We start from the raw sequence: 449,831 nt of genomic DNA on the forward strand, positions 1-449,831 counted from the left end.
CCCCCCCCCCCCCCCCCCCCCCCCCCCCCCCCCCCCCCCCCCCCCCCCCCCCCCCCCCCCCCCCCCCCCCCCCCCCCCCCCCCCCCCCCCCCCCCCCCCCCCCCCCCCCCCCCCCCCCCCCCCCCCCGCGCTCGGTGGTTCCGCGGCGGGTGCTCGGCCCCGGCGCTACGGGGCCGGCGTCGGCGACGGGGACGTCACGCCGGTGACGAAGTCGACGTACGTCGGGTCGTTCAGCATGACGATCGACAGCAGGACGAGCGTCACGATGAACGACGCCGCGCCGCCGGCGAGCGGGATCCAGAACGCCAGACGCCCCGCGCGCAGGCGCAGCACCGAGAGGCCGAGCACCACCGCGTAGAGCGCGAGCTGGACGATCGTGCCGATGAGGGAGAGCGTCGGGAGCCATTCCGGCGGGGTGAAGGTGCCGACGCCCATCATGTCGTAGCTCAGCTGCATCTGCCTCGGGATCTCCTGCAGCGAGGCCGCCGAGTTCCAGGCACCGAACGCCCCGAAGGCGAGGAGGCCGATCGTGAGGATGCGGTCCCAGCCGGGAGCGCGCTTGGCGGGTGCGGCCGGGGCATCCGCCGGCGCCGCCTGCTGGGGCGGCGGAGCGGGCTCGGCGCGCGCGGGCTCCGCGGGGGCGGCCGCATCGGCCTGCTCCGGCGGCTGCCAGCTCCACCCCGGCGGGGCGTACTCGCCGTACCGCGGACGAGGCCGCTCGTCGCTCGGCGGGGGAGTCGGGGGACCCGGCTCCGACGCGTCGGGACGTGCGGCCTCGTCGTTCGTCATCTCGGCCCTAGGCGCTGATCGACTGAGCGGCCGAGCCGAGCTGGCGGGTCGACTCGCCGACGCGCGCGGCCATGGCCGACTCGGCGACCTTGCCCCAGGCGCGCGGGTCGTACTGCTTCTTGTTGCCGACGCCGCCGTCGACCTTCAGCACGCCGTCGTAGTTCTGGAACATGTAGCCGGCGATCGAACGGGTGAACGCGTACTGCGTGTCGGTGTCGATGTTCATCTTCACGACGCCGTTCGCGACGGCCTCGGCGATCTCGGCGTCGGTCGAGCCGGAGCCGCCGTGGAAGACGAGGTCGAGCGGCTTCGGGCCGGTGCCGTACTTCGCGGCGAGGCCGTCCTGGATCTCCTTCAGGAGCGCCGGGCGGAGCTTCACGTTGCCGGGGGCGTAGACGCCGTGCACGTTGCCGAAGGTGAGGGCGGCCATGTACCGGCCCTGCTCGCCGAGGCCGAGCGCCTCGACGGTGGAGATCGCGTCCTCGAGGGTCGTGTAGAGCGCCTCGTTGGAGCCCTCGTGCTTCACGCCGTCCTCTTCGCCGCCGACGACGCCGATCTCGACCTCGAGGATCGCGTTGATCGCCTTCATGCGGGGCAGGATCTCCTTGGCGATCTCGAGGTTCTCGTCGAGCGGCACGGCCGAACCGTCCCACATGTGCGACTGGAAGATCGGGTTGCCGCCGGCCTTCACGGCCTCCTCGGAGGCCTCGAGCAGCGGGAACACGAAGTCGGCGAGCGCCGGCTTCGGGCAGTGGTCGGTGTGCAGCGCGACCGTGATCGGGTACGACTTCGCGACCTCGTGGGCGAAGCGCGCGAACGCGAGCGCGCCGGTGGCGCGGGCCTTCACGGTGTGGCCGGCGAAGTAGTCGGCGCCGCCGGTGGTGACCTGGATGATGCCGTCGGAGCCCGCCTCGGTGAGGCCCTGCAGCACCGCGTTCAGCGTCTGCGAGCTCGAGACGTTGAACGCCGGGAACGCGAAGCCCTTGGCCTTGGCGGTGTCGAGCATCTCGGCGTACTGCTCGGGAGTTGCGATGGGCATGGAAGCTCCTTCGTGACGACAGCGGGATCGGCTCGAGTCTACCGAGTTCGCGCGCCGCGCCCAGGGCTGCGCGGGCGTCCGCCAGGATGATGGCGTGATCGTTTCGTTCGATGTCGCTCCGCTGACGGACCCGCTTCTGGCCGCCGCCGTCGCCGCGGCGGCGGGCTGCCTCCCGCTCGTCGGCGGCGGTGACGGGGACGCGCTCGACGGGGCGGCGGTGGCCGCGATGCGCCGGACGCTCGCCGCCGCCCCGGTGGACGGCCTCGTCGTCGTCGGCGAGGGCGAGAAGGACGAGGCGCCGATGCTCCACCTCGGTGAGCGCTTCGGGCGCGGCGCCGCTCCGGTGGACATCGCCGTGGATCCCGTCGACGGCACCCGGCTCGCCGCTGCGGGCCGGCCCGGGGCGATGGCGGTGATCGCGGCGAGCCGGCGCGGCGCGTTCCTCGACATCGGGCCGGCCCACTACCTCGACAAGCTCGTCACCTGGGTGCCCGGGATCGGGATCGCGGATGCCCCGGCCGGCGAGCTGCACCGGGTCGTTCCCGCGCTCGTGGCGCGTGCGGCCGAGCTGCGCGGCGTCCCGGCGTCGGAGGTGCGCATCGCGGTGCAGGACCGTCCGCGGAACCGTGCGCACGCCGAGGCGGTGCGGGACGCCGGGGCCGGGCTCGTGAGCTTCGAGCACGGCGAGGTCGAACGGAGCCTGCGGGCGCTGCACGGGGGACCGGGTACCGCGGTGACGGCAGCGGCCGCTGCGGCCGCGGCGGCTGCCCCGGGCGAGACCGGCGGCGCGGCGGCGGGGATGGATGCCTCGGACGGGCCGCTCGACGCCGTCCTCGGCATCGGCGGAGCCCCGGAGGGGATCATCGTCGCCGGGGCCGCCCGCGCGCTCGGCGGTTCCATGCTGGCTCGGTTCGCGCCGCAGTCGGCCCGCGAGGCGGAGCGGGTGCGCGGAGCGCTCGGCGCTCCGGGCACGGCGCCGGAGCGGGTGGTCGCGCTCGACGAGCTCTGCGGCGCCCCGGCCGAGGTCGTGGTCGCAGCGGTCACGGCGTGCGAGATCGGGGTCCGGCTCGAGGGCGCCTCACGGATCGCCGGGGGAGTGCGGGTCGCCTGGTGGTCGGCCGCCACCGGCCGGGACGGACGCATCGACGTGCGCGTCGGCTCGGACCGCGACTTGCCCGCTGGTTAAGAACGGGCGAATTTGCACGCTCGTGCACGCCGAATCCCGGGCCCGTCTCGCCGGGGATCGTTAGGCTCGAAGCGGCGGGAACACCGCCGATCGGCGCGCCGTGAGACGACCCGCGGCGCAGATGCGTCCTGGAGGACCCCCTCATGAGCAACGAAGCCAGCCTCTTCCACCACCCCGACCGCAACCTGGCGCTGGAGCTCGTGCGGGCGACGGAGGCGGCGGCCATCCGGGCGGTGCCGTGGATCGGCAAGGGCGATAAGAACGCGGCCGACGGCGCCGCGGTCGACGCCATGCGGGCGTTCCTCGCGACGGTCGACTTCGACGGAGTCATCGTGATCGGCGAGGGCGAGAAGGACGAGGCGCCGATGCTCTTCAACGGCGAGCGCGTCGGCTCCGGCAACGGCCCCGCCTGCGACATCGCGGTCGACCCGATCGACGGCACCTCGCTGACCGCCGCGGGCCGTTCGCACGCGCTCTCGGTGCTCGCCGTCTCCGACCGGGGCACGATGCTCGACGCGTCGAGCGTCTTCTACATGGACAAGATCGTCACCGGCCCGGCGGGCCGCGGCGTGGTCGACATCCGCAAGCCGATCGGCGAGAACATCCGGGCCTACGCCGCGGCGATCGGCAAGGACGTCGCCGACATCCGCGTCGCCGTGCTCGACCGTCCGCGCCACGAGCAGCTCATCGCCGACATCCGTGCCGCGGGCGCCGGGACCCGGCTCATCCTCGACGGCGACGTCGCGGGCGGCATCAACGCGGCCCGCCACGACTCGCGCATCGACATGTGTGTCGGCATCGGCGGCAGCCCCGAGGGCATCACGACGGCCTGTGCGGTGAAGGCGCTCGGCGGCTTCATGCAGGGCCGGCTCGCGCCGAAGGACGAGGAGGAGCGCGCCCGCGGGGCGGCGGCCGGCCTCGACGTCGACGCGGTGCTCGAGCTCGAGGACATGGTGCGTGGCGACAACACCTTCTTCGTCGCGACGGGGGTCACCGACGGGGCGCTCGTCGCGGGTGTGAAGCGCGAGGGCGACTACATCACGACCGAGTCGGTGGTGCTGCGCTCGAAGTCGGGCACGCTGCGGCGCATCCAGGCCGAGCACCTCGCCTCGAAGTGGCTCGACGAGGACTGATCGTCCACCCCCTCGACGCGTCCCGCCTCGCGTGCCAGGCTGTGCCCTGGACCGATCGAGGAGGATGCCATGATCGAGATTCGGGACGCGTTCCCCGGCTTCGCGGTGCGGGACGTCGAGGCGGCGCTCGCCTTCTACCGTGACGTGCTGGGGCTGAATGTCGAGGAGTCGATGGGCGGCTTCCGCTTCGCGCTGCCGTCGGGGCAGGGCGTGTTCGTCTACGGGAAGCCGGACCATGCGCCCGCGCCGTTCACGATCCTGAACTTCGAGGTCGACGACCTCGACGCGGCCGTCGACGCGCTGAACGCGGCCGGGGTGGTGACGAAGATCTACTCGGGCGAGCAGGACTACGGCACCGACGAGCGGGGCATCGCGCACGGGCGCGACGTCGGGATGGGGCCGGACATCTGCTGGTTCCGGGACCCCTCCGACAACGTGCTCAGCGTGCTGCGCAGCTGAGCGGCCGAGCAGCGACTGAGCCGGCGGGCCGTCGGCTCAGTCGTCGTCGCCGAGGCGGGCGCGGATGCCCGCGTCGATGTCGGCGAAGACGTCGAGCTCGTCGGCGGGTGCGGCCGCGCGCTCCGCGTGCGGCTCGAGCAGCTCGGCCTCGGCGACGGCGTCTGCCGCCTCGACCGCGGCGTCGTCTCGCTCGGCGGGGATCGCCGTGGTGAACTCGTAGGCCGTGAGCTCGCGCGGGCTCTCCTCGATGCCCTCGAGCGTGGCGAGCACCTTCGTCTCGTCGAGCGCCTTGAGCTTGCGCGCCGTCGGCAGCACGCGCGACTCGAGGGAGCCGACGAAGGTGTTGTAGTCCTTGACGGTGCGCTCGATGGTGCGGCCGAGCTTCTCGATCTGCCCGGCCGTGGTGGCGAGCCGGCCGTAGAGCTCCCGGCTGAGATCGAAGAGGGTCTTCGCCTCCTTCGTGAGCACGTCCTGCTGCCAGCTGAACGCGACGGTCTTCAGCACCGACCAGAGGGTCACGGGCGACGCGAGCGCGACGCGCTTCGAGAACGCGAACTCGAGGAGCGAGGGGTCGGCCTCGAGGGCGCTGGAGATGAGCGACTCGCTCGGGATGAACGCGATCACCATCTCGGGGGAGGCGCCGAGCCCCTCCCAGTACGTCTTGCCGCCGAGGGCCGTGATGTGGTCGCGCACGGCCTTGACATGGTTCTTCATGAGGCTCTCGCGCCGGCCGGCGTCGGTGCCGGTCGCGGTCGCCGGGATCTGGCTCGCCTCGAGGTAGGCGTTGAACGGCACCTTCGCGTCGACGGCGATGTGCTTGCCACCGGGCAGGTGGATGACCATGTCGGGGCGGCCGGCCCCGGCATCCGTGGTGACCGAGTGCTGGGTGTCGAAGTCGACCCGTTCGATGAGGCCGGCGGCCTCGACGACGCTGCGGAGCTGCGTCTCGCCCCAGACGCCGCGGGTGCTGTTGGAGCGCAGCGCCGAGGCGAGCGACTCGGCGGTGGAGCGCAGCCGCTCCTCGTTCTCGGCGGCGATCTTCAGCTGCTGGCTGAGCTCGCCGTGCTGCTGGTGGCGCTGGGTCTCGAGCGCCGTGACCTTGCTCTGCATCTCGGTGAGGGTCTGCTTCACCGGGGCGAGGGCTTGGAGCACCTTGCTGTCTCCGGCCTCGCGCTGCTCGCGCTCGCGCCGCTCGAGCTCGTGGCGCTCGACGATCTCGCGGTACTGCGCCTTCGCGCTGAGGATCTGCTCGCGGAGCCCGTCGGCGGTCGCCTCGAACGCGGCGAGCTCGGCGCGGAGCTCGGCCTGGGCGCGCTGCTCGTCTGCGAGGAGGCGCGCCTGCTCGGCGGCGTGCTCGGCCTGCAGCGAGGCGAGCTGCGCCTCGTGCCGCGCGGCGACGAGCGCCGGGTCTTCGACGGGCGGGGCGTCGGGGGAGCCCGCTGCGCGTCGCGACGCCAGGACCCACATGGCGAGGGCTCCGAGGGCGGCGCCGACCACGAGGCCGATGATGAGCAGCAGGATCTCCATGCCGACAGTGTCGCAGCCGCCTCCGACATCGCGGCCGAGGCGCCCGGCGAGCCCGGCTTCCGGCGGGCCTGCGGCCGCTACTGCAGCGCCATCGGCCCGTGCGCCGCCTCGCGGGCCTTCGTCGCGCGCGCGCCGAGCGCGCCGACGCGGACGCCGGTGACGTGCGCGAGCCGCTCCAGGTCGTCGGCCTCGTGCCGCTTCGCCGCATGGGCGACGATCGCCGCGCACGCCTCGGCGTCGTCGAGCGCGTTGTGGTGCGAGAAGTCCTCGAAGCCCGCCGCCATCGCGGCGACCGGGAGCCGGTAGGAGTCGAGGTGGTACGTCTTCCGCGCCACCTGCAGGCTGCAGAGGTAGCGGTGGTCGGGCACCGGCAGCTCGAGCACGGCGCAGCTCTTCTCGATCACGCCCATGTCGAAGCCGGCGTTGTGCGCGACCAGCCAGTCGGCGCCCGCGAACTCGCGGAACTCGGCGAGCCGATCGCCCCAGCCGGACGCCTCGGCGACCATCTCCGGGGTGATGCCGTGGATGCGCACGTTCCACTCGGCGAACTCGTCGTGCGGGAACGGCGGGCGCAGCAGCCAGTACTCCCGCTCGACGACCCGGCCGTCGCGCACCTTCACCATGCCGATCGAACAGGCGGAGGCTCCAGAGGAGTTCGCGGTCTCGAAGTCGATGGCGGTGAAGTCCACTGGCATGCGGGCATCGTCGCACGGGCCCCCGACGGTTGACGGATGCCTCGCCGCGGGCGTGGAATGGGAGACATGAATCCGGGGGACGACGAGACGCAGCGGCACGCGCGGTCGTTCGGCGACGCGGCATCCGTCTATCAGGCCGCGAGGCCCGGCTACCCGGCCGAGGCGGTCGCCTGGCTGATAGGCGACGCCGCCCGGGTGCTCGACCTCGGCGCGGGCACGGGCAAGCTCACGCAGGCGCTCGTCGCCCTCGACCGCGAGGTGATCGCCGTCGACCCCGTCGAGGAGATGCTCGAGGAGCTCGAGGTCGCGGTGCCCGGCGTCCCGCGCATCCTGGGCACGGCGGAGGACATCCCGCTCGAGGACCGCTCGGTCGACGCCGTCGTCGCAGGGCAGGCCTGGCACTGGTTCATCCCCTCGCGCGCGGTGCCGGAGATCGCCCGGGTGCTGCGCCCCGGCGGCGTGCTCGGGCTCGTCTGGAACAGCCGCGACACGAGCGTCGGCTGGCTGAAGGAGGCGGGCGAGATCATGCACGAGCGGCACGACGCGAGCGCGAGCTTCGAGCAGTACGTGCGGATCGGCGCGCCCTTCGGCCCCATCGAGGAGCACACCGTCGACTGGACCGCGCGGATGAGTCGCGCGGGGTTCCTCGACCTCGTCCGCTCCCGCTCGTACTTCATCACCTCGAGCCCCGGCGCGCAGCGCGACACGATCGCCCGGCTCGAGCGCCTCTTCGCGAGGCATCCCGACCTCGCCGGTCGCGACGAGCTCGAGGTGCCGTACCGCACCCGCTGCTTCCGCGCCCGCCTCGGCGGCTGACGCCGGACAGGCTCCTCGCGCGGCCCGGGCGGATGCCGACCGGGCGGAACCGCGCGGCACCGGTACGATAGAGCCCCGTGGCTCTCACTATCGGCATCGTCGGCCTGCCCAACGTCGGCAAGTCCACCCTCTTCAACGCCCTCACCAAGAACCAGGTGCTCGCGGCGAACTACCCGTTCGCGACGATCGAGCCCAACGTGGGCGTGGTGAACCTGCCCGACCCGAGGCTCGAGACGCTCGCCGGCATCTTCGGCTCCGAGCGCATCCTGCCGGCCGCGGTGTCGTTCGTCGACATCGCCGGCATCGTGCGCGGCGCGAGCGAGGGCGAGGGCCTCGGCAACAAGTTCCTCGCGAACATCCGCGAGGCCGATGCGATCGCGCAGGTCGTCCGCGGCTTCACCGACGGCGACGTCGTGCACGTCGACGGCAAGGTCGACCCGAAGTCCGACATGGAGACGATCAACACCGAGCTGATCCTCGCCGACCTCGAGACGCTCGAGCGGGCCATCGTCCGCTACGAGAAGGAGGTCAAGGGCAAGAAGCTCGACCCCTCCGTGCTCGCCGCGGCCAAGGAGGCGCAGGAGGCGCTGCAGGCCGGCACTCCGCTCTCGGCGACGAAGATCGACCTCGAGCCGGTCAAGGAGCTCGGTCTGCTCACCGCGAAGCCCTTCATCTACGTGTTCAACGTCGACGAGGGCGTGCTGACGGATGCCGCGCGCAAGGCCGAGCTCGCCGCGCTCGTCGCCCCGGCGGAGGCGGTGTTCCTCGACGCGAAGATCGAGTCGGAGCTCATCGACCTCGACCCCGAGGACGCCGCGGAGCTCCTCGCCTCGACCGGCCAGGAGGAGTCGGGCCTCGACCAGCTCGCCCGCGTCGGCTTCGACACCCTCGGCCTGCAGACCTACCTCACCGCGGGGCCGAAGGAGTCGCGCGCCTGGACCATCCACAAGGGCTGGAAGGCCCCGCAGGCGGCGGGAGTCATCCACACCGACTTCGAGCGCGGCTTCATCAAGGCGGAGGTCATCTCCTTCGCCGACCTCGTCGACGCCGGCTCGGTCGCGGAGGCCCGCTCGCGCGGCAAGGCGCGCATGGAGGGCAAGGACTACGTCATGCAGGACGGCGACGTCGTGGAGTTCCGCTTCAACGTGTGATCGACTGAGCGGATGCAGCCGACGACGCGCCAGGTGCGGGAGCGCTGGACGCCCGAGCTCACGAGTGCGTTCGAGCGCGAGCTCGTTCTCGCCGCGCAGCGGCCCGGGGCATCGTTCCCGGAGTCGCCGTTCGGGACGACGGAGGCGGGGCTGGTCGACGTGCGCGGCGCGCGGCTGACGACCCCGATCCGCTACCTCCGCGCGGTGGGTGTCGACCTGTCGGATGTCGTCTTCGCCGACGGGGCTTCGGTCACCGAATCGGAGCTGGAGGGGTGCGTCCTCGACCGCATCGACATGCGCGGCGTCTTCGTCAGGCGCCGCTTCGTGGACTGCAGCTTCGTCGGGGCGAAGCTCGCGGGCGCTCGACTGGGCGGCGTGTTCGAGGACTGCGACTTCTCCAGTGCGACGCTGTCCCGCTCCGTTGCGTCCGGCGCGAGGTTCGAACGGTGCACGTTCACCGGCGCGAGTCTCCGAGCCGTGATGTGGACGACGCGCTGCGTCTTCGCGCACTGCGAGTTCGAGGGCGTCGCCTCGTTCACCGGTTCCGTCGCCGGCAGCGTGTTCATCGGCCCGACGGCGCCAGATCTCAGCGGATGCATCGTCGACCACGTCCGCTACGAAGACGGACTCCCGGGGTGAGCTGCGCACCGATGGGTGAACGCGTGTACGAGGAACGGCATCCCGAATCGCCCGTGATCGAGTGCGTGTGGCAGGCGCGTGCGACGAAGGATGAGCGCTACCTGGTCGCGGCGGTCGAGTATTGGGATCTGTGGTTCGCGCGCGAGCCGGATGGATCGCTGCTCGCCGGTCTGTCGGGCCCGACGCTCGGACACCGCTGGATCCGCTCGACGATCGGTGAGCACAGCTGGGGTGTGCAGTTGCAGGCGCACGTCGTCCTGCCCGGCGTGAGCAAGCAGCTGCTGCTCGGCGGGGAGCAGCAGCTCGTCGTCGAGGAGGGCCGGGTCGTCATCGCGCAGCACGCCCTGCCGTTCCCGGAGTTCGGGGATCTCGAGGCCTTCACAGATCGGCTGCTCGAGTTCGACGTGCTGCGCGGCGACGACGAGGTCCGGCGGATGCTCTCCGGCGACGACGCGGGCTACTCGGAGCGGCACCGGCAACGTCGTGTCCGGGCTGCGACGGGGCTCACGCGCAAGCAGATCGCGCAGCTGGCCCGGGCGCGGGACGCGTACGCGCTGTTGCTCCAGGGCGTACCGCCGGTCGAATGCGCTGCCCGTTGCGGCTTCGCGGATCAGGCCCATCTCACCCGCTCGCTGCGCGCGTTCCACGGCCGGACCCCGGCGCAGGTGCTGTCCGGACGAGGTTGGCGGAATCCTTCAATACCGTGACCCGGCTGGATGATGCACTGGGGACATCGCATCCACCACCAGGACAGGAGCACACGATGTCTGCACCCGCCGCCCCCGAGGGATATGCCACCGTCAACCCCTTCATCATCACGACGGACGCCGCCGAGCTGACCCGGTTCGTGATCGAGGTGTTCGGTGGCGAGGAGCGCGCCGAGGCCCGCACCATCGACGAGGACGGGCTGCTCCTGCAGGCCGAGGTCCGCGTCGGCACGACGACCGTCATGCTCGCCGAGCGCAAGCCGGACTGGCCGTTCACTCCGAGCCTGCTCCAGGTCTACGTCGACGACCTCGACGCGGTGCTCGAGCGCGCGCTCGCGCGCGGCGCGCGCCTCGTCACGAAGCCGACCGACTTCTTCGGCACGCAGTTCGCCCGCGTGCAGGATGCGAGTGCGAACCTGTGGTGGATCTGGCAGCACGGTGAAGCGGCCTGGGACGCGCAGGACGCTGAGGGCGAGTGGGGGGTCGAGAGCGCCGACGAGGGATGGGGCGAGGTCTCGCCCGAGCTCGCCTACATCCACGACACGTTGCTCGAGGCCATGGCCGCTCTGAGGGATCCGAAGGACTCCCGCGGCTGACCCGCGCGCCGGCCGGCGGCGCAGGTCACCGCAGCACCCGGTACCGCAGGTGCGTCTCGCTCGCGTACGCGGAGGTCTCGAGGCGTTCGAGCTCGATGCGCCGCCCGAGGCCCGCGAAGAGCGAGATGCCGTCGCCGAGCAGCACCGGCGCCACGTCGAGGTGGAGCTCGTCGACGAGCCCGAGCTGCAGGCACTGCCGCGAGATGCTGCCGCCGAGCAGGCTGACCCAGCGGTCGCCGGCGGATGCCGAGGCCGCCGCGACGGCCTCGGCGATGTCGTCGACGACGAAGGTGTAGGTGGTGCCGTCGCGCTCGATCGGTGCATGCGCGCGGTGGGTCATGAGGTAGACCGGCACCTTCAGCATGCCGCCGTAGGGCTGTTCGTCGTCCTCGATGGTCTGCGAGCGGTTCGCGCCCCCGACGATGGCTCCGATCCTGCCCATGACCCGCTGCACGACCAGGTCGTCCTCGGGGGCGGAGGGCCTGCCGAACATCCAGTCGACCCCGCCGTCCGGGTCGGCGAGGAATCCGTCGAGGGTGATGGTGGCGTGGACGATCACGGTGGACATGGCGCACTCCTGACGACGACGGCGAGAGGTGAGTCGAGCGACTCATAAGTACCACGGTACGTTCGCCGGTGATGGTGAGTCAAGAGACTCACCATTCTGCGATACTGAAGCCATGGCACGCGGCAGCTCCTCCTACCATCGCGAGATGGCCGCGGCGAAACGCGAGTCGGTGCTGGCCGCTGCCACCGAGCTGTTCCTGGAGGGCGGATACGACCGCACCTCATTGGCGCGCATCGCGGAGCAGGCGGGCGTCTCCAAGGCCACGCTGTTCAAGCAGTTCCCGACCAAGGCGGCGTTGTTCGAGGCGACCGTGCTCGCTGCCGGGGCAGCATCGGATCCGGCGTCGATCGTCGTGCCGGCGGAGGACTTCCGTGCCGGCCTCGTGACACTCGGACGGGCCTATGCGGAACTCGTGACGCGCCCCGAGATGACCGCGCTCATGCGGACCGTGATCGCCGAGTCGCCCCGGTTCCCGGAACTGCGGGAGCGCACCTTCGACTTCGGCACGCTGCCGGTGCTCGCGGCGCTCGGGTGCTACCTCCGCGATGCCCACGCGGCGGGGCTCGCCGACATCGACGATCCGGATGCGGCGTCCGCGCAATTCCTCGGGATGATCGCATCGTCGGTCTTCTGGCCCCGTCTCGTGCACGGCACCTGGTCGATCACCGACGAGGAGCAGGAGCGGGTGGTCGTGGAGGCAGCTCAGACGATCGTCGCCCGCTACGGCGCTCGCTGACGGGCGGGCGCGGCCAGCGCGACGACGTCGGCCCGCGACCAGGAGAGGTCCGTCGGCGGCATCTCGGTCACCGGCCACCTGGTGCGCTTGCGCGGCCGGTCGTACCAGACCCAGTGCTTCGGGACGACGTGGATCGCCCGGGCCAGGACCGGGGCCCGGCCCGGATCGCCGTACACGACGTGCACCACCGACGCCGTGTCGTTGCCGCCCCACACGCCCGCGCTGCGCATCCCCGTCCGCGCGAGCTCGTCGGCATACCGCACCGGCAGGTCGGCGTACCGCACCGGATCCGGCTCCCGAGGGAGGATCACGATCGGGGCGCGGAAGCAGTACTCGAGCCAGCTGTCGATCCGGGTCGTATCCCGAACTCGCCGCGCCCGTCGAGCCCGGCGGCTACGCCGGCGTCGTGGCCGCGAGCCGCGCGCGCTCCGCGTGTGCGCGCACACGGTTGCGATTGCCGCAATCGGCTGAGCTGCACCAACGCCGGTTGTGCTGGCGGGAGGTGTCGAGGAAGACCCAGCCGCAGTGCCGGTCCTCGCAACGGTGGAAGCCCGAGACGGCCGGGGAGGCGAAGAGGCGCGCGAGCTCGAGGGTGAGCAGATGCCTGGGGGTGGCGAGATCGAGCGTGCGCGGATGCCACGACCAGGCGCCGTCGTCGCCGCGCTCGAGGCGGCTCGCGGCCTGCGTCTCGGGGAGTTCGCGCCCGAGGGCGGCAGGAGACGACGTGTCGCCGACGAGCGCGGCGTAGCTGTCGTCGCGGAGGGTCAGGATGCGGGAGTGCTCCGCCGCGGCGCGCTCCGGCTCCGCCGCGGCGAGGCTCGCGAGCCGATCGGCGTCGGCGGACGCGAGCAGTTCGAGCTGTCGGAGCCAGGCCAGCGCGTGGCGGTAGCTCGTCAGGCGCTCGCTGCGCCGTTCGGGATCGAGTCGCCAGTCGACCGTGTTGAAGAAGTCGACGGCGGGGTCGCCGCCGAGCCGCGAGACGGCGAGCTCCGGCATCCGCATCGCGCGCTCCTCTCGTCGTCTGCTACGTTCCTGCTAATGATCATGATACTGATAGAGAGTTAGTGGATGCCGAAGCGCTCCGGCTTCGCCGCGCTCTGGGCCTCCCAGGCGACCTCCAACACCGCCGACGGCATCCTCGCCGCGGCCGCCCCGCTCCTCGTGGCCTCGATCACGCGCGACCCCGTGATCGTCGCCGGCATGACCGTGGTGCAGTTCCTGCCCTGGCTCGTGTTCACGCTGCCGGCCGGGGCGCTCACCGACCGGATGGACCGCCGGAAGCTCCTCGTCGCCGGCAACCTGCTCCGGGCGCTCGGCTTCGCCCTCCTCGCCGCCTCGCTCGCGGCCGGCTGGCAGAGCGTCTGGCTCCTCTACGCCGCCGTGTTCGTCGCCGGCACGGCCGAGACGATCGTCGACAACGCCGCGCTCACCGTGCCGCCGCGGCTCGTGCCGCGGGCGCAGCTCGAACGGGCCAACGGGCGCCTCTTCGCCACGCAGTCGGTGGTGAACACCTTCGTCGGTCCGCCGATCGGGTCCGTGCTCATGGCCGTCGCGGCGACCCTCGCCTTCTTCACGAGCGCCGGGCTCTTCGCGGTCGCTGCTGCCGCTGCCCTGCTCCTGCCGCAGCTCCGGCCGACCGTGCACGAGCCGGATCCGACGGGCGCCGGGGAAGCCCCGCCGCGGAGCTCCGTGCTCGCCGACATCGCCGCGGGCTGGGGCCACTTCTGGCGGCACCGGCTGCTGCGCCGGGTCGCGCTCATCTCGGCATCCTTCAACTTCTTCGGCACGGCCACGGGCGCCGTCCTCGTGCTGCTGGCGACCGGCCCCCTCGGGGTGCCCGAGGCCTGGTACGGCCTGTTCATCGCCGTGCCCGCGGCCGGCGCCATCCTCGGCTCGCTCGTGGCGGAGCGCGTCATCCCGTGGATCGGCGGCGGGCCGGTGATGTGGGCGGCGGCGCTCGTGCCCGCGGCGAGCTTCGCGGTGCTCGGGCTGAGCACGAATCTCGCGCTGGTGCTCGTCGGCATGTTCCTCGCCGCCGTCGCGACCGCCTGCAACCAGATCGTCGTCTCGACGCTCCGCCAGGCGGCCGTGCCCGACGCGCTGCTCGGCCGGGTGACCGCCGCCTACCGGCTCATCGTGCTCGGAGCGGTGCCGTTCGGCGGGCTCGCCGGCGGGGTGCTCGCGAGCGCATTCGGGCTGCAGCCGACGTTCGTGATCGCGGCGGTCGGGCTCGCGCTGGCCGCGGTGCTGCTGATGCCCGGTGTGACGACAGCGGCGCTGCGCCGCGCCGAGCTCGACTGAGACCGGCGCCTCCGGGGCTCAGCGGAGCGCGTGCTCCTCGCGCAGCCGCGGCTCGACCCGGAGCTCGGGGCGGAGACCGGCCTTATCGGCGTAGAACGCGCGGATCCGGTCCATGTCGGCGGAGAGATCGTCGCCGAGCTCGAACGTCGGACCGAGGCCCGTCGTCATCGTCGTCCGGTCGACGAAGCCGAGCGTCACCGGCATCCCGGTCTCCCGGGCGATGCGGGCGAAGCCGGACTTCCAGTACTCGTGCGGGCCCCGCGTGCCGTCGGGCGTGACCACGAGGCCGAACACCTTCCCCGCACGCACCTCGGCGACCACCTCTGCGACGACCCGACCCGGGTCCGCGCGATCGACGGGGATGCCGCCGAGCCGGCGCATGAGCGGTCCGCGCCAGCCGGCGAAGAGGCTCTTCTTGCCGAGCCAGCGCACGTCGATGCCGAGTCGCCAGGCGATCGCGAGCATGAGCACGAAATCCCAGTTCGAGGTGTGCGGGGCACCGATCAGCACCGTCGGTCGGCTGGGGGCGGGCGACCCGGTCAGCGTCCAGCGGCTGCAGGCCCAGAAGACGCGGGAGACGAGTCGTCGGAACATCTCTCAACCGTACGGTGCCGGGCATGCTCGCCCGCGTATGCGTCGAAGCGGCCGGGCCCCCGTGCGTCGAGCCCGGCGCGGCTCAGCGCGCCGCGAACAGCGCGGCGGCGAGCGGATGCCGGGGCCCGTCCACCCCCGCGAGCTCGGCGAGCAGGGCGGGGAGGTCGTCGGCGACCGTGGTCGTCTCCTCGAACTCGGGCTCACGGCCGTGCACGACCCGACCGTCCGAGGCGATCGCGAGGTACTCGTAGTCGTCGCGCACCGAGTGGAGGAACGGGAGGTGGCCCGCCCAGAACGCGGTGACGGCCGCGGCCTGCTCGGGACCGGCGGCGGCCTCGAGGCTCAGCCGTTCGAACTCGTTCCAGGCGAAGGCGGACTCGGAAGTGCCGAGGTAGTCCTCGACCGAGAGGAACCACACGTCGTCGTCGGCGTTCGAGAGCCGGCTGAACGACACCGACCAGGCGCCGAATGCGGCGGGGAACCCGAGCAGACGGCGCGGGACCGGGCGTTGATCGTCGAGCGGCGGGCCGTACACCCAGCCGGCCCGGCGGAGGGCGTCGATCGTCGTCGCGAAGTCCATCGCTCTCGACCCTACGGGGTGCCGCGACGCGCCCGCGCCACCTTTCTCGCGAAGTCGTGCAAGACTCTGGCCGGACGCGACACAAACAGGGCGTGAAGCGCGCGAGCACCGACGAGATCGCCCCGGACGAGGGGGAGCCGATGCCCGAGGACCTGGCGGGTCGCGATCCGGCGGGTCGCCCCGAGCCGAGTGCGAGCCCGGCGGACCCGCCCGAGCCGCTCGACGAGGGGACCTGGTTCGAGGCCGTCGTCCGCGAGCACGACGGCGCGATCGTGCGCTACTTCGCGCGTCGCGGGCCGAGGCAGGACGCCGAGGATCTCGCCGCCGAGGTGTTCACCACCGCGTGGCGCCGACGGGCGGACGTCCCGCGCGACGCCGTGCTGCCGTGGCTCTACCGCACCGCTGGCTTCACGCTCGCGAACCACCGGCGGAAGCTCGTCGACCTGCCGGTCGAGACCGTGCCCGAGCGCGGCACGAGCGCCGTCTCCGAGGACCCGGAGCTGAGCCTGCTCTTCGACGCCGAACTCCGCGGCGCGCTCGAGAGCGTCGGCGAGCGGGACCGGCGCATCCTGCTCCTGCACGCCTGGGAGGGCCTCGACGGCGACGCCCTCGCCGCGACCCTCGGCATCAGCCGATCCGGGGCGGATGCCGCGCTCTCGCGCGCCCGGAAGCGGCTGCGCGAGGCCTGGGGCGAGCGGCTCTCCTTCTGAGCCCGGGCCGATGCGCGCCCCGCGCCGGCTCGACGGGCCATCCTCCCGCTGCAAGCTCCGGCGCACCCACGACATATTCCTGATGACGGCGGCTCCGGCCCCGCGAGGAGAGGCGAGGAAATGAACGACGACGAGAAGAACGACGCACAGGACCCGATGGCGCGGCTGCGCGCCGCGGACCCGGCCGCCGGCATCGAGCCGCGCGCGGGCTTCGCCGAGGACACGATCGCCGCGGCGACCGGGGCCGGCTCCACCGCCGGGTCCGGCGCGGATGCTGGAGCTGCAGCGCCGGTGACCGAGCTCGGCGCCGAGCGCGCGAAGCGGCGGCCGCGCTGGCTGCCGATCGCGGCGGTCGCCGCGTCGATGCTCGTCCTCGGCGGTGGCGCCGGGTACGCCGTCGCCGCGCTCGGCGGGCAGGGGAGCGGCAGCACGCTCGCCGGCGCCCCGCCGATCTCGCTCTCGAACGGATCAGGCGGGGCGCAGGAGGGCGCACAGGGCCAGGTCGGCGCCGGTCAGCCGGGGGTGGCGCAGGACAAGGCCATGGCCGGCTCGGGCGCGTACGACTCGATGCCCTGGGGCTGGGGGCGCAACCACTTCACCTCCTCGGGGCTCTCGACCGACGCGGGCAGCGCCGCCGGCTACGCCTTCGATCCGGGCTCGGCGGCGAACGCCGAGACGATCGGCGCGCTCGCCGCGGCCCTCGGCGTCCAGGGCGAGCCGGTCCTGAAGGACGGGAGCTGGTCGGTCGGCTCGCAGGACGGCACCGCGCCGTCCCTCTGGGTGAACCTCGACGGGGCACTGAGCTTCTGGTACTCGAACCCGGCGGTCTCGCCGTGGAGCTGCATGAAGGAGGACGGCTCCGACTGCACGCCCACGGGCACCCCGCCGAGCGAGGAGACCGCGATCGCCGCGCTCCGCTCGGTGCTCACGGCCACCGGCCGCGACGCGGACGCCTTCGCCTACGACTCCGAGATCTGGGACGGCGCGATCACCCGCACGGCGCAGGCCTGGCCGATCGTCGACGGGCAGCGCATCGACCAGGCCTGGTCGATCGAGCTCGCCGAGGAGGGCACCGTGTCGATCTCCGGCGCGCTCGCCCCGATCGTCGGACTCGGCGAGTACCCGGTCGTGAGCGCCGACGAGGCGTTCGGGCGCCTCTCCGACCCGCGGTTCGGCGCGCAGCGCACGGGCGACGTGATCGCCCTCCGCGCCGACGACACGACGGGCGCGGAGACCTGGGTCCCGCCGACCGCCCCGCCCGCGACGCCGGGCGAAGGGGCCGCGGTGTCGTGGCCGGTCACGGAGGTGCACATCGTCGAGGCCCGGCTCGGGCTCGCCAGCCAGTGGCAGGCCGACGGCAGCGTGCTCATCGTGCCCGCGTACGAGTTCACCGACGCGGACGGCGGCACGTGGTCGGTCATCGCGGTCGCCGAGGACGCGCTCGACTTCGCGACCGAGTAGCACCGGCGGGGCCGCCCGCTCGCGTGACGCCGTCGGCGGGACGTGAGAGGGTGGCCCCATGCCGGAGTCGCCAGAGGTGCAGGCGCTCGTCGAGGAGCTCGGCGAGCGCACCGTCGGTCGCGTCGTCCGGGAGGTCGACGTGCTCGAGTTCCGGGTGGTGAAGACCCGGCGGAGACCGCCCGCCGAGCTCGTCGGCGCTCGGGTCGCGGGCGTCGCCCGGCACGGGAAGCACGTCGACGTCGGCTTCGACGACGGCCGGCATCTCGTCGTCTCGCTCGGTCGGCACGGTTGGGCGCGGTGGGCCGGGGCGGATGCCGCGGCCGACGCGCCTCCGGTCCTCCTCACGATCGGCTTCGACGACGGGCCTGCGCTCGAGTTCACCGACGCCGGCGGCTGGGTGTCGCTCGGGGTCTCGGTCGTCGACGACCCCGCGGAGGTCTCCGCGATCGCGAAGCTCGGGCCCGACCCGGCCGCGCCGAGCTACTCCCGAGCCGACTTCGACCGGGCGTTCGCCGGGCGCCGCAAGCAGACGAAGGCGGTGCTGCAGGAGCAGGAATCGATCGCGGGCATCGGCAACGCCTATTCCGACGAGATCCTCTTCCGGGCGAGGCGGTCGCCCGTCGCCCACGCCGCGAGCCTCGACCCGGCCGAGCTCGACGCGCTCTTCGCGGCGACCGTCGGTGAGATCACCGAGGCCATCGCGGCGCGTCGCGGCATCCCGATCGCCGAGCTCAAGGCGGCGAAGGTCGCCACGATGCGGGTGCACGGACGCACGGGCGAGCCGTGCCCCGGATGCGACGGCACGATCCGCGACTTCGCCTTCGCGAGCACCGTCGGCCAGTACTGCCCGAACTGCCAGACCGGCGGGGAGCTGCTGCCGGCGCCCGCGGGCGGCTGAGCGGACTTGCATCCGCTGCCGCCCCGGCCCAGCATGGCGGGGTGGAAGATCGCGCAGCACTGCTCCTCGCCTACGACGACGAACTCCGCACGGACGCGGAGGTGCGCGGCGCGGAGGAGGTCGAGCGGCTCGGGCCGCTCCTCGTCGCGCGGTTCGCCGGGGGCCGCGGATTCGTGAGCTATCGGGACCTCGGCGACGCCTCCGCGGAACGGATCCGCGACCTCGTCGCCGAGATCGCCCGTCGCTTCGCCGCCGACGAACGCATCGTCGAGGCCGAATGGAAGACGCGCGGGCACGACCGCGCGCCGGGCCTGCACGAGGCGCTCCTCGCCGCAGGGTTCGTGCCCGAGGAACCCGAGTCGATCATGGTGGGCGAGGCCGCCCGTCTCGTCGCCGACGTCGAGCTGCCGCCCGGCGTCGTGGTGCGGCCCGTCGTCGAGGAGCGGGAGGTGCGCGCGGCGAGCGCCGTGCAGGACGAGGTCTTCGGTGCGCCGGTCTCCGAGGTCCGGGCCGACGAGCTGCTCCGCAAGCTCGCGAGCGGCGACGGCACCGAGGAGTGGATCGCCGAGGTCGACGGGCGGATCGTCAGCGCGGGCCGGATCGAGCCCGTGCCCGGCACGCGCTTCGCGGGCATCTGGGGTGGCGCGACGCGCGCCGAGTGGCGCGGCCGCGGAATCTACCGGGCGCTGACCTCGGCCCGGGCCCGCTCGGCGCTCGTGCAAGGCAAGACGCTCATCAACAGCGACTCGACGGAGTTCTCGCGGCCCATCCTCGAGCGGTCGGGCCTCGTGAAGGTGTCGACGACGACGCCGTACGTCTGGCGACGCTGACCGCGCAGCCGAGTCAGGCGGCCGGGAAGGGCGGCCCGCTCAGGCGGCGTGGGAGAACGGCGCGACGAGCACTCGGCTGACCGCCTCGGGTGCGGCGGTGAAGCGGCCGGCGGCGCCGTCGGCGGTGGCGTACTCGACGCGGATGCCGCGGCCGATGCGCCGGATGCGGGTGATCTCGTAGTGGCGACCCCTCGTGTTCACGAGCGTGTCGCCCACCCGCAGTTCGCGGGTCTGCCGGAGCTCGATGTCGTTCATGATGAGAGTGTCTCAGCACCCACTGACATTCGGATCCCCCGGATCGGCCGGCGTCCACGGCTTCCGGATGTCGGCGGCTGATGGCAGCATCGAGGCATGCCGGAGCTTCCCGAGGTGCAGGCGCTGACGGCGTTCCTCGACGAACGCACGACCGGGCACGCCTTCGTCTCCCTGCGCGTCGCGGCGATCTCCGCCCTGAAAACCTTCGATCCGCCGCTGTCGGCGCTCGACGGGCGCACGATCCTGCAGGCGCGGCGGCACGGCAAGTTCGTCGACCTCGACACGGGGGAGCTGCACCTCGTGTTCCATCTCGCGCGGGCCGGCTGGCTGCGCTGGTACGACGCGCTGCCGGCGACCCCGGTGAAACCGGGCAAGTCGCCGCTCGCGCTCCGGGTGAAGCTCGACGACGGCTCGGGCTTCGACCTCACCGAGGCGGGCACGAAGAAGTCGCTCGCCGTGTACGTCGTGCGCGACCCGGCCGAGGTGCCGGGCATCGCGAGACTCGGTCCCGACCCGACGGCCGCCGAGTTCACGCTCGCCGACTTCGCCGCGGTGCTCGACGGCCGGCGCACGCAGATCAAGGGGCTGCTCCGCGACCAGTCGGTGTTCGCCGGCATCGGCAACGCCTACTCCGACGAGATCCTGCACGCCGCCCGCATGTCGCCCTACGCGCTCGCCGCGAAGCTCTCGCCCGAGCAGGTCAAACGGCTCTACACCTCGATGCGCGACACCCTCGCCGAGGCGGTCGCCGAGGCGTCCGGCAAGCCGCCCGCCGAGCTGAAGGACGCGAAGCGGCGCGCCCTCCGCGTGCACGGCCGCACCGGTGAGCGCTGCCCAGTCTGCGGCGACACGATCCGCCAGGTGATCTTCGCCGACTCGACCTTCCAGTACTGCCCCGGCTGCCAGACGGGCGGCAAACCGCTCGCCGACCGGGTGCTCTCCCGCCTCGTGAAGTAGGCGCGCGGCGATGGCAACCGCGACGCGGCTGCGGCATCCGCCCGGCACTGCGAGACTGGGACGGATGACGACCGCGACTGTGTCCTGGCCCCGCTCCGCGGGCCCGCTCGAACTCCGCCAGCCGACCCCCGAGCTCCTCGACCGCGTGCTCGAATGGCGCAACGATCCCGAGGTCACCCGCTGGCTGCTGAAGACCACCGTGGAGCCGGAGGCGTTCCGCACCTCCTGGCTCGACGGCGTCGCCGACCCGGCGGACCATTCCGGCATCGCGATGCTCGGCGACGAGGTCGTCGGCACGGCCTCGCTCTGGCTGAGCGACGGGATGGGGCAGAGCCACGTCCCGGACGGGCCGTGGCGTTCCGCCGAGGCCGGCATCGGCTACCTCGTCGCGCCGGGGTACGCGGGCCGCGGGTACGCCACCGAGCTCGGACGGGCGATGCTCGCGCTCGCCTTCGACGAGCTCGGCGTGCACCGGGTCACCGCCGGCTGCTACGCCGAGAACGTCGGTTCCTGGCGCGTCATGGAGAAGCTCGGGATGCGCCGCGAGCAGCACGGCCTCCGCGATTCGTGGCATGCCGAACTCGGCTGGGTCGACGGGTACAGCTACGCGATGCTCGCCGAGGAGTGGCGGGCGGCCGGCTGAGTCAGCCGAGCTCCCGTTCCACCCGGTCGAGGAGGGCGCGCAGCGGCGCGGGCGTCGTGCGGGCATCGAGCCGTTCGGCGAGGCGTTCGGCGAGCGCCCGCTTGCGACCGGCGCCGCTGCCCGCGAAGCGGTGCAACTGCGCGGCCCGCGGCCGATCGCGCCACTCCGGCTGGCGCTGGAAGGTCGCGAAGCGGCCGGTCTCGCCGAGCTCGCGTACGGCGTCCTCGACGACGTCGGTGCCGAGCGCGCGGATGAGTTCGTCCTCGAGATCGCGGACGCACACGAAGAAGCCGCGCCGTTCGAGTTCCGCACGGTCCGGCAGTGCCCCGTCCGGGGCGAGCGCGGCGGCGACGACCCGCTCCTCCGGCGCGTCGGCGAGGCCGACGAGGCGGGTCGTCGGGTGCGCCGAGCGGAGCTCGGTGACGACCCGACGGATGTTCGTGACGCCCCGCAGGGAGATGAGCGCGGCGCCGTCGGGCCCGCCCTCGAGGCGGAGGCCGCGCGCCGAGGCGAGTCGCTCGACGACGACGGCATCGCTGTCGCCCTCGACCAGGATCGCGACGCGGGAGGAGGGACCGCCGTCGAGATCGAATCCGCCCATGTCCGGAAGCCTGGCAGGCCGGTGCCCGCGACGCCAGCCCGATCGGCACCGCGGTCGGTGGGGCAGGATGGTCGCGTGACGGCATCCGGATCCCTCCCGAGCACTGCGGAGCTCGCCGCGCGCCTGCGCCTCGCCGGCTGCGTGTTCGCGGAGGACGAGGCGGCACTCCTCATCGAGGCGGTCCGCGGTGGCGGAGCCGACGGCGGCGGTGCCGGGGCGGCCCGCACCGAGCGGCTGGAGCGGCTCGTCGCCCGTCGCGAGGCGGGGGAGCCGCTCGAACAGCTCCTCGGCTGGGCGGAGTTCGACGGGATCCGGCTGCTGCTGGAGCCCGGGGCGTTCGTGCCGCGGGCCCGCACCCAGCTCGTCGCACGGCGGGCCGTGCGCCTCGCACGCGCCGTGGATCCCCGTCCGGCCCGCGTGCTCGACCTGTGCTGCGGCGTCGGGGCGATCGGCGCGGTCGTGCTCCGCGACGTCCCCGACGTGGAGCTCGTCGCCGTCGATCTCGACGAGGCCGCGGTCGCCGCCGCCCGACGGAACCTCGAGCCCATCGGCGCCACGGTGCGCCGCGGCGACCTGTTCGCGGCCGTGCCCGAGCGCTTCGCCGACGGCTTCGACGTCATCGCGGTGAACGCGCCGTACGTGCCGACGGGGGAGATCCAGCACATGCCGCCGGAGGCGCGCGAGCACGAGCATCGGCTGGCCCTCGACGGCGGCCGCGACGGCCTCGAGCTGCACCGGCGCATCGCAGCGGAGGCCCCGCGTCGGCTGCGGCCCGGCGGCGCGCTCGTCATCGAGTGCGCCGAGCGTCAGGCGGAGGCATCCGCCGCCGTGTTCGCCGCCGCCGGGCTCGCGGTCGTCGTCCTCCGCGACGAGGAGCTCGACGCGACCGCCGTCCTCGCCAGCACGGACTGAGCTGCGGCGCCTGCGGCGAGGACGCGCTCACCGGCCGCGCGCCCGGCGGAGCAGCTCGTCGACCTCGGCGTCGGCGGTCTGGGTGAACTCGACGTACCAGCTGCCGACGGCGTGGAACACGGCCGGGGCTGCCACGGCGACGATCTCGTCGAGGCCCTCGAGCTCGGCGAGCGCCTGCGGCGCGGCGACCGGCACGGCGAGCACGAGCCCGGCGGCGCCGAGCGCCCGGAGGACCCGCGCGGCGGCCGTCGCCGTCGCCCCGGTCGCGACGCCGTCGTCGACGAGGACGACCGTCGCGCCCTGGACGATCGGGGTGCCGGCGTCGCCGCCCCATCGTGCCGCGCGCCGTTCGACCTCCGCGGACTCGCGGGCCACGATCTCGGCGAGCTCGGCCTCGTCGACGCCCGCGTCCGAGCGGACCGCGTCGTTCCACACGACGACCGCGGTGGCGCCGGCTCCCGTGCCCGCCTGGCCGACCGCGCCCATCGCGAGCTCCGGCTGTCCGGGAACGCCGAGCTTGCGCACGACGACCGCCTCGAGCGGCGCGCCGAGAAAGGTCGCGACCTCCACGGCGACGGGGATGCCTCCGCGCGGGATGCCGACGACCACGACGGGTGCCGGCCAGGCGTCCAGCCGGTGCAGCAGTGCCTCGCCGAGCAGCCGCCCGGCGTGAGCCCGATCGCGGAACGGTTCCATGACGATCTCCGTCGTGCCATCCTCGCACGATCCCCTATGCTGTTCTCGTTCTCTTCCCCCTCGAACGGGGGAGCCCGTTCGAGGGGCGCCGGCGATGCGGCCGGCGCTCGCCTGGAGTGCACGTGGGACGACATAGCGACCCGGTACCCGAGCCGGGAATCCGATCGCGCCGTGACGCGAGACTCGCGGAACGCCGCGGCACGGGCGGCGGACGCCGCCGCCGCGCCCTCATCGCGGGCGGCGCCGCGCTCGCCCTCGTCGTCACGGGCGGCGCGCTGTGGGCGGGCGGGATCCTCGCGCCGGGCGCGGAACCCGCCGCCGCGAAGACCTGCCCGGAGCCGCGGGCGATCGTGATCGTGGCGGATCCGTCCATCGCCGGCGCCGTGCAGGAGACCGCGAAGCGCCTCGACCGCGACCCCGACGCCTGCCTCGCCCCCGAGGTGATCACCCAGGACTCGGCCGACACCGCCGCTGCGCTCGCCGCCGGCGAGTTCACCGGAGACGCGTGGATCCCGGACTCCAGCGTCTGGGTCGCCCGACTGAGCGCTCTCGCGCAGGCGCTCGGCCGGCAGGCGCCCGTGCTCGACTCCCAGGGCTCGGTCGCGGTGTCGCCGGTGGTGCTCGCCGCCCCCAGCGCGACGGCGGAGGCCTTCTCCGCCCCGCCGAGCTGGAGCGCCATCCGCGACCGCACCCTCACGGCCCTCCTCCCCGACCCGGAGGCGAGCGCCGCGAGCCTCGCCGCGCTCTCGGCCGTGCGCGCGGTGTCCGCACCCGAGGAGCCGCGGCAGTTCGCCGCCGCGATGCTCACGCTGGGCCGCGTCATCCCGGCGTCGGCCGATGCCGCGATCTCCTCCGCAGGAGCCGGCGACGTCGTGGTGATGAGCGAGTCGGAGGTCGCCCGGCACAACCGGGAACGGCCGGCGCAGCTCCTCGTCGCGAGCTACCCCGCGGACGGCACCGTGGTGCTCGACTACCCCTTCGTGCGGGTGCCGGCCGCCGGATCCGGCTCCGCGGACGCGATCCAGGCCGCGCACGCCGACACCGCCGAGGGCATCGCCGCGTTCGAGGCGGCGCTCAGAGCCGAGGCCGGGCCGCTGCTGCACGCCGGACTCCGCCGCCCGGACGGCTCCGGCACGATCACGACCTCCGGGGTGAGCCCGCAGCTCCCGTTCCCGGACACGGTGCTCGCGACCGCGCTCGAGGCCGAGTCGCTCGGCGCCGGGCAAGTGGATCTCCTCCGCGAGTGGGGCGTGATGACGCTCCGCTCGCGCATGCTGGCCGTCATCGACGTCTCGGGCTCGATGGCCGATCCGGCCGGCGAGGGGCTCCGCCGCATCGATCTGTTCCAGCGCGCAGCCGGTGGTGCGCTCGCGCAGTTCTCCGGCGAGGTCGAACTCGGCGTCTGGGTCTTCTCCACCGCGCGCGACGGTAACCGCGACTGGGAGGAGCTCGCGCCGATCGCCCCGCTCGCCGACACCGGGCATACGGCGAAGGTGATGGGCGTCGTCGACTCCCTGCCCGAGCGGCTCGGCGGCGCCACCGGGCTGTACGACACCACGCTCGCCGCCGTCGACCGGGTGCGCGAGGGATACGACCCGGAGAAGATGAACTCGGTGCTGCTCATCACCGACGGGCGGAACGAGGACGACAACGGCATCGAGCTCGACCGGCTCCTCTCCGAGCTCGCCGCCCGCCAGGACCCGGAGCGCCCCGTGCCGGTCATCATGGTCGGCTTCGGCCCCGACACCGACCTCGAGGCCATGCAGCGCATCGCGGCGGTGACCGGCGGCGCCGCGTACACGGCCACCCGGCCGGAGGACCTCGGCATCGTGCTCGTCGACGCCCTCTCGCAGCGCGCCTGCCGCCCCGACTGCGGCTGAGCGCTCGGGCCGCCGCCGCAGAGGCAGCGAGCCGGCGGCCGGAGACGGCGACGGCGGCCGGCGACGGAGGCGGCGGCCGGAGACGGCGACGGCCTCGGCACCCATCGGTGCCGAGGCCGTCGCAGCCGTGCGCGGGCTCAGTGCCCCATGGGTGCGCCCTCGCCCATGTCGGCCGGCTTGCGGACGAAGAAGGTGCCCACGATCGCGGCGACCGAGATGATCGCGCCGACGAGGAACGCGGCCCGGATGCCGGAGGCCTCCGCAGTCTCGAGCGCCGCCCCCGTCGCGGACACGGACGCGGACTGCGCGGTCATCACGGTGATGAAGAGCGCGGTGCCCGCCGCGCCGGCCACCTGCTGCACGGTGCCGACGATCGCGGAGCCGTGCGAGTAGAAGCGCGGCTCGATCGAGCCGAGCGCCGAGGTGAACAGCGGGGTGAACATGAACGCCAGCGCGGCGGAGAGCACCACGTGCGCGACGAGCATCATCCACCATGGCGTCTGCTCGCCCACCATGGTGAGCGACCAGAGCACGCCGCTCACGACGATGCTGCCCGGAACGAGGAGCGGCGTCGGGCCGACCCGGTCGTAGAGCCGGCCCACGGTCGGCCCGAGGAGGCCCATCACGAGCCCGCCGGGCAGGAGCAGCAGCCCCGTCGCGAGCGGCTCGAGGTGCAGCACGTTCTGCAGATAGATCGGCAGCAGGATGATCGTGCCGAACAGCGCCGCCATCATCACGACCATGAGGGCGATCGAGACGGCGAAGTTGCGCGAACGGAACGTGCGCAGATCGAGCAGGGCCCGGTCGCGGCGCTGCAGCGCCAGCTGGCGCCAGATGAACGCCGCGAGCGCGACGGCGCCGACCCCGAGTGCGATCCAGAGCGGCACGGTGTCGCCGGGCGTCTTGCCGGTGACGACGCCGCCCAGGATGCTCAGGCCGTACACGATGCCGCCGAAGCCGAAGGCGGACAGCACGACCGAGAAGAGGTCGATCGGGAGCACGCGGGTCTCGCTGACGTTCTCGACCTTGCGCATGCCGACGACGAGCATGACGAGCGCGATCGGCAGCACGAACCAGAACATGAACCGCCAGGAGAGGTAGTTCAGCACGAGCCCGGAGATGGTCGGTCCGATCGCCGGGGCGACGGACATCACGATGGAGACACGGCCCATGAAGCGCCCGCGGTCGCTCGGCGCCACGACCGTCATGAGGGTCGTCATGAGCAGCGGCATCATGATCGCCGTGCCGGTGGCCTGCACGATGCGGCCGCCGAGGAGCACCTCGAAGCCCGGGGCGGTCGCCGCGATGAGCGTGCCGGCCGAGAACAGCGACATGGCCGTGATGAACATCGGCCTGGTCGGGAAGCGCTGCAGCAGGAAGCCGGTGATCGGGATCACGACGGCCATGGTGAGCATGAACGCGGTCGTCAGCCACTGGGCGGCGGAGAGCGAGATGTGCAGATCGTCGACGAGGTGCGGGATGGCGACGCCCATGATCGTCTCGTTGAGGAAGACGACGAAGGTGGCGCCGAGCAGCAGCCAGATGACCTTGGTGTCGCGGGCGCCGTGGGCGGGCTGGCCGGCCCGGATCGCCGCGTCCTCCGCGGCGGCGGCGGGGGAGTCGGCGAGGGCCGCGTCGGCGGCGGCGGTCGATGCGGAGTCCGCGCGGCCGGCGGACGGCGCGGGATGAACGGAGTCGAGGTCGGAAACGGCGCGTTCGGTCAAGGAGGTTCCCATCAGGAGGGCGGCGCGGAAGAGCGCCTGAGAGTTGGTGCGTCGGTGCAGAGTGCAACCCGCCCTGGATCAGGCGCTATTCCCAGATCCGGAGATCGATAGGAACGAATACGAAACGCGGGGAATCGCGGCGGATTACGGAGCGGGCGCGGGCCCGTCGGTCGGGGTCGGCTCGGGGAGCCAGCCCTTCAGCAGCTGCTCTTCGGGAGCGAGCTCGTCTTCGATGCGGCGCTCGCGCTCGGCATCGGAGGGGGTGGGAGTTGCATCGCTCATGGTTCCAAGATAGCGCGGGCCACCGACATCCGCATGGGCTCAGCGTTCGCCGGCGTCGATCCCGCGCACCGCGCCGACCGCCCTCGCGGCCGCCGCGACCGTCGCGTCGATCTCCTCGCCGGTCGTGGCCGGGCCCAGCGTGAACCGCACCGCCGTCCCGGCGAGCTCGGCCGGGACGCCCATCGCGGTGAGGACGTGGGAGGGCTCCGTGCGACCGACCGCGCACGCCGAGCCGCTCGAGGAGATGACGCCGTCGCGCTCCAACTCGAGCAGCACGGCCTCGCCGCTCGCACCGGGGAAGAGGAAGGAGGCGGTCGAGGCGAGCCGCCGCGTCGGATGCCCCGTCAGTCGTGCGTCGGGGACCTCGGCGAGCACGCGGGCGACGAGCGCGCGCCCGAGCTCCTCCGCGCGTGCCGCGACCTCCTCGCGCTCGCGCTCGGCGAGATCGAGCGCCGTCGCGAAGGCGACCGCGCCCGCGACGTTCTCGGTGCCCGAGCGCCGGCCGCGTTCCTGCCCGCCGCCGTGGAGCACCGGCTCGAGCGGCACGCGACCGCGCACGACGAGGGCGCCGGTGCCCTTGGGGGCGCCGACCTTGTGCCCGGCGAGGCTCAGCGCGTCGACCCCCAGGGCGTCGAGGTCGAGCGGCAATCGGCCGGCGGCCTGCACGGCGTCGCTGTGCACGACGGCGCCGCTCGCGCGGGCGAGGGCGGCGAGCTCGGCGATCGGCTGCACCGTGCCGACCTCGTTGTTCGCGAGCTGGATCGAGACGAGCGTCGTGTCGGGTCGGAGGAGCGCGGCGAGCTCCCCGGGCTGCACGAGGCCCGAGGCATCCACCGGCACCACGTCGAGGGCGAAGCCGTGCACGCGCTCCAGGAACCGGGCGGACTCGAGCACGGCCTCGTGCTCGATCGCCGACACCACGAGGTGCCGGCCGCGCGGCGCCGCGAGCGCCGGGCCCTTCAGCGCGAGGTTGTCCGCCTCCGTGCCGCCGCTCGTGAAGACGACCTCGCCGGCGCGCGCGCCCGTCACCGCGGCGACCCGTTCGCGCGACCACTCGAGCGCCGCCGCGGCCTGCTCGCCGAGTCCGTGGCTGCTCGACGGGTTGCCGAACGCGCCCGTGAGGTACGGCCACATGGCCTCGAGCGCCTCGCGGCGCACGGGACCGGTCGCGGCGTGGTCGAGGAAGATCACGGGGCGGCGGCCCCCGCCGGGTGCACGTCGAGGTCGAGCCCGAGGTCGAGGGAGCGGACCGAGTGCGTGAGCGCGCCGACCGAGATCACGTCGACGCCCGTTGCGGCGATCGCCGCGACGGTGTCGAGGTTCACGCCGCCCGACGCCTCGACGATCGCCCGTCCGGCGATGCGCTCGACGCCCGCGGCGAGGTCGGCGAGGGAGAAGTTGTCGAGCATGATCGTGTCGGCGCCGCCCGCGAGCACCGCGTCGATCTGATCGAGCCGATCGACCTCCACCTCGAGGTGGACGGTGTGGCCGAGCCGATCGCGCGCCTGCCGGAGCGCGGTGGCGAGGTCGAGCCCGCCGGCGGTCAGCACGGCGAGGTGGTTGTCCTTCGCCATCACCGCGTCGGAGAGCGAGCGCCGGTGGTTGCGCCCGCCGCCGTCGCGCACGGCCCGCCGCTCGAGGCTGCGGAGTCCCGGGGTCGTCTTCCTGGTGTCGACGATGCGGGCGTGGCTGCCCGCGACGGCGGCGACGTACTCGGCGGTGAGCGTCGCGATGCCGCTCATCCGCTGCACGAGGTTCAGACCGACCCGCTCGGCGGTGAGCACCCCGCGCGCAGGGCCGTCGACGGTGGCGAGCACCTGCCCCGCCGCGAAGCGCTCGCCGTCGCGGACGCGGAACTCGACGGCGATCGCGGGCTCGACGAGCCGGAACGCGGTGCGGAACGCGTCGGAGCCGCTCAGCACGCCGGGCTCCCGGGCGACGAGGGCGGCCGCGGCGGTGGCCTCCGCCGGGATCAGCGTCTCCGAGGTCAGGTCCCCCCAGGGGGCGTCCTCGTCGAGCGCCGCCGCGACGAGGCGGTCGAGTTCACGGTCGGTGGTCATGCGGCCTCCTCGAACGGGGCGGACGTGGTGGGTGCGGGGGACGGGGCGGCGCCGGGCGCGGTGGCTGCGGCATCCGGGTCGTCGGTGCGGAAGTGCGCGCCGACGCTCGTCGGCCGCGCCAGGGCGGCGGCGACGGTCGTGCGGGCGAGTTCGAGCAGGTTGCGGTCCTCGGCGCTCCGGCGATCGCGCACCTCGGGGGCGCACCAGCCGGCGAGCACGGATGCCGCGGCCGCGAGCCCCGCGGCGGAGCGCTCGAGCCCCACGGCCTCCCACATGAGCGCGCGGAGCGCCTCCCGATCCACCACCGCGTCCCCCGCTCCACTTGCCCGATTCTCATGGAAGTCGGGCAACTCGGAAATGGATGGGGCGGACGAGCTGGACGGCGCGGATGGGGCGGACGGGGCCGCGAGGAGCGCGCGGGCGGCCCGCTCGGCGAAGACGGCCGCCTCGAGCAGCGAGTTCGAGGCGAGCCGGTTCGCGCCGTGCACGCCCGTGCGGGCGCACTCGCCCACGGCGAAGAGGTTCGGCAGGCCGGTGCGGGCGTCGAGGTCGACCACGATCCCGCCCATCGCGTAGTGGGCGGCCGGGGTGACCGGGATCGGCTCGCGCGACCAGTCGAATCCGGCCTCGCGCACCACGAGGTCGAGCCCGGGGAAGCGGCGGGCGAGGAACTCCCCGCCGAGCGCGGTCGCGTCGAGCAGCACGGGCGCGCCGTCCTGCTCCGCCATCGTGCGCCACACGGCGCGGGCGACGACATCGCGCGGCGCGAGCTCCGCGAGCGGGTGCAGCCCCGGCAGGAAGCGCCGGCCCGAGGCATCCACGAGCACCGCGCCCTCGCCGCGCACGGCCTCGGAGATGAGCGGCGTGCCGGGGGCGGCGAGCGCCGTCGGATGGAACTGCACGAACTCGAGGTCGGCGACCGGAGCCCCGGCACGAGCGGCCGCGGCCACCCCGTCGCCCGTCGCGACGGCCGGGTTCGTCGTGTGCCGGAAGAGCTGCCCCGCGCCGCCCGTCGCGAGCACCACCCGGTCGGCGCGGCGCTCGACGATGCGGCCGTCGGCATCGAGGAGGCGGGCGCCTGCGACGACCCCGCCCTCGACGAGGAGATCGAGCAGCATCGTGCGCTCGTGCACGGCGACCGCGCGCCGCCGGATCGTGGCGACGAGCGCCGCCTCGATCGCCGCACCGGTGGCGTCGCCGCCCGCGTGCACGATGCGCGCCCGCGAGTGCGCCGCCTCGAGGCCGCGCTCGAGTCCCGAGTCGTCGCGGTCGAAGCCGACGCCGAAGCGGATGAGGTCGCGCACCCGCGCCGGCCCCTCCTCGCAGAGCACCTCCACGGCGGCGGGATCCGCGAGGCCCGCGCCCGCCGCGATCGTGTCGGCGAAGTGCCGGGCGGCGGAGTCGTCGGGGAAGAGCGCCGCCGCGATGCCGCCCTGCGCGTAGCGGGTGCTGCCCTCGGCGAGCTCGGTCTTCGTGACGAGTTCGACGGCGCAGCCCGCCTCGGCTGCGCGCACCGCGGTCCAGAGCCCCGCGATGCCGCCGCCGACGACGAGCACGCTCGGCGGGCTCGCCGCGGGCACGCTCGGCCCCGGCACGATCAGCCCCGGCTCGCGGCGGGAGCGGCGGACGAGGCCGCCGGCGTCGTGCCGGGGGCGCCGATCGGCGGCCCGCTCACGGGCGCCCCGCTCGGCAGGGCGCGGAGCATCCGCTCCAGCGCGACCCGCGCGTCGTCGGCGACCGAATCGGGCACCTGGATGCGGTTCACGACGCGCCCCTCGACGAGCTCCTCGAGCACCCACGCCAGGTAGCCGGGGTGGATGCGGTACATCGTCGAGCAGGGGCAGACCACCGGGTCGAGGCAGAAGATCGTGTGCTCGGGGTGCTCCGCCGCGAGGCGCTGCACGAGGTTGATCTCGGTGCCGATTGCGAAGGTGCTGCCGGCCGGTGCGGCCTGGATGGCCTTCACGATGAAGTCGGTCGAGCCCGCCGCGTCGGCCGCGTCGACGACGGGCATCGGGCACTCGGGGTGCACGATGACCTGCACGCCCGGGTGCTCGCGGCGCGCCTGCGCGATCTGCTCGACGGTGAAGCGGCGGTGCACCGAGCAGAAGCCGTGCCAGAGGATGACCCGCGCCGCGTCGAGCGACGCGGCGTCGTTGCCGCCGAGCGGCTGACGCGGGTTCCACATCGGCATCGCCTCGAGCGGCACGCCCATCGCCTTCGCGGTGTTGCGGCCGAGGTGCTGGTCGGGGAAGAAGAGCACCCGGCGGCCGCGCTCGAACGCCTGCTCGAGCACCGTGCGGGCGTTCGAGGAGGTGCAGACGATGCCGCCGTGCCGCCCGACGAAGCCCTTGAGCGCCGCCGACGAGTTCATGTAGGTCACCGGCACGACGGGCAGCAGTCCGTCGCGGTCGGGGGTGTCGAGGTCGCCGTAGACGGTGGCGAGCTGCTCCCAGCAGGCCTCGACGCTCGCCTCGTCGGCCATGTCGGCCATCGAACAGCCGGCCGCGAGGTTCGGCAGGATCACGGCCTGCTCCGGGCGGGAGAGGAGATCGGCCGTCTCGGCCATGAAGTGCACGCCGCAGAAGACGATGGCCTCGGCATCCGGCCGGGTGAGCGCCGCGTTCGCGAGCTGGAAGGAGTCGCCGACGAAGTCCGCGTGCTGCACCACCTCGTCGCGCTGGTAGAAGTGGCCGAGGACGACGACGCGCTCGCCGAGGGTCTGCTTCGCGCGGCGGATGCGCTCGTGCAGCTCGTCGTCGCTCGCGAGGCGGTACGCCTCGGGTAGGGCGCCCTGGCGGGGCGAGCCGGTGGGGATGACGTCGCCCATCGAGGCGCCGGGGCCGTAGGAGGCGGGGCCGGCGTCGAAGGTCCAGGGGCCGTCGGCGAGCTCGGGGGCGCAGCTCTCGCCGCCACTCGTGCCGCTCGCGATGAGGCGGATGCTGCGGTCGACGGATGCCGCGCGGCGGGTGTCGAGGGAGGTGGGGCTCATGAGGCGGTCCTCTCGGCGTCTCGGAACGGTTCCCGGGCGCCCGGCACGGTGCCGGCGGGGGCGTAGCGGTAGAGCTTCGGCGGGCGGTGCGGGGTGCCGGCGCGGTGCTCGCCGGTCTCCTGCAGTCCGCCGGTGGCCAGCATGGTGCGACGGAAGTTCGCCGGGTCGAGGGGGCGGCGGAGCACGGCCTCGTAGACCTCGCGGAGCTCGGCGAGCGTGAAGGTGCGGCCGAGCAGGGAGTGCGCGATCTCGGAGTACTCGACCTTGGTGCGGAGGCGCCAGAGCGCGTAGGCGATGATCTCGGCGTGGTCGAAGGCGAGCTCGGGGAGCGTGTCGGCGGGCACCCAGCGCACGTTCGGACCGATCGTCGCGCGCGCCGCCTCGTCGTTCGGGAGCAGCGCCCAGTAGACGACGGAGACGACGCGTTCGCCGGGGGAGCGGTCGACGCCGCCGAAGGTGTAGAGCTGCTCGAGGTAGCTCGGGGCGAGCCCGGTGGTGGCGCGGAGGGTGCGGGCGGCGGCGGTCTCGAGCTCCTCGTTCGGCGGGAGCCAGCCGCCAGGCAGGGCCCAGTGGCCGAGCTGCGGCTCGCGGGTGCGTCGCACGAGCGGCGTCCAGAGGGCTGGGCGGCCGCCGGCGCGGTCGGCGCGGAGGGCGAAGATCACGGTGGAGACGGCGAGGCGCACGGTGGTCTGCGGTGTCGCGGGCATCCGGTCTCCCTTCGCTCGACCGCGGGGCCTCCCCAGCGATCGCCCACTTCGAGTCACAGCGACTCGAAGGTCGATGACCGCAGCTTACAGTCAGGATGACTCGAAGGCGAATCGCGGCCCGGGCTCGCCGAGCGGACCGTGCCCGTCGCACCCGGCCGATCCGCCGCGCCGGAGGGCGGGGGACGCCCCGCGCCGCGGGGTGCCGGTGCGGTAGGATCGGGGGCACAACCGCATACCGGGCCATCGACGCGTCGCGGGAGAGCCACCGGCAGCACGCCGGGGGCACCGAAGGAGCAAGCCTCCCCGCCAATCTCTCAGGTACATGACACCGCGATGACGAGGCCGCTCTGAAAAGTGCCCGTTCGGGCCGCCCACGGTGAAAGCGCACATCCCGCGCGAAACTCTCAGGCTCATGACAGAGGGGGAGTTCTCACGCGGCATCCGCCGCGCGTCTCGACGATCGAGGAGAACTCGTGTCCGAAACCGGAACCACCCCCGAAGAGCGCCGCAGCCCGCTCGACGCCGTGCACCGCGCCGCGGGCGCCTCGTTCACCGACTTCGCCGGCTGGCAGATGCCGGTGCGCTACTCGAGCGACCTCGCCGAGCACCGCGCGGTGCGCGAGCACGCGGGCCTCTTCGACCTCTCGCACATGGCCGAGATCTCGCTCATCGGCCCCGGCTCGGCCGCGGCCCTCGACCACGCCCTCGCGGGCAAGCTGTCCGCGATCGCCGTCGGGCAGGCGAAGTACTCGCTGCTCCTCGCCGAGGACGGCGGCATCATCGACGACCTCGTCGTGTACCGCACCGGCGACGACCGCTTCCTCGTCGTCGCGAACGCGTCCAACCGCGAGGTCGTCGCCGCCGAGCTCCTCGCCCGCGCCGACGGGTTCGAGACCTTCGTGTCCGACGAGAGCGACGACATCGCCCTCGTCGCCCTGCAGGGGCCGGACGCGCTCGCCGTGCTGCTCGAGACGCCCGGCTTCGGCATCGAGGGCCCCGGCAACGACCAGGAGGACTTCGACCGGGCGATCACCGAGCTGAAGTACTACCGCTCCTTCCCGGCGACGTTCGAGGGCGAGCCGGTGCTCGTCGCCCGCACCGGGTACACGGGAGAGGACGGCTTCGAGCTGTACCTCGCGCCGGAGCGCGCCCCGAAGCTCTGGGAGGCGCTCGCCGAGACCGGCGGCCCGCGCGTCGTGCCCTGCGGGCTCGCGAGCCGCGACACGCTCCGCCTCGAGGCGGGCATGCCGCTCTACGGGCACGAGCTCGGCCGCGGCATCCTGCCCGTCCAAGCCGGCCTCGGCCGCGTCGTCGCGCTCGCCAAGGAGGACGACTTCATCGGCCGCGCCGCGATCGAGCGCGGGCCCGCCGAGGGCGCCCCGGTGCTCGTCGGCCTGACCGCCGAGGGCCGCCGCGCACCGCGCGCGGGATACGAGATCTACGACGGCGACGGCCCTGACGCCCGTCGGGTCGGCGAGATCACGAGCGGCGCGCTCTCGCCGACGCTCGGCCACCCCGTCGCGATGGGCTTCGTCGCCCCCGAGCTCGCCGAGCCCGGCAGCGCCCTCTTCGTCGACGTGCGCGGCACCCGCATCCCCGCCGCCGTCGTCGCCCTCCCCTTCTACAAGCGCGCCGCCTGAGCGACGCACCAGCGCCGATCCATCCGTCGACCCCACCACCGAGGAGCATCACCATGACCGACGTCACCGCACTGCAGTACACCGAAGAGCACGAGTGGGTGAAGGTCGAGGGCGACACCGCCGTCATCGGCATCACCGACTACGCCGCCGAGAAGCTCGGCGACGTCGTCTACGTCGACCTCCCCGCCGCGGGCACCGCGGTGAGCGCCGGCACCGTCGTCGGCGAGATCGAGTCGACCAAGTCGGTCGGCGAACTCTTCGCGCCCATCGACGGCGAGGTCGTCGAGGCGAACCAGGCCGTCATCGACTCGCCCGAGCTCGTGAACAGCGACCCGTTCGGCGAGGGCTGGCTCATCAAGGTGAAGGCGCCCGAGCTGCCGACCCTCATGACCCACGCCGAGTACCGCGCCTTCGTCGGCGAGTAAGGACCGCAACGCCCGATGAGCACCACCTCGACGTTCGACCTCGACGCCTTCGGGCGCCGCCACATCGGCACCACCGCGGACGACCAGCGGCGCATGCTCGACGAGCTCGGCTACGACTCGCTCGACGCGCTGATGTCCGCCGCCGTGCCGGCCTCGATCCGCATGGGCGAGGTGCTGAACTCCGCGATCCCCGCGGCCGCGACCGAGCGGGAGGCGCTCGCCGAGCTCGCCGCGCTCGCCGCGCAGAACACGGTGCGCACCTCGATGATCGGGCTCGGCTACTCGGGCACGATCACCCCGGCCGTGATCCAGCGCAACGTGCTCGAGAACCCGAGCTGGTACACGGCCTACACGCCCTACCAGCCGGAGATCAGCCAGGGCCGGCTCGAGGCGCTCATCAACTTCCAGACGATGGTCGAGGACCTCACCGGCCTCGACATCGCGAACGCGTCGATGCTCGACGAGGGCACCGCCGTCGTCGAGGCGATGCTCCTCGCCCGGCGCGCCTCCAAGTCGCCCTCGCACCGCTTCGTCGTCGACGCCGACGCGCTGCCGCAGACGAAGGCGCTGCTCGCCTCGCGCGCGCCGGTGCTCGGCATCGAACTCGTCGAGCAGGAGCTGAACGAGGCGACCGACCCCGCCGTGCTCGGCGAGCACTTCGGCGTCTTCGTGCAGTACCCGGGCGCATCCGGCCGGGTCTGGGACCCGTCGACCGTGCTCGCCGCGACGAAGGCCCAGGGCGGCCTCGCGGTCGTCGCCGCCGACCTCCTCGCCCTCGCGCTCCTCACGAGCCCGGGCGAGCTCGGCGCCGACGTCGCCGTCGGCACCTCGCAGCGCTTCGGCGTGCCGATGGGCTTCGGCGGCCCGCACGCCGGCTACATGGCGGTGCGCAAGGGGCTCGAGCGGCAGATGCCGGGCCGCCTCGTCGGGGTGTCGGTGGATGCCTCGGGCGCCCCCGCCTACCGGCTCAGCCTGCAGGCCCGCGAGCAGCACATCCGCCGCGAGAAGGCGACGTCGAACATCTGCACCGCCCAGGTGCTCCTCGCCGTGATGGCGTCCATGTACGCCGTCTACCACGGCCCCGCCGGCATCCGGCACATCGCCGTCTCGACCGCGCAGAAGGCGGCCGCGCTCGCCGAGGTGCTCACGGGCTACGGCCTCACCCTCGTGAGCGAGCACTACTTCGACGCCGTCGAGGTGCACGTGCCCGGCCTCGCGAAGAACGTCGTCGCCCGGGCCCGCGAGCTCGGCGTGCACCTCTGGGAGGTGGACGAGGCGACCGTGCACGTCGCGGTCGACGAGACGACGACCGAGGCGGAGCTCGCCCTCGCGGCCCGGGCGTTCGGGCTGCCGGAGGAGACCGCGGTCCCGGTCGACGCGCGCGCGGTCCCGGCGGGCCTGCCCGCCGGGCTCTCCCGAACGAGCGGTTACCTCACCCACCCGGTCTTCAACACGCACCAGTCCGAGACGCAGATGATGCGCTACCTGAAGACGCTCGCCGACCGCGACTACGCGCTCGACCGCGGCATGATCCCGCTCGGCTCCTGCACGATGAAGCTGAACGCGGCGACGGAGATGCAGGCGGTCACGTGGCCGGCGTTCGCGAACCTGCACCCGTTCGCACCGGAGGCGGACGTCGTCGGCAGCCTCGGCCTTATCGAGCAGCTCGAGAGCTGGCTCGCCGAGGTCACCGGCTACGACACGGTCTCGCTGCAGCCGAACGCGGGCAGCCAGGGCGAGCTCGCGGGCCTCCTCGCGATCCGCGGCTACCACGACGCCAACGGTGAGCGGGAGCGCGACATCTGCCTGATCCCGTCGAGCGCGCACGGCACGAACGCGGCGTCCGCGGTGCTCGCGGGCATGCGGGTCGTCGTGGTGGCGACCGACGAGCTCGGTAACGTCGACCTCGGCGATCTGCGCGCGAAGATCGCCGAGCACGCGGCGTCGCTCGCGGCGCTCATGATCACCTACCCCTCGACGCACGGCGTGTACGAGCACGAGGTGAAGGAGATCACGCAGGCCGTCCACGACGCCGGCGGCCAGGTCTACGTCGACGGGGCGAACCTCAACGCCCTGCTCGGCTACGCCCGCTTCGGCGACTTCGGCGGCGACGTCTCGCACCTGAACCTGCACAAGACGTTCTGCATCCCGCACGGCGGCGGCGGCCCGGGCGTCGGCCCGGTGGCGGCGAAGGCGCACCTCGCGCCCTACCTGCCCGGCCACCCGCTGGCGCAGCGCGCCGACCACGCGGGCGGCTTCGTGCACGGCGGCGGCCCGGTCTCGGCGGCGCCGTACGGCAGCCCGTCGATCCTGCCGATCTCGTGGGCCTACGTGCGGATGATGGGCGCCGAGGGCCTGCAGGACGCCACGGCGGCCGCGGTGCTCGCGGCGAACTACGTCGCCTCGCGCCTCCGCGAGCACTTCCCGGTGCTGTACACGGGCGAGCACGGGCTCGTCGCGCACGAGTGCATCCTCGACCTGCGCCCGCTCACGGCGGAGACGGGGGTGACGGTCGACGACGTCGCGAAGCGGCTGGTCGACTACGGCTTCCACGCGCCGACGATGTCGTTCCCGGTCGCGGGCACGCTCATGGTGGAGCCGACGGAGTCGGAGGACCTGGCCGAGCTCGAGCGCTTCATCGAGGCGATGGCGAGCATCAAGGCCGAGGCGGACGCGGTCGGCCGGGGCGAGTGGCCCGCCGAGGACAACCCGCTGCGCAACGCGCCGCACACGGCCGAGTCGGTCATCGCGGGGGAGTGGGAGCACCCGTACACCCGCGAGCAGGCCGTCTACCCGGTGCGCTCGCTCGTGCGCAGCAAGTACTGGGCGCCGGTGCGCCGCATCGACCAGGCGTTCGGCGACCGCAACCTGGTCTGCGCGTGCCCGCCCGTGGAGGCCTTCGCCTGACCCGGAGGAGCTGAACTGCAGGGCGGATGACCCGGGCGCGACGTGTCCGGGTCATCCGCCCTGCCCCGTTCCAGGGCCGCGGAGGCGCGCGGCGAGCGCCGTGATCCGAGCTGCCGAGCGGTCCCGCGCGGGTCTAAACTGAGGATCATTCACACGCGGAGGTGTCGGATGCTCCCACTGGACGCCCTGCTCGGGGCGGGCTTCATCCTCCTCGTCGTCGGCCTCGCCGTCGCGACGAGCGATCGCTTCGGCCTCGACACGAGGGCCGGTCTCCTCGAACGCCGCGATCCGGCCGCGGCGTCGGCCATGCGCCGTGCGCAGGCCGTGCACGAGCTCCGGGGCGGCGGCTACGGCGACGAGTGCGTCGGCGCCGTCTGCACGCCGAGCCGTCGCAGCTGGATCGACGGCGCCCGCATCCGCGGCGCCGACACCGACCCCCGGGTCGAGGTCGCGGAGGAGCAGCTGCCGCCGATGCCCGCCACGGTCGTCGCCCTCGCGACGGCGACCCACGTGCCGAGCGTCAGGCGCCCGGTGCCGCGAACAGCCCCGGCCACCACGCGAGCGCCAGCGGATAGCCGATGAACGCCGCCATGTCGAGCACCCAGTGCGCGACGACGAGCGGCATCGTGCGGCCCCAGCGCACGTAGCACCAGCCGAAGACGATGCCCATGGCGACGTTGCCCGCGAAGGGACCGAAGCCCTGGTAGAGGTGGTAGGTGCCACGGAGCAGCGCGCTCGAGACGATCGTCGCCCAGGGCCCCACGCCGAGCTCCCGCAGCCGGGTGAACAGGTAGCCCACGACGATGATCTCCTCGGTGAGGGCCGCCTTCAGCGCCGCGAGCACGAGGATCGGCACCGTCCACCAGTGCGTGTCGATCGGGGCCGGGACGACCGCCACGGTGATCCCCATCGCGCGGCCCGCCGCGTAGAGCGCGAGACCGGGGATGCCGATCGCGGCGACGAGCGCGAGCCCGGATGCCACGTCGCGCCCCGGTCGCGTGAAATCGAAGCCGATGCGACGGAAGGGACTCCGCCCCGGCCGCCACAGCAGGTAGAGGGCGAGCGCCACGACGAACAGCCCGAAGAAGACGTCGAGGAACTGGTATGTGAAGTCGAGCCACTCGCGGCTCGACCGCGACTGGTTGATCGACGCCGATTGCTCGGCGAGCGGGGTCGGGTCGGTCACCCGCGCCACGATCGACACGATCGAGTAGACGGCGGATGCGCCGAGCGAGAGGCCGAGCACGATCACGAGCTCGACTCGCATACGACGGGCGGCTGACATGCGATCATCTTCGCACGGCGTCACCTGACGCAAGATTCCTGCGCTTTCGCGTCGGAATGCGGCGCGTCGTGAGTCGTCAGGTTTCGCGTCGGTAACGGTTTGCTCGTGGAGTTTGCGTCGTGTGGGAGGACTCCTTAGCCTCGACATACCAGCGCTCGGGCGCGGCCAGAAGCCCTGCCTGCATGCGCACATCTCACAGGAGGAACATTGAAGATCAAGAGAATCGGCGTTGCCGCCATTGCTCTTGCTGCGGCCGGGGCGCTCACGCTCACCGGTTGCACGAGCGGTTCGCCGTCGTCGAGCGGTGCTGCCGGCGACACGTCGGCCATCATCACGACGAATGGCTCCGAGCCCCAGAACCCGCTGATCCCGACGAACACCAACGAGACGGGCGGCGGCAAGATCCTCGACTCGATCTTCGCCGGTCTCGTCTACTACGACGCCAAGGGCGCCCCGCACAACGAGGTCGCGGAGTCGATCGAGACGGACGACGCGCAGACCTACACGATCAAGATCAAGCCGGACCAGAAGTTCTCGAACGGCGACCCGGTCAACGCCGAGTCGTTCGTGAAGGCGTGGAACTACGGTGCCGCGCTCGACAACGCGCAGCTCTCGAGCTACTTCTTCGAGTCGATCGAGGGCTTCTCGTACGACGAGAACGTCGCCGAGCTCCCCGGCCTGACGGTCGTCGACGACCTGACCTTCGAGGTCAAGCTCAAGCAGCCCGAGTCGGACTTCCCGCTCCGCCTCGGCTACTCGGCGTTCTTCCCGCTCCCCGAGGCGGCCTGGGCCGACCTCGAGGCCTTCGGTGAGAACCCGATCGGCAACGGCCCGTACATGCTCGACGGCGAAGGCGCCTGGAAGCACAACGAGCAGATCAGCCTGGTGACGAACCCCGACTACGACGGTCCGCGCAAGGCGCAGAACGGCGGGCTCGACATCATCTTCTACGCCTCGCAGGATGCGTCGTACGCCGACCTCCAGTCGGGCAACGTGGACGTCGTGGACCAGATCCCCGAGGCCGCCCTCGGCACCTACCTCGACGAGTTCCCGGACCGCTCGGTCAACCAGGCCGCGGCGATCTTCCAGTCCTTCACCATCCCGGAGCGCCTCGCGCACTTCTCGGGTGACGAGGGCAAGCTCCGTCGCGCCGCCATCTCGAAGGCGATCAACCGCGAGGAGATCACCGACGTGATCTTCGAGGGCACCCGCACCCCGGCGCACGACTTCACCTCGCCGGTGATCGACGGCTACTCGGAGGACATCCCCGGTTCCGACGTCCTCGACTTCGACGCCGACGAGGCCAAGAAGCTCTGGGCCGAGGCCGACGCCATCTCCCCGTGGAGCGGCAGCTTCCAGATCGCGTACAACGCCGACGGCGGCCACCAGGGCTGGGTCGACGCTGTGGCGAACCAGCTGAAGAACAACCTCGGCATCGACGCGTCGGGCGCTCCGTACCCGACCTTCGCCGAGGTCCGCACCGCGGTCACCGACCGCACCATCCAGACCGCGTTCCGCACCGGTTGGCAGGCCGACTACCCGGCCCTGTTCAACTTCCTCGGGCCGCTGTACGGCACCGGTGCCGGTTCGAACGACGGCGACTACTCGAGCCCCGAGGTCGACTCGCTGCTCAAGGAGGGCCTCGCCGAGACCGACATCGACGCGGCGAACAAGAAGTTCCAGCAGGTCCAGGAAGTCCTGTTCAAGGACCTCCCCGCCGTCCCGCTCTGGTACGCGACCGTCAACGGCGCGTGGAGCGAGAACGTGGACAACGTGGAGTTCGGCTGGAACTCGGTTCCGCTGTACTACCAGATCACCAAGGCTGCGGAGTAGTTCCCAGCCTGCGACGACTCAGGGTTAGACTCTGAGGCGCCCGTGGGGCGGCAGTCACCAGACCGCCGCCCCACACCCACGTATCCTGCGGTGTCGCGAACGGCGTAGCATCGTAGGGCGACTCCACAACGGTGAGGTTTCTTCCAATAATGTCCACAACCGCAGAAGCCGAGGCCTGATCCATGGCCGGCTACATCCTGCGCCGACTGCTGCAGGCGATCCCTGTCTTGCTCGGCACCACCTTCCTGATCTACTTCATGGTCTTCGCCATGCCGGGCGACCCCGTCGTCGCCCTCTTCGGTGACAAGACCCCCGCCCCCCAGGTCCTCGAGGCGGTGCGCGAGCGCTACAACCTCGACAAGCCGTTCATCGTCCAGTACCTGCTGTTCCTCGGCGGGATCTTCCGCGGCGACTTCGGCATCTCCTTCTCGGGCGAGCCCGTCTCCGACATCCTGGCCCGCACCTTCCCGGTGACCCTGCAGCTCGCGGCGATCTCCACGGTGTTCCTCGCCGTCGGCGGCATCCTCGTCGGCCTCATCTCGGGACTGCGCAAGGGCGGCATCTTCGACGCGAGCGCGCTCGTGGTGAGCCTCATCCTCATCTCGCTGCCGATCTTCGTCGTCGCCTTCACCGCGCAGTACATCTTCGGCGTGCAGCTCGGCTGGTTCAGAACGACCGTGGGAGCCGGAGCGCCGATCCAAGACCTGATATTGCCGGCAATGGTGCTGGCGACGGGCAGTTTCGCGCAGATCGTCCGACTGACGAGGGCGTCGGTCATCGAGACGGACGGCCAGGACTTCGTTCGCACCGCCGCGAGCAAGGGCCTGTCCCGGCGACGCATCGTCCCCGTGCACATCCTGCGCAACTCGCTCATCCCGGTCGTGACCTACATCGCCGTGGACTTCGGCGTGCTCATGGTGGGCGCCACCGTGACCGAGGGCATCTTCAACGTGCCCGGCGTCGGTCGCACCCTCTACCAGGCGATCATCCGCGGGGAGGGACCGACCGTCGTCTCCTTCGTGACCGTCATGGTGCTGATCTACCTCATCGTGAACCTCCTGGTGGATCTGCTGTACGCCGTTCTCGACCCGAGGATCCGCTATGTCAAGTAACACCCGATCCACTCAGCAGCATTACGTCGCCCCGGTCGAGGAAACCCCGCTCGTCGCCATCGACGCCGTGAAGGCCGAGGGCAAGCCCTCGAACCTCTGGACCGACGCCTGGCGCGACGTGCGCCGCCGCCCGATGTTCTGGATCTCGGCCGCGATCATCCTGCTCGTCGTCGTGGTCGCCCTGTTCCCGGGCCTGTTCACGCAGGTGCCGCCGAACAACGACTGCCAGCTCTCGAACAGCAACGCCGGCCCCGCGCCGGGCCACCCGCTCGGCTTCACGAAGCAGGGCTGCGACATCTACTCGCGCATCATCCACGGCACGTCGACCTCGCTGTCGGTCGGGCTCATCGTGACGGTGCTCGTGGCGGTGCTCGGCATCCTGTTCGGCGCCTTCGCCGGCTTCTACGGCGGCTGGGTCGACTCGGTGCTCTCGCGCCTCGGCGACATCTTCTTCTCGATCCCCTACATCCTGGCGGCCGTCGTCGTGATGTCGGTGCTCTCGAAGTACGCGAGCATCTGGACGATCGCACTCGCGATCGGCATCTTCGCGTGGCCAGCGACCGCGCGTGTGCTGAGAGCCGAGATCCTGAGGGTGAAGAACTCCGACTTCGTGATGGCGGCCACCGCCCTCGGCGTCTCCCGCTTCCGCATCCTCGTCCGGCACGTGCTGCCGAACTCGATCGCTCCCGTCATCGTCATCACGACCATCTCGCTCGCCTCGGCGATCGTCGCGGAGGCGACCCTGTCGTTCCTCGGCGTCGGCCTGCCGTCGAGCATCATGTCGTGGGGCAACGACATCAGCCAGGCGCAGCGCGACCTCCGTGTCGCGCCGCAGACGCTGATCCTCCCGTCGATCGCGCTGAGCGTGACCGTGCTGAGCTTCATCATGCTCGGCGAGGTCATCCGCGACGCGCTCGACCCGAAGGCGAGGGCCCGCCGATGACCGAGATCGACACCGAGAAGACGATCGGAACTCCCGTGCCCGAATCCCGCACCGACGCCGAGCGTCCGCTCCTCGAGATCAAGGACCTCGAGGTCGGCTTCAAGACGCAGACCGGCATGGTGAAGGCCGTCGACGGCGTGAACATCACCCTCTACCGCGGGCAGAGCCTCGCGATCGTGGGGGAGTCCGGCTCCGGCAAGTCGACGACCGCGCACGCGATCATCAACCTGCTCCCGGGCTCCGGCCAGATCACGGGCGGGCAGATCCTCCTCGACGGCCAGGACCTGAGCAAGGCCACGAAGCACGAGATGGAGTCCATCCGCGGTCGCAAGATCGGCTTCGTCCCGCAGGACCCGATGTCGAACCTGAACCCGGTCTGGTCGATCGGCTTCCAGGTCGAGGAGGCGATCCGCGCGAACGGCATCGCGAGCGACCGCAAGGCTGTGAAGGCGCGGGCGATCGAGGTGCTGAAGGAGGCCGGCCTCCAGGATGCCGACCGCCGCCTGAAGCAGTTCCCGCACCAGTTCTCCGGCGGCATGCGCCAGCGCGTGCTCATCGGCATGGGCCTCGCGGCGAACCCGCAGCTGCTCATCGCCGACGAGCCCACCTCGGCGCTCGACGTCACGGTGCAGCGGGTCATCCTCGACCACCTCGAGTCGCTCACCCGCGAGCTCGGCACCACGCTGCTGTTCATCACGCACGACCTCGGCCTCGCCGCCGAGCGCGCGGAGCAGCTCGTCGTGATGTACAAGGGCCGCGTGGTCGAGTCGGGCCCGTCGCTCGAGATCCTGCAGAACCCGCAGCACCCGTACACGCAGCGCCTCGTCGCCGCCGCGCCGAGCCTCGCCTCGCGTCGCATCCAGGCCACCGGCAGCATCAAGGCCGCCGAGGACTCGATGGGCGAGGACGCGGCGTCCGCCGCGGGGGAGGCGATCGACCTGATCGCCACCGCCGAGGCCCGGGCCGAGTCGCTCGAGGCCGCCGCGGCGCTGCCGCCGGCGATCGTCGTGGAAGACCTGACGAAGGTCTACAAGATCCGCGGCACCGGCGACTTCACCGCCGTCGACAGCGTCTCGTTCCAGATCGCGAAGGGCACCACGACGGCGCTCGTCGGCGAGTCGGGATCGGGCAAGTCGACCGTCGCGAAGATGCTGCTGAAGCTCGAGGACGCGACCGCCGGCCGCATCCTCGTCGGCGGCGCCGATCTCGCGAACGTGCGCGGCAAGGAGCTGTTCGCGCTCCGCAGCCGGATGCAGCCGGTCTTCCAGGACCCGTACGGTTCGCTGAACCCGCTGCGGAACATCGGCAACACGATCGGCGAGCCGCTCATGACGCACAAGGTGGGCACCGCCGCGTCCCGCCGTGAGCGCGTGTTCGAGCTGCTCGACCAGGTGTCGCTGCCCCGCACGCTCGTCGGGCGCTACCCGAACGAGCTGTCGGGCGGTCAGCGGCAGCGCATCGCGATCGCGCGCGCGCTCGCCCTGAAGCCGGAGATCGTCGTGCTCGACGAGGCCGTCTCGGCCCTCGACGTGCTGGTGCAGGCGCAGATCCTGCGTCTGCTCGCCGACCTCCAGGCCGAGCTCGGGCTGACCTACCTCTTCATCACGCACGACCTCGCGGTCGTGCGGGTCATCGCCGACAACGTCTGCGTCATGCAGAAGGGACGCATCGTCGAGGCGGCGACCACGGACGAGGTGTTCGAGAACCCGAAGGAGCAGTACACGAAGGACCTGCTCGCCGCGATCCCCGGGGCGAACATCCCGCTCGCGGTCTGATCCGACCGACCGGAGGCCCGGCCCGCAGCAGCGGACCGGGCCTCCGGCGTCTCCGCGACGAGCCTGGGAACCGCGTGCCGAGACGTTCGCCGGGGTGCGATACGATGTCAGGCGGCCGAGTCCGGCCGATCATCCACCGACAGGAGCTTTCCTTCATGGCGCTCGCCCACCGCACCGATCTGCGCAACGTCGCGATCGTCGCCCACGTCGACCACGGCAAGACGACGCTCGTCGACGCCATGCTCAAGCAGACGAACTCCTTCGCGGAGCACGCGCACGTCGACGACCGCGCCATGGACTCGAACGAGCTCGAGCGTGAGAAGGGCATCACGATCCTCGCCAAGAACACGGCGGTGGAGTACAAGGGCGTGCACGCGACCGACGGTCCGGTCACGATCAACGTGATCGACACCCCTGGCCACGCCGACTTCGGCGGCGAGGTCGAGCGCGGCCTGTCGATGGTCGACGGCGTCGTGCTGCTCGTCGACTCGTCCGAGGGGCCGCTGCCGCAGACCCGCTTCGTGCTCCGCAAGGCGCTCGAGGCCCGCCTGCCGGTCATCCTCCTCGTGAACAAGACCGACCGTCCCGACGCGCGCATCGCCGAGGTCGAGGAGGAGAGCCACGACCTGCTGCTCGGCCTCGCGAGCGACCTCTCCGACGACGTGCCCGATCTCGACGTCGACGCGCTGCTCGACGTGCCGGTCGTCTACGCCTCCGGCAAGGCCGGCCGCGCATCGCGGAACCGTCCCGCGAACGGTGAGCTGCCCGACAACGGCGACCTCGAGCCGCTGTTCGAGGCGATCCTCGAGCACGTCCCGGCCCCGAGCTACGACGACGAGGCCCCGCTGCAGGCCTGGGTCACGAACCTCGACTCCTCGCCGTTCCTCGGCCGCCTCGCCCTGCTGCGCGTCTTCAACGGCCGCATCAAGAAGGGCCAGACCGTCGCCTGGGTGCGCCACGACGGCAGCCACTCGAACGTGCGCATCACCGAGCTCCTGAAGACGAAGGCGCTCGAGCGCTTCCCCGCCGAGGACGCGGGCCCAGGCGACATCATCGCCGTCGCCGGCATCGAGGAGATCACCATCGGCGAGACCCTCGCCGACCCGGAGGACGTGCGGCCGCTCCCGGCGATCCACGTCGACGACCCCGCGATCTCGATGACGATCGGCACGAACACCTCGCCGATCGTCGGCAAGGTCAAGGGTCACAAGCTCACCGCCCGCATGGTGAAGGACCGGCTCGACCGCGAGCTCGTCGGCAACGTCTCGCTGAAGGTCGTCGACATCGGCCGCCCCGACGCCTGGGAGGTGCAGGGCCGCGGCGAGCTCGCCCTCGCCATCCTCGTCGAGCAGATGCGGCGCGAGGGCTTCGAGCTCACCGTCGGCAAGCCGCAGGTGGTCACGAAGCAGGTCGACGGCAAGGTGCACGAGCCCTTCGAGCACCTCACGATCGACGCGCCCGAGGAGTACCTCGGCGCGATCACGCAGCTCCTCGCCGCCCGCAAGGGCCGCATGGACAACATGTCGAACCACGGCACGGGCTGGGTCCGCATGGAATTCATCGTGCCGAGCCGCGGCCTCATCGGCTTCCGCACCGAGTTCCTCACGATCACCCGCGGCACGGGCATCGCGAACGCGATCTCGCACGGCTACGAGCCGTGGGCGGGCACGATCACGACGCGCAACAACGGCTCGATCGTCGCCGACCGCGCGGGCGTCGTGACCCCCTTCGCGATCATCGCGCTGCAGGAGCGGATGTCGTTCTTCGTGAACCCGACCGAAGAGGTCTACGAGGGCATGGTCATCGGCGAGAACTCGCGCGCCGACGACATGGACGTGAACATCACGAAGGAGAAGAAGCTCACGAACATGCGTTCGTCGACGGCCGACACCTTCGAGTCGATGACGCCGTCGCGCCAGCTGACCCTCGAGGAGTGCCTCGAGTTTGCGCGCGAGGACGAGTGCGTCGAGGTCACGCCGGAGAAGGTGCGCATCCGCAAGGTGGAGCTCGATGCGACCGCCCGCGCCCGTGCCACCTCGCGGCTGAAGAAGCAGGGCTGATCTGGGATTCCACTGAGGCGTGGCGGATGCCGCGGGCTTCGGCCCGCGGCATCCGTCGTTTCCGGGTGCTGCGGGCGGGTCGACGCGGCGCCGCCGATCGCGGCCGGGGGAGCGGGATGCCTGCCTGGGAGTCGGCGCAGGGATTCATGCATTCGGATGAAGCTCCCAGGGAGATCCGCGTACGGTAGCCGAGGTCCTTCGATAAAGATTCGATAACGAACGCACGAACCCGATACGAAACGCATGACGACTCCCCCTGCATCTCGCGGCCGCCGCGCGGCCGCACGCCTGGCCCGACGCCGCCGCACCAGCCCCCCGCCCGCAAAGCGCCTCCTCGCGACGCTCGGCATGACGTTCGCCGGCGGCATGATGCTCGCCACGAGCCTGCCGGCGCTCGCCGTGACGGCCACCTCGACCGAGCCGACGGCCTCCGTCTACGCCCCGGTCGCCGACGTGCTCGCGCCGAAGCCGCAGGAGCTCGAACTCGGCGGCGACGTCGTGGCCGCCGAGGTTGCGGTCGACGAGTTCACCGCGGTCGCGGCTCCGCCGCCGATCGCCTCCTCCGTCGCCGGGCTCGGCACGGTCGAGATCCAGCGCACCGACGCGATCGTGTGGCCGGTGACGAACCCCGGCCGGATCAGCGACGGCTTCGGCCCGCGTTCCGCCCCCTGCGACGGGTGCTCGACGTTCCACAAGGGCGTCGACTTCATCCCCGGCGAGGGGACCCCGGTGATGTCCATCGCCGACGGCGTCGTCATCACCGCCACCGAGAACGGCGGCGGCCTCGGCGTGAACGTCGAGGTGCAGCACAACATCGACGGCGAGCTGCTGACGAGCTCCTACTCGCACATGCAGTTCGGTTCGCTCCAGGTCTCCGTCGGCGACCGGGTGACCGCCGGGCAGCAGCTCGGCAACATCGGCTCGACCGGGCAGTCGACCGGCCCGCACCTGCACCTCGAGATGTACGGCTCCGACGGTGCGCGCTTCGACGGCATGGCCTGGCTGAGCGCACGCCTCGGCTGAGCGCACCTCCCCGCGGCCGCGCTCAGCGGCCGGTGAACTCCGGGTCGCGCTTCTCGAGGAAGGCCGCGACGCCCTCCCGCATGTCGTCCGTGCGGAACGCGTCGCGGAAGCCCTCGATCTCGAGGAGCGTCGCCGTGGCGGTCGGCGTGCCGGCAGCGCCCACGAGCACGCGCTTGGCGAGGGCGACGGCGGTGGCCGCGTTCGCGCCGATGCGCTCGACGGTCTCGCGCGCTCCGGCGAGGAGCGCCTCGCGGTCGGCGAAGCGGCGCAGCACGAGGCCCGCTTGCACGGCCTCGTCGACGCCGAGCTGGCGCCCGGTGTAGATGAGCTCCTTCGCGAGCGCCGGGCCGACGGCGCGGGGGAGCCGTACGGTGCCGCCGAAGCCCGGGATCAGCCCGAGATGCACCTCGGGCTGCCCGAAGCGCGACGCCTCGGTCGCGTAGATGAAGTCGCAGGCGAGGGCGAGCTCGAGCCCGCCGCCGAGGGCGTAGCCGTCGACGCAGGCGATCACCGGCAGGGGCAGCGCCTCGACCGCCGCGGCCACCCCGTGCCCGCGCTCGGCGGTCTGCGCGCCCTCGTCGGGCGTGAGCCCCGGCATCGCCGAGATGTCGGCGCCCGCGACGAACGCGCGCCCGCCCGCGCCCACGAGGAGCACGCCGGCGAGCCCCGCGGGGTCGGTGGCCAGCTCCTCGAGGATCGCCGCGAGCGCGTCGAGCACGGCGGGGGAGAGCGCGTTCAGCGCCTTCGGGCGGTCGATGGTGATGACGGCGACGGCGCCGTCGCGCTCCAGGCGCACCTCGGGTGCCGGCGTTCCGTCGTGCTGCTCGGCGCGGTCGTGGCTCGTCATGCCGCCTCCCTCTCGCCCCGGACGGGGCCTCGCGCCTCACGCTACGCCATGTCCGCCGCGGGCGGTCGGCGGTAGACTCGCGGCATGTCCGTCGTGCCTCCTCGTACTCGTCTCGGCCTGCTCGCCGCCATCGCCGTGCTCTCGGCGACCGCCCTCACCGGCTGCTTCGCGAACCCGGTCGAAGAGCTCGTGAACCAGGGCATCGAGGGTGCCGTCGAAGAGGCCGCGGGCGGCGACGTCTCGCTCGGCGGCGAGCTGCCCGCCGACTTCCCGTCCGAGGTGCCGCTCCTCGAGGGCGAGATCGTCTTCGCCGCCGGCGCTGCGGGGGAGGGCTGGCTCGTCACGATGACGTCCTCCGCGGCCGACCCGGTGGCCGACGCGGTCGCCGCGCTCGAGGCGGCGGGATTCGCCCCCGACACGACGCTCTCGGGCACGGACGCCGGTGCCGCGGTCTACGCGAACGCGAACTACCTCGTGCTCGTCGCCGGCGACGGCGAGAACGTCGCCTACACCGTCACGGCGAAGCCGCAGTGACCGAGCACGCGGCGCCGACGTCGGCCTGGAGCCGGGTGGGCTCGCTGCTCCTCGCGGGGCTGATCGGCGTCGTCTACGGCGCGGTCGCGACCGTCGGCCATCGCCAGAGCATCGAGCTCGGCGAGGTGTCGATCCCGTGGGGGCTCGTCGCGGGGCTCCTCGGCGTCGCGGCGCTGCTCCTCGGCATCCGCCTCGTGGCCGGCGGCCGCTGGGCCGCTGCGGCCGCCGGCGCCGGCATCATCGGTATCGTCGCGCTCCTCTCGCTGCCCGGCCCGGGCGGCTCGGTGCTCATCGCGAGCGGGCTCGTCGGCACGATCTGGTCGGTCGGTCCGGCGCTCATCGCCGTGCTCGTCGTCGCCTGGCCGTCGCTGCCGCAGCGCCGCACGCCGGTCGCGCCCGCTCCTGCGTCCTCCGGTGACGTCGCGGCGGGCTCCGGGTCCGTCGCCCCGCTCTAGACTGAAGCGACCGTCGTTTCGAAGGGACGAGCCGTGACCTATGTGATCGCGCTGCCATGCGTGGACGTGAAAGACCGCGCCTGCATCGACGAGTGCCCCGTGGACTGCATCTACGAGGGCGAGCGGTCGCTGTACATCCATCCCGACGAGTGCGTCGACTGCGGCGCCTGCGAGCCGGTGTGCCCGGTCGAGGCGATCTATTACGAAGACGACCTGCCCGACGAGTGGGCCGACTACTACAAGGCGAACGTCGAGTTCTTCGACGAGATCGGCTCGCCCGGCGGCGCCGCCAAGGTCGGCGTGCTCGCCTTCGACCACCCGATCGTCGCGGCGCTGCCGCCGCAGGCGCACTGAGCATGGCGCGGGGCGAGCTTCCCGACTACCCGTGGGACCTGATGGCCCCCTACCGAGAGACCGCGGCGGCGCATCCCGGCGGCATCGTCGACCTCTCGATCGGTTCGCCGGTCGACGAGACCCCCGCCGTCGTGCGCGAGGCGCTCGCGGCCGCGACCGACGCGCACTCCTACCCGACCACGGTCGGCACCGACGAGCTGCGCGCCGAGATCGTGCGCTGGTTCGCCCGCCGACGCGGCGTCACCGGACTCAGTGAGGCGAACGTCCTGCCGACGATCGGTTCGAAGGAGCTCGTCGCGCTGCTGCCGTTCCTCCTCGGGCTCGGCGAGGGCGACGTCGTCGTCCATCCGAAGGCGGCCTACCCGAGCTACGAGATGGGCGCGGTGCTCGTCGGGGCGACCGCGATGGCCGCCGACGACCCGGCCGAGTGGCCCGCCGAGACACGGCTCATCTGGCTGAACAGCCCCGGCAACCCCGACGGGCGGGTGCTCGGTCTCGAGGAGCTCCGGGCGGCGCGCGCCAGGGCGCACGAGCTCGGCGCGGTCATCGTGAGCGACGAGTGCTACGCCGAGCTCGGCTGGGACGGCGAGTGGGCCGACGCGCCCGTGCCGTCGCTGCTCGATCCGCGGGTGATCGGTGACGACCGCCGCAACACGCTCGCGATCTACTCGCTCTCGAAGCAGTCGAACATGGCCGGCTACCGGGCGGCGTTCGTCGCCGGCTGCCGCAGCGTCGTGTCGCGCATCACCACCGTGCGGAAGCACGCGGGGCTGATGGTGCCGTTCCCGCTGCAGCAGGCGATGGTCGCCGCGCTCCGCGACGACGCCCACGTCGCCGAGCAGAAGGAGCGCTACCGGGCCCGTCGCGATCAGCTGCGCCCGGCGCTCGAGGCCGCGGGCTTCCGCATCGACCGCAGCGAGGCCGGGCTGTACCTCTGGGCGACCGAGGGGCGTGACGCCTGGGAGAGCATCGACCGGCTCGCCGGGCTCGGCATCCTCGCCGGTCCCGGCCACTTCTACGGCGTGCACTACCCGGAGCACGTGCGGCTCTCGCTCACCGCGAGCGACGAGCGCATCGCCGCGGCGGTCGCTCGTCTGCGCGGCTGACGCGCTGATCCACAGCCGATTGTCGGCTTTCGCCAAGGATCCGCGGATGCTTTGGTGGGTGCGACAGTGTGCTCCGGGCACGTCTAGGCTGTACTCGGGCCGCGGCCGCCAACCGGCTGCCCCCATCGAAGGCAGGTGACCGCACCATGACGATCACAGGAGGCGCCGTGACCGACGTCGCGAACTCCGCGGCCGGGCAGAACCCCGCGACCGCGACCCTGAACTACCCGGGCGGCACTGCCGAATTCCCGATCACCCCTGCAGTGCAGGGCAGCTCCAGCATCGACCTGTCGACGCTCACCCGGCAGACCGGCCTCACCGGTCTCGACTACGGGTTCGTCAACACCGCGTCGACCCGCTCGCAGATCACCTACATCGACGGCGAGCAGGGCATCCTGCGCTACCGCGGGTACCCGATCGAGCAGCTCGCCGAGCACTCGACGTACCTCGAGGTCGCCTGGCTGCTGATCTACGGCGAGCTGCCGACGGCCGACCAGCTGGCCGACTTCGACGACAAGGTCCGTCGTCACACGCTGCTGCACGAAGACCTGAAGCGCTTCTTCTCGGCGCTGCCGCACACGGCGCACCCGATGTCGGTGCTCTCGAGCGCGGTCGCGGCGCTCTCCACGTACTACGAGGGCTCCTCCGACCCGCACGACCCCGACCACGTCGAGGTCACGACGCTGCGCCTGCTGGCGAAGCTGCCGGTCATCGCCGCGTACGCGCACAAGAAGAGCGTCGGCCAGGCGTTCCTCTACCCCGACAACTCGCTGAACTTCGTCGAGAACTTCCTGCGGCTGAACTTCGGCAACATGGCCGAGCCGTACGTGCTCGAGCCGACCCTCGTGCGCGCCCTCGACCGCCTGCTCATCCTCCACGAGGACCACGAGCAGAACGCCTCGACCTCGACGGTGCGACTCGTCGGCTCGACCGGTGCGAACCTCTACTCCTCGATCTCGGCCGGCATCCAGGCGCTCTCGGGCCCCCTGCACGGCGGCGCGAACGAGGCCGTGCTGCAGATGCTCGCCCGCATCCAGGAGTCGGGCGAGGGCGTCGCGAAGTTCGTCGAGCGCGTGAAGCGCAAGGAGGACGGCGTGAAGCTCATGGGCTTCGGCCACCGCGTCTACAAGAACTACGACCCGCGCGCCAAGATCGTGAAGGAGTCGGCCGACGCCGTGCTCGAGAGCCTCGGTGTGAACGACCCGCTCCTCGACATCGCGAAGGAGCTCGAGCAGTTCGCCCTGCAGGACGACTACTTCAAGGAGCGTCGTCTCTACCCGAACGTCGACTTCTACACGGGCGTCATCTACAAGGCGATGGGCTTCCCGACGCGCATGTTCACCGTGCTCTTCGCGATCGGCCGGCTGCCCGGCTGGATCGCGCACTGGCGCGAGATGAACCTCGACCCGCAGACGAAGATCGGTCGCCCGCAGCAGCTGTACACGGGGGCGCCGGAGCGGCGCTACCCGGGCGCCTGAGGCATCCGACGAGCGAACTCGAACGCCGGCCGCGACTGCGGCCGGCGTTCGGCGTTTCCGCGCGGGGCGGCGCGTCAGCCGGCGGGGTGGAGCGTCAGCCGAGACAGAGCGTCAGCCGGCGGGGCGGAGCGTCAGCCGGTCGACGGATGCCGCGTCGGTCGCATCGGGCGTGTACGCCCACGGCCGCTGCTCGCCGCGCTGCCAGAGCGGCGCCTGATCGTCGTAGTGGCGGTGGAAGGCGTGGCCCGAGGCGCCCGTGAGGTTCACCCAGGTGGAGTCGTCGAAGTCCGAGAGGTCGACGATCATGCGCATCGAGGGCACCCAGTCGACGCCGTAGCCGAGCGAGGCATCCCAGCCGATCGCGTTCACGATCGCCGAGCCGCCGCCGAGGCGGTAGGGGCCCCGGTTGAACAGCCACTCGATGGGCGCGATGCCGGACTCGCCGAAGCTCTGGTTCGTGAGGGTCAGGGTGTGCAGCTCGCCCCAGCTCCACCGCTCCGCGTCCGAGCCGAGGAGGCTGCGGGTCTCCGACCACGCGGAGTCGAGGGCCGCGGCGATCATCGCGTCGCGGCCGGCGACGCCGAGCTGCTCGTTCGTCCACCAGCTCGAGTCCGGTTCGCCGAGCAGGGTGCCGACGACGCCGAACCAGCGGTCGCCGCCCGCGGGGCGGGTGCCCTCCGGCAGTCCGCCGAACATGCCGTCGAGGAGGGTGCGCCAGAACACCGCGAAGTAGGCGGCCTGCCCGCTGTCGGCATCCGCGTGGCCGTCCCAGCCGGCGAGGTAGTCGGCGCCGGCCCTCGCGTCGCCGTCGAGCTCGAGCTCGGCGATGAGCGGCAGGAACGCCTCGGCGTTCGCGTCGCGGGTGTCGAGCTGGATGGCCGCGAGGTCGTCGGCGCTGAGCTTCGCCCCGCCGTCGAGGGCCTCGGCCAGTCGTCGCTCGATGCCGTCGGCGCGGTAGCCGAGGTCCCAGTCGGCGGTGAGGAACGGCCCGTCGGCGGTCACCGCGTTGTTCGCGGTGACGATGATGCCGCGCTCCGGGTTGTACAGGGACGGCAGCTGCTCGAAGGGGATCGAACCGGTCCACCGGTTGGCGCTCGTCCACCCCGGGAGCGGGACGGTGCCGTCGCCGACGCTGCGGATCGGGATGTCTCCCGGTGCCTGGTAGCCGATGTTCCCGTCGACGTCGGCGTAGACGAGGTTCTGGCTCGGCACGTCGAAGAGCGCGGCGGCCGTGCGGAAGCCGTCCCAGTCCTGCGCGCGGTTCAACGCGAAGATCGCCTGCGGGGTGGTGCCCGCGGTAAGCGCCGTCCACGCGAGGGAGAGCTGGATGTCGCCCGCGCCGGCATCGGAGGCATCCGCCGCGTCGGCGATGCGCGCGAAGCTGTCGCCGATGCCCGTGACGAGCGGCCCGCGGCCGGTGGCGCGCACGGTCACGGTCACCGGGTCGCCGCCCGCGACCTCGATCGTCTCCTCACGCAGCTGGAGCGGGCGGCGCACCCCGTCGAGCTCGTACTCGTCGCCCTCGACCCGTTCGAGGAAGAGATCGGCGACGTCGGGGCCGAGGTTCGTGAAGCCCCAGGCGATGCGGTCGTTATGGCCGATGACGACGCCGGGGAGGCCGGAGAAGGTGTAGCCGGCGACGTCGTAGAGGCAGCGCTCCGAGCGCTCGGCGCAACGGAGGCCCATCTGGTACCAGATCGAGGGCATCGCCGGGCCGAGATGCGGGTCGTTCGCGAGGAGCGGCAGGCCGGATTCGGTGTGCGCGCCGGAGACGACCCAGCTGTTCGAGCCGATCTCGCCGCCGGCCGGCCCGAACAGCTGGGGCAGCCCGTCGAGGGCGGTGCGGAGCTCGCGGAGCGAGGCGGATGCCTCGGCTGCGGCATCCGCGTCCTCGTCCGGACTGGCGCCGATCGGGGACGGTTCGCCGTTCGCGGCCGGGGCTGCGGCCGCGGGCCCGCCGAGGATCGTCGGCATCGACGAGAAGGAGAAGCCGGGGTGCAGGCGCGCGACCTCCTCGGGCGGGAGCTCGGTCGCGAGCAGGGCGCGGTCGATCTCGTCCTCCAGGTTGCTGCGGAGGTCCCAGGCCATGGCCTTCAGCCAGGCGATGGAGTCGACCGCGGTCCACGGCTCGGGGGAGTAGCCGGGGTTCTGGAGTCCCAGCACGGCGTACTCGAGGGAGAGGTCGGCGCCCCCGCGCTCGTCGAGGTAGGCGTTCACCCCGTCGGCGTAGGCGTCGTAGATCGCCCGGGTCGGCTCGTCGAGGAGCTCGTACTCCTGCTCGGCGACGCCGCGCCAGTTCAGTGTGCGGATGAAGGTGTCGGTCGGCACCTGCGAGGCGCCGAACAGCTCGGCGAGCCGCCCCGCGGTGACGTGGCGGCGGAAGTCCATCTCCCAGAAGCGGTCCTGCGCGTGCACGTAGCCCTGCGCGAGGAACAGGTCGTGGTCGCTCTCGGCGACGACCGTCGGGATGCCGGCGTCATCGCGTTCGACCGTGACGGCGGACTCGAGGCCCGGAACGTCGATGCTGCCGCTCGTCTGCGGGAAGGAGCGCTGCACCGTCCACCAGCCGAGTCCCCAGCCGGCGCCGGCGAGCACGAGCACCGTGACGAGGAGCCCGACGAGGAACTTGAGCAGGCCCGACCGACGGGTCCTCGGTGCATCCGTGCCCAAAGCCACTCCCTCGTGACGCGCATGACGGCGGCCGCCACTCGGCGGCCTGGGCACTCACTGTACCCGAGGCGCGGCGCGGGGAGGAGGCTCAGGCGTGCAGGGCCTCGTTCAGCACGATGCCGCTGCCGGTGCGCGAGAGCACCTCGACGCGGCCGTTCAGCGAGTTGCGGCGGAACAGCAGACCGGGGCGGCCCGACAGTTCCACGGCCTTCGCGGTGCGCTCCTCGCCGTCGCCCACGACGGTGACCTTGGTGCCCGCCGTGACGTAGAGCCCGGCCTCGACGACCGAGTCGTCGCCGATCGAGATGCCGATGCCGGAGTTCGCGCCGAGCAGGGCGCGCTCGCCGATCTCGACGCGCTGCGTGCCGCCGCCCGAGAGCGTGCCCATGATCGAGGCGCCGCCGCCGATGTCGCTGCCGTCGCCCACGACGACGCCCTGCGAGATGCGGCCCTCGACCATGGAGGAGCCGAGCGTGCCGGCGTTGAAGTTCACGAAGCCCTCGTGCATGACGGTCGTGCCGGGGGCGAGGTGGGCGCCGAGGCGTACGCGCGAGGCGTCCGCGATGCGCACGCGCTCGGGGGTCACGTAGTCGAGCAGGCGGGGGAACTTGTCGAGCCCGGTGGCGTGGATGCCGGCGCGCTGGAGCACGGGGCGGAGCCGGTCGAAGTCGGCCGGGTGCACGGGGCCCGCGTTCGTCCAGACGACGGCGGGCAGGTGCGCGAAGATGCCGTCGAGGTTCAGCGTGTTCGGCCGTGCGAGCAGGTGCGAGAGCAGGTGGAGCCGGAGGTAGGCGTCGGCGGTGCCTGCGGGGGCGGCGTCGAGGTCGATCTCGACGGTGACCGCCTCGATCGTGACCGCCCGGCGGGCGTCGGCGCCGGTGAGGGCCTCGATCTCCGCGGGCAGGATCCAGCGCTCCCGACCGGCGGGGAGGCCGCCGAGCGCGGGCGCGGGGAACCAGGCGTCGAGCACGGTGCCGTCGGCGGCGATCGTGGCGAGGCCGTCGCCCCAGGCGCGGCGGTCGGAGGCGGGGGCGGCGGCGTTCGCGGACATGCCTCCCAGCGTATCGAGCGCGGCAGGGGTGTGACGTCGCACGGCCGCCAGGAATGCCGAGCGCAGCGGTGCGGGTCGGCGGGCCGTGGTGGCGGATCGGCTCGTCGGGGAGCCCGAACTGGTCGCCCCATTCCGGTTCGATCGGAGAAGCGGAGACATTCCCCCTGTTCGGGGGACTTGTTCGCATACCTGGCGTTCTGCTTCGGTAGCGACTACATGCTCAGCATCGGGGGACCTACCGGGTGGATGTGAAGGTGTGGGGCCGCGGCGAACGCGGCTCGGATCATGTCGACTCGGAGGAACAACGCGTTGCGTGCTGGGGGGCGCCGTCGTGCACGGCGGATGAAGTGGTGGATCGCGGGTGCCACGGCGCTCGCCGTGGTCGTGTCGGGCACGGTCGTCGTCTCGCTGGGCCTGCAGCGCGGGACGGATGACCCGGCCGCCGTGGACTGCTCGGTCGCCGAGGCCGCCGATGCGGATGCGGCCGCCGTGCTCGCCGCGGAGTGCGACGTCGACGTCGAGATCACCGACGTGCGCACGCCGTGGGCTCGCACCTTCGCCACCGCGGACGGTCCCGAACGACTGGAGGTCTCGGCCATGCCGAACCAGGTCGAGCGCGACGGCGAGTGGGTCGAGCTCGACCGCACGCTCGTCGTCGCCGCGGACGGCGAGTCGATCGAGGTCGCGGCGCCCGCCTACGAGCTCGAGCTCAACGCCGGCGACGCGACCGTCGATGCGACGCGCCCGCTCGGCGTGATCGAGTACGAGGGCGAACGCCTCGAGGTGTGGTTCCCACTCGCCCTGCCCGAACCCGAGCTCGATGGGCCGCGGGCGACGTACGCGCTCGACGAGGGCGTCCGGCTCGAGGTGACGGTGAGCCCCGACGCGACGGGCTTCACCCCGATCGTGGTGCTCGACTCGCCCGCAGCCGCGGCCCGCTTCGAAGCGGCGCTCGTCGCGGCCCGCACCGCGAGCGGCGATGCCGGCGTGGGGATGGACGTCGCGTTCCGCACCGTCGTCTCTGACGGGCTCCGCGTCGTCACCACCGCGGAGGGCGGAGTCGAGGTGCTCGACGAGGGCGGCGAGGTGCGCTTCTCCGCGCCGCCGTCGCTCATGTGGGATGCCTCGGGCGACGCGTCGGCCGACGATTCGGGGGAACCCGCACCGAGCGCCTCGAGCGGCCCCGACCCCGAGACGGGCCTCGGCGACCCCGAGCTCGCGGAGGCCGAGCGCGGCCTGCACCCGATGCCCGGCGACCGCGTGGCGAACATGCCCGTCACAGTGGTCGACGGCTCCGTCGTGGTGAGCCCCGACCCTGTGCTGCTCGCCGACCCCGCCACGGTCTGGCCGGTCCGCCTCGACCCGAGCTTCAGCGGCAAGGGGCCGGCGGAGTGGATCCTCGTGCGCACCGGCGGCTTCACGAGCTCGATCTACAAGTGGACCGATCCGATGGACGGCGGCAACGGTCGTTGCACCGACTCCTCGTGCAACGCGGTGTTCACTGCGCGGTTGTCGTGGGAGTTCGGCGGGCTCGACACCATCCGCAACATGACGGGCGCCGACGTCATCAGCGCCCAGTTCCGGGTGAACGGCGTGCACTCGTACAACTGCACCGCGGCGACGACCGATCTGTACCTGACGAACTCCCTCTCGGCCAGCACCACGTGGGCGAACCTCGGGCAGGGCGCCGTGCTCGGCTCCGTCACCGGCTCGCAGCGCTCGAGCTGCAGCACGGCCGGCTGGAAGGAGTTCAACGCGACGAACGGCCTGAAGCAGCTCGCCGACAACAACTGGGCGACCGTCACGATGGGCCTGAAGTCCCGCGACGAGTCCAGCATGGCCGGCTGGAAGCGCTTCGCCCACAACGCCACCATCGCCGTGACGTACAACCGGGCGCCGAACAAGCCGAGCAACGTGCGGTTGACGAACCCGGCGAGGGCGTGCGTCGCCGGGGCAGGCCGGCCGCAGATCACCTCGACGGAGCCGTCGCTCGCAGCAACGGTGACCGATCCCGACGGCGGCAACGTGCAGGCGCACTTCCAGATCGTGCAGCAGGGGACGAACACCGAGGTGTGGAACAGCGGCACGCTGCTGGCCGACGCCTCAGGTTCGGAGTTCACGGCGAAGGTGCCGAAGAACACGCTCGTGCACGGCAAGTCGTACCAGTACCGGGTCACCGCCACGGACGGATCGAAGTGGTCCGGATGGTCGACGGCGGTCTGCGAGTTCACGGTCGACACGGTGAGCCCGGCGGCTCCCACGATCGTGCCGGTGCAGAGCGGGTACCCGGCCGTGTACCTGAGCGGGGTGGAGCGAGGCGGCGTGGGGGTGCAGGGAGCCTTCACGATCAGCGCCCCCGGAGCGGCGACCATCAAGTACGGAGACACCAATCCGCCGACGAAGACCAGCACGACGACTCCGATCACGCACGAGGTGACGCCGGGAGCACCGGGGCTGAGAATCGTCTACGCGCAGGCCTTCGATGTCGCCGGCAACCCCTCGCCCGTCACCTCGTACCGGTACGACGTCGCGTTCCCCGAGGAGGACGGCGTCTGGACCTTCGACGACGCCACGCAGGACGACACCGCGGCCGACACCTCCTCGGTGCTGAAGAAGAACCCGCTGCTCCTCGACGAGGCGCTGTGGACGACCGGGCCGCGCGAGCTCTTCGGCTCCCGCGACGGCGACGGCGCGCTCTCCTTCGACGGGGTGGACGACTCCGCCCAGACCGTGGGCCCCGTCGTCGACACCTCGAAGTCGTTCACAGTGTCGGCGTTCGTACGGCTGGATGCCGCGGCGCTCGACAAGGGCAAGTCCTACACGGCTCTCGGGCAGGACGGGGTCACCCAATCCGGCTTCTTCCTTCAGTACCACCCGAGTTGCGGTGCCGGCGGCACCGGCTGCTGGCGGTTCATGATGCCGAGCAGCGATTCGACCACACCGGCCACGGTGGCTGCGAAATCTCCCATGGTCGTGCGAGGCGATGAATGGGTGCTCCTCGTCGCGGAGTACAACAAGGCCGCCAAAAAGGTGGCGCTCTGGACCTGCCCTGTTGGCACGCCAGAGAACCCGACCACCGCGGTGCCGGTGAGGGCGGAAGCCTCGCGCACGGTCGCGCCGTGGAAGGCTTCGGGGCCCTTCACCGTCGGCAGAACCCTCTACAACGGGGTGAAGAAGGACTTCTGGCCCGGCGAGATCGACGACGTGCGAGCGTTCTCGGACGAGGTCGTCGCCGAGTCGAAGATCCGCCGTATCTGCCAGGGTGCCGAGGCGATCGACTTCGGCGGCGACAAGAACGCCGTCGACCCGACGGAGAAGGACTGATGCGCGCGGGCGCCGGCGCCCGGCAGGAGCGGAGTCTGCTGATGCGGAAGACGGGGATCATGAGCGAGCGCGGCGGGGCGTCGAGGTCGCGACAGGCGGTGCTTACCGTCGCGGCGGCGCTCGCGCTGGTCATCGGCTTCGATCCGTCGATGGTCATGCCGCTCGCGCCGTGGCTCGCGGCGGGCGCCGAACCCTCCGCGGCGGACGAGACGCGTGAGGAGAACCTGCGGTCGGCCTTCGAGCGGCTGCAGCAGACGGCACCGGTCGACGGGACCGCCATCGACGGGGCCTGGCCCGAGCCGCCGGAGCCGGAGTTCGCCGTCGGGCCGACCACGCTCCCGGACGCCGACGAGGAGACGGTGCAGCTCGCCGGGGCGAGTACCTTCTCGGCGACGGGCGCCGGAGTCGAGGTCGATCTCGGCGGCATGACGGCGGTCGTCGCGCCGGCCGAGGACGGCAGCTCGCCGGAGTCGGTCACGGTGCGCGTCGCCGATGCCGCGGACGCGGCGGCAGCCGGCGTGGATGGCCTGCTGCTGGAGGTCGAGGATGCCGCGGGCGGCGCAGCACCGACGGCGGATGCCGCGGTGTCGCTGCAGCTCTCCTACGCGGCGTTCAGCGGACTGGGCGGGGGCGATTGGGCGTCGCGCCTGCGGTTCGTGCACCTGCCCGCCTGCGCCCCCGATGCGGCCGCAACCCCGGAGTGCGCCCCGATCCCGGTGCCCACGGTGAACGATCCGGTGACCCAGACGATCTCGGCCGAGGTGCCGGTCGCGGGGCCCGCGGTGGTCGCGCCGCCGAGCGGTGAGCCTGCACCCGGCGAGCCGGGCGCGGAGACTCCCGAGGGCGAGACACCCGACACCGAGACACCGGCCACCGATGCGCCGACGGCGACCCCGCCCGCGACCGAGACGCCCGCCACCGACGCACCGCCCACCGAGCCCCCGGCGACGGACACGCCCGCTACCGAGACTCCGGCGAGCGATGCCCCGGCGAGTGACGCCCCCGACGGCGACGGCGAGCTCGCCGCCCGCGCGGCCGATCGTGGCGCGGCATCCGCCGTCCGGTCCACCACACTGACTGCGATGGGCGGGGCTGCGCGACTCGGAGTCTTCGCCGACGTCGCCGGGCCCCGCGGCGACTGGTCCGCGACGAGCCTGTCGCCGACGTCGACGTGGAGCACCTCCGGGGCGACGGGCGGATTCGCCTGGTCGTACCCGATGCGCGTGCCCGCGGTGCCGGCCGGGCCGAGCCCGCAGCTCGCGATCTCGTACTCCTCGGCCACCTCCGACGGGCGGATTCCCTCGGCGAACAACCAGTCAGGCTGGGTGGGCGAGGGCTTCGATGTGCCCGGCGGCTTCGTCGAGCGCAACTACCGCGCCTGCACGAAGGACGACGGCGGCGCGGCGAACAACGCGGGCCGTGGCGGCGGCGATCTGTGCTGGGGTCCCGAGAACGCGACCCTCGTGTTCAAGGGCGCCGCGGTCGAGCTCATCAAGGGCTCGGGCGACCGCTGGCTGCCGAAGCACGACGACGGCACCCGCGTCGAACTGCTGCACGGCGCCTGGAATGCGGGCGAGCGGAAGGAGTACTGGAAGGTCACCACGGTCGACGGCACCCAGTACTTCTTCGGGCGCGGCAAGCGTTCGGCCGACGACGTGGCGCTGAACTCCGCGTGGACGGTGCCGGTCTACGGCAACCATGCGGGTGAGGCCTGCCGGGAACCCGCCTTCGCCGAGTCTCGCTGCGATCAGGTCTGGCGCTGGAACCTCGACTACGTCGTCGACGCCTCCGGCAACTCGATGACCTACTTCTACTCCACCGAGACGAACCGCTACGTCTACGACTACACGGTGAACGGCACGGCGACCGTCCCGTACACCTCCGGCGGCACCCTCGCCCGGATCGAGTACGGCACGCGCGCCGGCCAGGAGCGCACGAGCCCGGCGCCGGCGAAGGTCGAGTTCACGACCGCGCCGCGCTGCGTGCTCGACATCTCGAACCCGGCGGGGCTCTGCGCGCCCGGCCAGGCGGGCCCGGACTCGAAGACCTGGCCCGACACCCCCATCGATCTCGAGTGCAAGGTCGGCGAGACCTGCACCACGGGTGCACCGGTGTTCTTCGACCGGCACCGGCTGGCGAAGATCTCGACGTGGGCGCACGACGGCTCCGGCTACCGCCCGGTGGACTCGTGGGCGCTCGGCCAGCGTTTCGTCGCGCAGGGCGACGGCATCGGCCCCAAGGATGCGACGGGCGCGATGCTCCGGCTCGAGTCGATCCGGCACACGGGACACGGCGGTACCGATGCCACCGCCGACGACGTGCAGCTGCCGCCGAACCGCTTCGTCTACACGGGCATGAAGAACCGCATCGACGCCGCGGACGACGGCCAGGAGGGGATGGAACGGCACCGGCTCACGAACGTGCGCACCGAGGCAGGTGCCTCGATCAGCGTCGACTACCGCACGAGCTGCGCGCCGGGCGATGTGCCCGGCACGAGCGAGTCGGCGCAGCGCACGAACGATCGCCTCTGCTTCCCGGTGCGCTGGCAGCCCTCCGGCGAGGCGAATCCGCGCATCGACTACTTCCACAAGTACGTCGTGAAGTCGATTGTCGAGACCGCGGCGCCGAGCACTGCCGCGGGCACGCTGCTGACCAAGTCGGTCCGGGTCGAGACCGCGTACACCTACTCGGGCGGAGCGGGATGGGCGAAGCCGACGGGTGCCGCCCTGATCCCCGAGGACCTGACGTACTCGGAGTTCCGCGGCTTCCCGACGGTGACGACGACCGTCGGTACCGGCGACGAGGCATCCGTCTCCCAGACGAGCTACTACCGGGGCCTCGGCGGCACGCTGACCGCCGGCCCGAGCGGTGCGGGGGTCACGACGAACGACCACGAGCGCTATCGCGGTGAGGTGTTCGCCTCGGTGTCGAAGGACGGCGATCACCTCGTGTCCGAGCAGGTGACGACGCACGGCGCGCCGGTTGTCGTCGCGACGGGAGCGGGCGGCAGGGAGGCGACCCGGGTGCCCTCGACCACGGTCGACGGCTTCGTCTACGATGCCGCCGGGGCGCTCGATCGGCACACGCGCGTGGCGTCGACGTTCGATGCGAACTCGCAGCTGCGCACGGTCGACGACCGCGGCGATCTGGCGCTCACCACCGACGACGTGTGCACGACGACGACGTACGCGCACGACACCGCTCCGGCGTTCGTGACGGCGCACCGGGTTGCACTGCCCGCCAAGAGTGAACGGGTGTCGGTCGCGTGCGGACAGACGGTGTCGCGGCCGGCGCACCTCGTCGGCAGTGAGCGCTTCGAGTACGACGGCGTAGGGCGCCTGTTGCGCGCCTTCGCGCTCGATCCGGACGACCCGCAGGGCGCGACGTTCGAGCTGAAGAGCGAGGTGCGCTCCTACGACGAGCGCGGTCGCGCGCTCGTCGTGGCGGATGCCGCGGGGCAGCTCACGACGACCGCGTACCAGCACTCGCCCGGCGGGCTGCTCGCCCGCACCTCGGTGACGACGCCCGACGTCGACGGGCCCGGCCCGCTCGGCGGCGCGACGACCGCGACCGCGCTGAACCCGCTGACGGGCACGGTCTCCTCCTCGACCGACGCGAACGGGCGCATTACGAGCGCCAGCTACGACGCGCTCGGTCGCCGCACCGCGGTGCGGTATCCGCAGCATCCCGCTCCAGGCCCGGCGTCGGTCGTGTACGAGTACACGGTCCCCGGGAACGGGCTGAACGCGGTGCTGACGCGCACCGTCGGCGCCGACGGGATGAGCCGGCACACAGCGGTGGTGTTCTACGACGGTCTGCTGCGACCCTTCCAGACGCAGACCGAGGGCGCGGACGCCGGCGAGAAGCGCACTGCGGGCGCCGCCGACCGTGGCCGCATGGCGACGCACACGATCTTCGACTCGGTCGGACGAGTGCACTCGCAGACCGGGCAGTGGTTCGCGACGGGGGCGCCGACGGTGACCGCGATCGAGCCTCCGGACGTGGCGCCGTCGAGCACGACGTTCGAGTACGACGGTGCGGGGCGCACGACCGACGAGATCTTCTGGGTCGGCACCTCCTCGAACCCGGCCTACGAGAAGTGGCGCACCAGCACGGTGTACGACGGCTCGCGCACCCTCGTCATCCCGCCGCTGGGTGCCGTGCCCACCGAGTCGCGGGTCGATGCCCGCGGCAAGACGGTGAGCCTCACCCAGTACGAGCGCGACCCCGAGACGAGCACCGCGACGACCGCGGCGCAGGTCCGGGCACTCACCCAGCAGACGACGACGTACGAGTACGACCCCGCGGGGCAGCTCGTGAAGATGACCGACGCCGAGGAGAACGTCTGGACCTACGCGTACGACTGGGCCGGCCAGCGCACTGCCGCGACGGACCCCGACAGTGGCACCACGTCGAGCACGTACGACGAGCTCGGCCGGGTCGTGACGGCGACGAACGGCGCCGGTGAGACGCTCGCGTACACCTACGACCCGCTCGGGCGGCGCACGAGCATGCGCGACGGCTCGGTCACCGGTGCGGTGCGGGCCGAGTGGCAGTACGACCAGGCCGTCGACGAGTCGGGCCGCGCTCTCATCGGGCCGGTGTCCTCGGCGACGCGGATCACGCCCGCGGGCCTGCGGTTCACAAACGAGACGCGCGTGTACGACGCGGCGTACCGGCCGCTCGAGGTCGCGACGGTGCTGCCCGCGGTGGCGCCGTACACGAGCCTGTCGACGACCGAGTTCACGACGAGCTACACGTACACCGCCGACGGGCAGCCCGCGCAGACGCGCCTGCCGGGCGTGAGCAAGCAGGGCGTCGCGAAGCCCGTGCTCGGTTCCGAAGTCGTGACGACGAACTACGACACCGCGTCCCGGCCGTCGTGGATGGGCGGCGGCTTCGGCTGGGGGGTGTACGTCGCGGAGTCCCGCTATCGCCCGGATGGCCGGTTGCAACAGGCCGATCTGGGGAACACCTTCGGGACGGCGGTGACGTACGAGTACGAGGATGGCACGAATCGCCTCGTCGGAGTCGCGCTCGATCGTGAGCGGGTGAACAACACGGAGCTCGATCTCGAGTACCGGTACGACCCAGCGGGCAATGTCACGGCGATCCTGGATCGCCCGAAGAACACCGCCCTGACGGGTGCGGCGAAGCAGGACAATCAGTGCTTCGGCTACGACGGGCTGCGCCGCCTGGATCTCGCGTGGACGGCGGCGGATGCGAATTGCGACCGTCGGGCTGATCAGGTCGCCCCGAATCTTGTGGGTGGGGCTGCGCCGTATTGGGTGGAGTACGAGTTCGATCCGGTGGGGAACCGCACGGGCAAGTCGGTGCATGCCACGGACGGTACGTCCGGGGTGGTGACGACGTCGTACACGCACGGCGGCGGTGGTGCTGGGGTGCATGCGGTGACGGGTGCGTCGGTGTCGGTGAACGGTGGTGCCGGGGTGTCGTCGTCGTACGGGTACGACGGGGCGGGCCGGATGGTGTCGCGCACTGAGGCCGGGGTGTCGTCCCAGCTGGGCTGGGACGCGGAGTCCGAGCTGGTGTCGTTGCAGTCGGGCGGGTCTGGTGCGTCTGGGGGGTCTGGGTCGTCGTTCGTGTATTCGGCGGATGGTGACCGGGTGGTGCGTTCGGATGCGTCGGGGGTGACGGTGTACCTGCCCGGTGGGCAGGAAGTATCGATCAGTGCCTCTGGTGCGGTGTCGGCGGCCCGGTATTACGGGTTCGGTGGGGCGACGGTCGCGGTGCGGGTGGGTCGGGGCTTGGCTGGGGTGTCGTCGTTGGTGTCGGATGCGCATGGCACGCCGGTCGCGTCGGTGCCGAACACGAAGCGGCCGGATATGACGAAGGTCGATCGGATGTACACGGATCCGTTCGGTGCCGCCCGCGGGACCTCGGGGGCTGCGACGGTGCCGGGGGATCGGCAGTTCCTCGGGTTGACGCGGGATGGGTCGGGGTTGACGTTGCTCGGCGCCCGCTACTACGACGAGACGCTGGGTCGGTTCTTGAGCGTGGATCCGTTGCTGGATCTCGCGGATCCGCAGCAGTGGAACGGGTACGCGTACGCGAACAACAACCCGACGAGCATGAGCGACCCGAGCGGGTTGCGTCCGATCGGGACTACCGACTACGAGAACGACGTTGGCGGGCGGATGGGATCGGGGTACGCCGCCAACGAGATCATCGCGGCAAGAGACAAGGTTCCGCCAACTGTGACGCCGCCGGTGGGATCGGCCGTGGGAGAAGGATGCGGCTGTACGAATGCCTCGACTGGCCAGATGTCGGATGAAGAGCTCGAGAGACTGATCACCACGGTTCGCGAGATCCAGGATCTCCAGTCCTGTGGTGTGTACTTCTCTCCCCAGGTGGGTTGCGGCCGAAATGGTGCAGCCGAGGACAAGTTCCTGCTCGATACGGTTCTCCTGACTTCGGCATCCGCTCTCGAAATGGTCGCAACCTATTGCATGGCGAAGGGGTGTCCCGCAGCCGGAGCAGGGGTTGCGGCCCTGCGCTCGGCGACGATTAGGGTGCCTTCCGTTCTCAGAGTTGGTGACCTAAAGCTCGCCGCTGTGCCGAAAGGTGCAATCGGAACGCCCGTCAAGTCAGGAAAGGGGCTCGAATACATGATCGCGAAGGGGACGCCAGAACTAGCCGACGAGGTTGCTAGCATCCGAATTATGAATCCGGTCACCAGCGGCAAGTACCAGTACCCAAATGGTTACGCCGTATACATGAACAGTTCGGGTCAGACGATCAATCCTCTAACCGGAAGAACGATTGGCCGGTCAGATCCGTTCGCGCACATCCCGCTGCCATGATGAAGCTAAAGGCGTTGGCGCAGTTCGCGCCCGAGACGGGCGACAGACATGATCTGCCTGAGATGGATGCGCTGACCGAATCGGATGCACTCCAGGAAGCACAATTGCTGGCCGTGGAACTAGACGCGCTGGCTGGTTCTGTCAGCATCTTGCTGGATCTTCGCGTCTCTCTCCACTTCGGCGCGGTGGACACTGCGATGATCGTCGCGCGTGGCGTCCGTGGCTTCCACTGGAACTGCCCAGGCCGGCAACCAGGTCTCACCGCATGGTCCATCGGCAGTTCAGAGGTGAGGAATGACCCAAATGGCTTCCGCATGAGCCTCTCGATGTGGCCATCGCCGGGAGCGCAACTCGAGTTCGTCGCAGCCAGTGCGGAGTTCCTGGTGGGAAAGGTCGAAGGACTTAGCGAAGCTCCACCGGACTTCGCAGAAGGCGACACCGCGCTAGTGCGTGCGGGGGTGCCGCACTGGGACTCAATGTTTGACCTGGTGGCATGGAGCTCTATCGGGCAGCTGCCTCCTGGCCGGCCTGCCTGAACGGCAACTATGAAGTGAGACTGGCTCGAGGGACATTCCTCGACCCTGGCGTGGCCGAACTCACGAGCTCGCCTAATGCTCGCTGGGGTCGGTGCGACGGAGGAGCAGTATCTTGAGTTGATTCTGTGGAACACGAACGGCTCAACGATTCAACGAGACAAGACGGAATAGCGGGTTGCGAAGAGCTGTTCGACTTCTGGTGTTGTTGACGGTTGGCTCCGTCCTGGCAGGGTGTGCAACCGTCCAGGAGGCGCCGGGCTTTGTTCCGCCGATCGTGTGGGAGAGTTCCAAGTTCGCACCGGGCCCGACTGTTCCTGACCCTCCTGCGCGGGTTGTTCTTCTCGAGGATGGAGTGGCTGAGCTCACGAACTTCCCGAAGGGTCGCACGGACGGCGATGAGAAGACCACGTGCTTCGATCCCCAGGGCGGTGAGGTGTACTCGGGCGAAGCGCGCTGGGAGGTGCGGAGCGGGTTTCTCGTGACATTGGCGTTCGAAGAATCGGAAGTGGTGATATCAAGCGGTGCTCAGTTCGGTGAGCAGGACTGGACCGAGATCGGGTATGTGCCGTGCGACGGATCGGTCATCTGGAAGATTGGCTTGGTGTGCGGCGATTCCGGGTACGGGCAGCGTGGCCCGAGCGACTCTCCTCAGGCGGGCGTCTTCCGTGAACGATGCACCGCTGAAGAGTTGGAGTGATGGGAGAACCAGGGACACCACCTCGAATGCTGCCGTCTCCGGTGCACCGCGGCCGAGGTGGAAACGAGCGTGGTGTGGAAGGTGTCGCCCCGGCCGATGTGGTGACGTGGGCGCCGGTGACTCGTTCGAGGGTGTGACGGTGTTCGGGATGCAAGAGGGGCGGTTGGAATGCGGCGGATACAGCTTGGCTCGGCGTCTGCGGTCGCGGGGCAGCTCGGCGATGATGAGGTCGCAGTCGCTCTCACAATCGATGAACTGTCGATGCTCGTAGGAGCGATCAGGGAAACACTCGAGGCAGTCGAGCCGTGGGAGTTTCATACTCGCCTGGGATGGGCACGGGAAGACCTACTTGCTCTGCACAGTCGGGTTCGTGGTCTTCTGCTTGAAGAGCGACATGCCCGCATGGGTAGCGGTGAATGACCCGATGGAACGCAAAACATCGATCGATCTCACTGAAGACGAAGTGCTTGTGCTCTTCGAATGGCTGCACCGCATCAACGAACGCCCTCAAATCGAGTTCGAGGATCAAGCGGAGCAGCGGGCAGCGTGGAATCTGGAGGCGATGCTGGAGTCCGCGAATCCGGCCCTCTTCGCGGGCGACTATAGGGAACGCTTGCAGGCCGCACGTGATCGCATCAGGGACGCCGATGGGTGACCCTGGCCCGCGCGGTTTGCGGCCGGCGGTGCTTTCAGCATTCCTCGGTGCCTATTGGGGTGGACGCGTGGAGTCGTCGGCGGAGGTTGCCGAGCGTCTCGCTTCGTGAGCGCCCAGAAGGAACGCGGTCGCTAGGAGCGATTCCGACAGGACAATGGACGTTGGGCGGGATGTTGGAGGGGAGCCGCTTTGGTGAGTCGTCGAGCTGGGCGCCGTAGCTGGCGAGCGCGACATCCGAATGTGCAGCTGCCGTGGCAGTCGGAAGGCTGGTTTGCTGACTCTCGCGAGGCAACCGAGAATCGCGAGATAGAAGCCGTCGTCGACGCATCCCAGCGGGGGGCGCTCGACCCACGTGGGACTCGTGAGCGACGCCCAGGGCTGGCGTATACGCCCGTGATGCACAACCCCTATGGCGGACTTGTCGTTGTGCTCATCTTGGTGCTCGGCGGGATGTTCTTGCTCGACAGCTTGAGCTCAGATCCGGGATCCGCGTGGGGACTCGCGATCATGCTGTGGGCGGTCGCCATCATTGGGCTGATCATGTCTGTCTGGCGGATTCCTGGCTGGCACCGTGCCCGTGCTGCGGTGCGTCGTCACATTGCCGAGCATGGCGGTGAGATGCCGGACGATCTGAAGTGATATCGGTAGCAGGTCTTCTGCTCGGGGAGCCACTGGCATCGCTGACAAGCCCGTCCGGGTGCCGGCCGGGGGAGTACTGCGAAATCGACGAACTACTGACGGGGAGGTAGCCGGTGGACGTATCAACGCTCTCGTTGGGCCGTTTTCATGAGGCTCTTGGGATTCTGATCGAGCGCTATCAGCGCTTTCATGGCACGGATGAGGTGCGCATCGATTTCGACTACTACTGGAACGTGCCGCGCGGTGAGCGCTATGACCCGACTCAGCAGCCGTCAGGCCTGACGATCGGGCAGCTTTTGGAGGACGCGGACTTCCTGCAGAGCGCGGTGGAGGATCCCCAGGTCACCGGGTATCCGCTCGTGTGGCTGGCGCACCTCATCGAGGCGGCGGGTGTCGCTGCAGATCGAGCGACCTGAGCGGGGCGACACGTCTAGAAGACGGCAAGACCGTCGCTGGCTAGTGCGTCTCGGGGTGGGACATAGTTGATCTCGGGTGGGATGGGGAGTGCTCTTGGCAAACGAACGGCAGACGCGTCGACGAGCGCGAGAGCAGCGCACCAAGGAGCGGCGGGCGGTCGTTCAGCTGCCGTGGGAGGACGAAGGGTGGTTCGCGGACTCTCGGAAGGGGGCTGAGGATCCGGTGATCGAGCGAGTCGTGGACGAGGTTCAGGGCTCAGGGATCGACCCGCGCGGGTATCGCGAGCGTCGATCCGCCGTGGCGTGGAGCCCGGTGATGCACAACCCGTATGCATCCTTGGTTCTCGTTGCAGGGTCCGTGTGGGCAGGGTTTCTCGTTCTCGGTTTCCACGGCACGGGCGATGCGTGGAGTTGGTTCTTTGCGGGTCTGGTGTGGTTCACGGCATTGGTTGTCGCAGTTGTGACCGTGTGGCGGATCCCGAAGTGGCACCGGGCCCGTGCTGCGGTGCGTCGTCACATAGCCGCGCATGGCGGTGAGATGCCGGACGACCTGAAGTGGTACCGCTGAGCGGCATTTCCAACGAGGGAACACGAGAGCCGAGCATTGTTCCCCAAAAGCCGAGGTGGAAGCCATGAAGGACCCGGCTCTTGAAGACCCTGCCCAACCGTCGGTGTGGGAGAACTACGCAGTAGCCCAGACAGTGGCAGCCTCAGGGAAGGGTGGCAGAGGAGCAGCTTTGGAGCAGGGTAGCAACAGCATGCAGCCGCGGCGGCGTCCGGCGCGGTCTCGATCGCTCGTGGTGATCTCCACGGTCATCGCGGTACCGTTCGGGATTCTGTATCTTGGCCGCGTGATTGCTGCCTTTGGCGAATCAGACGCTCGCGGATGGGAAACTGTTCGCGTTTCGGGCGTTGGCGTTCTAGCGCTCTTCGGCGTGTGGTGCCTGATGGTGCTCAGCATGGGAATCCCAAAACTGGTGGGGTATCTCCGCGTCCGATCTCGTCACCCCGAACAGGGCTATCTCGTGCGCAGGCCGCTGGCCTTCCCAGATTCGTTTCGCGCGGTGACAGGGAAGCGTTTGCTTGCCTCGATGGCCGATGAGTTCTTTGTCGTTGCGATAGCCGGCAGCCGTCTCGAGTTCTTTCGCCTCTGGGGACCCGCCGAACCCGTAGCGACTCTGGCGCTGTCCGATATCGAGGAAGTGAGCATTCAAGAGGTCGAGATCCATACCGGGTACGTACAAGCGGTTCAGCTCCGGATCGCCCACACTCATGGCGATGCAGGCTTCGAGATTTCATTTCTGCCCCATCGGCCGTTCCCGCTCGGTACTTCTCCGATGCGTCGAGATGAGCTTGTTGGAGTCTGCGCTGCCTTCAGGCAGCGAATTGCCGGTGCTCGGTAGACCGTTGGTTGAAATCTGCCGCCCCGGCCGACGTGGTTACGTGAGCCAATCGGCAGTGAAAGCAATCGGCGCTACCGCGGCCGCAACGTCGTCGAGCGGTGCTTCAGCAAGCTCAAGCAGTGGCGCGGGATCGCGATGCGCTCAGACAAGACCGCCCGCAACTACCACGCCGGCCTCTGCCTCGCTGCCACCCTGCACTGGATCGCTTCCTGCTTGAGAGACACATCGTGAGCTCATCTGCGAACGGATCGCTCCGCTTCATGCGAATGCCATAAGCTCGATCCCCACGGCTACGTGGTCACGAGAGTTGGCCTCTATGAAGGCGCCCGCAGATCTGCTCATCGACCAGCTCCAATCCGGCTTCCCGACTTACCTCCGATCAGACGTCGAAGTGGCAGCCCGGACGATGGTCCCCGACGTGCGCTACGGAATTCACTTCCGCGAGAACCCAAGCTTCGTAAGCGTGGGCAGCGAACAGTTACGGTTGCCGCTCCGACACGGGTTCAAGCCGCGAACCTTGCCATCAAGCCCCGAGGCAAACGCAACCATCGAAGCTGCCATTGCCGCCCGCCACTATGACGGCTTCGTCAGACAGCGATCGGTGCAGCCGCTGGTCCGCAGCCGCGAGATCTGGACCATCCCCTACATCCTCGAACTGGCATCGGACTATGTGATCGAGATCCTCACCGAACTCGAGGACCACTACAGCGAAATCGACCGCGCCAACCTCCGCCGATACGTTGCCGACAATCCCGCCCACCTCGCACTTGCCACGGCTCGGATCAACAGTTACTGGAACGAGTACTACCGCACGACCACCAAGAACCAGGCGATCAGCACGTATCCAGGTTTCCGACTCCTCACGGCCATCGCCGGCCTCTGAATGGATGCCCGCGACGCAGAATTGGCTTTGGCAACACGTCGTAGTGCGCCTCGGCGTGGGACATAGTTGATCTCGGGGTGGGATGGGGAGTGCTCTCTTGACAGAGGAACGGCTGACGCGTCGACGAGCGCGAGAGCGGCGCACCAAGGAGCGGCGGACAGCCGTTCAGCTGCCGTGGGAGGACGAAGGGTGGTTCGCGGACTCTCGGAAGGCGGCTGAGGATCCGGTGATCGAGCGAGTCGTGGACGAGGTTCAAGGCTCAGGGATCGACCCGCGCGGGTATCGCGAGCGTCGACCCTCCGTGGCGTGGAGCCCGGTGATGCACAACCCGTATGCATCCTTGATTCTCGTCGCGGCGTTCAGCTGGGTTGGGGTGTTCGTTGTCGACAGGGAGGTTGCAGGCGATGTGGGGAGTTGGGTCTGGGCGTGCTTCATGTGGCTTGGGTCCTTGCTGATTCTTGCCCTAACGGTGTGGCGGATCCCGAAGTGGCACCGGGCTCGTGCTGCGGTGCGTCGTCACATTGCCGCGCATGGCGGTGAGATGCCGGACGATCTGAAGTGGTACCGCTGAGCGGGGAGGGGGAACTCCAGTGCGATCGTTGGTTGAGGATGCGCTCGTCGCTGGACTTTTCGACTGGGTCGGTGAAGGCCAGATCATGTACGGCGTGATCAATGAGCTTCGTATCGATGATCCGGACACCCGCGACATCCTGGTTCTCGGGGCTGTCACAGTCCTTCTGGCTGAGGGGTATGCGATTCCAACGACCTATGGAGAACCTTGGTCGGTGGGTACGGGCGAGGCGATCGAGCGGATCGCAACAACTTGGCTGAGCACGAAGGACGGGGTGAGCGATATCGTGCATCTTGACCTGACCGTGAAGGGGCGTGAGAGAGGTGAGGCGATCGCGACCCGTGAAGGCTGGAAGGCGCCGCCGCGTCCGGCGCGGTGGCTCGAGTGATTGCGTGTGGTGAGCCGGGTGGCGCTCCGGCCCGGTTGGAGGGGGAATCTTGAACCTCGATAACTCCGACGATCCGATTTCCACTCGAGAAGCGTTTCTCGCGATGGCGGAGTTCATCTGGCGGTTTGAGCGCCGCGCTGGAGATGACCTCATCACCCTGCTTGCTGATGTTGGGCTCATGCCGGATGGTGGGCCGACCGATCCGGCCGCGTGGGATGACTGGGTGGAATGTGTCGCCTATGTGAAATCGGGGCGGATGCCGCGGTCGATCTGGGGAGACGACTCAGGATGATCCCGTGATAACACGAGCGTTCTGGTCCGAGTTCCGGGGCGCCCTGGGCCGGCTCGCGTCACCTCCTGCTATTCAGATGAGGTACCTGACGGCACTCGGCACTGCGGACATGCTCGATGAGCTTGCGCTCGAGTTTGATTGCTACTTCGTTCCCGTGGCTGGCGAACTGCGGCGGAGGGCTCCGCGCTGCGAGTCTCTGTGCCGGCGTCTTGACGGCATGCTGAGCTCCGACACGCTCGGGTGGTGGTTCGACGATCTCGGCAGCGATGACTGGAATGAAATCCGGTCCCTCGCGGTGGAGGCGGTCGCGGCCTTTGACGAGGCCTACGGTGGGGCTAGCATGGACCGCTTCGATGACGCGGGCTACTCGGGCATCCCTGGCCTGGAGAACCTCTACTTCGAAGACAGCTGGGTGCTGGAGATCGTTCGGCACGCCGACCGGATCGCTGAGCTCCGCGCCGCGGAGCCGAGCGGAGCGACCTGGGACAGGCCGATTCGTCACTTCCTGATCTTCGTGGACAGCGCAGGGGCGTTCGAGGTCGCGGCCGAATCGGTCGAATGGATGTTGGAAGAACCGGTGGCTCGATGAATCGCCAGATACGCCAAGTGGAAGCGCAATGATCGTCAGGTCGTTGAGCTGGTCGCCGTTCCTGGCGTACACGTTTTTGGGTTGCGTGATCGCGGGTATGAGCGTGCTCGCCGTGATCATCGTGGAAGCGATCCGGAACCCGGTCATGCTCTTCTGGGCGATCTTCGTCGGCGCCGGGTACTTCTGCGTCCTCGTGCCCGTGCTGATGCTGGTCGGATCGATCATGATCGCCTGCCGACGGCTCGCTTCGATCGATCGGATGCCGTCGATCTGGCTCGGCGTCATCGGAGGCCTCCTCGGAGGACCGGTCGTGGCCTTGGCTATCTGGTGGCCGGTCACGTTCGAGTTCCCGCCGATCTGGTTTCTGGCGCTCATCACGGTGATCGTCATGGTCGGGTACTGGCGGTATGTGTTCGCGTACGAACGAGCACACCGCCTCAGGCAGAGCTGACCCCGAAGGGCGATCCCGAATGACAAAGCAGTACCTGGCCGAATGGTTCGATGGTCGCGTGCGAACAATGCAGGTGACTGGAAGCTACTTCGCGACGAACCACATCGATGAGATCGCCGGGTTTCCCGAGCAGTCCGGCCTGAAGTCGCTAGCGGCTGAGCTGGTCGAACTGGGTTCGTTGGCTCACCGCCATGGCGGCGGGATCGTTCCGGTTCTGATCATTCCGTTGGGCGTATCCGATGCGCTCGACGCGAACCCGCCGGAGCTGACGCAGGTGTCGTTCGGGACGGAACCACCCTCGTTCTACCTCCTGGAGCCGCGTTACTTCTCGAGTTGGTCCGATCGTGAGGAGTACCGCTCGCCGTATCGAGTGCACCCTGGGGGACGAATTCTGATCGAGTACGTTTGCGGGCGATCGATGCAGATGCGGGAGCAAGGCTGGGAGTACGACCGGATGCTGTTCCTGAGGACCACCAGCGATGGGATCTCGCGCTTTGACTACCGCTCAGACAATCCTCCGACTGCTGGCGGAAGGTCGCCCATGTGAATCGGGTTCTCCGGCGGGGGAGAGCCACAGAATTCGACGAACTGCTCAGTCGGGCAGGGGGCGGTCGAAGGAGTGACGGAGAGCATCTCACGCGCGGGCTCGACGACCGCGTGCGGGAGATGCAGACGACAAAGACGAGGCAGACCGAAGTGAGACCCATGGATCCCCACGGAGAGGCCGTAGGTGGCGCGGTGTCGCCCACCCAGGCGGGCACGGCGGCGTCGAAAACCACAGAGGTACCGACTCCGCCAGACGGCTCAGCCACCGCACACTGGCTGGATTCGCTGCGGCCGGCCGTCTCAGGCGGACGTCGAGCAGCTCATCAGGTCGAGGTCGACGAGTTCTTCCTGCGCGGACGCCGACGGGCAAACGCAGCGGTGGCGGTGCCGCAGTTGGGGCTCGTGCTGCTCGGGATCTGCGTGCTCGTCTGGGAGCTCGCGGGCGGGACCAGTGCCATTCTCGGGATCCCCGCGGCCCTGATCGCGATAGCCACCGTGGGGATCTCGATGATGGCTGCGATCTGGACCGTCCCGATCTGGAACCCGGCGGAGCGCCGGCTCGCCAGACAATACGGCCTGCCCGTCTATCGCGTCGGCTCTGCGCCGTTCAGCCGCACCATGCTCGTCGTCGGCGAGACTGCGCTCGTGGTGCTCGCCGCTGACGGCGCTGTGCACGAGCGGTGGGAGCGGGCGGCAATCGACTCCGTCGGGATCCTGCGAACACGAGCGTCGGTGGTGCTGGTCGTCGCGACGGGCGGGCGCTTCTTCGAGATCTCGGTCTGCCTGCGAGCGTTCGGGCCGGTCGCTTCCGCATGGGCGTTCCATACCCGCTCGGCCCGGCGCGGGCTCGGGCGAGCGATCGAGGACGACCTCGCGCTCGCCGGGTATCCGACGACGGTCGGCGCGCACATCGCCGCGAGCCCGGACGTCCGCCCCCAATAGACTCGGGGGATGCCGGACGTACCCGCCCACCCCGCCCTCGATCTCACTGCGGACTCCGTGACGATCACGCGGGCGATCTGCGACGTCCCGAGCGTCTCGGGCGAGGAAGGGCCGCTCGCCGACCTCGTGGTGCGGGCGCTCGCCGGGGCATCCCACCTGGAGATCATCCGCGACGGCGACGCGGTCGTCGCCCGCACGAACCTCGGCTGCGCCCGCCGGGTCGTCATCGCCGGTCACCTCGACACCGTCCCGATCAACGGCAACGTGCCGAGCCGGTTCGAGACCGACCCCGACGGCACCGAGTTCCTCTGGGGGCGCGGCACCGTCGACATGAAGGCCGGCGTCGCAGTGCAGCTGAAGCTCGCCGCCGAGCTCGCCGAGCCCGTCGTCGACGTCACCTGGGTCTGGTACGACCACGAAGAGGTCTCCGCGGCGCTGAACGGCCTCGGCCGCATCGCGCGCTCGCGCCCGGACCTCCTCGCCGGGGACTTCGCGATCCTCGGCGAACCGTCAAACGGGCAGGTCGAGGGCGGCTGCAACGGCACTCTCCGCGCCGAGGTGCGCACGCACGGCGTCCGTGCCCACTCCGCCCGGAGCTGGGTCGGCGACAACGCCATCCACAAGCTCGCTCCCGCGCTCACGAAGCTTGCCGCCTACCGGGCGGAGACGGTCGAGGTCGACGGTCTCGCCTACCGCGAGGGGTTGAATGCGGTCGTCGTGAACGGCGGCGTGGCCGGCAACGTGATCCCCGACGAGGCGGTGCTCGCGGTGAACTACCGCTTCGCCCCCTCGAAGTCCGCCGCCGAGGCCGCGGCGTTCGTCACCGCCTTCTTCGAGGGCTACGAGGTCGCCATCGTGGATGCCGCGGACGGCGCGAGGCCCGGCCTGGACGACCCGCTCGCGCAGGAGTTCGTGCGCGCGGTCGGCGCGGAGGCGCGGCCGAAGTACGGCTGGACGGATGTCGCCAGGTTCAGCGCGATGGGGGTGCCCGCCGTGAACTTCGGCCCCGGCGACCCGCTGAAGGCGCACGCCGACGACGAGCGCGTCGCCGTGCACCAGATCACCGACTGCGAGCGCGCACTGCGCGCCTGGCTCAGCGGCACCGTCTGAGGCATCCGATGCCGGTGTCCGCCACTCCGTCGCCAGAGACGGTCAGAGTGTCGCGGTGGTCGCCGCGCGTGCGCTGGCGGCTCCTGCCGTGGTGGGGGCGCGTCGCCCTCATCTGGGTCGCCGCGCGCGCCGTCACGACCGTGTTCGTGCTGATCTTCGCCGACGGCCAGCTCGCGAACGCGTGGACCGGTGCGAAGCCCGACCTCTTCGCCTTCTCGAACCTCTGGGATGCCCGCTGGTACCAGATCATCGCGACGAGCGGCTACCCGAGCGAGCTGCCGCTCGACGACGGCGGGCACGTCGCCGAGAACGCCTGGGCGTTCCTGCCGGTGTTCCCGGCGCTGGTGCGGGGCGTGACCTTCCTCGGCGTCGGCTGGAACGTCGCCTCGGTGCTCGTCGCGTTCGCCGCGGGCCTCGGCGCCGCTCTCGTGCTGCACCGGCTGCTGTCCCGCTTCCTCGAGCCCGACCGCGCGATGTTCGCGATCGTGCTGTTCGCGGTCGCGCCCGTCTCGCCGATCATGCAGTTCGGCTACGCGGAGTCGCTCGGCGCCCTGCTGCTCGCCGTCGCCCTGCTCCTCCTCGTCGAGCGGCGATACGGATGGCTCGTGCCGGTGCTCGCGGTGTGGGCGTTCACCCGGCCGGGGGCGCTCGCCTTCGCGCTCACCCTCGGGTTGCACTTCATCGTGCGCTGGTGGCGGCGGCGCGACGACCCGTTCCCGCTGCGCGAGCAGCTCGTCGTCATCGGCGTCGGGCTCTTCGCCGCCGCGGTCGGCTTCGCCTGGCCGGGCGTCGTGTGGGCGGTGACGGGCGACCCGGCCGGCTACACGGAGACGGAGCTGGCCTGGCGCGCCGGCTACGTCGGGCATCAGGAGCTCGTGCCGTTCACCGCCTGGTTCCAGGGCGGGGCCTGGTGGGCGCACTTCGTCGGGCTCCCGGCGTGGATCGGCATCGTCGGCGTCGTCGCGCTGATCGGCGCCGTCGCCGTCGTGCTGCTGCTGCCCGCCGTGCGACGGCTCGGCACCGACATCCGCCTCTGGCTCGTCTCCTACGCGCTCTACCTGCTCGCCGTGTTCTTCCCCCAGTCGAGCACGTTCCGCATCGTGATGCCGATGTTCCCGCTCGTCGGTGCGCTCGCGGTGCCGCGCGCCCGGTGGTACCGCTGGAGCCTCGTCGTCGTGTTCCTCGCGCTGCAGTGGGTGTGGCTGCATTTCTGCTGGGCGGTGTCGGTCTACGACTGGAGTCCGCCCTGACGCGCGAGTGAATTCTTCACACAACTCGCCCGGGATTTCCGAAGGACTCCTGACATGGCAGATAATAGAAGCTCAGCCACGAAAGGGGTAACTCAATGGCGGCTATGAAGCCACGCACCGGAGACGGGCCGATGGAGGCTGTAAAAGAGGGGCGACTCATCATCGTGCGTGTGCCGCTCGAGGGCGGGGGACGTCTCGTGGTGTCGGTCAACGACGCCGAGGCGAAAGAGCTGTACGACGTGCTCGGGGGCGTAGTCAACGTCTGAGACGCGTCGAGCCGGGTGCCGATGACGCACCCGCGGCTCAGCGCCACGAGAGAGGCCCGAGCGCAGCAGCGCTCGGGCCTCTCGGCGTCTCGGGCTCAGGAGCGCTCTGGCTCAGGAGCCCTCGGGCTCAGGAGTTCTCTGGCTCAGGAGCCGAGGCGCACGATCTGGAGCAGGCCGTCGCCGACCGGCGAGATCGCCGTCGCGACGGCGGGGGATGCCTCGAGCTCGGAGATGAGCGAACGGAACGCGGTCGCCGTGTCGTCGCGCTTCGCCGGATCGGCCACGCGACCGCGCCAGAGGGCGTGCGCGACGACGACGCTGCCGCCGGGACGGGCGAGTCGGAGGCCGTGCTCGACGTACTCGATCACCGAGGCGGAGTCGGCGTCGACGAAGACGAGGTCGTAGGAGCTCTCGTTCATGCGGGGGAGCACCTCGCTGGCGCGGCCCGTGATGAGCCGGATGCGCGCCGCCTGCACGCCGGCGTCGGCGAAGTGCTGCCGGGCGTGCTGCTGGTACTCGGTCTCGGTGTCGATGGAGGTGAGCATCGCGGCGCGTGCGTGCCGGAGCATCCAGAGCCCGGACACCCCCACACCGGTGCCGAGCTCGATGATCGCCTCTGCACGGCTGGCGGCGGCGAGCAGGGCGAGCTGCGCCCCGACCGCGGGCGAAACCGGGTCGATGCCGAGCTCGAGGGACTGCTGCCGGGCGCGGACGATCGCGTCGCTCTCCACGACGGCGTCGTCGACGTACTTCCAGTTCAGGTCGTGTTCGGACACTTCCGGTCTCCCGCTCTCTCAACCCCCAAGGATAGGGGTGGCCGCCGGGTGTGCTCGTGCGCCTCGCCGCCGACTATCCTGTATGAGTGTTCGGTCTGACGTTCGAGAAACTCCTCATCATCGGGGTGATCGCCGTCTTCCTGCTCGGCCCGGAGCGCCTGCCGCACTACGCGGCCCAGCTGGGGCGGCTCGTCCGCTCGCTGCGCGACCTCGCGAGCGGTGCGAAAGACCGGATGCGCGAGGAGATGGGCCCCGACTTCGACGACGTCGATTGGAAGAAGCTCGACCCGCGCCAGTACGACCCGCGCCGCATCATCCGCGAAGCGCTGTCCGACGTCGATCCCTTCGCGGAGGAGGCGCCGAAGCCGGTCGTCGCCCGCGCCTCGGTGAACGAGAACTCCGCCTACCTGCAGCGCAAGCGCAAGCGCGAGGCCTTCGGCGCCGACGAACCGGCGCCGTTCGACTCCGAAGCGACCTGAGCCGGGGCGCAGGGTTGCCTGCCTGCGCCGCCTGCCCGCACTGAGCTGAGCTGAGTGGCGCTGCTCGGTGCCGCCTGCGCCGTGCTGCGGCCCCGCCGGCTCAGCGGCGGCGCAGCGCTGCCAGCCCGCGCGCGAGCAGGAGCAGCAGCGGCGCCTGCTCCCGGTACTCGTGCGCCCAGCGCGGCAGCTGCAGGAGCCCCGTCGTCGCCGACACCGTCACCGGCTCGACGAAGCGCAGCAGGCCCTCGGGGCCGTTGCGCCGTCCGACGCCGGACTGCTTCTGCCCGCCCATCGGGGCGTCGACCGAGGCGAAGGTGCCGCGGTAGCCCTCGTTGATGTTCACGCTGCCCGCCTCGAGCCGGTCGGCGATGCGCTGGCCGCGGGCGACCGAGCCCGTGAAGATCGCCGCGTTCAGGCCGTACTCGCTCGCGTTCGCCGCCTGCACCGCGTCCTCCTCGCTGTCGACGAGGTAGAGCGAGGCGATGGCGCCGAACGTCTCCTCGGCGTACACCCGCATGTCCGGGGTGACGCCCGTGATGACGGTCGGCTCGAAGAACCACGGGCCGATGTCGGGTCGAGGCTTCCCGCCGACGAGCACGGTCGCGCCCTTGGCGACGGCGTCGTCGAGGTGGGCGGTGACACGCTCGAGCTGCGCCGCGGAGGCCAGCGAGCCGAAGTCGGCCTCGAACCCGAGCGCCGAGCCGAGCTTCGCCGCGCCGAGCTCGGCGACGAGCGCCTTCTGGAACGGGCCGGCCACGGCGCGGTGCACGTAGATCCGCTCGATCGAGACGCAGAGCTGCCCCATCGCCGAGAAGCAGGCGTGGGCGGCGTTCGCGGCCGCCCGCTCGGGGTCGACGTCGTCGAGCACGATGAGCGGGTTCTTGCCGCCGAGCTCGAGCGAAGCGCCAACCAGGCGGCGGCCCGCCTTCTCCGCGATCTTGCGGCCGGTGGCGGTCGAGCCGGTGAAGCACACGTAGTCGACCTCGTCGGTGAGCGCCTCGCCGACCTCGCCCGCCGGTCCGGCGACGACGGCCCAGAGCGCCTCGGGCACGCCCGCCTCGACGAAGGCGCGGCGGAGGGCGAGGATCGACAGCGCGCCCTGGTCGTCGGCCTTCTGCACGACGGCGCAGCCGGCAGCGAGCGCCGGCACGACGTCCATCGCGGCGAGGCTGAGCGCGTAGTTCCACGGCGTGATGACGCCGACGACGCCCTTCGAGCGGTAGCGCACGCGGGTGGTCGCGACGGTCGGGATGCCGCTGCGCCGGCGCCGCCCGCGGAGCACCCGCTTGGCGGAGAGCGCGTTGTACCGGGTGACCGAGGCCGCCTCGAAGATCTCCTCGAAGCCCTGCCCGCGGGTCTTGCCGCTCTCGAGCTGGATGAGGTCGAGGAGCAGTTCGCGGCGCTCGAGCAGGAGGTCGTGCGCCCGGAGCAGCACCGCTCGACGGTGGGCGAAGCCGGCGCGGGCCCAGGCGAGCTGCGCGAGCCGGGCCCGCGACACGGCGTCGCGCACGTCGTCGGCACTCGACTGCGGCAGCTCGTGGAGCGTCTCACCGGTCGAGGGGGTGGGCACGGGGCGGGTAACGGAGCCCGAGGCGACCACATCGTCGTCGAGGCTCGCGTACAGGGCGTCGAAGGCCGTCTGCGCTGGCATGCGCACAGTCTAGGTCAACTGTCCCACTTCGGACCGGGATGCCCTATGCTGCCTCCATGCCCGCACCGGAGCGAACGCTGTCGCGCGGTGTCGTCACCCGCTACGCGATCGGCTCGATCGGCACCGGCGGCTTCGCGACGCTGCCCGGACTCGTCCTCGTCTACTACCTGACCGACACCCTCGGCGTCGCCGCGCTCGCCGCCGGCGCCGTGGTCACCGCCGCGAAGGTGTGGGACGTCCTCATCGATCCGTGGATCGGCGGCCGCAGCGACCGCGCCCTCGTGACGAGCGGCACGCGCCGGCGCGGCATGCTGATCGGCGCGATCGGCCTGCCCATCGGCTTCGCGCTCACCTTCGCCGTCGTCCCCGGCCTCGGACCGGTCGCCTCGGGGGTCTGGGTGTTCCTCGCCTTCCTCGCGACGGCGACGTTCTTCAGCATCTTCCAGGTGCCCTACATCGCGCTGCCGGCCGAGCTCACCTCCGGTTACGACGAGCGCACCAGGCTGCTGACCTGGCGCGTCGTGGTGCTGACGATCGCGATCCTCCTGTTCGGGGCCGGCGGTCCCGAGCTCCGCGGCGCGTTCGGCGACGAGCACCTCGGCTACCTCGTGATGGCGGTCGTCGCCGGACTCGTGATCGGTGCGGGCATGCTCGTGGCGACGACGATCGCGCCGCGCCGCCGAGGCATCCCGGGCATCGCCGACGCCCCCGCCGCGGCGCCCGCCGCCCCGTCGCCCGGCGCGCTCGCCGGCTATCGCGAGGGCGTCGCCGCGCTCCGTCGGAGCGCCCCGTTCCGCGCGCTCCTCGGCGCCTTCGTGCTGCAGGGCCTCGCGACCGGCCTGATGCTCGCCGGGGCGCAGTTCGTCGCCACCTGGGTGCTGCGCGACGAGCAGGCCGTGACCCTGCTGTTCGTCTCGCTCATCGCCCCCGCCGTGCTCGTCACCCCGCTCTGGCAGCTCGTCGCGAGACGCGTCGGCAAGGAGCGCGGCTTCGTCGCCGCGAGCGCGCTGTTCACGATCGCCGCGCTCAGCATGATCGCCCTCGTCTGGGCGCCCGGGCCCTGGGTGTACCTGCCCGTCGCCGTCGCGGGCGCCGCCTACGCGGGGATGCAGTCGCTGCCCATGGCGATGCTCCCCGACGTCATCTCCCACGACGCGAGTCGGAGCGGCCTCGACCGCGCCGGCAGTTTCGGCGGCGTGTGGACGGCGGGGGAGACTGCCGGAATGGCGCTCGGCGCCACGGTGCTCACCATCGTGCTCGCGCTCACCGGCTATCTCGAGTCGACCGCGGGCGTCACCGTCGAGCAGCCCGACTCGGCCGTCGCGGGGATCGCGATCGCCTTCAGCATCGTGCCCGCGGTGCTGGTCGCCCTGAGCCTCCTCGCGCTGCGCGGCTACCGCCTCCGCCGCGAGGACATCGACGCCGGCGCCGCCCACGCCGGCGAGGAGAGGACCACCGCATGAGCTTCCAGCACGGCCCGGATGAGGTGCTCGCGCGCCTCGCCGCGCTCCGCGAGGGCGACGCCCCGACCCACGGCGGCCGGGTGCTGTCGTACGTCTACGACTCCGGGCGCGAGGAGCTCGACGAGCTCGCCGCCGCGGCCGCCCGCCTCGTGCAGCCCGTGAACGGCCTCGACCCGACCACCTTCACCTCGGTCGCCGTCATGGAGCGCGAGCTCGTCGGCTTCGCCCGCCGCGCGTTCCACGGCGACACCGACGTCGTCGGCTCGGCCACGTCCGGCGGCACCGAGAGCTGCCTGCTCGCCGTGAAGACCGCGCGCGACGTCTGGCGCGCCGCCGGCGGCACCGGCCGTCCGCGGCTGGTCGCCCCGTCGACGGTGCACGCCGCGTTCCACAAGGCCGCCGAGCTCTTCGACCTCGAGCTCGACCTCGTGCCCGTCAGCGCGTACGACGGGCGGCCCGATCCGGCCGCGTTCGGCGAGCGGCTCGCGCCCGACGTCGCCCTCGCCGTCGTGAGCGCCCCCTCGTACCCCTTCGCCTCCCTCGACCCCGTCGCCGAGATCGCCGCGCTCGCCGACGCCGCGGGCGTCGCGCTGCACGTCGACGCCTGCATCGGCGGCTTCGCCCTCGCGTTCTGGCCCGAGCCGCTGCCCGCCTGGGACTTCCGCGTGCCCGGCGTCACGAGCCTCTCCGCCGATCTGCACAAGTACGGCTACGCGCCGAAGGGGGCGTCGGTGCTGCTCACCCGCGGGCGCGACCGGCAGCGGCACCAGTACTTCGCGACGACCGGATGGCCCGGCTACCCGGTCGTGAACCCCACCCTCGCCGGGTCGAAGCCGGCCGGACCCCTCGCGGCGGCCTGGGCGATCACGCAGACGCTCGGCGTCGACGGCTTCGCCGAGCTCACCGCGGAGGCCGCCCGCGCGACGGCCGCGGTCATCGACGCCGTCGCGGGCATCGAGGGCCTCCGCATCGTCGGCGAGCCCACCGGTCCGCTGCTCGCCGTCGAGTCCGACGTCGATGTCGAGCCCGAACTGCGGGTCGATCCGCACCGCTGGGCCGACGCCGCCCTCGCCGCCGGCTGGCAGCTGCAGCTGCAGCCCGGCTTCGCGCAGCCCGGGGGAGCGGCCCTGCCCCGCACCGCGCACCTGACGATCACCCCGGTCACCGAGCGGGTGCTCGGAGAGCTGCTGCCCGCGCTCGCGGGGGCGGCGGATGCGGTGCGCGGCCTGCCGCCGATCGACGGGGCCGCGGTGCTCGGCGAGCTGCTCGCGGCCCGGCCCGAGCTCGGCGCCGCGCTGCTCCCGGGCGGCGACGGCTCAGGTGACGCCGCCGGCGGCGCGTTCCGGCTCGGTTCCGACGAGGCCGCCGGACTGCTCGGCTCGCTCGGACTGCTCGGCGGCGAGGAGCCGCTCGCGACCCGGCTCGCCCCGGTGCTCGCGCTCGTCGAGGTGCTGCCGCGCGAGCTCACCGAGCGCCTGCTCGTGGAGCTGCTCGCCCGCGCGGTCGAGCCCGTCGAGGCATCCTGACCCCTGCCTCTCCACGTGCCCGACTCTCGTGAGCGTCGGGCACGTCGTGGATGCGGGGCGGCTCAGCGCACCGAGACGTCGAGCCGGCGTCCGGCGAGATCCCGCGGGCGGGCGGCGATCGCCCCCGCGAGCTGCTCGATCGCCCGGGCGGCCGGGTCGTCGGGCACGGCGTGCACGACCGGGTCCCCGGCATCCCCGCCTTCGCGCAGCGCGACCGAGAGCGGCACGCTCGCGAGCAGCGGCACCGGGGCATCCTGCCCCTCTGAGAGCCGCCGCGCGACCTCCGCGCCCCCGCCCGAGCCGAACAGCTCGAGCACGGTGCCGTCCGGGCCCGCGAGCCCGGCCATGTTCTCCACGACGCCGATGATGCGCTGACCCGTCTGCCGGGCGACCACGCCCGAGCGTTCGGCGACGTCGGCGGCGGCCGGCTGCGGCGTCGTCACCACGACGACCTCCGCGTTCGGCAGCAGCTGGCCGAGCGAGATCGCGATGTCGCCCGTGCCCGGCGGGAGGTCGACGAGCAGCACGTCGAGATCGCCGAAGTACACGTCGGTGAGGAACTGCGACAGCGTGCGGTGCAGCATCGGACCGCGCCACGCCACCGCGACCGAGGAGGCTCGCTGGCCGGGCTCCGTGGGCTCGATGAACATCCCGATCGAGATCGTCTTCACCCCGTGCGCGACCGGCGGCAGGATCATCTCGTCCACCCGCGTCGGCTTCGTGGCGCTGCCCTCGGCATCGACGAGGCCGAGCAGCGCGGGGATGGAGAAGCCGTGCACATCGGCGTCGACGAGTCCCACCGCGAGGCCGCGCGCCGCGAGCGCGACCGCGAGGTTCGCGGTGATCGTCGACTTGCCGACGCCGCCCTTGCCGCTCGTGATCGCGATGACGCGGGTCAGGGTGCCCGGGCCGAAGGGGTTCCCGCGGGGCCGGCCGGCGCGGAGGCGCTCGGTGAGGGCGCTGCGCTGCTCGGGGGTCATCACCGTGAGCTCGACGTCGGCCTTGCCGGCGCCGGCGACCGACTCCGCGGCGGCGCGGACGTCGCGCTCGATGCGGTCGGATGCCGGGCAGCCGACGATCGTGAGACGAACGACGACGCGCACCCGCCCAGCCTCGTCGGCGGTCACCGACTCGATCATGTCGAGCTCGGGCAGCGGCCGGCGGATCTCCGGGTCGGTCACGCCGCCGAGGGCGGCCGCGACCCGGCGCTCGAGTTCGGCGGACGCGGACGCGGGCGCCGACCCCGGTGCCTCCGCGTCAGGATGCGGCATGCTCCGCCTCCTCCTCGTCGCGGCGGTCGAGCTCGTCGAGGATCTGCCGCAGCTCCTGACGGATGAACTCCTTCGAGGCGAGCTCCTTCACCGCGAGCCGCAGGGCCACGACCTCGCGGGCGAGGTACTCGGTGTCGGCGAGGTTCCGCTCGGCGCGCTGGCGGTCCTGCTGGATCTGCACGCGGTCGCGGTCGTCCTGGCGGTTCTGGGCGAGGAGGATGAGCGGGGCCGCGTAGCTCGCCTGCAGCGACAGGATGAGCGTCAGCACCGTGAAGCCGAACGCCTGCGAGTCGAAGCGCCACGACTCGGGGGCGTAGCTGTTCCACATCAGCCAGGCGACGCAGAACACCGTGAGGCCGAGGAGGAACCAGGGCGTGCCCATCGCGCGCGCCACCCACTCGGTGAAGCGGCCGAAGCGGTCGCGGTCGCCCGACAGTCGGAAGGGCGACGATCGCAGCATGCCCTTCGGGGTCTCGAATCGCCGGTCGTCGTCAGCGCGTGCCATCGCCTGCCCTCCTTCCGTGCGGGATGGGGATGCTCCCCGTGGTCAGCTGCGCACGGGCGGTCGCCCGGCGAGTGAGTTCGTCGCCGTCGTCGGGATGACTTCGCCAGTCGTCCGGAAGCAGGTAGTCGAGCACGTCATCGATGGTCACCACCCCGACGAGTCGGTGCTTCTCGTCGACGACCGGGACCGACACGAGGTCGTAGCTCGCGAGGATGCGGCTGACCTCGGCGGCCGAGGTGTCGGCCCGCACGGGCTCGAGGCCCTGGTCGATGAGCGATCCGAGGCGCTCGTGCGGCGGGTAGCGGAGCATCCGCTGGAAGTGCACCACCCCGAGGAAGCGCCCGGTCGGCGCCTCGTACGGCGGGAGGGTGACGCAGACGGCGGCGCCGAGCGCGGGCGGCAAGTCGTGCCGGCGGATGAGCGCGAGCCCCTCGGCGACCGTCGCGTCGGCGGAGACGATGATCGGCTCCGTCGTCATGAGTCCGCCCGCGGTGTCGGGCCCGTAGGAGAGGAGGAGGCGCACGTCCTCGGCCTCCTCGGGCTCCATCAGCTCGAGCAGGTGCTCGCCGCGCTCCTCCGGGAGCTGGGCGATGAGGTCGGCGGCGTCGTCGGGCTGCATGCGGTCGAGGACGTCGGCAGCGCGGTCGTCGCCGAGACCGGCGAGGATCGTGACCTGCTCGGACTCCGGCATCTCCTCGAGCACGTCGGCGAGACGCTCGTCGGGGAGCTCCTCGGCGACCTCCTGGCGGCGCTGCGGGGGCAGATCGAGCAGGGTGTTCGCGAGGTCGGCCGGCTTCAGCTCGGAGTAGGTCGCGATGAGCTGCTCGGCGGACTGCGCCTCGCCGGGCGCGTTCGCCTCGCTCACCTCGCGCCAGGTGACGTAGGCGGACTGCCCCTTCGCGAAGGGGGAGGCGCTCGCCTTCGGGCGGCGCACGAAGAGCTGGTCGACCTCCCACTCGCCGGGCTCGCGCTCCTCGATCGCGACGTCCTCGATGGTCGCCTGGCCGCTGCCGTCGTTGAACGAGACCTTGCGGCCGAGCATCTCGGCGATGACGCGAACCTCGCCGCCGCGCTGCTCGAAGCGGCGCAGATTGATGAGGCCGGTCGTGATGACCTGGCCGCCGCCGATGGACGTCACCCGCCCGATCGAGAGGAACACCCGGCGTTTGCCCGGGACCTCGACGATGAGCCCGACCACCCGGGGCGGGTCCGATTTGCGGTACACGACGAGGACATCGCGCACGCGGCCGACCCGGTCGCCTGCGGGGTCGAACACGGCGCACCCGGCAAGTCGGGCGACGAAGACTCTCGTGGCGCTCACGGATACCAACCTAGTCCCCGGGCCTGAGCGCGGCGGCGAGGCGTGTTCGCTCCGGGCGCGTGCGTTCCGGGTACGGTTCTCCGACTCATCCGGGGTCTGCGTGGGACAATGGCGCCATGAGCAGCCCTTCGCCGTTCGGCGGCCGCATCGCCCAAGCGTTCCCGACCCTGCCCAAGGGCGAGACCGTTGCGAGCTACGAGACCTACGCGGAGGCGCAGGCGGCGGTCGACCGGCTCGCGAAGGCCGAGTTCCCGGTGAAGGAGCTGGCGATCGTCGGCACCGATCTCACGAGCGTCGAGCGCATCACCGGCAAGCTCACCTGGGGCCGCGTCGCCGGTGGCGGGGCGCTGTCGGGTGCGTGGTTCGGCCTCTTCCTGGGCCTCCTCTTCTTCATCTTCGCGCCGAGCGGTCCGACCCTCGGCATCCTGGGCGCCGCCGTGCTGATCGGCGCCGGGTTCGGCATGGTCTTCGGGCTCGTCTCGTACTCGATCAACCGCCGCCGCCGCGACTTCACCTCGGTCATGCAGGTGCTCGCCACGCGCTACGCGATCATCGCCGAGCCGCAGCACGTCGACCGCGCCCGCAACGTGCTCGGCGTCGACGCCCCGGCGGCGGTGCCGCCGGCGACCGGCTGGTCGTCGGGCTGGTCGTCGCGCGACGCCTCGGCGGAGCGTCCGGCCGAGAGCGCAGCCCCGACGACGGATGCCGGAGCGGCGGCGCCGGGCGCAGGTGGCGCGGGCGAGACCGCACCTGCCGCACCCGAGGAGGGGCGTCCGCTGACCTACGGCGAGGCGCTGGATGCCGAACGCCGGGCCCGCGCCCGCGAGGCCGCCGCCCGTGCGGCCGAGGAGCGGGCCGCGCGCGAGGCGGCCGCCGCGGCGGCATCCGCTGAGGCATCCGAGCCGGCCGAATCCGCGCCGGAATCGACGACCCAGCCGCCGAGCGGCGACGCCGAGCGCCCGCGCGACTGACCGCGGGGCCCGGCCGCGCGAGCGTCCCGGCGTCGACCATCGCCCTCGGCGCCGTCACCGAGGCGGGCGAGTCGCACGACGAAACGGGCGGCGCGCCGGATCAGGACGACGCGCCGCCCCGATCATCGTGCGACTCGCAGCCGGTATGGAGCCCGCGCGGGATCAGCCGCGGGCGCCCTGCACCCAGGCCTCGACCTCCGCGACCGTGCGCGGGATCGCCGAGGAGAGGTTGCGTGCGCCGTCCGCCGTCACGACGATGTCGTCCTCGATGCGGACGCCGATGCCGCGGAACTCCGTCGGCACCGTCAGATCGTCGGGCTGGAAGTACAGGCCGGGCTCGATCGTGAACACCATGCCCTCCTTCAGCTCGCCGTCGAGGTAGAGCTCGCGCCGCGCCTGCGCGCAGTCGTGCACGTCGAGGCCGAGGTGGTGGCTCGTGCCGTGCACCATGTAGCGGCGGTGGAACTGGTTCTCGGGCTGGAGGGACTCCTCGGCCGACACCGGCAGGAAGCCCCACTCCGCGGTCTTCCGGGCGATGACCGCCATCGCCGCGGCGTGCACCTCGCGGAAGACGACACCCGGGCGGACGATCGCGAACGCGGCGTCGGCCGCCTCCAGCACCGCCTCGTAGACCTGGCGCTGCACGGCGCTGAACTCGCCGTTCACCGGGAAGGTGCGGGTGATGTCGGCGGTGTAGTAGCTGTCCATCTCGACGCCCGCGTCGAGGAGCACGAGGTCGCCCGGCACGACGGGGCCGTCGTTGCGGGTCCAGTGCAGGATGGTCGCGTGCGGGCCGGCCGCGGCGATCGAGCCGTAGCCGATGTCGTTGCCCTCGAGCCGGGCGCGGGTCGCGAAGACGCCCTCGATGACCCGCTCGCCGCGCACCTCGCTCGTGATGCGCGGGAGCTCCTGCAGCACCTCGGTGAAGCCGCGCTGCGTCGCGTCGACCGCCGCGGCGAGCTCGGCGAGCTCGAACTCGTCCTTCACGAGGCGCAGCTCGCTGAGCGCCCGGGCGAAGTCGGCGTCGGGCTCGTGCTCGCCGCCGACCTCGAGCGAGAACGGGGCGTCCTGCGCGTTCTCGCTGAGCGCGCGCTCGGCGGCGAAGCGGATCCGCGCGTGGTCGATGCGCTCGGTGACGGCGGAGTCGGCCTCGCGGACGATGAGCGTCGCCGTGTCGGTCGCGTCGACGACGGCGTCGAAGCCCGCGAGGTCGGCGGCGTCGAGCGCGAGCTCGGCGGCCACGTGCGCGACCGACGGGCGGGCGCCGATCCAGAACTCGCCGATGGCGGGGTTCGCGTAGAACTCCTCCGAGTCGCGGCCGGCGCGCTCGCGGAAGTAGACGGTGGCGTCGTGGCCCCCGTCGCCGTTCGGCTCGAGCACGAGCACGGCGCCGGGCTCGCTGTCGGAGCCCCAGCCCGTGAGGTGCGCGAAGGCGGAGTGCGCCCGGAACGGGTAGTCGGTGTCGTTCGCGCGCTGCTTCATGTCGCCCGCGGGCACCACGAGGCGCTGCCCCGGGAACTGCGCGGAGATCGCGGCGCGGCGGACCGCGGCGTAGGACGCCTGCGGGCGTGCGGCGGGGAGCGCCTCGTCGCGCTCGGCCCAGCCGTTGCCGATGAAGGTCTTGAAGCCCTCGGAGCCGGGGGTGGTGGAACGGTTCGCGTTGCGCCCGCTCTGCTCGTCGGTGTGGTCGCCCGCGCCCTCGGGCGCGGTCGTCGTCGAAGTGTCGCTCGTGGCCATGGCTCCATTCTCGCACCACGGACATGGGTGGCGGCCGGACGGATTCCGACGGCGGATGCCGCCCCGGAACGCGCGCGCGGCTAGCCCGCGGTGCGGACGAGCGAGGCGACGACCGGGCGGTGATCGCTGCCGGAATCGTCGAGCGATTCGACGACGCGGAACGACTCGACCCGCCAGTCGGGCGTCGCGAGCACGTGATCGATGGGGCTGCCGAGGAGGGCGGGCACGTCGGTCGGCCAGGTGCCGAGGCCCGCCGCCCCGGCCGCGGCGGCGGCATCCGCGCAGCGGCCCAGGTCTCCGCCGTCGCTGCCGAGCCCGGCGAAGTGATCGAGGGTCGCGTTGAAGTCGCCCGCCATGATGACGTTCTCGCCGGCGCACTGCTCGGCGATCCAGCCGAGGTCGCTGCGCCAGTTGCGGAGCTCCCAGCGCACCGGGGCGACCGCGTGCACCGCGACGATCGTCGGCCCGTCGCCGTCGACGGGCACGGCGACGAGGGAGGGCACCGTGTTGGTGTTGTCGGGCGGCCCCGGCCAGTCGGGCGTCGTGACGGTGTACTCGCCGAGCGCGCTCGACACCAGCAGGGTCGTCGACCTGGCCTTCGCGATGTCGTCGAACGCCTGCCAGTGCACCCACATGGGGCTGCCCCCGTCGCGCATCGCGAGCGCGACCTCCTCGCCGAACGGCTCCGTCGTCTCGGGGAGCACCACGATGTCGGCGCCGCGGTCGAGCGCGAGCTGCGCCACGACGGAGGCGTCGGGCTCCTCGCCGAGCGTGTTCCACGCGAGCACGGTGACGGCGTCGGGGGAGGAGGCGTCGGAGCCGCCGATGCCGCGGACGCCGAGCACCGCCGCGTTCGCGCCGGCGAACAGCAGGCTCACGGTCAGCATGGCGACGGCGAAGCGACGGGCCCGGCGGCCGATCGCGATCAGCGCGAAGACGACCGCCACGAGCACGCCCACGAGCGCGCCGGCGCCGCGCAGCGCGACCACGTGCGCGGCGATCCACTGGTCTTGCAGTCCGACGCCCTGCGGCCACACCAGCACGGCGCCGATGACGGCGGAGGCGAGCACCAGGAGCCAGCCGAGGAGACGGAGCAGCATCCCATCAACGATAGGGGGCGGGCCGCGCCGGAGCCGGGGCATCCGCCGCATGATCACTGGGAGTCGGCTGAGGTGCGCCGCTGTGGAGGAGGGATGCCGCGCCCGCCGCCGCGCGCGGCGTGGCCCGCTCTCGCGCGGATAGCATGGAGGGATGGCCGAACCCCCCGCCGCCGCCCTCGAGGCCGATCTGCACGTGCACTCGACGGTGTCCGACGGCACCGGGGCACCCGCGCAGCTCCTCGTGGAGGCCGCCGACGCCGGGCTGCAGGCCATCGCGCTCACCGACCACGACTCGACGGCGGGCTGGGCGGCCGCCGCGGCCGCGGTGCCCTCGACGGGCGTCGCACTGATCCCGGGCCTCGAGCTGTCGACGCGCGAGGGCTACCACAGCGTGCACATGCTCGGGTACCTCGTCGACCCCGACGATGCGGCGCTCGTCGCCGAGACCCGGCGCATCCGGGAGTCGCGCCTCACCCGCGCGGAGCAGATCGTGCGGCGGATCTCCCGCGACTACCCCCTCACCTGGGACGACGTGCTCGCGCACTCCGCGGAGGGCGCCACGATCGGTCGCCCGCACATCGCGGACGCGCTCGTCGCCCGCGGCCACGCGCCCGATCGCTCGGCCGCGTTCGCCGGCATCCTGCACCCGCGCTCGGGCTACGCCGAGCCGCACTACGCGCCCGATCCGATCACGGGCATCCGCCTCATCCGGGAGGCCGGGGGCGTGCCGGTGCTCGCCCATCCGGGCACGCGGGGCTCCGACGCCGTGATCGCGCCCGGTCGGCTCGCGCAGCTCGTGCAGGCGGGCCTCTTCGGCCTCGAGGTCGACCACCCGGAGAACGACCCCGCCGCGCTGCCGCGACTGCGCGAGCTCGCTGCGCGCTTCGACCTCGCGATCACCGGGTCGAGCGACTACCACGGCGAGGGCAAGCCGAACCGGCTCGGCGAGCAGCGCACCGCGCCCGAAGTCGTGGCGCGGCTCATCGCCGAAGGTCGGGGGAGCAGCCCGGTCGTGCCCTGACGGGCTTCGGGCGCCACGCGACGTGCCGCCGCATCCGGCCGAGCATGGTCGGCGACCGCCCGGCGCCGCAGACGCCGAGACGCCGGGCGCCCTGCGGGCACCCGGCGTCTCCGTGCTGACTCGTTACGCCTGAGGCGCGGCCTGGCTCGCGCCGGCTCCGCCGCCCGAGCTGCCGCCGCGGCGACGACGACGGCGGCGCGGAGCCGCATTGCCGTCGTGGTGCTCGCGGCCCTTGCCGTCGTGGGTGCCCGTCCCGACCTCGCGCGGCGCGCCGTCGCCCGACTCGGCGTCGCCGCCGGTCGAGCTCGAGGCCTCGCCGCCGCCGGCGACGTCCTGGCCGCCGCGGGTGCGGCGACGGCTGCGGCTGCTCCGCGGCGCGCGCTCGGCGTCGCCCTCGGAGCGGCCCGCGGTCGCCGAGCGGTTCGCCTGCGCGGCCGGAGCGGCCGGCTTCAGACGGCCCTTCGTGCCGGCGGGGATGTCGAGGTCGCTGTAGAGGTGCGGGCTCGACGAGTAGGTCTCGGTCGGCTCGGGCTGCCCGAACTCGAGAGCGCGGTTGATCAGCGCCCACTTGTGCAGGTCGTCCCAGTCGACGAAGGTCACCGCGATGCCGGTCTTGCCGGCGCGGCCCGTACGGCCGGCGCGGTGCAGGTACGTCTTGTCGTCGTCGGGGATGGTGTGGTTGATGACGTGCGTCACGTCGTCGACGTCGATGCCGCGCGCCGCGACATCCGTCGCGATGAGGACGTCCTTCTTACCGGCCTTGAACGCGGCCATCGCGCGCTCGCGCTGGTCCTGGTTCAGGTCGCCGTGGACGGCCGCCGCGTTGAACCCGCGGTCGTTCAGCTCCTCCACGAGCTTCGCGGCCGCGCGCTTCGTGCGGGTGAAGATGACCGTCTTCCCGCGGCCCTCGGCCTGGAGGATGCGGGAGATCACCTCGTCCTTGTCGAGCGAGTGCGCGCGGTAGATGACGTGCTTGATGTTCGCCTGCGTGAGGCCCTCGTCGGGGTCGTTCGCGCGGATGTGGATCGGCTTCGACATGAAGCGGCGGGCGAGGGCGACGATCTGCCCCGGCATGGTCGCCGAGAAGAGCATGGTGTGGCGCGAGGCCGGCGTCTTCGAGAACAGCTTCTCGATGTCGGCGAGGAAGCCGAGGTCGAGCATCTTGTCGGCCTCGTCGAGGACCATCTCCTGCACCTCGCCGAGCGAGAGCAGGCGCTGGCTCGCGAGGTCGAGGAGGCGGCCCGGGGTGCCGACGACGATCTGGGCGCCCGCCTTCAGCTGCTCGATCTGGCCCTCGTACGCCTTGCCGCCGTAGATCGAGACGATCTTCGTCGGCCGGTTCGAGGTGGCGAGCTCGAGGTCTTCGGTCACCTGCACGGCGAGCTCGCGGGTCGGGACGACGACGAGCGCCTTCACCCCGGGCTCCGGGTCGTCGCCGAGGCGCTGGATGAGGGGGAGGCCGAAGCCGAAGGTCTTGCCCGTGCCGGTCTTCGCCTGGCCGATGATGTCCTGGCCGGAGAGGGCGAGCGGGATGGTCTGCTCCTGGATGGGGAAGGCATCGACGATGCCCTTCCCGGCGAGGGCGTCGACGATGTCCGACGCGATGCCGAGCTCGGTGAATGTGGTCAAGAGGTTCTGCCTTGTCGTGTGCGTTCGCTGCGCGAATCATGGGGTGCGCCCTGCATTCGTCCACAGGCGCACGGCCGCGGGTCCATCGCCCGCGAGCCCATTAAGACTAACGGAGGCTCGCCGTGAGCCCGTGCAGGCTGCCGATAAGCTGTCGCACGTGGTCTTCTGGTTGAAGCGGCGCACGCCGCGCGCTGAGGCGCCCCGGCTGCGCCCGCGGGTCGCCGCGACCGAGTTCGCGCGGGTCGATTTCACCGAACTGGTGCCCGACCCGCTGCCCTTCCTCGGCCAGGCCGCCTCGCTGCAGCTCGCCTTCTTCGAGTCGCTCGCGAAGGCGGTCGCCACCTCGCCCGACCTCGTGTCGAAGGAGGGGCTCTCGGTCGCCTCGGGCGAGGCGCTCGCGAAGCACCACGCCCTGACCGAGGAGCTCCGCCGCGCGGACGCGGATCCCGCAGAATACCTCGCGATGTTCGCCGTGGCGACCGATCACTTCCGTCAGCTGACGAGCGGGGCTGACTGGCACGAGCTCCTGCTCGGCATCCACCTCACCTCGGGCATGCTCGACGACTTCTTCCTGCGGCTCGCCGACGGACTGCCCGCGGATCTGGCGCGGCGCGTCCGAGGCATCCTGAGTGACCGGCAGGGCGCGGTCGTGCTCGAGAACCTGCTGACGCAGGCCATCGCGACCCAGCCCGGGCTCGCCGACCGGCTCGCGCTCTGGGGCCGCAGTCTCGTGGGCGACACCCTGCTCGTGGCGCGGAAGGCGCTCGAGGCCGCCGAGCCCGAGGCTCGCCACGGCGACGACGTCGAGCCGGTCTTCACCGAGCTGATCGCCGAGCACACGCGCCGGATGGATGCCCTCGGGCTGACCGCCTGAGACGCGGCGTTCCCGAGGCGCGGGCTAGCTGAGACGCGGCCGACCGGCGACGCGGTGGGCCGGCTGGGACGCGGGCGGCTCAGGCCTTCGCGCCGGCTCCGGGCCGGGCGAGGCGCTCGAACAGCGCGGCGTCGTGGCGCTCCCGGCTCGGGCCGATGAAGAGCGCCGCCAGCGCCGAGACGACGCCCGCGGCGACGAGCGACGCGACCCAGATCCATCCGCCGTCCCAGGCCCAGCCGAGCCAGGTGAGCCCCACCCAGACGACGGCCGCGACCGCGGTGCCGATCGCCGGGATCAGCGCGACGCCGTGCGTCGCGCGCCCGGGCAGCGCATACCGTGCCGCGAGGCCGAGGATGGCGCCGCCCAGGGCGACGAACAGGAGCTCCATGTCAGGCGACGAAGCCGACGCGACGCGACTCTTCGGAGCCGATCTCGACGTAGGCGAGCGCGGAGGCCGGGATCACGTAGACCGTGCCCTTCTCGTCGCTCAGGCGAATCGAAGGCGACTGCCCGGAGAGGGCCGCGGTGACGGCCTGCTCGACCTCGGCCGCGGTCTGCGCGGCCTCGAATCCGAGTTCACGGGGGGAGTTCTGGATGCCGATGCGAACGTCCACTGTGCGCCTTTCTCGTCGTGCTCTCACCCTATGACACCCGGCCTCGGCGCTGCTTCGCGTTCACTGTCGGCGGAACGGGTTAGCGTGGCCGCATGCCCCGCCCCGAAGCCCTCGTCGAGCAGCCAGCGCTCTTCACGGACGACACCTTCGCGGGCCTCGAACTCGAGCGGCTCGGCACCGAGCGGTCGGCGGCCGTCTTCGGCGCCCCGGGCTCCGGAAAGACGAGTCTCGTGGTCGAGCTCGTGGCCCGGCGCATCGAGGGCGGCTACGCGGCCGACGAGGTGCTCGCGCTCGCCGCGACCCGCACCACGGCGAGCCGGCTCCGCGACCGCATCGCGGTCCGCCTGGGGGCGACGACCCGCGGCCCGCTCGCGCGCACGGCCAACTCCCTCGCGTTCCAGCTGGTGCGCGCGTACACGGGCGAGCCGGTGACCCTCCTCACCGGCGCCGAGCAGGACCAGATCATCGCCGAGCTGCTCGAGGCCGCCGAGGCCGACGGCGACGGCCCCGAGTGGCCGTTCGAGACCCGGGTGCGCGCCCTCCGCGGCTTCCGCACCGAGCTCCGCGACCTGCTCATGCGCGCCGTCGAGGAGAACATCGACGGCGCCGCGCTCACCCGGCTCGGGCGCGCCGCCGACCGCCCCGAGTGGGTCGCGGCCGGGCAGTTCCTCGCCGAGTACACCGAGGTGAAGGAGCAGCTGCGCGGCGAGCAGTTCGACTCGGCGGAGCTCGCGGCGTTCGCCGCCGCCATCGTGCAGCGGAGCCTCGTCGACGACCACGCCGCCGCGGCGCTCGGCACGCTGGAGCGGCTCCGGCTCATCGTCGTCGACGACGCCCAGGAGGCCACCGCGGCGACGGCCGCCCTCCTCGCCGCGTTCGCCGCCCGCGGGGTGCACGTCGTCGCGCTCGGCGACCCCGACGTCGCGAGCAACGGCTTCCGCGGCGGCCGCCCGGAGCTGCTCGGTAGCCTTCCCGCGCTCCTCGGGCGTCCCGCGGAGCGGCTGGAGCTGCCGCAGGTGCACCGGGGGCGCCCCGAGCTCCGGCGCCTCGTGGCCGCGGTGACCGGGCACATCGGCGCCGCGCTCGGCGGGGGGCACCGCGCCGCGACGCTCCCGGCGGGCGAGGGCGGCGAGCGGCTCGCGCCGATCCTCGGCATCGAGGCGTCGTCGCACGCGAGCGAGTGCCAGCAGATCGCGGCGCTGCTGCGCGAACGCCATCTCCTCGACGATGTGCCGTGGTCCCAGATGGCGGTCGTGCTGCGCTCGGGTGCCGACGCGCCCGCCTTCGAGCGCGGGCTCGCCCTCGCCGACGTGCCGACCGCCGGCGCCCTCGTCCGCACCGCCCTCCGGGACGCGCCGGCCGCCGCCGCGCTGCTCCGGGCGGCCTCGCTCGTGCTCGATCGCGAGCCGCTCACCGCAGAGCTCGCGGTCGAGCTCCTCACCGGTCCGATCGGCCGACTCGATCCGATCGGGCTCAGGCGGCTCCGGCTCGCGCTGCGGCACGAAGAACTCGCCGCCGGCGGCGACCGCACGGGCGACGAGCTGCTCGTCGACGCGCTCTCGGCGCCGGGCGGCTTCACGACGATCGATGCCGCGGCGGGCCGTCGCGCGGCGCGGTTGTCGCGCGTGCTCGCGGCGGCCCGCGTGCGCGTCGGCACGGGATCGACGATCGAGGAGATCCTCTGGGCGCTCTGGGATCGCAGCGGCCTCGCCGACGAGTGGGGTGCGCAGGCGGCGGGCACGGGCGTGCTCGCCGAGGAGGCGAACCGGGCCCTCGACGCCGTCGTCGCGCTGTTCTCAGCGGCGCAGCGCTTCGTCGAGCGCACGCCCGGGGCGCCCGCGGTGCGCTTCGTCGAGGAGCAGCTCTCGAGCGAGCTGCCGGAAGACTCCCTGGCGCCCCAGCGCTCCGCCGAGTCGGTGTTCGTCGGCACGGCGCCCGCACTCATCGGCCGCGACTTCGAGGTCGTGGTCGTCGCCGGACTGCAGGAGGGGGTGTGGCCGAACCTGCGCCCCCGGGGCACCCTGCTCCACGCCGCCCTCCTTCCCGCGGCGGCAGCGGCGTCGCGCTCCGGGCAACCGCTGCCGGCCGTCGACTCGGCCGCCGATGCGCGCGCCGCGGTCCGCAGCGACGAGCTCCGGCTCTTCGCGCTCGCCGCGAGCCGCGCCACCAGACAGCTCGTGCTGACGTGCACCGCGAACGACGACGAGCAGCCGTCGATGCTCATGGGCTACGCGGAAGAGCGGGTGGCGCCGCGTCGCCGCCCGCTGCACCTGCGCGGGCTCGTCGGCGCCCTGCGCCGCGAAGCGGTCGCCGAGCCCGGCGGCGAGGCGCCGCCCGCGTTGGCGCTGCTCGCGGAGGCCGGCGTCCCCGGGGCGCATCCCGAGGAGTGGTACGGCCTGCGCCCGCCGTCGAGCACCGCGCCGATCGTCGATCTCGCGGCCGACCCCGAGGCATTCGTGCCCGTCTCGCCCTCGCAGATCGACCGCGCCGAGGAGTCGCCCCTCGGCTGGTTCATCGACCGCGTCGCCTCGCCGCCGTCGGGGCTCGCCGCCTCGATCGGCACCATCGTGCATGCCGTCGTCGAGGAGGCCGGGGCGAGCGGGGAGACCTCGCTCGAGAAGCTCTGGACCGGGGTGGAGGCGCGGCTCGAGACGCTCCGCTTCGAGGCCGGCTGGGTGGCCGAACGGGAGCGCCGCGGTGCGAAGCGGATGGTCGAGGGCGCCGCCGACTACCTCGCGCAGTTCCACGACGACGCGAAAGTGCTGCTCGGCGCCGAGGGGCGCTTCACGCTCGAGCTCGGGCGCGTGCGGCTGAGCGGCACGATCGACCGGGTCGAGGCCTCGCCCGACGGCACGACCGTCATCGTCGACCTGAAGACCGGCCGCACCCCGCCGACCGCCGCCGAGACGGCCGCCCACCCGCAGCTCGCCGCCTACCAGCTGGCCGCGCGGCACGAGCGGGTGCCGAACCTGGGCCGCCTCGGCGGGGCGAAGCTCGTGTACCTCGCCCGGCCGCTCCGCGGCGCCGCGTACACGGAGCGCGCCCAGCAGCCGTTCGACGAGGCCGACGAGCAGTCGTTCCGCGAACGCCTCGACGCGGTGGCCGAGCTGATGAGCGGGGCGAGCTTCGAGTCCCCGGTCGAGATCGGGCCGCGCTCGCGCTTCGGCGCGTGGCACTACCGCGTGCACCTCGTGCCGGCGGTGTCCGCGTGATCGCCGCGGCCGAGATCGCCGAGCGCCTCGGGCTGCACCCGCCGACGGAGGAGCAGCGGGCGGTCATCGAGGCCGATCCGAGCGGTCGCTCGCTCGTCGTCGCCGGCGCCGGCAGCGGCAAGACCGAGACGATGGCCAATCGCGTCGTGTGGCTGCTCGCGAACGGGCACGTCCAGGTGCCGGAGGTGCTGGGGCTCACCTTCACCCGCAAGGCAGCGGGGGAGCTCGCCGAACGCATCCGAGCCCGGGTCGGGCAGCTCGTCTCCGAGGGCATCGCCGAGCTCGACCTCGACCCGCTCGAAGCTGCGACCGTCTCGACCTACAACGCCTTCGCGAGCGCCATCTACCGGGAGCACGCCCTGCTGATCGGCCGGGAGCCCGACGCGGCCGTGCTCGGCGAGGCATCCGCCTGGCAGCTCGCGCGTTCGATCGTCGCCGCGGCGGCCGATCCGCGCCTCGTCGAACTCGACGCCTCCCTCGACAAGGTGACCGGTGCGGTGCTCGGCCTGAGCCGCGCGCTCGGCGAGAACGTCGCCGATGCGCGCGACGTGCGGGCGATGGCGCGGGAGTTCCTCGCCATGGGCGACCTGCCGATCGGCGCGCCGCGGAAGCGCACGCCCTACGACTCCTTCGTCTCCGCGCTTGGAGCCGTCGACGCACTCCCTCCGCTGCTCGAGCTGGCCGAGGCCTACGCGGAGGCGAAGCGCACGCGCGGCTACGTCGAGTTCTCCGACCAGGTCTCCCTCGCGCTCGAGATCTGCACCGCCCACCCCGAGGTCGCGGTCGCGCACCGGGAGCGGTACCGCACGGTGCTCCTCGACGAGTACCAGGACACGAGCGTCGTGCAGACGCGCTTGCTGGCGGCGCTCTTCCGCGGGCACTCGGTGATGGCCGTCGGCGATCCCGACCAGTCGATCTACGGCTGGCGGGGCGCGAGCGCCGCGAACCTGGCGCGCTTCGGCGGCGACTTCCGGGGCGACGACGACGGCGCTCCGTCCGCTGCGGCGGAGGCGGTCGTCTACGACCTCTCGACGAGCTGGCGCAATCCGCGCATCGTGCTCGACGCGGCGAACACGATCATCGAACCGCTCGACGGCGGCATCGACAAGGCGCCGCTCGCGGCCTCCCCGTTCGCGGGCGACGGCGTGCTCGACTGCGCCTGGGCCGAGACGATCGACGAGGAGGCCGAGCACATCGCGCGCTGGTTCGCCGAACGCCTCGGCCACGCGGATGCCTCGAGCGGCTCGTCGTCCGCGGGCGACCGAGCCGACGGGAACGCCGGCGCACGGGGCCGGGGAAGCGTCCCCGCCCCGTCGAGTCGCACGGGCGCGCTGCTCTGCCGAACCTTCGCGAACGTCGACGTCTTCACGGCCGCCCTCCGCCGGCACGGCGTGCCGGTGCACGTCCTGGGGGTGGCGGGACTCCTCGACCAGCCCGTCATCGCCGACCTCGTGAGCACGCTGCGCGTCCTCCACGACCCGACGGCGGGCGCGGAGCTCGTGCGGGTGCTCGGGGGCGCGCGCTGGGCGATCGGCCCGGCCGATCTCTCCGCGCTGGCCGGGCTCGCCCGCTGGCTCGTCGACCGCGACCAGTCGATGCGCCGCCTCGACGACGGCGTCCGCGACGGGCTCCGCGCCTCCATCGCGGCCGAGGAGTCGCCGTCGATCGTCGACGCGCTCGACTTCCTGCTCTCCGCACCGGGCGAGCACCGCGCGCTCGCGGCGTTCACCGCGGAGGGGCTCGCACGGATGCGCCGCGCCGGCGCGCAGTTGCAGTCGCTCCGCCGCCGCGCCGGACTCGGGCTCGTCGACTTCGTGAGCCTCGTGCAGCACGAGCTGCTGCTCGACGTCGAGGTCGCGGCGAACGCCGACCAGCCGCTCGGCGCGCCGAGCCTCGAGGCGTTCGACGAGTTGCTCGCCGGCTTCGTCGACGTCGCCGAGCACCCGAATCTGGGCGCCTTCCTCGGCTGGCTCACCGAGGCCGAGCAGCGCGACCGGCTCGCACCGCGCCAGGACGAGCCGGAGCCCGGCGCCGTGCAGGTGCTCTCGATCCACGGCTCGAAGGGGCTCGAGTGGGATGTCGTCGCCATCCCGCGGCTCGTCACCGACGAGCTGCCCGGCAAGCCGCGCTCCGCCAAGGGCTGGCTGGCGTTCGGCGAGTTGCCGAACGAGTTCCGCGGCGACCGCGACGAGCTGCCCGAGCTGATGTGGCGCGGCGTCCAGAGCCAACTCGAGTTCGACGAGGCGGTGGCCGGGTTCGCCGAGGAGAACCGCGAACGCCACGCCGAGGAGGAACGGCGGCTCGCGTACGTCGGGCTCACCCGCACGCGGGACGAGCTGCTGCTCACCGGCTCGTGGTGGGCCTCGCAGAAGCAGCCGCGTCAGCCGAGCGTGTTCCTCCGCGAGCTCGTCGCCCACGGGCTCATCCCGGCCGCGGCGCTGCCGGATCGGCCGGAGGCCGACGAGAACCCGCGGGTCGTCGGCGACGAACGGGTGAGCTGGCCGCTCGATCCGCTCGGCCGGCGGCGGCTGGGCGTCGTCCGCGCCGCCGATGCGGTCCGCGCCGCGGCCGAGGGGCCGAGCGGTGCGGGCATCGGCCCCCGCCTCGGCGAGCAGCTCCGGCTCCTCCTCGAAGAGCGCCGTCGGCGCATGACCGGCGAGGCGGCCCCGGAGATCCCGGCGCGCGTGCCCGCGTCCCGCTTCAAGGACTATCTCGACGATGCCGCGGCCGTCGCCGAGCAGCTCCGGCGCCCCATGCCGCAGCGGCCCTATCGGGCGACCCGGCTCGGCACGCTGTTCCACCGCTGGGTCGAGCATCGCTCGACCGGGGAGGTCGAGGCCAACTCGCTCGACTGGGACGACGCGGCCGGCGACGACGAGCTGATCGTCTGGCCGGACGCGGAGGCGGAGGCCGAGGCCGGGGCCGGGGCCGGGGAAGGCCGGGCCGGGGCCGCGGGCGAGTCCGGCGAGCCCTTCCGTTCGGTGGGCTCAGCGCTCGTCGACGGCTCCGCGGCGCGCTTCGCCAAACTGCAGGCGACGTTCGAGGCATCCGAGTGGGGGCAGCGCCGGCCGAGCGCCGTCGAGCTCGAGCTGCACCTGCCGCTCGACGAGCACGTGTTCGTCTGCAAGCTCGACGCCGTCTACGACATCGAGCCCGACAGCGAGCTCGGCCGCCGGGGCCTGCGCCACCAGGTCGTCGACTGGAAGACCGGTCGGGCCCCGCAGGGCGCGCGCGATCTCGAACTCCGGCAGACCCAGCTCGCGCTGTACCGCCTCGCCTACGCCAACTGGGCGGGCGTTCCGCCGGAGCAGATCGACGCGGTGTTCTACTACGTCGAGGACGACCGGCAGATCCGCCCCGACCGCCTCTACGACGAGGCGGAGTTGCGTCGGGCCTGGTCGTCGGCGCTCCGCTCGGCCGAGGCCTCGGCGGTGTCGTCGCCGTCCTGAACCGCGTCCTGAACCCCGTCGCCGTCCTGAACCGCGTCGCCCCCCTGCGGATCGCCGGGCCCGCCCGGCGTGAGCCGCTCGCCCGGCACGGTCCGCTCGTCCGGGACAGTCCGCTCCGTCTCGCCGTCCTCGCGGTCGGGGGCACCCGCGGGCGCGGCGTCGCCCCAGTCGCTGAGGTCGAGCGGGATGGGTGCCGTCATCGAGGCATCCGTGTCGTCCTCGTCGAGTCGGCGGCGCAGCGCGGAGAAGTCGTAGCTGTCGGTGAGCATCGCGCCCGCCGGGTCCCGCTGGGCGTCGAGCTGCGGAGTGTGGTCGAGCATCCGCTCGACGTCGCCGACGGTGAGGATCGGGCCCGTCTCGGGGGAGAGCGGCTCGCTCGACCGGTCGTGCACGCTCTCGACGAGACCGTCGAGCATGCTGACGGCGTCGGCGATCGTCGCCTCGTCGCGCAGCTCGACGCCGTGCAGCAACCAGCGGGCCAGCTCGAGCTCGCCGTAGAGCAGCGCCCGCTGCGGGATGTGCGGGTCCGCGCCGCCCTCCCGCGCGATGAGGTAGGTCTCGAGCGCGCGCTCGGCCGATCCGCCGCGCGCCGTGAGCAGCCAGTGCAGATCGATCGCGGGGTCGCCCTGCCCGAGCTCCGACCAGCCGACGAGGCCGGTGACGGTGTCCTCGAGCACGAGGAAGGAGTCGGCGCCGAGCGCCCCGTTCACGACGGTCGGCTGGAAGCGCCACAGCGACTCGTCGTCGGTGGCCTCCTCCCAGCGCCGCAGGAGCGCAGCGGGAAGGTGGCCGGTGTCGGTCGCCCGCCCGATGAGCGCGACGACCTCCTCGCGCACCTCGGCGGGGGTGCGGCGCGGCAGGCCCGCCTCGCCGATGAAGCCGGTCGGCAGGTTGTGCACGGCGGCGATCGCCACGCCGACCGACTCCGCGATCGCGTCCGCACCGGTGAGTTCGTCGGCCGATCGGCCGAGTCCGGGCACGAAGGTCGTGACGACCCCGCGCGTCCCGTCGACGGGCGCCTGACCGACGTACTCCGCCAGCTCGAAGGGCAGCATCGCCCGCACGCCCTCGGTCAGCGCGTGCAGCGCCAGCAGGTCGGCGGACTGCTCGGTCTCGGCGCTCTGGTCGCGCGGCACCCGGATGAGCAGCTCGCGGTCGTCGCTCGACCGGAGCCGCACGGCGTCGTACGAGCCGTTCCCGTTGCGGGTGTGCACGCGGACCGCGCGGACCTCGAGGCCGGGGACCGCCGCCGTCGCCAACGCGGCTAGAGTGAGTGGGGGTCTGGCCATGGCACACAGCTTAAGCAGCCGACGCCTGTGACCGGGCGACCGCCACACCTTGCCGACGAGTCCGCGAGCGCCATGCGAAAGGTGGTCATGCCCGAATCGAGCCTTCCACCGCTGGCCCGCGCCGCGATCGATCGCGATGCCGCGGCGCGCACCGACCCGGAGCGCGAGGCCCGATTCGACGCGGATGCCGCGGCGCTCGTGCTCCCCGTCCACGACGGCAGGCTCCTGCTCGCCGAACGGGTCGACGGCTCCGCGCCCGCGCTCGGCCTGATCGCGCCGAGCGGGCTCCCGCGGGAGACGCTGCGCTGCTACCTCGGCCTCGTCGACGTCGGGGGAGACCGTCCGTCGCCGGTGGAGCTCCGCGTCTACGACGATGCGGCGGCCGCGGCGATCGAGGCGGAGGAGGGGCGCTGGGCGCTCCTGCGTCGGGCCGCCGCGCTCATCGACGACCGCGACCAGGCCCTCGCGACGGAGGCGGTCGCGCTCGCGGCCTGGCACGAGGCGCACCCGTTCTGCCCGCGCTGCGGCAGCGCGACCGAGGTGACGGATGCCGGCTGGGTGCGCCGTTGCCTCGCCGAGGACCGGCAGCTCTTCCCGCGCACCGATCCCGCGGTCATCGTGCTCGTCACCGACGACGACGACCGGGTGCTGCTCGGCTCGAACGCGCTCTGGGAGCAGCGCCGGTTCTCGCTCCTCGCCGGCTTCGTCGAGCCGGGCGAGCCGCTCGAGCACGCCGTCGTGCGTGAGATCGCCGAGGAGGCCGGGATCGCGGTCGACCGGGTCGAGTACGTCGCCTCCCAACCGTGGCCGGTGCCGGCGAGCCTCATGCTCGGGTTCCGGGCCCGGCTCGCGGCCGGCGCCGACCCGTCCACGGCGCGGCCGGACGGCGAGGAGATCCTCGAGCTCCGGTGGCTCTCCCGCGACGACGTCGCCGAGGCGGGCGAGGAGCTCTTCCTGCCGACCGGCACCTCGATCGCCGGCTGGATGCTCGAGCACTGGTACGGAGCACCGCTCCCGTCGGACGTGCCCTGGCCGAGCTCGTGAGCGCGGAGGACGAGCTCCTCGACGCCCTCGACGACGAGCAGCGTGTCGTCGCCGAGGCGCTCATCGGACCGGTGTGCGTGCTCGCGGGCGCCGGCACCGGGAAGACCCGGGCGATCACTCATCGCATCGCGTACGGCGTCGTCACCGGAGCGTACGACCCCGCGCGCGTGATGGCGCTCACCTTCACCTCGCGGGCGGCCGCGGAGATCCGCGGCCGGCTGCACGCGCTCGGCGCCGGCCGGGTGCAGGTGCGCACGTTCCACGCCGCGGCGCTCGCGCAGCTGAACCACTTCTGGCCGCTCGTCGCGGGCGGCGGCCCCGCCCCTCGCGTGCTGGAGTACAAGGGCCGGCTGCTCGGGCACGCCGCGGAGCGGCTCAAGGTGCGCGTCGACACCGCGACGCTCCGCGACGTCGCCGCCGAGATCGAATGGCGCAAGGTGTCGGGCCTCGGCCCGGCCGCGTACGAGACGCGGCTCGCGAGCCGCGGTCCGGCGGGCGGGCTGAGCGCCGAGCAGCAGCTCGCGCTCATGCAGGAGTACGAGCGGGTGAAAGACGAGCGGCGCTCGATGGACTTCGAGGACGTGCTGCTCGCGACCGCGGGGATGATCGAGTCGGAGCCGTCGGTCGCGATGCACGTGCGCGAGAGCTACCGGCACTTCGTGGTCGACGAGTACCAGGACGTCTCGCCCGCCCAGCAGCGCCTCCTCGAGCTCTGGCTCGGCGACCGCAAGGAGCTCTGCGTCGTGGGCGACGCGAGCCAGACGATCTACTCCTTCGCCGGGGCGAGCTCCGAGTACCTGCTCGGCTTCGAGCGCCGCTTCGACGACGCGACGGTCGTCCGGCTCGAACGGAACTACCGGTCGACCGCACCCATCGTCGGCACGGCGAACCGGCTGATGCGCGGTCGTCCGGGCGCGCTGCGGCTGGAGGCGGCCGCCGACGGCGCTGCGAGCCGCGCCGCGGCGAGCGGTCCGGCGGGACGGGGGGCCGCTCCCGAGCCGGTCGTCTCAGAGTTCGCCGACGACCTCGCCGAGGCGCGCGAGGTCGCGACACGGGTCCGCGCCTCGATCGACGCGGGCGTGCCCGCGGCGGAGATCGCGGTGCTGCTGCGCGTCAACTCGCAGTCGGCCCTGTACGAGCGCGTCCTCGACGAGGTCGGGGTGCCGTACCGGGTGCGCGGCGCGCAGCGCTTCTTCGACCAACCCGACGTGCTGAAGGCCGTGCACGCGCTGCGCGCCCAGGCGCTCGTCCCGAGCGACGAGCCGCTGTTCAAGTCGGTCAGCGACGTACTGCGCTCGCTGGGCTGGTCGGCGACGGCCCCCGAAGGCCCGGGTGCCGTGCGCGCACGCTGGGAGGCGCTGAACGCGATCGCCGGCCTCGTCGACGAACAGCCGCCCGGGACCACGCTGCGCCAGTTCGCCGACGAACTGCGCGCCCGTGCCGAATCGCACCATGAGCCGGCGGTGCAGGCGGTCACGCTCGCGACCCTGCACTCGGCGAAGGGGCTCGAGTGGGACGAGGTGCATCTCGTGGGCCTCAGCGAGGGGCTCCTGCCCATCGCGTACGCCAAGGGCCTCGACGCGATCGACGAGGAGCGTCGGCTGCTGTACGTCGGGCTCACCCGTGCGCGGCATCGGCTCGCGCTGAGCTGGGCGCGTCGCGGTCCGGTGGGCCGGGGAGAGCGGGAGCCGTCCCGATTCCTCCGGGAGCTCGACAGCCGCACTCCGGGTGCGGCGGGTGCCGCGACCGCTGCGGCAGCGCCCCGGACACCGGCACGCTGAGCGCCGCCTCGTCGAGGCATCCCGCCCGTCGGGCGAGCAGTCCGTCGACCGCCGCCGCGGCGTGCGCCGCCGCGACGGCGAGGGCGGCGGCGGGAAGCGGCGCGGCCGGCTGCGTCGCGAGCTGGGCGGCGACCGCCGGCCAGGCGGCATCCCGATCGCGGCGGTGCAGCTCGACGCAGCGGAGGCAGCCGCCCGTTCCGGGCCCCACGAACGGACCGACGCGGACGGCGCCGCCCTCGTGCACCACCGGCAGATGCGGGACGTCGCGGCGCAGCCAGCGGAGGTGGGCGCCCGGCCGGACGACCCAGGCGGCGGTGAGCACGACGGCATCGGGGCGCTCCGGGCCGTGCTGGGCGAGCACCGGCCGGAGCCCCAGCGCGGCGAGCGCCGACGCCGTCGCACGGGCGAGCTCGGGCTCGGCGTCGTCGATCGCGATGATCGGCGGCGCGAGGGATCGCTCGGCGCCGTCCTCCGGTCGGTGCGGAGCCGAGCTCTCCAGGAGCGCGGGGGAGAGCCGTTCAAGCAGCTCCTCGAGGCGATCGACGGGGATGCCGAGGGCCTGGACGATCGCCTGCAGCGCGGGTCGGCTCGCGCCCCGGGCGAGCAGGGCGAGCACGGAGTTCTCGAGTTCGCCGGGGTCGTCGATCACCACCGGCGGGTCGATCATCCCGAGCTGCAGCTCGCTCGTCGAACGCCAGACGAGGGGGAGCGCGGGATCGAGACGGAGGACCATCCCGAGAGCCTGTCGCACCCCGGCGGGGTCCGGCTGGCGCTCTCCACAGGCCGGGTGCCGGTCAGGCCTTCGGCGGCTCCTCGCCGTCCTCGCCCGGGCCCGCCGGCGTCTCGCCGCGGAGCAGCTGCTCGAGCGCCTCGTCGAACTCGGCGTCCTCGGCGTCGATCGGCGTCTCGCCCGTGAGCCGCGCGACGAGCGCGGCCGGATCGTCGAGGTCCGCGGCGACGGGGAGGAGGTCGGGATGCGCCCACATCGCGTCGCGCTGCTCGACCCCGACGGCGTCGGTGACCGCGCGCCACATCGCGGCCGCCTCGCGGAGCCGCCGCGGACGGAGCTCGAGGCCGACGAGCGTCGCGAGCGCCGATTCGGCCGGGCCGCCGGAGGCCCTGCGGCGGCGGATCGTCTCCGCGATCGCCACCGACTTCGGCAGCCGGGTCGTGGCTTCGGCGGTGACGACGTCGACCCAGCCCTCGACGAGCGCGAGCATCGTCTCGATGCGGTCGAGCGCCGCCTGCTGCGCCTCGCTCTTCGGGCGGATGAGCGCACCGCTCACGACGGCGTCGCGCAGCGCCTCGGTGTTCGACGGGTCGAAGCCCTCGGCGAGCTCCTCGAGCCGTCCGGTGTCGATGTCGATGCCGCGGGCGAAGGAGGTGATCGCGGTGATGAAGTGCAGCCGCAGCCACTTCGCGTGGCGGAACAGCCGGGCGTGGGCGAGCTCGCGCACCGCGAGGTACAGCTCGACCTCGCCCGAGTCGACGTCGAGGCCCTCGCCGAACGCGGCGACGTTCTGCGGGAGGATCGCGGCACGGCCGTCCTCGATGACCGGGATGCCGATGTCGCCGCCGGACACGACCTCGCCCGAGAGCTGGCCCACGACCTGGCCGAGCTGCATCGCGAAGAGCGCCCCGCCGATGCTGCGCATCATGCGGCTCGCGCCCTGCACCATCTCGCGCATCTCCTCGGGAGCCTGCTCGGTCATGACGCGCGTGAGGGCGTCGGAGATGGAGAGGGCGACGGGTTCGGCGAGCTGGGTCCAGACGGGCATCGTCGCCGCGACCCAGGCGCGCCGGGTGAGCTGCTCGGGCGGCGACGGCAGCGCTGTGACGTCGACGGCGGCGTCGAGCCAGAGCGCGGCGACCTGGAACGCCTGTTCGAAGCGCGCGCGCTCCGCCTCGTCGAGCTGCCGCTGGCCGTTCGCCGCGTGCTGCTCGCCCTGCTTCAGGGCGACCGACCAGTCGATGCCCTCGTCGGCGTGGTTCATCGCCTGCTGCAGCTGCGAGAAGAGCGCGGCGATGCTCGCCGGGTCGTTGGGCAGGCCGGCGGCGCCGGCCAGCTTGGACGGATCGATGCCGCCGGAGCCGGAGAGCAGCTCGCGGAGCATCTCGCGGAACTCCTCTTCGGGGTTCCGGTCGCTCGGGTCTTCGCCTCGATCGGCCACGTGCGCCACCTCCAGTCGCGTCGACTCCAACGCTAACGCGGGCGCACGGTGGCCTGACTGGGAAATGGCCTAGGCTGGGCGTTCCGGGTGTCCGCCCTTCGCGAACAGCGCCCGAGCTGCGCAACCGCAGACCCTGGAAGGATGACCGCGTGAGCCTCTTCGAGGACGAGCCCCAGACCGATCCCCGCTGGCGCCACGATCCCTCGGTAGGCCGACGCAGCCTCCGGGAGCGCATCGGCTGGTCCGCGATCGGGGTCGCCCTCGTGATCGGCGTCGTCTTCGCCCTGCTGCCCTCGCCCTACGTCATCGAGCAGCCCGGCCCCGTCTACAACACGCTCGGCTCGCAGGAGCACGACGGCGAGGAGCGGCCGCTCATCGCCGTGCCCGGCGAGGAGACCTATCCGACCGACGGCGAGCTCAACCTCCTCACCGTCTCGGTCGTGGGCAAGCCCGGCCGCACGCCGAACTGGCTCGAGGTGCTCGGCGCCTGGGTCGACCGCACGAAGTCGGTGCTGCCGGTCGAGGCGATCTTCCCGCCCGGCATCAGCGACAGCGACCGGGACGCGCAGAACCAGGCGGCGATGGTCGACTCGCAGCAGGACGCGATCGCCGCGGCCCTCGTCGAGCTCGGCTACGACTTCCCGCGCGAGGTCACCGTGACGGGCTCCGCCGAGGGCACGCCGGCCGCCGGGGTCCTCGAGGAGGGCGACGTCATCGAGTCGGTCGACGGCACGGACGTCCACTCCATCGGGGAACTGCGCGCGGCCGTTCAGGCGCACGGCACCGACTCGCCCGCCTCGCTCCTGATCAGCCGTGACGGCGCCGAGCAGACCGTCGAGCTCACGCCCACCGACAACGGCGGCACGGCGATCCTCGGCATCGGCGTGCGCATGGTCTACGAGTTCCCCTTCGACGTCGAGATCCAGCTCGACGACGTCGGCGGTCCCAGTGCGGGCATGATGTTCGCGCTCGGCATCGTCGACACGCTCACCCCGGGCGACCTCACGGGCGGCGAGAGCATCGCCGGCACCGGCACCATCGACTCGGCCGGCACGGTCGGGCCGATCGGCGGCATCCGCCAGAAGATGTGGGGCGCCCTCGACGCCGGCTCGACCTGGTTCCTCGCGCCCGCGTCGAACTGCAACGAGGTCGTCGGCAACATCCCGGACGGCCTCACCGTGTTCTCGGTGGAGACGCTCGACGAGGCCCGCACGATCGTCGAGGACGTCGCCGACGGCGAGGTCGACGGCACGTACGCGAGCTGCAGCGCCGGCTGAGCGGCCCGCGCCCCCTGATCGCGGGGCGCCGCTCCCGCGCCGTTCCGGGCAAGCTCCAAGACTCGGCCGCTTAGGATGGGTGGTCGATCCATTCCGACCGATCCGTTCCGACCGAACTAGAGGCCAGAGTGTCAGCAGAGACGCAAGACCCCCGCACGTCATCGCGCCGTAGAGCGCCCATCGCGATCACGATCGGGGTGGTCGCCGTGCTCCTGGTCGGGTTCTTCCTCTTCGCCGGGGTCTACGCCGACATCCTGTGGTTCCGCCAGCTCGGCTACTTCGACGTCCTCGCGACGGAGTGGATCGCCCGCATCGCGCTCTTCCTCATCGGCTTCGTCGCGATGGCACTGCCGGTCTGGGCGTCGATCTTCATCGCCTACCGCACCCGGCCGGTCTACGCGAAGCTCAACTCGCAGCTCGACCGCTACCAGGAGGTCTTCGAGCCCCTGCGCCGTCTCGCGATGTACGGCGTCCCCGTCGTGCTCGGTGTGTTCGCCGGCGTCTCGACGGCCTCGCGCTGGGACGCCGCGCTCGCGTGGCTGAACCGCACCCCCTTCGGCACCACCGACCCGCAGTTCGGCCTCGACGTCGGGTTCTTCGTCTTCGAGCTGCCGTTCTACCGCTCGATCGTGGGCTTCGCCTCCGCCGTCGTGCTGCTCTCGGGCCTCCTCGTCATCGCGACGAACTACCTCTACGGCGCCATCCGCATCTCCGGGCGCGAGGTCGTGATCTCGAAGTCCGCCCGCGTGCAGATCGCGATCACCGCGGGCCTCTACCTGCTGCTCCAGGGCGTCAGCATCTGGCTCGACCAGTACGGCACCGTGACCGAGCAGGGCACGCTCTTCACCGGCGCGAGCTACACCGACGTGAACGCCGTGATCCCCGGCCAGTGGATCCTCGCGGCGATCGCCATCGGCGTCGCCATCCTGTTCTTCGTCACGGCGATCATGGGCCGGTGGCGCCTGCCGCTCGTCGGCACCGTGCTGCTCCTCGTCTCGAGCCTCATCATCGGTTCGATCTACCCGTGGGTGGTGCAGCGCTTCCAGGTCGAGCCGAACGCGCGGACGGCCGAGGCGCCGTATCTGCAGCGCAACATCGACCTCACCCGCGACGCCTACGGCGTCGACACGGTCGAGGAGATCCCGTACGCGGCGAAGACCGACGCCGAGCCCGGCGCGCTCCGCGCGGACGCCGAGACCACGGCCTCGATCCGCCTGATGGACCCGCAGCAGATCAGCCAGGCCTTCGGCCAGCTCGAGCAGTTCCGCCAGTACTACCAGTTCCCGCAGAGCCTCGACGTCGACCGCTACGAGATCGACGGCAAGTCCCAGGACGCGATCGTCGCGGTCCGAGACCTGAACCTCGAGGGCCTGAGCGACGCGGCCACCTGGTACAACACCCACATCGTCTACACGCACGGCTACGGCCTCGTCGCCGCCGCCGGCAACCAGCGCTCCTCCGACGGGCAGCCGGTGTTCATCCAGTCGGGCATCCCGCAGACCGGCTCGCTCGGGGAGTTCGAGCCGCGCGTGTACTTCGGCGAGCACTCGCCGAACTACTCGATCGTCGGTGCGCCCAAGGGTGCGAAGGCCGTCGAGCTCGACTACCCCTCGGGCACCGAGGGCTCCGAGCGCACGGAGACGACCTTCCAGGGCGACGGCGGGCCGAAGCTCGACAACGCCTTCACGAAGCTCATCTACGCGCTGAAGTTCCAGTCGGAGCAGATCTTCCTCTCCGACGCCGTGAACGACGAGTCGCAGATCCTCTACGACCGCGACCCGATCGACCGCGTGAAGAAGGTCGCGCCGTACCTCGAGCTCGACTCCGACACCTACCCTTCGGTGGTCGACGGACGCCTCGTCTGGATCGTCGACGGCTACACGATGACCGACCAGTACCCGTACTCGAACAAGGTGAGCCTCAGCGAGGCGATCGCCGACAGCGAGGGGGCGGCACCGTCGCTCGCCTTCGACGAGATCAACTACATCCGCAACTCGGTGAAGGCCACGGTCGACGCCTACGACGGCAAGGTCACGCTCTACGCGTGGGATGAGACCGACCCGATCCTGCAGACCTGGCAGAAGGTCTTCCCGGCGACGCTCGAGCCGATCAGCAAGATGTCGGGCGACCTCATGAGCCACGTGCGCTACCCCTCCGACCTGTTCAAGGTGCAGCGCGCGGTGCTCGGCCGGTACCACGTCACCGATGCCGACCCGTTCTACTCGCGCGAGGACGCCTGGACGACGCCGAAGGAGCCGACGGCCTCCGCGCAGAGCAACGCGCTGCAGCCGCCGTACTACCTGACGATGCAGATGCCGGGCCAGGATTCGCCCGCGTACTCGCTGTACTCGACGTTCATCCCGGATGCGCGCGGTGAGAACAGCCGGAACGTGCTCCGCGGCTACCTGGCCGTCGATTCCGATGCCGGCGCGAGCGACGGCGAACGTTCGGACGGCTACGGCAAGCTCAGACTCCTGACCTTGCCCGAGGACGACAACGTGCCGGGCCCGGGCCAGGTGCAGGCGAAGTTCAACTCCGATCCGACCGTCTCGCAGTCGCTGAACCTGCTGAAGCAGGGGCAGTCCGACGTGATCAACGGCAACCTGCTCACTGTGCCGGTCGGCGGCGGTCTGCTCTACGTGCAGCCCGTCTACGTGAAGTCGACCGGTGGCACGAGCTACCCGCTGCTGCAGAAGGTGCTCGTCGCCTTCGGCGACCAGATCGCGTTCCAGGACACCCTCGACCAGGCGCTGAACGTGCTGTTCGGCGGCGACTCGGGCGCTTCGGCGGGCGACGAGCAGGTCGAGCCCGGCACCGGCGAGGACGGCGGCAACCCCGACGAGCCGAGCACCGATCCCGGTGACACGGGTGGCGACGGCGGCACGCCGACCGCGCCGAGCAGCGAGATGCAGTCGCTCCTGAACCAGGCGAAGCAGGCCATCGCCGACAAGCAGGCCGCGCTCGCCTCGGGCGACTGGACCGCGTACGGGGCCGCCGACGCGAAGCTCGCCGACCTCGTGTCGAAGATGATCGCGCTCGCGGAGTCCGAGAAATCGGCCGCGCAGTGACCGTCGACCCGCGCGCGGGGGAGTGGCTCGAACAGAACCGGGCGAACTGGGACGAGCGCGTGCCCGTGCACGTCGCGTCCGAGTTCTACGATCGGAGCGCCCTGCGCGCGGGCGGCAGCCTGCTCGACCCCATCGCGGCCGCCGGCATCGAGCGACTGTTCCCCGAGGGACTCGACGGGGTGCGCATCCTGCACCTGCAGTGCCACTTCGGATCCGACTCGCTGTCGCTCGCGCAGCTCGGCGCCACCGTCGTCGGCATCGACTTCTCCGAGCCGGCGGTCGAGGAAGCCAGGCGGATGGCGGGGGAGCTCGGTCTCGCCGACCGCGCCCGCTTCATCGAGGCGAACGTGTACGACGCCCGGCACATGCTGCCCGAGCCCGAGTCCTTCGATCTCGTGTTCACGACCTGGGGCACGATCGGCTGGCTCCCCGACGTCGGCGAGTGGGCGCGCATCGTCGCCTGGTTCCTGAAGCCCGGCGGCCGGCTCTACTTCGCCGACGGGCACCCGGCGGCGTACATGCTCGACGGCGACGACGGCCCCGACGGGCTTCCGAGCCTGCGCTACGCCTACGCGGGCGGCGAGCCCGACATCGTCGACAGCGGTGAGGACTACGCCGACCCGGACGTGGTGCTGGAGCACACGAAGACATGGGAGTGGATGCATCCGCTCAGCGAGGTGCTCGGCGGGCTGCGGAGCGCCGGGCTCGCGGTCGAGGAGTTCGCCGAGCACTACCAGGTGCCGTGGCGGATGTTCCCGGCCACGGTGCCGCAGGGCGGCGGACTGTACGGCTGGCCGGGCACCCGCTGGGCTCCGCTCAGCATGGAGATCGTCGCGCAGGCGCCTGCGGCCGGGTCGGCGGCCTGATCGGCGAAGGGGGCCGCGACCGAGTCGCGACCCCCGCCACCGGAGCAGCGCTCAGTCGAGCGGTCCCTCCTCCGCATGCCGCAGCGCGGACCCCAGTGCGCCGCCGAGCTCGTTCCGGTAGTCGCCGGAGAGGTCCCACCACATCGCACCGCCGAGGCCCTGCTCGGCGAGCCAGGCGGCCTTCGCCCGCACGGACTTCGGGTCGTCGAGGCTCCACCACTGGCCCGTCTTCGCGTCGTACCGCCACGACGCCCCGATCGCCGGGTCGAAGTAGCCGTGGCCGAGCGATCGGATCTCGAAGTACGGCTTCGTCCCGATCGCGGAGACCGCGGGATCCGGCGTCCAGCCGGCGCGGTCGCCGACGGTGACGCCCGTCCAGCCCTGCCCGTAGGCGGCGAGCCCGATGTTCAGCTGGGCCGGGTCGGCTCCTGCGGCCGTGTACAGTCCGACCGCGTTGTCGAGGGCGAGGCCCCAGTTGTTCGTGCCGTCAGGGTGCAGGTTGCCCTGGTGCCCGGTGTTGCCCGTCCAGCCGCCGGCGTAGTCGTAGCCCTGGATGTTCAGCCAGTCGACCGCGTCGAACAGTCGCGGGTCGGTCCAGCCGCCGGCGTTGGTGTTCCAGCCGCCCGCGGGTGCGAAGGCGGTGAGGAGGTAGTCCTCGCCGGTCTGCTCGCCGTAGGCGTCGAGCTGTGCGCGGAACTCCTCCATGAGCGCGAGGAAGTTCTCCCGATCGGCGGGGGAGGCGTTGCTCGTCTCCCCGCCGTTCACCGGCCACTCCCAGTCGACGTCGATGCCGTCGAAGATCCCGGCGGCGGCGCCCGGCCCGCCGAAGGTGCCGACCTTCGGGAGGTTGCCCTTCAGGTAGACGTCGATGCACGAGGAGACGAGCGCGGTCCGCCGCTCCGGGGTCGCGGCCGCCTCGGAGAAGTGATCGGACCAGGTCCACCCGCCGAGGGAGATGAGCACCTTCGTCTCGGGGCTCCGCTCCTTCAGCTTGCGGAGCTGGTTGAAGTTGCCGGCGATGCGCTGGTGCTTGTTGGTCTTATCGTTCTTGCCGTCGACGGAGTCCTGCGGGCCGATGAGGCGCAGGTAGTCGTTGAAGGCGTCGCCTTCGCCCGGGACGTTCGTGATCTCGCACTTCAGGTTCGCGGTGACGTTCCCGAAGGCGTAGTTCAGGTGCGTGATGTCGCGGATGGCGCCCGTCGTGAACAGATCCTTGACCTGCACGTCGCGGGTCACGGGGGCGTCGGCCATCAGATAGCCGACGGTGCGGTAGCCGTTGATCTCGGCGGGACCGCCGGAGTGGCCGTGCGGCTTCGCGGCTGCGGGTGCAGCGGCGGCGGCCGCGACGAGCGCGGTCGCGACGCCGAGGGCGGCGAGCGGGCGGAGGAGTCTGCGTCGTGTCATGGGATCCTCATCGATCGGAGCGAGCACTGGTCGGACGTCGGCGGCCGCGGGCGCAGCGGGGCGGCTCACGGCCGCCGGGTTCGCCGCACTGCGGCGACGACGTTGCGGAGGAAGCTAGCAAGCCCGCGGTGGTTTGGAAAGACTCCTGACAAACCATGTGGATGCCTCGTGCGAATCCGACGATCGACTGTGACCATCCGACAGTTCTGTCCCCCAAAGTGTGCACATGCTGCACCCCGGCTCGCGTGTTCAGGAGTGCTGGGTGGCCGGGGCGTCCGGTTCCCGGAGCGCCGCGTCGGAGGCATCCGCGCCGCCGATCGCGGCCCGCCGCACGCGAGAGCGACGCTCGATTGGACGAGGTGCGAAACCCGTGCTAGTGTTATCTCTTGTGCCGCGGGGTGGAGCAGCTCGGTAGCTCGCTGGGCTCATAACCCAGAGGTCGTAGGTTCAAATCCTGCCCCCGCAACAAATCGAGGCCCGGAATCGTCAGATTCCGGGCCTCGATCTTTTTACGCGGGTGACTCGCGCCCCGGCCGCCCGTTGCCGCTCGGGACCTCGGCGTTGATGAGGTCCGCGCGCCTCGCTCAGAGCCGGCGGTCCTCTGCGCGACGCTCGTCCTGCGAGCCGAGGTCTTCGTGTTCGCCCTCCGGCGCTTCGTCGCGCAGCTTCTGCCGGTGCCGGGCCTGCTCAGCATGCTCGGATCGAAGCTCGTCATTCTTGTCGTGCGACATCGCCACTCCTCACGTCGGCCTGTGCGCCGACGCTACTCCTCCGGGGTCGACGCCGCGAGACCCGACCGCGGACGCGAGGGCGGCCTCACCCGGTCTTCGTGAACACTCCGGCGGTCCGGTCGGGCATCGTGCCGACCGGCGTGCGCGTCCCGTTCTGCTCTCAGCGGATCCGTGTTCCGGGCGGATGCCGTCGCGGATAGCCTCGGCCCATGGGTGAGCTCGTCGATCTGCAGCCGGTCCGTCGTCGGCCGAAACCGCTCTGGCGCGACGCCGTGGGCGAGGTGCTCCGCGGCGAACGTCTCGATCAGGACCGGATCCTCACCGAGGTGGCAGGATCGGCCGGGGTCTCGCCGCAGTACCTCTCGGAGATCGAGCGGGGACGGAAGGAGGCCTCGAGCGAGGTGCTCGGCGCCGTCACGGAGGCGCTCGGACTCGAGCTGCACGAACTCGTGCGTCGAGTCGGCACCGCGCTCGAGTCGCGCCACGAGGTCGAGCGCCGCGAGGCCGAACGGCAGGAGCGCATCGAACTCGTCGGCTCCCGCCGTCCGGCGCCGCTGCCGGTTCCGCTGCCCGCGCCCCGGCAGGCTCCGCTGCACGGGTCGGGTGCTGCGGCGCCCCGCGGCGCGGCCTACCTCCTCGCTGCGTAGGCCTCGGCATCCGCACCGAGCGCGGCCTGCGCGCTCAGCACCCGGTCGGCCAGTCCGTACTCGACGGCCGCGGCCGCCGGCAGGATGAGGTCGCGATCGGTGTCGTGCCGGAGCGTCGCGACGTCGTGACCGGTGTCGGCCGCGAGCGCGGCCTCCAGTTCGGCGCGCACCCGCACGACCTCGTCCGCGTGGAGGATCAGGTCGGGGATCGTGCCCCGGCCCTGCGACGACGGCTGATGCAGCACCACCCGCCCGTGCGGAAGGATCGAGCGCAGTCCCTTCGCGCCGCCGGCGAGGAGGACCGCCGCCGGGCCGGCCGCCTGGCCGACGCAGGTCGTCGCCACCTCGGGACGGATGTGCTGCATCGTGTCGTAGACGGCCAATGCGGCACCGGGGGAGCCGCCCGGCGAATTCAGGTAGAGGCTGATCGGCGTCTCGCTCGACTCGGAGGCGAGGTGCAGGAACTGCGCGATCAGCACGTTCGCGACGCCGTCGTCGATCTCGGTGCCGAGGTAGACGATGCGCTCCGAGAGGAGTCGGCTGTACACGTCCAGCGAGCGCTCGGTGTTGCCGCGCCGCTCGACGACGTAGGGGATGGAGTAGCTGCTCATGCCGTCACCTGCAGTCCGGTCCGGGGCCGCTCGGCCCGAGGGAACATCTCGTCGAAGCCGTCGACGACGCGGTCGATGAAGCCGTACGCGACAGCCTCCTCCGCGGTGTACCAGCGGTCGCGGAGCGAGTCCTCGGCGATCCGCTCGAGCGGTTGCCCGGTGTTCGCCGCCGTGATGCCGAGCACCGTGTCGCGCATGTGGCGGAGGTCGTCGGCCTGCAGCTCGATGTCGACCGCGGTGCCGCCGATGCCCGCCGAGCCCTGGTGCATGAGGATGCGCGTGTGCGGCAGCGCGAAGCGCTTCCCGGGCGTGCCGGCGCTCAGCAGGAACTGGCCGGCGCTCGCCGCGATCCCGTAGGCGACGGTGGCGACGTCGTTCGGGATGGAGCGCATGAGGTCGGCGATCGCGAGCATCGCCGAGACCGAGCCGCCCGGGGAGTTGATCCAGAAGCGGATGTCGCGGCGGGGGTCGTCGCCGGCGAGCGCGACGAGCTGGGCGCAGAGCCGGTTGCCGCCCTGCTGGTCGAGCTCGTCGCCGAGCACGATGATGCGTTCGTGGAAGAGCCGGGCGGTGAGCTCGGCGTCGATCGGGTGGATCGATGGGGTGGATTCGCTCATGGCCCCAGCGTGCGCGCTCGCGGCGAGGGGCGGGGCGGATGCTGCTGCGGGCAGCGCTGCGCACGGCAGCGCTGCCCGCAGCAGTGCGGCGCGGCGCGGGCGCCCGACGGAGCGGGCGCGCGCGGCGGCGTCAGCGCGCGGGCGCCGCGCTGCGGCTCAGCAGCCGACCTTCGTGACGCCCCACGAGCTGGTCGTCGCGGAGCTGTTCGCGGAGACGGACCCGACGACCCCCACGCTGTTGTAGGCGCGCACCACGATCGAGCGGGCGTTCGCGATCGACGCCACCGGCGCGCCGAGCGGTGCGACCGACTGCGTGGTGCAGGTGGAGAAGGTCAGCTTCGAGCCCGAGAGGCCGACGCCGCTGTAGACGCAGTGCGTGCCGGTGGCGCAGGACCCGACCGCGCGAGCCGCGGCGCCGCCGCTTCCCGCGATGTTCAGCACGACGGCGCCGTCCTGCCAGCTGACCTCGTCGGGGCCGGTCTGGATGCCGCCGGGGAACTCGGCGAGCACCGCGTCGACCTGCTGCTGGAGCGCGTCGTCCCCGGAGGAGACCGCGGGGACGGCGGCGGAGGCGGAGACGGGGGCGAGCACGGCGGCGGCCACGATGAGCGCGCCCGCGGCGAATCGGGGGAGGTTCACTGTTCGGGTCCCTTTCGTTCCCGAATCGGTGCGGCGTCGACTACTCCCAGGCGGTGTAGTTGATGACCGCGGGACTCGGGAGATCCGTGCGGTCGTGGCCGATGTACGTGGTCTCGATGGAGAGGATCCCGAGACCGGCGTCGGAGACGACGATGCGCTCAGCGTACTCGCCGGGAGCCCGGCTGTCAGTGACGAAGGAGAGGCCCGGGCGGTCGAGCCGGTCGGTCACGGCTCCCTCGACCTCGAGGTCGGGCCGGGTCGCGAGGAACTGCAGCGCCGCGCGGAGCTGCTCGGGGGAGAGCGTCTGCTCGGTCAGCAGGTTGCTCAGCTGGAGGAGGTAGTCGCCCGTCGTGACCCCGGTGCGCCCGAGCGGCTGCTCGAGGAACGGCCCGAAGTCCGCGGCGACGGTCGGCGGCGTGCCGAAGACGAACGGGTACTCGCCGGCGCCGAAGTCCTCCTCCCAGATGAGCGAGCCGACGTCGTAGCCCTCGACCGCGATCGGGCGCCCGTCGGAGTCGTACGGCTGGCCGCGCCGGACCTCGATCCGGGACCCGTCGGCGCGATGCTCCACCGTGCGCACCTCTGGGGCGATGCTCGTCTCCTCGACCCGGCCGTCGTCGCCGAGGACGAGGGACAGGGACCAGGCCTGGAACCGCACGTTCCCGGCGGTGCCGTGCGGCACGACGCGCTCGCTCAACCGCATCAGCAGGACCTCCGGAGAACCGTCGACGGGGGTGGGTTGGAGCAGCGGCGGCGTCGCCGTGGCGTAGCCGGCGGTGGGCTTGCCGAGTGCGACCATGCCGACCGTCGCGGCGAGGAAGACGACGACGGCCGCGGCGACGGAGAGGTAGAGGGGGCGCCGGGCGCCGGCCCGGGCGGCGCGCGGGATCTCCTGCAGGCGCGCCTCGCTCGTCGCGGTCAGTGGTTCGCCGCGGCGGGGGAGCACCGGGCGTGCGGCGTCCAGTCTGCGGGTCAGCTCGTCCATGCGTCCTCCTTCACCGTCGATGCCGGGTCGATGGCGAGCAACTGCTCGAGTCGTCGTCGCGCGCGATGCAGGCGGACCCGCAGGGTGGCGGTGGAGCAGCCGAGGATCTCGGCCATCTCCTCGCGGCTGAGGTCCTCCCAGTACGCCATCCAGATCACCTCGCGGTCGGCCTCCTCGAGCCGATTGACCGCGAGACGGACCTCGATCACCTCGTCGGACGCCAGCTCCGGAGCGGACTCCAGCTCCTGCTCCGCGCGATCCGCGCGGCGGGTGTGGCGGGTCCGGCCCCGGTAGGTGTTGCCGACGACATTGCGCAGCGTCGCATAGAGCCAGGCGATCGTGAACACCTGCGATGCATCATCGCGGCGCCGCCAGGCCTGTGCGAAGACCTCGGCCGCGGCATCCTCGGCGTCGGTCCGGTCGCTCAATCGGTTGAACGCCGCAGCGACGATCACCGCGTGATAGGTGCGGAAGAGCTCCTCGAATTCGCGCGCGCCCTCGACGGGACGCGGAGCTCGGGAACGGGACACCATCACATCATCCCTGTTTCCGGCAGCGCATGTTTCGTTACCGACTCGGAGGAACGACGAAGCGGCCCCCGGTCAGGGAGCCGCTCCGGTCGTCGCTACTCGACGAGCTTGCCGGCGAGGGAGATCTCGCCGCCCATCAGTTCCGCGATCTCCTCCGGGATCTCCGGGATGGCCTCGCGCACGACCCCGGCGGACGGCGACCAGACGAGGTTCACCTGCAGGGCGGGATCGAGCTCCGGGTAGTCGCTGCGGTTGTGGCAGCCGCGGGTCTCACGGCGCTCGAGCGCCGCCTCCAGGGTCGCCCGCGCCGCGAGGGCCGCCGACTTCAGGTCGAAGGCGTGCGCCAGGTCCTGGAAGCCCGCGATGTCCGGGTGCACTCCGACCTCGGCGATGCGCGCCTCGATCGCGTCGAGCTCGGCGAGTCCGGCGCGGAGGCCCGCCTCGGAGCGCACGACGCCCGCGTGCTCGGTCATGGTGTCGCGGATGGCTCGCTGCAGCGCGCGCACGTTCTCGTGGCCGTCGGCGGCGAGCAGCCCCGCGATCTCGCCCCGGGCGGTCTCGATCGCCGCCGCCGAGCGGGACTGCGCCGCGAGGCCCGCGGAGTAGGCCGCGGCCGCCTGCCCGACGATGCGCCCGAACACGAGCAGCTCGATGAGCGAGTTGCCGCCGAGCCGGTTCGCGCCGTGCAGCCCGCTCGCGGCCTCGCCGATCGCGTAGAGGCCCGGGACATCCGTCGAGTGGTCCTCCGAGCGCACCCAGACGCCGCCCATCGAGTAGTGCGCGGTCGGGGCGATCTCGATCGGCTCCTTCGTGATGTCGAGCATCTGCAGCTCGAGCATCGTCTGGTAGACGCGCGGCAGGCGCGTCATGATCGTCTCCCGCGGCAGGTGCGAGACGTCGAGCCAGACGCCGCCGTTCGGTGTGCCGCGCCCCTCGGCGATCTCCGTGTAGCAGGCGAGCGCGACCCGGTCGCGGGTCGACAGCTCGGCGCGCTCCGGGTCGTACTTCGGCATGAAGCGCTCGCCGAGGCCGTTGCGCAGGATGCCGCCCTCGCCGCGTGCGGCCTCGGAGACGAGGGTGCCCGCGGCGCTCTCGGGCTCGAGGATGCCGGAGGGGTGGAACTGCACGAGCTCGGGGTCGCGGATGCGGCCGCCGGCCTCGACGGCGAGGCGGAACGAGTCGCCCGTGTTCTCGTCGCGGCGCGAGGAGGTGCGCCGCCAGATGCGGTTGTGCCCGCCCGCGGCGAGGATCACGGCGTCGGCGTGGATCAGGTACCTGGTGCCCGTCTCGAGGTCGAAGCCGTAGGCGCCGAAGACGGCGCCGTCGTCGTTCACCAGGATGCGGGTGACGTAGACGGTGTCGAGGACGGGGATCTCCAGCTGCACCGCCCGATTGATGAGCGTGCGCTGGATCTCGAGGCCGGTGTAGTCGCCCGCGAAGGCGGTGCGGCGATAGGTGTGCGCGCCGAAGAACCGCTGGGAGATCCGCCCATCGTCCTCGCGGGCGAACGGCATGCCGTACCGCTCGAGGTCGTCGATGCCGCGGGCGGCGTTCTTCGTGACGATCTCGACGGTGCGCGGGTCGGCGAGCAGGTAGCTCTCCTTCAGCGTGTCCGCGGCGTGCTGCTGCCAGCTGTCCTCGGCGTCCATGGTCGCGAGCGCGGCGTTGATGCCGCCGGCGGCGAGGGAGGTGTGGGCGTCGGCCTTGGGGCGCTTGCCGAGGGCGAGCACGTCGACGCCCGCTTCGGCGAGCTCGATGGCCGCGCGGAGGCCGGAGCCGCCGGTGCCGATGACGAGCACGCTGGTGGAGATCTGCCGTTCTGGGGTCTGCATGCGCACGAGGCTAGGTCGAACGCCGCGATTCCTCCAATGCATTTATCTACTCGCAACGATGCACGTAGGCTATGGATATGAACCTCGAGCAGCTCCGCGGCTTCGTCGCGATCGCGCGCCTCGGCAACTTCACCCGGGCCGCGGCCGAGCTCCACCTCGCGCAGCCCTCGCTGAGCCGCCAGATCGCCGCCCTGGAGCAGGACCTCGGGGCCGAGCTCTTCCACCGCGCCCGCGCGGGGGCGACGCTCACGGTGGCCGGCGAGTCCCTGCTCCCGCTCGCCCGACGGATGCTCGCCGACGCCGAGTCCGTGCGCCGGGAGCTCGCCGAGCTCGCCGGGCTCGAACGCGGCCGCGTCCGTCTCGGCGCGACGCCGACACTCTGCATCAGCCTCGTCGCGGAGGTGCTGCACGCCTTCCACGCCGCGCACCCGGCGATCGAGCTGCACCTCTCGGAGCAGGGCTCGCGCCGGCTGCTCGAGGAGCTCGCCGCGGGAGAGCTCGACCTCGCGCTCATCACGACCTCCGACCCGACGGCCGCTGACCGATTCACCGTCGCGCCGCTCCTCGACGAGGAGCTCGTCGTCGTCTCCTCCGCGGCAGCGCCGCCGGTCGTCGCCGGCGACAAGATCTCGCTTCGCGAGCTCGCCGCCCTCCCGCAGATCGTCTTCAGCTCGAGCTACGACCTGCGGAGCGCGACGGACGCGGCCTTCGAGGCGGCCGGTCTCGCGCCCGAGGTGGTGCTCGAAGGCGCCGAGATGGATGCCGTGCTGCGGTTCGCCGAACGCGGGCTCGGCGTCGCGATCGTGCCCGCCATGGTGCTCATCGATCGACCGGGGCTCCGCTCGGCCCGGCTCCGCGACGAGGCGCTGACCCGCACGATCAGCCTCGCCCGCCCCGCGGACGTGGCGCCGACGATCGCGGTCGGGGTCATGCAGCGCACGATCGCCGCGACGGCGACGGCGTTCGCCGCGCGGGCCGGCGAGACGATGCGGCTGGCCGAGGGCTGAGCCGGCCGGGCGCCCGAGTCCTGTGTCGATCCGAACGGCTTCCTGAGCCGAGCTTGAGCTGATCCTGAGGTGCGTCCGTCAGGCTGAACATGTGCTCGCAGGGGCCACCGGAACCACCGCAGTCCACCGCTTCTTGACCCGAACTCGAGGCGTCGGACCGCGAGCGGGGTGGCCCCTGAGCGCAGCACCACGATCGACGGCGCCGCACCCGGCGGCCCCGCGGATCACTCGACGCGGCTCCAGCCGCCGCATCCCGCCGAGCTGAACTCCTGGCCGGCCTCGACGACCACCCAGACGTCGTCGCCGTCGCCGAGGCCCTGGTCGAGGATCTCGCGCGCTCCGGACTCCTCCGCGTCGGCCGCGGCGATCGACCACGAGCAGGACTCGTCCGTCGCGGCTGCGTGATAGGTGCCCGGGAGCATCGAGGTGCCGCCCGTGTATGTGCGGCCGTCCTCGAGGAAGGTCGCCGGAAGCGCCGCCTCGGCCTCGGCGACCGCCAGTTCGCGGGCGTCGAGCTCCGCGGTCCGTGCGACGAGCTCGGCCTCGCGCCCGCGGAGGCCCGTGTCCGCGTCCTCGTAGTCCGCGAGCTGCTGGACCAGCCGGTCCGCGCGGTCCCGGTCGAGCTGCAGCTGCGACTCGAGCTCGGCCGTGTTCGCCTCGCTCGTCGCCCAGAGCGTGATCGTCGCGGCGATCGCGGCCGTCGCGAGCATCGACGCACCGATCAGGGGGAGGAGCAACCGGTTCGCAGGCAGATGGAACTCCATCGTCCGCTCCTCGGGTCGGTTGCAGGGACTCGTAGCAGTATGGCGTACCGCCTTCGAGGCATCCCCCCCAGTTCGGGGGACGCGGGGCCGGATGGCCCTCATCGGAGTGCGCGTCCGCCGCCCGCATCTATGGCATGCTTGTCCGGCGCCGAACACCGCTGGTTCTCGCCTCCTGGTGCCGCGCACGGCTCATGAAGGAGAGAGCATGGCTTCAACGTCGGTGAGCGCCCCCGCCAAGGGCGCCAGCCTCAAGCGCAACCTGGGACTGTGGGCCATCGTCGGCCTCGGCCTCGGTTACATGACCCCGACCGTGGTGTTCGACACCTTCGGCATGGTCGCGCGCGACACGGACAACGTCGTCCCCGCCGCGTACCTGGTGGCCCTCGTCGTGATGATGTTCACCGCGGTGAGCTACGGCAAGATGGCCGGCGCGATCCCGAGCGCGGGATCCGCGTACACCTACGCGCGCGAGTCGATCCACCCGAACGTCGGATTCATGGTCGGCTGGACCTCGCTCATCGACTACGTGCTGTTGCCGATGGTGAACTGCCTCATCATCCGCAGCTACCTCGAGGCCCTGTTCCCGGAGATCCCGGGCTGGATCTGGGTGGTGCTCTACTGCGCCCTCGTCACGACGGTCATCTACCTGACGATGCGCGGCACCTCGAACATCAACATGCTGCTGCTCGTGTTCTCGATCGTCGTCATGGCGGTCTTCGTGGTCATGGTCTTCGCGCAGCTCATGCGCGGCGAGGGCCAGGGCACCGTCGCTTCGCTGCAGCCGTTCCTGCACGACGGGGTGACGCTCGGCGCCGTGCTCATGGGCGCGACGATCGTCTGCTTCTCGTTCATCGGCTTCGACGCCGTCACCATGTACGCGGAGGAGGCGAAGACGCCGAAGATCATGCCGAAGGCGATCCTCCTGACGGTCGTCATCGGCGGCGCGATCTTCCTCGTCGCCGCGTACTTCACGCAGCTCCGCTTCCCCTCGTCCGACGCATTCCCCGTCGAGGCGATCGAGGACAGCACGCTCCCCGAGATCGGCCTGCAGGTCGGCGGGCCCGTCTTCCAGGCGATCCTCACCTCGGCGGGCTTCGCCGCGACGCTCGCCTCCGGTCTCGCCTCGCACGCCTCCGTGTCGCGCATGCTCCTCGTGATGGGGCGCAACAACGTGCTCCCGAAGCGCTTCTTCGGCTACATCAACCCGAAGACGCACACGCCGACCTTCAACATCGTGCTCGTCGGCGCGATCAGCCTGCTGGCCGCCGCGTTCACCCTCGAGCTGATCGCCGCGTTCATCAACTTCGGCGCCCTCATCGCGTTCACCTTCGTGAACGTGTCGGTGATCGCCTGGTTCGCGATCCGCAAGGGCCGCCGGCGCACGCCGAAGGACATCTTCACCTTCATCGTGCTGCCGGGCATCGGCATGGTGCTGACAGGCATCCTCTGGGCGAACCTCCACGTCGACGCGCTCATCGGCGGTGCGGCGTGGGCCGTCATCGGCTTCGTCTACCTGCTCGTGCTGACCCGGGGCTTCCGGCGGAAGGTCGCGGCCTTCGACGAGGCGCAGCCGGTGACCGGGTTCAACAAGGTCATCGACGAGTAGCGGCGGCGCGGCGGCGCAGGCGGCCGTAGCCGGCGAGCAGGCGCGGCACGACGAGGTACACCGCGAGCGGGACGACGATCACCGTGAGCAGGAGTGCGCGCAGCACGGGGTGCCAGTCGGCCCAGACGGGCGCGAGGGCGAGCATCCCGATCGCGACGAGCGGGAAGATCGCGAGCCAGGTGATGATCGCCCGGAGGTGGATCGAGGGCGGCGCGCTCGGCTGCGCGGCCGCGGGCTCCGCGTCGGGCCGGCCGGTGGTCGCGTGGGGCTGGGCGGTGGTCGCGTCGGGCTGTGCGGTGTTCGCGTCGGGCTGCGCGGCGTTCGTCGCAGCGCTGGGGGTCTCGGTCGACATCTCATCTCCAACTGTCTGGTTGCTTCCAACTGAAGAGTTGCAACTGTAGAGCGCCCGTGCGAATTCCACAACTGAAAAGTTGGAGAGTTGCTAGGCTGGCAACATGGCCTGGGACACCGAGGGCACGAAGCGGCGCCTGCTCGAGGCGGCGACGGTCGAGTTCGCGCAGCACGGCTTCGCCGGCGGGCGCATCGATCGCATCGCCGCCGCCGCGGGGGTCAACAAAGAACGCATCTACCAGTACTTCGGCAAGAAGGGCGAGCTCTTCGACGCCGTCCTCGTGAGCGAGCTGCGGCGGGTCATGGACGAGGTGCCGCTGCACGGCGAAGGGCCCGCGGCGGTCGCCGACTACGCGGGCCGCCTCTTCGACCACCACGTCTCCGACCCCACCGTGCCCCGCCTCGTGACCTGGGAGGGCCTCGAGCGCGGCCGCGACACGGTCGCCCGCGCCGATCGGCTCGAGCACCACACCGCGAAGGTCGAGGCGATGAGGCGGATGCTCCCGGGCATCGATCGGGCGGCGGCGGCCGAGCTGCTGCTCACGATCGTCACCCTCTGCGACTCCTGGCCCGTGCTGCCGCAGGTCGACGAGTTCCTGAGCGGCCGGATCGACGGCCGCCGCGCCGAGCGGCGGGCGGCCATCGTCCGCACGGTGGAGCTGCTCGCCCGCTCGCTCAGCGCGTAGGCGGGCCGTCGAGCACCACGAGCCGGCGGGTGGCGCGCGTCATCGACACGTAGCGGTCGACGGCGCCCTCGATACCCGCCCCGAATCCAGCGGGGTCGAGCAGCACGACGAGGTCGAACTCGAGGCCCTTCGCGAGCTCGGGGGTGAGGCGCCGGACGCGCGGCCGGCCGTCGAGCACGGCCGCGATCGTGGCGATCTCCCGCTCCGTCGCGGACGCGGAGTGGATGACGCAGACGCTCGACTCCGGGTGCTCGGCCGTCCAGGCATCGAGGATCGGCGCGAGCTCCGCCAGCGGACGGCGCTCCACCGGGTGCCCGCCGGAGCGGATGCTCGTCGGCACGTTCGCGTCGGGGATCGCCGCGCGGATGACGGGGGCCGCCTCGGCCATGATCTCGGCCGGGGTCCGGTAGTTCACCGTGAGCCCCGCGAGCTCGACGCGGGCGAAGCCGACGCGGTGCAGGCGCTCGGCCCAGGACTCGAGGAAGCCGTGCCGGGCCTGGGCGCGATCGCCGACGATCGTGAAGCTCCGCGCGGGACCGCGCGCGAGGAGCATGCGCCACTCGGCATCCGTGAGCTCCTGCGCCTCGTCGACGACCACGTGGGCGAACGGGCCGTCGAGCAGTGCGGCACGCTCGGGGCCGGGCAGCTCGCCGACCAGGGAGTGCTGCACGTCCTCCCCGCGGAGCATCGTGACGAGGCCTTCGCCGTCGTCGTCGGCCGCGATGAGCTGATCCACTACGAGGTCCATCTGCTCTCGGTCGGACTCCGCCTCGGCCCGTGCCCGGCGGATCCGAGCCGGCGCCTCGGGGTCGCCGATGCGGCGGCGGGCGGCGTCGAGGAACGGCACGTCCGCGGTCGTCCACGCTCGGGCGTCCTCGCGCCGCAGCGCCTCCGCCTCGGCGGCCTCCAACCATGGTGCGGCGCGGCGGAGGTAGGCCGGCGACGTCCAGAGGTCCGCGACGAGGCCCGCCGGGTCGAGGAGCGGCCACGCCCGGTCGAAGGTGCGCCGCAGCGCCTCGTCGGCTTCGAGCTCGCGTCGCACGAGCCGCGCGGGTGCGCCGGGCGGCTGCTGATCGGCGAGGATCTCGAGCGCAGCGTCCCAGACGAGTGCCCGCGCCTCGTTGTGCGGGGTGCCCGGTTCCGGAGCGGCGAACGCCTCCGCCCACTCGACCGGGCCGATGAGCGCCTCGCCCCACTGCGTGTCGACGACGAGCGCGACGTCCGGCGGCACCTCGTAGGCGTCGACCGCGGCGCCCACGGCGTCGACGAGCCGTGCCTCGGACTTCAGCCGGGCGGCATCGCTCGAGGACTCGACCCCGAGATGCGCCCCCTCCGGAACGAAGTCGGCGGTCACCGCCATGGCGACCTCCTGCTCCCCGAGACTCGGCAGGACGTCGGCGACGTAGTCGAGGTACGGATGGGAGGGGCCCACGACGAGCACGCCGCCGCGGTGGGCCGCGACGCGCGGGTCGGCGTAGAGGAGGTAGGCCGCACGGTGCAGGGCGACGACCGTCTTGCCGGTGCCCGGGCCGCCGTCGACGACGAGGGCGCCGCCGGATTCCGCCCGGATGATCGCGTCCTGGTCCGCCTGGATCGTGCCGAGCACGTCGCGCATGCGGGCGGACCGATCGGTGCTGAGACTCGCGATGAACGCGGACTGGTCGTCCGGCGCGAGCTCGCGGCCGTCCTCGTCCGGGGCGAGCACCTCGTCCCAGTAGTCGACGATGCGGCCGCGCGTCCAGCGGTAGCGGCGCCGGCTCCTGAGCCCCATCGGGTGCGCCTGCGTCGCCGCGAAGAACGGCTCGGCGGCCGGTGTGCGCCAATCGACGAGCAGGCGCTCCCCGTCGTCGTCCGCGAGCCCGATGCGGCCGATGTAGAGCGGATCCTCGCGCCCCTCGACGACGATCCGTCCGAGGCACGCGTCGAGTCCGAAGCGGCGGAGCGTGCGCAGGCGCGCTTCGAGGCGGTGCACCTCGAGGTCCCGGTCGAGGGCGGCCTGGCCGTGCCTGGCCTCGGCGCGGAGCACTTCGGCGAGCCGGCTCGTGGCCGAGTCGATGGCGGATGCGAGCGCTGCGCCGATCGCGGCGAAGTGCCGCTCGTCCTCGGCGACGAGCGACGCGCCCGCCTTCTCGGCGAGATGGGTGGGCAGGTGGAACGGGCTCGTGGACAGCGGTCCTCCAGGGATGCGGTGCGGGTGGGTCCGCCAGTATGCGCCAGGGGAGGGGCCTTGCCGCAAGCCCCGGGTCGGGCGGTATCCTGGAAGTGCGGACGGGGCGAGTCATCCGAGTCCGCTCGCCGTGATCGCTCGATCGGACGACGCGCGAGGTCGCCGCAGCTCAGTCGTTCGAACGGCCCGAGACGCCGAGCATCGGCAGCCGGCGCAGCACCGCTGCGCGTCGGAGGCGGCGCTCCTCCTCGTGCATCTCGCGGACCGCGACCTCGGCCGTGTCCGGGTCGGCCGCGCGCACCGCAGCGGCGATCCGCTGGTACGCCGCCGCCCGGTGCGCCAGCGGCTGCATCGGCGAGGGCTCGGCGAGCAGCTCGAGGGACTCGAGCAGGAACGGGGTGCGTGCCGCGTCGGCGAGACAGCGCCGGAAGCACGCCTCGGCGTCCGCCGGATCGAGGTCGCCCTCCGGGGACCGTGCGGCATCCGCTCCGCTCGCCCCGAACGAGCGGGCGGCGTCGCTCAGCGCCTCGGCCTGCGACGGCGAGCGGCGGGCTGCGGCCCGGCGGACGGCGAGGACCTCGAACGCCAGCCGCGCCTCGGCGCGGTCGTGGGCCGGACTCGCCTCGGCGTTGGCTCGCATCGGTGGTCGCTCCCTCTGTGCCGGTGCAGGCTCCTCGCGTGCGATGACGCTGCGCGGCGATGCTCGTGTTGCGGGCCGACGACGCCTCGATTCGCCGACGGTCCGGTGCTGCGCGGTGCGGGATTCCACCGCTCGTTCAGGCGTGAGAGGGTCCGGCCCGTTTCCCCCAGGTTCCGGACCCTCTCTCCGCACCGATTCCCAGTCGTGCGGAAGCGTCGACATCAACGCGTGCGAAGATGCGGACTTCCTGAAGATAGCACATGGGATACCATTGCGTGAGCGCGTGTTTCCGCGGGTGACGCTCGGGTGCTCGGCCCGCATACTGGGGGGCCGCAGACCGGGTGATCTTGCCGCGCCCGCGCGCTTCGTTGCTGATACAGTGCTGCTATGTCGTTCAGGATGCAGTTTTCGCGTGGCAGTGCGGCCGCGCGCGTCGGCAGACTGAGCGTGGCGGCATGACCGATCCGGCGCGGACGGAAGCGGAGCGGGTCGCCGAGTCGCTGCGCGCGGAGATCATCGCTCGCACCCGGCTGCCCGGCTCCCGCCTGATCGAACGGACGATCGCGGCAGAGCTCGGCGTGAGCCGACTGCCGGTGCGCGACGCCCTCCGAGTGCTCGAGCGCGAGGGGCTCGTCGAGCGGGTCGGCCGCAGCATCGCGGTGCGACAGCTCGGACTGCGCGACCTCGGCGAGCTCGCGGAGGTCTCCGAGGCGTTCGACGTCGTCGCCGCCCGACTCGCCGCCGAGCGGCGAAGCGATGCGGAGCTCGCGCACATCCGCGGCGCGTACTCCGAGGTCGAGGCGGCGATCGCCGCCGGCGACGCGGGGGAGACCGCGCGATCGGTGCTCGCGTACCGGGGCGCCATCGCGGATGCCTCGCGCAACTCCTTCGTCGTCGAGATCGGCACGCTGCTCCGGGGGCGCGAATCCGGCGCCGTGCTCGCACCGGACGTGCTCCTCGAGCACGGACGCGAGCTCGTCCAGGCGATCGCCGCGCAGGACGCGCCGGCCGCCGAGCGACGGGTGCGCGAGCAGTACGGGGCATCGCGAGACGGCTTCCGGCGCGAGGTGCTGGCCGAACTCGAGGCGAAGGTGTCCGCGACGCGCGAGGCGGGGGTCCGCTGATGGTCGCCGAACGCACGCCGCGCGTCCCCGAGGCGAAGCGCATCCAGATCGCCCTCCGCAAGCAGATCGTCGAGGGCGAGCGCACCCCGGGGACACCGCTCGTCGAGCGGTCGATCGGCGAGGAGTTCGGCGTCAGCCGGCTCCCGGTGCGTCAGGCGATCCAGGGGCTCGTCGCCGAGCAGCTCGTCGTTCCCGGCGGCGCCCGTTCGCCCGCAACGGTCCGCGGCTTCGACGACGAGGAGCTCGACGCGCTGAGCGTCGTGCACGCGACGCTCGAGCGCCTGGTCATCCGCTGGGCGGCCATGCGCCGCACGGCCGAGCAGGTCGAGGTGCTCGGCACCTTCGTCCCCGAGGCGCCGTCCGACGGCCGGGTCGACGCAGGGGCCGTCCGGCGCGCCGTGCTCGGCTTCCGGGACTACCTCTTCGTCATGGCGGACAGCCCGGTCCTCGACGAGCTGAACCAGCTCGTCGGTGCCCGGGTCACGCAGGTCATCTCGCACGCGCTCGATCCGGCCGTGGCGGGCCACTACCTCGCGGCGCTGCACAAAGCCATCGCGATCGGCGACGCCGAGCTCGCGGAGACGATCCTCGGCGACTACATCGCCCCGGCGAAGTTCGACTCGGTCAAGCAGGGCTGACGGACTCGACGGTCCTCTCCGGCGCCGCGCGCGCACCGGCGTCTGACGTGCGCTGATCGCGCGCCCTCGCGCCCCCGGTGCCGCGCGTCCGCGGTGCCGCGTGCCCGCGGCGCCCCGCACCCGCAATGCCGCGTGCCCGCAGCGCCCCGCACCCGCAGGGCCGCACGTTCCTCTGGCCTGCGGAGGTCGACGCAGGGCTGCGCGCGAGCGCGCCGCGCCGCGATCTGGTCGGGATGCCATCACCGCCCGGAATCTTCCGTTTTGTGCACCGGATTCACGGCGCGTGTTGCATCGTGCGAGTCCGACTTGCGCATTCGGCGGACAACGGGATACCATGATCCAGTCGCGAGCGGGACACGATCGGGTTGAGGTCGAACAAGCCTGTTGTGCCGCTCGTGATGCTCCGTTTCCTCGGAGCATGCAACGCAGTTGCAGGGCTCCCGAGACCTGGATCCCCCCGGATCACCCGAGTCTCGGGAGCCCGATCCTCATGCGCCCGGCGCCATGATCGAAAGGGTGCACATGCCTGCACGACGTGAACTCGAGAGCGCGCCGACTCGCATCACCGCGATGCAGCGCGCGCTCTCCGGCGCTGCGCGCGCCAGCGTGCTCCGACACGTCGCACAGCACCCTCGGGCATCCCACACCGAGATCGTCGCGAGCACCGGAGTGAGCCGAGGATCGGCGACCACCGCGCTCCGAGACCTCGAGGAGCTCGGCTACCTCGTGGTCGACGGCCCGCGCGAGGGGCGGGTCGTGCGATACCGTGCGGTCGACGACCAGCTCTCCGCAGACCTCGCCGCGCTCGGCGACTGGCTCCTCGGCTGAACCGTCGACGGGAGGCCGGGCGTCAGGCGGAACCAGCGTCGGGCTGACCGAGCGTCGGGCTGACCGAGCGTCGGGCTGACCGAGCGTCGGCGTCGAGCCCGGGGCATCCGTCTACGATGGGGGGATGCCGACGCCGGAGACGCCGATCGCCCTGCAGGCCGCCGCGATGCGCGGATTCAGCACGCTCGAGGCGGCCGTCGACGCGATCCCCGCGGCCGAGCGCGACGCCCCCTTCACCGCGAACGGCGGGCGGGACCGCGATCTGCAGGACGTGCTCAACCACGTGCACGCCTGGCACGAGCTGCTCCTCGGCTGGCTGTCGGCGATCGAGCGGGGCGAAACGCCCGCCTATCCGGCCGAGGGCCACGGCTGGAACGAGCTCGAGGCGCTGAACACCGAGCTGCGGGACCGCACGCGCACCCGGGGCGGCGCCGAGCGCGCGTTCGCGAGGCTCCAGGGCAGTCACGCCGTGGCGCTCGCTCGCGTCGGTGCGCTCGACCGCGACGTGCTGTTCGATCCGGCGCGCTTCGACTGGCTCGGCGGCCCGCTCGCGGAACCGGTGCACGAGTGCCTCCGCGGTCACTACGAGTGGGCCGTGCAGGCGATCGGAGCCGCGCGATGACCGCCGGGGACGCGGCGCTCGGGATCGCGGTCGCCCAGTTCGCACCCGTCGCCGACGTCGCGGGGAACCTCGGCACGATCGAGCGGCTCGCGCGGACCGCGGTCCGACGCGGTGCGCGTCTGCTCGTCCTCCCGGAGTACGCGATGTACTTCACCCCGGAGCTCGGCCCGGAGATGGCGGAGGCGGCGGAACCGCTCGACGGCCCGTTCACCGCCGCGCTCGCCGCACTCGCGGGCGAGCTCCGGATCCACCTCGTGGCGGGCATGCTCGAGCGTCGCGACGGCGACCGGCGGTTCTCGAACACGCTGGTGGCCGCGGACGAGCACGGCGAGATCGTCGCGCGCTACCGCAAGCAGCACCTGTACGACGCCTTCGGCCAGCGGGAGTCCGACCACGTCGCCCCCGGCGAGCTCGACGAGCCGCAGCTGTTCGACGTCGACGGCTTCCGGGTCGGCATGCAGACCTGCTACGACCTCCGATTCCCCGAGGTCACCCGGGTGCTGGTCGACGCGGGCGCGGAGCTCGTGCTCGTCCCGGCGGAGTGGGTGCGGGGCCCGCTGAAGGAGCACCACTGGCGCACCCTCGCCACGGCGCGCGCCATCGAGAACACCGTCTATCTCGCCGCGGCCGACCAGACGCCGCCCATCGCGGTGGGGGCGAGCCTCGTGCTCGACCCGATGGGCGTCGAGCTCGCCGGACTCGGCGAGGAGGAGGGCGTCGCCGTCGCCTGGATCGACCGCGAGCGGCTCGAGCGGGTCCGCCGGGTGAACCCCGCGCTCGCACTCCGGCGCTACCGGGTCGTCCCGAGCTGAGGGTCCGCCGGTCGGGCTCCCGCGGGAGCGTGGATCAGCGCGCGCCGAGGGCGGCGAGACGCGCGGACGCCTCGCGCAGCACCTCCTCGCGCTTGCAGAACGCGAAGCGGACGAGCCGCCGAACCTCGTGCCGCCGGTCGGGCCCGACGAAGGCGGAGACGGGGATGCCGACGACGCCGGCGAGCTCCGGCAGGCGCCGGCACAGCTCGACCGCGTCGTCGTAGCCGAGCGGGCCCGCGTCGGCCACGACGAAGTATCCGGCGCGAGGTCGGGAGACCGCGAAGCCCGCGGCATCGAGCCCGTCGGCGAGCAGCTTCGCCCGGCGGGCGAGTGACGACGCGGCACCGAGGAAGTACTCGTCGGGGAGGTCGAGGCCGGTCGCGATCGCGGGCTGGAACGGGGCGCCGTTCACGTAGGTCAGATACTGCTTGACGGCGAGCACGGCGGTCACGAGCTCCGCGGGCGCGGTGAGCCAGCCGATCTTCCAGCCGGTGGTCGAGAACGTCTTCCCGCCGGAGGAGATGCTGATGGTCCGCGCCCGTGCGCCCGGGCGGGACGCGAGCGGGCGGTGCGGGCCGTCGCACCTCAGATGCTCGTAGACCTCGTCGGTGACGAGGAGCGCGTCGTGGCGCTCGGCCAGCTCGACGAGCAGGTCGGCGGTCGCCTCGTCGAGCACCGCGCCCGTCGGGTTGTGCGGATCGTTCACAAGGATGATCCGGGTGCGGTCGGTGACGGCGGCGCGCAGCTCGTCGGGGTCGGGCCGCCAGTCCGGGAAGCGCAGCGGGACGGTGCGGTGCACCCCGCCGGCTCGGGCGATCATCGCGGCGTAGGCGTCGTAGTAGGGCTCGAAGGTGACGACCTCGTCGCCGGCGTCGACGAAGGCGAGCAGGGTCGCGGCGAGCGCCTCGGTCGCGCCCGCGGTGACGAGCACCTCGCGGTCCGGGTCGAGTTCGAGACCGTACCAGTGCCGTTGGTGGCGGGCGATGGCCTCCCGGAGCACCGGCATCCCGGTGCCGGGCGGGTACTGGTTCACCCCGGAGCCGATCGCCCGGACGGCGGCGTCGAGCACCGCGGCCGGCCCGTCCTCGTCGGGGAAGCCCTGGCCGAGGTTGATGGCGCCTGTGCGCTGGGCGAGGGCGCTCATCTCGGCGAAGACGGTCGCGGCGATGCGTCCGTCGGGGCCGAGGAGTCCGGCGCCGGCGGCGGTGCGCTGCCAGGGGGCCAGACCGGATGTCGTGGGGGAGTCGCTCACGCTCACACCGTACCCGCAGCCCTCGGCGGTACGCTGGCGCAGGGCCCGGGGCGGCGAGTGAATCGCGTTCGGGGGCTTCACTGCCGGCCGATAGCCGATCCATAGACTTCGCCGATGCCACGCACAGCTTCCGCCGCGAGAGTGGGGGCAGCTTGGAAGGAGCAGACATGACCGATCACACCACCGGCCCCGTCTCGGAGGAGCCGCGGGACCACGAGGAGCGTGACGTCACGGACGCCGCCGACGCCACCGAGACGAACGCCCCCGAGCAGGCTCAGGCGGCCGCCGCCGAGTCCGCGGCGCCCGCCGCCGCGGCAGCCCCGCAGCCCACGACCCCGCTTCCCGCCGCATCGCAGCCGGCAGCGCAGGGAGACGCCCAGGCCACGGCGCCCGCCGCAGGCTGGGTCGCTCCGAACACCGCCGCACCGGCGGCGTCGCAGCCGGCCCCGCAGGCCCCGGCTCCGCAGACCCCGGCGGCGGAGACCCCGGCCGCGCAGACCGCGGCCCCGCAGAGCCCGGCCGCCCCGCAGACCCCGGCCACCGGCACCCTGTACGAGCCGGGGCGCGCCCCGCAGCCGTACCACGCGCCGCAGTACCCGCACCCCGCCGCACCGCAGCAGGCTCAGGCGATGACCCAGCCGACGCAGCCGCTGCCCGGCGCACAGCACCCGCAGCCGGGCCAGGTCCCGCCCGGGCAGGTCCCGCCGGCCTTCGGCGGCCAGCCCGCCGCACCCGCCGCACCCAAGAAGCGTCCCGCCGGACTCGGCATCGCGGCGGCCATCGTCGCCGCGGCCCTCATCGGCGGCGGCGCCGGAGCGGGCGTCACGGCGCTCACCATGGCGAACCGCACCGCCACGACCTCCGCGAGCGCCAGCCCGCAGAACGTCGTGGTGAACGACACCGACTCCGTGAACCAGGTCACCGCGGTCGCCGCGAAGGCCAGCCCGAGCGTCGTCACCATCTCGGTGTCGTCCGCGAACGGCGCCGGCACCGGCTCGGGCATCATCCTCTCCGACGACGGCTACGTGCTGACGAACACGCACGTCGTCACGCTCGACGGCGCGACCGGCGAGCCGACCATCCAGGTGAAGACCGACGACGGCCGCCTCTACACGGCGGAGCTCGTCGGCACGGACCCGCTGAGCGACCTCGCGGTCATCAAGCTGAAGGACGCCTCCGGCCTCACGCCGCTCGCGTTCGCCGACTCCAGCAAGCTGAACGTCGGCGACACGGCGATCGCGATCGGCGCGCCGCTCGGCCTCTCCGGCACCGTCACCGACGGCATCGTGAGCGCGCTCAACCGCTCGATCGAGGTCGCCTCCTCGGCGGCCCCGTCGACGCCGGACGACAGCGGCCAGGGCGACCAGCAGCAGGGCGGCCAGCAGCCGTTCGACTTCTGGAACTTCGACATCCCCGGCCAGGACGGGCAGGACGGCCAGGGCGGTCAGAGCGGGCAGCAGGCTCAGCAGGGGGGCGGCAACATCTCGATCCCGGTCATCCAGACGGATGCCGCGATCAACCCGGGCAACTCCGGCGGCGCGCTCCTCAATAGCAAGGGCGAGCTGATCGGCGTCAACGTGGCCATCCTCGGCACGGGCGACTCGTCGTCCGGGCAGTCGGGCAACATCGGCGTCGGCTTCGCGGTGCCGTCGAACCTCGCGAAGCGGGTGTCCGACGAGATCATCGAGAACGGCAAGGCGACGCACGGGCTGCTCGGGGCGACCGTGACCGCCGCGCAGAGCGACGAGAAGAGCAGCACCGTCGGCGCCCTCATCACCGACGTGACCGGCGGCGGCGCCGCGGCGAACGCGGGCCTGCAGAAGGGCGACGTCGTCACCCAGTTCAACGGCCTGCCGATCACCGACCAGACCGACCTCACCGCCCAGGTGCGGGCGCTGGCCGGCGGCTCCGACGCGGAGATCACCTATCTCCGCGACGGCGAGGCGCACACCGCGACCGTGACGCTCGGCACCTTCGAGGGCTGATCGGACGTCGTACCCAGACCCGGCGAGTGGCCGGAGCCGCTGAGGCTCCGGCCGCTCGGCGTTTGCTAGGCTCGATCGACCCAGCAGCAGAGTGAGGAATCTTGCCCGATCAGCCCGACGGCACCGCCCGGTCGACGCTCGGCGTCTCCTACGTGATGCCGGTGCTGAACGACGCCTCGCATGTGCGGGCGGCCGTGGAGTCGATCCTCGATCAGCACTACGCGGGCCCCGTGGAAGTCCTCATCGCCCTCGGCCCCTCCATCGACGGCACCGGCGCGCTCGTCGCCGATCTCGCGGCGCGTGACGCCCGGGTGCGCGTCCTGGAGAACGAGGTCGGCTCGACGCCCGCGGGCCTCAACATCGGCATCCGGGCGGCGCAGTACCCGGTCGTCGTCCGCGTCGACTCCCACTCGATGCTGCCGGCCGACTACACGAGCATCGCCGTCGAGACCCTCGAGCGCACCGGCGCCGACAACGTCGGCGGCATCATGGCGGCGCACGGCGAGACGCCCTTCGAGCGCGCGGTGGCCCGCGCCTACACGACTCCGGTCGGCCTCGGCGGTTCGGCGTTCCACGTCGGCGGCACCGCCGGCCCGGTGGAGACCGTGTACCTCGGCGTCTTCCGCCGCGACGCGCTCGAGCGGGTCGGCCTCTTCGACGAGACGATCAAACGCGGGCAGGACTGGGAGCTCAACCGCCGGCTCCGCGCCACCGGCGGCACCGTCTGGTTCACCCCGGAGCTCAGCGTGACCTACCGGCCGCGCTCGAGCCTCGAGCGGCTCGGCCGGCAGATGTTCTCGACCGGGCTCTGGCGCGGCGAGCTCGCCCGGCGGTTCCCGTCGGCGAACGGCCTCCGCTACTTCGTGCCGCCGGTGATGGTGCTCGGCGTCATCCTCGGCCTTCTCGCCGGCCTCGGCGGTCTCGTGCAGGCGCTCACCGGGCACACGCCCTGGCTCGCCCTCGGGCTCGTGGTGCCCGCGGTCTACCTGATCTTCGTCGTCGTCGCGACGCTCGTCTACGGCCGCGGCCAGGGTGCCGCGGCGTGGCTCTGGTTTCTCGTAGTCTTGCCATGCATCCATGTCGCGTGGGGGGTCGGCTTCGTGCTCGGCTATCTCTCGCTGACGCGGAACATCGCCAGCCACACGGGAAGGTAACGGATGTCGCACCCGCACTCGACGTCGTCGGAGCCGTCGAGACAGCACCCATCGAGCCTCGCCGAGCTGAAGGCGGTCACCCAGCCGCCCGAGGTGCGCGGCCGGCGGAACGCCGAGCACTGGACGGCGTCGCTGTATCTGCGGCGGCTCTCGCCCTATCTCACCTGGGTGCTGCTGAAGACGCCGATCTCGGCGAACGGCGTCACCGGGCTCATGATCCTCGTCGGCTGGTCGACGGCGGCGGCGCTGCTCATCCCCGGCGTCTGGGGCGCGCTCCTCGCGGTGATCCTCGGCCAGTTGCAGATGCTCGTCGACTGCTGCGACGGCGAGGTCGCCAGGTGGCGGCGCACCTCCTCGCCGGCCGGCGTGTTCCTCGACAAGGTCGGGCACTACACGACCGAGGCGCTCATCCCGATCGCGCTCGGCATCCGCGCCGCCGCCTACCCGCTCGAGTTCCCGGCCGACTTCCTCTGGACGACGGTCGGGGCGCTGCTCGCCCTCGTCATCGTGCTGAACAAGGCGCTGAACGACATGGTGCACGTGGCCCGGGCGAACGCGGGGCTGCCGAAGCTCGCCGACACGCACGGCGAGACGGCGCCGCGCGGCGGCCTCGTCGCGAAGCTCCGCCGCGTCGCGCGCTTCCTGCCGTTCCACCGGCTGTACCACTCGGTCGAGCTGACCCTCATCGCCTTCGCCGCCGCACTCGTCGGGCTCGTCGCCGGCCAGCCGTTCGTCGACCGCGTGGTCGTGGCGGCGCTGCTGCCGCTCGCCGTGCTCGCCGTGATCGGGCACTTCGTCGCGATCATGGCGAGCCGTCGTGTCCGGTCCTGAGCGCCCCGACGCGCGCACGCCGCGCGTCGGCGTCGTCGTCCTCACGATGGGCAAACGGCCGGAGGAGCTGCTGCGCGGAGTCCGCAGCGTCCTTGAGCAGCGCGACGTCGCCGTCGACGTGGTCGTCGTCGGCAACGGCTGGGACCCCGCCGAGGCGGAGCCGGCACTGCCGACGGAGGTGCGCACGCTCGCGCTGCCGGAGAACCTCGGCATCCCGGCGGGACGCAATCGCGGGGTGCCGGAGGTGCACGGCGAGTTCCTCTTCTTCCTCGACGACGATGCGTTCCTGCCCGATCCCGGCTTCCTCGCGAAGGGCGTCGCGCTGCTCGCGGCGGAACCGGAGATCGGGCTCGTCCAGCCGCGGGTCGTCGACCCCACCGGGCTCGTCTCGCCACGACGGTGGACGCCGCGGATCCGGAAGGGCGACCCGGCCGCCTCGAGCAACGTCTTCTCCTGCTGGGAGGGGGCGGTGCTCCTGCCTCGGGCGGTGTTCGACGCGACGGGCGGCTGGGCAGACCCGTTCTTCTACGCGCACGAGGGCATCGAGCTCGCCTGGCGGGTGTGGGACACGGGGCACCGGGCCTGGTACGCGGGCGAGCTCGAGGCGGCCCACCCGGTCATCGACCCCGCGCGCCACTCCTACTACTTCCGCTTGAACGCCCGGAACCGGGTCTGGCTCGCCCGCCGGAACCTGCCGGCCGTCCTGGTGCCGTTCTACGTCGGCTCGTGGACGCTGATCCAGCTCGTCCGCTGGGCCAGGCGGCCCGCGCAGCTCCGCGCCTGGTTCGGCGGCTGGCTCGCCGGCTGGCGGGAGGACCCGGGGGAGCGCCGGCCGATGCGGTGGCGCACGGTGTGGCGGATGACCCGGGCCGGCCGGCCGCCGATCATCTGAACGGATCCGAGGCTCCGTCTCCCGGGTAACGATCGGCTCTCGGTGCCGCCGCCGGGGGTCCCGGACCGGCATCCGCTCAGGCGCCCCTCGCTACCCTTGGCGAGTGGGATTGAAGACTGACGCTCGTCGTGCCGTGAAGCTCGCGAAGAACATCATCGCCTCGCGGCGTTCGCAGCGGGCGCTCGCCTCCGTGCTCGCCGAGACGGCGCCGCTCGAGGCGGGCCGGTACCGCATCGGCGTGTACTTCGCCGACGGCAAGGTCAACCTCTACCAGCTGCGCCAGTGGTACAAGCCGCTCGCCGAGCTCTCGAAGACGCATCCGGTCGTGGTCCTCAGCCGCGCGTCCGGCGCCGCGCTCGCGCTCCTCGACGAGTCCCCGGTGCCGGTCGCCTACGTCCGGCGGGTCGCCGATCTCGAGCAGCTTATCCACGATCAGGACCTCCGGCTCATCCTCTACGTGAACCAGAACGCCAAGAACTTCCAGATGATGCGCTACGGGCGCCGCTGGCACGTGTTCATCAACCACGGCGAGTCCGACAAGATGTACATGACCACGAACCAGTTCAAGGCGTACGACTATGCGCTGATCGCCGGCGACGCGGCACGGGCGCGGCTCGGCAAGGTGCTCTGGGACTACGACTTCGACAAGCGCGCCATCCCGATCGGCCGGCCGCAGGCCGACCACTACCACGACGGCCGGGAGCTGCCGTATCCCGAGGACGGCCGCGAGGTCGTGCTCTACGCCCCGACCTGGGAGGGCGACCGCGCCGCGGCCGCTTACGGCTCCATCGCCTCCCACGGTGTCGCCCTCGTCACCGCGCTGCTCGCCACGGGGCGCCACCGGGTGATCTACCGCCCGCATCCCCGCTCGGGCGTGCTCGACCACGAGTACGCGGCCGCGAACCGGGCGATCATCGACGCGATCGCCGCGGCCAACCAGGCGGACCCCGCCGCGATGCACGTCTACGACGACGGGCGGGAGCTCGGCTGGCAGCTCGCCGCGGCCGACATCGCGGTCGTCGACATCTCCGCGATGGTCTACGACCGGCTCGCGACCGGCAAGCCGCTGCTCATCACCCGACCCGCCGCGCCGGAGGCCGAGATCGACACCGGAGGCTACCTCTCGGCGTGCGAGTGGCTCGTCGCCGAGCCCGGCGCATCGGCGGAGCGGGCCGGCGCCGGCATGCTCGCGCGCGTGGACGAGGTCGCGCACGACCGCGAGGCGCTCGAGCGGCTGGGGCACTGGGTCGAACGCTACTTCGGCGACACGACGCCCGGTGCGGCGACCGCTCGCTTCCACGCGGCGGTCGAGCACCTCATGGCCGAGTGGGAGCGCTTCGCCGCCGAGCACCGCGACGACGAGGACATCGACGACCACGACGTCGAGGGCGAGCGCGCGGAGGACGGCCCCGAGGAGGACGCCCACGGCTGAGCCCGCGACGCAGGCCTGCCCGGGGCCGGTTCGTCCGCACCCGGGCGCGAGCGCTGCTCAGTAGAGCGTCGGACCGTCCGCGGCGGGCGGCGCGGTCAACCGTTCCAGCTCGAGGAGCGCGGAGAGGCGGCCGCCGCCGCTGATCCATCGGGTGACGGCGGTCTCGCCGAGGAGCACGTAGTGCCAGCGCTTCCCGCCGCGCGACTCGTCGGGCAGCTCGTTCAGCCCGTCGACCCAGGCGAGGGCCGCCCGCTGCTTGCGCCGGACGTTCTCATCGTCGAGCGCGGACTGCGCCTTCGTCTCGACGAGGTACACCGCGTCCGCGGTGCGCACGAGGAAGTCGGGGGAGTACCGGGCCGGCAGCCCGTCGGCCCGGAGGTAGGGCCGCTGGAGGAAGTCGTGCGCGTGCTCGTCGATCTTCACGAACGCCTCGATCCGCGAGTCGTGATCGGCCCACTCGATGAACCGACGCTCCAGCCCGCCGCCGCGGCTCGCGACGCGGAGCTTCGGGAAGACGCACTTCGTGCACGTCACGGCGTCGCGCGCCCGCATCGACGTGGTGCCGATCTCGGCGACGCTCCGCTGCCGCACCACGGCGTCCACGAGCGGCCGGTTCCGCTGCCCCGCGACGAGCGCGGTCGAGAAGACGCCGGCGATGTGCTCCGCGACGCCGGGGAGGAGGAGCGCCCGCCAGGATTCGCCCCGAGCCGGATCGAACGGTTCGCCGAACAGGCGCTCCCGGATGTACCGGTCGAGCCAGCCGGTGATCCGGGCGCGGTGGGCGACGAGGAGCGGATACCGGCTCGCCGCGCTGAACCGTGCGGCGCCCGCGGTGAAGCTCCGGCCGACCACGGTCGTGATGCGCAGGGTGAGGCGGGCGAGGAGGTCGTTGTAGCCGGTCGCCGCCATGACCCCGCCGTCGACGCGGAAGTCGCCGTACCTGGTCTTCGTCTCGACGTCGTGCGAGCTCCAGACGTCGCCGCGGCCGACGGCCCGTTCGAGCACCGCGCGGTCGAAGCGGCTCGGCTCGAGCGCCATCGGGTCGAGTCGGGGCGCGTCGAGCTCCTCCTCGGCCTCGTGCGCGACGACGGGCACGAGGATGTCGTAGTCCCGCCAGTCGGGGCGGAGCGCGACGCGCTCGAGCTCGCCGGCGACCGGCTTCTCCGAGTCATCGGCGATCGCCAGCAGGCCGTCGCCGAGCAGTTCGTCGTAGAACGCCGCGAAGGCGGGATGCTCGACGATGAAGAGCACATCGAAGTGGTGCCGCGGTTCGAGCCGGCGGCGGATGCGATCGCGCGTCTCCCGCTTGAGCTCGTCGACGACCGGGTCGCCGCGCCACATCAGGCGGAGGCCGCGCCCGATCGTCTGCTCGAGCAGGATGCCGGAGCCCGCCGAGCGGAGCGGGACGACGACGCAGATGCTGTCGACGTCGAAGCCCTCGCGGAGCATGAGCACGCTCACGACGACGCGAGGGCGGGCGTGGCGGTCGAGGTCGAAGAGTCGCGCGCGGATCGGCTCCCACTCCTTCGGGCCGAGCTCCGCGCGGCGGCCGCTGTCGATGCGGAGCACCTCGTCGGCATCGAGGCCCTCCGAATCGAGCAGGAAGCGTTCGACCTGGCGGGATGCGGCGGTGTCCTCGGTCATGATCAGCAGCTTCGGGCGCCGCTCGGGGTCGACCTCGGCGAACTCGGTCTCGAGGAGGGCGAGTTTCCGCAGCCCGGCCCGGATCATGGTGCGCTGGCCGGCGGAGAGATCCACCACCTCGCCGTGCTCGTCGCGCTCGGCGGTGAAGTCGAGGGGGAGCGCGGCGAGCTCGGTCCGCTTGTCGAGGGCGATGGCCTTCACGAGCCCGCGACGCATCGCGGCGTGCAGGTCGAAGTCGACGACGATGTGGGGGAAGTAGCGCCGCTGCCGCCCGCCGCCGCTCTCGTCGTAGGGCGTCGCCGAGAAGTCGAGCTGGACGAAGCGCCGGCCCTTGGGTGCGGCGATCGCGGTGAGACTCTGCTGCCACTCGACGTCGCTCTGAGCCTCGCCCCGGCGGAGCCCGTGCACGTGGTGCGCCTCGTCGTTGAAGACCACGAGGTCGGGCAGGTCCACGAGGGACTGCAGCGGGCGACCGCGCGCCGCGCGGCGATCGAGGGTTTCGAGCGCGTTGCCCGCGGCCGTGCCCGGGGAGAGCGGGAAGAAGCTCTCGATCGCGGCGCGGGGGTCGATCCCGCCGTCGGGGGCGGCGCGGACGGCGAGCTCGCCATCGCCGCCATCGCCCGTGCGGCCGTCTCCGACGAAGTCGGGGTCCTCCGCGCCGGCGAGCAGGTGCCAGTTCGTGACGGCGATCATGCCGTCGCGCGGGCGCCGGAGCCCGAGCTCGTGCTTCTCGACGAGCCCCGTGTCGAGCAGGGCGAAGACGGCCCGCTCGTGCCTCGGCGGCACGAACAGTTCGCGGCGGGCGCGGAGTTCGCTCGTGCTCGGATCACGCACCCCGTCGACGAGCCGGCCACGGAACGAGTCGAGCAGTCGCTCGTAGACGATGAGTCCGGGTGCGACGACGAGGAAGTTGCTGCTGAACCTGGGGTCGGACGGGGCGGCGAGCCGGTTCAGGTGCTGCCAGACGAGCAGCGCCTGCATCACCCAGGTCTTGCCGGTGCCGGTCGCGAGCTTCGCCGCGTACTTGGGATGCCGGTGCCGCTCGTGGTCGAGTTCGGCACGGCGATCGGGCGTCACCGCCTCCGGGGCGAGGCGCTCGTAGAGCTCGCGCAGGGTGGCGCCGCCGAGCACCTCGTGCGCGTAGACGATCGCGAGGATGGCGTCGCGCTGCCCTTCGTGGAAGGCGTCACGGCGCCCGGCCGAGATCGACTCGTCGAACCACCAGCGGAGCAGTTCGCCGGTGGTCGGGGTCACCGCCTCGAGCAGTGGGCAGGACTCGCCCGCCGCGATCGCCCGGGCGTCGTCCGCGAGCCGCACCGCGATGGCCCGGGCGAGCGGCAGCTCCTCGTCGAGCGGGATCCTCATGCGGCGTCCGCGCCATCCGCGCCATCCGCACCCATCGGCTCTCCGAGCTCCAGCACCACCTCGGACTCGAAGCCGAACACGTCGACCGCGCGCACGCAGATCCGGCGGGCTCCCGGCCGCCACGGCGCACGCAGCGCGGCCGACGTCACGACGCGTAGCGGGTCGTCGTCGTTCAGCGCGTTCCCGCGGTAGTCCTGCCAGGTGGAGCGGAACAGCTCGCCGTCGTAGTCGGGGTCCACGGCCCAGTACTCGACGAGCGAGAGCGGGTCGCGGTTCATGAGCTGGAGGACCTTCTCGCGGTCGGCCGCGCGGAGGCTGATCGCCTCGGGGGAGAGGAGCACGTAGTTGTCGAGCCCGACGACGAGTTCGAGCTCGTCGCCGCGGCGGGCGGCGGAGCGGATGCCGGCCTCGAGGTATTGCAGGGTCGAGAATCGCACAGTGTCGGCGAGCCGGCTGCCCTTCTTCTTCAACCGGTCGATGAGGTCGGGCGGGATCACCCGGACCTCGAGCCGGGGATCCGCGAGTGCGTCGATGTCGTGGCCGATGCCCGCCGGGAAGTTCCAGCCCAGCACGACGACGCGGTCGAAGCCGCCGAGGGCCGTGTCGCGCTGCGCCTGCGCCCGGCGCAGCGACCGGGTCGTCGTGAGTTTCGCGGGGCTCTCGGCGACGACGAGCGTGCGTCCGTCGGGGAGGCTCCCGAGCGTGCCGCCCGGGTTCTCCGCCTCCGGCAGGGGCGCCGCGCCGTAGAGCTCGAGCACCGTCCTGGCGAGGTCGCCGACGCGATAGCGCCGGCCGAGGCTCGAGCGCATCTGCTCGACCTGGTAGTCGCCGATCTCCTGGTAGAGGAACGGCCGGGCGTCCTGATCGATGAGGCGCTTGCGGATGATCATCGACGCGGGGCGTCCGAGGTCGCTCGTGATCCAGCGCCGACCGGATGCCTCGGCGGCGGCCGCGGTCGTGCCGGAGCCGCCGAAGAAGTCGGCGACGAGGCCGCCCGGCGGGCAGGACGCCTCGATCACCCGGTCGAGGAGGGCGAGCGGCTTCTGCGTCGCGTACGCGACCCGCTCCTTCGCGACGGGGTTCAGCATCGAGAGGTCCCAGACGTCGGGCATGGCGACGCCCTTCGTCGCCTCCTCGCTCAGCACGGAGCGGCGGACGCCGTCGTCGCCGATGGTGCTGACCCAGGCGCGTCCCTGCCCGCTCGACTTCTCCGACTTCGGGATGTAGAGCTGCTTGAAGTAGTGCCGGCCCTTGCGCTTGGCGTAGACGAGGAGCGTGTCGTGGTTGCGGGCGAACGTCGTGCTCGCGATGTTCCAGCGGCGGTAGTACCAGACCACCTCGTTGAGGAAGTTCTCGCGACCGAACACCTCGTCGCAGATGAGTTTCACGTAGTGGCCGACATGCCAGTCGATGTGGAGGTAGAACGTGCCGGTCTCGGCGAGCAGCTCGCGCGCGAGCACGAGTCTCGGGGTCAGCATGGCCAGGTACGAGGCGGTGCCGTCGGCCCAGGTGTCGGAGTAGGCGAACTGCTCGACCGCCGTCGGCCGCGTCTCGACCTCGTGCCCGGGCAGGGTCAGCTTCGTGCGGTAGTCAGCCTTGGAGTCGAACGGCGGGTCGAGGTAGATCAGGTCGATGCCGCCGGTGAGGCCCGGACCGTCGTCGTCGCCCGCGAGGAGGGCCGACATGGCGAGCAGGTTGTCGCCGTAGATCAGGCGGCCGGATGGCTCGGGGGACTCGTCGTCGGATCCGAGCCCGAGCGGCAGCCCGCTCGTCTCCCGCCTCGGCAGCACGAGCTCGCGGGTGTGCAGCCGCACCCGGTGCTCGCCCGAGAGCTGGTCGAGGACGCGCGCGGCCTCGCGGGTGCCGTCGGCGACGATCTTCGGCAACTGGTCGAGCAGTGAACTCGGCATCTGGTCCTCTCGAGACTGGACTGGCGGTCGATCCAGAATAGAGGTAGAAAGACTGGAGGTGAATGCACACTGGATTGGCGATCTGGGGGCGGATAGGCATGAAGGCATGCCTGAGCCCCAATCCCGTGCTGCCCAGATCCTCGGCGAACGTCTGAAGGCCGTGCGGCTCGAGCGCGGCGTCAGTCAGGAGACCGTCGCCCACCTCGCCGACATGCACGTGACCAACCTCGGCAAGATCGAGCGCGGCCAGGCGAACCCGAGGATGTCGACCATCATCCGCATCGCGGGCGTGCTCGACGTCGACCCGGGCGAGCTCATCGCCGGGATCGGTCTCGCCGAGCTGCCGGGCGTCGACCGGGTCAACGTGCGCGATCTCATCGACGAGCTCAAGCGCCGCGGCAAGTGACGCCGCCCGCTCGGACGGCGCGGTGCCGGTGCTGACGAGGCCTCAGAACGCGATGCGCCAGAGGTACTCCTCGCCGCCGGCCCGGAACCACCGCAGCACGGCGACGCAGTCGCGCGCGGGATCGTCGGCGCGCAGGACGAACGCCACCTGATCGCCGGGCGCCACCCGCAGCAGCGGCTGCCACAGCAGCCGGCCGTCGCCGAACAGCGACAGGTGCACCCCGTGCGCCGACTCGTCGCCGGTGTTCAGCAGCGTGTACCAGGGCGCGCGACTGCGATCGATCTTCCACGGCACGCGGTAGGCCTCGGGGGAAAGGGCGGGGGTGGCCTCGACGGCCTCGGACCGTGCCCCGTGCGGCATGGCTCCTCCTCAGATCGGGATGCGGCACGACACCGTCAAGATACCCGGCACCACCGACGCGGAACCCGCGCGGAGCGGTGGGCGCCGCTACCCCTCCCGAGGCTCGGGCTCGGGCTCGTCGAGCGGAGCGGCGTCGCCGGCGTCTGCGGCATCCGTCGTCCGTCGCGTCGAACCGCCCCGACCCGAGGCGAGCCGGGAGAACGGCCGGCCGGCGGCCCGACCGAGTGCGCCCGCAGCGCCGACGACCCGGCGTCCGGCGCTCGAGAGCCGCGTCTCCCCGTCGCGCGGCTCGAGCTCCGACGGGACGAACGCCGGTGCGGCACCGAAGGCGAGCCGGGACTGCGCCAGCACGCGACGGCCGAGCACGTGGTTGCCCACGCCGCCGACCGCCGCGCCGATGCCGAACGGCAGCGCCTTGCCGATGAACCCGGCGCCTCCGCGCACGGCGAACTGCTTCACGAACGTCGCCCGCAGCCGATCGACGACCGTGCCCATGACCGCCTTCGGCAGGGTGTTGGTGATGAGCTCGCCCCAGTACGCGCTGCGCGCGGCGCCGGTGCCGCTCGCCTGAGCCGCGAACTGCCGGATGAGGTCGCTGCCCTCGGTGCCGAGCATGAGCGTCATGACCAGGGCGCGCGCACGTTCGGGATTCTCGACGGGGATGCCGTGCACCTCCGCCACCGACTGGGCGAAAAGTGCCGTGGCCTCGAGGAAGCCCGCCGTCTCGACCCCGGACAGGGCGAGGGTGACGCCCGTCGAGATGCCCGGGATGACGGCGGTGGCCCCGACGGCGGCGCCGCCGGTCGTGACCGCCGCCAGGTAGCGGCGTTCGAGGATGCGCACGAGCTGCTCGGGAGTCGCCTGCGGGGCGCGCCGGCGGATGCCGCGCAGGTGCGCGAGCACCACGGGACGGTGGATGGCGAGGACGCGATCGATCGTGCGCTCGACGCCGTGCGCGCGGCCTTCGTCCTGCGGTGCCCCGGCGCCGTCGCCCGCGGGCGGCTCGCTCGGGGCGTCCCGCCCCATCGAGGTGATCCGGTGCACGCGCTCGGGCATGCAGCGATTGTACGCGGCGCGCCCTGGGCGGATGCCGGGTCGCACCGGGCCGCCGCGGCCCCGCGTCCGCTGCGCGGCGTCACGGGTTCGTCGTGCGGGGGAGCGGCCCGATACGATCGAACCTCAGCGTCTCGTCGACCCGCAGGAGCCTCGTGAAGTACCGCTCGACCCGCGGCGGGCTGCCGCCCGCGCCGTTCACCGAGATCCTCATCGAGGGGCTCGCACCCGACGGCGGACTCGTCGTCCCCGAGACCGTGCCGACCGTCACGCCCGACGAGCTCGAGGCCTGGCGCGAGCTCGACTACGCCGGGCTCGCGGCCGAGGTGATCGGCCGCTACGCCAGCGGGCTGTCCGCCGAAGCGCTCGCGGACATCTGCCGGGCCGCGTACGCCCCCGAGGTCTTCGGCGGCGAGCCGATCGTGCCGCTCACCCCGCTCGGCGAGGTGACGCTCGTCGGCCTCTCGGAGGGCCCCACGCTCGCCTTCAAGGACATGGCGATGCAGTTCCTCGGCCAGCTGCTCGAGCACGAGCTCACCGAACGCGGGACGACGCTGAACATCCTCGGCGCGACCTCGGGCGACACCGGCTCGGCCGCCGAGTACGCGCTCCGGGGAAAGCACGGCGTCGCCGTCTTCATGCTCTCGCCGCAGGGGCGGATGAGCGCCTTCCAGCGCGCGCAGATGTACTCCCTCACCGACGAGAACATCCACAACATCGCCGTCGAGGGCGACTTCGACGACTGCCAGCACCTCGTGAAGGTGCTCGCCGGCGACACCGCGTTCAAGCGGGAGCACCGGCTCGGCGCGGTCAACTCGATCAACTTCGCGCGGATCGCCGCGCAGCTCGTGTACTACTTCTGGGCCTGGCTGCGGCACAGCGACGCGGTCGAGCCCGCGGAGCGGGCCGGGCACCGCGTGTCGATCACGGTGCCCTCGGGCAACTTCGGCAACATCTTCTCGGGCTGGCTCGCCCGGCGCATGGGGCTCCCCCTCCACCGCCTCGTCCTCGCCACGAACGAGAACAACGTGCTCGACGAGTTCTTCCGCACGGGCGTCTACCGGCCGCGCACGGGCGAGGCGACCTTCGCGACCTCGAGCCCCTCGATGGACATCTCCCGGGCCTCGAACCTCGAGCGCTTCGTCTTCGAGGTGCTCGGCCGCGACCCCGAGGCGCTCCGCGAGCACTGGGCGGGGCTCGAGCGCGACGGCGTGCTCGATCTCAGCGCCGAGCAGCACCGCTTCGCCGCCGAGTTCGGCATCGTGAGCGGCGCGAGCAGTCACGCCGAGCGCGTCGAGACGATCCGGGAGACCCACCGGGCGACCGGCGTCGTGGTCGACCCGCACACCGCCGACGGGCTCGCCGTCGCCGCGCGCCACCTCGAGCCGGGCATCCCGATGCTGGTGCTCGAGACCGCGAAGCCGCAGAAGTTCCCGGAGATCGTCGCGGAGGCGATCGGCGCGCCGGCCGAGCTCCCGGCGGAGCTCCGGGAGCTGCTCGAGGCGCCGCAGCACGTCGTCGACGTGCCGAACGACGCGGTCGCGGTGCGGAACCTCATCGAGGCGCACGCCGCGCACTGAGTCGGGCACGAGGCGCGCACCGCGCCACGCACCGCCTCGCGCACCGAGCCGTCGGCGCGGCCCCGCGGGGGGCGCCGAGCGCCGTCAGCGGTTCGCGTGGTCGGCGTTGTACCGGTCGAGCACCTCGTCGATCCCCGCGTCCAGCACGAGCCGACCGCCGTCGAGGTAGAGCCCGCGCGTGCAGAAGCGGCGCAGGTCGCGCTCGTTGTGCGAGACGAAGAAGAGCGTCCGCCCGCCGGCGAGGAGCTCGTCGATGCGGCGGTAGCACTTCTCGCGGAAGCCCTTGTCGCCCACCGCGAGCACCTCGTCGACGAGCATGATCGGCTCCTCGAGCTGCGAGATCACGGCGAACGCGATGCGGACCTTCATGCCGCTGGACAGGTGCTTGTACGGGGTGTCGAGGAAGTCGCCGATCTCGGCGAACTCGATCACCTCGTCGAACTTCGCGTCGATCTGCGGCTTCGTCATGCCGTGCAGGCCGGCGGTGAGGTAGACGTTGTCGCGCACGGTGAGATCGTCGACGAAGCCGCCCGTGATCTCGATGAGCGGGGCGACGCCGCCGGCGACCGAGACGGTGCCCTCGTCGGCGATCATGACGCCGGCCACGAGCTTCAGGAGCGTCGACTTGCCCTGACCGTTGCGGCCGACCACCCCGATGGCCTCGCCCGGCCGGACGTCGAAGGAGACGTTCCTGAGCGCCCAGAACTCCCCGGGGCGGCTGCGCCGGGCACGGCCGGCCAGCAGGTCCTTGAAGGAGCGACGGCCGCGGCGGTTGCGGCGGAATCGCACGCCGAGGTCCTCGACGCGGATCGCGAAGCCGGCGTTGCCGGGTGCGGCGAGCGAGGCGCCGTCGGCCGAGGTCGAGGAGCGGGCCATCAGATCTCCTTCAGCACCTGGCGCTCGGAGGCGCGGAAGACGAGGAGGCCGACGAACAGGAAGGCGACCGACATGACCGCCGCGACCGCGACCTCGAACCAGATCAGCTGCTGCGGGAAGAACGCCGCGCGGTAGAGCGAGAAGATGCCCGACAGCGGGTTGAACGCCGCCCAGAACTGCATGCCCGGGGGGAGGTCGGTCGTCGCGTAGATGATCGGCGTCGCGTAGAACAGGAAGCGCAGGATGAGCTTCACCGCGCGCTCGAGATCGCGGAAGAAGACCACGAGGGGCGCGACGATGAGGCTGATCCCGGCCGTGAGGATCGCCTGGAGGAGGATCGCGAGCGGGAAGAAGACGAGCTCCCAGCTGGGCGGCGTGCCGAAGATGACCGCGAACAGGGCGAGCACCGGCAGCGCGAAGACGAATTCGATGCCCTTCGACAGCACGATGCGGTTCACCCAGATCGTGCGGGGAATCATGGTCGAGCGCACGAGCTTCGCGTCCTTCAGGAACGCGCGGGTCGAATCGGAGACCGCGCCGTTGAACCACATCCACGGCAGGAGCGCCGTCAGCAGGAACACGATGTACGGCTGGAAACCGGCCGAGCGATCGAAGACCTGCGTGAAGACGAACCAGTAGATGCCCGCCATCACGAGCGGGTCGAGCACCGACCAGACGTAGCCGAGCACCGAGGTCGAGTACCGCACCTTCAGGTCGCGGGTCGTCAGCAGCCACAGGGAATGCCGGTACCGGGTGAACGGCGTCCGTCGCAGCGGATGCACGTCACCTCCGACGCGGGTCGTGGCAGCAGTCACGTCTCTCATCGTAGAGGCGTTCGCCGGGAGAACCGTCTCAGCGCGGGGCGACGGTAGATTTGACGGGTGGCCCCTCGCACCAGCATCAGCACCCGGATCCTCTTGAGCTGCGCCGCGATCGGCGTGGCGGGCGGCGTCGTCGCCGGGGGATCCGGCTACCTCGCGCTCGTGCTGGCCGCCATCGGCCCGATGTTCTACGGCGTCACCATCGGCGTGCACTTCCTGCCGAGCGTCGTCGCGTTCGCGCTTCTCCGGCGCCCGGGCACCGCGCTGCTCGCCGGGCTGGTCGCGGGCCTCGTCGGCGCGGCGTTCGCGCCGCAGTGGCTGCCGCGGCTCATCGGCACGGCGCTACTCGTCGGCGTCCTGGTCGAGCTGCCGTTCCTCATCACGAGGTACCGGCGCTGGGACCCGTGGCTCTTCTACCTCTCGGGCCTCGTCTCGGGCGTCGTCATCGCGGCCGTCGTGTTCATCGCGCTCGGCGGCGAGCACTTCCCCGCCTGGATGTGGGCGATCGCGCTGCCCCTGTACGTCGGCAGCCCGGTGCTCTTCACCTGGATCGGGCGGATCATCGCGGCGCAGCTGGAACGCGCGGGCGTCGCGCGCGGCCTGCGCTGACCGCCGGCCTGCGCTGACCGCCGCCCTGCGCTGACCGCCGGGCAGCGGGAGCTCCGCCCCCGGCCTCGAGCTCCGACCGCCCCGAAACGGAAAACACGGGGCGGATGCCGTTCGGCATCCGCCCCGTGTCGCTGTGGTGCTGCAGGACGCAGCGTTTCCGGATCACACGAAGTGGTTCGCGCGCTCCAGGTCTTCCGCGAAGTCGATCTCGACCGCGTAGAGGTCGGAGACGTCCATCGGCTCGACGAGCAGGCCGTTCTGCTCGATCGCGAGCTCGAGGCCGCGCTCGAAGTAGTCCTGCGCGCCGACGCGCTGGAGGTGGGCGAGGAAGGTCGCCTTGTCGCGGCCCGAGATGTAGTTGATGCCGACGGCCTCGCCGAGGCCGCCCTTCACCGTCTTCGAGAGCTCCTTGATGTAGCCCTCGGCGGTGGTCGTGTACTTCACCTCTTCGTCGGAGACCTTCGCGGTGTTGACCGTGACGAAGGACTGATCGCGGGCGATCAGCGCGACGGCGCGGTCGAGGATGCGCGGGTCGAAGACGACGTCGCCGTTCATCCACAGCACGCCGCCGGCCTGCGAGGCCTGCAGGGCGCGCATGAGCGACTTCGAGGTGTTCGTCTGGTCGTACTCCTCGTTGTAGACGAAGGACGCCTGCGGGAACGCCTCGATGATGTGCTCGAGCTTGTAGCCGACGACGATCGTCACGTCGGCGTCGCCCGCGAAGGCGTGGCCGATGTTGTCGAACTGCTGCCGCATGATGGTGCGGCCGTCGCCGAGCTCGGTGAGCGGCTTGGGGAGGGAACGCCCGAGCCGGCTCCCCATGCCGGCTGCGAGGATCACGATCTGCGTGGTCACTGCATCTCCTTCGGTGGTGCGAGTGGGCCGGGCGCCCCGGTCTCGGCTCCGCCCGTTCGGACGGCGATCGATACCGGCTGTTCGCCTGGAGTTCACTCGGAAGTTCACATTGGGACACGCCGTTATGCCGGAACCAGCGTATCCGCTGGCACCCATCCGGGGTGGGATCGGCGGGGGAGTCGTAGTGCGATCGTGATACGTCGCACAGGGAATGCTCAGTTTCCCGGCGGGGCTCCGGGCGGATCCGGCACGGATCCTGCGCCGGCAATTGGTAGGTTGGCCTGGTGACTTCCGATTCTCGCCCCGATTCGCACGACGAGACTCCCGAAGGCACCGGCACGGGGGTGCCCGAGCAGGTCCGCGACGGGGAGTCGGCGTCCGGCGCGCCCAAACGACCGAAGACCACTGCTTCGGCGAAGCGCGCCTCGTCAGCGAAGACGGCGAAGACGGCGTCGCGATCCGCGACGACCACGACGGATGCCGCGGCCAAGAGCGCCGCGCGCTCGGAGGCGGCGAAGCGCGCCGCGGCCACGCGCGCCGCGCGCAAGGCCGAGGCCGCGAAGGCCGAAGCGGCGGCCGCGCAGGATGCCTCGACGGACTCCGGCGAGCCGGCGCCCACGGCCTCGAAGCGATCGAGTGCGTCCCGCACCACCTCGAGCACGAGCGCCGCCCAGCGGTCGAGCGCGGCATCGGCGGCGCGCGCTGCGAAGACGACGGCGAAGGGCGATGCGTCGAGCGCCGGCGCCGCACGCTCCCGCTCCACGAGCAGCGTCAGTGCGAAGCGGCAGGCGCTCCGCGCCGCTGCGGCCGTCGCCACCGACACGACGGCCGCCGAGCGCCCGAGGAAGACCGCCGAGAGCGACGCGAACACGGCGGAGGCGGCGACGGCCGTTCAGGCCGCCGAGGCTGCGCCGGTCGTCGAGGCGAGCGCGGCTCCAGCCGGCGAGGTCGAGGCCGCACCGAGCGCGGTTCCGGCCGACGAGGTCGCCGGGGTCGAGGTCGCACCGAGCGCGGCTCCGGCCGACGAGGTCGCCGAGGAGACGCAGGAGCGCATCCCCGCGGCCGTCGAGCCCGAGGCATCCGCCGATGACTCGGTCGACGAGGAGACGCGCGAGCGCGTCGTCGCCGCCCCGGCCGGCGCACCCGCCGGCGACGGCGAGCGCGCCGGCGACGTGGCGGTCGCCGTGATCCCCGCCCCGACGAAGAAGGCGAGCCGGAAGAAGCGCACCCTCCGCGTCGCCCGGTCGGCACCGCCCGAGACCGCCGCCGACGTCCTCGTCGTCGACGCCCTCGTGAAGCGGTTCGGCGAGAAGACGGCCGTCGACCGCATCTCGCTGCGCGTGCGCGCGGGCTCGTTCTTCGGCGTCGTCGGGCCGAACGGCGCGGGCAAGACCACCACGCTCTCGATGGTGACCGGTCTCCTCCGCCCCGACGAGGGCACGGTGCGCATCCACGACATCGACGCCTGGGCCGACCCGGAGGCCGCGAAGCGCGCCACCGGGGTGCTGCCCGACCGCCTGCGGCTCTTCGACCGCCTCACCGGCGGCCAGCTGCTCCACTACTCCGGGGTCCTCCGGGGGCTCGACGCCCGCACGGTGCGCGAGCGCAGCGCAGACCTCATCGCGGCGTTCGGCCTCGACGACGCGGTCGACCGGCTCGTCGCGGACTATTCCGCGGGCATGACCAAGAAGATCGCGCTCGCGTGCGCCATGATCCACTCGCCGCGCCTGCTCGTCCTCGACGAGCCGTTCGAATCGGTCGACCCCGTCTCGGCGGCGAACCTCACGGAGATCCTCGAGCGCTACGTCGCGGGCGGCGGCACCGTCGTCCTCTCGAGCCACGGCATGGACCTCATCGAGCGGGTCTGCGACTCGGTCGCGGTCGTGGTCGGCGGCAAGGTGCTCGCGGCCGGCACGCTCGACGAGGTGCGCCAGGGCGAGACCCTCGAAGATCGATTCGTCGCGCTCGCCGGTGGGCGCAAGGCAGCGGAAGGCATGGAATGGTTGCACAGTTTCTCGGACTGAAGCTGCGCCTCCTCGCCAACATCTTCCGACGCAGTCCCTGGCAGGTCGTCGGCATCATCGTGGGGCTCGTCTACGGGCTCGGCATCGCGGGGCTCCTCTTCTTCTCCCTCATCGGCCTGCGCTTCGTCGACGACGTCGCCGTCATCCGTGACGCGCTGATCGTCGCGGGCTCGGCGACCGTGGTCGGGTTCATCGTGTTCCCGCTCATCTTCGGCGTCGACGACACGATGGATCCGCGGAAGTTCGCGCTGTTCGGCATCCCCGGGCGCGAGCTGGCGATCTCCCTGGCCGTCTCCGCCCTCGTCGGCATCCCCGCCATCGTGCTCGGCATCGTGCTGCTCGGCAGCGTCGTGACCTGGTCGCGCGGGGTCGGCGAGACGATCCTCGCGGTCCTCTCCGCGGCGCTCGCCTTCGCGACCTGCCTGCTGCTCGCCCGCGTGGCCACCGCGATCGCCTCGTTCCTCCTCGCCACCCGCCGCGCGCGCGAGCTCACCGGCGTCCTGGGCCTCCTCCTCGTCGTCGCCGCATCGCCGGTGATCGTCGCGCTGACCACGGTCGACTGGTCGCGCGACGGACGCCAGGTGCTCGAGGGACTCGCCGGCTGGCTCGGATGGAGCCCGCTCGGTGCCGCGTTCGCGGTGCCGGGGGATGCCGCGAACGGCGACTGGGGTCCGGCCATCCTGAAGCTCCTGATCGCGGCGGCGACGCTCGCGCTCCTCGGCCTCGGCTGGATCAAGCTCGTCGAGACCATGCTCGTGACGCCCGGCCGTGAGGGCTCGTCGAAGAGCTACCGGGGGCTCGGCTGGTTCGACCGGCTCCCGCAGAACCCGACCGGCGCGGTCGCCGCGCGGAGCTTCACCTACTGGTTCCGCGACGCGCGGTACTGGGTGTCGATCATCATGGTGCCGCTCGCGCCGGTCATCCTCGTCATCGCCTTCAGCATCGTCGGCGTGCCGATGGAGTACCTCGGCCTCGCGCCGGTGCCGCTCATGTGCCTCTTCCTCGGCTGGTCGCTGCACAACGACACCGCCTACGACTCGACCGCCGTGTGGCTGCACGTGGTGTCGGGCGTCCGCGGCACCGCCGATCGCTTCGGACGGCTCGTGCCGGTGCTCGTGCTCGGCGTCGTCGTCATCGCGCTCGGCAGCGCCCTCACCGTGTTCCTCCTCGACGACTGGCGGCCGCTGCCCTCGCTCATCGGGGTGTCGACGGTGCTGCTGCTCTCGGGGCTCGGCATCGGCTCGATCACCTCGGCGCGGTTCCCGTACCCGGCCGTGAAGCCGGGCGACAGCCCGTTCCAGCAGCCGCAGTCGACCGGCAGCCTGTCGTCGCTCGTGCAGTCGATCACGATGTTCGGCTCGCTCGTCGTCGCCGCGCCCGCGGTCGCGTTCGCCCTGCTCGGAGTCTTCTCCGACCCGAGCTGGCACCTCGCGTCGTTCATCTCGGGCACCGTGCTCGGCCTCGTCGTGCTCGTGGCCGGTGTCTGGCTCGGCGGCCGGGTGTTCGACCGTCGCGGCCCGGAGATCGTGGCGGCGGCGATCCGCGCCTGAGCCGCGCCCGGGTGTCGCCCAGCCCGAGCCCGAGGCCTCGGCCGCGACGCGGTCGCTGGACTGGGACGCCGGTGCCGGCGGCCCGGGCTCAGGGCGCGGGGCACACCCGGTAGCCGGTGCCCTCGACCAGCGCCTCGCTCGCGCAGGCGGCTCCGGTGAGCCGGGGCACGCCGTCCATCGCCGGGGCGTCGAACAGGCCGACGTGCGCTCCGGACAGCACGATCGCCGAGACCGCGGCGCCCCAGGGCTGCGCGGCGAGCCAGGGCGTGCCGGTCTGCGCGACCCACTCGCGGATCGGCTCCACCGCGGCGCGCTGGGCGGTGAGCGTCTCCGAGCGGGGTTCCAGCGCGTGCCGGACGTGGCCGAGCGCACCCGCAGCGGCGCCTGCGGCGACCACGGCGACGAGCGCGACGGCGAGCACGGAGCGGGCCGTCGGCGCCGGTGCCGCGGCGGGGGCTCCGTGCGCCCGACGGAGCATCCGCCGCGCGCCCCAGACGGCCACGATGCCGAGCACCGGCACGAAGGCGAAGACGCCGACGGCGGGATGGCGCACCCAGAGCGGCGTGTGCCCCGCCGTCGCCCACCAGCCGACGAACGCGGCGAGGCCGACGGCGGCCGCGAGCGCGGTCGCACGGACGAGCCCGGGGGCGCGGCGACCTCGGCCGCGCTCGACGAGGAATCCGCACACGATGAGCGCGAGCCCCGCGAGTGCCACGAGGAGCACCGCCCAGACCGGCACGAACCAGGCATCCGCGAGCGTCGCGAGCTTCTCCGCCACCGTGCTGCGCGCCCCCTTCTGCCCGCCGGTGGCGACGAAGTACCAGAGGTTCCGCAGGTGCGTCACGTACCCGGCGGGACCGAGCGAGAGGAGCGCTGCCAGCTCGACAGCGAGGCTCGGAACGCCGGCGAGCACGAGCGGCAGCCAGGACCGCTTCGCCGTCGTCCCGATGCGCGCCCAGCGGCGACCGGGGGACAGTGCCCAGATCGCGACGGCGAAGGCTGGGAGTGCGAGGATCGCGATGAACTTCGCCTGGACGGCGAGGCCGACGAGGAGCCCCGCGAGCCAGGCGCGTCGGGGCAGCACGACGAGCGCCCAGACGAGGAGCGCCGCGGCCGGGATCTCGCCGAGCAGGTCGGCCGGCCCCTGGATCGGCGAGAATCCGCCGGTGGTGTCGAATCCGAGCGGCACCGCGACGGCGAGGAGCGCGGCCCAGCGCCCGCCGAGCTTCCGGCCGAGCACGCCGAGGCCCGCGAGCAGCAGGACCCAGAACGCGAGCGGGACGAGCCGCGCGGCGACCACGGGGTCGAGCCCCGTGGCGAGCAGCGCGGCCACGGGGAGGAGCACGGTGGGTCCGGTCGAGATCCGCGGGTCGAACGGGGTGATCTCGGAGCCCGAGAGCGCGCCGTCGCTCGAGTAGCCGAGCCCCGAGAGCAGGTTCAGCGGCACCGTGAGGTTGAACGCCTCGTCCTCCCAGAGGCGCGCGACGAACAGGCTGTCCCACGCGACGACGACGTGCGCGGCGGCGAGCGCCGCCGCGAGCGCCCAGAAGAGGACGGTCCGGACCACGGTCATCGTCCGGATCCCGAGGGGAGGCGGATGCTCCGGAGCGGCGCTCCAGGTCGGAGCGACAGGCTCCACAGCTCCGCGAGCGCGGTGCCGGCGAAGCTCCGCAGGCGCTTGGGCGGCAGCGACAGCTTCGGGCCGTCGCCCCACATGGTGCCGGACGTCGACTCCCCGCGTCTCGGGATGCTCCGGACGCGGAGGTAGCGCACGACGAGCCCGGCGCGCGCCTCGGCCAGCGAGAAGTGCACGTGGGGCACCGTCGCGCCGCTCGGAACCGCGGCGACGAGCTCGCGCAGCGGGTCCGGTCGGTACGCGCGGAGCGGCGTGTTCACGTCCGGGATGCGGCGCCCCGCGGCGAACGCGATCATCGTGCCGACGGAGGCGGTGAGCAGCCGCCGGTACCACGGGTCCGTCCGCCCGCTGCGCACGCCGTGGACGACGTCGGCGCGCTCGTCGAGCAGTGCCGTGACGAGGCGGACGAAGTCCGGCCCGAGGAACTGGCCGTCGCCGTCGACGTGCACGAGCACGTCCGGATCGAGCGCGAGGCCGGCCCGGTACGCCGCGAGCGCGGTCGGCCCGTGCCCGCGGTTCTCCGGCTGCCGCTCGACGCGCACGTCGGCGAGGCCGTCGAGGGCGTCGGGCGTCCCGTCGGTCGACCGGTCGTCCGCGACGACGAAGGTCAGTCTCGTCGCGAGCGGCGCCACCTGGCCGCGCACCTCGTCGATGAAGCCGCGGATGCCTTCGACCTCGTTGTAGGCGGGCATCGCGACGACCAGGTGGGAGAGCGGCATGCTCGGGTCCTCTCATCCGGGTGCCGTGGTCGAATGAGCGCCCGCGGCCAGTACCCTAGTGTGGCCATGGAACTCCGCTCCCGCCTACGCCGACTCGCCGCACTCGGCAGTCGATTTCTCGTCGTCGGCGCCGTGAGCACCCTCATCGAGGTCGGCGTGTTCAACCTGCTCGTCTTCGTCTGGGGCTGGGACGTCGTCTGGGCGAAGATCCTGGCGTCCCTCGTCGCCCTCGTGAACGCCTACATCGGCAACCGCGAGTGGACGTTCCGGCACCGCGACCGCCGCGGGCGGGTGAACGAGCTCGTCCTGTTCGTCCTCGCGAACCTCGCGTGCACCGCGCTCGGCGCGCTGATCGTCTGGGCGGGCGTCGGCGCGGTCGGCGTCGTGCTCGGTCGCGAGCCGGGCCCCGTGGCGGTGAACGTCGTGAACCTCGCGAGCATCGCCATCGTCGTCCTCGTCCGCTTCGTGCTCTACCACCGCATCGTGTTCCGTGCCGCGCCCGCCTCCTCGGCGGCTGCGGCGGCTGCGGCCGGCGCGGTGCCCGCGGTCCCCGCGACGGATGCCGCCGCGGAGCCGGAGGTCGAGCGCGGCGAGCCCGGCGAGGATTCCGAGGAGCGGCCCTGACGCTCCCGGGCGCGCGTAGAATCGAGCCCATGATCCAGCCCGTGCACGCGAGCATCGCCGACCCCGGACAGCCCGGCGGCGGCACCGACGTCCTCGACCGCGAGCTCGAGAAGCTCCTCGAAGAGGAGCTCATCGAGCCCGGCGATCACGAGCGCTTCTCGCACTACGTGCCGAAGGACAAGATCCTCGAGTCCGCCATCACCGGCAAGCCGGTGAAGGCGCTCTGCGGCAAGAAGTGGACGCCGGGTCGCGACCCGGAGAAGTTCCCGGTCTGCCCGGCCTGCAAGGCGATCTACGAGAAGATGCGGGGCGAGTAGCTCCTCGCGGGGCGTTCCCGCTGCGCTGCGGCGGCCCCGCCGCGCCCCCGCGGCTCAGCGGTAGTTCGTCGGGATGACGGCCTCGCCGCGGCCGAGCCGGAACGCCTCGATCGGCAGCTCCTGCATGACCTCGGCGCGGTGCGCCCGGGCCGCCTCGGTGCCCGCGCGGCCCGTGTGCGCGGCATCCGCGACGCCGTCGACCATCAGCGGGACCATCAGCGGCCGCAGCTCGTCGCCGGCCTCGAACTCGGCCTCGCCGGCCGGCCCGTCGCCGACGAAGACGAGCTCCTCGCGCGCCGTGCGCGTGGAGTCGAGGCGGCGCGCGGCGTTCTTGCGCCCGCCGACGCTCGCCTTCTGCGAGGAGGCCTTCGCGACCGCGACCCAGTCGCCGGCGTCGTCGCGCCGGGCGACGAGCTTGTAGACCATGCCGGCGGCGGGGAAGCCGGAGCCGGTGACGACGGAGGTGCCGACGCCGTACGAGTCGACCGGCGCGCCCGAGAGGCCGGCGATCGTGAACTCGTCGAGATCGCTCGTCACGGTGATCCTCGTGTTCACCGCGCCGAGCGAGTCGAGCTGCTCGCGGACGGAGGCGACGACGGTCGGCAGGTCGCCGGAGTCGATGCGGACCGCGCCGAGCTCCGGCCCGGCGACCGCGACGGCGAGCTCCACGCCCTTCGCGATGTCGTAGGTGTCGACGAGGAGCGTCGTGGAGGGCCCGAAGGCGTCGACCTGCGCCCGGAAGGCGTCCTCCTCGGTGTCGTGCAGGAGGGTGAACGCGTGCGCGGCCGTGCCCATCGTCGGGATGCCCCAGGTGCGCCCGGCCTCGAGGTTCGAGGTCGCGTCGAAGCCGGCGATGTACGCGGCGCGGGCCGCGGCGACCGCCGAGCGCTCGTTGGTGCGGCGCGAGCCCATCTCGGCGAGGGGGCGCCCGAGGGCGACCGAGACCATGCGGGCCGCGGCGCTCGCGACGGAGGAGTCGTAGTTCAGGGTCGAGAGCACGAGCGTCTCGAGCATGACCGCCTCGGCGAAGCTCGCCTGGATCGTGAGCAGCGGAGAGCCGGGGAAGTACGCCTCGCCCTCGCGGTAGCCCCAGACATCGCCGGTGAAGCGGTAGTCGGCGAGCCAGTCGAGGGTCGCCGGCCGCACGACCTCGTGCTCGCGCAGCCACTCCAGCTCGGCGTCCTCGAAGCGGAAGCGCTCGATGAGCTCGAGCAGGCGCCCGGTGCCCGCGACGACGCCGTAGCGGCGGCCGTCGGGGAGTCGTCTCGCGAAGGCCTCGAAGAGCGACTCGCGGTGGGCGGTGCCGTCGAGGAGGGCGGCGTCGACCATGGTGAGTTCGTAGCGGTCGGTGAAGAGCGCAGCTGAGCCGGTCACGAAGGAGAGCCTAGTTGTTCGGCGGAGCGGATGCCGAGGCATCCGGCCCCTCCCGCAGCGCGGCCCGTGCGGCTCGCCTAAGCTTGGACCTCGTGACGGACGCGCCGATCGGGATCTTCGACTCAGGAGTCGGCGGGCTCACCGTGGCCCGCGCGGTGAAGGACCAGCTGCCGAACGAGTCGATCCTCTACGTCGGCGACCTCGAGCACTCGCCGTACGGGCCGAAGCCGATCGCCGATGTGCGCCGCTACGCGCTCGCCGTGCTCGACGACCTCGTCGCCCAGGGCGTGAAGATGCTCGTCATCGCCTGCAACACCGCGTCCGCGGCGATGCTCCGCGACGCCCGCGAGCGCTACGACGTGCCCGTCGTCGAGGTGATCCAGCCGGCCGTGCGCCGCGCGGTCGCCGCGACGAAGTCCGGGCGGGTCGGCGTCATCGGCACCGCCGGCACCGTGCAGTCCCGCGCGTACGACGACGCCTTCGCCGCCGCGCCGCACCTCGAGCTCTTCAGCCGGGCCTGCCCGCGATTCGTCGAGTTCGTCGAGGCGGGCGTCACGACCGGCGACGAGGTGCTCTCGGTCGCCGAGGAGTACCTCGCGCCACTGAAGCGCGCCGACATCGACACCCTCGTGCTCGGCTGCACCCACTACCCGTTCCTGAAGGGCGCCATCTCCTACGTCATGGGCGAGGGCGTCACCCTCGTCTCCAGCGACGTCGAGACCGCGAACGACGTCTACCGGGTGCTCGTCTCGACCGGCGCCGAGCGCCGCAGCCCCGAGCCGCCGACCCACCGCTACGAGGCCACGGGGGAGTCGTCGAGCGCCTTCCTCGACCTCGCCAACCGCCTCATCGGTCCCGAGATCCCGAGCGTCGAGCTCGTGCAGACCGGATCGATCACCCTGCCGCACCGTTCCGAATGGAGATCCTCGTGACCGACACCACCGCCATCGTCCGCGCCGACGGCCGCACCCCGGACCAGCTCCGTGAGGTGACCATCGAGCGCGGCTGGAGCGCCCACGCCGAGGGCAGCGCCCTCATCTCCTTCGGCGGCACGAAGGTGCTCTGCACCGCGAGCTTCACGAACGGCGTGCCCCGCTGGCTGACCGGGAAGGGCACCGGCTGGGTGACCGCGGAGTACTCGATGCTCCCGCGTTCGACGAACACCCGGAACGACCGCGAGTCCGTGAAGGGGCGCATCGGCGGGCGCACGCACGAGATCAGCCGGCTCATCGGCCGCTCCCTCCGCGCGGTCATCGACACGAAGGCGCTCGGCGAGAACACCGTCGTCATCGACTGCGACGTGCTCCAGGCCGACGGCGGCACGCGCACCGCGGCGATCACCGGCGCCTACGTCGCGCTGGCCGACGCCGTCGAGTGGGCGCGCACGAAGAAGTTCATCGGGCAGAAGTCCACGCCGCTCATCGACACGGTCTCCGCGGTCTCGGTCGGCATCATCGACGGCACGCCCATGCTCGACCTCGCCTACGTGGAGGACGTCCGCGCCGAGACGGATATGAACGTCGTCGCGACCGGTCGCGGGCTCTTCGTCGAGGTGCAGGGCACCGCCGAGGGCGCACCGTTCGACCGGCGGGAGCTCGACTCGCTCCTCGACCTCGCGCTGGGCGGCAACGCCGAGCTCGCGGCGCTCCAGGTGGCCGCGCTCGCCGCGGGCCGCGAGGCGGCCGGCGCGTGAGCGGCACCGACGCGCTCGAAGTCGTCCTCGCGACGCACAACGCCCACAAGGTCGGCGAGTTCCAGCGGATCCTGGGGGAGCGGATGCCCGAGCTGCAGGTGCTCGGCTACGACGGCCCCGAGCCCGTCGAGGACGGCACGAGCTTCGCCGCGAACGCCCTGATCAAGGCGCGCGCCGCCGCCGAGCACACCGGGCGCATCGCGCTCGCCGACGACTCGGGCATCGCCGTCGACGTGATGGGCGGCTCGCCCGGCATCTTCTCGGCGCGTTGGGCCGGGCACGGCGCCGGGGACGAGGCCAACCGCCGGCTGCTGCTCGCGCAGCTCGCCGACGTGCGCCGGCCGAACCGGGACGCGTCCTTCCACTGCACGATCGCGCTCGTCGTGCCCGCGGCGCTCGCCGGCACCGAGGAGCCGGTGGAGATCGTCGTCGAGGGCACCTGGCCGGGTCAGCTCGCCTACGAGGCGCGCGGCTCCCACGGGTTCGGCTACGACCCGGTCTTCGAGCCGGAGGGGTACGAGATCACCGCGGCCGAGCTGCTGCCCGAGCAGAAGAACGCGATCAGCCACCGCGCGCGGGCGTTCGAGGCGCTCATCCCGGAGCTCGAGCGGGTCGCCGCGACGCTCGCCTGAGAACGCTATTCATTCCCACTTCTATCTCGGGCTGATCAGGTGATTCTCGCCTAGGCTCGAGGTGATGTCACACGATCACTCCCACGACCACGCTCAGGGGGCGAACCGCGCGCGACTCATCGTCGCGATCGCGATCATCGGCACCTTCCTCGTCGCCCAGCTCGTCGGCGGACTGCTGAGCGGATCGCTCGCGCTGCTCGCCGACGCCGGGCACATGGCGAGCGATCTGCTCGGTCTCGTCGTCGCGCTCGTCGCCGCGATCGTGGCCGCGAGGCCGGCGACCGACCGTCAGACGTACGGCTACCGCCGCTTCGAGGTGTTCGGGGCGCTCGTGAACGGGCTCATCCTCCTCGGCGTCTCCGTGACGGTCGCGGTCGGCGCGATCGGGCGGCTGATCTCCGGCGCGGAGGGCGAGGCGCACGAGGTGCAGGGCGGGCTCATGCTCGTCGTGGCGATCCTCGGTCTCGCGGCCAACATCGCGGCGATGCTCGTGCTGCGCAGCGGGGCGAAGGACTCGATCAACCTGCGCGGCGCGTACCTCGAGGTGCTCGGCGACACGATCGGCTCGGCGCTCGTCATCATCGCGGCGGTCGTCATCCTGCTCACCGGATGGAACGCCGCCGACCCGATCGCCTCGCTCGCGATCGCGGCGCTCATCATCCCGCGGGCCCTCATCCTGCTCCGCGATGTCGCGCACGTGCTGAGCGAGTCCGCCCCGGTCGATACCGACGTGGCGGAGATCCGCGAGCACATCCTCCGCACGCGCGGCGTCGTCGCCGTGCACGACGTGCACGTCTGGCAGATCACCTCCGGCCAGCCGGTCTTCACGGCGCACGTGGAGGTGGAGCCCGAGGTGTTCGCCTCCGGTCGCGCGGGGGAGCTGCTCGACGAGCTCGGCGGCTGCCTCACCGCGCACTTCGACGTCGAGCACTCGACGTTCCAGCTCGAGCCCGCGGGGCGGGCTGATCAGGAGCAGGGCTCGCATCGCTAGTCGTGCGCGGCGACGAGCTCCTCCGCCCTCCGGCGGATCGTGTCGAGCACGCGGCGCACGGCATCCTGCTCGGGCTCGGTGATTCCCTCCACGAGGAGCCGGCTCGCCTGCGCCACCGCGGTGCGCGCCGCGGCGAGTTCCGCGACGCCGGCGGCAGTGAGCGTCTCCTCGTCGGCGACGAGGCCCGCGCGGCGCAGTTCGGCGAGCACGCCGTCGATCTCGTCCTGGCCCGCGGCGAGCGCGGCTGCGGCCCGCTGGCGCCAGGCGCCCGCCGAGCGGTCCGCGGTCATGGCGTTGAGGACGATCCAGGCCGGGTAGCCGGGGACCCGGATGTGCGAGAGGGTGCGGGCCAGCAGCGCGCGCAGGGAGTTCTCGGTGGGGCCGATCACGGTCGGCAGGGGGCGTGCGGATGACATCGGCGCTCCTATAGTGTTGGTGGAACCAAAACTGTATTGGTGTAACCAAGAGAAAGCAAGGGTCATGGGGACCGACTTCACCTCACTGCCCACCTGGGTGCTGAGCTCCGCCGCCTCCCGGGCGCACCAGGTGCTGCACGCCTCGCTCGGGCGAGCCGGCGTCACCGGGTACGAGTTCCGATGCCTGTCGGCGCTCGCCTCCACCGAACGGCTGAGTCAGACCGAACTGGGTGAGGCGGCAGCGCTCGACCCGCGCGATGTGACGCACACCGTGCGTGCGCTCGAGTCGCGCGGGCTGGTCTCGCGGGTCAAGGACCCCGGGCACGGGCGTCGGCAGCTCGTCTCGCTCACGGCGGAGGGGAGGGTCGAGGGCGAGCGCGCGGCCGAGGCCATCACCGAAGCCCAGGAGGCGGCGTTCGGCGGGCTGACGGGCGAGGAGCGCACCGCGCTGCTGGCGTTGCTCGACCGCGTCGCGCGGGGGTGACCGCCGCGCGAGTCGCGCCGGCTCTTCCCCGGGTGCGTGACCCGGGCTCGAGCGCTACTGCTCCTCGTGGCGGGGACCGCGCTCGAACACGTCGCGGTCGAGCACGAGGTGCTCCGCCTCGCTCTCATCGGTGACGACGTCCTCGCCGGCCGCCGCGGCGCGCTTCGCCTTCCGTGCCGACTGGAAGTAGTGCCAGAGGGTCGGGATGAGGGTCAGCACGACGGCGCCGATGAGGATCACGTCGATGTAGTTCTGCACGAAGTCCGCGACCGGCGGGATGTAGCCGATGAGGAAGCCGAAGTACGTCAGGCCGACACCCCAGATGAGCGCGCCGATGAGGTTGTAGAGCGTGTACTTCCGGTAGTTCATGTGGCCGACGCCGGCGGCGACGGGCGTGAAGGTGCGCACGATCGGCACGAATCGCGCGAGGATGACCGCGAGCGCGCCGAAGCGGTCGAAGAACGCGTTCGTGCGTTCGACGTTCTTCACGCTGAACAGGCCCGATTCCTTGCGTTCGAAGATGCGCGGACCGAACTTGTGGCCGATCAGATAGCCCACTTCGCCGCCGACGAAGGCCGCGAGGCCGATCGCGAGGCAGACCCACCAGATGTCGACGCCGAACACGAGGCTCGTGTGCGTGAGGAGGCCCGAGATGATGAGCAGGGTGTCGCCGGGCAGCAGGAAGCCGACGAGCAGGCCGGTCTCGGCGAACACGATCAGGCACACGACGACGAGGGCCCAGGGGCCGGCCGCGGCGATGATGTTCTCCGGGTCGAGCCAGGGGATGAGTGCGGTGTGCATCACGGGAAAGCTCCAGTCGTCGGGCACGGGTCGACGTGCCGCGGCGTGCAGTGTCGATGCAGTCTACCCAGGGAGCCCGGCCGCCACCCGGGTGCGCGGTGGGAAATCATCCCGTCGTAGGGGTGGGGCGTCATCCCGTCGTATGACGGCGAGGGATCAGGCGTCGAGCGCCTCGAAGATCGCGCCGTTGAAGCGGAACGAGGCGCGCACCTCGTCGATCAGCGCGTCGACCTCTTCGGCGGCGAGACCGAGCTCGTTCATCGCGGTGCGGTAGCGGCGCTTGTACTGCACGGGGCCGCCCTCGAGGTCGAAGGCGTAGAAGCCGAGCTGCTCGGGGGTCGCGCCGTAGTGGCGGGCGACGAGCGCCGCGATCGCCTGGCCGCCCGACAGATCGCCGAGATAGCGCGTGTAGTGGTGGGCGAGGTACCGCACGTCGTCGTCGGCGAGGCCGCGCAGGTGCGCCGCGTAGTCGGCGGTGGCCGGCAGGGCGGGGTGTGTCTCGCGCCAGTCCGCCGCGCCGAGCGCGGCGAGGTCGGCCTCGATGGCCGCCATGCGGGCCAGGGCGGGGTCGAAGACCGCGGGGTCGTCGCTGCGGGCGTCGCGGGACTCGAGCGCCTCGTAGATCCAGGCGAGCTGCGCGAGGTAGCGCGTGTAGTCGTCGAGCGAGCGCTCGCCGCGCATCAGCTCCACGATGAAGCCCCGGGTCTCGGTCTCGCGGTGGTCGTCGGCCGAGGCGGCGCGGACGAGGGCGGCGACGTCGAGCGGCTCGGCGGCGGTCTCGCGGTCGATGACGGGCGTGGCAGTCGACATGGGGCCCTCGGGTTTCTCGAAAGGATAGGCAAGGATTACCTTACCGTGCGTCGCTGGGGATCGCATCCGGATGTCGGAGGCGCGGGGTAGCGTCGCCCGCATGCGCTACGGATTCATCTTCCCCGGTACTGATCCGGAGCTCGCGGTCGAGCTCGCCGAGCTGGCCGAGGAGCACGGCTGGCACGGTTTCTTCGTGTGGGAGGGCATCTGGTCGCCCGACCCCTGGTCCATCCTGGCCGCCGCCGCGGTGCGCACCTCGACGATCCGGCTCGGCACCATGCTCACCCCAGTCCCGCGTCGGCGGCCGTGGGAGCTCGCCGGGCAGACGATGACCGTCGACCGGCTCTCGAAGGGCCGCGTCGTGCTCTCTGCGGGGCTCGGCGTGCCCGAGGAGGTCGAGGAGCGGTTCTGGATCTTCGAGCACGACCCCGGCCGTCGCGTGCGCGCCGAGCAGCTCGACGAGACGCTCGAGCTGCTGCCGAAGCTCTGGCGCGGGGAGCCCTTCTCCTACGAGGGGCGCCACTTCACCGCCCGCCGCACGGAGGAGATGCTGCCGCCGCCGACGGTGCAGCAGCCCGGGGTGCCGATCTGGGCGGTCGGGCTCTGGCCGAGCCAGAAGTCGATGCGCCGAGTCGCCCGCCTCGACGGCTGGCTGCCGAACTACGCCCCGCCGGGCGAAGGCGTCGCGGGGCCCGAGGCGCAGCAGCGGCAGTTCACGCCCGAGATCGGTCGGGAAGCGTACGCGTGGCTCCTCGCGGAGCGCGAACGGCTCGGCCTCGGCGATCGTCCGTTCGACTGGGTGCAGGAGGGCACGACGGGCGGGATCGATGCGGCGGCGGATGCCGAGATCGTGCGCCCCTGGGCCGAGGTCGGCGCGAGCTGGTGGCTCGACACCGACTGGTCGGTGCCGGCGGAGCGCATCGAGGAGTACTCGCGGGCCCGCATCGCCGCGGGGCCGCCCGCCATCTGACGGGTCATCCGAGATCTCTCGGGCCGTCCACGAGCCGCCCGCGCGCTCGCGGGCCGCTAGGCTCGGAGCCGTGCACACAGCGCGCGCCGCCCGCACTGCGCGGGGACTCCTGGTCGCGTGTTCGGCGACCCTCCTGGCGGCGCTCGCGCACACCATCGGCGGCGGCAGCCCGCCCGGCTTCGTCGCCCTCGCGGTCGCGCTCGCGTTCTCGGTGCCGTTCGGCATCCTGATGGTCGGTCGTCGCGGCCGGTTCCTCGGCTCGGCCGCTGCCGCGGTCGGTGCGCAGCTCGCGCTGCACGTCACCTTCTCGCTCTCCGCCGGCACCTCGCCGGCGGGAACGGCCGCGGGCGCGGATCCGCATGCACTGCACGCGGCGGTCGACGCCGCGACCCGCGGTGCCTGGCTCGACGTCGCCGGAACCGGCCAGCTCGGACACACCGAGCACTTCGGCGCCGCGATGCCCGTGGCCCACGTCGTCGCGGCGCTGCTCGCGGTGGCGAGCGTCGCGCTCGCCGACCGTGCGGTGCGCGCGCTCGCCGCGGTGGCGCGGGGCATCCTCGTCGCCGCGGCGCTCCTCTCCGTGCCGGTCATTGTTGCCGGACGCCGCCCGGCACGGCCGGTTGCGCACGTGCGCCGCAGTCCCACGCGTGACCGGCTCTCCTCGGTCCTGGTGCGGCGCGGGCCGCCGTGCGGAGTCGGCGCCGCCTGATCGGCGCACCGTCTCCCATCCGACTTCGCACGAAAGCACGCACATGACCACGAAGACCCACGTCCGCCCTGCCCTCGTGACCGCCGCCGCCCTCGGCGCGGGAGCCCTCCTCGCCCTCGGCGCGCCGCTCGCCGCGAGCGCCCACGTCGGCGTCGACTCCACCTCGACCGCCGCCGGCGCGTACACCGTGCTGAGCTTCGGCATCCCGCACGGCTGCGGCACGAGCCCGACCACGAAGCTCACCTTCACGATGCCCGAGGGGATCGACCGCGTGACGCCGACCGTCAACGCCGGCTGGACGATCGAGACGGTCGTCGAGAAGCTGCCCGAGCCGAAGATCGACTCGCACGGCGCGAGCGTCGTCGACCGCGTCGCGCAGGTCGTCTACACCGCCACCACGCCGCTGCCCGCCGATCTCCGCGACGTCATCGAGCTCTCGCTGCAGCTGCCCGCCGACGCCGAGGGGGAGACCCTCGCGTTCCCGGTGCTGCAGGACTGCGTCGAGGGCTCCACCGACTGGAGCGAGCCCGCAGCCGAGGGCGAGGAGGAGCCGGAGCACCCGGCGCCCTCCATCACGGTCACTGCGGCGGCAGAGGGCGGGCACCACGGTGCCGCCGCCCCCGAGCACGGCGACGAGCACGAGTCGGCCGAGGCCGCCGCGAGCGACGACGGCACCGCGCGCGCACTCGGCGTCACGGGCATCGCCGTGGGCGTGCTCGGGCTCGGTGCGGCCATCGCGGCGCTCGCGATCGGGCGTCGCTCCCGCTCCGCCGAGTAGCGGTCAGGCCGCGTCCGGCCGGTCGGACTCGACCGGCCGGACGGGGCCGTCCGCGCGGCCTTCCCGCAGCAGCAGCCTGGCGCCGCCCCGCGCGAGCATGAGTGCCACGATGAGGACGGTCACCTGGAAGAAGCCGCCGAGGTGCACTGCGTCGCCGAACACCAGGTCGGTGGCCTCGAGCACGAGGAACTTGCTGCCCGGAAGGACCACGAGGAGCACGGCCGCCCGCAGCACCCGTTCACCGGGGGTCGTGGCGAGCCGGAACCGCCCGAGCGCCCAGGTCTTCAGCGCGACGACGAGCTCGAGCACGAGCTTCAGCAGCACGGCCGTGAGCAGCGTCACGAGGAACGACTCGGTGATGACCGCGGGGAACAGCTGCACGAAGACGCCGAGCACCACCGTGTACGCGAAGACGTCGACGACGTCGGCCGCTGAGATCCGCCGCATGCCGCGAGCGTAGCGCGGAACCGGGGCGCGGGTGACTGGTGCGGAAGGAGGGACTCGAACCCTCACGCCCGAAGGCACAGGAACCTAAATCCTGCGTGTCTACCGGTTTCACCACTCCCGCGAGTGCCCGACCAGTCTAGGTGCGCGGCGTCGCGATCGGCGGTGTCGAGGCGTCGCCCGGGGATGTGGATAAGTTCGGACCTCCAGGGGCGGCGGTCTGGAGGATGAGTCGCATGCCAGATGCCGTCCACGCCCTGTCCCGCCTCGTCCGGGAGCGCGCGATCCGGGAGGGCGTCGATCTGTCCGCCGATCCCGTCGCGGCCGATCGCGTCGCTCGCGAGGAGGTGCGCCGCTATGGCGAGCGCGCGCTCGTGAGCGGTGCGGAAACGGTGGGCGACGAGCGCGCCACGACGGCCGGCGTGCTCGCCGAGCTCACTGGGTACGGCGCGCTGCAGCCGTACTTCGACGATCCCGAGGTCGAGGAGATCTGGATCAACGGGCCGGAGCGGGTGTTCGTGGCCCGCGCCGGGGTGTCGGAGCTCACGCCGGTGACCCTCGTCGAGCGCGAGGTGCGCGAGCTCGTGGAGCGGATGCTCCGTCCGTCCGGGCGACGGCTCGATCTCTCCCAGCCGTTCGTCGACGCCGCGCTGCCCGACGGGTCCCGCTTGCATGTCGCCATCCCGGAGGTGACGCGCGCGTGGTCGGTGAACGTCCGCAAGTTCCGCCGCGGGCTGCATTCGCTCCCTGCGCTCGTCGGGCTCGGCGCGTTGAGTCGCGAGGCGGCGGAGTTCCTGCGCATGGCCGTGCTCGCGGGGGCGAACGTGCTGGTGTCGGGTGCGACGCACACCGGCAAGACCACGTTGCTCAATGCGCTCGCGGGGTGCGTGCGCCCGGCCGAGCGCGTCGTCACCGTGGAGGAGACGTTCGAGCTCGACATCGCTGCCCGCGATCTCGTCGCGATGCAGTGCCGCCCGCCGAACCTCGAGGGGGCCGGTGAGATCTCGCTCCGGAGGCTGGTCAAGGAGTCGCTGCGGATGCGGCCCGATCGGCTGATCATCGGCGAGGTGCGCGATGCGGAGAGCCTCGACCTGCTCATCGCGCTGAACTCGGGCATCGCGGGCATGTGCACGATCCACGCGAACTCGGCGGGGGACGCCCTCGTGAAGCTCTGCACCCTGCCGCTCCTCGCGGGGCGCAACATCGATGCAGGGTTCGTGGTCCCCACCGTCGCGGCGTGCGTCGACGTCGTCGTCCAGCTCGGGATCGACCGGCACGGCCGGCGGACAGTGACCGAGATCGTCGCGACGACGGGGGAGCACGAGTCGGCCGCCGTCGAGACGGTGGGGCTCTTCCACCGGGTCGACGGCGAGCTGCGCAGCACGGGTGCGCGGATGCCTCGTCCCGAGAAGTTCGACGCGGTCGGGCTCGATCCGGCCATCGTGCTCGGCGACCGCGCGTGAGCGCCGCGCTCAGGAAGCCCGCGCTCGTGGACGCCGAGTTCGCCAGTGTCTTGCTCGTCGAGGCACGACCGGCGGGCGCGCTGCTCGGGCTCGCGCTGGGGCTCGGCGTGCTGCTCTCGGTCGCTCCGTGGCTGTGGCCGCGTCCGGTCGCCGCGCCGAGGCGCGGAGGTGCGCCGATCCTGCTCGGGCGCGTCCGGGACGAGCTCGCGCTGGCGGGGCTCGCACGCGTGCCGCTCACGGTGGTGGTCATCACGAGCGTGCTCATCGCGCTGCTCGGCGGCGCACTCGTCTTCGGGGTGTTCGGAGTGCCGGCGCTCGCCGCAGCGGCGGCCGCCCTCGGCGCGGTCCTCGTCCCGGCGGCGATCAGACGCCGCGCGAACGCGAAGCGGGCGGAGTATCGAGCGCTCTGGCCGGACGTCGTCGATCATCTCCTCGCCTCGGTGCGCGCGGGTCGTTCGCTGCCCGAGGCGATCGCCGATCTCGCCGGACTCGGCCCCGCGGGCGTGCGCAGCGCGTTCGCCGAGTTCGCGGCCGGGTATGCGCGCACGGGCGACTTCTCCGGAGAGCTCGACCGGGTGAAGCACCTCCTCGCCGATCCGACCGCCGACCGCTTGCTCGAGGCGGTCCGGATGGCGCGCGAGGTCGGTGGCACGGAGCTTCCGCAAGTGCTCCGCACCCTCTCGAGCGCGCTCCGCGAGGAGGGAGCGATCCGCGCGGAGGTGCACGCCCGGCAGTCCTGGCTCCGCAACGCGGCCCGTCTGGGTGCCGCCGCTCCGTGGCTGCTGCTCGGGGTGCTGGCGACCCGGCCAGAGGCGGTCCAGGCGTACGACTCGGCAGCCGGGGCGGTCGTCATCGCTGCCGGGGCTGCGATCACCGTGCTCGCCTATCGGCTGATGCTCGCCATCGGGCGGCTCCGAGCGGAGCGCCGGTGGTTCAGGTGACCGCCTTCGCCCTCGTCGTCGGCCTGCTGCTCGGGCTCGGCGCGTGGCTGCTGCTCGCCAGCGCCCCGCGTTTCGGGCGACGTCCGCTCATCGAGCGCGTCGCACCCTTCGTGTCGGATGTCTCGGCCGCGGCGCGCGACGTGCTCGATCGTCGCCCGAACGACCCGGCACTGGTGCTCGCCGCGGTCTTCGAGATCTGGGGCATCCGGCTGCGCCGCATCTCCGTGCTCTCCGCGCAGAGCGGTGCGGCCGCACTCCGGCTCAGGCAAGCGGGCTGGCACCGGAGCGTCGAACGGTTCCGCCTCGAGCAGTCGAGCGTCTCGGCGATCGTGGCGATGGCGACCGCGGCCGCGATCCTGTTCGCACCGGCCGCCAGTGCCGGCCCGGTGCTGATCGTCGGCGGACCGATCGCCGCGGCGTTCGCAGCAGCGGCGGCCTGCGAACTGCTGCTCCAGCGTTCCGCGCGCCTCCGTCTCGCGCGCATCGACGACGAGTTGCCGACCGTGCTCGAGTTCCTGACGCTCAGCCTCACCGCGGGCGAGTCGTTGCTCGACGCCGTGCGCCGGGTCGCTCGATCCGCCGACGGCGAGCTGAGCGCCGAGTTCGCGCGCGTCGTGGCTTCGGCCGGTGCCGGATCGCCCCTCATCGGAGCGCTCGCCGAGATGCGGGATCGGCTCGCGCACCCGCCGCTGACCCGTGCGCTCGATCAGGTCCTCGGCGCAGTCGAGCGAGGCTCCCCGTTGGCGGCGGTGCTCCGCGCCCAGGCCACCGATGCCCGGGAGTCGGCGAAGCGTCGACTCATCGAGGCGGCGGGCCGCAAGGAGATCGCGATGCTGGTGCCGCTCGTCTTCCTCATCCTGCCCGTGACCGTGGTGTTCGGCTTGTACCCCGGCTACGTGGTGCTGCAGGCGGGGTTCTGACGTGGAGCGTCAGAAGACCTCCCGGCGAAGCGAGACGCCGAGCCGAACGGCGCCGAGGAGGAGTCCACCGGAACGAACGATGAGAGGGGAACACGATGGAGAAGCACGACGTCCGGCATCAGCTCGCGCGAGTCGGCGAGGAGGAGCGGGGGGACGTGCCCGGCTGGGTCCTCATCACTTTGATGACCGCGGGGCTCGTGGCGGTGATCTGGGCGCTCGCGGGACCGGCGCTCGGCGGGATGTTCGAACAGGCGATCGAGCGGGTGAGCGGCCTCTGAGCGGCGGTGCCGGGTCGGCTCCGCCGACGCCGAACGCGGCGAGCGAGCCGCCACGGCGTCCACTGCACGACGATCGCGGCTCCGCGGTCGCGGAGTTCGCGATGGTCGCGATGCTGCTCACCGTGCTCGTGCTCGCCGTGGTCCAAGTCGCACTCGCACTGCACGTGCGGAACACCGTGCTCGACGCGGCTGCGGAAGGGGCGAGATACGCCGCGCTGGCCGGGGCGGCGCCGCAGTCGGGCGCCCATCGCACGCGTGAGCTCATCACGACTGCGCTCGGGCCGGCGTACGCCACCGAGATCGCGCAAGCGCGCGTCGATCGCGATGGCGTCGAACTCGTCCGGGTCACCGTGCGGGCGGCGCTGCCGGTGCTCGGCCTGCTCGGTCCGGCGGCAAGCCTGGAGGTGTCGGGGCATGCCGCCGTCGAGACGATCGGCTGAGCATGCGGGTCGGACCACCTTCCCGGGCCCGGTGGAGCGCCAGACTCGGGCCACGCGGAACTGCAGCGCCGGCCCTGCTGACCGCGGCTCTGCTGACCGCGGCTCCGCCTCGCTCGAGTTCCTCGGCGCCGCGCTGCTCCTGCTGGTCCCGATCGTGTATCTCGTGATCACGCTCGGGGAGCTCCAGGCGGCCGCCTTCGCCGTCGACGGTGCGGCGCGTCACGCCGCCCGTGTCGCGGTACTCGGCGGCGAGGCCGATCCGCGCCGCTCGGCGGAGGCCGTCGTCGACCTCGTGCTCGACGATTTCGGACGCAGCGGCGACGAACGGCGAGTCTCGATCGACTGCGGCGGGGGAGGGTGCGCGGCCCCGGGTACCAGGGTCCGGGTGACGGTCCAGCTCGACGTGCGGCTGCCGTTCGCGCCCCCTGTGCTCGGTCTCGACCAGATGCTCGTGGTGCCCGTCGAAGCCAGCGCCGTGCAGCCCGTCTCCCGGTGGGTTTCGCCGGAGGACGCGCGATGAGCGGGGGCGCTCCGCTCCGCACCCGTCGACGGCGATCCGAGGCGGGCGGCGGGCGCGCATCCGCGGCGGTTGCGAGATGCTCCGAGGAGCGCGGCTCCACCCTGCCGCTCGTCTTCGGCTTCGCGCTGCTCGCGCTCGCCGTGGTGCTCGTCGTCGCCTCGGCGAGCTCGCTCTACCTCGAGCGCAAGCGACTCCTCGCACTGGCCGACGGCGCCGCGCTCGCCGCGGCCGATGCATGGACGATTGGCGACGCCGTCGCAGGAGCCGATGGGGTGCGCATCACCACCGACGGCGCGGCGATGCGGAGCGCCGCCGTCGCGTATCTGACCGAGAGCGCGCCGTCCGGGATCGCGCTCGTCGCGGTCGAATCGGCAGACGGCGCGAGCGCGACCGTGCGGCTCCGGGGCGTCTGGCGGGCACCGGTGAGCAGCGAACTCCTGCCCATCGAGGTCGAGCTCGAGGTCGAATCGACCGCGCGCTCGGTCTTCCAGGTGCCGGCGGAGCCGGGCTGACGACCGGGCGGCGGAAAACGGACGACCGGGCCGCGCCGGACGCGGCGAGCTCAGCCCGCGAGCGGCGACGGCAGCTTCGAGGAACGGTACCCGTCGCGCGCGCGAGTCGGCTGCCAGCGTCGCCAGTGCTTCGTCGACAGCCGGAACGGCAGATGGTCCTGCAGGTACCGCGCCGCCGGGGAGAGCCGCTCATCGGCCGGCAGGTTCAGCCAGAGCGAGAGCGACGATCCGGCCGTACCGGAGTTCGCGCGCACCCCGGAGACTCCGAGCAGCCGGCCGTAGTCGTCCACGGCGAAGCCGCCGAACGCCTCCGGCGAGAGCCCGGCGAACGGCTCGCCCGTCGCCGGATCGACCAGCTGCACCGGGAGGCTCTGCGAGAGCGTCGCGAGCGACGCCCCGTACTTCGTCGTCGCGCCGATCTCGGACTCGATCGCCTCGAGCACCTCGGCGACGGACTCCGGGCGCACGTTCCAGTCGCGGCGGACTCGCTGGGTGCGGCGCGGCCCGCCGAGCACGTCGGCGGCGAAGGCCGCCAATCGCTCCGTCGCGGCCGGGTCGCCGTCGGCGGAGATCGAGAACGTCCACTGCGCCGGCTCGGCGGGCACCGTGCACGCCGCGAGGAAGCGCTGCACCCGCGCCTGGGCATCGGTCGGGCGCTTCACGCGCAGCGAATGGGCGCCGCCCGCGGCCGCGGGCAGTCCGTCGTACGTCACGACCTCGGGCATCGTCGGGTTCGCATCCGGCGTCATGGCCACAGCCTAGGCAACCGGGCCGGACGGCCCGCCGTCGAAGCGCCCGGCCGCCCGCCGCTCGGCGACGAGCGAGACGAGCGCGGTGAAGGGCTTCGGGGCGTCGAGCGCGACGAGCTCCACGCCGGCGGGCACCGCGGGCGTCCTGGGTGCGTCCGGCGCCGAGGCATCCGCCCCACCGAGGGTGACGACCAGCCGCAGCGCGGGGAACGCGAGTTCCTCCAGCGTCGCGACCGCCCCGGCGGGCAGCACGAGCACCTGCGCCGGACCGGTGCGGACGGCGCCGGGCACGACGGTGTCGGCGAGCGTCGTGGCGAGGCTGCCGCGGAGCGAGACGTGGGGGAGGAGCTCGGCGTAGCCGGAGAGCGTCAGGCCCTCCGCGGCGAGCGCCTGCCGGAGCCGGAGCATCGGCAGCGCCACGACGACCGTCGGTCCGCCGGCGGGGGCGGCGACGATCGTGGCGGGGCCCGCCGGACCATCCGCCGTGATCCCGTCGCCCAGCTCCTCGGCCGCGATCGACCAGAACGTCTCAGGGTCCGCGAGCGCGGGGTCGACGACCCGCACCGCCGCCAGCAGGGCCCCCTCGATCACCCGCAGCTCGTGCTCGCCCGCACCGGCCGAGCGCGCGAGGGCGTCGGCGTACGCGGCACCCAGTTCGGCGAGCGCGGCCGGCGACGGGGCGATCGGCTGGGCCTCGCCGTCCGGAAGCTCGATGCAGAGCACCCGTCCGCTCTCCCGGTCGACCCGAATCTCCGAGAGTCCCGCGTCGCGCGCGATGCGCGCCTGCCGCTCACCGTCGAACGGCGGCTGCAGCCACTCGCCCGGATACGGGACGGCGCGGACGGATGCGGTCAGGGACGCGACGATCTCGGCATCGGTGAGCACCATTGCAGGCTAACCGAGCCCAGCCGGATGAGCCGAGCCCGGACGCACCGCGGAGGCGGGTGCGCCGAGCGGGACGCACCGAGCCGGCGCGGGTGCGCCGAGCGGGTGGAGACACCGAGCCGAGGTGCTTGACTGGTGACCATGACGATCGAGATCCCCGAGCACCTCCTCCGAATCCTCACCGCGCCCGTCTACGGCCACCTCGCCACCGTGCGGCCGAACGGCGAGGTGCAGGTGAACCCCATGTGGTTCGAGTTCGACGCCGAGGCGCAGGTGATCCGCTTCACGCACACCACGAAGCGCGCGAAGTTCCGCAATCTGCAGGACAACCCGGTGATGACGCTCGAGGCGCTCGACGCCGACTCGCCCTTCAAGTACGTCGAGGTGCGCGGCCGCCTCGTCGAGACCGTCGCCGACCCCACCGGCGAGTTCTACGCCCACCTCGGCCGCCGCTACGGCGACGCCGACGCGCAGCCGCCGGCCGACAAGGCCGACCGGGTCATCCTGGTCATGTCCGTCGAGAAGGTCGCCGGCCAGTAGGCCGGACCCGTCCGAGCGCCGGGGGAGCGGCGGATCAGTCCGCTCCCTCGGCCCGGTCCTCGCCCTCGTCGCGCCGACGCGCGCGCCGCCCGGGCACGTAGCGCGGCACCCAGCGGAGCAGCATCCCCGCGCCCACGAATCCCAGCACGCCAATCGCGGCACTCGCGGCGGCGATCGAGACGAGCGAGGTGACCGCGGAGACGACGAGCGGCGCGGCCGCCTGACCGGCGTCGCCGATCGTGCGGTACGCGCCCAGGAATGCGGCGGGATGCCGCTTCGGCGCGAGGTCGGCACCGAGGGTCAGGATGACCCCGCTCGACACGCCGTTCGCGAGCCCGAAGAGCACCGCCACCGCCACGAACCAGGCGTCGTTGCCCGGCACGTCGTGGGTGAACGCGAGGATCAGGTGCCCGGTCGCGAGCCCGACGAGGCCGGGGATCGCGCTCCACAGCCGGCCGAACCGGTCCATCACCTGCCCGCTCACGTAGAACAGACAGAAGTCGATCGTCGCCGAGATGCCGATGACGAGCGCGGCGGTCTGCGGCGGCATCCCGATCGACACCGCCCACAGCGGCAGGATGATGGTGCGGCTCGCGCGCACCGCCGCCAGCAGGCCGATGCCGGAGCCGATCCGCGCGAGCACGCCCCGGTGCTCGACGATGGCCCGGAACACGCCCTGCGGCGCCTCGCCGTCCGCGGCGGCGCCCCGGCCGACGCCGAACACCCGCTCCGGGTCGGGCAGGAGCACGAGGACGACGACCACCGCGAGGCAGGCCGCCACGAGCACCCAGAGCACCTGCTCCGGGCTCCCGGTCCACGCGATGATCGCCGCGGCGAGGAACGGGCCGCCCGCCCAGCCGGCGCGGAACACCCCCGCGAGCGTCGACAGGGCGCGGGCCCGCACCCGCGCTGGCACGAAGCTCGTCAGGAACGCGTGACGGGCGAGGCCGAACACCGCGGTCGCGAGCCCGAGCAGGAGCACGCCGATCGCGAGGGCGGCGACGCTCGGCAGGGCGAGGGCGACGACGACGCCGATGACGGAGAGCATGGCCGCGCCGATCATGGCGTTCCGCTCGCCGATGCGGGCCACCAGCCAGCCGGCGGGGAGGTCGCCGAGCAGCTCGCCCACCATGAGCATCGCGGCGACGAGGCCGGCGATCGCGATCGAGGCGCCGCGCTCGGTCGCGACGACCGGGATCACGGGGATGATCGCGCCCTCGCCGATCGAGAAGAGCAGCGTCGGCAGGTAGGCCGGGAGGACGATCGAGCCCCAGGAGAACTGCGGCTGGGAGTCGGTCATCGCCTCCGACGCTACACCCGGCACCCGCGACGGGCGGACACCCGGCGGGGGCGACGGGCGGACACCCGGTGCGCCGCAGGCCCGGGGGCGGTCAGAACTCGTTGCGGCGGAAGTCCGCGGCGGTCGCGGCCGGCCCGCTCGCGAAGAAGATGCGCGAGGTGTCGCCCGGGTTCGAGGGGTCGTAGAGCACCGTCACCGGGGCGCCGACGGGCGGCACCTCGGCCGTGCGGTACTTGACGTTCCGCTTCACCCAGCGGTCGGTGCCGCTGAGGTCGGTGAACTTCACCGTGATGCTGAAGAGCACCCAGGCCGAATCGCCGGAGGGCACGGTGCTCTCGGTGACGACGCCGGGCGCGCGTCGGCCGGTGAGGAGCATCCGCTCGATCAGCGCCGAGCGTCCGGCGCTGCGGCGCCGCGCGCCGAGGCCCGCGAAGTACGCCGCGACGGCGAGGAGCCCGAAGAGGCCGGGCAGCCACCACTGGGCGGCGTAGAAGATCCACGCGCCGACGCCCCACACCTCGTCCTCGCCGAAGGTCGGGTCGATCTGCATGCCGACCTGATCCGGCGCGGTCCACGACGCGGTGCCGATCCACAGCCCGATCGCGAGGCCGGCGAGCAGCAGGGTGAGCGGTCCGACGCCCACGAACCGGGTCGCGTCGCCGGAGAAGCGGTGATTCCACTTCGCGTACAGCGCCCACGCCGCGATGCTCGCGACGATGCCGACCGGGAGGAGGAAGGTCGTGCCCGGCATCTCCGAGTTCCAGTTGGAGAACACGCTGTTCAGCTCCATGAGCCGGAAGGTGTCGAGGATCCCGGCGAGCGCGTAGGCGGCGAGCGCCCCGGTCGCGACGAGGAGCAGCGCGAAGAGGACGGCGGCGAGCGCTGCGCCCGTGCTGCCCTTCTGGCGTTCGAGGCGGTCGCGGTGGGCGGCGGCGGGATCGATCGTGCTCACGGCGTCAGCCTAGCGACCCCCGTGCGGGGGGACCGGCCTGCGCGAACGTGCAGCTCGGCCCGTCGATGCACGCCGGGAGGCTCTGCCGCGACTAGGCTGGTGGGCGCCATGTTCGAACTTGACCTGTCGACCGAGATCTCCGCGCTCCGCGCCACCTTCCGCGACATCCGCGCCGTCGTCGACACCGACGCGCTCGAGGCGGACATCGCCCGGCTGTCCGAGGAGGCCGGCGCGCCCGATCTCTGGGACGACCCGGCGAACGCGCAGAAGGTCACGAGCGCGCTCAGCCACCGTCAGGCCGAGCTCAAGCGCATCACCGCCATCGAGTCGCGCATCGACGACCTCGAGGTGCTCGTCGAGCTGGCGATCGAGGCCGACGACGAGGACAGCGCCGCCGAGGCGCGCGCCGAGCTCGTCTCCCTGCAGAAGGCGATCGGCGACCTCGAGGTGCAGACCCTCCTCGACGGCGAGTACGACGACCGCGGCGCGGTCGTGACGATCCGCTCCGGTGCGGGCGGCGACGACGCGACCGACTTCGCCGAGATGCTCATGCGCATGTATCTGCGCTGGGCCGAGCGGCACGACTACCCGGTGAAGGTGCTCGACACCTCCTACGCGGAGGGCGCGGGCATCAAGTCGGCGACGTTCGAGATCGACGCCCCGTACATCTACGGCACCCTCTCGGTCGAGGCCGGCACCCACCGCCTCGCGCGGATCAGCCCCTTCGGCGGCGCCGACAAGCGGCAGACGAGCTTCGCCGCGGTCGAGGTCATCCCGATCATGGAGGAGGCGAAGGAGGTCGAGGTCCCGGAGAACGACATCCGCGTCGACGTCTTCCGCTCCTCGGGCCCCGGCGGCCAGTCGGTCAACACGACCGACTCCGCCGTGCGCATCACGCACATCCCGACCGGCATCGTCGTCTCGATGCAGAACGAGAAGTCGCAGATCCAGAACCGCGCTGCCGCCATGCGGGTGCTCCAGACCCGACTGCTCCTCGCGAAGCGCGAGGAGGAGGCGGCGCAGAAGAAGGAGCTCGCGGGCACGATCACGGCGAGCTGGGGCGACCAGATGCGCTCCTACTTCCTCTACGGTCAGCAGCTCGTGAAGGACCTGCGCACCGGCTACGAGGTCGGCAACCCGGCGACCGTGTTCGACGGCGATCTCGACGGGCTCATCGCGGCGGGCATCCGCTGGCGGAAGCAGAAGCCGAGCGACTGATCCGGTCCGCTCGGGCGCGCGTCAGCCGCGCGCCCATCCCGTGCGGAGGCGCGCGTCAGCCGCGCCGGGGCCGCGTCAGCCGCGCGTCCATCCCGTGCGGAGGCCGGCGAGCAGGGCGCGGATGCCGAGTGCGAAGCTCGCATCGGTGGGGCGGATGCCCCGTGCCGCCGCCCGTTCGGTGCGCGCCGCCTCGGCCGCGGTGAACGCCGGTGCGCCCGCGCCCGCGTCGCCGGGCGCCATGATGTCGTCGGGGGCCGCCGCGTCGAGCGCCGAGCCGATGATGAGCGCCTCGAAGGTGACGAGCGCATCGACCGCCTCATCGTCCGGGCAGCCCTCGGCGATGAAGCGCCGCACGATCGTGTCGTAGTTCTGCACCGAGCGCTCCTGGCCGTCGATCGGCGTCGTCGCGAGCAGTTCGATGCCGGCGGGGTGGGCCGCGGTGACGTCGCGGTACGAGTGCGCCCAGCGCGAGACGGCTTCCTCGAGCGGCACGGTCTCGTCGGCGAAGCCCGACACGTCGAGCTGTTCGGCGAGGGCGCCGCGCATGGCGCGGACGACATCGGCCTTGCCCGCGAAGTAGTGGTAGAGCGCGGGCGGGTGCACCGAGAGCGAGCGGGCGAGCGCGGCCATCGTGAAACCGTCGGGGCCGGCGGTGCGGGCGAGCTCGAACGCGGCGTCGACGATGTGCTCGGCGCTCAGCACCCGGGTCCGCGGACGGCCCGCTCGTCGCGCGCTCGGTTCAGGCAAGAGTCCTCCGGTTTTGCAGTGGCACTTCAGTGAGAGTAGCGTGTGCGCTACAAATTTAAGCACCTTAAATAATGCGGTCGGAGCCGACCGCTCGGAAGGCGGCGACATGCACTGGAGCTTCGCGGACACCGTGCTCGTGGGCGGGCGCATCATCACGATGGACCCGATGCGCCCCACGGCGGAGGCGGTCGCCATCCGCGACGGCCGCATCGTCGCCGTCGGCGACGAGTCCGTCGTCGGCGATTTCCGCGGTGCCGCGACGGAGGTGATCGACCTCCGCGGCGGTGTCGTCACTCCGGGCCTCATCGACGCGCACATGCACCCGATCCAGGGCTTCGAGCTCGCCGTCGGCGTCGACTTCGGCGGGGTCCGCGACCCGGAGACCTTCCTCGCGATGCTCCGCACCGAGGCCCGTCGCGTCGCCGACGGCCGCGCGGCCGGCGGGTGGGTGCGCGGGTGGAACATCGACTACGACGTGTTCAGTCGGATGCCGATGACGGCCGCCGCGATCGACGACGCCGTCGAGGGCGCCCCGGCCTTCCTGATGTTCTTCGACGGGCACACCGCGCTCGCCTCCACCGAGGCGCTGCGCCGTGCGGGCATCACGGGGCCGCGGCGCTTCGGCGACACCTCCGAGATCGTCGTGGACGAGCAGGGCCGACCCACCGGCGCGCTGCGCGAGGACTCCGCCTTCGACCTCGTGCTGCGCACGGCCCCCGAGCACACTCCGGAGGAGATGCGCGAGCTCGTGCGGGCCCTCCTCGGCGGGCTCGCCGAGAGCGGCATCACCGGAGCCTGCATCATGGACGGCAACCCCGGCACCCTCGACCTCCTCGAGGACCTCGACTCCTCGGGCGACGGACTGCCGCTCCGGCTCGTCTCGGCCATGGCGCACAACCCCGGCTACGACGAGGACCGCACCCAGCACTATCTCGCCCAGCGCGACCGGCACGGCCGGCGCTGGCGGGGCGGCCTCGTGAAGCTCTTCAACGACGGCGTCATCGACACCGGCACCGGCTGGCTCTACGAACCCGACACGCACGGCGACGGCCTCAGCTCGTTCTGGGCCGACGGCGCGGAGTTCGAGCGCGTCGTGCAGCGCTACAGCGAGGCCGGCTTCCAGATCGCCACGCACGCGATCGGCGACCGCGCCATCGGCACCACGATCGACGCCTACCTGAAGGCGGGCGTCCAGTCCGGCCGTGGGGCCCCGCACCGGATCGAGCACCTCGAGCTGCTCGCCGACCGCGATCTCGCTCGGCTCGGCCAGACCGGCATCACCGCCTCGGTGCAGCCGCTGCACATGCAGTGGCGGAAGGCCGACGGCTCCGACTTCTGGGCCGAACGTCTCGGTCCGGAGCGCGCTGCCCTCGGCTGGCGGGTGCGCGACATGATCGACGCCGGGGCGATGGTCGCGCTCGGCTCCGACTGGCCCGTCGCGCAGACCGATGCGCGCATCGGCCTCGCCTGGGCGCGTCTGCGGCGCGAACCCGGCACCCCCGACGCCCCGGTGTTCGAGCCCGACCAGCGGCTCACCCCGTACCAGGCCCTACAGGGCTACACGGTCTGGGCGGCTCTCGCCCAGGGCGACCGCGACCTCGGTGTCATCGCACCGGGGTACCGCGCCGACCTCGTCGTCTGGGAGTACAGCCCCCTCGACGTCGACGCCGACGCACTCCTCGACCTCCCCGTCCGGACCACGATGGTCGACGGGCGACCCGTGTACGCGGCATCCGCCGCCTGACCCCCCACCTGAATCAGAGGCCCCCATGCAAGACGTCGGCGCGCTCGCGCTCCTCCCCGTCGTCACCATCCTCGTCATCGCCGTCGCCACGAGGCGCACGCTCTTCGCGATGCTCTGCGGCACCCTCGTCGGCGCCGTGCTCCTCGGCGGCTGGGAGTTCTTCGACTCCTGGATCGGCTACTTCGGCACCGCCATGGCCGACGAGACGCTGCAGTGGCTCATGCTCGTCGTCGTCCTCTTCGGCATCCTGATCACGCTCTTCGAGCGGTCCGGTGCCGTGAGCGAGTTCGCCGCCTGGGCCGAGCGCTTCGTGAACTCCCGGCGGAAGTCCCTCGTGCTGAGCTTCCTGCTCGCCGTCGTGCTCTTCGTCGACGACTACCTGAGCGTGCTCACCGTGGGCACCTCGATGAAGGGCATCACCGACCGCTACCGGGTGCCCCGCACCCAGCTCGGTACCGTCATGAAGCTGACCGCGGCGCCGATCGCGGTCATCGTGCCCTTCTCGACCTGGGCGCTGTTCTTCGCCGGACTCCTCGAGGCGCAGGGCGTCACCGCCAACGGCTCCGGATTCGGCGCGTACCTCCAGGCCATCCCGTTCATCTTCTTCGGCTGGATCGCACTCGCGATCGCGGCGCTCGTCGCGCTCGGCTGGTTCCCGAAGCTCGGTGTGCTGAAGAAGGACGTCGCGCGCGCCGAGGCGACGGGGGATGTGTTCCCGCTCGGCACCACCGACGATGAGCGCGCCGCCGAGGGCGCCGCGCCGGCGGAGGTCGAGGTCGGCGAGTTCGCCGCCCAGGGCGATGCGGGGGAGCGGGCGGCGGTCGCCGCGCCCGTCGCCGTCGCGACCCGGGCGCCCGGCATCGCGAAGCCGCGGCCGTGGAACTTCGTGGTGCCGATCGTCGTCATGATCGCCGTCACGATCCTCACCGAGGTCGACGTGCTGAAGGGCACCGTCGCCGCGCTCCTCGTCGCGATCGTCATGTACACGGCGCAGCGCCGCCTCGGCATCCGCAAGGTCTTCGACGCCGCCTTCGACGGCGTCGGCAGCATGCTCTTCGTCATCGTGCTCACCGCGCTCGCCTTCATGGTGCAGCACATGAACATCGACCTGAAGCTCGCCGACTTCGTCATCGACGCCACGCAGCCGTACATGTCGGGCGCGCTGCTGCCGGCGGTCGTGTTCCTCGTCTGCGGCGTGTACGCCTACGCGACCGGCTCCTTCTGGGACCTCGCCGCCGTGATCACCCCGATCGTCATCCCGCTCGCGCTGGCGATGGACGTGAATCCGATCATCGCCGGTGCCGCCGTCTTCTCGGGCGCCGCGCTCGGCTCGACGACCTGCCTCTACGGCGACGGCATCATCCTCGCGTCGCGCTCGACCGGCATCAAGCCGCTCAACCTGATGACCGCGATCCTGCCCTACGCGGCCATCGCGGCGGCCCTGTCGCTCGTGCTGTACCTCGTCGTCGGCTTCGCCGGGGCCTGACCGGACCCGTCCGACGAGGCCGATCGTCCCGAGTGCGGGCGGCGCGCTGGCGAAATCCAGTGTCGCTGCCCGCATTCCGGGCTCGGCTGCTTAGGCTCGAACACGATGATCCGCTTCGATTCCGTCACCAAGACCTACTCGGGCCAAGCGCGGCCCGCCCTGAACGACGTCGGGGTCGAGATCCTGCGCGGCGAGTTCGTCTTCCTCGTCGGCGCCTCGGGCTCCGGGAAGTCCAGCTTCCTCCGGCTGATCCTGAAAGAGGAGAAGCCGACGAAGGGGGAGATCCACGTCCTCGGCCAGCACCTCGGCTCGATCTCGAGCCGCAAGGTGCCCTACTTCCGGCGCAACCTCGGCGTGGTGTTCCAGGACTTCCGGCTGCTGCCGAACAAGTCCGTCTACGACAACGTCGCGTTCACGCTCCGCGTGATCGGCAAGTCGCGCGGGTACATCCAGTCGGCGGTGCCGGAGACACTGAAGCTCGTCGGCCTCGACGGCAAGGGCAAGCGGCTGCCGCACGAGCTCTCCGGCGGTGAGCAGCAGCGCGTCGCCATCGCCCGCGCCATCGTCAACAAGCCCCAGATCCTGCTCGCCGACGAGCCGACGGGAAACCTCGACCCGGTGACGAGCGCGGGCATCATGACCCTCCTCGAGCGGATCAACGCGAGCGGCACCACCGTCGTCATGGCGACGCACGAGGCCGGCATCGTCGACCAGATGCAGCGCCGCGTCATCGAGCTCTCGGCCGGTCAGATCGTCCGAGACGAGCTCGACGCCGGCTACGACGGCCAGACCGTCCGCGACATGAACCTGCCGCCGCGCACCGTGCCGGCCGCGGTCGTCGCCACGGTGCTCGAGCCCGAGGGCGAGGCACGAGCAGCGGAGACCGGGAGCGCGGACGTCGCCGCGGCGGCGGAGCTCGCACCGGATGCCGCGGCGGAGGCCGCACCGCTCGCCGCACCGCCGACGGCCGCCGCGCCGAAGGTCACCGCGGAGATCATGCGCGAGGCGCAGCCGCTCTACGTCGAGCCGGAGGAGACCCGCGACGCGGTCACCGAGGAGGCCGCGGCGATCACCGCCGCGGCGACGGGGCAGATCGACGTCGACCCCGAACGGCTCCGCGCGGCGGAACCGCCCGTCGCGGAGGACCCCGACGCGCCACCGCTCACGCTCGCCGAACGATTGGGGCTCCGCGCGCCCGGCGGGCCGCGAGCCGATGACGACCAGCAGGAAGTGGGGCCGACGAAGTGAGGATCGGACTCGTGCTCGGCGAGGCGGCGAACGGACTCCGCCGCAACGCCTCGATGGTCGTCTCGGTGGTGCTCGTCACCTTCGTGTCGCTCACCTTCGTCGGCACTGCGGCGCTGCTGCAGCTGCAGATCGCGCAGATGAAGAACTACTGGTACGACCGGGCGCAGGTCGCGGTCTACCTCTGCACCTCCCTCTCGAGCACGGCCGGATGCGCCGACGGCGAGGCGAGCGACGAGCAGAAGGCCGCCGTCGAGGCGCAGCTGAACAGCAGCACGCTCGCGCCGTACATCGACAAGTACTACTTCGAGGACCACGACCAGGCCTACGAGAACTTCCAGGAGCAGTTCAAGGGCAGCCCCGCGGCCGACTACGTGACGCCCGACGTGCTGAACGAGAGCTTCTGGGTGAACCTGAAGAACCCCGACCAGTCCGACGTGCTCGTCGAGGCGCTCGCGGGCATGCCCGGCGTCGAGTCGGTGAGCGACCAGCGGCGCCTGCTCGACCAGATCTTCGATGTGCTGAACGCGGCGAGCTACTCGGCGATCACGGTCGCCGCGATCATGCTCGTCGCCGCGGCGCTGCTCATCGCGACGACGATCCGATTGTCGGCGTTCTCGAGACGCCGGGAGCTCGGCATCATGCGGCTCGTGGGCGCCTCGAACCGCTTCATCCAAACCCCGTTCGTGCTCGAGGGCGTGTTCGCCGGACTCATCGGCTCCCTGCTCGCGGGCGGCGCCGTGGTCGCGATCGTGCAGTTCTTCGTCCAGGGGTATCTGGCGCAGAACCTCGCGTTCACCTTCGTGGACCTCGGCGATGCACTCCTCGTGGTGCCGCTCCTGATCGTCGTCGGGGTGCTCCTCGCCGCGATCTCGGCCGGGATCGCGATCACCCGCTACCTCAAGGTCTGACGCCGTGGACGGCGGGGTGGTGCGCGCCACCCCGCTCGCCCCGGTAGACTGAACGGCTCGCCGCGACCGAGATCGCGGCATCCGTCATCAGCATCGAGACCGTGAGGAGAGGGCCGTGCCCAGGGAACGCGGACAGAAGGTCGTCGCGACCAACCGCAAGGCGCGGCACGAGTACACCATCGAGGACACCTACGAGGCCGGCATCGTCCTCCAGGGCACCGAGGTGAAGTCGCTCCGCGAGGGGCGGGCGTCGCTCGTCGACGGCTACGCCTTCATCGACGGCGGCGAGATGTGGCTCGACGCGGTGCACATCCCCGAGTACACCGAGGGCACGTGGAACAACCACACGCCCCGGCGCAAGCGGAAGCTGCTGCTGCACAAGCAGGAGATCGTGAAGATCAGCCACCGCGTGAAGGACGGCGGGTACACCCTCATCCCGCTCTCGATCTACTTCAGCGACGGGCGGGCGAAGGTCGAGCTCGCGATCGCCAAGGGCAAGCGCGAGTACGACAAGCGTCAGGCGCTGCGCGAGCGTCAGGACAAGCGCGAGGCCGACCGCGCGATGTCCAGCCGGCGCCACCTGGGGGAGTAGCCGCGCACAGCCGCCGTGCCGGCGGCTCGGGGTAGGCTCGGGCTCGATGGAGACTTCGCTTCGGATCCCCGTTCCCGGCACCTACAACTTCCGCGACGTCGGCGGCCTCGCAGCCCGCGACGGGCTCGTGCGCGAGGGGGTGCTGTTCCGCTCCGACGGACTGCACGCGCTCGGCGACCCCGGCAAGGCGGAGCTGCGCCAGCTCGGCGTCGGCGTCGTCATCGACCTCCGCGACGAGCAGGAGGTCGCGCGGATGCCCGACGACCTCACCGGGCTCGACGTGGAGGTGCTGCGGCTGCCCGTGTTCGAGGGCTCCGGCGCCTCCCAGGGCGCGGCCGGCATCTCGCTGGAGGCGCTCTACGAGCGCATCGTCGTGCAGCACTCGCGGGTCGTCGTCGACGCGGTGCGCGAGATCTCGGCGGCGCGCGATCGCTCGGTCGTGGTGCACTGCACGGCGGGCAAGGACCGCACCGGCGTCGTCATCGCACTCACCCTGCTCGCCGTCGGCGTGGATCGCGAACTCGTGATCGCCGACTACGAGCGCACCGAGGGCAACCTCGCGGGCGAGTGGCTCGAGCGCATGGTGGGGCTCGCCGGGCAGTACGGCGTGCCCGACACCCCCGCGCTCCGGGTCCTCATGGGCGGCAGCCCGCCCGAGGCCATCGACGGCATGATCGAACTCGTGGAGCGCGAGCACGGCAGCGCCCGCGACTACCTGCTCGCCTCGGGCCTGGCCCTCGACGAGCTCTCCGCGCTCGAGCGGCAGTTGGTCGCGCGCGACTGATCGCCGGGTGACCGTCGCCGCTCAGGCGGCCGGAGGAGCGTCGAAGCGGGCTTCGACCGTCGCCGAGACGACGAGGTCGGCCGGCACGAACTCCGCGACCGGGGCCTGCTGCGCATCCATCGAGAACGCCACCGCGCGGGCGAGATTCCCCTTCGCCATCGGCGCCGGTCGTGCGTCGAGCAGGCCGGAGTCGGCGAGCTCGACGGGCGTCGGCGTGCCGAGGCCGAGCGCGGAGGCGTAGACGGCGGCCTTCGCGACCGCCTCGCCGACCGCCCGGCGCTGCGCGGTTTCGCGGACGCGCGCCGCCGTCTCCTCGGTGAGCCGCCAGTCCACCCCGCCGAGGGTGAGCTCCTCACCGCTCGTCTGCTCGCTCACCCAGGCGGAGAGTGCGGCGAGGTCGCGGAAGACGAGCTCGAGTTCGCCGCGCGCCTCGTGCACCGCCGGGAGTTGGCGCCCTTCGGCGTTGAACGGCCGATGCGACCACACGCGCAGCTGACCTGCGGACCACTGTTCGAGGACGCCGTCGGCGTCGAGCCGCCGGACCTCGCCGAGCAGCCGCTCGTGGGCGGCGGCGGTGCGGTCGACGACCTGCTGCCGCTCGGCGCCGGAGGCGCCCACGGAGAGCTGCACGGCGCCGAGCTCGGGCTCGACGCGCTCCTCGGCGGTGGCGGTGACGGTGATGAGCGTGCCCACGGGCGACCTCCAGCGGGTTCGGCGCCGACGAGGCGGCGCGGCCGGGAATGGCGGAAGCATCCCGCCTGTTCTAGACTGTAAGGCCGCGCACCCCTCGCCGTCCCGGTGAAGCGCGCGGAACATGGCAACTCCACAGCGTGCGACAACGGCCCTCCGACACGGACGACTCCTGACGGACGACTCCGGCGGTGCTCATGGGGATGATCGGTTTCGACATCGCCTGTGCGCCCACGAGAAGCGGGCCGAGGATGCAGGGTTATCTCGTGAACGCTCCCTGCGAACAAATAACTGCCAATAAGAAGCAGTCTGACTTCGCCCTCGCTGCCTAAGCGAGTCCGATAGTCCGTCAGTCCGGGTTGGTTCCCGCCCCGGTCCCTGGCGTCATTTAGGGAACTTGCTGCGCGTCGTCGCCTGAGCGACGTGCGGGACTTCTTCAGGCTGGGCTCGTCGACCGAGGTGCCTGTGACAACGGTCGGGGCCGAGTAGAACGCTCCACAGGATGCGCCCGGAGAAGGCGTGGAAACTCAGCGATGGACGGGGGTTCAATTCCCCCCATCTCCACCACCGGTCGTTGTCGCACGCGATGCCAGCATGACGGGCCGTCCCTCGGGGCGGCCCGTCGTGCGTGCGCGGTGCAGCCGTGCGGCTGCCGAGGTCGCGGCATCCTCTAGGCTGGCCGTCGTGCGTCCGGCCCTCGACACCTCTGCGCTCACCGCGCCGTTCGGGCCGGAGGAGGCGCGGGAGCTCGCGCTCGCCGCCCGAGCCGATCGGCCCACGCCCATCGGCCTGCTCTGGCGGGCCCTCGGCGCCGGATTCCTCGCGCTCGTGTTCACCGCGACGTTCTTCGGCGTCCTCGACGAGTGGGTGGAGCGCGGTCCGTGGCCCGCGGCGTTCTTCCTGCTCGTCCTCTGCGGCATGGCCGCGTTCGTCGTCGCGGTGAGCATCTCGTCGCTCGGCGCGGCACGCCGGCGTCGGGCCCGTCACCTGCGGCTCGAGCGCTTCGCCCGGGACAACCGGCTGTATTGGATGCCGGAGGGGAACGCACCCCAGTACCCGGGGACGATCTTCTCGGTCGGAACCACCCGGCTCGTGCGCGACCGGCTCTTCGCCGGCTCGGGCGAGTTCTTCGACGTCGGGGTGCTGCAGGCCGTGACCGGCAGCGGCAAGGAGCGGCGCACCGTCGAGTGGTCCTACCTGGCGCTCCGGCTCACCCGCGAACTCCCGCACCTCGTCCTCGACGCCACGCGGGACAACGTGCTCGGGCAGAGCTCGCTCCCGGAGACGATGCATCGCGCGCAGCGGCTCTCGCTCGAGGGCGACTTCGACCGGCACTTCGCGCTCTACTGCCCCGAAGGCTACGAACGCGACGCGCTCTACGTGTTCACCCCCGACCTCATGGCGCTCCTCATCGACGAGGCGGGCGACTTCGACGTCGAGATCGTCGACGACCGGATGACGCTCTTCACCCGCCGTCCCGTCGATCTGCTCGATCCGGAGACCTGGCGGCGCTACGAGCGGATTATGGCGCTCGTGCTCCCGAAGGCGAGACGGCAGACGCGTCGCTACCGCGACGAGCGGGCGGACGAGGGCGAGGCGATCGCGCTCGAGGGCCGACGGCTCCGCACCGGCGTGCCGTGGAGCGGCATCGCGATCGGCGTGGGTGTCCTCGGCGGCTGGATCGTGCTGCGGTTCCTGCTCGGCGTCTGAGCCGCGGATGCTCCGCCGCGGCGTCGGCGGCCGCCGCTACGATCGAGCGATGAGCTACTCCGCGGCCAGCGACCGCTACGACCAGATGACGTACCGGCGCTCCGGGCGATCGGGGCTCCAGCTGCCCCTGCTCTCCCTGGGGCTCTGGCAGAACTTCGGCGACGACCGTCCGGCCGAGCGGCAGCGCGACATCCTGCTCCGCGCGTTCGACCGGGGCGTGATCCATTTCGACCTCGCGAACAACTACGGTCCGCCCTACGGCGCCTCCGAGGTGAACGTCGGCCGGGTGATCCGCGGCGAGCTCGCCGCGCACCGCGACGAGCTCGTGGTCTCGACGAAGGCCGGCTGGGACATGTGGCCGGGGCCCTACGGCGCAGGGGGCAGCCGCAAGTACCTGATCTCGAGCCTCGACGGATCGCTGGCGCGGCTCGGGCTCGACTACGTCGACGTGTTCTACCACCACCGTCCCGACCCCGGCACCCCGCTCGAGGAGACCGCGTCGGCCCTCGATGCGATCGTGCGGGCCGGCAAGGCGCTCTACGTCGGCATCTCGTCCTACGCGGCCGACGACGCGCGCCGGATGGCGGGCCTGCTCGCCGAGCTCGGCACGCCGCTCACGATCCACCAGCCCTCCTACTCGATGCTGAACCGCTGGGTCGAGACCGACGGCCTCCTCGACGTCGCCGGCGAGCTCGGCTTCGGCGTCATCGGTTTCACGGCGCTCGCCCAGGGGCTGCTCACCGGCAAGTACCTCGGCGGAGTGCCCGAGGGGTCGCGCGCCGCGTCCGACGGCTCGCTCGATCGCGAGGTGCTCACCGACGAACTGCTCGACCACCTGCGGGCGCTGAACGAGATTGCGGCGTCGCGCGGCCAGTCGCTCGCGCAGCTCGCCCTCGCCTGGGCGCTCCGCGACGAGCGGATGACGAGCCTCGTCGTGGGCGCGTCGAGCGTCGCCCAGCTCGACGAGAACCTCGACGCCCTCGCCCGGCTCGATTTCACCGACGACGAGCTGCGCGCGATCGACGAGCACGCGCGCGACGCGGGCGTCGATCTCTGGGCCGACGCGCGCACCGGCGGTCCGCTGCCGATGCTGCGACCGGAGTGACGCCGCTGCGCTCGGCCGGGAAGCTGGCCGGGCGCAGCCGCCCCGGCGCTCAGGGGTTGTCGATGCGGTGCGCGAGCACCTGGCGCGCCACGAGATCGTTGGCCACGGCGTCGCCGGTCTCGCCGAAGATCGTCGCGGTCTTCGCAGCGCCGATCGCGCCGCCGAGCAGGGCGCCGCTCGTCATGTCGCGGTGCAGTCGGGCGACGAGTCGTCCCTCCGCATCGGCCATGAAGTCGACGGCGAGGTTGATGACGAACTTCGAGCCGGCCATCGCGCCGAGCCACACGGTGCGGGCGGTGCTGCCGCGCTTCGCGAAGAAGCCGCCGTTCGGCGTCTCGGTGACGGTGAAGCCCTGCGCCTCCAGCGCGCCGCGGATCGCGGCCCGGGCGGCGGTGTGGTCGCCGAGGAGGAAGTAGTCGTACGACGAGGCCATCGGTGCTCCAGTCGGGTCGGGTCGGATGGATGCCGCTCGACTCTATCGGGCACGACCCCCGTTCGGGTGCCGGCGCGCTCAGCGCAGGGCGTCGAGCACGAGCTCGTGCACGGCGCCGTTCGTCGCGAGGGAGCTGCCGTGCTGCGGACCGGGCTCCCCGGTGATCGAGGTGAAGCGGCCGCCCGCCTCCTCGACGATCGGCACGAGCGCGGCGAGGTCGTAGATCTTCACGTCGAACTCGCCGACGATGTCGATGACGCCCTCCGCGAGCAGCATGTACGACCAGAGGTCGCCGTAGGCGCGATCGCGCCACACCCGCTCCGACAGCGCCAGCAGGCGGTCGAGGTACCCGGCGTCGCGCCACTGTGCGAGGCTCTGGAAGCTCAGCGAGGCATCCGTGAGCTCTGCGACCGGGGAGACCTGGAGGCGGCGCGGCTCCGGCCGTGCGCCGCGCTCGTCGGGCAGATCGTACGTCCACGCGCCCGCGCCCCGGGCGGCCCACCAGCGTCGCCCCATCGCCGGGGCCGAGACCACGCCGACGACGGGCACACCGTCGATCGCGAGGGCGATGAGCGTGCCCCAGACCGGGACGCCGCGGAGGAAGTTCGCGGTGCCGTCGATGGGGTCGATGATCCACTGGCGGCTCGTGCTGCCCTCGGTGCCGAACTCCTCCCCGATGATGCCGTCGTCGGGTCGTGCCGCGGCGAGGCGGTCGCGGATCGCTCGCTCGACCGCGAGGTCGGCTTCGGTGACGGGGGTGCGGTCGGGCTTCGTCCGCACCTCGAGGTCGACGGCACGGAAGCGGGAGAGCGAGATCTCGTCGGCGAGAGCGGCGAGTTCGAGGGCGAGCGCGAGGTCGTCGGCGAAGAGTTCGGTCACCGATTCAGCGTATCGGCCGTCGGTGAACGGCGCGTTTCCGGCGCGGGCTGCGGCGACGCGCCCGGGTTCGCGCGGAGTCCGGCGCCGATTGGCGCGAAGGATGCCGAGCTGATAACGTGGTCTCTCGGTTCGGGTTCGCAAGATCCGCACTTCGCACCTCTAGCTCAATCGGCAGAGCAACTGACTCTTAATCAGTGGGTTCAGGGTTCAAGTCCCTGGGGGTGCACCACAGAGAAGGCCCCGGCATCGCGCCGGGGCCTTCGTCGTTGCGGGCGTTCCTCGGGTGCCGGCGCTGTCGTTCCGATGTCCTTCTGGTCGCGCTCGCCGCATCGGCGCCGTCGAGGGGCGGGCCTCGGCCCGGACGGCCCCGAGCCCAAAACGCTCATTCGATTGGCCTTAGGCTGAGGGTTCACCGAATGAAGGGCCCGACGCGTGCGTATCCTCATCCGTGGCGGAAAGCCGCCGCATGTCCCGCTTGCCCCTGAGCCTTCTCTCGCTCGCTGGGGTTGGGGGATCTTCGGAGCGAACGTTGGAAACACGCTCTTCCTCGAGAGTGTCTACCGCGCGGTGAACACCCCATCGTCGGAGGTCACCGTCGATTCGCTGTACGTGGAGCTCACGAAACGTCCCGACGAGATCGCTGCTGAGATCAACGAGCGCTTCGATCTCTATGTGATCCCGCTCGCGAATGCGTTCCGCGGTGCGTTCCTGCCATCGCTGAAGCGACTCACCGCCGTGATCTCTCGTCTCGACATCCCGGTCGTCGTCGTCGGCGTCGGCGGGCAGGCCGAGATCGGTTCGGCAATGAGCGGGTCTGACGTGGACGAAGCGACGACCGAGTTCGTGCGCGCCGTTCTGCAGCGTTCTTCCTCGGTCGGCGTTCGCGGCGAAGACACTGCTCGGTACCTCCTCTCCCTCGGATTCGGGCCGGACGACGTTCCGGTGATCGGATGCCCGAGCCTGTTCGATCACGCGGGCGATCTGGTGATCCGCGAGGATGACGCCGAGCTCGGCCCAGAGAGCCCGATCGCGATGAACATCACTCCGTCCGCCGGAGTCGAAGAGCTGGTTCGGCACAACACCGCACGGTATCCGCGGTTGACATACATTCCGCAGGAGCACCACGAACTCGCGATGCTGCTCTGGGGCACCGACGCCGCGGCGGGCCATCCGGAGCTGCCATTGCACACCGGGCACCCCCTGTATCAGGAAGATCGCATCCGCTTCTTTCTCGACCCGCGGACCTGGCTCGGTTTCATGCGTGAACAGCGGTTCGCATTCGGCACCAGGATCCACGGCACGATCGCCGCGCTCGCAGCGGGCACCCCGGGCGTGCTGCTCGCGCACGATGCGCGCACGCTCGAGCTCGCCAGATATCACCGGATTCCGCATCGGCTGCTCGCCGACGGGGAACTCGACGCCGCTCGGTTGCACGCTGCGGCGTCGTTCGACGACTTCAACGGGTTCATGCCCGAGGCATTCCGGCGCTACGTCTACTTCCTCTCGCAGAACGGCGTGCCCAATATTCATCAGCCGGGGGAGGCGAATCCCGAGTACGCGGAGCTGCTCGACGCGGTTGCGTTCCCGCCCGGGGTTCGGACGTTCGCCAACGAGTCGACTCCGTTCGAGCGAGAACTGCTGCGGAAACTCGAATGGCTGCGTCAGGGCGCCGCCGAAGACAAGAACCGCTGGCGGGGCGGATACGTTCCGGAGTGGAAGCCTCGGGCGAGCTGAACGACGACACGCAGCGCACTCCTGCAGGGCGGGGAACCCCCGGCTTCATCCCGGCCATCGCCATGGTCGTGCCTTCCGGCCTCGGCAGTGGCCGAGGAGCCGGCCTTCGACGGTGCCGGGCCGTGCCAGCCGGGGACGCCACGCTGACGCGTCAGCCGCGCTCCCGGTCGACCGCGTCGCGCGCGGCCTGCACCTCGGCGACCGCGGCCATCGCGCGGCGCTCGGCCCGCTGCAGGCGGCGGACGGCGATCGTCGGGCTGCCGTAGCGCGCGGCGACGCGGTCGTGCTCCTCGTCGACGCCCGTGACGATGTACGCCGCGGCGAGCAGGACGACCTGGCTCGAGAGGTTCAACCAGAGCAGCAGCGCGATCAGCGAAGCGAAGGAGGCGAGCAGCGGGTTCGACGACGCCCCGCCGATGAAGAGCCCCGAGAGCACCTGCAGCACGGTGAGCCCGACCCCACCGAGTAGCGCGCCGCTCCAGAGCGAGCGGGCGCGGGGCCGCAGCCCGGAGAGCAGTCGCACGAGGGCGGCGATCGCCGCGGTATCGATCGCGAGGACGACGAGCACCGACAGCGCCTGCACCCCGAAGTCCGCGAGGCCCGAGCGGGCGGGCACGCCGAGCCAGTCGAGCACCGAGCCGATCGCCGCGGTGCCCGCCATCGTCACCGCGGCCCCGGCGCCGAGCGCGAGCCCGAAGCCGACCGCGATCGCGAGGTTCCGCAGCAGCGCCCAGACCACGAAGGTCTGGTCGGCCGGTTGATCGGCGAGCTCGCGGAACGCGGTGGCGAGCGAGCCGACGGCGCCGATCGCGGTGCCGACGAGACCGACGAGCGCGATGACGCCGGCGACGCTGAACGCGACGGGCTGCACCAGGTTCTTCGGATCGATGGCGCCGCCGTCGCCGACGAGACCCGGGATGACCCGGCCGAGCGCATCGACGAGCGCCTGCATCGCCTCGTCGTCCCGCGAGAGCCAGATGCCCGCCACCGAGAAGCCGAGGAGCACCCCGGCGAACAGCGAGAAGAGCGCCCGGTACGTGATGCTGTCGGCGAGCATCGGGCCGTGGTGCTCCTGATAGAGGAGGAACGCGCGCACCGGCTTCCGCTCGAGCGCCCAGGCGACGATCCGCTTGAGCGGGCTCGCCTTCGCCGGCTTCGCGGCGGTGGTCCCCGTCTCCCGTTCGGCAGTGCTCATCACGCCAGGCTAGCCAGCGGGCGGCGGGAGGCGGAGAGGCTTGACGCGGTGCGCGATTCCGTTCAGTCGTCGAGCCCGCGGGCGACGAGCGCCTCGCCGAGATGGTCGGCCGTGCGGAGCGCGCGCACGATCACGGGCACCGCGACGGCGCGGATCGATCCCTCGGCGCCACGAGCGCGCCTGGCGTCCAGCACCTCGGCGACGATCTCGCCGAGGAGCGGGATCGCGCGGATGGCGAGGGCGAGGGCGAGCCCGACGCGGTCGGCGTCGATCCACCGCCGGAACGGTCGGAGCAGCAGCTGGGCGGCGTCGAGCGTCTCGGTGACCGGGGTGGTGAGCGAGTACACCCCGGCGAGCACGACCGCGAGGAGCAGGCGCAGCGCGACGGTGACGGCGAGCTCCCAGCCCGCGATGAGGAGCTGCAGCGGCACGGCGATCGCGAGCAGCCAGAGGAGCGGCACGAGCTGCCGCCAGAGCAGCCGCACGGGCACGCGGGCGAGGGCGACGAGCCCCGCCACCACCAGGCACGCGCCGCCCAGCACCAGCACCGAGTGCTGCAGCGCGATCGCCGTCACGAGCACCGCCAGTACGCCGAGTTTCACGATCGCCGGCGTGCGGTGCACGAGCGAGTCGCCGGGGTGGTACACGCCGATCATCGTCCGGTCCGCTCCACGGCATCCGGACCGGCGTCGCGGCCGGCATCCGTCTCGTCGGCGTCGTCGGCGTCGATGATCGCCCGATACCGGGGGAGCGCCGCCGCCGGCACGTCGTCGCAGACGACGCGGCCGCCGTCCATGACGATGATGCGGTCGAAGTCCTCGAGCAGCTCGAGCTGGTGGCTCACCACGACGAGCTGCTCGTCGAGGGCTGCGAGATGCCGGGCGACGCGGCGGGCGTTCCGCGCGTCGAGGAGCGTCGTCGGCTCGTCCGCGACGACGACGGCCGGATGCCCCACCAGCACGCTCGCGAGGGCGAGGAGCTGCTTCTGCCCGCCGGAGAGCCGGTGCGCCGGGCGGTCGGCGAGCTCCGTGAGGCCGAAGCGGGCGAGCGCGGCATCCACCCGTCCGTCGGCCTCCGCGCGGGGCAGCCGGTGCCGCCGAAGGGTGAAGGCGACGTCCTCGCGGACGGTCGGCATGACGATCTGGGTGTCGGCGTTCGTGAACACGAAGCCCACCCGCCGGCGCACTTCGCGGCCCTGCGTCGCCACGTCGAGCCCGTCGACGAGCACCCGGCCGGAGTCGGGCTCGACGAGGCCGTTGATCATCCGCGCGAGCGTCGACTTGCCGGAACCGTTCGCGCCGACGATGCCGACGCGTCGCTCCGTGAGCTCGAGGGACACGCTGTCGACGACGCGCCGTCCGTCGAAGGCGTGGCTCACGCGCTCGAAGACGATGCCGCTCATGCGATCCGCTCCACGACCATCGCGACGCCCTGGCCGCCGCCGATCGAGCAGGCCGCCAGCGCGGGTCGATCGTCGTCGCCGGCGAACAGGCGCGCTGCGAGCCGGACGAGGAGCACCGCGCCCGAGGCCCCCCACGGGTGACCGAGCGCGATCGCGCCCCCGTCGCCGCTGATCTCGTCCTCGTCGAGTCCGAGCTCGTCGCTCACCGCCAGCAGCTGCGCCGCGAAGGCCTCGGTGATCTCGACGGCACCGAGCTCGGGCACGGCGAGTCCCGCCCGATCGAGCGCGAGCCGAGCGGCGTACGCGGCGCCGAGCCCGGGGAGGGCGGGGTCGCCGGCCGCGACCGCAGCGGCGCGCACCCGGAGGGCGGGCAGCCCGAGCTCGCCGGCCAGCTCCGGGGTCGTCACCGCCATCGCCGCGGCGCCGTCCGAGAAGCCGCACGAGTTGCCCGCGGTGACGGTGCCCCGCGCCTCGGCCGTGAAGGCGGGGGCGAACCGGGCGAGCACAGCGGGTCCGATGCGGGCGCTCGGGCGCTCGTCGGCCGTGACCCCGTCGAGGGCGACGAGCTCGTCAGCGAAGCGTCCGGCGGCCTGCGCCGCGACGGCGCGCGCGTGGGAGCGCGCCGCCCAGGCGTCCTGCCGCGCACGGGAGATGCCCCGCACCGCGGCGAGCCGCTCGGCTGCGGGGCCCATGTCCGGGTCGGGGAAGCCTGGCGGCGCGAACGGCGCCCGGGTGAACCTCGTGCCGTCGGGCCAGCTGCGGTGGGGCGCGGTCGAGGCCGACTCGGCACCGCCGGCGAGCACGAGCCGCGCGTCGCCGGCCCGCACCCGCGACGCGGCCTGCAGCACGGCGTCGAGCCCGGATCCGCACTGGCGGTCGACGGTGACGCCCGGCACCTCGTCGCCGAGGCCGGCGCGGAGCGCGGCCACCCGTGCGAGGTCGCCGCCGGGGCCCATGCAGTTGCCGAGCACGACGTCGTCGATCGGCACCGCGGCGGGTGCCACGAGACGGGCGACCTCGGCGAGCACCGGCGCCGCGAGCGCGTCGACGGTGCGATCGGCGAGGGCGCGGCCCGCCGTGCCGATCGGCGTCCGTCGGGCGGCGACGAGGACGGCGGAGCTCATGGACGCACCTCCTGCCGGTCGATGCGGGGCAGCCGGCCGGCGCGCAGCTCGCTCGCGACGACGCCGCGGGCGGGCTTGCCCGAGGCGGTCACGGGCACCGAGGATGCCTGGTGCCAGCGTCGCGGCCGCCAGGCGGCCGGGAGCGCCCCGGCGGCGGCGATGGCCGGTTCGGGATCTGCTCCCGGGACGAGCTCGACGACGGCCACGAGACGCTGCCCGAGGAGCTCGTCGGGCTCGCCGAGCACGACCGCGGCCGCGACGCCCGGCAGCTCGGCGAGGCGGTGCTCCACCTCCTCGGCGAGCACGGTCGCGCCGGCGACGGTGATCGCTGCGTCACCGCGGCCGAGCACGCGGAACCGGGGCGGGGTGGTGCTCGCCCCCGCAGCCGAGGGTCGCGCAGCGGCCGGATCAGCGGACGGATCAGCGGGCCGCGCGGCGACGGGCTCGGCGAGATCGCCGACGGTCGCGAATCCGCGCTCGTCCCGGCGCAGCATCCCGCCGCCCTGCACCCCGAGCGCCAGGTAGGGCGACCGGGCCCAGAGCTCCAGTCCGGCGCCGGCGGCCGCATCGCGCAGCTCGACCTCGACGCCCGGGAACGCCGCCAGTGCGCCGCCCTCGCCGATCCCGACGAACGACAGCTCGGCGGCGCCGTAGTACTCGATGAGCCGCACGCCGCGCGCCGCCGCCAGTTCGCGGAGCGCCTCGGGCACCGCGGCCCCCGCGACGATCGCAGTGGCCGGGACGGCGGGGGAGTCGAGCAGTCGGAGGAGGCGCGTCGGCGTCGCGTGCACCACCTCGGCGGCGCGGGGCTCATCCGTGAGCGTGCCGCCGAGGAAGAGCGTGTGCAACGCCGCGTAGAGGTGCATGGAGACGTGCAGCGGCCCGGAGAGGAGCACGACGGCGCCCGGCGCGATGCCGGCAACCTCGGCCAGCGGCGCGGCCGAGGCGAGCCAGGAGGCGTTCGTGCGCGCGACGATCCGGGCCCGGCCGGCGGCGTCGCTCGACCCGGAGGTGGTCAGCGCGAGCTCGGTGCCGGGCGGCAGCGCTGCGGTGGGGGCCTCGCCGGCTCCGACGACGACCCGGCGTCCGCGCTCGAGGCCCGCGAGCACGGCGACGAGCGCTGCGAGCGGATCGGCGCCCGGTCCCACGAAGACCGGCGCGCCGTCGGCCGGGAGCTCGAACGCGGCTGCGGCCGCACCGAGCCCGCCGTAGTCGAGGGCGCGTCCGCCGATCGCGAGGGCGGTGCGATCGACGCGTCCGCGGAGCCAGCCGCTCACGCGGTCCCGTCGGCGGATGCGGCGGCGGCGCGGGTCCACGGCCATGGCTTCGGCTCGATGAGGCCCGGCCAGGCGCGGTGCACGCCCTTCGCGACGAGCACGGTGGCCACGACCTTGATGGCATCGCCCACGAGGAAGACGGCAGCGCCCGCCGCGGCGAGCCCGATCGGCGTCGCGGTGACGAGCGCGAAGACCGGGATGCCGACGGCGTAGACGGCCACGATGCCGCCGAGCGCCGTCCAGAGGAGCGCCGGCACGAGCCGGTAGCGGGGGAGCAGTCGTGCGGTCGCCCAGCCGATCACGGCGGCGCCGAGCAGCCAGCCGAGGAGGTACCCCACCGAGGGGCCGACGAAGACGCCGAGCCCGCCCCGGCCGCCGGAGAGCAGCGGGAGCCCCGCGGCGACCAGCGCGATGAACAGGAGCACCGCGAGCGAGCCCTTCCGTGCGCCGAGGATCGCGCCGGCGAGCATGACGCCGAGCGTCTGCAGCGTGATCGGCACGCCCTCGGGCCCGAGGGGGATCGCGCCGGGCACGCCGAGCGCGGCGATGAGGGCGGCGAACACCGCGATCTGGGCGAGGTCGCGGGCCGTGGTGCGGCGGCGACCGGGGCGCGCGGGGCCGGATGGCTGCTCGGACGCGGTGTCGCGCTCGGATCCGGTGCTCGGTGCGGTGCTCATCTGCTGCGTCCCTCTCGCGGAGTCGTCGGGCGGGTTCGCCCGGTTCTCACGCTAGGAGCGGCGCAGGCCCGTTCGCTCGGATCGCCGTACAAGAATCCGGCCCGGATTTTGAACGGGCGGGGAGCGGCGGGCGGATGCCTCAGGCCGCGCGGGCGGCGACCGGGGTCTCGAGGGCGGACGCCTCGGGCTCCACGAGCTCGGCGTGTTCGGCCGACTCGGCCGGCGCCTCGATGTCGGCGCGCTGCTCGGCGAACTCGCCGTTCTCCTCGTCGAACGAGGCGGGCGCCTCGGGCATCGCGACGTGCGCGCCGAGCGGTTCGGCCCAGACGACGAGCGGTGCCGGCTCCCAGTCGAGGGCCAGCTGCTGCTCGCCCTCGGGGACCACGACGGCGACGTTGTCGCGCTCGTCGAGGATGCTGCGGGTGAGCTCGGCGGCGATCTGGTGGGTCACGATCGCGTGGAAGATGCGGTCCGAGTCGGCGTCGGTGCGGCGGACGAGCGTCCACTCGCCGGAGGAGCCGATGAACTCGGAGAGCTTGCCGTGCAGGAGCTCGAAGATCTGCTCGCCGCGGAGGTCGGCCGCGGAGGGCCGGGGCGCCGGCGCGGCGACGTGCTCCGAGGCTTCGGCGGTGAGCCTCGTGCGGCGCCAGCGGCGGAACATCATGGAACCCTCTCGATCGCGTGCAGTGCCTCAAGTCTCGGGCACGGGCGCGGCATCGGGCGGGGGACACGCCGCAGAACGCGAGGCGCGGAGCCTACTCCAGTTCGTCGCGCGACGTCTCGTCGGCGACCGTGCCGATCGCGACGGCGAGGCTCGCGGCCCAGGCGATCCACATCATGAGCAGCCGCCAGTCGCGCGGCCCGGACATGGTCGCCTTGACGACGCCGATGCCGCTCAGGGCGGCACTCAGCACGGCTCCGCTGAAGAGGTACTTGCGCATGCCGCAACGCTACCCGTCGAATCCGGCCGCGTCGCCCCCTTGCGCCGAACCCGGCGCGTCCCGGCATCCGTGCTCCGGATGTCGGGCGGGTGAACGGGCGCTGGGAGTCGACCGAGAATCTGACCGATCGGACAGAGTCTGACCGATCGGTCAGCTAGCGTCGAAGCATGCCCTCCGACGCCACCCTCCCTGCGCGCGCCCGCGCCGGCGACGAGCTGCGCCAGGCCGCGCTCGAGCAGTTCGCGACCGTCGGCTTCACCGCGACGTCGCTGCAGCAGATCGCCGACCACGCGGGCTACTCGAAGTCGAGCGTGCTCTACCACTACGCCTCGAAGGAGGCACTGCTCGAGGCCGCGGTCACCCCTGCGATCGACCAGCTGGAGGTGCTCGTCGCCGAGTTCGCCGAGGGCCGCCGCTCCGACGCCGCCCGCGGCGCGTTCATCGGCCGCTTCGTCGACCTCCTGCTCGGCGAACGTCTCGCGGTGCACCTCTTCGTGAGCCAGGGGCACTCGCTCCGCGGCATCCCCACGATCGAGCGCGGCAACGCCGCGATCCGCGTGCTCGCCGACGCGATCTGCACCGGCGCCACCCTCGCCGAGCAGATGCGCTTCGGCGTCGCGCTCGCCGGCGCGACCTACGCGCTCGTCGCCGGCGCCACCTTCTTCGACGACGACGAGATGACCCACCTCGCCGCCTCGTACACCGACGACGACGTGCGCACCGCGCTCGTCGACGTCCTCGCCGAACTGCTGATCCCGGCCGCCGGCCGCTGACCCGGAAGACACCATGGCCCTCCTCCTGCACCGCATCGGCCGCTTCGCCTACCGTCGCGGCTGGCTCGTCATCGTCACCTGGGTGCTCGCGCTCGGGGCGTTCCTCGGCGCCGGCATCGGCCTCGGCGGCCAGCTCCAGGAGTCGTTCGCGATTCCCGGTACCGAGTCGCAGTCGGCGATCGATCAGCTCGCCGCCGTGTTCCCGCAGACCGCCGGTGCCTCGGCGCGCGCGGTCGTCGAAGCCCCCGACGGGGCCAGCGTCGAAGACGCGCACTACCGCGACGCCATCGACGAGATGTCGAGCGAGCTCGCCGACATCGACGGCGTCGCGAGCGTGCTCGGACCCTTCGACGAATACGCCGGCGACCAGGTCTCCGGCGACGAGCGCACCGCGATCATCCAGGTGCAGTTCGACGGCCCGAGCACCGACGTCACCCAGGCGCAGCTCGACGCCGTGACCGCCACCAAGAGCCTCGCGACGGATGCCGGCATGGAGGTCGCGTTCGGCGGCGAGGTGTTCCAGGACACGAGCTTCGGGCTGACCGTCACCGAGGCGCTCGGCGTGCTCTTCGCGGGCGTCGTGCTCTTCATCACCTTCGGCTCACTCCTCGCGGCGGGCATGCCGCTGCTCACCGCCCTCGTCGGCGTCGGTCTCGCCTTCGGCGGCATCTCGATCGTCGCCGCCATTACGCCGGTCTCCAGCACCGCGCCGATGCTGGCGGTCATGATCGGCCTCGCCGTCGGCATCGACTACGCGCTGTTCATCCTGTCCAGGCATCGAACCCAGCTCGCCCGCGGACAGGACCCGGAGGAGAGCGCCGCCGAGGCGGTCGCGACAGCGGGCGGCGCGGTCGTCTTCGCCGGGCTCACCGTGATCATCGCGCTCCTCGGCCTCCTCGTCGTCGGCATTCCGTTCCTCAGCGTCATGGGCGTCGGCGCGGCCTTCGCCGTGCTGATCGCCGTCGTCGGCGCCGTCACCCTCCTGCCCGCGCTCCTCGGCGTGCTCGGCACGCGCCTCGTGCCGAAGCCCGGCAGTCGCGCGCACCGGCGCGCCAACGCCTCGGACGACGGTGGCAGGAAGCCCCTCGGCCGGCGCTGGGTCGACACCGTGCTGAAGGCGCCGATCGCCTTCGTCGTCGTCATCGTCGGCCTGCTCGGCGCCGCATCCCTGCCCGCGCTGAGCCTCGACCTCAACCTGCCGAGCGCGGCGACCGACCCCGTCGGCTCCAGCTCGCGCGAGGCGTACGACCTCATCTCCGACGGCTTCGGTCCGGGCTACAACGGCCCGCTCATCGTCACCGTCGACATCACGCAGACGACCGACATCTTCGACGACCTCGACGCGATCGGCGCCCGCATCGGCGCGCTCGACGACGTCGCCTACGTCGGCGACGGCATGCCGAACCCGACCGTCGACACCGCGATCATCCAGGTCATCCCGGAGAGCGCGCCCGACGACCCGGCGACGAAGCAGCTCGTGGAGTCCATCCGCGAGCTCGAACCCGGCATCCAGGCCGACTTCGGCACGCCGATCGCGGTGACCGGCTACACCGCCGTCTCGATCGACATCTCGCAGCGGCTCACCGACGCGCTCGTGCCCTTCGCGCTCATCGTCGTCGGGCTGTCGATCGTGCTGCTGCTCATCGTGTTCCGCTCGGTGTTCGTGCCGGTGAAGGCCGCGCTCGGCTTCCTGCTCTCCGCGTTCGGCGCCATCGGCGTCACGGTCGCGGTGTTCCAGTGGGGCTGGTTCGCCGACCTCCTGCACATCGAGCCCGGGCCGATCCTGAGCTTCCTGCCGATCCTGCTGATGGCGGTGCTCTTCGGCCTCGCGATGGACTACGAGGTGTTCCTCGTGTCCGGCATGCGGGAGGAGTTCGTGCGATCGAAGCGCGAGACGCCGGGCGGGCGCCCGCGCGAGGCCATCGTGCACGGCTTCCAGCACGCCGCCCGGGTCGTGACCGCCGCGGCCCTCATCATGTTCTTCGTGTTCTTCGCCTTCGTCCCGGAGGGCTCCGGGCCGATCAAGGGCATCGCCTTCGCGCTCGCGATCGGCGTCGCGTTCGACGCCTTCCTCGTGCGGATGACGCTCGTGCCCGCCGCGATGGCGCTCGCCGGGCGTGGGGCGTGGTGGCTGCCCAAGTGGCTCGGCCGGGTCCTCCCCGATGTCGACATCGAGGGCGAGGGCCTGCGCGCCCACCTCGATCAGGAGGCCTGGGCGAAAGCGCGGCCGGCCGCGGTGCTCGCGGAACGGGCGACGTTCGGCCTGCCCGAGCGCGCGATCGGCCCGATCGACGTCGAGGTGCCCGTCGCCGGCGTCCTGCTCGTCCGCGGCGACGCGGTCGACCGCCGGGTCGTCGTCGCGACGCTCGCCGCGCGGCTCGCGCCGGTCGACGGCCGGCTCGCGGTCCTCGGCCGTCCGCTGCCCGGTTCCGGCGGCGAGGTGCTCCGCCGCGTCGCGATCGCGGAACTCTCGGCCGATCAGGCCCTCGACGGCGGCACGGTCGGCGAGCTGATCGCCCGCCGGCTCGACGCCACGCGCCCCTGGTACCGCCTCACGCCCGCCTCCAGGGCGGCGGAGGAGTGGGCCAGGAAGGCCGCGCTCGCGATCGGCGAGCGCTTCGACGCCGACACCCCGCTCGAATCCCTCGGCGCCGCCGCTCGCGCCGTCGTCGCCACCGCCGCGGCGCTCGCGGAGCGGCCGCACGCCGTCGCGATCGACCTCGACGAGGCCCCGGGCACGGCGACCGCCGAGCTCTGGGACGCGCTCGCCGTCCTCGTGCCCGCCGACGTCGCCCTGATCGTCGGCATCGGCCGCGCCGCCCAGGCGCCCGCCGTTGGCAGCCTCTTCGCCGCGCGCGGAGTCGAGACGATCGACCTCGCCGCGCTCCCCGTTCCCCCCGTCACCACCGACCACCAGGAGGCCCTGCGATGAGCGGCCGACTCTCCCGACTCTTCGGAACCACGCCGGCCCAGCGCCGGCTCCGCTACGGCGTGCTGCTCGCGGCCGTCATCGCCGTGCCGCTCGCGGTCGCCGGTGTCGTGTCCGGCGCCGTGGCGGGCGGGAACGACCAGCTCCAGCAGATCCCCGCGATCGTGGTGAACGACGACGAGATGGTCACGACGACCGACGCCGACGGCGCCGAGCAGCAGGTCCTCGCCGGTCGTCTGCTCGTCACCGAGCTCACCGGCGGTGACGCCGCCGGGTTCGACTGGACCATCTCGAACGACGAGGAGGCCGCGAAGAAGCTCGCCGACGGTGAGGCGTACGCGGTGCTCACGATCCCGTCCGACTTCTCGGCCTCGGTGACCTCGCTCTCGGGTTCGAACCCGACGAAGGCGAACCTCGAGATCCGCACGGACGACGCGCACTCCTACCTCGCCGGCTCGGTCGTGCAGTCGGTCGGCGACGCGATGACCGCCGCCTTCGGCCGCACCCTCACCCAGCAGTACCTCGAGGGCCTCTACGCCGGGCTCGCCGACTTCGGCGGCTCGCTCGGTCAGGCCGCCGACGGCGCCTCCGAGCTCGCCACCGGTGCCGGCTCGCTGTCGACCGGCGTCGGTCAGCTCTCGACGGGCGTCGCCTCGGCGGCGTCCGGCGCCTCGGATGCCGCAAGCGGGGCCTCGCAGTACGCCGACGGCGTCCGGCAGTACACGAACGGCGTCAGCCAGTACACGGGCGGTGTCGACGGCATCGCGGGCGGGCTCGGCGAGCTCGCCACGCAGACGACCGGACTCGGCCAGCTCGGCAGCGGCGTCGGCGGGTATGTCGGAGCGGTGGACACGTACTCGGCGCAGCTGGCCGACGTGACCGCCCGGATTCTGGCGAACACGGACCCGTCCGCGATCCCCGGGCTGTACACCGAGCTGGCGACGGTCAGCGGCACCATGACCGCCGTCGCCGAGCAAGGTCAGCCGCTCGCGGCCGGGACGGCCGGGCTCGGGGCGCTCGAGAGCGGAATCGCGCAGGCGGCCGCCGGTGCTCAGCAGCTCGCGGCGAACTCCGCCGGCATCCGTGACGGCGGTGCTCAGCTCGCGGACGGGGCATCCGGTCTCGCCTCGGGCGTCGGCGAGCTCGCCGGCGGACTCGACCAGCTCGCGACCGGCGCCTCGAGCGCGGCGACGGGTGCGGGCGAGCTCGCGAGCGGCGCGAAGCAGTTCGCGAGCGGGCTGTCGGACGGCGCAGAGCAGGCGGACGCCCTCACCGATGTGAACGGCCCGGAGATGGCCGACGTCGTCTCGCAGCCGGTGACGGTCGACACGACGCGCAACCACGAGATCGCTTCGACCGGCGAAGCCGTCGGCATGTGGTTCGCGCCGATCGGGCTCTGGGTGGGCGCGCTCGCGATGTTCCTCGTCTTCCGGCCGTTCGGCCGCGAGGCGCTCCGCAGCACCGCATCCACCGGCGGCCTGGTCTGGCGGGCGCTCGCCCGCGCCGGGCTCGTGGCCCTCGGCCAGGCGGTCGCGGTCGTCGGACTGCTGCACCTCGCGCTCGGGGTGTCGTGGTCGCTGCTCCCGCAGACGCTCGCGTTCTCCGCGCTCGCGGCGCTCGCCTTCACCGCGGTGCACGCCTGGCTGATGACGTGGCTCGGACGGGGCGGCATGATCATCTCGCTCGTGCTCGTCACCCTGCAGCTCACCGCGACCGGCGGCCTCGTGCCGATCGAGGCGCTGAGCGGGCCGTACCAGACGATCAGTCCGTTCCTGCCGCTCACCTGGGCGGTGCAGGGCATGCAGCTCATCGTCTCCGGTGCCGGGGGAGCTGGCGTCGCCGGGGCGGCCGGCGTGCTCGCGCTGTTCGCCCTGATCGGGGTCGTCGGCACCGGCATCGTCGTCGGACGCCGTCGAGGCATCCGCTCGATCGGCTTCGCCTCCGCCGCGCTCGGCTGAGGTCCGCGGTTCCCTGAGCTCGTCGAAGGGGAGTCGGTTGGTTCCCTGAGCCTGTCGAAGGGGAGTTGGTTGGTCCCCTGAGCTCGTCGAAGGGATGTTGGTTCCCTGAGCTCGTCGAAGGGGTGTCACCCTTCGACAGGCTCAGGGGGCCATGCCGCCAGGGGCCGAGTCGGCCGAGCGCAAGCCCCCTGGCCGACGGCGGGCGGCTGTTAGCCTGAGCAGGAGCCCGAGGAGGGATCTCGATCACCATGCCGGACGCCCAGACGCCCCCGACCACCCGCGGTCCCCGCGCCGCCTACGAGATGATCGTCGTGTCGAACCGCTTGCCGGTCGACTACGTCGAGTCCGCCGACGGCGCGCCCGGCTGGCGGAGCTCCCCGGGCGGCCTCGTCACGGCACTCGAGCCGGTGATGCGCGCGGAGGACGGCGCGTGGATCGGCTGGGCCGGCGTCGCCGACCGCGAGTTCGAGCCGTTCGCGCACGACGGCATCGAGATCATCCCGGTGCCGCTCACGGCCGACGAGCTCGAGGACTACTACGAGGGCTTCTCGAACGACACCCTCTGGCCGCTCTACCACGACGTCATCGCCCCGCCGTCGTTCCACCGCGAGTGGTGGGACGCCTACGTCCGCGTCAACCGCCGCTTCGCCGACGCCGCGATCGAGGCCGCCGCCGAGGGCGCCGTCGTCTGGGTGCACGACTACCAGCTGCAGCTCGTGCCGAAGATGCTCCGCGAGGCGCGTCCCGACCTCGTGATCGGCTTCTTCAACCACATTCCGTTCCCCGCATACGGCATCTACTCGCAGCTGCCCTGGCGCCGCCAGGTCATCGAGGGCCTCCTCGGCGCCGACGTCGTCGGCTTCCAGCGGGCGGCGGATGCCGGCAACTTCTCCCGTGCGGTGCGGCGGCTCTTCGGCTACGCGACCCGGGGCTCGATCATCGAGGTCCCGGAGGAGGGCGGGGAGCTCCGACGCGTCGTCGCCCGCCACTTCCCGATCTCGATCGACGCCGCAGGCTTCGAGGAGATCGCCCGCCGCCCCGAGGTGCAGGCGCGCGCCGCCGAGATCCGGCACAACCTCGGCGACCCCGAGACGATCATGCTCGGCGTCGACCGGCTCGACTACACGAAGGGCATCCGGCACCGGATGAAGGCCTTCGGCGAGCTGCTCCGCGACGGCCGGCTCTCGGTCGAGGACGCGACGCTCGTGCAGGTCGCGAGCCCCTCGCGCGAACGGGTCGAGACGTACCGGCAGCTGCGCGACGAGATCGAGCTCATGGTCGGCCGACTGAACGGCGACCACGGCGAGCTCGGGCACCCGGCGATCTCCTACCTCCACCACGGCTATCCGCGGGAGGAGATGGTCGCCCTCTACCTCGCGGCCGACGTCATGCTCGTGACCGCCCTCCGCGACGGGATGAACCTCGTCGCGAAGGAGTACGTCGCCTGCCGTTTCGACGAGGACGGCGTGCTCCTGCTCAGCGAGTTCACCGGCGCGTCCGACGAGCTGCGCCAGGCGGTGCTCGTGAACCCGCACGACATCGAGGGGCTGAAGGACGCGATGATCGCGGCCGTCGAGATGCCGAAGGCGGAGCGGAGCCGGCGGATGCGGGCGCTCCGGCGGCGCGTGCAGTCGAACGACGTGGCCAACTGGTCCTCCGCCTTCCTCGAGGCCCTGACCGGCGCGGGCAAGATCCCGGCCGGCATCGCCGACACCCTGAGCGCGGCGGTCGGCCGGCTCGCGACGACCGAGCGGCTGCTCGTCGCCCTCGACTTCGACGGCACGCTCGCGCCGCTCGTCGACCGGCCGGAGGACGCACGGGCCACGGCCCGGGCGCGCGCGGCGGTCGAGCGGCTCATCGCGAGCGACGACACCCGTGTGGCCATCGTGTCGGGCCGCGCGCTCGAGAGCCTCCGCGAGGTCGCCGACCCGCCGGAGGGCGTGCTCCTCAGCGGCTCGCACGGCGTCGAGCTGCAGCTCGACGACGGCGGGGTCACGATCGAGCTCCGCGACGTCGAGCACGCGCGGCTCGCGCGGATGACGGAACTGCTCGAGGATGCCGCGTCCGAGGCCGACGGCGCCTGGGTCGAGCACAAGCCCGCGGGCCTCGCGCTGCACACGAGGCAGCTGCCCGTCGCCGTCGGCGCCGCCCTCCAGCACGCCGCGCGCGAGCGCATCGAGGACGAGCTGCCCGGCGTCACGGTGCGCACCGGCAAGTCCGTGATCGAGTTCGCGGTGCGCTCGAGCGACAAGGGGGAGTCGCTCACCCGGGTGCGCCAGTACCTCGGCTCGACGGCCGTGCTCTACGTCGGCGACGACGTCACCGACGAGGACGCGTTCGCCGCGCTCGACGTCGACGACGTCGGCGTGAAGGTGGGGCAGGGCAAGTCGCTCGCCGGCTACCGCGTGCGCGGTCCGGAGGACGTCGCGCTGCTCCTGGAGGCGCTCGCCGAGGCACGGGAGGCGGCGCGCGAACACACCTCGCGCTAGCCATAGACTCGATGCATGTCGGAGTTCGATCCCAAACCGCGTAGCCGCACCGTCACCGACGGCATCGAAGCCATGACCAGCCGGGGCATGCTCCGGGCCGTGGGCATGGGAGATGCCGACTGGGACAAGCCCCAGATCGGCATCGCGAGCTCCTGGAACGAGATCACCCCCTGCAACCTCTCGCTGAGCCGCCTCGCGCAGGCCGCGAAGGAGGGCGTGCACTCGGGCGGGGGATACCCGCTGCAGTTCGGCACCGTCTCGGTCTCCGACGGCATCTCCATGGGCCACGAGGGCATGCACTTCTCGCTCGTCTCCCGCGAGGTCATCGCCGACTCGGTCGAGGTCGTCATGGAGGCCGAGCGCCTCGACGGCTCCGTCCTGCTCGCCGGCTGCGACAAGTCGATCCCCGGCATGCTGATGGCGGCCGCGCGGCTCGACCTCTCCTCGGTCTTCCTCTACGCCGGATCGATCGCCCCGGGCTGGGTGCGCCTGTCCGACGGCACCGAGAAGGACATCACGATCATCGACTCGTTCGAGGCCGTCGGCGCCGTCAAGGCGGGCACGATGAGCGCGGCCGACGCGAAGCGCATCGAGTGCGCCTTCGCCCCGGGCGAGGGCGCTTGCGGCGGCATGTACACCGCGAACACCATGGCCTCGGTCGCCGAGGCGCTCGGCCTGTCGCTGCCGGGGTCGGCGTCGCCGGCCTCCGCCGACCGCCGCCGCGACTACTACGCGCACCGTTCGGGCGAGGCGGTCGTGAACTTGCTGAAGCACGGCATCACCGCGCGCCAGATCCTCACCAAGAAGGCGTTCGAGAACGCGATCGCCGTCGGCATGGCCCTCGGCGGCTCGACGAACATCGTGCTGCACCTCCTCGCGATCGCCCGCGAGGCCGAGGTCGACCTCACGCTCGAGGACTTCAACCGCATCGGCTCGAAGGTGCCGCACATCGGCGACCTGAAGCCGTTCGGCAAGTACGTCATGAACGACGTCGACCGTCGTGGTGGCGTCCCGGTGCTGATGAAGGCGCTGCTCGAGGCCGGCCTCCTGCACGGCGACGTGCTCACCGTCACCGGCAAGACCATGGCCGAGAACCTTGCCGAGATGGACCTCCCGCCGCTCGACGGCGAGGTGCTGCACACCCTCGACGACCCGATCCACGAGACCGGCGGCCTCACGATCCTGCACGGCACGCTCGCCCCCGAGGGCGCCGTCGTGAAGACGGCGGGCTTCGACGCGGCCGTCTTCGAGGGCCCCGCGCGCGTGTTCGAGCGCGAGCGCGGCGCGATGGACGCCCTCACCAACGGCGAGATCAAGCACGGCGACGTCGTCGTCATCCGCTACGAGGGCCCCAAGGGCGGCCCCGGCATGCGCGAGATGCTCGCCATCACCGCAGCCATCAAGGGCGCCGGGCTCGGCAAAGATGTACTACTCTTGACGGACGGTCGATTCTCAGGCGGCACAACCGGCCTGTGCATCGGCCATCTGGCACCCGAAGCAGTCGACGCAGGTCCGATTGCCTTGGTGCGCGATGGTGATCTGATTCGGGTCGATATCGCGGCCCGGTCCATCGACCTACTGGTCGACGAGGCCGAGCTGGCCGCCCGCCGTGAAGGCTGGGCGCCGCTTCCTCCGCGCTACACCCGAGGCGTTCTCGCGAAGTACTCCAAGCTCGTGCGCTCCGCTGCCGAAGGCGCGACCACTGGCTGAGTGCTGCGCTCATTCGCACACCCGTTCACCCAGATAGGAACCGCATGCCCACGGAATCCCACCCCGTGCCGTCGCCTGCCCCAGCCCAGCCGGGCGCAACCGAGACGATCACGGGCGCAGAGGCGGTCGTCCGCTCCCTCGAGAACCTCGGCATCACCGATGTCTTCGGTCTCCCCGGCGGCGCCATCCTCCCCGTCTACGACCCGCTGTTCGAGAGCCGGAAGCTCCGGCACATCCTCGTCCGGCACGAGCAGGGCGCCGGCCACGCCGCCCAGGGCTACGCGTCGTCGTCGGGCAAGCTCGGCGTCGCCATCGCGACGTCCGGCCCCGGCGCGACGAACCTCGTCACGGCCATCGCCGACGCCCACATGGACTCGGTGCCGCTTCTCGCGATCACCGGCCAGGTCTTCTCCAACCTGATGGGGACCGACGCCTTCCAGGAGGCCGACATCGTCGGCATCACCATGCCGATCACGAAGCACTCCTTCCTGGTGAAGCGCGCCGAGGAGATCCCGGCGACGATCGCGGCGGCGTACCACATCGCCACCACGGGCCGCCCCGGCCCGGTGCTCGTCGACATCACGAAGGACGCCCAGCAGAACACCTTCGCGTTCCGCTGGCCGCCGAAGGTCGACCTGCCCGGCTACCGCCCGATCACGAAGGCGCACGGCAAGCAGGTCCTCGCGGCGGCGCAGCTCATCGCCGAGGCCGAGCGCCCGGTGCTCTACGTCGGTGGCGGGGTCATCCGCTCCGGCGCCTCCGCCGAGCTCCTGGAGCTCGCCGAGGCGACGAAGACGCCCGTGGTGACCACGCTGATGGCGCGCGGCGCGTTCCCCGACTCGCACCCGCAGCACCTCGGCATGCCGGGCATGCACGGCACCGTCCCCGCGGTGCTCGCGCTGCAGGAGTCCGACCTCGTCGTCTCACTCGGTGCGCGGTTCGACGACCGGGTGACCGGCAAGGCCGCGCTCTTCGCGCCGAACGCGAAGGTCGTGCACGTCGACATCGACCCGGCCGAGATCTCGAAGATCCGCACCGCCGACGTGCCGATCGTGGGCGACCTGAAGGACGTGCTCGTCGACCTGCTCGCGGCCTACCGCGACGTCGCCGCGCACGGCACCGCAGACACGAGCGAGTGGCAGGCCACGCTCGAGGGGCTCCGCAACGAGTACCCCCTCGGCTACGCGCCGACCTCCGACGGCCTGCTCTCCCCGCAGTACGTGATCCAGCGCATCGGCGAGCTCACCGGCCCCGAGGCGGTCTACGCCGCCGGCGTCGGCCAGCACCAGATGTGGGCGGCGCAGTTCATCAAGTACGAGCGTCCGAACGCCTGGCTGAACTCGGGCGGCGCGGGCACGATGGGCTACGCCGTTCCCGCCGCGATGGGGGCGAAGGTCGCCCAGCCCGACCGCCACGTGTGGGCGATCGACGGCGACGGCTGCTTCCAGATGACGAATCAGGAGCTCGCAACCTGCACCCTGAACGACATCCCGATCAAGGTCGCGATCATTAACAACTCCTCGCTCGGCATGGTCCGCCAGTGGCAGACCCTGTTCTACGACGGGCGCTACTCGAACACCGACCTGAACACGGGGCACGACTCCGTGCGGGTGCCGGACTTCGTGAAGCTCGCCGAGGCCTACGGGGCGCTCGGCATCCGCGTCACGAAGGAGGAGGAGGTCGACGACGCGATCAAGCTCGCGCTCGAGACGAACGACCGGCCGGTCGTGATCGACTTCGTCGTCTCCGCCGACGCCATGGTGTGGCCGATGGTCCCGCAGGGCGTCTCGAACAGCTACATCCAGTACGCCCGCGACCACTCGCCGGCCTTCAGCGAGGAGGACTGACCATGTCGACCCACGTGCTCTCCCTCCTCGTCGAGGACAAGCCGGGCCTGCTGACCCGCGTGGCGGGCCTGTTCGCCCGTCGCGGCTTCAACATCGAGTCGCTCGCGGTCGGTCACTCCGAGATCGACGGCCTCTCCCGCATCACCGTCGTGGTGGACGTCGAGGAGCTGCCGCTCGAGCAGGTCACGAAGCAGCTGAACAAGCTGATCAACGTGATCAAGATCGTCGAGCTCGACCCCGCGCAGTCGGTGCAGCGCGAGCACCTGCTGATCAAGGTGCGCGTCGACAACACGACGCGTTCGCAGGTGCTCGAGGCGGTGAACCTCTTCCGCGCCCGCGTGGTCGACGTGTCGACCGACGCGCTCGTGATCGAGGTCACCGGCGACTCGGGCAAGACCCAGGCGCTGCTCAAGGTGCTCGAGCCCTACGGCATCAAGGAGATCGCCCAGTCCGGCCTCCTCGCGATCGGCCGCGGCGGCAAGTCCATCACCGAGCGCGTCTTCAAGAACTAAGCACTCTGCTCCCCGAGCTCGTCGAGGGGAGCGCCGACCCCGTGGTCCCTTCGACAGGTTCAGGGGACCAGATCAAAGGAAAAGGAACAGCAATGGCTGAGATGTACTACGACCAGGACGCCGATCTCTCGATCGTCCAGGGCAAGAAGGTCGCCGTCATCGGCTACGGCTCGCAGGGGCACGCGCACGCGCAGAACCTCCGCGACTCGGGCGTCGAGGTCGTCATCGGCCTGAAGGACGGCTCGAAGTCGATCGCCAAGGCCCAGGAGGCGGGCTTCGAGGTGAAGAACGTCGCCGACGCCGCCGCGTGGGCCGACGTCATCGTCATCCTCGCGCCGGACCAGTACCAGCGCCACATCTACGCCGAGTCGGTGAAGGACAACCTGAAGGCGGGCGACGCGCTCGTCTTCGGCCACGGCTTCAACATCCGCTTCGGCTACATCCAGGCGCCCGAGGGCGTCGACGTCATCCTCGTCGCCCCGAAGGCGCCGGGTCACACCGTGCGCCGCGAGTTCGTCGCGGGCCGTGGCATCCCGGACATCATCGCCGTCGAGCAGGACGCGACCGGCACCGCCTGGGAGCTCGCGAAGTCGTACGCGAAGGCGATCGGCGGCACCCGCGCCGGCGTCATCAAGACGACCTTCACCGAGGAGACCGAGACCGACCTGTTCGGCGAGCAGGCCGTGCTCTGCGGCGGCACCTCGCAGCTCGTGCAGTACGGCTTCGAGACCCTCGTCGAGGCTGGCTACCAGCCGGAGATCGCCTACTTCGAGGTGCTCCACGAGCTGAAGCTCATCGTTGACCTCATGTGGGAGGGCGGCATCGCCAAGCAGCGCTGGTCGGTCTCCGACACGGCCGAGTACGGCGACTACGTCTCGGGCCCGCGCGTCATCGACCCCTCGGTCAAGGAGCGCATGAAGGAGGTCCTCGGCGACATCCAGAACGGTGCCTTCGCGGAGCGCTTCATCGCCGACCAGGACAACGGGCAGAAGGAGTTCCTCGAGCTCCGCGCCAAGGGCGAGCAGCACCCGATCGAGACCACGGGCCGCGAGCTCCGCAAGCTCTTCGCCTGGAACTCCTCGGACGACGACGACTACGTCGACGGCGAGGTCGCGCGCTGATCGTGCGCTGAGCCTCGGGGGAGCGCAGCTCCCGCGACCACGAACGGCCCGTCCCGGTTCTCCGGGGCGGGCCGTTCCGCGTTCCGGGGACGTCGCGACGGCACGAGCGGGGGAGCGGCGGAACCGGTGGATCGGCTCCATCTCGAAACATCGGATGTTCCGTGACAGGATGGACGGCGATCGCGGATCGGAAGGACGAGATGACCCCGGATTGGTTCACCGAGGCCCGCTTCGGCCTCTTCGTGCACTTCGGCGCCTACAGCGTCGCAGCGCGGCACGAGTGGGTGCAGCACTACGAACGGCTGAGCGACGAGGAGTACCGGGAGTACGTCGAGTTCTTCGATCCCGACCGCTTCGACGCGCGCGAGCTCGCGCGCACGGCGAAGGCGGCGGGCGCGGGCTACGTCGTGCTCACGACGAAGCACCACGACGGCTTCGCGCTCTGGGACTCGAAGCTCAGCGACTTCACCTCCGTGCGCAGCTGCGGGCGCGATCTCGTGCGCGAGACGGTCGACGCGCTCCGCGAGGAGGGGCTCCGGGTCGGGCTCTACCACTCGCTGATCGACTGGCACCATCCGGACTTCACGGTCGACTGGAATCATCCGCTCCGCGACGACCCCGCGGGCGCCGCGCTGAACGAGGGCCGCGACATGGCCCGGTACCGGGCGTTCCTGCACGGCCAGGTGGAGGAGCTCCTCACCGGCTACGGGCCGATCGACTCCCTCTTCTTCGACTTCACCTACCCGGAGACGAAGCAGGGCTGGGCGGGCAAGTCGGCGGAGGACTGGGATGCCGCGGGGCTCCTCGCCCGCTGCCGCGAACTGCAGCCCGGCATGCTCGTGAACGACCGGCTCGGCATCCCGGGCGACTTCGTCACGCCGGAGCAGTACCAGCCGACGAGTCCGATCCTGCGCGACGGCGAGCCGGTGCGCTGGGAGGCCTGCCAGACGACGAACGGCTCGTGGGGCTATCACCGCGACAACGACGACTACAAGAGCACGCCGCTGCTGCTGCGCATGCTCGTCGACTCGGTCTCGATGGACGGCAACATGCTGCTGAACATCGGACCGGACGGCCGGGGCGCGATCCCGCCGCGCGACCGCGAGATCCTCGACGGGATCGGCGAGTGGATGGCCCTGCACGACCGTGCGGTCGTCGGCGCCGGGCACGCCGGCCTCGTGCCGCCCCGCGAGGGCGTGTACACGCGCCGCGGCGACCGGCTCTACCTGCACCTGTTCACCTGGCCGCTCGGCTTCGTGCACCTGCCGGGGCTCGCCGGGCGGGTGCGGCACGCGCGGCTGCTCCACGACGGCTCCTGGCTGCGGCGGAGCGTCACGGACCCGCGCCAGGAGGCGCTCCTCACGCAGCCGGCGGGGCAGGCCGACGGCACGCTGACGCTCTCGCTGCCGGTGCGCCGGCCGGAGGTCGCGATCCCGGTGATCGAGCTCGTGCTCGAGGGCTCGGAGCCGGCACCGGTGTCGGTCCCGTCGTCGGCCTCCGCGGCGGGGTCGCACACGGGGTGATGCCAGGCATCCGATGTTTCCCGAGCTAAACATCGGATGAAAGTTGGCAAATCGCCGATTCGAGTGACATGATTGTGCTCGCACCACCGGAGTTCTCGGACTTCACCCGAGGAAACACCGGATGAATAACGTCCATTGCCTAGGAGGCGACATTCAATGAAGAAGATCCACGTCGGCGCGGTCGCGGCCGCCGCCGCCGCGGCCCTCGTCATGACGGGCTGCAGCACCGGCGGGGGCGACGCGTCGTCCGACACCGTCGTCATCGACATGTGGGCCGGCAGCCAGTCCGACACGGACGCGCTGAACGCCCAGCTCGACATCGCCCGCAAGCAGAACCCCGACCTCAAGATCGAGCTGCGCACCGCGCCGTGGGGCGACTTCTTCACGAAGCTCACCACGAACATGGCCTCGGGCAACATGGCCTGCGTCACCGGCATGAACTCGGGCATGCTCTCGAGCTACACCGACGGCTTCCTCGAGCTGAGCGACGCCGACCTGAAGGCCGCCGGCATCGACCTCGCCGACTTCTCGGCCGGTGCCGACGAGATCCTCAGCAACAAGGGCACCATGTACGGCGTCCCCTTCGACATCGCGACGATGCTCGTCTACTACAACGCCGATCTGCTCGACGCCGCGGGCGTCGCGCACCCCGAGGCAGGCTGGAGCTTCGACGACTTCGAGGCCACAGCCAAGGGCGCCACGAAGGACGGCAAGTACGGCTTCGCCGTCGGCATGGGCGACTTCCAGTGGCAGGCGCTGCCGATCGCGAAGGCCGGCCAGCAGCCCGTCGAGCAGGACGGCACCCTCGCCCTCACCGACCCCGCCTTCGTCGACGCGGCGAGCTGGTACGCCGGCCTCGTCACCGAGGAGAAAGTCGCGGCTCCGGTCGCGAGCGCCTCGGACACCGGCTGGGGCGAGAACCAGTACACCGGCCAGAATGCCGCCATGGCGGTCGACGGCACCTGGAACGCGGTCAGCTACCTGAACAACGACGCCGGCTTCACCGCGGGCATGACGACCCTGCCCGCCGGTGAGAACGGCTCGCTCGGCCTCATCCTCGGTTCGGGCTTCGGCATCGCGAAGAGCTGCGAGAACAAGGACGCCGCCCTCAAGGTGCTCGGTTCCATGCTGAGCCCCGAGGCGCAGGACTACATCGCCTCCTCCGGACGCAGCTACCCGGCGCGCACCGCGTCGCAGCCGCTCTACTTCGAGTCGATCGACGAGAAGTTCCGCCCGCAGGTCGAGGAGGTCTTCACCAAGGCCTTCGAGCAGGTCCAGGGCCAGTACGTCAGCGACAACTGGTCGAAGGTCGGCACCTACGTCCAGCCGCAGCTCGTGAGCGTCTACAACGGTCAGGAGACCATGAAGAACGTGCTCGAGAGCGCGCAGCAGCAGTTCGGCAAGTAACCACAGGGACCCCGCACGAGATGTCGACCACCACGTACACGCCTCGCAGGGGGACGCTCGCCAGGACCGAGTCCCGTCAGGCGCTGGGCTTCGTCAGCCCGGCCCTGGCGGGCCTCGCCCTGTTCACGATCGTTCCCGTCGTCCTGTCCATCGTCATGGGCTTCTTCAACTGGCCCACGTTCGGTGACAAGGAGTTCGTGGGGGTCGACAACTACGTCCGCCTGTTCACGCAGAGCCCGGACTTCTGGCCCGCGCTCCGCAACACCTTCGTCTTCGCGCTGCTCTACGTGCCGCTCAGCGTCATCCTCTCGCTCGTGCTGGCGCTCTCGCTGAGCTCGCGCATCCGCGGCCGGGGCGCGCTCCGGGTGCTGTTCTTCATCCCCGTCGTGACGCCGATGGTCGCGAACGTGCTCGTCTGGAAGATGCTGCTGCAGCCGCAGGGCCTCGTGAACGGGCTGTCGCAGACCTGGTTCGGCGTGGAGCTGCCGAACTTCCTCGCCGACCCGCAGTGGGCGATGATCATGGTCGTCGTCATGAGCGTCTGGCAGGGTCTCGGCTACAACATGCTGATCTTCTCGGCGGCGCTCGAGCAGCTGCCCGAGTCGGTCGTCGAGGCGGCGCGGATCGACGGCGCGAAGGGCCTCCGGATGATCTGGAGCGTGATGCTCCCGATGATCTCGCCGTCGATCTTCTTCGCGAGCATCATGACGATGATCACCTCGCTGCAGGTCTTCGCGCAGCCGCAGCTGCTCACCGGCGGCGGCCCGGGCAACGCCACCCAGCCGCTCGTGCAGTTCATCTACAACCAGGGCTTCAAGTTCCAGGAGCTCGGGCTCGCCGCGGCCGCCGCGTGGATCCTCTTCGCCATCATCATCGTCCTGACCGCGCTGCAGTTCCGCGCGCAGAAGAAGTGGGTGCACTATGAGCACTGAGCTGATCTCCCCGGTGACCGCGATCGCCGACGCGGAGCACGACGCCGCTCCCGTCGAGCCGGCCGAGCGCCGCGGCCGCGCCCCGCTCACGACCGGCGGGCGCATCCGCCTCGTCTTCGCCCACATCGGCGTGTACCTCGCCGCGCTCGTCTTCGTCGCGCCGCTCGTGTACGCCTTCTTCTCGGCGCTGAAGCCGAACTCCGAGATGTTCTCGATGCCGCCGAGCCTCGTCGGCTCGGAGCTGCGCTGGTCGAACTTCGCGGACGTCTTCGCCTACGGCCCGTTCCTCACCTACATCGGCAACTCCTTCTTCGTCGCGATCGCCGGCACCCTCGTCGTGCTCGCCGTCTCGACGATGGCGGGCTACGCCTTCGGCCGTCTGCGCTGGAAGGGCCGCGACCTCGTGTTCGTGCTCTTCCTCGGCACGCTCATGGTGCCGCAGGAGGTGCTCGTCATCCCGATGTTCCAGGTCATGCAGTGGTTCGGCTGGGTCGACACCTACCAGGCGCTCATCTTCCCGTTCGCGTTCACCGCGTTCGGCACCTTCCTCATGCGCCAGTTCTTCCGCGGCATCCCGTTCGAGCTGGAGGAGGCGGCGCGCGTCGACGGCGCGGGGCCGATCCGCTCCTTCCTGCAGATCATCCTGCCGCTCGCGAAGTCCGCGGTCGCCGTGCTCGCGGTCTTCACGTTCCTCTCCTTCTGGAACAGCTACCTCTGGCCGCTCATCGTCACCGTCGACTACGCGTCGCACGGCACGCTGCCGATCGGCCTCGCCTCCTTCTCGGGCCTCCAGGGCACGCGCTGGGACCTGCAGATGGCCGCCGCGATCATCTCGATGATCCCGACCACCGTGCTCGTCATCGCCCTGCAGAAGCACCTGGTCAAGGGCATCGCGATGGCGGGGCTCGGCGGCCGCTGAGCCGCCGTCCCGGCCCTCAGCCTCCGCACCGCCTCCGCCGACCGACCCGACCCTCCGAACGCAGACGGGACACCCCATGCCTCGCACTCCGCTCGCCGCCGGCATCGACATCGGCGGCACCAAGATCTCGGCCGTCGTCACCGACGAGCAGGGCCGACGGCTCGCCTTCGGCCACGTGCCCGCGCCGGCCGCGGCCGGCGGCGTCGCGATGGCGGATGCCGCAGCCGCGCTCGTGCGCCGGCTGGAGGCCGAGGCGGGCGTCGCCGTCGGACTCGCCGGGGTGGGTGCCGCGGGCGTCATCGACCAGCGCACGGGCACCGTCGTCGCCGCGTCCGCGACGTTCGCCGACTGGGCGGGCTTCCCGCTCGGCGGGGCGCTCGCCGAGCGGCTCGGTGTGCCGGTCGCGGTCGACAACGACGTGAACGCCTTCCTCGTCGGCGAGTTGCGCTGGGGCGCCGCCCAGGGCCAGGCCGACGTGCTCGGCATCATGCTCGGCACCGGCGTCGGCGGCGCCATCGCGCTCGACGGGCGGCTGTTCGCCGGGCACCGCGGCGCCGCGGGGGAGATCGGGCACACGCCGGGGTACGGCGAACTCGTCTGCACGTGCGGCCGGGTCGGCCACCTCGAGACCCTCGCCTCCGGCCGTTCGATCGAGGCGCGCTACGCCGAACGCACCGGTGCCGCCCTGCCCGTCGTCGCAGGGAGCGAGATCGCCGAGCGAGCCCGTCGCGGCGAGCCCGACGCCCTCGCGGTCTTCGACGCGGCCGGGCGCGCGGTGGGCCTCGCCGCCTCCTCCGCCGCGAGCATGTTCGACCTCTCCTTCGTGGTGGTCGGCGGCGGCGTGCGCGCCGCCTGGGATCTCCTCGAGCCCGCCATCCGCGCCGGCATCGACGGCAACTCGCCCGTCTCGGGCTTCCCGCTCGAGGTGCGGCCGGCCGAACTCGGCGCCGACGGCGTCGTGCTCGGCGCCGCCGCCCTCGCCTACTCCGACGCCCCGCGCACGGCGCCCGCCGACGCGCCGGCCCCGTCCGCCCTCGTCACCCACTGAGAGGATCGACCATGCTGAACTTCGAGACCCGCACCGGGCCCGAGCTCGGGGCGCTCGCGCCGAGCTACCCGGCGAACGCCGTGCCGGAGTGGTACCGCGACGCCAAGCTCGGCTTCTTCGTGCACTGGGGGCTCTACTCGGTGCCGGCCTGGGGGACCGCCCACGGTCCGGGCGGCGTGCCCACCGAGGACGCGTACGCGCACCACCAGTACGCGGAGTGGTACGGCAATACCGTGCGCATCGCGGGGAGCCCGACCTGGCAGCGCCACCAGGACGTGTACGGCACCGGCACGAGCTACGAGGACCTCGCGGACCTCTGGGACGCCTCGGCGTTCGACCCGAACGCGTTCGTCGGCTCGCTCGTCGACGCCGGCGCCCGGTACGTGGTGCCGACGACGAAGCACCACGAGGGATTCTGCCTCTGGGACACGGCGACCACGCCGTTCAACTCGGCCCGGCGCGGGCCCAAGCGCGATCTCATCGCCGAGTTCCATGACGCGACGCGCGCCGCGGGCGCCCGCTTCGGCGTCTACTACTCGGGTGCGCTCGACTGGCACGTCAGCGACTTCCCGCCGATCGAATCGGACACCGATCTCTTCCGCTACCGCCGCAACGACGAGCGCTTCGCCCGCTACGCCGCCGCGCAGCTCGACGAGCTCGTCGAGCGCTTCGGCCCCGATGTGCTCTGGAACGACATCGAGTGGCCCGACGGCGGCAAGGGCCGCGAGGAGTACGGCGTCGCGGCCCTCCTCGAGCGCTACTTCGCCCGCGTGCCCGACGGCGTCGTGAACGACCGCTGGGGCGTGCCGTACCACGGCTTCCTCACCCGCGAGTACACCCACGTCGAGCACGCGCTGCCGACGCCGTGGGAATCGACCCGCGGACTCGGCTTCTCGTTCGGCTACAACCAGGCCGAGGGGCCGGAGCACTCCCTCTCCGGTGAGGCGCTCGTGCGCCTCCTCGTCGACGTGGTGGCGAAGAACGGCAACCTGCTGATCAACGTCGGCCCGCGCGCCGACGGCTCCATCCCCGAGCTGCAGGCCGCGGCGATGGCCGAGATGGGCGCCTGGCTGCGGCGGAACGGCGAGGCCGTCTACGGCACGCGGCCCTGGCTGCGCGCCGCCTCGGAGCACGGAGCGCCGCTGCGGTTCACGAGCGGCGCGCAGGGCGCCTTCGTGCACGCGCTCGACCCGGCGTCGGGCGAGTTCGCCCTGCCGGCCGAGCTCGAGGCCGCGGCGGGCGCCGCGCACTGGCTGGGCGACGGCGGCGCCGTCGAACTCAGCGTGCGCGACGGCCGCTCGTGGGTCGCGGTGCCGGAGGCGCTGCGCGACGCCCCGATCGCGGTGCTCGCGGTGCCGGCCTGAGCGTCGGTGGCGCAGGAGCCCCCGCCGCCCTCGGCGCGGGGCCCTGCGCCGGCGCCTGGGCGCAGCTCGACGGCTGAGTCAGAGCGCCGCGGAGCGGAGCCACTGCTCCACGCCGGAGACGTGCACCGTCGTGAGCGCCTGGGCGAGCTCCGCGTCGCCGGCCTCGATCGCCTCGAGGATCGCGTGATGCTCGTGCAGGGTGCGGTCGACCGCGTTCTCCTGCGTGATGCCGCGCCAGATGCGCGCGCGGATGGTGTGGCTCGACAGCGAGTCGATGAGGCTCGCGAGGTAGCCGTTGCCGCCGGCGCGGGCGATGCCCGAGTGGAAGTGAAGATCGTGCTCGACGAGCTGCTCGACGTTCGCCTGCCGGTCGACGGCGTCGACGGCCTCGCGGAGCCCCTGGATCGCGTCGGCGTCGGCGTTGCGCGCGGCGAGGGCCGAGGCGGCCGGTTCGAGGATGCGGCGCACCGCGAGGATCTCGAGCACCGACTGGTCGTCGTGCAGGTCGACGACGAAGGACATCGCCTCGAGGAGCAGCGAGGGCTCGAGGCTCGTGACGTAGGTGCCGTCGCCGCGCCGCACGTCGAGCACCCGGATGACCTCGAGCGCCTTGACCGCCTCGCGCAGCGAGGAGCGGGAGAGGCCGAGCTGTTCGCTGAGCTCCTTCTCGGGCGGGAGGCGGTCGCCGGGGGCCAGCTGGCCCCCGGTGATCATCTCCTTGATACGGAGGATCGCTTCATCGGTGACGGCCATGGGGCGATGTTAGCGTGCGCCGGCGGGTCGGAGCCGCAGGGCCTGCATGCCGCCGTCGACCGCGAGGGCGACGCCCGTCGTGGAGCCCGCGCGCGGGCTCACGAGGTACGCCACGGCGTCGGCGACCTCGGCCGCCGACACGAGCCGGCCGTGCGGCTGGCGCGCCTCCAGGGCGGCGCGCTCGGCGGCGGGGTCGCCGGCCGAGTCGAGCAGCCGGCCGACCCACGGGGTGTCGGCGGTGCCGGGGTTCACGGCGTTCACGCGGATGCCTTCGCGGAGGTGGTCCGCGGCCATGGCGAGCGTGAGCGAGAGCACGGCGCCCTTGCTCGCGCTGTAGAGCGCGCGCTGGGGGAGCCCGGCGGTGGCGGCGATGGACGAGGTGTTCACGATCGCGGCGGCGGGGGAGCGGCGGAGGTGCGGCAGGGCGGCGCGGCTCGTGCGGGCGATGCCGACGACGTTCACGTCGAGCACCCGGTGCCACTCCTCGTCGTCGTTGGCCGCGATGTCGCCCTGCGCGCCGATGCCGGCGTTGTTCACGAGCAGGTCGATGCGGCCGAAGTGCTCGGCCACCCGGGCGATGCCGGCGCGGACGCTCGCGTCGTCGCCGATGTCGACGGCGACGGCGAGGTCGGCGTGCTCCGCGGCCTCGGGGCGGAGGTCGAAGACGGCGACTGCGGCCCCGTCGGCGCGGAGCCGTTCGGCGATCGCGGCGCCGATACCGCTCGCGCCGCCCGTGACGACGGCGACGAGCCCCTCGAGCGGGGCGGCGGATGAGCCGGGTGCGAGGGTCATCGTGCGGCCTCCACGTACTGCTGGCGCTGACGGCCGAGGCCGTCGATCTCGAGCTCGACGACGTCGCCGACGCCGAGGTAGGGGAAGCGGCCGGAGAGCGCGACGCCCTCCGGGGTGCCGGTGAGGATGAGGTCGCCGGGCTCGAGCACGAGGAACTGGCTGAGCTCGAAGACGATGCGGTCGATGCCGAAGATCAGGTCGGCGGTGCGGGAGTCCTGGCGCGGCTCGCCGTTCACCCAGCTGCGCAGGCGCACATCGTCGGCGTCGATCTCGTCGTTGGTCGCGAGCCACGGGCCGGTCGGGCAGAAGCCCGGACCGCTCTTGCCCTTCGACCACTGCCCGCCGGAGACGGCGAGCTGCCAGTCGCGCTCGGAGAGGTCGTTCGCGAGCACGTAGCCGGCGATGTGCGCGCGGGACTCGGCGGGGGAGGCCAGGTAGGACGCGCGGCGACCGATCACGATGCCGAGCTCGACCTCCCAGTCGGTCTTCGTGCTGCCGCGGGGGATCGCCACCGCGTCGTCGGGCCCGATGACCGTGTTGGGCGCCTTCATGAAGAGCACGAGGTGCTCGGGCGGGAGCGAGCCGGACTCGGCCGCGTGCGCCGCGTAGTTCATGCCGACGCAGTACACGGCGGACGGCCGGGCGATCGGCGCGCCGACCCGGAGCGCGTCCGCGCCGGCGAGCTCGGGGAGTTCGCCGGCCGTGACCGCGGCCCGGGCGCGCTCGATGCCGTCGGCGGCGAGGAAGGCGCCGTCGACGTCGGCGGCGAGCGGCCGCAGGTCGAGGTGGCGCGTCCCGTCGACGACGACGGGGATCTCGGCTCCCGGAGCTCCGAGGCGGGCGAATCTCATCAGGGTCCTTTCGACGGAAGGTCAGCTCTCTCGCGATCGAGAATCGCGGGGATTCCGGCATTCTCGCACATTTCGCTCCGCTTGACGGCTCAAACATCGGATGTCTATGCTCAGAGCGCCAGAAAGGACGCCATGACCACGATCGCCGACGTCGTCACCCGCGACATCCGCTTCCCGACCTCTCGTACGCTCGACGGGTCCGACGCCATGAACCCCGACCCCGACTACTCGGCGGCGTACCTCGCGATCCGCACGGATGCCGGGGACGGGCTCGAGGGGCACGCCTTCGTCTTCACGATCGGGCGCGGCAACGACGTGCAGGTCGCGGCGATCGAGACGCTCCGCGAGCACCTCGTCGGGCGGGGCGTCGAGGAGCTCCTCGACGACATGGGCGCGGCGTCGCAGCTGCTCATGAGCGACTCGCAGCTGCGCTGGCTCGGCCCCGAGAAGGGCGTCATGCACATGGCGATCGGCGCCGTCGTGAACGCCCTCTGGGACCTGCGCGCGAAGCGCGCCGGGGAACCCCTCTGGCTCCACCTCGCCCGGCTCTCGCCCGAGGAGCTCGTCTCGCTCGTCGACTTCCGCTACCTGAGCGACGCGCTCACGCCCGCCGAGGCGCTCGCGATCCTCCGCGCCGCGGAGCCCGGCCGCGAGGAGCGGATCGCGACGCTCCAGGAGCTCGGCTACCCCGCGTACACCACGAGCCCCGGCTGGCTCGGCTACTCCGACGAGAAGCTCGAGCGGCTCTGCCGCGAGGCCGTCGCGGACGGCTTCCCCCAGATCAAGCTGAAGGTCGGCGCGAGCCTCGAGGACGACCGCCGCCGCATGGCGATCGCCCGTCGCACGGTCGGCCCGGACTTCCCCGTCGCGATCGACGCGAACCAGCGCTGGGACGTCGCCGACGCGATCGCCTGGGTCTCCGCCCTCGCCGAGTTCGACCCGGCCTGGGTCGAGGAGCCGACGAGCCCCGACGACGTGCTCGGGCACGCCGCCATCGCCCGCGGGATCGCCCCCGTGCGGGTCGCGACCGGCGAGCACGTGCAGAACCGCATCGTCTTCAAGCAGCTCCTCCAGGCCGGCGCGATGGACGTCATGCAGATCGACGCCGCCCGGGTCGGCGGCGTCAACGAGAACATCGCGAACCTCCTGCTCGCCGCGAAGTTCGGGGTGCCGGTGTGCCCGCACGCGGGCGGCGTGGGCCTCTGCGAGGCGGTGCAGCACCTCTCGATGTTCGACTTCGTGGCGGTGTCGGGCACGATGGAGGGGCGCATGATCGAGTACGTCGACCACCTCCACGAGCACTTCGTCACTCCCGTCGTCATCGAGCGGGGGCGCTACGTCGCGCCCGCCGCGCCCGGCGCGGGCACCGAGATGCTCCCGGCCTCGATCGAGGCGCACACCTGGCAGGGCGCCCACGCCGAGGCCGTCGCGTGAGCCTCGCCCCCGCCCTCGCCGCCCGGATGGGCCGGCTCGGCTACGGCTCCGCCTCGATCGGCAACCTCTACCGCGAGGTCCCGGACGAGGCGGCCGAGGCCGCGCTCGAAGCGGCGTGGGCCGGGGGCATCCGGTACTTCGACACGGCCCCGCACTACGGGCTCGGCCTCTCGGAGCGGCGCCTCGGCGCCTTCCTGCAGCGGATGCCCCGGGCGGAGTACGTCGTCTCGACGAAAGTCGGCCGGCTGCTCGACCCGAATCCCGACTTCGCCGGCGGCGACGACCGGGCGAACGAGTTCGCCGTGCCCGATCGCACCGTGCGCCGCTTCGACCCGAGTGAGGCAGGGGTCCGCCGGAGCATCGAGGACTCCCTCGAGCGCCTCGGCCTCGACCGCATCGACATCGCCTACCTGCACGATCCCGACGTCTACGACCTCGACCGCGGACTCGCCGAGGGGCTGCCCGCGCTGCAGCGGCTCCGCGAGGAGGGGCTCGTCGAGGCGATCGGCATCGGCACGAACGACGCCGCCGCCGCGACCCGGGCGGTGCGCGAGGGCGAGCTCGACGTCGTCATGATCGCCGGCCGCTACACGCTCCTCGAACAGCCGGCGCTCGCCGAGCTGCTGCCCGCGTGCGCGGAGCGCGGCGTCGCGGTCGTCGCCGCCGCGGCGTACAACTCCGGCCTCCTCGCCACCGACGAGCCCTCGGACGCCGCGCACTACGACTACGCGCCCCCGCCCGCGGCGATCCTCGAACGCGCCCAGCGGCTCGCGGCGGCGTGCCGTGCGGCGGGCGTCCGGCTCCCGGTGGCCGCGCTGCACTTCCCGCTGCAGCATCCGGCGGTGCAGGCCGTCGTCGTCGGCTCCGCGAGCGCCGACGAGGTGCGCGAGAACCTCGCCCGCTTCGCGACCCCCGTCCCGGCCGGGCTCTGGACCGAGCTGCGGGAGGCCGGACTCATCCCGTGACCGTCATCGACGCCCACCTGCACCTCTGGGACCTCGACGCCGTCGAGATCCCGTGGCTCACGCCCGCGCTCGGAGCGCTGCACCGCAGCTTCCGCGCCGACGAGGCCGCCGCGGAGCTGCGGGGCGCCGGCGTCGATGCCGCGATCCTCGTGCAGGCGGCGGACTCGCTCGACGAGACCCGCTGGATGCTCCGCACCGCCGAGGCGAACCCGTGGATCGCCGGCGTCGTCGGCTGGGTGCCGCTCGACCACCCCGCGGCGGCCGTCGCCGCCCTCGACGGGGAGCTCGCCGGGCGCGAGCGACTGCGCGGCGTCCGCCATCTCGTGCACGACGATCCCCGCGACGAGTTCTTCGCGCTGCCGGAGGTGCGCGCCTCGCTCGCCGAACTCGCCCGCCGCGGACTCGTCCTCGACGTGCCCGACGCCTGGCCGCGGCACCTCGTGCGCGCGACTGCGGCGGCCGAGGCGACGCCGGAGCTCACCGTCGTCATCGACCATCTCGGCAAGCCGCCGCTCGGGCGGCCCGGCCTCGACGAGTGGCGCGCCGCCCTCGCCGGCGCCGCACGGCTGCCGAACACGGTCGCGAAGTTCTCGGGCCTGCACCTGCCGGGCACGGTGCTCGACGTCGCGCTCGCGAGCGGCCTCCTCGAACTCGCGCTCGAGCTCTTCGGCGCCGAGCGCGTCATGTTCGGCGGCGACTGGCCGATGTCGGTGCCGCAGGGCGGCTACGCCCCGACCTGGGCCGTGATGCGCGCGGCGATCGACCGGCTGAGCCCTGAGGAGGCGGCCGCGGTGCTCGGCGGCACCGCCGCCCGCGTGTACGGGCTCCACGACATCCGCCCCCTGGGCCCCGCGCGCTGAGCGCCGACGAGAGGAACCCCATGCTGCACGGCATCCACCCCCTGCTCACCGGCGAGCTGCTCGCCGCGCTCGACCGGCTCGGCCACGGCGACGAGCTCGTCGTCGCCGACGCGAACTTCCCCGCGTACACGGCGGGGGCGCCGGTCGTCGAGGCGGCCGGGATCCCGTCGCCCGAGCTCGTCGCCGCGATCCGCACCGTGCTGCCGGTCGACGCCTACGAGGCGCCGGCCGTGCTGCTGATGACGTCCGAGGACCCGGAGCCGCCGGCCGTGCAGCGCGAGCTCGTCGCGGCCGCCGCCGCGGCGCCCGGTCGGGTCGACTCGCTCGAGCGCTTCGCGTTCTACGAGCGCGCCGCGCGGGCGCGGCTCGTCGTCCGGAGCGGCGAGCTGCGCGCGTACGGCAACCTCATCCTGCGGAAGGGCGTCGTGCGCGCGGCCGGGCCGATCGCGCCCGCCGAGTAGCGGGGCGCGTGCGAACGGTGCGAGCGAGTCGCTAGTTCGCCGCCGGCGTCTCGGCCGGCTCCTCCTCGGCGGGCGTCTCGGCCGGGGCGTCGCTCGCGGGCGCATCCGTGCCGGCCTTGACGGCCTCGACCTGCGCCTCGGTGTAGCCGCAGTAGTTCACGGCCTCGCTCTCCCAGCGCTTCGTCAGCCGGTCCTTGCCGGCGGCGTGCGCCTCGGCGACGGTGCCCTCGTAGATCTGGTTGTCCTGCGACTCCTTGTTGACGTCGGGCACATCGGCGCAGACGTGGAACACCGAGCCCGACTTCGTCCAGTAGACGAGGTCCTCTCCCGTCAGCTGGGCGACGATGTTCGACTCTTCGGTGTACTGCTCGACCGACGGCGGGGCGTAGTCCACGCCGAGGGCGACGGCCCCGCCGCCGATGACGATCGCGATGATGCCCGCGATGGCCTTCTGCTTGCCGTCCATGTCCTTGTTCGTGAAGATCAGCACGATCAGCGGCAGGAACGCGATGACCGCGATGATCGCGCCGAGCTGGTTCTGCACGAAGAAGCGCACCGTGTCCTGCTTCGACGCCGGGTCGAGCCGGTTCGCCTTCTTCCAGAGCACGGAGCCGGTGATCGCGAGCGCGCCGATGACGACGGTGAGGCCGATGAGCAGCCAGAGATTCACCGGGCTCTGTCGGAGCACCCAGAAGATCGCGACGGCCTCGCCCGCGATGGCGAGGAGCCACAGCACGCCGGCGATGATGCGGAAACGGGTCGCCTTCGCCTTCGCTTCGGGCGTCGGCGTCCAGCCGGGGGCCGGCTCGACGGCATCGCCGGATCCGGACCCGCCGCCCGCGGCGCCCTGGCGTCCGGAGGCGCCCTTCGACGCCGCCGTCTCGACGCGGACGACCTTCTTCTTCCGCTGCTCAGCCACGCGATTCCCTCCAGGCGCTCGGATGTCGCGACGAGCCTATTGGACGAGCGGGCCGCGTGCGTAGCCCCCGTCTCGCGCGCCGTCATGCCGATCGAACCGGCATCCGCGAGTGGCCGGTAGCCTGGCCCGATGACCCAGGAGCCCCGTCGCCCGCTTCCCGTCGAGATCGCCGTGCAGGATGCGGCGGGCGCCCGCATCGCGCTCGACGCCGGCGCCGCCCGGGTCGAGCTGTGCCTCGCCCTCGGGCTCGGCGGGCTCACGCCCTCGGCGGGGCTGATCGAGGCGACCGCGGACGCCGCCGCCGAGCGCGGCGTCACCGGCTTCGCGCACGCGCTCATCCGGCCCCGTGGGGGCGGCTTCGTCTACGACGCGGAGGAACGCCGCGAGATCGTGCGGGACATCCGCCTCGCCGTGCGGCTCGGCGCCGACGGCGTCGTCGTCGGCGCGCTGGACGAGTCCGGTCGGCTCGACCTCGACGCGATCGCGGAGTTCCGGGATGCCGCGGGCGACGCCGCGGTCACCGTGCACCGGGCGGTGGATGCCGCCGCAGACCAGCTCGCCGCCGTCGCCGCGCTCGCGGAGCTCGGCGTCCGGCGCATGCTCACCTCCGGCGGCGCCCCCGACTGCCGTGCGGGTCTCCCGATGCTCGAGCGCATGGCGCTCGCCGCCGAGGGGCGACTCGAGATCATGGCGGGTGGCGGCGTGCGGATCGACGACATCCCGGCACTCGCCGCCGCCGGTGCGGACGCCGTGCACCTCTCGGCGCGCGGCCGGGCGCTGCGCGGCGGCGCGAGCGGCCCGGGCGGCGGCGTCGACGGCTTCGACGAGACCGACGCGGCCCTGGTCGCGGCGGCGATCGCGGCGGCCGGGGGAGTCGCGACGGGGCCCCGCGACTAGGCTGGGAGCATGGCCCACCCCGAATCCGACGACGAGGCCCTCAGCTGGGCGGGTGACGACGACGCGACGCTCGCTCCCGGCTGGAAGCGGGTCGGTCGGGCGACGACGGCGCCTGACACGCAGGGCGCGGCGGATGCCCCGACCGCGGCGGATGCCTCAACGGCACCGGATGCCTCGACCGAGGTGACGGCCGCGACCGTTGACGGCGATGCGTCCGGTTCCTCGGAAGCGCCCGACGGGGCCGACCGCGCCGGGCAGACCGGATCGGTCGAGCTCGTCGTGCTCGGCATCCTCGGCGGCGTCTACCTGCTCTATGCGGTCGGCTGGCTCATCGTCGCCACCACGCCGCCGCCCGAGCTGACCGACCCGGTCGCGACGTTCATGTACGCCCTCGGCCGCTGGTTCGCGGTGCTCGCGCCCGCGCTCTGGTTCGGCGTGACGCTGTGGCTCTGCGCCGAGCGGCACCGTGCCCGGCTGCTCTGGCTCGTCGCCGGCGCCATCCTCCTCGTCCCGATCCCGTTCCTGCTGCGAGGCTGACATGACCGACGCATCCGCTCCCGCCGAGCAGCCCGAGACCGAGACCGAGCGCACCGTCGCCGAGCCCACGGGTGCGGCAGCGCCCGCGGAGTCCGGCTCGGCCGAGGCATCCGTCCGCCCCGCCACCCCGCTCTGGCTCGCGGTCGTCATCGCCGCGATCGCCGGCGTCTTCTACGCGTACGACGTGTGGGAGGCCGTCGGCAACCTCGTCGGCCTGAATGTCTACGCCGACACCCTCGGCGTCGGGCTCACCGTCTCCGGCGTCGTCGTGCTCATCATCGGCGTGGTGGTGCCGTTCGCGGTCTATGCGCTCGCCTTCTGGCTCGGCCGGAAGCGCGGACCGCTCGGCCAGCTCGCCCTGTTCGTCGTGGGCTACGCGCTCGTGCAGGTGCTGAGCGCCGACGTCGCCGTGCTGTTCGGCCTCAACGGGCTCGACCTCGGCTGAGGCCGAGCGCCGCCCGCGCGCACTCCGGCGTCACAGAACGAGACGCTTCGTCACACTCCAGTAGCATTGGCGCAAGGCGCCCCCACGGCGTGTGGCGCATGCACCCCCACCGCAACCCGCGCTTCGCTGCGCGCATGCCCCGAAGGAACCGTTCGTGTCAAAGCCGGTCGTGCTGATCGCCGAAGAACTCTCGCCCGCCACCGTCGACGCCCTCGGGCCCGACTTCGACGTCCGCAACGTCGACGGCACCGACCGGACGGCGCTGCTGTCCGCGCTCGCCGATGCCGACGCGATCCTCATCCGCTCGGCCACCCAGGTCGACGCCGAGGCCATCGCCGCCGCGAAGAAGCTGAAGGTCGTCGCCCGCGCGGGCGTCGGGCTCGACAACGTCGACGTGAAGGCCGCGACGACCGCGGGCGTCATGGTCGTGAACGCGCCCACCTCGAACATCATCTCCGCGGCCGAGCTCACGATCGGCCACATCCTGAGCCTCGCCCGGCACATCCCGGCCGGCCACGTCTCGCTCTCCGCGGGGCAGTGGAAGCGTTCGGCGTACACCGGCACCGAGCTCTACGAGAAGACCGTCGGCATCATCGGCCTCGGCCGCATCGGCGCGCTCATCACCGCCCGCCTGCAGGCCTTCGGCATGGAGGTCATCGCCTACGACCCGTACATCACCGCGGCCCGCGCGCAGCAGCTCGGCGTGCAGACCGTCTCGCTCGACGAACTGCTCGAGCGCAGCGACTTCGTGACGATCCACATGCCCCGCACCCCCGAGACGCTCGGCATGATCGGCACCGAGCAGCTCGCGAAGATGAAGAAGACCGCCTACGTCGTGAACGTCGCCCGCGGCGGCCTCGTCGACGAGGCCGCGCTCCACGACGCCCTCGTCTCCGGCGAGATCGCCGGCGCCGCCCTCGACGTCTTCGTGCAGGAGCCGCCGAAGGAGTCGCCGCTGCTCGGTCTGCCGAACATCATCGTCACCCCCCACCTCGGCGCCTCGACGGACGACGCGCAGGAGAAGGCGGGTATCTCGGTCGCGAAGTCGGTGCGCCTCGCGCTCGCCGGCGAGCTCGTGCCCGACGCGGTGAACGTCGCCGGCGGCGTCATCGACCCGTACGTGCGTCCCGGCATCCCGCTCGTCGAGAAGCTCGGCCAGCTGTTCTCGGGTCTCGCGCACGGCGCCCTCACGAGCCTCGACGTCGAGGTGCGCGGCGAGCTCGTCGACTACGACGTCAGCGTGCTGAAGCTCGCGGCGCTGAAGGGCGTGTTCACGAACGTCGTCTCGGAGAGCGTCTCCTACGTGAACGCCCCGCTCCTCGCCGAGCAGCGCGGCGTGCAGGTGCGGCTCATCACCGAGTCCGACAGCCCCGAGTACCGCAACGTCATCACGCTGCGCGGCGCGCTCGCCGACGGCACGCAGGTCTCGGTGTCCGGCACGCTCACGGGCCCGAAGCAGTCGGAGAAGCTCGTCGGCATCGACGGCTACGACCTCGAGGTGCCGATCGCGAAGCACCACATCGTGATGACCTACGCCGACCGCCCCGGCATCGTGGCGATCTACGGCCAGGAGTTCGGCGAGGCCGGCATCAACATCGCGGGCATGCAGATCGCCCGCCGCGAGGCCGGCGGCACCGCGCTCAGCGTGCTGACCGTGGACTCGCCGGTGCCGACCGAGGTGCTCGACCGCGTCCGCGAGGCGATCGACGCGCAGGTGTTCGTCGAGATCGACATCACCGAGTAAGCAGCCCGCCCGCGTTTTTCGGCTTGCCCGCCTTTCATGGAAAGGCGGGCACGCTCTTTCACTCGACGTGCCCGACTTTCATGAAAGTCGGGCACGTCGGTGAGGGGCGGATGACGCGGGGCAGGGGGATGGCGCGAGCCGGCGTTCGGGTCGGAGCCGGACGGCCCGGGGGAGCGGCTTAGCCGCGGGCGGAGAGACGCTCGAGCAGGGCGACGAGCTCGTCCATCTGCTTCGGCGTGAAGTCGCCCGTCGAGACGGGGCGGTCGACCGCCTCGGCGCGCGTGGCCGCGTGGTAGTAGAGCCCGTCGCCGATGAGCGCGATCGCGATGGCGAGCGAGGGGTCGTCGACGTACTGGCCGAGCACGTCGAGCCAGCGCTGGCGCACCTCGTCGATCGCCCGGCCCGCCTCGCGGTCGCCGCCCTGCGCGAGCCGGACGACGGCGATGAAGCTGCGGTCGAGCGGCGTCTCGATCTGCACGGAGGAGCGCACGAAGTAGGAGATGGGGCCGTCGGGGGCGCTGTCGATGCGCTCGATGTCCTCTTCGATGAGGCGGTGGAGCCGCTCGATGAGCCCTTCGATGAGCGCCTGGCGGGTGCCGAAGTGGTAGAGCAGGCCGCCCTTGGAGACGCCGGCCTCGCGCGCGGTCGCCTCGATCGTGGCGGCGCGCTCGCCTTCGCTCGCGATGAGGTGCTCGAAGGCGTCGAGCACCGCCTCTCGGGCGGCTGGGGGTCGGCTCATCGGCACAATCCTAGGTGCGAAGCGGGGCGCATATCTGTTACTATACCAGCCGGACGGTACAGAAACTGAGATGGAAATGAACGAGAACACCAGCACGTCGTCGACCGAACGCCTCGGCCACTCGACGGATCCGACGCCCCGACCGGCCGCCCGGCCGAGCGGCGTCGGCGATCCCGCGAGCACGGGCCGTGCGCCCCGCCGCGCCTGGTTCGCGCTGGCGGTGCTCATGCTGCCCACCCTGCTCGTCTCCGTGGACAACACGGTGCTGAGCTTCGCCCTGCCCGAGATCTCGCGCGACCTCGCGCCGACCGCGGCCGAGCAGCTCTGGATCATCGACGCGTACCCGCTCGTGCTCGCGGCGCTCCTCGTCGCGATGGGCAGCGCCGGCGACCGCTGGGGCCGTCGCCGCATGCTCCTGATCGGCTCGATCGGCTTCGCCCTCGTGTCGATCCTCGCGGCCTTCGCCCCGACGGCGGCCGCCCTCATCGCGGCCCGCGCCGCGCTCGGCTTCTTCGGCGCGATGCTCATGCCCTCGACGCTGTCGCTGCTGCGCTCGCTGTTCACCGACCGTGAGCAGCGCCGCCTCGCGATCGCCGTCTGGGCCTCCGGCTTCGCCGCCGGCAGCGCCCTCGGCCCGCTCGTCGGCGGCGTGCTGCTCGAGCACTTCCCGTGGGGCTCGGTGTTCCTCCTCGCGGTGCCGGTGCTCGTGCCGCTGCTCGTGCTCGTGCCCATCCTCATCACCGAGAGCCGCGACCCCGCGCCCGGCCGCATCGACGTGTGTAGCATCCTGCTCTCGCTCGCGACGATGGCCCCGGTCGTGTTCGGCATCAAGCACATCGCGACCGAGGGCGTCGACCTCGTCGCGATCGCCTCGATCGTGATCGGGCTCGTGGCCGGCTACGTCTTCGTGCGCCGCCAGCTCGCGAGCGAGTCGCCCATGCTCGACGTACGGCTGTTCACGACCGGACCCTTCGGCGGCGCCGTGCTCGTGAACCTGCTGAGCGTGGTCTCGCTCGTCGGCTTCCTCTACTTCGTGTCGCAGCACCTGCAGATCATCGCGGGGCTGTCGCCGGTGAACGCCGGACTCGCGCTGCTCCCGGGCCTCGTGGTCATGATCATCGCCGGCCTCGTGGTCGTGCCGATCTCGCGTCGCGTCCGGGCGCGCATCCTCGTGCCCGTCGCACTGACCCTGTCGGCCGGCGGCTACCTGGTGGTCGCGTTCGGGGCGTCCGAGGGCTCGATGGCCGCGGTCATCATCGCCTTCGTGATGCTCGGCATCGGCATCGGCATGGCCGAGACGGTGTCGAACGAGCTCATCCTGACGAGCGCGCCGCCCGCGAAGGCGGGTGCCGCCTCGGCGGTGTCGGAGACGGCGTACGAGCTCGGCGCGGTGCTCGGCACCGCGGTGCTCGGCAGCATCATCGCCGCGCACTACGCGAGTTCGATGATTGTGCCCTCGTCGCTCACGGCCGAGCAGGCGGATGCCGCACGCGAGACCCTGGCGGGTGCCGCGGCGGTCGCCTCCGACCTCCCCGCGAGCCAGGCGCAGCAGCTCATGGACGCGGCCGCGGTCGCGTTCGACGGCGGCGTGCTCGTCACCTCGCTCATCGGCTTCGGCCTCATGCTCGTGGCGGCGACGATCGCGGCGCTGACGCTCCGCAACCCCGACCCGTCGCGGGAGCCCGCCGAGCACTGAGCCGGCACGCGCTGAGCGCGGCATCCAGACGCAGCGAACGGCCGTCGCCCACCCGGGCGGCGGCCGTTCGCCGTTCCGCGACGGGTCGCTCACGTGCGACCCGTCAGTGGAACGCGGCTCAGTAGACCTCGTCGTCGGGCGCGCTGCGCTCGGTGCGCGTGACGCGATCGCCCGTGGCGGGATCGATGCTCGTCTGCGACGTCGCGACCGAGCGGCGACGGCGGGCGAGCAGCACGATGCCGATGATCACGATGACGACGCCGGCGCCCATCAGGATGTAGCCGACGAGCTGCAGGTCGATCCAGTCGACGGCGACGTTCAGGGCGAACGCGAGGATCGCACCGATGACGACGAGCAGGATGCCGAATCCGAGACTCATGACGGACCCCTTTCTCTCTCCGGGGCGGATCGCGCCCCGGTTCGATGAGGCGGATGCCTCGTCCGGGCCCGAGCGTAGCGCGCAGCGCCGCACGCGGGACACTACGCTGGAGGGGCTGGCGCTCGAAGGAGAATTCATGGTAACGACGGTCAAACTCGCGGTCATCCCTGGTGACGGCATCGGTCCCGAGGTCGTGGCGGAGGCGCTGAAGGCGCTCGACGCGGCGACGGCCGGCAGCGGGATCGAGTTCGACCGGACCGAGTTCTCGCTCGGCGCAGCCCGCTATCTCGAGACCGGCGACGTGCTCACCGACGCCGATCTCGCCGCCATCAAGTCGCACGACGCGATCCTCCTCGGCGCGGTCGGCGGCGTGCCGGGCGACCCGCGACTCGCGGGGGCGAACATCGAGCGCGGTCTGCTGCTGAAGCTGCGCTTCGACCTCGACCACTACGTGAACCTCCGCCCCTCGGTGCTGTACCAGGGCGTCCGGAGCCCCCTCGCCGAGCCCGGCGACGTCGACTTCGTCGTGGTCCGCGAGGGCACCGAGGGCCCGTACGTCGGCAACGGCGGCGCCATCCGAGTCGGCACGCCGGCGGAGGTGGCCAACGAGGTCTCGGTGAACACCGCGTACGGGGTCGAGCGGGTCGTGCGCTACGCCTTCGCGCTCGCGGCGGGCCGCCCGCGCCAGAAGCTCACGCTCGTGCACAAGACGAACGTGCTCGTGTTCGCCGGCTCGCTGTGGAAGCGCACCGTGGACCGCGTCGCCGAGGAGTTCCCCGAGGTGACCGTCGACTACCTGCACGTCGACGCCGCGACGATCTTCCTCGTCACGGATCCTGGTAGATTCGACGTCATCGTCACGGACAACCTCTTCGGCGACATCCTCACCGATCTGGCCGGCGCAATCAGCGGCGGCATCGGACTCGCGGCCTCGGGCAACATCAACCCCGACGGCACGTTCCCGAGCATGTTCGAGCCGGTGCACGGTTCCGCGCCGGACATCGCCGGGAAGGGCATCGCCGACCCGACCGCGGCCATCGGCTCCGTCGCGCTCCTGCTCCGCCACCTCGGCGAGGCGGAGGCGGCCGAGCGAGTGGACCGGGCGATCGCCGCCGACGTCGCCGAGCGCGGCGAGCGGCCCCGATCGACCTCCGAGATCGGCGATCAGATCGCAGCACGCATCCAGGCCCTGCAGCCCGCGCACTCGTAGCATCCGTAGCATCCGAAAGAAGACGACCATGACCATCGACCTTCCCCTTCAGGCCCCCACCGCCGCCGGTCTCATCTGGCAGACGGTGCGCAACCCCGATGCGAAGCCCGACGCCGAGCGCGAGGCGATCCTCGCCGACCCGGGCTTCGGTCAGCACTTCACCGACCACATGGTCGACGTCTGCTGGAGCGAGAAGGGCGGCTGGCACCGCCCGCGCGTCTCGCCGTACGGCCCGATCCAGCTCGACCCGGCCGCCGCCGTGCTGCACTACGCGCAGGAGATCTTCGAGGGCCTGAAGGCCTACCGTCACGCCGACGGCTCGATCTGGACGTTCCGTCCGCAGGCCAACGCCGCCCGTCTGCAGCGCTCCGCGAAGCGGATGGCGCTCCCGGAGCTGCCCGAGTCGATCTTCCTCGACTCGCTGCGCCAGCTCATCGCGGTCGACGGCGCCTGGGTGCCCGGTCAGGCCGAGACGAGCCTCTACCTGCGTCCCTTCATGTTCGCGAAGGAGGCGTTCCTCGGCGTGCGCCCGGCGAAGAAGGTCGCGTACTACCTCATCGCGAGCCCCGCTGCCGCGTACTTCCCGGGCGGGGTGAAGCCCGTGAACATCTGGCTCTCGACCCAGTACGCACGCGCCGGCAAGGGCGGCACGGGCGCGGCGAAGACCGGCGGCAACTACGCGTCGAGCCTGCTGCCGCAGGCCGAGGCGGCCGAGCGCGGCTGCCAGCAGGTGCTCTTCCTCGACGACGACCGCAACCTCGAGGAGCTCGGCGGCATGAACGTCGTGCTCGTCACGAAGGACGGCCGCCTCATCACGCCCGAGTCGGACTCGATCCTCGAGGGCATCACCCGCGACTCGATCCTGCAGCTCGCCCGCGACCGCGGCCTCACGGTCGAGCACCGCAAGGTGTCGATCGACGAGTGGCGCGAGGGCGCGGCATCCGGCGAGATCGTCGGGGCGTTCGCCTGCGGCACCGCCGCGGTGGTCGTGCCGATCGGGCGCCTCCTCGCCGAGGACTTCGAGATCGTGCACGACGGGGATGCCGCGGCCGAGCTCGCGCTCTCGCTCCGCGACGAGCTCACCGGCATCCAGTACGGCCGAGTCGAGGACCGCCACGGCTGGATGGTCCGGCTCGACGCATGACGACGGCTCCCAGGGAGCGCGCGACGGCCGGGTCCTTTCGGATCCGGCCGTTCGCCGTCTCGGACACGGAAGCGGTCGTGGCGCTCTGGCGCACGGCCGGGCTCGTGAAGCCGTGGAACGACCCGTACCTCGACATCGAGCGCAAGCTGACGGTGCAGCCCGAGCTGTTCCTCGTCGCGGAGGGGACCGCGTCTGCCGCGGTGGTCGGCTCCGCGATGGCGGGCTACGACGGACACCGCGGCTGGGTGAACTACCTCGCGGTCGCCGATCCCGAGCGGGGCACCGGTCTCGGGCGGGCGCTCATGGCGGAGGTCGAGCGGTTGCTGCTCGAGCGCGGCTGTCCGAAGCTGAACCTGCAGGTGCGCACCTCCAACACCGCGGTGATCGCGTTCTACGAGCGGCTCGGCTACCGGCTCGACGACGCGGTGAGCCTCGGCAAGCGACTCATCCCGGACGGGCCGGATGCCTCGACGAGCCGCGGCTAGGCTGGAGCGCATGAAGATCGCGCGGTTCAGCCATGACGACACCATCTCCTACGGCATCGTCGACGAGGACGAGCACGAGCTCGTCGTGCTGAAGGCAGACCCGCTGTTCGCGGGCTTCGACCCGACGGGGGAGCGCGTGCCGCTCGCCGCCGTGAAGCTGCTCGCACCGGTGATCCCGCGCTCGAAGGTCGTCGCCGTCGGCAAGAACTACCACGAGCACGCCGCCGAGATGGGCGGGGAGGCGCCGGCGGAGCCGCTGCTGTTCCTGAAGCCGAACACCTCGGTCATCGGCCCGGGTGACGCGATCGTGCTGCCGCCGCAGAGCGAGCAGGTCGAGCACGAGGGCGAGCTCGCCGTCGTCATCGGCCGCATCGCGCGGAACGTGCGCGAGGAGGACGCGGAGGATGTCATCTTCGGCTACACGGTCGCGAACGACGTCACGGCCCGCGACCTGCAGCGCCGCGATGGCCAGTGGACCCGCGCCAAGGGATTCGACACCTTCTGCCCGCTCGGCCCGGTCATCGAGACCGACGTCGACTTCGCGAACGGCACGATCGAGACTCGCGTGGGCGAGGAGGTGCGCCAGCAGGGCCGGCTCGCCGACCTCGTGCACTCGGTGCCGGCGATCGTCGCGTACGCCTCGAGCGTGTTCACGCTGCTGCCGGGCGACGTGATCCTGACGGGCACGCCCGCGGGCGTCGGCCCGCTCGTCGACGGTGACTCGGTCGAGGTGACCGTGTCGGGCATCGGAACGCTGCAGAACCCGGTGCGCGCGGCCGCGCAGTAGGCGTACGCGCCGCGCGGCTGCTACCGCGAGGCGACGGCGGCGCCGCGGAGGGCGCGGGCGGCGAGCTCGACATCCTCCTCGTCGTTCCAGAGGTGGAACGCGACGCGGGCGCGTCCGGCGCGCCCGGAGGCGACGATCCCGGCGGCGGTGAGCGCGGCGAGGTCGCAGCCGGTCTCGTCGGGCCAGCTCACGATCGCGCTGTCGGATGCCTCGAGCCCGATCGCCGCACGGAACGCGTTCGCGAGCGAGAGATCGTAGTCGCGCACGCCGGCGAGGTCGAGCGACGCGGCGAAACCGAGGGCGGCCTCGGCGCCGGCCCAGGCGTTCCAGGCGGGGGAGACCTCGAAGCGGCGCGCGCCCTCGGCGAGGTAGAGCTCCGGGCCGTAGCAGGACGCCCAGGGGTCGCCGCCCGAGTACCAGCCCGCCGTCGTGTGCGAGGCGAACTCGGCGATCGCCCGGTCGGAGAACGCGGCGAACGCGGCCCCGCGCGGGGCGCCGAGCCACTTGTACGCGTGGCACACGACGAGGTCGGCGTCGATACCGGTCGTCGGCATCCAGCCGGTCGCCTGCGTCGTGTCGACGAGCAGCAGGGCGCCGTTCGCCCGGGCGGCGGCGGAGATCTCCGCCATCCGCGCCACTTCGCCGGTCGCGGACTGCACGAGCGAGCAGGAGACGAGCCAGGTGCGCTCGCTGATCGCGTCGGCGAGGGCGTCGATCGGCACGTGCCGCACGCGGAGATCGCCGCGGGCGAGGAACGGCGCGACGACGGAGGAGAAGTCGCCGTCGACGCAGAGCACTTCGGCGCCCGCCGGGGCGGAGGCCGCGGCGATGCCGGTGAAGACGGAGACCTGGGATCCGGTGGCGATGCGCTCGGCGGCGGTGCCGAGGAGCGTCGCGGCATGCCCGCGGGCGCGTTCGAGGGCGGCGGAGTAGTCGGGGGCGGTGGCCCGGCCGGCGCTCCACCGCTCGAGGTCGGCGCGCACGGCGTCGCGGGTCGCGGCGGCCGGCAGGCCGAGGGTGCAGGCGGCGAGGTAGCCGCGCCCCGCCTGGAATGCTGATCGAACCGGATGCATGCCACGAGTCTCCGCCGCGGGCGATTCATTCGACAAGACCAGGTATTCGATCAATCACATGCCGTTCGCTTATGATTCAGGCATGTCGGATGCCTCCACCGAAGCCCTCGCCGACGCGATCGAGCTGCAGACCGTGCGGGTCGTGCGCGCCATCGCCGAGCACCGCACGCTCACGGCGGCCGCCGCGGCGCTCGGCTACAGCCAGCCCGCGGTGAGCCAGCAGCTGCGCCGGTTCGAGCAGCGCACCGGGGTCGCCCTCGTGGAACGGGTGGGCCGAGGCATCCGCCTCACTGAAGCCGGACGCGCACTCGCCCGGCACGCGCACGCCGTCGCCACGAGCCTCGAGGCCGCGGCGGGGGAGCTCGCCGCCCTGCGGGGGCTCCGGGCGGGGCGGGTGCGGCTCGTCGCGTTCCCCTCGGCGTCGCCGAGCCTCGTGCCGCGGCTCATCGCGGCGCTCACGGCGAGTCATCCCGGTGTCGAGGTCACCTACGTCGAGGCGGAGCCGCCCGAGGCGGTCGCCGCCGTGCGCGAGGACCGCGCCGACCTCGCGATCACCTTCAGCTACCCGGGCGACCGCAACGATCCGCACCGCGAGAGCGCCCGCGGACTCGAGGTGCGCTCGTACACGCACGAGCCGATGCGCCTCGTGCTGCCCGGCGACCACCCCGCCGCGGGATCCGACGTCGTCTCGCTCGCCGAGCTCGGCGACGAGCCGTGGATCGCCGGCTGCCCGCGCTGCCGCGGGCACCTGCTCGAACTCTGCGCCGAGGCGGGCTTCTCGCCGCGCATCGCCTTCGAGACCGACAACTTCGTCGCCGTCGAGGGCATGGTCGCGCAGGGGCTCGGGGTGGCGCTGCTGCCGGCGCTCGCGCTCGCGGCCGCGCCGAGGCATCCGGCCGTCGTCACCCGCCCCACCGATCACGGCGACGAGCGCTCCCTGCACCTCGTCACCGCGCGCGGCGCGGAGCGGGTGCCCGCGATCGCCGCAGCCCTCGCGGCGCTCGCCGTGCTGCGGGAGGGCGCCGCCACTACGATTGACGGTGATGTCTGACACGGCCCACCCCACGACCACGGCGAGCGGAAGCGACATCCGCGTCCGCTTCTGCCCCTCACCCACCGGCACCCCGCACGTCGGGCTCGTGCGCACCGCCCTGTTCAACTGGGCGTACGCACGGCACACCGGCGGCACCTTCGTCTTCCGCATCGAGGACACCGACGCCGCGCGCGACAGCGAGGAGAGCTACCAGCAGATCCTCGAAGCGCTCGGCTGGCTCGGCCTGAACTGGGACGAGGGCATCGGCGTCGGCGGTCCGCACGAGCCGTACCGGCAGTCGCAGCGCGGCGGGATCTACGCCGAGGTGATCGAGAAGCTGAAGGCCTCCGGGCACCTCTACGAGTCGTTCTCGACCGCGGAGGAGATCGACGCCCGCAATGAGGCCGCCGGTCGCCCCAAGCAGCTCGGCTACGACAACTACGACCGCGAGCTCACCGAGGAGCAGAAGGCCGCGTTCCGCGCCGAGGGCCGCGAGCCCGCGCTGCGCCTGCGCGTGCCCGAGGCCGACCTCGGCTTCGACGACCTCGTGCGCGGCCGCATCGACTTCCCGGTCGGCTCCACCACCGACTTCGTCGTCGTGCGCCCGAACGGTGCGCCGCTGTACACGCTCGTGAACCCCGTCGACGACGCGCTCATGGGCATCACGCACGTGCTGCGCGGCGAGGACCTGCTGAGCTCCACTCCGCGCCAGATCGCGCTGTACCGCGCGCTCATCGACGTGGGCGTGGCGAGCTTCATCCCGCGCTTCGGCCACCTGCCGTACGTGATGGGGGAGGGCAACAAGAAGCTCTCCAAGCGCGACCCCGAGTCGAACCTGTTCCACCACCGCGACCGGGGCTTCATCCCCGAGGGGCTCGTGAACTACCTGGCGCTCCTCGGCTGGGGCTTCTCGGCCGACCGCGACGTGTTCAGCCGTGAGGAGCTCGTCGAGAAGTTCGACGTCGCCGACGTGAACCCGAACCCCGCGCGGTTCGACCAGAAGAAGGCCGACGCGATCAACGGCGACCACATCCGCCTGCTCGAGCTCGCCGACTTCACCGCGCGCACCGTGCCGTACCTGCAGGCCGCCGGCGTCGTCGAGACGCCGATCACGCCCGCGCAGGAAGCCGTGCTCGTCGAGGTCGCCCCGCTGGTGCAGGAGCGCATCACCGTGCTCGGGGAGGTGCCCGGGCTCGTGTCGTTCCTGTTCACGGATGCCTCGGCGCTCGCGTACGACGCCGACGCCGTGTCGGGTCTGCCGGCGAACGCCGCCGAGGTGCTCGACGCGGCCCGTGCCGCCCTCGGCGCGCTGCCCGCGGAATCGTGGACCCACCTCGAGATCGAGGAGGCCCTGCGCGGCGCCCTCATCGACGGGCTCGGCCTGAAGCCCCGCGTGGCCTTCGGTCCCGTGCGCGTCGCCGTCTCCGGACGCCGGGTGTCGCCGCCGCTCTTCGAGTCGATGCAGATCCTCGGCAAGATCGACTCGCTCGCGCGGATCGACCGGCTTGCGGGGGAGCTCGCCGGAGCGTAATCGGTCTCGTTCCCTGTCCCGCGGCCCCGGCCCGCTGAGCCCCGCTCAGTTTGGCCGGGGCCGCGGCGTAGGCTACAGTTGACTCTCGGCCCGGTACTCCGGTTTCGGGCCATTGGGGTATGGTGTAATTGGCAACACGGCTGATTCTGGTTCAGTTGTTCTTGGTTCGAGTCCAGGTACCCCAGCCAAGCATAAGAACTATCCAAAAAATCACCTCTGACCAGGGGTGATTTTGTTTATGCTTCGGTACGCGGCACTGGACGTGATTCCATCGTTTTTGCCGTCTGACCTCTGTTTTTCAAGGGTTTGAGTCCAGCTAAGTATCTGCGTATCGGTACATGTCTTCGCGCGCGGCTCCACCTCTGTGACATGTACCGATGCCCCACTCTTTCGGCTCAGAACCGTTCGGGGCGCCAACCTCCGAGGTACTTGTCTGCGAGGTCCAGGATGTCGTCGTTGCCGAGCTTCTTCCGGACACTGGCCACGGCCTTCTTGACCACGGTCTCGGAGCCGAACAACCCCACTACGAGGTCCCACGCGAGACGGTCTTCCGTCTTGACCTTTCGTGAGCCCATCGACTGCGACCGGGCCGTTGATTTCGCCGATCGTAGGACCGACCTGATCAGGACCGGGTCTGATGCGCCAGTGAGCGGGGCCTTGCCGGTCAAGTCCCGCACCGCGTCGTAGATGCGCCACGCGTCCCATTCGCGCTCGGGTTCTGCCGGCTGAGTCTTTTGAAGCCGGTTGACGAACTCGTCCTGTAGCTGCTGCGCGAACGCCTCGCTGACGAGCTTGAGGCCGGAGCCTTCACGGTGGCCCATGCTGTGGATGAAGTCGAGCTGGGAGGAGTACGTTTCGATGCCAGTCAGAATCTCGGCGACCAGTGCTTCCCGATCCGCCTCGTCCTCAACCTTGCGAAGAAGGCGTAGGACTACCCGTCCGACGGTCAGATCCGGACGGCTGAGGTCAAACATCCCGGCGTTCTTCTTCTCGGGGATTCTGTCAATGAGGTTCAAGAGCGTCGTCGACGCGGGAACGATCATCTCCGTCGTGAACTTCTTCTCATACGCCGTTAGGCCTTCAAGGATCGTGTCGAGCTGGTCTGGGTCCAGTTCCGACAAGTAAGCTTCGAGCGCTTCGGCATCGTCGAGCACGGCGAAGGCGCCTTCGGTACTCCTGAACGCAACAAGGGTGTCGGGTGCGACTCGGTCGAAATAGAGGTTGAGGTAGTCCGCGTGAGCCATCCGGTGCGCGGTGCGCCAAGTGCCAAGCCAGTCGGAGCCGTAGCTGCTGTTCTCCACGTACTGCAGCGCGACCGGGAAGAGTCGGTTGAACAGCGCCCGTATGAGCGGTACGTCCTCAGGGAAGTCCTTCAGGAGTGCATCTATCGCCTTCTGTGCTTCGTCATCCTTGCGCGATGAATAATCACGCGTCTTCGTCAGCTCCGTGCGGAGCTTCGCCAGACGCTGCATAAGGTCGGGACGGAACACACGAACGACTTCCATGGCTAGAAGGTCCACAAGATCGATCTCCGCCCCAAGGCTCTTGATCGTCGCCTTCGACGAAATTGCGTACCGAGTCACGTCCCGCATGTTCGAGAGCAGCGGGTCAATGATCTCGAAGTAGGCATCTCCCCAGCGATCCTCGTCGAGTTCGACGTCGGCGACTGGAGCGAGCACGCGGTTGAGCTCGTTGAAGACCTGGGAACGAAGAAGCATCTCCGGTGCTTGCGGCACGTCAAAGCTAAGTTGGACGATCTTTTCGAGATACGCACGCCCCGGGACTCCGTCCTCGGTGAGCGCCTGCTCGACCCGGGTGCGGTCGAACGCCAGCACGTAGACGATGTTCGGGAAGCTGGCCGTCAGGCGAACCAGCTTGAAGATCTCGCGTATCTCCGGCGTCGTCAGCCGGTCGATGTCGTCGATCACCACGACGATCGGTTCTGTCAGGGCGGCGAGTTCCTCTGTGATCTTCTCGCGCACCTTCTTCGCACTGCGGTCAGCGTCCGTGGTGTCGGCCAACCCGCCGATAGCAGCTGCCGCTGCCTCTCCGACCGCTCCTGCGAACGGAACTGGGATGAGCTGCGATGCCGGTTTGAGTATGCCGGCGTACTTCGCCAGCCAGTCGGCCGTCTGGCCAAACTTGCTCTTGTTCTTCACGTTCAGCTCGGCGCCGATCTCGGTGAAGAAGAAGTTGACGAGCTGGTTCGAGCCGGAGAACATCCACGGGTTGAAGTCGACGACCGTCAGCTTCGGTTCTTTCTCGAATTGCTCGCGCATCAGATTGATGAAGGAACTCTTGCCATGTCCCCATGGTCCGAGCACACCGACGACCAGCCCTTCGCTTGCATCAAGCTCCCGGATCGACTCGGCGAAATCGTGCGCGACCGGAGCCCGCCCAAGGTCATCGTCCGCCGACGACTTGATCGGGGCATCGATCGGTGGCTTCTCGTGTGGCAGTTCTATGTCGCTCATATGCCTCTAGTTATGCGCCACTCTGAACCGGTTTGCAAGCTTGACTACTTTGCTCATGCTTGCAATCTCGGGGGAGTAGCTCATAGTGAAGCGTCCCATGCCGAGACTCACTACCCGCGACTACCTGACGATCCGCCACTTCCTCATCGACCTGTGGAATGAGAACGACGGTCAAGCGTTCGGCGAGCTCCCCGGCTACGCCCAACGCGACATCCATGACTACTTTGCTCCCACTGTTCCGATGTCCGATCGCGATGCACTCGCCCACCGCAAGCAGATGACCAAGGTCTTCCCTTCTCTGCCGCAGAAGGCCGGTCGAGACTTCGAAGCTCTCCGCGCCAGTCTCGATGGACGTCCGAACCAGATGGTCGACCGCCACCGTGGCAAGACCACCCGCGCGTTCAAGGTCGGTGGCAAGACACGCACGATCCGCGTCGCCGCCGTCTCGCGTCCACAGATCGATACTCATTACCTCGCCAAAGCGCTGCTCCAGCTCGTCAAAGAGGACGACGGCACGCTCATGAGGAAGGCGCGCCGTAGGGAAGCCCGGCAGGATCGGCGGCCACGATAGTGTCTTGACTAGGGTTGGCGAGGTCTTCATAATCAGGGGCATATATGGCTACTACGGTGTATATGACGGGGGCAACAGGAAGTGCCTGACAAGGGCCCGTTTTCTGTTGACCCGCAGCAGGTCGAAGGGCTCGAAGGCTCGGCCTTCGCGGACCTAGTGGGACGCCTGCTCGAAGCCGAGTTGGCGAGTGCCGGGCTTGCCGGTACTGCCCTCACGCAGACGTACCGTACGAACGCGCCTGACGGAGGTGTCGATGCAGGACTGACCTCTGGTCTCGCTACTGTCTGGGTTCCTCAAGGACAATCAGCGTGGCAGTTCAAGGCTGGTGATCTCGCACCAGCCGCATGCAAGACAGAACTCCTTGGCGCAACCGCAGTCCTTGAAATCCTGAAGATGGGCGGCTCCTACCGGTTAGCCCTCGGACGGTCGCTGACTCCTGTCCAGATATCTAGACGAAAGTCGGCGCTGGAGGCGGCTATTCGTTCTGTTGGCATCGCCGTCAACCCCGGAACTATCGAAGTGTTGAATGCCGATCACCTTGCGCGATGGGCGGAGGTGTACCCGGCGGTTGCGATCAGCCCGTTGATTCGCGGTATCGGCATTATCGGCCAGACCTTTGATGAGTGGTCGGCATCGGTCAGTCATAAGACGACTTGGGTTGCGTCTGACGCACGCGAAAAGCAGATCGAGAGCTTGCGGGAAGCCATACAGTCCGGTGACGAGTCCGGCGTGCATGTCGAGGGCGTGAGCGGACTCGGAAAGACCCGACTAGTCATGGAGGCGCTCCGAGGCCAGCCCAATCAGGCCCTTGTGATCTATGTGCCGAGCGAAGACCAGTTCACTCCGGCCGTCTTGAGTCAACTTCAGACGCAGGGGCGCTCAGCCGTGATCGTCATCGATGAGTGCGATGCAAAGCGTCATGACATCTTTGCCGCGATGCTCCAGACGGGTACGAAGATCCGACTCGTCACCGTTAGCGAACCGTCTCAGCGTGCAGCCCGAGCGGCGACGCTCCAAATCACGGCTTTCGAGGACGCTCCGCTCACTGAGCTCTTGCAGAAGAACGTACCGACACTCTGGCCGGAAGCGACCAGGGTCATTGTCGAAGTCTCTGCGGGGAACATCGACTACGCACTGAAGTGTGCGAAGGCACTCGTTGCCCAACGCCCTGGCACCGCACGCCAACTGATCGACCCCAACGACATCCGCCAGTTCATCGTCGATGAACTTCCTGGAGGGACACTCTTTTTAGCATCATCCGCCCTCGCCCTTTTTAGCCGTATCGGCTTCGACGCTGAACTCGCTTCGGAACTCTCAATACTGAGCGAGGGGCTCGGCGTACCTGAGCCCGATCTTCGGGCCGCGGCAGCGGACCTCGCCTCACACGGCTTACTCACAACACAGGGACGCTATCGAAGCGTCGGCCCCAACCCTGTCGCAATCTACCTAGCCTCAAACGGGTGGACGGAGTTCGGATCACGCATCGTAACTGACCTCCTACCCAAACTCTCCGAAGACCTCACTGAACGCCTCTTCCGACGCGCTGCCGAGATTGGCGATTCCACATTGCCTCGCGCAGTCATCGATCAAATGCTTGGTGCCGACGGTCCACTCAGCTCACTTGAAGCCGTAGCAACAGACCGCCGCGGGAATCTGCTGGATCACCTCGCGATTCTCTCGCCTGAGAGGGTGTCGGGTCGGATTGCTGAGCTACTCGCGGAAACGGAAGATGACGACCTGCGCAAGGCTGAAGGCGCACGACGGCCACTGGTGTGGGCACTGCAGAAGCTTGCATGGCATACCTCAACCTTCACTGAAGCAGCCGATTCCCTCCTACGACTTGCTCTCGTTGAAAATGAATCCTTCTCCAACAACTCGACAGGCGTCTGGGTGGACCTGTTCGGAACGATGCTGCCGTCAACAGCTGCGTCTCCGGCCGAACGCCTCGCCTATCTGCGATCGAAGGCCGCGGAAGGTCGTCCAGAAATCCGTGCGCTCGTAGTTAAGGCCGCGCATCGGGCACTTGATTCCCACGAGCACACGATGGTGTCAGGAGAGCTTCAAGGTGGAGTCGTGGTTGAACCTCGCGGTGCGCCCAAGACTTGGGGCGAGTCTTGGGAATACCGCAACGCCATCATCGACATCCTCGGTTCTCTCAGCGGCGATTCGGACGCAGACGTTGCAGCGTCCGCCGTTGAGGCGCTCACGGACGCTATTCATGCTTCCCTCGGCCAGCCCGTACTTCGAGACCATCTGGCGTCAACCCTTGCAAGCCTTCCTCCCGAGCAGCTCCAAGACGCTCGTGCGAAACTTGCAGACCTTGCGTCGCTGTACGACCGCACTGGTGACGAGAGGCATTATGCCGAAGACATCGACGCCATCCTTGCCGCCCTGCCCGCTGACACTCTTGACGACCAACTCTGGGTGCTCGCGCACGCATCGCCATGGGACAGGCGCAACGGCGACATTGAAACTGACTTCATCAACGCCCTGGATGGGACGGAATCCGAGTCCGCCACGGCCAAGCTTCTCGCACTGCTCGTGAAAGAGGTACCCACCGACTTCATTATCGGGAGGGTGCTTGCAAAGCGCGGCGCAGATATCGCCGCCACTGCACCTATGCTGCTCGCGCAGCTGTCAGGCCCCAACGCTCGCGCATTGGTGGGGTTCCTCGTTGGTCTCGAGGAGGCAACCCCTGGCACTTACGACGAGTACGTTGACCAGCTGAACGCCGATCCGATCACGAAGCTACGTCTCACCACTCAAGGTCCACGCACTTCACGTGCTGAAGCACGGGCGGCAGAGCTTCTTCCGCAAATCTCTGTCGCAGAAGGCGCTCGAGCAGTCTTCTACTGGCTGCGTGAGACCAGCGACGACGACCTGCTTCGCCTCTACATCAACGACTGGAAGACCCGCGTCGAATCGGAGGACGACTATCGCGCACTCGTGGACTTCCTTGCATTCGAGCTACACGATCGACCAGAGATCTCACCAGAGCTTCAGACTGCGATCGAAGAGATCGTCGAGCTTCGGCTTCGGTTCCCAGTACTCGGTCAACAAGAGTACGACTGGTCTCAGCTCGCAGAACGACAGCTCGAGAAGGACCCGGCGCGCATCGTTCGAATTCTCGTTGAGCTTGTCGAGCAAGACGCGATCAGTATGTACTCCGGCTCTCAAGAGAAGGGACTCTTCGGCCGAGCCCTGAAGCTCGCAGGGAAAGAAGCCTGGATCGAACTCCTTGATCGGCTTGCGAAGCGTGAGTCATGGAAGCTGGCATTCTCTACGCAAGGTTGGGTCGCTGACATCATCGATCTTGATGTGATCGAAAGCTGGGTTGGCGACTCGATAGATCGCGCCAAGACCGTGGCCTCGGTTGCTTCTGTGGGTTCAGACGAACTAAGTCCGGTCGCGTCTTTCCTTCTGAGCCGCTTCGGAGATGACCGAGGTGTGACGTCTCCGCTTGTGGGTGAGTTCATCTCCGGGATGTGGTCAGGGAACGAGTCAGATCGGATCAAGGGCCAGATTGCTCAGGTGAAGCGCTGGCTCGCTCAACCTGGTCAATCTGAGGGTGCTAAGCGGTGGTGTCGAAAGCTGCTTGAACACCTCGAGTCTCGGCTGGGAGATGTACTCCAGGGCGAGCAGGAACACGATTGGTAGTGACGCAGCGCGGTCCCGCCTAGTTCTTGCGGCGAGGTGCGCTTGCTCTCATCTTCGCTCCGCTTCGATGCAGTGCTCTCAAGACCGCCCCATGCGACAGCTCGTACCTTTTCTCGAGTTCAGCCATCGTGGCGCCGGCTTCATACTCGCGCGCCATCGCGGCCGCGTCGTCGTCACTGACCTTCCGTTTGGAGATGACTACACCTTCCTCGCGCAACATTCGCGTCAGTGCCGAGTTCGCAACATCCAGTTCGCGAGCAAGGGACCGAATACTTTCACCCGCCCTGGCACGACGGACGAGCTCCGCGACTTTGATGCTGCCGAGTCGCTTGGACAGCTCGTGGCTTCGGTACACATTTGGTGCGCTCAAACCATCGTTTCGATCACCGGGAACCGCGAGATCCCGCAGTTCCACAGGGGTGAACGGCAGCTCCAAAGGGTTTGAGTAGAGGTCGGCAATGTCAGCAAGTTGTGAAGTGTAGAAGCCCCGGTTTTCCGGGGCTTTTTGCTTGTTGCGGTCAACCCGCTTCGTACGCCAGCACGATCAACGCGGAGGCGACGAACGCTCCACCGCTCAGAGCGGCCGTGGTGGCGGCGAAGGTGATGATGGCCAGTCCGAACCTGGAACCAGGCGACGTCGAGCGTCGACACGATGCTGAGCCGAGACGTTCGGCCCCGGCAGCGTCGCGCGCCGTTCTCGCCTGACACCTTGCCTGGCTCCGTCGTCGAAGAGGTGACCCCGCGAACACCTGACGAGGAGCCCCATGTCGACGCCCGCAACCACCACTTCCCCCACCCGCACCACCACCCACCAGTACTGGGCCCTCGCCGGCACCGTCATCCTCTCGGCCGTCCTCGGCATCTGGGCGTACTTCCTACCGCAGGCGTTCTTCGATCACTTTCCGATCGTGCTGGGGGAGTGGGTGTCGACCGATGGCCCGTTCAATGAGCACCTGGTGCGCGACCACGGGGCGATGTATCTCGCGCTCGGGGCGGCCGGGGCGTACGGGCTCGTTCGCCCCTCGCTCCCCGTGTATCGAGTGCTCGGCATCGTGTGGTCGGTGTTCGGGGTGCTGCACTTCGCGTACCACGTGGGGCACCTCGATCACCTCGGGCCTGTGGAGGCGACGGCGCAGCTCATCGCACTCGTCGTGGCGCTCGGGCTCGGTGTCGCGATGCTGATCCCGGGGCGTCGGCACCAGGGATAGGCGACGGACGACGTCCGCCTACTCCTCCGAGTCCAACACCGCCGAGTTCCGGATCCCGAGCAACGACACCAGCGCCCCGGCCGCCATGAGCGCCGCAGTGAAGATCGCGATGCGATGGAACCCTTCCAGGTCGAGCACGCCGCCGACGACGACGCCGAGGAGGGCGACGCCGATGAGGCCGGCGATCCTCGCGACGGCGTTGTTCACGGCCGAGGCGATGCCGGAGCGGGCAGGCTCGATCGAGCCGAGGATCGCCGAGGTCAGCGGGGCGACCGTGATCACGAGGCCGAAGCCGGTGAGCACGACCGAGGGCAACACCTGCGTCCAGTAGTTGAACTCGGGCGTCACCGTGAGCAGCAGCAGATAGCCGACGGCCATGATCGCGGGGCCGACGGTCATGAACAGTCGCGGACCCCACTTGCCGCTGAGCGTGCCGATCGGCGAGCTCAGCGCCATCATGATGAGCGTCGTCGGCAGGCTCGCGAGCCCGGCGAGTGTCGCCGACAGCCCGGCACCCTGCTGCAGATACAGTGCAACGACGAGGCCGTTCAGCGACAGCGCCCCGTAGATGAAGATCGTCGCGATGTTGCCCGACCAGAAGTTGCGCACCTTGAACAGCGACAGCGGCAGCATCGGCTGCTTCGCGGTCGCCTGGCGCACGACGAAGCCGATGAGCGCGAGGATGCCGAGCGTGAGCGTGCCCCAGATCGCGGGATTCGACCAACCCAGGTTCTGCTGCTCGATGAGCGCGAACACGGTGCCGCCGAGGCCGACGGTGCAGAGCACGGCGCCCGCCCAGTCGATCGTCGCGCCGGGCTGGCGCACGTCGCGCTGGCGCAGCACGACGAGGAGCCACAGGGTCACCGCGATCGGCACCACGTTGATGAGGAACACGAAGCGCCACGACAGGTAGTCGACGAACAGTCCGCCCATCACCGGGCCGACGAGCATGGCCGCGGTCGTCGAGGCCGTCCAGATGCCGATCGCGCGCGCCTGCGCTGGCCCCCGGAAGTTCGAGGTGATGAGCGCGAGCGAGCTCGGCACGAGCAGCGCTCCGGCGATGCCCTGCAGGCCGCGTGCGATGACGAGGAACAGGGGATCGGGGGCGGCGGCGATCGCGATCGAGGTGAGGCCGAAGCCGATCAGCCCCACCCGCAGGATCACGATGCGGCCGAACACGTCGCTGAGCGAGCCGGCGACGAGGATGAGCGCGCCGAGCGTGATCAGATACGCGTCGACGACCCACTGCTGGGTGATGAGCCCGCCACCGAGCTCCCGCTGGATGGCGGGCAGCGCGACGTTCACGACGGTACCGTCGAGGAACGAGACGAACGACGCCAGGATCGCGATCAGCAGCACGAGCCGCTGCGCCCGCGAGGGCGGCGGCAGTGCGGCAGCCTTGCCCCCGGCGGCGGGAGCGGCAGCGGCGGCGCCGGCGGGATCGGCACCAGCAGCCCCAGCACCAGCGGCGGCCGACGCCCCCGCACCCTCAGGCGGCTCCTCGCCCGTCACTTCCGCAGCTCCTCGGCGAGCATCACGATGATGCCGCTCGGGCCGCGCAGATAGGTGAGCCGGTAGATGTCCTGGTAGGTGCCGACGCCGCGCAGCGGGAAGCAGCCGTGCTTCGCGGCGATCTCGAGCGCCGCGTCGAGGTCGTCGACCGAGAACGCGACGCGGTGCATGCCGATCTCGTTCGGCAGCGTCGGCTCGGTCTCGATCGCGTCGGGGTGCAGGTACTCGAAGAGCTCGAGCCGGCCGTGGCCGTCGGGCGTCTGCAGCATCGCGATCTTCGCGTGGTTGCCGTCGAGGCCGACCGCAGTGTCGGTCCATTCGCCGCTGACGGTGTCGCGGCCGATCACGCTCAGTCCGAGGTCGGTGAAGAACGCGATCGTCTCTTCGAGGTCGCGCACGGCGATGGCGACGTTCTCCAGCTTGATGGCCATACTGCGCATGCTACTCAGCACGGCCGACGGCGGGTGGATCATCGCCGACGGACGGCGGATCAACCAGACCGACGGCGGCGCGGGTCATCCGACCGCCGTGCGGATGCGCACCTCGCGCTCCATCCGCTTCTCGTGACGCTCGCGGCCCTTCAGCGCCTCGGTCTCGCGGTTCTTCGGCGGTGCGTTCGTCGTGAGCCCGTCGAGCAGCCGCCGCGTCGCGACGGCGATCTCCTCGATCGCGAGTTCGAAGGCCTCGGCGTTCGCCCGGGAGGGATGCGTCGAACCGCTCACCTTGCGCACGAACTGCAGGGCGGCCTCGCGCACCTCGTCGTCGGTCGTGGGCGGTTCGAAATTGTGGAGCACGCGAATGTTCCGGCACATGCGCGCCACGATACGCCGAGCCTGCGCCGGCGGCGAGGGGTGGACGGGAGCGTGCGGGCGGACGCGACCCGGATGCCGCGTCCACCCGGAGCCGGGCCTAGATGATGCTGCGGCCCTCGCGCTTCGCCTGGCGCCACTCCTTCACGAAGGCGCGCACGATGACGGCGAGCACGCCGAGCACGATCACGGGCCAGATCAGCACGTACAGGGTGAGCAGGGCGGTCATGCGCGGTCCTTTCCGTCGTTCGCGAGTTCGAGCCGGTCATCCAGCTCGGCAGGGGCGGCCGAGCCAGCGGCGCCGGACGAGGCATCCGCCCCAGCCGCCCCGCCGTCCCTCGTGTCGAAGTCGCCCGTGCGCTCCTTGATGAGCGCGAAATCGAAGCGCCGCGTCGTGTTCGCCATCGTCAGCACCACGCAGACGATCGTCGACGCCGCGTAGGCCACGAGCGATCCCGACAGCACCGGGTAGGTGTGCAGGAAGCCGATCGCGAACGGCGCCGCGGCGAGCGTCGAGACCGTGCCGACGACGAGCGCGACGCGGCGCCCGAAGAAGCCGAACGCCATGAGCCCGAGCACCACGCCGATGCCGATCATCGCGAGCACGTCGCTCGCGATGCCGATCCCGCCGGAGAGGTCGATCCACTCGAAGCGCACCGGCAGGAAGCACGCGAGCCCGGCGATCACCGCGGCGGTGAAGGCGAGGTTCGTCACCCGGTTCCAGTAGAAGCTCGAGATCACCGGGAACACGAGCGCACCCCAGAGCGCGCCGACGAACACCAGCAGGTCGAGGATGTTGAACTGCGAGCTCGCGAAGAACAGCCCGGCGGCGGTCGCGATGATCATCGTGATGCGGCCGACCCAGATCATCGTCTGCGGGTTCGCCCGCTTCTTGCCCGCGATGTTCTGCCCGTAGATGTCGGCCATCATGATCGAGGCCAGGGCGGTGAGGTCGGCATCCGCCGTCGACGACAGCGAGCCGATGATCATCACGAAGAACACGCACAGCAGCACCGGCGGCAGGTAGTTCGCCGCGAGCTGGGGGATGAGGTTGTTCACGTCGTCGTTCAGCGGCTGGATGCCCGCGTACAGGGCGAGCACGCCGAGCATGCCGACGCCGATGATCGTCGCCCCATAGCCGACCGTCGCGGTGACGAAGGTCTTCTTGATCAGATCCTCGCGCACGGCGAAGAGGCGCTGCGCGATCGTCTGGTTGCCGATCGCGTACGCCAGCACGGCCGCGATGTACGGCGCGCCCTGGTTGAAGAACGCGTCGGAGGAGAAGAAGTCCTGCTGCTGCGGCGTCAGGTTGTGGGCGCCCGTCTCGAAGAGCGACGGCCCGCCCGCGGCGAAGAACACCACCGGGATGATGATGACCACCGCGCCGAGCATCGCCACGACCTGCGCGAAGTCGGTCAGCACCGAGGCGCGGAAGCCCGACCACAGCGTGTACAGCAGCACGCCGGCGGCGATCGCGATGATGCCCTGCGTGAAGGTGAACGGCGACAACATGTCGATGAGCGCGCCGCCCGCGATGAGGTTCGAGGTGAGGCTGATCACGCTGCCGAGCACGTTCGAGCCGGCGAGCATGAGCTGGCTCGAACGGCCGTGCCGGGCGAACATGACCTCGGCGATGGTGTGCGCACGCGGCGCGACCTGCCGGATCCGCCGCCCGAAGGGGTAGATCAGCAGGATCATCAGCGCACCCCAGAGCCCGTAGTGGATGGGCCCGGAGATGCCGTAGGTGAAGCCGGAGGTCGCCGAGGCGTACATCGACGACGCCCAGATCCAGGTCGCAGTCATCGACGCGGCCGAGATGCCGAAGCCGATCTTGCCGCCGCCGGTCATGTAGCCGTCGGCGTTCTCGCGCTTCCGGCTGATCCGGATGGACATGTAGAGGCTGCCGCCGAAGAACAGCAGCATGAGGGTGACCACGATGGGTCCGGACAGCTGTTGGAGCTGGTCCATGTCGACTCGCTTTCGTCAGGGCGTCCCGCGTCGATGCGGGACGCGGGAGGCAGGGACGAAGAGCGGTCAGTCGGGAGGGATGCGGGTCGCTGCGGCGTGTTCGTGGTGCCGCCCGGTGGTGCCGAGGCGGGTCCCGCAGGGCGGGAAGAACGTTCGTGCAGCTACGAGCACGCGGTCCCTTTCGTCGGTGGTCGGGGCGGTGCGAGGCGCGCGCAACGCGCGGCGCGATCCGGGGATCGCCGACGCACCGGGCTGGCGAGACGGCGGGAATCGGGATGCCGGAAACGGGGTTCCTGGGCGCCGCCATGACGAGGCCGGACTCCCGTGGAAGTCCGGCGCAGCCTCGTTCGACCGTAGCGGACCCCGCGCCGAGTGGCCAGTCGAGCAGATCGGTGGTGGGGGCTCAGCCGAGCAGCTCGCCTGCCCGCTCGAGCGCCGGGCCGAGGCCTGCGAGCACCGCGACGTGGCCGTCGCCCTCGCGGGCGTGCAGCTCGGCGCGGGGGAGTGCCGCGGCGATCCGCTCGGCGTGGGCGAAGGGGATGACTCGGTCGCCCGTGCCGTGGACGAGCAGCACCGGCTGCGTCACCTCGGTGAGCGCGACACCCCAGTCGTTCACGAAGGCGCAGTCGTCGTCGACCGAGCCGTCCGGTCCGAATGCCTCGGCGGCCTGGGCGTCCTCGCCGACCACGCCCCACTCGCCCTCGAGCGCGGCCCAGTCGCCGGGCAGGAACTGCTCGGGGTCGAACACCTCGTGCTCGGCGTAGGCGAGGCGGGCCGCCCGGCCGTCGCGCGCGGCCAGCAGCCCGCCGGGCGCCCGCATGCCGGCGAACCAGCCCGCACCGCTCGCGCCCGTGCCACCCTCGAACGGCGCCGGGCTCGCCACCGCGACCACGGCGGCGACGAGCTCCGGGGCGAGGGCCGCGAGGGCGAGCGCGTGCGGTCCGCCGCCCGAGTACCCCGCAGCGATCGCCCGGGTCACCCCGGCCGCCTCGAACACGGCGAGCGCGTCGCGGGCCGCGCTCGCCACGGTGCGGCCCGGATGCGGCGTCGAGCCGCCGAAGCCCGGCCGGGCGATCGAGACGAGCCGGAACCCGAGCCGCTCGGCGTGCACGACGAGCGGTGCGGGCGGCCGGCCGGTGTGCGGCGTGCCCGGATGCCACACGAGCGCGGTGGAGGCATCCGCCGGCCCGGTCTCGAAGCTGCGGATGGTGCGCCCGTCGGGAAGCACCGTGTCTCCGGATCGCATCGCGTCACCGCGTCGCATCGTCGTCCTCCGCGCTCGCGCACTCGCTCGTCGCCCGCATCGTGAGGCGAGCCCGCTCGTCGTCGCCGGTGGCGGTGATCTCGACCGTGATGAGCTCGCGGCCAACCAGGCGGATGCCGAGATCCTCCCGGTTGTCGAGGGGCTTCACCCGCCGCTGCCAGCCCTCCTCCTCGGGGAAGGCGTCGCCGAGCGAGGCCGCCCACGCCACCCGGTCGAAGCCGGGATCGAGCTCGACGCTGCGCCGATGCACGGTCTGCTCGCCGCGCCCCTCGAGCGGGCAGGGCTGCACGATCACCTCGTCGGTGCGGTCGAGCGCGCTCGCCGCGGGCACTGTCGCCTCGATCGCGTCGAGCTGCGCGGTGACCGCCGCCGAATGCTCCGCGACGGTGCGCGTCTGCTGCGCCTGCGTGACGGCCACCGCCGCCCAGACGACCCCGCAGAGCACGACGACGCCGCCGACCGGCAGGGCGATCCGCCAGAACGACCGGCGCGCTTCCCCCATGCCTGCACGCTACCCGAGCGGCGTCACCGGGCGTTCCACGGCCCTGTCCGCGGGCGGCGCGCCCCGGCGGAGATCGCGCTCCGGACCGCGGGCGGGGCCCTACACTGAGGGGATGATCGAGCGGACACCCACGAAGAGGCCGATTGCCGATCAGATGTACGACGTCCTGCTGCAGCAGTTCATGTCGGGGGAGCGCGGCGCCGGCCAGAGCCTGAACATCGGCGCGCTGTCGCGGGAGCTCGACGTGAGCCAGACGCCGCTGCGGGAGGCCCTCGCCCGGCTCGAGCACACCGGCCTCGTCGAGCGCGAGGCGCTCCGGGGCTACCGCGTCGCGCCGATGATGACGCGCAGCGAGGTGCAGCAGCTGATGGAGGCCCGCCTCCTCCTCGAGCCGAAGCTCGCCGAGCAGGCGGCGCTCCGCAAGACCGACGCGTTCCTCGCCGAGCTCCGCGAAGCGGTCGACGAGTTCCACCAGTCGGCCGAGCTCGCCGACGTCGAGACCGAGGGCTTCGACCTGTACTGGCGCTCGGACGACCGCTTCCACATGTGCATCGCCGCGCAGGCGGGCAATCGCTTCCTCGAGATGGCGTACGCGGCCCTCGGGGGACAGATCCAGCGCTTCCGGCTGTTCTCGAAGTTCGGCCGCACGGGGGCCCGGCGCGCGGCGCCGGAGCACACGGCCATCTACGAGGCGATCGCGTCCGGAGACGGGGCGGCGGCGGCCGAGGCGATGCGGGCGCACGTGATCGGTGCGACGGAACGGCTGCTCGGCGACTGAGACGCTCGATCGGTCGTCAGTCCTGCTCGTTCGATTGTGCAATACTATAGTCCATACTATTTTTGAGGAGGCGGCGATGGAGCGCACGGCAGTCGGGGCGGTGACCGCAGCATGAGCGGGTACACGGCCACGCCGCTCGTCGAGGGCTTCCCCGGTAAATCGGCCTCGCACGGCGCCTTCGGCTGGAGCAGCCTCTGGCTGCTCGACGACGGCGAGCGCCGCGTGCTGATCGACGCGGGGCAGCCTGCGTACATCCCGCTCATCCACGAGGGACTCGATCGACTCGGCCTCACCGCGGCCGACGTCACCGACGTGCTCATCACCCACCTGCACTGGGACCACGTCGCGAACTTCACGATGTTCCCGAACGCGACCACCTGGGTGGGGGAGCAGGAGCTCGCCTGGGCCGCCGAGCAGCCCGCCGGGACGAAGTTCATCCCCGACCTGCACGTGCAGGAGCTGCTGCGCCGCCGGGAGGGCGTCGAGCGGATGCGCCCCGGGCAGGAGGTCCTGCCCGGCATCCACGCCCTCGCGAGCCCCGGCCACACGCCGCACCACCTCGCCTTCTTCGCCGAGCGCAGCGACGACCGCCTGGTCTTCGCCGGCGACTCGGTGAAGAACCTCCACGAACTGACCACGCTCCGGGCGGACTCCAGCATGGACGACGAGGCGAGCACCGCCACGATCGACCGGCTGCGCTCGCTGCTCGCCGACACCTCGGGCGTGCTCGTCCCCGGCCACGACGTCGGGCTCGCGCTCGTCGACGGCGCCGTCGAGCGGGTACGACCGCAGCGCGCGGAGATCGGCTACTTCGCCGACGCCTCGGGCGAGCAGGACCGGAGCATCGGCTGACGCCGATGCGGACGAAAGGACGACGATGACCACAGTGCTCTACACCGGAGGCACCGGCCGCATGGGCCGCGTGATCCGGGAGGGCCTCGCCGGCCGCTACGAGCGGGTCGTGCTCTACGCCCGCCGCGCCCCGGAGGGCGAGCTGCTCCCGGGCGAGGAGCTCGTCCTCGGCGACCTCGCCGAGCTCGACCGGCTCACCGAGGCCGCCGCGGGCGTCGACGTGATCGTGCACCTCGGCGGCGTCGCCGACGAAGCGCCGTACGAGGCGGTCCGCAGGGCGAACATCGACGGCACCTACCACGTCTACGAGGCGGCGCGCCGGGCGGGTGTCCGCCGGGTCGTGTACGCGAGCTCCAACCACATCGTCGGCTTCCACCCCGCCTCCGAGGTGCTCGACGAGCTGGCACCGCTCCGCCCCGACACCTACTACGGCGTCTCCAAGGCCTTCGGCGAGGCGCTCGCGAGCCTCTACCACGACAAGTGGGGCGTCGAATCGGTGCTCCTCCGCATCGGCACCTTCCGCCCCGCGCCCGAGGACGTCCGCCAGCTCGCCCTCTGGCTCAGCTGGCCCGACGGCGTCGAGCTCGTGCGCTGCGCGATCGAGGGCGGCCCCGTCGGCTGCCAGGTCGTCTACGGCACCTCCGCGAACTCGGAGCGCTGGTGGAACGCCGACGCCGGGTGGGCCGCGATCGGCTACCGGCCGAAGGACGACGCGGCCGACCACGCCGACGCCGTCGACCGGGCGAAGTCCGTGCCCGCATTCCACGGCGGGGCCTTCACCGCAGCCGACTACGAGGGAGGGATCTGGTGACCGCCACCGCCGACGTCCTCATCACGACCGCCTTCCTGCAGCCGGGCGACGAGGTGGACCTGATGCTCGGCGCCGCCGGGCTCACGACCCGGCACGTGCCCGACCTCGGAGCGCTCGGCGACGCCGAACGGGCCGAACTCCTCGCCGGCGTGCGCGCCGTCATCGCCGGCACGCTGCCCCTCACCGCCGAGCACCTCGCCGCCGCCGAACGCCTCGAGCTCATCGTGCGCACCGGCGTCGGCTACGACAGCGTCGACCTCGAGGCTGCGACCGCGCGCGGCATCCCCGTCTGCATCACCGCCGGAGCCAACCGCCAGGCGGTCGCCGAGCACGTCTTCGCGCTCATGCTCGCCGTCGCGCGCCGGGTGCCGGAGAACATCCGGAACCTCGCGGGGGGCAGCTGGCAGCAGCTCACCGGGCGCGAGCTCGCGGGCGCCACGCTCGGCATCCTCGGCCTCGGCTCGATCGGCAAGGCCGTCGCCGGGATCGCGGCGGGCTTCGGCATGTCGGTCCTCGCCTACGACCCGTACTTCGACGAGGCCTTCGCCGCGGCGAACGGGATCCGCCGCGCCGAGCTCGACGAGGTGCTCGCGGAGTCCGACTTCGTGACCCTGCACCTCTTCCTCGACGATTCGACCCGCAACCTCATCGACGCCGCCCGGCTCCGCACGATGAAGCGCGACGCGGTGCTCGTGAACACCGCCCGCGGCGGCATCGTCGACGAGGACGCCCTCGTCGACGCCGTGCGCGAGGGCATCATCGGCGGCGCCGCGCTCGACGTGTTCGCGACCGAGCCGCTGCCCGCCGACAGCCCGCTGCTCAGCACCCCCGGCATCCTCGCGACCACCCACGTCGCGGGGGCGACCCGCGAGGCGCGCGGCGAGTCCGGCCGGATGGCGGCGGCGAACGTCATCGACGTGCTCGGCGGCGCCGGCGCGCCCCGCTTCGTCGTGAACCCCGGCTACGAGGGGGTGCCCGCGTGATCGTCGAGACCGCCGCGGGGCCCGTGCGCCTCGCCGCGAACCTCAAGTGGATGTTCACCGAGCTGCCCTTCGAGCAGCGCTTCGACGCGGCCGCGGCCGCCGGCTTCACCGCGGTCGAGTACGCCTCGCCGTACGAGCTGCCGGCTGAGCGCATCCGCGAGCTGCTGGACGGCGCCGGGCTCGCCCAGGCGCTCATCAACACCCCGGCCGGGCCCGCCGGCTCCGCGACCGCGATGGGCGCGGGCTTCGTGCCGGGCGCCGGGGCCGAGTTCCGCGCGGGCGTCGTGCAGGCGCTCGAGTACGCGACCGCGATCGGCGCCCCCGTGGTGCACGTCATGGCCGGGCTCCGGCCGGAGGGCGCCGACCCGCAGCTCGCCTTCGCCGGCTACGTCGCGCACATCGGCTGGGCCGCCGAGCAGGCCCGCGGCACCGGCATCCGCCTGGTGCTGGAGGCGATCAACAAGCGCGACCAGCCCCGCTACGGGCTCGCGACGATGGAGACCGCGGCGGCCGTCGCCGAGGCCGTCGACCCGGAGACGGTGGGGGTCCTCTTCGACGTCTACCACGCGCAGGTCGACGGCGGGAACGTGATCGAGCGCTTCGAGCGACTCGTGCCCCGCATCGGGCACATCCAGATCGCCGACAACCCCGGCCGCGGCGAGCCCGGGACGGGGGAGATCGCCTACGAGCGCGTGCTCGCGCACATCGCCGCGAGCGAGTACCGCGGCTGGATCGGACTCGAGTACGGGCCGGTCGCCGGCACCGTCGAGGGGCTCGGCTGGACGGAGAGGATCGCACGATGACCGGAACCAGGATCGCGCTCATCAGCGCCACGCCGCTCGCCATCGGGCCCGCCGCGGCGGCCGTCGCGGCGCAGTTCCCCGAGGGCACGGTCTGGAACCTGCTCGACGACCGGCTGCTCGCCGACGCGCAGGGCGAGGGCGGGATCACCGCGCCGCTCGCCGCCCGGATGGACCGGCTCATCGAGCTCGCGATCGAGGGGGGCGCCGATGGCGTGCTCCTCACCTGCTCGCAGTACGGCGCCCGTGCTGAGCTGCGCGACCCGGCGGCCGACGGCGTCGCCGTGCTCGCCGCCGACGGCCCGCTGTTCGCCGAGGCCGTCGCGCTCGGCGCGGGCCGCGTGCTGCTCGTCGCCTCCCTCGACTCGGCCGCGGCCGACAGCTCGGCCCGGCTCGGCGAGGCGTTCGCCGGGGCGGGCGTCGCGACCGCGCTCGACACGCTGGTCGTGCCCGCCGCCGCGAAGCCCCAGCCGGAGGGCGAGCTGACCGCCGCTCTCGCCGCCGCGATAGACGGCACGGAGCCCGGCTACGAGGCGATCGTGCTCGCCCAGTTCTCGCTCGCCCCGGCCGCCGCGGCCCTCGCCGAGCGCTTCGGCGTTCCGGTGCTGGATGCGCCGCGGGCGGCCGCGAGCCGGCTCGCCGCCGAGATCGCGGGGCGCGACCGATGATCGGCGTCATCGCCGACGACGTCACGGGGGCGACGGATGTCGCGGCCGCGCTCAGCCGGGCGGGCCTCCGCACCCTGCTGTCACTGACGGCCGCGCTCGACGGAGACCGGGCGGACATGGCTGCCGATGCCATCGTCATCGGGCTGAAGACCCGCTCGATCCCGGTCGCCGAGGCGGTCGCGCAGAGCCTCGACGCCCTCGCGGCGCTCCGCGCGGCGGGAGCCGGGCAGCTGTACTTCAAGTACTGCTCGACCTTCGACTCGACGGCGGAGGGCAACATCGGCCCCGTCACCGAGGCGCTCGCGGCCGAACTGGGCGCCGGCCTCGTCGTGACGACCCCGGCGGCGCCGCTGCACGGCCGCACGGTCTCCCGCGGGCGGCTCTTCGTCGGCGATGTGCCGCTCGACGAGACGCACATGCGCGAGCACCCCGTGACGCCGATGCGCGACTCCTCGGTGCCGCGGCTCCTCGCCCCGCAGGTCACGGGCGAGGTCGGCCTGCTGCCGCTCGACGTCGTCCGTGCGGGCGCCGGGGCGGTGCGCGAGGCCGTCGCGGCGGCCGAGGCATCCGGCATCGCCCACCTCGTCGCCGACGCGGTCGCCGAAGCCGACCTCGACACCATCGCGGAGGCGATCGACGCCGCGCCGCTGGCCGCGGGATCCGCCGGACTCATCGGCGCGCTCGCCAGGCGCCGTCCCTCGGTGCACGGTGCGGCGAGCGCGCCGCCCGCCGGCCGCACCGCGATCATCGCGGGCAGCTGCTCGCGCCGCACGCTGGAGCAGATCGCCCGCTTCGAAGAGACCGGTGCGCCGAGCCACCGCCTCCGCGCCGGGCGCGACGACACCGCGGAGCGGCTCGCCGCCGACGCGCTCGCCTGGTGGGACGCGCAGCCGGACGGGGCATCCGCGCTCATCTACTCCTCGAGTCCGGCGGCCGAGCGCGACGCCGAGTTCCCAGGCGCGGGCGAGCTCTACGAGCGCACCGCGGGACTCGTCGCCGACGGGCTCGCCGAGCGCGGCGTGCAGCGCTTCCTCATCGCGGGCGGCGAGACCTCGGGCGAGGTCGTCCGCGCGCTCGGCGTCGGCACGGCGGTCGTCGGCGAGGAGGCCGCGCTCGGCGCGCCCTGGATCCACGACCCGCGCCGCGAACTCCACCTCGTGCTGAAGTCGGGCAACTTCGGCGAGCCGGAGCTCTTCGTCGAGGTGGCCGGAGCCGGCTCATGAACGGCGCCGGCGCCGCGGCCCGCGCCGTCGAGCGCGTCGCGCACGCCATCCACCGGCGCGGCCTCAGCCACGGCCGCACGGGGAACCTCGCGGTCCGCGACGGCGAGCGCATCCTGCTCACGCCGACCGGGGTGAGCCTCGGCGAGGTCGAGGCGGACGCCCTCTCGGTGCTCGACGCCGACGGCCGCCGCCTCGACGGGCCCCGGCCGACGAAGGAGGCGTTCCTGCACCTCGCGATGCTTCGCACCAGGCCCGAGCTGAACGCGGTCGTGCACACCCATTCGCCGTACGCGGCCGCGCTGTCCTGCCTCGACGGGCTCAACCCCGTCGAGCCGCTGCCCCCGCTCACCGCCTACTTCGCGATGCGGGTCGGCGGCCTGCGCCTCCTGCCGTACCTCGCGCCGGGGGATGCCTCGGGAACCGCCCTCGTCGAGGAGGCCGCCGCCGCGAGCAGCGCTCTGCTGCTGCGGAACCACGGACCGGTCGTCGCCGGCGCCGACCTCGACGGAGCGCTCGACGCGCTCGAGGAGCTGGAGCACACGGCCCAGCTCTTCTTCATCACGGCCGGGCACCGCACCGCGCCCCTCACCCCGGAGCGGGTCGCCGCCCTCGCCCGCCCGCCCGCAGACGGAAGGACCCCCGCCGCATGATCACCCTCTACAGCGGCCTCGTCGTGCGCCAGCCGCTCGTCGACGCGCTCATCCCCGCCTTCGAGGCGGAGACCGGCGAGTGCGTCGAGGCGACCTTCGAGCCCACCACGGTGCTGCTCGAGCGCATCGCCGCCGGCGAGCGCCCCGACCTCGTGCTCGGGGTCGCGGGCTCCGTCGTCGAGCTCGCCGAGTCCGGCGTGCTCGACCCGGCGGCGGTCGCGGAGATCGCGGTGTCGGCGGTCGGCGTCGCGCGCCTGCCGGAGACGACGGGACCGGCGGATGCCTCGGCCGAGGCGTTCCTCGCGCGGCTGCTGGAGTCCCGCGCGGTCGCCTACTCGCTCTCCGGGGCGAGCGGCCTGCACTTCGCCGGCGTGCTCCGCGAGCGCGGGCTCCTCGAGCGCATCGACGAGCGGGCGGTGCGCTTCCCGGCGGGCCTCACCGCGGAGGCGGTCGTCGACGGCCGGGCCGAGTTCGCCATCCAGCAGGTGAGCGAGCTCCGCTCCGTGCCCGGCCCCCACCTCGTGGAGCCGATCCCGCACGGGCTGCAGTCGTACGCGCGCTTCGCGATCGGCGCGCGCGCCGGCGCGCCTGCCGCCGCGCGCGACTTCGCCGGCTCGCTCGCGGGGGAGCGGGCGCTCCTCGCGTTCGAGGCCGTCGGCCTGAGCGCGCCCTGAACCCCTGCCGGCCCGCGCAGCACCAGGCGGCGGCGCCGGCATCCAGACCACTGCCCGAGGCCGAACGAGAACGAGAGAACAGAAGGAACGGATCATGAGGAAAGTAGTGGTGGACACCGACACCGGTGTGGACGACGCCCTCGCGCTGATGCTGCTCGCAGCCGACCCCGAGGTCGAGATCCTCGCGGTGCTGAGCGTCTTCGGCAACTGCCACGGCGACCGTGCGGCCGACAACGCGCGCTACGTGCTCGACACCTGCGGCCGTCAGGACGTGCCCGTGTACCGCGGGTCCGACGTGCCGCTGAAGCAGGAGCTGAAGCTCTCCTCCGGCGTGCACGGAGACGACGGCTTCGGCAACACCGGCCTCCGCCCCGAGACGAGCGTGCCGGCCGAGCCGAACGGCATCCCGATCCTGCTCGACCTCGTCGCGCAGCACGAGGGGGAGATCGACTACCTCGCGCTCGGGCCGCAGACGAACCTCGCGAAGGCGCTCCAGCAGGACCCGCGGCTCCTGCAGCGGCTCCGCAGCACGACGATCGTCGGCACGCTGGGCCCGGCGCTCTACCACGACACCGAGCCGTGGGCGGACCGGCGGTTCCGCGTCTCCCGCGACCCGAACGTCTCCTTCGACATCGATGCGGCCGAGATCGTCGCGAGCCACGAGGGGAACGTCACATGGTGCGGTCCGTACGTGACCCGGCAGGCGCTCGTGCCCGAGGACTTCTTCCTCGAGCTCGCCGCGGAGACGAAGTCGCCGCCGGCCGAGCTGATCACCGCGATCAGCCACGACTACGCGGGCTTCTACTCGCGCTCCTACGGCCGCCCGGACACCGCGCGGGTGATGGGGATCAACGACAGCCTCGCGGTCGCGACGCTGCTCCGTCCCGATCTCGTCGCCGGTGCTGTGCAGCGCCCGCTGCAGACCTTCGAGGACCAGGAGACGGGGGAGCGGTTCCTCGCCGGGGTGCACCCGGTGAAGGGCGAAACCCGTCCGATCCACCGGGTGATCTTCGACATGGACTTCGACGGCGTGCTGGAGCTCATCGGGGAGACGCTCCGCCGGCCGCTGCCGTGGCGCTGATCGCAGCGCCCTCGAACTGGTGCGGAAAACCCTCGCACAAATCCTATAGCGCTCGCTATACTATTTTGTACCGACAACCTCACCCCGCATCTGCGAAGGTGGCACCGAGCGAAGGAGCTCCCCCCGATGTCGAAACTCCAAGACCCCGCGCCGGCGTCCCGCGCCGAGGCCTCGCCCGTCCGGAAGCCAGGGCACGCCAAGCAGCTGTTCGCCCTGAGCGCCGGGCACGCGCTCGAGTGGTACGACTGGGCGATGTTCGGCCTCCTGTCCGTCTACATCGGACAGGCGTTCTTCCCGGGCGAGAACGCGGTCGCCGCGACCCTGAACTCGCTCGCCGTCTTCGCGGTCGGCTTCGTGGTCCGCCCCATCGGCGGCGTCGTGTTCGGCCTCGTCGCCGACCGGCTCGGTCGCAAGCCCGTCATGGTGGGGGCCGTGGCGGTCACGGCGGCCGCGAGCCTCGTCATCGGCGTGCTGCCGACGCACGAGACCCTCGGCATCTGGGCCGGCGTCATCGTGCTGTTCTGCCGCATCATGCAGGGCTTCTCCACCGGCATCGAGGGCTCGCTCGGCGCCGCCTACGGCGTCGAGCTCGTGCCCGACCGCCCGGGCTACGTCGCGGGCTTCATGGCGACCTTCAACAACCTCGGCAACATGCTCGCCCCGCTCACCGCCTTCGTCACGAGCTCGCTTATCGGGCCGGAGGGCATGGCCGACTACGGCTGGCGCGTGCCGTTCATCCTCGGCGGCCTCCTCGGCTTCATCGTCCTCTGGCTGCGCCGCACCCTGCCGGAGACGCTGCCCGCCGCCTCGAGCGTCGCCGACGGCAGCGCGGTCACCACGCGGAAGCAGACGAGCGAGGTCTGGAAGGGCGTGCGCAAGTACTGGCTCAGCATCCTCGCCGTCGTCTTCATCGTCGGCGCCATCCAGGCCTACAACTACACCTGGCTGTCGGGCCTGCCGTCGATCGCGACCGGCACCTACGGCGAGGACCCGACGGGCGTCTTCGCGGTGTCGACCTCGCTCGGCGTCATCCTCACCGTCGGCGCCTTCGTGCTCAGCCGCGTGCTCGACAAGTGGGACCTCTCCCGCTGGTTCGTGCTCGGCCGGCTGCTCGCGATCCCGACGATCTTCCTCGTGCTGCTCTACACGGGCAACGGCGTCGGCCCGCTCGCGGGCGTGCTCCTCGGCGGCTCGCTCGTGCTGCTGCTGAACCTCACGATCTTCAGCACCGTCGCGAACCTGATGATCCCGCAGCAGTTCCGCGGCACCGCGGTCGGCCTCGGCTACGGCATCGGCGTCGCGCTCTTCGGCGGCACCGCCTCCTACCTGTTCGTCTACCTGCAGAGCATCGGCCTCGGGAACGTCTTCCCGTTCTACGTCGCGACGCTCTGCGCGATCAGCGTGGGGCTCTACCTCGTGGCGAAGCGCAAGAACGGCGTCTTCAAGGGCAAGCAGGCCGACTAAGCATCCGCACCGGCCGCGCCGCCGGCCTTCCGTGAACCGCGGAGGGCCGGCGGCGCGTTCGTCTGCGCGGCGGGCGGGCGGGCGGGCGTCGCGCCGGGCGGGGCGTACTCAGTGCGCGAGTGCGCTCAGTGCGTTAGTGCGCCCGGTGCTGCGGCCCGTCGGCCGGCGTCGCCCGCTCGTCGGCGAGCGTGCGGCGCCGGGCCTCCTCGAGGTGGGCGCGCATGAGCCCGACGGCGCGGTCGCCGTTGCCGTCGCGGATGGCGTCGTAGATGCCGCGGTGCTCGGCGGCGGCCTCGAGCGCGTGCGTGCGCCCGGCGCGGCCGCTCAGGCGGAAGCGCTGCAGCTGGCTGCCGAGCGCGGCGAACGCGCGCTGGGTGAACGGGTTGCCCGTCTGCGCGCTGATCAGGCTGTGGAACGACTCGTCGGCGATCCAGCTGGCCCTCAGGGTCTCGGGGTCGGCGAGCGCGCCCGCGCGCTCCATCGTCTCGATGCTCGCGAGCAGCCCGGCCAGGAACTCGGGGGTGGCCTTCGCGGTCGCCTCCGCGGCGAAGCTCGGCTCGAAGAGGAGGCGGGCATCCATCAGCTGCCCGATCTCGGTGGGGGAGAGGAGCGGCGCGACCTCGTAGCCGCGGAGCGGATGCCGGAGCACGAAGCCGGTCGGCTCGAGCCGCGCGAGGGCCTCCCGGATCGGCGTGGCGGACAGCTCCATCTCGCGGGAGAGGGCGCCAACGTTCAGCCGGTCGCCCGGTTCCCGCTCGCCGCTGATCATCTGCAGGAGGAGCGCGTCGTACGCGCGGTCGGCGTACGGCACGCGCGTGGATCTCCGCCGCGACGGGGGGACGCGCTCTTCGCTCACTCGGGCTCCTCCGGGACTCGGCTGACGTGCCTGCTCGAACCTATCGCGTCGCCGGCCGATCGGCTCGGCCGCGCGCGGGCTCGGCGCACGGCGCTGGGCCCGCGCCGGATCGGCGCGGGCCCAGGACTGGAACGGGTGGACGGACTGGGCTCAGGCCGCCTTCGCCGCCTGGCCCGAGTGCCAGAGCTGCACGAACTCGCGGGTCATTTCGCCGCTCGCCGGCAGGTCCATGTCGGTGTTCGGCTTCGAGCCGTAGCCGAACACGGCGCCGTCGGCGACCTCCGCGTAGGTGGCGGCGTGCTTCGCGGTCATGCCCGAGCCGAGGATGATCGGGGCGTCGGGAATGGCGTCCTTGATCTGGTGCAGCCGGTCGAGGCTCGGCGGCATGCTCGTGTCGTCGCCGGCCAGGATGATGGCGTCGGCGCCGCCGCGGTGCAGCATGTCGGCCGCGATGACGGGCACCGGGCGCTCGACGAGGGGGCGCGCGTGCTTCGTCAGCAGGTCGGCGAGGGTGAGGATGTGCTCGCCGCCGATGTGCTTCTTGTAGCGCGCGACGAGGTGCGCCTCGCTGTTGATGATGCCCTGGTCGGTGACGGAGGCGTCGGTCAGGATGTTCAGCCGGATGAACTCGGCGTCCACCGCGGCGGCGATGCCGAGCGAGGCCTTCCACGAGTTTCGCAGGATGTTGATGCCGATCGGCAGCTCCGTGTTTCGGCGCACCTCGCGGGCCACGACGGCGGCGGCCGCGACGGTCTCGGGCTCCACGGTCACGGGGTAGAAGGGGTAGTCGTGGAAGTTCTCGACGAGGAGCGCGTCGACGCCGCCCTCGGTGAGGGTCTTCGCGTCGGTCACGGCGCGCTCGATGACGTCGTCGAGGTCGCCGGAGAAGGCGGGCGCGCCCGGCAGCGCGTACATGTGGACCATGCCGATGACGGGGGCCTTGCCGCCGAACACGCCGTTGAAGCGGTCGAGGTAGGGGTAGCTCATGCGAGTGCTCCTAGGGGATGGGACGCGAGCGTGCGGACGACCTCGGCCGGGCGACGCTGCGTCGACGGATTCTTCCGCCCGGTGCCGTCGGCGCCGGGGGTGCCGCGAGTGCGGCGCGAGTGGGAAATGCCTGTCGACCGGCCGTTCCAGTCCCGCTACTTCAAATAATATTGGATTTGAAGGCGAAGTCAAGCAGTGCGGCTAGGGTTGCGGCATGCGTGGGATCGGGGGCCGAGCGGGCCGGGGGATGGCGCCCGGCGCCGGAGGGATGCTCCTCGCCGTCGCGTTCGTGCTGGTGCTCGCCGGGTGCGCGGCGGGCGCCGGGGGCGACGACGCATCGTCGGGCACCGGGAGCGACGAGGCCTCGCCGGGCGCCGCGACAGTGGTGCCCGATGGCGTCGCGCTCCCGCCGCCGGGCGCGGCGCCGGACTACCAGCTCGGCGGGGCGTACGACCCGGCCGAAGGAGTGGGCATCGTCGCGCGCGACCGCTCCGCCCCGCCCGCGGAGGGCCGGTACTCGATCTGCTACGTCAACGGATTCCAGACCCAGCCCGGCGAGCTCGACGACTGGCCGGCCGAACTCCTGCTGCAGCAGGACGGCGCACCGGTCTTCGACCCGGACTGGCCCGACGAGGCGCTGCTCGACCACTCGACGCCCGAGCGGCGATCCGCCATCGCCGCGATCGTCGAACCCTGGATCGTCGGCTGCGCCGAGGCGGGCTACGACGCGGTCGAGTTCGACAACCTCGACAGCTACACGCGCTCCGGCGGTGCCCTGCGCCTCGACGACGCGGCCGAGCTCGCCCGGCTGCTCGTCTCCGCAGCCCACGACGCGGGCCTCGCCGCCGGGCAGAAGAACGCCGCGGAGGACGCCGCGCTCCTGCGCGAGCGTGCCGGCTTCGACTTCGCCGTCACCGAGGAGTGCGCCGCCTACGAGGAATGCGGCGCGTACGCGGCGGTCTACGGCGAGCACGTCATCGACATCGAGTACGTCGACGAGCTCCCGGAGCCGTTCGCCGAGCTCTGCGCCACCCCGGACGCGCCGCGCTCGATGGTGCTCCGCGACCGCCCGCTCGGCGTCCCCGGCGACGAGGGCTACGTCTTCGAGCTCTGCTGACGTCGGCGGCCCCATGCGAACGCCGGGGCGAAGCCGATCACCAGGCCGAGGGCGATGGCCGCCATTCCGAGCCAGGCACCGAGCGACGGCAGCGCGGCACCGAGTCCGGCGGCGATGAGCGCCGCGGTCGGGGCGGCCGTGCCGGCGCAGAGCCCGGCGGCGTCGGCGCCGAGCCGGCCGATGCCCGTGAACCAGAGCACGAACGCGAGGGCGGTCGCGATCGCGCCGAGGTAGAGGATCGCGGCGAGCGCGGTCGGGCTCGCGAGCGCAGCAGGGTCGGGGTGTTCGACGAGGGCCGAGAGGATGCCGAAGACGAGCGCGGCGATCGCGCACGTCGCCGCCGAGTAGCTCCACGCGCCCATCCGCGGCAGCGCCCGGGCGCCGAAGAGCGTGAGTCCCGCCTCGCCGGCGATGAGCGCGACGCCCATCAGCACACCGAGGGGATCGGCCCGCCCCCAGCCGGTCACGGCGATCGCCCCCGCGCTCACGACGACCGCGCCGACGATGAGTCTGGGGGAGGGGCGCCGCCCGGCGGCGAGCGGCGCGCCGAGCGCGAGCACGAGCGGGATGCAGCCGACCGCGGCGCCGAGGAACGCCGGCTCGGCGTGCGCAGTGCCGACGATCGTCGCGAGGTTGAACCCGACGAGGCCGGTCGCCGCCCCGCCGAGCACCCAGCCGAGGTCGCGGAGCCCGGGGAGCACGAGGCGGACGCCGAGGATCCGCGCGAACACGATGATCGTGACGACGGCGACGGCGTAGCGCGCGGACTGCAGCGCGAACACGGGGAGGCCGCGGGTCGCGTCGATGACGGCCACGCTGCTGCCGAGCAGCGCCATCGCGGCGAGCCCGGGCCAGAGCGCCCACCAGCGCCGCGAGCGGGTGCCGGCGGGAGCGGTGGGCGTCGACGGGATCGTGGTCATGCAGTGAGCCTGCCCTGCCAGGTGGCTGCATCGACAGGGGCCATCCGGGCGCAATAGATTGGGCCAATGCCGGGTGAGGGATTCTTGCTGCTGGATTCGACCGCGGTGCCGCGCGGCCGCCGCGCCGATTGGCTCGCGGCCGAGCTGCGCGCGGCGATCGCGCGCGGAGCGCTCCCCGCGGGAGCGCGGCTGCCGGCGAGCCGCGTGCTCGCCGGCGAGCTCGGCTTCGCCCGGAACACCGTCGCCGAGGCGTACCGGCGGCTCGCCGAGGAAGCCCTCGTGGTCGCGCACGTCGGCGTCGGCACCGTCGTGGCGCCGTCCGCTGCCGCATCATCGGGGGCGGCGCGCGACGCGGCGCCACCGGTGCGCTCGGCCCGGACTCCCGCTCCGACGCGCGCGACCGCATCCGCCGGCCCGCCCGGGCCGGCAGTCCGACCGGGAGCGGAGCCGATCGACCTCGCGGCCGGCCTCCCCGATCTCTCGGCGTTCCCGCGCGCGGCGTGGCTGCGCGCGGAGCGGGAGGTGCTCGACGGGGCATCCCGCCGCACCCTCGGCTACCAGGACCCGGCCGGCACGCCCGCGCTCCGCGAGGCGCTCGCCGCCTGGCTCGCGCGCTCGCGCGGGGTCGCGGCGGATCCCGGTGCGATCGTCATCACCTCCGGCGTCACCGGCGCGCTCGCCCTCCTCGCCGATGCCCTGCTCGAGGAGGGGCACCGCTCGGTCGCGCTCGAGGACCCGGGGGCCACCGGCAATCGCCGCATCCTCGGCTACTGGATGCCCCGGATCGAGCCGGTCCCCGTCGACGAGGACGGGCTCGTCGTCGACGAGCTCCGCCGCACGGACGCCGACGTCGTGCTGGTGACGCCGGCGCACCAGTACCCGAGCGGCGTCGTGCTCGCGCCCGAGCGGCGTCGCGAGCTCCTCGCCTGGGCGGCCGAACGGGAGCGCCGGCTCGTCATCGAGGACGACTACGACGCCGAGTACCGCTACGACCGGCGGCCGGTGCGCGCGCTCCAGCCGCTCGCCCCCGAGCGCGTGGCCTACACCTCCAGCCTGTCGAAGACGCTCGCGCCGGCGCTGCGCCTCGGCTGGCTGGTGCCGCCGTCACGGCTCCTCGGCCGCATCGTCGAGCGGCGCTGGGCGAGCGACCTCGGCTCGCCGGCCCTGCCGCAGCTCGCGTTCGCCCGGCTCCTCGACTCGGGGGCGCTCGAACGGCACCTGCGCGGGATGCGCGCGCGGCACCGGCAGCGCCGGGACGCCGCCGTCGCCGCGATACGGGCGCAGCTGCCGGGCGTCCGGGTGACCGGGGTCGCGGCCGGGCTCCACCTGCTGCTGGAGCTCCCGGCGGGAGCCGACGACGCCGCGGTGGCGGCCGCGGCGCGGGAGCGCGGGGTACTCGTGCAGCCGCTCGGCGCGCAGCGCCACCGTCCTGGCGGCCCCGGGCTCGTCGTGCACTACGCGGCGGAGCATCCGGCCCGCTTCGAGCGGGCGGTCGCCGTGCTCGCCGGGGTGCTCGGCGGCCGGTCCTGAGTGGTCCGCGGTTGGAGGGGATGACGAGTATGACACTTTGTGTCATACTGCGGGCACGCCGTCCCGCCCCGTCCGACCCGAACGGGCGCGGCGGAGCGGCACCCCGGAGCTCCGTTCCATCGAGGTGACGCATGACCCCACCGCTCGCCGGCCCCCAGAGCCTGCTGCGCGCGCTCAACGCCCGCGCCGTGCTCGAGGTGCTCGCCGAGCACGGGCCGAGCTCCCGCACCGAGCTGATGGAGCGCACCGGACTCTCGCGGACCGCCGTCACGCAGCTCGTGCGCGCGCTGCGCGCCTCCGGCGAGCTCGTGCCCGCCGGACACGACCGCGACACCCGCGGGCCCGCGGCCGAGCGCGTCGCGCTGAACCCCGGACTCGGGCTCGCACTCGCCGCCCACTGCGCGAGGGATCGGGTCGCGGTGGCGCTCGTGGACGCGAGCGGCACCGTCAGGCAGCGCGCCCACGCCGAGCTCGCCGGGCCCGAGGAGACCGCCCGGGCGCTCGCCCGCCTGCTCGCCGGACTCCGCGAGGCCGCCGGCCCCGAGATCCCGCTGCTCGCCGGGATCGTCGGCGTCCCCGGCATCGTCGCCCGCGACGGCACCGTCCGCACCGAGTCCGGCCCCGACGACGGCGCACTCCGGGACGCGCTCGCACGGCTCGTCTCGGCCCCGCTCCGGCTCGAGAACGACGTGAACCTCGCCGCCCTCACCGAGCTCGCCCGGGGCGCCGAGCCGGACGCGAGCTTCGCCCTGCTCTCCCTCGACCCGGGGCTCGGCGCCGCCATCGTCATCGGCGGCGCACTGCACCGCGGAGCCGGCGGCGGCGCGGGCGAGGTCGCCTACCTCCCGCAGCCGGGCGTGCCGCTCGGCGCGCCAGTGCTCGGAGGCGAGCAGCTCGCCGCGGTCTTCGCGGCGCACGGGATCGACCCCGGGACGGCCCCGCTCGCGGTCCTCGACGCCGCCGGACGCGGGGAGCCGGCGTCCCGCGCCGCCGTCGAGGAGCTCGCCGGGCGGCTCGCGCTCGTCGCGGCATCCCTCCGCCTCGTGCTCGACCCCGAGGCCATCGTGCTCGCCGACCTCGCCGCGCACCCGGCGTTCCTCGCCGCCGTCGACCGCGCCGCGACGGCCTTCGCCGACCGGCTCCCGATCCCGATCCGCGCGGCGTCGCCCGCGCCCACCGGCGCGGACGACGCCGAGGCGACCACCGCGGTCGCGCTCGACGACCCTACGCTCGCCGGGGCCGCGATCGAGGCCGCCGCCGAGCTCCGGTCCCGGCTCTTCCCGCACGTCCCCGCCGCAGCACCCGCCACGACCGCCGGCCCCCGTGCGGCGCGGCGGACCGACCCCCACCCGAAGGGCAGCCAGCAATGAGCGACCGCACCGACCCCGTCCCCGACCTCAGCACGCCGGACGCCTCCGGGCGGCTCCTCGACCGCCTCGGCCTGCCGCCGGGCACGCGCGCGCTCATCGTGAACGCCGACGATTTCGGCATGTGCCACCCCGCGAACGCGGCCATCGCGGAGCGGCTGGAGGACGGCGGCATCGATTCGGCGACCGTGATGGTGCCGTGCAGCTGGTCGCCGGAGGCGCTCGCCTTCGCCGCCGACCGACCCGGGCTCGACGTCGGCGTGCACCTCGTGCTCACGAGCGAGTGGCGCAGCTACCGCTGGCGACCGCTCACCGGCACCGCGACGAGCCTCGTCGACGCCGAGGGCTTCTTCCCCTCCGACGTCGCCACCGTCGAACGCACCGCGGACGAGGCCGACGTCGCCGCCGAGGTCGCGGCGCAGCTCGCGGCGGCGCTCGCGGCGGGCGTCGATGTGACGCACCTCGACAACCACATGGGCTCGGTCTACGGGCTCGAGACGGGGCGGAACTTCCTCGCCCCGGTGCTCGAGCTCGCCGCCCGGCACGGGCTGCCGTTCCGGCTGCCGCGGCATCCCGACGGCCTCGGCCTCGACGCGGCGCGGGCCCATGCGCTCGCCGCCGCGGTCGCCGCCGCGGATGCGCTCGGCGTGGTCGTCCCCGACCGGCTCTGGACCCACCCGTTCGAGCTGCGCGACGAGGGCACCGATCACGAGGAGCGCTACGAGGAGGTGCGCGACGGCTACCTGCGGCTGCTCCGGGCGCTGCCGCCGGGCGTCACCGAGCTCTACCTGCACCCGATGATCGACGGGGAGGAGCTCCGCGCGACCGTCGACTTCGCCGCGGCGAAGCGCGGCTACGAGCACCGGCTGCTCGGCGATCCGATGGTCGCCTCAGTCCTCGCCGAGGAGGGCGTCGTGCGGATCGGCTGGCGCGCGCTCCGGGCGATCCAGCGCGGCGAGCGGATGCCGGCATGAGCGCCGCAGGCGCCGGGCTCCTCGCCCGGCTCCGCGACCGGCGCATCGACGGCGCTCCGAGCCGGCGGCAGTCGATCGCGTTCGGCGTCTCCGCCTTCCCGACCCAGCTGATGGCGCAGACCTTCGCGGCCTTCGCCGTGTACTTCTACGTCGCCCACCTCGGCGTCCCCGCCGACTGGGTGGCCGGGGCGATGATCGCCCACGCCGTGCTGAACGCCGCGCTGAACCCCGTCGTCGGCGCGATCTCCGATCGCCGCCGCACGGCCTGGGGGCGACGGGTGCCCTGGATCGGGCTCGGCATCGTCCCGCTCGTCGTCGCGTTCGCGCTCATCTGGATGCCCCCGGCGCTGCCCTCCGGCTGGCTCGTCGTGTGGTTCCTCGTCGTGGTGGCCGTCTACGACGTCGCCTTCGTGGTCGTCGTGCTGAACGTCTCGGCGCTCTTCCCCGAGCTGTTCCGGACGACGGCGGAGCGCAGCCGCGGCAACGTGCCGCGCCAGCTCTTCGGCATCCTCGGCATGGTGCTCGGCACCGCCCTCGCACCGCTCCTCTACGGCACGATCGGCTGGCCGGGGATGGCGATCGCGATGGCGCTCGTCTGCCTCGGGCTGCTCGCCTGGTCGTTCGCGGGCGGCATGGTCGAGCGGCGCGGCGCGTCCGGCCGGCCGCAGGGCGAGGAGCAGGATGCCGCCACCGCACCGGTGCTCGACTGGCGCGGGCAGCTGCGGTACACCCTCGCGAACCGCGCCTTCGTGACGTACGTGCTCGGCTCGCTCGCCGTCCAGACCTCGATCGCGATCATCGTCGCGGGCATCCCGTTCTACGTCCGGTACTCCCTGCACGCCGAGGAGGCGGCGGGCTCGATCCTGCTCGGCGCCGTCTTCCTCGCGGCCATCCCCGCCCTCTTCGGCTGGAGCCGGCTGGCCCGCCGGACGAGCCCGCGCACCGCCCTGCTCTGGTCGGTCGCGGTGTTCGGCCTCGCGGCCGTCGGCTTCCAGTTCGCTCCCGGCATCCCCGCGGCCGCCGCCGTCGCGCTCCTCCTCGGGGTCGGGGTCGGCGGCCTGCTTCAGATCCTCGAGGTCGCGCTCGCCCAGGTGATCGACGACGACGCGAACCGCACCGGACTCCGCCGTGAGGGCGTGTACTTCGGCGTCAACGGCTTCGTCGTGCGCGGCTCCGTCGTCGTGCAGGCGGTCGTCGCGGCCGCGGTGCTCGGCGCGACCGGCTTCGACGCCGCCCTCGGCGACGCGCAGCCGGCGCCCGTCGACGGCGGCATCCGCCTCATGATCGCGGTCGTGCCGCTCGTGTTCGCCGTGATCGCCTGGCTCTGCTTCCGCGCCTTCCCGATCCGGCGGCGCGACGTCGAACCGCTCGCGCTCGCGCCCCTCGCCTGACGCCGGCCGCATCGGCGGGTGCCGGTCCGAGCGGGGCCGGCGCCCGCCCGGAGCGGCCCGTCCGTCGGCGGGCGCCGCTATCGTGTGATCGTGCCAGCAGAGATCCCCGAGCCGTTCGTCGTCGCCGATGCCGCCGCCTGGCGGGCGTGGCTCGACGCGAACGAGCACGAGTCCGACGGCGTGTGGCTGCTGCTCGCGAAGAAGGGCACGGTCGAGCCCACCTCGCTGAGCTACGCGCAGGCCCTCGACGAGGCGCTCTGCAGCGGCTGGATCGACGGGCAGAAGCGCAGCTACGACGAGGCCACCTTCCTGCAGCGCTTCACCCCCCGCCGTCGGGCGTCGCTCTGGTCGAAGCGCAACATCGGTCTCGTCGGCGAGCTCGTCGAAGCGGGTCGGATGCGTGCGCGGGGCGAGGCCGAGATCGCCCGGGCGAAGGCCGACGGCCGCTGGGACCGCGCCTACTCCGGTGCGAAGACCGCCGAGGTATCCCCGGAGCTCCAGGCGGCGCTCGACGCGGAGCCGGCCGCCGCAGAGCTGTTCGCCCGGCTGAACGCCACGAACCGGTACGCGGTGCTGCACCGCATCGCGACCGCGCCGAGCGAGACGAGCCGGCGCACCCGCCTCGAGAAGCTCGTCGGCATGCTCGCCCGCGGAGAGACGCCGTACCCGCAGTGACTGCGCCGCGGGCGACGGCTGGCCGGTCCGCGACATCGCGGCGGCGTGTGACGCGATCGAGTTGCACCCGCCCGGCAGTTTCGGCACGCTGAGTACCGTGCCGTCATCCCCGCGCTCCGCGCTCGATCTCCGTTCGCCGAAGCGCCTCGCGATCGTCGCCGTCGGCGCGGTCGTGCTGCTCGGACTCGCGCTGCTCCTCGCGCGCTGGCTGCGCACGCTCCCCGAGGTCGAGGCGTTCGTGGCGAGCTACCCGGGGCACAGCCCGCTGCCGGAGGGCGCGCCGGTCGGCATCCCGGCCTGGCTCGGCTGGCAGCACTTCTTCAACGCCTTCTTCCTGGTGCTGCTCGTGCGCACGGGCCTCCTCATCCGTTCGAAGGCGCGACCGCCCGCCTTCTGGACCCGCGACAACTCGCGCTGGCCGCGCACGAAGGGGGCACCGCGCCGACTCGGCATCTCGGTCTGGCTGCACCTCGTGGTCGACGCGCTCTGGGTGCTGAACGGCGTCGTCTACGTCGTGCTCCTGTTCGCGACGGGGCAGTGGCTGCGCATCGTGCCGACCAGCTGGGACGTCGTGCCCAACTCGATCTCCGTCGTGCTGCAGTACCTCTCCCTCGACTGGCCGGCGGAGAACTCCTGGGTCGCGTACAACGACGCGCAGGTGCTCTCCTACTTCGCGATCGTCTTCCTCGCGGCCCCGCTCGCGGTGCTGACCGGGCTCCGCCTCTCGCCGGTCTGGCCGATGCAGGGGCGGCTCGCGCGGGCCTTCCCGGAGCGGCTCGCGCGCGCCCTGCATTTCCCGGTGATGCTCTTCCTCCTGCTGTTCACCTTCGTGCACGTCGTGCTCGTGCTCGCGACCGGTGCGCTGCGCAACCTCAACCACATGTACGCCTCGCGCGACGCGAGCGACTGGGTCGGCTTCGCGATCTTCGCGGTCTCGGTGCTCGCGCTCATCGGCGCCTGGGTGCTCGCCCGCCCGCTCGTCCTCGCGGGGGTCGCTGGTCGCTTCGGCCAGGTGCGCCGGATGCCGCCGCCGCCGCCCGCGCCGAAGCCGGCGCCGCCGCGCGACTGAGCCCCGGCGGCGCGGCCGGCACCGCCGCGCGACCGAGCACGGCGCCGAAGACGGCGCCGCCGCGCGACTGCGCACGGCGGCGCGGCCGGTCAGGACGCCGCGTCGATCTCCGCGACGATCGCGGTGAAGCCGCGCTGCTCGGCCAGCCGGCGCGGGAGCACGCCGTCGCCGTCCGGGATGGCGGGATCGGCCCCGGCCGCGAGCAGGAGCCGCACGGTCTCGATGTGGTCTTCGCTGCCGGTGCCGAGCACGATCGCCTCGTGCAGGGCGGTCCAGCCGAGGCGGTTCACGTGGTTCACGGGCACGCCGGCCGCGAGCAGGATGCGGACGGTCTCGACGTGCGCGTGCTCGCTCGCGGGGATGAGCGCCGTGCCGTTGTAGCGGTTGGTGCTCGTCACGTCGGCGCCGTGCTCGAGGGTCAGCCGCAGGATGTCGCTCAGCCCCTCGGCGCCCGCGTAGAGGTACGCGGAGTCCTCGATGGCGTCCTTCGCGTCGGGGTCGGCGCCGGCCTCGAGCAGCACCTGGACGAGGTCGGCGCGCTCGGCGCGCGTCGCGGTGACGACGACGGGGCGCCCGTCGGCGTCGCGGGCGTTCGGGTCGGCGCCCTGCTCGAGGGCGTGCCGGACCTCCGCGAGGCCACCGGTCGCGATGGCGGCGACGAGCAGGGCGGTCGCCTCGGCGGGCGGGATCGTGGGCGTGACGGGCATCGGGGTGGCCTCCTCGGTCGGTGGTGCGCTGACGGTGGGCGGGGGAGTCGTGGCGGTGGGGCCCGCGGATGCGCAGCCCGCGAGGGCGACGGCGGCGGCGAGCGCGAGACCGACCGCCGTGCCGCGGGCCGCAGCGGTGGGCGCGGCGCCGGGACGCCGCTCGCGCCGGGTCATCCGTCGGCTCCGCCCGACGCGTCGGTGAGCCGCAAGCCGTCGGCGACGACCCGGCCGCGGTGGAGGACCGTCCGGTCGCGACCGCGGTCCATCACGGCGCTCGTCGGCGTCTCGCCGTCGACGAGGACGAGCTCGGCCGGGTCGCCGACGCGCACGCCTGGGCGGTCGCCGATCCCCGCGAGGCGCGGCGCGGAGGCGTCGAGGACGGCCGCGCCGCCCGCGGTGGCGATCGCGAGGCAGTGCTCGATGTGCTCGTCGCGGCGGAAGCCGTTCGTGAAGGCGAGCTGCCAGGTGCGGTCGAGCAGGTCGCAGTTGCCGTACGGGCTCCAGTAGTCGCGCTGGCCGTCCTCGCCGAGGCCCACGCGCACGCCCGCCTCGGACAGGGCGAGCAGCGGCAGCTGGTTCCGCGCGGAGGGGGCGACGGTCGCCATCGCGACGTCGAGTTCCGCGAACTCCTCGATGAGCCGCCGGGTCACCGCCTCGGACACGCCGCCGAGCTCGTAGGCGTGCGAGAGCGTGACCTTGCCCTGCATGCCGAGGGCGCGGGTGCGCTCGAGCACCAGCTCGGTGCTGAAGACGCCGAGCTCACCGGGCTCGTGCAGGTGGATGTCGACCTCGACCTGGTACTTCTCCGCCAGTCCGAACACGAGGTCGAGGTGCCTCGCCGGGTCGCGGTCGAGCTGGCTCGGGTCGATGCCGCCGACGACGTCGGCACCGGCGCGCAGCGCCTCCTCGAGGAGTTCGACCGAGCCTGGCTCGCGGAGGAGCCCGGCCTGGGGGAAGGCGATGATCCGCACCTCGGCCGCGTCGCGGTAGCGTTCCGCCGCCGCCTGCACGGCCTCGAACCGTTCGAGCCGGCAGTCGATGTCGACCTGCGCGTAGCTGCGCACCCGGGTGGTGCCGTGGGCGATCATGCGCTCGAGGGTGCCGGCGACGCGCTCGGGGAGCGGCACCTCGGCGTCGCGCCAGTTGCGGCGGTCGTTCAGCATCATCTCCCACACGCCGGGCCCGCCGCTGTGCGGCCGGAACGGCAGGCCGATCCGCGTCGAGTCGAGGTGCACGTGCACATCGCTGAAGGCCGGCAGCAGGAGCCGTCCGCGGCCCGCGACGTCGTCGGGCGCCGGTGGCCGGGCAGGATCGTGCGGTGCGATCGCCGCGATGCGGCCGCTCTCGATCTCGACGTCGGCGGTGGGGCCGCCCCACGGGCGGACCTCGGTGAGCATCATGGAGCTGACCTCCTGGGGTGGGCGGGATGGGGGAGTGGACGGCCCGCGACGAGGCCGAAGCCGAGCTGCGCGGCCGCGACGGCGACGAGCCCGGCGAGGATCGGGGTCCACGGCACGCCGGCCGACGACAGGATGCCGAGTGCGAGCGGACCGAGGGCGGCGACGGCGTAGCCGACGCCCTGCGCGACCGCGGAGAACGCGGAGGTGCGCGCCGTGCTCGGGGCCCGGGCGACGATGAGCCCGACGGCGAGCCCGAACGCGGCGCTCTGCGCGATGCCGAGGACGGCGACGAAGAGCGGTGCGAGCGCGATCGGGGCGAACGCGAGCCCGGCGAGGCCGAGCGCGGAGCAGGCGGAGACGACGGCGATCACGCCGGTCTGGGTGCGGAAGCCGGCGGCGATCGTCGGGGCGAGGAGTGCGGCGGGGATTCCGGCGATGCTCATCCAGGCGAGGAGGAGCCCCGCCTGCGCCGGGGCGAGTCCGCGGTCGACGGCGAGGGTCGGCAGCCACGCGGTGAGCGCGAAGTAGATCAGCGCCTGGCTCGCGAAGAAGCCGGTCACCGACCACATCCGCGGGGCGCGGAGGATCGAGCCCTCGTGCTCGACGACGGCAGCCGGCGCCGGCACGGACTCGGCCGCCCGGACCAGCCGGGCCATGACGGCGCACGCGAGCACGGCGGCGGCGACGATCGGCAGGGCCCAGACGCCGAGCGCCAGCGGGACCCGGCCCCCGAGCGCGCCGAGCACCGGGACGGCGAGCGAGGCGCCGAGGGCGGCGCTCGCGCCGAAGGCCGCCGTGTAGACGCCCGACCACACCCCGTGCCGCCGCCCGAGGTGGGTGCGCACGAGCTGCGGGGTCAGGATGCCGAGGAGCGAGATCGCCGCACCGACGACGACGGTGCCGACGAAGAGCGGCACCGCTCCGAGGGGGCGCAGCAGCATCGCCAGCGCGAGGGCGCAGAGCAGGAGCGCTGCCGCCCGGTCCGCTCCGAGCCGGCGCGCGAGCGGGGGCGCGAGCGGGGCCGCGAGGCCGAAGAGCAGAACGGGGGTGGTGCTGAGCCAGGCGGCGCCGCTCGGTCCGAGATGGAACGTGCGCTCGAGCTCGGGCAGGAGCGCGGACACGCTCGTGATCGGCGAGCGGACCGAGAGGCCGATGCCGACGACGAGGGCGCCGGCCGCGAGCGGAGCGCCGAGACCGGCGCGCCGCTCAGCCATCGAGCGACTGCTCGCTCTGGTCGAGGACGCCGACGGCGGCGGCGCTCGCGGCATCCGCGTCGCCTCGTTCGATGGCGTGGAAGAGGGCCTCGTGCAGGTCCGCGGTGTTCGGGTCGGAGTTGTTCGAGAGGCAGGAGTTCTGCGCGACGGAGTGGCGGAGCGAGGCGTCGAAGCTCGCGTAGAGCCCGACGAGGAGCCGGTTGTGGGAGGCCCCGGCGACTCCCAGGTGGAAGGCGACGTCGTGATCGGCGAACGCCTCGGCGTCCTGCGCGCGGATCGCCGCCCGGCGGCCGGCGAGCGCCTCGCGCAGGCTCGCGAGGTCGGAGTCGTCGCGGTTCGTCGCCGCCTCGCGGGAGGCGAGCACGTCGAGGGCGCGCCGGACGGTGAGCACCTCGCGAGCATCGGCCACGTCGATGGTGCGCCGGAGCGCGACCTCGGTCGGGTCGTCGGCGACGACATAGGTGCCGTCGCCCTGGCGGGTCTCGAGCAGGCCGAGCTGCACGATCGAGCGCACGGCCTCACGCACGGAGGGCCGGCTCACGCCGAGCTGTTCGGTCAGCTCGGCCTCGGTCGGGATGCGCGAGCCGACCGGCCAGGAGCCGGAGGTGATCTCGGTGTGCAGGCGGTCGACGACCGTGTCGACGAGCGAGCGGCGCTGGATGGGTTCCACGATTCCATTCTCTTTCTTCGCGAATGTATGGTTATCATACATCTGACAAATCGCCGGGGCGACCGCCGCGCGGCGATTCGGCAGGAACGAAGGAGTTCGACGGATGCCAGCAGCGACCCCAGCAGACGAGCGGCGAGGCGACGCGCCGGCCCCCGGCACGATCGTCGCGCCGGGACTCGTGGATGCGCACATCCACCCGGACAAGTCGAGCTGGGGCGGCCCGTGGATGTCGCGGAAGCCGGCGGCCTCGCTCGCCGACTTCATCGCGAACGACCTCGCGACGCAGCGCAGCTACACCCGCAGCGTCGAGGAGCGGGCGCACGCCCTCCTCAGCACCGCCCTCGCGAACGGCACGCTCGCGATGCGCGCGCACGTCGACGTCTCCCACGAGCTCGGCACCCGGAACGTCGAGGGCGTCCGGGCCGCCGCCGAGCGGCTCGCCCCCTGGCTCACGGTGCAGATCGTGGCGTTCCCGCAGTTCGGGCTGCTCACGAACCCGGGCACCCTCGAGGCGATGGCGGCCTCGCTCGACGCCGGCGCCGATCTCGTCGGCGGTATCGATCCGCTCGGCCTCGAGGGCGACGTCGCCGGGCATCTCGACGCGGTCTTCGGGCTCGCCGAGCGCGCCGGCCGAGACCTCGACCTCCACCTCCACGACGGCGGCGAGGACGGGCTCGCCCAGATCCGCGAGATCGCCGCGCGCACCGCGGCGGCGGGCATGCAGGGACGGGTCACGGTGAGCCACGCCTTCGCGCTCGCCGACGCCACGCTCCCGAGTCGCGCCGAGACCCTCGACCGCGTCGCCGAAGCCGGACTCTGGGTGACGAGCTGCGCGCTCGGCGACGACCCGGTGCTCGATCCGGCACTGCTCGAGCAGCACGGCGTCGACTACGCCCTCGGCTCCGACGGCGTCCGCGACGCCTGGACGCCCTTCGGTACCGGCAGCATGGTCGACCGCGCCCACCTGTTCGCCTACCGCACCGGTGCGATGACCGACGACGCGCTCGAACGCTGCTACCGTGCCGCCTCCGTCCACGGCGGTCGGCTGCTCGGCATCCCCGAGCTCGCCGAGCCCGTGGCGGCCGGGGCAGCCACCCGGCTCGAGTTCGCCGGCGAGTCCCTCGCCCAGGTGGTCGTCGACCGCCCCGCCCCGATCGCCGTCGTCCGCGACGGCCGGGCCGCCCCCGGACGCTGACCCGCGCCCGCCCCGTCCCAGCCGACCGACCCGCGCCGCCTCGGCGCGACCCCGCCGACCCAGACACACCGACGAAGGAGTTCTCGTGTCCCGACGCCGCACCACCCTCGCCACGGCCGCCATCGCGGCCGCCGCGATCGCCCTCACCGGCTGCACCGCGCAATCGGCCACCGAGGAGGGCGGCCTCTCGGTCGACCTCTCGAACCTGGCCACCACCACCGAGCCGGGCACGCGGCCCGTCGAGCTCGTGAAGTGGAACCTCCCGTACGAGCCCATGTCGCTCGACCCCATGTACACCTTCAACTACGCCGAGAACACGGTCGTCGCGAACCTCTGCGACAGCCTCGTGCGCATGAAGCCCGACCTCACGACCGAACCCGGCCTCGCCGCCGCCGTCGACCAGCCCGACGACACGACGATCGTCTACACCCTCCGCGACGGCGTCGCCTTCTGGGACGGCACCCCGCTCACCGCCGAGGACGTCGTGTACTCGCTGCAGCGGCAGACCGGCGAATCCACCACCAGCTACTTCGCGAGCTACTTCCAGAACGTCGCCTCGATCGAGGCGACCGCGCCGAACCAGGTCACGGTGACGCTCAGCCAGCCCGACGTCCTCTTCACCCAGGCGATGGCCACCGCCGCCGGCGCCATCGTCTCGAAAGCGGCCGCCGAGTCGGCGGGCGATGCGTTCGGCACCCCGAGCGGCGGGCTGCAGTGCACCGGACCGTTCTCGCTGTCGGCCTGGAACTCCGGCAAGAGCATCGAGCTCGCGGCGAACCCGGCCTACTGGGACGCGGCGCTCGTACCGAAGGCCGCCGCGCTCGAGTTCAGCTTCATCGCCGACGAGTCGACCGCCGTGAACGCGCTGCGCACCGGCGACGTCGACGGGCAGTTCTTCTACCTGCCGCCCGCCGGACTCACCCAACTGGAGCACAGCGACGAGGTCACCACCACCTACGGCAAGTCGCTCGTGTTCTGGACGATGACCACGACGAACTTCGACGGCGGACTCGGCGACGAACGGATCCGCCGGGCCCTGTCGCTCGCGATCGACCGGGACGCCCTCACCAAGGTCGTCTTCCAGGGCGCCGGCATCCCCGCGACGACGCTCGCCGGTCCGGACTACTGGGGCTACGAGCGCGACGCGTTCGAGGCGGCGTACGAGGAGTTCTCGGCCGATCCCGACCTCGACGAGGCGAAGGCGCTCGTCGCCGAGGCCGGCACGGTCGCCCCGATCGTCCTCGCCGTCCAGGGCAGCTCCGCGGTGCACGAGCAGACCGCGAACGTGATCCAGGCCGCGGGGCAGGCGATCGGCCTCGACATCCAGACGAAGGTCATCCCCGTCGAGCAGTTCGGCAACCTCTACTTCGACCCGGCCGCGCGCGCGGGCATCGACGGCTTCTTCACGACGAACTACGGCAGCTTCGCCGACGCGCTCGACGTCTACCAGTTCTTCGCGAGCACCGACAGCCACAACTACACCGGCTGGGACCTCGCCGACGAGCCGCTGTTCGCGGCCCGCGCCGAGACCGACGACGCCGCCCGGGCCGAGCAGGTGATCGAGGCGCAGCGGATCATCACCGAGCAGCTGCCGTGGATCCCGCTCGCCTACGAGCCGGTGACGCTCGTGCAGAACGACCGCATCTCGGGCGCCACGGCATCCTTCGCCTACCTCTACGCACCCTGGGCGGCCACGATCGGCGGGGCGGAGTAGCCCGGATGTCCTTCGGCGCCTACCTGGCGAGGCGCACGGGCGGCCTGCTGCTCGTGCTCCTCGTCACCTCCTTCATCGTCTTCGGGCTGCTCTACCTCGCCCCGGGCAGCCCGCTCGCCTTCATCCTCGGACCGCGCGGCGGCACCCCGGAGCAGATCGCCGCCGTCACGGCCCAGTACCACCTGAACGATCCGTTCTTCGTGCGCTACGTCGCCTGGCTCGGCGATCTCCTCCGCGGCGACCTCGGCTACTCGATCGTCTACCGCCAGGACGTCTCGGCGCTGATCGGCGGTCGGATCGGCACGACGCTCGCGCTCGTGTCGATGGCGGCGCTGATCATCGCCGTCGTCGGGATCGCCGCGGGCACCTTCGCGGCCCTCCGCGGCGGCTGGAGCGACCAGCTCACCTCGACGCTCGCCGCCATCGGGCTGTCCACGCCCTCGTTCGTCATCGGCGTCGCCCTGATCAGCGTGTTCGCGGTCGGGCTCGGCTGGTTCCCCACCTTCGGCTCGGGGAGCGGCGGAGTGGACACACTCGTGCACCTCGCGCTGCCGGCCGTCGCGCTGTCGGTCGCGAGCGCCGCCTACCTGGCCCGGATCACCCGGGCATCGGTGCTCGAGGAACGCGGGCGCGAGCACGTGCAGACCGCCACCGTCCGCGGACTGGCACCCGGGCACATCGTGCGGCACCATGTGCTGCGCAACTCGCTCGTGCCGATCGTCACCGTGCTCAGCCTCACGATCGCGACCCTCATCGCCGGCGCCGTGGTCGTCGAGAACGTGTTCGCGCTCGACGGGCTCGGCTCCCTGCTCGTGCGGGCCATCCTGCAACGCGACTTCGCGGTCGTGCAGGCCGTGATCCTCGTGCTCGTGGTCGCGTTCGTCGTCGTGAACGCCGTCGTCGACGTGCTCTACACCTTCATCGACCCGCGCATCGCCCTCGGGAGCCGGAAATGACCACGCCGTCCACCACCAGCCTCGCCGTCGCCCGGGTCGCCCGCGACCGCCGCGGCGCGGGCCTCGCCCGACGCACCCGCGACCGCCTCGGCGTCACCGGCGGCATCGCCGCGGGCATCCTGCTCGTCATCGCGCTCGCCGCAGCCTTCGCGCCCGTCGTCGCGCCGTACGATCCGGACTTCCCGGACCTGCTCGCCTCGCTCTCCGGCCCCTCGCCCGCGCACCTCCTCGGCGCCGACGCGCTCGGCCGCGACATCCTGTCCCGACTGATCTGGGGCGCCAGGATCACGCTCGCCGGCCCCGGACTGGTGATCCTCATCGCCACCGTCGTCGGCACCCTGCTCGCGCTGCTCGCCGCCTGGCGCGGGGGCCGCATCGACACCGCGATCAGCTGGCTGCTCGACGTCCTCTTCGCCGTGCCCGGGATCGTCTTCGGCCTCATCGCCGTGGCCATCTGGGGGCCGAGCCTCATCACGGTGGTGTGCGGCCTCGCGATCGCCTACGTGCCCTACGTCGCCCGCGTCGTGCGCGGCGCCGCACTCCGCGAGCGCAACATGCCCTACGTCTCCGCGGCCTGGCTGCAGGGGCAGTCGGGCACCGGGATCACCTTCACCCAGATCCTGCCGAACGTGCAGCCGATCGTCGTCGCCCAGGCGGTGTCCTCGCTCGGATTCGCGGTGATCGACCTCGCCGCGGTCTCGTTCCTCGGACTCGGCGTGCAGCCGCCGACGGCGGACCTCGGCCTGATGGTGAAGAGCGGCTTCGACTCGGTGCTGCGCGGACAGCCGACCGAGGCGATCGCCGCGGGCACCCTCATCGTCCTCATCGTCTGGTGCGTCACCGTCATCGGCGACCGCCTGACGTCCAGCGCAAGGAGCATGCGATGACCGACCCCCTGCTGCAACTCGCCGACGTCCGTGCGACCCTCCGCCTCCGCGGCGGGACCCAGGACCTCCTGAACGGCGTCAGCCTCTCGATCGGCGCGGGCGAGGCCCTCGGCCTCGTCGGGGAATCGGGCTCCGGCAAGTCGCTCACGACGCGGGCGATCACCCGGATGCTCGATCCCGCGTTCCGGGTCACGGGGGAGATCCGTTTCGAGGGGGCGTCCGTGCCGGCGATGGGCGCGGCGGCGCTCCGCCGCTACCGGCAGCGCGACGTCGGCATGATCTTCCAGGACCCGCGGGCCCACGTGAACCCCGTCCACCGGGTGGGCGACTTCCTGACCGAGTCGCTGGTGCGCGATCGCGGCGTCGACCGCCGTGAGGCCGATCGGCGCGCCGTGGCGCTCCTCGACGAGGTCGGCGTCCGCAATCCGGAGCAACGACTGCGGCAGTACCCGCACGAGCTCTCGGGCGGGCTCCTGCAGCGGGTGATGATCGCGAGCGTCCTCCTCGCCGAGCCGAAGCTGATCCTCGCCGACGAGCCCACCACCGCCCTCGACGTCACCGCGCAGTCCGACGTCATGGCGATCCTCGACGAGCAGCGGCGGGCGCGCGGCCTCGCGCTGCTCTTCATCACCCACGACCTCGAGCTCGCCGCCGCCTGCTGCGACCGGCTCGCGGTCATGTACGCGGGCGAGATCGTCGAGCAGGGGGCGCACGTCTACGACGCGCCGACGCACCCGTACACCATCGAGCTGCTCGGCGCCCGGCCGAGCATCGACGAGCGCGTCGAGCGGCTGCCCGTGCTGCGCTACGACCGGGCGACCCACGAGCTGCTGAAGGCGGAGGCATCATGACGCACGACGAGACGCGAAGGGCGGAGGGGGAGGCCATCGTCGTCGCGGCGGGCCTGCGCAAGGTCTTCCCGGGCCCCCGGAAGGACGAGCCGGTCGTCGCCGTCGACGACGTCTCCTTCGAGCTGCACGCGAACGAGTGCCTCGCGATCGTGGGGGAGTCGGGGTCGGGGAAGACGACGGTCGCGAGGATGCTCGTCGGCCTCGAGACGGTGACCGACGGGCGGCTGAGCGTGCGGGGCGAGTCCCGTGCCGGCGGCGTGCGCCGGCTCGCCGACCGGCGACGCTGGGCGCGGGAGGTGCAGTACGTGTTCCAGGACCCGTACTCCTCCCTCAACGGCCGGCAGCGGATCGGCGACATCGTCGCCACCAGTGTCGGTCTGCACGCGGGAGCGGCCACGACCCGGCGCGAGGTTCGCGCCCGGGCGCTCGACATCCTCGACCGCGTCGGCCTCGGCGAGCGCTTCGCAGAGCAGCATCCGCACCAGCTCTCCGGCGGGCAGCGCCAACGCGTCGCCATCGCCCGGGCGCTCGCCGCCGATCCCGCCGTGATCGTGCTCGACGAGGCCGTCGCGGCGCTCGACGTCTCCATCCAGGCGCAGATCCTCAACCTCCTCGCCGACATCCGCGCCTCGCGCGAGGTCAGCTACCTCTTCATCTCGCACGACCTCGCCGTCGTGAACCAGATCTCCGACCGGATGATCGTGATGGAGCAGGGGCGCGTCGTCGACCAGGGCCGCACCGCCGAGCTCCTCGCCGACCCGGTGCATCCCTACACCCGATCGCTCCGGGCCGCGGTGCCGAGACCCGGCTGGAAGCCCGTGCGGCGCGAGCGGCTGGCCTCGTGACGAGCCGGCGCACCCTCATCACCGCCGAATGGGTGATCGCGCACGGCGAGGCCGGCATGACCGAGATCCGAGACGGCGCGGTCCTCGTCGACGGCGACCGGATCGCGGCCGTCGGCGCGGTGGGCGAACCGGTCTTCGACGTCCCGGTCGATGCACGCGTCGAGCTCGGCCGGAGCGTGCTGCTCCCCGGCCTCATCGATCTCGACGCGCTCGCCGACCTCGACCATCTCCAGCTCGACGCGTGGGGGGATGCCGCGCACGAACGCCGACTCGACTGGTCGGCCGACTACGCGAGGAACCGCAGACGGGAGGTGCTGTCCGCCGAGGACCGGTCCACCATGCGGCGGTACGCCCTCGTGCAGCTCGCCCTCCACGGCATCACGAGCTTCGCCCCCATCGCCTCGGAGGTCCACTCGGCGTGGGCCGAGAGTCACGACGACCTCCTCGACGTCGCCCGCACCGCCTCCGAGCTCGGCCTGCGCTCCTTCCTCGGACCGAGCTACCGCTCCGGCGTGCACGTCACGGACGAGAACGGCCGCCCGGCGATCCACTGGGACGACGAGCTCGGCCGAGCCGGCTTCGCGGCCGCCGTCCGGTTCCTCGACACCGTGGAACGGCTCGGGGACCCGCTCGTCACCGGCATCCTCGCTCCGTGCCGCATCGAGACCGTCCGGGAGGAGCTGCTCCACGAGACGGCGGCGGTCGCCGCCCGGCGGGACGTCCGGGTGCGGGTGCACGCCTTCCAGGACCACGCCGAGCGCGCGCTCGTCGCGGAGGCGAACGGCACGACCCCGCTCGGCCTGATCGCGCGATCGGGACTCCTCGACGAGCGCCTGATCCTCGCGCACGGCGTCTACCTCGACGTGCACCCCGAGGTCGCCGGGGAGGACCGCGGCGACCTCGCGGCGCTCGCCGCGGCGGGGGCGAGCGTCATCCATTGCCCGCTCACGAACGCCAGGTACGCGTTCCTCCTCGAGCGGCTCTCGCAGTACCTCGAGGCCGGGGTGAACGTGGCGCTCGGCACCGACTCCTTCCCGCCCGACCTCGTCCGCGGCATCGACGCGGGGGTGCACCTCGCGAAGGCCCAGCACGGGGACCTCTCCAGGGGCCTGCTCGCGGAGTACGTCGAGGCGGCGACGCTCGGCGGCGCGCGGGCGCTCGGCCGCGACGACCTCGGTCGGATCGAGCGGGGGGCGAGCGCCGATCTCGTCGCCTTCGCGCTCGACGACTTCCGCGCCGGTCCCGTCGACGATCCGCTGCGCGCGCTGATCCTCGCGGGTACCGGGCGCGATGCCCGCTTCAGCATGGTCGCCGGCCGAGCGGTCGTGGTCGACGGGACGATCCCGGGCCTCGATCTCGCGGCGCTGGCGCGCGAGGGTCAGCGCATCTTCGAGGAGCTGCGGGCGGCGTACGCCGAGCGCGACGGCCGTCCGGGCGACGGCCCGCTCTTCCCGGGGACCTTCGGTCGCGTCGAGCGCGCAGGGGAGCCGATCCGACCGGCGTGAGGCCGAGCGATGCTCAGGGACACGCCGCGACGCGACCACGCTGGACATGCGGGCCGCCCTGAGGTTCCATTGAAGACGGGCCCTCGTCCGGGGGGCCGCGCGGGGGACGCGGAACGCACGATCGGGGAGTGCCACGGATGGACCGGAATCTCCGGAATCGAGACTTCGTCGAACGGCGCACGCCGCTCGGAGTCCTCGGCGGCCTCCTCGGCCTCATCTGCGCCTCGGTGGCGGCCGGCGCGCTCGTCGTCGCGGGCATCACCCCCGCGATCGGTCTCGTCGGGGCGACCGCGACGCAGTCGATCGGCATGTTCGAGAATCTCCCTGGCTATCTGGAGATCGACGAGCCGTCGGAGAAGAGCAACATCTACGCCGTCACGGCGGCGGGCGTGCCGAGCCTCATGGCCTCCTTCTACGAGCAGAACCGGGTCGAGGTCGAGTGGAGTCAGGTGAGCCAGTTCGTGAAGGACGCCACCGTCGCCGGCGAGGACCCGCGCTTCTACGACCACGGCGGCGTCGATGTGCAGGGCACGCTCCGGGCCGCGGTGAAGACCGTGAGCGGCGGGAACACCCAGGGCGGGTCGTCGATCGCCCAGCAGTATGTGAAGAACGTGCGCGTGCAGGAGTGCGAGACCGAGTCGGGCGACGCGGCGACCGCCGAGGCCGAGGAGCAGGCCGCAGCGGAAGGACGCGAGCTGACGGCCGACGAGCGCGCTGAGCTGGTGGCCGAGGCGAAGGAGAGCTGCTACGAGAAGGTCACCGAGACGAGCCTCGACCGCAAGCTCAAGGAGGCGCGCTTCGCCATCGGCGTCGAGAAGCGCTACTCGAAGGATCAGATCCTCCTCGCCTACTTGAACATCGCCGGCTTCGGCGGCACGGTGTACGGCATCGAGGCCGCCGCGAACTACTACTACGGCACGACCGCGGCGAAGGTCACCCTGGCGCAGGCCGCCTCGCTCGTCGCGATCGTGAACAACCCGGAGAAGTTCCGCATCGATCAGCCCGACGACGAACGCAACGGCGCGGCGACCGGGTACCAGACCAACACCGACCGGCGGAACTACATCCTCCGCCAGATGCTGCAGCTGAAGAAGATCACGCAGGCGCAGTACGACGAGGCGCTCGCGACCCCCGTGACCCCGAACATCGTCGAGCCCAGCACCGGCTGCCAGACCGCCGGCCCGCACGCCTACTTCTGCGACTACGTGAAGACGATCCTGCAGACCGATCCGACCTTCGGCGAGGACAGCGAGGAGCGCCTCGCGAACTTCCGGCGCGGCGGCTACCAGGTGTACACGACCCTCGACCTCGATCTGCAGGCGGCCGCCATCGCCGCGATGAACGAGAACGTGCCGCAGACCTACCCGGGCTGGGACCTCGGCGGCGTGATCTCGAGCGTCGAGGTGGGCACCGGCCGAGTCCTCGCGATGGTGCAGAACAAGGTCTACAGCCAGGACCCGACCGTCCTCGCCCAGGGCCCGCAGTACACGAGCATCAACTACAACACCGACTACGCCCAGGGCGGGTCGAGCGGATTCCAGCCCGGATCCTCGTACAAGGTCTTCACGCTCGCCCAGTGGCTGAACGAGGGGCACGCGCTCACCGAGCGGGTCGATTCCCGGCCGAAGGCGAACTGGGGGTCGTTCCAGGACAGCTGCGTCGGCGGCTACGGCGACGAAGGCTGGAACCCGAAGAACGACGCCAACGAGTCGGGTGCCAATTACACGGCGCTCGAATCGACGATCGGCTCGATCAACACGGGCTTCGTCGGCATGGCCAAGCAGCTCGACCTCTGCGGCATCCGCAAGACGGCGGAGGCGTTCGGCGTCCATCGCGCCGACGGCGGTGCGCTGCAGCAGTACCCCTCGACCATTCTCGGCACGAACGAGGTCGCCCCGCTCACGATGGCCGTCGCCTATGCGGGCATCGCGAACAACGGCGTCACCTGCTCACCGATCGCCATCGACCGGATCGTGGACCGCAACGGCGACGAAGTCCCGGTGCCGAAGTCGAACTGCCAGGCCTCGGTGGCGCCCGAAGTCGCGGCGGCGATGCACTACGCGATGAACCGCGTCATGACGAGCGGGACCGCGGAAGCCTCGAACCGAGCGGTGCAGCCGTACGTGCCGCTGATCGGCAAGACGGGCACCACGGACGGCAACAAGGACACCTGGATGGTCGGAGCGAGCACGAAGGTCGCCACCGTCGCGGCCGTGGTCAGCGTGAACGGCGACGCGAATCAGCGCGGCATCTACTTCGACAGCGGCCGGGCGGCCGAGGCGAGGCACCGCATGTGGCCCAGGGTGATGTCGGTCGCCGCGTCGAAGTACGGCGGGGGAGAGTTCACCATGGCGGGACCGGGCGCGGTTCGACCGCGAGCCGGTGAGACCCCCGAGCCGGACGGCGGCTAGAAGTCGAGCGTGTCGCCTGGCTCGAGCGGCAGGTACTCGCCGCCGCCCTGCTGCACGGCCCAGGCGAGCCGCCCGTTCGACAGGTCCTTCCCGGCGCGCGAGAGCAGCATCTCGTGCGTGGGGAAGGCCCGGCGCGGGGCGACCCGCTCGACGTAGTCCATCGACTCGCTGAGCTTCATCCAGGGGGCCGCAGCGGGCGCGGCGAGCACGTCCACGGCGACCCCCTCCGGCGTGACGAACGAGTCGCCGCCGTAGTAGAGGGCGTCGTTGACCAGCACGCCGAGGTTGTCGATGACGGGGATCGAAGGGTGGATGACCGCGTGCCGCCCGCCGAAGAACCGGAGCCGGTACGGGCCGAGCTCGCGTTCGTCGCCCGCGGCGACGGTCTCGACGGCGTAGTCCGTCGCGGCGGCGGCGACGCCCGCCGGGCCGAAGATCCTGGCGTCCGGGCTCTGCTCGAGGATGCGGTCGAGCTGCGCGGGGGTCCAGTGGTCGTCGTGCTCGTGCGTGATGACGATCGCGAGCGTGCCCTGGGCCTCGGTGATCGGGGTCGTGAACTTGCCCGGATCGATGAACAGTCGGTCCCCGGAGTCGTCCAGGACCAGGGCGGCGTGCTCGAGCTTCGTGAGGCGCATGCTTCGAGCAAACACCCGCGGTCGCGGGTGCGCAAGCGGGGTCGCGGGCCGGGCCACGGACCGGGCGCGGGCCGGGCCAGGGGCCGGGGTGCGGGCGGTCGTGGGGGAGGGGTCGGCCCCTCGTCGGGCCGCCTTCCGGCCCTCGCCGATCGAGCGTCCCGCTCGATTTGGAATGTGCTCGGAACGTGTGTCATACTCTTCGAGTTGCCGGAAACGGAATGAGATTCCGAGACACGGCCCCATCGTTTAGCGGCCTAGGACGCCGCCCTCTCACGGCGGTAGCGCGGGTTCAAATCCCGCTGGGGTCACGATCGGCAACACGGCAGAAGGCCCCCGCGATTGCGGGGGCCTTCGTCGTTTCCGGGGTCGTCGTTTCCGAGGCCGTCGGTCGCGGAGTCGGGGCGTCCGGAGTCGCTGCTCCCGCGTCGTCCGGAGACGGCGGATGCCCCGGAGCAGCACGGCTCCGGGGCATCCGGTGTTCGCTCCCGCGGTGCTCAGCTCCGCGCGGGGTCGCGACCGTCCTCGTGCGTCGTCGCGGCGACGACCGCCGGCTGCGCCACCTCGGCGCCGGCGATCGGCACCGGCACGCCGTCGTGCGTCTCGCCCGGGTGGCTGCGGTGGTACGACATGCGGTCGATCCACGCGAGCGCGAGGGCGGAGAGGATGAACACGCAGTGGATGATGACCTGCCACATCACGCCCGTGGAAGTGTACTTCTCGCCGTTCTCGACCGCCCCCTGCTCGGTGATCGCACCCACGCCGATGAAGGTCTTCAGCAGGTGGATCGAGGAGATGCCGATGATCGCCATCGCGAGCTTCACCTTGAGCACGTTCGCGTTCACGTGCGAGAGCCACTCGGGCTGGTCGGGGTGCCCGTCGACCTTGATGCGCGACACGAAGGTCTCGTAGCCGCCGATGATGACCATGATGAGCAGGTTCGCGATCATGACGACGTCGATGAGGCCGAGCACGACGAGCATGATCTGCGCCTCGGTGAGCGCGTGCTCGACGTTGAAGACGCCCTCGACGAGGTGCCAGAGCTCCTTCAGGAACACCCACACGTAGATCGCCTGCGCGACGATCAGTCCGAGATACAGCGGGGCCTGCAGCCAGCGGCTGGTGAAGATCAAGAGCCCGACGGCTTTTGACCAGGGGGCGGTGCGGTAGGTGGGCGGCGTCGTCTGGGCGCTCATCGGTCTCCTCGAAATCCGGGGGTACGATTCTACGGCCGCGCGTCCGCTAGACTTCCCGGAGCGAAGGGGAGTATCCCGCGGTGCGCGAGCACCGTGAGCCACGATCGTCAGTACGAACGCCGATGAAGACGTTCCGGGCGTGGCAGCGCAATCGCGCGGAGGAGAGACTTTCGGGTTTCCGTCGTACCCACACTCCCCGAAAGGTCCTCTGTGCTCGAGCTCCCCATCTGGTTCGAAATCGGATCCCTCGTGGTCCTGACCCTGATCCTCATCGCCGACCTGCTGCTCGTCGTGAAGCGCCCCCACGTGCCCTCGTTCAAGGAGTCCACCCTCTGGGTCGTCTTCTACGTCGTGCTCGCGCTGATCTTCGCCGGCCTGATGTTCCTCCTCGGCGACGCCGAGCACGGCGGGCAGTTCCTCGCCGGCTGGCTGACCGAGTACAGCCTCTCGATCGACAACCTGTTCGTCTTCGTCATCATCATGGCCAAGTTCCAGGTGCCGCGGAAACTGCAGCAGGAGGTGCTCATGGTGGGCATCATCCTCGCCCTCGTGCTGCGCGGCATCTTCATCCTGCTGGGCGCCTCGCTCATCGAGAACTTCAGCTGGATCTTCTACCTGTTCGGCGCCTGGCTCGTCTGGACCGCGATCGGGCAGATCCGCGGCGGGCACGACGACGAGGAGCAGAAGGACTCGTTCCTCATCCGGAGCCTCCGCCGCCGGGTGCGCCTCAGCGACGACTACGACGGCGTGAAGCTCCGCACCACGATCGACGGCCAGCGCTTCTTCACCCCGATGCTCATCGTCTTCGTCGCGATCGGCACGACCGACCTGCTGTTCGCGCTCGACTCGATCCCGGCGATCTTCGGCATCACGCAGAGCCCGTTCATCGTCTTCACCGCGAACGTGTTCGCGCTGATGGGGCTCCGCCAGCTCTACTTCCTGCTCGGCGGACTGCTCGAGCGCCTCGAGTACCTGAAGTACGGCATCGCGTTCATCCTCGCGTTCATCGGCGTGAAGCTCGTGCTGCACGCGATGCACGTGAACGAGCTGCCCTTCATCAACGGCGGCCACCCGATCGAGTGGGCGCCGGAGATCTCGACCTGGATGTCGCTCTGCGTCATCCTCGCGGCCATGCTCGTGGCCACGATCGCGAGCCTCGTGAAGGCGCGGATCGACGCGCGCCGCCGCGGCCACACCCTCATGGAAGAGGTGCCGCACTTCACCGAGGACTGATGCCGCGGCACCACCTCGACCGAGCCGAACGGGCCGGGCCGCGCGGCCCGGCCCGTTCCTCTTGGTAGCGTGGTCTCCGGCTCGCCCGCGACCGGCGTGATCGAGCCGGCCAGGGGAGGCGAGCGTGGCGATCGACGACGAGGGGCGCACAGCACTGCCGCACGGCGGGGCGGTGATCGCCCACAGCGCGTCGAGCGACGTCGGCCGGGTGCGGCAGATGAACGAGGACGCGTACCTCGCCGAGGCCCCCGTCTACCTCGTCGCCGACGGCATGGGCGGCCACGCGAAGGGCGATGCCGCGAGCCGGGCCGTGCTGGAGACCTTCCGCAAGCACCTCGAGTTCGGGCGTGCGTCGACGCCGGAGCAGATCCTCGACGCCATCCACTCCTCGAACGACGCCGTCCGCGCTCTGAGCGACGACGGCGAGCTCGGCACCGCCGTCGCGGGGACGACGCTCGCGGGCGTCGCGCTCGTCGACGCGGGCGAGGGGTTGCGCTGGATGGTGTTCAACGTCGGCGACTCGCGCGTGTACAGCTGGGACGGCCGCCGGCTCCGCCAGGTGAGCGTCGATCATTCGGCCGTGCAGGAGCTCGTGGATGCCGGGATCATCCGTCCCGCCGACGCCGAGAAGCACCCCGAGCGGAACGTCATCACGCGCGCCCTCGGCGCCGAGGAGGCGGTGGAGCCCGACGTCTGGCTGCTGCCGACGGAGGGCCGGCAGGTCTTCCTCATCTGCTCCGACGGATTGACCAAGGAGCTCGACGACCACGCGATCGCCGAGGTGCTCGCGACAGGCGGCGGTCATGCGCAGGGACTCGCCGGCGAGCTGATCGACGAGGCGCTCGCACGGGGCGGTCGCGACAACGTCACCGTCGTCGTGGTCGAGGCGGAGACCGGTTCGCACGACGTCGACGAGGAGACGACCCGGGACCGCGCGCCGGACCCCGAGGACACGCTGCCCCGAAAGGGCGGCGCCGCGTGATCCGCTACACGCCCGATTCCGCGGCGAAGACCATCGCCCTCGCACGCGGGGACGCCGCGCTGCTGCTGCCCGCCGCCGCCTGGCGAGCCCACCCGGCGCTCTGGGAGGCGCTCTCCGCAGCCGACCCGGTCGAGGCGGTGCTCGGCGAGCTCGCGCGCGACGGGATCACCGCCCTCCCGGATTTCGCGCTCGTCGTGGCCGTGCCCGGCACGCTGCGAGTGGTCGTCCGGGGCGGGTTCCGGGTTCGCGCGGGGGCCGAGGCGGTCACGGCCGCCGGGGTCTCGACCTGGCACGAGCGCGCGATCGAGACCGACGCCGTGTTCGAAGTGCTCGCGCCGTTCGCCCGCACCGGAGGCGACGACACGGCGCTCCCGCTCGTCGAGGGTGCGGCACCGGCGAGCGCGCTCGCGCGCGGCGAGCTGGACCCCGTCGAGGGCGCGGTCGCGGCCGACGCGTCCGCGGAGCCGACCCCGTCGGAGCCGCCGGCCCTCGCGACGACCGAAGCGGCTGCGCACGAGCGCGCCGACGCCGCGCCCGCGGCGCCCGAGCCGGTGACGCCGGAGCCGGTGACGCCCGAGCCGGTGACGCCGGAGCCGGTGGAAGCGGATGCCTCGGCGGCGACGTCGACGGATCCCGCGCCGGCCGCGCCCGAGCACACCCTCGTGCCGGCCGACGACGAGACCATCGTGATCGGAACGGGGGCCGGGAACGGGCTCGCCCACGGCTCCGGCTCCGCCGCTGCCGACGCCGGAGCGGCCGACCCCGCCCTCGGCGCCGCGGTGACCGGCGATCACGACGGGCTGACGGTCGCGGTCACGAAGCTCCAGCGCCTCCGTCGCGAGCGGGCCTCTGGCCCCCTCGCAGACGAGTCCCGTCCGGCCCCGGAGGCCGGTGCAGGCCAGGCGGATGCCCCGGCGCTGCGTCTCGTGCTGGCCGACGGCCGGGAGGAGCCGCTCACCGGCGAAGTCGTCCTCGGCCGCTCGCCGAGCGCCGGCCGGTCGAGCGGCGCCTCGCTGCCGAAGCTCGTGCAGATCGGCGTCGGCGACCCCGACATCTCGCGCTCGCACCTCCGGCTCGCAGTCGAGGGCGGCACGGTCGTCGTCACCGACCTGCAGTCGCGGAACGGCACCACCGTCATCCAGCCCGATCGCTCGCCGGTGAAGCTCCGTGCCGGCGAGCCCACCCCGGTGCTCGCCGGCACGCTCATCGACCTCGGCGGCGGGTGCACGATCCGCGTGGTGGCCGACTGATGCGCCGCGCGCCGAGCACCCCGCCGGAGCTGCCCGGGTACCAGTACCTCGAGCTGCTCGGATCCGGCGGCTTCGCCGACGTCTTCCTCTACGAGCAGCGGCTGCCGCGACGCCGGGTCGCGGTGAAGGTGCTGATCGCCGACGAGCTCTCCCGCGACACGCGGGCCCAGTTCGTCGCCGAGGCGAACCTCATGGCGCAGCTCTCGGCGCATCCCTACATCGTCACGATCTTCCACGCCGACGTGGCCTCCGACGGCCGGCCCTACTTCGTCATGGAGTACTGCTCCGGGCCGAGCCTCGCGGCCCAGCTGAAGCGCGAGCCGTTCCAGGTGGACGCGGCGCTCCGCACGGGCATCCGGCTCGCGAGCGCGGTCGCGACGGCGCACGCCGCCGGCATCCTGCACCGCGACATCAAGCCCGCCAACGTGCTGACGAACGACTACGGCTGGCCCGCGCTCACCGACTTCGGCATCTCCTCGACGCTCGAGGGCGAGCTGCCGGTGCACACCATGACCTTCCTCGGCGGTGCCGCGGACTCGGGATCGACGGGCACCGCCCAGTCCGCGATCGGCCTGAGCGTGCCCTGGTCGCCGCCGGAGCTCTTCGACGACGACCCGCGACCCGACACCCGGAGCGACGTCTACGCGCTCGCGGCGACGGTGCACACCCTCCTCGCCGGCCGATCGCCGTTCGAGCTCCCCGGACGGCCGAACGGCTCGCTCGATCTCATCGGCCGCATCGAACGCGGTGCGATCACCCCGCTCGACCGCGGCGACGTCCCCGCGAGCCTGCAGTCGGTGCTCCGCCGCGGCATGGCGGTCCGCCGCGAGGAGCGGTACGCGAGCGCCGTGGACTTCGCCCGGGCGCTGCAGCGCGTGGAGCTCGAACTCGGCTACGCGGCGACGGCGATCGAGGTGCCGACGCAGTTGCTCCCCGCCTCCGAGGGCGCGGGGCGTCAGGACAGTGCGGACGACGACGGCGCCGACGCCACGCGCGCGAGGGTCGCGTCGATCCAGGCGCAGCCGGCCCTCCCGGACTCGGATGCCACCCGCGCTCGCGGGCCGGTGACGGTCGCCGCGCAGGCGCCGCCGTCGACCCCGCCCGGCGTCGCCGGAGCGCCGGGTTCCGTCGCGCCGGGCACCGAGGAGCAGACTCTCGTCCGCCCGCGGACCGCACGACCGGCTGCGCCGACGGTGCCGCCGGCGATGCCGTTCCCCGGTGCGGCTCCGCTCGAGGCGGGTGCGGCGGTTCGCCCAGCCCACCCGGATGCGCCGCGGCGCTCGCGACTCGGCCTGGTGATCGGCATCGCGGCGACCCTCGTCGTGCTCGCGGCGGTCGGCATCGCCGTCGCGCTCTCCGGTCAGCTCGTCGCGCCGCCCGAGGCGAGCGCGCCGCCGACGAGCGGCGGCCAGGACGCCATCGCCGGCGCCAGGGTGCCCGCTCCCGTGATCGCCGACGCGGTGGTCTCGTCGGACGGCGCCTCGGTCGCCTTCCCGGTCTCGCACGACGACGCGGAGGATGGGGACCGCTACCGCTGGGAGCTCGCGGACGGCTCCGGCGCGCCGGCGGTGTCCGACGGGCCGAAGATCGTCGTCGAGCCGGTGACGCCGGGACAGAAGGTCTGCATCGACGTCCAGGTGCAGCGGGGGAGCAAGACGAGCGAGATCGTGCGGGGGTGCACATCATGAGGCCGCTGCGAGTGGAGTTCTGCGGGGAGTGGTACACGGTCGAGGAGGGGCAGCCCTTCGGCATCGGCCGCGAGGCCGAGCTGGTGATCGACGAGAACCCCTACCTGCACCGGGTCTTCCTCACCCTCCGGGCCGAGTACGGGCTGTGGTGGCTCGACAACGTCGGGCAGCTGCTGTCGGCGACGGTCTCCGACGCGACCGGCAGCGTGCAGGCGTGGCTCGCCCCGGGCGCTCGGCTGCCGATCGTGTTCCAGACCATGCACGTGATGTTCAGCGCGGGATCGACGGCGTACGACTTCACCGTGCACGCGGAGGACGACTTCTACAACACCTCGCTCACCGCCGAGACCTCGACGGCGGGGACGACGATCATGCCGGTGACGCTCACCCCGAGCCAGCGGCTGCTCGTGCTCGCCCTCGCCGAGCAGGTGCTCGTGCAGCCCGCCGGGCGGGCGACGGTGCCGAGCTCGGCCGAGGCGGCCGAACGGCTCGGCTGGAGCATGACCACGTTCAACCGGAAGCTCGACAACGTCTGCGAGAAGCTCGACAAGATCGGCGTCGACGGGCTCCGCGGTGGCCGCGGCAAGCTCGCGACGAACCGGCGGGCGAGGCTCGTCGAGTACGCGGTGGCGACCCGGCTGGTGAGCGCGGACGAGCTCCCGCTCCTCGACCGGGCGCGCGAGGAGTCGGACGAGGCGCGCGCCGCCGAGGCCTGAGCACGAGGTGCACGAGCCCGGATGGGGAGTTCTCCCCGTTTGGGGGGTGCCTGCCCGCGTGTTAGGTTGATGCGCGGCCCGGCACGCCCTCACCCGAGGCGTCCGGGCCTCGACGACGACCCGACGACGGCACCGAGGGGGGAGCGCCATGGGGTTCTTCGGCGCCCGCCGCCGTACCATCGCCTCGGTCACCGCGCTCGCGGTGCTCGCCGGGGTGCCGATCGGCTTCGCCGTGCTCCACCAGGGCTTCCCCGTCACCGATCCCGACCTCCGCGTCCGCGAGGTCTGGGTGACGAACGCCGAGGAGCTGCAGCTCGGTCGGCTCAACCGGCAGATCGATGAGCTGGATGCCGCGGTCGCGACCGCGGCGAGCGAGACCGACGTGTTCCAGCACGGCGAGGACGCCTTCGCCTACGACCCCTCGGTCGGTTCGATCGAACGGGTCGATCCGGCGTTCACGACGCTCGTCGAGCGGATCGACGTGCCGCCGGCCTCCGCCGTCGCCTACGGCGGCGACGTGCTCGCCGTCCTGTCGCCGAAGGGCGAGCTGTGGACGGTGCCCGCCGGCGGCTCGCTCGCCTTCGACTGGCGCGGGACGGAGCCGCTCGCGGAGCTCGGCTCCGGTGCCGAGGTGGCCGTGAGCGAACGGGGCACCGTGTTCGCGAGCGACCCGAAGTCGGGGGAGCTGCTCACCTTCGAACGCGGCTCCGACACCCCCGCGGTCCGCGAGGTCGGGAAGCTCGGCGAGCACGAGCTCGCGGTCATCGGCGACCGTCCCGTCGCACTCGACCGCGACGCCGACGTGCTGATCGTCGACGATCGGCGGATCGAACTCCCCGAGGGCGCGCTGCGCCTCCAGCAGTCGGGCCCCGAGGCATCCGAGGCCGTCATCGCCACCGGCGATGCGCTGCTCTTCGTCCCGCTCGGCGGCGGCGAGGTGCGCGAGGTCCCGCGCGAGGGCGCCGGTGCGAGCGAGAAGGCGTCGAGCGTCGCCGCGCCCGTGCGCGTGGGCGGCTGCGTCCACGGGGCGTGGGCCGAGTCCGGCCGCTACCTCGCGGTGTGCGACGGCGAGGAGCCCAGGGGCGTCGCTCTCGAGCAGTCCACCGCCGGCGGCCGGCTCGAGTTCCGCGTGAACCGCGACGTGGTCGTCCTGAACAACCTCGCGAACGGCGACGCCTGGCTCCTCGACTCCGAGCTCCGACTCGTCGACAACTGGGAGGAGGTGACACCGCCCGAGGAGACCGACGAGCTCGAGGGCGATGAGAAGAGCGCCCAGCAGACCTTCGAGGACACCCTCGCCGAGCGCACGGAGCAGAACCGCCCGCCCGTGGCGCGCGACGACGAGTTCGGCGTCCGACCGGGGCGCACCACGATCGTCGACGTGCTCGCGAACGACACCGACCCCGACGGCGACGTGCTCACCATCGCCCGGACGAGCGAGATCGCCGATGCCGCCGGGCGCCTCGACGTGATCGACGGCGGCCGCGCGCTCCAGTTCACCCCGGCCGACGGCGCCGCCGGCACCGTGAGCTTCCGCTACACGGCCGACGACGGGCGCGGCGGCGTGGCCGAGGCGAGCGTGAACCTCCGAGTGGTCCCCGAGAGCGAGAACGCGCCCCCCGTGGCGATGCGGAACGGTGCGACGAGCGTCGAGCAGGGCCAGCAGATCTCCTACAACCTGCTCGCCGACTGGCGGGACCCCGACGGCGACGACCTGTTCCTCGTCGACGCCTCGCCCACGAGCGGCGACCTGGTGCGGTCGAGCCCCGACGGCTTCGTGACGTTCGAGCACAAGTCGGCGGAGCTCGGGTTGAAGGAGGTCTCCTACACGGTCTCCGACGGGCAGAGCTCCGCGACCGGCACCCTCACCGTCGACGTCAAGCCCGCCGGCTCGCTCAACCCGATCGGCACCCCCGACTTCGCCCAGGCGTTCGTCGGCGAGAACGTGCTGATCGAGCCGCTCGCGAACGACCTCTCGCCGTCGGGCGCCCCCGTCGAGCTCCTCGGCGTCCCCGAGCCGCCCGAGGGGGCGACGATCACCCCGAACCCGGAGCGCGGCACGATCGCCTTCTCGAGCAACACGCCGGGGGAGTACGTCTTCCTCTACGACCTCGGCGCCGGGGCGAACGTCAGCGTAGGACTCGTCCGCGTCCAGGTCGTCGAGCCGCCGGCCGACGCCCCGCCGCCGATCGCGGTGAAGGACACGGCGTACCTGCGCCCGGGCGAGCCCACCTCGGTGTCGGTGCTCGCGAACGACGTCTCGCCGTCCGGCCGCGTGCTCGCGGTGCAGTCGATCGACGACACGGGCACCGACGGCCTCGTCTCGGTCGAACTCATCACGAACACCGTCGCCCGGGTGAGCGCGTCCGAGGCCCTCGATCGGCAGCTCCAGTTCTCGTACGTCGTCTCCGACGGCGTGAACACGGCGACCTCGACCGTGACCGTCGTGCCGGTCCCGCCGCTCGTGAAGCACCAGCCGCCGGTCGCGCTCGACGACGCCGCCGTGGTGCGCGCCGGCGACATCGTCACCGTTCCGGTGCTCGAGAACGACTTCCATCCGGACGGCGCCGCGATGCGGCTCGATCCCGAGCTCGATCTCAGCGACGCCCCGGGCGCGCTGGCGTTCACCGACGGCGAGACGGTGCGTTTCCAGGCGCCCGAGCAGGCCGGCGTCCAGACCGTCGTCTACACCCTGCTCGACGACTACGAGCAGGTGGCGCGCGCGACGGTGACCTTCACCGTCATCGGCCGCGACGCCGAGAACCGCGCCCCGCTGCCGACCCCGCTCACCTCCCGCACCTTCGCCGGCTCCTCGGTCAAGATCGACGTCCCGCTCGACGGCATCGACCCCGACGGCGACTCGGTCGTGCTCACGGGGATCGATCAGGCGCCCGCGCTCGGCCGGATCCTCGAACGCACGAGCACCTCCTTCACGTACGAGGCGTTCGCCGGGGGGAGCGGCACCGACGAGTTCCGCTACGTGCTGCGGGACACGCAGGGCGAGGAGGCCGTCGGCACGATCCGCATCGGCGTCATCCCGCGCGCGGAGGTGCAGGCGCCGCCGACCGCGGTCGACGACGCGATCGAGATGAAGCCGGGCCGCACGGTGGGCGTCGACGTGCTGCTGAACGACTCCGACCCGAACGGCTACAGCCTGCACGTCGCCGAGCTCCCCGAGATCGACGAGGGCATCGAGGCGGAGATCCGCGACCGGCGCCGGGTCGTCGTCACCGCCCCGGAGGGCGAGGGCGCGTACACGATCCGCTACGCCATCTCGAACGGCCACGGCGGCACCGACACCGCGTTCCTGCAGCTCGCGGTGAGCGAGGACGCCGTGATCGACCCGCCGACGGCGGAGGACCAGGTGCTCGAGCCGGAGCGGCTCGTCGCGGGCGAGGACGCCGTCGTCGATCCGCTGAAGGATGCGACGAACCCGGGCGGCCTCGTCGAGGACCTCGTGGTGACGCTCGAGGGGCCGAACGCCGACCGGGCCGAGGTCGCCGCCGACGGCACGATCTCCGTCCGCCCGGCGCAGGAGCGCTACGCGGTGGCGTTCCGGTTGACGAACGAGCTCGACGAACTCTCGGCGATGGCGTTCGTGGTGGTGCCGCCGGTGCCGGACGGCGACGCCGTGCCCGAGGAGACGCAGCGCCCGAAGACCCCCGAGGAGATCGCGGCCGAGGAGCGGGCGAAGTTCCCCGCCCCCTATCTGAAGAACCTCGGCGAGATCGTCGTGCCGATGAACGGCAGCATCGAGTGGACCGTGGGCGAGCTCGTCGAGGTGCCGTCCGGGCAGCCGGCGACCGTGCTCTCCGCATCGGCGACGAACTCGCGCTCCGACGTCATGGTGAGCGGCACCGCGCTCCAGTTCGAGCCGGCGACCGACTACCGCGGCCCGGCGACCGTCACCTTCGAGGTGACCGACGGGAAGGGCGCGGACGACCCCGTCGGGCGCCGGGCCATCCTGAGCTTCCCGGTCACGGTCGGCGACCCGGGGTTCAACGACGTCGCGCCGACCTTCACGCCGCGCAGCGAGACGATCGAGGCCGGCGAGGCGCCGCTCGAGATCGACCTGCGTCAGCTGACCGACCAGCCGAACCCCGACAACATCGCGAAGGTGAGCTACACCGGCCTCAGCGGGCAGACGGAGGAGGTGCAGGCGGAGATCGTCGACGGCTCGATCCTGCGGGTGCAGTCGCCGCTCGGCGTGCAGCCGGGCGTGTCCGCGCGGCTGTCCTTCCAGCTCGGCTTCAACGAGTTCACGGTGCCCGGCTACGTCGACGTCCAGGTCGTCTCCTCGACGCGGGCGAAGCCGCGGGCCGTCGCCGATCCGAGCACGGGCGAGATCGAGGTGAAGCGCGGCGGCTCCGCGACGGTGCCGGTGCTCGAGAACGACTTCAACCCCTTCGCGCAGGACGGCGTGCCGCTCCGCGTCGTCGGCGCCGAGGTCGTGAGCGTCGGCGCGAACGCGACCGCGAGCTTCACCGCCGAGGACGTCACCGTGAACACCGGCTCGGCCTTCGTCGGGACGGTGACGGTGAACTACCGCATCGAGGACGGCACGAAGGACCCCGCCCGGCAGGCGCAGGGGCAGGTGACGGTCGTCGTGCGCGACGCGCCCGACGCGCCGGGTGCCCCGGAGATCACCGGCAGCGGCAGCAACACGGTGTCGCTGAAGTGGAACGCGCCGGCGAACAACAACGCCGCCATCACCGGGTACGAGGTGACCTGGCCGGGCGGCGGGTTGCAGGGCTTCGGCGCGGATGCCGCGGGCACCACGGTCTCCATCGGCGGCCTCGTCAACGGGCGGGCCTACACCTTCAAGGTGCGCGCCATCAACAAGATGGGCACCGGGGCCGACTCCGAGGCATCCCGCTCGGTGACGCCGTGGGGCACGCCGAGCGCGCCGCGGAACGTCAACGTCTCCGCCGACGGCAACGCCACGACCACGGTCCGGGCGAGCTGGGACGCGCCGTCGGAGGACGGCGGCGGTTCCCTCCGGTACCAGGTGCGTTACGACGGCGGCGGCTGGCAGGACGTCTCGGGCCGCTCCGCCGCCTTCGGCGGACAGGGCGCAGGCACCCACACCGTCGAGGTGCGCGCGGTGAACGGCGGCAACAACGCGGGACCGGGCGCGTCGGGCCGGGTGACGGTGAACAACCCGCCGCCGCCCTCGCCGAGCGCCTCCGTGTACAAGGGCGGCGACAGCGGCTGCTGCCGCTACGTCGCGGCGAGGTACTCCGACTTCACGCCGGGCTCGTACACCGTGACCGTCGAGTACCAGCACTGGAGCACGAGCGCCGGCTGGACCTCGATGTCGCCCCAGCGCATCACCCTCGGCAGCGGCGGCAGCTTCCAGACGCTGAGCTACCTGGGCGAGGTGAACCCCGCCGAGTTCCCGGGCGTGCGCATCCGATTCCAGGGGCCGGGCGGCACCTTCTACAGCGGCGTCGCGAACTGGGGCGCGCTCTGATGATTTCCACCGTGGAGGAACGAACGACATGGCAGTGACGCAGGAGCAGGCGGAGTGGTTCCGCGACGCCTTCGGGCGACTGGTCGAGAACATCGACCGGGCGATCCTCGGCAAGCGCGAGATCATCGCGCTCGTGCTGACGGCGATGCTCTCCGAGGGGCACGTGCTGCTCGAGGATGTGCCCGGCACCGGCAAGACGGTGCTCGCGAAGGCGCTCGCGAACACGCTCGACGGCAGCCACTCGCGCATCCAGTTCACGCCCGACCTGCTGCCGTCCGACGTGACCGGCGTCACGATCTTCGACCAGACCAAGGGGCGGTTCGAGTTCCACCGCGGACCGATCTTCGCCTCCGTCGTGCTCGCCGACGAGATCAACCGCGCGAGCCCGAAGACCCAGTCCGCGCTCCTCGAGGTCATGGAGGAGGGCCGGGTCACGGTCGACGGCGTCGGCTACGAGGTCGAGCCGCCGTTCATGGTCATCGCGACGCAGAACCCGGTCGAGCAGGCGGGCACGTACGCGCTGCCCGAGGCGCAGCTCGACCGCTTCCTCATCAAGACCTCGCTCGGCTACCCCGACCACGCCGCGGCCGTCGCGGTCCTCCTCGACTCGGCGAACCGGGCCCGCGCCGACGGGATCACCCCGATCATCGCGGCCAGCTCGATCTCGGCGATGTCCGCCCTCGCCGCCGAGGTGTACGTCGACGAGTCCGTCGTCTCCTACCTGAACGAGGTCGTCACCGCGACGCGCGAGCACCCGGACGCCGCGCTCGGCGTCAGCATGCGCGGCGCGCTCGCCCTCGCGCGGGCCGCGAAGACGTGGGCGATCGCGCAGGGCCGGGGCTACGTGACCCCCGACGACATCCGCGAGCTCGCCGTCCCGGTGCTCTCGCACCGCATCATCGTCGACCCGGAGGCGGAGTTCACCGGCGTCACGGCGACCGACATCGTGGCCCGCGCCCTCGCCGACGTGGCGCCGCCCGCCTACCGGGCGGCATGACGGGCGACGCCGGCACCGCGCCGCAGCCTTCGCAGTCCCGACTGGCCTTCCAGGCCGTCGGGCGCTCCGTCGCGCGCACGGCCGCGGTGCTCGGCGACGGGTTCGCCGGCGCCTGGCGATCGCTCGCGGCGGTCGTGCGCCCCGTGACGAGCCTCGTCTCGACGACCGGATGGCTCGTGCTCGTGTCGGCGCTCGCGGCCGCGCTCGTGGCGCTCATCTTCGACTGGGTGGAGTTCGCCTTCCTCGCGGCGACGCTCGCGGGCGCCGTGCTGCTCGCCGTCCCGTTCGTCTTCGGCCGGCTGCGCTACCGCGTCGGGGTCGAGCTCGAGCCGCGGCGCGTCGTCGCCGGCGAACGCGCGCTCGGCCGGCTCTCGGTCGTGAACGACGGCGGCTCGAAGTCGGTCTCGTCCCGGATCGAGCTGCCCGTCGGCGAAGGCTCGGCCGTGTTCCGCATCCCGGCGCTCGAGCCGCGGGGCGCCCATGAGGAGCTCTTCGCGGTGCCGACGAACCGACGGGCGGTGATCGTCGCCGGACCGGCCGTGTCGGTCCGCGGCGACGAGCTCGGCCTGCTCCGCCGCACCGTGCGCTGGAACGATCCCGTCGAGCTCTTCGTGCACCCGGTGACCGCGCGCCTGCGTCCGTCCGCGGCGGGCCTCGTCCGCGACCTCGAGGGCGAGGTCACGAAGGTCATCACCGACCACGACCTCTCGTTCCACGCGCTCCGCGCCTACGAGCCCGGCGATCCGCTGCGGAACGTGCACTGGCGGAGCTCGGCCCGCACCGGCCGCCTCATGGTGCGCCAGTACGAGGAGACCCGCCGCTCCGAGCTCGTGCTGCTGCAGTCGACCGACGATACGCACTACGACGACGAGGCCGAGTTCGAGCTCGGCGTCTCGGTGTTCGCCTCGCTCGGCGTCCAGCTCATCCGTGACGCCACGAAGACGGTCTGCGCGACCGAGCGGATGCGGCTGCGCACCGCGAGCACGACGAGCCTCCTCGACGACACCTGCCGGATCGCGCCCACGACGCGGCGCGGGGGACCGCAGTCCGGGGCACTCCGGGAGCTCGTGCGCGACCGCATCCGCCTCGCCCCCGCCGCGAGCGTCGTCGTCCTCGTCACCGGCGGCGCGCAGCCGCTCAGCGAGGTGCGCGCGGTGCAGACCGTGCTCCCGCCCGAGACGCCGCTCGTCGCGATCCGGGTGCAGCGCGGGGCGGAGTCCCGCATCGCGAAGGTCGGCCGGAGCACCGTCGCGACCATCGGCGACCTCGGCGAGCTCGCCGCCGTGATGCGGAGGGTCCGACCGTGACCGCGACCCGCCCGGCCCCCGCGCCCGCGTCGCAGCCCGCGCCGCCGGTTGCCGGCCCGCGCCCGGTCACGGGCACGCAGCTCGCCGACCTCGGCGTGCTCGCCGCCCTCTGCCTCCTCGCGGTGGCGGGCTACGAGACGAGCTTCGGCGGCATGGACTTCCTGCTCGCCGCGATCGGCGGGCTCCTCGTCGGCACCGGCGCGGCGCTCGCGGGCTCGCTCCTCCGGCTGAGCGTACTGAACACCGTGCTCATGGCCCTCGCCGCCTACTTCCTCCTCGGCACGCCGTTCGCGATGCCCGCCCAGGGCATCGCCGTCGTGCTGCCGAGCCTCGACTCGCTCGCCGGCCTCGCGATCGGCGCGGTCTACGGCTGGGCCGACCTCGTGACGGTCGCGGCGCCGGTCGAGGCCCCCGCCTACGTCGCCGCGGTGCCGTACGTCGCCACGTGGCTCGTCTCACTCGTCGGCGGGCTGCTCGTGCTCCGCTGGCTGCCCGCCAGGCGCACCGTCCTCCGCGCCGCGGTCCTCCTCATCGGCCCCGTGCTGCTCTACGTCTCCGGCATCCTGCTCGGCACCGACGAGGCGTTCCTCGCCGCGGTGCGCGGCGTCGCGTTCGGCGCGCTCGCGCTCCTCTGGCTCGCCTGGCGCCGCAGCTCCGGCATCGAGCAGGGCGGTGCCGACGGCCGGACGATGCTGCGTCGCGCCGGGGGTGCCGCCGCCGTCGTCGGCGGGGCGGTCGTCGTCGGCACGGTCGCCGGCCTCGCGTTCGCGCCGACCGCGGCCGAGCGATTCGTCCTCCGCGACGAGGTCGTGCCGCCGTTCGACGCCCGGGAGTTCTCCAGCCCGCTCGCCGGATTCCGCAGCTACACGAAGGACCTTGCCGAGGAACCGGTGCTCCGCGTGCGGGGGATGGAGCCGGGCGACGTCCTCCGGCTGGCCTCGATGGACGCCTACACGGGACGGCTCTTCACGGTCGCCGGTCCGGAGTCCGCGGTCGACGGCGGCTACGCCATCGTCGGCGAGACGCTCCCGGAGCCCGCCCTCGCCGAACTCGGCGGCGAGCGGCGCATCGAGGTCGAGTCCCTCGGCTACGCCGACGTCTGGCTGCCGACGGTCGGCTACGGGGAGCGGCTCCGCCTCCTCGACGACGGCACCGCGGCCCGGGCCGGTGACCTCCGCTACAACGCCGACGCGGGGACGGCGGTGCTCACGAGCGGGCTCGCGGTGGGCGGACGGTACGAGCTGGTGTCGCGCATGCAGCTCCAGCCGGATCCCGATGCCCTCGCCGACGTCCCGGTCGCGCGACTCGAGCTGCCGCCGGTGGACCAGCTGCCCGATGTGGTGGCGGCGAAGGCGGAGGAGTACGCGGGCGACGAGGAGAGCGCCATCGGCCGGATCCGCGCGATCGAGACCGGCCTGAAGACGAACGGCTTCCTCAGTCACGGGCTCGCCTCCGACTCGGTCGCCTCGCGCGCCGGGCACGGCGCCGATCGGCTGATCGAGCTCTTCACCCGCTCGCAGATGGTCGGCGACGAGGAGCAGTACGCCGCGGCGATGGCGCTCATGGTGCGCCACCTCGGCTATCCCGCCCGCGTCGTGATGGGCTTCGCCCCGGAGGTCGCCGAGGGCGCCGAGGAGGTCGAGGTGCTCGGCGAGGACGTCACCGCCTGGGTGGAGGTGCCGTTCGAGGGCGTCGGCTGGGTGAGCTTCCGGCCCACCCCCGATCAGGTCGACGTGCCGCAGGAGCAGACCCCGCGGCCGAAGAGCGAACCGCAGCCGCAGGTGCGCCAGCCGCCCCGCAACGAGTCGACCGACGACGAGCTGCTCACCACGGTCGAGATCGACGACACCGAGGACGAGAAGCGGGACCACCCGTTCGAGGTCCCCGGGTGGGTCTGGCTCGTGACGGGGGTCGTGGGGATCCCGCTCGCGATCGTCCTCCTGCCGCTCCTGTTCGTCGGGCTCGCGAAGCGCCGCCGGCGTGCGAGGCGACTCCGCGAGCGACCGGACCGCAGCTCCGCGGGCGCGTGGGACGAGCTGGTCGACCGGTACGCCGAGCTCGGCCTCGAGCCGCCCGAGCGGTCGACCCGTCGGCAGACCGCCGCTGCGCTCGCGACGCAGTCGAGCGCGCAGGGACTGGGCGGCGGCGAGGCGCTCGCGAGCCTCGCGGCCTCCGTCGACCGCGACGTCTTCGAGGGCCGGGAGCTGGATGCGGAGGTCGCGACCGCGCGCTGGACCGAGGCGGATGCCGTGGCCGCCGCCGCGACCGCCGCCGCGGGGCGCGTGCGCCGGATCGTGAGCCGGTACCGCTTCGCGCGCCGCCGCCGGACGCGCGGCGGCCGCCGCTAGGCTCGCGCCGCTCCGTCGAGACGGCCTCGTGCCGTCCGCCGGGGTGCGCCGCTAGGCTGGCGGCGTGGACGGGTCCGACTTCATCGTGCCGCCGCCGGGCCTCGTGCCGGGCGAACCTCCAGCCGTGCCAGAGCGCGCTTCCAAGCCGGTCGAGCGCACGCTGCCCTCGTTCGCCCCGGGCCGGAGCGGCCCGCCGCCGCTCGTGCCCACGCCGGACGGCCCCGTGGTGCAAGCCCCGCCGCCGCTCGACCCGGCGTACGAGGTCACGGGCGAGCGCGTGCGGTGGCGGCTCGCGGCGCCCGGCGGGGCGGACGCGGTCGTGACTGGCCCCTCGGTGCTCGGTCGCGCCCCGCGCATCGAGGACGCGGAGGGGGCGAGCGCCGCCGTCGCGATCGACGATCCGGGCCGCACGGTGTCGAAGACCCACGCCCTCGTGGTGCCGGCCGGCGACGCGCTCGCGGTCACCGATCTGCACTCGACGAACGGGGTGCGCATCGAGCGGCAGGGGGCCGCGGGCGAGGACCTCGCGCCCGGTTCGACGGCGCTCGTGGGCGACGGCGAGGTGCTCGTGCTCGGTCGGCTGCGCCTCCTCGTGGCGAGACTGCCCTCGCCGAACGTGTAATCTGTCAGGGTGCGTGCACGGCGACTTCTGCTTCGGTGCCGCGGCGGGGCCTCGTTCTAGGCCCTTCCCCGCCGCGGAGTCCGTCGACGGCTGATTCAGAGCAGAACCGAAGGAAACCACCGCATGACCGCGTCAAGCGAACGCCCCCGCACCCTCGCCGAGAAGGTGTGGGACGACCACCTCGTCAAGCAGGGCGAGAACGGCACCCCCGACCTCATCTACATCGACCTGCATCTGGTCCACGAGGTCACGAGCCCCCAGGCCTTCGACGGCCTGCGGATGGCCGGCCGGCCCGTGCGCCGCCCCGATCTCACGATCGCCACCGAGGATCACAACACGCCGACGCTCGACATCGACAAGCCGATCGCCGACCTCACGAGCCGCACGCAGATCGAGACGCTGCGCCGCAATGCGAAGGAGTTCGGCATCCGCCTGCACTCCCTCGGCGACAAGGAGCAGGGCATCGTCCACGTCGTGGGCCCCCAGCTCGGCCTCACCATGCCCGGCATCACCGTCGTCTGCGGCGACTCCCACACCTCCACGCACGGCGCCTTCGGCGCGATGGCGTTCGGCATCGGCACGAGCGAGGTCGAGCACGTCCTCGCGACGCAGACCCTGCCGCTGAAGCCGTTCAAGACGATGGCGATCAACGTCGAGGGCGAGCTGCGCCCCGGGGTCACGGCGAAGGACATCATCCTCGCGGTGATCGCGAAGATCGGCACGGGCGGCGGGCAGGGCTACGTGCTCGAGTACCGCGGCAGCGCGATCCGGGCCCTCTCGATGGACGGCCGCATGACCATCTGCAACATGTCGATCGAGGCCGGCGCCCGCGCCGGCATGGTCGCCCCCGACGAGACGACCTTCGCCTACCTGCAGGGCCGCGCCCACGCGCCCGAGGGCGCCGACTGGGATGCCGCGGTCGAGTACTGGAAGACGCTGCCGAGCGACGAGGGCGCCCGCTTCGACGCGGAGATCTTCATCGACGCGAACGCGCTGGAGCCCTTCGTCACCTGGGGCACCAACCCGGGCCAGGGCGTCTCGCTGTCCGAGGCGGTGCCCGACCCGGCGACCATCGAGGACCAGCACGAGCGGGCCGCCGCCGAGCGCGCGCTCGAGTACATGGACCTCGAGCCCGGGGTGCCGCTGAAGGACATCAGGGTCGACGCCGTCTTCATGGGCTCGTGCACCAACAGCCGCATCGAGGACCTCCGCGCCTTCGCCTCGATCGTGCAGGGCAAGCAGAAGGCCGAGGGCGTCCGTGTGATGGTCGTGCCGGGCTCCGCCCGGGTGCGCCTGGAGGCCGAGGCCGAGGGCCTCGACAAGGTGTTCACCGAGTTCGGCGCCGAGTGGCGCTTCGCCGGCTGCTCGATGTGCCTCGGCATGAACCCCGACCAGCTCGCGCCGGGGGAGCGCTGCGCCTCTACCTCGAACCGCAACTTCGAGGGCCGCCAGGGCAAGGGCGGCCGCACCCACCTGGTCTCGCCGCTCGTGGCGGCGGCGACCGCGATCCGCGGCACGCTCTCGAGCCCGTGGGATCTCGAACAGGACCTGAGCGACGCGGAGGCGAAGTAACCATGGAGAAGATCACGACCGTCTCCGGCGTCGCGGTGCCGCTGCGCCGCTCGAACGTCGACACCGACCAGATCATCCCGGCCGTGTTCCTGAAGCGGGTCACGAAGACCGGCTTCGACGACGCGCTCTTCCACGGCTGGCGGCAGGACCCCGAGTTCATCCTGAACCAGCCCGCCTACGAGGGCGCGCGCGTGCTCATCGCCGGCCCCGACTTCGGCACCGGATCGAGCCGCGAGCACGCCGTCTGGGCGCTCCGCGACTACGGCTTCCAGGTCGTCGTGTCCAGCCGCTTCGGCGACATCTTCCGCGGCAACGCGGGCAAGCAGGGACTGCTCGCGGCGCTTGTCGCCTACGAGGACATCGAGCGCATCTGGGAAGTCATCGAGGCCGAGCCGGGAATGCCGGTGACGGTCGATCTCGTTGAGCGTACGGTGAGCGCAGGCGAGCTCACGGTGACGTTCGAGATCGACGACTACACTCGGTGGAGGCTGTTGGAGGGACTCGACGACATCGGGCTCACTCTGCGCGAAGAAGAGGCCATCGCCGAGTTCGAACAGCATCGAGCGGCGTGGCGGCCAACAACGCTCCCGATCCGGGAGCCGGCGGAAGCAGGGAACTGAGTGAACACACTCGTCGATGACGCGAAGCAGCATGGGAGCGCGGTGGGCCTCGAGGTCGACAAGATCACGATCAACGGCGGCAAGCCGTTGCACGGCCGCATCGAGCTGAAGGGCGCGAAGAACCTCGTCACGAAGGCGATGGTCGCGGCCATCCTCGGCGACACGCCCAGCGTCCTGAAGGACGTGCCGAACATCAGCGACGTCCGCATCGTTCGCGGCCTCCTCGAGGTGCACGGCGTGACCGTCGCCGAGGGCGAGGAGGAGGGCGAGCTCGTGCTCGACCCGTCCGGCGTCGCCCAGGCGCACATGGCCGACATCGACGCGCACGCCGGTTCGAGCCGCATCCCGATCCTGTTCTGCGGGCCGCTGCTGCACCGGCTCGGCGAGGCGTTCATCCCCGACCTCGGCGGCTGCCGCATCGGCGACCGCCCGATCGACTACCACCTCGAGGTGCTCCGCAACTTCGGGGCGATCGTCGAGAAGCTGCCGAGCGGCATCCGCATGTCGGCGCCGAACGGCCTGAAGGGCGCGAAGGTCGAGCTGCCCTACCCGAGCGTGGGCGCGACCGAGCAGGTGCTCCTCACCGCGACGCTCGCCGACGGCATCACCGAGCTCACCGGTGCCGCGATCGAGCCCGAGATCATGGATCTCATCAACATCCTGCAGAAGATGGGTGCGATCATCACGGTCGACACCGACCGGGTCATCCGCATCGAGGGCGTCGACCGCCTCTCGGGCTACAGCCACCGGGCGCTCTTCGACCGCAACGAGGCCGCGAGCTGGGCTGCGGCCGCGCTCGCGACCGAGGGCGACATCTTCGTCGGCGGTGCGCGCCAGGCGGAGATGCTGACCTTCCTGAACGTCTTCCGCAAGGTCGGCGGTGCGTTCGAGATCGAAGAGGACGGCATCCGCTTCTTCCACCCCGGCGGCGAGCTCAGCTCGACGATCATCGAGACCGACGTCCACCCGGGCTTCATGACCGACTGGCAGCAGCCCCTCGTCATCGCCCTGACGAAGGCGAAGGGCGTCTCGATCGTCCACGAGACGGTGTACGAGCAGCGCTTCGGCTTCGTCGACGCGCTCGTCGAGATGGGCGCGAAGATCGACGTCCACAAGGAGTGCCTGACCGGCAAGCCCTGCCGCTTCGGCCAGCGCAACTTCAAGCACTCCGCGGTCATCTCGGGGCCGGCGAAGCTGACCGGCGCCGACATCGAGGTGCCCGACCTGCGCGGTGGCTTCAGCCACCTCATCGCGGCGCTGACGGCCGACGGCCGCTCGACCGTGTCGAACGTCGGGATCATCGCCCGCGGCTACGAGAACTTCATCGGGAAGCTCGAGCTGCTCGGGGCGGACTTCGAACTCGAAGGGTGAACGGCCAGGTGGCGAACGACGACGGCCGGAGCGGGCCGAAGCCGGCGGCGGAGCCGACCCCCGGACCGGCGGCGAAGCCGCGGTCCGAGACACGGCGTCCGTCGTTCTTCTGGTTCCTCGCGGCGATCATCCTGCCGATCATCAACCTCGGGGTGAAGTACCGCTTCCACCACCGGGAGCGGATGCCGCAGTCGGGGGCGTTCGTCCTCGCGCCGAACCACTACAGCGAGATCGACCCGGTCGTGATGGGCGCCGCGAGCTGGAAGCTCGGTCGCGCACCGCGCTTCCTCGCCAAGGCGTCGCTCTTCACGGTGCCGGTGGTCGGCTGGGCCCTCCGCGCCTCGGGCCAGATCCCGGTCGAGCGCAGCGGCAGCCGAGGGCACGACGCCCTCCGCGCGGCCGAGGAGCTCGTCGAGAAGGGCCGCATGGTCATCGTGTACCCCGAGGGCTCGCTCACCCGCGACCCCGACCTCTGGCCGATGCGGGGCAAGACCGGCGCCGTGCGCATCGCGCTCGAGCGGGGCATCCCGCTCGTCCCGGCCGCGCACTGGGGCACCCAGGCGCTCATGCCGCGCTACGGCAAGAAGCTGAGCCTCTTCCCGCGGAAGACGATCGACGTCGCCATCGGCGAACCGGTCGACCTCACGCCGTATCGCGGCAAGCCGCTCGACCAGGCGACGATGGTCGCCGCGACGGCCGATCTCATGGATGCCATCGCCGAACTCCTCGCGGAGCTCCGGGGCGAGCCGGCCCCGGCGGAACGCTGGGACCCGGTGGTGCACGGCCAGAAGGAGACGGGCCGCCTTGAAGACTAGGAGCGGTCAGCGCAAGCGCCACGGCACCCGGGTCGCCGTCCTCGGCGCCGGCAGCTGGGGCACCACCTTCGCGAAGATCCTCGCCGACGGGGGTGCCGACGTCGTGCTGTGGGCGCGGCGACCGGAGCTCGCCCGCGAGATCCAGGAGGCTCAGCGCAACAGCGACTACCTCCCCGGCATCAACCTGCCGCGGGGGCTCCGCTCGACGAGTCGGCTCGACCTCGCCCTCGCGGGCGCGGAGCAGGTCTACATCTCGGTGCCGAGCCAGTCGCTCCGCGACAATCTCGATGCGATCACTCCGCACCTGCACTCCGACGCGATCGTCGTCTCCCTGATGAAGGGCGTCGAGAAGTCGAGCGGGCTGCGGATGAGCCAGGTGATCGCGGAGGTGCTGCCGATCGACGAGTCGCGCATCGCGGTCATCTCCGGCCCGAACCTCGCGCTCGAGATCGCGAAGGAGCAGCCGACGGCCGCCGTGGTCTCGTCCTCGAACCTCGAGACGGCGCAGGCGGTCGCCTCCGTCTCCCGCAACCGCTACTTCCACTCCTTCGTGAACACCGACGTGCCGGGCACCGAGTTCGGCGGCGTGCTGAAGAACCTGATCGCGGTCGCGATCGGCATCGTCGACGGCGCGGGCTACGGCGAGAACACGAAGGCGTCGATCATCACCCGCGGGCTCGTCGAGATGACCGATTTCGCGGTCGCGTACGGCGCGCAGCCGGAGACCCTCTCGGGGCTCGCGGGCCTCGGCGACCTGATCGCGACCTGCCAGTCGCCGCTCTCGCGGAACAACACCGCGGGCCGGCTGCTCGGGCAGGGCTATCACCTGAAGGACGTCGTCGAGCGCATGCAGCAGACGACGGAGGGGCTGGCATCCGTCGGTCCGATCCTGGAGCTGGCGAAGGCGAAGGGCGTCGCGATGCCCATCGTCGAGCAGGTGCGCCAGGTCCTCGCGGGCACCTTGGCTCCGCGCGACATCGCCCCCCACCTCACGACCGACGACGAGCCCCAGGGCGAAAGGACGAACGATGGACAAGCTCAGGGTGGTTCTGCTCTTCGGCGGGCGTTCAAGCGAGCATTCGATCAGCTGCGCTACGGCGGGGGGAGTGCTGGGAGCGATCGACCGTGACCGCTTCGAGGTCATCCCGGTCGGGGTGACCCGCGACGGCGCGTTCGTGCTCGAGTCCGACGACCCGGCCCGGTTCGCGCTCGACCCGGCGCACCTGCCCGAGGTCGTCGACAACGGCACCCGCGTGAGCTGGCCCGACAGCGCCGCCTCGCGCGAGCTGCGGGTCACGACGAGCGCCGCGGAGTCCGGTGCCGCCGAGACCCGATCGCTGGGCGACGTCGACGTCGTGTTCCCGATCCTGCACGGCCGCTTCGGCGAGGACGGCACGATCCAGGGCCTGCTCGAGCTCCTCGGCCTGCCGTACGTCGGCAACGGCGTCCTGGCGTCGGCGGCGGGCATGGACAAGCACGCCACGAAGACCCTGCTCGAGGGCGCTGGCATCCAGGTCGCCCCGTGGGTCACCCTCAGCCGGAGCGCGCTCGCGGCCGATCCGGTGCTCTGGCGACGTCGGGTGCAGTCGCTCGGCCTGCCGGTGTTCGTGAAGCCCGCGCGGGCGGGCAGCTCGGTCGGGGTCTCCAAGGTCGCCGACTGGGCGGAGCTCGACGCCGCGCTCGACGTCGCCTTCGCCGAGGACCGCACCGTGCTCGTGGAGTCGGCGGTCGTCGGCCGCGAGATCGAGATCGGCGTGCTCGAGGGGCCGGAGCCCGGCGAGCTCGGCGTGAGCGTCGCCGGCGAGGTCGTCGTGACCAGCCGCGACTTCTACGACTTCGAGGCGAAGTACCTCGACGCGCCCGGGGTCGAACTCGTCTGTCCCGCCGAGCTCGGCGACGGCGAGCTGTTCGAGCTGCAGCGGGTGGCGCGGCGCGCGTTCGAGGCGCTCGGTTCGGAGGGGCTCGCCCGGGTCGACGTGTTCCTCACCGACGAGGGCTTCGTGGTGAACGAGGTCAACACGATGCCCGGCTTCACGCCCATCTCGATGTTCCCGACGTGCTGGCTGAACTCCGGGCTCAGCTACCCGGAGCTCATCACCCGCCTCGTCGAGGTGGGGTACGCGCGCGGCGCGCGCTGACCCTGCTCCCGCGGCCCGCGGCCCGCGGCCCACGACCGGAGCGTCGAGCTCCGGTCGTGAGCCCGGCGCTCGGCGGTGAGCGCGGCGCTCGGCCGCGGGCTCAGCCCTCGCTCGGGACCTCGCCGAGATCGTCGACGGAGGTGCAGCCGCCGTCGGCCGGAATGACGCCGACCGCGTTCGAGAGGTCGGCGATCGCCGTGGTGCCGCCGACGACGTCGTTGTCGACGAGCACCTCGACCGCGGGGGTGCGGCCGTACGTCGTGAAGAGGTAGCGCGGGGCATCGGACTCGTCGATGATCCAGTCGATGCCGTCGACGCTCACGCAGCGCTCCGTCGTCGGCCCGGGAACGGGCACGCCGCAGCGGAGGAGCACGGCCGCCGGCTCGCCCCAGGCCCCGGTGCCCTGCGCGTTCGTCTCGCGCTTCGGCAGCTCGGCGACGGTGTCCGGCAGGCGCACGACGAGCGAGGCGCAGTCTGCATTCTTCGCGTCGGGAGCGGCCTCGAACGGCACGATCGGCGTGCAGGCGGACAGCAGCAGGGCGGCGGGGGCGATCACGGCGGCGGCGCGCAGGACGCGGCGGAGCCGGGCGGGGCGGAGCCGGGCGGGGCGGAGAGACATCCAGGCCAGGCTAGCGTGGGAGGCATGGAAGACGCTCAGAGCACCGGGAGCTCGATCGGACGGCTCGGCGAGGACGCGGTGCTCGCCCGGGTGCTGCCGAGGCTCGCGGCGGGCGAGTCCGCCCTGCTCGGGGCCGGCGACGACGCGGCCGTGGTCGCGGCCGCCGACGGCCGCTTCGTCGTGACCACCGACCTCATGGTGCACGGCCCCGATTTCCGGCTCGCCTGGTCGACGCCGTACGAGCTCGGTTGGAAGGCGGCCGCCACGAACCTCACCGACGTCGCGGCGATGGGCGCGCGCCCGACCGCGCTGACGGTGGCGATCGCCGCGCCGGCCGAGCTCGACGTGGCCGTGCTCGAGGGCATCGCCGACGGGCTCCGCGAGGCCCTCGCGACGCTCGCGCCGGGCGCTGGCGTCGTCGGCGGCGACCTGTCCGTCTCGACCGTGCTCACGCTCGCGGTGACCGCGTTCGGCGATCTTGAGGGCCGTGCTCCCGTGCTGCGCTCCGGCGCACGGGTCGGCGACGTGGTCGCGCACGCCGGGGTCCGCGGCGACGCGGCCCGCGGGCTTGCACTGCTCTTCGGCGAAGCGCGGGATGCCTCGGGCGAACCCGACGCCGGGCTCGCCGCCCGACTGCGGCACCGCGAACCGGGACTCCTCGCCGCCCAGCTCGCGCCCCGACCGCCGGTGTCCGCGGGGGTCGCCGCGGCGGTCGCCGGGGCGACGGCGATGCTCGACGTCTCGGACGGGCTCGCCCGCGATGCGCGGCGCATCGCCGTGGCGAGCGGCGTGGGCCTCGACTTCTCCGCGGCCGCGCTCGGCGACGACCCGCGGCTCGCGCTCGCGGGCGCGGAGGACCACGGGCTGCTCGCGACCTTCCCGGCGGGCGCACCGTTGCCGGAGCCGTTCGAGGAGATCGGCCGCGTCGTCGACGCACCGGGTCGGCTCTCCCTCGACGGGGAGCCCGTGGAAGGACTCGGCTGGGACCCCTACGCCGGCTGGGACGGCCGCGCGGGCTGATCCGCGAACGCCCACCACAGCGTCGTCTCGCCGTAGTCGCGGCGCCGTTCGAGTTCGATGCCGGCCGGCCAGCCCGGTTCGGGGGAGCGGGAGCTCCGCTCGACGACGACGAGTGCGCCCTCGGCGAGGAGCGGGACGAGCGCGGCGAGCTCGCGCGAGAGCTCCGGCTCGCCGAGCTCGTAGGGCGGATCGATGAACACGAGGTCCCAGTGCCCCGGAACGGCGCCCGGCTCGAGGAACGCGGCGACGCTCCGCTGGGCGACGCGCACCGTCGGCACCGCCTCGCGCGGGGCGGCGCGGCGCACGGCATCGGCGTTCCTGCGGCAGATGTCGGCGGCGGGCTTCGCGCGCTCGACCAGCACGACCTCGGCCGCGCCCCGGCTGGCCGCCTCGAGGCCGAGCGCTCCCGAGCCGGCGTAGAGGTCGAGCACCCGGGCGCCCTGGAGGGCGTCGCGGGCCTCGAGGGCCGAGAAGATCGCCTCGCGGACGCGGTCGCTCGTCGGCCGGGTGCCCGTGCGGGGAACGGCGAGGGTCTGGGATCCGGCGAAGCCGGCGATGATGCGCGTCATGCTCAGGGCAGCATAGCGGCGAGCGCGGACCTGGGGGCGGGACGCCTCTGGACGGCGGGCGGGGATCGGATGACACCCGGCGTCAAGGGGTCGCCCGTTCGGGGGTCGCGCTGCCATGATGGATGACGTGGACGACTCGACCGAACCTTCAGCCACTTCGTCCCACCATCGGGGGTCCGAGCAGCGCGAGATCGATCGCCTCTGGGACTTCGCCGACCCGGTGGCGAGCGAGGAGCGGTTCCGCGCCGCATCCGCCGACCCCGAGCGCAGCCCGCATAAGCGCGCCGTGATGGCGGCGCAGCTCGCACGGGCCGTCGGCCTCCAGGGCCGCACCGAGGAGGCGCTGGCCGTCCTCGACGGCGTCGCCGCGGCGGCGCCCGGTTCGGAGTCCGGCCCCGAGGCCGCCGAGCTGCGCGCGCGCGTCGCCCTCGAGCGCGGACGACTGCACGCGGCGGCCGGTCGGCCCGAGGACGCCCTGCCGGAGCTCACCCGCGCCGTCCGGGAGGCCGCGACGGCCGGGGCCGCCTTCCTCGTGCTCGACGGGCTGCACATGCTCGCACTCACCGACGGCGGGCACGAGGAGGAGTGGGCGGCCGAGGGCTTCGATGTGCTCGCCGGCTCCCGCGATCCGCGCGTGCTGCGCTGGGGGATCGCCCTGCACAACAACCTCGGCTGGACCAAGCACGACGGCGACGACCCGGTCGCCGCCCTCCACCACTTCACCCTCGCCGCAGAGGCCGCGGAGCAGTACGGCAGCGCCGAGCAGCTCCGCGTGGCCCGCTGGTCGATGGCCCGCGCCCTGCGCACGCTCGGACGCACCGACGAAGCGCTCGCGATCCAGCGCGAGCTCGACGCGGAGCGCGGCGACGACCCGTTCGTCACCGCCGAGATCGAGGCGTTGACGGGGGGACGGCCTACGATCGAGGCATGACGGTCGCTGCAGCCGAGCCGGGCGCCGAGCCCGGCTCGTTCGGACTCGAGTCCAAGCTCGCCACCGCCCTCGGCTCCCGCACGGCCCAGGCCATCGAGCGCGCGTTCGGGCACCGCACGGTGGGGGAGTTCCTCTCGCACTACCCGCGTCGCTACGCCATGCGCGGCGAGCTCACCGCCCTCGACTCGCTGCCGCTCGACGAGAACGTGACGATCGTCGCCGAGGTGCTCGAGGTGCGGGAGCGGCCGATGCGGCAGCGTCGCGGCTCGATCGTCGAGGCGAAGATCTCCGACGGCAACGGCGTGCTCATCCTGACCTTCTTCAATCAGTCGTGGCGTCAGAACGAGCTCCGCCCCGGGCGCCGGGGCATCTTCGCCGGCAAGGTCGGCTCGTACAAGGGGGCCAGGCAGCTCGCCCACCCCGACTACGAGCTCTTCGACGAGGAGACGCCGCGCACCGTCGACGACGCGGAGGCGGTGCGCTGGGCGCAGGCGCCGATCCCGATCTACCCCGCGACGTCGACCATCGCGAGCTGGCAGCTCGCGAAGTCGATGGCGCTCGTGCTCGACGGACTCGGTCGCGTCGACGACCCGCTGCCCTCCGAGGTGCGGGAGGCGCGCGGGCTCGAGGGGCACCGCCGCGCCCTGGAGCTCATCCACCGGCCGGCCGTGGAGGGCGACTGGAAGGCGGCGCGCGCCACCCTCCGCTTCACGGAGGCGTTCGTGCTGCAGACGGCGCTCCTGCAGCGCCGCGCGGCGATGCGCTCGCACGCCGCGATCGAACGGCGGCCGAAGCCCGGCGGGCTCCTCGAGCGCTTCGATGCGGCCCTCGGTTTCGAGCTCACCGACGACCAGCAGGAGGTGGGGCGCGAGATCGCCGACGACCTCGCGAGCTCGGCGCCGATGAACCGGCTCGTGCAGGGCGAGGTCGGCTCGGGCAAGACCCTCGTCGCGCTCCGCGCGATGCTCGCGGTCGCCGACTCCGGCGGCCAGGCGGCGCTCCTCGCCCCGACGGAGGTGCTCGCCGCGCAGCACGTGCGGTCGATCGCGAAGGTGCTCGGCCCCGAGCTCTCGGCCGAGCTGATGCCGACGCTCGTCACCGGGCAGCTGCCGGCCGCCGAACGCCGCAAGGCGCTGCTGCGCGCGGCCGCGGGCCAGGCGCGCATCATCGTCGGCACGCACGCCCTCATGGGCGACCGGGTGACCTTCGCCGACCTCGGGCTCGTCGTCGTCGACGAGCAGCACCGCTTCGGCGTCGAGCAGCGCGAGGCCCTGCGGCTGAAGGGGCGCACCGCGCCCCACGTGCTCGTGCTCACGGCGACCCCGATCCCGCGGACGGTCGCGATGACGGTCTTCGGCGACCTCGACGTCTCCACGATCCGACAGCTCCCGGCGGGGCGCGCCGGGATCACCTCGCAGGTGGTGCCGCTCGCGATCCGCCCGGCCTGGCGCTCGCGCATCTGGGAGCGCCTCGCGGAGGAGCTCGCCCTCGGACGGCAGGCCTTCGTCGTCTGCCCGGCGATCGATCAGAAGCAGACGGAGGACGACGGCGAGCCCGTCGCACCGATCGAGGGTGCCGAGGCGGATGCCGCGCCCGCGGCGACCGTGCTCGCGACGCTCGCCGAGCTCCGCGAGCATCCGCAGCTCGGCGGCGCCCGCATCGAGCCGCTGCACGGGCGCATGGCGGCCGACGAGAAGGACCGGGTGATGCGCGCGTTCGCGGCGGGCGAGATCGACGTCCTCGTCGCGACCACGGTGATCGAGGTCGGCGTCGACGTGCCGAACGCGAGCGCCATGGTGATCGTCGACGCCGACCGCTTCGGCGTCTCGCAGCTCCACCAGCTGCGGGGCCGCGTGGGTCGCGGCGGCGTGCCGGGGCTCTGCCTCCTCGTGACCCGGGCCGTGCCCGGCTCGGTCGCGCTCCAGCGCGTGGAGGCGGTGGCCGCGACGCTCGACGGATTCGAGCTCGCGCAGGTCGATCTCGAACTGCGGCAGGAGGGCGACGTCCTCGGCGCCCGGCAGTCCGGCGGGCGGTCCTCGTTGAAGCTCCTCCGCGTCGTGCGCGACGCCGAACTGATCGGGGAGGCGAGAGGCCATGCCGCCGCCGTGATCGAGGCCGATCCCGAGCTCGCCCGGCACGCGGCGCTCGCCGACGCGGTCCGCCGACGCCTCGACGACGAGGCGAGCGAGTTCCTGAGCAAGAGCTGAGGCGGCCGGCCCGGCGTCTCCGGCGGGCACTACGCTGGAGCCATGCAGCGGATCGCCGTCGTTCCCGGCTCATTCGACCCCGTCACCCTCGGGCATCTCGACGTCATCGGACGTGCAGCCGGGCTGTACGACCAGCTTCACGTCGTCGTGGTGCACAACCCCGACAAGAGCGCGCTCCTGCCGATCGCGCAGCGCGTCGCCCTCATCGAGCAGTCGATCGCCGACGCCGGCATCCAGGGCGACATCGTCGTGGCGAGCTGGAGCATGGGTCTCCTCGTCGACTACTGCACGGACGTCGGCGCGAGCGTGCTCGTGAAGGGCATCCGCTCCCAGCTCGACGTCGCTTACGAGACCCCGATGGCGATCGTGAACCGGCATCTCGCGGGCGTCGAGACCGTCTTCCTCCTGCCCGACCCGGCGAACGCGCACGTCTCGAGCTCGCTGGTGCGTCAGGTCGCCTCGCTCGGCGGCGATGTGAGCCCGTACGTCCCGCGGCAGGTCGCTGACTATCTCGCGGGGGCGATGACGCCGTGAGCGAGGCGGGCGCCGCGACCATGACCGGGATGCCCGATCCGGGCATCGACGAGGTCGGCGCCCGTGCGGCGGCGATCGTCGCGAACGTCGAGACGGTCATCAGCGGCAAGCGGGAGGCGGTCGTCGCGGCGCTCACCGTCCTGCTCGCCGAGGGGCATCTGCTCATCGAGGACGTCCCGGGCGTCGGCAAGACGATGCTCGCCCGCTCGCTCGCGCGGTCCGTCGACCTGACGGTGAGCCGCATCCAGTTCACCCCCGACCTCCTCCCGAGCGACGTCACCGGGGTCTCGGTCTTCGACCAGTCGACCCGGAGCTTCGCCTTCAAACCGGGTCCGGTGTTCGCGAACCTCGTCATCGGCGACGAGATCAACCGCGCCAGCCCGAAGACGCAGTCCGCGCTCCTGGAGTGCATGGAGGAGCGACAGGTCACCGCCGACGGCGTGACCCACCGGCTCGGCCGCCCCTTCGTCGTCGTCGCCACCCAGAACCCGGTCGAGATGGAGGGCACGTACCCGCTGCCCGAGGCGCAGCGGGACCGCTTCATGGCGCGCATCTCGATGGGCTACCCCGCTCCCGCCGACGAGCTCGCGATGCTCTCGACGCGCGAGACGGCGAGTCCGATCGAGCTCGTCGACCCGGTGGTCGGCCTCGAGGAGCTGCAGGGCATGATCCGCACCGTCGCGCGGGTGTTCACCTCCGCACCCGTGAAGGAGTACGCGGTCGAGCTTACGCGGGCGACGCGCGACGACCGCCAGCTGCGGCTCGGCGCGAGCCCGCGGGCGACCCTGCAGCTCGTGCGCGCCGCGAAGGCGCACGCGGCGATGCACGGCCGCGACTTCGTGCTGCCGGACGACATCGACGCGCTCGCGGTCCCGGTGCTCGCGCATCGGCTGGTGCCGACGAGCCGCGCGCTCGGCTCGCACGACCACGACAGCGGCCCGCTCATCGAGACGATCGTGCGCCGCATCGTCGCCGACACGCCGGTGCCGATCGGCAGCGCCCGAAGGGACTAGTCGTGCCCGCCCCCATCCGCCGCACGCCGCGGACCGTTCCGCGGCTGACCCGGCGCGGCGCGGCGCTCGTCGTCGTCGGCATCGTGCTCGCCGGGGTGAGCCTGTGGTTCGACCTGCGCGATGTGCTGCTGCTCGCCTTCGTCGCGATCGCCATGCCGGTGCTCGGGCTCCTCTACGCGGCGGTGCGCCTGCCGAGGCTCGCGGTGACCCGCACCTTCGCGCCGGCGACGGTCGCCGCGGGGTCGTCGACGCGGGTGCGGCTCACGGTGCAGAATCGCTCGCGGCGTCCGTTCGACGGCGCGCGATGGCGCGACGAGGTGCCCTCCCCGCTCCTCGCTCCGAGCGAGGAGGTGCTGCCCGGGGTGGGGCCGTGGGAGCGCACGCTGCCGAGCGGCGACGATACGGTGCGACTCGACTACCTCCTCCGCACGCCGCGCCGAGGCGCCTATCCGGTCGGACCCCTCCAGCTCTCACTCGGCGACCCCTTCGGGCTCGCGGTGATGCGGCGCTCGGTCGGCGGCGAGCGCGAGTTGCTCGTGACCCCGCGACTCACGGCGGTCGACGGCGCGGTCGGACGTTCGGCGTCCGTCGACGGGACCCGCCACGGCCTGTTGCGGCGCACCCATCCGAACTCCGACGAGCTCATCGCCAGGGAGTACCGCTACGGCGATCCGCTCCGCCGCGTCAACTGGGCGGCGACGGCGCGTCGGGGCGAGCTGATGGTGCGCGAGGAGGAGCAGCGGGGCGACGCCGAGGCGCGGCTCTTCCTCGATACGGCGCCGCGCGCGAGAGGCGACCAGGCGCATCGCGGCGACGCGCCCGACTTCGAGTTCGAGCTCGCGGTCGAGGTGGCCGCCTCGCTCGGCGTGCACCTCCTCGACCGGGGCTACCGCCTGCGTCTGGATCCGCTCGACGAGGGCGCGCCGGGCCGCGGTTCGTACCGCGAGCCGGGCGGCGGCGAGGCGATGTTGCTCGAGGACCTGGCGCGGCTGCCTGCACCGGGCGAGTGGCGGCGGCGGGACCGCGCGGACCTCGAGCGCGGCGCTGCGGGAGCGGAGCCCGGGCGGGGCCGGCTCTCCGCCACCCGGGAGCGCCGCGCCCCGATGCCCGGATTCGCCGTCCTCGTCCGGCCCGCCGACGAACGGCTGGCCGAGCTCGCCGCCCTCCGGCCGACGTTCGCCCCGGCGGTCGCGGTCGTCCTGCCGACGGTCTCCGAGCGCTGGATCGACACGCTCGAGCACGCCGACTGGCGGGTCATCCGCATCCGTCGTGCCGCCGATCTGGCGGCGGCGTTCGACCATCGGCGCGCATCGGCCGGCCGAGCCGTCGGCCGCGAGTCGCCGTGGGACGAGTTCCTGACGGGGGTCGACAATGCGTCGTGACCGCGCCCCCCTCAGCCGTCTGCAGTCGCTCGCCCTGAGCGGGGCGGCGTTCCTGCTGCTCGTCATCGCGGTGATGGCCCTCGGCCCGTTGCTCGCCGGTGCCGGCTGGTGGTGGCTCTGCGCCGCGACCGCCGCCGCGGTCCTGTTCGGCGGTGCGGGGCTCCGGGCGATCCGGATCCCGGCCTCGCTCGTGCCGATCGGCGAGCTTGTCATCCTCCTGCTCGTGCTCACCCTGGGCTTCGGCGGGGCAAGCTCCTTCGCGCTCGTGGTGCCGACGCCCGACACCTTCGGCGTCTTCGGCGAACTGCTCGCGGGGGCCCAGCGCACGATCCAGCAGCAGTCGGTCCCCGCGGTCGTGGTCCCGGCGCTCGCGTTCGCGCTCGCCCTCGGCACCGGGCTCCTCGCGGTCGTCACCGATCTCGTCGTGCTGACGCTCCGGGTCCCCGCGCTCGCGGCGGCGCCCGCGCTCGTGCCGATCCTCGTTCCCGGCTTCCTCATCGAGGACGGCGCGGAGCTCGGCACGCTCGTCCTCGCGGCGGCCGCGTTCCTGCTGCTTCTCCGGGTCGATGTGCGCGTGCGTCGGAGGGCGGCCCTCGCCCATCGCGACGAGACCGACGGCGCCGTGCTCATCACCGCGCCGAGTCGGATGCCGATCGGGTCGACGCTGCTGCCGACGCTCGGCCTGGCGGCGGCGGGCCTCGTCGCCGCGTCGCTCCTCACCGCATCCACCCCGAGCGTCTCGACGAGCCTGCTCCTCGGCAGCGGCGGCCAGGGGGCGCTCTTCGCGCGCGGCGTGAGCCCGTTCCTCGACCTCGGCCGGGATCTGCGCCGGCCCGACGCTGTGCCCGCGTTCAGCTACGTGGCGCGCGACGGCGATCGGCCGTACTTCCGGCTGCTCACCATCGACCGCTTCGACGGCGAGGTCTGGGGGCCGGGGGAGCGGCGGATCGACGGCGACAACGCCGTCGACGAGTTCCCGACGCCGACCGGGCTGAGCGACGAGGTCGCCCGGACGGAGCACCCGATCGACATCACCGTGCAGCAGCTGCGCACGACGTGGCTGCCGCTGCCGTACCCCGTCGCCGGGGTCGAGGGCCTCGACGGCTCGTGGTTCTGGGACCGCGGCGCCCTCACGGTGCGGAGCGCGGACAGCGACACCGCCGGGCAGGAGTATCGGGCGACGATGATCGAGATCGAGCCGACGGCGGAGCAGCTCCGCACCGCGAGCGATCGGATCCCGGAGTCGATCCAGCCGTACACGGAACTCCCCGAGGAGGTGCCCGCGTCGATCACCGAGCTCGCCGCGGAGCTCGGCGCGAGCGCCGGCACGGCGTACGACCGGGCGGTCGCCATCCAGGAGTACCTCCGTGGATCGGACTTCACGTACTCGGTCGAGGCCCCGGTCGAGGAGGGGTACGACGGCGGGGGGCTCGACGTCATCGCGGAGTTCCTCGAGCAGCGCGAGGGGTACTGCGTGCACTTCGCCTCGACGATGGCGGTGCTCGCGCGCGAGCTCGGCATCCCGTCGCGGATCTCCGTCGGGTACACGGCCGGGACGCCGACGACCGCGCGGGTCGAGAACGTGGCGGTCGTCGCGGTCGACAGCCAGGACCTGCATGCCTGGCCGGAGCTCTACTTCCAGGGCGTCGGCTGGGTGCCGTTCGAGCCGACCCCCGGGCGCGGCACGGTGCCCGATTACTCGCGGCCGGGTGCGGGGGAGACCGCACCGGCGCCGGAGCGGCTTCCCGGCACGCCGGCGCCGACGCCGGGCGCGCGCCCCGACCTCGACCCGGAGCGCGACCTCGCGACCGGCGGGGTCACGGGCGCCGCGGACGAGCCGGTGCTCTGGCCGCTCACCGTGGCCGCGCTCCTGCTCGTGCTCCTGCTGCCCGCGCTCGTCCGCATCGCGGTGCGCCGGGCCCGGCTCCGGCGGATCGCTCGGGGCGAGCGGGCGGCGGATGCCGCCTGGCGGGAGGCGATGGCCACGGCGAGCGATCTCGGCTTCGCGGAGGGCTCGGCGGTGGCGCTCACGCCGCGCGAGGCGGCCGACGCCCTCGTGGAGGACGCCCGCCTCGACGGGGCGGGCGAGCGCGCCCTGTACGTACTGCGCGACGCCGTCGAGCGCGAGCGCTACGGCCCGCCCGGCGCGACGGCGCCCGTCTCCGCGGCCGCGCTCGAGGAACTGCGCGCGGCGCTCCGCTCCCGTTCGGGCTCCGCGACGCGGATTCGGGCGGTGCTGCTGCCGGTCTCGCTCCTCGACACGGCGCGGGCGGGCCGGAGAGCGGCCGCGCGCGCGTAGAATGGCCGATCGTGGCCCATCACCCTTCCCCGTTCCGCATCAATGTGCGCGATCTCGTGCACCGTCCGGGCGAGATGCGCGAGGTCGAGCTCGACCTCGCCGCACCCTCGCAGTTCGGTGAGGGCATGGTCGCCGTCCGCGAGGGCTCGACGCTCGAGCTGGACGTGCGGCTGGAGTCGGTCCACGAGGGCGTCTTGACGAGCGTGCAGCTCGATGCGGTGGCCGACGGCGAGTGCAGTCGCTGCCTCATCGACATCGCCGTGCCCGTCGAAGTCGAGTTCCAAGAGCTTTTCGCGTATCATTCTGGGGAAGCTTTCGAGTATGAGGTTCAAGACGACCACGTGGATCTTGAACCGCTCATCCGAGATGCGGTAGTGCTGGCACTGCCCTTCCAGCCGGTGTGCCGGCCTGATTGCCCGGGTCTCGACCCTGTGACCGGGCAGCGTCTGGCTGATCATCCGGAACTCGTCACGTCCGAGCAGCGCGACCCGCGATGGGCCGCGCTCGCCGGGTTCGAGGCTTCCGAAGACCAGGGTGCTGCCGAACGCAGCGCCGATTCTGAGAGAGATTGAGAGAGAGACATGGCTGTTCCCAAGCGGAAGAAGTCACGCGCCAACACCCACGCGCGCCGTTCGCAGTGGAAGGCCGAGGTCCCCACGCTCGTCAAGACCGTCGAGAACGGCAAGGTGACCTACAGCCTCCCGCACCGCGCGCGCGTGGTCGAGGACTCGGCGGGCACCCCGCTCTTCCTCGAGTACAAGGGCCGGAAGGTCGCCGACGTCTAGTCGGCCCTCGGACTCCGAACGACCGGTCGTGGCGCGCGCGCGGCAGACGGGACCTGCGGATCGAGACCTCGTAGCCCTCCAGGAGCGGCTGCAGATCGAGATCGACCCCGAGCTGCTGCTGCTCGCGCTCACGCACCGGTCGTTCGCGTACGAGAACGGCGGCATCCCGACGAACGAGCGGCTCGAGTTCCTCGGCGACTCGATCCTCGGGCAGGCCGTCACCGTGCGGTTGTTCCGCGACCACCCGGAGCTCGACGAGGGCGAACTGGCCAAGCGCCGGGCGAGCCTCGTCTCGAGTGCCGCGCTCGCGGAGGTCGGTCGTCGCATCGGGCTCGGCCCGTTCATCCGACTGGGCCGGGGTGAGACGATGACCGGCGGCGCCGACAAGCCGTCGATCCTCGCCGACACCGTCGAGGCGATCATCGGGGCGACCTACCTCGACGCCGGCGGCGAGGCCGCCACCGAGTTCGTGCTGCGCCTCGTCTCGCCGCTCATGAGCGACCCCGCCCGTTTCGGCGCCGCGATGGACCCGAAGACGAGTCTGCAGGAGGCCGCCGCGCGGCTCGGCGCCCCGCCGCCGCTGTACGAGGTCGCCGAGAGCGGCCCCGACCACAGCAAGCACTTCCTCGCCACGGTGTCCGTCGGCGAGCTGGTCCGCGCCTCGGGCGAGGGCTCGAGCAAGAAGCAGGCCGAGATGGCCGCGGCCCTCGAAGCCTGGACCGCGCTGAACGCGGGCTGACATGCCCGAGCTGCCCGAAGTCGAGGTGGTCCGCGCCGGCCTCGCACCGGCCGTCACCGGAGCGCTCGTCGCCGGTGTCGAGGTGCTCGACCCGCGGTCGCTGAAGCGCCACGACCCGGCCGTCGGCGACTTCGAACGCTCGCTCACCGGCGCGAGATTGGCCGGAGCGGTCCGTCGCGGCAAGTTCCTCTGGCTGCCGATCGTGCCGGTCGAGGCATCCGTCGATACCGGCGGGCGCTCCGCCGCCGCCGCGCCGCTCGCGCTCGTCGCCCACCTGGGGATGAGCGGTCAGGTGCTCCTGCGCACGCCCGATCATCCCGGCGGTGACGCGCACGCCCGCATCCGCATCCATCTCGAGCATCCGGAGCACGGCGAGCTCCGCGTGGACTTCGTCGATCAGCGGATCTTCGGGTCGATGGCGATCGATCGGATGCTGCCGACCCCCGACGGGCGGCCGGCGGGCTTCTCCGCCGACGTATCGGGGGACTGGGCGAACGCGATCCCGAGCCAGGTCGCCCACATCGCCCGCGATCCGCTCGATCCGGCGTTCGACGAGCGGGCGTTCCTCACTGCCTTCGCGAAGCGGCACTCCGCCGTCAAGCGCGTGCTGCTCGACCAGACGCTCGTGAGCGGCATCGGCAACATCTACGCCGACGAGTCGCTCTGGGCGGTGCGCCTGCACGGGGAGCAGCCGGCGTCGAGCATCGGCCGGCGCCGGGCGGTCGAGCTCCTCGAGGCCGTCCGCGGGGTGCTGCAGAAGGCCCTCGCCGAGGGCGGCACGAGCTTCGACGCCCAGTACGTGAACGTGAACGGCGCGTCGGGCTACTTCGCCCACTCCTTGAACGCGTACGGGCGGGAGGGCAAGGCGTGTCCCCGCTGCGGCACGCTCATGGTGCGCGAGCCGTTCATGAACCGCTCCTCGCACCGCTGCCCGCGCTGCCAGCGGGTGCGGCTGCGCCGCGCCGCCGAGGCCCGTCCGTCCGGCCGGTGACGCGCGCCCGCCCCGGGGATCACCAGTCGTGCACGGTCCCGTCGGCGAGCCGGTTGTAGGGCAGGTAGGCGGTCGCGTAGGGGTACTTGCCGGCCTCGTCGACGTCGAGCTCCACCCCGAGACCCGGACGGTCGCCGGGATGCAGGTGGCCGTCGACGAAGGTCATGGACTGCTCGAAGGTGGCGTTCGTGCGGGGCCCGTGCTGCATGTACTCCTGGATGCCGAAGTTATGGATCGCGAGCCCCACGTGGAGCTGCGCGGCGAAGCCGACCGGTGAGATGTCGGTCGGCCCGTGGCATCCGGACTTGATCTGGTACTGCGCGGCGTAGTCCATCACCTTCTTCAGCGGGCTGATGCCGCCGAAGTGGGTCGATGCGGCCCGCACGTAGTCGATCAGCTGCTCCTTGATCAGCGCCTGGAAGTCCCAGATCGTGTTGAACACCTCGCCGATCGCGAGCGGCGTCGTGGTGTGCTGGCGGACGAGGTGGAGCGCCTCCTGGTTCTCGGCCGGCGTGCAGTCCTCCAGCCAGAAGAGGTCGTACGGCTCGAGCGACTTCCCGAAGGCGGCGGCCTGGAGCGGGGTCATCCGGTGGTGGCCGTCGTGCAGCAGGGGGAGCTCGGGACCGAACTCCGCCCGGACCGCCTCGAAGACCATCGGCACGTGCCGCAGATACGCGCGCGTGTCCCAGTCCTCCTGCATCGGCAGTGCGCCGCGCTGCGCCGGTTCGTGGTCGTACCGGACGCCCTCGTTGCCCGCGAGCCCCGTGTTCGAGGCGACGCCGTAGATGGCCTCGAGCCCGGGCACGCCGGGCTGGATGCGGATCGAGCGGTAGCCGAGCTCCTGGTGCTCCCGGATCGAGTCGAACAGCTCCGGCAGCTCCTTGCCGGAGGCGTGCCCGTACGCCATCATCCCGGTGCGCGAGGCGCCGCCGAGCAGCTGGTACACGGGCAGGCCGGCGGCCTTGCCCTTCAGGTCCCAGAGGGCCATGTCCACCGCCGCGATCGCCGCCATCGTGATCGGCCCCCGCCGCCAGTAGGCGCTGCGGTAGAGGAACTGCCAGGTGTCCTCGATGCGGTGCGCGTCGATGCCGATCAGCAGGGGGACCACATGGTCGTTCAGGTAGGAGACGACGGCGAGCTCGCGTCCGTTGACGGTCGCGTCGCCGAGCCCGCTCAGGCCGTCGTCCGTCGTGAGCTTCAGCGTGACGAAGTTCCGGTTCGGGCTGGTGACGATCACCTCGGCGCGTTCGATCTTCACACCGGTTCCTTTCTGCAGTGGGTGGGGGGAGTGCGCGGTCAGATGGTCATCGCGGAGAACCCGCCGTCGACGCGGATGAGCGCCCCGGTGACGAAGCCGGAGGCCTTCCCGGAGGCGAGCCAGAGGAGGGCGCCGTCGAGCTCGTGCTGTTCGCCGAGGCGGCCCATCGGGGTGTGCCGCACGATGTCGGAGACGCGTTCTTCGCTGAGCAGCGCCCGGTTCTGCTCGGCGGGGAAGAACCCCGGGACGATCGCGTTGACGCGGATCCGTTCCGGCGCGAGCTCCCGCGCGAGGTACTGGGTGAGGCTGTTCACGCCCGCCTTCGCGACGCCGTACGTCAGGACGCGCGAGAGCGGCGGCCCGGACGAGGCCGAGGAGATGTTGATGATGCTGCCGCCGCCGGCCGCCGCGAGCTGGGGGCGGAACGCCTGGATCGTGCGGAACATCGAGCCGAGGTTCGTGTCGAGCAGCAGTTCCCATTCGGCGTCGGTGATCTCGCCGAACGGCGTCGCGCTGTTGATCCCCGGCGCGTTCACGAGGATGTCGATCCCGCCGCGGTCCTCGCACTCGGCGGCGGCGCGGTGGACGGATGCCCGGTCCGTCGCATCCAGCTCGACGAACCGCGCAGAACCGCCCGCCTCCTGCACGCGGCGCACCACCTCCTCGCCGCGCTCGCGGGAGCGGCCGGCGACCGCGACCTCCGCCCCCGCGGCGGCCAGCGCCTCGCAGAACCGGCCGCCGAGCACGCCGGTCCCGCCGACGACCAGTGCGGTGCTCCGCTCGAGGTCGAAGAGGCCGGCGACCGACGGCGCGAGCGTCACGAGCGGACCCCGACGGCCGAGAACGGGGCGAGGTGGCGGCCGAAGTGGGTGCGCAGATCGGCGCGGTAGTCCTCGCGGTGGTCCGCCAGCGCGGCGAGGAGCTCCGTGCCGAGGAACGAGGGACCGTCGCCCTCCGGGGCGCGGAGCACCGAGCCGTAGCCGACGTGCAGGATCTGCCGCGTCGCCGGGGCGAGCAGGAGACCCGGCAGCTCCGGGTCGGCGAGGGCGTCCGGGGCGGGCACGGCGCCCGCCTCCGCGGAGACCTGGTAGCTCGCGCGGGCGGCGCGGTACGCGCCGAGGCTCGCCTCGTACGCCCGGCGGAAGAGCTCCGGCCGCCGGGCGGCGAGGACGCCGAGCGCCACCAGGTAGCTCGTGCCCGAGGTCTTCAGATGCACGAGTCCCTCGGTGTGCTCCATCAGCCCGGCGTAGATGCTGAACTTGTCGGAGCCCGAGTGCATGCCGATCTTGTACGGGCCGAGCGCCCGTGCGATCGCGGCGTGCCGGGCGACCGCGTCGTCGAGGGCCGCCCGGTCGCCGGCGAACTCGACGCCCTTCTCGAAGGAGCCGAGATGCCGGGGCGCGAAGCTCACCCAGCGGATGCCGAGCCGCGCGAGCTCGGTCGCGATGTAGAGGTGCTCCTCCGGCGTCGTCGGCTCGTCGGTCTCGTCGACCGCGATCTCGATCTCGACCGGGTACGTCGCACGATCCATCAGGTGACGCGCGAGCCGGGCGCCCATGGCCACCGCACGCCCGTACTTGCCCATCGCGTGGGCCAGCTGGGTCTCGCCGATGGTCTGCACGCCTGAGTCGAGCTCGAGCCGGAGCGAGGCGTAGCGACGCCGGGCGGATGCGAGGTCGTCCTCGAGCTCGTCCCACGGCAGCCGGGCGAGCTCGGCGTCGGACGGCACCTCGTCGCATACCTCGACGAAGTCGCCCACGTCGATCGTGAAGAGGCTGAAGCCCGCGGCCAGGCAGCGATCGATGTCGGCCACGGTCTTCAGGTGATCGGCATCCGCCCCCACCGGTCCGGTCCAGCCGGCCTCGATGCATCCGAACGTCGCGTCGTCCAGCACCTGCTGGGGGCTCCGGCCCAGCCGATCCATCTCGCGGATCGACTGCTGCGCGAAGATCGGACGAACCGTCGGGGCGAAGTCGCGGAAGGCGTCGACGTGACCGGGCGTGGCGAGGCCGAGCCGGTCGCCGGTGCCGGCCGAGGTCGACAGCCCGATCGGTCGCGGCGCCAGGTTCGGCCGGATGGCCCGAGCCGCCGCCGCGTTGCGCGCCGACAGCGGTCCGTACGACACGCCCGCCCGCGGGCCCGGCGTCAGCCGCTCGAAGCGGGCGCGCTCGCGGTCCGAGGCGTACGCCACGGCGAGGAGCCGTTCGCCTCCGACGGTCTCGATCGTCAGCTCGACGTGCTGCAGGCCGCTCATCGCAGGTACTCGCTGAAGAACGCGGCCGACTGCTCGTCGCACCAGCTGTGTCCGGCGGCGAACAGCTGCCTGCGGAACCGGTCCGAGGCCCCGGCCCGGCGGTAGATCTCCTCGACCCGATCGGCGCAGGGGCCGGCCGATTCGAGCATGAAGCAGTCGTCGAAGAAGCCGATGTCGACCATGAGAGCCCGGGGGAACAGCAGCCCTTGCAGATCGGAGACGTCGACGAGCGAGAACAGGCCCGGCGTGATCTGCATCCCGCAGTAGTTGCTGTCGCGGAAGCCGAAGTCGGGGAAGGTGTCGGAGTAGCAGATGATCTCCGTCGCCGCGATGCGGGGATCGACGAGCGCCGACCACAGTGACATCGTGCCGCCGCCGGAGACGCCCATCACCCCGATCGGCCCGTCCTGCACGTACGGCAGGGTCGTGACGAAGTCGAGCACCCGCTTGCCGTGCGCGAGGTTGATGCCGAGCGGCGTCATGCCGAGGATCGTCGCGTTCAGGTAGTACGTGTCGCACCAGTCCATCTCGACGCCCTTCTGGGGCGAGCTGATGCGCCACTTCCGCTGCTCGTCGAAGTCGCCGTGCCCCATCCAGTCGACGCCGACGGTGACGAAGCCCGCGCGAGCCATCACCGCGCCGTAGTTGTAGCCGTCGTCGTCCGCGTAGGAGCGGAGCAGCGGCGTCGAGCGGTTGCCCATGATGGGCTCCTTGCCGCCCATGTCGTGGCCGTGCCAGCAGAGGATCGGCGCCCACGTCGAGCCCGCGGTGCCGCCGAGGGGACGGTTCACCGCCACGATGGTCGTGAGCCCCTCCTCGACGTCCAGCATCCACCGCTGCTGGATGAAGCCGTCGAGCTCGATCTCGCCGAGCAGCACGGGGTTCGGCTCGCAGGCCGGGGGCTCCTCGCCGAGTGTGGCGAGGACCGCGGCGAGCGTCTCGTCCCGCCAGGCCTCGACGTCGGCGACGCCGTCGTCGAAGTGGAACCGGGGGGTGTTCTTCCGGGCCCGGTCGAGCAGCCAGGCGTTCGGGCTGAGGTTGCGATGTCCGAGTGGGACGGCTGGGGTGGTCACGTGCAGTGGTCCTTTCGAGATGGGGTGCGTCGTCGATCCGGGCGGCATGCGGCTACTTGCCGACGCCGAGCGTCATGCCCTCGATGACGAACCGTCGCAGGAGGATGAAGAGCAGGAGCATGGGGCCGAGCATGATGCTCACGCCGGCGAAGAGGAGGCCGTAGTCGGCGCCGCTGTACTGGATGGCCGAGAGCAGCGACATCAACGACAGCCCCAGGGTGAAGTTGTCGTTCGATTGCACGAAGGTCAGGGCGATCAGCACTTCGTTCCAGAGGCTCACCGCCGTGATGATGAAGACGGTGAGCAGCCCGGTGCGCACGGTCGGGAGGAAGATGCGCACCAGCGTGGCGACGGGACCCGCGCCGTCGAGGGAGGCGGCCTCCTCGATCTCCTTCGGCACCGCGGCCATGAAGCCGGTGAGGAGGAAGACCGCGAACGGCAGGGAGACGCCGGCGTACACGATGATCAGCCCGAGCTTGCTGTTGATGAGTCCGAGCTGCGAGAACTCGATGAACAGCGGGATGATGATGATGTGCGGCGGGATGCCGATGCCGAGCACGAACGCGGTCGAGAGCTGCCTCGCCCACCGCACGTTCATGCGGGAGAGGGCGTAGGCCGCCGGCGCGGCGATCAGCACGACGGCGACCGAGGCGGAGCCGACGACGATGAGGGAGTTCAGCGCGCCGACGGCGAAGCCGCTGTTCGACCAGGCGGTGGACCAGTTCCCCCACTCCCAGGTGGTCGGCAGCCCCATCGGCGAGGCGAAGATGTCCTTCGTGGTCTTGACCGACGACAGCAGGGTGATCGCGAGGACCACGACGTTGAATCCGACGACGAGCCAGATGGCGAGGCGGGGGAGCCAGCCGAAGAGCTTTCCCGGCGTCGAGCGCGTCGCCCGCGCGGGGCGCCGGGTGGCGGTGGGAGCGGTCATCGGATGCCTCTCTCGATGGGGCGGACGGCGCGAGGCGCGGGCGGGTGCACGGGAATCGTCATAGCTCGATCGGCTCCCTGCGGAGGATTCGCCGCAGCAGCACGACGATCACGCCGAAGAGGAGCAGCATGAGCACGGCCGACGCCGAGGCGTAGCCGAATCGGTACGCCGGCACCTGATCGCCGAAGGTCTGTCCGTAGACGAACAGGGACGAGTTCCAGATCTCCACGGGCGGCATCGTCGTCGTGGCCCCGCCGAAGGCGAACAGGAAGTCGAAGAGCTTCAGCGCCTCGATCGTCCAGAGGATCGCGGCGACCGAGGCGACGTCCCAGGAGAGCGGGAGGGTGACGTACCTGAAGCGCTGGAAGGCGCTCGCCCCCTCGAGCTCCGCCACCTCGTAGTACATCGGCGGGATCTGGTCGATCCCCGCGAGCAGGATGGTGAGGTAGAGCCCGGCGCTCACCCAGATGGTGCCGGCCACCGCCATCTTGAAGATGTGCTCGCTCGACAGCCACTCGACCGGGTCGATGCCGACGTTGCCGAGCAGCGTGTTCACGATGCCGCGGTACTGGAACAGCACGCCCCAGACGATCGACAGGGCGATGGGCGAGGCGATGAACGGGAAGAAGAGCACGGCGCGGATGAAGTTCCGCCCGCGCATGGTCCGGATGAACGCCGCGAAGAAGAAGCCGACCACGAAGATCACGGCTCCGCCGACGAAGAGGATCACCAGGGTGTTGACGAGGGACCGGAGGAAGACCGGGTCCCGGAAGAGGATCTCGTAGTTGCGGAGCCCCCGCCACTCCGGCGGGGTCAGCCCGTTCCACTGGAACAGGCTGACCCCGATCGAGAACACGGTCGGGCCGATCAGGACGAGTGCGTAGAGCACCACGGCGGGGAGGACGAAGAGGACGAACCAGTTCCGCTGCGAGCGCTGCCGCGGCTTCACCTCCGTCCGGGCTGCTCGCCTCGGTGCTTCGGCGTCGCTCTCGACGCGCTCGGACTCCAACACACTCACTCGATTGCTCCTGCGGCTCGCCGAACGGTTACCCGTTGAGTTCCCAGTACTGCTTCTGCTCGGTCCGCATCTTCTCGATGAACTCGTCGGTGGTGAGCCGACCCGTCACGAGCGCCTGCGTCGCGGGCTGGAAGACCGTGGTGTCGAAGTTCGGGACGACGGCGGGGACCTGGTCGTTCACGCCGGAGATCGCGTTCTGGTCGACGATGTCGCGGATGTCCTGCAGGTCGGCCGGGACCGGGATGTCCGAGCGGACGGTGAGGCTCAGCGTGTCGTTCGTGAGCTTCGACATGGGGTCCTTCGCGTAGAGGAACGCGAGGAACCGCTCCGCGGCCTCGGGGTTCTTCGCCTTCGTGGGGATCGCGAATCCGTTGAGCGCCACGGGGACGGTCGTGTCGCCGCCCTCCTCGACGGCGGGGAAGTTGAATGCGCGGTACTCCATGTCGTCGGCGGCGTAGCCCCGGGTCTCGTTCGGCGTCCATCCGCCGAGGAAGAGCAGGTCGGCCTTGTTCTGCGCCCACTCCGTCTGGATCGCCGGCCACTTGCTGCTGTCGTAGCCCTTGGCGTAGAAGCCCTGCTCGGCCCAGTCGACGAAGAGATCGACGGCCTCACGCATCTCTGGGGTATCCCACGCCTCGCCGGTCGGGTCCTCGACGGTCTCGAGCAGCTTGCCAGGGCCGATGGCGCGGACGATGGCGGTCGCGACCATCGCGCGGTCGTAGTCGGTGTGGTCGGCGTCGAGCGCGATCGGGGCGCGCCCGTCCGCCTTCAGCTCGGCGAGCATCGCGTTCATGCCGGCCCAGTCGCTCGGGGCGGCCTCGGTGAGGCTCGGCACATTGGCGCCGTTGTACCACCAGACGTACGGCTGGAGGGTGAACGGGAGCATGAAGTACTTCCCGTCCGCGTCCTTCGTGAGCGGGTCGTACTTGTCGCCGATGAGCTCGCCGATCGTCAGGTCCTCGCCCTCCACGGTGCGCTCGTAGAGGCCGGAGAGGTCCCGGGCGGCGCCGTTGTTCGCGAGGAGCCCCTGCAGTCGGTTGTTGTCCTGATCGGTGAGATCCGGCACGTTGCCGGTGGTCATCCCGGCCATGACCTTCTGCAGCACGTCCCGGCCCTGCCACTGGACGTTGACCGTGATGCCCGTCTCGGCCTCGAACTCCTCGAACACGGCGGTGAGGATCGGCACCTCGGGCTCGTCGACGGTCAGCATCGACCAGTAGGTGAGCTCGGTGGCGTCGGATCCGGATGCCCCGTCCGACGATGGGGATGCGCTGCAGCCCGCGAGCAGCAGCGAGAGTGCGGCTGCGGTGGCCGCTCCGTAGGCCAAGGACCGTTTCATTTCGTTACCTCCATTGGTAGTCATGCTTCGGTGTGGAACGTGCGGGGGAGCGAAGCAGGATCTCGGGCTGCGCCGGGTCAGTGCCCGAAGTGCGCGAGCCGGAACGTCGCCCGTGGCAGCTCGTAGGTGATCTGCCGGATGATCGAGGCGGCCTCGTCCGCCGAAAGCCGGTGCTCGGACACGAGTTTCGAGAGGAACGCGGCGTCGAGGCGCCGGGCCATGTCGTGCCGGGAGGGGATGGAGCAGAGCGCTCGCGTGTCGTCGATGAAGCCGGACTGCTTGCCGAAGCCGATCGCCCCGGTCACCGCGGAACGGTAGCGCAGGATCGCTTCGGGCTCATCGAGGAACCACCAGGGCGCCCCGGCGTACACGCTGGGGTAGAACCCGGCGAGCGGCGCGATCTCGCGCGCCCAGGCCGTCTCGTCGAGCGTGAAGAGCACGAGGTGGAACGCGGGATCGTGGCCGAACTCGTTGAGGAGCGGGCGCAGGCCCTCCGCGAACGGGGTGGTCAGCGGGATGTCGGCGCCCCGATCGGGCCCGAAGCGCCGGTGCACGGGGCCGTCGTAGTTGCGCAGTGCGCCGACGTGGAGGGTGAGGACGAGGCCGTCCTCCTGCGACTGCCGGGCGAGCTCGCCGAGCATGCCCGCGCGGAACTCGTCCGCCTCGGCGGGGGTGAGCGCCGAGCGCCGGGCGCTCGCGTACAGCTCCGCGAGCCGCGCGGTGGGCAGCACCGCCGTGCGCGCGTCGACGAGCGCGCAGTCGATCGACACCGCCCCGTGCTCCGCGAAGTGGCGACGCCGATCGGCGATCGCGGTGAGATAGGACTCGACGGTGTCGTCGCCTCCCGTGCGGTCGAGGAGGGCGGTGACGTTCGCCTGCCACTTCGGCTGGGCGGGATCGATGAATCCCTCGATGCGCAGCGTGGGGATGACGTCGGTGCCGAAGGAGGCGTCGTCGCGGAGCGCCGCGTGGTGCTCCAGCTCCGAGAGCGGATCGTCCGTCGTGGCGAGCGTCTCGATGTGGAAGGACTCCACGAGCGCGCGGGGCAGGTAGGCCCGATCGCGGAGGCGCTCGTCGATGTGGTCGAAGAGGAGCTCGGCGTTCGCGGCGCTCGGCACCTCCTCCACCTCGAACACGTTGAGCAGCACGTCCTCGAGCCAGTACTTCATCGGGGTCCCGGCGAACAGCGCCCACTTCTCGCAGAGGATGCGCCAGGACTGCCTGGCCTGCGCGTCGCTCAGCGCCTCCGCGCCGACGCCGAGATCGGCGAGCGGCACCCCGTGGGCGTGCAGCAGGCGGGTCACGTAGTGGTCGGGCGTGATGAACAGCTCGGCCGGGTTGTTGAACGGCCGGTTCTCCGCGAGGAGCTCCGGCGGCACGTGCCCGTGCGGCGAGACGATCGGAAGGCCGGCGACCTGCTCGTAGAGCTCGCGGGCGATGCGGCGCTGGGTCGGTTCCGCGGGCAGGAGGGCGTCGGGGTGTCGTCCGGCGGAATTCGCCCGTGGATTCGCGTGCATGCGGACCATCCTGGGCGAGCTCCGACGGCCATGGCAACAAGTTGCCATCCTTTGCCAACGCGCCCGTCCGGATGCCCCCCGAACGGGCGCCGAGGCCCGCGGATCGCCGCCCGCGCGGGCGTTCGACCGCCAGTACCATGCCCGTATGACGCACCACGATCAGGGAGGCGAGCGGCCGGTCACGATCTACGACGTGGCCCGGGCGGCCGGGGTCGCGCCCTCGACGGTGTCCCGCGCCCTCGCCCGACCCGGGCGGGTGAGCGTCGCCACCGTCGCGCGCGTGCGGGAGGTCGCCCAGCGGCTCGGCTACCAGCGGAGCCCCACCCTGCCGGAGGCGCTGCAGCAGTCGCAGTTGCTCGCCATGGTCGTGAGCGACATCAGGAACCCGGTGTTCACCGATCTCGTGCGCGGGGCCGACACGGCCGCCGAGGCCGCCGGGTACACGCTGATGGTCTTCGACTCGCGCGAGAGCATCGTCCGGGAGCGCGCGTTCGAGCGGTACCTCACCGCGGTCGACGGGGTCGTGCTCACGAGTCCGCGGCTCCCGGCGTCCGGCATCCGCATGCTCGCGAAGCAGCGTCCCGTCGTCGTGCTCAATCGGATCGTGGGCGATCTGCCCTGCGTGCTGACCGACGGGGCGGCCGGGGCGCGGTACGCGGTCGAGCACCTCCACGAGCTGGGGCACACGGAGCTCACCTACATCGCCGGGCCCGCAGCGTCCTGGGCCGACGGGATGCGCTGGCGCGGGGTGCAGCAGTCGGCCGTGGATCTCGGCGTGCGCACGAGTCGGATCAGTCCGGCGCTGCCGACCGTCGAGGGCGGCTACCGTGCCGCGGAGCGCTGGGCGGCGAACCCGACGACGGCGGTGATCGCCTTCAACGACGTGATGGCGATCGGCTTCATCGTCGGCGTGCGCGCCCTGGGCCTCGAGGTGCCCCGCGACGTCAGCGTCGTCGGCTTCGACAACTCCCAGCTCGGCACGCTGACGACGCCGCCGCTGACCTCCGTCGCGTCGCCGCTCCGCGACCAGGGCACGACGGCGACGAACACGCTCATCGCGATCCTGTCGGGCCGATCGGTCGCCACGGAGCCGGTCCTGCTGCCGACACGGCTCATGCCGCGGGAGTCGACGGGCCGCAGCGCGGGAGCGACCGCGCTCCGCTCGGCGCTCGGCCGGAGCGACTGAGGCCTCAGACCCGCCGCTCCCACACGGCCGAGAGGCCGTACGGGCGGAACCCGAGCCCGAGGTTGATGCGCAGCATGTGCGCGTTCTCGTCCGCGTTCCAGGTGTGCACGCGCGTGCGCTCCGGCGCCGTCCCGTGCAGCGCGACCAGGTTCGCGAGCTTCAGCAGCAGCCCCAGGCGATGACCGCGGTGCGGGCCGAGCACGATCGTGTCGTCCTGGTAGGCGACGGGCCGGCCGGGCGGCAGCTCGAGCACCGTGTAGCCGGCGACCCGCTCGCTGCCGTCGACGACGGCGCAGCTGAGGAGCGTCGTCCCGCCGCCGAGGAGCTCCGACTCCCACGCGCGGACGCGGGCCCGGTCCCAGCGTTCGGCGTCGATCTGCAGCGCACCGGCCGGGATGTCGCGGCTCATGTGCTCCCGAGCCACGGCGTAGGCGTCGACGAGGGCGTCGGGCGCGGCATCCCGCCAGCCGACGAGCCGGTAGCCGGCGGCGGCAGCGGATGCCTCGAGCGGGCGGAGCCCCGCCTCCAGCTCCTCCGCGCGACCGCTCGTGTCGAGCAGACTCACGCGCTCGATCTGACCGAGCGCGTAGCCCGTCGCCGCGGCGAACGCGGCCGCGACGGAGTCCGCGGGGATCTCGGCGTCGCCCGCCGTGTCGGCGGGCGCACGGAGCCCCGTCCCCGGCGCCCCGAGACTCTCGATCGGATGGTCGGAGAAGGAGTCGAGCGCGCGCTTGCCGACGTCCAGGGCGACGCGCTCTGCCGCATCGAGGAGCGCTCGGCCGATCCCGCGCCGACGGTGCGCCCGGTCGACGACGACGTGCACCTCGGCCGACTCGGCCCCCGGGTCCTCGTCCCAGACGGTGGCGGAGCGCCCGACGAGGACGCCGTCCGCCCACGCTCCGAAGGCGACGCGACGGAGGTGGGTGCTGCGGGCCGCGGCCAGCAGCTCCTGCGCGCTGAGCGCGAAGTCGTCGTCGCCCCAGGTCTCGCGCTCGATCGCCGCGAGGAGGCCGGCAGCCTCCTCGAACTCGCGCGCGGCGGGAACGCCGAGGTGCTCGGGGACCGGGATCCGTCTGATCTCCATGGCTTCAGCGTAGGCGCCGGCCCTCCGTTCCGCGCGGAGACGCGGATCCCACGGCGTTCCGCGACCTCGGCGGGCGCGAACTCGGCTACGGTAGTCCGCAGCGCCCGGAGCAGGAAGGTGGGACGTGTACCTCAAGAGCCTCACGCTCAAAGGCTTCAAGTCCTTCGCCCAGCCCACGAGCTTCGCGTTCGAGCCGGGCGTGACCTGCATCGTCGGCCCGAACGGCTCCGGCAAGTCGAACGTCGTGGACGCCCTCGCCTGGGTCATGGGCGAGCAGGGCGCGAAGACGCTCCGCGGCGGCAAGATGGAGGACGTCATCTTCGCGGGCACCTCCACCCGCGGCCCGCTCGGCCGGGCCGAGGTCAGCCTCACGATCGACAACGCCGACGGCGCCCTCCCGATCGAGTACAGCGAGGTCACGATCTCGCGCACCCTGTTCCGCAGCGGGCAGTCGGAGTACGCCATCAACGGCGAGCAGTGCCGACTCCTCGACGTCCAGGAGCTCCTCAGCGACTCCGGCCTCGGACGGGAGATGCACGTCATCGTCGGGCAGGGCCGCCTCGACTCGGTGCTGCACGCGAGCCCGGAGGACCGGCGCGGCTTCATCGAGGAGGCCGCGGGCATCCTGAAGCACCGCCGCCGCAAGGAGAAGACGCTCCGCAAGCTCGAGGCGATGCAGACGAACCTCACCCGCCTCTCCGACCTCGCCGGCGAGATCCGGCGCCAGCTGAAGCCGCTCGGCCGCCAGGCCGAGGTGGCGCGGGAGGCCGCCGGCATCGCCGCCGTCGTCCGCGACGCGAAGGCCCGACTGCTCGCCGACGAGCTCACCGGCCTCCGCCGCGCGCTCGAGGAGCACGGGAAGAGCGAGCACGAGCGGCACGCCGAGCGGCTCGTGCTGCAGGAGAAGCTCGAACAGCACCAGGCCAGGGTGACCGCCCTCGAGCAGGCCTTCGAGGGCGACGACGTCGACCGCGCCCGTTCGCTCGGCTTCGAGCTCGAGCAGGCGCAGAGCGCGCTCCGCGCCGTGGACACGCTCGCGAAGCAGCGCATCGCGCTCCTCGGCGGGCAGGCGGAGACGCCGGAGGCCGCGCCGACCGTCACCCGGCAGGACATCGACCAGGCGATCGACGCGCTCGACGGGCTCCGCGACGGCATCGGCCGCGCCGCCGGCGAGCTCGACGTCGCGCACGAGGCGACGGGGGTCGCCCGGGCGGCGCTCGACGACGTGGACGCCGAGATCGCGAAGCAGAGCGCGCTCGTCGCCGCCTACGACCTCGAGCTCTCGAAGCTCGCCGGCCAGGCGGACGCCGCGGCCTCCAAGCTCGCCTCGGCGCGCGGCGAGGTGCTCCGCCACGGCAACGCCCTCGACGCCGCCGACGCCCGCCGCACCGCGGCCGCGGCCGCCCTCGCCGAGGCGGAGCAGCAGGCCGAGACCGACGACGCCGGCGAGACCGACCTCGACGAGGCGTACGAGCTCGCGCAGGCCGCGGTCTTCGAGGCCGAGGCCGAGATCGAGCGCCTGCGCGAGGAGCTGCACGGGCTGGAGCGGGAGCAGGGCGCCCTCCAGGCCCGCACCCAGGCGCTCTCCCTCGCCCTCGATCAGCGCGACGGCTCCGCCGCCCTCGTCGCCGCCGGGGTGCCCGGCGTCCGCGGGCTCCTGGCCGAGGGCATGCAGGTCCGCCCCGGATTCGAGGCCGCGATCGCCGCGGCGCTCGGCTCGCTCGCCGACTCCGTGCTCGTCGACGACCGGGATGCCGCGTTCCGCGCCGTCGCCGCAGCAGCCGACGGCGACCTCGGCCGCGTCGCCATCACCCTCGCCGACGCGGGCGGGGCGAGTGCGCCCCCGGTGCCCGCGGTGCCCGGGCTGACCCCCGCGGCCGACGTCGTCACCGCTCCGGCCGGCGTCCGCGCGCTGCTCGCCGAGGTGCTCGTCGCCGACGATGTCGAGGCCGCCCGTCTGGCTGAGCCCGTGCTCGCGGGACTCGACCGCCCGGCGACCGTCATCACCCGCGACGGCACGGTCATCGGCCGCTTCGTGCTGCGCGGCGGCTCCGGCCGCAAGCAGAGCCGCATCGAGCTCGTGGCCGAGCGCGACGAGGCCCAGAACGCGCTCGACGAGCTCCGCGGCGCGCTCGAGCGCAGCCGCACGGCGCTCGCCGAGGAACGGACGAGCCACGAACAGGCGAAGCAGGTCTCGAAGCAGGCGCTCTCCGCGCTCCGCGAGTTCGACGCGCAGCTCGCGCAGCGCACCGAGCGGCTGAACCGCGCGCGGGTGCAGCTCGAGGCCGCCGACGCCGAGCTCGAGCGTCTCCGCCAGGCCGCTTCCGGCGCCGAGAGCCGGGTCGGCGAGGCGGAGGCCGCCGCCGAGACCAGCAAGGCCGCACACGAGGCCGCTCGCGCGGTGCCCCGTCCGGTGCTCGACGCCTCGAAGCGCGACGGCGCCGTGGCCGCGCTCGACGAGGCCCGGGAGCGCGAGGTCGAGGCGAAGCTCGCACTCGAGACCGCTCGCGAACGCGTCCGCTCGGAGGAGGCCAGGATCGCCCAGCAGGAGCGCCAGTTCGACACCGAGCAGCGCCAGGCGGTCGAGGCCGCGCGGCGCGCCGTCATCCGTCGCGCGCAGCTGGAGGCCGCGACCCGCGTCGCGGACGCGCTCCCGGCGGCGCTCGCCTCCGTCGACGCCTCCGTCGCCGAGGCGAGAGTCGCGCTCGGGCGGGCGGAGGCCGAGCGCGCCAGCCGGAACGAGCAGCTGCAGGCGGTGCGCCGGGAGGAGACCCAGGTCCGCGAACGGCTCCAGGCGGTCACCGAGGACGTGCACGGCCTCGAACTGCGGATCTACGAGAAGAAGCTGCACGCGGCCTCGCTCGCCGAGCGCGCCGAGTCGGAGCTCGGCCTCACCGAGGAGGTGCTCGTCGCCGAGTACGGCCCCGAGCAGGAGGTCCCGCCGGAGACCGAGGACGGCGAGGCGACGCCGTACTCGCGCGAGGTGCAGCAGCGACGGCTCGCGCAGGCCGAGCGGAAGCTCGCCCAGCTCGGCCGGGTGAACCCGCTCGCGCTGGAGGAGTTCGCCGCGCTCGAGCAGCGGCATCAGTTCCTCACCGAGCAGCTCACCGACCTCGCGAACACCCGGAAGGACCTGCTGACGATCATCGAGGAGATCGACGGCAAGATGGAGGCCATCTTCCGGGCCGCCTTCGAGGACACGAGGGACGCGTTCACCGAGGTGTTCCCCATCCTCTTCCCGGGCGGGACCGGCAGCATCTTCCTGACGAACCCCGACGACCTCCTGAGCACCGGCATCGAGGTCAGCGTGAAGCCGGCGGGCAAGAAGATCGAGCGGCTCTCGCTCCTGTCGGGCGGCGAGCGCTCGCTCGCGGCGGTCGCGCTGCTGATGGCGATCTTCAAGGCGCGGCCGAGCCCGTTCTACATCATGGACGAGGTCGAGGCGGCCCTCGACGACGCGAACCTCGGCCGGCTGCTCACGACCTTCGAGTCCCTCCGCGAGGAGTCGCAGCTCATCGTCATCACGCACCAGAAGCGCACGATGGAGATCGCCGACGCCCTCTACGGCGTCTCGATGCGTCAGGACGGCGTGTCCGCCGTCGTCGGCCAGCGCGTGCGCGAGGAGCGCGCAGCCAGCTGATCCGGGGGAGAACTCCCCATTGCCGCGGCGCGGTGCGTGGCTAGGCTGGCGGCATGAGCACCGTCAGCACCGCACGTCGTCCCGTCGCGCTCCGCGCCCTCGCGATCGCCGCGGCGATCGCCGCCCCGCTCGCGCTCAGCGGGTGCTTCCCGATCGATGTGACGAACGCGCAGCGCATCGACGGCGGAGCCACCGCCGAGGGCGACGACCCGATCGTGGAGAGCGACGACGCCGACGGTGCCGGCCTCGACGAGCTGTCCTTCGAGGACGGCGCCCTGCTCACCGCGGCGTCCACCGCCGAGTGGGCCGACGGACTCATGTTCGACGACGGCTGGACGCTGACGAGCCCCGACGACGGCAACGGCAACTGGGGCTACACCTCGGCCGACGGCGCCTGCACGGCGGCGTACTGGCAGGGCTTCATCGGCGACGTCGACACGAGCTCGGGCGACGATCGCATCGCGACCGACGAGATGCTCGCGGTCGTCTTCGGGGCCACCGCCGCGGAGGTCGGCGAGGTCGCCGTCGACGGCGGCTTCGCGCTCGGCGCGCCCGGCAACGACGAGGTCGACACCCGCTACGTCGTGGGCGACGACGGTACCGTGCAGTGGGTCGTCGCGGGGCGCGCGCTCGTCCAGCCCGGGCTCGGCTTCACCCTCACGATCGACTGCACCGGCCAGGACCCCGAGGCCGTGCTCGACGAGCTGAACCAGCTCTCGGCGATCGCCGTCGTCCCGTGAGCCGGGCAGGCCGCGTCCGCCCGGTCCGAGCGGCCGCGCCGAACGAATAGGCTCGAAGCATGGCAGAACGCGCATCCTGGTCGCTCGGCTCGGCGCTCCGGGGCATCTTCGGTGCGAAGACGATCGACGACGACACCTGGGACGACCTCGAGGCCGCGCTCATCACCGCCGACTTCGGCCCGGCCGTCACCGAGGAGATCGTCGAGCAGATCAGAGCGCAGGTCGAGCGCTACCGCACGACCGATCCGCGCGACGTCCAGCGGATGCTCCGCGAGGTCGTCGAGGAGCGCCTCTCGAAGTACGACCCGACCCTCCGTCTCACCGAGCGGCCGGCGGTCGTGCTCGTCGTCGGGGTGAACGGCGTCGGCAAGACCACGACGATCGGCAAGTTCGCCCGCTTCCTCCGTAGCTACGACCGCAGCGTCGTCGTCGGGGCGGCCGACACCTTCCGCGCCGCGGCGGTCGATCAGCTCGCCACCTGGGCCGAGCGGGCGGGCGTCGGCATCGTCCGGCCCGAGCGCGAGGGGCAGGACCCGGCATCCGTCGCGTTCCAGACCGTCGAGCAGGCCAAGCGCGACGGCACCGAGATCGTCGTGATCGACACGGCCGGCCGCCTGCACACGAAGGGCGGGCTCATGGACGAGCTCGGCAAGATCCGGCGCGTCGTCGAGAAGCAGGCCCCGATCAGCGAGGTGCTGCTCGTGCTCGACGCGACGACGGGGCAGAACGGCCTGGCTCAGGCCGAGGCGTTCATCGAGCACGGCGGGGTGACTGGCCTCGTGCTCACGAAGCTCGACGGCAGCGCGAAGGGCGGCTTCGTCCTCGCGGTGCAGGAGAAGACCGGGCTGCCGATCAAGCTCATCGGGCAGGGCGAGGGGATCGGCGACCTCACCGGGTTCACGCCGCACGTCTTCGCCCAGAAGCTCGTCGGATAACCGCCACGCAAGAGGAAGAGGGGGCGCACATGGCCACCGAGCACGACTACTTCGGCGTCGTCGGCGACTACTGGTCGGAGGACGTCGAGTACGCCGACCAGCGCGTCGAGGTCGTCCTGGATGCCGAGGGCGAATCCGTCTCGACGGCCGCGCTCGACGCGGCCGCCACGCTCGTCGGCGAGCTCGAGCTCGTCGACGACGAGCTCCGCAACGCCTTCGTCGGTCAGCTCGACTCCGCCTCCTCCCCGGTCGTGCGGTTCCTCGACACGGTGCTCGATCCCGACCTCGAGCAGGCCGAGGAGATCGAGGCGGCGATCGGCCGCGAGTCGGGCGACCGGCAGGTCGACGCGCTCCGCTCGCTGAGCCTCGTCCGCGTCGACCTGCGCCCGGAGGCGGACGGCGACGGCGAGCCCTTCGCGGAGTTCGAGTACGGACTCGCCCCGGAGGACACCGACGAGCGCCTGGTCGCGGTGATCGACGTGGGGCGCGAGATCGTCGACGCCCGCTTCGAGGGCTGAGCCGCCGCGAACCGCCGGTGGCCCGCACCGCCCAGGGTGTCCCGCTAGAATCGGGCCTGTTATGGCTACCTTCGGAACCCTGTCTGACCGCCTCGCCGATACCTTCAAGCACCTTCGCACGAAGGGCAAGCTCTCGGCCTCCGACGTCGACGGCACCGTTCGTGAGATCCGCCGGGCGCTGCTCGACGCGGACGTCTCGCTCGACGTGGTCAAGCAGTTCACCGGACGCGTGCGTGAGCGCGCGCTCGGCGACGAGGTCAACAAGGCGCTGAACCCGGCCCAGCAGGTCGTGCAGATCGTCAACGAGGAGCTCGTCGGCATCCTCGGCGGCCAGCAGCGCCGGCTGCAGTTCGCGAAGAACCCGCCGACCGTGATCATGCTCGCCGGCCTCCAGGGCGCCGGCAAGACGACGCTCGCGGGCAAGCTCGCGAAGCACCTCGTGAAGGAGGGGCACACCCCCATCCTCGTCGCGAGCGACCTCCAGCGTCCGAACGCGGTGAACCAGCTCCAGGTCGTCGGCGGCCAGGCCGGGGTCCCGGTGTACGCGCCCGAGCCCGGCAACGGCGTCGGCGACCCTGTGAAGGTCGCGAAGGACGGCGTCGCGCACGCCGCCCGCGCCCAGCACGACGTCGTGATCATCGACACCGCCGGCCGTCTCGGCGTCGACGCGGAGCTGATGAAGCAGGCGTCGAACATCCGCAAGGCGACGAACCCCGACGAGGTGCTCTTCGTCATCGACGCGATGATCGGTCAGGACGCGGTCGCCACGGCGAAGGCCTTCCAGGACGGCGTCGACTTCACCGGCGTCGTGCTCTCGAAGCTCGACGGCGACGCGCGCGGCGGCGCGGCCCTCTCGGTCGCCTCCGTCACGGGCCGGCCGATCATCTTCGCGTCGACCGGCGAGGGCCTCGACGACTTCGAGCCGTTCCACCCCGACCGCATGGCGAGCCGCATCCTCGACCTCGGCGACATCCTGACCCTCATCGAGCAGGCGCAGCAGGCCTTCGACGAGGACGAGGCGATGAAGGTCGCCGAGAAGCTCGCGAGCGAGCAGTTCACGCTCGAGGACTTCCTGAAGCAGATGCAGCAGCTCCGCGGTGCCGGCTCCATCAAGAAGATGCTCGGCATGCTGCCGGGCGCGGGCGGCATGAAGCAGCAGCTCGAGAACTTCGACGAGCGCGAGATCGTGCGCACCGAAGCGATCATCCAGTCGATGACCCCCGCCGAGCGGAAGAACACGAAGCTCCTGAACGGCTCGCGCCGCCTCCGCATCGCGAAGGGCGCCGGCATGACCGTGACCGACGTGAACCAGCTCGTGCAGCGCTTCGAGCAGGCGGCGAAGATGATGAAGACCGTGGCCCGCGGCGGCGTGCCGCAGATCCCCGGCATGGGGCCGATCCCGGGCGCCGGCGGCTACGGCGGCGGCAAGCGGCAGGCCGCGAAGGGCAAGAAGAAGTCGGGCGGCTCGCGCTCGGGCAACCCCGCGAAGCGCGCGGCCGAGAACCAGGCCATCGCCGACGGCCGGCCGATAGACGGCGGCGACGCCGCGACGGGCGCGGGCTTCGGCCTCGGGGGAGCGAAGGCGCCGACGCCGTCGGCCGACGACCTCGCGAACTTCCAGAAGCTCCTCGGCGGCCGCTGAGCGGTCGGCCCGGGCCTGCCTGAGTCGGACGATCCCGCCCGGCCCATCGGCTCCGTCCCGGCGGCTCAGCCCGTCGGCTCGTCCATCCCGGAGCGCAACTCGTGTGCGAGGTGCGCGACGACGGCCTTGAGGTCGCCGGCGTTCGCCTCGGCGACCTGCAGCTGCCGCTGCGCGCTCGCGCCGCCGGCGACCATGCGCGCGACCTCGGCGAGCTCCGCGCTGCAGCCGAGGCGCGCCGCGACGGGGGCGAGCCGCTCGACGAGCTCGAGGAGGTCCTCGGCGACCGGCCGTTCCGAGCCCGAGGCATCCGTGATGACCACCGCGTCGAGCCCGTACCTGGCGGCGCGCCACTTGTTCTCCCGGGTGTACCAGGGCTGCAGCACGGTGAGCGGCTCGCCCCGGTCGAGCCGAGTGCTCATCCACTCGACGAGGCACTGCACGAGCGCGCCGATCGCGCCGAGCTCGCGCGCCGTGGACACCCCGTCGCAGACGCGCACCTCGACGGTGCCCCAGCGCGGCGACGGACGGATGTCCCAGCGCACCTCGCTGTGGTCCTCGATCACGCCCGTCCGACGGAGATCGTCGACGTAGCGCTCGTACGCGGCCCAGTCGGCGAGGGGATAGGGCAGGCCCGCGGTCGGCAGCTGCTGGAACATGAGCGCCCGGTTGGAGGCGTAGCCGGTGTCGACCCCCGCCCAGTACGGGCTGGACGCGCTGAGCGCCTGCAGGTGCGGGAGGAACGTGAGCAGTCCGTCGAGGATGGGCAGCGCCTTGTCGCGGTCCTCGATGCCCACGTGCACGTGCACGCCCCAGATCATCATGTTGCGGCCCCACCATCGGGTGCGCTCGATGAGCTTGTGGTACCTCGGCTTGTCGGTCAGCTGCTGGTCGTACCACTGGCTGAACGGGTGGGAGCCGCTGCAGATGAGCTCGTAGTCGCCGAGCTCCTCGACGACGGCGCGCACCTCGGCGAGCTGGCCCTCGAGGTCGGCGACCGCGGCCGGGACGGTCGCGTGCACGCTGCTCACGAGCTCGACGGTGTTGGTGAGCAGCTCCGAGGTGATGAAGGGATGCTGCCCGCCCGGGCTGATCGAGTCGAGCAGCTGGAGCGCCCGGTCGCCGACCGAGGCGAGCTCGCCCGTCGCGCGGTCGACGATGGCGATCTCCCACTCGAGGCCGACGGTGGATCGTGGAGAATCGGCGAACTCGATGGGCATGGTCGGCCTTTCTCGGGACGGGATGCCGTGCCGCCCATCATGACACGGCGCCCGGTCGCCGCACCCGCTCCACGACGCGCGAGGACATCCGGCCCCGACGCGCCGTCGCCCCGGTTCGCGAGCGCCGTCGGGATCTGGCAGAATAGGCGGTTGGACCGCCGCCCGACCCTCTATCAGGCCGTGGTCCGCCCATTTCGAGCTTCCGCCGGGTGTGCACCCCACGCTCCAGGCGATCGGTTCAACTCTCGCAACACCATTCAGGAGAATCGTGGCTGTCAAGATCCGTCTCAAGCGGCTCGGCAAGATCCGTGCCCCGTACTACCGCATCGTCGTCGCCGACTCGCGCACCAAGCGCGACGGTCGCGTGATCGAGGAGATCGGCAAGTACCACCCCACCGAGGAGCCCTCGTTCATCGAGGTCGACTCGGAGCGCGCCCAGTACTGGCTCTCCGTCGGCGCGCAGCCGACCGAGCAGGTCCGGGCCATCCTCAAGCTCACCGGCGACTGGGGTCGCTTCAAGGGCGACAAGGACGCCGTCTCGACCGTCAAGGTCGCCGCGGCGAAGGAGGCCTTCGTGGCCGACGAGAAGAAGAAGCCGGTGCTGAAGCCCAAGTCGGAGAAGCCGGCCAAGGTCGAGGAGGCCGCCGCGGCTGCCGAGACCGAGGCTCCGGCCGACGAGACCGCGACCGACGAGGCGTAACACCTTGCTCCGGTCCGCGCTCGAACATCTCGTCAAGGGCATCGTCGAGCACCCTGACGAGGTGAAGGTCGTCTCCGCGTCGAGCGCACGCGGCGAGGTCCTCGAGGTTCATGTGAACCCCGAGGACCTCGGCCGCGTCATCGGACGCGCCGGCCGAACCGCCAAATCGCTCCGCACCGTGGTGACCGCCCTCGCGGACGGCCGCCGAGTCCGTGTCGACGTCGTCGACACCGACGCCTGACGTGGCGCGCGACAAGCGCCCCCAGCAGTTGCGGGTCGGGCGCCTCACCAAGGCCCACGGGCTGAAGGGCGCCATCAAGCTCGAGCTCTACACGGACGACCCCGAACGGCGGTTCGTCCCCGGAGCCGAGTTCTCCCTCCAGGTGCCTGCCGAGTCCCCGTGGCACGGCAAGCACCTGGTCTTCCGCGAGCTCCGCTGGTACAACCAGCAGCCCGTGGGGTTCTTCGACGGCGTCGACGACCGCACCGCGGCCGAGACGCTGATCAAGGCCATCCTCTGGGTGGACGTCGATGAGGCCGCCGAGGCCGCCGACGCCGAGCCCGACGCCTGGTACGACCACCAGCTGGTCGGCCTCGCGGTGCTCCGCGACGGCGTCCGCATCGGCGAGGTGGCGCACGTCGACCACTTGCCCGCGCAGGACCTCCTCATCGTCAAGACCGGCTCCGGCGAGGTCATGGTGCCGTTCGTCGCCGCGATCGTGCCCGAGGTCGACCTCGAGGCCGGTACCCTCACCGTGACGCCCCCGGCCGGGCTCTTCGAAGAGCTGCCCGACGACGGTGCGTCGGCCGACGGCGATCGGGCCGACGGCGAGCCGGGCGACAGCGACCCGGAGGCCGCGGCCGAGGCATCCGCTCCCGCAGACGACGCGAAGTAGCCAAGGAGGCGGTCCATGCGGATCGACATCGTCACGATCTTCCCGAGCTTCTTCGACGTGCTCGACCTGTCGCTGCTCGGCAAGGCGCGCCAGTCCGGACTCATCGAAGTCGTCGCGCACGATCTGCGCGACCACACGCACGATCGGCACCGCACCGTCGACGACACGCCCTACGGCGGCGGCGCCGGCATGGTGATGAAGCCCGAGCCGTGGGGCGAGGCCCTCGACGCGATCGTCGGCGAGGGGGAGTCCGACGCGCTGCTCGTCGTGCCGTCGCCGGCCGGCGAGCCCTTCACGCAGCAGCTCGCGCGCGAACTTGCCGCGGAATCGCACCTCGTGTTCGCCTGCGGCCGCTACGAGGGCATCGACCAGCGCGTCGTCGACCACTACCGCGGCCGGATGCGGGTGCGCCTCGTCTCCCTGGGTGACTACGTCCTGAACGGCGGGGAGGTCGCCGTGATGGCGATGATCGAGGCGGCCGGGCGGCTCGTCCCCGGCGTCGTCGGCAATCCGGAGTCCCTCGTCGAGGAATCGCACGAGGACGGCCTGCTCGAGTACCCGAGCTACACGAAGCCCCAGGAGTGGCGCGGCCTCGAGGTGCCGCCGGTGCTGCTCTCCGGCAACCACGGCCGCATCGCGGAGTGGCGCCACGAACAGCAGCTCGAACGCACCCGCGCGGTGCGCCCGGACCTGCTGCCGCCCGAGTAGCAGGCCTTAGCCGCGCGTGGTGAGCACGATCGGGTCGCCGTCGGTGATGGCGATCGTGTGCTCCGAGTGCGCGCCGCGCGAGCCGTCGGCGCTGCGCAGCGTCCAGCCGTCGGGATCGGTGAAGATCCGGTTGGTCGTCTCGAGCCACCACGGCTCGATCGCGAGCACGAGGCCGGCCTTCAGCGGCATGCCGCGACCGGGCCGCCCGGAGTTCGGCACGTGCGGGTCGCCGTGCATGGTGCGGCCGACGCCGTGCCCGCCGAAGTCGGTGTTCACGAGGTAGCCGGACGCCTTGGCGACGTCGCCGATGGCGCGGGAGATGTCGCCGATCTTGTTCCCGACGCGTGCGGCGGCGATGCCGGCGGCGAGCGCCTCCTCGGTCGTGGCGATGAGCCGCAGGTCCGCCTCGCGCGGCGTGCCGACGACGACGGAGACGGCGGAGTCCGAGACCCAGCCGTTGACGGAGGCGGCGAAGTCGAGGCTCAGCAGATCGCCGTCGCGCAGCACGTAGTCGTGGGGGAGGCCGTGCAGCACGGCGTCGTTCACCGAGGTGCAGAGCACCTTGCCGAACGGGCTCGCGCCGAACGAGGGGTGGTAGTCGATGTAGCAGCTCTCGGCGCCGGCCTTGCGGATCATCTCGTGCGCGAGGGCGTCGAGCTCCAGCAGGTTCATGCCCGGCTTCGCGGCGGCGGAGGTCGCCTGCAGCACGCTGGCCACGAAACGGCCCGCGGGACGCATCTCCTCGATCTCGGCGGGGGTCCTCAGTTCGATCACGCTCATCCTCTCCGAGACCATTCTGGCGGATGCCGCGGTGCGGCTCGCCACGACCAGTCTGACTGGTCCGCCCTGAGTGAACACCCGGTGCGTTCCCAGCGCGCCGAGGTTAGCCTGTCGGCATGGTCCTCAGGCGCCTCTTCTACCGCTGGCAGTTCGTCGCGGTGGTCGCGCTGCCGCTCTGGCTCGTCATCGGCTGGGCGTTCTTCGGCGCCGGCGGCTGGGGCACCCTGGGGCTCGTCATCACGGTCCCCGCCGCGTTCCTCACCCTGCTCGTCGTCGCGCTCCTCGTGAACGCGCGGCCGACGGTGCGCTCGGAGCGCGCGAGCTCCTGGCTCGACGTCGGCGTCCTCGGCGCCTGGCAGCTCGCGATCATCGGCACCGGCTTCTACGGGGCGACGGCGACCCTGTTCAGCGTGCTCGCCATCCTGGGCGCGGTCGCCGCGTTCTGGGTCGCGCTCTCGCAGCTCGTCGCCGACGGATCGCGGCGCATGCGGGCGAGCATGGCGGAGTTCGAGCGCCAGGCGGCCGCCCAGTCCGGCGGCGCCGTCCCCGGCCGACCGCAGCCGCCCTTCGACGACGGCGACGGCGACGTCATCATCGTGCACGAGGTCCGCGACTGACCGCTCGGGCGGCGTGACGCGGCTCCGGGGATGCACCACCGGGCGTCCGTCCTGGGCCGTGTTGGTGGGTGGCCTCGGGATCTGGCAGAATAGATGATTGTGCCGCTGCTCGGCCCTGCCTCCGGGGAGCCTGCGACGCGCTTTGCGCGAGGCGGCACCGCACTCTTTCCAATTCTGATCCGCGTTCGACCGGTGGCGGGCGCAGAGAGCGAACCATCATGCACATCCTCGACCACGTCGACGCCGCGAGCCTGAAGTCGGACATCCCCGACTTCCGCCCGGGCGACACCGTCAAGGTGCACGTCAACATCGTCGAAGGCACGCGCTCGCGCGTCCAGGTCTTCCAGGGCGTCGTCATCGGCCGCTCGGGCGAGGGCGTCCGCGAGACCTTCACGGTCCGCAAGATCAGCTTCCAGGTCGGCGTCGAGCGCAAGTTCCCGGTGCACTCGCCGATCATCGACAAGATCGAGGTCGTCACCCGCGGTGACGTCCGTCGCGCGAAGCTCTACTACCTCCGCGAGCTCCGTGGCAAGAAGGCCAAGATCAAGGAGAAGCGCGAGAGCTGATCGGCCCGCGTCGAAGCATCCCTCCGAGCTCCCCGCCCCTACACTGGGACGGGGAGCTCGGTGTTTCTCCGAGCGAATGACACGGGGTTCCATGACAGACGAGACGCAGACCAGCGCCAGCGACGAGCGCGAACAGCAGACGCCGAGCAGGAAGCGGGGGCTGCTGCTCTTCCTCCGCGATCTGCTCATCATCTTCGTCGTCGCGGTGCTCGTCTCCTTCCTCATCAAGACGTTCCTGATCCGCTCCTTCTTCATCCCCTCGCAGTCGATGGAGCAGACGCTCGAGGTCGACGACCGCATCATCGTCAACGAGCTCGTGCCCGACGTCGTGCCGCTCGAACGTGGCGACGTCGTCGTGTTCCGCGACCCGGGCGGCTGGCTCCCCATCCGGGAAGATCCCCAGCAGCCCCCGCTCGTCGCCGCCGTCGACTGGTTCCTCGCGTTCGTGGGCCTGTCGGCACCCGACTCCAACGACCACCTCGTGAAGCGCCTCATCGGCCTGCCGGGCGACCACGTCGTGTGCTGCAACGCCCTCGGGCAGATGAGCGTGAACGGCGTGCCGCTCGACGAGCCCTACGTCGCCCTGCCGCCGGGGGAGACCCGGGACTCCCGCGACGACTTCGACGTGACGGTGCCCGAGGGCTCGCTGTGGGTGATGGGCGACAACCGCTACAACTCGCAGGACAGCCGCTACAACGGCGACACCCCGCTCAAGGGCTTCGTCCCCGTCGACAACGTCGTCGGCCGCGCATTCGTCGTGAGCTGGCCGGTGTCGCGGTGGGCGTGGCTCGGCAACTACCCGGAGGTGTTCGCCGGCGTCGACGAGGGCTCGGGCTGATGGCGGCGTCCGCGCCCACGATGCGTCTCGAGCGGGAGCTGCTCGACGGCGGCGCCGGGCTCGTGCTCGCGTGCGACGAGGTCGGCCGCGGGGCGCTCGCGGGGCAGGTCGCCGTGGGTCTCGTCGTCGTCGACGCGGGCATGCGGCGGATGCCCGCCGGGCTCCGCGATTCGAAGCTGCTGCCGGAGCCGAAGCGCGAGCTGCTCGCGCCGCGGGCCGCGGCGTGGGTCCGCGCCTCGGCGGTGGGCGAGGCCAGCGCCGCGGAGATCGACGAGCTCGGCATCATGGCGTGCCTCGGGCTCGCCGGCGCGCGCGCGTTCGCCGCAGTGAGCGAGGCGGTCGAGCTGCCGTTCGGCGCGCCGCTCCTCCTCGACGGCAACTACGACTGGTTGAGCCAGTCGATCGAGCATCGGGCGCGCGTCGTCACCCGGATCAAGGCCGACCGCGACTGCGCCTCCGTCTCGGCGGCCTCGGTCATCGCGAAGGTGCACCGCGACCGCGCGATGCGCCGGGCGCACGTCGACTGGCCGGTGTACGGCTGGGACGAGAACAAGGGCTACTCCTCGCGCGCGCACTTCGAGGCGATCGCGGAGCACGGGCCGAGCGAACTGCACCGGCGCACGTGGCTCCACGATCGTTCGCGCGAGGCGGAACCCGCCACCGCGCTGTTCGAGCTCGGCGTAGGATGATCAGCGATGGATGAAGACGAGTTCGACGACTACGACCGCGAGGTCGAGCTGGCCCTGTACCGCGAGTACCGCGACATCGTGTCGCAGTTCCAGTACGTGGTCGAGACCGAGCGTCGCTTCTACCTCGCCAACGAGGTGGAGCTGGTTCGCCGCGACACCGAGCACGACTTCTACTTCGAGCTCACGATGAAGGACGTCTGGGTCTGGGACGTGTACCGCGCCGACCGCTTCGTGAAGAGCGTCCGCGTGCTCACCTTCAAGGACGTCAACATCGAGGAGCTCGCGGCTCGCGAGTTCGAACTGCCGAAGGAACTCGCGCTCGACGAGTAGTCCGCGCTCCTCCGCAGCCGCTGCTGTGAGCGGCGCACCCTCCACGGAATCGTCCGTGCCGGCCGTCGGCCTCCCCGCGGCCCGCGACGCTTGGTCGCGGAGGTGGTGCGGATGTCCCGCAATGCGGAACTCGGACGGCTCGGCGAAGACCTGGCCGCGGCGCATCTGGAGTCGAACGGATTCCGGCTGATCGATCGCAACTGGCGATGCAGGCACGGCGAGATCGATCTGATCGCCGAGCACGACGGGCACACGGTGTTCATCGAGGTGAAGACCAGGGCGGGCGAGGGCTTCGGGCATCCGTTCGAGGCGATCACCCCGGTGAAGCTCGCCCGGCTGCGCAGGCTCGCGTCCGCCTGGTGCGAGTCGACGGGCGAGGGGCGGAGGCGCGTTCGCATCGACGCGGTGGCCGTGCTCGCACCGCCCGGTGCCCCGGCCGTCATCGAGCGCCTCGAGAACATCGGCTGATGGCGGTCGCTCGCACCAAATCGGTGGCGCTGCTCGGCCTCAGCGGATCGATCGTCGAGGTCGAGGCCGATCTCGGCAGCCAGCTGCCAGCCTTCCTCGTCATCGGACTCCCGGATGCCGCGATCGGCGAGTCGAGGGAGCGGGTCCGCGCCGCCGCCGCGAACTCCGGCTGCCCGCTGCCGCCGCGGCGGCTCACCGTCAACCTCTCGCCCGCGACGCTGCCGAAGCAGGGCTCGGGCTTCGACCTCGCCATCGCGGTCGCCTGTCTGGCGGCGGCGGGGCGCCTCGACCCCGTGTCGGCGAGCGGGCTCGTCCACCTCGGCGAGCTCGGCCTGGACGGCCGGCTCCGGCCGACCGACGGCATCCTGCCCGCGGTGCTCGCCGCCCGCCGCGCGGGGATCGCCCGGGTGATGGTGCCGGCGGCGAACGCCACGGAGGCGGCGCTCGTCGAAGGCATCGAGGTCATCGGCGTCGTCTCGCTCGCCGAGGCGGTGGCCTGGCACGGCGGGGACGTCGAGGTGCCCGCGATCGACGCGGTCGTCCGCACGGAGACGACGGAGGGGACCGAGTTCGTCCCCGGCGACCTCGGCGACGTCGTCGGCAACTCGGAGGCGGTCTCCGCGCTCATCGCCGCGGCCGCGGGCGGGCATCACCTGGGGCTCTACGGGCCGCCGGGAGCGGGGAAGACGATGCTCGCCTCGCGGCTGCCCGGCATCCTGCCCGATCTGGAGGTCGACCACGCGCTCGAGGTCGCATCGCTGCGGTCGCTCTCCGGGCTCGGGGTCGGGTCGCTGTCGGTCCGGCCGCCGTTCGAAGCCCCGCACCACACGGCCACCGCTGCCTCGATCATCGGCGGCGGGGGCCGGCTCATCCGCCCCGGTGCGGCCGCGCGCGCCTCGCACGGAGTGCTCTTCCTCGACGAGGCGCCCGAGTTCCCGGCCTCGGTCCTCGACGTCCTCAGGCAGCCGCTCGAGTCGCGGTCGATCTCGATCCATCGCGCGAGCGCCGTCGCCTCATTTCCCGCGAGCTTCCAGCTCGTGCTGGCGGCGAACCCCTGCCCGTGCGGCCAGTGGACGCCGAAGGGCGAGTCGTGCACCTGCGCCCCGAACGTCAAGCGCCGGTACCTCTCGCGCATCTCGGGGCCGCTCCGCGATCGCATCGATCTGGAGCTGTGGGTGCCGCGGCTCACCGCGGCGGCCACGAGCCTCGTGTCCGCGGACGCCAGGGTGACGAGCGCCGAGGCGCGGAGGCGGGTCGAGGGCGCGCGGCTGCTCGCGGCGGAACGGTACCGCGAGACGCCGTGGCGGGTGAACGCCGAAGTGCCCGGGCCGTGGCTGCGCGGTACGGGCGGCATGCACCCCGGGCATCGGGCGACGGCGGCGATCGACCGGGCCCTCGAACGCGGCGGGTTGACGATGCGCGGCTACGACAAGGTGCTGAAGCTCGCCTGGACCTTCGCGGACCTCGACGGGGCAGGCGCTCCCGACAGCGGGCACGTCGGGCAGGCGAACGCGCTGCGGAAGTCGCCGCTGTGGCCGGCGTGAACCGCGGCTTCCGGGCCGCGCAGCGCGACTCGGAGGCCGTCGTCGCCAGGCTCCGCGCCACTCCCGGCGCGCAGGGCCGGGCGAGCGATGAGGATGCGGCCGCCCGCGCAGCGCTCTCGCTCCTCGCCGAGCCGGGCGACGGCACCCTCGGCACGCTCGTCGCCGCGCTCGGCGCCGAGGAGACCGCGTCGTTCATCGCGAGCGACGGCACCGCCGACCGTCTCGTGGCCCGGCTCGGCGGCGACGTCGGGCTCACCGCCCGGGCCGTCGTCGACGGGATCTCCCGCTGGCGTCCCCGGCTCGACGCGGGCGCCCTCGTGCGGTCGCTCGCCCAAGCGCAGCGGATCGGCGCCGGCGTGCTCGTCCCGGGCGATCCGGGCTGGCCGCGGCGCCTCGACGATCTCGGGGTGCACGCGCCGCTCGCAGTGTGGGTCCGCGGCGATCCGGCGCTCGTCGCCGCCCCCGCCGCCATCGCCGTCGTCGGTGCCCGCGCCGCGACGGGATACGGCGAACAGCTCACCCTCGAGTCCGTCGCCGGCCTCGTCGATCGCGGGTGCACGATCGTGTCGGGCGGCGCCTACGGCATCGACGGCGCCGCGCACCGGGCCGCGCTGCACCGGGGCGGGGCGACCGTCGCCGTGCTCGCGGGCGGCGCCGACCGGTTCTATCCCCAGGGCCACGCCGCGCTGCTCGACGAGATCGCGGTGCGCGGCGCCGTCATCTCCGAGCTGCCCTGCGGGGCAGCACCGACGAAGTGGCGGTTCCTCGCCCGCAATCGGGTGATCGCGGCGCTGAGCGGGGCGGTCGTGGTGGTCGAGGCCGGCTGGCGTTCCGGTGCGCTCAACACGGCCCACCACGCGGCGACGCTCGGCCGGCCGGTCGGGGTCGTGCCCGGGCCCGTCACGAGTCCCGCGTCGGCGGGCTGTCATCGACTGCTGCGCGAACAGGAGGCCGTCTGCGTGACCGATGCCGCCGAGATGGCCGAGCTGCTCGGCCCCACCGGGGGTGCGGTCGTGCTCGAATCGCCGACCGCCGAGCCGGAGAGCACCGAACGGCGGCCGGACCGGTCGCACGACGAGTTCGGCGAGCTCGAACTGCGAATGCTCGACGCGATGAGCGCGCGCGTTCCGAGACCGGCGGCGGAGCTCGCCGCCCGCGCCGGCATCGAGCCGCCGCGCGCGCTCGGAGCGCTCGGCACGCTCGACGCGCTCGGGCGGGTGAGACGCACGACCGAGGGCTGGCTCCTGCGCGGGCGCGGGTAGCGGCGGGCCGGTCGCCGGGCGCGCCGCCGGTGCGCACGGCGGCGTCCGAGGTCGGCCGTAGGCTGTGCCCCGGGAGGACGGATGCAACTCGGCAGATACCCGGCACCGCACACGACGATCGCGCACCTGAGCGACACCCACCTGCTCGCCGGCGGTGCGCCCCTCGGCGGAGCGGCCGACACCGTCGCGGCCCTCGACCGCGCGGTCGCCCAGCTCGACCGGCTCGGCACCGGGATCGATGCGATCGTCGTCACCGGTGACATCGCCGACCTCGGCGAGCCCGACGCCTACCGGCGGGCGCGCGCCGCGCTCGAGCCGCTCGCGGAGCGCGCCGGCGCCGAGCTCGTCTGGGTGATGGGCAACCACGACGAGCGCGCACCGTTCGCCGCCGAGCTCCTCGGCCTGCAGGAATCCGACGGCCCGTTGCATCGGGTCGTCGACCTCGCCGGCGTGCGGATCGTCTCCTTCGACGTCTCCGTGCCCGGCTGGCACCATGGGGAGGTCGACGAGGAGCGGGCGGACTGGCTCGCCGAGCTGCTGGCGAGCCCGGCACCGCGCGGCACGGTGCTCGCGCTCCATCACGCGCCGATCCCCACTCCGCTCGCGCTCATGGACGTGCTCGAGCTGCAAGGTCAGGAGCGGCTCGCGGAGGTGCTCCGGGGGAGCGACGTGCGGCTCATCCTCGGCGGGCACCTGCACTATCCGAGCGCGGGCGGCTTCGCCGGCATCCCGGTGTCGATCGCGGGCGCGACGGCGTACACCCTCGACGTGAGCGCACCGCCCGCTGAGCTGCAGGGTGTCGATGGAGGCCGCTCGTTCTCGCTCGTGCAGCTCTTCGACGACGGGCATCTCGTCTCGGTCGCTCCGCTCGCTCCGCTCGAGGTCATCTCCCGCTTCAGCGCCGACTTCGTCGATGAGCTCGCGCGGCTCGAACCCGCCGCGCGGCTCGACCGCTTCTCCCGGAAACCCGGGGCCTGATCGTGTCCTCCTGGCTCGGAGCCTCCGTCGAGGGCTATCTCGCGCATCTCCGCGACGAACGGCGGTACTCGGCGCACACCGTCGCGGCGTACGCCGCCGACCTCGGCGACCTCGAACGATTCGCGGAGGCCGCCTCCGACGCCGAGGAGCTCGATCTCGCGCTCCTGCGCGACTGGCTCTGGGACGCCGATCAGCGGGGGCTCGCCCGGGCGACGCTCGCCAGACGGGCCGCGAGCGCGCGGGGGTTCGCCGCCTGGCTCGCCACCAGCGGCCGATCGACGAGCGACGCCGGGGCCCGTCTCCGAGCGCCGAAGGCGCAGCGCACCCTGCCGCGCGTGCTCACCAGGGATTCCGCCGACGGTCTCTTGGCAGGGCTCGAAGCGGCCGCCGCCTCGGGGGAGGCGGTCGCCCTCCGCGACCACGCGATCGTCGAGCTGCTCTACGCCGCGGCGCTCCGCGTCTCCGAGCTCGTGGGGATCGACGTCGACGACCTCGACCGTTCGAGCCGGACCGTCCGCGTGCTCGGCAAGGGGGCGAAAGAGCGCGTGGTGCCGTACGGAGCGCCGGCGGCCCGCGCACTCGATCGGTATCTGGAGCTCGGGCGTCCCGTGCTCCTCGCGCGCGCCGGCGCTCGCGTCGAGGGCGGTGGCGACGGGCGCGCGCCCCGAGCCGCGGACGCGACCGGCGCAGCGCGGCGGACGATCGGGTCCGGCGACCACGCCGTGTTCCTCGGCGCTCGCGGTGCGCGGATCAACGTCCGCACCGTGCACCGCCTGGTCTCCGGGCTCCTGGAGGACGTGCCGGGCGGCGGCCCCGCCGGCCCGCACGCCCTTCGGCACACGGCCGCGACGCACCTCCTCGACGGCGGGGCCGAGCTCCGCGCCGTCCAGGAGTTCCTCGGTCACGCGAGCCTCGGCACGACGCAGATCTACACGCACGTCTCCGCCGAACGACTGAAGCAGAGCTACCGCACGGCGCATCCGCGCGCCTGAGCCCGCATCCCCGCGGCTCGTCCTCATCCGACGGGCAGCAGCACCGAACGGGGCGGCGCCTCGAGCAGCAGCAGCGGAGAGACGTACTCGCCGTGCAGGCGAACGCCGAAGTGCACGCACCCGCCATCGCAGTGCCCGCCCGACGCGGCCGTGCCGAGCGCCTCGCCCGCCGCCACCGCGGAACCGGCCGCGACGGTCGCCGAGACCGGCTCGACGGCGCTCACGTACCCGTCGCCGTGATCGACGGCGACCACGGGGCGTCCGGCCACCATGCCCGCGAAGCTCACCGTGCCGTCGGCCGGTGCGCGGACCGCGTCGTGCTCGCGAGCGGCCAGGTCGATGCCCCGGTGCCCGGGCGCGTAGGGCGTCGGCGGTGCGCGGAACGGCGCCACGATCGTCGCCGGAGGATCGACGGGCCAACGCCAGCCCGCGGTCGGCGTCTCGGCCACTGTGTCAGCCGTCCCCGGGTCGGCCGCGACGGCTGCCACCGGTCCGACGACAACGGCGGCCGCCGCCGCCGGTCCTGCGGCACTGGCGGCCGCGGCCGAGGGACGGGCCGCCGCGGCCGTTCCCGGCGCGGCCCGGCTCGGCGGGGAGGGCAGCAGCAGGACGAGCACCGTCGGCAGCAGCAGGAGGAATCGGGCGATCACGCGGGGTCGGGCCATCCCGCCAGCATCCCGTCGCGCGGCGGGGCGCCCGCCTCTCGGGCCGTCGGCTGTGGACCGGTGCGGGCTCGAACCGGGTGTGGGGGACTGGGCCGCCGACCCGCCCCAGCCGGCGCGCGACCATGGGACGGCGGTGGAGCTGGTAGTCTGGGATCGCACCTCGCATGTCGAGGTGACTCCGCGTGCCCATTCGGCCGCCGATCCCACTCAGTCCGAACCGACGCGAGTCGCTGCGCAGGCAGCGAAGCGCCCGGTCAGGCCGGGATCGCGCCGGGCACCAGGGCTTCCGGCCGCCGGCCGGCAGCGTCAACTGAGAACAGAAGGAGAACGGCTCATGGCCGTCGTCACCATTCGCCAGCTGCTCGACAGCGGCGTGCACTTCGGGCACCAGACCCGCCGCTGGAACCCGAAGATGAAGCGCTTCATCTTCACCGAGCGCTCGGGCATCTACATCATCGACCTGCAGCAGTCGCTCGCCTACATCGACAAGGCGTACGACTTCGTCCGCGAGACGGTCGCCCACGGCGGCACCGTCCTCTTCGTCGGCACGAAGAAGCAGGCCCAGGAGTCCATCGCCGAGCAGGCGACCCGCGTCGGCCAGCCCTACGTGAACCAGCGCTGGCTCGGCGGCCTCCTCACCAACTTCACCACGGTGTCGAAGCGCCTCGCCCGCATGAAGGAGCTCGAGGAGCTCGACTTCGAGGGCACCACCTCCGGCTTCACCAAGAAGGAGCTGCTGCTCAAGAAGCGCGAGCTCGACAAGCTGCACAAGTCGCTCGGCGGCATCCGCAACCTGTCGAAGACGCCGTCGGCGCTCTGGGTCGTGGACACCAAGAAGGAGCACCTCGCGATCGACGAGGCGAAGAAGCTCGGCATCCCCGTCATCGGCATCCTCGACACGAACTGCGACCCCGACGAGGTCCAGTACCCGATCCCGGGCAACGACGACGCGATCCGTTCGGTGAGCCTCCTCACCCGCATCATCGCCGACGCCGCCGCCGAGGGCCTCATCGAGCGCCACCAGAAGCCGGAGGAGAGCGGCAACGTCTCCGCCGTCGAGCCGCTCGCCGAGTGGGAGCAGGAGCTCCTCCAGCAGGGCGCCGCGACCGAGAAGGCCGTCGAGACCGAGGCCGAGGCCAAGGCCGAGGCTGCCGAGGTCGTCGACGAGGCCGCGACCGAGATCGCCGCGACCGAGTCCGAGGCGGACGCCGAGGGCGCCGCTGCGGCCGCCACCCCCGCCGAATAAGTCCCCGAAGGAGACAGCCAGACATGGCAATCAGCATCGCTGACATCAAGGCCCTGCGCGAGCAGCTCGGCACGGGCATGGTCGACACCAAGAAGGCGCTCGAGGAGGCCGGTGGCGACCTCGAGAAGGCCACCGAGATCCTGCGCCTGAAGGGCGCCAAGGGCAACGCGAAGCGCGCCGACCGCTCCACGAGCGAGGGCCTCGTCGCCGCCAAGGAGTCGGCGGCCGGCTACACGATGATCCAGCTCGCCTGCGAGACGGACTTCGTCGCGAAGAACGACAAGTTCATCGCCCTCGCCGACACGGTGCTCGACGCGGTCGCCGCGGCCGGCGCCACCGACGTGCAGTCCGCGCTCGCGGCCCCGGCGAACGGCAAGACCGTCGCCGAGGTCATCGACGAGCAGGCCGCCACGCTCGGCGAGAAGGTCGAGCTCGCGAAGGCCGTCACCCTGAGCGGTGACGCGTTCGCGGTCTACCTGCACAAGACCTCGAAGGACCTGCCCCCGCAGATCGGTGTCGTCGTCGCCTACACGGGTGACGACGCCGAGACCGCGCGGGCGATCGCGCAGCACATCGCGATGTTCGACCCGACGTACCTCACCCGCGACGAGGTGCCGGCCGACATCGTCGAGAAGGAGCGCGAGCTCGTCACCGAGATCAGCCGCAACGAGGGCAAGCCCGAGGCCGCCCTGCCGAAGATCGTCGAGGGTCGCCTCACCGCGTTCTTCAAGCAGGTCGCCCTGCTCGAGCAGGACTACGCTCGCGACAACAAGCAGCAGGTCAAGAAGGTGCTCGACGACGCCGGCCTCACGGTGACCGGCTTCGCCCGGTTCAAGGCCACGGCGTAACGCCGATGAGGAGGAGTCCGGATCGCTCGTCGATCCGGACTCCTTTTCTGTGCGCGCCCGAGCCGCGCGCCTGCGCGAGCTGATCGCGCACCCCGCCTGCCCCGCCCTCCTCGTCGAGCGGGATTCCCAGGCGGCACACTGCTCCGACACGACGCGGACGCACTAGTTTGAACTCAGACGAGCGGGAAGGAACCGACATCCATGACCGAAACGCCCAAGCGACGCAGGGTCCTGCTCAAGCTCTCCGGCGAGTCCTTCGGCGGCGGCGCCCTCGGGGTGAACCCCGACGTCGTCAGCCAGATCGCCCGTGAGATCGCGGATGCCGCGCGCACCGTCGAGATCGCGATCGTGGTCGGGGGCGGCAACTTCTTCCGCGGCGCCGAGCTCAGCCAGCGCGGCATGGACCGCGGTCGTGCCGACTACATGGGCATGCTCGGCACCGTCATGAACTCGCTCGCGCTCCAGGACTTCCTCGAGCAGGCCGGCGCGGAGACGCGGGTGCAGTCCGCGATCGAGATGACGCAGGTCGCCGAGCCGTACATCCCCCGCCGGGCGGAGCGTCACCTCGAGAAGGGCCGCGTCGTCATCTTCGGCGCGGGTGCCGGACTCCCGTACTTCTCCACCGACACGGTCGCCGCCCAGCGCGCGCTCGAGATCGGCGCCGATGTGGTGCTCGTCGCGAAGAACGGCGTCGACGGCGTGTACTCGGACGACCCGCGCACGAACCCCGACGCCCACAAGATCGACCGCATCAGCTACCAGGAGGCGCTGCAGCGGGGGCTCAAGGTCGTCGACTCGACCGCGTTCAGCCTGTGCATGGACAACGGCATGCCGATGCAGGTCTTCGGCATGGAGCCGGCCGGCAACGTCACCGCCGCCATCCTCGGCGCCGACCTCGGCACCGTCGTGGCGAACGGTGTGGAACCCGTCAGTCGATAGACTGACCAGAGGCTTAGAACCGTAAGGAGTTCGACGTGATCGCGGATGTACTTTCCGACGCCGGCGTGCGTATGCAGAAGGCTGTCGAGGCGGCGAAGGATGATTTCGCCACGGTGCGCACTGGACGTGCGAACCCGCAGCTGTTCCAGAAGATCATGGTGAGCTACTACGGCACCCCGACCCCGCTGGAGCAGCTCGCCTCGCTCGCGAACCCGGAGGCGCGCACGCTCGTCGTGACGCCCTACGACAAGAGCGCGCTGAAGGACATCGAGCAGGCCATCCGCGACACGCCGAACCTCGGGGCGAACCCGAACAACGACGGCAACATCATCCGGGTGACGCTCCCCGAGCTCACGGAGGAGCGCCGCAAGGAGTTCGTGAAGATCGTCCGCTCGAAGGCGGAGGACGCGCGCGTCTCGGTCCGCAACGTCCGCCGCAAGGCGAAGGACGACCTCGATGCGCTGAAGGGCGAGGTCGGCGACGACGAGGTGGCGCGCGGAGAGAAGGAGCTCGAGCAGGTGACCAAGGCGCACGTCGACCAGATCGACGAGGCGCTGAAGCGCAAGGAAGCCGAACTCCTCGAGGTCTGAGGGCGACGGATGTCGGGCGTTCCCGAAGAGGAGCGCGACGGGGGAACGGAGCACGAGCCCGCGTCGCGCGGTGAGTTCCGTGCCCAGGTGCAGGCGCGGAAGGCCGATCTCGAACGGCAGTTCGAGGCGCGGAAGGCCGACCTCGAGCGACAGCTCGAGGCGGGCCGCGCCCAGTTCGATCAGGCGCAGGAGCGGATCCAGGCACGAACCGGCCGCAACCTGATCCTCGCGGTGCTGATCGGCGTCGTCTTCGGCGGCGCACTCCTGCTCAGCCTGCTCTTCCTGAAAGAGCTGTTCATGCTCTTCGCGGTGCTCGTGGCCGGGTTCGCGAGCTACGAGCTCGCCCAGGCGCTGCGCAAGGGCTCGTACCTGGTGCCGCGCATCCCGACCGTGATCGCCGCGGTGGTCACCATCCCGATCGCCTACTACGGCGGTCCCGGGGGCCAGCTCATCGCGGTGCTCGGCGGCATCCTGCTGGTGTCGATCTGGCGTCTCGTCGAGCAGGCGGTGCCCGGTGCGGTCGCCGGATCCCGCGGGCTGCTCCGGGATCTGGCCGCCGGCGCGTTCGTGCAGGGGTATGTCACCTTCCTCGCCTCCTTCGCCGTGGTGCTCACGGCGGCCGACGGCGGGCAGTGGTGGACGCTCGCGTTCATCATCATCGCGGTCGGCGCGGATACCGGCGCGTACGCGTCCGGACTCCTGTTCGGCAAGCACCCGATGGCTCCCGTCATCAGCCCGAAGAAGACCTGGGAGGGCTTCGCCGGGGGAGCGGTGGCGAGCCTCGTGGCCGGTGTGCTCCTGTCGATCTTCATGCTCGGCAACAGCTGGTGGTTCGGGCTCATCTTCGGGGCGGCGGTGCTGCTCACGGCGACGCTCGGCGACCTCGCGGAGTCGCTCATCAAGCGCGATCTCGGCATCAAGGACATGAGTTCCTGGCTGCCGGGGCACGGCGGATTCCTCGATCGGCTCGACTCGATCCTGCCGTCCGCGGCAGTTGCCTTCGTGGCCTTCCAGATCTTCGGATGAGCGTGCGCAATACTGAAAGGGTGTCTTCTCCCTTCCCGCGCGCGCACAAGCCCAAGCTCGGATATCACACGGGCGAAGTCGACGAGTTCCTGCGAGTGGCGCGGCGAGCCTACGACGGCACGCCGGCGCCGGGGGACCAGTCGATCACAGCCGAATCCATCCGCATGACCGCGTTCGGCATGCAGAAGCGCGGCTACTCGACCGATCACGTCGACGCCGCGCTCGAGCGCCTGGAAGACGCCTTCGCGGCCCAGGAGCGCCGCACCTCGGCGCTCCTGTACGGGCAGGAGGCCTGGTTGCGGGAGGCGCGCACGACGGCGCAGGTGATCACGAACCGGCTCGCCCGGCCGGAGCACCAGCGCTTCTCGCGAGTGAACCCCCTCGTCACGGGGTACCGCGTGGACGAGGTCGACCGCTTCGCCGACAAGCTCACCCGGTACTTCCGCGACGGCTGGCCGATCTCCGTCGACGATGTGCGCACCGTCACGTTCCGGCCCCAGCGCGGCGGCTACCGCGAGGCCCAGGTCGACCTCGTGCTCGACGCGGTCGTCGACGTGATGCTGGCGGTGCGATGATCGGGGCGGTCTGGCTAGACTCGGAGCATCGTGGGTAGGCACTCGGACGCCGGCGCGCCAGGCGCATCGATTCGCCGTCCCCAGCCCGCCGCGGAGCTCGCACCCGCGACGGCCCCCGCCGCGCGGACGGCGACCGTGCCGGTCCGTTCGCGGATCAAGCAGGCGCTGACCGTCGGATTCGCCTCGGCGGCGAGCATCGGCATCGTCCTCGTGAACCTCGTCGACCCGACCGTCGACGCGCGCGCGACCGCGGCATCCGGCGTGGAGTTCGCCGCGGCCGGCGACCGCTTCGAGGGCCGCGCGGTGCAGGACCTGGAGCTCGAGGGCGACTACACGCTCTCCGTCGGCCGCGAGGACTACGCAGTCGAGAAGAAGCCCGAACCGATCGTGGAGGCTCCCGAGTCGGTGGCCTGGGCGCCGCCCGCCGTCGAGCCGGATCCCGGTTCGGCCCAGGGCTACGCCTCCGGCGCGGTCGCCGCGCGCGGCTGGGGCGCCGGTGAGTTCGACTGCCTCGTCGCGCTGTGGGACCGCGAGTCCGGTTGGCGGGTGAACGCGCACAACGAGTCGAGCGGGGCGTACGGCATCCCGCAGGCACTCCCGGGGTCGAAGATGGCCAGTGCCGGCGACGACTGGGAGACGAGCGCGGCCACGCAGATCGAGTGGGGGCTCGGCTACATCCAGGGCCGCTACGGCTCGCCCTGCGGAGCCTGGGCGCACTCGGAATCGGCCGGCTGGTACTGATCGGGGATCGACCGGTCCCGCTCCGCGACGCGGCAGCGCGCGCGGCCGGGTCGGCATCCGCGTCGCCATAGACTGGAACGCATGGCACCCTCGCACCGCTCACGTGGTCGGTCCGCGCGTGCACGCGAGCCGCACCCCGAGCTCGACGTCGAGCGGCTGACCTCCGGCTGGCGGCGCACCGAGTCCCATCGTGGCCGGGAGTGGAACGTTCAGCCCGTCTCGGAGGCGCAGGCGCAGAAGGCGTACGCGTGCCCCGGATGCGGGCAGGAGATCCCGCCCGGCACCGCGCATCTCGTCGTCTGGCGGGCAGACGGCGTTCTCGGCGACGCGGCGGACCTCGCTGCGCGCCGCCACTGGCACACGCACTGCTGGAAGGCGGGCAGATGACGCAGCACCCCTCGGCCGATCCGGGCCCCGTGGAGATCCGCGCGGGCCTCGAGCTCCCCGCCGTGCGGGAGGAGGTCGAGCTCGTCACCGCTGACGGCCTGCGCCTCGTCGGCGAGCTCGCGACTCCCGAGGGCCGGGCCCCGGTTGCGACCCTCGTGACCCTGCACCCGCTCCCGACGGCCGGCGGGTTCATGGACTCGCACATCCTCCGCAAGGCGGCCGCCCGCCTTCCCGCCCTCGCCGATCTCGCGGTGCTGCGGTTCAACACCCGCGGCACGAGCTCGCCGCGGGGGACGAGCGAGGGCAGCTTCGGCGAGGGCGTCGGCGAGCGAGCCGACGTCGCGGCGGCCATGGCCTTCGTCGAGTCGCGCGGACTGCCGCACCCCTGGCTCCTCGGCTGGTCCTTCGGCACCGAACTCGCCCTGAAGTACGGTCTGGAGCACCGCATCGAGGGCGCGATCCTCCTGTCGCCGCCGCTCCATCGCACGAGCGAGGCCGAGCTGCTCCGCTGGCAGGACGCCGCGCCCCGCGTCGTCGCGCTCATCCCGGAGTTCGACGACTACCTGCGGCCTGCGGACGCGGCCGAGCGCTTCGCGGGCGTGCCGCGGCTCGAGCGCATCGATGTCGCGGGCGGGCGCCATCTCTGGGTGGGGGAGACGCAGACGCGTCGCGTCCTCGACGAGATCGTCGCCGTGGTCAACCCCGCCGCGGCACCGTTGCCGACGACGTGGCCGCCGACGACGCCCGCCGCCACCGGCTGACGGCCGGCCGGCTCAGCGCTCGTTCTGGCGGGGGATCACGACCTGCTTGATGAGGAGCAGGAGGGACGCCGCGACGGGGATCGCGACGAGGGCGCCGAGCACCCCGAGCAGCGCTCCGCCGGCGAGCGCCGCGACCACGACGAGTGCGCCGGGCACTTTGACCGCGCGGTTCATGATGCGCGGGCTCAGCACGTATGCCTCGACCTGCATGTAGACGATGTAGTAGATCGCGGCGACCAGCGCGGTGAGCGGTGAGCCGAGTCCCGGGATGAAGCAGACGAGCACGATCAGCACCGATCCGGTGAGCGTGCCGACGAGCGGGACGAGCGAGAACGCGAACGCGACGAAGGCGAGGACCGCCGAGAACGGCGCCTGGATGACCGAGAGGAAGATGAAGCTCGCGATGCCGTTGATCGCCGCGAGCGAGACCTGCCCGATGACGTACCGGCCCACCGACTGGGTGATCTGCTCCGTCAGGTCGGCGAAGCGCGGACGGCGCGAGGCCGGGACGAGCTGGTAGATGCCGCGCTTCATCGTGTTGAGCGAAGCGGTGAAGTAGAGCGTCAGGATGACGACGATGATGACGGCGAAGAGGCCCGAGCCGAGGGCCACCGCGACCTGCCACACGCCGCCCGCGAGTTCGCTGATCTTGTCAGGATCGCTCACGAAGTCGACGACGCCCTTCGAGACGCTGTCCCAGATCTCCTGCACGTTGAGCAGCGGGAACTGCTGCTGCAGCGAGTCGAGCGTGCCGGCGACCCAGTCGGTGGAGTTCAGGTTCGCGACGAGGAGCGGCACCCGCTGGACGAGCTGGCCGACCTGCTCGACGATGATCGGGATGACCGCGAGCAGCAGCGCGGCGACGAGCGCGGCGACGCCCGCCATCACGATGAGGATCGAGCCCCAGCGGGGCACCCCTCGTCGCTCGAGCCAGGCGATGGCCGGTTCAAGGCCGAGGGCGAGGAAGAGGGCGGCGCCGACGTAGGTGAGGATCGTCGAGAGGCTCGCGATCGACATCAGGATGACGAGCCCGACGCCCACGCCGAGCGTGCCGACGAGCCCGACCCGGAACGCGTTCTGGATCTTCATATGCCGGGAGCCGCCCCGCCGCCGCTACTCGGTGTCCGCCGCGACCTGCTCGGCCTGCGTCAGCACCCCGCGGAGGCTCTCGAAGTAGCCGGCGACCGCGTCCCGCTCGATGCGGATCTGCGAGAGGCGGTCCTCCGCGTCGGCGACGAGGGCGCGGGTGCGCTCCTCCGCGTCGGAGATGAGCTTGCGGGCCTGGTCGTGCGCGCCCTGGACGCGCGAACGCGCATCCTCCTCCGCCTTGTCGCGGAGCTCGGCGATCTCGGCGCGGACCTCGGTCTCGAGCCGCTCCACCTCGGCACGGCTCGAGGCGGTGCGGGCGACGGCGTCGGCGAGCTCGGCGTTCGCCTCGTCGAGGAACTTCTTCGTCTCGGCGACGCCCTGCTGGTGGGCCGCGAGCAGCTCCTGCTCGGCCTCGTCGCGCTTCGCCGCGAGCTCCGAGTCGAGGTCGATGCGGGCCTGCTCGATCTCGCGGGTCATCCGGTTGACCTCGTGCGTCGTCTTCTTGCGCATGGAGGTGAGCTGGTTGTCGAGGTCGATGCGGGCCTGCTCGGCCTCGGCCTCGAAGTCGGCGCGCGCCTGCTCCTGCTCGAGGGCGAGGTCGGCGCGCATCTGCTCGAGTTCGGCGGCGTGCTTGGCACGGAGGCGCTCGAGTTCGTGGCTGAGCTTCTGCTTCGCGGCCTCGGCCTCGCGGGCACGGTCGATCGCGGCCTGCTCGCGCTCGCGCTCGAGCTCCTCGCGACCGGCGTCGAGCTCGCGGGCGAGGTCGGTGCGCGCCTGCTCGAGCTCGTGCCCGAGCGCGGTGCGCTGCTCCGCCGTCTCGGCCGCGACCGCCGCACGTGCCTCCTCGCTCTCGCGGGCGAGGTCGAGGCGCGACTGCTCGCTCTCCGCGGCGAGGTCGAGTCGGACCTGCTCGCTCTCCTTCGCGAGTTCCGCGCGGGCGCGATCGAGCTCGACCGCGACCTCCGCGCGGGTCTGCTCGGTCTCCTGGGCGAGGCCGGCGGCGGTGGCCTTCGCCTCGTTCGCCTCCGCGTTCGCCTCGGCGAGTCGTTCGGAGGCCCGGCGCTCGGCGTCGGCGATCGCGGCGGCGGCCTCGCGCTTGGCGCTCGCGCGGAGCTCGGCGGTCTCGGTCGACGCGGAGCTGCGGATGGCGGCGGCGTCGCGCGCCGCCTCCTGACGCAGCTGCTCGCTCGTCTCGTGTGCGCGGGCGACCATGTCGTCGGCTTCGGCGCGGGCGTTCTCGAGCATCCGGCTCGCCTGGGCGCGCGCCTCGGAGATCGTGCGCTCGGACAGCTCCTGGGCGTCCGACTTCAGGACGTACACCTCGTCCTCGGCGGCACGGCGGAGCTTCTCCGCGTCGATGTCGGCCTGGGCGATGAGCCGGGTCGACTGCTCCTCGGCCACCCGCAGCGTGTTCTCGAGCTTCGTGCCGAGGCCGGAGAAGGTCGGGCTGCCGACCTCTTCGAGTTCTGCCGTGAGCTCCTCGATCCGGGCGAGGAGACGCTTGTTCTCCTTCGACGCCTCGGTCGACTGGGTGTTCGCGGCGATGATGTCCCGACGCAGGCCGTTGATCGCCTTGTCGACTTCGTCCTTGTCGTATCCGCGGAACACCTGGGTGAACTCGGTCTCTTCGACGGCCATTCTTCCTCCGTGTCGGTCCCGCGGCGACGGAGGTGGCGCGCGGGAATCGCCTCCGATTGTACGGGTACGAGCCGTGGCCGGGGTTTTCGTCTTCAGCTGACGGTTAGGAGACGCCCAGGGACGCTGGGTAGTGTGGAATGTCTTTGCCCCTGGAGGTCCTACGTGCGATTCGTCCTCGCCATCGTGGCGTTCGTCGCTGCGGCCGTGCTCATCGGGCTGGGAATCGCCCAGCGCACGGTGTTCCTCGAACCCGCTCGCGTGTCGCTCACCGCGGCGATCGACGAGCCGGCCGACTACGTCGTCATCGAGCCCGATGCGCTCGCCGCCCACCCCGGGAAGCAGACGCTGAGCGCCGCCGGCGACGGCACCGTCTTCCTCGCCTACGGTCGCTCGTCCGACGTCGAGGCCTGGGTCCGCTCGAGCGACCACGTGACGGTCCGGTACGACGCCGAGACCGACGCGCTCGTGACCGAGCGGGTCCCCGCCGAGACGGATGCCCCGGCCGAGGAGCCGCCCGCCGACGGCACCGCCGCCGAGCCTCCGGCCGCCCCGACGACCCCGGCCACGCCCGAGGCGCCCGCCGCCGACACCGCGACGCTCTCGCCGGCCGGCTCGGATCTCTGGCTCGACCAGTTCACGGGCGACCGACGGGTCACGACCACGATCGCCGCCCCCGAGGGCATCTCGGTGATCGTCGCGTCCGGCTCGGAGGACCCGGCCCCGGACCAGGTCGTCGTCGCCTGGCCGCTCGACAACTCGACTCCGTGGGCCGGGCCGCTCCTCGTCGGCGGCAGCGCGCTGTTCGTCGTCGGACTGGTGCTCCTCCTCCTCGGGATCCTGCACCACCGTCGCTCGCGCGGACCGCGCCGCAACCTGCCCAAGGGGCCGCGCGGGCTGCGTCGCGGTGCGAGCCAGGCCGCGCAGTCGCGTGCGCTCGGCAAGGGCCGTCGCGCCATCCTCGCCCCGATCGTGCTCGTGCCGGCCCTCGCGCTGACCGCCTGCTCCGCCGACTACTGGCCGAGCTTCGAGCAGGCGCCGCAGAGCGACGCGGCCACCGCGACCCCGGGCCCCACCGAGAGCGAGGCACCCGCCGAGGGCGAGCCCGCCGAGGAGAGCCTGCCCGCGGTGACCGAGCCGCAGATGGAGCGGATCATGCGCACCATCTCCGAGTTCACGGTCGCGACCGACGAGGCGCGGGCGAGCGACGCGCTCGAGACGCGGTTCACCGGACCCGCCCTGGAGGCGCGTGCCGCCGACTACACGATCCGCGGCACGCTCCCGGACCAGACCCAGGCGCTCGCGATCCCGCCGGGCCCGCTGTCGGTCATGCTCCCGCAGCAGACGAGCGCCGACCCGACGACGGGCTGGCCGCGCACGGTGCTCACGGTGATGGAGTCCTCCGAGGACGCGGCGGTCGCGCCGACGGCGCTGGTGCTCCAGCAGGACGCGCCCCGGGACCAGTACCACGTGCTGTACACGATGTCGCTCGTGCCCGGTCCGGAGTTCCCGGACGTCGCGCCCGCCTCGATCGGCGCGCCGATCATCGCGCCGGAGTACAAGGGCCTCACGCTCGCCCCGTCGCAGGTGTCGACGGCCTTCGCCGACATCCTGATGAAGGGCGCCGAGAGCGAGTACGCGCCGCTCTTCGACCTCGAGGGCACCGATCTCGACGACACGCTGAACGCCACGGCCCGGGCGAACGAGGTGCAGGGGGCGAACCCGACGATCACGCTCAGCGTGTCCGCCGTCGCCGGTGATGCGCCGGTCGTCGCGCTCGCCACCAACGACGCGGGCGCCCTCGTCTCGACGCTCGTGCGTCGCACCGAGCAGTCGCGGCCGAACGACGGCGGGACCACCGGGTTCAAGGAGAACACGCCGGCCCGCGCCCTCTCGGGCTTCACCGAGCAGAGCGCGAAGGGCGTGCAGTCCACCCGTGATCTGCAGCTGCTCTTCTACGTGCCGGCGGTCGGCACCGACGAACCCATCCGGCTCCTCGGCTGGTCCGAGAGCCTCGTCAGCGCTTCGGAGGTCCAATGACGAACGCCAACGATCCGATCGGCCTGCGCGGCGCGGTCGATCTCTCCTCGCTCGCGCAGCGGGCGCAGGCGCCGGCCGGCGGTGCGCCCTCGGGCGCGGGCGGCGGTGCGGACCCGCTGATCGTCGAGGCCGACGACCAGACCTTCGGACGCGTCCTCGAGCAGAGCAAGACGGTCCCCGTCGTCGTGGTGCTCTGGGCCGGGTTCAGCGAGCCGTCGATCGAACTCGTCGACCGGGTCGCGGGGCTCGTCCGCGCCCGCGACGGCCGGTTGCTCCTCGCCGCGGTCGACGCCGAACGCAGCCCGCAGCTCGTCCAGGCGCTGCAGGCGCAGTCGGTGCCCACCGTCGTCGCGCTCGTCGCCGGGCAGCCCGTCCCGCTCTTCGCGGGGACGCAGCCAGACGACGTGATCGACCAGCTGTTCGACCAGCTCCTCGAGCTCGGCGCGCAGCACGGGGCGACCGGGCGCATCGATCCCGCCGGGGCCGCCGAGGGCGAGGCCGCCGAGCCGGTCGAGGCGCCGCTGCCCCCGCTGCACCAGGAGGCGTACGACGCGATCGAGCGGGGCGACTACGCCGCGGCCGAGACCGCGTACCGCACCGCGATGGCGCAGGACCCGCGCGATCAGCTCGCCGTCGCCGGCCTCGCGCAGGTCCGCCTGCTGGGCCGGCTGCAGGGCAAGTCGCTCGACGAGATCCGGAACGCCGCGGCATCCGCCCCCGACGATCTCGACGCGCAGCTCGCCGTCGCCGACCTCGACCTCTCGGGCGGGCACATCGACGACGCCTTCGACCGGCTGCTGAGCCTCTTCCCGAGCCTCGCCCCCGAGGACAAGACCACGGTCCGCGAGCGGCTCGTGGAGCTCTTCGAGGTCGTCGGCACGGAGGACCCGCGGGTCGCGGTCGCGCGCCGGCGCCTCGCGAGCCTGCTGTACTGAGCGCCCCGCTCAGCCCTCGTAGCGGAACCAGAGCGCGCCGAGCGGCGGCAGGGTGACCGTCGCGGAGGCGGGCCGCCCGCCCCAGGGCGTGTCCACCGCGGCGATCGCGCCCAGATTGCCGACGCCGGAGCCGCCGAACTCGACGGCGTCGGAGTTCAGCACCTCGGCCCAGCGCCCGGTGGCGGGGAGGCCGAGGCGGAAGGCCTCGTGCGGTCGTCCGGCGAAGTTCACGACGCAGAGCAGCGGCACCCGCTCCCGGTCGTAGCGGAGGAACGCGACCACGTTCTCCGCGGCGGCACCGCCCTCGACCCATTCGAAGCCCGCCGAGTCGTCGTCGAGCTGCCAGAGCGACGGGGAGTCGCGGTAGACCCGGTTCAGCCGTCCGACGAACTCCGCCAGCTGCCGGTGCGAGGGCTGGTCGAGGATCCACCAGTCCAGGCCGCGCTCCTCGCTCCACTCGGAGAGCTGCCCGAACTCCTGTCCCATGAAGAGCAGCTGCTTGCCGGGATGCGCCCACATGAACGCGAGGTAGGCGCGCGTCGTGGCGAGCTGCTGCCAGTGGTCGCCCGGCATCTTCCGCACGAGCGACCCCTTGCCGTGCACGACCTCGTCGTGGCTGATCGGCAGCACGAAGTGCTCGCTGAAGGCGTACTGGAACGAGAACGTCAGCTCGTCGTGGTGGTGCGCCCGGTACATCGGGTCGTGCGCGACGTACTGGAGGGTGTCGTGCATCCACCCCATGTTCCACTTGTAGCCGAAGCCGAGTCCGCCGGACGACGTCGGCGCCGTGACGCCCGGCCACGACGTCGACTCCTCGGCGATCATCACGACGCCCGGGTTGCGCTTGTACGCGGTCGCCGTCGCCTCCTGCAGGAACGCGATGGCCTCGAGGTGCTCCCGGCCGCCGTGCTCGTTCGGCAGCCACTCGCCGTCCGCGCGCGAGTAGTCGAGGTAGAGCATCGAGGCGACGGCGTCGACCCGCAGTCCGTCGACGTGGAACTCCTCCAGCCAGAAGAGGGCGTTCGCGACGAGGAAGTTGCGCACGCGCGGGTTGCCGTAGTCGAAGACGAGCGTGCCCCAGTCGCGCTGCTCGCCCCGGCGCGGGTCGGCGTGCTCGTAGAGGGGCTCGCCGTCGAAGCGGGCGAGCGCCCACTCGTCCCTCGGGAAGTGCCCCGGCACCCAGTCCATGATCACGCCGATGCCCGCGCGGTGCAGGCGGTCGATGAGGTACTTCAGGTCGTCGGGGGAGCCGAAGCGGCTCGTCGCGGCGTAGTAGCCGGTCACCTGGTACCCCCACGAGCCGCCGAAGGGGTGCTCCGCGAGGGGCATGAACTCGACGTGGGTGTAGCCGAGCCAGTCGAGGTACTCGATGAGCTCGTCCGCGACGTCGCGGTAGCCGCGGCCGGGCCGCCAGGAGCCGAGGTGGAGCTCGTAGATGCTCATGGGGCGCTCGTGCACCGATCGCGCCGCACGTTCGGCGAGCCAGGCGCCGTCCTCCCAGCGGTGCTCGCTGCGCGAGACCACCGAGGCGGTCGCGGGGGCCTGCTCGGCCTGCCGGGCCATCGGGTCGGCCTTCATGATCCAGGTGCCGTCGGCGGCGAGCAGCTTGAACTTGTACCGGGCGCCGGCCTCGACCTCCGGGACGAAGAGCTCCCACACGCCGCTCCCGCCCATGCTGCGCATCGCGTGGCCGCGCCCGTCCCAGCGGTTGAAGTCGCCGACGACGCGCACGGCGCGGGCTCGCGGCGCCCAGACGGTGAAGGCGGTGCCGGTGACGGTCGATCCGCTGCCGCGGTGGGCGCGGAGGTGCGCGCCGAGCGCGTGCCAGAGCTCCTCGTGCCGCCCTTCGCGGATGAGATGCAGGTCGAGCTCGCCGATCGTCGGCTCGAAGCGGTAGGGGTCGTCGGCGATCCACTCGGTGCCGTCGCCGTAGCGCGCGAGGACGCGGTAGCCGGTCGGCACGCCGTCGTCGCCGCCGGACCAGATCCCGTCGCCGAGGTGGGCGAGGGCGATCGTCCGGTCGTCGTCGCACAGCGCCTCGACGGCCTCGGCGAGCGGGCGCCGCGTCCGGACGAGCGTGCGAGGCGCGCCCTCGGACTCGCCGCCGTGCTGGCCGAGGATCGCGTGCGGGTCGGAGTGGCGTCCCTCGGCGAGCGCCGCGAGCACGTCTGGTGGAAGCAGTTCAGGCATCGTGCCTCGCCTTCGGCGGGGAGTCGGCGGCCCCGAGCGGCTGCACGTGGAGCACGTGCGCGGGCCGGGTGAAGGCGTCGAGCCGGACGTACGCGTCGGCGCCCCACTCCCAGCGCTGCCCGGTGACGAGGTCCTCGACGGCGAATCGGGCGCCAGGGGGCAGTCCGAGCGCGTCGAGGTCGAGGTGGACGGTCGTCTCCCGCACGGAGTGCGGATCGACGTTCGCCACGACGATGATCGTGTCGTCGGCGCCGGTGCCCGTGTAGGCGGCCGCGAGGCGCTTGGAGTACACGAGGACGGCGTCGTCATCGCTCGTGTGGAAGTGCAGGTTCCGCAGCTGGCCGAGGGCGGGGTGCTCGGCGCGGATCCGGTTCAGGATGCCGAGATAGAGCGCGAGCGAGCGGCCCTCCGCCTCGGCGAGCGCGAAGTCGCGGGGCTTGTACTCGTACTTCTCGTTGTCGATCGCCTCCTCGGCGCCGGGGCGGGCGACCGACTCGAAGAGCTCGAAGCCGGAGTACACGCCCCAGCTGGGGGCCGCGGTCGCGGCGATCGTCGCGCGCACGGTGAAGGCGGCGGGGCCGCCGAACTGCAGGTACTCGGTGAGGATGTCGGGGGTGTTCACGAACAGGTTGGGCCGGAGGAAATCGGCCGTGTCGCGGGCGAGCCCGCCCAGGAACTCCTCGAGCTCCTCCTTCGTGTTCCGCCAGGTGAAGTACGTGTACGACTGCTGGAAGCCGGCCATGGCGAGCGCGTGCAGCATCGCGGGCCGGGTGAACGCCTCCGCGAGGAAGACGACGTCGGGGTCGTCGGCGTTCACCGTCGCGATCAGCCGCTCCCAGAAGGCCAGCGGCTTCGTGTGCGGGTTGTCGACGCGGAAGATGCGCACGCCCTGGGCCATCCAGTGCCGGACGATCCGGAGCACCTCGGCGAAGATCCCCTCCGGGTCGTCGTCGAAGTTCACCGGATAGATGTCCTGGTACTTCTTCGGCGGGTTCTCGGCGTAGCGGATGGTGCCGTCGGGCAGCACGGTGAACCACTCCGGGTGCTCGGCGACCCAGGGATGGTCGGGGGACGCCTGCAGCGCGAGGTCGAGCGCCACCTCGATGCCGCGGGAGGCGGCCTCGCGGACGAAGCGGCGGAAGTCGGCGAGGGTGCCGAGGTCGGGGTGGATCGCGTCGTGCCCGCCCGGACGGCCGTCGGCGAGCGGGCCGCCGATCGCCCAGGGCGAGCCCGGGTCGTGCGGGCCCGGGTCGAGGGTGTTGTTCCGGCCCTTGCGGTTCGTGACGCCGATCGGATGGATGGGCGGGAGGTAGACGACGTCGAATCCCATCGCCGCGATCCCGTCGAGGCGCTTCACCGCGGTCCGGAAGGTGCCCGATTTCCAGCTGCCGTCGGCGCGCCGCTTCGCGCCCTCCGAGCGGGGGAAGAACTCGTACCAGCTGCCGACGCCGGCGCGGCGGCGCTCGACGAGGAGCGCCTGCTCGGGGGAGTCGCCGGCGAGCCGGCTGAGCGGGCGGAGTTCGAACTCCGCGAACGCCGGATCGTCGACGAGCGCACGCCGTTCCGCGGCGTCGAGGCCCGTATCGCGGAGCCGCACAGCCAGCGCGCCGAGCCGGCGGCGCACCGCGGCCGGGCGATCGCGCTCGGCCGCCGCGCGGTCGAGCAGCCGCGCCCCGAGCTCGTACATCAGCTCGACGTCGACCTCGGCGTCGATCTTCACCGCGGCGTCGTGCCGCCAGGTGCCGATCTCGTCGTCGAAGCCGGTGACGTGCCAGCGCCAGTGCCCCGGCTCGTCGAGCTGCGCCTCGGCGAGCCAGCGATCGGTGCCGGGCCCGGCCGTCGTCATCCGGCGCCGGAGGACGAGTCCGCCGGGGGAGGTGAGCACCAGGATGGCGCCGACGAGATCGTGCCCCTCGCGGAACACCGTCGCGCCGAACGGCACCACCTCGCCCTCGAAGGCCTTCGGCCGCCAGCGCGGGTCTGGCGCGGCCGGGGTGAGCCCGGTCACGGGGATGCGGTCGGCTGCGAGGCGGAACGTCACCCTCCGAACGTTAGCGCAGCCGGGTTTCGGCGTCGCCCGGGACGAGCGGTGACGTCGCGTTCACACGCCGGACACGCCGGCCTCCTAGTCTGAGGGGGTGAAGTCGATCCGGAAGTTCACCGTCCGCGCCGTCGTCCCCGAGCGTCTCGCCGCGCTCGAGAAACTCGCGGCGAACCTGCGCTGGGCGTGGCACGAGCCCACCCGCCGACTCTTCGAGCACATCGACCCCGAGGCGTGGGCGCGCTCCGAGCGCGACCCGGTGACCTTCCTCGGCGAGGTCGAACCGGCGCGGCTCGACGCCCTCGCCGCCGACGAGGACTTCGTGTCCTGGGCCGAGCGCGAGCGGGCCGGCCTCGACGCGTACCTCGCCGAGCCCCGCTGGTATCAGGGGCTCGAGGGCGAACCGCCCGGGCTCGTCGCGTACTTCTCGCCGGAGTACGGCATCGCCGCGGCGCTCCCGCAGTACTCGGGCGGACTCGGCATCCTGGCCGGCGACCACCTGAAGGCCGCATCCGACCTGGGCGTCCCGCTCGTCGCCGTCGGGCTCTTCTACCGCACCGGCTACTTCGCGCAGTCGCTCTCGCCGGACGGCTGGCAGGAGGAGCGCTACCCCGCGCAGGACCCCGACGGGCTGCCGCTGTCGGTGCTGCGCCGGCCGGACGGCAGCGCCGTGCAGGTCTCGCTCGCCCTCCCCGACGGGGGCACCCTCGCCGCGCGCGTCTGGCGCGCCGCCGTCGGCCGGGTCACCCTGCTGCTGCTCGACACCGACGTCCCGACGAACGCCGACGAGCTCCGCGGCGTCACCGACCGGCTCTACGGCGGCGGCAGCGAGCACCGGCTGCTGCAGGAGCTGCTCCTCGGCATCGGCGGCGTGCGGGCGCTGCGCGCCTGGGTGGAGCTCACCGGGGCACCGGAGCCCGAGGTCTTCCACATGAACGAGGGGCACGCGGGCTTCCTCGGGCTCGAACGGATCTCCGCGGCGATCGGCGAGGGCCTGACCTTCCCGGAGGCGCTCCAACTGGTGCGCTCGGGCACGGTGTTCACGACCCACACCCCGGTGCCCGCCGGCATCGACCGCTTCGATCGGGCGCTCGTCGAACGCTACGTCACCGCCGAGCTGCTCCCGGGCGTCGCGCCCGCGGACGCCCTCGCGCTCGGGGTGGAGCCGGGGGCCGACCCGGCCACGAGCGCCTTCAACATGGCCGTCATGGGGCTCCGGCTCGCGCAGCACGCGAACGGCGTCTCGGAGCTGCATGGCCGGGTGAGCCGTCGCATGTTCGCCGCCCTCTGGCCGGGCTTCGACGCGGAGGAGGTGCCGATCACCTCGGTCACGAACGGCGTGCACGCCCCGAGCTGGACCGACCCGGCCCTCGTCGCGCTCGCCGAGCGCTCGCTCGGCACGGACGACAGCGAGCACGCCGACTGGCTGAGCCCCGCCGTCGGCGATGCCGAGCTGTGGGCCGTGAAGCGCGAGATGCGGACCAGGCTCGTCGAGGAGGCGCGACGACGGCTCGTCGCCGCCTGGCTCGAGCAGCACCCGGGCGGGCACGCGCCGGAGTGGATGGCCCGCGCGCTCGACCCGGACGTCCTCACCGTCGGCTTCGCCCGCCGCGTTCCCACGTACAAGCGCTTGACGCTCATGCTGCAGGACCCGGAGCGCTTCGCCGCGATCCTCACCGACCCGGCGCGACCCGTGCAGTTCGTCATCGCCGGCAAGGCCCACCCGGCGGACGACGAAGGCAAGCGCCTCATCCAGCGGCTCGTGCAGTTCGCCGCGCGGCCGGAGCTGCGCGAGCGCATCGTGTTCCTCCCCGACTACGACATCGGCATGGCCGAGCTCCTCTACCCGGGCTGCGACGTCTGGCTCAACACGCCGCTCCGCCCCCTCGAGGCGTGCGGCACCTCGGGCATGAAGGCCGCCATGAACGCCGCGCTGAACCTCTCGATCCTCGACGGCTGGTGGGCGGAGTACGCCTCGGACGACTTCGGCTGGGTCATCCCCTCCGCGGACTCCGCCGGGGAGGACGCCGACCGCGACGCCCGGGAGGCGGCCTCGCTGTACGAACTGCTCGAGCACCGCATCGTGCCGGCCTACTACGACCGCCCCGACGCGGGGGAGTCCGCCGCGTTCTTCGAGCGGGACGCCGACGGGGTGCCCGGCGAATGGGTGCGGATGCTCCGCACCACCCTCACCCGGCTCGTGCCGGAGCTCGGCGCCGACCGCATGGTGCGCGAGTACGTCGAGCGCCTCTACCGGCCGGCGGCCGAGCGGCGCAGGGCGATGGTCGCCGACGGTGCGCGCGGCGCCCGCGAGCTCGCCGCCTGGAGCGCCCGCGTGCGCGCGGAATGGCCCGCCGTCAGGGTCGTGCACGTCGAGTCCGGCGGCCTCGACCAGCCGGCCGTCGGCGACGAGCTGCACGTGCGCGCGGAGGTCGCCCTCGGCGGCCTCGACGACGCCGACGTCGCGGTCGAGCTGGTCTCCGGACGGAGCCGGGCCGACGACTCCCTCGCGGAGCCCCGCACGACCCGGCTTTCCCGCACCGGCGACGGCGAGTACGGCGGCACCGTCACGCTCGACCGCGCGGGGGCGTTCGGCTACACCGTTCGGATCGTGCCCTCGAGCCCGCTCCTCGCGGGACCCGCCGAGCTCGGGCTCGTCGCGCTCGCCGAGGGGTGAACGCCCGGGTTCAGCGGGACCGGGCGATCGGCGCGTAGCGGCCCGAGGTCACCCGGAGGAGTTCGTCGGGCGCGAGCTCGAGGTCGAAGCCGCGCCGACCGCCGGATACGAGGATCGTCTCGAACAGGATCGCGGTCTCGTCGAGCACCGTCGGCAGCGCCGTCTTCTGCCCGATCGGACTGATCCCGCCGACGACGTAGCCGGTCTTGCGCTCGGCGAGCGCCGGATCGGCCATCTCGGCCCGCTTGCCGCCGACCGCCTGCGCGAGCGCCTTCAGGTCGAGCTGCTCGGCCACCGGCACGATCCCGACCACGAGGCCGCCGTCGACCGAGGCGAGCAGGGTCTTGAACACCCGCTCGGGCTCGACGCCGAGCTTCTCGGCCGCCTCGAGTCCGAACGCCGCCGCGCGCGGGTCGTGCTCGTACGCGCGCGGCACGTACGGGACGCCGGCCGCGGCGAGGGCCACGGTGGCGGGAGTGCCGGCCGAGGCATCCGACCGCTTCGCCATCAGCCCTCGCCCTCCGCGACCGCAGCGGGCTCGGCCCGGAGCAGCTGCATCGACCACGCGCCGACGGCGAGGCGGTCGCCGGGGGCGAGGCGGACCGACGATCCCTCCGGCTCCTCCAGCGCGGAGTCCCACAGCGGTGCGTACGCGACGACCCCGTCGTGCCTGGGGAGGACGACCTCGGTGTCCGCGCCCCGCGCGTGCACGACGAGGAGGATCCGGTTCGGCGGCTCGTGCTCCGGGGTGGACGCCGCGAGGAACTGCAGCGTGCGCTCGCCGGGAGAGTTCCAGTCGTCGATCCCCATCGACGCGCCGTCGGCGTTGTACCAGTCCATCTGGGTCGCGCTCGGCGTCGTCTCGCCGAACACCCCGTAGCGGATCGGCCGGAGCGCGGGATTCTCCGCCCGCAGCCGGATGAGCGTCTGCACGGTGCGCCGGAGCGCCGGCGCGGAGTGCGGCCGATCCTCGGCGGTCCAGGCGAGCCAGGTCAGGGGGGAGTCGTGGCAGTAGGCGTTGTTGTTGCCGCGCTGCGTCCGGCCGTACTCGTCGCCCGCGGTGAGCATCGGCACCCCCGCCGACAGCAGCAGCGTGCCGAGCAGGTTCCGGATGCTCCGCCGGCGCGCCGCCCGCACCTCGGGGTCGGCCGCCTCGCCCTCCACGCCGTGGTTGTACGAGAGGTTGTGGTCGGTGCCGTCGCGGTTGTCCTCGCCGTTGCCGAGATTGTGCTTCACGTCGTACGCGGTGAGATCGGCGAGGGTGAAGCCGTCGTGCGCGGTGATGAAGTTCAGGCTCGCGAGCGGGCCCCGCTCGGGCGGGAACGTGTTCGCCGAGCCCGCCAGACGCGTCGCGAAGCGGCCGATGCCGCTGCCTGCGGAGCCCGTCTCGCGCTCGCGCCTGAGGTCGCCCAGCCAGAAGTCCCGCATCCGATCGCGGTACCGGTCGTTCCACTCGCTGAACCCCGCGGGGAACCCGCCCGTGCGCCAGCCGTCGGGGCCGAGGTCCCACGGCTCCGCGATGAGCTTCGCGGCACCGATCACCGGGTCGTCGAGCATCCCGCGGAGCAGCGGATGCTCCGCCGTGAACCCGCCGTGGTCGTCCCGTCCGAGGGTCGCCGCGAGATCCAACCGGAAGCCGTCGACGCCGAGTTCGCCCGCCCAGTACCGCATCGAGTCGAGGACGAGCCGCACCGCGGGCGCCCGGCCGAAGTCGAGCGTGTTGCCGCATCCCGTCGTGTCCACGTAGCGGCCGTGGGCGTCGTGCCGGTAGTACGCGGCGTTGTCGATGCCGCGGAAGCTGTACGTCGGCCCCTCGCGGTCCTCCTCGGCGGTGTGGTTGTAGACGACGTCGAGCACGAGCTCGAGGCCCGCCTCGTGGAGCCGCCGGACCATCCCCGCGAACTCCCGCCGCACGCCCGCGGCGCCCTCCGCCTGCGCCGCCGCCGAGGCGTACGCGCCGTGCGGGGCGAAGAAGCCGAGCGTGTTGTACCCCCAGTAGTTCACCCGGCCCTGCCGGATGAGCCGCTCCTCGGAGACGAACGCCTGCACCGGGAGGAGTTCGACCGTCGTCACCCCGAGGTCGAGGAGGTACTCGAGCGAGGCGTCGTGCGCGAGCCCCGCGTAGGTACCGCGGAGCGCCTCCGGCACGGCGGGATTCCTCCGGCTGAAACCGCGGACATGCGTCTCGTAGACGACCGTGCGGTCGAGCGGCACCCGGGGCGGGGCGACGCCGCCGCCGTCGAAGCCGTCCCCGTCGCCGAGCCGGCCGAGCGCGACGCCGCGCCAGGAGCCGTCGCCGGCCCGGACCAGACCCCGCGCGTAGGGGTCGAGCAGATCGTGCACGGGATTGAACGCGTGCTCGACGCCGGTGGGGCCGTCCACCCGGACCGCGTACCGCGCACCGGGCACGAGCGCGCCCGAGCGGCCCGACCACACGCCGTGCTCGTCCCGGGCGAGGGAGACCCGATCGACCGCCCAGTCGAGGTCCTCGCCGTCGAAGACGACGAGCTCGACCGCGTCGGCGTGCTCCGACCAGATCCGCAGCTCCCCGCCCTCCGCGCCGGGCGCGGCACCGAGCGCGCGCAGAGGATCGGGGGCCGACATGCGATCTACAGTAGTTCGTGGACGTCGCGCAGTCCGCGCACCGCGGAGTGCGGAGACCGGCCGACGGCACGCGTCCATCGCCAGGAGCGCAGGAGAGGAGCACGGGATGCCCGTCTACCTCGACCACGCCGCGACCACGCCGATGCGTCCCGAGGCCGTCGCCGCGCTCACCGCCGCGCTCGCCACGGTCGGCAACCCGGCCTCCATCCACAGCGCCGGACAACGGGCCAAGCGCTCGCTCGAGGAGTCCCGCGCCGTGATCGCCGCGACGCTCGACGCCGATCCCATCGAACTCGTCCTCACCGGCAACGGCACGGAGGCGATCAACCTCGCCGTCAAGGGCCTCTACTGGCAGCGCCAGCACGACGCCCGGCGGCCCCGCGTCGTGCTCCCCGCCGGCGAGCACCACGCGACCCTCGACACCGTCGAGTGGCTCGCCGCGCACGACGGCGCCGAGGTCGTCGAGCTGCCCGTCGACGCGCTCGGCCGGCTCAGCACCGACGCGCTCGCCGCGGAGCTCGAGGCCCACGCCGCCGAGATCGCGCTCGTCACGATGCTGTGGGCCAACAACGAGGTCGGCACGGTGCAGCCCGTCGCCGAGGTCGCGGCGCTCACCGCGGCGGCGGGGGTGCCGCTGCACCTCGACGCGGTCGCCGCGTACGGACAGCTGCCGGTGGGCCTGCACGCGCTGCGCCGCGAGACCGCTGCGAAGCCGGGGGAGGGACTCGTCGCGATCAGCGTCTCGGCGCACAAGATCGGCGGGCCGGCCGGCATCGGCGGACTCGTGCTCGACCGCACCGGCCGCATCGAGCCGCTCATCCACGGCGGGGGGCAGCAGCGCCGCGTGCGCTCCGGCACCCAGGACGTCGCGGCCGCCGCCGCCTTCGCCGCGGCCGCAGAGACGGTCGCGCTCCGGCTCGACGCGGATGCCGCACGCATGGCCGCGCTCAGGGACCGGCTGATCGCCGGCGTCGCAGAGGCCGTGCCCGGGGCCGTGCTCTCGGGCGACCCGGACGCCGCGGGACGGTTGCCCGGCAACGCGCACTTCGCCTTCCCCGGCTGCGAGGGCGACTCGCTGCTCTTCCTCCTCGACGCCGCGGGCGTCGCGGTCTCGACCGGCTCGGCGTGCCAGGCGGGGGTGCCCGAGCCCTCGCACGTGCTCCTCGCGATGGGACGCAGCGAGACCGAGGCGCGCGGCGCGCTCCGCGTCACGTTGGGCCATGATTCGACGGATGCCGACGTCGACGCCTTCCTCGCGGCGCTGCCCGCTGCTCACGAACGGGCGGCGAGGGCCGGGCTCGCCGCCCGGCGCACCTCCTTCGACCGCTGAGCCCGCGCCCGGCATCCGGTGCGGCGCCCGCCGATCCGCGCCGTCCGGCCGCCGTCCAGCCGGGACTTCGTAGACTGGACGGCATGCGAGTGCTAGCAGCCATGTCCGGGGGCGTCGACAGCGCCGTCGCCGCGGCGCGCGCGGTCGAAGCCGGCCACGACGTCGTCGGCGTGCACCTCGCGCTCAGCCGCATGCCCGGCACCCTCCGCACGGGCAGCCGGGGATGCTGCACGATCGAGGACTCGATGGACGCGCAACGCGTCGCGAACCTGCTGGAGATCCCGTACTACGTCTGGGACTTCTCCGAGCGGTTCAAGGAGGACGTCGTCGACGACTTCGTCGCCGAGTACACCGCGGGCCGCACGCCGAACCCGTGCATGCGCTGCAACGAGCGCATCAAGTTCGCAGCGCTCCTCGAGAAGGCCCTCGCGCTGGGCTTCGACGCGGTCGTCACCGGGCACTACGCGAAGGTGCTGCCGGGGGCGTCCGGCGAGCTCGAGCTGCACCGCGCGAGCGCCGAGGCGAAGGACCAGAGCTACGTGCTCGGCGTGCTGACGGCGGAGCAGCTCGCGCACGCCTGGTTCCCGCTCGGCGACACGCCCTCGAAGGAGCTCGTGCGCCAGGAGGCGGAGCGGCGCGGCCTCGCGGTGGCGCGGAAGCCCGACTCCTACGACATCTGCTTCATCCCGGACGGCGACACGAAGGGCTGGCTCGCCGATCGTGTCGGCGAGACGCCCGGCGACATCGTCGACCGCACCGGCGCCGTCGTCGGCAGCCACGACGGGGCGCACGCCTACACGGTCGGGCAGCGGCGCGGGCTCCGGCTCGGCACGCCCGCCCCGGACGGCCGCCCGCGCTTCGTGCTCGAGGTGCGCCCGAAGGAGAACACCGTCGTGGTGGGACCCAAGGAGGCGCTCGCGACGGCGGAGATCGCCGGTTCGCGGTTCAGTTGGGCCGGGCTCGACCCCGTCGCCTCGGGGCTCGTCGCGGCGGAGGGGGCCGAGTTCGACTGCGAGGTGCAGATCCGGGCGCACGCCGATCCGGTGCCCGCCGTCGCGCGCATCGATCGCGACGGTGCGGGCGCCGCCGAGCTCGTCGTCCGGCCGGCGCAGCCGCTCGACGGCGTGGCGCCGGGGCAGACCGCCGTCGTCTACGTCGGTACCCGCGTGCTCGGGCAGTGCACCATCGACCGCACCGTCAGCGCCGTCCCCGTCGGGGCGTAGATGAGCGGGCCCGCGCTCGCGAGCCAGCGTCCGGAGGCCGGGATCGCGCGTCCCGCGAAGGTCCTGGAGCTCGCGGGCGGGCGGCGCACGACCCCGCTCTGGCGGAACGAGGCCGGCGGGCTGACGTTCCGCATCGAGGGCGATCGGCCGCGCGTCGTGAAGTGGAACCCGCGGGACTCGGGCGAGTCGCTGGCCGACGAGGCGGAGCGGCTCCGCTGGCTCGCCGGACGGGTTCCGGCGCCCCGCGTGATCGAAGCGGGCGCGGATGCCTCGGGCGAATGGCTGCTGACCGAGGCGATCCCCGCGCGCTCGGCCGTCGACGAGCGCTGGATCGCCGAACCGGCGACGGCGGTGCGCGCGATCGCCGACGGCCTCGCGCGGCTCCACGCGCTCGACCCCGGCGACTGCCCGTACGACTGGAGCGTCGCGCACCGCATCGAGCTCCTGCGTCGCGACGGACGGCCGGTGCCGCCCGAGCTGCTCGATCCGCCGCCGGCCGACCCCGTCGTCTGCCACGGCGACCCGTGCGCGCCGAACACGCTGCTCGCCGACGACGGCGCCTTCGCCGCCCTCGTCGACGCGGCCCGGGTCGGCGTGGCCGACCGCTGGGCGGACCTCGCGGTGGCGAGCATGAGCCTCGACTGGAACTACGGATCGGGCTGGCAGCCGACCTTCTTCGCGGCCTACGGCGTCGAGCCCGACGAGCGGCGTCTCGCGTACTACCGGGCGCTCTGGAACGCCGAGTGAGTGTCGCCCGTCGTCCGTAGGATTGGCCTGTGAGCGAGACGACTGCTGCGAGCGAGTTCCCGGCCGATTTCGACGGCATGAGCTTCGACGAGGCGCGGGCCGAGTCCGAGCGACTGGCCGAGCGCATCGAGGGGGCGCGTCTCGCGTACTACGGCGACGGCGACTCGACGCTCTCCGACGCCGAGTACGACGCGGACTTCCACCGGCTCGAGGCGCTCGAGCGCGCGTTCCCCGAGCTCGCCGGCCAGGACAGCCCGACCCAGCAGGTCGGCGCGGCCGTCGTCTCGGCCGGCTTCCCCGAGCACGAGCACGCCGAACGCATGCTGAGCCTCGACAACGTGTTCTCGATCGAGGAGTTCCGCGACTGGGCCGCGAAGACGCAGGCGGCGGCCGGGCGGCCGGTGCACTGGCTGTCCGAGCTCAAGATCGACGGCCTCGCGATCAGCCTCGCGTACCGCGACGGCGTGCTCGAGACGGCGACCACCCGCGGCGACGGCCGCGTCGGCGAGGACATCACCGAGAACGTCGACTGGATCCCGGTGATCCCGCGCGAGCTCTCCGGCGACGGCTTCCCCGCCTTCTTCGAGGTGCGGGGCGAGGTCTTCCTGCGCACGGTCGACTTCGAGGCGCTGAACGAGCGGCAGCACGAGCTGCAGGCCGGCTACGAGGCCGAGCAGCTCGCCAAGGGCCGCCCGGCCGACGAGATCCCGACCAAATACCCCGAGTTCGCGAACGCGCGCAACACCGCGGCGGGCAGCCTCCGCCAGCGTCGCGAGAAGAAGGGCCCCCTCGAGCTCGAGCTGATGCGCGAACGGCTCGGCCGGCTCTCGATGTACCTGCACGGCATCGGCGCGTGGCAGCACCCCGAGGTGCGCGAGCAGTCCGAGATCTACGGCCTCCTCGCCGGCTGGGGCCTGCCCGTCTCCCCGCACTCCCGGGTCTTCTCCACGGTCGACGAGGTGGCCGCGTTCATCGCCGACCGCGGCGAGCACCGGCACGACGTCGAGCACGAGATCGACGGCATCGTCGTGAAGGTCGACGAGCTCGCCCTGCACGACGAGCTCGGCGCCACGAGCCGGGCGCCCCGCTGGGCGATCGCCTACAAGTACCCGCCGGAGGAGGTGCACACGAAACTCCTCGACATCGCGGTGGGCGTCGGCCGCACCGGCCGTGCGACCCCCTACGCGATCATGGAGCCGGTGAAGGTGGCCGGCTCCACCGTGCGGCAGGCGACGCTGCACAACCAGCAGGTGGTGAAGGCGAAGGGCGTGCTCATCGGCGACACGGTCGTGCTGCGCAAGGCCGGTGACGTGATCCCCGAGATCCTCGGCGCCGTGGAGCAGCTCCGCGACGGCAGCGAGCGCGAGTGGCAGATGCCCGAGCGCTGTCCCGAGTGCGGCACCCCGCTGCGCCCGATGAAGGAGGGCGACATCGACCTCCGCTGCCCCAACGCGAAGTCGTGCCCGGCGCAGGTGCGCGGGCGCATCGAGCACATCGGCTCGCGCGGCGGGCTCGACATCGAAGCGCTCGGCGAGGTGACCGCGGCCGCGCTCGCGCAGCCGACGGTCCCGGCCGAGCCCCCGCTCCCGACCGAGGCCGGGTTGTTCGAGCTCACGCTCGAGGAGCTGGTGCCGATCGAGGTGGTCGTCCGCGACGCCGAGACGGGCGAGGTGAAGATCGACGAGCAGACGGGCGAGCCGGTCCGCCGGCTGCCGTTCCAGAAGCTCGGCCCCGCCAGCTACCCGCCCGGCACCGAGTCGATGACCCCCGCCGAGCGCCGGGCGGCGGGCGTGCGGAAGGACCACCGCGAGGTCGGCCCGTCCGAGGCCGCCACGAAGCTGCTCGCCGAACTCGAGAAGGCGAAGACGAAGCCGCTCTGGCGACTCCTCGTCTCGTTGAACATCCGCCATGTCGGGCCGGTCGCCGCGCGGGCCCTGGCCGACTGGTTCGGCTCGCTCGACGCCATCCGCGCGGCCGATCGCGCCGAGCTCGCCGAGGTCGAGGGCGTGGGCGGCATCATCGCCGACTCGCTCGTCGAGTGGTTCGACGTCGACTGGCACCGCGAGATCGTCGAGCGCTGGTCGGCCGCCGGCGTGCAGTGGGCGACCCCGGGGCATCCCGGTCCGGGCGCCGTTGTCGCTGCGGGCGGCGTGCTCGCCGGCCTCACGGTCGTCGCCACCGGCAGCCTCGACGGCTACTCGCGCGAGGGCGCCCAGGAGGCGATCATCGCTGCGGGCGGCAAGGCGGCGTCGAGCGTCTCGAAGAAGACCGACTACGTGGCCGCAGGGCCCGGTGCCGGGTCGAAGCTCGCGAAGGCGGAGGAGCTCGGCATCCCCGTGCTCGATGCGGCGCAGTTCCGCGTGCTCGTCACGGAGGGCCCGTCGGCCCTCGGCGACTCGATGCCCGGCGACGCGCTCGAATAGACTGATTCCCATCCCCGTCACGACACGTTCGGAGCAGCATGCCTGAAATCAGTGCGGAGCAGGTCGCCCATCTCGCGACCCTCGCTCGCATCGCGCTCACCGAGGAGGAGATCGCGCACCTCACCACCGAGCTCGGCCAGATCATGCAGGCCGTCGAGCAGGTGAACCAGGTCGCGACCCCCGACGTCCCGCCGACGAGCCACCCCATCCCGATGCAGAACGTGTTCCGCGCCGATGTGGTGACCGACGACGTGCTGACCCCGGAGCAGGCGCTCGCCGGCGCCCCCGAGCGCGACGGCGACCGCTTCGTGGTCTCCGCGATCCTGGGGGAGGAGCAGTGAGCCACGCCGATGAGCTGATCCGTCTCAGCGCCGCCGAGCTCGCGGGCCGTCTCGGCCGCGGCGAGGTGAGCTCCGTCGAGGCGACGCGCGCGCACCTCGACCGCATCGCCGCCGTCGACGGCGCGGTGCACGCCTTCCTCCACGTGAACGCCGAGGGCGCCCTGCAGGCGGCCGCCGAGGTCGACCGGGCGCGTGCCGCGGGCGAGTCGCTGGGCGAACTCGCCGGCGTGCCGATCGCCATCAAGGACGTGCTCGTCACCGAGGGCATGCCCTCCACGTCGGGCTCGAAGATCCTCGAGGGCTGGATCCCGCCGTACGACGCCACGCCCGTCCGCAAGGTGCGCGAGGCCGGCCTCGTGCCGCTCGGCAAGACGAACATGGACGAGTTCGCCATGGGCTCCTCGACGGAGCACTCGGCGTACGGCCCGACCCACAACCCGTGGGACCTCGACCGCATCCCCGGCGGCTCGGGCGGCGGATCCGCGGCCTCGGTCGCGGCGTTCGAGGCCCCGCTCGCGCTCGGCAGCGACACCGGCGGCTCGATCCGCCAGCCGGCCCACGTCACCGGCACCGTCGGCGTCAAGCCGACGTACGGCGCCGTGAGCCGCTACGGCTCGATCGCGCTGGCCTCCTCGCTCGACCAGATCGGGCCGGTCACGCGCACGGTGCTCGACGCGGCGCTGCTGCAGGACGTCATCGCGGGCCACGACCCCCACGACTCCACCTCGATCGCGGAGCCGTGGCCCTCCATGGCCGAGGCGGTGCGCCGCGCCGACGTGCAGGGGCTCCGCATCGGCGTCGTGAAGGAGCTCGACACCGACGGCTTCCAGGCCGGCGTCCGTCAGCGCTTCCACGAGGCGCTCGAGCTCCTCGAGCGCAACGGCGCCGAGATCGTCGAGGTCGAGGCGCCGAACTTCGAGCACGCGATCGCCGCGTACTACCTCATCCTGCCCGCCGAGGCATCCTCGAACCTCGCGAAGTTCGACTCGGTGCGCTTCGGCCTCCGGGTCACTCCGCAGGGCGGCGGCACGGTCGAGCAGGTCATGTCGGCGAGCCGCGAGGCGGGCTTCGGCCCCGAGGTGAAGCGCCGCATCATCCTCGGCACCTACGCCCTCTCGGCCGGCTACTACGACGCGTACTACGGCAGCGCGCAGAAGGTGCGCACGCTCGTGCAGCGCGACTTCGACGCCGCGTTCGCGAAGGTCGACGTGCTCGCCACGCCGACGGCGCCGACGACCGCGTTCAAGCTCGGCGAGAAGCTCGACGACCCGCTCGCGATGTACCTGAACGACATCGCGACGATCCCGGCGAACCTCGCCGGCGTCCCCGGCATCTCGCTCCCCGCGGGCCTCGCGCCCGAGGACGGCCTGCCCGTCGGCATCCAGTTCCTCGCCCCGGCCCGCCAGGACGCCCGCCTCTACAACGTCGGCGGTGCGCTCGAGCGGCTGCTGGAGGCGGAGTGGGGCGGCCCGCTGCTCGCGAAGGCCCCCGACCTGTCGATCCACGAGCTCACCGCGACCGAGGAGGGCGCACTCTGATGGCGCGCGTCGAACTGATGGACTACGAGCAGGCGCTCGAGCTCTTCGAGCCGGTCATCGGCCTCGAGGTGCACGTCGAGCTCAACACCGAGACGAAGATGTTCTCGCCCGCGCCGAACCCGGCGAACGAGAAGTACCACGGCGCCGCGCCGAACACGCTCGTGTCGCCGGTCTGCCTCGGGCTGCCGGGCTCCCTGCCGGTGGTGAACGGCGAGGCGGTCGAGAAGTCGATCTCGCTCGGGCTCGCGCTCGGCTGCTCGATCGCGGAGTCGAGCCGCTTCGCGCGCAAGAACTACTTCTACCCCGACCTCGCGAAGAACTACCAGATCTCCCAGTACGACGAGCCGATCGCCTTCGACGGCGAGGTCGAGGTCGAGGTGGCCGACGGTCGCACCTTCCGGGTGCCGATCGAGCGCGCGCACATGGAGGAAGACGCGGGCAAGCTGACGCACATCGGCGGCGCCACCGGGCGCATCCAGGGCGCCGAGTACTCGCTGGTCGACTACAACCGCGCCGGTGTCCCGCTCGTCGAGATCGTCACGCGGCCGATCTTCGGCGCGGAGGGCGATGCTCCCGAGCTCGCGAAGGCGTACGTCTCGACGATCCGCGACATCGCCCTCTCGCTCGGCATCTCCGAGGCGCGGATGGAGCGCGGCAACCTCCGCTGCGACGCGAACGTGTCGCTGCGCCCCCGCGGCGCGGAGCAGCTCGGCACCCGCACCGAGACGAAGAACGTGAACTCGTTCCGGTCGATCGAGCGCGCGGTGCGGTACGAGATCCAGCGGCAGGCCGCCATCCTCGCGAAGGGCGGCGCGATCACGCAGGAGACGCGCCACTGGCACGAGGACACGGGCACCACGAGCCCGGGTCGACCGAAGTCCGACGCCGACGACTACCGCTACTTCCCGGAGCCCGACCTCGTGCCCGTGGTGCCCTCGCCCGAGCGCATCGCGGAGCTGCGCGACGCGCTGCCCGAGCCGCCCGCCGCCCGTCGCCGCCGGTTGAAGGCCGAGTGGAGCTTCACCGACCTCGAGTTCCAGGACGTCGTGAACGGCGGCCTCCTGAACGAGGTGGCCGCCACGATCGCGGCCGGGGCGAGCCCCGCCGCCGCCCGCAAGTGGTGGACGGGTGAGCTCACCCGGCTCGCGAACGCGGGCGAACGGGATGCCGCCTCGCTCGCGTCCCCCGAGCACGTCGCGGAGCTCGCCGCCCTCGTCGAGGCCGGCACGCTCACCGACCGGCTCGCGCGCCAGGTGCTCGAGGGCGTCGTGGCGGGCGAGGGCTCGCCGCAGGAGATCGTCGATGCCCGCGGGCTCGCGGTCGTCTCCGACGACGGTGCGCTGATCGCCGCGATCGACGAGGCGCTCGCCGCCCAGCCCGATGTGCTCGCGAAGATCCGCGACGGCAAGGTGCAGGCGGCCGGCGCGGTGATCGGCGCCGTGATGAAGGCCATGCAGGGCAAGGCGGATGCCGCGCGCGTCCGCGAGCTGGTGCTGGAACGAGCGGCGGCGGCCGAGTAGGCGCAGACCGCCATCCGCGCTGAGAGCCGGGGTCGACGAGGTCGGCTCCGGCTCTCAGCCGTTTCGTGGCCTGCTCCGATACGATCGCCTTCCCCACGAGGAATGACGAGGACAGCATGGGATTCTTCGACCGACTCTTCGGCGCTCCCGAGGAGCGCCCGGCCGCCCGGCCCGCGCCCCAGGCGCGTCGGCTGAGCGAGGACGAGCTGGCGATCGAGCGCTACCGGTACCTGCTCCGCACCGCGCCGCCCGAGTCCATCGAGCAGGTGCACGCGGAGGCGTTCGCGAAGCTGACGCCGGAGCAGCGCCAGCAGGTGTTCCAGACGCTGAGCGACCAGGCGCCCGAGGGGGAGCGACTCGTCTCCGACGAGCCGAGCGCGCTCGCCCGGGCGGCCACCCGACAGGAGCTGCGCGCCCCGGGCAGCATGGAGCGCGCCTTCCAGGGCGGACGCGGCGCCGCCGCGGGCGGTCCGTCGTTCGGCCAGATGGTCGGGGGCTCGATGCTGGGGACGATCGCGGGCGTGGTCGTCGGCTCGGCGATCGCGCAGGCGTTCCTGCCGGCACCCGGCGCATTCGAGGCCGGCGATCAGGGGGCCGACCCCGGCGCCGGAGATCCAGGTGCGGATGCGGGCGCCGACGCGGGGAGCGTCGATGCGGCCGGCGCCGAGCAGGGCGGCTTCGACGGCGGCTTCGGCGACTTCGGCGGCGGCGATTTCGGCGGCGGCGACTTCGGCTTCTGAGCCCGGCGCGGCCGCTGTCGGCGGCAGGGGATAGGGTCGCACCATGAGCAAGCAGGACGGCTCGTCGAGGCAGGTCACCACCGGCCCCGTCGACGACTCCGGCACCCCGATCCTGCACGTCGACATGGATGCGTTCTTCGTCTCCGTCGAGCTGCTGAGCCGCCCCGAGCTGCGCGGCAAGCCCGTGCTCGTCGGCGGCACCGCCGGCAGAGGAGTGGTGTCGGCGGCGAGCTACGAGGCGCGGCGCTACGGCGTGAACTCGGCGATGCCGATGTCGGTCGCGCTGCAGCGCTGCCCCAACGCCATCGTGCTCCGGGGCGACTACCGCAAGTACAGCGAGTACTCGCGCCGAGTGCTCACCATCTTCGAGTCGGTGACCCCGCTCGTCGAGCCGCTCTCCATCGACGAGGCGTTCCTCGACGTCTCCGGCGCGCGCCGGCTGCACGGCAGCCCGGCCGAGATCGCGTGGAGCATCCGCGAGCGCGTGCGCGCCGAGACGGGGTTGACCTGCTCGGTGGGGGTCGCGGCCTCGAAGTACGTGGCGAAGGTGGCCTCCGGTCGCGCGAAGCCCGACGGCATGCTCGTCGTACCGGCTGCCGACACGCTCGCGTTCCTGCATCCGTTGCCGGTGTCCGCGCTCTGGGGGGTCGGGCGCGTCACCGAGCAGTCGCTGCTGAAGCTCGGCCTCCACACCGTCGGCGACGTCGCGGCCATGCCGCCCGACGCCCTGGAGCGCGCCGTGGGGCCGGCGCTGGCCGAGCGCCTCGTCCGGCTCGCGAACGGCGTCGATCCGCGCGAGGTCTCCACCCACCGCGTCGAGAAGTCGATCGGCCACGAGACCACCTTCGGGCACGACCTCTCCGATCCCGAGGAGATCCGGCGGTCGCTCCTCGATCTCGCGGGGAATGTCGCGGTGCGGTTGCGACGGGCGAGCATGGTGGGGCGCACCGTCGTGCTGAAGCTCCGCTACGACGACTTCCGCACGATCACGCGTTCGCGCACCCTCGCCGAGCCGACCGACGTCGCGCGCCGCATCTACGAGGAAGCCGTGGAGGCGATGTCCGGGCTCGTCGGGCGCGGCGAACGGGTGCGGCTCATCGGCGTGCGTGCGGAGCAGCTGCGGCCGGGTGACGGCGGCTTCGCCCTCTGGGACCCCGACGAGGAGTGGCGCGACGCCGAGCGCACGGTCGACGAGGTCGTGGCGAAGTTCGGCCGGGGCGCGGTCAAGCCGGCCGCGCTCGTGGGGCGGGCACCCGACCGCTCGGCCGCCGGCGCCAGGTTCCGGCAGCCGCTCGACGACGGCGCGCACCCGGCCGATCACTGAGCACCGATGCTCGCGCGCACCGCAAGCCCTGGAGTCCTGCACCCGGCGCGGGTAGCGTGGACGCATGGCTGAATTCGTGCTCGACCTCGCAGAGAACGTCGCCGGTGTCGGCGTCAAGACCTCCTACGGTGAGGCCGTCGATCTCGACGGCACCACGGTGATCCCCGTCGCGCTCGGCTGGTACGGCTTCGGTGGCGGCTCGGGAACCGACGACGAGGGGCAGTCCGCCTCCGGTGGTGGCGGCGGTGGCGCATCCATTCCGCTCGGCGCATACGTCGGTCGCGGTGGCGGCGACGTCCGCTTCGAACCGAATCTGATCGGGCTGCTGCTCGCCGCGACCCCGCTCGTCTGGGTCGCCGGCAAGGCGCTGAAGGGCGTCATCCGCGCGCTCAAGCGCTGAGCGCCACGATCCGTTCCCCGCGTGCACGCGGGGAAGCGACGCCGGTCGGTGCTCGCCGGCCGGCGTCCGCGTATACTCGACCTCGAACACGGGAGTCCGGTGAGCCGGGCTGAGAGGAAGGTGCTCCAACCTTCGACCGTCGAACCTGATCTGGGTCATGCCAGCGCAGGGAGATCGATCTCTTCAATCCCGTGCCGCTTTCCACTGAAGAAAGGGCACGCACAGTGCACGCGAACGCGAACCAGGAATCCACTCTCGACCGGCCCGTCAAGCGGGCCCGCGACCTGCGCTGGCGGGTCGTCGACATCGTCGTCGCCGCCGTCATCGGCGTCGCGACCGGCCTGCTCTTCCTGCTCTGGAACACCCTCGGCTACGCGTGGTTCTCCGCCGCGGACGCGCTGACGCCGGGCCTCGGCGGCATCGCCGTCGGCATCTGGCTGATCGGCGGCGTGCTCGGCGGGCTCATCATCCGGAAGCCGGGCGCCGCGCTCTTCGTCGAGCTCCTCGCCGCGGTCGTCTCCGCGCTCGTCGGCAACCAGTGGGGCATCGAGACGCTCTACTCGGGCATCGCCCAGGGCCTCGGGGCGGAGCTCGTCTTCGCGCTCTTCGCGTACCGGCGGTTCGGACTCGTCCCGGCGATCCTCGCCGGTGCGGCCTCCGGGGCGGGCGCGTGGCTCCTCGAACTGTTCACCTCCGGCAATCTGCAGAAGTCGCCCGAGTTCCTCGGCCTCTACCTGACGACGATCGTCATCTCGGGGGCCGTGCTCGCGGGCATCCTCGGCTGGATCGTCGTGCGCGCCCTCGCCGCGACCGGTGCGCTCAACCGGTTCGCCGCGGGACAGGACGTGGCGCAGCGGGTATGAGCGCGACCCTGAGCGAACGCGTGACCCCCGCCGGCGTGGAGGCACGGGGCTGGGGCTGGCGGCACGCGGGCCGGCGGCGCTGGGCGATCGACGGGCTCGACCTCTCGGTGGCGCCGGGCGAGCGGATCCTCCTCGTCGGGCCCTCCGGCGGAGGCAAGTCGACGGTGCTGCACGCCCTCGCGGGGGTGAACGGCGGCGCCGAGGAGGGCGAGTCGGTCGGCGAACTCCTCGTCGACGGGGTCGAGCCCGCCGACCGGCGCGGACGGTCGGGTCTCGTGCTGCAGGACCCCGACTCGCAGGTGGTGCTCTCCCGCGTGGGCGACGACGTCGCCTTCGGCTGCGAGAACCTCGGCATCGAGCGCTCGGAGATCTGGACGCGCGTTCGGGAGGCGCTCGACGCCGTCGGGCTGCAGCTCCCGCTCGACCACCCGACGAGCCGTCTGTCCGGAGGACAGAAGCAGCGACTCGCCCTCGCCGGGGCGATCGCGATGCGCCCGGGACTGCTCCTGCTCGACGAGCCGACCGCCAACCTCGACCCGGAGGGCGTCGCCGAGGTGCGCGCCGCGGTGTCGCGCGTGCTCGATCGGACGGGCGCGACGCTCGTCGTCGTCGAGCACCGGGTCGATGTCTGGCACGAGCTCGTCGATCGGATGGTCGTGCTCGGTCGGGAGGGCCGGGTCATCGCCGACGGCAGGCCGCAGGACGTGCTGGTCGCCGCCCGCGCCGAGCTGCTCGCGGCCGGCGTCTGGGTCCCGGGGGAGCCGCTCGAGGTCGGCGGCGCGCGCGTCGTCGAGCCGCCCGCGGAGGGGCTGCTCGCCGTCCGGGAGGCGACCATCGGCCGTGCAGTCGGACGACCGCTCCGCGAGCGCGTCTCGCTCGCGATCGGCGCGGGCACCTCGACCGTCCTCACCGGGCCGAACGGCGCGGGCAAGTCGACGCTGGCGCTCACACTGGGCGGCTTGATCCCGCCGCTCGCCGGCCGTGTGGTCGCCTCCGCCGCCCTCGCGGCGGGCGCCGGCGTGGATCCGGGGCGCTGGCGCTCGCGGGAGCTCCTGAGTCGCATCGGCACGGTGTTCCAGGAGCCGGAGCACCAGTTCGTCGCCCGCACCGTGCGCGGCGAACTCGGGGTCGCGCTCCGGGCCCTCGGCGAGCGGAACCCGGCCTCCCGCATCGATCCGGTGCTCGAGCGACTGCGTCTCGACCATCTCGCCGAGGCGAACCCGTTCACGCTCTCCGGAGGCGAGCAGCGCCGGCTCACCGTGGCCTCCGTGCTGGTGGCGCGGCCCGGGGTGGTGATCCTCGACGAGCCGACGTTCGGACAGGACCGACTCACCTGGATCGAGCTCGTCCGGCTCGTCCGCGAGCTCGCGGACGACGGCGTCGCGGTGCTCTCCGTGACGCACGACGCCGCGTACCAGCACGCCCTCGGCGATGTCCGCTACACGCTCGGTGCCGAGACACCGGCGGCGGGGGCGGCGGCATGACCGACCGACTCCGGCGCGCGGATCCCGTCGCAATCTCGCTCGGCCGTCCGCCCGCGGCAGGCGACGCCGTCGAAACGGCTGCTGCACGCCCGTCCACGCTCCGGTTCCTGCCCCGGGTGAATCCCGTCACCCGACTCGCGGCCGCGATCCTCGTGACGACCCCGCTGCTGTTCACGATCGATTGGCTGAGTGCGGTGATCGCGCTCGTCCTGCAGCTCGTGCTCTTCCTGGCCGCGGGGGTGCGGCCGGCGACCATCCTGCGGCGCTGCTGGCCGATCCTCCTGGCGGCGCCGCTCGCGGGGCTCTCGATGCTCCTCTACGGCCGTCCTGCGGGCACGGAGTACTGGAGCTTCTGGCTCGCCCGGATCACGGACGGCTCGATCGAGCTCGCCATCGCCGTGACCCTCCGCGTCCTCGCGATCGGACTCCCGGCGGTGCTGCTGTTCCTCGACGTCGATCCGACCGAGCTCGCCGACGGCCTCGCGCAGCTCTGGCGCCTCCCGGCCCGGTTCGTGCTCGGCGCCCTCGCGGGCGCCCGTCTCGTCGGCCTGTTCCTCGACGACTGGCGCGCCATGACGATGTCACGACGGGCGCGCGGGATCGGCGACCATGGGGCGCTCCGACGGTTCGCGACGATGGCGTTCGCTCTCCTGGTGCTCGCGATCCGGCGGGGATCGAAGCTCGCCACCGCGATGGAGGCGCGCGGCTTCGGTTCGCGCACCTCGCGCAGCTGGGCGCGACCGTCGACGGCGGGGGCGGCGGATGCCGTGCTCCTGCTCATCGCCGTCCTCGTCACCGGGTGCGCCATCGGCGGGGCGATGCTCGCCGGCACCTTCCATCCGGTGTGGGCGTGACGGCCGGCCCCGGCGCCCCGAGCGGCGCGACGCTGGCACGTGCGCAGGAGCTGCTCCGGCGTCGGCGACCCGCGATCGTCGCCATCGACGGGCCGAGCGGGGCCGGGAAGACCACCCTCGCGGAGGCGCTCGCGAGCACGTGGCGTGCGGCGCCCGTCCTCGTGCAGCTCGACCGCGTCTACCGTGGCTGGGAGGGGCTCGACGCCGGTGCGACGGAGCTCCGCCGGCACCTCCTGCCGGCGCTCCGGTCGGGGCGGCCCGGCCGCATCCAGGGCTGGGACTGGGCCGCCTCGCGCGTGGCGCCGGCGAGTCCGGTGCTCCCCGGCCGGCCGCTCATCGTCGAGGGGTGCGGAGCGTTCGCCGCCGTCTCGGGACTCTCCGGCGTCGCCCGCATCCTCGTCGAGGCGCCGCTCGGCGATCGGCGGACCCGGGCGTTGCGCCGTGACGGCGGCGCGTACGACCCGTACTGGGCGCTCTGGGAGACCCAGTGGCGCCGGTACCTCGCGAAGCATCGGTGGGAGGCGGTCCCGGATCTCGTGGTGCGCAGCCGACCGGATGTCCTCGCCGCCGAGGGGCCGGCGGGGCTACGGTAGTGCCATGACTGCAGACAGCGCGCCCGCCGAGTACCTCGCCGAGTTCGTCGACGGCCCTCTCGAGGGCGAGTTCGACCGCCGTGCCCTGGTGGGCGGAGCGTCGGAGGCGCGGATCGGCATGGTCGCGGCGGTCGAAGGGCTCGAGTCCCTGTTCTGGTACGACCGCATCGACGAGCGCGAGGTCTCGGGCGAGCTGCGCGCCAGGTTCCGCTTCGACCCGAGCGACTCCGACCCGGTCGAAGCCGACGACGAGAACGACTAATCGCGCGTCGCGATGACGCGTCGCTCGGCGCGCTCGGCTTCCGGGCGCCTCAGCGCTGCTGGCCGTCGATGAACGCCCCGACGATGGCGCCCGGGTTCAGCAGCCGCCACACCGGCCCCGGGTCTCCGATCGCCGATGCGAGTTCGACCGCCGCGCTCACGGTGTCGCCCGCGACGGGGACGCGAACCTCGCCGACGGTTCGTCCCGCCGGGGCGGTGGAGAACGGCTCGATCTCGAGTTCCGGCGCACCGGGCTCGGCGCCCCAGGCGTCGGCGTCGCGGGCGCCGGTCGCGACGAGGCCGGAACGGTCGCCCCAGGGAGCGACGGCCTCGCCGTAGCTCGTGCCCTCGGTGATCACCGGCACGGGAGCCGCCGCAGCGGGAACGCTCGCCACGAGTGCGGCGATCGCGGGATCGAGCGTCTCGTAGTCCGGCATCCGGACGAAGGCGACGACGAAGTCGCCCGCGCCCTCCGCTGCGCCGAGCGGCGCGTGGCCGACGAAGACGAGGCCGGCCTCGTCGGTGAATCCGCGCACGATGGCGCTCATACCGTCGTCGCCGGCGTGATCGACCACCGTGGGGACGTTCCGCTGGCCCTGGAGCTGCTCGCCCCGGGCGATGGCGGCGATCGACGGGTCTGCGAGTGCGAGCGCCGCGAGACGGGCGACCTCCTCGGCCGTGCCGACGTTGTCGCCCGAGAGTCCCGTGGCGTCGGCGACGCGGAGCGTTGCGAAGCCGTGCTCCTCGAGCCATCCGTTCGCACGCTCGACGTACGCGTCGACGTTGCCGAACGCCCACCGCGCGAGCGTGTCGGCGTGGTTGTTGCTGCTCGCGAGGAGTACGGCGCGCAGCACGTCGCGCTGCGTCCAGCGGTCGCCGGGGGAGACCGGGAGGGTTCGCGTGCCCTCCTTCTCCGCCTGCAGGTACTCGGTGTAGTCCTGCGGGCCGATCGTGAGCTCGGCGCCCGCCCCACCGGCCGGCAGGGGCAACGCGTCGTTCGTCACGAGCACCGTCACGAGCTTCGCCGCGGCGCCGATGGGCAACGGATCCGGGTCTCCGGCCACCGCGAGCGAGGCAGGGTCCTCGCCCACTCGGGCGATCGCGCTGGCGCCGTCGTCCGGCAGGGCCAGCGCGGCGGGGGCCGCGGCGGACGGAGGCGCGGCGGCGACGATCTCGACGTCGGGCAGCGGCCCGAGGAGCATGGCCGGTGCGTATGCCCCGACGCCGAGGATGGCGATCGCTCCGATGACGATGCCGATCGTGCGGCCGGGGGACGAACTCATGCGGTCCAGGCTACCGGCGCGCGCCTGCGAACCGGTGCCGCGACGCCGGGGTGCGGCGTCGCCGGCCCGATCCGCGCCGCAGGGCGATCTCAGGCCCAGCCGAGCTCGTGGAGCCGCTCGTCGTCGATGCCGTAGAAGTGCGCGATCTCGTGGACGAGCGTGACGTGGATCTCGTCGCGCAGCGTCTCCTCGTCGTCGCAGATCGCGAGCAGGGGCTCGCGGTAGAGGATGATGCGATCGGGCATCTCGCCGAAGCCGTAGCGATCGCGGTCGGTGAGCGCAGTGCCGTCGTAGAGGCCGAGCAGGTCGAGCGAGCCGTCTTCCGGGCGGTCCTCGACCACGAAGACGACGTTCTCGAGCCCGTCGACCATGTCGTCGGGGAGCTGGTCGAGCTCGTCGACGACGATGCGCTCGAAGGCCTCCGCGTCGAGTTCCACACGTCCTCCTCGGCTCGAGATGCACGATGGCCCCGACGCGAGCGTCGGGGCCATCGGTTCCGGGTGAGTAACGGGGCTTGAACCCGCGACCTCCTGGACCACAACCAGGCGCTCTACCAACTGAGCTATACCCACCATGCGCCGCTCGCGTACCGCGAGAGGCAACTCATCGAGCTTACACCACGTCGGGTGCGAACTCGTTCACGACGGCGGCCGAGATCGACTGCAGCTCCTGGGTGGTGGGGCCGGGGTCGGCGACGAACACGGCCTGCCGGTAGTAACGCAGTTCGAGGATCGACTCGAGGATGTCCGCGAGGGCGCGGTGGCCGCCGTGCTTGGCCGGGGCGTTGAAGTACGCCCGGGGGAACCAGCGCTTCGCGAGCTCCTTGATCGACGAGACGTCGACGTTCCGGTAGTGCAGGTGCGCGTCGAGCCGCGGCATGAACTTCGTGAGGAACGCGCGGTCGGTGCCGATCGAGTTGCCGGCGAGCGGCGCCTTCTGCTCCTCCGGGACGTGCTGCAGCACGTACTCGAGCACCTGGTACTCGGCGTCCGCGAGCGAGACGCCGCTCGGGATCTCCTCGATCAGACCCGACTCCGTGTGCATCGCCCGGACGAAGTCGTTCATGTGCTCGAGCGCACTGGCATCGGGCTTGATGACGATGCTGATCCCGGCATCGACGGGGTTCAGCTCGTAGTCGGTGATGACGACCGCGATCTCGACCAGTTCGTCGACCTCGAGGTCGAGCCCGGTCATCTCGCAGTCGATCCAGACCAGTCGGTCGCTCGCGCTTGCCATGCGGTGAGTCTACCGGCGCGGGCGCGGACTGCCGGAAGGGCGGGATGCCGAGCGCGGGAGCGGTCCCCCCGGAGAGATTCGAACTCCCGACCAAGTGGGTAGAAGCCACCTGCTCTGTCCACTGAGCTACGGGGGGTCGGCGTGGCCGCCGAACACAGCATATCGAGCCCGCGGCCGTCAGCCCTCCGTCGGCACGTCCAGCCGGTCGGGCTTCGGGGCGCGGGGCGCGTCCGCGGCCCGGCGGCGGAGCGACAGCCCGACGAGGGGGAAGACCAGCACGGACAGCATCCCGGCACCGACGAGGGCCGCCGCCGTCCCGCTCGGCAGCTCACCGCGGTCGACGCCGATCGCGGTGACCGCGACGATGATCGGCAGGCCCGTGGCGCCGAAGAGCAGGGTCGCCCCGCGATCGCGCCAGTCGCTTCCGGCCGGCGCGGCGAGCGTCGAGGGGATGCCGCGCACGACGAGCAGCAGTAGGACGAAGATCGGCAGCAGCAGGAGGTTCCTGGGATCGGAGGTGAGGCCGGCGAGATCGAAGGTGACGCCGGTGTTGATGAAGAAGATCGGCACGAGGAAGCCGTAGCCGATCGCCTCGAGCTTCCGCTCGATCAGCTCGGTGTCGGGCTCTGGCGCGCCGTTCAGGAGCAGTCGGTAGAGCACACCGGCGGCGAAGGCGCCGAGCAGCATGTCGAGGTCGAGCACCGTGCTGAGGGCGACGAGCGCGGCGAGGATGAGCAGCACGAGGCGGACGGCGAACTGGCCGCTCGTGCGGAGCGTCGCCGCGATGACGCGGTGCAGACGCCGACCGGCCCCGCTCGCCGCGGCCCAGATCGCGAGCCCGGTGATCACGGCGAAGGCGAGGAGCACGAGGGTCGCGATCCCGGGGGCGCGCCCGCTCAGGAAGAGCGAGATCGCGATCAGCGGACCGAACTCGCCCACCGCGCCGACCGCGAGGACGCCGATGCCGAACGGGGTGCGGAGCTCGCCGGCATCGCGCAGGACCGGCATGATCGTGCCGAGCGCCGTCGAGGTGAGCGCGATCCCGATGAACGCGGCCGCGGGCAGGGATGGCGCGAGGAGCGCGGCGATGCCGACGCCGGCGCACAGCGACACGATCCAGCCGATCGCCGCGCGGCTGAGCGGCCGGCCGCGGATGGTGCGCAGATCGATCTCGTTGCCGGCGAGGAAGAAGAGCATCGCGAGGCCGAAGTCGGCGAGCATGCCGGTGAAGTCGTCGGGCCGGATCCAGCCGAGGAGCGAGGGCCCGAGGACGAGTCCGAGGACGATCTCGAACACGACCAGGGGGATGGCGACGAGCTTGCCGACCGCGCGCACCAGCAGTGGTGCAGCGACCGCCACCGCGGGGAAGAGCACGAGCGTGCCGATCGAAACGTCCATGGATCCCCCTCGGTCGCCGGCCTCCGGCAGCGCGGCCGTGGCGGCGCGCTCGACGCACCGTCGTGCGCGCTGCGCCGAGCGTAGCGCGCACCCGGCGTAGCACGCCCGAAACACGCGAGCGCTAGGGTCGAGGAATGCGAGCGATGCAGGCCAGGATCATCGAGGAGCTCCACGTCCGCGCGGAGATCGACGCCGCCGAGGAGGTGGCCGATCGGGTGCGGTTCCTGCAGGACTATCTCCGCCGTTCAGGGGCGGCGGGACTCGTGCTCGGCATCAGCGGCGGCCAGGACTCCTCGCTCGCGGGTCGCCTCTGCCAGCTCGCCGTGGAAGGTCTCCGAGCCGAGGGGCGCGACGCGGCGTTCGTCGCCGTGCGCCTCCCGTATCTCGTGCAGCGCGACGAGGTCGACGCGCAGCTCGCGCTCGACTTCATCCGGCCCGATGAGCGCGTCGTCTTCGACATCGGTCGGGGGGTCGACGGCGTCGACGCCGAGTACGCCGACGCGCTCGGGGTGGAGCTGAGCGATTTCGGCAAGGGCAACGTGAAGGCCCGGATGCGGATGATCGCCCAGTACGCGATCGCGGGGGAGCGGCGGATGCTCGTCGTCGGCACGGATCACGCTGCCGAGGCGGTCACGGGCTTCTTCACGAAGTTCGGTGACGGGGGAGCCGATCTGCTGCCCCTCTCCGGGCTGACGAAGCGCCAGGGGCGGGCGCTGCTGGAGCAGCTCGCGGCCCCGGAACGGCTGTATCTGAAGGTGCCCACTGCCGACCTGCTGGACGAGAATCCCGGCCAGTCGGACGAGGCGAACCTCGGGCTCAGCTACCAGGATCTCGACGACTACCTCGAAGGGCGGGAGATCGACGAGCGCGTCGCCGCCCGCATCGAGGAGCGCTACGCGCAGACGCAGCACAAGCGGGAGCTGCCTGCGTCGAAGTTCGACGACTGGTGGCGCTGAGACGATCCGCGTTGCCTCGTCCGGACGTGCGATCTCGCCGGACATGAGTCTCGAGGGGGTCGAGTCGATGGGCCGCCCGCCGCGGCTCGGAACGCGGAAGCCCCGGCGGACCGTATTCGGTCGACCGGGGCTTCGTCGCGGTGGTGCGGGCGGGTCAGCGCGTGGCGTCGCCCGCCGCGCTCGGGGCGAGCGGCGTGGTCGGCGCCGTCTGCGGAGCGCCGGTGTCGAGCGGCACGGTGCGAGTCTCGGCGAGGGCGTCTGCGTCGCTGAACCGCTCGTGGTGCTGGGTCGCGACCCAGGCGTCCTGCTGCTCGATCATCGCCTGCTCCGGCTCCTGGCGCTGGGAACGCCAGCGGTCGAGATCGTTCTGGAACTGGCGCTTCGTCCGAGACGGGCGGCGCTGCCACTCCAGGAGACGGTCGCGGAACTCGACCACGGCCGGGTCGAGCTGGTACCCGAAGGTCGCGGATGCGCGCTTCAGCTCGTGGAGCTGATGAGCCGCCCAGTTCGCCGCGACATCGGCGCCCCGGATCGGGAGGGTGCGCACCAGGATGTCGGCCTGGCCGACCGCGCGATCGGCGAGCACCTGCTCCTGCGGGGTGAGCGAGTTCCACACCGAGGCCTCGGTCGCCGCGTCGACGAGCGCGGCGATCGCTGCGGTCTTCAGTTCGCGGTCGCGCTGGGCGACCACTCGCTTCACCGCACCGCTCGCGATCCACGCGGCGAGCAGTCCGGCGGCGAGCACGGCGACGAAGAGCACCGCGGCCGCGAAGATCGTCGGCCGTGCGGCGCTCGAGTCGAGCCAGGAGATGAGATCGTTCCACCACTGCATGAGCGCAGCGTAACTCGATGGATCGCGAGCGCCGATGCGTCGACCCGGCGCGCCACGAAGCGGATCGCGAACCGAGCGGGTCTCAGCGGAACACTTCTGCGGCGTCTCGGGGCGACCAGAACTCTCCGAGATCGATGCCGTGCCGGCCCCCGGGTAGCAGGCGTCGCGAACTGAACCGCTCGACACCGCCGATCTCGCGCCGTCGGATGTGTCCGAGCAGTGCGCCGTCGCTCGCGGCGACGCGCCAGAGGTCGGGTGCCGCCGCGGCGAAGCTCAGACCGGGGACCCGGTCGGGGAACGGCTCGCGGATCGAGATGGTCATGGACATGTCGCTCCTCTCCTCGTGCAGCCGGCCCTGCGTCTGCTTCGAAGGTACGGGCGACCACCGACATCGCCCGGGCGCTCAGTCCCGGGCGGTGCCGTCGACCGCGAACGGCTCGATCGCGGCGATCTCCGCGTCGTCGAGTGCGGGCGCGTCGAGCGCGGCGACGTTCTGCTCGAGCTGCTCGACGCTCGAGGCGCCGATGATCGCGCTCGCGATCTGGGGCTGGCGCAGCACCCAGCTGAGGGCGAGCTGCGCCAGCGTCTGCCCGCGCCCCTCGGCGATCGACTGCAGCGCCCGAGCGCGTTCGAGGTACTGCGCGTCGATCCGTTCCGCGCTCAGGAATCGGCTCGTCGCCGCCCGCGAGTCGCTCGGCACCTCGCCGCGCAGGTAGCGGTCGGTGAGGAGCCCCTGCGCGAGCGGGGAGAACACGATGGCGGATGCGCCCACCTCGTCGAGGACCGGCAGCAGCCCGCGCTCCACGTGCCGGTCGAACATCGAGTAGCTCGGCTGGTGCAGGGTGAGGGGGAGACCCTCGGCGGCGAGCGCCGCTGCGGCGCGGCTCGTCTGCTCCGGCGAGTAGTTGGAGACGCCGACGTAGAGCGCCTTGCCCTGGCGGACCGCCGTGGCGAGCGCGCCCATGGTCTCCTCGATCGGGGTCTCCGGGTCGGGGCGGTGCGAGTAGAACACGTCGACGTAGTCGAGGCCGAGGCGTCCGAGGCTCTGGTCGAGCGACGCCAGGACGTGCTTGCGGGAGCCCCACTCGCCGTACGGGCCGGGCCACATGTCGTAGCCGGCCTTGCTGGAGACGATGAGCTCGTCCCGATAGCGACCGAGACCGGCGCCGAGGATGCGGCCGAAGTTCGTCTCTGCAGCGCCCGGCGGCGGCCCATAGTTGTTGGCGAGGTCGAAGTGGGTGATTCCGAGGTCGAAGGCGCGGTGGACGATCGCCCGCTGCCGCTCCAGCGGCCGTGCGTCGCCGAAGTTGTGCCAGAGGCCGAGCGAGAGCTCCGGGAGGCGGAGCCCGCTGCGGCCGACTCGGCGATAGGTCATGCGGTCGTAGCGCTCGGCACTCGCATCGTGGGTCATGGCTCCATCCTGCCGGAGCCGGAGCCGGAGCCGGAGCCGGAGCCGGAGCCAGAGCCGGAGCCGGAGCCGGGCATGGACCCGCACCGCCCGCGCGGTACCGCTCCTCCACGACGAGCGCCCGACGCAGCGCTCTCCACAGACCACGACCTCACGCGGGGACCGCGGCACCGCGGCGGGCAAGCTGCTGAGCACGCGGCATCCGGAGCGGTCCCGGCACGAGCGCTTCGGATGCCGCGGGGTCGCCGACCGTCGGCGACCCGAAAGGCAGGAACACCATGAACGAAGACAACATCGCCGTGACCGGCGTCGTCGGCAGCGACCCCCGCACGCACGTCACCGCCAAGGGGGTGCCGATCGTCTCGTTCCGGCTCGCCTCATCGCGTCGCGTGTTCGATCGGGACAGCGGGGAGTGGCACGACGGCGAAACGAACTGGTACACCGTGTCGGCGTTCCGCCGGCTCGCCGACAACGTCGGGTTCTCGGTGCGCAAGGGCGAGCACGTGGTCGTCACCGGCCGGCTCCGCATCCGCGCCTGGCAGACGGCGGATCGTCAGGGCACGACCGCGGAGATCGACGCCGAGGCGATCGGCCACGACCTGAACTGGGCGATGACGAGGCCGCGCCGAATGCAGCCCTCGCAGGACGGCGCCGGCGACGGCGAATCAGGTCGGGCTGCGCCGGAGTCGCGGATGAGCGGCGCGGGGGCCGTCAGCGGTGGCGAGGCGGAGCCGGGCTTCGCGTTCGAGCACGACGATCGCCCGGTCGGCTTCGGTGACGACGCGGACGGCGAGACGACCATGGACGCCGAGCCGCTCGGCGCCTTCACCGGGCTCGCAGGGCCGACGGCCTAGACTCGTGCCGTGCGGCGATCGCCGCCCCGGACGAGGAGCGAGGCGATGCGACGGCGATTGGGTCAAGCGGGCGGAGCCGCTGCGCTCGCGATCATGACGGCCGTGCTGCTCGCCGGCTGCTTCGGCACCGGCCCGGCTCCGAGTGAGAGCGGGCGGCCGAGTCCCGACGCGACCTCGTCCCCGACTCCGGTCGCGCCCCTGGTGCTGCAGCCCGACGCATCGGCCGAGGAGAACCTTCCGTTCTTCGACCAGGTGAATGCGGCCGTCGTCGCCGCGAACGCCGGCGCCGGCGGTCGCGACTTCATTGACGCCTTGGTCGCCGCCGGGTTCGACAAGGCGGCGATGTCGCTCACCTCGGATCAGACGACGCTCGGCGAGCCCGCCGATTCCATCCAGTTCGCGGTTGCATTCCAGGGCGCGTGCCTCGTCGGGCAGTACGGGCCGAAATCCGGCGGTTATCACGGTGCGGTGCGGCCCGCGCTCGGTTCCGGTGGATGCCTCATCGGCCAGACCCGGCCCATAGACTGGTAGGCGACATGGCTGAATACATTTACTCGATGGTGCGCGCCCGCAAGGCGGTCGGCGACAAGGTCATCCTCGATGACGTGACGATGGCGTTCCTCCCGGGGGCGAAGATCGGTGTCGTCGGTCCGAACGGCGCGGGCAAGTCCACGATCCTGAAGATCATGGCGGGGCTCGACCAGCCCTCCAACGGTGAGGCGCGGCTCACGCCGGGCTTCTCCGTCGGCATCCTCATGCAGGAGCCCGAGCTCGACGAGTCGAAGACCGTCCTCGAGAACGTCCAGGAGGGCGTCGGGCCGATCAAGGGCAAGGTCGACCGCTTCAACGAGATCTCGCAGCTGATGGCGGAGCCGGACGCCGACTTCGACGCGCTGCTCGCCGAGATGGGCACCCTCCAGGAGGAGATCGACGCCGCCGACGCGTGGGACCTCGACTCGCAGCTGGAGCAGGCGATGGACGCGCTGCGCTGCCCGCCGGGCGACGAACAGGTCTCCGTGCTCTCCGGTGGTGAGAAGCGTCGTGTGGCCCTCTGCAAGCTGCTGCTGCAGAAGCCCGACCTCCTCCTCCTCGACGAGCCGACGAACCACCTCGACGCCGAGAGCGTGCTCTGGCTCGAGCAGCACCTCGCGAAGTACCCCGGCGCCGTGCTCGCCGTCACGCACGACCGGTACTTCCTCGACCACGTCGCGGAGTGGATCTGCGAGGTCGACCGCGGCCGGCTCTACCCGTACGAGGGCAACTACTCGACGTACCTCGAGAAGAAGGCCGAGCGCCTCGAGGTGCAGGGCAAGAAGGACCAGAAGCTCCAGAAGCGCCTGAAGGAAGAGCTCGACTGGGTCCGTTCGAACGCGAAGGGGCGCCAGGCGAAGTCGAAGGCGCGTCTGGCGCGCTACGAGGAGATGGCCGCGGAGGCCGAGCGCACGAGGAAGCTCGACTTCGAGGAGATCCAGATCCCGCCGGGCCCGCGCCTGGGCGACATCGTCCTCGAGGCGAAGAAGCTGCAGAAGGGCTTCGGCGACCGCACGCTCATCGACGGGCTGAGCTTCTCGCTGCCGCGCAACGGCATCGTCGGCATCATCGGTCCGAACGGCGTCGGCAAGACGACGCTCTTCAAGACCATCGTCGGCCTCGAGCCGCTCGACGGCGGCGACCTGAAGATCGGCGACACGGTCAAGATCTCCTACGTGGATCAGAGCCGTGGCGGCATCGACCCGAAGAAGACGCTCTGGGAGGTCGTGTCCGACGGGCTCGACTACATCCAGGTCGGCAAGACCGAGGTGCCGAGCCGCGCCTACGTGTCGACCTTCGGCTTCAAGGGCCCGGACCAGCAGAAGCCCGCGGGCGTCCTCTCGGGCGGCGAGCGGAACCGACTGAACCTCGCGCTCACGCTCAAGCAGGGCGGCAATCTCCTGCTCCTCGACGAGCCGACGAACGACCTCGACGTCGAGACGCTCTCGAGCCTGGAGAACGCGCTGCTCGAGTTCCCCGGCTGCGCCGTGGTGATCACGCACGACCGGTGGTTCCTCGACCGCATCGCGACGCACATCCTCGCCTACGAGGGCACCGAGGAGAACCCGGCGAACTGGTACTGGTTCGAGGGCAACTTCGAGGCGTACGAGGCGAACAAGGTCGAGCGTCTCGGCGCCGACGCGGCGAAGCCGCACCGATCCACCTACCGCAAGCTCACCCGCGACTGATATGAGGCTGCACGTACCGACCCCGCTCCGCTGGAGCGATCTGGACGCGTACGGGCACGTCAACAACGCCCGGATGCTGAGCCTCCTCGAGGAGGCTCGCATCCAGGCGTTCTGGGTGAACGACGACGGCTCCGTCGAGCACGCCGTGGGGGCCTCCACGGCGGTGCTCGACGCGACGCCCGGTGCGACGACGGTGACGCTCATCGCCCGGCAGGAGGTCGAGTACCTCGCCCCGATCCCATACCAGCGGCTCCCGCTCGACATCGAGCTGTGGATCGGTCACATGGGCGGCGCGAGTCTCGACGTCTGCTACGAGGTCTACTCGCCGCTCGGTGCCGAACCGCGCACGCTCTACACTCGCGCCTCGACGACGATCGTGCTCGTCGACGCCGCGAGCGAGCGACCCCGCCGGATCACCGACGACGAGCGTGCGGCCTGGGAGCCGTACCTCGAGGCCCCGGTCGCGTTCCGCCGGCGCTGAGCGACACGGATCCGGCACGCATCCGGCACGACCAGGCCGGCGCCGCGTGAACTCAGCGCGGCAGCGGATCCTCGCTGAACCCGCCCTCCCACACCGCGCGACTGCCGGACTCGCCGATCGCGACGAGCGTCACCACCGTCCCCGTGCCGACGGCGAGCGCCGCGACGGTCAGCACCGCGGTCGCCGTGAGCCGCGCCGCGCGGCCGCCGGCACGACGTTCGAGCAGCGCCCAGACGGAGACCGCCACCGCCACGGCGAGCAGCCCGATGAGCCACGGCACGATCGACTCGCCGCGCGCCGTGTGGTCCTGGATCAACGGTGCGGACGGGACGCGGACCTCCAGCCACTTCCCGGCCTCGATGGTCACGAGGCCGAGGGGGAGGAGCACGGCGGTGCCGATGAGCGCCGGCAGCCAGAGCGCGCGCCTCGCACGCGGCCACGCCGCGAGCACGACGAGCAGCAGCGCGCAGAGCGGCGTCAGCACGACGACGGCGTGCACGAGGAGCACGTGCAGCGGCAGGCCGGCGATCTCGTAGGGCACCGGCCTCACCCCGAGACGACGACGCGATCCCCGTCGACCGCGACCGGGATCGCGGTCAGCGGTTTCAGCGCCGGCCCCTGGAGCACTTGTCCGGTCGCCGCGTCGTAGCGCGAGCCGTGGCACGGGCAGTCGAACTCCGCGCCCGCCGCGGCCACCACGCACTGCTGGTGGGTGCAGATCGCGCTGAACGCCATCACCGTGCCGGCCTCGGGCTGGGACAGGAGGAGCGCCTCCCCGTCGACGGTCGCCGAGACGCTCCCGCCCACCGGGACGTCGGCCAGCTTCGCGAGCTCGCTGCCGGGGGCGAGCGCCGAACTGGATCCACCGGTGCCGCCGTCGCCCGAGCCGCCGGGGGAGTCGGTCCCGCCGCCGGTGTCGCCGGAGGGCGGACCGCCGGTAGCGCACGCGGCGAGCGCCAGGACGCCGCCGGTGCCGCTGAGCGCGATGAGCGCGCGTCGGCTGAGTCGCGTGGGATCGGACATCGGCGACCTCCTCGTCGCCGGCCGCGGCGGGCCGGTGAGCTGATTCTGCCCCAACCCGGCCGCTCGCGGAGGAATCCTCAGCGCGCGCTCAGCTCAGCGCCGGACACGGCTCAGTCGAACGCGCCCGGGTCGGGCACCCGGACCATGCCCTCCTGAGCGACGCTCGCGACGAGGATCCCGTCGCGCGTGTAGATGCGACCGAGCGACAAGCCGCGGCCGCCCGCTGCGGACGGGGACTCCTGCGTGTACAGCAGCCACTCGTCGACCCGGGCGTCGCGGTGCCACCACATCGCGTGGTCGAGGCTCGCCATCTTCAGCCCGGGCGTCGTCCACGCGACGCCGTGCGCCCGGAGGATCGGCTCGAGGATCGAGTAGTCGCTCGCGTACGCGAGCGCGGCGCGGTGCTGGTTCGGATCGTCGGGCAGCCGGCCGAAGGCGCGCATCCACACGGCCTGGCGCGGCACCCGCTCGCCCTCCACCCGGAGGTAGATCGGCGAGGGCACGTGGCGCATGTCGAACGCCCGCTCGCTCGCCCAGTACCGCGCGACGTCGTGGTCGATCGAGCCGAGGACCTCGGCCGTCGAGGGCAGGCTCTCGGGATCCGGCAGATCCTCGGGCATCGGCAGCTGATGCTCCAGGCCCTCGTCGCGGGTCTGGAACGAGGCGATGAGCGACAGGATCGGCTCGCCGTTCTGGAAGGCGTGCGTGCGCCGGGTCGAGAACGAGCGGCCGTCGTGCAGGCGGTCGACCGAGAAGGTGATCGGGTGCTCCACATCGCCGGGGCGCAGGAAGTACCCGTGCATGGAGTGGATGATCCGCTCGGGCTCGACCGTGTGCATCGCCGCCATGAGGGACTGGGCGAGCACCTGGCCGCCGAAGACGCGGCCGAGCGGCATCCACTGCGACGGACCGGTGAAGATGTCCTCCGTGGTGCGGGCGCCCGTGTTCGTGAGGTGGAGCGTGCTCAGCAGTCCGTCGATGGGTCCGTTCACCCGTGCCTCCAGCGAAAATGCTCCCTGCGCTCCGGATCGAGCGCGCGGCGCGGCCGTCCGGCCGCCGCCCCTTGGTAGTTTAGACAGGACATGGTTCAGCACTTCACGCTCGCCGACAGCCTGTCGCTCGGCGACCTGCACACCTACCTGCAGCGCGCAGCTCGCGTCGACGAGGGCTCGGTGCGCCTGATCGCAGGATCCGGCATCCTGGCCGTCTACTCGGCGATCCTGTATCCCCGCGGCATCCTCGACGAGACGCCGACTGTGCTGGGCCTGCGCACCTTCGCGCTGGAGGAGACCGAGGACTTCGACATCGTCGTCCCGCTGCGGTCGCTCACCGACCGGATCGCGCGCGCGAAGGCCGATGTCGATCCGGACGACCCGTCGCGTCCCGTCACGATGTCCCGCCCGCACGAGGTGAGCACCGTGACCTGGGCCGGCATCTCGCCGCCGCGCGGCGGCTGGCGCGCGATCGGCACCACCGACGCGCCGACGCTCGAACGGGCCGCGCGCGCGGGGATCGACGAGGTCGCCGAGACGATCCCGGAGGGCACGGGGGAGCAGCTCGTCCAGCGGGTGCGCTCCGAGGTCTGGGGCCGCGGCGTCGAGGGGCTCGAGTACGTCCCCGCGGGTGCGGCCTTCGCGACCTTCAGTCTCGGCTTCCTCGGCGACGACGAAGTGGCGATGTTCGAGACCGGACCGTGGACGCGGCTCTCGACGAAGCGCGGCCACGTGCTCGTGCGTCAGCGCCCCTGGTCGCTGAAGAGCTGAGGCCCGGCACCGCCCGCGCCGAGCCGACGGGCGGCGCCTCGGACACGAGCCGTCGCGCGACACCGCCCGCGCGCCGAGCGCCCGGGCTCAGCCGGCCGCGATCGCGCGACCGGCGGCGCGCCCGCTGAAGAGGCAGCCGCCGAGGAAGGTGCCCTCGAGCGCCCGGTAGCCGTGCACGCCGCCGCCGCCGAAGCCGGCGGCCTCGCCGACGGCGTAGAGGCCGGGAACGGGGGCGCCGTCCGCGCCCAGCGCGCGTGAGGAGAGATCGGTCTGGATGCCGCCGAGCGACTTCCGGGTCAGCACGTGCAGCTTCACCGCGATGAGCGGACCGTTCGCCGGGTCGAGGAAGCGGTGCGGCGCGGCGACCCGGATGAGCTTGTCGCCGCGCGACGCCCGCGCTCCGCGGACGGCGGCGAGCTGCGCGTCCTTCCCGAAGTCGTTCTCGAGCGCACGGTCGTGCGCGAGCACCTCGCGCTCGATCGCGGCCGTGTCGAGCTCGACGTCGGGGGAGCGTCGGCGCATCTCCGCGAGGAGCTCGTCGAGGGTGTCGGCGACGATGAAGTCCGCGCCGTGCTCCTTGAACGCCTCGACCGGGGCTGGGGCGCCCGCACCGAGCCGCTGGGCGAGCAGCTTCAGGTCCTTGCCGGTGAGATCGGGGTTCTGCTCGCTGCCCGACAGCGCGAACTCCTTCTCGATGATCTTCTGGGTGAGCACGAACCACGAGTGGTCGTGCCCGGTCGCGACGAGGTGCTCGAGCGTGCCGAGCGTGTCGAAGCCGGGGAAGAGCGGGGCGGGGAGCCGCGATCCGGTGGCGTCGAACCAGAGCGACGACGGGCCCGGCAGGATGCGGATGCCGTGCTTCGGCCAGATCGGGTCCCAGTTCTGGATGCCTTCGACGTAGTGCCACATGCGGTCGCCGTTCACGAGCCGGGCGCCCGCATCGGCGGAGATCTGCAGCATTCGCCCGTCGACGTGCGCGGGCACGCCGGACAGCAGGTGCTCGGGCGGGGTGCCGAGCCGCTCGGGCCAGGACCGCCGCACGAGCTCGTGGTCGCCGCCGATGCCGCCGGAGGCCACCACCACGGCGGGGGCGTGCAGTTCGAACTCGCCCACGACGTCGCGGTTGCTCGGCGCGCCGCGCTCGGCGTCGTCGTCGGCGAGCACGGCGCCGCGGACCCCGACGACGCTCCCGCCGTCCACGATGAGCTCGTCGACCCGGTACCGGTGCCGGAATTCGACGAGCCCAGCGGCCTCGCCGGCCTTGACGCGCGCGATGAACGGCGCGAGCACGCCCGGGCCGGTGCCCCAGGTGATGTGGAAGCGCGGCACGGAGTTGCCGTGGCCGAGCGCGCGGCCGTCGCCGCGCTCCGCCCAGCCGACGACGGGGAAGAAGCGCACCCCCTTGCCGTGCAGCCAGTCGCGCTTCTCGCCGGCCGCGAAGTCGAGGTAGGCGTCGGCCCAGCGCCGGCCCCACTCGTCCTCCGGACGGTCGAAGCCGGCGGTGCCGGCCCAATCCGCCTGCGCGAGTTCGAGCGAGTCGCGGATGCCCATGCGGCGCTGCTCGGGCGAATCCACGAGGAACAGCCCGCCGAACGACCAGTGCGCCTGGCCGCCGAGGCTCGCCGCCGGTTCCTGGTCGAGGACCAGCACCCGCTTGCCGGCGTCGACCAGCTCGGAGGCGGCGACGAGCCCGGAGAGGCCGGCGCCGATGATGATCGCGTCTGGGGTGCGGTCGGATGCTGCCACGTGGACTCCTTCGTCGCTTCGGGTGGTGGCGGTGCGGGGGCTCAGTCGTCGAAGGTGTTCACCATCGCGAAGGCGGCCCGCTGCAGATAATCCCACAGCGTCGCCTCGGCGAGGGGCGGCAGCTCGAGCGAGTCGACCGCGCGTCGCATGTGGGCGAGCCAGCGGTCGCGGGCGTCCGGGTTGACCTTGAACGGGAGGTGCCGCATCCGCAGGCGCGGGTGTCCCCGCTCCTCGCTGTAGGTGCCCGGGCCGCCCCAGTACTGCTCCAGGAAGAGCTGCAAGCGTCGGGCCGCGGGGCCGAGGTCTTCCTCCGGGTACATCGGCTTCAGCACGGGGTCGTCGGCGACCCCGCGGTAGAACTCGGCGACCAGGCGCTCGAAGGTCGCGCTGCCGCCGACCGACTCGTAGAAGCTCTGCCCGAGCGCGGGGCCGTGCTCGCTGCCGCGCAGCTGCACGCCCGCGGGCGGGACCTTCGACGCCTCGTCTGCCTCGCTCACAGCGTCATCCCTTCGTCGTCGGGGCCGCGCCGCTTCGCGGCGCGCGGGGTCTTCGGCTTCGGCGTGTACGGCTCGGCGCCGGGGACCACGGCGTTCGGCGCCGTCCGGGGCGGACGCGCGCCCTTCACGCGGGTGACGCTGTCGAAGCCGGCGAGCACGACCGAGTTCATGCTCGGCAGCTTCACACCCATCTCGTCGAGGGCGTGCTTCAGCCGGACGCGGAGCTCGCGCGCCACGTCGTCCTTCGAGGACGTGCGCACCTTCATGACGATGCGGATGACGAGCGCCTCGGCGGAGACCGACTCGAGGCCCCAGATCTCCGGCTTCTCGAGGATGCGGCTGCGCCACTTGTTCGACTTCGCCATCTCGGTCGCGGTGCGGAGCATCTCGGCCTCCACCGCGTCGACGTCCGTGTCGTAGGGGACCGCGAGGTCCAGGATGACGCGGGCCCAGCCCTGCGACATGTTGCCGACGCGGAGGATCTCGCCGTTGCGGACGAACCAGAGCGTGCCGTTCACGTCGCGAAGGGTGGTCACGCGGATGCGCACCTCCTCGACGATGCCGGTCGCCGGGCCCAGGTCGACCACGTCGCCGACGCCGAGCTGATCCTCGACGACCATGAACAGGCCGTTCAGCGCATCCTTGACGATGTTCTGCGCGCCGAAGCCGAGCCCGGCGCCGATCGCGGCCGACAGCAGCGCGAACGAGCCGAGCAGGGTGTTGTCGATCGTGTTCACGATCATCAGCACGACGACGATGAAGAGGGTGACGTTCACGATGTTGCGGAGCACCGAGCCGAGTGTTCTGGTGCGCTGCACGAGCCGGACCGCGGCGAGCGGGGAGGCCTGCAGCGCCTGCGTGTCGGTGACGTCCTGCTTCTTCTTCACACCGGAGACGATCTGCTTCACCACCCGGTCGATGACGAAGTGCAGCACCCAGCGGATGAGCAGCGCGATGGCCACGATCAGCAGGATCGCGATGAGCTTTCCGACGATGGCGCCCCAGTGCTCCGACCAGAACGTGGCGATGTCGGTCCAGAATCCGGGGTCCACCGGGGTGCCCTCACCGGTGTCGGGGGCGTTCTCAGCGAGCACGAGCATGATGTCGCGAGTCTACTGAAGCGCTACTGGGCATCGACGGTGAGCGACTCGGCATCGCACGCGCGGGCGGCGAGCGCGCGATCGAGCTCGGCGAGCTTCTCCGAGACGATCCGGACGAGCGGGGCCGGACCGGGGTTCGCCGCCAGCCACTCGCGGGCGAGCTCGGCGAGCTGCTCGTCGACGAGCGACGCGGGGAAGAGCCCGCGGACGATGATCGAGGCCATGTTGAAGCTACGGCTCGCCCACACGCCCTGCAGCTCGTCGAAGTACGCCGCCGCCGTCGGGGCGAGGAGCTCCGCGGGGCGGGCCCGGCGCCAGCCCTCGGCGATCGCGCGCGCGAGGTCGTTCGAGAGTGAGGCATCCCGGAGCACGCGCTCCCAGGCGGCTTGCTTGACTGCCGCATCCGGGCGCGCGGCGCGCGCCGTCTCGACGAGCTGGCGTCCCTTCGCGGTGTCGTCGGCGGCGAGCGCACGGTCGAGCTCCTCCTCGCTCGCGACGCCGAGCGCGGCCCGGGCGATCACGAGCTCCCACCGGAGGTCGAGGTCGATCTCGAGGCCAGGGAGCGCGGTGCTGCCGTCGGCGAGTCCGGCGAGGAGCTCGGCGTGCGCGGAGCTCGAGGCGATCCGCGTGAAGGCCTTCACGAGCTGGAGCTGGGCGTCGGAGCCGGCGTCGGCCAGGGCGGCGAGCGCCCAGATCGCGTCGCCGGCCTCGCCGCAGAGCCGCTCGCGGTGCTCGTCCGCGAGGTACTGGCCGAGGGCGAGCTCGAGGCGGGCGAGCGCGAGTCCGCGGGCCGAGGACTGCGATTCCCGGCCGATGTTCGCGAGCACGAGCCGCACGAACTCCGAGGCCGGCAGCTCCGCGTCGCGGACCGCGTCCCAGGCGGACCCGAGCACGACGGCGCGGGCCACCGGGTCGTCGATCGCGGCGAGGTGCTCTGCGGCGGTCTCGAAGGAGGGCTCGTCGAGGCGCACCTTCGCGTACGTGAGGTCGTCGTCGTTCACGAGGAGGAGCGCCGGGCGAGGGAGGCCGACGAGCTCCGGCACCTCGGTCGTCGCGCCGTCGATGTCGAGTTCGATCCGGTGCGTGCGCACGAGCCGCTCGTCGTCGAAGTCGTAGGCGCCGAGGACGAGGCGGTGGGGGCGCAGGGTGGGATGGTCGGCGGCCGCCGTCTGCTCGACGCGGGCGCCGGTGATCACGCCGGAGGCGTCGGCCTCGACGACCGCCCGGAGCGTGTTCACGCCCGCCGTCTCGAGCCACCGGGCGGACCAGTCGGCGAGGTCCCGCCCGCTCGCGAGCTCGAGCTCCGCAAGGAGGTCGGCGAGGGTCGCGTTGCCGCCGCCGTGCTTCTCGAGATAGGCGCCGACGCCGCGCTGGAAGGCGTCGAGGCCGACCCATGCGACGAGCTGCTTCAGTACCGAGGCGCCCTTGTCGTAGGTGATGGCGTCGAAGTTCACCTCGACATCGGCGATGCTCGCGATCTCCGCGACGATCGGATGCGTCGAGGGCAGCTGGTCCTGCTCGGCCGCGTGCGTCTTCTCGTCGCTCGCGAACGTCGCCCACACACCCGTGAACTCCGTCACCTGCGAGGTGGCGAGCGTCGAGGCCCAGGTCGCGAACGACTCGTTCAGCCAGATGTCGTTCCACCAGCGCATCGTCACCGAGTTGCCGAACCACATGTGGCTGAGCTCGTGCAGCACGACGATCGCCCGCTGCTCCCGACGGGCGTCGGAGACGCGCGAACGGAACAGGTACGACTCGTTGAACGTGACCGCGCCGACGTTCTCCATCGCGCCCCAGTTGTACTCGGGGACGAAGATCTGGTCGTACTTCCCGTACGGGTAGGGGACGCCGAAGGCGCGCTCGTAGAACGCGAGGCCGGCGGCGACCGTGCCGAACATCATCTCGGGATCGGCGTACTCCGCGAGCGAGGCCCGCGTGAAGAGGCCGAGCGGGACGTCGCGGCCGTCGACGCTCGTCGCGCTGCCCCGCCAGCTCGCGTACGGACCCGCGACGACGGCGACGATGTAGCTGGAGATGACCGGGCCGGTCTCGAACCGCCAGACAGCGTCGCCCGTGCCGTCGATCGCCTCGGGTTCGGGGGAGGGGGCGCTGCTCAGGACCTGCCAGTGGGCCGGCGCGCTGATCGTGAAGCGCACGGCGGCCTTGAGGTCGGGCTGGTCGAAGACGGCGTACACCCGGTTCGCCTCAGCGACCGCGAACTCCGTGTAGAGATAGCGCTCGCCGTCGACCGGGTCGACGAAGCGGTGGAGCCCCTCGCCGGTGTTCGTGTACGCGTTCGTCGAGACGACGCGGAGCTCGTTCCGCTCGGCGAGCCCGTCGAGCAGGATGCGCACGCCGTCGCTCACCTCGGCCGGGTCGAGCGTGCGCCCGTTCAGCACGATCTCGTGCACGGTCCGGGTGTTCGCCTCGATGAAGGTCGCGGCGCCGGGGGCGGCGCCGAAGCGCACGGTCGTCTCGCTGCGGAACGTCTCGCCGTCGTCGGTGAGGTCGAGGACGACCTCGTAGCTCGGCGAGCCGACGATCGCGGCCCGCTCCTCGGCTTCGACGCGGGTGAGGTTGGCAGCAGGCATGGACGATCCCTTCGTAGCGATGGCGCCGGACCAGCCTAGCGACGCGGCCGCCGCCTCAAGCGTCCGCGCTCGGCGCGCTGGACGGCCGCTAGGCGAGCCAGTCCCGCCGCAGCAGCCCGTAGACCCACGAGTCCGAGACGACGCCGTCGACGATGCAGTCCTCGCGCAGCGTGCCCTCGAGGAGGAAGCCGAGCTTCTCGAGGACGCGCGCCGACGCCGGATTGCGGGTGTCGACCTCGGCCTGCACACGGTTCAGGTCGAGCGCGTCGAACGCCCACCGGAGCACCGCACCCGCCGCCTCCGTCGCGTACCCCCGGCCCCACGCCGCCTCGGCGAGGCAGAAGCCCAGCGAGGCGCTCCGGAACTCGGGGTTCCAGCTGTTGAAGGTGCACCACCCCAGGAAGCCGGGATGGTCCGCCCGCTCGATCACGACGCGGGCCCCGGTGCCGTCCTCGGCCATCGATCGGCAGCCGCTCAGGAACCGCGCGACGGATGACCGGTCGGTCCAGGGCGGGGAGTCCCAGTAGCGCAGGACCTCGGCGTTGCTCTGCAGCGCGTAGAGCTCGTCCCCGTCCGCCTCGGCGAACGGTCGCAGTCGCAGGCGGTCGGTCTCCAAGGTGGGGGTCGGCAAGCGCATGGGTCCAGCTTCGCAGCTCCGCGCCGGCGGCGCGGTCGTCGTCAGCCGAGCAGCCCCTGCTCGTACGCCAGGATGACGAGCTGCACCCGGTCGCGGGCGCCGAGCTTCTGCAGCACCCGGCCGACGTGGGTCTTCACCGTCGACTCGGAGAGGAAGAACCGCTCGGCCAGCTCGGCGTTGTTGAGCCCCTCGGCGATCGCGAGCAGGATCTCCCGCTCGCGGGCGGTGAGCGCGTCGAATCGCTCGGTCTGGGCGCGCCGGACCGTGCGGGGCGCGCCGCCCGTCGGGCCGGCCGGGTCGCCCGCCGCCGGCAGCTCGGCGGCGAAGAGCTCGAGCATCCGCCGGGTCACGCGCGGCGACAGTGCGGCCTCTCCGGTCGCGACGGTGCGGATGGCGGCGACGAGCTCCTGCGGGCGCACGTCCTTCAGGAGGAACCCGCTCGCACCCGAGCGGATGGCCGCGAAGGCGTACTCGTCGAGGTCGAAGGTGGTGAGCACGATGATGCGGATCTCCGGATGCCGCGCACTGAGCTCGGCCGTCGCGGCGATCCCGTCCATGCCAGGCATCCGCACGTCCATCAGGACGACGTCGACCGGGGTCTCGCGGACGAGGCGGAGCGCCGCCAGTCCGTCGCCGGCCTCGCCGACGACCTCGATCCCGGGCTCGGCGTCGAGGACGAGCCGGAAGCCGGTGCGGACGAGGGCTTGGTCGTCAATGATGGCGACGCGGACGGCGTCGGCGGTCTGGAGGGCGTCGGTGCTCATTCGGGGGTCCCGTCGGTCGATGGCGGTTCGGAGCTGGGCGGGGCGGCGGTGCCCCGGGCGGCGTCGACGGGCACGGTCGCCCGGAGCCGCCAGCCGCGGGCGCCCCGCGGCCCCGCGTCGAGCGTGCCGCCGTAGAGCCCGACGCGCTCGCGGAGTCCGGCGAGCCCGCGCCCGGCGCCGCGGGTCGTGGCCGCGTCATCCTGCGGCGACGGGGCGTCGTCCTCGACGACGACCTCGACGGAGCCCGGAAGATGCGAGATCCGGACCTCGACGTGCTGCGCGCCGCTGCCGTGGCGGAGCGCGTTCGTGAGCCCCTCCTGGACGAGCCGGTACACCGCGAGACCCACGGCGGAGTCCGCCTCCGGGATGCCGCTCGTCGCCAGTCGCACCGGCATGCCGGCCTCCCGGAATCCGTCGATCAGCTCCGGGATCGCCGCCACCCCGGGCTGGGGTGCGAGTTCCGCCGGAGCGCCGCCGGGCTCGCGCAGCACGCCGAGCATCCGTCGCATCTCGCCGAGCGCGCTCCGCCCCGTCTCCGCGACCCCGCGCATGGCCTCGGCGGCGCGCTCCGGATCGCGGTCGACGGTCGCGGCGGAGCCGTCGGCGAGCGTCACCATCACGGTGAGCCCGTGCGAGACGATGTCGTGGAGTTCACGGGCGATGCGGGCCCGTTCCGCGGCGGCGGCGAGCTGAGCCTGCTGGTCGCGCTCGCGGGCGAGGTCGTGCGCGCGGGCGATGAGGGCGAGGAGGTAGCGCCGCCGATTGCCGACGGTCACGCCGATGAGCGTCACGATGAGCATGATCGCCGCGTACTGCGAGGAGGTGGCGACCGGTCCGCCGAGGTTCGACGGCGCCGCCCACGCCTCGAGGTACGAGCTCGCGGTGGTGACGGCGACGGAGCCGCCGAAGCCGATCCAGGCAGCCTTCGTCGATCGGTACACGCCGAGGGCGTAGAGCGCGTAGAGGATCGGGAAGCCGTCGCTCATGCCAAACGGGGAGACCATGAGGCAGACGAACCAGGCGATGCCGGTCAGCAACCACGGCCTGCTCCGCCGGAACAGCAGCACGGCCGCGCCGCCGATCGCGATGCCGACGATCTGCAGCACGGTCGCGACGAGCGGCGGGGTGGGGGAGTCCGACGCCATCACCATCGTGGCGATGAAGGTGGGCACCACGTACAGCGCGGCGAGGATCGAGTCCGTCAGACGCGGATGGCGCGCCCAGAACTGCCGGATGACCCCGGGCGGCTTCGGCAGACGGAGCTCACCCCCGACCGCCGGAACGGGGCGGTCGGGGGTGAGCGGCGGTGCGTCCGGCATAGGCAGGACTCTACGCGTCGCGCCGCTTCAGCAGCACGGCGGCGCCGGCGAGCGAGACGGCGAGCCAGGCGAGCACGACGAGCAGGCTCTGCCAGGCGTTCGGCCCCGGGATCGTCGCGGGGTCCGCCCCGATCGTGGTGAACATCGTCATGCCCGCGGAGGAGAGGAGGTACGGCATCGCCGCACCCGCCCAGTCCGCGGGGATGAGCCCGAGCACCGTGGGCAGCAGGAGCAGGATGCCGAGCACGGCGGCGATCCCGCCGGCGCTCGAGCGGATGATCGTGCCGATCCCGAGGGCGAACACCGCGACGAGCGCGAGGTACAGCGCGGCGCCCCCGAGCGTGAGCAGCACGTGCTCGGCGAACAGGGACACCTGCACACCGCTGCCCGCGAAGATCGCCGCGGCGATGCCGAACGCGGCGAGGTTCGTGACGATCCCGACGACGAGGGTCGCGAGGAAGAGCACGACGGCCTTGCCCGCGAGCGCGGGCAGGCGCTTCGGCACGGCCGAGAGCGTGGAGCGGATCATGCCGGTCGTGTACTCGCCGCTGATCACGAGGACGCCGAGCACGCCCGCGACGAGCTGGCCGAAGTAGGTGCCGAAGACGGCCGACTGCAGCACCAGGCCCGTCTGCTCGGCGGGCGGCGCGGCGGATACGTCGATGCCGCTCATGCCGTTCGCGAGGCTGAACGACATCAGCACCGCCATGCCGATCGAGATCGCGGCGACGATAAGGTAGGACCAGACCGTCGAGCGGAGGCTGCGGAGCTTGATCCACTCGGAGCGGAGGATGCCGCCGAAGCTCAACCGTGCGGTGTGCGCGAGGCGGGGCCCGCCCTGCACGGAACGGACGTCGGTCGGGGTGGTCGCGGTCATCGGACGGCCTCCGTACGGTACTCGACTGCGTCGGCGGTGAGCGCCAGGTAGGCCTCCTCGAGCGACGCGTTCTGCGGGGTGAGTTCATGGATGGCGAGGCCGTTCGCCGCAGCGAGGTCGCCGATGCCGGCGGCCTCGATGCCGGTCACCTCGAGGACGCCGGCCTCGGAACGGATGACGACGATCTCGGGGGAGGCGAGGAGCTCTGCGAGCTGCGAGGCGTGCGGCGACCGCACCCGCACCCGCGCACGGGTGCCGCCGGCGATGATGTCCCCGACCGGGGCGTCGGCGATGATCTCGCCGCGCCCGAGCACGATCAGGTGGTCCGCGGTCTGCGCCATCTCGCTCATGAGGTGCGAGGAGAGGAAGACCGTGCGGCCCTCCCCGGCGAGGTGGCGGACGAGCTGGCGGACCCAGAGCACCCCCTCGGGGTCGAGCCCGTTGACGGGCTCGTCGAGGATCAGCACCGAGGGGTCCCCGAGCATGGCCGCGGCGATGCCGAGGCGCTGGCCCATGCCGAGCGAGAAGCCTCCGACGCGCTTGCGGGCGACCGACTCGAGCCCGGTGAGTTCGATGACCTCGTGCACGCGGCGCTTGCCGATGCCGTGCGTGGCCGCCATGGCGAGCAGGTGGTTCTCCGCGGTGCGTCCCGTGTGCACGGCCTTCGCGTCGAGGAGGGCGCCCACCTCGTGGAGCGGGGCGCGGTGCTCGGCGTACGGCTTGCCGCCGACGGTGACGGTGCCCGCGTCGGGGCGGTCGAGTCCGACGATCATGCGCATCGTGGTGGACTTGCCGGCGCCGTTCGGCCCGAGGAAGCCGGTGACCTGTCCCGGGCGGACCTCGAACGAGAGATCGTGGACGGCGGTCTTCGCGCCGTAGCGCTTGGTGAGCGCGGTTGCGGTGATCATGTCTCCGACCCTACGGACGCGCGGACCCCCGGGCATCGCCCGCGGGAATGGTTCGAGGGCGGGGCGGTGGTTCCCGGGTACCACCGCCCCGCCCTCCTGCGGTGCCGTGCGCCGCGACTAGCCGGCGTCGCGCGCCTGCGCGGCGAGTGCGCGCTCCACGCCGGCGACGTTCTCGACGACGAGGCGGCGGAGCGCCGGAGCGGCGTCCGCGTTCGCCGCGAGCCAGGCGTGGCTCGCCTCGACGAGCTCGCGGTTCGCGAGGGTCGCCGGGTAGAGGAGCTCCACGAGCTTCTCGGCGATCGCGTAGCTCCGCTCGGCCCAGACGCGCCCGAGCATGTCGAAGTAGCGCGAGACGAACGGCGCGAGCAGCGAGCGGTCGTCGGCGCGGACGAAGCCCGCCGCGGTGGTGCGCACGACGGAGTTCGTCGCGGTGTCGGCCTCGACAATCGAGGCCCACGCCCGCTGCTTGCCCTCGGCGGTGGGGATCGCGGCGCGGGCGTGCGCCGCGGACTCCTGCCCGGTCGCGGTCTTGTCGGACGCGAGGCGCGCGTCGATCTCCGCGTCACCGGCACGTCCGGCGGCGACGAGTGCGATGAGCAGCTCCCAGCCGAGGTCGGTGTCGATGTCGAGGCCCTCGAGCGCCCGCTCGCCGGCGAAGAGGGCGGCGAGCTCGTCGACGTGGCTGCCGGCCTCGGCGATCGCCGCGAAGTACTTCACGAACTGGAACTGCGCGTCGCTGCCGGGCTCGGCCTGCTGCGCGAGGTCCCAGAGCCCGTCGGCGAGGGCGCGGCGGGCCTCGCCGCGACGCTCGGGCGCGACGTAGGAGCTCGCGCTGAGCTGCGCGTTCGCGAGCACGATGCGGAGCGTCGTCGACTCGGTCTCGGCGGCGATGTTGCCGAGCACGAGCTCGAGGTAGTCGCTCGCGCTCGTCTCGCCGTCGCGGGTCGCGTCCCACACGCTCGACCACACCAGGGCGCGGGCGAGCGGGTCCTCGATCCTGGAGAGGTTCGCGAGCGCGAGCGCCTGCGAGTCCTCGTCGAGGCGGATCTTCGCGTACGCGAGGTCGTCGTCGTTCAGCAGCACGAGACCCGGGCGCGCGAGCCCGACCAGCTCGGGCACCTCGGTGCGCTCGCCGTCGACGTCGAGCTCCACGCGGTGCGTGCGCACCAGCTTGTCGCCCTGCAGCTCGTAGAAGCCGATCGCGAGGCGGTGCGGGCGGATCGTCGGGTAGTCGGGGTGGGCCGACTGCAGCACCGCGAACGAGGTGATCGCGCCCGAGGCATCAGTCTCGATCTCCGGGCGGAGGGTGTTGACGCCCGCCGTCTCGAGCCAGAGCTTCGACCAGCCCGACAGGTCTCGGCCCGAGGCCGCCTCGAGCTCGGTGAGGAGGTCGGCGAGGGTCGTGTTGCCCCAGGCGTGCTTCTTGAAGTAGGCCGAGACGCCGGTGAAGAACGCCTCGATGCCCACCCACGCGGCGAGCTGCTTCAGCACCGAGCCGCCCTTGGCGTAGGTGATGCCGTCGAAGTTCACGAGCACGTCCTCGAGGTCGCGGATCTCCGCGACGATCGGGTGGGTCGAGGGCAGCTGGTCCTGCCGGTACGCCCAGCTCTTCTCCATCGAGTTGAACGTGGTCCAGGCGTGCACCCACTCGGTCGCCTCGGCGGTCGCGATGGTCGAGGCCCACTCGGCGAACGACTCGTTCAGCCAGAGGTCGTTCCACCACTTCATGGTGACGAGGTCGCCGAACCACATGTGCGCGAGCTCATGCAGGATCGTGACGACGCGGCGCTCCTTGATCGCGTCGGTGACCTTTGAGCGGAACACGTACACCTCGGTGAAGGTGACGGCGCCCGCGTTCTCCATCGCGCCCGCGTTGTACTCGGGCACGAACAGCTGGTCGTACTTCGCGAAGGGGTAGGGCACGTCGAACTTGTCCTCGAAGTACGCGAAGCCCTGCTTCGTCTTCTCGAAGATGTAGTCCGCGTCGAGGTACTGCGACAGGCTCTTCCGGCTGAACACGCCGAGCGGGATGACCCGGCCGTCCGAGCTCGTGAGCTCGTCGCGCACCACGTCGTAGGGGCCCGCGATGAGGGCGGTGATGTAGCTCGACATCCGCGGAGTGGGCTCGAACGCCCAGGTCGCGGTGGAGACGTCGTCGGCGCGGCGGCCGGACGGGTGGAGCTCCGGCTCCGGCGTCGGCTGGTTGGAGACGACCTGCCAGTGCGAGGGGGCCGTCACGGTGAATCGGAACGCCGCCTTCAGGTCGGGCTGCTCGAACACGGCGAACATGCGGCGCGAGTCGGGCACCTCGAACTGCGTGTAGAGGTACACCTCGCCGTCGGCCGGGTCGACGAAGCGGTGCAGGCCCTCGCCGGTGTGCATGTACCGGCCGTCGGCGACGACGACGAGCTCGTTCTCCGCGGCGAGGTCCGGCAGCTGGATGCGGACGCCGTCGCTCACCTCGGCGGGGTCGAGCGCGACGCCGTTCAGGGTGACCGAGTGCACCTCGGCCGTGATGGCGTCGATGAACGTCGAGGCGCCGGGCGTCGTCGCCCCGAACCGCACGGTCGTCGTCGAACGGAACACCTCGGGGCCCGTCGTGACGTCGAGGACGACGTCGTAGTCGTGGACCTGGACGAGCGCCGCGCGCTCCTCGGCTTCCAGGCGGGTGAGGTTCTCTCCGGGCACGTGCGCTCCTTCGCTCATCGACGCGGCTCGTGGCCGCAGGCAACGCCGACCAGCCTACTCGCGCGATCGCGCTCCCGCCCGGATACGACGGTTCCGCTCCGGTCGAACCCGACGTAGCGTGGCGGCATGCGCGAGACCATGAATCCGGATGCCTCGACCGCGGCCCGGTACCGGGCGTTCGCCGAGGTCGAGGCGCGAGGGATGTCGGCGACGTACGAGGCCTGGGCCACCGGCGTCGCCGAGGATGCGGCGACGATCGCCCTGATCGAGGAGCTGCCGGTCGCGAAGCGCCAGCCGAACCTCGTGTTCAGCGCCGCCCGGTTCCGCGGTGCGCCGTTGGGCGCGTATCCCGAGCTGCGGGACTGGCTGCACCGGCACTGGGGCGAGGTGCGCGCCACCGTGCGCGACCATGCGACGCAGACGAACGAGGCCGGGCGCTGCGCCCTGCACCTGCCGGTGCTCGCGGGTCTGCCCGGTCCGCTGGCCCTCCTGGAGGTCGGCGCCTCGGCCGGACTCTGCCTCTACCCGGACCGCTACGCGTACCGCTACGACGGCGGTGCGCCGCTCCAGCCGGCGGATGGGCCGAGCCCGGTGCAGCTGGAGTGCGAGACCGCCGGCGGCGTCCCCCTGCCGGCGGCGCTCCCCGAGGTCGTCTGGCGGGCCGGGATCGACCTCCACCCGCTCGATGTGACGCGCGCAGACGACCTCGCCTGGCTCGATGCGCTGATCTGGCCCGAGCACGAGGACCGCCGGGCGCGCCTCCGCGCGGCCGCGTCGCTCGTCGCCGCCGAGCCGCCGCGACTCGTGACCGGCGATCTCGTCGAGCAGCTCGGCCGGGTCGCCGCCGAGGCGCCGGCGGAGGCGACGCTCGTTGTGCTGCACACCGCGGTGATCGCCTATCTCGACGCCTCCGCCCGCCGCCGCTTCGTCGACGAGGTGACGAAGCTCAACGGGCACTGGCTCTCGGTCGAGGGGCGCGGCGTGGTTCCCGGCATCGCGGCGCGGGAGGACCGGCCGAACGAGTCGAGCGACTTCGTGCTCGCCCTCGACGGCGAGCAGCTCGCCTGGGTGCAGCCGCACGGCCGGGCCATCCGCTGGGTCGGCACTCCCTAGAATCGTCAGCATGCGCATCCACATCGCGACCGACCACGCCGGCCTCGAGTTCAGCCGGACCCTCCAGGCCCATCTGACGAACGGCGGTCACGAGGTGATCGACCACGGTCCGGCCGAGTACGACGCGCTCGACGACTACCCCGCCTTCTGCATCAACGCGGCGCTGGCCGTGGCCCGCGACCAGGCGGCGGGCGTCCGCGCGCTCGGGGTCGTGTTCGGCGGCTCCGGCAACGGCGAGCAGATCGCGGCCAACAAGGTGCGGGGCATCCGCGCCGCCCTCGTCTGGAGCATGGACACCGCGCTCCTCGCCCGCGAGCACAACGACGCGAACGTCATCTCGATCGGCGCGCGCCAGCACACCGTCGAAGAGGCGATCCGATACATCGACGCCTTCATCGCCGAACCGTTCTCCGGCGACGAGCGCCACGTGCGCCGCATCGCCCAGCTCGCCGAGTACGAGACCACCGGTGACATCGTCGGCAAGGGCGTGGACACCGCGGCAGGCCCGGCGGAGGCGTCGGAACCGGGCGCCGAGGCATAGGTCGAACGGATGCCAGAGGGCCACTCCGTCCACCGCATCACCCGGCAGTTCGAGCGGAACTTCGTCGGTCGTGTCGTGCACGTCTCGAGCCCGCAGGGGCGCTTCGCCGAGGGCGCGGCGCTCCTCGACGGCCGACGGATGACCGATGCCAGGGCGGTCGGCAAGCAGATGTTCCTCGGCTTCGAGGGCGATCGCTGGCTGCGCGTGCACCTCGGCATCTACGGGGCCTGGGACTTCGCCGGCGACATCCTGCTCGACCCCACGATCGCCTCGGCGAACGGCCGGATGGGGCAGACGAACATGCGGGGCACCTTCCTCGACGGTCCGAACCCCGACGCGGTGGTGCTCGACACGGCGGGCGAGAACTCCCTGACGTCGATCGGGGCGCCCCGGCGCACGCGGCTGCGCATGGCCGAGTCGGAGAAGGAGGGCGACACCTCGTGGTCGTTCCCGCCGGAGCCGGTCGGACAGGTCCGGGTCCGGCTGCTCACCGACACCGTCTGCGCCGACCTCCGGGGGCCGACCGCCTGCGAGGTCCTCGACCCCGCCCAGGTCGAGGCGGTCGTCGCGAAGCTCGGCCCCGATCCGCTGCTCGACGACTCCGCCGAGGCGGAGGAGCGCTTCGTCTCGACGGTGCGGCGCAAGCCCACGCCGATCGCGCTGCTCCTGATGGACCAGAACGTCGTCGCCGGCATCGGCAACGTCTACCGGGCGGAGCTGCTGTTCCGCGCGGGGCTCAATCCGCACACGCCGGGCCGGCTGGTGCCGGAGGAGACCGTGCGCGAACTCTGGCACGACTGGGGCCGGCTGCTGCGCATCGGCGTCGAGACCGGGCAGATGATGACCATGGACGGCCTCGAGGGGGAGGCGTACCGGGCCGCGATGGCGAACCGGGACGACCGCCACTGGGTCTACAAGCGCGAGGGGCTGCCGTGCCGCGTCTGCGGCACGAACATCGTGCTCGAGGAGCTCGGCGCCCGGAAGCTCTACTGGTGCCCGTCCTGCCAGGCCTGACGGCCTCCCGCGAGTGACCGCCGGGGGATAACCCCCGCTGCGATCCGGCCGGGTGCCGGATGGGGCGCCGGGGACCGCCCCGCGAGGCTGGAAGCATGCTCGGCACCAGCACGCGACCTCCGCGCCCCTCTCCGCTCCGCCGGCCCCGCGCGACCCTCGCGTCGGGGCTCACCGCCCTCGCGGCGGGCGGACTCGTCGCGCTCGCGTTCGCCGGGTGCGGGATCGTGACACCCGGGCCCGTGTCGACCCTCGACCGGATCGACTTCGACCGGCCGCTCGTCATCCCGCCGCTCGCCGAGTCGACGGTCGACGCCGACGGCATCCGAGTCTTCTCCCTGACCGCGCAGGCGGGAGCGACCGAGTTCGAGCCGGGCGTGCCGAGCGAGACGTGGGGCTTCAACGGGGCCTACCTGGGGCCGACGCTCGTCGCCGAACGCGGGGAACGCGTCCGAGTCGAGGTGCGGAACGCGCTCGACGAGGCCACCACCGTGCACTGGCACGGCATGCACCTCCCGGCCGAGATGGACGGCGGTCCGCATCAGATGGTCGCCCCCGGCGCGACGTGGGCGCCGGAGTGGCTCGTCGACCAGCCCGCGGCGACCCTCTGGTACCACCCGCACCCGCACGGCGAGACCGAGACGCACGTGAGCCGGGGCCTCGCCGGGGTGTTCCTGCTCCATGACGAGGCCGAGCGCGCGCTCGGCCTCCCCGCCGAGTACGGCGTCGACGACGTCCCCGTCGTGGTGCAGGACACCGGGTTCAGCGCCGACGGGCGGCGCGAGGCCGCGCAGCGCGGCTACGCCGGCGCGCTCGGCGACGAGCTCCTCGTGAACGGCACCCGCTCGCCGTACTTCGAGGCGGGGGACGAACTCGTCCGGCTCCGGGTGCTGAACGCCTCGACGGCCCGCAGCTACGCCTTCGCGTGGGCGGACGAGCGGCCGGTACGACTCGTCGGCACCGACGGCGGGCTCCTCGAAGCCCCGGTCGAGCTGCCGTACGTGCGGCTGTCCCCGGGGGAGCGGGCCGAGCTGCTGGTGCGGCTCACCCCCGGCGAACGGCTCGTCCTCCAGTCGCGGATGTCGGCCGAGATCGCCGGGCTCGTGGGCCCGGTCGCGCAGACGAACGGGGCGGCCGACGCCTTCGACGTCCTCGAACTCCGTGCCGCCGACGAGCTGCGCGCGGCGGCGGCCGATCCCGCCGCGCTCGTGCCGATCGCGTCGTTCGACGAGTCGGAGGTCGTCGCCGATCGCCGGTTCGTGCTCGACGACAGTTTCGAGATCAACGGGCACGCGATGGACCTCGGCCGGATCGATGAGACCGTGACGGTCGACACCCTCGAACGGTGGACCGTCGTCAACGGCACCGCACTGCCGCACAGCTTCCACATCCACGACGTGCAGTTCCAGCTCGCCTCGATCGACGGCGCGCCGCCGCCGCCTGAGCTCGCCGGGTGGAAGGACACGATCTACGTCGAACCGGAGAGCGAGTACGTGCTGCTCCTCCGATTCACCGACTACACCGACACCGACACGCCGTACATGTACCACTGCCACCTGCTGTGGCACGAGGATCAGGGGATGATGGGGCAGTTCGCCGTCGTCGGGCCCGGTCAGCGTGCGACGATGCCCGAGGGAACCGAACATGCCCACCACTGAACAGTCCGCGTCCGAGCCGACCGCTCCCGAGCCGAGCACCACCGAACCGAGCCTGGAGATCATGACCGCCGAACAGCCCAGCACCCGCACGCTCGAGGCGCCGCCGAAGCGCCGTCGCGGCTACGGCGCGCTCTGGGCCGCGGTGCCGCGCGAACTCGGCTTCCTCATCCTCACGATGCCGATCGCCGTGGTCGGCCTGAGCTTCGCCGCCACCGTCTTCTTCACCGGGGTCGGGCTCCTCGCCCTCGTGGTCGGCATCTTCGTGATGGTGGCGGCGTTCTACGTAGCCAGGGGGTTCGGCACGCTGGAGCTCGTCCGACTGGAGTGGGCCGGCCGTCCGCGTATTCCGCGGCCGGACTGGGCGAGGGACGGCCGCGAGGCCGGATTCTGGCGAGCCGCCTTCGTGCCCTTCGTCGACGGCCACTACTGGCTGTACGTGCTGCACACGCTGATCATCAACCCGATCGTGAGCATCTTCACGTGGACGGTGACGATCGTGTGGCTCTCGATGGCGCTCGGCGGCACCACCGGTTGGCTCTGGCAGGGCTTCATCCCCGACGGCGATCGCGGCTTCTGGCTGAACGAGTGGCTCGTGGACCGGCTCTTCCCGGGGAACGACTTCGCCTACGACGTCGTCGCGGGGGAGCGGCTGCTCGAGTTCGTGCTCGGCGTCGTGTTCCTCCTGACCCTGCCGTACGTCTTCCGCGGGCTCACCCTGCTGCACGAGGGCGCGGCGCGCGGGCTGCTCGGCGCCTGGCGCTCGGAGGCGCTCGAGGTCGAGGTCGCTGAGCTCGCCGCCTCGCGGGGCGCCGCGGTGCAGGCGGAGGATGCCTCGCTCCGACGCCTCGAGCGCGATATCCACGACGGTCCGCAGCAGCGCCTCGTCCGTCTGCAGATGGACCTCGCGACGATCGAACGGCGCCTGGAGCGCGACCCCGACGCCGCGCGCGAGCTCATCGGCGAGGCCCGTGAGCAGGCGCGGGAGACGCTCGACGAGCTCCGGGCGCTGTCGCGCGGCTTCGCCCCGCCGCTGCTGCAGGACCGCGGGCTCGCGAGCGCCCTCGAGTCGCTCGCCTCGCGGAGCCCGGTCCCGGTGGTGTTCGAGAACCTCCTGCCCCCGGCGAGCGGACTGCCGGCCGCGATCGAGCGCAACGCGTACTTCGTCGCCGCCGAGCTGCTGACGAACGTCGTGAAGCACACCGACGCCACGAGCGTCCGGCTCCGGGTCGCGGTGCGCGACGCCGGGCCGGCGGGGCACTGGCTCGACCTGTGGGTGACCGACAACGGCTCGGGCGGCGCCAGGATCGAATCGGGGCACGGACTCGCGGGCCTGCACGAGCGCGTGCTCGGACTCCGCGGCCAGTTCCTCGTCGACAGCCCGCCGGGAGGTCCGACGATCATCGGCGCGCACATCCCGTTCCTGCCGGAGCCGCCGACGTCCGCCGCCGGCTGACGCGGCGGGCGGCGCGGCCGCCGCTAGGGTTGGGGCATGCCAGACCCCGCCCGCGGCCCGCTCCGCGTCGTGCTCGCCGAGGACTCGGTGCTCCTGCGTGAGGGGCTCGTCCGGCTCTTCGACGAGGCCGGCTTCGAGACCGCGGGATCGTATCCGGACGCCGAGCAGCTCCTCGCCGCCGTCGGCGACGACGCACCGGATGTCGCGGTGCTCGACGTGCGGATGCCGCCGACGTTCCGCGACGAGGGCGTGCGCGCCGCGATCGAGCTGCGCCGGCGGTACCCGGGGCTCGGCGTGCTCCTGCTCAGTCAGTACGTCGAGGGCACCTACGCGCACGAGCTGCTGTCATCGGGGGAGGGTGGCATGGGCTACCTCCTGAAAGACCGGGTCGCCTCGCTTGACGAGCTCGACGACGCCGTGCGCCGGGTGAGCGAGGGTGGCACGGTGCTCGACCCGCAGGTCGTCCGGGAGCTCCTCAGCCGCCGGGCGGACCCGCTGGAGAGCCTCACCCCGCGCGAGCGCGAGGTGCTCGAGCTCATGGCGGAGGGGCGCACGAACGCCGGCATCGCCGGGCAGCTCTTCATCGGCGTCGGCGCGGTCGAGAAGAACGTCACGTCGATCTTCCAGAAGCTCGGGCTCGAGGACTCGGGCACCGATCACCGCCGCGTGCTCGCGGTGCTGGCTTGGCTTCAGCGCTGAGCCCCGGTCTCAGCGCGAGCCCCGTCTTCCGCGCCGCGTCGCGCCGAGACGACGACGGGGCCGGGATCCTGTGCGGATCCCGGCCCCGTGCACGTCGCTGACGCGGTCAGCTCACACTGAGGTGCGCCGAGAGGAACCAGCGGTCCTTGTCGAGGCCCTGACGGATCGCGATCGCGATGTCCTGGCTCGACGGGTCGAGCGTCTCGAGCCCCTCGATCGCCGCGTTCACCTTCTCGGTCGCGACGTCGATCTGCGCGATGACGTCGGCGATCGTGTCCTCGGACGGCTTGAAGCCGGCCTTCGGGTTCGCCCCGGCGGTCTCCTTCGCGACGGTCGCGATGCGCGCGTCGATCGGCAGGCCGAGGGCGATCACGCGCTCGGCGGCTTCGTCGGACCAGCCCTGCGCGTGCTCCACGACGGTGTCGAGGAACTCGTGCACCGGCAGGAAGTTGATCCCGCGCACGTGCCAGTGCGCCTGCTTGCCGTTCACCGCGAGGGTGACGAGCTCGTGCACGATCGGGGTGAAGAACTGGGCCACTCCTGCGGCGACCTCGGCGTTCGCGCCGGTCTTCGGAGCCATGGTGTCGGTCATCTGTTCCGCCTTCCCTTGGTCGTTGTCTGCTTCAACGCTACGCAGCTGGGGAACTATTTCAAGCAAGGGAAGGCAGGGCTTGCGAAGGGGAGGCGAACCTCACTACGGTCGGATGCCGCACTCGATCCGGCCTGCGCGGCGGCCCGTGCACGGCGACCCCGCGGATGTGCACTACGATCGAACCGTGCCGAGAGGCGCATCGGGGATGTAGCTCAATGGTAGAGCCTCAGTCTTCCAAACTGATTACGCGGGTTCGATTCCCGTCATCCCCTCCGATTCCAGCTCAAGCGCAGTGCGGTTCATGCGGGGTGCGGTTCACGTGCGCGGCCCCGCGCGGGGCCGCGTCCGACGGCGCGCGGTCGCGCGCGTCGCGCGTGTCCTGAGCAGCCCCGTGCGGTGCAGTAGACTTTCTCGGGTCATCCGCGTCCCGGTCTGCTTCGGCATGCCTGCGCGGATGGCGACGAGTTGAGTAGCGACTCGGGGCGTAGCTCAGCTTGGCTAGAGCGCCCGCTTTGGGAGCGGGAGGTCGCAGGTTCGAATCCTGTCGCCCCGACGAGTCGCCTGGCTCGACACGAACTTCCACACAACAGGAGATCTTCCACATGCCGACCACTTCGGTTGAGAAGCTGAGCCCGACGCGCGCCAAGCTCACCATCACGGTGTCGCCCGAGGAGCTGAAGCCCAGCATCGCCCACGCGTACGAGCACATCGCCGAGCAGATCAACGTGCCCGGCTTCCGCAAGGGCAAGGTGCCGCCGCCCATCATCGACCAGCGGGTCGGCAAGGCGGCCGTGCTCGAGCACGCCGTCAACGAGGGCCTCGACGGGTTCTACCGCGCCGCGGTGACGGAGCACGAGCTCCGTCCGCTCGGCCGCCCGGCGGCCGACATCGTCGAGTGGCCGAACGAGAAGGACTTCTCGGGCGACCTGCTCCTCGCGATCGAGGTCGACGTGCGCCCCGAGATCGAGCTGCCCGCCTACGAGGGCCTCGAGCTCACCGTCGACTCGGTCGAGATCGACGAGGCCGAGGTCGCCGCCGAGCTCGACCGTCTGCGCAGCCGCTTCGGCACGCTGATCACGGTCGACCGCCCGGCGAAGACCGGCGACTTCGTGACCCTCGACCTCGTCGCCGAGATCGACGGCGCGCAGGTCGACACCGCGAACGGCATCTCGTACGAGGTCGGCTCGGGCGAGCTGCTCGCCGGCATCGACGAGGCGCTCGACTCGCTCACCGCGGGTGAGACCACGACGTTCACGTCGAGCCTGCTCGGTGGCGAGCACGAGGGCGCCGACGCCGAGATCACCGTGACCGTCACCGCCGTCAAGGAGCGCGAGCTCCCCGAGGCCGACGACGATTTCGCGCAGATCGCGAGCGAGTTCGACACCATCGCCGAGCTCACCGACTCGCTCAAGGAGCAGGTCGCCCGCAACAAGACCTTCGGCCAGGGCACCCAGGCCCGCGACCTCCTCGTCGACAAGCTCGTCGAGCTGGCCGACGTGCCGGTCGCCGACTCGGTCATCGAGGACGAGGTGCACCGCCACCTCGAGTCCGAGAACCGTCTCGAGGACGACGAGCACCGCGCCGAGGTCACCGAGGCGAGCACCAAGTCGTTCAAGTCGCAGATCATCCTCGACAAGATCGCCGAGGTCGAGAACGTCCAGGTCAGCCAGGACGAGCTCACCCAGTACCTCGTGCAGGGCGCCGCGCAGTACGGCATGAACCCGCAGGAGTTCGTGCAGATCCTGAGCGAGCAGGGCCAGATCCCGGCGATGGTCGGCGAGGTCGCCCGCAACAAGGCGCTCGCGATCGCCCTCGGCAAGGCGAAGGTCACCGACGCCGACGGCAAGGCCGTCGACCTCAGCGAGTTCACGGCCGTCGGCGAGGACGAGGCGGAGGCCGAGGTCGTCGCCGAGGCCGAGGAGATCGTCGAGGACGCCGAGGCGGCCGAGAAGCCCGCGCCGAAGAAGCGCGCCGCGGCCAAGAAGAAGGCCGACGACGCCGAGGCGGACGAGAAGCCGGCGCCGAAGAAGCGCGCCGCGAAGAAGTCGGACGCGTAAGCAGCCGCATCCACGGGCGGGGGTCGGGCCGGGTGGCCCGACCCCCGTTCGCGTTCCGAGGAAGCGTTTCGAGGAAGAGGGAGCGAGCGGATGACCGCACTCGCAGATGAGGGCGCCGCCGTGGACGGCTGGCAGCGCGCCGTCGACGCCGTGTGGGCCGAGGCGGTCGCGCTCGGCGAGGACGAGGTGATCCGGCGCATCGATGCGCTCGCGGCCGAGCTGCCGTCCTCCGATCCGCGCGGGCCCTTCGAGGCGGCGGGCGCGAGGGACTCGGCGGGGCGCGAAGCCGACGCCGAGGGGGAGTACCGTCGCGCGCTCGAGCTCGGGCTCGCCGGGCGGGCCCGCACCGAGGCGCTCGTCCAGCTGGCATCCACGGTGCGCACCCTCGGGCGCGCGAGCGAGTCGGTCGAACTCCTCGCGGAGGCCGCCGTCGAGCCGCACGATCTCGGCGACGCGATCACGGCGTTCCGGGCGCTCGCGCTCGTATCGCTCGGGCAGGAGCGGCGTGCGGCAGCCGAGCTCCTCGCGGCCCTCGCCCCGCACCTGCCGCAGTACCGCCGTTCGCTCCTCGCGTACGCGGGGGCGCTCGAAGGCGACGCGCCATCCGCCTAGGGCGAACACCCCCGTTCCGCGCTGTTGCACCGGATAGATTCGATTCAACGCGACAACGAAACGGAGCGACATCCATGGCCGAACCGACACCGCAGCCGGGTGTATTCGATCGACTGCTGAAGGACCGCATCATCTGGCTCGGCTCCGAGGTGCGCGACGACAACGCGAACGAGATCGCCGCGAAGCTGCTGCTGCTCGCAGCCGAAGACCCGAAGAAGGACATCTACCTCTACATCAACTCGCCGGGCGGGTCGATCACGGCGGGCATGGCCATCTACGACACCATGCAGTTCGTGCCGAACGACATCGTCACGGTCGGCATCGGCATGGCCGCCTCGATGGGGCAGCTCCTGCTGACCGCGGGCACCAAGGGCAAGCGGTACATCACCCCGAACGCCCGGGTGCTGCTGCACCAGCCGCACGGCGGCTTCGGCGGCACCGCGAGCGACATCCAGACGCAGGCGCAGCTCATCCTCGACATGAAGAAGCGGCTCGCCGAGATCACCGCGGCGCAGACCGGCAAGTCCGTCGAGCAGATCAACGCCGACGGCGACCGCGACCGCTGGTTCTCCGCGCAGGAGGCCCTCGAGTACGGCTTCGTCGACCACATCCGCGAGTCCGCGCTCGACGTCGCCGGCGGCGGCGGAACGAACCAGGCGTGAACGAGAGAGAGAACGAGCGAATGACAATGCCAGCCTTCACCGGCCCTGCGTACGGCGGCACCGCCTTCTCCGGCGTGCAGGCTCCCGGCTCGCGCTACATCCTGCCGAGCTTCGAGGAGCGCACCGCCTACGGCTTCAAGCGCCAGGACCCGTACGCGAAGCTCTTCGAGGACCGCATCATCTTCCTCGGCGTGCAGGTGGACGACGCCTCGGCCGACGACATCATGGCGCAGCTGCTCGTGCTCGAGTCGATGGACCCCGAGCGCGACATCATGATGTACATCAACTCGCCGGGCGGCTCGTTCACGGCGATGACGGCGATCTACGACACGATGCAGTACATCCGGCCGCAGATCCAGACCGTGGTCCTCGGTCAGGCGGCCTCCGCCGCGGCGGTCATCGCGGCAGCCGGCACGCCGGGACGCCGCCTCGCCCTGCCGAACGCGCGCATCCTGATCCACCAGCCGGCGATGGGGGAGGCGGGCCACGGCCAGGCCTCCGACATCGAGATCCAGGCCGCCGAGATCCTGCGCATGCGCACCTGGCTCGAGGAGACGCTCTCGAAGCACTCCAAGCGCAGCCAGGACGAGGTGCACACCGACATCGACCGCGACAAGATCCTCTCCGCCGAGGAGGCCATGCAGTACGGCCTCATCGACCAGGTGCTGACCTCGCGGAAGACGCTGCCCGCGCTCACGAGCTGAGGCCGGGCACCCGCATGACGAACGGCGCGCTGGACGACCGGCGCGCCGTTCGTCGTCTCTTCGTCCGCCCGGATGCCGCGATCGACCGCCGCTCCTGGCCGGCGTCGGTGCCGGCGGTCCGGCAGCTGCTCGACGAGGGCGCCCTCGAGCTTCCTGCCGGGGTCACCTTCCTCGTCGGGGAGAACGGCAGCGGGAAGTCGACGCTCATCGAGGGCATCGCGATGGCGTACGGGCTGCCGCCCGAGGGTGGCAGCAGCAACGGCGGCGGCAGCACCCGCCCGTCCGAGTCGCCGCTCGGAGACTGGCTCGGCGTCGAGCGCACGGGCGGGGCCCCGCGCTGGGGCTTCTTCCTCCGGGCCGAGACGATGCACGGCTACTACAGCTACCTCGAGGGGTTGCCAGACAGCCCCGACCGGCATCTGCACGCGCTGAGCCACGGCGAGTCGTTCAACGCGCTGCTCGCGGAGAAGCTCAACCACCCGAGGTACACGGCGGGCTTCGTCTGCCTCGACGAGCCCGAGGCGGCGCTCTCCTTCGCTTCGACGCTCACCTGGCTCGCGAACCTCGCCGAGATGGCGGCCGACGGCACCCAGATTGTCTGCGCCACGCATTCGCCCGTGCTCGCCGCGCTGCCGGGCGCGGCCATCCTGGAGCTCGGCGAGTGGGGCATCCGCCCCGCCGAGTGGGAGGAGCTCGAGATCGTGCAGCACACGAGATCGTTCCTGGACGACCCGCGCCGGTACCTGCGCCACTTGATCGACTGACGAGAATCGCCACGCCGCGAACGATCCAGCTCCGCTCCGCCGCAACGACGCCGGCACGGGTTAGGCTCGGAGCAGACGGCTGAGAGGGAGGATGCGATGGCACGCATCGGAGAGAGCGCCGACCTGTTGAAGTGCTCGTTCTGCGGAAAGAGCCAGAAGCAGGTCCAGCAGCTCATCGCGGGCCCCGGCGTCTACATCTGCGACGAATGCGTCGAGCTCTGCAACGAGATCATCGAGGAGCGCCTCGCCGAAGCGGGCGAGACCGAGGCCGGCGAGTTCGAGCTGCCGAAGCCGAAGGAGATCTTCTCCTTCCTCGAGGAGTACGTCATCGGGCAGGAGCCCGCGAAGCGCGCCCTCGCCGTCGCCGTCTACAACCACTACAAGCGAATCCGCGCGAAGACCACGCTCACGACCGCCGACCGCGCCCACGACGACGTGGAGATCGCGAAGTCGAACATCCTGCTCATCGGCCCGACCGGCTGCGGCAAGACGTATCTCGCGCAGACGCTCGCGAAGCAGCTGAACGTGCCGTTCGCCGTCGCCGACGCCACCGCGCTCACCGAGGCGGGCTACGTCGGAGAAGACGTCGAGAACATCCTCCTGAAGCTCATCCAGGCCGCCGACTACGACGTGAAGCGGGCCGAGACGGGCATCATCTACATCGACGAGGTCGACAAGATCGCCCGCAAGGCCGAGAACCCGTCGATCACCCGCGACGTGTCGGGCGAGGGCGTGCAGCAGGCGCTGCTGAAGATCCTCGAGGGCACGGTCGCCTCCGTCCCGCCGCAGGGCGGGCGCAAGCATCCGCATCAGGAGTTCATCCAGATCGACACGACGAACGTGCTGTTCATCGTCGCGGGCGCGTTCGCCGGACTGGAGGACATCATCTCCTCGCGCGCGGGCAAGCGCGGCATCGGCTTCGGCGCCCCGCTGCACTCGAAGCGCGAGGACGCGGAGCTCTTCAGCGAGGTCCTCCCCGAAGACCTGCACAAGTTCGGGCTGATCCCCGAGTTCATCGGCCGCCTCCCCGTCGTCGCCACGGTGACGCCGCTCGATCGCGAGGCGCTCATCGAGATCCTCACCGTGCCGAAGAACGCGCTCGTGAAGCAGTACCAGCGCATGTTCGAGCTCGACGGCGTCGAGCTCGACTTCGAGCCCGACGCGCTCGAGGCGATCGCCGATCTCGCCGTGCTCCGGCAGACGGGCGCGCGCGGTCTGCGGGCGATCATGGAGGAGGTGCTCGGTCCGATCATGTTCGAGGTGCCGAGCTCCACCGGCGTCGCACGCGTCGTCGTGACGAAGGCCGCCGTGATCGACAACGCGGCCCCGACCATCGTGCCGGTGAAGCAGCGCCGCCAGGAGAAGTCCGCCTGAGACCGGCCCGCTCGGGCCGTTCAGACGGCCGGTGGCACCGCGCTCTCGCGCAGCGTCGCGTCGTCCGAGAGTGTTGCCTCCGCAAGGGCTGTGCCCCTCAGAAGGCTGTGCGCTCCGGGAGTGCTGCGAGCGAGGCGGGCTCAGGCCAGGTCGTCGTCGGGACGCGCGCCGAACACGATCTCGTCCCAGCTCGGCATGGAAGCCCGTGAGCCCTTCTTGGCCGAGTTCGCGGCCCCGCGTCCGGAGGCATGCTGCTTGCCGCCCCAGAGCGCGCGTGCGGCCTTGCCGGGGCGGTCCTCGGCCGGCTCCGCCTTCGCCGACGGGGCCGGCGCGGTGAGCGGCTCGGCAGCCGGCAGCGGGAGCTCGGGCTGCTCGACGAGCGGGGTCGGCTCGGCCGGCCGCGAGGCGGGCGCGTCCTGGACCGACTCGCGCTCGCCCCGACGGCGTCGGAGGGCCTCGAGCAGGTCTGCGGTCTCGCCCATGGCCGGTGCGGGCTCGTCGGCCCGCTTGATGGCCGCGCGCGTAACGGCGGGGCTCGACTGCGGCGTGCTGCGCGCGTAGGGGAGCGGTTCGAGCTGCGGTGCCGTGTCGAACTCGCCGTGCTCGGGCTCGTCGAGCGTGAACGCGCCGCTGTCGAAGCGCGAGGCCTCGTCGTCGACCGCGCGGAGCCGCGGGATCAGGCCGCCCTTCAGCTCGCCCTGCTGCGAAAGGGTGATCGCCTCGGAGTTCAGGGGCTGGAGGGCCTGCTTGCGCGGCTCGAAGCTCCAGCGGGCGTCGTGGTCGATCTCGTCGACGGTGAACTCCAGCTTCACCATCCAACCGCGCTCCTCGTCCTTCCAGCTCGCCCAGCGCTCGCCGCTCGCGCCGAGGCGCGCGAGACGATCGCGGATGGCGGACCCGAACGAGGCGGGATCGTCGCCGTCGGGTTCGACCGCGGTGGCGACGGGGACCGCGAGGGCGGAGTTCACGATGTGCTCGCGCTCGGCGACCACCGGGCCCTCGAAGCGGCGGATGTACTCGACCGCGGCGCCGGTGATCTCGGCGACGTCCTCGGCGGACATGCCGGAACGGATGTACGCCTGGATCTCGCGCGGCGGGATCTTCGGCCCCTGATGCTGCTCCGGCTGGGCCTGGCGGATGCGCGATTGCAGCACGTCGTCCACCACGATCCGGAAGCGCGCGCCGTCTTCGGTGGCCACGAGGAGTGCGCCGTCCTCGACCCCGATCACCTTCAGCTCTTGCATCGCGAGAACCCTTCCGTGCCTGCGTTCCCGCCAAGGATGCCACGCGAACGGGCGTGTTCCGGGGAATACCCCGGGCGCGCCGGAAGTTGATCAGGCTGCAGGACCGGAGAGGTCCGCCGCGATGGTTTGCTTACGCCGATGATTTCATGCAGACTATCGCCGCCGAATCCTCGGCGTGAAGGAATGGATGGGAATGGCAACCGACTACGACGCCCCGCGGAAGACCGAAGACGACTCGGAGTCGATCGAGGCCCTCAAGGAACGCGTCCCCGACAAGATGTCGGGTGTGGTCGACGTCGAAGACGCCGACAACCCCGGTAGCTTCGACCTCGCCGGCGCCGACCTCTCGGACGTCGAGCTCGACGTCGTGGTGCTCCCGCCGCAGGCCGACGAGTTCACCTGCGTGAGCTGCTTCCTCGTGAAGCACCGCTCGCAGATCGACCACGACACGAAGCTCGGGCCGATCTGCATCGAGTGCGCCGCCTGAGCGGCGCACCCGCACCTACTCCGGCCGTCGCGATCCGTTGATCGCGGCGGCCAGTTGCTTCGGTCGGCGGCTCGACACGAGCCAGTAGGGCGTCGGGTCGGCGGGATCGACGATCGGGATCCGGACGACGGGCTGCACCCAGCCGCGGATGACGAGGAACGCGCGTGCATCGAGTCCGGTGCCGCGCTCGGCCCGGGCCGCGGCGTCCTCCGCCGCGACCGCCTCGCCGGTGAGGGCGAGCTCGATCTCCGCGCGACCGGCGCGGAGGCGGCCGTCGCGCACCTCGACGACGGGTGCGGTCAGACTGAGCGCGCCGACGACGGCGAGATAGAGGACGATTCCCGTCACGACGCCCGCCGGCATCGAGACCGGTGCGAGCACCAGGATGCTCGACGGGACGAGCAGCAGGCTCACGATGTAGATCCAGGGAGTGGGCCAGAGTTTCTCGCGGTAGACGGGCATGGCTCTATCCCACCAGACTTCTGCACTACCCTCGAACGGTGACCGATTCCGTCGACGTCCTGATCACGGCCGAGCGGGTCCCGAGCTACGCCCATCCGGGCGACGCCGGGGCCGACCTCCACGCCGCCGAGTCCATCGTCCTCGCCCCGGGCGAGCGCGCCACCGTCGGAACGGGCGTGTCGATCGCGCTGCCCGACGGCTACGTCGCCTTCGTGGTGCCGCGCTCCGGGCTCGCCTTCAAGCACGGCATCACCATCGTGAACGCGCCGGGCACCGTCGACGCCGGCTATCGGGGCGAGATCAAGGTCGCCCTGCTGAACACCGACGCGCGCGAGCCGTACGCGATCGAGGCCGGCGATCGGATCGCCCAGGTGGTCGTCATGCCGGTCAGCCGCGCGCGCTTCGTGGAGGTCGAGCGGCTCCCGGGCAGCGACCGCGGCGAGGGCGGGTTCGGATCGACGGGATTCGGCGAGCAGAAGTCAGGAGTGAACGCGTGAGCGAGATCGAGAACGCCGGGAGCGCCGAGCGCCCCGTCGACCACCCGAAGTCCGCGCCCGAGGATCGGGCCACCGCCGGCCCGTTCGACGAGGCCGAGGCGAACCCGGTTCGTCCGTACGTTGACCTCGGCGGGGTGAAGGTGCTGCCCCGCGAGGGTCTGCACCTCCGGCTCGAGGTCGAGGAGGGGTCGAAGCGCGTCGTGGCCGTCGGCCTCGACTACGCGAACTCGACGCTGCAGGTGCAGCCGTTCGCCGCCCCGCGCTCGAGCGGTCTGTGGCACGAGATCCGCGACCAGATCGCCGAGCAGATCGCGAGGCAGGGCGGCACGACGAGCATGCGCGAGGGGGCGTTCGGTCCCGAGCTGCTGGCGCAGATCCCCGTCGCCGCGGCCGACGGTGCGTCCGGCCGGATGCGGCTGGCCCGCTTCGTCGGCGTCGACGGCCCGCGCTGGTTCCTCCGCGGGGTCATCGCGGGCGAGGCGGCCGTCGACCCGGCCGCGGCCGCGCAGGTCGAGGACCTCTTCCGCTCGATCGTGGTGGTCCGCGGGACGACGCCGATGCCGCCGCGCGATCTGATCCCGCTGCGCATGCCGGCGACCGGCGCCCAGCCGCAGGCGTGATGTCGGGCGACGCGGAGCGGGGCGAGGAGGCGTCGGCTGACGAGTCGGGGACCCGGGCGAACGCCGCCGGAACGGATGCTCCCGCTGCGACGCCGGGTGAGTCCTCGGAGCTCGCGGGCGAGTTCGGACGCCAGCTCGCCGCGGCCGCCGAACGCAGCGGGCTCGGTGCGCTCGCGCGCGACGAGCGGCTCAGCGGTCGCGACCTGCTGACGGCGATCGGCGGCGTCCGCGGCATCCTCGAGGCGCTGCTGCCCGGCCTCGTGTTCCTCGTCGTCTACAGCTCACTGACGAGTTTCGCCCACCTCGAGACGCAGGCGGCGCTCGTCCCGGCCCTCGCGGCATCCGTCGGCCTCGCCGTGGTCTTCACGATCGCGCGCGTCGTCGTGAAGGGGCAGCCGACCCAGGCGATCGCGGGCCTCGTGGGCGTGCTCGCCTCGGCGGGCCTGTCGCTGTGGACGGGCCGCGCCGAGGACAACTACGTGCTCGGCTTCTGGACGAACGGCGTCTACGCGACGGTGCTGCTGGTCTCGGTGCTCGTGCGCTGGCCCGTGATCGGGCTCATCGTCGGATTCCTGATGAATGACGGCCTCGCCTGGCGGCAGGACCGGCGCAAGATGCGCGCGGCCCAGTTCCTCACGCTCGTGTGGATCGGCCTCTTCGTGGCGCGGCTCGCGGTGCAGCTGCCCTTCTACTTCGCCCAGAACGTCGAGGCGCTCGGTGCGACCCGGCTCCTCATGGGCGTGCCGCTGTACGCGCTCGTGCTCGTGTTCACCTGGCTCGTCGTACGCGCCGTGTACCCGGCGAAGGATGCCGCCTCCGAGTGATAGAGTTATCTCGACGTCGAGATAAATAGCTCGAACCCGCGGGGCGGGGCGGCAGTGGGGCCATTAGGTTACCCTTGCTGGATCGGCCCCCTGTCTGACGAGCAAGATGAAGTGCCGCGATGCGTTCGCGGCAGGCTTCGCGAAGGAGAGGACATCGTGTCTGCAGTGAACAGTTTCGGGGCGAAGGACACGCTCCGCGTCGGCGACGAATCCTACGAGATCTTCCGTGTCGACACCGTGCCCGGGTACGAGAAGCTCCCCTTCAGCCTGAAGGTGCTGCTCGAGAACCTCCTGCGCACGGAAGACGGCGCGAACGTCACGAAGGAGCAGATCGAGGCGCTCGGCTCGTGGGTCCCCACGGCCGAACCCGACACCGAGATCCAGTTCACGCCCGCGCGCGTGGTCATGCAGGACTTCACCGGTGTGCCGTGCATCGTCGACCTCGCCACCATGCGCGAGGCCGTCCTCGCACTCGGCGGCGACCCCGACAAGATCAACCCGCTCTCGCCGGCCGAGATGGTCATCGACCACTCGGTCATCGCCGATCTCTTCGGCACCGAGAACGCGCTCGAGCGCAACGTCGAGATCGAGTACGAGCGCAACGGCGAGCGGTACCAGTTCCTCCGCTGGGGGCAGACCGCCTTCGACGACTTCAAGGTCGTCCCGCCGGGCACCGGCATCGTGCACCAGGTGAACATCGAGCACCTCGCGAAGGTCATCTACGACCGCTCGGTCGACGGCGTCGTGCGCGCCTACCCGGACACCTGCGTCGGCACCGACTCGCACACCACCATGGTCAACGGCCTCGGCGTGCTCGGCTGGGGCGTCGGCGGCATCGAGGCCGAGGCGGCCATGCTGGGCCAGCCCGTCTCGATGCTCATCCCCAAGGTCGTGGGCTTCAAGCTCTCCGGCTCCATCCCGACCGGCGTGACCGCGACCGACGTCGTGCTCACGATCACCGACATGCTGCGCAAGCACGGCGTCGTCGGCAAGTTCGTCGAGTTCTACGGCTCGGGCGTCGCCTCGGTGCCGCTCGCGAACCGCGCCACCATCGGCAACATGAGCCCCGAGTTCGGTTCCACCGCGGCCATGTTCCCGATCGACGACGTCACGGTCGACTACCTCCGCCTCACCGGGCGGAGCGAGGCGCAGCTCGCCCTCGTGGAGGCGTACGCCAAGGAGCAGAAGCTCTGGCACGACCCGGCCAACGAGCCGGTCTTCTCGGAGTACCTCGAGCTCGACCTCTCGACGGTCGTCCCCTCTATCGCCGGACCGAAGCGCCCGCAGGACCGCATCATCCTGTCGACCGCGAAGGAGCAGTTCGAGAAGGACCTCACGAACTACGCTGACGTCGACCACGACCTCGTCGACCTCGAGATCGCCGAGTCGTTCCCCGCGTCCGACCCGCCCGCGAACTCGCCGGAAGACGAGTACAGCCAGCACGTGCACCACCACAAGAGCCACGCGCCGGTCTCCATCTCGAAGCCGACCCAGGTCGTCGAGTCCGACGGCACCAAGTACACCCTCGACCACGGCGCCGTCACGATCGCCGCGATCACCTCCTGCACGAACACGTCGAACCCCTCGGTCATGCTCGCGGCGGGGCTGCTCGCCCGCAATGCCGTGAAGAAGGGCCTGAAGGCCAAGCCGTGGGTGAAGACCACCCTCGCGCCGGGGTCGAAGGTCGTCACCGACTACTACGAGAAGGCCGGCCTCACGCAGGACCTCGAGGACCTCGGCTTCTACACCGTCGGCTACGGCTGCACCACCTGCATCGGCAACTCGGGCCCGCTCATCGAAGAGGTCTCGGCGGCCGTTCAGCAGAACGACCTCGCCGTGACGGCGGTGCTCTCGGGCAACCGCAACTTCGAGGGCCGCATCAACCCCGACGTGAAGATGAACTACCTCGCGTCGCCGCCGCTCGTCATCGCCTACTCGCTCGCCGGCTCGATGAACTTCGACTTCGAGACCGACGCGCTCGGCACCGACACCGAGGGCAACGAGGTCTTCCTCCGCGACATCTGGCCCGACGCGGCCGAGGTGCAGGCGACGATCGACTCCTCGATCAGCGAGGACATGTTCACCAAGCAGTACGCGAGCGTCTTCGAGGGCGACGAGCGGTGGCGCACGCTGCCGACGCCGACCGGCTCGACCTTCGAGTGGGACGAGAAGTCGACCTACGTGCGGAAGCCCCCGTACTTCGAGGGCATGACGATGCAGCCGTCGCCGGTCTCCGACATCTCGGGCGCGCGCGTGCTCGCGAAGCTCGGCGACTCCGTCACGACCGACCACATCTCGCCCGCCGGCTCGATCAAGGCCGACAGCCCCGCCGGCCGGTACCTGACCGAGCACGGCGTCGAGCGCAAGGACTTCAACTCCTACGGCTCGCGCCGCGGCAACCACGAGGTGATGATCCGCGGCACCTTCGCGAACATCCGCCTGCGCAACCAGCTCCTCGACGGCGTCGAGGGCGGGTACACGCGTGACTTCACGCAGGCCGACGCGCCGCAGTCGTTCATCTACGACGCCTCGCAGAACTACCAGGCGCAGGGCACCCCCCTCGTCATCTTCGGCGGCAAGGAGTACGGTTCCGGCTCCTCGCGCGACTGGGCGGCGAAGGGCACGAGCCTCCTCGGCGTGAAGGCGGTCATCACCGAGAGCTTCGAGCGGATCCACCGCTCGAACCTCATCGGCATGGGCGTCGTCCCGCTGCAGTTCCCGGCGGGGGAGTCGGCCGACTCGCTCGGCCTCGACGGCACCGAGATCGTCTCGATCTCCGGTCTCGAGCAGCTGAACGAGGGCACCACCCCGAAGACGGTGCACGTCGTCGCGGAGCCGAGCGAGCACTCGCCGGCCGGCAAGCAGACGGTGGAGTTCGACGCGGTCGTCCGCATCGACACGCCGGGTGAGGCCGACTACTACCGCAACGGCGGCATCCTGCAGTACGTGCTGCGCTCGCTCGTCTGAGCCGAGTCGCGACCCGGTGGGGCCGGGCGTTCCTGGACGGAGCGCCCGGCCCCACCCGTTCGGGTCGCGTAGAATCGACGGATGCCGCACCCCACGTCGCGGCGCACGGAAAGGCGGCGCAGATGACCCTGCTGGAGACGATCAGAGGTCCCCGAGACCTCGACGGTCTCACGAGGGAGCAGCTGGAGCAGCTCGCCGAGGAGGTGCGCGAGCACCTCGTCGCGAACGTCGCGAAGACGGGCGGACACCTCGGCCCGAACCTCGGCGTCGTCGAGCTCACGATCGCGATCCACCGGGTGTTCTCCTCCCCGCGGGACGCCGTGGTCTTCGACACCGGTCACCAGTCCTACGTGCACAAGCTGCTCACCGGGCGGCAGGACTTCTCGACGCTCCGCCAGACCGGCGGGCTCGCGGGCTACCCGCAGCGCAGCGAGTCGGAGCACGACATCGTGGAGTCCTCGCACGCGTCGAGCTCCCTGTCCTGGGCCGACGGCATCTCGAAGGCGTTCGAGATGACGGGGCAGCACGACCGGCACGTCGTCGCCGTCGTCGGCGACGGGGCGCTGACCGGCGGCATGACGTGGGAGGCGCTGAACAACATCTCCGACGACAACACGCGCAAGCTCATCGTCGTCGTGAACGACAACGGCCGCTCCTACGCGCCGACCATCGGCGGCATGGCCCGCTTCCTGAACTCGGTGCGCACGAAGCGCACCTACCGCAATCTGCACCTGTCCAGCCGGCAGGCGTTCGAGCGCCTGGGCGGCCCCGCAAAGGCGTTCTACCGCGGCGTGCGCGGCGGTCTGCACGGCTTCCTCTCGCGCTTCACCGACAACGAGGCGCTGTACTCCAACCTCGACATCAAGTACGTCGGCCCGGTCGACGGCCACGACGAGCAGGCGATGGAGGACGCGCTCCGGCAGGCGAAGAACTACGGCGCCCCCGTCATCGTCCACGCCATCACGGAGAAGGGGCGCGGCTACGAGCCGGCCCGCAACGACGTCGCCGACCAGTTCCACGCGGTCGGCCAGATCGACCCCGAGACGGGCGAGCCGCTCGACACGAGCGGCGCGAAGAGCTGGACGAGCGTCTTCGCCGACGAGCTCGTGCACCTCGCCGAGGAGAACGAGCGGCTCGTCGGCATCACCGCGGCGATGCTCCGCCCGACCGGTCTGCATCGCATGGCCGAACGCTTCCCGTCCCGCGTGTTCGACGTGGGCATCGCCGAGCAGCACGCCGTCACCAGTGCGGCCGGGCTCGCGTTCGGCGGGCTCCACCCCGTGGTCGCGGTGTACGCCACGTTCATGAACCGCGCCTTCGACCAGCTGCTGATGGATGTCGCCCTGCACCGGGCCGGCGTCACCTTCGTGCTCGATCGCGCCGGCGTCACCGGTCCCGACGGGCCGAGCCACCACGGCGTCTGGGACCTCTCGATCCTCCAGGTCGTGCCCGGCATCCGCATCGCGGCGCCGCGCGACTCGGTGCGGCTCGCCGAGGAGCTCGCCGAGGCCGTCCGCGTCGAGGACGCCCCGACGGTGCTGCGCTTCCCGAAGGGCTCGGTCGGCACCGAGTACCGGGCCGTCCGCCGCACCGCCGACGGCGTCGACGTGCTCGTCGAGTCCGAGCGCCGCGACGTGCTGATCGTCACGGTCGGCCCGATGGCCGGCATCGGTCTCGAAGTCGCCCAGCGGCTCGAGGCGCACGGCATCGGCGCGACCGTCGTCGACCCGCGCTGGGTCGTCCCGGTGCCGGAGAGTGTCGTGCAGCTCGCCGCCGACTACCGCCTCGTCGTCTCGCTCGAGGACGGGGTCCGCGTCGGCGGCGTGGGCACGCGCATCCGCCAGGACCTCCGCGAGGCGGGCGTCGACACCGCGGTGACCGAGCTGGGGCTGCCCGACGAGTTCCTCGATCACGGCTCGCGCAACGACATCCTCGAGCGGGTGGGGCTGACCCCGCAGCACATCGCCCACGACGTCACCGCGATGGTGCTCGGCACGAAGCTGCCGCATGCGCGCGGCGCGTCGGACGACACCGGCGCGCAGCCCGTCATCGCCCGCGCCGCCGACTGACGCCTCCGGGTTCGACTCGCGAGCCGCTCCCGATCACGCCGCCGACCCCGAACGGCACGGCACGCGGAAACGGAACGGCCCGCGACGATTTCGTCGCGGGCCGTTCCGTCGGTCGATTCGGCTCAGGCGCCGACGCCCTCCACCCGCGGGTGGTGGAAGGTGTCGCCGAAGACCCGCTCCGAGGCGCCCACGCGGTCGAGGTACGGCGTCGCGCCGCCCGCCTGGAACGGCCAGCCGGCGCCGAGGATCAGGCAGAGGTCGATGTCCTCCGCCGCGGCGACGACGTGCTCGTCGAGCATGAGCCGGATCTCGCCGGCGAGCTCGTCCTCCACGCGTCGGAGGATCGTCGCGGCATCCACCGGGCTCGTGCCGACCGTGATGGCCTTCTTCGCCTCCTTGGTGAGGTCCACGACCTTGCCGTGCTTGTCCTTCTCGACGACGGCGGAGCCGAGCTTCGAGAGGGCGTGCATGTTCGCCGAGGCGTAGAAGCGCTCGGGGAACTCGCGCACCATCGTGTCCTGCACGTGGGCGGCGACCGCCCAGCCCACGAGATCGATGAGCTCGAACGGGCCCATGGGCAGGCCGATGGGGGCGAGCGCCTTCTCGACGACGGGGACCGGGGTGCCCTCGTCGACGGCGCGGGCGGCCTCGCCCATGACCTTCGCGAGCAGTCGGTTCACGACGAAGCCCGGGGCGTCGGCGGTGAGCACGGCGCTCTTCTTGAGCTTCGCGGCCGTGGCGAAGGCCGTCGCGAGCGTCGCATCGTCGGTCGTCGGGGTCTTCACGATCTCGATCAGCGGCATCACCGCGACCGGGTTGAAGAAGTGGAAGCCGACGAGCCGCTCCGGGTGGGCGAGCTTCGCCCCGATCTCCTCCACGGAGAGCGACGAGGTGTTCGTCGCGATGATCGCCGTCTCGGCGAGGTGCGGCTCGACCTCGGCGAACACCTGCTGCTTCACGGCGAGGTCCTCGAAGACCGCCTCGATGACCCAGTCACAGTCGGCGAAGTCGGCCTTCTCGGTCGTGCCGCTGACGAGTGCACGGAGCCGGTTCGCCTCGTCGGCGTCGATGCGGCCCTTCTGCTCGAGCGCGCCGATCTCGTCGCGGATGTACGCGAGGCCCTTGTCGACGCGCGCCTGGTCGAGGTCGGTGATGACGACGGGCACCTGCAATCGGCGGACGAAGAGCAGGGCGAACTGGCTGGCCATGAGGCCGGCACCGATGATGCCGACCTTCGTGACCTTGCGGGCGAGTGCGCGGTCGGGGGCGCCGGCCGGGCGCTTGGCCCGCTTCTGCACGAGGTTGAACGCGTAGATCGAGGCGCGGAACTGGTCGCCGGCGATGAGTTCGGCGAGCACCTCGTCCTCGCGGGCGAAGCCGTCGGCCTTGCTGCCGCTCTTCGCCGCCTTGAGCAGGTCGAGCGCCGCGTACGGCGACTTCGCGACCGTGCCGATGCGGGCCTCGAGCGTCTTCCGTGCGATGCCGATGGCGACGTCCCACTTGGCGAGCCGCTCGAGCTTGCCCGGCGTGTTCGGCCGCTTCACCTGCACGCGACCGGTGAGCACGCCGTCGGCCCACTTCAGCGAGTCCTCGAGGAAGTTCACCGGCGTGAACATCGCGTCGGCGATGCCGAGCTCGAGGGCGTCCTTCGCCTTCAGCATGCGGTTGTTCTTCAGCGGATTCTCGACGACCACCTTCAGCGCGTTCTCGATGCCGATGAGGTTCGGCAGCAGGTACGCGCCGCCCCAGCCCGGGATGATCCCGAGGAAGACCTCGGGCAGCGCGATGCCGGGCGCCGAGGCGTCGACCGTGCGGTAGTCGGAGTTCAGTGCGATCTCGAGCCCGCCGCCGAGG

General features: G+C 72.1%; 416 protein-coding genes, 9 tRNA genes, 1 other RNA gene, 2 pseudogenes and 2 riboswitches (1 of these 430 running past the window's edge). Of the genes and pseudogenes, 277 read left to right on the plus strand and 151 right to left on the minus strand.

Features of this window, described 5'->3' with window-relative positions:
• Nucleotides 1–165 precede the first annotated feature (165 nt).
• Nucleotides 166–789 (minus strand): DUF6264 family protein, encoded by a 624-nt coding sequence (locus tag ROT00_RS00005; protein WP_404771360.1) that lies wholly within the window; start codon nt 787–789, stop codon nt 166–168.
• Between the two features lie 7 nt (nt 790–796).
• A complete protein-coding gene (gene fbaA / locus ROT00_RS00010; RefSeq protein WP_404771362.1) occupies nt 797–1,828 on the minus strand; it encodes a class II fructose-bisphosphate aldolase in 1,032 nt (343 codons plus the stop codon).
• Between the two features lie 94 nt (nt 1,829–1,922).
• Here fbaA and ROT00_RS00015 point away from each other — a divergent pair, with 94 nt between their 5' ends.
• The 3 genes from ROT00_RS00015 (at nt 1,923) to ROT00_RS00025 (ending at nt 4,606) form a co-directional block, all read left to right on the plus strand.
• Entirely contained in the window at nt 1,923–3,014 is a 1,092-nt protein-coding gene (locus ROT00_RS00015) for a fructose-bisphosphatase class II (protein ID WP_404771363.1), read from the plus strand.
• A 143-nt stretch (nt 3,015–3,157) separates the two neighbouring features.
• Nucleotides 3,158–4,147 (plus strand): class II fructose-bisphosphatase, encoded by a 990-nt coding sequence (gene glpX, locus ROT00_RS00020; protein WP_404771365.1) that lies wholly within the window; start codon nt 3,158–3,160, stop codon nt 4,145–4,147.
• Between the two features lie 69 nt (nt 4,148–4,216).
• Nucleotides 4,217–4,606: a VOC family protein gene (locus ROT00_RS00025; RefSeq protein ID WP_404771367.1), complete on the plus strand. Its 390-nt coding sequence runs from the start codon at nt 4,217–4,219 to the stop codon at nt 4,604–4,606.
• 36 nt (nt 4,607–4,642) lie between these two features.
• On the opposite strand, the gene ROT00_RS00030 is transcribed toward ROT00_RS00025, so the two are convergent.
• Together ROT00_RS00030 and ROT00_RS00035 are read right to left on the minus strand one after the other, a co-directional pair.
• Nucleotides 4,643–6,133: a DNA recombination protein RmuC gene (locus ROT00_RS00030; protein ID WP_404771369.1), complete on the minus strand. Its 1,491-nt coding sequence runs from the start codon at nt 6,131–6,133 to the stop codon at nt 4,643–4,645.
• Nucleotides 6,134–6,210: 77 nt separating this feature from the next.
• The gene (locus ROT00_RS00035; RefSeq protein ID WP_404771370.1) at nt 6,211–6,828 is read right to left on the minus strand and encodes a 3'-5' exonuclease; all 618 of its coding nucleotides are present in this window, start codon (nt 6,826–6,828) and stop codon (nt 6,211–6,213) included.
• Between the two features lie 66 nt (nt 6,829–6,894).
• Between ROT00_RS00035 and ROT00_RS00040 the strand changes: the two genes are divergently transcribed.
• The 5 genes from ROT00_RS00040 (at nt 6,895) to ROT00_RS00060 (ending at nt 10,737) form a co-directional block, all read left to right on the plus strand.
• Nucleotides 6,895–7,644 (plus strand): class I SAM-dependent methyltransferase, encoded by a 750-nt coding sequence (locus tag ROT00_RS00040; RefSeq protein ID WP_404771372.1) that lies wholly within the window; start codon nt 6,895–6,897, stop codon nt 7,642–7,644.
• Nucleotides 7,645–7,721: 77 nt separating this feature from the next.
• Nucleotides 7,722–8,795 carry a redox-regulated ATPase YchF gene (ychF, locus tag ROT00_RS00045; RefSeq protein WP_404771374.1) on the plus strand — a complete coding sequence of 358 codons (1,074 nt, stop codon included), beginning with the start codon at nt 7,722–7,724 and terminating at the stop codon, nt 8,793–8,795.
• A gap of 12 nt (nt 8,796–8,807) precedes the next feature.
• Nucleotides 8,808–9,434 carry a pentapeptide repeat-containing protein gene (locus tag ROT00_RS00050; RefSeq protein ID WP_404771375.1) on the plus strand — a complete coding sequence of 209 codons (627 nt, stop codon included), beginning with the start codon at nt 8,808–8,810 and terminating at the stop codon, nt 9,432–9,434.
• A 23-nt stretch (nt 9,435–9,457) separates the two neighbouring features.
• Nucleotides 9,458–10,141 (plus strand): AraC family transcriptional regulator, encoded by a 684-nt coding sequence (locus tag ROT00_RS00055; RefSeq protein ID WP_404771377.1) that lies wholly within the window; start codon nt 9,458–9,460, stop codon nt 10,139–10,141.
• 56 nt (nt 10,142–10,197) lie between these two features.
• The gene (locus tag ROT00_RS00060) at nt 10,198–10,737 is read left to right on the plus strand and encodes a VOC family protein (RefSeq protein WP_404771379.1); all 540 of its coding nucleotides are present in this window, start codon (nt 10,198–10,200) and stop codon (nt 10,735–10,737) included.
• A 25-nt stretch (nt 10,738–10,762) separates the two neighbouring features.
• On the opposite strand, the gene ROT00_RS00065 is transcribed toward ROT00_RS00060, so the two are convergent.
• Nucleotides 10,763–11,305, minus strand: a complete 543-nt coding sequence (locus ROT00_RS00065; RefSeq protein WP_404771380.1) for a dihydrofolate reductase family protein — start codon at nt 11,303–11,305, stop codon at nt 10,763–10,765.
• 145 nt (nt 11,306–11,450) lie between these two features.
• Here ROT00_RS00065 and ROT00_RS00070 point away from each other — a divergent pair, with 145 nt between their 5' ends.
• Nucleotides 11,451–12,041, plus strand: a complete 591-nt coding sequence (locus ROT00_RS00070; protein WP_404771382.1) for a TetR/AcrR family transcriptional regulator — start codon at nt 11,451–11,453, stop codon at nt 12,039–12,041.
• Here the strand turns inward: ROT00_RS00070 and ROT00_RS00075 are convergent.
• Together ROT00_RS00075 and ROT00_RS00080 are read right to left on the minus strand one after the other, a co-directional pair.
• Complete coding sequence (locus ROT00_RS00075) at nt 12,026–12,325, minus strand: hypothetical protein (RefSeq protein WP_404771383.1); 300 nt, start codon at nt 12,323–12,325, stop codon at nt 12,026–12,028. The genes ROT00_RS00070 and ROT00_RS00075 overlap by 16 nt on opposite strands.
• A 109-nt stretch (nt 12,326–12,434) precedes the next feature.
• On the minus strand, nt 12,435–13,043 hold the full coding sequence (locus ROT00_RS00080; RefSeq protein ID WP_404771384.1) for a CGNR zinc finger domain-containing protein: 609 nt from the start codon (nt 13,041–13,043) through the stop codon (nt 12,435–12,437).
• Nucleotides 13,044–13,109: 66 nt separating this feature from the next.
• Between ROT00_RS00080 and ROT00_RS00085 the strand changes: the two genes are divergently transcribed.
• Nucleotides 13,110–14,342 (plus strand): MFS transporter, encoded by a 1,233-nt coding sequence (locus tag ROT00_RS00085; protein ID WP_404771385.1) that lies wholly within the window; start codon nt 13,110–13,112, stop codon nt 14,340–14,342.
• A gap of 18 nt (nt 14,343–14,360) precedes the next feature.
• Here ROT00_RS00085 and ROT00_RS00090 read toward each other — a convergent pair whose 3' ends face one another.
• Both ROT00_RS00090 and ROT00_RS00095 read right to left on the minus strand, forming a co-directional pair.
• Nucleotides 14,361–14,936 (minus strand): 1-acyl-sn-glycerol-3-phosphate acyltransferase, encoded by a 576-nt coding sequence (locus ROT00_RS00090; protein WP_404771387.1) that lies wholly within the window; start codon nt 14,934–14,936, stop codon nt 14,361–14,363.
• An 82-nt stretch (nt 14,937–15,018) separates the two neighbouring features.
• Complete coding sequence (locus ROT00_RS00095) at nt 15,019–15,516, minus strand: hypothetical protein (protein WP_404771389.1); 498 nt, start codon at nt 15,514–15,516, stop codon at nt 15,019–15,021.
• A 92-nt stretch (nt 15,517–15,608) separates the two neighbouring features.
• Here ROT00_RS00095 and ROT00_RS00100 point away from each other — a divergent pair, with 92 nt between their 5' ends.
• The 4 genes from ROT00_RS00100 to ROT00_RS00115 all read left to right on the plus strand — a co-directional run bounded on the left by ROT00_RS00100 (nt 15,609) and on the right by ROT00_RS00115 (nt 19,415).
• The gene (locus ROT00_RS00100; protein WP_404771390.1) at nt 15,609–16,226 is read left to right on the plus strand and encodes an RNA polymerase sigma factor; all 618 of its coding nucleotides are present in this window, start codon (nt 15,609–15,611) and stop codon (nt 16,224–16,226) included.
• A 120-nt stretch (nt 16,227–16,346) separates the two neighbouring features.
• The gene (locus tag ROT00_RS00105; RefSeq protein ID WP_404771392.1) at nt 16,347–17,687 is read left to right on the plus strand and encodes a hypothetical protein; all 1,341 of its coding nucleotides are present in this window, start codon (nt 16,347–16,349) and stop codon (nt 17,685–17,687) included.
• A gap of 58 nt (nt 17,688–17,745) precedes the next feature.
• A complete protein-coding gene (locus ROT00_RS00110) occupies nt 17,746–18,585 on the plus strand; it encodes a DNA-formamidopyrimidine glycosylase family protein (RefSeq protein ID WP_404771394.1) in 840 nt (279 codons plus the stop codon).
• 41 nt (nt 18,586–18,626) lie between these two features.
• Nucleotides 18,627–19,415: a GNAT family N-acetyltransferase gene (locus ROT00_RS00115; protein WP_404771395.1), complete on the plus strand. Its 789-nt coding sequence runs from the start codon at nt 18,627–18,629 to the stop codon at nt 19,413–19,415.
• 39 nt (nt 19,416–19,454) lie between these two features.
• On the opposite strand, the gene ROT00_RS00120 is transcribed toward ROT00_RS00115, so the two are convergent.
• A complete protein-coding gene (locus ROT00_RS00120; RefSeq protein ID WP_404771397.1) occupies nt 19,455–19,670 on the minus strand; it encodes a hypothetical protein in 216 nt (71 codons plus the stop codon).
• A 96-nt stretch (nt 19,671–19,766) separates the two neighbouring features.
• Here ROT00_RS00120 and ROT00_RS00125 point away from each other — a divergent pair, with 96 nt between their 5' ends.
• A complete protein-coding gene (locus ROT00_RS00125; protein ID WP_404771398.1) occupies nt 19,767–20,627 on the plus strand; it encodes an Fpg/Nei family DNA glycosylase in 861 nt (286 codons plus the stop codon).
• Between the two features lie 64 nt (nt 20,628–20,691).
• Nucleotides 20,692–21,270, plus strand: coding sequence for a GNAT family N-acetyltransferase (locus tag ROT00_RS00130; protein ID WP_404771399.1), 579 nt, complete (start codon nt 20,692–20,694; stop codon nt 21,268–21,270).
• Between the two features lies 1 nt (nt 21,271).
• Here the strand turns inward: ROT00_RS00130 and ROT00_RS00135 are convergent, their stop codons facing one another.
• Nucleotides 21,272–21,871, minus strand: a complete 600-nt coding sequence (locus tag ROT00_RS00135) for a toprim domain-containing protein (protein WP_404771401.1) — start codon at nt 21,869–21,871, stop codon at nt 21,272–21,274.
• A 75-nt stretch (nt 21,872–21,946) separates the two neighbouring features.
• On the opposite strand from ROT00_RS00135, the gene ROT00_RS00140 reads away from it, so the two are divergent.
• Entirely contained in the window at nt 21,947–22,783 is an 837-nt protein-coding gene (locus tag ROT00_RS00140; protein ID WP_404771403.1) for a putative protein N(5)-glutamine methyltransferase, read from the plus strand.
• A 27-nt stretch (nt 22,784–22,810) separates the two neighbouring features.
• Here the strand turns inward: ROT00_RS00140 and ROT00_RS00145 are convergent, their stop codons facing one another.
• Nucleotides 22,811–23,479 carry a phosphoribosyltransferase gene (locus tag ROT00_RS00145; protein WP_404771404.1) on the minus strand — a complete coding sequence of 223 codons (669 nt, stop codon included), beginning with the start codon at nt 23,477–23,479 and terminating at the stop codon, nt 22,811–22,813.
• Between the two features lie 122 nt (nt 23,480–23,601).
• Between ROT00_RS00145 and ROT00_RS00150 the strand changes: the two genes are divergently transcribed.
• Nucleotides 23,602–25,359, plus strand: a complete 1,758-nt coding sequence (locus ROT00_RS00150; protein ID WP_404771405.1) for a VWA domain-containing protein — start codon at nt 23,602–23,604, stop codon at nt 25,357–25,359.
• A 137-nt stretch (nt 25,360–25,496) separates the two neighbouring features.
• Here ROT00_RS00150 and ROT00_RS00155 read toward each other — a convergent pair whose 3' ends face one another.
• The 7 genes from ROT00_RS00155 to ROT00_RS00185 all read right to left on the minus strand — a co-directional run bounded on the left by ROT00_RS00155 (nt 25,497) and on the right by ROT00_RS00185 (nt 33,124).
• Nucleotides 25,497–27,083, minus strand: coding sequence for an MDR family MFS transporter (locus ROT00_RS00155; protein WP_404771406.1), 1,587 nt, complete (start codon nt 27,081–27,083; stop codon nt 25,497–25,499).
• A gap of 144 nt (nt 27,084–27,227) precedes the next feature.
• The gene (locus ROT00_RS00160) at nt 27,228–27,365 is read right to left on the minus strand and encodes a hypothetical protein (RefSeq protein WP_404771408.1); all 138 of its coding nucleotides are present in this window, start codon (nt 27,363–27,365) and stop codon (nt 27,228–27,230) included.
• Between the two features lie 39 nt (nt 27,366–27,404).
• A complete protein-coding gene (locus ROT00_RS00165) occupies nt 27,405–28,556 on the minus strand; it encodes a cysteine desulfurase family protein (protein WP_404771410.1) in 1,152 nt (383 codons plus the stop codon).
• Nucleotides 28,553–29,425: a carboxylating nicotinate-nucleotide diphosphorylase gene (gene nadC / locus ROT00_RS00170; RefSeq protein ID WP_404771412.1), complete on the minus strand. Its 873-nt coding sequence runs from the start codon at nt 29,423–29,425 to the stop codon at nt 28,553–28,555. Before nadC ends, ROT00_RS00165 begins: the two co-directional genes overlap by 4 nt.
• Nucleotides 29,422–31,020: an L-aspartate oxidase gene (gene nadB / locus ROT00_RS00175; protein WP_404771413.1), complete on the minus strand. Its 1,599-nt coding sequence runs from the start codon at nt 31,018–31,020 to the stop codon at nt 29,422–29,424. Before nadB ends, nadC begins: the two co-directional genes overlap by 4 nt.
• Nucleotides 31,021–31,022: 2 nt before the next feature.
• A complete protein-coding gene (gene nadA, locus ROT00_RS00180; protein WP_404771414.1) occupies nt 31,023–32,417 on the minus strand; it encodes a quinolinate synthase NadA in 1,395 nt (464 codons plus the stop codon).
• Nucleotides 32,414–33,124, minus strand: a complete 711-nt coding sequence (locus tag ROT00_RS00185) for an NUDIX hydrolase (RefSeq protein WP_404771416.1) — start codon at nt 33,122–33,124, stop codon at nt 32,414–32,416. Before ROT00_RS00185 ends, nadA begins: the two co-directional genes overlap by 4 nt.
• Before the next feature lie 244 nt (nt 33,125–33,368).
• Nucleotides 33,369–33,465: riboswitch (glycine riboswitch) on the plus strand.
• A gap of 132 nt (nt 33,466–33,597) precedes the next feature.
• Between ROT00_RS00185 and gcvT the strand changes: the two genes are divergently transcribed.
• The 4 genes from gcvT (at nt 33,598) to ROT00_RS00205 (ending at nt 38,678) form a co-directional block, all read left to right on the plus strand.
• Nucleotides 33,598–34,764, plus strand: a complete 1,167-nt coding sequence (gcvT, locus tag ROT00_RS00190) for a glycine cleavage system aminomethyltransferase GcvT (RefSeq protein ID WP_404771418.1) — start codon at nt 33,598–33,600, stop codon at nt 34,762–34,764.
• 53 nt (nt 34,765–34,817) lie between these two features.
• On the plus strand, nt 34,818–35,189 hold the full coding sequence (gene gcvH / locus ROT00_RS00195) for a glycine cleavage system protein GcvH (RefSeq protein WP_404771420.1): 372 nt from the start codon (nt 34,818–34,820) through the stop codon (nt 35,187–35,189).
• 15 nt (nt 35,190–35,204) lie between these two features.
• Nucleotides 35,205–38,096, plus strand: a complete 2,892-nt coding sequence (gene gcvP, locus ROT00_RS00200) for an aminomethyl-transferring glycine dehydrogenase (RefSeq protein WP_404771422.1) — start codon at nt 35,205–35,207, stop codon at nt 38,094–38,096.
• A 168-nt stretch (nt 38,097–38,264) separates the two neighbouring features.
• The gene (locus tag ROT00_RS00205) at nt 38,265–38,678 is read left to right on the plus strand and encodes a hypothetical protein (protein ID WP_404771423.1); all 414 of its coding nucleotides are present in this window, start codon (nt 38,265–38,267) and stop codon (nt 38,676–38,678) included.
• Here the strand turns inward: ROT00_RS00205 and ROT00_RS00210 are convergent.
• The gene (locus ROT00_RS00210) at nt 38,617–39,381 is read right to left on the minus strand and encodes a CPBP family intramembrane glutamic endopeptidase (protein WP_404771425.1); all 765 of its coding nucleotides are present in this window, start codon (nt 39,379–39,381) and stop codon (nt 38,617–38,619) included. The genes ROT00_RS00205 and ROT00_RS00210 overlap by 62 nt on opposite strands.
• 207 nt (nt 39,382–39,588) lie before the next feature.
• Between ROT00_RS00210 and ROT00_RS00215 the strand changes: the two genes are divergently transcribed.
• The 6 genes from ROT00_RS00215 to ROT00_RS00240 all read left to right on the plus strand — a co-directional run bounded on the left by ROT00_RS00215 (nt 39,589) and on the right by ROT00_RS00240 (nt 48,127).
• On the plus strand, nt 39,589–41,214 hold the full coding sequence (locus ROT00_RS00215; protein WP_404771426.1) for a peptide ABC transporter substrate-binding protein: 1,626 nt from the start codon (nt 39,589–39,591) through the stop codon (nt 41,212–41,214).
• A 182-nt stretch (nt 41,215–41,396) separates the two neighbouring features.
• Nucleotides 41,397–42,326, plus strand: a complete 930-nt coding sequence (locus tag ROT00_RS00220; protein WP_404771428.1) for an ABC transporter permease — start codon at nt 41,397–41,399, stop codon at nt 42,324–42,326.
• Entirely contained in the window at nt 42,316–43,269 is a 954-nt protein-coding gene (locus ROT00_RS00225; protein WP_404771430.1) for an ABC transporter permease, read from the plus strand. Before ROT00_RS00220 ends, ROT00_RS00225 begins: the two co-directional genes overlap by 11 nt.
• Entirely contained in the window at nt 43,266–45,044 is a 1,779-nt protein-coding gene (locus ROT00_RS00230; protein ID WP_404771431.1) for a dipeptide ABC transporter ATP-binding protein, read from the plus strand. The genes ROT00_RS00225 and ROT00_RS00230 overlap by 4 nt, the downstream gene beginning before the upstream one ends.
• 155 nt (nt 45,045–45,199) lie before the next feature.
• Nucleotides 45,200–47,104 carry a translational GTPase TypA gene (typA, locus tag ROT00_RS00235; protein ID WP_404771433.1) on the plus strand — a complete coding sequence of 635 codons (1,905 nt, stop codon included), beginning with the start codon at nt 45,200–45,202 and terminating at the stop codon, nt 47,102–47,104.
• A 348-nt stretch (nt 47,105–47,452) separates the two neighbouring features.
• Nucleotides 47,453–48,127 (plus strand): M23 family metallopeptidase, encoded by a 675-nt coding sequence (locus ROT00_RS00240; protein WP_404771435.1) that lies wholly within the window; start codon nt 47,453–47,455, stop codon nt 48,125–48,127.
• A gap of 22 nt (nt 48,128–48,149) precedes the next feature.
• On the opposite strand, the gene ROT00_RS00245 is transcribed toward ROT00_RS00240, so the two are convergent.
• Nucleotides 48,150–48,974, minus strand: a complete 825-nt coding sequence (locus tag ROT00_RS00245; RefSeq protein ID WP_404771437.1) for an enoyl-CoA hydratase/isomerase family protein — start codon at nt 48,972–48,974, stop codon at nt 48,150–48,152.
• A gap of 84 nt (nt 48,975–49,058) precedes the next feature.
• On the opposite strand from ROT00_RS00245, the gene ROT00_RS00250 reads away from it, so the two are divergent.
• From ROT00_RS00250 to ROT00_RS00270, 5 genes are all read left to right on the plus strand, one after another.
• On the plus strand, nt 49,059–49,508 hold the full coding sequence (locus ROT00_RS00250; protein ID WP_404771438.1) for a hypothetical protein: 450 nt from the start codon (nt 49,059–49,061) through the stop codon (nt 49,506–49,508).
• Nucleotides 49,505–49,963, plus strand: a complete 459-nt coding sequence (locus tag ROT00_RS00255) for a hypothetical protein (protein WP_404771439.1) — start codon at nt 49,505–49,507, stop codon at nt 49,961–49,963. The genes ROT00_RS00250 and ROT00_RS00255 overlap by 4 nt, the downstream gene beginning before the upstream one ends.
• Nucleotides 49,964–49,996: 33 nt before the next feature.
• On the plus strand, nt 49,997–50,317 hold the full coding sequence (gene fdxA / locus ROT00_RS00260) for a ferredoxin (protein ID WP_404771441.1): 321 nt from the start codon (nt 49,997–49,999) through the stop codon (nt 50,315–50,317).
• 2 nt (nt 50,318–50,319) lie between these two features.
• A complete protein-coding gene (dapC, locus tag ROT00_RS00265; protein WP_404771443.1) occupies nt 50,320–51,423 on the plus strand; it encodes a succinyldiaminopimelate transaminase in 1,104 nt (367 codons plus the stop codon).
• Nucleotides 51,424–51,569: 146 nt separating this feature from the next.
• On the plus strand, nt 51,570–52,901 hold the full coding sequence (locus ROT00_RS00270) for a citrate synthase (protein ID WP_404771444.1): 1,332 nt from the start codon (nt 51,570–51,572) through the stop codon (nt 52,899–52,901).
• 111 nt (nt 52,902–53,012) lie between these two features.
• On the opposite strand, the gene ROT00_RS00275 is transcribed toward ROT00_RS00270, so the two are convergent.
• Together ROT00_RS00275 and dapD are read right to left on the minus strand one after the other, a co-directional pair.
• Nucleotides 53,013–55,571: a penicillin acylase family protein gene (locus ROT00_RS00275; RefSeq protein WP_472974905.1), complete on the minus strand. Its 2,559-nt coding sequence runs from the start codon at nt 55,569–55,571 to the stop codon at nt 53,013–53,015.
• An 88-nt stretch (nt 55,572–55,659) separates the two neighbouring features.
• On the minus strand, nt 55,660–56,622 hold the full coding sequence (dapD, locus tag ROT00_RS00280) for a 2,3,4,5-tetrahydropyridine-2,6-dicarboxylate N-succinyltransferase (protein ID WP_404771447.1): 963 nt from the start codon (nt 56,620–56,622) through the stop codon (nt 55,660–55,662).
• Nucleotides 56,623–56,964: 342 nt separating this feature from the next.
• Between dapD and ROT00_RS00285 the strand changes: the two genes are divergently transcribed.
• From ROT00_RS00285 to ROT00_RS00385, 21 genes and pseudogenes are all read left to right on the plus strand, one after another.
• Nucleotides 56,965–59,946 (plus strand): LamG-like jellyroll fold domain-containing protein, encoded by a 2,982-nt coding sequence (locus tag ROT00_RS00285; RefSeq protein ID WP_404771449.1) that lies wholly within the window; start codon nt 56,965–56,967, stop codon nt 59,944–59,946.
• On the plus strand, nt 59,946–66,770 hold the full coding sequence (locus ROT00_RS00290; protein WP_404771451.1) for an RHS repeat-associated core domain-containing protein: 6,825 nt from the start codon (nt 59,946–59,948) through the stop codon (nt 66,768–66,770). The genes ROT00_RS00285 and ROT00_RS00290 overlap by 1 nt, the downstream gene beginning before the upstream one ends.
• The gene (locus ROT00_RS00295; protein ID WP_404771452.1) at nt 66,767–67,306 is read left to right on the plus strand and encodes a hypothetical protein; all 540 of its coding nucleotides are present in this window, start codon (nt 66,767–66,769) and stop codon (nt 67,304–67,306) included. The genes ROT00_RS00290 and ROT00_RS00295 overlap by 4 nt, the downstream gene beginning before the upstream one ends.
• 352 nt (nt 67,307–67,658) lie before the next feature.
• Nucleotides 67,659–68,003, plus strand: a complete 345-nt coding sequence (locus tag ROT00_RS00300) for a hypothetical protein (protein WP_404771454.1) — start codon at nt 67,659–67,661, stop codon at nt 68,001–68,003.
• Nucleotides 68,004–68,373: 370 nt separating this feature from the next.
• A complete protein-coding gene (locus tag ROT00_RS00305) occupies nt 68,374–68,658 on the plus strand; it encodes a hypothetical protein (RefSeq protein ID WP_404771456.1) in 285 nt (94 codons plus the stop codon).
• 396 nt (nt 68,659–69,054) lie between these two features.
• A complete protein-coding gene (locus ROT00_RS00310; RefSeq protein ID WP_404771458.1) occupies nt 69,055–69,297 on the plus strand; it encodes a hypothetical protein in 243 nt (80 codons plus the stop codon).
• A 113-nt stretch (nt 69,298–69,410) separates the two neighbouring features.
• Complete coding sequence (locus ROT00_RS00315) at nt 69,411–69,713, plus strand: hypothetical protein (RefSeq protein WP_404771459.1); 303 nt, start codon at nt 69,411–69,413, stop codon at nt 69,711–69,713.
• 223 nt (nt 69,714–69,936) lie between these two features.
• Entirely contained in the window at nt 69,937–70,281 is a 345-nt protein-coding gene (locus ROT00_RS00320) for a hypothetical protein (protein ID WP_404771460.1), read from the plus strand.
• Between the two features lie 229 nt (nt 70,282–70,510).
• The gene (locus ROT00_RS00325) at nt 70,511–71,116 is read left to right on the plus strand and encodes a hypothetical protein (protein WP_404771462.1); all 606 of its coding nucleotides are present in this window, start codon (nt 70,511–70,513) and stop codon (nt 71,114–71,116) included.
• Nucleotides 71,117–71,188: 72 nt separating this feature from the next.
• Nucleotides 71,189–71,347: pseudogene (locus ROT00_RS00330) on the plus strand (IS5/IS1182 family transposase); the annotation flags it as partial.
• Nucleotides 71,348–71,432: 85 nt separating this feature from the next.
• Entirely contained in the window at nt 71,433–71,999 is a 567-nt protein-coding gene (locus ROT00_RS00335; protein WP_404771464.1) for a hypothetical protein, read from the plus strand.
• Nucleotides 72,000–72,225: 226 nt separating this feature from the next.
• Nucleotides 72,226–72,570, plus strand: a complete 345-nt coding sequence (locus ROT00_RS00340) for a hypothetical protein (RefSeq protein WP_404771465.1) — start codon at nt 72,226–72,228, stop codon at nt 72,568–72,570.
• 28 nt (nt 72,571–72,598) lie between these two features.
• Nucleotides 72,599–72,958, plus strand: coding sequence for a hypothetical protein (locus ROT00_RS00345; RefSeq protein ID WP_404771467.1), 360 nt, complete (start codon nt 72,599–72,601; stop codon nt 72,956–72,958).
• Nucleotides 72,959–73,007: 49 nt separating this feature from the next.
• The gene (locus tag ROT00_RS00350; RefSeq protein ID WP_404771468.1) at nt 73,008–73,250 is read left to right on the plus strand and encodes a hypothetical protein; all 243 of its coding nucleotides are present in this window, start codon (nt 73,008–73,010) and stop codon (nt 73,248–73,250) included.
• 76 nt (nt 73,251–73,326) lie between these two features.
• Nucleotides 73,327–73,839 (plus strand): hypothetical protein, encoded by a 513-nt coding sequence (locus ROT00_RS00355; RefSeq protein ID WP_404771469.1) that lies wholly within the window; start codon nt 73,327–73,329, stop codon nt 73,837–73,839.
• 28 nt (nt 73,840–73,867) lie between these two features.
• On the plus strand, nt 73,868–74,290 hold the full coding sequence (locus tag ROT00_RS00360; RefSeq protein WP_404771471.1) for a hypothetical protein: 423 nt from the start codon (nt 73,868–73,870) through the stop codon (nt 74,288–74,290).
• Between the two features lie 19 nt (nt 74,291–74,309).
• On the plus strand, nt 74,310–74,837 hold the full coding sequence (locus tag ROT00_RS00365; protein ID WP_404771472.1) for a hypothetical protein: 528 nt from the start codon (nt 74,310–74,312) through the stop codon (nt 74,835–74,837).
• Between the two features lie 191 nt (nt 74,838–75,028).
• On the plus strand, nt 75,029–75,778 hold the full coding sequence (locus ROT00_RS00370) for a hypothetical protein (protein ID WP_404771473.1): 750 nt from the start codon (nt 75,029–75,031) through the stop codon (nt 75,776–75,778).
• A gap of 9 nt (nt 75,779–75,787) precedes the next feature.
• Nucleotides 75,788–76,888, plus strand: a complete 1,101-nt coding sequence (dapE, locus tag ROT00_RS00375) for a succinyl-diaminopimelate desuccinylase (protein WP_404771474.1) — start codon at nt 75,788–75,790, stop codon at nt 76,886–76,888.
• Between the two features lie 47 nt (nt 76,889–76,935).
• Nucleotides 76,936–78,138, plus strand: coding sequence for a hypothetical protein (locus ROT00_RS00380; RefSeq protein WP_404771476.1), 1,203 nt, complete (start codon nt 76,936–76,938; stop codon nt 78,136–78,138).
• A 95-nt stretch (nt 78,139–78,233) separates the two neighbouring features.
• Nucleotides 78,234–78,404, plus strand: a complete 171-nt coding sequence (locus ROT00_RS00385) for a DUF3117 domain-containing protein (protein ID WP_189084574.1) — start codon at nt 78,234–78,236, stop codon at nt 78,402–78,404.
• Nucleotides 78,405–78,547: 143 nt separating this feature from the next.
• Here the strand turns inward: ROT00_RS00385 and ROT00_RS00390 are convergent, their stop codons facing one another.
• Nucleotides 78,548–79,180: an O-methyltransferase gene (locus ROT00_RS00390; RefSeq protein WP_404771477.1), complete on the minus strand. Its 633-nt coding sequence runs from the start codon at nt 79,178–79,180 to the stop codon at nt 78,548–78,550.
• An 86-nt stretch (nt 79,181–79,266) separates the two neighbouring features.
• Here ROT00_RS00390 and ROT00_RS00395 point away from each other — a divergent pair, with 86 nt between their 5' ends.
• Nucleotides 79,267–79,659 carry a twin-arginine translocase TatA/TatE family subunit gene (locus tag ROT00_RS00395; RefSeq protein WP_404771478.1) on the plus strand — a complete coding sequence of 131 codons (393 nt, stop codon included), beginning with the start codon at nt 79,267–79,269 and terminating at the stop codon, nt 79,657–79,659.
• A 100-nt stretch (nt 79,660–79,759) separates the two neighbouring features.
• On the opposite strand, the gene ROT00_RS00400 is transcribed toward ROT00_RS00395, so the two are convergent.
• On the minus strand, nt 79,760–81,310 hold the full coding sequence (locus ROT00_RS00400; RefSeq protein WP_404771480.1) for a succinic semialdehyde dehydrogenase: 1,551 nt from the start codon (nt 81,308–81,310) through the stop codon (nt 79,760–79,762).
• 56 nt (nt 81,311–81,366) lie between these two features.
• Here ROT00_RS00400 and ROT00_RS00405 point away from each other — a divergent pair, with 56 nt between their 5' ends.
• Both ROT00_RS00405 and ROT00_RS00410 read left to right on the plus strand, forming a co-directional pair.
• Nucleotides 81,367–82,773 (plus strand): MFS transporter, encoded by a 1,407-nt coding sequence (locus ROT00_RS00405; protein ID WP_404771482.1) that lies wholly within the window; start codon nt 81,367–81,369, stop codon nt 82,771–82,773.
• On the plus strand, nt 82,770–84,299 hold the full coding sequence (locus ROT00_RS00410) for a pyridoxal phosphate-dependent decarboxylase family protein (RefSeq protein WP_404771483.1): 1,530 nt from the start codon (nt 82,770–82,772) through the stop codon (nt 84,297–84,299). The genes ROT00_RS00405 and ROT00_RS00410 overlap by 4 nt, the downstream gene beginning before the upstream one ends.
• A 62-nt stretch (nt 84,300–84,361) precedes the next feature.
• On the opposite strand, the gene ROT00_RS00415 is transcribed toward ROT00_RS00410, so the two are convergent.
• Genes ROT00_RS00415 through ROT00_RS00425 form a run of 3 tightly spaced genes read right to left on the minus strand, consistent with a single transcriptional unit; the run spans nt 84,362 to nt 87,396 of the window.
• Nucleotides 84,362–85,570, minus strand: a complete 1,209-nt coding sequence (locus tag ROT00_RS00415) for an Mrp/NBP35 family ATP-binding protein (protein ID WP_404771485.1) — start codon at nt 85,568–85,570, stop codon at nt 84,362–84,364.
• Nucleotides 85,557–86,075, minus strand: coding sequence for a DUF1003 domain-containing protein (locus tag ROT00_RS00420; RefSeq protein WP_404771486.1), 519 nt, complete (start codon nt 86,073–86,075; stop codon nt 85,557–85,559). The genes ROT00_RS00415 and ROT00_RS00420 overlap by 14 nt, the downstream gene beginning before the upstream one ends.
• A complete protein-coding gene (locus ROT00_RS00425) occupies nt 86,062–87,396 on the minus strand; it encodes a magnesium transporter MgtE N-terminal domain-containing protein (RefSeq protein ID WP_404771488.1) in 1,335 nt (444 codons plus the stop codon). The genes ROT00_RS00420 and ROT00_RS00425 overlap by 14 nt, the downstream gene beginning before the upstream one ends.
• Before the next feature lie 116 nt (nt 87,397–87,512).
• On the opposite strand from ROT00_RS00425, the gene ROT00_RS00430 reads away from it, so the two are divergent.
• The gene (locus ROT00_RS00430; protein WP_404771489.1) at nt 87,513–88,367 is read left to right on the plus strand and encodes a YflT domain-containing protein; all 855 of its coding nucleotides are present in this window, start codon (nt 87,513–87,515) and stop codon (nt 88,365–88,367) included.
• A gap of 162 nt (nt 88,368–88,529) precedes the next feature.
• On the opposite strand, the gene ROT00_RS00435 is transcribed toward ROT00_RS00430, so the two are convergent.
• Together ROT00_RS00435 and ROT00_RS00440 are read right to left on the minus strand one after the other, a co-directional pair.
• Nucleotides 88,530–90,104, minus strand: a complete 1,575-nt coding sequence (locus tag ROT00_RS00435) for an aminopeptidase P family protein (RefSeq protein WP_404771491.1) — start codon at nt 90,102–90,104, stop codon at nt 88,530–88,532.
• Between the two features lie 80 nt (nt 90,105–90,184).
• Nucleotides 90,185–91,204 carry an endonuclease/exonuclease/phosphatase family protein gene (locus ROT00_RS00440; RefSeq protein ID WP_404771492.1) on the minus strand — a complete coding sequence of 340 codons (1,020 nt, stop codon included), beginning with the start codon at nt 91,202–91,204 and terminating at the stop codon, nt 90,185–90,187.
• A 151-nt stretch (nt 91,205–91,355) separates the two neighbouring features.
• On the opposite strand from ROT00_RS00440, the gene ROT00_RS00445 reads away from it, so the two are divergent.
• Nucleotides 91,356–92,225, plus strand: a complete 870-nt coding sequence (locus ROT00_RS00445; RefSeq protein WP_404771493.1) for a PHP domain-containing protein — start codon at nt 91,356–91,358, stop codon at nt 92,223–92,225.
• A gap of 123 nt (nt 92,226–92,348) precedes the next feature.
• Here the strand turns inward: ROT00_RS00445 and ROT00_RS00450 are convergent, their stop codons facing one another.
• The gene (locus tag ROT00_RS00450) at nt 92,349–93,854 is read right to left on the minus strand and encodes a DEAD/DEAH box helicase (protein WP_404771495.1); all 1,506 of its coding nucleotides are present in this window, start codon (nt 93,852–93,854) and stop codon (nt 92,349–92,351) included.
• Between the two features lie 157 nt (nt 93,855–94,011).
• Between ROT00_RS00450 and ROT00_RS00455 the strand changes: the two genes are divergently transcribed.
• On the plus strand, nt 94,012–94,728 hold the full coding sequence (locus ROT00_RS00455; RefSeq protein WP_404771497.1) for a ferritin-like fold-containing protein: 717 nt from the start codon (nt 94,012–94,014) through the stop codon (nt 94,726–94,728).
• A 79-nt stretch (nt 94,729–94,807) separates the two neighbouring features.
• Here the strand turns inward: ROT00_RS00455 and ROT00_RS00460 are convergent, their stop codons facing one another.
• Nucleotides 94,808–95,116, minus strand: a complete 309-nt coding sequence (locus ROT00_RS00460) for a hypothetical protein (protein ID WP_404771498.1) — start codon at nt 95,114–95,116, stop codon at nt 94,808–94,810.
• 1 nt (nt 95,117) lies between these two features.
• Nucleotides 95,118–95,342, minus strand: a complete 225-nt coding sequence (locus tag ROT00_RS00465; RefSeq protein ID WP_404771499.1) for a DUF3107 domain-containing protein — start codon at nt 95,340–95,342, stop codon at nt 95,118–95,120.
• A gap of 92 nt (nt 95,343–95,434) precedes the next feature.
• Between ROT00_RS00465 and ROT00_RS00470 the strand changes: the two genes are divergently transcribed.
• Both ROT00_RS00470 and ROT00_RS00475 read left to right on the plus strand, forming a co-directional pair.
• Nucleotides 95,435–98,554, plus strand: coding sequence for a PD-(D/E)XK nuclease family protein (locus ROT00_RS00470; RefSeq protein ID WP_404771501.1), 3,120 nt, complete (start codon nt 95,435–95,437; stop codon nt 98,552–98,554).
• Nucleotides 98,551–102,003, plus strand: a complete 3,453-nt coding sequence (locus tag ROT00_RS00475; protein WP_404771503.1) for an ATP-dependent DNA helicase — start codon at nt 98,551–98,553, stop codon at nt 102,001–102,003. Before ROT00_RS00470 ends, ROT00_RS00475 begins: the two co-directional genes overlap by 4 nt.
• Here the strand turns inward: ROT00_RS00475 and ROT00_RS00480 are convergent.
• Entirely contained in the window at nt 101,922–103,292 is a 1,371-nt protein-coding gene (locus tag ROT00_RS00480) for a phosphotransferase (RefSeq protein ID WP_404771505.1), read from the minus strand. The two genes, ROT00_RS00475 and ROT00_RS00480, sit on opposite strands and share 82 nt — an antisense overlap.
• 87 nt (nt 103,293–103,379) lie before the next feature.
• Here ROT00_RS00480 and nudC point away from each other — a divergent pair, with 87 nt between their 5' ends.
• Both nudC and ROT00_RS00490 read left to right on the plus strand, forming a co-directional pair.
• Nucleotides 103,380–104,336, plus strand: a complete 957-nt coding sequence (gene nudC, locus ROT00_RS00485) for an NAD(+) diphosphatase (protein WP_404771507.1) — start codon at nt 103,380–103,382, stop codon at nt 104,334–104,336.
• A complete protein-coding gene (locus tag ROT00_RS00490) occupies nt 104,333–106,117 on the plus strand; it encodes an ATP-dependent helicase (protein ID WP_404771509.1) in 1,785 nt (594 codons plus the stop codon). The genes nudC and ROT00_RS00490 overlap by 4 nt, the downstream gene beginning before the upstream one ends.
• Here ROT00_RS00490 and ROT00_RS00495 read toward each other — a convergent pair.
• Together ROT00_RS00495 and ROT00_RS00500 are read right to left on the minus strand one after the other, a co-directional pair.
• Nucleotides 106,101–106,850, minus strand: a pseudogene (locus ROT00_RS00495) (TOMM precursor leader peptide-binding protein); the annotation flags it as partial. The gene ROT00_RS00490 and the pseudogene ROT00_RS00495 overlap by 17 nt on opposite strands.
• Before the next feature lie 61 nt (nt 106,851–106,911).
• Nucleotides 106,912–108,231: a zinc-dependent metalloprotease gene (locus tag ROT00_RS00500; RefSeq protein ID WP_404772135.1), complete on the minus strand. Its 1,320-nt coding sequence runs from the start codon at nt 108,229–108,231 to the stop codon at nt 106,912–106,914.
• Between the two features lie 206 nt (nt 108,232–108,437).
• Between ROT00_RS00500 and ROT00_RS00505 the strand changes: the two genes are divergently transcribed.
• The 3 genes from ROT00_RS00505 (at nt 108,438) to ROT00_RS00515 (ending at nt 113,499) form a co-directional block, all read left to right on the plus strand.
• A complete protein-coding gene (locus ROT00_RS00505) occupies nt 108,438–109,565 on the plus strand; it encodes a YlbL family protein (RefSeq protein WP_404771511.1) in 1,128 nt (375 codons plus the stop codon).
• Nucleotides 109,566–109,693: 128 nt separating this feature from the next.
• Nucleotides 109,694–112,633: a UPF0182 family membrane protein gene (locus tag ROT00_RS00510; protein WP_404771512.1), complete on the plus strand. Its 2,940-nt coding sequence runs from the start codon at nt 109,694–109,696 to the stop codon at nt 112,631–112,633.
• A complete protein-coding gene (locus tag ROT00_RS00515; protein ID WP_404771513.1) occupies nt 112,630–113,499 on the plus strand; it encodes a class I SAM-dependent methyltransferase in 870 nt (289 codons plus the stop codon). The genes ROT00_RS00510 and ROT00_RS00515 overlap by 4 nt, the downstream gene beginning before the upstream one ends.
• Before the next feature lie 51 nt (nt 113,500–113,550).
• On the opposite strand, the gene ROT00_RS00520 is transcribed toward ROT00_RS00515, so the two are convergent.
• Nucleotides 113,551–114,903, minus strand: coding sequence for a glycoside hydrolase family 18 protein (locus tag ROT00_RS00520; RefSeq protein WP_404771515.1), 1,353 nt, complete (start codon nt 114,901–114,903; stop codon nt 113,551–113,553).
• Nucleotides 114,904–115,295: 392 nt separating this feature from the next.
• On the opposite strand from ROT00_RS00520, the gene ROT00_RS00525 reads away from it, so the two are divergent.
• Nucleotides 115,296–115,369 (plus strand) — tRNA-Met (locus ROT00_RS00525).
• A 118-nt stretch (nt 115,370–115,487) separates the two neighbouring features.
• On the opposite strand, the gene ROT00_RS00530 is transcribed toward ROT00_RS00525, so the two are convergent.
• Nucleotides 115,488–115,634 (minus strand): hypothetical protein, encoded by a 147-nt coding sequence (locus tag ROT00_RS00530; RefSeq protein WP_404771517.1) that lies wholly within the window; start codon nt 115,632–115,634, stop codon nt 115,488–115,490.
• 209 nt (nt 115,635–115,843) lie between these two features.
• Here ROT00_RS00530 and ROT00_RS00535 point away from each other — a divergent pair, with 209 nt between their 5' ends.
• Nucleotides 115,844–116,281 (plus strand): helix-turn-helix domain-containing protein, encoded by a 438-nt coding sequence (locus ROT00_RS00535; RefSeq protein WP_404771519.1) that lies wholly within the window; start codon nt 115,844–115,846, stop codon nt 116,279–116,281.
• Here the strand turns inward: ROT00_RS00535 and ROT00_RS00540 are convergent.
• The 6 genes from ROT00_RS00540 to ROT00_RS00565 all read right to left on the minus strand — a co-directional run bounded on the left by ROT00_RS00540 (nt 116,263) and on the right by ROT00_RS00565 (nt 121,495).
• Nucleotides 116,263–116,892, minus strand: a complete 630-nt coding sequence (locus tag ROT00_RS00540) for a ClpP family protease (protein ID WP_404771521.1) — start codon at nt 116,890–116,892, stop codon at nt 116,263–116,265. The two genes, ROT00_RS00535 and ROT00_RS00540, sit on opposite strands and share 19 nt — an antisense overlap.
• Complete coding sequence (locus tag ROT00_RS00545) at nt 116,889–117,509, minus strand: ClpP family protease (protein WP_404771523.1); 621 nt, start codon at nt 117,507–117,509, stop codon at nt 116,889–116,891. Before ROT00_RS00545 ends, ROT00_RS00540 begins: the two co-directional genes overlap by 4 nt.
• Before the next feature lie 156 nt (nt 117,510–117,665).
• Nucleotides 117,666–118,148, minus strand: coding sequence for a hypothetical protein (locus ROT00_RS00550; RefSeq protein WP_404771525.1), 483 nt, complete (start codon nt 118,146–118,148; stop codon nt 117,666–117,668).
• 40 nt (nt 118,149–118,188) lie between these two features.
• A complete protein-coding gene (locus ROT00_RS00555; protein ID WP_404771526.1) occupies nt 118,189–119,133 on the minus strand; it encodes a hypothetical protein in 945 nt (314 codons plus the stop codon).
• Nucleotides 119,121–119,666 (minus strand): RNA polymerase sigma factor, encoded by a 546-nt coding sequence (locus ROT00_RS00560; RefSeq protein ID WP_404771527.1) that lies wholly within the window; start codon nt 119,664–119,666, stop codon nt 119,121–119,123. Before ROT00_RS00560 ends, ROT00_RS00555 begins: the two co-directional genes overlap by 13 nt.
• 92 nt (nt 119,667–119,758) lie before the next feature.
• Nucleotides 119,759–121,495 (minus strand): L-aspartate oxidase, encoded by a 1,737-nt coding sequence (locus ROT00_RS00565; protein WP_404771528.1) that lies wholly within the window; start codon nt 121,493–121,495, stop codon nt 119,759–119,761.
• Between the two features lie 71 nt (nt 121,496–121,566).
• Here ROT00_RS00565 and ROT00_RS00570 point away from each other — a divergent pair, with 71 nt between their 5' ends.
• Complete coding sequence (locus ROT00_RS00570; protein WP_404771530.1) at nt 121,567–122,502, plus strand: LysR family transcriptional regulator; 936 nt, start codon at nt 121,567–121,569, stop codon at nt 122,500–122,502.
• A gap of 224 nt (nt 122,503–122,726) precedes the next feature.
• Here ROT00_RS00570 and ROT00_RS00575 read toward each other — a convergent pair whose 3' ends face one another.
• Nucleotides 122,727–123,266: a hypothetical protein gene (locus ROT00_RS00575; protein ID WP_404771532.1), complete on the minus strand. Its 540-nt coding sequence runs from the start codon at nt 123,264–123,266 to the stop codon at nt 122,727–122,729.
• Nucleotides 123,267–123,471: 205 nt separating this feature from the next.
• On the opposite strand from ROT00_RS00575, the gene ROT00_RS00580 reads away from it, so the two are divergent.
• Nucleotides 123,472–124,872 (plus strand): APC family permease, encoded by a 1,401-nt coding sequence (locus ROT00_RS00580; protein ID WP_404771533.1) that lies wholly within the window; start codon nt 123,472–123,474, stop codon nt 124,870–124,872.
• Here the strand turns inward: ROT00_RS00580 and ROT00_RS00585 are convergent.
• Nucleotides 124,859–125,224, minus strand: a complete 366-nt coding sequence (locus ROT00_RS00585; RefSeq protein ID WP_404771535.1) for a putative antibiotic biosynthesis monooxygenase — start codon at nt 125,222–125,224, stop codon at nt 124,859–124,861. The two genes, ROT00_RS00580 and ROT00_RS00585, sit on opposite strands and share 14 nt — an antisense overlap.
• Before the next feature lie 103 nt (nt 125,225–125,327).
• On the opposite strand from ROT00_RS00585, the gene ROT00_RS00590 reads away from it, so the two are divergent.
• The gene (locus ROT00_RS00590) at nt 125,328–125,909 is read left to right on the plus strand and encodes a TetR/AcrR family transcriptional regulator (protein WP_404771536.1); all 582 of its coding nucleotides are present in this window, start codon (nt 125,328–125,330) and stop codon (nt 125,907–125,909) included.
• Here the strand turns inward: ROT00_RS00590 and helR are convergent.
• Together helR and ROT00_RS00600 are read right to left on the minus strand one after the other, a co-directional pair.
• On the minus strand, nt 125,899–128,145 hold the full coding sequence (helR, locus tag ROT00_RS00595; protein ID WP_404771538.1) for an RNA polymerase recycling motor ATPase HelR: 2,247 nt from the start codon (nt 128,143–128,145) through the stop codon (nt 125,899–125,901). The two genes, ROT00_RS00590 and helR, sit on opposite strands and share 11 nt — an antisense overlap.
• A 100-nt stretch (nt 128,146–128,245) precedes the next feature.
• A complete protein-coding gene (locus tag ROT00_RS00600) occupies nt 128,246–128,716 on the minus strand; it encodes an FCD domain-containing protein (protein WP_404771540.1) in 471 nt (156 codons plus the stop codon).
• A 455-nt stretch (nt 128,717–129,171) separates the two neighbouring features.
• Between ROT00_RS00600 and ROT00_RS00605 the strand changes: the two genes are divergently transcribed.
• From ROT00_RS00605 to ROT00_RS00625, 5 genes are all read left to right on the plus strand, one after another.
• Nucleotides 129,172–129,840 carry a GntR family transcriptional regulator gene (locus ROT00_RS00605; protein ID WP_404771541.1) on the plus strand — a complete coding sequence of 223 codons (669 nt, stop codon included), beginning with the start codon at nt 129,172–129,174 and terminating at the stop codon, nt 129,838–129,840.
• Entirely contained in the window at nt 129,840–130,478 is a 639-nt protein-coding gene (locus ROT00_RS00610; protein WP_404771542.1) for a GntR family transcriptional regulator, read from the plus strand. The genes ROT00_RS00605 and ROT00_RS00610 overlap by 1 nt, the downstream gene beginning before the upstream one ends.
• A 522-nt stretch (nt 130,479–131,000) precedes the next feature.
• The gene (locus ROT00_RS00615; RefSeq protein ID WP_404771544.1) at nt 131,001–131,306 is read left to right on the plus strand and encodes a MarR family transcriptional regulator; all 306 of its coding nucleotides are present in this window, start codon (nt 131,001–131,003) and stop codon (nt 131,304–131,306) included.
• A gap of 124 nt (nt 131,307–131,430) precedes the next feature.
• On the plus strand, nt 131,431–131,928 hold the full coding sequence (locus tag ROT00_RS00620) for a ClbS/DfsB family four-helix bundle protein (protein ID WP_404771545.1): 498 nt from the start codon (nt 131,431–131,433) through the stop codon (nt 131,926–131,928).
• On the plus strand, nt 131,925–132,740 hold the full coding sequence (locus ROT00_RS00625) for a carbon-nitrogen hydrolase family protein (RefSeq protein WP_404771547.1): 816 nt from the start codon (nt 131,925–131,927) through the stop codon (nt 132,738–132,740). The genes ROT00_RS00620 and ROT00_RS00625 overlap by 4 nt, the downstream gene beginning before the upstream one ends.
• A gap of 34 nt (nt 132,741–132,774) precedes the next feature.
• Here ROT00_RS00625 and ROT00_RS00630 read toward each other — a convergent pair whose 3' ends face one another.
• Nucleotides 132,775–133,992 carry an aminotransferase class I/II-fold pyridoxal phosphate-dependent enzyme gene (locus ROT00_RS00630; RefSeq protein WP_404771549.1) on the minus strand — a complete coding sequence of 406 codons (1,218 nt, stop codon included), beginning with the start codon at nt 133,990–133,992 and terminating at the stop codon, nt 132,775–132,777.
• 167 nt (nt 133,993–134,159) lie between these two features.
• On the opposite strand from ROT00_RS00630, the gene ROT00_RS00635 reads away from it, so the two are divergent.
• The 5 genes from ROT00_RS00635 (at nt 134,160) to ROT00_RS00655 (ending at nt 140,286) form a co-directional block, all read left to right on the plus strand.
• Nucleotides 134,160–135,977 (plus strand): trypsin-like peptidase domain-containing protein, encoded by a 1,818-nt coding sequence (locus ROT00_RS00635; protein WP_404771550.1) that lies wholly within the window; start codon nt 134,160–134,162, stop codon nt 135,975–135,977.
• Between the two features lie 155 nt (nt 135,978–136,132).
• Nucleotides 136,133–137,131 carry a glycosyltransferase family 2 protein gene (locus ROT00_RS00640; RefSeq protein ID WP_404772136.1) on the plus strand — a complete coding sequence of 333 codons (999 nt, stop codon included), beginning with the start codon at nt 136,133–136,135 and terminating at the stop codon, nt 137,129–137,131.
• A 3-nt stretch (nt 137,132–137,134) separates the two neighbouring features.
• The gene (locus ROT00_RS00645; RefSeq protein ID WP_404771552.1) at nt 137,135–137,962 is read left to right on the plus strand and encodes a CDP-alcohol phosphatidyltransferase family protein; all 828 of its coding nucleotides are present in this window, start codon (nt 137,135–137,137) and stop codon (nt 137,960–137,962) included.
• Nucleotides 137,949–138,854, plus strand: a complete 906-nt coding sequence (locus ROT00_RS00650) for a glycosyltransferase family 2 protein (protein WP_404771553.1) — start codon at nt 137,949–137,951, stop codon at nt 138,852–138,854. Before ROT00_RS00645 ends, ROT00_RS00650 begins: the two co-directional genes overlap by 14 nt.
• Before the next feature lie 103 nt (nt 138,855–138,957).
• Nucleotides 138,958–140,286 (plus strand): CDP-glycerol glycerophosphotransferase family protein, encoded by a 1,329-nt coding sequence (locus ROT00_RS00655; RefSeq protein WP_404771554.1) that lies wholly within the window; start codon nt 138,958–138,960, stop codon nt 140,284–140,286.
• 57 nt (nt 140,287–140,343) lie between these two features.
• Here ROT00_RS00655 and ROT00_RS00660 read toward each other — a convergent pair whose 3' ends face one another.
• Entirely contained in the window at nt 140,344–143,295 is a 2,952-nt protein-coding gene (locus ROT00_RS00660; RefSeq protein ID WP_404771556.1) for a DEAD/DEAH box helicase family protein, read from the minus strand.
• Complete coding sequence (locus tag ROT00_RS00665; protein WP_404771558.1) at nt 143,292–145,205, minus strand: site-specific DNA-methyltransferase; 1,914 nt, start codon at nt 145,203–145,205, stop codon at nt 143,292–143,294. The genes ROT00_RS00660 and ROT00_RS00665 overlap by 4 nt, the downstream gene beginning before the upstream one ends.
• Before the next feature lie 106 nt (nt 145,206–145,311).
• Here ROT00_RS00665 and ROT00_RS00670 point away from each other — a divergent pair, with 106 nt between their 5' ends.
• Nucleotides 145,312–145,611: a helix-turn-helix domain-containing protein gene (locus ROT00_RS00670; RefSeq protein ID WP_404771559.1), complete on the plus strand. Its 300-nt coding sequence runs from the start codon at nt 145,312–145,314 to the stop codon at nt 145,609–145,611.
• Nucleotides 145,612–145,653: 42 nt separating this feature from the next.
• Here ROT00_RS00670 and ROT00_RS00675 read toward each other — a convergent pair whose 3' ends face one another.
• Nucleotides 145,654–145,971 (minus strand): hypothetical protein, encoded by a 318-nt coding sequence (locus tag ROT00_RS00675; RefSeq protein ID WP_404771561.1) that lies wholly within the window; start codon nt 145,969–145,971, stop codon nt 145,654–145,656.
• Between the two features lie 87 nt (nt 145,972–146,058).
• Nucleotides 146,059–147,027 carry a hypothetical protein gene (locus ROT00_RS00680; protein WP_404771563.1) on the minus strand — a complete coding sequence of 323 codons (969 nt, stop codon included), beginning with the start codon at nt 147,025–147,027 and terminating at the stop codon, nt 146,059–146,061.
• 152 nt (nt 147,028–147,179) lie between these two features.
• Between ROT00_RS00680 and thrC the strand changes: the two genes are divergently transcribed.
• Complete coding sequence (thrC, locus tag ROT00_RS00685) at nt 147,180–148,604, plus strand: threonine synthase (RefSeq protein WP_404771565.1); 1,425 nt, start codon at nt 147,180–147,182, stop codon at nt 148,602–148,604.
• 84 nt (nt 148,605–148,688) lie between these two features.
• Here thrC and ROT00_RS00690 read toward each other — a convergent pair whose 3' ends face one another.
• Nucleotides 148,689–149,480 carry an ABC transporter ATP-binding protein gene (locus ROT00_RS00690; protein ID WP_404771567.1) on the minus strand — a complete coding sequence of 264 codons (792 nt, stop codon included), beginning with the start codon at nt 149,478–149,480 and terminating at the stop codon, nt 148,689–148,691.
• Nucleotides 149,480–150,295, minus strand: coding sequence for an ABC transporter permease (locus tag ROT00_RS00695; RefSeq protein ID WP_404771568.1), 816 nt, complete (start codon nt 150,293–150,295; stop codon nt 149,480–149,482). The genes ROT00_RS00690 and ROT00_RS00695 overlap by 1 nt, the downstream gene beginning before the upstream one ends.
• 66 nt (nt 150,296–150,361) lie before the next feature.
• Here ROT00_RS00695 and ROT00_RS00700 point away from each other — a divergent pair, with 66 nt between their 5' ends.
• Entirely contained in the window at nt 150,362–150,910 is a 549-nt protein-coding gene (locus ROT00_RS00700) for an ECF transporter S component (RefSeq protein WP_404771570.1), read from the plus strand.
• A gap of 162 nt (nt 150,911–151,072) precedes the next feature.
• Here ROT00_RS00700 and ROT00_RS00705 read toward each other — a convergent pair whose 3' ends face one another.
• Nucleotides 151,073–151,765, minus strand: a complete 693-nt coding sequence (locus ROT00_RS00705) for a phosphocholine cytidylyltransferase family protein (protein ID WP_404771571.1) — start codon at nt 151,763–151,765, stop codon at nt 151,073–151,075.
• Nucleotides 151,766–152,049: 284 nt separating this feature from the next.
• On the opposite strand from ROT00_RS00705, the gene ROT00_RS00710 reads away from it, so the two are divergent.
• Together ROT00_RS00710 and ROT00_RS00715 are read left to right on the plus strand one after the other, a co-directional pair.
• Nucleotides 152,050–153,789 (plus strand): ABC transporter ATP-binding protein, encoded by a 1,740-nt coding sequence (locus ROT00_RS00710; protein ID WP_404771573.1) that lies wholly within the window; start codon nt 152,050–152,052, stop codon nt 153,787–153,789.
• On the plus strand, nt 153,765–155,339 hold the full coding sequence (locus ROT00_RS00715; protein WP_404771575.1) for a hypothetical protein: 1,575 nt from the start codon (nt 153,765–153,767) through the stop codon (nt 155,337–155,339). The genes ROT00_RS00710 and ROT00_RS00715 overlap by 25 nt, the downstream gene beginning before the upstream one ends.
• Nucleotides 155,340–155,427: 88 nt before the next feature.
• On the opposite strand, the gene ROT00_RS00720 is transcribed toward ROT00_RS00715, so the two are convergent.
• Nucleotides 155,428–156,912 carry a hypothetical protein gene (locus tag ROT00_RS00720; RefSeq protein WP_404771577.1) on the minus strand — a complete coding sequence of 495 codons (1,485 nt, stop codon included), beginning with the start codon at nt 156,910–156,912 and terminating at the stop codon, nt 155,428–155,430.
• Complete coding sequence (locus ROT00_RS00725; RefSeq protein ID WP_404771578.1) at nt 156,909–157,694, minus strand: glycosyltransferase family 2 protein; 786 nt, start codon at nt 157,692–157,694, stop codon at nt 156,909–156,911. The genes ROT00_RS00720 and ROT00_RS00725 overlap by 4 nt, the downstream gene beginning before the upstream one ends.
• Nucleotides 157,695–157,760: 66 nt before the next feature.
• Between ROT00_RS00725 and ROT00_RS00730 the strand changes: the two genes are divergently transcribed.
• Together ROT00_RS00730 and ROT00_RS00735 are read left to right on the plus strand one after the other, a co-directional pair.
• Nucleotides 157,761–158,318, plus strand: coding sequence for a GtrA family protein (locus ROT00_RS00730; RefSeq protein WP_404771579.1), 558 nt, complete (start codon nt 157,761–157,763; stop codon nt 158,316–158,318).
• A gap of 29 nt (nt 158,319–158,347) precedes the next feature.
• Entirely contained in the window at nt 158,348–158,635 is a 288-nt protein-coding gene (locus ROT00_RS00735; protein WP_404771581.1) for a DUF3039 domain-containing protein, read from the plus strand.
• 54 nt (nt 158,636–158,689) lie between these two features.
• On the opposite strand, the gene ROT00_RS00740 is transcribed toward ROT00_RS00735, so the two are convergent.
• On the minus strand, nt 158,690–160,009 hold the full coding sequence (locus ROT00_RS00740) for a nicotinate phosphoribosyltransferase (RefSeq protein ID WP_404771582.1): 1,320 nt from the start codon (nt 160,007–160,009) through the stop codon (nt 158,690–158,692).
• Between the two features lie 92 nt (nt 160,010–160,101).
• Here ROT00_RS00740 and murI point away from each other — a divergent pair, with 92 nt between their 5' ends.
• From murI to ROT00_RS00760, 4 genes are all read left to right on the plus strand, one after another.
• Nucleotides 160,102–160,941, plus strand: coding sequence for a glutamate racemase (gene murI / locus ROT00_RS00745; RefSeq protein WP_404771584.1), 840 nt, complete (start codon nt 160,102–160,104; stop codon nt 160,939–160,941).
• The gene (rph, locus tag ROT00_RS00750) at nt 160,938–161,702 is read left to right on the plus strand and encodes a ribonuclease PH (protein ID WP_404771586.1); all 765 of its coding nucleotides are present in this window, start codon (nt 160,938–160,940) and stop codon (nt 161,700–161,702) included. Before murI ends, rph begins: the two co-directional genes overlap by 4 nt.
• On the plus strand, nt 161,699–162,334 hold the full coding sequence (rdgB, locus tag ROT00_RS00755; protein WP_404771587.1) for an RdgB/HAM1 family non-canonical purine NTP pyrophosphatase: 636 nt from the start codon (nt 161,699–161,701) through the stop codon (nt 162,332–162,334). The genes rph and rdgB overlap by 4 nt, the downstream gene beginning before the upstream one ends.
• 64 nt (nt 162,335–162,398) lie before the next feature.
• Nucleotides 162,399–163,325, plus strand: coding sequence for a cation diffusion facilitator family transporter (locus ROT00_RS00760; protein ID WP_404771589.1), 927 nt, complete (start codon nt 162,399–162,401; stop codon nt 163,323–163,325).
• Here the strand turns inward: ROT00_RS00760 and ROT00_RS00765 are convergent.
• Entirely contained in the window at nt 163,322–163,741 is a 420-nt protein-coding gene (locus ROT00_RS00765) for a hypothetical protein (protein ID WP_404771591.1), read from the minus strand. The genes ROT00_RS00760 and ROT00_RS00765 overlap by 4 nt on opposite strands.
• A gap of 64 nt (nt 163,742–163,805) precedes the next feature.
• Here ROT00_RS00765 and ROT00_RS00770 point away from each other — a divergent pair, with 64 nt between their 5' ends.
• Nucleotides 163,806–164,225 carry a MarR family winged helix-turn-helix transcriptional regulator gene (locus ROT00_RS00770; RefSeq protein ID WP_404771592.1) on the plus strand — a complete coding sequence of 140 codons (420 nt, stop codon included), beginning with the start codon at nt 163,806–163,808 and terminating at the stop codon, nt 164,223–164,225.
• A gap of 54 nt (nt 164,226–164,279) precedes the next feature.
• On the opposite strand, the gene ROT00_RS00775 is transcribed toward ROT00_RS00770, so the two are convergent.
• Both ROT00_RS00775 and ROT00_RS00780 read right to left on the minus strand, forming a co-directional pair.
• Entirely contained in the window at nt 164,280–165,026 is a 747-nt protein-coding gene (locus tag ROT00_RS00775; protein WP_404771593.1) for a DedA family protein, read from the minus strand.
• 156 nt (nt 165,027–165,182) lie between these two features.
• Nucleotides 165,183–165,836 carry a biliverdin-producing heme oxygenase gene (locus tag ROT00_RS00780; RefSeq protein ID WP_404771594.1) on the minus strand — a complete coding sequence of 218 codons (654 nt, stop codon included), beginning with the start codon at nt 165,834–165,836 and terminating at the stop codon, nt 165,183–165,185.
• A 100-nt stretch (nt 165,837–165,936) separates the two neighbouring features.
• Here ROT00_RS00780 and ROT00_RS00785 point away from each other — a divergent pair, with 100 nt between their 5' ends.
• The 3 genes from ROT00_RS00785 (at nt 165,937) to ROT00_RS00795 (ending at nt 168,293) form a co-directional block, all read left to right on the plus strand.
• Nucleotides 165,937–166,806, plus strand: a complete 870-nt coding sequence (locus ROT00_RS00785) for an LLM class flavin-dependent oxidoreductase (RefSeq protein ID WP_404771596.1) — start codon at nt 165,937–165,939, stop codon at nt 166,804–166,806.
• A 70-nt stretch (nt 166,807–166,876) separates the two neighbouring features.
• Nucleotides 166,877–167,515 (plus strand): hypothetical protein, encoded by a 639-nt coding sequence (locus tag ROT00_RS00790; RefSeq protein ID WP_404771597.1) that lies wholly within the window; start codon nt 166,877–166,879, stop codon nt 167,513–167,515.
• Nucleotides 167,516–167,558: 43 nt separating this feature from the next.
• Nucleotides 167,559–168,293, plus strand: coding sequence for a YcnI family copper-binding membrane protein (locus ROT00_RS00795; protein ID WP_404771598.1), 735 nt, complete (start codon nt 167,559–167,561; stop codon nt 168,291–168,293).
• A gap of 3 nt (nt 168,294–168,296) precedes the next feature.
• On the opposite strand, the gene ROT00_RS00800 is transcribed toward ROT00_RS00795, so the two are convergent.
• On the minus strand, nt 168,297–168,740 hold the full coding sequence (locus ROT00_RS00800) for a hypothetical protein (protein WP_404771600.1): 444 nt from the start codon (nt 168,738–168,740) through the stop codon (nt 168,297–168,299).
• Nucleotides 168,741–168,776: 36 nt separating this feature from the next.
• Nucleotides 168,777–168,861: transfer RNA gene (locus tag ROT00_RS00805), tRNA-Leu, on the minus strand.
• 112 nt (nt 168,862–168,973) lie between these two features.
• Between ROT00_RS00805 and ROT00_RS00810 the strand changes: the two genes are divergently transcribed.
• From ROT00_RS00810 to ROT00_RS00840, 7 genes are all read left to right on the plus strand, one after another.
• A complete protein-coding gene (locus tag ROT00_RS00810) occupies nt 168,974–170,200 on the plus strand; it encodes a TadA family conjugal transfer-associated ATPase (RefSeq protein WP_404771602.1) in 1,227 nt (408 codons plus the stop codon).
• Nucleotides 170,197–171,141: a type II secretion system F family protein gene (locus ROT00_RS00815; RefSeq protein WP_404771604.1), complete on the plus strand. Its 945-nt coding sequence runs from the start codon at nt 170,197–170,199 to the stop codon at nt 171,139–171,141. Before ROT00_RS00810 ends, ROT00_RS00815 begins: the two co-directional genes overlap by 4 nt.
• A complete protein-coding gene (locus tag ROT00_RS00820; RefSeq protein ID WP_404771606.1) occupies nt 171,129–172,061 on the plus strand; it encodes a type II secretion system F family protein in 933 nt (310 codons plus the stop codon). The genes ROT00_RS00815 and ROT00_RS00820 overlap by 13 nt, the downstream gene beginning before the upstream one ends.
• 95 nt (nt 172,062–172,156) lie before the next feature.
• Entirely contained in the window at nt 172,157–172,339 is a 183-nt protein-coding gene (locus tag ROT00_RS00825; protein WP_404771607.1) for a hypothetical protein, read from the plus strand.
• A 62-nt stretch (nt 172,340–172,401) separates the two neighbouring features.
• Entirely contained in the window at nt 172,402–172,779 is a 378-nt protein-coding gene (locus ROT00_RS00830; protein WP_404772138.1) for a TadE/TadG family type IV pilus assembly protein, read from the plus strand.
• Between the two features lie 31 nt (nt 172,780–172,810).
• Nucleotides 172,811–173,299, plus strand: a complete 489-nt coding sequence (locus ROT00_RS00835) for a TadE family protein (protein ID WP_404771609.1) — start codon at nt 172,811–172,813, stop codon at nt 173,297–173,299.
• Entirely contained in the window at nt 173,296–173,811 is a 516-nt protein-coding gene (locus ROT00_RS00840) for a pilus assembly protein TadG-related protein (RefSeq protein ID WP_404771611.1), read from the plus strand. Before ROT00_RS00835 ends, ROT00_RS00840 begins: the two co-directional genes overlap by 4 nt.
• A 50-nt stretch (nt 173,812–173,861) precedes the next feature.
• Here ROT00_RS00840 and ROT00_RS00845 read toward each other — a convergent pair whose 3' ends face one another.
• Both ROT00_RS00845 and ROT00_RS00850 read right to left on the minus strand, forming a co-directional pair.
• Complete coding sequence (locus tag ROT00_RS00845; RefSeq protein ID WP_404771613.1) at nt 173,862–174,560, minus strand: hypothetical protein; 699 nt, start codon at nt 174,558–174,560, stop codon at nt 173,862–173,864.
• A 9-nt stretch (nt 174,561–174,569) separates the two neighbouring features.
• A complete protein-coding gene (locus tag ROT00_RS00850) occupies nt 174,570–175,448 on the minus strand; it encodes an SUKH-4 family immunity protein (RefSeq protein WP_404771615.1) in 879 nt (292 codons plus the stop codon).
• Between the two features lie 138 nt (nt 175,449–175,586).
• Here ROT00_RS00850 and ROT00_RS00855 point away from each other — a divergent pair, with 138 nt between their 5' ends.
• On the plus strand, nt 175,587–175,985 hold the full coding sequence (locus ROT00_RS00855) for a PPOX class F420-dependent oxidoreductase (protein WP_404771617.1): 399 nt from the start codon (nt 175,587–175,589) through the stop codon (nt 175,983–175,985).
• Nucleotides 175,986–176,019: 34 nt separating this feature from the next.
• Here the strand turns inward: ROT00_RS00855 and ROT00_RS00860 are convergent, their stop codons facing one another.
• Both ROT00_RS00860 and ROT00_RS00865 read right to left on the minus strand, forming a co-directional pair.
• Entirely contained in the window at nt 176,020–177,285 is a 1,266-nt protein-coding gene (locus tag ROT00_RS00860) for an MFS transporter (protein ID WP_404771618.1), read from the minus strand.
• Nucleotides 177,286–177,376: 91 nt separating this feature from the next.
• On the minus strand, nt 177,377–178,237 hold the full coding sequence (locus tag ROT00_RS00865) for a DUF3592 domain-containing protein (protein WP_404771620.1): 861 nt from the start codon (nt 178,235–178,237) through the stop codon (nt 177,377–177,379).
• Nucleotides 178,238–178,345: 108 nt separating this feature from the next.
• Here ROT00_RS00865 and prfB point away from each other — a divergent pair, with 108 nt between their 5' ends.
• Nucleotides 178,346–179,455, plus strand: a complete 1,110-nt coding sequence (gene prfB / locus ROT00_RS00870) for a peptide chain release factor 2 (RefSeq protein WP_404771622.1) — start codon at nt 178,346–178,348, stop codon at nt 179,453–179,455.
• Nucleotides 179,456–179,530: 75 nt separating this feature from the next.
• Here the strand turns inward: prfB and ROT00_RS00875 are convergent, their stop codons facing one another.
• On the minus strand, nt 179,531–180,202 hold the full coding sequence (locus tag ROT00_RS00875; RefSeq protein ID WP_404771623.1) for a TetR/AcrR family transcriptional regulator: 672 nt from the start codon (nt 180,200–180,202) through the stop codon (nt 179,531–179,533).
• Between the two features lie 106 nt (nt 180,203–180,308).
• On the opposite strand from ROT00_RS00875, the gene ROT00_RS00880 reads away from it, so the two are divergent.
• The 6 genes from ROT00_RS00880 to ROT00_RS00905 all read left to right on the plus strand — a co-directional run bounded on the left by ROT00_RS00880 (nt 180,309) and on the right by ROT00_RS00905 (nt 186,964).
• Nucleotides 180,309–181,946, plus strand: a complete 1,638-nt coding sequence (locus ROT00_RS00880; protein ID WP_404771625.1) for an amidohydrolase — start codon at nt 180,309–180,311, stop codon at nt 181,944–181,946.
• A 25-nt stretch (nt 181,947–181,971) separates the two neighbouring features.
• Nucleotides 181,972–183,432, plus strand: a complete 1,461-nt coding sequence (locus ROT00_RS00885; protein ID WP_404771626.1) for a Na+/H+ antiporter NhaC family protein — start codon at nt 181,972–181,974, stop codon at nt 183,430–183,432.
• A gap of 105 nt (nt 183,433–183,537) precedes the next feature.
• Nucleotides 183,538–184,680 (plus strand): cell division ATP-binding protein FtsE, encoded by a 1,143-nt coding sequence (ftsE, locus tag ROT00_RS00890; RefSeq protein WP_404771628.1) that lies wholly within the window; start codon nt 183,538–183,540, stop codon nt 184,678–184,680.
• Entirely contained in the window at nt 184,677–185,588 is a 912-nt protein-coding gene (gene ftsX, locus ROT00_RS00895; RefSeq protein ID WP_404771629.1) for a permease-like cell division protein FtsX, read from the plus strand. Before ftsE ends, ftsX begins: the two co-directional genes overlap by 4 nt.
• A 115-nt stretch (nt 185,589–185,703) precedes the next feature.
• Nucleotides 185,704–186,180, plus strand: coding sequence for an SsrA-binding protein SmpB (smpB, locus tag ROT00_RS00900; protein ID WP_189084666.1), 477 nt, complete (start codon nt 185,704–185,706; stop codon nt 186,178–186,180).
• A 46-nt stretch (nt 186,181–186,226) separates the two neighbouring features.
• Complete coding sequence (locus ROT00_RS00905) at nt 186,227–186,964, plus strand: tyrosine-protein phosphatase (protein ID WP_404771631.1); 738 nt, start codon at nt 186,227–186,229, stop codon at nt 186,962–186,964.
• A 21-nt stretch (nt 186,965–186,985) separates the two neighbouring features.
• Here the strand turns inward: ROT00_RS00905 and ROT00_RS00910 are convergent, their stop codons facing one another.
• Entirely contained in the window at nt 186,986–187,657 is a 672-nt protein-coding gene (locus tag ROT00_RS00910; protein WP_404771632.1) for an SIMPL domain-containing protein, read from the minus strand.
• A gap of 196 nt (nt 187,658–187,853) precedes the next feature.
• On the opposite strand from ROT00_RS00910, the gene ssrA reads away from it, so the two are divergent.
• The 3 genes from ssrA (at nt 187,854) to mgrA (ending at nt 190,469) form a co-directional block, all read left to right on the plus strand.
• Nucleotides 187,854–188,221: a transfer-messenger RNA gene (ssrA, locus tag ROT00_RS00915) on the plus strand.
• A gap of 117 nt (nt 188,222–188,338) precedes the next feature.
• Nucleotides 188,339–189,364, plus strand: a complete 1,026-nt coding sequence (locus tag ROT00_RS00920) for a hypothetical protein (RefSeq protein ID WP_404771634.1) — start codon at nt 188,339–188,341, stop codon at nt 189,362–189,364.
• A 49-nt stretch (nt 189,365–189,413) separates the two neighbouring features.
• The gene (mgrA, locus tag ROT00_RS00925; protein WP_404771635.1) at nt 189,414–190,469 is read left to right on the plus strand and encodes an L-glyceraldehyde 3-phosphate reductase; all 1,056 of its coding nucleotides are present in this window, start codon (nt 189,414–189,416) and stop codon (nt 190,467–190,469) included.
• A gap of 49 nt (nt 190,470–190,518) precedes the next feature.
• On the opposite strand, the gene ROT00_RS00930 is transcribed toward mgrA, so the two are convergent.
• Nucleotides 190,519–190,902 carry a hypothetical protein gene (locus ROT00_RS00930; protein WP_404771636.1) on the minus strand — a complete coding sequence of 128 codons (384 nt, stop codon included), beginning with the start codon at nt 190,900–190,902 and terminating at the stop codon, nt 190,519–190,521.
• Nucleotides 190,903–190,980: 78 nt separating this feature from the next.
• A complete protein-coding gene (gene hisN / locus ROT00_RS00935; protein WP_404771638.1) occupies nt 190,981–191,781 on the minus strand; it encodes a histidinol-phosphatase in 801 nt (266 codons plus the stop codon).
• 153 nt (nt 191,782–191,934) lie between these two features.
• Between hisN and ROT00_RS00940 the strand changes: the two genes are divergently transcribed.
• Together ROT00_RS00940 and ROT00_RS00945 are read left to right on the plus strand one after the other, a co-directional pair.
• Nucleotides 191,935–192,010 (plus strand) — tRNA-Lys (locus ROT00_RS00940).
• A 203-nt stretch (nt 192,011–192,213) separates the two neighbouring features.
• Nucleotides 192,214–193,515, plus strand: a complete 1,302-nt coding sequence (locus ROT00_RS00945; RefSeq protein WP_404771640.1) for a polysaccharide pyruvyl transferase family protein — start codon at nt 192,214–192,216, stop codon at nt 193,513–193,515.
• A gap of 151 nt (nt 193,516–193,666) precedes the next feature.
• Here ROT00_RS00945 and ROT00_RS00950 read toward each other — a convergent pair whose 3' ends face one another.
• From ROT00_RS00950 to ROT00_RS00985, 8 genes are all read right to left on the minus strand, one after another.
• Nucleotides 193,667–194,710 (minus strand): YihY/virulence factor BrkB family protein, encoded by a 1,044-nt coding sequence (locus ROT00_RS00950; RefSeq protein ID WP_404771642.1) that lies wholly within the window; start codon nt 194,708–194,710, stop codon nt 193,667–193,669.
• Between the two features lie 62 nt (nt 194,711–194,772).
• Nucleotides 194,773–195,366, minus strand: a complete 594-nt coding sequence (locus ROT00_RS00955) for an energy-coupling factor transporter transmembrane component T family protein (protein ID WP_404771644.1) — start codon at nt 195,364–195,366, stop codon at nt 194,773–194,775.
• A complete protein-coding gene (locus ROT00_RS00960; RefSeq protein WP_404771646.1) occupies nt 195,363–196,112 on the minus strand; it encodes an energy-coupling factor ABC transporter ATP-binding protein in 750 nt (249 codons plus the stop codon). Before ROT00_RS00960 ends, ROT00_RS00955 begins: the two co-directional genes overlap by 4 nt.
• Nucleotides 196,109–197,236, minus strand: a complete 1,128-nt coding sequence (locus ROT00_RS00965) for a thiolase family protein (RefSeq protein ID WP_404771648.1) — start codon at nt 197,234–197,236, stop codon at nt 196,109–196,111. Before ROT00_RS00965 ends, ROT00_RS00960 begins: the two co-directional genes overlap by 4 nt.
• The gene (locus ROT00_RS00970) at nt 197,233–198,513 is read right to left on the minus strand and encodes an AMP-binding enzyme (protein WP_404771650.1); all 1,281 of its coding nucleotides are present in this window, start codon (nt 198,511–198,513) and stop codon (nt 197,233–197,235) included. Before ROT00_RS00970 ends, ROT00_RS00965 begins: the two co-directional genes overlap by 4 nt.
• Nucleotides 198,510–199,190, minus strand: coding sequence for a biotin transporter BioY (locus ROT00_RS00975; protein ID WP_404771651.1), 681 nt, complete (start codon nt 199,188–199,190; stop codon nt 198,510–198,512). Before ROT00_RS00975 ends, ROT00_RS00970 begins: the two co-directional genes overlap by 4 nt.
• Before the next feature lie 139 nt (nt 199,191–199,329).
• The gene (locus tag ROT00_RS00980) at nt 199,330–199,854 is read right to left on the minus strand and encodes a hypothetical protein (RefSeq protein ID WP_404771652.1); all 525 of its coding nucleotides are present in this window, start codon (nt 199,852–199,854) and stop codon (nt 199,330–199,332) included.
• Nucleotides 199,855–199,945: 91 nt separating this feature from the next.
• Nucleotides 199,946–200,131, minus strand: a complete 186-nt coding sequence (locus tag ROT00_RS00985; protein WP_404771653.1) for a hypothetical protein — start codon at nt 200,129–200,131, stop codon at nt 199,946–199,948.
• 167 nt (nt 200,132–200,298) lie between these two features.
• Here ROT00_RS00985 and ROT00_RS00990 point away from each other — a divergent pair, with 167 nt between their 5' ends.
• The 14 genes from ROT00_RS00990 to ROT00_RS01055 all read left to right on the plus strand — a co-directional run bounded on the left by ROT00_RS00990 (nt 200,299) and on the right by ROT00_RS01055 (nt 220,663).
• Nucleotides 200,299–200,904 (plus strand): TetR/AcrR family transcriptional regulator, encoded by a 606-nt coding sequence (locus tag ROT00_RS00990; protein WP_404771654.1) that lies wholly within the window; start codon nt 200,299–200,301, stop codon nt 200,902–200,904.
• A 13-nt stretch (nt 200,905–200,917) separates the two neighbouring features.
• Complete coding sequence (locus tag ROT00_RS00995) at nt 200,918–203,836, plus strand: MMPL family transporter (protein ID WP_404771655.1); 2,919 nt, start codon at nt 200,918–200,920, stop codon at nt 203,834–203,836.
• Nucleotides 203,833–205,791, plus strand: coding sequence for a YhgE/Pip family protein (locus ROT00_RS01000; protein ID WP_404771656.1), 1,959 nt, complete (start codon nt 203,833–203,835; stop codon nt 205,789–205,791). Before ROT00_RS00995 ends, ROT00_RS01000 begins: the two co-directional genes overlap by 4 nt.
• Before the next feature lie 248 nt (nt 205,792–206,039).
• Nucleotides 206,040–208,280 carry a bifunctional alpha,alpha-trehalose-phosphate synthase (UDP-forming)/trehalose-phosphatase gene (locus ROT00_RS01005; RefSeq protein WP_404771658.1) on the plus strand — a complete coding sequence of 747 codons (2,241 nt, stop codon included), beginning with the start codon at nt 206,040–206,042 and terminating at the stop codon, nt 208,278–208,280.
• 15 nt (nt 208,281–208,295) lie between these two features.
• Entirely contained in the window at nt 208,296–209,990 is a 1,695-nt protein-coding gene (gene ilvD, locus ROT00_RS01010) for a dihydroxy-acid dehydratase (RefSeq protein ID WP_404771660.1), read from the plus strand.
• 44 nt (nt 209,991–210,034) lie between these two features.
• Complete coding sequence (locus tag ROT00_RS01015) at nt 210,035–211,837, plus strand: acetolactate synthase large subunit (protein WP_404771662.1); 1,803 nt, start codon at nt 210,035–210,037, stop codon at nt 211,835–211,837.
• A 2-nt stretch (nt 211,838–211,839) separates the two neighbouring features.
• Complete coding sequence (ilvN, locus tag ROT00_RS01020) at nt 211,840–212,349, plus strand: acetolactate synthase small subunit (protein WP_189084689.1); 510 nt, start codon at nt 211,840–211,842, stop codon at nt 212,347–212,349.
• A gap of 92 nt (nt 212,350–212,441) precedes the next feature.
• Nucleotides 212,442–213,470, plus strand: a complete 1,029-nt coding sequence (gene ilvC / locus ROT00_RS01025) for a ketol-acid reductoisomerase (protein ID WP_404771664.1) — start codon at nt 212,442–212,444, stop codon at nt 213,468–213,470.
• Between the two features lie 200 nt (nt 213,471–213,670).
• Nucleotides 213,671–214,993 carry an alpha-L-fucosidase gene (locus ROT00_RS01030; RefSeq protein ID WP_404771666.1) on the plus strand — a complete coding sequence of 441 codons (1,323 nt, stop codon included), beginning with the start codon at nt 213,671–213,673 and terminating at the stop codon, nt 214,991–214,993.
• A 156-nt stretch (nt 214,994–215,149) separates the two neighbouring features.
• The gene (locus ROT00_RS01035; protein WP_404771668.1) at nt 215,150–216,400 is read left to right on the plus strand and encodes an ABC transporter substrate-binding protein; all 1,251 of its coding nucleotides are present in this window, start codon (nt 215,150–215,152) and stop codon (nt 216,398–216,400) included.
• A gap of 20 nt (nt 216,401–216,420) precedes the next feature.
• Entirely contained in the window at nt 216,421–217,332 is a 912-nt protein-coding gene (locus ROT00_RS01040; protein WP_404771669.1) for a carbohydrate ABC transporter permease, read from the plus strand.
• On the plus strand, nt 217,322–218,251 hold the full coding sequence (locus ROT00_RS01045; protein WP_404771671.1) for a carbohydrate ABC transporter permease: 930 nt from the start codon (nt 217,322–217,324) through the stop codon (nt 218,249–218,251). Before ROT00_RS01040 ends, ROT00_RS01045 begins: the two co-directional genes overlap by 11 nt.
• 76 nt (nt 218,252–218,327) lie before the next feature.
• Nucleotides 218,328–219,299 (plus strand): ROK family protein, encoded by a 972-nt coding sequence (locus ROT00_RS01050; protein ID WP_404771672.1) that lies wholly within the window; start codon nt 218,328–218,330, stop codon nt 219,297–219,299.
• Nucleotides 219,300–219,310: 11 nt separating this feature from the next.
• Entirely contained in the window at nt 219,311–220,663 is a 1,353-nt protein-coding gene (locus ROT00_RS01055) for an alpha-L-fucosidase (protein ID WP_404771674.1), read from the plus strand.
• A gap of 78 nt (nt 220,664–220,741) precedes the next feature.
• Here the strand turns inward: ROT00_RS01055 and ROT00_RS01060 are convergent, their stop codons facing one another.
• The 3 genes from ROT00_RS01060 to ROT00_RS01070 are packed head-to-tail and all read right to left on the minus strand — an operon-like array spanning nt 220,742 to nt 223,059.
• Nucleotides 220,742–221,416, minus strand: a complete 675-nt coding sequence (locus tag ROT00_RS01060; RefSeq protein WP_230762985.1) for a FadR/GntR family transcriptional regulator — start codon at nt 221,414–221,416, stop codon at nt 220,742–220,744.
• Between the two features lie 9 nt (nt 221,417–221,425).
• Nucleotides 221,426–222,208: an SDR family NAD(P)-dependent oxidoreductase gene (locus tag ROT00_RS01065; RefSeq protein WP_404771676.1), complete on the minus strand. Its 783-nt coding sequence runs from the start codon at nt 222,206–222,208 to the stop codon at nt 221,426–221,428.
• The gene (locus ROT00_RS01070) at nt 222,205–223,059 is read right to left on the minus strand and encodes a fumarylacetoacetate hydrolase family protein (RefSeq protein ID WP_404771678.1); all 855 of its coding nucleotides are present in this window, start codon (nt 223,057–223,059) and stop codon (nt 222,205–222,207) included. The genes ROT00_RS01065 and ROT00_RS01070 overlap by 4 nt, the downstream gene beginning before the upstream one ends.
• A 132-nt stretch (nt 223,060–223,191) precedes the next feature.
• Between ROT00_RS01070 and ROT00_RS01075 the strand changes: the two genes are divergently transcribed.
• The 4 genes from ROT00_RS01075 to ROT00_RS01090 are packed head-to-tail and all read left to right on the plus strand — an operon-like array spanning nt 223,192 to nt 226,779.
• Nucleotides 223,192–224,493: an L-fuconate dehydratase gene (locus ROT00_RS01075; protein ID WP_404771680.1), complete on the plus strand. Its 1,302-nt coding sequence runs from the start codon at nt 223,192–223,194 to the stop codon at nt 224,491–224,493.
• The gene (locus ROT00_RS01080) at nt 224,490–225,458 is read left to right on the plus strand and encodes an aldo/keto reductase (RefSeq protein ID WP_404771682.1); all 969 of its coding nucleotides are present in this window, start codon (nt 224,490–224,492) and stop codon (nt 225,456–225,458) included. The genes ROT00_RS01075 and ROT00_RS01080 overlap by 4 nt, the downstream gene beginning before the upstream one ends.
• Nucleotides 225,455–226,318, plus strand: coding sequence for an amidohydrolase family protein (locus ROT00_RS01085; protein ID WP_404771684.1), 864 nt, complete (start codon nt 225,455–225,457; stop codon nt 226,316–226,318). The genes ROT00_RS01080 and ROT00_RS01085 overlap by 4 nt, the downstream gene beginning before the upstream one ends.
• Nucleotides 226,319–226,338: 20 nt before the next feature.
• Entirely contained in the window at nt 226,339–226,779 is a 441-nt protein-coding gene (locus tag ROT00_RS01090; protein WP_404771686.1) for an RbsD/FucU family protein, read from the plus strand.
• 31 nt (nt 226,780–226,810) lie between these two features.
• Here ROT00_RS01090 and ROT00_RS01095 read toward each other — a convergent pair whose 3' ends face one another.
• Complete coding sequence (locus ROT00_RS01095; RefSeq protein ID WP_404771687.1) at nt 226,811–227,698, minus strand: hypothetical protein; 888 nt, start codon at nt 227,696–227,698, stop codon at nt 226,811–226,813.
• A 129-nt stretch (nt 227,699–227,827) separates the two neighbouring features.
• On the opposite strand from ROT00_RS01095, the gene ROT00_RS01100 reads away from it, so the two are divergent.
• From ROT00_RS01100 to serA, 4 genes are all read left to right on the plus strand, one after another.
• The gene (locus tag ROT00_RS01100; protein WP_404771689.1) at nt 227,828–228,595 is read left to right on the plus strand and encodes a copper homeostasis protein CutC; all 768 of its coding nucleotides are present in this window, start codon (nt 227,828–227,830) and stop codon (nt 228,593–228,595) included.
• 9 nt (nt 228,596–228,604) lie between these two features.
• Nucleotides 228,605–229,132, plus strand: a complete 528-nt coding sequence (locus ROT00_RS01105) for a DNA polymerase III subunit gamma/tau (RefSeq protein ID WP_404771690.1) — start codon at nt 228,605–228,607, stop codon at nt 229,130–229,132.
• A gap of 1 nt (nt 229,133) precedes the next feature.
• The gene (locus ROT00_RS01110) at nt 229,134–229,577 is read left to right on the plus strand and encodes a hypothetical protein (RefSeq protein ID WP_404771691.1); all 444 of its coding nucleotides are present in this window, start codon (nt 229,134–229,136) and stop codon (nt 229,575–229,577) included.
• Between the two features lie 154 nt (nt 229,578–229,731).
• The gene (gene serA / locus ROT00_RS01115; protein WP_404771692.1) at nt 229,732–231,321 is read left to right on the plus strand and encodes a phosphoglycerate dehydrogenase; all 1,590 of its coding nucleotides are present in this window, start codon (nt 229,732–229,734) and stop codon (nt 231,319–231,321) included.
• A gap of 178 nt (nt 231,322–231,499) precedes the next feature.
• On the opposite strand, the gene ROT00_RS01120 is transcribed toward serA, so the two are convergent.
• Complete coding sequence (locus ROT00_RS01120; protein ID WP_404771694.1) at nt 231,500–232,060, minus strand: TetR/AcrR family transcriptional regulator; 561 nt, start codon at nt 232,058–232,060, stop codon at nt 231,500–231,502.
• Between the two features lie 70 nt (nt 232,061–232,130).
• Here ROT00_RS01120 and ROT00_RS01125 point away from each other — a divergent pair, with 70 nt between their 5' ends.
• Nucleotides 232,131–233,756: an MFS transporter gene (locus ROT00_RS01125; RefSeq protein WP_404771695.1), complete on the plus strand. Its 1,626-nt coding sequence runs from the start codon at nt 232,131–232,133 to the stop codon at nt 233,754–233,756.
• Nucleotides 233,757–233,874: 118 nt separating this feature from the next.
• On the opposite strand, the gene ROT00_RS01130 is transcribed toward ROT00_RS01125, so the two are convergent.
• Nucleotides 233,875–234,135, minus strand: coding sequence for a DUF6458 family protein (locus tag ROT00_RS01130; protein WP_404771696.1), 261 nt, complete (start codon nt 234,133–234,135; stop codon nt 233,875–233,877).
• A 136-nt stretch (nt 234,136–234,271) separates the two neighbouring features.
• Here ROT00_RS01130 and ROT00_RS01135 point away from each other — a divergent pair, with 136 nt between their 5' ends.
• Genes ROT00_RS01135 through ROT00_RS01150 form a run of 4 tightly spaced genes read left to right on the plus strand, consistent with a single transcriptional unit; the run spans nt 234,272 to nt 237,761 of the window.
• Nucleotides 234,272–235,345, plus strand: a complete 1,074-nt coding sequence (locus tag ROT00_RS01135) for a 3-isopropylmalate dehydrogenase (RefSeq protein ID WP_404771697.1) — start codon at nt 234,272–234,274, stop codon at nt 235,343–235,345.
• Nucleotides 235,346–235,373: 28 nt separating this feature from the next.
• Nucleotides 235,374–236,489, plus strand: coding sequence for a branched-chain amino acid aminotransferase (locus ROT00_RS01140; protein WP_404771698.1), 1,116 nt, complete (start codon nt 235,374–235,376; stop codon nt 236,487–236,489).
• Nucleotides 236,486–236,974: a GNAT family acetyltransferase gene (locus tag ROT00_RS01145; RefSeq protein WP_404771699.1), complete on the plus strand. Its 489-nt coding sequence runs from the start codon at nt 236,486–236,488 to the stop codon at nt 236,972–236,974. The genes ROT00_RS01140 and ROT00_RS01145 overlap by 4 nt, the downstream gene beginning before the upstream one ends.
• Nucleotides 236,975–236,984: 10 nt before the next feature.
• Nucleotides 236,985–237,761, plus strand: coding sequence for a fumarylacetoacetate hydrolase family protein (locus tag ROT00_RS01150; protein WP_404771701.1), 777 nt, complete (start codon nt 236,985–236,987; stop codon nt 237,759–237,761).
• 20 nt (nt 237,762–237,781) lie between these two features.
• Here the strand turns inward: ROT00_RS01150 and ROT00_RS01155 are convergent, their stop codons facing one another.
• Nucleotides 237,782–238,834, minus strand: coding sequence for an aminotransferase class V-fold PLP-dependent enzyme (locus ROT00_RS01155; RefSeq protein WP_404771702.1), 1,053 nt, complete (start codon nt 238,832–238,834; stop codon nt 237,782–237,784).
• A gap of 82 nt (nt 238,835–238,916) precedes the next feature.
• On the opposite strand from ROT00_RS01155, the gene ROT00_RS01160 reads away from it, so the two are divergent.
• The 3 genes from ROT00_RS01160 to ROT00_RS01170 all read left to right on the plus strand — a co-directional run bounded on the left by ROT00_RS01160 (nt 238,917) and on the right by ROT00_RS01170 (nt 241,586).
• Entirely contained in the window at nt 238,917–239,885 is a 969-nt protein-coding gene (locus ROT00_RS01160; protein WP_229781581.1) for a LysR family transcriptional regulator, read from the plus strand.
• A complete protein-coding gene (gene gltX, locus ROT00_RS01165) occupies nt 239,878–241,398 on the plus strand; it encodes a glutamate--tRNA ligase (RefSeq protein ID WP_404771704.1) in 1,521 nt (506 codons plus the stop codon). Before ROT00_RS01160 ends, gltX begins: the two co-directional genes overlap by 8 nt.
• 113 nt (nt 241,399–241,511) lie before the next feature.
• A tRNA-Gln gene (locus ROT00_RS01170) sits at nt 241,512–241,586 on the plus strand.
• 207 nt (nt 241,587–241,793) lie between these two features.
• On the opposite strand, the gene ROT00_RS01175 is transcribed toward ROT00_RS01170, so the two are convergent.
• Nucleotides 241,794–243,872 (minus strand): KAP family P-loop NTPase fold protein, encoded by a 2,079-nt coding sequence (locus ROT00_RS01175; RefSeq protein ID WP_404771706.1) that lies wholly within the window; start codon nt 243,870–243,872, stop codon nt 241,794–241,796.
• Between the two features lie 97 nt (nt 243,873–243,969).
• On the opposite strand from ROT00_RS01175, the gene ROT00_RS01180 reads away from it, so the two are divergent.
• Both ROT00_RS01180 and ROT00_RS01185 read left to right on the plus strand, forming a co-directional pair.
• Nucleotides 243,970–244,443 carry a hypothetical protein gene (locus ROT00_RS01180; RefSeq protein WP_404771708.1) on the plus strand — a complete coding sequence of 158 codons (474 nt, stop codon included), beginning with the start codon at nt 243,970–243,972 and terminating at the stop codon, nt 244,441–244,443.
• Between the two features lie 81 nt (nt 244,444–244,524).
• Nucleotides 244,525–248,100: a hypothetical protein gene (locus tag ROT00_RS01185; protein WP_404771710.1), complete on the plus strand. Its 3,576-nt coding sequence runs from the start codon at nt 244,525–244,527 to the stop codon at nt 248,098–248,100.
• A 19-nt stretch (nt 248,101–248,119) separates the two neighbouring features.
• Here the strand turns inward: ROT00_RS01185 and ROT00_RS01190 are convergent, their stop codons facing one another.
• Complete coding sequence (locus ROT00_RS01190; RefSeq protein WP_404771711.1) at nt 248,120–248,536, minus strand: hypothetical protein; 417 nt, start codon at nt 248,534–248,536, stop codon at nt 248,120–248,122.
• Nucleotides 248,537–248,864: 328 nt separating this feature from the next.
• On the opposite strand from ROT00_RS01190, the gene ROT00_RS01195 reads away from it, so the two are divergent.
• Complete coding sequence (locus ROT00_RS01195) at nt 248,865–249,308, plus strand: hypothetical protein (RefSeq protein ID WP_404771713.1); 444 nt, start codon at nt 248,865–248,867, stop codon at nt 249,306–249,308.
• Nucleotides 249,309–249,326: 18 nt separating this feature from the next.
• Here ROT00_RS01195 and ROT00_RS01200 read toward each other — a convergent pair whose 3' ends face one another.
• The 7 genes from ROT00_RS01200 to ROT00_RS01230 form a co-directional block, all read right to left on the minus strand.
• Nucleotides 249,327–250,697, minus strand: coding sequence for an MFS transporter (locus ROT00_RS01200; protein ID WP_376933052.1), 1,371 nt, complete (start codon nt 250,695–250,697; stop codon nt 249,327–249,329).
• 119 nt (nt 250,698–250,816) lie between these two features.
• Entirely contained in the window at nt 250,817–251,251 is a 435-nt protein-coding gene (locus ROT00_RS01205) for a VOC family protein (RefSeq protein WP_404771715.1), read from the minus strand.
• 84 nt (nt 251,252–251,335) lie between these two features.
• Nucleotides 251,336–251,632, minus strand: coding sequence for a DUF2277 domain-containing protein (locus ROT00_RS01210; protein WP_285463466.1), 297 nt, complete (start codon nt 251,630–251,632; stop codon nt 251,336–251,338).
• Nucleotides 251,633–251,729: 97 nt separating this feature from the next.
• Entirely contained in the window at nt 251,730–251,858 is a 129-nt protein-coding gene (locus ROT00_RS01215) for a putative transporter small subunit (RefSeq protein WP_229781582.1), read from the minus strand.
• Nucleotides 251,855–253,597 carry a sodium:solute symporter family protein gene (locus ROT00_RS01220; protein ID WP_404771717.1) on the minus strand — a complete coding sequence of 581 codons (1,743 nt, stop codon included), beginning with the start codon at nt 253,595–253,597 and terminating at the stop codon, nt 251,855–251,857. The genes ROT00_RS01215 and ROT00_RS01220 overlap by 4 nt, the downstream gene beginning before the upstream one ends.
• Nucleotides 253,598–254,000: 403 nt before the next feature.
• Nucleotides 254,001–254,843, minus strand: coding sequence for an alpha/beta fold hydrolase (locus ROT00_RS01225; RefSeq protein WP_404771718.1), 843 nt, complete (start codon nt 254,841–254,843; stop codon nt 254,001–254,003).
• A gap of 4 nt (nt 254,844–254,847) precedes the next feature.
• Nucleotides 254,848–255,363 carry a hypothetical protein gene (locus ROT00_RS01230; protein WP_404771720.1) on the minus strand — a complete coding sequence of 172 codons (516 nt, stop codon included), beginning with the start codon at nt 255,361–255,363 and terminating at the stop codon, nt 254,848–254,850.
• A gap of 112 nt (nt 255,364–255,475) precedes the next feature.
• Here ROT00_RS01230 and ROT00_RS01235 point away from each other — a divergent pair, with 112 nt between their 5' ends.
• The 11 genes from ROT00_RS01235 to ROT00_RS01285 all read left to right on the plus strand — a co-directional run bounded on the left by ROT00_RS01235 (nt 255,476) and on the right by ROT00_RS01285 (nt 265,347).
• The gene (locus ROT00_RS01235; protein ID WP_404771722.1) at nt 255,476–256,141 is read left to right on the plus strand and encodes a GntR family transcriptional regulator; all 666 of its coding nucleotides are present in this window, start codon (nt 255,476–255,478) and stop codon (nt 256,139–256,141) included.
• Nucleotides 256,142–256,252: 111 nt separating this feature from the next.
• The gene (locus ROT00_RS01240; RefSeq protein ID WP_404771724.1) at nt 256,253–256,993 is read left to right on the plus strand and encodes an MBL fold metallo-hydrolase; all 741 of its coding nucleotides are present in this window, start codon (nt 256,253–256,255) and stop codon (nt 256,991–256,993) included.
• Nucleotides 256,994–257,018: 25 nt separating this feature from the next.
• Complete coding sequence (locus tag ROT00_RS01245) at nt 257,019–257,804, plus strand: NAD-dependent epimerase/dehydratase family protein (protein ID WP_404771725.1); 786 nt, start codon at nt 257,019–257,021, stop codon at nt 257,802–257,804.
• Entirely contained in the window at nt 257,801–258,787 is a 987-nt protein-coding gene (locus tag ROT00_RS01250; protein WP_404771726.1) for a phosphoglycerate dehydrogenase, read from the plus strand. Before ROT00_RS01245 ends, ROT00_RS01250 begins: the two co-directional genes overlap by 4 nt.
• Complete coding sequence (locus tag ROT00_RS01255; protein ID WP_404771727.1) at nt 258,784–259,590, plus strand: hydroxypyruvate isomerase family protein; 807 nt, start codon at nt 258,784–258,786, stop codon at nt 259,588–259,590. Before ROT00_RS01250 ends, ROT00_RS01255 begins: the two co-directional genes overlap by 4 nt.
• Nucleotides 259,587–260,255: a hypothetical protein gene (locus ROT00_RS01260; protein ID WP_404771728.1), complete on the plus strand. Its 669-nt coding sequence runs from the start codon at nt 259,587–259,589 to the stop codon at nt 260,253–260,255. Before ROT00_RS01255 ends, ROT00_RS01260 begins: the two co-directional genes overlap by 4 nt.
• Nucleotides 260,252–261,478, plus strand: coding sequence for a 3-oxo-tetronate kinase (gene otnK / locus ROT00_RS01265; protein WP_404771730.1), 1,227 nt, complete (start codon nt 260,252–260,254; stop codon nt 261,476–261,478). Before ROT00_RS01260 ends, otnK begins: the two co-directional genes overlap by 4 nt.
• Entirely contained in the window at nt 261,475–262,128 is a 654-nt protein-coding gene (locus ROT00_RS01270; RefSeq protein WP_404771732.1) for a class II aldolase/adducin family protein, read from the plus strand. Before otnK ends, ROT00_RS01270 begins: the two co-directional genes overlap by 4 nt.
• Complete coding sequence (locus ROT00_RS01275) at nt 262,125–262,802, plus strand: substrate-binding domain-containing protein (RefSeq protein ID WP_404771733.1); 678 nt, start codon at nt 262,125–262,127, stop codon at nt 262,800–262,802. The genes ROT00_RS01270 and ROT00_RS01275 overlap by 4 nt, the downstream gene beginning before the upstream one ends.
• Nucleotides 262,803–262,896: 94 nt before the next feature.
• Nucleotides 262,897–263,883: a nucleoside hydrolase gene (locus ROT00_RS01280; RefSeq protein ID WP_404771734.1), complete on the plus strand. Its 987-nt coding sequence runs from the start codon at nt 262,897–262,899 to the stop codon at nt 263,881–263,883.
• A gap of 126 nt (nt 263,884–264,009) precedes the next feature.
• Nucleotides 264,010–265,347, plus strand: coding sequence for an MFS transporter (locus ROT00_RS01285; protein WP_404771736.1), 1,338 nt, complete (start codon nt 264,010–264,012; stop codon nt 265,345–265,347).
• Between the two features lie 133 nt (nt 265,348–265,480).
• On the opposite strand, the gene ROT00_RS01290 is transcribed toward ROT00_RS01285, so the two are convergent.
• Both ROT00_RS01290 and ROT00_RS01295 read right to left on the minus strand, forming a co-directional pair.
• Nucleotides 265,481–266,158 carry a GntR family transcriptional regulator gene (locus ROT00_RS01290; protein WP_404771738.1) on the minus strand — a complete coding sequence of 226 codons (678 nt, stop codon included), beginning with the start codon at nt 266,156–266,158 and terminating at the stop codon, nt 265,481–265,483.
• A gap of 195 nt (nt 266,159–266,353) precedes the next feature.
• Nucleotides 266,354–267,190, minus strand: a complete 837-nt coding sequence (locus tag ROT00_RS01295; RefSeq protein WP_404771739.1) for a BtpA family protein — start codon at nt 267,188–267,190, stop codon at nt 266,354–266,356.
• 214 nt (nt 267,191–267,404) lie between these two features.
• Between ROT00_RS01295 and ROT00_RS01300 the strand changes: the two genes are divergently transcribed.
• A complete protein-coding gene (locus tag ROT00_RS01300; protein ID WP_404771741.1) occupies nt 267,405–268,307 on the plus strand; it encodes an endo alpha-1,4 polygalactosaminidase in 903 nt (300 codons plus the stop codon).
• Here ROT00_RS01300 and ROT00_RS01305 read toward each other — a convergent pair.
• Complete coding sequence (locus ROT00_RS01305) at nt 268,286–269,227, minus strand: DMT family transporter (protein WP_404771743.1); 942 nt, start codon at nt 269,225–269,227, stop codon at nt 268,286–268,288. The genes ROT00_RS01300 and ROT00_RS01305 overlap by 22 nt on opposite strands.
• Nucleotides 269,228–269,293: 66 nt before the next feature.
• On the opposite strand from ROT00_RS01305, the gene pdxR reads away from it, so the two are divergent.
• From pdxR to ROT00_RS01335, 6 genes are all read left to right on the plus strand, one after another.
• On the plus strand, nt 269,294–270,757 hold the full coding sequence (gene pdxR, locus ROT00_RS01310) for a MocR-like pyridoxine biosynthesis transcription factor PdxR (protein ID WP_404771745.1): 1,464 nt from the start codon (nt 269,294–269,296) through the stop codon (nt 270,755–270,757).
• Nucleotides 270,758–270,888: 131 nt separating this feature from the next.
• Nucleotides 270,889–272,127 (plus strand): ROK family transcriptional regulator, encoded by a 1,239-nt coding sequence (locus ROT00_RS01315; RefSeq protein WP_404771747.1) that lies wholly within the window; start codon nt 270,889–270,891, stop codon nt 272,125–272,127.
• The gene (locus ROT00_RS01320) at nt 272,124–273,098 is read left to right on the plus strand and encodes a polysaccharide deacetylase family protein (protein ID WP_404771748.1); all 975 of its coding nucleotides are present in this window, start codon (nt 272,124–272,126) and stop codon (nt 273,096–273,098) included. The genes ROT00_RS01315 and ROT00_RS01320 overlap by 4 nt, the downstream gene beginning before the upstream one ends.
• Nucleotides 273,095–274,489 (plus strand): MFS transporter, encoded by a 1,395-nt coding sequence (locus tag ROT00_RS01325; protein WP_404771750.1) that lies wholly within the window; start codon nt 273,095–273,097, stop codon nt 274,487–274,489. Before ROT00_RS01320 ends, ROT00_RS01325 begins: the two co-directional genes overlap by 4 nt.
• 90 nt (nt 274,490–274,579) lie before the next feature.
• Nucleotides 274,580–275,164 (plus strand): YdeI/OmpD-associated family protein, encoded by a 585-nt coding sequence (locus ROT00_RS01330; protein ID WP_404771752.1) that lies wholly within the window; start codon nt 274,580–274,582, stop codon nt 275,162–275,164.
• An 88-nt stretch (nt 275,165–275,252) separates the two neighbouring features.
• Entirely contained in the window at nt 275,253–276,233 is a 981-nt protein-coding gene (locus ROT00_RS01335) for a cytochrome b/b6 domain-containing protein (RefSeq protein ID WP_404772139.1), read from the plus strand.
• Nucleotides 276,234–276,322: 89 nt separating this feature from the next.
• Here the strand turns inward: ROT00_RS01335 and ROT00_RS01340 are convergent, their stop codons facing one another.
• From ROT00_RS01340 to ROT00_RS01355, 4 genes are read right to left on the minus strand one after another with little or no spacing between them, the layout of a single operon-like run.
• Nucleotides 276,323–277,114: an ankyrin repeat domain-containing protein gene (locus ROT00_RS01340; protein WP_404771754.1), complete on the minus strand. Its 792-nt coding sequence runs from the start codon at nt 277,112–277,114 to the stop codon at nt 276,323–276,325.
• Complete coding sequence (locus ROT00_RS01345) at nt 277,111–278,340, minus strand: amidohydrolase (protein WP_404771756.1); 1,230 nt, start codon at nt 278,338–278,340, stop codon at nt 277,111–277,113. The genes ROT00_RS01340 and ROT00_RS01345 overlap by 4 nt, the downstream gene beginning before the upstream one ends.
• Nucleotides 278,337–279,554, minus strand: coding sequence for an MFS transporter (locus tag ROT00_RS01350; protein ID WP_404771757.1), 1,218 nt, complete (start codon nt 279,552–279,554; stop codon nt 278,337–278,339). The genes ROT00_RS01345 and ROT00_RS01350 overlap by 4 nt, the downstream gene beginning before the upstream one ends.
• A complete protein-coding gene (locus ROT00_RS01355; RefSeq protein WP_404771759.1) occupies nt 279,547–280,224 on the minus strand; it encodes a FadR/GntR family transcriptional regulator in 678 nt (225 codons plus the stop codon). Before ROT00_RS01355 ends, ROT00_RS01350 begins: the two co-directional genes overlap by 8 nt.
• Before the next feature lie 103 nt (nt 280,225–280,327).
• Here ROT00_RS01355 and ROT00_RS01360 point away from each other — a divergent pair, with 103 nt between their 5' ends.
• The 8 genes from ROT00_RS01360 (at nt 280,328) to ROT00_RS01395 (ending at nt 290,588) form a co-directional block, all read left to right on the plus strand.
• Nucleotides 280,328–281,419 carry an amidohydrolase family protein gene (locus ROT00_RS01360; RefSeq protein WP_404771761.1) on the plus strand — a complete coding sequence of 364 codons (1,092 nt, stop codon included), beginning with the start codon at nt 280,328–280,330 and terminating at the stop codon, nt 281,417–281,419.
• A gap of 85 nt (nt 281,420–281,504) precedes the next feature.
• Complete coding sequence (locus ROT00_RS01365; protein WP_404771762.1) at nt 281,505–283,133, plus strand: ABC transporter substrate-binding protein; 1,629 nt, start codon at nt 281,505–281,507, stop codon at nt 283,131–283,133.
• A gap of 5 nt (nt 283,134–283,138) precedes the next feature.
• Nucleotides 283,139–284,089, plus strand: a complete 951-nt coding sequence (locus tag ROT00_RS01370; RefSeq protein ID WP_404771764.1) for an ABC transporter permease — start codon at nt 283,139–283,141, stop codon at nt 284,087–284,089.
• On the plus strand, nt 284,086–284,976 hold the full coding sequence (locus ROT00_RS01375) for an ABC transporter permease (RefSeq protein WP_404771766.1): 891 nt from the start codon (nt 284,086–284,088) through the stop codon (nt 284,974–284,976). Before ROT00_RS01370 ends, ROT00_RS01375 begins: the two co-directional genes overlap by 4 nt.
• A complete protein-coding gene (locus tag ROT00_RS01380) occupies nt 284,973–285,827 on the plus strand; it encodes an ABC transporter ATP-binding protein (RefSeq protein ID WP_404771767.1) in 855 nt (284 codons plus the stop codon). Before ROT00_RS01375 ends, ROT00_RS01380 begins: the two co-directional genes overlap by 4 nt.
• Nucleotides 285,824–286,672, plus strand: coding sequence for an ABC transporter ATP-binding protein (locus ROT00_RS01385; RefSeq protein ID WP_404771769.1), 849 nt, complete (start codon nt 285,824–285,826; stop codon nt 286,670–286,672). Before ROT00_RS01380 ends, ROT00_RS01385 begins: the two co-directional genes overlap by 4 nt.
• Nucleotides 286,669–288,177, plus strand: coding sequence for a chlorohydrolase family protein (locus ROT00_RS01390; RefSeq protein ID WP_404771771.1), 1,509 nt, complete (start codon nt 286,669–286,671; stop codon nt 288,175–288,177). Before ROT00_RS01385 ends, ROT00_RS01390 begins: the two co-directional genes overlap by 4 nt.
• Before the next feature lie 137 nt (nt 288,178–288,314).
• Nucleotides 288,315–290,588, plus strand: a complete 2,274-nt coding sequence (locus ROT00_RS01395) for a transglycosylase domain-containing protein (protein WP_404771772.1) — start codon at nt 288,315–288,317, stop codon at nt 290,586–290,588.
• On the opposite strand, the gene ROT00_RS01400 is transcribed toward ROT00_RS01395, so the two are convergent.
• Entirely contained in the window at nt 290,585–291,223 is a 639-nt protein-coding gene (locus ROT00_RS01400; protein ID WP_404771774.1) for an MBL fold metallo-hydrolase, read from the minus strand. The two genes, ROT00_RS01395 and ROT00_RS01400, sit on opposite strands and share 4 nt — an antisense overlap.
• A 235-nt stretch (nt 291,224–291,458) precedes the next feature.
• On the opposite strand from ROT00_RS01400, the gene ROT00_RS01405 reads away from it, so the two are divergent.
• Nucleotides 291,459–291,531: transfer RNA gene (locus tag ROT00_RS01405), tRNA-Glu, on the plus strand.
• Nucleotides 291,532–291,717: 186 nt separating this feature from the next.
• On the opposite strand, the gene ROT00_RS01410 is transcribed toward ROT00_RS01405, so the two are convergent.
• Nucleotides 291,718–292,416, minus strand: coding sequence for a TIGR00645 family protein (locus ROT00_RS01410; protein ID WP_404771776.1), 699 nt, complete (start codon nt 292,414–292,416; stop codon nt 291,718–291,720).
• Between the two features lie 210 nt (nt 292,417–292,626).
• Between ROT00_RS01410 and ROT00_RS01415 the strand changes: the two genes are divergently transcribed.
• From ROT00_RS01415 to ROT00_RS01490, 16 genes are all read left to right on the plus strand, one after another.
• Nucleotides 292,627–293,649, plus strand: a complete 1,023-nt coding sequence (locus ROT00_RS01415) for a TerC/Alx family metal homeostasis membrane protein (protein WP_404771778.1) — start codon at nt 292,627–292,629, stop codon at nt 293,647–293,649.
• A gap of 124 nt (nt 293,650–293,773) precedes the next feature.
• Complete coding sequence (locus ROT00_RS01420) at nt 293,774–294,631, plus strand: PP2C family protein-serine/threonine phosphatase (RefSeq protein WP_404771780.1); 858 nt, start codon at nt 293,774–293,776, stop codon at nt 294,629–294,631.
• Nucleotides 294,628–295,881: an FHA domain-containing protein gene (locus ROT00_RS01425; RefSeq protein WP_404771782.1), complete on the plus strand. Its 1,254-nt coding sequence runs from the start codon at nt 294,628–294,630 to the stop codon at nt 295,879–295,881. The genes ROT00_RS01420 and ROT00_RS01425 overlap by 4 nt, the downstream gene beginning before the upstream one ends.
• The gene (locus tag ROT00_RS01430; protein WP_404771784.1) at nt 295,881–297,569 is read left to right on the plus strand and encodes a serine/threonine-protein kinase; all 1,689 of its coding nucleotides are present in this window, start codon (nt 295,881–295,883) and stop codon (nt 297,567–297,569) included. Before ROT00_RS01425 ends, ROT00_RS01430 begins: the two co-directional genes overlap by 1 nt.
• Nucleotides 297,566–298,285 (plus strand): hypothetical protein, encoded by a 720-nt coding sequence (locus tag ROT00_RS01435; RefSeq protein ID WP_404771786.1) that lies wholly within the window; start codon nt 297,566–297,568, stop codon nt 298,283–298,285. Before ROT00_RS01430 ends, ROT00_RS01435 begins: the two co-directional genes overlap by 4 nt.
• Nucleotides 298,286–298,433: 148 nt before the next feature.
• Nucleotides 298,434–303,758, plus strand: a complete 5,325-nt coding sequence (locus ROT00_RS01440; protein WP_404771787.1) for an Ig-like domain-containing protein — start codon at nt 298,434–298,436, stop codon at nt 303,756–303,758.
• Nucleotides 303,759–303,786: 28 nt separating this feature from the next.
• Complete coding sequence (locus ROT00_RS01445) at nt 303,787–304,755, plus strand: AAA family ATPase (RefSeq protein WP_404771789.1); 969 nt, start codon at nt 303,787–303,789, stop codon at nt 304,753–304,755.
• Nucleotides 304,752–306,062 carry a DUF58 domain-containing protein gene (locus ROT00_RS01450; protein WP_404771790.1) on the plus strand — a complete coding sequence of 437 codons (1,311 nt, stop codon included), beginning with the start codon at nt 304,752–304,754 and terminating at the stop codon, nt 306,060–306,062. Before ROT00_RS01445 ends, ROT00_RS01450 begins: the two co-directional genes overlap by 4 nt.
• Nucleotides 306,059–308,410, plus strand: coding sequence for a transglutaminase domain-containing protein (locus ROT00_RS01455; RefSeq protein WP_404771791.1), 2,352 nt, complete (start codon nt 306,059–306,061; stop codon nt 308,408–308,410). Before ROT00_RS01450 ends, ROT00_RS01455 begins: the two co-directional genes overlap by 4 nt.
• A 64-nt stretch (nt 308,411–308,474) precedes the next feature.
• Nucleotides 308,475–309,032, plus strand: a complete 558-nt coding sequence (locus ROT00_RS01460) for an FHA domain-containing protein (protein WP_404771792.1) — start codon at nt 308,475–308,477, stop codon at nt 309,030–309,032.
• A 123-nt stretch (nt 309,033–309,155) separates the two neighbouring features.
• Nucleotides 309,156–310,604 carry a 3-isopropylmalate dehydratase large subunit gene (gene leuC, locus ROT00_RS01465; RefSeq protein ID WP_404771794.1) on the plus strand — a complete coding sequence of 483 codons (1,449 nt, stop codon included), beginning with the start codon at nt 309,156–309,158 and terminating at the stop codon, nt 310,602–310,604.
• A gap of 2 nt (nt 310,605–310,606) precedes the next feature.
• Nucleotides 310,607–311,224 (plus strand): 3-isopropylmalate dehydratase small subunit, encoded by a 618-nt coding sequence (gene leuD, locus ROT00_RS01470; RefSeq protein WP_404771796.1) that lies wholly within the window; start codon nt 310,607–310,609, stop codon nt 311,222–311,224.
• Nucleotides 311,225–312,595 carry a UDP-N-acetylglucosamine 1-carboxyvinyltransferase gene (gene murA / locus ROT00_RS01475; protein ID WP_404771798.1) on the plus strand — a complete coding sequence of 457 codons (1,371 nt, stop codon included), beginning with the start codon at nt 311,225–311,227 and terminating at the stop codon, nt 312,593–312,595. It abuts the gene before it with no gap.
• A gap of 125 nt (nt 312,596–312,720) precedes the next feature.
• Complete coding sequence (locus ROT00_RS01480; protein WP_404772141.1) at nt 312,721–313,410, plus strand: lysophospholipid acyltransferase family protein; 690 nt, start codon at nt 312,721–312,723, stop codon at nt 313,408–313,410.
• On the plus strand, nt 313,400–314,539 hold the full coding sequence (locus ROT00_RS01485) for an NAD(P)H-dependent glycerol-3-phosphate dehydrogenase (RefSeq protein WP_404771799.1): 1,140 nt from the start codon (nt 313,400–313,402) through the stop codon (nt 314,537–314,539). The genes ROT00_RS01480 and ROT00_RS01485 overlap by 11 nt, the downstream gene beginning before the upstream one ends.
• On the plus strand, nt 314,439–315,548 hold the full coding sequence (locus ROT00_RS01490; protein ID WP_404771800.1) for a D-alanine--D-alanine ligase family protein: 1,110 nt from the start codon (nt 314,439–314,441) through the stop codon (nt 315,546–315,548). Before ROT00_RS01485 ends, ROT00_RS01490 begins: the two co-directional genes overlap by 101 nt.
• Nucleotides 315,549–315,648: 100 nt before the next feature.
• Here the strand turns inward: ROT00_RS01490 and ROT00_RS01495 are convergent, their stop codons facing one another.
• Complete coding sequence (locus tag ROT00_RS01495; protein WP_404771802.1) at nt 315,649–316,167, minus strand: DUF3515 domain-containing protein; 519 nt, start codon at nt 316,165–316,167, stop codon at nt 315,649–315,651.
• Nucleotides 316,168–316,191: 24 nt separating this feature from the next.
• Here ROT00_RS01495 and thiL point away from each other — a divergent pair, with 24 nt between their 5' ends.
• The gene (gene thiL, locus ROT00_RS01500) at nt 316,192–317,187 is read left to right on the plus strand and encodes a thiamine-phosphate kinase (protein ID WP_404771803.1); all 996 of its coding nucleotides are present in this window, start codon (nt 316,192–316,194) and stop codon (nt 317,185–317,187) included.
• Here thiL and rsmD read toward each other — a convergent pair.
• Complete coding sequence (gene rsmD / locus ROT00_RS01505) at nt 317,157–317,756, minus strand: 16S rRNA (guanine(966)-N(2))-methyltransferase RsmD (RefSeq protein ID WP_404771804.1); 600 nt, start codon at nt 317,754–317,756, stop codon at nt 317,157–317,159. The two genes, thiL and rsmD, sit on opposite strands and share 31 nt — an antisense overlap.
• 127 nt (nt 317,757–317,883) lie before the next feature.
• Between rsmD and ROT00_RS01510 the strand changes: the two genes are divergently transcribed.
• Genes ROT00_RS01510 through mutM form a run of 10 tightly spaced genes read left to right on the plus strand, consistent with a single transcriptional unit; the run spans nt 317,884 to nt 328,637 of the window.
• The gene (locus ROT00_RS01510) at nt 317,884–318,687 is read left to right on the plus strand and encodes a tetratricopeptide repeat protein (RefSeq protein WP_404771806.1); all 804 of its coding nucleotides are present in this window, start codon (nt 317,884–317,886) and stop codon (nt 318,685–318,687) included.
• A complete protein-coding gene (locus ROT00_RS01515; protein ID WP_404771808.1) occupies nt 318,684–320,894 on the plus strand; it encodes an ATP-dependent DNA helicase RecG in 2,211 nt (736 codons plus the stop codon). The genes ROT00_RS01510 and ROT00_RS01515 overlap by 4 nt, the downstream gene beginning before the upstream one ends.
• Nucleotides 320,895–320,936: 42 nt before the next feature.
• Nucleotides 320,937–321,428, plus strand: coding sequence for a pantetheine-phosphate adenylyltransferase (gene coaD / locus ROT00_RS01520; protein WP_404771809.1), 492 nt, complete (start codon nt 320,937–320,939; stop codon nt 321,426–321,428).
• Between the two features lie 20 nt (nt 321,429–321,448).
• Nucleotides 321,449–322,441, plus strand: coding sequence for an AAA family ATPase (locus ROT00_RS01525; RefSeq protein ID WP_404772142.1), 993 nt, complete (start codon nt 321,449–321,451; stop codon nt 322,439–322,441).
• 2 nt (nt 322,442–322,443) lie between these two features.
• A complete protein-coding gene (locus ROT00_RS01530; RefSeq protein WP_404771811.1) occupies nt 322,444–323,823 on the plus strand; it encodes a DUF58 domain-containing protein in 1,380 nt (459 codons plus the stop codon).
• The gene (locus ROT00_RS01535; protein ID WP_404771812.1) at nt 323,813–326,122 is read left to right on the plus strand and encodes a transglutaminase TgpA family protein; all 2,310 of its coding nucleotides are present in this window, start codon (nt 323,813–323,815) and stop codon (nt 326,120–326,122) included. The genes ROT00_RS01530 and ROT00_RS01535 overlap by 11 nt, the downstream gene beginning before the upstream one ends.
• A gap of 11 nt (nt 326,123–326,133) precedes the next feature.
• Complete coding sequence (locus ROT00_RS01540; protein WP_404771814.1) at nt 326,134–326,694, plus strand: YceD family protein; 561 nt, start codon at nt 326,134–326,136, stop codon at nt 326,692–326,694.
• 9 nt (nt 326,695–326,703) lie between these two features.
• On the plus strand, nt 326,704–326,907 hold the full coding sequence (rpmF, locus tag ROT00_RS01545; RefSeq protein WP_067950558.1) for a 50S ribosomal protein L32: 204 nt from the start codon (nt 326,704–326,706) through the stop codon (nt 326,905–326,907).
• Between the two features lie 28 nt (nt 326,908–326,935).
• Nucleotides 326,936–327,646: a ribonuclease III gene (gene rnc / locus ROT00_RS01550; RefSeq protein WP_404771816.1), complete on the plus strand. Its 711-nt coding sequence runs from the start codon at nt 326,936–326,938 to the stop codon at nt 327,644–327,646.
• A 1-nt stretch (nt 327,647) separates the two neighbouring features.
• Nucleotides 327,648–328,637 (plus strand): bifunctional DNA-formamidopyrimidine glycosylase/DNA-(apurinic or apyrimidinic site) lyase, encoded by a 990-nt coding sequence (gene mutM, locus ROT00_RS01555; protein WP_404771817.1) that lies wholly within the window; start codon nt 327,648–327,650, stop codon nt 328,635–328,637.
• Nucleotides 328,638–328,656: 19 nt separating this feature from the next.
• On the opposite strand, the gene manD is transcribed toward mutM, so the two are convergent.
• From manD to uxaC, 8 genes are all read right to left on the minus strand, one after another.
• Complete coding sequence (gene manD / locus ROT00_RS01560) at nt 328,657–329,895, minus strand: D-mannonate dehydratase ManD (RefSeq protein WP_404771819.1); 1,239 nt, start codon at nt 329,893–329,895, stop codon at nt 328,657–328,659.
• A gap of 38 nt (nt 329,896–329,933) precedes the next feature.
• Complete coding sequence (locus ROT00_RS01565) at nt 329,934–330,716, minus strand: SDR family oxidoreductase (RefSeq protein WP_404771821.1); 783 nt, start codon at nt 330,714–330,716, stop codon at nt 329,934–329,936.
• Complete coding sequence (locus ROT00_RS01570) at nt 330,713–332,149, minus strand: tagaturonate epimerase family protein (protein ID WP_404771822.1); 1,437 nt, start codon at nt 332,147–332,149, stop codon at nt 330,713–330,715. The genes ROT00_RS01565 and ROT00_RS01570 overlap by 4 nt, the downstream gene beginning before the upstream one ends.
• On the minus strand, nt 332,146–333,222 hold the full coding sequence (locus ROT00_RS01575; protein WP_404771824.1) for an alpha/beta hydrolase family protein: 1,077 nt from the start codon (nt 333,220–333,222) through the stop codon (nt 332,146–332,148). Before ROT00_RS01575 ends, ROT00_RS01570 begins: the two co-directional genes overlap by 4 nt.
• A 52-nt stretch (nt 333,223–333,274) precedes the next feature.
• Nucleotides 333,275–334,153, minus strand: coding sequence for a carbohydrate ABC transporter permease (locus ROT00_RS01580; protein WP_404771826.1), 879 nt, complete (start codon nt 334,151–334,153; stop codon nt 333,275–333,277).
• A gap of 58 nt (nt 334,154–334,211) precedes the next feature.
• Entirely contained in the window at nt 334,212–335,162 is a 951-nt protein-coding gene (locus tag ROT00_RS01585; protein WP_404771827.1) for a carbohydrate ABC transporter permease, read from the minus strand.
• 37 nt (nt 335,163–335,199) lie between these two features.
• Nucleotides 335,200–336,510 carry an ABC transporter substrate-binding protein gene (locus ROT00_RS01590; protein ID WP_404771829.1) on the minus strand — a complete coding sequence of 437 codons (1,311 nt, stop codon included), beginning with the start codon at nt 336,508–336,510 and terminating at the stop codon, nt 335,200–335,202.
• Nucleotides 336,511–336,587: 77 nt separating this feature from the next.
• Nucleotides 336,588–338,027 carry a glucuronate isomerase gene (gene uxaC, locus ROT00_RS01595; protein ID WP_404771830.1) on the minus strand — a complete coding sequence of 480 codons (1,440 nt, stop codon included), beginning with the start codon at nt 338,025–338,027 and terminating at the stop codon, nt 336,588–336,590.
• Between the two features lie 145 nt (nt 338,028–338,172).
• Here uxaC and ROT00_RS01600 point away from each other — a divergent pair, with 145 nt between their 5' ends.
• The gene (locus ROT00_RS01600; protein WP_404771831.1) at nt 338,173–339,213 is read left to right on the plus strand and encodes a LacI family DNA-binding transcriptional regulator; all 1,041 of its coding nucleotides are present in this window, start codon (nt 338,173–338,175) and stop codon (nt 339,211–339,213) included.
• A 4-nt stretch (nt 339,214–339,217) separates the two neighbouring features.
• On the opposite strand, the gene ROT00_RS01605 is transcribed toward ROT00_RS01600, so the two are convergent.
• Nucleotides 339,218–340,297, minus strand: a complete 1,080-nt coding sequence (locus ROT00_RS01605) for a GNAT family N-acetyltransferase (RefSeq protein WP_404771832.1) — start codon at nt 340,295–340,297, stop codon at nt 339,218–339,220.
• Between the two features lie 124 nt (nt 340,298–340,421).
• Between ROT00_RS01605 and smc the strand changes: the two genes are divergently transcribed.
• The 5 genes from smc to ffh all read left to right on the plus strand — a co-directional run bounded on the left by smc (nt 340,422) and on the right by ffh (nt 347,772).
• Entirely contained in the window at nt 340,422–343,937 is a 3,516-nt protein-coding gene (smc, locus tag ROT00_RS01610) for a chromosome segregation protein SMC (RefSeq protein ID WP_404771834.1), read from the plus strand.
• 53 nt (nt 343,938–343,990) lie between these two features.
• Nucleotides 343,991–344,677 carry a hypothetical protein gene (locus tag ROT00_RS01615; RefSeq protein WP_404771836.1) on the plus strand — a complete coding sequence of 229 codons (687 nt, stop codon included), beginning with the start codon at nt 343,991–343,993 and terminating at the stop codon, nt 344,675–344,677.
• Nucleotides 344,678–344,736: 59 nt separating this feature from the next.
• Entirely contained in the window at nt 344,737–345,612 is an 876-nt protein-coding gene (gene ftsY, locus ROT00_RS01620; RefSeq protein ID WP_404771837.1) for a signal recognition particle-docking protein FtsY, read from the plus strand.
• 29 nt (nt 345,613–345,641) lie between these two features.
• On the plus strand, nt 345,642–346,130 hold the full coding sequence (locus ROT00_RS01625) for a DUF2004 domain-containing protein (protein ID WP_404771839.1): 489 nt from the start codon (nt 345,642–345,644) through the stop codon (nt 346,128–346,130).
• 61 nt (nt 346,131–346,191) lie between these two features.
• Complete coding sequence (ffh, locus tag ROT00_RS01630) at nt 346,192–347,772, plus strand: signal recognition particle protein (protein WP_404771840.1); 1,581 nt, start codon at nt 346,192–346,194, stop codon at nt 347,770–347,772.
• Nucleotides 347,773–347,837: 65 nt separating this feature from the next.
• Here ffh and ROT00_RS01635 read toward each other — a convergent pair whose 3' ends face one another.
• Nucleotides 347,838–348,989, minus strand: a complete 1,152-nt coding sequence (locus ROT00_RS01635; protein WP_404771841.1) for a glutamate--cysteine ligase — start codon at nt 348,987–348,989, stop codon at nt 347,838–347,840.
• 268 nt (nt 348,990–349,257) lie between these two features.
• On the opposite strand from ROT00_RS01635, the gene rpsP reads away from it, so the two are divergent.
• The 4 genes from rpsP to trmD are packed head-to-tail and all read left to right on the plus strand — an operon-like array spanning nt 349,258 to nt 351,293.
• Nucleotides 349,258–349,689: a 30S ribosomal protein S16 gene (gene rpsP / locus ROT00_RS01640; RefSeq protein ID WP_404771843.1), complete on the plus strand. Its 432-nt coding sequence runs from the start codon at nt 349,258–349,260 to the stop codon at nt 349,687–349,689.
• A 4-nt stretch (nt 349,690–349,693) separates the two neighbouring features.
• Nucleotides 349,694–349,930: an RNA-binding protein gene (locus ROT00_RS01645; RefSeq protein WP_285463526.1), complete on the plus strand. Its 237-nt coding sequence runs from the start codon at nt 349,694–349,696 to the stop codon at nt 349,928–349,930.
• Nucleotide 349,931: 1 nt separating this feature from the next.
• Nucleotides 349,932–350,585: a ribosome maturation factor RimM gene (gene rimM / locus ROT00_RS01650; RefSeq protein ID WP_404771844.1), complete on the plus strand. Its 654-nt coding sequence runs from the start codon at nt 349,932–349,934 to the stop codon at nt 350,583–350,585.
• Nucleotides 350,586–350,600: 15 nt separating this feature from the next.
• On the plus strand, nt 350,601–351,293 hold the full coding sequence (trmD, locus tag ROT00_RS01655; RefSeq protein ID WP_404771846.1) for a tRNA (guanosine(37)-N1)-methyltransferase TrmD: 693 nt from the start codon (nt 350,601–350,603) through the stop codon (nt 351,291–351,293).
• A 6-nt stretch (nt 351,294–351,299) separates the two neighbouring features.
• Here trmD and map read toward each other — a convergent pair whose 3' ends face one another.
• Nucleotides 351,300–352,067 (minus strand): type I methionyl aminopeptidase, encoded by a 768-nt coding sequence (map, locus tag ROT00_RS01660; RefSeq protein ID WP_404771848.1) that lies wholly within the window; start codon nt 352,065–352,067, stop codon nt 351,300–351,302.
• A gap of 122 nt (nt 352,068–352,189) precedes the next feature.
• Between map and ROT00_RS01665 the strand changes: the two genes are divergently transcribed.
• From ROT00_RS01665 to ROT00_RS01710, 10 genes are all read left to right on the plus strand, one after another.
• Nucleotides 352,190–352,690, plus strand: coding sequence for a hypothetical protein (locus tag ROT00_RS01665; RefSeq protein WP_404771849.1), 501 nt, complete (start codon nt 352,190–352,192; stop codon nt 352,688–352,690).
• A gap of 218 nt (nt 352,691–352,908) precedes the next feature.
• Nucleotides 352,909–353,256 (plus strand): 50S ribosomal protein L19, encoded by a 348-nt coding sequence (gene rplS, locus ROT00_RS01670; protein WP_189084790.1) that lies wholly within the window; start codon nt 352,909–352,911, stop codon nt 353,254–353,256.
• A gap of 91 nt (nt 353,257–353,347) precedes the next feature.
• Entirely contained in the window at nt 353,348–354,094 is a 747-nt protein-coding gene (gene lepB, locus ROT00_RS01675) for a signal peptidase I (RefSeq protein ID WP_404771851.1), read from the plus strand.
• The gene (locus tag ROT00_RS01680) at nt 354,094–354,783 is read left to right on the plus strand and encodes a ribonuclease HII (protein WP_404771853.1); all 690 of its coding nucleotides are present in this window, start codon (nt 354,094–354,096) and stop codon (nt 354,781–354,783) included. The genes lepB and ROT00_RS01680 overlap by 1 nt, the downstream gene beginning before the upstream one ends.
• 6 nt (nt 354,784–354,789) lie before the next feature.
• Nucleotides 354,790–355,113, plus strand: coding sequence for a DUF2469 family protein (locus tag ROT00_RS01685; protein ID WP_243568131.1), 324 nt, complete (start codon nt 354,790–354,792; stop codon nt 355,111–355,113).
• Between the two features lie 111 nt (nt 355,114–355,224).
• Nucleotides 355,225–355,581, plus strand: coding sequence for a YraN family protein (locus ROT00_RS01690; RefSeq protein WP_404771854.1), 357 nt, complete (start codon nt 355,225–355,227; stop codon nt 355,579–355,581).
• Nucleotides 355,581–357,125, plus strand: coding sequence for a YifB family Mg chelatase-like AAA ATPase (locus tag ROT00_RS01695; protein ID WP_404771855.1), 1,545 nt, complete (start codon nt 355,581–355,583; stop codon nt 357,123–357,125). Before ROT00_RS01690 ends, ROT00_RS01695 begins: the two co-directional genes overlap by 1 nt.
• Nucleotides 357,113–358,387, plus strand: coding sequence for a DNA-processing protein DprA (gene dprA, locus ROT00_RS01700; protein WP_404771857.1), 1,275 nt, complete (start codon nt 357,113–357,115; stop codon nt 358,385–358,387). Before ROT00_RS01695 ends, dprA begins: the two co-directional genes overlap by 13 nt.
• 81 nt (nt 358,388–358,468) lie before the next feature.
• On the plus strand, nt 358,469–359,365 hold the full coding sequence (locus tag ROT00_RS01705) for a metallophosphoesterase (protein WP_404771859.1): 897 nt from the start codon (nt 358,469–358,471) through the stop codon (nt 359,363–359,365).
• 2 nt (nt 359,366–359,367) lie between these two features.
• Nucleotides 359,368–360,357, plus strand: coding sequence for a tyrosine-type recombinase/integrase (locus tag ROT00_RS01710; RefSeq protein ID WP_404771861.1), 990 nt, complete (start codon nt 359,368–359,370; stop codon nt 360,355–360,357).
• Between the two features lie 23 nt (nt 360,358–360,380).
• Here the strand turns inward: ROT00_RS01710 and ROT00_RS01715 are convergent, their stop codons facing one another.
• Nucleotides 360,381–361,022: a murein hydrolase activator EnvC family protein gene (locus ROT00_RS01715; protein ID WP_404771862.1), complete on the minus strand. Its 642-nt coding sequence runs from the start codon at nt 361,020–361,022 to the stop codon at nt 360,381–360,383.
• Nucleotides 361,023–361,356: 334 nt separating this feature from the next.
• On the opposite strand from ROT00_RS01715, the gene rpsB reads away from it, so the two are divergent.
• The 9 genes from rpsB to ROT00_RS01760 all read left to right on the plus strand — a co-directional run bounded on the left by rpsB (nt 361,357) and on the right by ROT00_RS01760 (nt 368,135).
• On the plus strand, nt 361,357–362,268 hold the full coding sequence (rpsB, locus tag ROT00_RS01720) for a 30S ribosomal protein S2 (RefSeq protein WP_404771863.1): 912 nt from the start codon (nt 361,357–361,359) through the stop codon (nt 362,266–362,268).
• Nucleotides 362,269–362,291: 23 nt separating this feature from the next.
• Entirely contained in the window at nt 362,292–363,116 is an 825-nt protein-coding gene (gene tsf, locus ROT00_RS01725; protein WP_404771865.1) for a translation elongation factor Ts, read from the plus strand.
• Nucleotides 363,117–363,317: 201 nt separating this feature from the next.
• The gene (pyrH, locus tag ROT00_RS01730; protein WP_404771867.1) at nt 363,318–364,055 is read left to right on the plus strand and encodes a UMP kinase; all 738 of its coding nucleotides are present in this window, start codon (nt 363,318–363,320) and stop codon (nt 364,053–364,055) included.
• Between the two features lie 35 nt (nt 364,056–364,090).
• Nucleotides 364,091–364,645, plus strand: coding sequence for a ribosome recycling factor (gene frr, locus ROT00_RS01735; RefSeq protein ID WP_404771869.1), 555 nt, complete (start codon nt 364,091–364,093; stop codon nt 364,643–364,645).
• A gap of 9 nt (nt 364,646–364,654) precedes the next feature.
• Complete coding sequence (locus tag ROT00_RS01740) at nt 364,655–365,671, plus strand: phosphatidate cytidylyltransferase (RefSeq protein ID WP_404771870.1); 1,017 nt, start codon at nt 364,655–364,657, stop codon at nt 365,669–365,671.
• A 20-nt stretch (nt 365,672–365,691) separates the two neighbouring features.
• Complete coding sequence (locus ROT00_RS01745; RefSeq protein WP_404771872.1) at nt 365,692–366,246, plus strand: DivIVA domain-containing protein; 555 nt, start codon at nt 365,692–365,694, stop codon at nt 366,244–366,246.
• Between the two features lie 135 nt (nt 366,247–366,381).
• Nucleotides 366,382–366,987 (plus strand): aggregation-promoting factor C-terminal-like domain-containing protein, encoded by a 606-nt coding sequence (locus tag ROT00_RS01750; RefSeq protein WP_404771873.1) that lies wholly within the window; start codon nt 366,382–366,384, stop codon nt 366,985–366,987.
• A gap of 81 nt (nt 366,988–367,068) precedes the next feature.
• The gene (locus ROT00_RS01755; RefSeq protein ID WP_404771874.1) at nt 367,069–367,374 is read left to right on the plus strand and encodes a hypothetical protein; all 306 of its coding nucleotides are present in this window, start codon (nt 367,069–367,071) and stop codon (nt 367,372–367,374) included.
• Entirely contained in the window at nt 367,371–368,135 is a 765-nt protein-coding gene (locus ROT00_RS01760) for an alpha/beta hydrolase (RefSeq protein WP_404771875.1), read from the plus strand. The genes ROT00_RS01755 and ROT00_RS01760 overlap by 4 nt, the downstream gene beginning before the upstream one ends.
• A gap of 12 nt (nt 368,136–368,147) precedes the next feature.
• Here the strand turns inward: ROT00_RS01760 and ROT00_RS01765 are convergent, their stop codons facing one another.
• Both ROT00_RS01765 and ROT00_RS01770 read right to left on the minus strand, forming a co-directional pair.
• On the minus strand, nt 368,148–369,224 hold the full coding sequence (locus tag ROT00_RS01765) for an AI-2E family transporter (RefSeq protein ID WP_404771876.1): 1,077 nt from the start codon (nt 369,222–369,224) through the stop codon (nt 368,148–368,150).
• 24 nt (nt 369,225–369,248) lie between these two features.
• Nucleotides 369,249–370,862: a DivIVA domain-containing protein gene (locus ROT00_RS01770; RefSeq protein WP_404771878.1), complete on the minus strand. Its 1,614-nt coding sequence runs from the start codon at nt 370,860–370,862 to the stop codon at nt 369,249–369,251.
• A 162-nt stretch (nt 370,863–371,024) separates the two neighbouring features.
• Between ROT00_RS01770 and ROT00_RS01775 the strand changes: the two genes are divergently transcribed.
• Nucleotides 371,025–372,899: a DUF8094 domain-containing protein gene (locus ROT00_RS01775; RefSeq protein WP_404771880.1), complete on the plus strand. Its 1,875-nt coding sequence runs from the start codon at nt 371,025–371,027 to the stop codon at nt 372,897–372,899.
• Nucleotides 372,896–373,834, plus strand: coding sequence for a co-chaperone YbbN (locus ROT00_RS01780; protein ID WP_404771881.1), 939 nt, complete (start codon nt 372,896–372,898; stop codon nt 373,832–373,834). Before ROT00_RS01775 ends, ROT00_RS01780 begins: the two co-directional genes overlap by 4 nt.
• A 9-nt stretch (nt 373,835–373,843) precedes the next feature.
• Here ROT00_RS01780 and glgB read toward each other — a convergent pair whose 3' ends face one another.
• Both glgB and ROT00_RS01790 read right to left on the minus strand, forming a co-directional pair.
• On the minus strand, nt 373,844–376,024 hold the full coding sequence (gene glgB / locus ROT00_RS01785; protein ID WP_404771882.1) for a 1,4-alpha-glucan branching protein GlgB: 2,181 nt from the start codon (nt 376,022–376,024) through the stop codon (nt 373,844–373,846).
• A complete protein-coding gene (locus ROT00_RS01790) occupies nt 376,017–378,065 on the minus strand; it encodes an alpha-1,4-glucan--maltose-1-phosphate maltosyltransferase (RefSeq protein ID WP_404771883.1) in 2,049 nt (682 codons plus the stop codon). The genes glgB and ROT00_RS01790 overlap by 8 nt, the downstream gene beginning before the upstream one ends.
• Nucleotides 378,066–378,162: 97 nt before the next feature.
• On the opposite strand from ROT00_RS01790, the gene glgP reads away from it, so the two are divergent.
• Nucleotides 378,163–380,742, plus strand: coding sequence for an alpha-glucan family phosphorylase (glgP, locus tag ROT00_RS01795; protein WP_404771884.1), 2,580 nt, complete (start codon nt 378,163–378,165; stop codon nt 380,740–380,742).
• A 10-nt stretch (nt 380,743–380,752) separates the two neighbouring features.
• On the opposite strand, the gene ybaK is transcribed toward glgP, so the two are convergent.
• Both ybaK and glgX read right to left on the minus strand, forming a co-directional pair.
• Nucleotides 380,753–381,250 carry a Cys-tRNA(Pro) deacylase gene (ybaK, locus tag ROT00_RS01800; protein ID WP_404771885.1) on the minus strand — a complete coding sequence of 166 codons (498 nt, stop codon included), beginning with the start codon at nt 381,248–381,250 and terminating at the stop codon, nt 380,753–380,755.
• Nucleotides 381,250–383,346 (minus strand): glycogen debranching protein GlgX, encoded by a 2,097-nt coding sequence (glgX, locus tag ROT00_RS01805; protein ID WP_404771886.1) that lies wholly within the window; start codon nt 383,344–383,346, stop codon nt 381,250–381,252. The genes ybaK and glgX overlap by 1 nt, the downstream gene beginning before the upstream one ends.
• Before the next feature lie 106 nt (nt 383,347–383,452).
• Here glgX and ROT00_RS01810 point away from each other — a divergent pair, with 106 nt between their 5' ends.
• The 15 genes from ROT00_RS01810 (at nt 383,453) to ROT00_RS01880 (ending at nt 398,988) form a co-directional block, all read left to right on the plus strand.
• Complete coding sequence (locus tag ROT00_RS01810) at nt 383,453–384,676, plus strand: cysteine desulfurase family protein (protein WP_404771887.1); 1,224 nt, start codon at nt 383,453–383,455, stop codon at nt 384,674–384,676.
• An 83-nt stretch (nt 384,677–384,759) separates the two neighbouring features.
• Complete coding sequence (gene mnmA, locus ROT00_RS01815) at nt 384,760–385,899, plus strand: tRNA 2-thiouridine(34) synthase MnmA (RefSeq protein ID WP_404771889.1); 1,140 nt, start codon at nt 384,760–384,762, stop codon at nt 385,897–385,899.
• Complete coding sequence (locus ROT00_RS01820) at nt 385,900–386,646, plus strand: phosphotransferase (protein ID WP_404771890.1); 747 nt, start codon at nt 385,900–385,902, stop codon at nt 386,644–386,646. It begins immediately after the preceding gene.
• 77 nt (nt 386,647–386,723) lie between these two features.
• Nucleotides 386,724–389,069, plus strand: a complete 2,346-nt coding sequence (gene ligA / locus ROT00_RS01825) for an NAD-dependent DNA ligase LigA (RefSeq protein ID WP_404772143.1) — start codon at nt 386,724–386,726, stop codon at nt 389,067–389,069.
• Between the two features lie 38 nt (nt 389,070–389,107).
• Nucleotides 389,108–389,410, plus strand: coding sequence for an Asp-tRNA(Asn)/Glu-tRNA(Gln) amidotransferase subunit GatC (gene gatC, locus ROT00_RS01830; protein WP_404771892.1), 303 nt, complete (start codon nt 389,108–389,110; stop codon nt 389,408–389,410).
• Nucleotides 389,407–390,948 carry an Asp-tRNA(Asn)/Glu-tRNA(Gln) amidotransferase subunit GatA gene (gene gatA, locus ROT00_RS01835; protein WP_404771894.1) on the plus strand — a complete coding sequence of 514 codons (1,542 nt, stop codon included), beginning with the start codon at nt 389,407–389,409 and terminating at the stop codon, nt 390,946–390,948. Before gatC ends, gatA begins: the two co-directional genes overlap by 4 nt.
• The gene (gene gatB / locus ROT00_RS01840; RefSeq protein WP_404771895.1) at nt 390,948–392,468 is read left to right on the plus strand and encodes an Asp-tRNA(Asn)/Glu-tRNA(Gln) amidotransferase subunit GatB; all 1,521 of its coding nucleotides are present in this window, start codon (nt 390,948–390,950) and stop codon (nt 392,466–392,468) included. Before gatA ends, gatB begins: the two co-directional genes overlap by 1 nt.
• Nucleotides 392,469–392,584: 116 nt before the next feature.
• Complete coding sequence (locus ROT00_RS01845; RefSeq protein ID WP_404771897.1) at nt 392,585–393,208, plus strand: hypothetical protein; 624 nt, start codon at nt 392,585–392,587, stop codon at nt 393,206–393,208.
• A gap of 43 nt (nt 393,209–393,251) precedes the next feature.
• Nucleotides 393,252–394,532 carry a DNA polymerase IV gene (locus ROT00_RS01850; protein ID WP_404771899.1) on the plus strand — a complete coding sequence of 427 codons (1,281 nt, stop codon included), beginning with the start codon at nt 393,252–393,254 and terminating at the stop codon, nt 394,530–394,532.
• A gap of 64 nt (nt 394,533–394,596) precedes the next feature.
• Nucleotides 394,597–394,932, plus strand: coding sequence for a hypothetical protein (locus tag ROT00_RS01855; RefSeq protein WP_404771901.1), 336 nt, complete (start codon nt 394,597–394,599; stop codon nt 394,930–394,932).
• A gap of 78 nt (nt 394,933–395,010) precedes the next feature.
• Nucleotides 395,011–395,121, plus strand: a riboswitch (TPP riboswitch).
• A 35-nt stretch (nt 395,122–395,156) separates the two neighbouring features.
• On the plus strand, nt 395,157–395,795 hold the full coding sequence (locus ROT00_RS01860) for an ECF transporter S component (RefSeq protein ID WP_404771903.1): 639 nt from the start codon (nt 395,157–395,159) through the stop codon (nt 395,793–395,795).
• Nucleotides 395,792–397,279 (plus strand): ABC transporter ATP-binding protein, encoded by a 1,488-nt coding sequence (locus ROT00_RS01865; protein ID WP_404771905.1) that lies wholly within the window; start codon nt 395,792–395,794, stop codon nt 397,277–397,279. Before ROT00_RS01860 ends, ROT00_RS01865 begins: the two co-directional genes overlap by 4 nt.
• Nucleotides 397,276–398,133, plus strand: coding sequence for an energy-coupling factor transporter transmembrane component T family protein (locus ROT00_RS01870; protein ID WP_404771907.1), 858 nt, complete (start codon nt 397,276–397,278; stop codon nt 398,131–398,133). Before ROT00_RS01865 ends, ROT00_RS01870 begins: the two co-directional genes overlap by 4 nt.
• Entirely contained in the window at nt 398,130–398,726 is a 597-nt protein-coding gene (locus ROT00_RS01875; protein ID WP_404771909.1) for a nucleoside/nucleotide kinase family protein, read from the plus strand. Before ROT00_RS01870 ends, ROT00_RS01875 begins: the two co-directional genes overlap by 4 nt.
• Nucleotides 398,727–398,730: 4 nt before the next feature.
• The gene (locus tag ROT00_RS01880) at nt 398,731–398,988 is read left to right on the plus strand and encodes a hypothetical protein (RefSeq protein ID WP_404771911.1); all 258 of its coding nucleotides are present in this window, start codon (nt 398,731–398,733) and stop codon (nt 398,986–398,988) included.
• Nucleotides 398,989–399,037: 49 nt separating this feature from the next.
• On the opposite strand, the gene ROT00_RS01885 is transcribed toward ROT00_RS01880, so the two are convergent.
• The 6 genes from ROT00_RS01885 to ROT00_RS01910 form a co-directional block, all read right to left on the minus strand.
• Nucleotides 399,038–400,270: a D-alanyl-D-alanine carboxypeptidase family protein gene (locus ROT00_RS01885; protein WP_404771912.1), complete on the minus strand. Its 1,233-nt coding sequence runs from the start codon at nt 400,268–400,270 to the stop codon at nt 399,038–399,040.
• An 89-nt stretch (nt 400,271–400,359) separates the two neighbouring features.
• Nucleotides 400,360–400,707: a metallopeptidase family protein gene (locus ROT00_RS01890; RefSeq protein ID WP_189084829.1), complete on the minus strand. Its 348-nt coding sequence runs from the start codon at nt 400,705–400,707 to the stop codon at nt 400,360–400,362.
• 62 nt (nt 400,708–400,769) lie between these two features.
• Nucleotides 400,770–400,842, minus strand: a tRNA-His gene (locus ROT00_RS01895).
• Between the two features lie 40 nt (nt 400,843–400,882).
• Complete coding sequence (gene orn, locus ROT00_RS01900; RefSeq protein ID WP_404771913.1) at nt 400,883–401,506, minus strand: oligoribonuclease; 624 nt, start codon at nt 401,504–401,506, stop codon at nt 400,883–400,885.
• A gap of 63 nt (nt 401,507–401,569) precedes the next feature.
• A tRNA-Arg gene (locus ROT00_RS01905) sits at nt 401,570–401,642 on the minus strand.
• A gap of 41 nt (nt 401,643–401,683) precedes the next feature.
• Nucleotides 401,684–402,904: a cation:proton antiporter gene (locus ROT00_RS01910; RefSeq protein ID WP_404771915.1), complete on the minus strand. Its 1,221-nt coding sequence runs from the start codon at nt 402,902–402,904 to the stop codon at nt 401,684–401,686.
• Between the two features lie 134 nt (nt 402,905–403,038).
• Between ROT00_RS01910 and nadE the strand changes: the two genes are divergently transcribed.
• Nucleotides 403,039–403,860: an ammonia-dependent NAD(+) synthetase gene (gene nadE, locus ROT00_RS01915; protein WP_404771917.1), complete on the plus strand. Its 822-nt coding sequence runs from the start codon at nt 403,039–403,041 to the stop codon at nt 403,858–403,860.
• A 154-nt stretch (nt 403,861–404,014) separates the two neighbouring features.
• Here nadE and ROT00_RS01920 read toward each other — a convergent pair whose 3' ends face one another.
• The 3 genes from ROT00_RS01920 to ROT00_RS01930 form a co-directional block, all read right to left on the minus strand.
• Nucleotides 404,015–404,692 (minus strand): hypothetical protein, encoded by a 678-nt coding sequence (locus ROT00_RS01920; RefSeq protein WP_404771918.1) that lies wholly within the window; start codon nt 404,690–404,692, stop codon nt 404,015–404,017.
• Nucleotides 404,693–404,774: 82 nt separating this feature from the next.
• Nucleotides 404,775–405,020, minus strand: coding sequence for a hypothetical protein (locus ROT00_RS01925; RefSeq protein ID WP_404771920.1), 246 nt, complete (start codon nt 405,018–405,020; stop codon nt 404,775–404,777).
• Between the two features lie 75 nt (nt 405,021–405,095).
• Entirely contained in the window at nt 405,096–406,103 is a 1,008-nt protein-coding gene (locus ROT00_RS01930) for an aldo/keto reductase (protein ID WP_404771921.1), read from the minus strand.
• A gap of 275 nt (nt 406,104–406,378) precedes the next feature.
• Here ROT00_RS01930 and ROT00_RS01935 point away from each other — a divergent pair, with 275 nt between their 5' ends.
• The 4 genes from ROT00_RS01935 to ROT00_RS01950 all read left to right on the plus strand — a co-directional run bounded on the left by ROT00_RS01935 (nt 406,379) and on the right by ROT00_RS01950 (nt 409,654).
• Nucleotides 406,379–406,954: a single-stranded DNA-binding protein gene (locus tag ROT00_RS01935; RefSeq protein ID WP_404771923.1), complete on the plus strand. Its 576-nt coding sequence runs from the start codon at nt 406,379–406,381 to the stop codon at nt 406,952–406,954.
• Nucleotides 406,955–407,047: 93 nt separating this feature from the next.
• Nucleotides 407,048–407,485, plus strand: a complete 438-nt coding sequence (locus ROT00_RS01940; RefSeq protein ID WP_404771925.1) for a DUF6993 domain-containing protein — start codon at nt 407,048–407,050, stop codon at nt 407,483–407,485.
• Nucleotides 407,486–407,490: 5 nt separating this feature from the next.
• Nucleotides 407,491–409,173 (plus strand): energy-dependent translational throttle protein EttA, encoded by a 1,683-nt coding sequence (ettA, locus tag ROT00_RS01945; protein ID WP_404771926.1) that lies wholly within the window; start codon nt 407,491–407,493, stop codon nt 409,171–409,173.
• Nucleotide 409,174: 1 nt separating this feature from the next.
• Entirely contained in the window at nt 409,175–409,654 is a 480-nt protein-coding gene (locus tag ROT00_RS01950) for an acyl-CoA thioesterase (protein ID WP_285463565.1), read from the plus strand.
• A 52-nt stretch (nt 409,655–409,706) separates the two neighbouring features.
• Here the strand turns inward: ROT00_RS01950 and ROT00_RS01955 are convergent, their stop codons facing one another.
• The 3 genes from ROT00_RS01955 to ROT00_RS01965 all read right to left on the minus strand — a co-directional run bounded on the left by ROT00_RS01955 (nt 409,707) and on the right by ROT00_RS01965 (nt 411,669).
• Nucleotides 409,707–410,195, minus strand: coding sequence for a DUF2231 domain-containing protein (locus tag ROT00_RS01955; RefSeq protein WP_404771928.1), 489 nt, complete (start codon nt 410,193–410,195; stop codon nt 409,707–409,709).
• Nucleotides 410,196–410,200: 5 nt separating this feature from the next.
• Nucleotides 410,201–410,677: a QcrA and Rieske domain-containing protein gene (locus ROT00_RS01960; protein ID WP_404771930.1), complete on the minus strand. Its 477-nt coding sequence runs from the start codon at nt 410,675–410,677 to the stop codon at nt 410,201–410,203.
• 110 nt (nt 410,678–410,787) lie between these two features.
• Nucleotides 410,788–411,669, minus strand: coding sequence for an acyl-CoA thioesterase (locus ROT00_RS01965; RefSeq protein ID WP_404771931.1), 882 nt, complete (start codon nt 411,667–411,669; stop codon nt 410,788–410,790).
• Between the two features lie 90 nt (nt 411,670–411,759).
• Between ROT00_RS01965 and ROT00_RS01970 the strand changes: the two genes are divergently transcribed.
• Entirely contained in the window at nt 411,760–412,440 is a 681-nt protein-coding gene (locus tag ROT00_RS01970) for a DUF8185 domain-containing protein (RefSeq protein ID WP_404771933.1), read from the plus strand.
• A gap of 87 nt (nt 412,441–412,527) precedes the next feature.
• Here ROT00_RS01970 and ROT00_RS01975 read toward each other — a convergent pair whose 3' ends face one another.
• The 10 genes from ROT00_RS01975 to pepN (ROT00_RS02020) all read right to left on the minus strand — a co-directional run bounded on the left by ROT00_RS01975 (nt 412,528) and on the right by pepN (ROT00_RS02020) (nt 425,567).
• Nucleotides 412,528–414,186 carry an FAD-binding dehydrogenase gene (locus ROT00_RS01975; RefSeq protein ID WP_404771935.1) on the minus strand — a complete coding sequence of 553 codons (1,659 nt, stop codon included), beginning with the start codon at nt 414,184–414,186 and terminating at the stop codon, nt 412,528–412,530.
• 41 nt (nt 414,187–414,227) lie between these two features.
• Nucleotides 414,228–414,635, minus strand: a complete 408-nt coding sequence (locus ROT00_RS01980) for a globin (protein ID WP_404772145.1) — start codon at nt 414,633–414,635, stop codon at nt 414,228–414,230.
• A gap of 44 nt (nt 414,636–414,679) precedes the next feature.
• Nucleotides 414,680–415,783, minus strand: a complete 1,104-nt coding sequence (locus ROT00_RS01985) for a mechanosensitive ion channel family protein (protein WP_404771936.1) — start codon at nt 415,781–415,783, stop codon at nt 414,680–414,682.
• A gap of 23 nt (nt 415,784–415,806) precedes the next feature.
• A complete protein-coding gene (gene pepN / locus ROT00_RS01990; RefSeq protein WP_404771937.1) occupies nt 415,807–418,374 on the minus strand; it encodes an aminopeptidase N in 2,568 nt (855 codons plus the stop codon).
• A gap of 88 nt (nt 418,375–418,462) precedes the next feature.
• A complete protein-coding gene (locus tag ROT00_RS01995) occupies nt 418,463–419,011 on the minus strand; it encodes a GNAT family N-acetyltransferase (protein WP_404771938.1) in 549 nt (182 codons plus the stop codon).
• A gap of 41 nt (nt 419,012–419,052) precedes the next feature.
• A complete protein-coding gene (locus ROT00_RS02000) occupies nt 419,053–419,775 on the minus strand; it encodes a response regulator transcription factor (RefSeq protein WP_404771939.1) in 723 nt (240 codons plus the stop codon).
• Nucleotides 419,772–421,094: a sensor histidine kinase gene (locus tag ROT00_RS02005; RefSeq protein ID WP_404771941.1), complete on the minus strand. Its 1,323-nt coding sequence runs from the start codon at nt 421,092–421,094 to the stop codon at nt 419,772–419,774. Before ROT00_RS02005 ends, ROT00_RS02000 begins: the two co-directional genes overlap by 4 nt.
• A 10-nt stretch (nt 421,095–421,104) precedes the next feature.
• Nucleotides 421,105–421,971: an ABC transporter permease subunit gene (locus ROT00_RS02010; RefSeq protein ID WP_404771942.1), complete on the minus strand. Its 867-nt coding sequence runs from the start codon at nt 421,969–421,971 to the stop codon at nt 421,105–421,107.
• Nucleotides 421,968–422,879 carry an ABC transporter ATP-binding protein gene (locus tag ROT00_RS02015; protein ID WP_404771943.1) on the minus strand — a complete coding sequence of 304 codons (912 nt, stop codon included), beginning with the start codon at nt 422,877–422,879 and terminating at the stop codon, nt 421,968–421,970. The genes ROT00_RS02010 and ROT00_RS02015 overlap by 4 nt, the downstream gene beginning before the upstream one ends.
• Nucleotides 422,880–422,996: 117 nt before the next feature.
• The gene (gene pepN / locus ROT00_RS02020) at nt 422,997–425,567 is read right to left on the minus strand and encodes an aminopeptidase N (protein WP_404771944.1); all 2,571 of its coding nucleotides are present in this window, start codon (nt 425,565–425,567) and stop codon (nt 422,997–422,999) included.
• Between the two features lie 126 nt (nt 425,568–425,693).
• On the opposite strand from pepN (ROT00_RS02020), the gene ROT00_RS02025 reads away from it, so the two are divergent.
• The 6 genes from ROT00_RS02025 to ROT00_RS02050 all read left to right on the plus strand — a co-directional run bounded on the left by ROT00_RS02025 (nt 425,694) and on the right by ROT00_RS02050 (nt 432,042).
• The gene (locus ROT00_RS02025; protein ID WP_404771945.1) at nt 425,694–426,680 is read left to right on the plus strand and encodes a DUF2332 domain-containing protein; all 987 of its coding nucleotides are present in this window, start codon (nt 425,694–425,696) and stop codon (nt 426,678–426,680) included.
• A gap of 10 nt (nt 426,681–426,690) precedes the next feature.
• Nucleotides 426,691–427,221, plus strand: coding sequence for a ribose-5-phosphate isomerase (locus ROT00_RS02030; protein ID WP_404771946.1), 531 nt, complete (start codon nt 426,691–426,693; stop codon nt 427,219–427,221).
• 9 nt (nt 427,222–427,230) lie between these two features.
• The gene (locus ROT00_RS02035; RefSeq protein WP_404771948.1) at nt 427,231–428,235 is read left to right on the plus strand and encodes an Fpg/Nei family DNA glycosylase; all 1,005 of its coding nucleotides are present in this window, start codon (nt 427,231–427,233) and stop codon (nt 428,233–428,235) included.
• 95 nt (nt 428,236–428,330) lie between these two features.
• Nucleotides 428,331–429,890 (plus strand): multicopper oxidase family protein, encoded by a 1,560-nt coding sequence (locus tag ROT00_RS02040; protein ID WP_404771950.1) that lies wholly within the window; start codon nt 428,331–428,333, stop codon nt 429,888–429,890.
• The gene (locus ROT00_RS02045; RefSeq protein WP_404771952.1) at nt 429,877–431,343 is read left to right on the plus strand and encodes a sensor histidine kinase; all 1,467 of its coding nucleotides are present in this window, start codon (nt 429,877–429,879) and stop codon (nt 431,341–431,343) included. Before ROT00_RS02040 ends, ROT00_RS02045 begins: the two co-directional genes overlap by 14 nt.
• 36 nt (nt 431,344–431,379) lie before the next feature.
• Entirely contained in the window at nt 431,380–432,042 is a 663-nt protein-coding gene (locus tag ROT00_RS02050; protein WP_404771953.1) for a response regulator, read from the plus strand.
• A gap of 106 nt (nt 432,043–432,148) precedes the next feature.
• Here ROT00_RS02050 and ROT00_RS02055 read toward each other — a convergent pair whose 3' ends face one another.
• A complete protein-coding gene (locus ROT00_RS02055; protein WP_404771955.1) occupies nt 432,149–432,634 on the minus strand; it encodes a Dps family protein in 486 nt (161 codons plus the stop codon).
• Between the two features lie 201 nt (nt 432,635–432,835).
• Between ROT00_RS02055 and ROT00_RS02060 the strand changes: the two genes are divergently transcribed.
• From ROT00_RS02060 to clpX, 8 genes are all read left to right on the plus strand, one after another.
• Nucleotides 432,836–432,906 (plus strand) — tRNA-Gly (locus tag ROT00_RS02060).
• A gap of 206 nt (nt 432,907–433,112) precedes the next feature.
• Nucleotides 433,113–433,187 (plus strand) — tRNA-Pro (locus ROT00_RS02065).
• 49 nt (nt 433,188–433,236) lie between these two features.
• Nucleotides 433,237–434,691 (plus strand): trigger factor, encoded by a 1,455-nt coding sequence (gene tig / locus ROT00_RS02070; protein WP_404771957.1) that lies wholly within the window; start codon nt 433,237–433,239, stop codon nt 434,689–434,691.
• A 90-nt stretch (nt 434,692–434,781) separates the two neighbouring features.
• The gene (locus tag ROT00_RS02075; protein ID WP_404771958.1) at nt 434,782–435,303 is read left to right on the plus strand and encodes a tetratricopeptide repeat protein; all 522 of its coding nucleotides are present in this window, start codon (nt 434,782–434,784) and stop codon (nt 435,301–435,303) included.
• 74 nt (nt 435,304–435,377) lie between these two features.
• Nucleotides 435,378–435,965, plus strand: a complete 588-nt coding sequence (locus tag ROT00_RS02080) for an ATP-dependent Clp protease proteolytic subunit (RefSeq protein WP_404771960.1) — start codon at nt 435,378–435,380, stop codon at nt 435,963–435,965.
• Nucleotides 435,966–435,991: 26 nt separating this feature from the next.
• Nucleotides 435,992–436,669, plus strand: a complete 678-nt coding sequence (locus tag ROT00_RS02085) for an ATP-dependent Clp protease proteolytic subunit (protein WP_404771962.1) — start codon at nt 435,992–435,994, stop codon at nt 436,667–436,669.
• 14 nt (nt 436,670–436,683) lie between these two features.
• Nucleotides 436,684–437,433, plus strand: coding sequence for an AAA family ATPase (locus ROT00_RS02090; protein ID WP_404771964.1), 750 nt, complete (start codon nt 436,684–436,686; stop codon nt 437,431–437,433).
• 96 nt (nt 437,434–437,529) lie between these two features.
• On the plus strand, nt 437,530–438,807 hold the full coding sequence (clpX, locus tag ROT00_RS02095) for an ATP-dependent Clp protease ATP-binding subunit ClpX (protein WP_404771965.1): 1,278 nt from the start codon (nt 437,530–437,532) through the stop codon (nt 438,805–438,807).
• 140 nt (nt 438,808–438,947) lie between these two features.
• Here the strand turns inward: clpX and sepH are convergent, their stop codons facing one another.
• A complete protein-coding gene (gene sepH, locus ROT00_RS02100) occupies nt 438,948–440,051 on the minus strand; it encodes a septation protein SepH (protein WP_404771966.1) in 1,104 nt (367 codons plus the stop codon).
• 193 nt (nt 440,052–440,244) lie between these two features.
• Here sepH and ROT00_RS02105 point away from each other — a divergent pair, with 193 nt between their 5' ends.
• The gene (locus tag ROT00_RS02105; protein WP_404771968.1) at nt 440,245–440,538 is read left to right on the plus strand and encodes a DUF4193 domain-containing protein; all 294 of its coding nucleotides are present in this window, start codon (nt 440,245–440,247) and stop codon (nt 440,536–440,538) included.
• A 15-nt stretch (nt 440,539–440,553) separates the two neighbouring features.
• On the opposite strand, the gene ROT00_RS02110 is transcribed toward ROT00_RS02105, so the two are convergent.
• Nucleotides 440,554–441,000, minus strand: coding sequence for a DUF3093 domain-containing protein (locus ROT00_RS02110; RefSeq protein ID WP_404771969.1), 447 nt, complete (start codon nt 440,998–441,000; stop codon nt 440,554–440,556).
• A 38-nt stretch (nt 441,001–441,038) separates the two neighbouring features.
• Here ROT00_RS02110 and dut point away from each other — a divergent pair, with 38 nt between their 5' ends.
• The 5 genes from dut (at nt 441,039) to dxs (ending at nt 447,977) form a co-directional block, all read left to right on the plus strand.
• Nucleotides 441,039–441,497 carry a dUTP diphosphatase gene (gene dut / locus ROT00_RS02115; RefSeq protein ID WP_404771970.1) on the plus strand — a complete coding sequence of 153 codons (459 nt, stop codon included), beginning with the start codon at nt 441,039–441,041 and terminating at the stop codon, nt 441,495–441,497.
• Nucleotides 441,494–442,117, plus strand: coding sequence for a DUF3710 domain-containing protein (locus tag ROT00_RS02120; protein WP_404771972.1), 624 nt, complete (start codon nt 441,494–441,496; stop codon nt 442,115–442,117). Before dut ends, ROT00_RS02120 begins: the two co-directional genes overlap by 4 nt.
• The gene (locus ROT00_RS02125) at nt 442,117–442,941 is read left to right on the plus strand and encodes a DUF3159 domain-containing protein (RefSeq protein WP_404771974.1); all 825 of its coding nucleotides are present in this window, start codon (nt 442,117–442,119) and stop codon (nt 442,939–442,941) included. Before ROT00_RS02120 ends, ROT00_RS02125 begins: the two co-directional genes overlap by 1 nt.
• Nucleotides 442,942–443,097: 156 nt before the next feature.
• Nucleotides 443,098–445,908, plus strand: a complete 2,811-nt coding sequence (acnA, locus tag ROT00_RS02130; protein ID WP_404771975.1) for an aconitate hydratase AcnA — start codon at nt 443,098–443,100, stop codon at nt 445,906–445,908.
• A 122-nt stretch (nt 445,909–446,030) separates the two neighbouring features.
• Entirely contained in the window at nt 446,031–447,977 is a 1,947-nt protein-coding gene (gene dxs / locus ROT00_RS02135) for a 1-deoxy-D-xylulose-5-phosphate synthase (RefSeq protein ID WP_404771976.1), read from the plus strand.
• Nucleotides 447,978–448,099: 122 nt separating this feature from the next.
• Here the strand turns inward: dxs and ROT00_RS02140 are convergent, their stop codons facing one another.
• Nucleotides 448,100–449,831, minus strand: the 3' portion of a protein-coding gene (locus ROT00_RS02140) for a 3-hydroxyacyl-CoA dehydrogenase NAD-binding domain-containing protein (protein WP_404771978.1). The gene runs 410 nt beyond the window's last position; the window shows 1,732 of its 2,142 coding nt (coding positions 411–2,142); its start codon lies off the right edge, out of view; it ends in the stop codon at nt 448,100–448,102.

This window comes from Agromyces mediolanus (assembly GCF_044917495.1).
Taxonomy (GTDB): domain Bacteria; phylum Actinomycetota; class Actinomycetes; order Actinomycetales; family Microbacteriaceae; genus Agromyces; species Agromyces mediolanus_B.

What these genes read in the sequence shown, in the direction of transcription:
- ROT00_RS00005 (WP_404771360.1), bottom strand. Translation starts at nt 789, where the DNA reads ATGACGAACGACGAGGCCGCACGTCCCGACGCGTCGGAGCCGGGTCCC.
- fbaA (WP_404771362.1), bottom strand. Translation starts at nt 1,828, where the DNA reads ATGCCCATCGCAACTCCCGAGCAGTACGCCGAGATGCTCGACACCGCC.
- glpX (WP_404771365.1), top strand. Translation starts at nt 3,158, where the DNA reads ATGAGCAACGAAGCCAGCCTCTTCCACCACCCCGACCGCAACCTGGCG.
- ROT00_RS00025 (WP_404771367.1), top strand. Translation starts at nt 4,217, where the DNA reads ATGATCGAGATTCGGGACGCGTTCCCCGGCTTCGCGGTGCGGGACGTC.
- ROT00_RS00030 (WP_404771369.1), bottom strand. Translation starts at nt 6,133, where the DNA reads ATGGAGATCCTGCTGCTCATCATCGGCCTCGTGGTCGGCGCCGCCCTC.
- ROT00_RS00035 (WP_404771370.1), bottom strand. Translation starts at nt 6,828, where the DNA reads ATGCCAGTGGACTTCACCGCCATCGACTTCGAGACCGCGAACTCCTCT.
- ROT00_RS00040 (WP_404771372.1), top strand. Translation starts at nt 6,895, where the DNA reads ATGAATCCGGGGGACGACGAGACGCAGCGGCACGCGCGGTCGTTCGGC.
- ROT00_RS00050 (WP_404771375.1), top strand. Translation starts at nt 8,808, where the DNA reads ATGCAGCCGACGACGCGCCAGGTGCGGGAGCGCTGGACGCCCGAGCTC.
- ROT00_RS00060 (WP_404771379.1), top strand. Translation starts at nt 10,198, where the DNA reads ATGTCTGCACCCGCCGCCCCCGAGGGATATGCCACCGTCAACCCCTTC.
- ROT00_RS00065 (WP_404771380.1), bottom strand. Translation starts at nt 11,305, where the DNA reads ATGTCCACCGTGATCGTCCACGCCACCATCACCCTCGACGGATTCCTC.
- ROT00_RS00070 (WP_404771382.1), top strand. Translation starts at nt 11,451, where the DNA reads ATGGCCGCGGCGAAACGCGAGTCGGTGCTGGCCGCTGCCACCGAGCTG.
- ROT00_RS00080 (WP_404771384.1), bottom strand. Translation starts at nt 13,043, where the DNA reads ATGCGGATGCCGGAGCTCGCCGTCTCGCGGCTCGGCGGCGACCCCGCC.
- ROT00_RS00085 (WP_404771385.1), top strand. Translation starts at nt 13,110, where the DNA reads ATGCCGAAGCGCTCCGGCTTCGCCGCGCTCTGGGCCTCCCAGGCGACC.
- ROT00_RS00090 (WP_404771387.1), bottom strand. Translation starts at nt 14,936, where the DNA reads ATGTTCCGACGACTCGTCTCCCGCGTCTTCTGGGCCTGCAGCCGCTGG.
- ROT00_RS00095 (WP_404771389.1), bottom strand. Translation starts at nt 15,516, where the DNA reads ATGGACTTCGCGACGACGATCGACGCCCTCCGCCGGGCCGGCTGGGTG.
- ROT00_RS00105 (WP_404771392.1), top strand. Translation starts at nt 16,347, where the DNA reads ATGAACGACGACGAGAAGAACGACGCACAGGACCCGATGGCGCGGCTG.
- ROT00_RS00110 (WP_404771394.1), top strand. Translation starts at nt 17,746, where the DNA reads ATGCCGGAGTCGCCAGAGGTGCAGGCGCTCGTCGAGGAGCTCGGCGAG.
- ROT00_RS00120 (WP_404771397.1), bottom strand. Translation starts at nt 19,670, where the DNA reads ATGAACGACATCGAGCTCCGGCAGACCCGCGAACTGCGGGTGGGCGAC.
- ROT00_RS00125 (WP_404771398.1), top strand. Translation starts at nt 19,767, where the DNA reads ATGCCGGAGCTTCCCGAGGTGCAGGCGCTGACGGCGTTCCTCGACGAA.
- ROT00_RS00130 (WP_404771399.1), top strand. Translation starts at nt 20,692, where the DNA reads ATGACGACCGCGACTGTGTCCTGGCCCCGCTCCGCGGGCCCGCTCGAA.
- ROT00_RS00135 (WP_404771401.1), bottom strand. Translation starts at nt 21,871, where the DNA reads ATGGGCGGATTCGATCTCGACGGCGGTCCCTCCTCCCGCGTCGCGATC.
- ROT00_RS00145 (WP_404771404.1), bottom strand. Translation starts at nt 23,479, where the DNA reads ATGGAACCGTTCCGCGATCGGGCTCACGCCGGGCGGCTGCTCGGCGAG.
- ROT00_RS00160 (WP_404771408.1), bottom strand. Translation starts at nt 27,365, where the DNA reads ATGAGCGATGCAACTCCCACCCCCTCCGATGCCGAGCGCGAGCGCCGC.
- nadC (WP_404771412.1), bottom strand. Translation starts at nt 29,425, where the DNA reads ATGACCACCGACCGTGAACTCGACCGCCTCGTCGCGGCGGCGCTCGAC.
- nadA (WP_404771414.1), bottom strand. Translation starts at nt 32,417, where the DNA reads ATGAGCCCCACCTCCCTCGACACCCGCCGCGCGGCATCCGTCGACCGC.
- ROT00_RS00185 (WP_404771416.1), bottom strand. Translation starts at nt 33,124, where the DNA reads ATGCCCGCGACACCGCAGACCACCGTGCGCCTCGCCGTCTCCACCGTG.
- gcvH (WP_404771420.1), top strand. Translation starts at nt 34,818, where the DNA reads ATGACCGACGTCACCGCACTGCAGTACACCGAAGAGCACGAGTGGGTG.
- gcvP (WP_404771422.1), top strand. Translation starts at nt 35,205, where the DNA reads ATGAGCACCACCTCGACGTTCGACCTCGACGCCTTCGGGCGCCGCCAC.
- ROT00_RS00205 (WP_404771423.1), top strand. Translation starts at nt 38,265, where the DNA reads ATGCTCCCACTGGACGCCCTGCTCGGGGCGGGCTTCATCCTCCTCGTC.
- ROT00_RS00210 (WP_404771425.1), bottom strand. Translation starts at nt 39,381, where the DNA reads ATGTCAGCCGCCCGTCGTATGCGAGTCGAGCTCGTGATCGTGCTCGGC.
- ROT00_RS00220 (WP_404771428.1), top strand. Translation starts at nt 41,397, where the DNA reads ATGGCCGGCTACATCCTGCGCCGACTGCTGCAGGCGATCCCTGTCTTG.
- ROT00_RS00225 (WP_404771430.1), top strand. Translation starts at nt 42,316, where the DNA reads ATGTCAAGTAACACCCGATCCACTCAGCAGCATTACGTCGCCCCGGTC.
- ROT00_RS00230 (WP_404771431.1), top strand. Translation starts at nt 43,266, where the DNA reads ATGACCGAGATCGACACCGAGAAGACGATCGGAACTCCCGTGCCCGAA.
- typA (WP_404771433.1), top strand. Translation starts at nt 45,200, where the DNA reads ATGGCGCTCGCCCACCGCACCGATCTGCGCAACGTCGCGATCGTCGCC.
- ROT00_RS00240 (WP_404771435.1), top strand. Translation starts at nt 47,453, where the DNA reads ATGACGTTCGCCGGCGGCATGATGCTCGCCACGAGCCTGCCGGCGCTC.
- ROT00_RS00245 (WP_404771437.1), bottom strand. Translation starts at nt 48,974, where the DNA reads ATGACGAGCCACGACCGCGCCGAGCAGCACGACGGAACGCCGGCACCC.
- ROT00_RS00250 (WP_404771438.1), top strand. Translation starts at nt 49,059, where the DNA reads ATGTCCGTCGTGCCTCCTCGTACTCGTCTCGGCCTGCTCGCCGCCATC.
- dapC (WP_404771443.1), top strand. Translation starts at nt 50,320, where the DNA reads ATGGCGCGGGGCGAGCTTCCCGACTACCCGTGGGACCTGATGGCCCCC.
- ROT00_RS00270 (WP_404771444.1), top strand. Translation starts at nt 51,570, where the DNA reads ATGACGATCACAGGAGGCGCCGTGACCGACGTCGCGAACTCCGCGGCC.
- dapD (WP_404771447.1), bottom strand. Translation starts at nt 56,622, where the DNA reads ATGTCCGCGAACGCCGCCGCCCCCGCCTCCGACCGCCGCGCCTGGGGC.
- ROT00_RS00285 (WP_404771449.1), top strand. Translation starts at nt 56,965, where the DNA reads ATGAAGTGGTGGATCGCGGGTGCCACGGCGCTCGCCGTGGTCGTGTCG.
- ROT00_RS00290 (WP_404771451.1), top strand. Translation starts at nt 59,946, where the DNA reads ATGCGCGCGGGCGCCGGCGCCCGGCAGGAGCGGAGTCTGCTGATGCGG.
- ROT00_RS00295 (WP_404771452.1), top strand. Translation starts at nt 66,767, where the DNA reads ATGATGAAGCTAAAGGCGTTGGCGCAGTTCGCGCCCGAGACGGGCGAC.
- ROT00_RS00310 (WP_404771458.1), top strand. Translation starts at nt 69,055, where the DNA reads ATGCACAACCCCTATGGCGGACTTGTCGTTGTGCTCATCTTGGTGCTC.
- ROT00_RS00335 (WP_404771464.1), top strand. Translation starts at nt 71,433, where the DNA reads ATGAAGGCGCCCGCAGATCTGCTCATCGACCAGCTCCAATCCGGCTTC.
- ROT00_RS00355 (WP_404771469.1), top strand. Translation starts at nt 73,327, where the DNA reads ATGAGGTACCTGACGGCACTCGGCACTGCGGACATGCTCGATGAGCTT.
- ROT00_RS00360 (WP_404771471.1), top strand. Translation starts at nt 73,868, where the DNA reads ATGATCGTCAGGTCGTTGAGCTGGTCGCCGTTCCTGGCGTACACGTTT.
- ROT00_RS00365 (WP_404771472.1), top strand. Translation starts at nt 74,310, where the DNA reads ATGACAAAGCAGTACCTGGCCGAATGGTTCGATGGTCGCGTGCGAACA.
- dapE (WP_404771474.1), top strand. Translation starts at nt 75,788, where the DNA reads ATGCCGGACGTACCCGCCCACCCCGCCCTCGATCTCACTGCGGACTCC.
- ROT00_RS00385 (WP_189084574.1), top strand. Translation starts at nt 78,234, where the DNA reads ATGGCGGCTATGAAGCCACGCACCGGAGACGGGCCGATGGAGGCTGTA.
- ROT00_RS00400 (WP_404771480.1), bottom strand. Translation starts at nt 81,310, where the DNA reads ATGCCAGCGCAGACGGCCTTCGACGCCCTGTACGCGAGCCTCGACGAC.
- ROT00_RS00405 (WP_404771482.1), top strand. Translation starts at nt 81,367, where the DNA reads ATGCCCGCACCGGAGCGAACGCTGTCGCGCGGTGTCGTCACCCGCTAC.
- ROT00_RS00410 (WP_404771483.1), top strand. Translation starts at nt 82,770, where the DNA reads ATGAGCTTCCAGCACGGCCCGGATGAGGTGCTCGCGCGCCTCGCCGCG.
- ROT00_RS00415 (WP_404771485.1), bottom strand. Translation starts at nt 85,570, where the DNA reads ATGCCGCATCCTGACGCGGAGGCACCGGGGTCGGCGCCCGCGTCCGCG.
- ROT00_RS00420 (WP_404771486.1), bottom strand. Translation starts at nt 86,075, where the DNA reads ATGGCACGCGCTGACGACGACCGGCGATTCGAGACCCCGAAGGGCATG.
- ROT00_RS00430 (WP_404771489.1), top strand. Translation starts at nt 87,513, where the DNA reads ATGAGCAGCCCTTCGCCGTTCGGCGGCCGCATCGCCCAAGCGTTCCCG.
- ROT00_RS00435 (WP_404771491.1), bottom strand. Translation starts at nt 90,104, where the DNA reads ATGGCCACGAGCGACACTTCGACGACGACCGCGCCCGAGGGCGCGGGC.
- ROT00_RS00440 (WP_404771492.1), bottom strand. Translation starts at nt 91,204, where the DNA reads ATGCTGCTCCGTCTCCTCGGCTGGCTCCTGGTGCTCGCCTCCGCCGTC.
- ROT00_RS00445 (WP_404771493.1), top strand. Translation starts at nt 91,356, where the DNA reads ATGGCCGAACCCCCCGCCGCCGCCCTCGAGGCCGATCTGCACGTGCAC.
- ROT00_RS00460 (WP_404771498.1), bottom strand. Translation starts at nt 95,116, where the DNA reads ATGGAGCTCCTGTTCGTCGCCCTGGGCGGCGCCATCCTCGGCCTCGCG.
- ROT00_RS00470 (WP_404771501.1), top strand. Translation starts at nt 95,435, where the DNA reads ATGCCCCGCCCCGAAGCCCTCGTCGAGCAGCCAGCGCTCTTCACGGAC.
- ROT00_RS00480 (WP_404771505.1), bottom strand. Translation starts at nt 103,292, where the DNA reads ATGGCCAGACCCCCACTCACTCTAGCCGCGTTGGCGACGGCGGCGGTC.
- nudC (WP_404771507.1), top strand. Translation starts at nt 103,380, where the DNA reads ATGCCCGAATCGAGCCTTCCACCGCTGGCCCGCGCCGCGATCGATCGC.
- ROT00_RS00500 (WP_404772135.1), bottom strand. Translation starts at nt 108,231, where the DNA reads ATGCTCCGCGAGCTGCTCTCCGGCTCCGGCGGCATCGATCCGTCCAAG.
- ROT00_RS00520 (WP_404771515.1), bottom strand. Translation starts at nt 114,903, where the DNA reads ATGACACGACGCAGACTCCTCCGCCCGCTCGCCGCCCTCGGCGTCGCG.
- ROT00_RS00530 (WP_404771517.1), bottom strand. Translation starts at nt 115,634, where the DNA reads ATGTCGCACGACAAGAATGACGAGCTTCGATCCGAGCATGCTGAGCAG.
- ROT00_RS00535 (WP_404771519.1), top strand. Translation starts at nt 115,844, where the DNA reads ATGGGTGAGCTCGTCGATCTGCAGCCGGTCCGTCGTCGGCCGAAACCG.
- ROT00_RS00540 (WP_404771521.1), bottom strand. Translation starts at nt 116,892, where the DNA reads ATGAGCAGCTACTCCATCCCCTACGTCGTCGAGCGGCGCGGCAACACC.
- ROT00_RS00545 (WP_404771523.1), bottom strand. Translation starts at nt 117,509, where the DNA reads ATGAGCGAATCCACCCCATCGATCCACCCGATCGACGCCGAGCTCACC.
- ROT00_RS00555 (WP_404771526.1), bottom strand. Translation starts at nt 119,133, where the DNA reads ATGGACGAGCTGACCCGCAGACTGGACGCCGCACGCCCGGTGCTCCCC.
- ROT00_RS00560 (WP_404771527.1), bottom strand. Translation starts at nt 119,666, where the DNA reads ATGGTGTCCCGTTCCCGAGCTCCGCGTCCCGTCGAGGGCGCGCGCGAA.
- ROT00_RS00565 (WP_404771528.1), bottom strand. Translation starts at nt 121,495, where the DNA reads ATGCAGACCCCAGAACGGCAGATCTCCACCAGCGTGCTCGTCATCGGC.
- ROT00_RS00570 (WP_404771530.1), top strand. Translation starts at nt 121,567, where the DNA reads ATGGATATGAACCTCGAGCAGCTCCGCGGCTTCGTCGCGATCGCGCGC.
- ROT00_RS00575 (WP_404771532.1), bottom strand. Translation starts at nt 123,266, where the DNA reads ATGGAGTTCCATCTGCCTGCGAACCGGTTGCTCCTCCCCCTGATCGGT.
- ROT00_RS00580 (WP_404771533.1), top strand. Translation starts at nt 123,472, where the DNA reads ATGGCTTCAACGTCGGTGAGCGCCCCCGCCAAGGGCGCCAGCCTCAAG.
- ROT00_RS00585 (WP_404771535.1), bottom strand. Translation starts at nt 125,224, where the DNA reads ATGTCGACCGAGACCCCCAGCGCTGCGACGAACGCCGCGCAGCCCGAC.
- ROT00_RS00590 (WP_404771536.1), top strand. Translation starts at nt 125,328, where the DNA reads ATGGCCTGGGACACCGAGGGCACGAAGCGGCGCCTGCTCGAGGCGGCG.
- ROT00_RS00600 (WP_404771540.1), bottom strand. Translation starts at nt 128,716, where the DNA reads ATGCGAGCCAACGCCGAGGCGAGTCCGGCCCACGACCGCGCCGAGGCG.
- ROT00_RS00605 (WP_404771541.1), top strand. Translation starts at nt 129,172, where the DNA reads ATGACCGATCCGGCGCGGACGGAAGCGGAGCGGGTCGCCGAGTCGCTG.
- ROT00_RS00610 (WP_404771542.1), top strand. Translation starts at nt 129,840, where the DNA reads ATGGTCGCCGAACGCACGCCGCGCGTCCCCGAGGCGAAGCGCATCCAG.
- ROT00_RS00615 (WP_404771544.1), top strand. Translation starts at nt 131,001, where the DNA reads ATGCCTGCACGACGTGAACTCGAGAGCGCGCCGACTCGCATCACCGCG.
- ROT00_RS00620 (WP_404771545.1), top strand. Translation starts at nt 131,431, where the DNA reads ATGCCGACGCCGGAGACGCCGATCGCCCTGCAGGCCGCCGCGATGCGC.
- ROT00_RS00625 (WP_404771547.1), top strand. Translation starts at nt 131,925, where the DNA reads ATGACCGCCGGGGACGCGGCGCTCGGGATCGCGGTCGCCCAGTTCGCA.
- ROT00_RS00635 (WP_404771550.1), top strand. Translation starts at nt 134,160, where the DNA reads ATGACCGATCACACCACCGGCCCCGTCTCGGAGGAGCCGCGGGACCAC.
- ROT00_RS00640 (WP_404772136.1), top strand. Translation starts at nt 136,133, where the DNA reads ATGCCGGTGCTGAACGACGCCTCGCATGTGCGGGCGGCCGTGGAGTCG.
- ROT00_RS00645 (WP_404771552.1), top strand. Translation starts at nt 137,135, where the DNA reads ATGTCGCACCCGCACTCGACGTCGTCGGAGCCGTCGAGACAGCACCCA.
- ROT00_RS00660 (WP_404771556.1), bottom strand. Translation starts at nt 143,295, where the DNA reads ATGAGGATCCCGCTCGACGAGGAGCTGCCGCTCGCCCGGGCCATCGCG.
- ROT00_RS00665 (WP_404771558.1), bottom strand. Translation starts at nt 145,205, where the DNA reads ATGCCGAGTTCACTGCTCGACCAGTTGCCGAAGATCGTCGCCGACGGC.
- ROT00_RS00670 (WP_404771559.1), top strand. Translation starts at nt 145,312, where the DNA reads ATGCCTGAGCCCCAATCCCGTGCTGCCCAGATCCTCGGCGAACGTCTG.
- ROT00_RS00675 (WP_404771561.1), bottom strand. Translation starts at nt 145,971, where the DNA reads ATGCCGCACGGGGCACGGTCCGAGGCCGTCGAGGCCACCCCCGCCCTT.
- ROT00_RS00680 (WP_404771563.1), bottom strand. Translation starts at nt 147,027, where the DNA reads ATGCCCGAGCGCGTGCACCGGATCACCTCGATGGGGCGGGACGCCCCG.
- ROT00_RS00690 (WP_404771567.1), bottom strand. Translation starts at nt 149,480, where the DNA reads ATGGCCCGCTCCTCGACCTCGGCCGACGGCGCCTCGCTCGCCGCACCC.
- ROT00_RS00715 (WP_404771575.1), top strand. Translation starts at nt 153,765, where the DNA reads ATGGTTGCACAGTTTCTCGGACTGAAGCTGCGCCTCCTCGCCAACATC.
- ROT00_RS00720 (WP_404771577.1), bottom strand. Translation starts at nt 156,912, where the DNA reads ATGACCGTGGTCCGGACCGTCCTCTTCTGGGCGCTCGCGGCGGCGCTC.
- ROT00_RS00725 (WP_404771578.1), bottom strand. Translation starts at nt 157,694, where the DNA reads ATGCCGCTCTCCCACCTGGTCGTCGCGATGCCCGCCTACAACGAGGTC.
- ROT00_RS00730 (WP_404771579.1), top strand. Translation starts at nt 157,761, where the DNA reads ATGGAACTCCGCTCCCGCCTACGCCGACTCGCCGCACTCGGCAGTCGA.
- ROT00_RS00735 (WP_404771581.1), top strand. Translation starts at nt 158,348, where the DNA reads ATGATCCAGCCCGTGCACGCGAGCATCGCCGACCCCGGACAGCCCGGC.
- ROT00_RS00760 (WP_404771589.1), top strand. Translation starts at nt 162,399, where the DNA reads ATGTCACACGATCACTCCCACGACCACGCTCAGGGGGCGAACCGCGCG.
- ROT00_RS00765 (WP_404771591.1), bottom strand. Translation starts at nt 163,741, where the DNA reads ATGTCATCCGCACGCCCCCTGCCGACCGTGATCGGCCCCACCGAGAAC.
- ROT00_RS00770 (WP_404771592.1), top strand. Translation starts at nt 163,806, where the DNA reads ATGGGGACCGACTTCACCTCACTGCCCACCTGGGTGCTGAGCTCCGCC.
- ROT00_RS00775 (WP_404771593.1), bottom strand. Translation starts at nt 165,026, where the DNA reads ATGCACACCGCACTCATCCCCTGGCTCGACCCGGAGAACATCATCGCC.
- ROT00_RS00780 (WP_404771594.1), bottom strand. Translation starts at nt 165,836, where the DNA reads ATGTCGACTGCCACGCCCGTCATCGACCGCGAGACCGCCGCCGAGCCG.
- ROT00_RS00785 (WP_404771596.1), top strand. Translation starts at nt 165,937, where the DNA reads ATGCGCTACGGATTCATCTTCCCCGGTACTGATCCGGAGCTCGCGGTC.
- ROT00_RS00795 (WP_404771598.1), top strand. Translation starts at nt 167,559, where the DNA reads ATGACCACGAAGACCCACGTCCGCCCTGCCCTCGTGACCGCCGCCGCC.
- ROT00_RS00800 (WP_404771600.1), bottom strand. Translation starts at nt 168,740, where the DNA reads ATGCGGCGGATCTCAGCGGCCGACGTCGTCGACGTCTTCGCGTACACG.
- ROT00_RS00810 (WP_404771602.1), top strand. Translation starts at nt 168,974, where the DNA reads ATGCCAGATGCCGTCCACGCCCTGTCCCGCCTCGTCCGGGAGCGCGCG.
- ROT00_RS00825 (WP_404771607.1), top strand. Translation starts at nt 172,157, where the DNA reads ATGGAGAAGCACGACGTCCGGCATCAGCTCGCGCGAGTCGGCGAGGAG.
- ROT00_RS00840 (WP_404771611.1), top strand. Translation starts at nt 173,296, where the DNA reads ATGAGCGGGGGCGCTCCGCTCCGCACCCGTCGACGGCGATCCGAGGCG.
- ROT00_RS00845 (WP_404771613.1), bottom strand. Translation starts at nt 174,560, where the DNA reads ATGACGCCGGATGCGAACCCGACGATGCCCGAGGTCGTGACGTACGAC.
- ROT00_RS00850 (WP_404771615.1), bottom strand. Translation starts at nt 175,448, where the DNA reads ATGGTGCTCACCGATGCCGAGATCGTCGCGTCCCTGACCGCATCCGTC.
- ROT00_RS00855 (WP_404771617.1), top strand. Translation starts at nt 175,587, where the DNA reads ATGACGATCGAGATCCCCGAGCACCTCCTCCGAATCCTCACCGCGCCC.
- ROT00_RS00860 (WP_404771618.1), bottom strand. Translation starts at nt 177,285, where the DNA reads ATGACCGACTCCCAGCCGCAGTTCTCCTGGGGCTCGATCGTCCTCCCG.
- prfB (WP_404771622.1), top strand. Translation starts at nt 178,346, where the DNA reads ATGTTCGAACTTGACCTGTCGACCGAGATCTCCGCGCTCCGCGCCACC.
- ROT00_RS00880 (WP_404771625.1), top strand. Translation starts at nt 180,309, where the DNA reads ATGCACTGGAGCTTCGCGGACACCGTGCTCGTGGGCGGGCGCATCATC.
- ROT00_RS00885 (WP_404771626.1), top strand. Translation starts at nt 181,972, where the DNA reads ATGCAAGACGTCGGCGCGCTCGCGCTCCTCCCCGTCGTCACCATCCTC.
- ftsE (WP_404771628.1), top strand. Translation starts at nt 183,538, where the DNA reads ATGATCCGCTTCGATTCCGTCACCAAGACCTACTCGGGCCAAGCGCGG.
- ROT00_RS00905 (WP_404771631.1), top strand. Translation starts at nt 186,227, where the DNA reads ATGGAGACTTCGCTTCGGATCCCCGTTCCCGGCACCTACAACTTCCGC.
- mgrA (WP_404771635.1), top strand. Translation starts at nt 189,414, where the DNA reads ATGAGCTACTCCGCGGCCAGCGACCGCTACGACCAGATGACGTACCGG.
- ROT00_RS00930 (WP_404771636.1), bottom strand. Translation starts at nt 190,902, where the DNA reads ATGGCCTCGTCGTACGACTACTTCCTCCTCGGCGACCACACCGCCGCC.
- ROT00_RS00950 (WP_404771642.1), bottom strand. Translation starts at nt 194,710, where the DNA reads ATGAGCACTGCCGAACGGGAGACGGGGACCACCGCCGCGAAGCCGGCG.
- ROT00_RS00955 (WP_404771644.1), bottom strand. Translation starts at nt 195,366, where the DNA reads ATGATCGGCGTGTACCACCCCGGCGACTCGCTCGTGCACCGCACGCCG.
- ROT00_RS00960 (WP_404771646.1), bottom strand. Translation starts at nt 196,112, where the DNA reads ATGAGCGGCATCGTCTTCGAGCGCGTGAGCCACGCCTTCGACGGACGG.
- ROT00_RS00965 (WP_404771648.1), bottom strand. Translation starts at nt 197,236, where the DNA reads ATGAGCTCCGCCGTCCTCGTCGCCGCCCGACGGACGCCGATCGGCACG.
- ROT00_RS00975 (WP_404771651.1), bottom strand. Translation starts at nt 199,190, where the DNA reads ATGAGCACCGCACCGAGCACCGGATCCGAGCGCGACACCGCGTCCGAG.
- ROT00_RS00980 (WP_404771652.1), bottom strand. Translation starts at nt 199,854, where the DNA reads ATGATGTTCCGCCGCTGGCGCCGCACGAGGCTCACCGCCGAAGCCTCG.
- ROT00_RS00985 (WP_404771653.1), bottom strand. Translation starts at nt 200,131, where the DNA reads ATGCGCAAGTACCTCTTCAGCGGAGCCGTGCTGAGTGCCGCCCTGAGC.
- ROT00_RS00990 (WP_404771654.1), top strand. Translation starts at nt 200,299, where the DNA reads ATGCCCTCCGACGCCACCCTCCCTGCGCGCGCCCGCGCCGGCGACGAG.
- ROT00_RS00995 (WP_404771655.1), top strand. Translation starts at nt 200,918, where the DNA reads ATGGCCCTCCTCCTGCACCGCATCGGCCGCTTCGCCTACCGTCGCGGC.
- ROT00_RS01000 (WP_404771656.1), top strand. Translation starts at nt 203,833, where the DNA reads ATGAGCGGCCGACTCTCCCGACTCTTCGGAACCACGCCGGCCCAGCGC.
- ROT00_RS01005 (WP_404771658.1), top strand. Translation starts at nt 206,040, where the DNA reads ATGCCGGACGCCCAGACGCCCCCGACCACCCGCGGTCCCCGCGCCGCC.
- ilvD (WP_404771660.1), top strand. Translation starts at nt 208,296, where the DNA reads ATGTCGGAGTTCGATCCCAAACCGCGTAGCCGCACCGTCACCGACGGC.
- ROT00_RS01015 (WP_404771662.1), top strand. Translation starts at nt 210,035, where the DNA reads ATGCCCACGGAATCCCACCCCGTGCCGTCGCCTGCCCCAGCCCAGCCG.
- ilvN (WP_189084689.1), top strand. Translation starts at nt 211,840, where the DNA reads ATGTCGACCCACGTGCTCTCCCTCCTCGTCGAGGACAAGCCGGGCCTG.
- ilvC (WP_404771664.1), top strand. Translation starts at nt 212,442, where the DNA reads ATGGCTGAGATGTACTACGACCAGGACGCCGATCTCTCGATCGTCCAG.
- ROT00_RS01030 (WP_404771666.1), top strand. Translation starts at nt 213,671, where the DNA reads ATGACCCCGGATTGGTTCACCGAGGCCCGCTTCGGCCTCTTCGTGCAC.
- ROT00_RS01035 (WP_404771668.1), top strand. Translation starts at nt 215,150, where the DNA reads ATGAAGAAGATCCACGTCGGCGCGGTCGCGGCCGCCGCCGCCGCGGCC.
- ROT00_RS01040 (WP_404771669.1), top strand. Translation starts at nt 216,421, where the DNA reads ATGTCGACCACCACGTACACGCCTCGCAGGGGGACGCTCGCCAGGACC.
- ROT00_RS01045 (WP_404771671.1), top strand. Translation starts at nt 217,322, where the DNA reads ATGAGCACTGAGCTGATCTCCCCGGTGACCGCGATCGCCGACGCGGAG.
- ROT00_RS01050 (WP_404771672.1), top strand. Translation starts at nt 218,328, where the DNA reads ATGCCTCGCACTCCGCTCGCCGCCGGCATCGACATCGGCGGCACCAAG.
- ROT00_RS01055 (WP_404771674.1), top strand. Translation starts at nt 219,311, where the DNA reads ATGCTGAACTTCGAGACCCGCACCGGGCCCGAGCTCGGGGCGCTCGCG.
- ROT00_RS01060 (WP_230762985.1), bottom strand. Translation starts at nt 221,416, where the DNA reads ATGGCCGTCACCGATGAAGCGATCCTCCGTATCAAGGAGATGATCACC.
- ROT00_RS01065 (WP_404771676.1), bottom strand. Translation starts at nt 222,208, where the DNA reads ATGACCCTCGCACCCGGCTCATCCGCCGCCCCGCTCGAGGGGCTCGTC.
- ROT00_RS01070 (WP_404771678.1), bottom strand. Translation starts at nt 223,059, where the DNA reads ATGAGATTCGCCCGCCTCGGAGCTCCGGGAGCCGAGATCCCCGTCGTC.
- ROT00_RS01075 (WP_404771680.1), top strand. Translation starts at nt 223,192, where the DNA reads ATGACCACGATCGCCGACGTCGTCACCCGCGACATCCGCTTCCCGACC.
- ROT00_RS01090 (WP_404771686.1), top strand. Translation starts at nt 226,339, where the DNA reads ATGCTGCACGGCATCCACCCCCTGCTCACCGGCGAGCTGCTCGCCGCG.
- ROT00_RS01100 (WP_404771689.1), top strand. Translation starts at nt 227,828, where the DNA reads ATGACCCAGGAGCCCCGTCGCCCGCTTCCCGTCGAGATCGCCGTGCAG.
- ROT00_RS01105 (WP_404771690.1), top strand. Translation starts at nt 228,605, where the DNA reads ATGGCCCACCCCGAATCCGACGACGAGGCCCTCAGCTGGGCGGGTGAC.
- ROT00_RS01110 (WP_404771691.1), top strand. Translation starts at nt 229,134, where the DNA reads ATGACCGACGCATCCGCTCCCGCCGAGCAGCCCGAGACCGAGACCGAG.
- ROT00_RS01120 (WP_404771694.1), bottom strand. Translation starts at nt 232,060, where the DNA reads ATGAGCCGACCCCCAGCCGCCCGAGAGGCGGTGCTCGACGCCTTCGAG.
- ROT00_RS01125 (WP_404771695.1), top strand. Translation starts at nt 232,131, where the DNA reads ATGGAAATGAACGAGAACACCAGCACGTCGTCGACCGAACGCCTCGGC.
- ROT00_RS01130 (WP_404771696.1), bottom strand. Translation starts at nt 234,135, where the DNA reads ATGAGTCTCGGATTCGGCATCCTGCTCGTCGTCATCGGTGCGATCCTC.
- ROT00_RS01135 (WP_404771697.1), top strand. Translation starts at nt 234,272, where the DNA reads ATGGTAACGACGGTCAAACTCGCGGTCATCCCTGGTGACGGCATCGGT.
- ROT00_RS01140 (WP_404771698.1), top strand. Translation starts at nt 235,374, where the DNA reads ATGACCATCGACCTTCCCCTTCAGGCCCCCACCGCCGCCGGTCTCATC.
- ROT00_RS01145 (WP_404771699.1), top strand. Translation starts at nt 236,486, where the DNA reads ATGACGACGGCTCCCAGGGAGCGCGCGACGGCCGGGTCCTTTCGGATC.
- ROT00_RS01150 (WP_404771701.1), top strand. Translation starts at nt 236,985, where the DNA reads ATGAAGATCGCGCGGTTCAGCCATGACGACACCATCTCCTACGGCATC.
- ROT00_RS01155 (WP_404771702.1), bottom strand. Translation starts at nt 238,834, where the DNA reads ATGCATCCGGTTCGATCAGCATTCCAGGCGGGGCGCGGCTACCTCGCC.
- ROT00_RS01160 (WP_229781581.1), top strand. Translation starts at nt 238,917, where the DNA reads ATGTCGGATGCCTCCACCGAAGCCCTCGCCGACGCGATCGAGCTGCAG.
- gltX (WP_404771704.1), top strand. Translation starts at nt 239,878, where the DNA reads ATGTCTGACACGGCCCACCCCACGACCACGGCGAGCGGAAGCGACATC.
- ROT00_RS01175 (WP_404771706.1), bottom strand. Translation starts at nt 243,872, where the DNA reads ATGAGCGACATAGAACTGCCACACGAGAAGCCACCGATCGATGCCCCG.
- ROT00_RS01180 (WP_404771708.1), top strand. Translation starts at nt 243,970, where the DNA reads ATGCCGAGACTCACTACCCGCGACTACCTGACGATCCGCCACTTCCTC.
- ROT00_RS01195 (WP_404771713.1), top strand. Translation starts at nt 248,865, where the DNA reads ATGTCGACGCCCGCAACCACCACTTCCCCCACCCGCACCACCACCCAC.
- ROT00_RS01205 (WP_404771715.1), bottom strand. Translation starts at nt 251,251, where the DNA reads ATGGCCATCAAGCTGGAGAACGTCGCCATCGCCGTGCGCGACCTCGAA.
- ROT00_RS01210 (WP_285463466.1), bottom strand. Translation starts at nt 251,632, where the DNA reads ATGTGCCGGAACATTCGCGTGCTCCACAATTTCGAACCGCCCACGACC.
- ROT00_RS01215 (WP_229781582.1), bottom strand. Translation starts at nt 251,858, where the DNA reads ATGACCGCCCTGCTCACCCTGTACGTGCTGATCTGGCCCGTGATCGTG.
- ROT00_RS01220 (WP_404771717.1), bottom strand. Translation starts at nt 253,597, where the DNA reads ATGGACCAGCTCCAACAGCTGTCCGGACCCATCGTGGTCACCCTCATG.
- ROT00_RS01225 (WP_404771718.1), bottom strand. Translation starts at nt 254,843, where the DNA reads ATGCGATCCGGAGACACGGTGCTTCCCGACGGGCGCACCATCCGCAGC.
- ROT00_RS01230 (WP_404771720.1), bottom strand. Translation starts at nt 255,363, where the DNA reads ATGGGGGAAGCGCGCCGGTCGTTCTGGCGGATCGCCCTGCCGGTCGGC.
- ROT00_RS01235 (WP_404771722.1), top strand. Translation starts at nt 255,476, where the DNA reads ATGATCGAGCGGACACCCACGAAGAGGCCGATTGCCGATCAGATGTAC.
- ROT00_RS01240 (WP_404771724.1), top strand. Translation starts at nt 256,253, where the DNA reads ATGAGCGGGTACACGGCCACGCCGCTCGTCGAGGGCTTCCCCGGTAAA.
- ROT00_RS01245 (WP_404771725.1), top strand. Translation starts at nt 257,019, where the DNA reads ATGACCACAGTGCTCTACACCGGAGGCACCGGCCGCATGGGCCGCGTG.
- ROT00_RS01260 (WP_404771728.1), top strand. Translation starts at nt 259,587, where the DNA reads ATGACCGGAACCAGGATCGCGCTCATCAGCGCCACGCCGCTCGCCATC.
- otnK (WP_404771730.1), top strand. Translation starts at nt 260,252, where the DNA reads ATGATCGGCGTCATCGCCGACGACGTCACGGGGGCGACGGATGTCGCG.
- ROT00_RS01270 (WP_404771732.1), top strand. Translation starts at nt 261,475, where the DNA reads ATGAACGGCGCCGGCGCCGCGGCCCGCGCCGTCGAGCGCGTCGCGCAC.
- ROT00_RS01275 (WP_404771733.1), top strand. Translation starts at nt 262,125, where the DNA reads ATGATCACCCTCTACAGCGGCCTCGTCGTGCGCCAGCCGCTCGTCGAC.
- ROT00_RS01280 (WP_404771734.1), top strand. Translation starts at nt 262,897, where the DNA reads ATGAGGAAAGTAGTGGTGGACACCGACACCGGTGTGGACGACGCCCTC.
- ROT00_RS01285 (WP_404771736.1), top strand. Translation starts at nt 264,010, where the DNA reads ATGTCGAAACTCCAAGACCCCGCGCCGGCGTCCCGCGCCGAGGCCTCG.
- ROT00_RS01295 (WP_404771739.1), bottom strand. Translation starts at nt 267,190, where the DNA reads ATGAGCTACCCCTACCTCGACCGCTTCAACGGCGTGTTCGGCGGCAAG.
- ROT00_RS01300 (WP_404771741.1), top strand. Translation starts at nt 267,405, where the DNA reads ATGCGTGGGATCGGGGGCCGAGCGGGCCGGGGGATGGCGCCCGGCGCC.
- ROT00_RS01305 (WP_404771743.1), bottom strand. Translation starts at nt 269,227, where the DNA reads ATGACCACGATCCCGTCGACGCCCACCGCTCCCGCCGGCACCCGCTCG.
- pdxR (WP_404771745.1), top strand. Translation starts at nt 269,294, where the DNA reads ATGCCGGGTGAGGGATTCTTGCTGCTGGATTCGACCGCGGTGCCGCGC.
- ROT00_RS01315 (WP_404771747.1), top strand. Translation starts at nt 270,889, where the DNA reads ATGACCCCACCGCTCGCCGGCCCCCAGAGCCTGCTGCGCGCGCTCAAC.
- ROT00_RS01320 (WP_404771748.1), top strand. Translation starts at nt 272,124, where the DNA reads ATGAGCGACCGCACCGACCCCGTCCCCGACCTCAGCACGCCGGACGCC.
- ROT00_RS01325 (WP_404771750.1), top strand. Translation starts at nt 273,095, where the DNA reads ATGAGCGCCGCAGGCGCCGGGCTCCTCGCCCGGCTCCGCGACCGGCGC.
- ROT00_RS01340 (WP_404771754.1), bottom strand. Translation starts at nt 277,114, where the DNA reads ATGACCCGGCGCGAGCGGCGTCCCGGCGCCGCGCCCACCGCTGCGGCC.
- ROT00_RS01345 (WP_404771756.1), bottom strand. Translation starts at nt 278,340, where the DNA reads ATGATGCTCACCGAGGTCCGCCCGTGGGGCGGCCCCACCGCCGACGTC.
- ROT00_RS01350 (WP_404771757.1), bottom strand. Translation starts at nt 279,554, where the DNA reads ATGGCTGAGCGGCGCGCCGGTCTCGGCGCTCCGCTCGCGGCCGGCGCC.
- ROT00_RS01360 (WP_404771761.1), top strand. Translation starts at nt 280,328, where the DNA reads ATGCCAGCAGCGACCCCAGCAGACGAGCGGCGAGGCGACGCGCCGGCC.
- ROT00_RS01370 (WP_404771764.1), top strand. Translation starts at nt 283,139, where the DNA reads ATGTCCTTCGGCGCCTACCTGGCGAGGCGCACGGGCGGCCTGCTGCTC.
- ROT00_RS01375 (WP_404771766.1), top strand. Translation starts at nt 284,086, where the DNA reads ATGACCACGCCGTCCACCACCAGCCTCGCCGTCGCCCGGGTCGCCCGC.
- ROT00_RS01380 (WP_404771767.1), top strand. Translation starts at nt 284,973, where the DNA reads ATGACCGACCCCCTGCTGCAACTCGCCGACGTCCGTGCGACCCTCCGC.
- ROT00_RS01385 (WP_404771769.1), top strand. Translation starts at nt 285,824, where the DNA reads ATGACGCACGACGAGACGCGAAGGGCGGAGGGGGAGGCCATCGTCGTC.
- ROT00_RS01395 (WP_404771772.1), top strand. Translation starts at nt 288,315, where the DNA reads ATGGACCGGAATCTCCGGAATCGAGACTTCGTCGAACGGCGCACGCCG.
- ROT00_RS01400 (WP_404771774.1), bottom strand. Translation starts at nt 291,223, where the DNA reads ATGCGCCTCACGAAGCTCGAGCACGCCGCCCTGGTCCTGGACGACTCC.
- ROT00_RS01410 (WP_404771776.1), bottom strand. Translation starts at nt 292,416, where the DNA reads ATGAGCGCCCAGACGACGCCGCCCACCTACCGCACCGCCCCCTGGTCA.
- ROT00_RS01430 (WP_404771784.1), top strand. Translation starts at nt 295,881, where the DNA reads ATGCGCCGCGCGCCGAGCACCCCGCCGGAGCTGCCCGGGTACCAGTAC.
- ROT00_RS01435 (WP_404771786.1), top strand. Translation starts at nt 297,566, where the DNA reads ATGAGGCCGCTGCGAGTGGAGTTCTGCGGGGAGTGGTACACGGTCGAG.
- ROT00_RS01440 (WP_404771787.1), top strand. Translation starts at nt 298,434, where the DNA reads ATGGGGTTCTTCGGCGCCCGCCGCCGTACCATCGCCTCGGTCACCGCG.
- ROT00_RS01445 (WP_404771789.1), top strand. Translation starts at nt 303,787, where the DNA reads ATGGCAGTGACGCAGGAGCAGGCGGAGTGGTTCCGCGACGCCTTCGGG.
- ROT00_RS01450 (WP_404771790.1), top strand. Translation starts at nt 304,752, where the DNA reads ATGACGGGCGACGCCGGCACCGCGCCGCAGCCTTCGCAGTCCCGACTG.
- leuC (WP_404771794.1), top strand. Translation starts at nt 309,156, where the DNA reads ATGACCGCGTCAAGCGAACGCCCCCGCACCCTCGCCGAGAAGGTGTGG.
- leuD (WP_404771796.1), top strand. Translation starts at nt 310,607, where the DNA reads ATGGAGAAGATCACGACCGTCTCCGGCGTCGCGGTGCCGCTGCGCCGC.
- ROT00_RS01490 (WP_404771800.1), top strand. Translation starts at nt 314,439, where the DNA reads ATGGACAAGCTCAGGGTGGTTCTGCTCTTCGGCGGGCGTTCAAGCGAG.
- ROT00_RS01495 (WP_404771802.1), bottom strand. Translation starts at nt 316,167, where the DNA reads ATGTCTCTCCGCCCCGCCCGGCTCCGCCCCGCCCGGCTCCGCCGCGTC.
- thiL (WP_404771803.1), top strand. Translation starts at nt 316,192, where the DNA reads ATGGAAGACGCTCAGAGCACCGGGAGCTCGATCGGACGGCTCGGCGAG.
- rsmD (WP_404771804.1), bottom strand. Translation starts at nt 317,756, where the DNA reads ATGACGCGCATCATCGCCGGCTTCGCCGGATCCCAGACCCTCGCCGTT.
- ROT00_RS01515 (WP_404771808.1), top strand. Translation starts at nt 318,684, where the DNA reads ATGACGGTCGCTGCAGCCGAGCCGGGCGCCGAGCCCGGCTCGTTCGGA.
- coaD (WP_404771809.1), top strand. Translation starts at nt 320,937, where the DNA reads ATGCAGCGGATCGCCGTCGTTCCCGGCTCATTCGACCCCGTCACCCTC.
- ROT00_RS01525 (WP_404772142.1), top strand. Translation starts at nt 321,449, where the DNA reads ATGACCGGGATGCCCGATCCGGGCATCGACGAGGTCGGCGCCCGTGCG.
- ROT00_RS01535 (WP_404771812.1), top strand. Translation starts at nt 323,813, where the DNA reads ATGCGTCGTGACCGCGCCCCCCTCAGCCGTCTGCAGTCGCTCGCCCTG.
- rpmF (WP_067950558.1), top strand. Translation starts at nt 326,704, where the DNA reads ATGGCTGTTCCCAAGCGGAAGAAGTCACGCGCCAACACCCACGCGCGC.
- mutM (WP_404771817.1), top strand. Translation starts at nt 327,648, where the DNA reads ATGCCCGAGCTGCCCGAAGTCGAGGTGGTCCGCGCCGGCCTCGCACCG.
- ROT00_RS01570 (WP_404771822.1), bottom strand. Translation starts at nt 332,149, where the DNA reads ATGAGCGGCCTGCAGCACGTCGAGCTGACGATCGAGACCGTCGGAGGC.
- ROT00_RS01580 (WP_404771826.1), bottom strand. Translation starts at nt 334,153, where the DNA reads ATGACCGCTCCCACCGCCACCCGGCGCCCCGCGCGGGCGACGCGCTCG.
- ROT00_RS01590 (WP_404771829.1), bottom strand. Translation starts at nt 336,510, where the DNA reads ATGAAACGGTCCTTGGCCTACGGAGCGGCCACCGCAGCCGCACTCTCG.
- uxaC (WP_404771830.1), bottom strand. Translation starts at nt 338,027, where the DNA reads ATGCACGCGAATCCACGGGCGAATTCCGCCGGACGACACCCCGACGCC.
- ROT00_RS01600 (WP_404771831.1), top strand. Translation starts at nt 338,173, where the DNA reads ATGACGCACCACGATCAGGGAGGCGAGCGGCCGGTCACGATCTACGAC.
- ROT00_RS01605 (WP_404771832.1), bottom strand. Translation starts at nt 340,297, where the DNA reads ATGGAGATCAGACGGATCCCGGTCCCCGAGCACCTCGGCGTTCCCGCC.
- ROT00_RS01615 (WP_404771836.1), top strand. Translation starts at nt 343,991, where the DNA reads ATGAGCACCGTCAGCACCGCACGTCGTCCCGTCGCGCTCCGCGCCCTC.
- ftsY (WP_404771837.1), top strand. Translation starts at nt 344,737, where the DNA reads ATGGCAGAACGCGCATCCTGGTCGCTCGGCTCGGCGCTCCGGGGCATC.
- ROT00_RS01625 (WP_404771839.1), top strand. Translation starts at nt 345,642, where the DNA reads ATGGCCACCGAGCACGACTACTTCGGCGTCGTCGGCGACTACTGGTCG.
- ffh (WP_404771840.1), top strand. Translation starts at nt 346,192, where the DNA reads ATGGCTACCTTCGGAACCCTGTCTGACCGCCTCGCCGATACCTTCAAG.
- ROT00_RS01635 (WP_404771841.1), bottom strand. Translation starts at nt 348,989, where the DNA reads ATGCCCATCGAGTTCGCCGATTCTCCACGATCCACCGTCGGCCTCGAG.
- trmD (WP_404771846.1), top strand. Translation starts at nt 350,601, where the DNA reads ATGCGGATCGACATCGTCACGATCTTCCCGAGCTTCTTCGACGTGCTC.
- ROT00_RS01665 (WP_404771849.1), top strand. Translation starts at nt 352,190, where the DNA reads ATGGTCCTCAGGCGCCTCTTCTACCGCTGGCAGTTCGTCGCGGTGGTC.
- rplS (WP_189084790.1), top strand. Translation starts at nt 352,909, where the DNA reads ATGCACATCCTCGACCACGTCGACGCCGCGAGCCTGAAGTCGGACATC.
- lepB (WP_404771851.1), top strand. Translation starts at nt 353,348, where the DNA reads ATGACAGACGAGACGCAGACCAGCGCCAGCGACGAGCGCGAACAGCAG.
- ROT00_RS01680 (WP_404771853.1), top strand. Translation starts at nt 354,094, where the DNA reads ATGGCGGCGTCCGCGCCCACGATGCGTCTCGAGCGGGAGCTGCTCGAC.
- ROT00_RS01685 (WP_243568131.1), top strand. Translation starts at nt 354,790, where the DNA reads ATGGATGAAGACGAGTTCGACGACTACGACCGCGAGGTCGAGCTGGCC.
- ROT00_RS01690 (WP_404771854.1), top strand. Translation starts at nt 355,225, where the DNA reads ATGTCCCGCAATGCGGAACTCGGACGGCTCGGCGAAGACCTGGCCGCG.
- ROT00_RS01695 (WP_404771855.1), top strand. Translation starts at nt 355,581, where the DNA reads ATGGCGGTCGCTCGCACCAAATCGGTGGCGCTGCTCGGCCTCAGCGGA.
- ROT00_RS01705 (WP_404771859.1), top strand. Translation starts at nt 358,469, where the DNA reads ATGCAACTCGGCAGATACCCGGCACCGCACACGACGATCGCGCACCTG.
- ROT00_RS01715 (WP_404771862.1), bottom strand. Translation starts at nt 361,022, where the DNA reads ATGGCCCGACCCCGCGTGATCGCCCGATTCCTCCTGCTGCTGCCGACG.
- rpsB (WP_404771863.1), top strand. Translation starts at nt 361,357, where the DNA reads ATGGCCGTCGTCACCATTCGCCAGCTGCTCGACAGCGGCGTGCACTTC.
- tsf (WP_404771865.1), top strand. Translation starts at nt 362,292, where the DNA reads ATGGCAATCAGCATCGCTGACATCAAGGCCCTGCGCGAGCAGCTCGGC.
- pyrH (WP_404771867.1), top strand. Translation starts at nt 363,318, where the DNA reads ATGACCGAAACGCCCAAGCGACGCAGGGTCCTGCTCAAGCTCTCCGGC.
- ROT00_RS01740 (WP_404771870.1), top strand. Translation starts at nt 364,655, where the DNA reads ATGTCGGGCGTTCCCGAAGAGGAGCGCGACGGGGGAACGGAGCACGAG.
- ROT00_RS01755 (WP_404771874.1), top strand. Translation starts at nt 367,069, where the DNA reads ATGGCACCCTCGCACCGCTCACGTGGTCGGTCCGCGCGTGCACGCGAG.
- ROT00_RS01760 (WP_404771875.1), top strand. Translation starts at nt 367,371, where the DNA reads ATGACGCAGCACCCCTCGGCCGATCCGGGCCCCGTGGAGATCCGCGCG.
- ROT00_RS01765 (WP_404771876.1), bottom strand. Translation starts at nt 369,224, where the DNA reads ATGAAGATCCAGAACGCGTTCCGGGTCGGGCTCGTCGGCACGCTCGGC.
- ROT00_RS01770 (WP_404771878.1), bottom strand. Translation starts at nt 370,862, where the DNA reads ATGGCCGTCGAAGAGACCGAGTTCACCCAGGTGTTCCGCGGATACGAC.
- ROT00_RS01780 (WP_404771881.1), top strand. Translation starts at nt 372,896, where the DNA reads ATGACGAACGCCAACGATCCGATCGGCCTGCGCGGCGCGGTCGATCTC.
- glgB (WP_404771882.1), bottom strand. Translation starts at nt 376,024, where the DNA reads ATGCCTGAACTGCTTCCACCAGACGTGCTCGCGGCGCTCGCCGAGGGA.
- ybaK (WP_404771885.1), bottom strand. Translation starts at nt 381,250, where the DNA reads ATGGCGAAGCGGTCGGATGCCTCGGCCGGCACTCCCGCCACCGTGGCC.
- glgX (WP_404771886.1), bottom strand. Translation starts at nt 383,346, where the DNA reads ATGTCGGCCCCCGATCCTCTGCGCGCGCTCGGTGCCGCGCCCGGCGCG.
- ROT00_RS01810 (WP_404771887.1), top strand. Translation starts at nt 383,453, where the DNA reads ATGCCCGTCTACCTCGACCACGCCGCGACCACGCCGATGCGTCCCGAG.
- mnmA (WP_404771889.1), top strand. Translation starts at nt 384,760, where the DNA reads ATGCGAGTGCTAGCAGCCATGTCCGGGGGCGTCGACAGCGCCGTCGCC.
- ROT00_RS01820 (WP_404771890.1), top strand. Translation starts at nt 385,900, where the DNA reads ATGAGCGGGCCCGCGCTCGCGAGCCAGCGTCCGGAGGCCGGGATCGCG.
- ligA (WP_404772143.1), top strand. Translation starts at nt 386,724, where the DNA reads ATGAGCTTCGACGAGGCGCGGGCCGAGTCCGAGCGACTGGCCGAGCGC.
- gatC (WP_404771892.1), top strand. Translation starts at nt 389,108, where the DNA reads ATGCCTGAAATCAGTGCGGAGCAGGTCGCCCATCTCGCGACCCTCGCT.
- gatB (WP_404771895.1), top strand. Translation starts at nt 390,948, where the DNA reads ATGGCGCGCGTCGAACTGATGGACTACGAGCAGGCGCTCGAGCTCTTC.
- ROT00_RS01845 (WP_404771897.1), top strand. Translation starts at nt 392,585, where the DNA reads ATGGGATTCTTCGACCGACTCTTCGGCGCTCCCGAGGAGCGCCCGGCC.
- ROT00_RS01850 (WP_404771899.1), top strand. Translation starts at nt 393,252, where the DNA reads ATGAGCAAGCAGGACGGCTCGTCGAGGCAGGTCACCACCGGCCCCGTC.
- ROT00_RS01855 (WP_404771901.1), top strand. Translation starts at nt 394,597, where the DNA reads ATGGCTGAATTCGTGCTCGACCTCGCAGAGAACGTCGCCGGTGTCGGC.
- ROT00_RS01865 (WP_404771905.1), top strand. Translation starts at nt 395,792, where the DNA reads ATGAGCGCGACCCTGAGCGAACGCGTGACCCCCGCCGGCGTGGAGGCA.
- ROT00_RS01870 (WP_404771907.1), top strand. Translation starts at nt 397,276, where the DNA reads ATGACCGACCGACTCCGGCGCGCGGATCCCGTCGCAATCTCGCTCGGC.
- ROT00_RS01880 (WP_404771911.1), top strand. Translation starts at nt 398,731, where the DNA reads ATGACTGCAGACAGCGCGCCCGCCGAGTACCTCGCCGAGTTCGTCGAC.
- ROT00_RS01885 (WP_404771912.1), bottom strand. Translation starts at nt 400,270, where the DNA reads ATGAGTTCGTCCCCCGGCCGCACGATCGGCATCGTCATCGGAGCGATC.
- orn (WP_404771913.1), bottom strand. Translation starts at nt 401,506, where the DNA reads ATGGCAAGCGCGAGCGACCGACTGGTCTGGATCGACTGCGAGATGACC.
- ROT00_RS01910 (WP_404771915.1), bottom strand. Translation starts at nt 402,904, where the DNA reads ATGGACGTTTCGATCGGCACGCTCGTGCTCTTCCCCGCGGTGGCGGTC.
- nadE (WP_404771917.1), top strand. Translation starts at nt 403,039, where the DNA reads ATGCGAGCGATGCAGGCCAGGATCATCGAGGAGCTCCACGTCCGCGCG.
- ROT00_RS01920 (WP_404771918.1), bottom strand. Translation starts at nt 404,692, where the DNA reads ATGCAGTGGTGGAACGATCTCATCTCCTGGCTCGACTCGAGCGCCGCA.
- ROT00_RS01925 (WP_404771920.1), bottom strand. Translation starts at nt 405,020, where the DNA reads ATGTCCATGACCATCTCGATCCGCGAGCCGTTCCCCGACCGGGTCCCC.
- ROT00_RS01930 (WP_404771921.1), bottom strand. Translation starts at nt 406,103, where the DNA reads ATGACCCACGATGCGAGTGCCGAGCGCTACGACCGCATGACCTATCGC.
- ROT00_RS01935 (WP_404771923.1), top strand. Translation starts at nt 406,379, where the DNA reads ATGAACGAAGACAACATCGCCGTGACCGGCGTCGTCGGCAGCGACCCC.
- ROT00_RS01940 (WP_404771925.1), top strand. Translation starts at nt 407,048, where the DNA reads ATGACGGCCGTGCTGCTCGCCGGCTGCTTCGGCACCGGCCCGGCTCCG.
- ettA (WP_404771926.1), top strand. Translation starts at nt 407,491, where the DNA reads ATGGCTGAATACATTTACTCGATGGTGCGCGCCCGCAAGGCGGTCGGC.
- ROT00_RS01950 (WP_285463565.1), top strand. Translation starts at nt 409,175, where the DNA reads ATGAGGCTGCACGTACCGACCCCGCTCCGCTGGAGCGATCTGGACGCG.
- ROT00_RS01960 (WP_404771930.1), bottom strand. Translation starts at nt 410,677, where the DNA reads ATGTCCGATCCCACGCGACTCAGCCGACGCGCGCTCATCGCGCTCAGC.
- ROT00_RS01970 (WP_404771933.1), top strand. Translation starts at nt 411,760, where the DNA reads ATGGTTCAGCACTTCACGCTCGCCGACAGCCTGTCGCTCGGCGACCTG.
- ROT00_RS01985 (WP_404771936.1), bottom strand. Translation starts at nt 415,783, where the DNA reads ATGCTCGTGCTCGCTGAGAACGCCCCCGACACCGGTGAGGGCACCCCG.
- pepN (WP_404771937.1), bottom strand. Translation starts at nt 418,374, where the DNA reads ATGCCTGCTGCCAACCTCACCCGCGTCGAAGCCGAGGAGCGGGCCGCG.
- ROT00_RS01995 (WP_404771938.1), bottom strand. Translation starts at nt 419,011, where the DNA reads ATGCGCTTGCCGACCCCCACCTTGGAGACCGACCGCCTGCGACTGCGA.
- ROT00_RS02000 (WP_404771939.1), bottom strand. Translation starts at nt 419,775, where the DNA reads ATGAGCACCGACGCCCTCCAGACCGCCGACGCCGTCCGCGTCGCCATC.
- ROT00_RS02005 (WP_404771941.1), bottom strand. Translation starts at nt 421,094, where the DNA reads ATGCCGGACGCACCGCCGCTCACCCCCGACCGCCCCGTTCCGGCGGTC.
- ROT00_RS02010 (WP_404771942.1), bottom strand. Translation starts at nt 421,971, where the DNA reads ATGACCGCGACCACCCCGACCGACGTCCGTTCCGTGCAGGGCGGGCCC.
- ROT00_RS02015 (WP_404771943.1), bottom strand. Translation starts at nt 422,879, where the DNA reads ATGATCACCGCAACCGCGCTCACCAAGCGCTACGGCGCGAAGACCGCC.
- ROT00_RS02025 (WP_404771945.1), top strand. Translation starts at nt 425,694, where the DNA reads ATGCGCGAGACCATGAATCCGGATGCCTCGACCGCGGCCCGGTACCGG.
- ROT00_RS02030 (WP_404771946.1), top strand. Translation starts at nt 426,691, where the DNA reads ATGCGCATCCACATCGCGACCGACCACGCCGGCCTCGAGTTCAGCCGG.
- ROT00_RS02035 (WP_404771948.1), top strand. Translation starts at nt 427,231, where the DNA reads ATGCCAGAGGGCCACTCCGTCCACCGCATCACCCGGCAGTTCGAGCGG.
- ROT00_RS02040 (WP_404771950.1), top strand. Translation starts at nt 428,331, where the DNA reads ATGCTCGGCACCAGCACGCGACCTCCGCGCCCCTCTCCGCTCCGCCGG.
- ROT00_RS02045 (WP_404771952.1), top strand. Translation starts at nt 429,877, where the DNA reads ATGCCCACCACTGAACAGTCCGCGTCCGAGCCGACCGCTCCCGAGCCG.
- ROT00_RS02050 (WP_404771953.1), top strand. Translation starts at nt 431,380, where the DNA reads ATGCCAGACCCCGCCCGCGGCCCGCTCCGCGTCGTGCTCGCCGAGGAC.
- ROT00_RS02055 (WP_404771955.1), bottom strand. Translation starts at nt 432,634, where the DNA reads ATGACCGACACCATGGCTCCGAAGACCGGCGCGAACGCCGAGGTCGCC.
- tig (WP_404771957.1), top strand. Translation starts at nt 433,237, where the DNA reads ATGCCGACCACTTCGGTTGAGAAGCTGAGCCCGACGCGCGCCAAGCTC.
- ROT00_RS02075 (WP_404771958.1), top strand. Translation starts at nt 434,782, where the DNA reads ATGACCGCACTCGCAGATGAGGGCGCCGCCGTGGACGGCTGGCAGCGC.
- ROT00_RS02080 (WP_404771960.1), top strand. Translation starts at nt 435,378, where the DNA reads ATGGCCGAACCGACACCGCAGCCGGGTGTATTCGATCGACTGCTGAAG.
- ROT00_RS02085 (WP_404771962.1), top strand. Translation starts at nt 435,992, where the DNA reads ATGCCAGCCTTCACCGGCCCTGCGTACGGCGGCACCGCCTTCTCCGGC.
- ROT00_RS02090 (WP_404771964.1), top strand. Translation starts at nt 436,684, where the DNA reads ATGACGAACGGCGCGCTGGACGACCGGCGCGCCGTTCGTCGTCTCTTC.
- clpX (WP_404771965.1), top strand. Translation starts at nt 437,530, where the DNA reads ATGGCACGCATCGGAGAGAGCGCCGACCTGTTGAAGTGCTCGTTCTGC.
- sepH (WP_404771966.1), bottom strand. Translation starts at nt 440,051, where the DNA reads ATGCAAGAGCTGAAGGTGATCGGGGTCGAGGACGGCGCACTCCTCGTG.
- ROT00_RS02105 (WP_404771968.1), top strand. Translation starts at nt 440,245, where the DNA reads ATGGCAACCGACTACGACGCCCCGCGGAAGACCGAAGACGACTCGGAG.
- ROT00_RS02110 (WP_404771969.1), bottom strand. Translation starts at nt 441,000, where the DNA reads ATGCCCGTCTACCGCGAGAAACTCTGGCCCACTCCCTGGATCTACATC.
- ROT00_RS02125 (WP_404771974.1), top strand. Translation starts at nt 442,117, where the DNA reads ATGTCGGGCGACGCGGAGCGGGGCGAGGAGGCGTCGGCTGACGAGTCG.
- dxs (WP_404771976.1), top strand. Translation starts at nt 446,031, where the DNA reads ATGACCCTGCTGGAGACGATCAGAGGTCCCCGAGACCTCGACGGTCTC.